Source organism: Paenibacillus sp. CB74, from assembly GCF_055687625.1.
Window position 1 is genome coordinate 3,286,015 of the sequence record NZ_CM146009.1, and the last position, 461,373, is coordinate 3,747,387.

Genomic DNA, 461,373 nt, shown 5'->3' on the forward strand with positions numbered 1-461,373 from the left:
ATTACACCCGTCAAACAGGTTAATCGTTTTTTTATGCTTGCACTCGCTCCTTTTGTTGGATTGATATTATGCCTGCTGTTGCTTCGTCCTCCGCTCGAACCCGGAGGTTTGATTTCTGCCGAACTGTCAGAGGATACGATTACACCCCGGGCCCAAGCAATTAGCCAAGAGCTTGCCGGGGCAAAAGAGGCTGCTGTCCAGACTTCTTCTTCTATTAAAAGAACGACACAGCTCTATAATAAAACAACAAGTACGATGTCTACACTCGTACAGAAGGCTTCCGCTCAGGCGGATCGTCCGGAAACGATCTACAACAAACGGATTACATCCAAGCTTGGCGTTCCATTTGAACGGGTAGACAGTGACCGGCTAACGATTGAACTGTACAGAGTGAATCCTGGCACCTATAAGGGCTATGCCATGAAGATTAAGCTAAAAGACCCCACTGCTATGCAGATGGCTCTGGACAGTGAACCTGGCCGTTCTGAGACAACCATGCAGGCTGTGAAGCGTAACGGCGCGATTGCTGGGATCAACGCAGGTGGATTTGCTGACAGTGGCGGTAAACGTTACCCACTTAGCACAACGGTTATGGATGGGAAATACGTGAACGGTTTTCAGGCCAGTTTCAAAGACCTGTTTTTTGTAGGACTTAACGATGCCGGCAAGCTGGTCGGAGGCAAGTTCTTCGATAAAAATTCACTGGATCGCCTGCGGCCACAGTTTGGGGCTACGTTTGTTCCGGTGCTGTTGCAGAATGGGCGTAAAACCACAATTCCCGATAAGTGGAAAGTATCACCCAAACGAGCACCACGTACGGTCATTGGCAATTATAAGGATGATCAATTGTTGATCATTGTAGTCGATGGATATAATGAAGGCGGAAGTTCCGGTGCTACCCTAGAAGAGTTGCAAGGACGGCTGTACAAGCTTGGGGTTATCGACGCCTATAATCTGGATGGCGGCGGATCTTCCTCGCTTATTCTGAATAATCGGGTTGTAAATAACCCGTCGGATGGCAGTCTAAGACCGGTACCCACACACTTTTTATTTTACAAATAATAGGGTTAAGCATTTCTTTTCTACCTATAATGGTTATAATAGAAGAAAATGAGCTTGTGCAGGAGGTGCGAAGGGTATGTCATTTTCACTGACATTCTGGATTATTGCAATTGTATTGACTCTCTTCATTACAGGCATTCTCACTTCATCCTACAACAATGACAAGACAAAAGGCTTGTAAAAGGCCAAGCCTCTCTCCGGAGAGGCTTTTTCTATTGCTTCATCCTTGAAATAACAAGAGGCAAGGCTTAAAAGAATGATTCGATTCTTCTAAGCCTTGCCTCTTGCTGTGCCGTTTGTTCCACGCATCAATCCAGTCAGGATACGCATATTCGGGATCAATAGCTTACCGCCCGTTCATTCCGCATGGATATAACAGCATCAGAAGGCATAGGTCCACTCACTGACCCACCCTCAACTAATGTCACATAGATTCGTTCATGATCGACGGGTTCTCCAGCAATAATTTTGATCAATTGTTCAGCGGCGAGTGATCCCCACTTGCGTTTGGAATAATCAATGCTTGCCAATCTCGGCTGGACGTACTTGCTCAATTCAATATTGTCGAATCCGATGACATCGACCTCCTGACCAACGCCAAGTGCACTTTCTGCCAGACGATCACACAAGCCAATAGCCATCTCATCATTGAGGCAGAATACTGCTGCGGGCCCATCATACTCCTGCACAATCTGATCTGCGGCTTGTTCTCCACCACTCTTTTCAAAATCTCCCGTGATCTCAATCCATTCCACATCGGCTTCACGTTCCGCAACCTGTCTCACAGCCTTTAATCGCTGCACAGAGTCAAACGAACCTTCCGGTCCTGTCACCACGTAGATTTTCTTATGTCCCTGCTCAATAAGATGTTCCATCGCAAGTGTCGCCCCGGCTTTATTATCCAACAGAACCTGATTAATGTTGGGATGATCCATCTCACGGTCCAATACAACGATTTTGTGGCCCCGATCGGCGTATTGCATCAGTTCCTCACTTGCAAACGTATGATCCAGAATGATTGCACCATCAATCATCCTCTCTGGAAGCATGCGATGGGATTGTTTACCACTGCACACGATCAGGTCATAGCCTTGAGCATTGCATACAGCTTTCATGCCACTCAGCAAGTCTCCATACACATCTCCTCTAAAATCGGTCAAGAATACACCCAGAATTTTGGATTCTCTCTTCTTCAGTGTTCTTGCAGCGGCATTTGGAACATAGTTCAGCTCTTTGGCAATGGCCAAAATTTTGGAACTCGTCTCATCGGTCACTTTGTTGCTACCATTAAGCGCATATGACACCGTAGAGATGGAAACTCCCGCCTGTTTGGCGATATCCTTGATACTGACCACATTTTTCGCTCCCCTGTTATGTTCATCAGGCCTTCCATAAGGAAAGGCCTGACACATTACTATTTCCATTCACCGGATTACACGAGTCTGAATGATTTCTTCTGAGTGTCCCGACTGTTTGCACCCACAAGAATATGGAACTCACCTCGATCACTGCGATGGCTTAAATCGGAATGGTGATAGCGAAGCTGTTCTTCATGTAACGTAAACGCAGCTATACCACTCTCTCCTGGAGCCAATGCAAGCTTCACATATCCTTTCAGTTCACGCATAGGACGAACGACTTCACCCGTTACATCCCGAATGTACAACTGAATAGTCTCTACACCTGTGCGATCACCCGTGTTTGTTACACGTACTTGGATACTCAAAGGCTCTTCGGCAGTCATCTCGTTACTGGACACTTCAAGATCACCATAAGAGAAAGAAGTGTATGAAAGACCATAACCGAACGGAAGCAAAGGTTCATTGGGACTGTCAATGTATTTCGAGACATAACGCTCTTCCGTTTTCTCCGGGTTCAACGGACGACCTGTATTGAAATGATTGTAATAGACCGGAATCTGACCTACGGACTGCGGGAAGGACATCGTCAGACGTGCAGATGGATTCACTACACCTGTCAGAACATCTGCGATCGCTGCCCCGCCCTCACTACCTGGGAACCAGGCTTCAAGAACGGCATCCGATTCATCGATTACACCATGCAGATCCAATGGACGTCCGTTGAAAATAACGCTAGCAATAGGTTTTCCCGCTGCTTTGAGCTGTTTAACCAATTCCAATTGGGCTGCTGGCAGACGAATATCCGTGCGTGATCCACCTTCTCCACTCATCTCCGAGTCTTCACCCAGAGCAAGGACAATGAGATCCGCTTTGCTTGCCACTTGAAGGGCTTCCGCTATCTGCTCAGCTGTAATCGTATGAACATCACTACCTTGAGCAAACTGAACTTTCCCACCCGTCAAGCGTTCTTGCAGAGCTGTTCCAAGCTTGACTGCATCTTCCTTAACTCCTTCACAGGACCACCAGCCCAGAATATCAGGACTCTGTGCAAAAGGACCAATAAGGGCTACGTTAGCGTCAGGTTGAAGCGGAAGCACACTATCATCATTTTTCAACAGGACAGCCGATTTGGTTGCCAGTTCATATGATACCTGACGGTGCTCTTTGGAGAACACGATCTCACGTTCACGAACCGGATCAGCTGCACGTAGCGGATTGTCGAACAATCCCAGCTTCTCTTTCAGTTGCAGTATTCGCAGAACGGCTTCATCAATGAGCTTCTCTTCCACTTCACCGCTCTCAATTAGCTCAGGCAAATGATGTACATAACAAGGTGTCATCATCTCCATATCTACGCCTGCGCGAATGGCACGGTATGCCGCTTCACGATCATCTTCCGCAGCGCCATGCGCAATCATCTCACGAATGGAAGCCCAATCCGAGATCAGCACACCATCGAAGCCCCACTCGTCACGCAAAATGCCGCGCATTAACTTCTCATTGCCACTTGCCGGAATACCGTCAACCGTATTGAACGAAGTCATGACCATTTCTACACCCGCATCCAATGCAGCTTTGTACGCTGGCAAATAGTACTCACGCAGGTTACGCTCGGACATGTCCACCGTATTGTAATCCCGACCACCCTCAGCCGCTCCATACGCCGCAAAGTGTTTAACACAGGCTGCAAGACGATCAGGCTCATCCTTCAAGCTATCGCCCTGATATCCACGTACAAATGCAGCCGCGAACAAGCTGTTCAGATAAGGGTCTTCTCCTGTCGTTTCCATCACACGGCCCCAACGCGGGTCACGAACCAGATCCACCATAGGTGCAAAGGTAACATGCAAACCGGAAACAGCTGATTCACGCGCTGCAATTTCAGCACTTTTCTCAGCCAGTTCTGTGTCCCATGAGCAACCGATCGCCAGTGGAATCGGGAAAATGGTTTTGAAACCATGAACGACGTCAGCCATGAACAAGAGCGGAATGCCCAAACGGCTTTTTTTCATATAAGCTTGCTGTACATCAATGATGGCCTGTGCACCAGACAACCCCAGAATGGACCCACTGGCATCCACGGACTGCTCCGTAATTCCCATCTCTTCCATCGGCCCTGTGATCTGCCCTTCGACATTTGTTCCTTCATAGAAGTTGGCAGTCAACTGAAGAAGCTGAGCTGTTTTTTCCTCCAACGTCATCTGTTTTACCAGGTCTAGCAGCTGCTCGTTATTCATCTGTTCGTATCCTCCACTTACAAGTTGTTGAAATAAAGAACCCGGCTGCGTTCGGGGAGAGACCGCGCACCGGGTTCAAAATTAATGACTGAACGATTACTAGAATTTCTCGTTTAGCTCATCCAGATAAGGTTGAACCAGGGACATTTTACTGTTCACCCATTCTTTCCAGTTTGCCTCCAGATCTCCGTTTTTGAGGATCAGGTTGGCATATTCGTTCTGGTAATCGAATGAAGCCTGACTCTTCGCTTTGGAATCATACAGGTTGACATCCCAATCGTATGCTGCAAGCGATTTGCCTTCTGTACCGAGTTTTGCTTTTTCTTGGAACAATTTCACGGCTCTATCACGGTAATCCTTTTTGATTGCTGGGTTTACAACGCTGAAGTCGTCACCGAGCAGATACAGACCTTCGAAACGTGCCGGGTATTTATCTTCCAATACTGTTCCTTCTGGCAACAAGCTAACCAGTTCTTGGTTCTCATCATATTTCCAATCCGTTCCTTCAAAGCCCATGTTGATGAGCAACTGTCCTTCTTTGGTTGCGGAGTAATCGATCAGATCCATGATCCGTTCGAATTTCTCGTCACTGATGTCCGGATTGAAGATCAATGCGGACCAGAAGTTGGCTTGCTCCATGTTACGGTATTTACCGTCATCGCCCACTACGATTGCTGTGTGTACTAGTTCATCACTATCTACACCCAGATTTTTTCTCATATCCGAATCCAGACCTTGTCTGTACGAAGCGAGTCCACCCAGACTTGTTACAGCGGCTGTTCCTGTTACTTTGAAGTTGTTTTGACCTTCATTGTTTTTCCATGTGTAGAACTCAGGATTGAGCAATCCATCTTTATACGCTTTTTGCATCAATTTAAGTCCTGTCAGCGTTTCAGGATCTGCTGGTCCCCAGTGGAACTTGCCATCTTCACCCTTGTAGAACGGTGTGTCGGTCATGGCATGTACGCTGTTTGGCATAATCATGTTTGTCATGGCATCTGCTGCATTGTAGGACAATGGTACAAGTTTGTTACCTACTTTGCCTGGATCTTTTTCTTTCACCAGCGCAGCATATTCATTCAATTCCGTTGTTGTATAAGCATCTTTCAGTTCAAAACCAACGGCTTCAGCCCAGTCTTTACGAAGTGCAATGACACCAATTTGGTTCGTCAGTGGGTCAGCTGGTTTGTTCTCGAAATAGATTGGTCTAGGCAGGACGTATGTTCCACCTGTCAATTCTTCCAGCTTGTCTCCAAGACCCGTCAAATTGTAAGCTGCTGCAACGTTAGGCCAGCGTTCTTTCCAGTCATCCGGGAATTTGTAGAACAAACCTTGTTCAATGCTGTTAATGGCATCGCCATGTACATAGTTCCATACCGCTACATCCGGCAAGTCGCCAGAGTTAATCCACAGACGAAGCTTCTCGCCCCACGAATCCCAATCGATATAGTTGTAGTCCCATGTTACATTGAATTTGTCTGTCCAGAACTTGTGGAAGTCATTATCCAGGTTTCCGTTTTTGATTTCTGTCAGGTTAGCTACAGAGATGGTCAGGTTATCTTTGTAATTTCCCTCTGCATCTTTTTCGTTACCACCTGAAGCTCCTTGGCTGGAACAAGCGGTCACCATCAGCATAACTACACTAAGCGTGATGGCAAAGAGAGCTCTTACTGACAACTTTTTGTTCGTTTTCATGTTTTACCCCCATGTTTTTTAGTCAGATTTTATTGCAAAATCCTATACGTATAATCAGGTCTTGATTGCCCCTGTTAATACCCCTTTGGCAAAGTGTTTTTGCAGCATTGGGAAGAAACACATAATTGGTACCATGGTGACAAATACAGCTGCCATCTTCATACCCATGGAGAAGTTGCTCGCCTGGGCAGCATCCACACTGGATGCATTTGATGCATTCGTCGTAGATGTCACGATAATGTTTCGCAGTACATTCTGGAGCGGTAACTGATCCGCTTTTCGAAGGAATATCATCGCATCGTACCAACTGTTCCAGTAAGCCACACCGTAGAACAACGTGATTGTAGCCATAATTGGTGTAGCCAGCGGAAGAACGACAGAGAACAGAATTCTCCACTCTCCTGCTCCATCCAGTCTCGCCGATTCCATCAGTGATTCAGGCAAGGTGTAGAAGTAGTTCATCATCAGAATCATGTTAAAAGCACTGAAGCTTCCCGCCAGGATAACGGACCAGAGCGTACCTGTAAGATGAAGTGATTTCATGATCAGGTACAGCGGTACGATACCACCATTAAAGATCATGGTGAACAGTACCAGGAAAAAGATAAATTTCTTAAACGGGAATTTGTTGCGACTAAGGCCATATGCCATGCTTGTTGTCAGGAACAAGCTGAGTGGCAAGCCGATGACTAGCAATATAATGGTATTTTTGTATCCCGACAGAATCGTTCCATCAGCGAACAACGCCTTGTAGGAATCCAATGTCCATTGTTTAGGGAACATCAAAAATGGATTGTCAGCATATTCTTTCTGTGTTGCAAACGAGATCATGATGACATTCCAGAACGGAATCAAGATCATCAGGGCAAGCACGAGTAATACGGCGAAAATAATGTAATCGAGAAGTGTCATTCTTTCAGTACCAATTCTCGGTTTTTTGTTAGCTTTCTTGCTCATCTCATTTATCCTCCTCTCTTATCGGAACAAACCGTCTCCGCCAAGCCACTTGGCAAATCTGTCAGCAAGAAGCAGCAAGGCCATATTCACCAGGGAACGGAACAAGCTGACCGCTGTCGAGAATGAGAAATCGGTTGATGACTGGAACGTAATCCGATAGATATATACATCGAGTACTTCCGATACATTTTTGGTAGCAGCATTTGCCAAGTTGAAGATCTGGTCAAACCCGGAAGACATCAATCCACCAACCGAAAGAATAAACATGATTGTGATGGTTGGAAGGATGTTCGGTAAAGTAATTTTGAACATCTGTTGCATACGGGAAGCCCCGTCGATCTGTGCTGATTCATACTGATCCTGGTCAATTCCGGAAATGGCAGCCAAGAATATAATTGCGCCCCATCCACTTGATTTCCAAATATCAGTTAACAGCAACATCGGTACAAAGTTGGATTCGGATCCAAGGAAATTAATCGTTGGCAATCCGAGCAATCCGAGCGCGCTGTTTACCAGTCCGTCATATGCGAGCACATTGATGACTACGCCGGATACGATGATCCAGGACAGAAAATGAGGGAACGTAAGAACGGTTTGGAACAATTTTTTCCCTCTGCGCATCCGCAATTCATTCAGCAACAACGCCAGAATGATCGGGAACGGGAATTGAATAATCAGTTTCAGAATATTGATGTACAGCGTACGCCATACTGCGTCAATAAAGGTTGGATCACGGAAAACATATTTGAAGTTCTCGAATCCGCTCCATGGACTTCCCCAGATGCCCAGGTTGGCCTTGTAATCTTTGAATGCCAGAGACAGGCCACCCATCGGCATGTAGGCAAACAGGATTAGCCAGACAAGCCCCGGAATAAGCAGGGTGTATGTCATACGGTGCTTCCAGATTTCAGTCCAGAGCGAATTGCCCTTCACGTTTCCCTTCAGCTTTTTGCTAGGTCCTTCGGCTGCAGGTTTCACATTGCATCTCCTCACTCTACTTTGGTCTTGTCATTGTACAGAAAATCAAACATCGTTCTCAGGTGGTGCTCCCAAAATCTCCATTCATGAGCCCCCGGCGTCTCCACATACCGAAAATCAAAAGCGGTCCCCTGCATGTATTTCGCGAAATCACGATTCATCTCTACGAAGGGGTCACGATCGCCACAGCAACTGAGGATATCCGGCAAAGGAACACCCTGTTCCAGCAGCTTGGCCGACAGTGCGTAAATATCCTGATCGGCTTTTACCTGTAAACGTTCTCCAAAAACCGCTTTCATTTCCTTGATCATGGTCGCTGGCATATGGGGATCATGAAGCCGTGTCTGAATATCCGTCACCCCGGATAGAGACACTATTTTGCGATACTTCTCTGGATAAGTTAGTCCACATTTCAGTGCACCATATCCGCCCATGGATAAACCGCCGACGTACGTTTTCTCCGGATCAGGATTCAGATTGAGTAGACGCTCGCATACTTCAGGTAACTCCTGAGTGATGTAGTGGAAGTAATTCAGGCCGTATTCCATATCGGTGTAATAGCTTCGATTCGCTTCCGGCATAATGATGGTGCAACCATATTGCGCTGCATACATCTCAATTGTGGTTAATCGTTGCCAGGTACTCGCATTATCGCCTGCTCCGTGCAACAGATATAGGGTACCGCCTGAAGTCTCTCCGGAGTCACTGGACACAACATGTATGCTGGTATTCATGCATAAGGTTGGCGATCCAGTTTCGATCGTTATATGTGCCATAATGTAACCCCTCTCATCATCGCCTGCTGTCTTTACTCATTCGTTGCTCTGGCGTTGTTTTGCAGGCTGTTGTAGATTCCCTTGTATTACGATGGGTTATCGAAACGATTTTCTCGAATCGTTTCAAAACATAGCCAACGTTGATTCACTTGGTCTTCATTACAACACTTTTAAGGTGGAAGCGATTTCTTCGAATCGTTTCGAATAAATCATAAGCCCGATGAGTAAATCCTGTCAATAACCTTTTTACAAATTTCGCGTTATTTTCTCGAAAAAATGCTTTTTTACGTCTAAATTTGCGCCGAAAGACACTATTATTACGAAAAAATGAAATTTTAGTCAGTGTTCTTACAACTTTAATTGACACCAAACCAGGTTTATACTAACATGAGTTCTGATTTTGCATTCGAATTACGGAAACGTTTCACCAACCGATTTTACTCAGGTTTCACCTGATATTAGGGAGGTTAATATGTCTGAGCAACTCAAAGGTTTCATTCATACCATTACTGAGCAACAATTGAACGTGTTCTCCGTTCGCATATTACAAAAAGGGCATCTGCTTGCCTATTGGGACAGGGATAGGGATCAGCGCCGTGTACAACATTCCATAAGTAAATCCTTCACATGCATGGCTGTTGGTCTTGCGCTTGAAGAAGGTCTGTTACATCTGGATACCACACTTGGTGATTATTTCACCTATAATCATGTATCGAGTGCACATTACAAGCTCCCATCTCCACGGGAATTGAAGTTACGTGACCTGCTCCGAATGTCTTCTGGTCATGATTCGCCGCCTCTTTGGGCTGATGAACGAGCTTCTTTGACCGAGAAAGATTGGGCGAAACATTATATGTCTCTCCCTCTGGATCGGATGCCCGGAGAACAATTTACATACAGCAGCGGGGATACGTTTATGATCTCAGCCATGTTTCAGGCAGCCACCGGCCAAACCGTGAAAGATTACCTGACTCCGCGATTATTTGAGCCTCTGGGCATTCATGATGTAGAGTGGGAAACCTCTCCACTGGGGGTAACACTCGGCTGTGCAGGACTTTGGATAAGCAATGAGGAACTGAGTCGATTTGGACAGTTACTGCTTCAGGAGGGCCTTTGGGAAGGCACACAGCTTATACCTGCGAATTGGATCAGACAAGCTACGTCCCGGCAGATCGAAACGACTGGAGATGGTGATTGGGGAAAAGGTTACGGATATCAATTCTGGATGTGTTCCCATGAGGCTTACCGCGCCGATGGAGCCTACGGTCAGTTATGTATCATCCTTCCCTCGAAGGAAGCTGTCATATGTATTAACAGCGAGGAAGAAAACATGCAAGGCATCCTGAATGCCGTGTGGGATGAAATTTTACCTATATGCAACCAGCGTTAAAAATTATATTCTTCTTATATTTCCGCGGAACTGAACCATGCACTGAATACTGAAAACAAAAAAAACGCCACGGGGTTAATAAACCCCATGGCGTTACTTCTTACCCGTGCTGTGGAAGCTGAGTCATTTCATCTAAACATTGTGCGCATATGTAACGCTCTTTGAACTCGTTGACTTCCTCGATGGATCCGCAGAAAATACATTTTGGACGATATCTCTCCAAGATAATATGGTCCCCTTGTACTAAGATCTCTACAGGATCTCCCTCATTCATTTGATACCTTTTACGCAAAGATTTAGGCAATACGATCCTACCTAATTGGTCAACTTTGCGAACTACTCCAGCTGGCTTCATAGCTACGGCACACCTCTCCTATCTTACTCTAAATTTCTAGGTACATTTGTACTATGTTTATAGATTCGCCAAGATTTTGTCGAATCCTGCTGGAAATAAACATTTTTTGTCCTTTTTTTTGAAAAATGTTTTTTTACCGAATTCTAGCCGTTATTTATAACCGGAATTTATCCTTCTAACCCCGGAAAATTGAGCTGACGCAACGCTTCATATACAATAATTGCTGCCGAATTGGACAGGTTTAATGATCTAACGTCACCAGTCATTGGCATTTTCATGCATGTATCGGGATTTGCAGCAATTAATTCAGGTGGGAGGCCTTTGGTCTCTTTACCGAAAACGAGGAAATCCCCATCTTGAAAATTAAAGTCACTGTATCGGTTCTTCGCCTTCGTAGTTGCGTAGAAGAAGCGACCTTCCGGATATTTTTCCTGAACCTCTGCAAATGAGTCGTGGTATTCAATATGAACGGCATGCCAGTAGTCCAGCCCTGCCCGTTTCAATGTAGCATCATCTGTTCGAAATCCAAGTGGACGCACGAGATGCAGATGGGTTCCGGTGGCCGCACAAGTACGCGAAATATTTCCTGTGTTCGCCGGAATTTCTGGTTCAACCAGAACAATGTGTAAAGCCATATGTGTTCAATCTCCTTTTCAATTCGTGTTGATGACAACCCTCTAATCTTAAAGAAAAGCCCTCCACACGTCAATGTGGAAGGCTCTGGTAAGGCACAGGATTAGACACTATGGTCCATGACTCCGTACCCCTACTAATTATCCATTTGTCTTCTGGAAGTGACTCATGAAGTCTGTCAGTGCCTTAACACTCTCATAAGGAGCCGCATTGTAAATGGAGGCACGTAGACCACCCACACTGCGATGTCCCTTCAGACCTACGAATCCTTCTTCCTCCGATGCCTTGATGAACTTCTTCTCCAGTTCCTCCGAAGCAAGACGGAAGGTTACATTCATCAGGGAACGATCTTCCGGTTCCACACAACCACGGTAGAAATCACCGGAAGCATCAATTGCGTTGTAAAGCAATTCAGCTTTTTTCGTATTTTTTTGCTCAATACCAGTTAATCCGCCCTGTTCTTCAATCCATTTCAATACTTCATTTACCATATATACTGAGAAGGATGGCGGCGTATTGTATAGGGAGTTGTTGTCTACATGCGTACTGTAACGAAGCATGGTTGGAATCGTTTTAGGCGATTCACTCACCAGTTCCTCACGAGCAATCACAACCGTAATCCCCGATGGTCCCAGGTTCTTCTGTGCACCTGCATAGATCATACCAAACTGATTGAGATCGAATGGTTTACAGAAAATATCACTCGACATGTCGGCAATCAGAGGTACTGAACCGGTATCCGGAAATGACTTAAATTGCGTACCTTCAATCGTTTCGTTGGAAGTAAGATGCACATAAGCCGTACGTTCAGGCAGGCTCAGATTCGAAACATCCGGCAATTTCATGAATTTCTCTGCTTCCGAAGATGCAGCAACCTGTGTCTCGCCGATCAATTTCGCCTCAGACAGAGCCTTCTTGGCCCAGCTGCCGGTCATCACGTAACTTGCAGTCTGACCTGCACCGAGCAGATTCATTGGCAACATCGCGAACTGAGTGCTTGCACCGCCCTGCAGAAAGAGAACCTTGTATCCTTTTGGATTGCCTAGAAGCGACAACAACCGCTCCTGAGCTTCATTATGTACAGACTCATACACCGCTCCACGGTGAGACATCTCCATAATCGACATGCCTGTATTACGAAAATCTACAAATTCCGCCTGTGCACGCTCCAGTACCTCAAGTGGTAACGCCGCAGGTCCTGCATTAAAGTTATACGCTCTTTTTGTCACAAAATCCCCCGCCCTTTCCATCCGTAACTCTGACATACAAACAGCATTTTGCACAATTCGATTAGACTCGCTCACGGGTATAAGATATAGACAAATTGAATCATTTTGATCTATATCTTACTTATTGAAAGTCGCTCTATGGATTTGTGCGAAATGCACTCAAAGTGAATATTATCGCTATGATATCAGTATTCTCTATCTGCTTCAAGGGCAATATGCACTGAAGTGTTCAATTCAGGCCATCAAATTCCTTTATCACCCTGCAAAGTTAAAGCACTACATTGTTTAATTCAAGGAAAAGCCTCCGAGAGTGTGTCCCGGAGGCTTTAAGTTGGAACAAGTTCTGTTCCGACCCCGACCGATTAGCAGTCGAAGTAAAGGCTGTACTCGTGCGGATGAATGCGGATCGCTACTGCTTTCGCTTCATCGCGCTTGAGGTTGATGTAGTTTTCAATGAATTCTTTTGTGAATACGCCGCCTTCAGTCAAGAACTCGTTATCCGCTGCCAATGCATCCAGTGCTTCTTCGAGGGAAGCTGGCACACTGCGGATATTTTCTTTATCTGCATCAGACAGGTCATAGATGTTTTTGTCGAGCGGACCATATCCAAGTTCAGTTGGGTTGATTTTGCGTTTGATTCCATCCAGACCAGCCATCAACATTGCGGAGAATGCCAAGTATGGGTTAGCTGTGGAGTCTGGTGTACGGAACTCGATACGACAACCTTTTGGTGTCACAGCTGCAACCGGAATACGAACTGCTGCGGAACGGTTACCTTTGGAGTAAACCAAGTTAACTGGTGCTTCGTAACCAGGTACAAGACGTTTGAACGAGTTTGTACTCGGGTTAGTCAAAGCGATCAGTGCCGGAGCATGGTACAGGATACCTCCGATGTAGTGCAGAGCCATTTCACTCAGGTTAGCATATCCCGCTTTGTCATAGAACAATGGGGAATCGCCATCAAAGATGGATTGGTGAACGTGCATTCCGCTACCATTATCACCGAACAATGGTTTTGGCATGAATGTTGCTACTTTACCATATTGACGTGCAGTGTTGTGCACGATGTATTTGTATGCAAGCAGGTTATCTGCTGTTTTCTTCAGTGTATCAAAACGGAAGTTGATTTCGGCTTGACCTGCAGTCGCCACTTCATGGTGATGACGCTCAATCGACAGACCCGCTTCTTCCAAAAGGCGACACATTTCGCTACGAATATCTTGTTGTGTATCGACTGGAGCTACTGGAACATATCCACCTTTAGTGCGTACTTTGAAGCCCAGGTTTCCGCCTTCTTCTTTGCGGTTCGTGTTCCATGAAGCTTCTTCGGAATCTACGTAGTAGGAAGAGCTGTTCGTGCCGCTCTCATAACGTACATCGTCGAAGATGAAGAACTCGGATTCAGGTGCGAAGAATGCCGCTGTACCTACACCGCTTTCTTGCAAATAAGCTTCTGCTTTAACAGCGATGCTACGTGGGTCACGCTCATAACGCTCGCCGTCTGGAGTGAAGATATCACACATAACATTTAATGTAGGGTGTGCAGTGAACGGATCGACATAAGTCGCTTCAGGGTCTGGCATCATAACCATATCGGACTCTTCAATTCCGCGGAAACCTTGGATAGAAGAACCGTCAAAAGCTACTCCATTTACGAACGTGTCTGCATCAACAGCCGAAGCTGGCAAGGAAATGTGATGTGCACGACCAGCTAAATCTACAAAACGAAAATCTACCCACTCGATGTTGTTCTCTTGAATTGATTTCAATACGTTTTCAACCGACATGTATTCGTCCTCCCAAATATTCCGAACATTAAACAACCCCACTAAGAAAATGTCTAAATTCGAATTTTTTTCTGTCGTCATTATAAATTTTAAAACCTGACATCGTCAATACTTATGTAAGGTATTTTTTGCGAGTATGTTAGCTATACTCACATTTTATAAATAACGTAAATTCACATAACAACACATTTGATATACATTTAACTGGTTTAATGCGGTAAAGCGACCCCTTTTTTATCCTAAATCATGGAAAAAACTTCACATCATAAATGTTTCTTATCACTATTGATTAATAAATACGTTCAAAACTGCAAAATATGCAAAAAACCGAGCATCTATCTGATTCCGTCGCAATAAACGAGACCAGATGAGATGCCCGGATTATGTTCCAGACTTTGACTATGAATTCTATTATACGCCTACACGTGCCGGGAAGAATGCTGCTGGTTGTTTAGCTGTACTGAATGATTTACCCACGATTGGTGCCAATTTCTCCAGATCCTGCAACAGGTCCGCGAATTGATCAGGGAACAAGGATTGCACACCATCTCCTGTCATGGAGTTATCCGGATCAGTATGCATTTCAATGATCAGGCCATTGGCACCCGCAGCAACAGAAGCTTTTGTCATCGGCTCCACCAGTTCACGTCGTCCAGTACCATGGCTCGGGTCAGAAATAACCGGCAAATGGCTCAGAGACTGTAGAACAGGGATCGCTGACAGGTCAAGCGTATTACGTGTGTAAGATTCAAACGTACGAATACCACGTTCACACAGCATGACATTTGGATTACCACCCGCAAGAATGTATTCTGCCGCATTCAACAACTCATCATATGTTGCACTGAAGCCACGTTTCAACAATACCGGTTTGCCGCACTCGCCCAATTTGCGCAGCAGGTCAAAGTTCTGCATGTTACGTGTACCTACTTGCAGAATATCTGCGTACTCGGCGCAAATATCCACATACTCAGGTGTCATAACTTCTGTAATGGTCAGCAGGTCATGTTTCTTACCTGCCTCCGCCATCATGATCAATCCCTCTACGCCCGTTCCCTGGAAGCTGTAAGGACCTGTACGCGGCTTAAATGCACCCCCACGTAACACTTGCCCACCTGCAGCTTTTACAAGTCCCGCAATTTCATCAATCTGCGCAGCGGATTCAACTGCACACGGTCCACCCATGACGACAAGTTCTTTTCCGCCAATATCTACACCTTTGATGGAGATCACCGTATCTTCCGGATGGAAGTCACGACTTGCCAACTTGTAGGACTTCGAGATTTTCACAACATTCTCGACACCTTTCATTTGGCGAAGATGCTCTTGCATTTTAGGTTCAACTTTGCCAATCAACCCAATTATAGTACGATCCTCTCCGCGAGAGATATGAACCTGAAGCCCTTCTTTTTCAATAACTGCTACGATATCCTGAATCTGTTCCTCCGGTGTGGCTTTGCCTGCAATAACGATCATATTAATTCCCATCCTTCCTTGTATGAGAGCACAATAAGTTTCTAACGTGCGTCTGATTAAATATATAAACTCTGTCGCGCTTAAACGCTTGTTCGCTTTTAAGCTTTTATCCGTTAAAGTGAATATACCATAGATCTCCTGTTGCGTCAAGGTACACCTTCTTTATCCTATATTAAAAAGAACCCTGCTCCGCAGGCACCAAATTCGGTTCTGCATAACAGGATTCTTCTTATTCACATCTCGTTTGCAATTTACATACAGGTAGACTTACATTGCCTTCACACTACGGTGTACGTGTTTTTTCTCTAACTGGGGGCAGCAATTTGCTCATGTTCACGGTACGCTTAATCTCCCACGTCTCCGGCTTGTCATGCTCATACTGCTCCAAGTAAAGGATGACTTCCTTCGTAATCGGTGTAGGTGTTGATGCACCCGAAGTAACCGCCACCTTATTGACACCTTTCAGCCATTCTTGCTGAATCTCGGAGACATCCGATACACGGTAGGCCGTAACCCCCGCGATTTCCTCCGACACTTGTGCCAGACGGTTGGAGTTATTGCTGCGAGGATCACCCACTACAATAACCAGGTCTGCTTGACCTGCCTGTTCAGCAACAGCTTCCTGACGCACCTGAGTTGCGAGACAAATCTCATTATGAATCTCAGCGCCAGGGAACTTCTCCAACAGCCGGCTCATGATGTGTTTGATATCCCACTGGCTCATCGTGGTCTGATTCGTAATAAGGATTTTGCCTGGAGGTATGTTCAGTGCTTCGATCTCTTCTTCCTTCTCGATCAGATGAACGAGATCTGGTGCAACGCCTACGGCACCTTCTGGTTCAGGGTGATTCTTTTTGCCGATATAGATGATTTGATAACCCTCTGCCGTCTTCTCCCGAATGAGATCATGTGTCTTGGTGACATCAGGGCATGTTGCATCCACTGTTGTCAGTCCTTTATCCCTTGCCAGCTTACGCACTTCTGGAGATACACCATGAGCTGTAAAAATAATCGTGCCACTCTCCACTTGGCTCAAAATATCCATTCGGTTCGGACCATCCAATGTAATAATACCTTCATCTTCAAAGGAATCCGTCACATGTTGGTTATGCACAATCATACCCAATATATAAATAGGTCGTGGTAAATCCAGATTGCGTGCCGCTTGACGCGCGAGCACCATCGCATCCACAACGCCGTAACAATATCCACGCGGCGAAATTCGTAGTACTTCCACTTGGTTGCCACCCGCTTTCTTTCTCGACAACATTGCCGATGTAATTGCAGTCCTGTCTATTATACCTTTATTCGATAGGCGGAGCAAAGACCACCGGCAACCAGATAATAAAGGTTGTTCCTTCTCCACGTCTGGTTACAACCTCGACCGATCCTTGGTGTTCCTCAATAATCCACTTCGCAATCGAAAGTCCCAGACCTATGCCGGGGGTAGCCCCACGGGATTCATCCGCTCGATAGAAGCGATCAAAGATAAACGGCACTTCATCCCGATCCATGCCAATACCGGTGTCGCTGATGCGTAGTCCCACCTGACCTTTGTATAATACGGCATCCAGCGTTACAGAGCCGTCAGGTGTGTATTTAAACGCATTTTCGATGAAAATAAACAGCATCTGTTGCAGATAGTCCTTGCTACCATTCACATAGATACCATTGAGAATTGACAGATCACCTGTACGCCACTCCGCATGGTGATCCAGGAATTGCGATCTTCGCGCGACTTCCTGTACCAATATCTGCAGCGGGATCGGATTCAGTTCAATTTTTTGCCCTGTATCCGCTCTCGCCAATGACAACATGTCACTGATCAGCCTGCTCATGCGTTTTCCTTCATCGGCCATGTCTTCCAACGCCTCGACGGACATCTGTCTGACCGTTTCTTCATCCAGATTCGGTCGGTCTGTTGCCTCTTGATCCCACAGCTTCTTCAGGAAGTCCACGTTCCCCCGAATGGTAGTCAGCGGTGTACGCAGTTCATGCGATGCATCGGATACAAAGCGGCGCTGGGCAGCATTCGTCTCCTCTAAACCGCGGAATGACAATTCTGTACGCTCAAGCATATTATTAACCGTTTCGATCAGACGCCCGATCTCATCCTTAGGCCCCGCATATTGAATACGTACACTTAGGTCATCTCCTGATTGAATCTGATTTGCGGCATCAATGACATTCACGAGCGGACGCATCGACTTGCGGGCCAGAACAAGACCTGAGGTAATAGCGAGGGCCATCGCTACCAGCCAGCCAAAAACCAAAATATTAAGCAACGCTTCCAGCAGGCGCTCCTGTGAACTTACATTGGCTCCTACCTGAAGAATTCCACGTACTTCATTGGTACCTTGAAGAGAAAGGGGGAGCTGATTCACCAGAAACGGTGTGCCATCCACATAGATCTTCGATATGCCACGCTTTTCAAGAATTTCATTGGATTTCAATACCGGAAACTGAATCTGTAATTTCTTCATATTGCCGGAAATTATGCCCGAACGACTCTGATAATCCCAGAGTTGAATATATATTTGAGCCTCCTGAAGCTGGCTCTCTGTAAATGGGTCCAGATCCAACGACTGCGAAAGAGGGTTAACACCAATTTGCTCCGTAATCCGGGCACTCTTCACCTTCAATTGCTGTTCGACTTCCTGGTAGGAGTTAAAATAAACAAAGGCATAGATTACAACGCCCCAAAAAATAAGCACAGCCGCCAAAATGCCAGAATACCATGCGGTTAGTCTTAACCGGATGGACATATCAGGAGTCACCTCTCAGAATATAACCGGCTCCCCGGATGGTCTGGATTAGACGTTTGCCACCGTATTCTTCGGTCTTCTGTCGGAGCATGGCGATGTATACTTCAAGCACGTTAGACTCACCGCTGTAATCATAACCCCAGATTTTATCCATAATCAGATCACGGGACAGTACCCGTCTTGGATTTTGCATAAACAGATTGAGCAGCTCGAATTCCTTGGCAGTCAGTTCCAGACGTTGCCCATCTCGGAGTACTTCACGTGAGTCATTGTCCAAAATGATATCTTCATACATTAAGCGGTTGTCCGGCGTACTTGCGCTATCTGACTTGCGGCGCAGCAATGCCCGGACACGCGCCAATAATTCTTCCAACGCAAAAGGTTTTACAAGGTAGTCATCGGCTCCCGTGTCCAGTCCGGTCACCCGGCTCTGTACCTCGTCCTTGGCAGTCAGCATTAGCACAGGCACTTTGCTGCCTGCTTCTCTCAATCTGCGACATACCTCAAATCCGTCAATCTGCGGCATCATCACATCCAGCACAACAATGTCCGGCTCCTTGTCCATCAGTTTACTAAGGCCTTCGGCTCCGTTGGAAGCAGTCTGTACCTCATATCCTTCAAAAGCCAAGCCCCGGCGGAGCATGGATACAATTTTTTCGTCATCATCCACAATCAAAATAGTTGAGCGCATGGTCTTTCTCCTTTATCCTAACGTTTTATCCCATTGTAACAGGCAGAAGCACAATCTGCATCTTCAAGTAGGCGTCTCAAAATCTTCACTGGTCCTTTGTAACCCTGCTTTATCAGGGCAAAAAAAGCGGAAGGGCCTTCAAACCCTTCCGCTCTTTCGATCCTTACCCGATATTTATGGTTGTTGCTGTTGGGTATCTGTTGTTTGTGAAGTATCAAAATCATTTTTATTCCCGATTTTGATTTTCAGATCCATTTTCTTACCGTCACGAACCACGTTCAATGTCACTTCACTGCCAATTTTCTGTTTCTTGATAAAATCAATCAGATCCTGACTTGTGGCGTACGGCGTACCATTAGCACCAGTGATGATGTCATATGCACGAAGATCTGCTTGGTAAGCCGGTGATTGGAAGATCGTGCTGGCTACGACAGAACCTTCGGTAATGTCTGTTCCCATTTGTTTAGCTACTTCAGGCGTGAGAGCCATCAGAGATGCACCGATAAATGGTACTGGCTCTTTGGGAACTTCTTTGTTCTCTTTGAGATATTTAACGGCTTCAGAGATAACGCTCGATGGGATCGCAAAGCCAATCCCTTGTGCATCTGCGCTTACTGCAACGTTCATTCCGATAACTTCCCCATTCAGGTTCAGCAACGGACCACCAGAGTTACCCGGATTAATCGAAGCATCTGTTTGCAGCAAATGGCTGTACTCACGTGTTTTTCCTGTTTCTTCATCTGGAATGCTGATTGTACGTTCTTTGGCACTCAGCACACCTGCTGTAACCGTGTGTTCGAATCCTTCAGGGTTACCGATCGCTACAAGCCACTCACCGACTTGAGTGCTGTTGGAGTCACCCAGTGGAGCTACAGGGAACGCATCGTCACCACTGTTTTTCTCAATTTTCAGTACAGCTAAATCCAGATCGAAGCTGCTTCCCAGAAGTTTAGCTTCATAAGGTTTACTGTTGTTCTCCAAGGTTACCTGGATTACGTCCGCACCCTGAACTACGTGTTGATTCGTCAGGATATATCCTTCTTTGTCAAAAATGAATCCTGAACCAATGCCTAGGGGTACTAATTGATTACTGCCTTGCTGTTGTTGCTGGCTCTGACCTTGATTGCCTTCCGTTCCGCCCCCATTACCGAAGAAGTATTGGTACAACGGATCACTTGTGTTCGATCCACCCTGACCCATTCCTGTACGCGAGGACTGTTTCGCGAGTGTTTCGATTTTGACAACAGCTGGACTTGTACTCGTCACTACGGATGAGACATCTTCTTTGCCTGTTGGCAGTAACGATGCTGTCACATTGTTGCCTCCGCCTGTGTTTGTGGACGCTTCCTGTCCCGAGCTTTGATTTTCCGTGTTCGTAAGTGCAGTCTCCGGTGTGAACATGTTTGTTCTATCGGCTGTGTACATGAGAACGGTAATGACCAGCATGCCGGCAATAAAAGAGAACAACAGTGATCTTACAGATGAACGCGGCTTGCGGTTATTATAGTTCCAGTTGCCTTTGCCGCCATTCCCTTGATCTCCACCATTACCTGAGCCGTTTCCACCGCCTCCTGTTGATCTTGTCGCTTGCTCGGAGGATTGATTATTGTAGTAAGTAGGTACGGGTCTCACCGGATCAGGTTTTGTAATCTCTACATTTCCTTCTTCACGTTGATTATTGCTTCCCATGTGGTTTGCTGTATCTTCCTGATTCACGGACTGAAAAGGTCCATAAGAATAATAATAGGAGGATTCGTCCGTTCCGGAAGAATTGCGATTCTCCGTTTGTTTGGTTTCGTTTTCCTCGTCTTGACGGTTCGATCTATAATTGCGTTCGTCCATGCCTCTCTACCTCCCAATCTCTTATTCCCAAGAGATATTCTTTAACTGTCCTTATTTTGTACTTTAAACCTTAACCGTACCTTAAAAACAATTAAAAAGGAGATAAAAGCACGGAAGAATAGATTGTTTTTCCCGTCATAACGGGATTTTATCCTTTCGTTTTCACCCAACCCTGACGATGCGCATAGATTGCCAATTGGGTTCGATCGTCCATCTCACATTTCATCAGCAGGTTGCTCACATGTGTTTTGACGGTTTTGATACTGATATGTAATTCTTCTCCAATGTCTTTGTTGGTCTTCCCCTCTGCAATAAGCAACAGCACTTCCTTTTCCCGTTCAGTCAAGCCAGATTCACTCTCTCTCGCTGTACGTTGCCTGATTCCCCGAGTCAATGCCTGCGACACATCACCTGTCATAACAGGCATGCCTCTGTAAGCCCCTTGAAGAGCATAGATCAATTCTTCAGCAGATACTGTCTTGAGCACATAACTTACCGCACCCGCTTCAATCGCTTGCACAACAAGATCATCCTCCAGGAAACTGGTGAGCATCACGATCTTCATCCCTGGAAATTCAGTCATGATAGCTTGTGTTGCTTCTGCGCCATTCATGATCGGCATCATCAGATCCATGAGTATCAAGTCGGGCATTTCATTATCATTTAATTTGCGCAACTGATCGAGCGCATCCTGCCCATGGCCTGCTTCTCCCATCACATGAAAAGTAGGTTCCAGCATCAGATACGTTTTCAAGCCCATTCGTACCATGTCATGGTCATCCACAATCATTACGTTTACTTTCCCACTCATTTCGTCTCCCCCTTAATTCATTCAGAAACATTCGGAAATTTCGGGATCAATACCCGTACCGTCGTTCCCGCTCCCGGCTTCGATATAATCTGGACTTGCCCCCCAAGCTTCTCGGCCCGTTCACGCATGGTAGATAACCCATATGAACCTGGACGCTCGGCTTGATGCAAAAATCCCTGACCATCATCGCTGATGCTCATGCTGATCTGATGTTCACTCTCCCGTATGGACAGACTGACCACCCCTGCCTCTGCATGTTTCACAACATTGGCAACCGCCTCCTGAATAACAAGAAACAGCTGGTGCTCAATGGCATCCGAGATTCCGCCATCCAGTTCCAGCTCTTTCACACCTTTAAGACCATTCTGCCGGCAATAATCAGGAAACCAGCTATCCAGTGCCGCGCTGAGATCACGCCCTTCCAGCTCCACCGGTCGAAGTTGGGCAATGAGTCCTCGCATCTGTCGCTGCGCAATATGTGACATCTGAATTAACTGGTCCAGCACTTTACCGCCATGCTCCGGATTCATCTCCAGCAGACGTGGTAAGGATGAAGCCGACATATGCATGGCAAACAGCTGCTGGCTAACCGTGTCATGGAGATCCCTTGCCATTCGTTTGCGCTCTTCAAGCACAGCGCGCTCCGAGGCCTGCTCCTTCTCAATCACTTCCTGCTCACCGAGACGCTGAAGCAGTCTCATCTTTTTCTCAATCGAATCCATCATGACATTGAACTCCTGGTAGACACGACCGAACGAAGCGTCATCCGCTTCAGGCATGCGTACCGCCAGATTACCCTTGGACACTTTCAACATGTTAAGATCGAGCAGGTCGATCTTGCGCTGAAGTCGTAATGCGGCGATATATCCGGTGATAACGGTGGCCAGCACAATAACGGCAACATAGGTCCATGCCCTTTGACGGCCAGCCCCCATCAACACCTCTCCATATAATAGATAGAACCCACCCAGCGTAATCAGACCCGTTAACGCAAAATACATCATCAGTTCCCACTTATTGGCCTTGAGAATTGTTCGAATCATGCATTAACCCACCTTATTAACTTTGACGTCTCCGATAAACACACTTACAATAATGCGCACCTTTTTGCTTGCCTCACGATAATGGGCAGTTTCAGCCTGCGCACTACTCAGGAATCCGCCGCGTTTCTGATTCAACAATGACATGTCTCCAATGAATGAATTCGTCGTCACCGTCACACCCAGGTCCATATCTTCTGGTACAAATACTTTTACATCACCGATAAATGAAGAAATGACAATCTTCGTCTCACCGTATGGAATCTGTGCTTTGGTCAAATCAATAACGGTATCTCCGATAAAGGCCGAGATGTTCATCGGTTTCAACGAGAACACTTCCTGTCCCATATACAAATCCCCAATGAACGCTGATTTATTAATGGTATTGCCACTGCCATAATCCCCATAACCATTCCCGTAGTCATCATCATAATGTTTTTCATATCCAGTATCACTTGAGTTATGCGAATGATATTTCTTCTTATATTGATGCTCTTGTGATGATGAATGTGTTGATCCTGTGAAATGAGGACCATATGAGGCGTTCTTCTGTTCCTGCTTAGGTTTGCCAAAAGTTTTCTCGAACTGTTCGTCAAACGAAGATGGCATTTCCAGATCCTCAGGAGACAACGGTTTATAAGGTTGCTCAGGTGCTGGAGGTGGCTGCATTTTATCATGATGTTTCCGGTCGCGACGTCGTGGCCCAATCAGTACGAATAATCCTCCGCCAATTAGCATAACCGGGATCAGGTAACGGATGAACTCCCCCATGGAGTAATCAATCCATCCCAGGTTACGGGCAAGAAAGTAACCACCAATCCCCAGTACGATGACCGGTCCAATAAAAGCATAACCCCCGTTGCGACGAATCTCGGAGATTCCCTTGGCCCCCCACCAGATTAAAAATAACGGCCAATATGTTCTGAAAATATATCCTACATCAATGTCATATCCCAATTGTCTGAACAAGATCATTGCACCTATAGCAATAAGAGGTATGCCAACCCACCAGCGGTCACGCGTAGATCGTTTCATCGCTCATGTCTCCTTCGTCTTTATTATGTATCCAGTGTAACTCAGACAAGGCAATGAGAACAGCGGCGGCAGGTGGAAGTCATCTCGGTCTCAAGACTGAGATGTGAGGATATTTTTGTAAAAACTTCGCATATGTAAAACACCCTGGAGCTGCTGCTCCAGGGTGCTGAATCATCATTGGGTTAATGAATCTTCATTTATTTTTTGTATTTGGATGCTTTGCCTCGACCTTGGCCAGTTTGGCCTGTGTTTTCTACACCGAACTCGGCATTGAATTTTTCATCAGGTGTTTGGAAATTATCTTGAACTTTGTTTTGAGCGGATTGCTTCACTTTAGATGCTGCATTCTCTTCTCCAAACTCTGCATTGTACTTCTCGTTCGGCGTTTGATACCCTTGTGATTTTTTAGCCACAACGAATCACCTCTCTCTTCATATTTACGATGCATTGCTGCACCGCGGGGTTCGTCCCCAGTCAGTATTATGTGGAGAGAGCACTTCTGTTATTCATGTTCACATGTGAAATTAAATGGCCTTGTCCAACCAAGAATCCGGTACAGATTTGTACACATTGATCGCATCAGCCAAATCGCTGAGCATCTTTTCTGTACACTTTCCAGCGCCTTGCCTGATCACCTGTACCTCCACATCCTTTTTGCCCCACTCCTTATACACTTGCTTGGTTGTCGGGAAATACAGATCAATTTTATTGCCTTTGATCGCCGAACCGGTATCTGCAACAATCCCGTATCCATAGCCCGGAATATATAGAATGGAGCCCATTGGAAACAACTTTGGATCAGCTGCAATCGTGGAGACGGTTTCTTTATCACGGCGTACTTTGACACCGGAATACGTAATTCCGTATTGTGGATGTTTGGGGCCTTTACCTGTAGACTCCACACCTGCCGTATATCCTGTTGCTGTCACCTTCTGTGTGCCAAGAACCTGTTCTGAACGTGGGGCAAGCACAGGCATAGATGGATTACCCACTTGTTTATCTGGAAGCTCCGGCTTTGGAATGACCATCGGTTGTGGTGACCACAGTAAAGCCATGTATACCATGGTTGTCAGTTGGGCCTCATCGCTGTATAGATGGTCGGCCTGTTCCGAAAATTCTTGATTAGACTTGCTCGAACGCTCAATCGAAGTCTCACTGCTTCGACTCTCGACATGAAGTACTGCACTTTCCTCTTCAAATGTATACGCATCCGCCTGATTCAGGCTGATCATTATTCCGGCGAACATTACACAACCAACCAGTAAACACCTTATCGTTTTCTTTTGAATTGAGAATTGCTTTTTCATTGTACAACCTCCCCCTCACTGCAAAGGTTTTCCAAAAAGCAATTAATCTATACTTTTCAAAATTGAAAACGACGAAAAAACGCCTGAACAACAAGGGAGTTCCCAAGTTACTCAGGCGTTTATTCAGATAAATCAGCTCAGCTTATGCAATGGTTATCCCATAGATCAATGGTTCATTTACACCAAACGTGTTGCAATTTCCTCTTTCAATTGTGCAATAATTTCATCGACCGGTTTCATGCCCAGATCGCCTTCTCCACGCTTACGCACGGATACCGCTTCTGCATTACGCTCATTCTCACCGACAACAAACATATAAGGCATTTTCTCAAGCTGCGCCTCACGGATTTTATATCCAAGCTTCTCATTCCGCAGATCAGCTTCAGCAGAGATTCCCGCACGTTTCAGCTTCGCTTCCACTTCACGCGCATAATCGTCGAAGTTTCCGGATACCGGGATCACTTTGGCCTGAACCGGAGACAACCACAGCGGGAAAGCTCCTGCAAAGTTCTCCAGCAAGAATGCTGTGAAACGTTCCATCGTACTGATTACACCACGGTGAATAACGACCGGACGATGTTTCTGTCCGTCATCTCCCACATATTCAAGCTCAAAGCGCTCAGGCAACAGGAAGTCCAGTTGGACTGTAGACAATGTCTCTTCTTTGCCCAATGCTGTTTTGATCTGCACATCTAGCTTCGGACCGTAGAACGCAGCTTCACCTTCTGCTTCATAGAATGGAAGGTCAAGCTCTTCCACAACTTCACGCAGCATGCGTTGGGACATCTCCCACATCTCGTTGTTCTGGAAGTATTTCTCGGTATCCTTCGGATCGCGATAGGACAGACGGAAACGATATTCGTTGATACCGAAATCCTTGTACACGGTTTGAATCAACTCGATAACACGAGCGAACTCTTCTTTAATCTGATCCGGACGTGCAAAAATGTGTGAGTCATTAAGAGTCATTGCACGTACACGGTGCAGACCTGTCAACGCTCCTGACATTTCATAACGGTGCATCATGCCAAGCTCGGCAATACGGATTGGCAGATCACGGTAGCTGTGCATGCTGGACTTGTACACCATCATATGGTGAGGACAGTTCATTGGACGGAGAACGAGTTCCTCGTTATCCATAACCATTTTCGGGAACATATCTTCCTGGTAGTGCTCCCAGTGTCCAGATGTTTTGTACAATTCCACGTTACCCAGAACCGGTGTGTATACATGCTGGTATCCAAGGCTTTCTTCTAGATCTACAATATAGCGCTCCAGCGTACGGCGCAGCTTCGCACCGTTAGGCAACCAGATTGGCAGACCTTGGCCAACCAATTGGGAGAATGTGAACATTTCGAGCTCTTTACCCAGCTTGCGGTGATCCCGTTTGCGAGCCTCTTCGAGGAAGTGCAAATGCTCGTCCAGCTGTGCTTTTTTCACAAAAGCCGTACCATAGATACGTTGAAGCATTTTGTTTTTGCTATCTCCACGCCAGTAAGCACCAGCGACATTCATCAGTTTGAACACTTTGATTTTGCTAGTCGATGGCACGTGAGGACCACGACACAAGTCGAAGAATTCACCTTGCTCGTAAATCGTGATCACGCTGTCTTCGGGCAAGTCACGAATCAACTCAAGTTTGTAGGGATCGCCCACTTCTTCGAACGTTTTAATCGCGTCCTCGCGGCTAACTTCCTTACGTACAATTGGCAAGTTCTCGTTTACAATACGCTCCATTTCCTTCTCGATCTTTTGCAGATCTTCAGGATTGAGCGGGTGTTCGAGGTCCATATCATAGTAAAAACCATCTTCGATGACCGGGCCAATACCAAGGCGTACCTCTTGGTTACCAAATAAACGTTTCACGGCTTGAGCCATCAAGTGAGCTGTACTATGACGCATCACTTCAAGTCCTTCTGGTGAATCCAAAGTTACGATCTCCACCAATGCTCCTTCATGAAGTGTTGTGGACAAGTCCACCACGATACCATCCAGCTTGCCGGCTACGGCATTTTTGCGCAATCCGCTGCTAATCGAAGCCGCTACGTCCTCAATGGTGCTGCCATCCGCGTACTCACGTACCGAACCATCCGGTAATTTAATGTTAACTGCCATTTGTCTCATTCCTCCTGTTAATGTAACCTTCATGTCCTAATGTTCATGGATTGATTATCTAATGCTATTCCAATCATTTTGCAAAGGAACGCAAAAAACACCCGTCCCGGCAAAGGGACGAGTGATATATACTCGTGGTTCCACCCTAATTCAGCTGATTCATCCTATTCGGAGACACAGCCCTCATTGGCATGACGATAACGGGCATGACCCGGCAGATCCTTACTCGCGGATAATCTCCAGTAAAAGGCGATGTTCTAACTCCACTTTCAAAATTGCAGCTACAAAGGGGTAAACCATACGTGATATCCGGAGGAAATTTCAGCCAAGGTTCCTCTCTCTGCACCGATCGTGCGTGTGGTCATTGTCTTTGTCAACGCTTTTGGTTCAATGGTTCACATGAAAAAATCATGGATCAACAGTTATTATAATTGCCGAGATCACTTGCGTCAAGACCTGTCAACAATCCTGAACGCAGCACTTCACATTCCGGGCAATGATGGCATATTTGTACCTTGTCTTCAAAGATCTGGCATATGGTTGAGATGATCGGCAGATCCGGGGTACGCGTATGCAGCATAACTTTCTCAGGAGAGATCGAGATGAGTGTACTTACAATCATATCTTCAATATCCATCTCCAGTTCCAGACCCGGCATTTCCACAACAACCTGTTCATCCTTTTGCACGGGTAACAGATTAAGTCCAGCATCCAGGACCTGAAATTCATGCATTCCCTTGTGTACAAGATGAACCAGAGGTACTTTGGCTTCTTGAAAAAATACAAAATATTTTAACAGCCCCATAAATTCTTCATACTGCCGATCCATCCAGAACTCATCCAGCGCATACTCCACTAATTCCTGAAGCTCCTGTTTATATGGCCGTATGCGGAAGTTGATAATGCCTTCAAGGTGAAAAAAGTGAACATCCTCCAAATCCTGCCGTAGTCCACTAGCCAACGTAGTACGACGGCGCTCCCGGAGTCCAGGTTGATCCAGATCACCATTTAATAGTAGTGGCATGCAGATTCGATTGACCTTCTCCACCTCATGCTCATCCATGACAGAACATGCCTTGGCGATCATATCCTCCACCATGTTACGTTCTTGTGTCTCCATAATGAAATCGGCGAGCCCAAGGGAGAGCAGATCACTGATCCGGGGAAGCCATTGCTGGAAGTCTTCGTGATTCTCATTCCCTCTGCACACCCAGGCTGCTCTTCCATCATTATGTTTGAAGACAAGCCTGAATCCTCTTTTACTTATATGTAAACCTTTGGTTTTTTCCTTGACACAACGATAAAATTGATCCGCTTCCTCTTGCCCAGATACATCGGTCCATACAGCAAACAGTTCCACAAGAATCACTCCTTTCCTTCCTCTTCAAAGTATATGGCAAGGCCGATGGGGATATACGAAGCGGATTGATGGAAAGCGTGTCATGATTTCTCAGTATATTATGAAGAGGTTTGGAGTTAAGACAAAAATGTGTTATTATTTTAATAACAGTATGTTTCACGGAAAAGGAGGGAAGCCAAAATGCGACAACAACCTAGAATACTCCACTACACGATCATTATCATTTTGTGCGTTTTCCAAGCCTTGTGCTTCCCTATTCCGACGCAGTCCGAATCTGCTGTTGGGGTATCTGTTGAAGCAACTTCCAACAAGGAAGTGCTGTTGCAAATACCCGAAATCCAGCAGAAACCTGTTATTCGCAAATATCCACAAGTCATGACCAAGCTGATTGCGGTTACGCATAATAAGCCTGTCTTTCTTGTCCTCGCATTGTTATTAATGCTGCGAATCCCTACAACGGGTCTGTCCTTTAAACCGTGGTATTGTCTGTTTAAACGCAGATTATTTCTGCTACCTATTAAGTTCACCAGTATGTATGTATCCCTCACCCCTATAGCACCAAAATACGCGAACGCTCTTCAGTAGCCGTTACGACGTATTTACAGGTTGCTTTTGCATGGAGACACCTCTGTATTGAAGACGGTGCGCTTGTGCATATCTTATAACCCTTATTGCACACGTTAGATACAAAGCGATGTTTATCGCCTTAACGAACGAACCTATTTTTGTTGTACCCACACTTACAAATTCAAATCATATGGCTGTGTCAGGAATTTCTGGCTCTGTTTACCCGCATCTTTTGATGTTCCCTAGAGCAGCAGATTATACATTTTCGGGAAATAAGCCTGTCTTCTGTGGCCAGCCCCTAAATATAAGGAGGCAACAATCCATGGATGTACGCGAAACAGACTTGCCGGGAATCGGCAAAAAATTTCAGATTGAAACAAGCAGCGGTGATAAAATTGTCATTATTATTCACGATGACGGTCGGCGGGAAATGTACCACTTCGAGTATGATGATCCCGATCAAAGCATCTCGATGATCACACTTGACGATTACGAAGCACGACAAATTGCTGCTATTGTAGGTGGATTAACTTACAAGCCAAAGCAGCTTGAAAATATTGAAGTCACGTTTGACGACCTGATTATCGAGTGGTACAAAATCGAACCATCCTTCGGATGTATCGGCAAATCCATCGGTGAATTGGATGTACGTCAAAACTCTGGGGCGACGGTTATTGCCGTTGTAGAAAAAAATCACAAAAAACACATCAGCCCAGGTCCGGAGGTAGTTATCAGTGCAGAATCCACGGTAGTAGCCGTTGGCGAACGCAATCAGCAGAAACTGTTTAAATCCCTCCTCCTGACTGGAAGGGGGTAAATAGATGGATCATCTGATATTCGAAGTAGGTCTGGCCCTTGTGCTCATTGCGGCAGCCGGCCTTTTATCAGCAAAACTAAGATTTTCGGTCGTTCCGTTTTATATTCTGATCGGGATGGCCGTTGGGCCACATGCCATGAAAATTTGGCATCTGGACTTCCGCTTCATTGAAAGCCAGCCTTTTATTGATTTCATGGGTCGGATCGGTATTCTGTTTCTTCTCTTCTACCTCGGACTTGAATTCTCGGTAGGTCGTTTAATTAAATCGGGTCGCTCTATTGCAGTTGGCGGCTCGATCTATATCGGAATTAACTTTACGCTGGGATTAATATTCGGTTTTATGTCCGGTTTCCCAGTTGCAGAAGCACTTATTATCGCAGGTATAACTACCATCTCTTCCAGTGCGATCGTGGCCAAGGTACTCGTTGATTTGAAACGAACAGCCAATCCGGAAACAGAGATGATATTGGGTATTATCATGTTCGAAGATGTATTCCTCGCTGTATATATCTCGATCTTGTCCGGACTTGTGCTTAGTGATTCATCCTCCATCGGAGGCGTGCTCATGTCCGCACTTATTGCCCTCGGATTCATGCTTATCGTCATAATTCTTGGACGCAAAGCAACGCCGCTACTAAACAAGTTGCTTAAAATACGATCGAATGAGCTATTCTCTCTTGTTGTATTCGGAGCTTTGTTCCTCGTAGCCGGCTTCTCTGAGACTATTCATGTTGCCGAAGCGATCGGTGCATTATTGGTTGGACTGGTGCTTGCTGAAACAGAACACGCGAAACGGATTGAGCACTTGATTCTGCCGTTCCGTGACTTCTTCGGAGCCATCTTCTTCTTCAGCTTCGGACTGTCCATTGATCCGTTGTCTCTGGGTGGCGAAGCCGTATGGTTAGCTCTGATTGCAGTTGTTATTACATTGTTCGGTAACTTCCTTGCAGGCATGATGGCCGGTCGCAGTGCAGGCCTATCGCCCAAAGCATCAGCCAATATTGGATTAACCATTGTGTCACGAGGTGAATTTTCCATCATCTTGGCCAACATGGGTAAAGCCGGAGGACTGCTGCCAATGATTCAACCATTTGCCGCACTGTATGTCCTAATTCTGGCCATTCTGGGGCCTTTATTAACCAAAGAGTCCAAACATGTATTCCGTTTATTGGATAAAATATTCAAGTTCAAAGATCCTCGGAAAAAGAAAGAAGAACCAAAGGTACTGCAGAAAGAAGGGTAATGCCTATGTCTGTGCAGAACAGACATACGATCGTACTTCGCGGCTCTGCGCCGGTCTTTCTGTGACTAACCCAGGGAGAATGGCTCGAAAGCCGCACAAAGGAGGATGACCTATGAAAGCACCTCTGATATCGGCTAATCCGGTGCCAGCCACCGCCAAGACCAGAATATCATCCACCCGCCGCTGGTTAAACCTATTGCTCGTGATTATGGGTGGAATTCTGGCCTCCGTAGGACTTGAATTGTTCTTACATCCAAATAAGATCATTATTGGAGGCATTACAGGCATTTCCTCCCTCTTCGCCCACTGGACGGAAATGAGGATTGGATTATTCCTATTTTTATTCAATGTTCCGTTCATATTTCTGTCCTACAAGATTGTGAAGAAGAAATTTGTATTGGTTACTGTGCTGGGTCTGGTTGTCTTTTCGATCGGTGCCATTGTGCTTCATCCCATGCCGCCACTTGTAGAGCACCCGCTGGCTGCCGCCATGTTTGGCGGATTATGTCTCGGACTTGGAATTGGGCTCGTCGTGCGGTACGGCGGGACACTGGATACGCTAGAAATCGGTGATCCCTCTTCCCGCCCACCTGAACGTGTATTTAGCGGAAAACGGATGCTTATCGAAAAAATAATCATGCTGCTTAACTTGTTAATACTGACAGCCGCAGGTGTTGTCTTTGGCTGGGACCAAGCGATGTATTCCGTAATCGCCTACCTTATTGCTTATGAAATGGTCTACATTGCGTTCAGGGGTTTCTCTTCCAAACGTAAAGTATGCATTTTGACCACACAAAGCTCTCAGGTTGAAAAAGCTGTACGCAAACGGCTGCGCCGTGAACCTGGAACGCTGGAAGCCACTTCTGACTCAACACAAATCGCGATGGCGGAAGGATGGATCAGGCAGATCCCCGGTGCACTTTATTATGAGGTACATGTTCTGGAGATGGTCTGGTTGAAGTCCATTGTGCGTCACATTGATCCGCATGCGGGCATTATGACCAATCCGGAAAAATAAAAAAAACGCTCTCTTTCCCTATGGATGGTATTGTCCACCAAGGTCAGAGAGCGTTTTTTTCTGTTATCCGATTTACTTATGATTATAGCTCAACGATGGCTTTGACTACATGTGAATCTGGCAAGAGCCATTGGTCGATTGTAGCAGGTAACTCATCAAACTCCACTCGGTGTGTGATATAACCATTCATACTTAATTTCTTTTGACGCAGGGTTGACAAGACTTGTTCAAAATCTTCACGGGTTGCGTTTCGGCTGCCCAGCATGCTCATCTCCCGCTTGTGAAACTCAGGATCATGGAAAGTAATATCCGCTTTCACCAGTCCGACGAAAATGAGTTGACCACTGTGCGCCACATATTGAATGGCCTCATTCATGGAATTCACGTTACCGGTTGCGTCGAAGACCGCTGTAGCATAGTCGCCTCCCGTAATTTCAGCCACTTGTTGTACAGCCTGTTCATTGGCCTGTACCAATTCATCCGCTCCAGCCCAAGTCCGGCTAAGCTCGAGCCTGTCCAGGTTACGGTCAACGGCAATAACATGGGCACCTGCCTGTTTGGCAAATGCCATGACGCCAAGCCCAATCGGGCCAGCTCCAATCACAACTACATGCTCACCAGGCTTAATTCCCGCTCTCCTGACCGCATGGGCTCCAATGCTTAAGGGTTCTACCATTGCGGTCTCATCCAATGTCAAACCTTCTGCTGAAAGCAGATGTGAGACCGGCACGCTGATTCTTTCTCTCATGCCTCCGTCTACATGGACGCCCATGACTTGCATGGACACACAACAATTGGTTTTTCCACTGCGACAAGCAATACAATGACCGCAATGCAGATATGGAATAATGCTTACCTGATCCCCTGGACGTAGCCCTGCATCGTTCGGACCGATCTCTTCAATAACACCCGCCAGTTCATGACCCAGCACGCGAGGATAGGTAAAGAATGGCTGATTGCCTTTATACGCATGCAGATCTGTTCCACAGATTCCAATCCGCCTTATCGCAACCAGCGCCTCTCCTTCTACACGTTCCGGTTGAGGCAGGTCTTGCAGCTCTAGACGATCTATTTCTTCACACACAATGGCTCTCATCATTGTTCCCCCTTGAATGTTTCTGATGTCATGTTGTTATAACTCCGCATTATATTCAGGACGCCCGCTTGACCACGTCTCATTATGCAATGGAGCCAATATGCGCAGCACTTCATCCAGCAGCCCTTGATCTATCGGTTCTTCGATCCAGGCTGCGTTATTGACGATATTACGCTGGTTAGCACTGCTCACCAGTGTAGTTGGAATACGTTCATTCGACGTGGAAAATTGCACGGCCAGCTTGGCAATGTCACTGCCTTGATCTGCACAGAATTGTGCAGCCTCCAGACAGAGCTGCTTCACCCGTTCACCTGCAGGATGCCAAGCAGGAGCACCTCGGGTGCTTAACAAGCCCATAGAAATAGGCGAAGCATTCACGAGGCCAATTTCTTTCTTTTCCAACAAAGGCAACAAAGATAACAATGAGGTATCGTTCAATGAATAATGACAATACGAGATGATTGCATCCGCATTAATCTGTGGCAGAACCTTCTCGAACAATGGCAAGGGTAATCCGCAAATGCCCGCATGACGAATAACTCCCTGTTCTTTCAGACGCAGCAACGTTGGAAAAGCTTCTTCAATAATTATTTTTGCTGGCACAAATTCAATATCATGCAGGAACAAAATATCAATATAATCGGTATGCAATCGCTTGAGGCTCTCTTGTACACTATCCTGAATACGCTTACGTGAAAAATCAAACTCATTTTCCCCATACCGTCCGGCTTTGGTTGATAACATATATGAACTGCGCGGCAAGCTACGGATAGCCTCACCCAACACCGTCTCTGCCTTTGTCAATCCATAATAAGGCGAAACGTCTATGTAATTCATTCCGGCATCTACAGCAGCATGTACAGTGCGAATTCCCTCTTCCCGGTCAATGTCACGAAATACAGAGCCAAGTGAGGATGCTCCAAAGCTCAATACAGGAACGTTCAGTTCGGTCTTTCCAAGTGTTCTTCTCTTCATTGGTTTGCCCCTTCCAACATGTCTGACTACACAAGTTCCTTTTCATTGTAACAGTTCAATTACAATATAAAATATCGCCAATTGCGTAACATGTACTGTTTAATGACCTCAATCTCCAGAAAAAATCAAAAAGCCCGCCGTTCCTCCAGAGGGAGTAGTCAGCGGGCTTGCTTCATTAATACTCATCTAACGATCAGCATATATGGAAGTGGTATACAAATATTATAATTAGTTCTGCATTACGAAATCTTCATGCACGGTATTCTCTTCATCGAACATGCGCAAGATGTCGTAACGGGTGTTACGTTGTGCGGGAATATAACCGGCCTCTCGAATCAAACGTAAAATGGATTCAATGTTCACTTTGTAAGTTGCACCCGCAGCAGATACAACGTTCTCTTCAATCATGGTGCTGCCGAAGTCATTACATCCAAATTCAAGCGACTTCTTACCGATCTCAGGACCCATGGTTACCCAAGAGGATTGAATGTTCTTAATATTATCAAGCACCAGTCGGCTGATGGCTACAGTCTTCAAGTACTCTTCCGGCGTCTGACGCTCCAGCTTAAGGTTGGTATTGTCTGGCTGGAAAGTCCAAGGAATGAACGCCAGGAAACCTTCGGAATCGTACTTGTTCGCAATACATTCATCCTGAGCTTCACGTACACGGAGCAAGTGTAAAGCACGCTCTTCCATCGATTCACCAAGGCCGATAACCATCGTTGCCGTGGTATTCATGCCGATGCGGTGTGCAGTTTGCATAACGTCCATCCAATCCCGCCATGAACCTTTCAAACGGCTGATTTTCCGGCGTGTACGGTCATCCAGAATTTCAGCGCCGCCGCCAGGCAAGGAATCCAGTCCAGCTTCGTGTATAGCACGAACAACCTCTTCCAATGTAAGGCCATCGGAGACTTCAACCATTTTCATAATCTCAGCAGGTGAGAACGAGTGCATCGTGATGTTCGGGAAACGCTCCTTGATGGCTTTCAACAGGTCTGTATAATAGCTGAAAGGCAAGTTTGGATTCGTACCACCTTGCATCAAAATTTCGGTACCATTCACATCTTCCGTTTCCTGAATCTTCTGGAAAATAACTTCATCTGGAAGCACATAACCTTCATCTGAACCAGGTCTGCGGTAGAAAGCACAAAAACGGCAGTACACATCACACACGTTCGTGTAGTTGACGTTACGCCCAATTACAAATGTTCTGTATGGCTCAGGGTGCATGCGTTTCATAACGACATTAGCAGCTGCCCCGATTTTGTCCACTTCATTGGATTCAAATAACTGAATCGTGTCTTCCAAGTCCAAACGTTCGCCCCGAAGGGCTTTATCTAAGATACGGTCTACCGTACTCATCGTAAAAAAGCCTCCCTCATGAAGAGAAATTATATAACGATCCGTCCCAACTTGTTCAAAAGAAGCAAGTTCTGGTGGCAACATCGCATTTCTGTACTCCACATATCGTAACACAGGTTACATGTGAAAAAAAGCACCTTATGTACAGGTGCTTTAAAAATAAGTAAAAATTTTTACATATGGAATGGAATTTATCCGAACTTAAGTGATACTCATAAGGGTATTTGGATACTCCCTTTTGTTAGGATTCCTGAAGTGCTTGTTCCAAATCTACAATCAGATCTTCGATATCTTCCAGACCTACCGAGAAACGCAGCAACCCGTCTGTAATGCCACGGTCCCGGCGAACCTCAGCCGGCATTGCTGCATGAGACATCATCGCTGGGTAGGACAGAATACTCTCGACAGCTCCCAGGCTTACAGCAACAATGGGTAGCTTCACCCGGTTAAGAACTGCTTTTGCACGATCTCCTGAACCGACGTCAAATGAAACGACAGCTCCATATCCTGTTGACTGGCGCTCATGTGCCTCGCGGCCCGGATGATCCTCCAGTCCAGGGTAAAAGACAGCGGTAATATCACTGCGCTCATTAAGCCATGCCGCAAGTCTGGCTGTACTCCGTTCACTATGAGCCATACGAGCCCCCAAGGTTTTCATCCCGCGCATCAGAAGCCAGGATTCTTGTGCCCCGAGTACAGTTCCAAGTCCATTCTGCAACTGTTTCAGTTGTACGCCAAGTGATTCCGTGCGAGCAACTGCTAAGCCTGCCAGCACATCACTATGCCCCCCTAGGAACTTGGTAGCACTATGTACGACGATATCCACACCAAGCTCAATTGGACGCTGATAGTACGGTGTCATAAAGGTGTTATCCAGAATCGTGATCAGGTCATGTTCCTTCGACCAGTCAGTTACGGCAGCGATATCCGTAATACGCAGAGTAGGGTTGGATGGTGTTTCCATATAAACTGCCTTGGTGTTTGGCTTGAGCGCCGCTTTTACTTCATCTATATTGGTCATGTCCACAAAAGTCGTCTCAATCTGCATACGGCTTAATATGGAAGTAAGCAACCGATACGTGCCTCCATATACATCTTCCGTTACAATCATGTGATCCCCTGCGGAGAACATCATGAACACGCTGGAGATCGCAGCCATCCCCGATGAATAGGCGAATCCTCGCGCTCCGCCCTCCAGCAGTGTGATGTAATCTTCCAGAGCCTGACGTGTCGGATTACCCGAACGACTGTAATCATGTTGAGGTGGATTGAAGATATCAAAATGATGGAAGGTTGAGGCTTGATAGATTGGCACACTGGAGGCTCCAGTTGTTTTGTCAATTTCATCACCAAAATGAAGCAATTTGGTATCAAATTTCAATTCAGAATTGGGCTTGTTGTTGGACTCACTCATGAGTGCACGCCTCCTTCAACTTCCTGTTGTGCAGCTGTCAGAGCATTGCCAAGATCTGCAATCAGATCATCCGCATGTTCAATGCCTACAGAGAACCGGAGCAGTCGGTCATCGACACCTACAGCATCACGAATTTCAAGCGGAATATCCGCATGCGTTTGTACCGCTGGGTAGGTCATGAGTGATTCCACTCCACCGAGACTTTCGGCAAAAGCAATCAGTTTGATATGACGCAGCAATGGTTCAACGTAACGTGCATCCTTCACTTTAAAAGAGAAAATACCTGTGTTACCTGTGGATTGTTTATTTTGTATCTCATACCCTGGATGATCCGACAGGCCTGGATGATACACTTCACCCACTGCTGGATGCTCAAGCAAATATTTGGCAATGGTAAGCGCATTGTACTCATGACGCTCCATGCGAAGAGCCAGCGTTTTCATCCCTTTCATCAACTGGTAGGAGTCACTTGGAGACAATACCGCTCCAATGGAATTATGCAGGAACGCCATCTCTGCAGATAATGCCTCACCCTTGGTTATAATTAGTCCGGCCAGCACATCATTGTGTCCGCCCAGATATTTGGTAGCGCTATGAATGATGATATCGGCACCCAGTTCAATCGGACGTTGGAAAAATGGAGTCAACAACGTGTTGTCAACAATGGTCAACAGGTTGTAACTTTTCGCCCAGGAAGCAACGGCTTCCACATCGGTGATCATCATCAATGGATTGGTTGGTGTCTCAATAAATACCGCTTTGGTATTTGGCTGACGAACCTTCTCCAGTGCTGCCAGGTCATTCGTATCTACATAACTGGCAGTTACGCCAAAACGAGACAGAATGCGTTCAAGCAGACGATAGGTTCCACCGTATAGATCCAACGATACAATCAGATGATCCCCTTGACCAAACATGGCAAAGATCGTTTGCAGTGCAGCCATACCCGAGCTACAGGCAAACCCCGCATCACCAGACTCTAGCGCTGCGGCTGCTTCTTCCAATACCTTACGGGTTGGATTCGTCGTACGAATATAATCAAACCCCGTGCTTTGTCCTAGCTTCGGGTGGCGAAACGCAGTGGATTGATAGATCGGAAAGTTAATGGCGCCTGTTACCGGTTCATTGATGGACCCTATTTGTGCTAAGCGGCTTTCGATTTTCAACTTGTTGTTGTCTTCCATTGCTGCATCCTCCTGTAATCTCGATTAGATTTGCGGGCCAATATCGTAAGGTGTTTCTTGATACACATAGTAATTGAGCCAGTTAGAGAATAATAAGTTGGCATGAGCGCGCCAGGTAGCCGGTGGCACACGGGAAGGATCGTTATTTGGATAATAGTGTCTAGGCAATGCAATATCCAACCCTCTGGCTACATCCCGGTCATACTCCCACTTTAATGAGAACGGGTCGTACTCGGCATGACCTGTGGCAAAAATTTGTTTGCCGTCTTTGGTCGCAACCAGGAAGATACCCGCTTCCTCGGATTCAGCCAAAATCTCTAAATTTTCATTCTTTTCAATATCTTCGCGTCTCACTTCCGTATGACGGGAATGTGGAACGTTGAATACTTCATCAAATCCACGCAACAATGGAACATGTGGTTTATTGATCGTATGTGGGAAAACACCAAAGCACTTTTCATCAAGTGGTACTTTCGGCACATCAAAATGATGGTATAAACCTGCTTGGGAAGCCCAACATATGTGGAGGGTTGAAGTCACATTGGTTTTGGTCCATTCGAAGATCTCCTGGATCTCATTCCAATAGTTCACGTCTTCGAAATCCATCTGTTCCACCGGGGCACCCGTAATAATCATGCCATCGAAACGTCGGTGTTCAATCTCGTCGAAGGTTTTATAGAACAGATCCAAATACTCCTGAGACGTATTCTTCGACGTATGGGATTTGGGGTGTACGAGAACAACATCCACCTGAATAGGCGTGTTTCCGACCAGACGAAGCAATTGTGTTTCGGTCGTTTCCTTTGTCGGCATCAGGTTTAATATAGCGATACGGAGTGGACGAATATCCTGCTGGTATGCAGAAGTTTCATCCATGACGAAGATATTCTCTCCTTCAAGTACTTCTTTTGCTGGTAAAGTATCCGGAATTTTGATTGGCATGGTAAGTCTAACTCCTCCTTGTGCATAGATAGATGCAACTGCCACTGGCTTGATGTCTTCATATCAATACAGTGACAGACTGCCTTGAGCTTGTAAAAACATTGAATTGCTCTTTCATCCAACGTTACAAACAACCTCAAGTTCCTTAGCGAAAATCACTGCTGAGAAGTCGGGGCATATGACAAAGACCTTCCTCGGATTTCGAGAAAGGTCATATGTAAATAGATATGCGCCTCTCTCATCTCTCAGTTACAACAGTGCCACTTGACACTAGGTCGCTGCAAGAATTAGCACCGTGCGGTATACCGCCGGTTGCCGGGTTTCATCGGGCCAGTCCCTCCACCTACTCTTGATAAGATTTCGCTGTATTAGATTGTAATTTAATATGGTTCACCGTCTACTTTATTACATTAATGCCCTTACGTCAAGGTGCAGTTCTCTGTCTGCTGTCCAGATCGGAACCGTTCTTCATCCGTTGTCATACACTGCCTCAGGGCGCGAAATAGACACATTTTTGCGCTTGAAAGCACCTTGTACCAGCGGTATACTAAACAAGGTGTTATAAACCCTTATGTGAGAGGTGACATATTAAATGGATGGCGACCCGAGGCCTGACTGGCAGCCGAATTCCGACAAACTGCATAGAGAATTGACATCAGCATGCCGGCAGCGGGACGTGACTTCCGTTTGATTATATAGTGAACGCAGCCCTGATCTCCAGGCTCCGCTGCCGACCGGCTGATTTGTTCTTTTTGCGCCCATAATGATAATATCCGCCGAGTTGGCGGGTGCAGAAGGAGTAGATTAACGATGAAAATCCGGTTGGTAAACAACGGTGTGTTTATTCCGGTGGACGATATTCAGCAGGCGCTGACTCCACCAGCGGAAGGATTTTACTGGATTGATGCAGATGTAGACGATTTGGCGGTACTTCAACCGCTGTTCTTGATGCATGATCTGGCTGTGGAAGACTGTCTTAGTGACGAAGAACAACGTCCGAAGATTGAAATTTATGAGAACCATTATTTTATTGTAATTAATAGCATACGTTTCGATAATGAAGAGATTTTTCTGCGTGCAGTCAACTTGTTCCTTGGCAGACATTTCATCATTAGTGTTACAAAGCAGAAGGTCAGCGAATTACGCACACTGAAACCAATCCTGTGGGAACAGGAAATCAGTACACCGGACCGTCTGCTGTATTTGCTGGTCGACTTGATCGTTGATAATTATTTCACCGTGGGTGACCGGATTGAAGCTCGGATCGAGAAGCTTGAGGAAGACATTCTGATGCATACCAAAAAGTCACATCTGAATGAAATCATCGGGCTGCGAAGTGAGATTCTATGGTTGAAAAAAGTGCTTGGACCTCAGAAAGAGGTCATTAATACACTGAACAAAAAAGACCTGCGTCTCATCGATGATCAACTGCAAAAGTATTTCAGTGACATCTATGAAAATGCCGTAAAAATATCGGAAACCTTTGAGACTTATCGCGACCTGATGGGCAACTTGCGAGAAGCCTACCAATCCAGTATAGCGAACCGGGCGAATGAGATCATGCGTGTGTTTACCGCCATTACCACGGTCTTCATGCCGCTGACGGTTATTACCGGTATATACGGTATGAACTTTACGAATATGCCCGAGCTTAACTGGAAATACAGCTATTTTGTTGTGATTGGCCTGATGGTTACACTGGGCCTGAGCATGTTCTTCATTTTCCGCAAAAAAGACTGGGTATGAACTCGTACGAAATAACAAAGACGATGCGCTCCTCTTGGAGGAACGCGTCGTCTTTTTCTATACCCTGCAACTAACTTACATTCCGCTCTGTCTCTGCATGCCGACGGAAGCGGATGCGAATCATGCGCAGTTTTTCATAGACCTGCTCCAGACTTCCTCCGTCGGGCTTCTCCGCTCCATACACCTTATGTAATACTGGCTTCAGGAACGTATCTCCCAGCTCCTCATATGCACTCCATACAGCCTCTTGTTCGTTCTCTGGCATCACAGCAAGCTCCACATCAAGAAGGCAATCGGTGTCATAACCTTCGAGATCCAGTGCCTCTAACAGCTCAATCAACTCGCGTCGGGATAATCCGGATCGATTAACGATTTCTTCTAACGTATGCCCTTCCTTCATGCCTTCAAGCACCTGCTTGCGCGTGGTGAACTTATCAAGTTCCTGTTTGTACTTCTGCTCTCTCTGCTTGTATAACCAGTTCTCATACTCTTCTTCCTTCAGCGCCGTGTACACCCATTCCAGCGGGAATGTCGTTGAACGCTCCAACCCGTTCGTAATCTCCATCCATTCCGCACCATAGTCGGTCGCTTTGCTCTCCCCTACGCCCGGCAATTGCATCAGTTCATCCACCGATTGCGGCACAAAGGCACTGATCAAACGCAGCAGACGATTCGTTGCAATAAAATACGGTGCCTTCCGGTCAGACACGGCTCTCTTTCTACGCCAGGCGCACAAATCCGTATATAACTGCTCATTGCCGTATAACTCACTGTAACAATGGAGTCGCTGCCCACCATAACTGCGCAACTTCAAATCATCATTCTCATGAAATAACCCCTGTAACTGCGGTCGGTATCCCTCACTCATCTGTATGGCGAGCTGATGACGATAAATATGAAGCAGTTCCTCCCAAGAAGTCCCTTCATACCAGATGCTGTCCTCACGTTCTCCTTCCTCGTAGCGACTCCATCCCAGCTGCCAACCATCTTCCTCTTCCCCAATCCATAGCTGTGCATACTCTGCATTCTGATCTGACATTCTGGACAATCTGTTAATGAAAATGACTTCCATTTCCGTTCCCTCCCTTTAACATTTCAGCCTAAACGGGTTAGCTACACTACCTACAGGCAGCACAAAAAAAACACCCCTCCTGCAAAATCCATGCAAGAGAGGTGCTTCCTCATTAACCGTACTATGCTGTTGCCCATATCATACCACAATGGTAAAATTCGTCAATCCCTTAATGACCTACTTATTCAATGCCAACTTGGCAAGCGCCAGCGAACCACACAGCCCTGCATTGTCGCCAAGTCCTGGTGAAACAACATACTGGTCAATGTCGGATTGAAGTGCCGGATGCTGAACGTATCCAGCCAGCAACTCCTGAAGTTTGCTACGCACCATCGGGAACAGGTGCTCCTGCTTCATTACTCCGCCACCCATTACGATTTTCTGTGGAGAGAGAATGAGAACATAATTCATCAGTGCATGTGCCAGGTAATGTGCTTCAATCTCCCATGCTTTATGATCTGCAGGCAGCTCATAAGCCGGTTGCTCCCAACGTTTGTTAATGGCCGGACCAGCTGCAAGGCCTTCGAGGCAGTCGCCATGATACGGACAGAAACCTTCGTATGTATCCTCCGGATGTCTGCGTACAATGATATGTCCCATCTCTGGATGTGACAATCCATGGACCATTTTACCGCCAACTACAGCACCTGCACCAATACCTGTACCCACAGTGATATACAGACAGCTCTCAAGACCTTGTGCAGCGCCCCAGGTTGCTTCTCCAAGTGCAGCACCATTCACATCCGTATCAAATGTCATCGGTACATCAAAATGCTCCTTGAGCTTGCCAATCACGTTATATTGTCCCCAATGTGGCTTCGGTGTTGTTGTGATATAGCCATACGTTGGGCTTCCTTCAATCGGATCAATCGGACCAAATGAACCTACGCCCAGAGCTTCAATGCCTTTGCCTTCAAAAAACGAAATCACTTGAGCCATTGTCTCTTCCGGTGTTGTTGTTGGAAAACTTACGCGTTCCAGAACTTCTCCGTTTTCTGTGCCAATACCACATACAAATTTGGTTCCGCCTGCTTCAATTGCGCCTAAGATCGTCATGTTAGTCACACTCCCAAGTTAGTTTAAAAAGGAAATCATTTTTCGTGCTTTACTTGATGACACTATAGTTATCCTGCTACTTGTTCTCCAGCTTGGACAATCGTTTCATTAACGTCTGCCTCCAGCTGTCTGACAGCGCAGAAATGGCCAGCAGCGCCTGGATACCTTCGACATTTTCTTTCCCCTGATGCATAATTCGATTGGCTTCAAGAACGGTCATTGATGCAGGATCGGTGCTGATCCGTCGAAATGTCGATGAAGGCCTTACCTCACCTTCTTGCAGGACACGAAAGTAAAAGCCGGTATATCCACTCTCCTGAAAATATACAGGCAGTTCCTTATAATCATACCGCGCGCCCAGCTTGAAGCAAGGTTGTCTGGGCTGACTGACCTGCACTGTGGCTTCGCCCAACTCGTAGACATCACCAATCCGAACGACTTCTTCGGCACAGCCTTCAACCGTCAGATTTTCTCCACAAGCTCCCCAGTCCAGCTTGCGATCCATCAACTGTTCCAGCTCCGGATAACGACTGTAATCGTATACACAAACGGCCTTGTCAGGGCCTCCATGATGCACCAGATCCGCCTGCGCATCCCCTGTCATTCCAGTGAATGACAGGAAAACCGCGTCGGATACAGGGTGTTTCACAATGCCGCTCAGCACTTCACGCTTCTGCCCAGAGAGCGGTTGCGGCAGTCCTACATTGATGGCCAGAACAGCTGTACTACCCTCCTCTGGCTTTCGATCAGATGTGAGTGTCATTTGCGTCATCCCTCCCATAATCACTTTCTTTTAACGAACAGAGCCACCAAATACGAGTGTATTACTCAAAAGTCGACCTGGTGAGGTCAGCATTTTGCCCCCGGCGTACATGCCTGAAGATGCGCCACCATCCAGATTCATGGCCTGCTTCGCCCCAAGCTTTTGCATCACAGCTGCCCACTCCTTGATTGTTGCTCCGGAAACGGTAGCCAGCATAACAGAACCGTCCGCCATGATTGCGATACCACTTCTGGCTCCGGAAGCATTAAGAATCTTGGCATCCTTGAAACCTTCACTCGTCGGATTTACAGCTACCTTGCCGTCTTTCACCAGACGCGGACCTGCTCCCACAGCGGTCACCACATCTTGCCAAGGAATCTCTTTACCTGCTGCGTTCGTATATTTGTAATTCATTTCTACGGTTGAGCCAACGGTGAAACGATCTGAAGAGGACTTTTGGTTGCCTGTGAAGACCAGCACAGAGCCATTCTTAGGAATGGCTACATTGGTGTTAGGGACTTTTTTGGTCACGATGCCTTTCTCCATGACTACTGCAGTACCACCTTTGAACCCGACTGTCGCACCTCGTTCAGGTGTATACAGCATCGTAATGCTTGCATTCGCAGAGGGTGTTCGATTAATAAATGTCGCATACCAACTGCGTGATTTGCCTTTTGTATCTGTTACTTTACCTGTCAAATTCACCTGAAGTGAATCCATGATCGCCGAGCCATCTTCCTTAAATCCGATGGATGTTCCGTATCTTCCAATATGTATGACCTTACCATTTGCTATTAACATGCCGTATGGATCTGGTGCTCCATTATATGCTTCGAAAAATGCTCCATTAATGGCTGCTTGTGCACCATAGGCTTTCACAATCGATGGCAATGTAGCCGTCTGGCCAACTTGCTTCTTCGCGAGTCCCACGGTAACCGGTGTTCCCTTCGGAATCGAAACGGTCTGTACGGTAAAATTACGTCCTGCTGCTTTTACTTTCTGTACTTTGGTGCTAATTGCTGCTTTGGCATCCACTGTCTGTGGCGCACTTACTGCTCCCGAAAGAATTATTGGCAAGGCCAGGACGAGGGCCATAGCCCCTGTCCACCACTTTTTGCCTGATCGTACGTTCTTCATGTTGCTCACCCTATTGCCACTCCCATCCAAGAGCCGAGGCTCTTCATCTCAAGTTGTTCAAACTTGTCCATCACCATATCCGGATCAAGACGCAATTCACAGATATCCAGCGCACAGGCAACCGGAACAGCACAATGAATCTCTGCCAGTTTGCGGGACAGATGAAGCATGTCCAGATCATTCTCAATCTTGTTACGCACCGAAGGGGTCAGTTTATCCATGTTGCTCAAAATCCCTTCAATGGAGCCATATTCCTGTACAAGCTTCAACGCTGTTTTCTCACCAATTCCCCGTACTCCGGGATAGTTGTCACTGGCATCTCCCATCAGACCCTTCATGTCAATGACTTGACGAGGTGTCAGTTGTTTCTCTGCCATGAGCGTTTCAGGATTGTACACCATGTAGTTGCCATGGCCTTTTTTCATAATAATGATACTCGTGCGATCATTAATCAGTTGCAACATGTCGTGGTCACCCGTCAGTACCATAACATTCATATCTGTCTCTTCGGTATAATACTTAGCAAGCGTCCCGATGCAATCGTCAGCTTCGAATCCTTGTGCACCTATATTCGGAATACCCAGGCTATCCATGACTTCACGAATCAGGGCGAACTGGGGAATCAGGTCATCCGGAGCTTCAGACCGGTTGCCTTTGTAGGCTGCATATTCTTCACCGCGGAACGTCTTACCGCCCATATCCCAACAACATACGACATGACTTGGCCCAAAAGTCTGAACCGCATCCCAGAAATAACGGATAAATCCGTAGACTGCGTTGGTAGGCAATCCTGCCTTTGTACGTCTGATATATCCGCTTGCAGATGTCGCATAAAAAGCACGGAACAACACCGCCATACCGTCCACCAGCAACAAAGTAGGTTCATTACGTTGATTCACTTGAATTTGTTCTCTCCTATCCTGATCTAGCATATAAAATACGAAACTAATTCTATCATTATAGCATAGTTCCGCCAACCATCGTTCAGCCAAAAAAGCCCTGAATTTTGAACAATTCAAGGCTGGTATTCAGCACGCTTATGCGTTATTCCATTCCTGCTCGAACGTTTCTTCCTTGAAACCAACTGTCACCTTTTCTCCATCCGTAACGATCGGACGTTTGATCAACCGACCATTGGAAGCCAACAAACGAATCTGTTCATCAGCGGACATGCCTGGCAGCTTGTCCTTCAATTGTTGTTCTTTGTACACTTCCCCGCTCGTATTAAAGAACTTTTTCACCTCGAGCCCGCTTTTCTGGATCAATTCTGTTAGTTCAGATTCTGATGGTGGTGTGTCAAAAATGGGGATTAGCTCCAGCTCATGTCCTTGCGCTTCAAGCCACTTTACAGCTTTGCGGCATGTGCCGCATTTGGCATATTGATATACTTTTAAGTTGCTCATTTATTTACCTCCAAATGCTCCGGTTTCGTGTGGCTCCGGTCTCGACTTCTCGCTTCCCTTGGTTTGCTTCGCAAATCCAAAAGTCGCTCCAAATCGATACCATCGCCATGTAATTTTACTGATTTTTTGCGAATGTGTTCAAAAACACTCATTCGCTATATTTTTGGGTCAAAGTCTTACAGCTTTTATATCCTTAAAAGCTTTTGAGATTTGAATTCATGAAATATTTAACATGAAATGGGTAAACATCAACACATTAAACCATAAAGATTAGCCTACGGCATGTTGTTCGGGTGCATTATAGCACCCCTCACAATGGAATAGCTTACTAGCGTTGAAACTTAAGCAGAAAGGGCCTAACAAGATGGACCGTACAAAAAGCTACAACACCTACTATACAGAGGGCGTATCTAAGGAAATCTAAGAGCCTCGTTGCAGGCTTCCTACAATTCTTCTCTGGGAGCTGCGTCATCATTCAAACGATTCTCTAGCGCGGCCATATCTGCTGGCAAAGGGGCATGGAACGTCATGCGTTCCTGTAGAATTGGATGCTCAAACGTCAATTCGCAGGCGTGTAAGGCTTGGCGTTCGATCCAGCTATCCCGTTCTTCCCGAACAGCCATGGCCTGCTCATTGATCTCATGCTCAGGTAGTGTCTTGTACATCCGATCTCCGATCAACGGGCAACCGATGGACGTCATATGTACCCGGATCTGGTGGGTTCTTCCACTTTCTAGCTTGAGACTTACTTCACTGGCGGTGCCCTCTGCCCAACGTGTTAACGTCGTATACAACGTTCTCGCCGCGTAACCATCAGGCGTTACAATTCGACGGTGTGGCTCTTCAGGATCCCTGTCAATCGGCCCATCCACTGACCCTTGTTCCGGGACGGGGCTGCCGTGTACAAACGCAATATATTTCTTATCTACCGTCCCTGCAATCATCTGTTCAGATACGTGCTGGTGCACATACGGGTTCTTGGCTATAGCCAGCACACCTGACGTTTCCTGATCAAGACGATGAATTGGTCTAAACCGGAATCGCTCACCCTTGGATTTCCAGTAATGAACGACTCCATTCGCCAAAGTACCTGTGTAATGTCCATGTGTCGGATGAACGATGATGCCTGCATCCTTGTTGACAACAAGTAAGTGCTCATCTTCATACAGAACGGTAAAGGGGATAGGTTCAGGCAAAATATCATCCGATTCCTCTTGTTCCATCCGAACTTCAACGACATCACCTGCAGCTACCTTGACGCTAATGTATACGCGCTCCCCATTAAGCATAACGCCTTGTTCCGTCAGCTTGATTTTGGACAAGAGCTTGCGGGACACCAGCAGCCGCCGCTGAAGCACGGTCTTCAGCAGCCAGCCATCTTCTTGCTCGGTCACCGTGTAGACAATGGGCGAATAGTATTGGCTCATTCTTTGCGGCGGAAGACTTTTTTGCTCCGCACATATTCAATATCGGCCACCTGTTGTCTCGCGTTGGCCGTCCGTGCAACCACGAAGAAATAATCAGACAGTCGGTTTAGATACCGCCGTACAGACGGATTAATATCCGTATGTTGTCCCAGTGTTACCGTGCGACGTTCTGCGCGGCGACATACGGTACGGCATACGTGCAAAGCAGAGGATAACTGGCTGCCACCTGGAATAATGAAGCGTTCCACTTTCGGATTCTCTGCATCATACTGGTCAATCCATTGCTCCAGACGTGTGACCATTTCATCTCTCACCTTATATTTGGTCTCACTAATCTTCACGAAGGCCAGATCCGACCCGCAATCGAACAATTCCTGCTGCACTTCTAGCAGATGTTCACGCAGATCGTCGAATTCGCCCTGAGCTGAGTCAATAAGGCTAATCGCCTGACCGACAAAACAGTTCAATTCATCAATCGTACCATAAGCCTCTACTCGGTCATCATCCTTGATGACACGTCCACCAATAACCGAGGTCTGACCTTCGTCACCTGTTCGTGTATATATGCCCATCGTTATCCCTCCAATTGTTAATATCATTAATGAATACGGGAATGCTATTTTTTCAGAAACCAGTTTCTCGCTGTACACGTATATAAGAATTGGTGTGCTCTGCCGAGTATACGACAAATCGAAGGAAACCAAAAGCAAAGGGAGACGATTATGCAAAACTGGATAACCGATTTCATGGAACAATACGGCTACATAGGCATTGCACTCATTATTGCTCTTGAGAATGTATTCCCCCCGATTCCATCCGAAATCATCTTGCCCTTTGGCGGTTTCATGACCACTTACACCAGTCTAACTCTTCCAGGAGTTATTATCGCTGCTACCATCGGCTCCGTCCTTGGTGCTGTCATGCTGTATGGTATTGGTCTGCTCATTGACGTCGAGCGCCTTGAGAAAATTGTGGAACGTTGGGGACATGTGCTACGCATCAAAAAAGAGGATATTCACCGTGTCGATGCATGGTTTGACAAATATGGCATGTGGACCGTATTATTCTGCCGAATGGTTCCCCTCGTACGTAGTCTTATCTCCATTCCGGCAGGCATGTCCAATATGAAATTTGGTTTATTCCTTCTCTTTACAACCATTGGTACATTGATCTGGAATGTCATTCTTGTCTGCGTCGGTGCTGCGCTAGGCGCATCGTGGGAGAGCATTTTGCACTTTATGGACGTCTATTCCATCGTGGTGTACGTCATGCTAGCCATTATTGTTATCGGATGTATCATCTGGTGGATCAGACGTAGCAAAAAGAAAAAATAAAGAACGATGATTAAATAAAGCCTCCTCGCCACCCATTCGTGGTTAAGGAGGCTTCTTTATGTCACCCGTTTATGTCATCTCACTATCGTTCATCTTCATTGCGCATGCCCTGACTCTTAAGATCGATAGCCAGACCAGATACCAGCATGTACATCTTTTCAGCATGTATCTGCAGCATCCGGTTAACCGAAGCCATTCTCGCTGTAAATATTCGTTCTTCCTCGGTAGGATGTAATGTGCCATGCATTTCATTGGTAATCACAAGCAGCTTCCCCTGATAAGACAATAACGCATCAAGCAAAAGCTGTGTCTCTGATCGCTGCTGATTCAGATCCTCGGTTGCTCTGAAACTGGTAGCCATCCAGGAGGTCAGACTATCTACAATTACAATTCGCTGATCCGCCAAAAACAGATTGGATTCCCGATTAATCTGGGTGATCACCTCTGTCAGATGCTGACCGTTCCCGGCATGAATGGCACGATAATGAGCGGATGGCAATTCGGGAATAACGGGATCATGATCACCAGTGGATAAATATACACCCTCCCGGCTAATCCCGGCTGCGTACTTGAGGGCAAACCGGGTTTTACCACTACCTATGCCGCCTGTGACCGTAATCAGCAATCCGCTTCCCTCCTTCCATAGCCATTCTGAATTTTCTTTACTCTGTCAGCGCCTTCAGCACTTTCTTGGATTCTTCGACATTGGAAGATGACACTGGAATGGTAGCGAACAGATTGCTCGCAGCATATTCTACATCTTTAAACATTTTCATATCTTCGAGCGGAATGCCGTAAAGATGTGATTCTTGTTTGATATCTGAACCTCCATCTCCTTCACCCTTCTCTACCAATACTCCACCCTCAAATACACCCCGTTCAAACTTCTTGGGGTCAAAAGTATCATCCAGCGGAATATTGGAACCATTACTTCCATATTGTTTCATGTCAGATTCAGGCAAAATGAAGATATCATGTCCTCCAGCTGCATACTCAACCATAATTTTCTGAACATCATACATCGCACTGGTGATCACTTCCACCTTGGGTTCCTCGCCCAGTTTCTGTTGCAGATTAGCCTGTAACTGTTCTGAGATTACAGATGGATTTCCTTGGTTATCAATAATAAAAATGGAAAAACCATCTTTACCACCACAACCAGCAAGCAGAAAAACAATTGAAACGATCGCAGTAAGCCCCCAAAATCTCTTCATTCCAGTTCCCCCTTTAGTCTCCTACGTCCAATATATCACAATTGTTCCACGCAAAAAAATAACCTGTTTGATCGGGCGATCACCCTGCCTTAGCACACACAAAAAAAGAAGACCCTCTCAGGTCTCCCTCTCTAATTCGATTAATGAAACGTTTCAATCCGGCATAAACGTTATTTTGCTTTGATCGGGTTAGCCTTCATATACTCATTAATCTTTAAATCCAGCAAACTGCTGATTTCAATTACAATATCGGATGTGAATGATTTCTCTTCGAGGAAGATCTGTTCCATCTTGCGACGAAGCATATGAATTTCATCTTCCAAGGAAATGTCATGCAAAGATGCGTTATCGGGTTTCACCGACCATCGGTCGCCATGATCGCCTTCTGCCAGAACGTGCCCACGATTCGTCGGTAAATCATATTCAACACAAAACAAAGCTAACCCCTCCTTGGAAAAATGTTTTCCAAATATATGAAAACTTATTTCAAATTGAAATTATATCACATTATTTTGTAAAAGAAAGTTATTTTTTTCCAACGATAACAATGTCACATTTGTAAAAAGATTCTACTTTAGTATTAACCCTCTTTTTGCAGTTTGTAAACAAAGTTTCCGATTCGTTCCAAAGCTTCATTCAATTGGGTTACAGAAGTAGCATAAGAACAGCGCAAGAAGCCTTCACCCTGAGGGCCAAAAACATTGCCGGGAACAGCAGCAACTTTATTCTCCGTTAACAATCGCTCAGCAAACAGGTCGGAACTCATACCTGTCTTTTGAATACTCGGGAATGCATAGAATGCTCCCTGAGGTTCATGACAATCAAGTCCAATATCCCTGAATCCCTGCACAATTAAACGTCTACGCTGATTATACGATTCTACCATCCGATCTTTCTCACCCAAACCGTTCGTCAATGCCTCAAGTGCAGCAACCTGACCCATGGCCGGTGCACACATTACTGTATACTGATGGATTTTGAGCATGGCTGCAATAAGCTCAGGATGACCACACATGTAACCGATCCGCCAACCTGTCATTGCAAATGCCTTCGAAAATCCGCTTACGAGAATTGTTCGCTCCTTCATGTCAGGAATAGCTGCAAAGCTAACATGTTTTTGTGTGTACGTCAATTCAGCATAGATTTCATCAGCGATTACAATCAGATCATGCTTTTTAATCACTTCAGCAATCGGCAGCCACTCTTCATACGTCATGATGGCCCCAGTGGGATTACTCGGATAACACAGAATAACCACTTTCGACTTCGGTGTGATGCCAGCTTCAAGTGCTTCGGCCGTTAACTTGAACTGATCTTTTGCGTAGGTTTCAACCCCAACCGGTATACCGCCACCGATTGAAGCGATTGGTGAATAAGCCACGTAGGAAGGTTCAGGAATGAGAATCTCGTCGCCAGGTACGATTAACGCGCGCAAAGCCAGATCAATCGCTTCACTGCCACCCACGGTGACAATAATCTCATCCTTGGGATCGTATTTGGTATCAAACTGAGTATCCAGATATTCACTGATGGCTTCTCTCAACTTCGGCATACCTGCGTTGGATGTGTAACTGGTCATACCTCTTTCCAGCGAGTAGACACAGGCTTCACGCATATGCCAAGGTGTAACAAAATCAGGTTCACCCACACCCAATGTAATAATATCCTTGTTGTCCCCAACCAGATCAAAAAATTTACGAATTCCGGATGGAGGTATCTGCTGCACGAGGGGTGCCAGATAAGTTGTCATTTTCTTATTGTTCCCGGTTGTCTGTTCATTCACTATCATGACACATCTTCCTTTACGGCGAGATCATGAGACGGTTGTCTTCTTGATGGTCTTCAAAGATAATCCCGTCCTGCTTATATTTTTTAAGTATAAAATTCGTTTTGGTTGAAAGTACAGAGTCTATCGGAGACAGTTTCTCCGACACAAAATTAGCGACTTCACGCAGGTTGCCACCTTCCACTTCAACGAGCAGATCGTATGCACCTGACATGAGATATACGGATTTCACTTGCGGATAGAGATAAATGCGCTCGGCAATCCCTTCAAAGCCACGACCACGCTCCGGCGTGATCTGAACCTCAATCAGGGCGGTTACTTTTTCATCATCTATTTTGCTCCAGTTCACGACAGTTGCGTATTTCACGATGACGTGGTCTTGTTCAAGCTGTGCCACCGCATTTTTGATCTTGTCTTCCGACTCCCCCAGCAGCGTCGACAGCAGTGTGGGAGTCCTTCTCGCGTCTTCCTTCAACAGATCCAGAACTTTTAATTGCAGATCGTTCAAATCTTTCATGGTTTTCCCTCCAGCGTCATACAGGTTCCTGAAAATGAATTAATACTTATATTACATGAATTTAACGTTGATGCATAGACAAAAGACCGCCTGCCCTGAATTCGGGCAGGCGGTGGTATGGTCCTGGAATGTTAGGTGCTTCAAACCTCTTTTGCAAAGGTTACATGTAATAAGGGTTACCGTAATTCGGCTGATGCTGAGGCACATTAGGAGCTTGGCTGTATGAGCTGTGCTGCGTATTCTTTTCCTGAATGAATTGCTGACACTTCTGTTGGGCCTGTTGTGCAGACTGGAGCTGCTTGTCCACATCCTGACGGAGTGCTTTGGCCGACACAGAATACATGTTGTTTTGCTGCATCAGATTGAACAGCTCTCCTTGCAATCTCAGAGTATCATTCGTTAAATCGGTGAACATTCGACGTGTCATCGGGCAGGATGCTTCCGTAGTCGCAGTCGTATATTCGCGCGAGGTTCGTCTCAAATCTGCAAGAATCGACTTCAGCAGATCTTGCTCTTGCATAAAAGAGCCATTAGGTGATAAAGATTGTGAATACATGCATTCTCCTCCTATACAGTTAGAATAGTCTTCAATTACTGAGCTTGTGTCGGGGCAAGAGACTGATGTTGCTGAAGCGCATTGACAAGCGTGTTCAGATGCTGTTCATGTGAGCGAACATAGTGATTCAGTGCCTGTTGAATTTGTGGATTATGTGTGATGGAAGCTGTTGCTGCACACTGCTTAATCAGCAGTTCTTCATTGGTGATCGAGTCCGCAATATAGTTTAATTCCTTGGGACTCAGTGCTTGCATCGTATGATTCTGCATGTTTCGCTGGCCTCCTCGGCATATAGTTTATGCGCAATTATTGTTAACCCGGTCACACAAAAGTATACAAATTTAATTCATAAAGGAGATGTTTCTAATGGATTTGGTCTATGGCACACCTTTTTGGCCCTCCACTTTTAATGCAACATTTGATTACTCTGCTCTGCAAGAAGACATCTCTTGTGACTGCCTCATCATTGGTGGAGGCATGGGGGGCGCATTGACATCTAAACTACTCACGGAGCAGGGTATTAATACCGTTGTCATTGACAAGAGAGATATTGCCCACGGCAGCAGTTCTGCCAATACAGGTCTTTTACAATATACCAATGACAAAACACTAACCTCATGTATCCATACTTTTGGTGAAGCGACAGGCGTACGCTTTTATGAGCTATGTCGTGAGGCCATGAAACAGCTTGCTCAAATTGCAGACAGTTTAGATACAGACCCTTGGTTTATCCCTCGAACAAGTCTTTGTTTTGCAAGTAGCGAAGATGATGTAACTCTACTGAAGGAAGAATACGAGACGCTGAAACGTTATGGTTTTGAAGCTGAATTATGGGATGCCGACAAAATAAGCCAGCATTTTCCTTTCAGTAAACCCGCTGCCCTGTACACGATGGGAGATGCAGAAGTGAACCCCTATCGTTTTGTTCATGCCTTGTTTGAATCCGCAAATAATCGTGGCGCTCGAATTTATGGCCAGACGGAGATGATACACTGTGAGTACGATGAAGAAGGTGTATTATGTCACACTTCCAACGGTAAAATCCGTGCCAAGAAGGTTATATTTGCTGCCGGTTACGAGACACAGGACATCAAAAAGGATCGTGGAGCCTATCTGAAAACGACTTATGCAATTGCTACCAAACCATTGTCTGATCTTAGTGAATGGTCTGAACACAGCATGATTTGGGAGACGGCACGCCCCTATTTGTATATGCGAACAACACCCGACGGAAGAATCATCGCAGGCGGTTTGGATGAAGAAATACCTCGGGAGGATCAACGTGAAATACGGGCAAAACACCGGGGAGATACACTCCTGGAAGAGGTACGTTCCTATTTCCCTTTAGATGATCTTGAAGTCGATTATGCCTGGGGTGCCGTGTTTGGTAATACGAATGATGGTCTCCCTCTGATTGGTACCCATCCCGATTATCCACATTCATATTTTGTAGAAGGATACGGAGGTAACGGGACCGTATACAGCATGATTGCTGCTTCCTTAATTGTGGATGCCATTGCCGGCAAACAAAACCCTGATATGGACCTGTTCTCACTCACACGCACAAGTAAACCATCTCCTGTGTAACAGGAAAACAAATCAATACAAATAGGGTACAGCATGCGGAAAGTTCTCTTTCCTGTCGCTGTACCCTGTTTGTATTTCGAGACCTGCTAAGCCGCAGGCTCTTGCCCCTCCGTTCGGTCCAATAATTTGCGCATGAAGATCCATCCGATAAGTGGAGAAGCACCAAGGATAATAATAAGCCATGTTAACATGTGTAGAGACGGAGCATTTATGACCGTCACAATGAATATGGCCAATCCAAATAGTCTGCCAAGCATCAGGCATAATTCTCTCAAAACGACAAGTTCAACCCTTTTCTCCACATTTTCGCCACTGGTGCCCATCATGTCGAATCCCGCTGATATCATTGGAAGTACGTACAACGGCATCGCAACAGCACTCCCAATTCCCATGATTAACAATGTACCATAGGTCACTTTCCAGAGAAGAGGAAGCAGCACAACGAGCAGAATGAGGGCCCCGATGAACATGCCTTTCGATCTGAACTGTGGTTTGAACCACTTCCCGGCTGCCCAATAACTTACGAGTGCCACAGCTGAAGTGATGAGTGAAAACTGCCCCAATTTGTACTCCTCTGCTGTGGCCAAATATACCAACAGTGCAATCAGGAAGGCAAAGACACCTTCCCGTGCGCCCTGAGCGAATAACCCCAAGGCTAAGGTCCTCCAGGGACTATTCGGTTTGGATAGTTGTATCCAGGGTTCAGACCAGCGGTATGTACCGCTCACCTTTCTTTTTTTCAGAAAAAAACTGAAGACTACCGCTATGACATAAATGACGAGTGATACCGTAAAGATGAGCCGATATCCTGTGTTGTCTGTCATGCGAGTAATAATCAGACCGGAGAACCACGGACCTATAATTCCAGTCATCGAGCCAAGTAACCCGACCCAGCCATTGAATAGATCCCTGTTTTCCCGATCCGTTATTTCAAAATACACAACATTAAATGCGATCCAGAACAGCCCCAGTGAACAACCTAATAGAATACCCAATGGCCATATCCAGTCTACTGCTTTGGAGCCAGCCCAGAGGACGATCATATAAAATATGCCGGACAGCGCAGTACCTAGTCGAAGTGCACTCATTTTATTGTGTTCCTTGACCCATTTGCCAGCAAGCCAGAATGTCAGTCCAATGGTCAGTTGCTGACTGAGAGTGAACCATCCCAACATGGCATAATCCGGGCGGCTTTTCCACAGAAACACATTCAAAAAGGTTCCCGACAGTGCTCCGGCTAACGCAAACAATCCATTCACGCCCAAAAGCAGAATGGATTGTCGGCCTAAAGTAATCTTCATCTGCTCCTCCTTCATCCACCTGAAGTGAACTGTGTACAGGTAGGTCTTAGGGTTAACGTGCCCCAAGCAAGAGGAAAACATGATGAATCTTCAGGATTGCTTTGAAATTGTGGTTCGTATCTACGTGAAGCTTACTCTTGCGCACTCAGGTTCTGAATCAGACGCAGACGGTCATCCTCAGACAGACTGTATTGAACTTGGAAACATCCCGAGCATATATAGGTCAGCACCTTAAAAGGAGGTGACAATAGCGCCCCTTCGCCTGAAACTGCGTTAGCAACTGGCATGAAATTATCCTGCGTTGCAGCTTGTGTACCTGCGAGAATCATGAATTCCCGGCAATTCGGGCACTCAGGCACTTCTTCCTGATGATCAAGTTGCTTCTGAACACCTTGTTCATACTGAATGAGGTCATTACCCTCATCGGCATATTTGGTCAACGTTCGCAGCTCCGGCAATTTGAGTTCAACTTCATCCCCCCACAGATCTGTAAGATCCGTAGTCTGTTCCTCATCTTTTACATCATCCACATCATAGATGTCGTCCTCTGCATCATCGTTCTCTTCATCACCAATGTTAATGTTGAGCGTTCGATATCCCTTCAATTCATTGTGGCAGTATGGACACTCCTCTTCAGGGCCAAGTTCCTCATCCCATACAATTTCCGTTTGACACCAAGGGCATATTGTTGTTTCCATATTCAATCAACCTTTCTCTTTCATCTCATCATGTATTCATCACATAGATCACACCGATGGCAAAAAACACGATCGATGCCGCAAACAGAATCCGTATCAATATCTTCATGACCGTTCCCCCTAGATAATGCTCGCGCCAATAACAAACGACAGCGAGACTGAAATAATCATGGATATCAATCCGACAGCTCGGTTATCCGCTTCGATCTCCTTATCAATGGAGAACACGGGTGTCAGGAATTCGAACAAAAAATAGGCGGTAAGCAGAAGAACAAACCCAACAAAAGACCATGTCATGGCTTCATATACCGAAGACTTGGCTTGTATACAGAACCGCAGTACGTTGCAGATCCCAAAGATCTTGCCTCCTGTAGCCATCGCAACCGCCACATTGCCCTTCTTGATCTCCGTCCAGCATTTATACTTGGTCACCAGTTCGAAGCAAGCCAGAAATACAAGCAGCTCCATAATCGCTACCGAGAAAAAACCGAGTACCATCCCCAAAGGATGAGACAGCAATTGGTCAATGCTTTTTATCACGCACCGTTCCCCTCTCCCCATCTGCGACCTTCATGAATAAGGTCGCAGAATATCATTGATTCATGGACCGGCTATTCCAATTCTGCGACGGTCACACCGTTTCCGCCTTCTCCGTAATTGCCCAGCCGGTAACTTTTAATATGTTTATGCTTACGCAGGTAATCCTGAATACCGGAACGTAAAATTCCAGTACCTTTACCGTGAATAATATAAACTTGGCCCAGGTTGGCAAGGAAAGCTTCATCAATGAATCGGTCTGTCTCCATCAGGGCTTCTTCCAGGTTGGTGCCACGCAGATCCAATTCACTTTTCACATTGTCATCACGTGTGCGTTTCATACCGGTTACCGGTTTTTGCTTCGGTTTGGCTGCTGGAGCCGATTGTTGTAGTTCCAGGTCATCCAGGGATACTTTCATTTTCATAATCCCTAATTGTACCATAGCGTCTTTACTGCCCGACATCTCTACAACATGGCCTTTTTGATTCAAACTGTAGACAAGCACTTCATCACCAGGCCCGATGGCACGAGTCTTCGGCGCTGTTGCCGTCTTCTTGACCGTTTTCCTGCGTTTCTCCGGTTCAGCCTCGTCCAGTTGTTTGCGGGCAGCAATGAGTTTGTGCTCCTTCACGGAAGCACCTTCCTCCATAGCCAACAGGCGAAGATCTGCTATAATCTTCTCCGCTTCCGCGCGTGCCTTGTCCACAATGCTGCGTGCATCCTCTTCTGCTTTTTCAATCCGGCGATCACGCTGCTGTTCCAGCTTCTCCAGTTCCGCCTGATGACGACTGCGTAATTTCTCCATGTCCTGGCGCAAGCTCTCCGCCTTCTCACGCTCTTGTTCAGCTGTAAGACGGTTCTCTTCCAGAGAAGCGATCATGTGCTCAATCCGTTGATCCTCTTCCTTCACTTCGCCACGGGCGTAGTCGAGAATGTAACCTGGCAGTCCCAGTCGCTCTGCAATGGCAAATGCATTACTTCGTCCCGGTACACCTACCAGAAGGCGATAGGTTGGACTCAATGTGTTAATGTCAAATTCCATACTGGCATTAATGACACCTTTACGCTCATAAGCGTATGCTTTCAGTTCACTGTAGTGGGTGGTTGCAACCATGCGACATCCCGTCCGGTGCATATGCTCCAGCATGGAGATCGCCAGTGCGGACCCTTCAGCCGGGTCTGTTCCTGCTCCAAGTTCATCGAGCAATACCAGACTCTTCGGCGTCATATTCTTCAGAATGCGAATGATGTTCGTCATATGACTGGAGAACGTACTCAGATTCTGCTCAATACTCTGCTCGTCCCCAATGTCTGCATAGATCGCATCAAATACACATAGCTGACTGCCATCCTCAGCCGGAACAAATAAACCGGACATCGCCATCAGGCTCAGCAATCCAATCGTTTTGAGCGTTACCGTCTTACCACCCGTATTCGGACCTGTCACGATAATGGATGTGTAATCATTGCCCAACTCTATGTCGATTGGAACCACGTTTTCAATCGGTATCAATGGATGACGGCCCTTCTTCAGTTTGAGGAACCCACGGTCATTCATGCGTGGTAATGTTGCTTTCAGTTCACGAGCCAGACGTGCTTTGGAGAAGATAAAATCAAGCGATCCCAGCAAGTCGACATCATACAGCAGCCATTCACCCTGCTCACTGACAAGTGCCGTCAATTTCTGCAAAATAATCTCTATTTCGCGTTCTTCCCGAATCCGGGTTTCGCGTAATTTGTTGTTCATGGCTACAATCGATTCCGGCTCAATGAACAATGTCGCACCCGAACCGGACTGATCGTGCACAATCCCGCCAAAGTACGAACGATATTCAGCTTTTACCGGAATAACAAAACGGTCTCCTCTGATGGTGATGAGCTGATCCTGCAACATCTTGGATACAGTAGAGGATCGAATCATGGAATCCAGCTTTTCGCGAATACGCGCTTCACCGCCTCGCAACTCACGACGAATCTGAGCCAACGTTACGCTTGCACTGTCGGCAACCTCTGCATTGTCGTCAATACAGATTTTGATGGCATCCTCAAGCGTTTTTTGCTCTGACAGTTGGTCACTGATGTAGAACAGAGAGTCGATGGGCTCATCTTCATGCAAAGTACCAATCTGACGTTTCAATCGCCGCGCCGCAAAGGTCGTGTTGGATATTCCCAAAAGTTCGTGAGGGTTAAGTGTGCCTCCAATTTCAGCTCGTTTGATGGAAGCTGTAATATCTACAATTCCCCCAAACGACGGGGAGCCTTTCAAGCGATCGAATGTAAAGGCTTCATCGGTTTGCTGCAGCAACCGCTTCACTTCTTCAAGTTCACTGCTTGGTTCAAGTTGCTCCGCTTTCTTTTTTCCCATGCTCGTCTGGGCAAAGCTAAGCAATGTATTTAAAATTTTGCGATATTCCAATGTGTGTAAAATTTTCGTGTCCAAGTGTACAACTCCTTCCAAACTATATCTGTATTATAACGAAAGAAACTTTCTTACGCTATTTAACGAATCCTTCCACACATAACTTAAACCATAGCACCACAAACTACAGGTGTCAGGATTGTGCAACCTCTCCATCCCCTTGGAGTTGCCCTGCTCAGTTCAATCCGAATAAAAGGAGGTAAACACCATGAATTTCCTGGGACATGTCGTGCGATTTATCATCGCCGCAATAGTATTAATGGTGGTTAGCTGGATCGTTCCCGGATTCGCCGTTGGTGGCTTCTGGAGCGCCCTGCTGCTTGCTCTCGTCATTGCCCTGCTCGGCTGGATTGTTGAAGGTATCTTCGGCAAAAGGGTCAACCCGTTTGGTCGCGGTATTGTCGGATTTATCGTTAGCGCACTGGTGATTTGGCTTGGTCAATATGTTGTAGATCATGTTGAAGTCAGCCTGCTCGGTGCCATTCTCGCTGCGCTGGTTATCGGGATTATCGATCTATTCATCCCGGTTTCCACCCCTTTTGATGCAGGACGAAGCTCCAAAAGTTAATCTACATTTCACCTTAACGTTCCAATGAATATTCGCTTAAACCTCTGAAGGCTCCGTGCCGGAAGAGGTTTATTTCATTTGGGCAGTACCCCTCTATGACATAGACGTACAATTTTCAAAAAACCGACATACGCAGCGTGTACAGGCATCCATATATTGCGGTATGATGACTGGAGCAATCATTCAAATTTTATCCATATCAAGCTTAAGGAGGCACATGATGAAGAAAGGCATAACATGGCTTGCTGCCTGTATGTTAATTCTGGTCCTCGCCGCATGCGGAGGGACGAAGCAGTCCGCAGAATCTGGAAGTAATGGATCCGATGCTGAAGTTACAGCCAGTGAAGAACTGGTCATCAAGGCAAGCAACTACGAATTCGATCAACCTGAGTACCGACTCAAAAAAGGCGTTCCGGTTAACATTGTTTATGAAAATGTAAATGGAAATCACGGTATACTTGTGCCTGAGCTGAATCTTCAACTGGATACCAGAAATAGCTCCAAAGTCATAACCCCAGACAAGGTTGGTGAGTTTGAAATGTCCTGTTCTGTCTTCTGTGGTTCAGGACACAGCAGCATGATCTCCAAAATTATTGTTGAAGAATAGGTTTCAAGACAAGGAGCCCCCGCAGCGACGGGAGCTCCTTCTTTAGTATAACAAATTGTACCAGAGTACGTTGCCCACGAGCCAGTTCTGCTACATTCATTCCGCTAGGTCTGGTCCTGTTCAATCAATTCAATCCATTCGTTATATTCCGTCTGCAATTTCTTATATTCATCATGCAACTGACGATATTCCGTGTTCAGTTGCTCTGCCTTCTCCTGCTCCATCTCGCGTTCCACCTGTAACAAACGTAATTGGTTGGCTGCTAGTTCGTAACGCTCTCCCATCTCAAGCAATTCGGTTTCCATCATCTCTTTCTCTTGCGTTGCTTCTGCACGTAACTTATCCAGCTGTTGTCGTTCTTGCTCCAGTCCCTCCAGCAACTCGCTACTTGCAGCACTCTCACTCTTCCAAACCGTCAGTTCATTCTCAAGCGCGGACCAACGCTCCTGCCAGGATTGCTCCTGAGCCGCCCATTCATCCGCACGGCGTTTCCATACTTGGTCGTTCTGCTCTGCTTGTTCAACGCTTGAGCGAAGTTCTTCTTCACGTCTCGTCAACTGCTCTAGGCGGGATGCCAATTCGGCCTGTTTGACCGACAGTTCTTCGTATTTGATCTGCCACTCCAGCGCTTCTTCCTCGGTCTGGGCCAGTCGGTTCTCTTGCTCGGAGTAGCGCTCGGAAAGTTTTGCTGAAGACTGTCTTGCTTCTTCAAGTGCTCTCACAATCTCTTGCTTCTCTGAACTCAATTCATCAATCTTGGAACTGTAACTCTCTTCCCGTTGTAATGCATCACTGTAATCGTTACGGATTTGTTTATAATTATCCTGAAGTCGGTCCAGATCTTCCCGAACAGCATTTAACTCAACTTCAAGCTCTTTGCGTTTTTCTTCCAAGAGCTCAGCATCCTTCTGGTAATGGACAGCCTCTTCATGGTTAAAACGAGACTCTTCCTTCACTACGGACAATTCATCATGAAGGGATTGCACACCAGACTCCAATGTCTCATTTTGTTCAGCAACTTCGAGAATCTGGTTCTCCAGGTCCCCGATCTCAGCCAATCGCTGTTCAGCAAGGTCTTTCCAGGATTGCTCACGTTCCGTAAGTGTGCCGATCTCATTCTGCAATGTACGCACCGCGGCATGAGCCTGTTCAAGCACCTTATGCAACCTGCGCTGCTCCTCTTCCGACTTCACTTCAGCCTCACGAAGGTTTTGGACTTCCTGTTCAAGCTGTGCGTGCTGCTCCTGAAGTTTGCGCAGCTGCGCTGTAAGAGAGGTTTCTCTCTCTACAGTTTCATTATACTTCTGTTTCCATTGTTGCTGTGCATCACGGGATTGCTGGGCAGCCTGCTCCGTTTCACGCAGAAGTTCCTGCAACTGAGACCGGTCCTCTTTCAACTGCTCCAGTTGTTGTTCCAGTTCCGTAATTCGGCGACTTTGAACTTCCTGCTCCTGTATACGGACTCCATGCTCATGACGCAACGTTTCCAATTGACCACGCTCGTGCTGGAGCTGCTGTTCTTGCGCTGCAACTGTGTCCTGCGCACTGATGAGCTGGGTCATTACTTCTTCCAATTGCTCCTCGACATCTAACAGTCGAGTCTCCGCCTGTTTACGTTGTTCCTCAAGCTGCTGCTTGAGCTTGCTCCTTTCATCTTGCAACAAGGCCTCTGCCACTGCAGCGGCTTCGGTTGCCTGAGATGCTGCTGCTTCCTTGGCTTGTTGCAATTGTTCCTCAAGGGCTGCTTCTTTCTCCATCCATTCGAGTTCCGACTGTTCGGATAAGGCTTTGAACTCTGCATTTAATTGGTTTATCTGGTTCAGGCGCTTCTGCTCCGCTTGTTCCTGCAAGGCAGCCCGCTCCTGATTCGCTTGATCCGTCAGAGCCTGAGTCTGTTCCAGCGCTTTTTCTTCAACCTGCTGGAGACGAAGCTCCATCTGTTGCTGAAGTTCGTTATATTGCAGTGCCGCTTCTTCCTGAGCTTTTTTCAGGTTATTCTCTGCTTGCTCCAACTCTAACAAAATGGCGGACTCGGCTTCTTCCTTGGCTGTCTGAACCTGTTGTGCAGCTTCGGCTTCTATTTGTTGACGTTCTGCAATGGCACGACTCTCGGCTGCTTTTAATTGAGCGGCAGCCTTATCCTGCAATTCCTTATATTGAGCCGCAGCTTTGGCCTGCGCCTGCTGCAATTCGGCGGCAGAACGATTCTGAGCTTCTTTTAGCTGAGAAGCGGCCTGTGCCTGTGCAGTTTTGAGCTGATTAGCCGCTTTTTCTTCCATCTCCTTCAGCTGTCTCGTTGCCTTCGCTTCTGCTTCCTTGAGTTGTGTTGCCGCCTTGGCCTCTGCTTCCTTGAGTTGTGCCGTTGCCTGGGCCTGCAATTTCTGCACTCGTTCCGTTGCCTGGGCACGTTCCTGCTCAAGCAGTGTGTTTAACTTGTCCATTTCTGCTTGCTTGTCCGTCTCAGCTTTTTGCAGCGCCTGCTCTGCTTCAAGCTTCAGCTTCTGCAATTCAGCTAGAGACTGGTCACGCCGTTCCAATTCTTGTTGATGTTCATTTTGTATGGCGTTCAATCGATTTAATTCGTTTCTCAGTTCTGTACGTTCTCCAGTAAGCATCTTCAGCTCATTCCGGATTTCCTGTGTCTGAAGAGACTGTTCAGCCATATGTACAGCCGCCAGCACCGCAATACGCGGAGTATCCAGACGGGAATTTTGCTTGGAGATCGCGCTCATACGCTCATCTACCAGGTTAGCTACTTGTTTCATATAGTCGGCACTGCTGCCAACCAGTTTATAGGAAGTCCCGTAGATCTCTACGGTGACGCGTGTACGATCAGGTGTAGTCACAGTTGTGCCCTCCTTCAAGTCTGTATGTTGATTCTAAGCTGTAATCACAAAAAAGTCACATCGATCCTCTAATGCTAAGGATTCGATGTGACTTCAAACAATTCCTGCTAATCTTTGTTCAAAAAATGTTCTTCTGTCCTATTTACGCAATTCCGCTCCGAATTGCTCTTCCAGACGAGCCACTACACGGGCATGAACTTCAGTAACTTCCTCATCGGTCAGTGTACGTTCACGATTCCGGTATACCAGTGCCATCGCCACGCTCTTCTTGTTTTCACCCAGCTTACTTCCAGTGAACACATCGAATACTTGTACAGTTTGTAACAACTCACCCGCCGATTCACGAATGGCGCGCAGCATATCTCCCGCTTCAACATCCTCATTCACAACAACCGCGATATCACGTTCCATGGCTGGGAAACGCGGAAGTTCACGATAACGAATGTCAGCGTCTGCTTCATTGTAGATCGATTCAAGTGCAATCTCTGCGATGTACACATCATTCAGATCATACTGCTGTTGCAGTTCCGGATGCAACTGACCCAATGTACCGATCAATGTGCCTTCTCCGCCATCCTTGCCTTCCAGATAAACTGATGCAGAACGTCCGGGATGGAAGCCTTCGGGGCTGTTCGCTACCAAGCGAATGCGTTGTTCCAGGCCTACATAAGCGAACAGTTGCTCAAGTGCACCTTTCAGGTCGAAGAAATCTACTTTCTCCGCTCCAACATTCCACTGCTGGTTTGCACGATTCCCGGTGAGCAGCAAGCCCAGTACTGGGATCTCATGGGGTTGCTTGGTCAGCTGATCTTCTTCGGTGAAGAACACGCTGCCCACTTCGAATACAGCCAGTGAATCCTGTTTACGGTTCATGTTATACACCGCTGCATCTAGCATTTGCGGCAAAATACTCGTACGAAGCACACTGCGGTCTTCACTCATCGGCATCGCGAGTTTCACGGCTTTACTGCCTTGTGTCAACGCCGGGAATAATGTCGCTTTATCCGGGTGCACAAAGGAATAACTGATCATTTCCTGCCAGCCACTGCCTGAGAGCACTCCACGAATAGTGCGGCGCATCGCTTGAGAGCGTGTATATGCCCCCGGAGTTGTCGGTCCTTCAATCCATGTGGTTGGAATGTTGTCGTATCCGTACAAGCGCGCAATCTCTTCGAACAAGTCTACATCAAGTGTAATATCCCCTCTGCGTGTTGGCACTTCCACATCCAGCAGTCCTTGCTCAGCATCACCACATGCAAAGTGCAAGCGAGCGAAGATCGTTTTCACCTCAAGCAAAGACAGATCTGTTCCCAGATAACGATTCAGCCTGTTCAGCGACAATTGAATGACACGTTTCTCCGCCGCTTCTGCCCCAGCTTCCACAATTCCCTGATGCACTTCACCCTCAGCATAACGCTGAATCAGTTCAGCCGCACGATCCAAAGCCGTAATCACCGCACCCGGGTCTACTTCCTTCTCAAAACGCATGCTTGCTTCGGAACGCAGCCCCAGTTGGCGCGACGTTTTCCGAACGGTTCCGCCGTCGAATTTGGCGGACTCCAAGAGCAGATTCACCGTACCTTCCGATACCTCGGAATTCTCGCCACCCATAACCCCAGCGATGGCTACAGGTTTCACGCCATCCGTAATGAGCAACATGTGCGGCTCCAGCTTGCGCTCCTGTCCATCAAGCGTAACGATCGTTTCGCCTTCGTTGGCCATACGCACTTCAATATGGCCTTTTTCCAGCTTATCCGCATCGAATGCATGTAACGGTTGACCATATTCCAGCATGACATAGTTCGTGATATCAACGATATTGTTGATTGGACGAACACCTGCAGCCATCAGACGGTTTTGCATCCAGAGCGGGGAAGCACCCAGCTTAATGCCGGTTACATAACGAGCCGCATAGTGACTGCATTGCTCCTGTGCCTTAATCTCTACAGAGATATGATTCGCAGCTGCATCACCCACTTCAACCAGTTGGTCTTTGGGATTTGGCAGCTTCACTTCACGACCCAGAATGGCACCTACTTCATAAGCTGCACCACGCATGCTGAGACAGTCGGAGCGGTTCGGTGTCAGGTCCAGTTCAAGTACATGATCGTCGAGACCAAGAACCTGGCTGATTGGCGTGCCAACCTCTGTTGTTTCCGGTAGAACAAGAATACCTTCCTGTTGATCTTTGGGCAGCAATTTATCGTTCATGCCGAGCTCTTTCGCAGAACAGATCATGCCAAGGGATACCACACCGCGCAGTTTGGCTTTTTTGATATCCAATCCACCTGGGAGCTTCGCTCCAACCAAAGCTACGACTACCTTTTGACCTGCATCCACATTTTTCGCACCACACACGATCTGCAGATCTTCTTCCTGACCTGCATCGATAACACACACATTCAGTTTGTCTGCATCCGGGTGTTTCTCCTTGCTCTTCACATAACCTACAACAACTTTATTCACGCCCTTGTTGCGGTTCTCCACTACATCAATCTCGACACCCGCACGGGTAATTTTCTCTGCCAATTCCTGTGGCGTCACACCTTCAAGGGAAATATAATCAGACAGCCAATCTGTCGATACTCTCATGGACGTTCACTTCCTTCATCTATAAATTGGTATTCCCGGTTCATAACGCTTGCTCTATATTTGTTGATCCATTGTATTGTTAAGTTACAGCCTTCCGAATTGCTTCAAGAAGGTCAGATCACTATTGTAGAAGTGACGGATATCATCGACACCATACTTCAGCATGGCGATACGTTCCACGCCCATTCCGAATGCAAAACCGCTGTATTTCTCCGGATCATAACCACCCATTTCCAGTACTTTTGGGTGAACCATACCGCCGCCCAAAATTTCGAGCCAGCCGGTTTGCTTACATACCCGACAGCCGCTGCCGCCACATTGTACACAGGTTACATCCACTTCCGCACTTGGCTCCGTGAACGGGAAGAAGCTTGGACGCAGACGAATCTCCGTGTGGGAACCGAACATTTCGCGCACGAATTGCAGCAGGGTTCCTTTCAGATCGCTCATACGAATGTTTTCGCTGATAACCAAACCTTCAACCTGGTTGAATTGGAAAGAGTGCGTCGCATCATCGTCATCACGGCGGTACACTTTACCTGGGCAGATGACTTTGACAGGCACTTCACCCTTCATGCTCTGCATGGTACGCACTTGAACCGGAGATGTATGGGTGCGCATCAACAAGTCTTCAGTAACATAGAAGGAATCCTGCATATCGCGCGCCGGGTGATTCTTCGGCAAGTTCAATGCTTCAAAGTTGTAATAATCCATCTCGACTTCAGGACCTTCCGCTACGCGGTATCCCATGCCGATGAAAATATCTTCGATCTCCTGTACCACTTTCGTCAGTGGGTGCAGTCCGCCTTGACGTCCACGACGTCCTGGCAGCGTCACATCAATTTTCTCGGATTGCAGACGCTTCGCCGTCTCTTCTTTCTGGAACTGATCCTGCTTGCTGTCGATGACTTCCTCAATGGCAGCCCGAACATCGTTGGCTACTTGACCAATAACCGGACGTTCCTCCGCACTAAGCGCACCCATACCACGCAAAATTTCAGTTAATGCACCCTTTTTCCCCAAATACTTCACACGCAGATCACTGAGCGTCTGTGGATCATTCACACCAGACAACTGCTCCAGCGCTTCGATTTTCAATGCCTCTAAACGTTCTTTCATGTGTAATTGCCCCCTTTTTGTGGTGTTTTTGCAACAAAAAAAGGCCTTCTCTCCCCTGAAGGGACGAAAAGACCGTGGTACCACCCTTGTTAGACATCCATTGCTGCACGGGCCTTCTGGCCTGCAACTGGTTCTGTCTCACTTTGTACGGAATAACGACCGTTAACCGTTTGCCCCTACTGTTGCCTCTGTGTCTGCACACAAACAGGTTCAGGGAACCGCTTCGGAGTGAATTTCGGCAGCCTTGTTCTACAGAAACGCTCTCAATCTACGGCGCTTCCTCCCTGTCCAGAGGCACTGCTTACTTGTCTCCATCATCACGTTTACTTGTTAGTTTCAAACCTCTAGAGGTTGTCAAAAAGTCCGCTTTTGATTACGAATGATGCCTCGCGGCATCATCAGCATCGAATATGGCATTCAGCCGAAATGTCCGTTGCTCACGTAGTTTTCCTACGCTCCGCTACTCCATTTCTATCTTCATCCCATCTTCTCGGTACAGAAAACCACTCTTTTTGAACACATACCCTATATCGATGTAATCATCGATGATCGTTCATAATTATATGCAAAACAGATCGAAATAGCAAGCTGTCCATGTTCTAATTTATGCTTGCACCCTTATCTTTCAATTGTTTCAGGCGCTGCTGGATTTTGCGAATCTCAGCTGCCTCGACTGCTCGCTCATTCGAATGCTCGGGCTGTGTCAGACTGTCTTTTCCAGCAGTGCTCACAGGAGACAGCAACTCCGACAGGCGCATCTCCAATCGCAACCGCTCGTCATCGGATTCCCGTGTCTCTAGCGCACGCTCCCGAAGTTTGCTGGACTGCTCCCAATCCGACACGCCTCCTTCAAACAGGGTTGCTGTGCCCCCAGCTTCCAGATCGCACAATCGATTCGCAAGTGTCTTCGTCAGCATCCGGTCATGAGATACAAGTACCAAAGCACCTGAAGCCTGTTTTAATACATTCTCCATGACTTCCTGGGTATCGATGTCCAGATAGTTCGTCGGTTCATCCAACACCAGCAGATTCGCTCCACCAAAATACAGTCTCAGAAATGCCACTCTGCACTTTTCCCCCATGCTCAAATTCCCAATACGCTTGAACACGTCACCCCTTGAAAACAGGAAACATCCCAGAATGGTACGTGCCGCACTTTGTGTCATGGATGGGAGGGTAAGCAAACTATCCAGCAATGTTAAACTCTCGGGAAGCCCTTCCAGCTCCTGTGAAAAGTAACCGATTTTCAGCTGTGGATGCCGTGTTACCTTGCCCTGCGAAGGTTCCAGCTCACCAATCATCAACTTTAACAGTGTCGTCTTGCCCGTTCCATTAGGACCTCGTACGGCAAGCCGATCTCCGCGTTCAACGGTGATTCGAAGGTTACGAAGCACTGGCTCGTTACCCGTATATGAAAAACTCACCTCATCCAGGGCAACAAGCTGTCGTGCAGCCAGTGGATTCATCTGCAATTCCATGTTCAACTTTGCAGCTTCACGAGGTTTATCGACCCGTTCCCGCTCCAAACGTTCCAGCTGTTTTTGTTTTGCATGGTAACGTGAAATATTTTTGTTGGCTTTGGCCTTGTAGAAGCTCTGGGTGATCTTCACCTCCACATCGGTCGCTGAATTATGCGCTTTATGGAACCATTCCTGGTAGTTTCGAATCGTTTCTTCCAAAGCCTTACGCTCCAGCTCCTGCCTGCGGTAGATCGTTTCCTGTTCCCGTAATTCACGCTCTTTGTGGAGCTTGTATTCGGAGTATCCGCCTTTGTATTTGGTCAGGGCATCTGCACTGAATTCAATCACTCCTGATGCTACCTCATCAATAAAGGTTCGATCGTGAGATACAAATAACAGCGTACCTTCGTATGAGGATAACCACTCTTCAAGCCAGCGCATGCTTCCCTCATCCAGATGATTCGTCGGTTCATCCAGGATCAGGAATTTGGGCTTGCTGACAAGAAGTCCTGCCAGGCGAGCCTTTGTTTTTTGTCCACCGCTCAAAGAATGATAGGGTCTGTTCCAATGCTCTGCGGATAGTCCAAGACGTGTCAGTACCTTCTCTACCTCAGTCTCCCACATGTAACCGTTAAGCTGTTCATATTGCTCCATCACTTGCGTATAGGCTGCAAGCAGCTCATCATCCGCTTCAGTGCTAATGCTCAAACGTTGCTCCAGTTCTTCCAAACTCCGTTTCACTTCATAGATCTGACCGCTCTCACGCTGGACCGCATCCAATACATTCATGCCCGTCTCAATCTCCGAGCGCTGGCGCATGAATCCCCATTCCTGCTGCGGAATATGCCGTTCAATCCGTCCACCACCGTGCTCTTCTCCCAAAATGATTCGTAACAACGTCGTCTTGCCGCATCCGTTACGACCCAGAATGGCAAGTCGCTCGCCCTCATTAATCTCCAAATTCAATCCTGTAAACAATTCAATGCCGTTCCATTCTTTTGATACTTCATGTAAGCGTACCAATGTCATCATGAGGCCTCATCCTTCCTGCATCCTTTTTGCTGAACAAAAAAAACCGCTGGCATCAGCCGGCGGTTTGGCAATTCAGGGTTGGATCAAGCATTCAAAGACAGATCTAAGGTAAGCTACGGCATGAACAAAGAAACCCCAAACACAGGGTACACGTAAACCTCCAAGGTCTACTTGTTCCATACCTGATCCCATAGCTGAATTTGGACACACGAATCCCCTCATTGCTCAGCCGCTCTGGCTGACTGCGTCATAAAACTTTCTGCAGTTAACTGGGGTCAATTCATGTGTTTTACTTCATGGGACGTATGGTTACCTCTCATTCATGTGTAGTATCAATTTCTCCGTTATTGTACCAGATCATTGTAAAAAAGCAAAGGTTATAAATTATTCTGAAAGAATACATACTACTCACCAATCTGATGACATGCAGTCTTCTGATGATTGCTTTTATTCAAAAGTTTCTTTTATGACAGAAAAAAAGCCCTTGCATCGCAAGGACTTCGGTTTTGCTTCGTTAAGCGGGTGATGGGAATCGAACCCACGCTATTAGCTTGGAAGGCTAAAGTTCTACCATTGAACTACACCCGCATGAATGAAGATTTAATTGTTAAGTTCCTTAAGAAGTTAACAGTGATTTTACAAATAATAATATACCATGATCCTTTATAGCATGCAAGTCATGTTTTCCATTTTTTTCATTACGTATCAACATAAAAAAAGCAGGAGCACTCTTGCGCCCCCGCTGTTCCCTATCCTGTGGGCTTATCCACATCTCTCAAAAACTGCTTTTCAAATTCAGCAGCTTTAATCGGTTTGCTAAAGAAATAACCCTGAGCCTCATGACAGTGCTGATTGCGGAGAAAGATCATCTGGTCTTCGTTCTCCACGCCCTCGGCAGTCACTTTCAATTGTAAATGATGCGCCATTGAAGTGATGGTAGATACAATCGCAGCGTTGTTGCTGTCCTCCATGACTTCATTAACGAATGAACGGTCAATCTTGAGCCGATCAATCGGCAGATCCTTCAGATAGTGCAACGAGCTGTATCCCGTTCCAAAATCATCAATACTGATGTGCACACCAATTTCTTTGATTTTGCGCAACTGTTCGAAAGATCGGTCTTTATCAAATGTCATGCTCTCTGTAATCTCCAGTTCAAGCCATACGGGCTCTAGTCCTGTCTCCTTGAGAATGCCATTGATATTGTCCAACAAATGGGAATGCCTGAATTGTCTCATCGACAGATTCACCGAAACACACAGCTTACGATAACCAGCTTCCTGCCACTGTTTGTTCTGTGCACACGCTTCACGAAGCACCCATTCGCCAAGAGGCACAATGAGCCCACTTTCTTCTGCCAGAGGAATAAATTCCGCCGGAGATACCGAGCCTCGCTGCGGATGCTGCCAACGAACCAATGCTTCCATACCCACGATCAGACCACTTTGCAGATTAACCTGCGGCTGATAGACCAGGTAGAACTGACCTCGATCCAACGCCTTGCGCAGATCATTCTCAAGCTGCAAACGCTCCTGTGCCTTCATCTGCATCGCATGGGCAAAACGATTCAGTTCCATTCCTTGTTCCTTGGCACTGTGCAGAGCCGTATCCGCATTCTGAATGATCTCCTGTGGCGACTCACCATCATGCGGGAAAATGGCCATACCGATTCCAAGGGTAAGGTGATACTCATTGCCATCAACCAAAACGGGCTTTTCAAAAAGTTGAAGAATGGATCTTGTCCGTCGCAACGCCGTATTGGTTGAACTGAAATCTGTCATTGTCAACGCAAACTCATCTCTTCCCAGCCCAAAGACTTCTTCTCCTGGAAGTGACGAATGTTTCAGTCGTTGACCTACCTGACGCAAAACACGGTTAGCTGCTTGCTGTCCGAGCGAATCATTAATGGTCTTGAACCGGTTAATATTCAGGACCAGTACACCAACAAGCTGTTCCTCGACCACGGCATCATCCATCATTATTTTCAATCGTTGTGAAAGCCGACGACGATTCGGAAGTCCTGTTACATCGTCATGATGAGCAATATAGTTCATCTTGGCCTCCGCGACCTGCTGTTGCAGGAAAGGTGTGTCCACTACGGACGTATACAGTCCTTTTTGAATGAAAAAATATGCCATACAATTACTCAGCAACCCCAGCAGCAGATTGAGATCATTCACCCCCGTTGCTGAAACAAAATAACATTCTCCAAAAAAGAAACATAAGATGCCACATAGAATGGTTGGTACATCACCATCTTTGGATTTTTTCCATTGTACAAACAAAAGAACTGCAATAATGGCATAGAGCAACCCGACCATAAAATGAACCCGGGTGAAGATTCCACCAAGCACATCCCCATCAAGCATATTTGGCAACATGCTCCACTCCTGAATCGCCAATATGTACAAAATAACAAAGGCACCCAATGTTCCACTGAAGAGCAAGAACCTTCGTGGTAATGCAATTTCTTTCTCATTTAGGGTATATACGAGCAGCAAACCTACTGAACACACCAAAGATCCCATGGTTGACATCATTAAGGAGAACTCTGATTCCATCATGGCTCCATTTGGAATCTCTTCTGCAAATGAAACGATATGAACCAGTTCAAACAGACCAATCAATAAAAAGAGTGTTGTCAATAATGTTCTCCGAAGAGTTAGCTTCTGTGTCCGAAACAACCAGCTTTGATTGTAGATACCGATACAGGCCGCTGCCGCAGCGAATCCACCCAAGAGTGTCAAAACCGGGTAACCCGATAGGGTCAGATCAGAGCTTGAAGAGGAACGGAACCATTGACTTGCGAGGAAACACAATAAGCCGCAAACAGCGACCCAAATTATTTTTCTCTGATCTTGCAGATTAACCTTCATGCCGTGTTTTCCTTCCCGGGGTCACCTATCCTGAATTACATTAACCAAACTCAACAGCTTACTACATGATTCGACAAAAAAACATATTAACCAACGTTCAATTCACATGCATACACATGCTATCTGGTACATAATAACATTTAAATCTGCATACGTGAACTAAAAAATAGTCACTCCTAGGAATATTTATTCATAAATATAGAGAAAAACAAGGCATTAAGAACTAAAAAAACATGGATCTCCAGTTAGAGTCCATGTTTTCCTAATTTGCAACTGTATATCAGACTATATTACTTATCAAAATTCACTTCTGGCGTTGTTAATTTATCATAGAAATCAACGACCTTATCCTTGTCTTCTGATGAGCGAATCGCCATCGCTGAACGTGGGTGCTCGTCCAACGCCCCTGTAATCATGTAAGGCAGAATGTAACCCCATTCTTCTTTTTCTCTCAGTGGAACCATCAACTGTTCCAATACACCAAGTACTGGACGCAGATTGTATTTAGTTCCTTTCAGATGAGCTACCAACAATTCGGTTGGACAGTTTCCTGCCGCACGTCCCATACCATACACAGAAGCATCAAGCAGCTCAACGCCAAGTTCCGCCGCAACCAATGTGTTAGAAAACGCAAGCTGCATATTATTATGTGTGTGAACACCAAGACGTTTGTTAGGCAAATGAGTCTTGAACTTCTCTACCAGATATTTCACATCATTATGATCCAGACTACCGTAAGAATCGACAATGTAGACAACATCCACAGTACTTTCTTTGATCAATTCAAATGCTTCGAGCAGCTCATTCTCCATAACATTAGAGAGTGCCATAATATTAAGTGTAGTTTCATATCCACGATCATGGAATGTTTGAACCAGCGCAAGCGCCTTATCTACATCTTTGCTGTAGCAGGCAACCCGGATCAGATCCAGCATGCTCTCGCTGCGAGGCAAGATATCATTCTCGTCCACACGTCCAACGTCAACCAGTGCAGACAGTTTGGTATTGCCTTTTTGAGGAATCACTTTACGCAAGAAATCATCATTCAAGAAACGCCATGGTCCTGCTTCCTCAGCACCTTTCAGTAACTTCGGAGAGTTTTTGTATCCAATTTCCATATAATCAACGCCAGCTTCATTCAACCCAGCATACAGCTGTTGAACAAAGTCCACGCTAAAGTCCCAATTATTTACCAATCCGCCATCACGGATCGTACAATCTACAATTTTGCAATGATTTGTCTTCATTAATGTCTGCTCCTTTTCTGACCAACTTGTGTATTCCTCTCATGATACTTGAACGTGACAAGAAAAGTAAAGGGATTCCGGACTTATTTACTTCGATAAGATTTCCAGATTCGATCAATCTCAACCATATCTGATGCATCTGGAACCTTTCCTCCATACCGCACGCTGTTATACGCATCTGGCAGTCTCGCAGACAGATCATCTTCTTCTAGCTTCACACCATTTTGAATAATGGTCTGTGCAGCCTCGAGCGGAGTATGCGTCCCCTGTATTCCCACTCCTCGATGAGTAGCTCTATCGATCCAAGTCCGATAGTAATACCGAACACGTTCAGTCTCCTGAGCAGGTACCACTTCTTTTCTCCGAAACCAATTCTTCCGAACTTTTGCTGGCGCATCAAGCGTCTCACTCACATCGATATACTCCGTTCGTGGTTCTGCCTTCTTTTCACCAGGTTGTAACATTCCCTTGAATCGTTCCATGAGTCTGTTTATCGTTTTTCGTCCCAACCTCAGAAGCAGCCACAGGATTGCTCCTGCTACAGCACACATCACTACCCACCCCAGAATGTTCCAGAAGACTGAGGGCTCGGATGGGGGCTCTCTCCAGTCATTCGGGAGATTTAGCTGCTGATCGGGAGTGTCCATTGGCAATCGTGGCTCCTCGCCGGATATCGGGCCAAACCATCCCCTGATCCATGCGAGCAAGCGGTCACGTAGCGGTCCCAGCCATGCTGCGAGACTTGGGAAAGCACCGATCGCGACGATGACAATAAACATCCACATGAACCGCTGATGATTCGCACGTGCAAAATCTCGTAAAACCAATCTTCTCTTGCCATCATTGAGCATTGCCTGGTCCAGTTGCAGCATATATCGTCCAACCAGCCAAAAGGCAAAGCTGATCACTCCCGCAATATAGATCCATAGGGTATAGGTTCGTATCGGCTGCATGAATTCCAATGAATTCGAAGCAATCATAAGTACAATCGCACTGATTACACCCATAATCTGCAAACGCCATAACAATACAGAATGAAAGACTGGCTGGAAGGTCAGACCTGCATAAGCCGAGATGACTCCACACAGTATCAATGTGATGATATCCGGCATCGGGAGAATGAGGCTCATTCCTACAACGAGTCCGAAGAAAAATCCTACGAAGAGTGCCGTTACTCCACGAATAAATGTACTTTTCTCGCTAAAACCCGGAATTTTATACTGAATGAATTGTCCCAACCAACCCACGAGAACAACCAGGATGAATAATATATACGGCAAATGTTCCATGGCATAGAATGAAGCGAGTGTAAATATCGGAAATAGGTATATACCAGCCATCAAGACGGCAAACATCGCTATGAGTCCCTTGGTCGTCGCTGCCTGTCTGCTGCTCATGCACTCACCGCCTTCGTATTCCCCTTTACGTCTTCTACCGGGAGAATCGTCACACGATGTCCTTGTTCATGCAGACGTGCAATCTCATGCTCCATAGCGGCTGATACATAGGATGTAATCAGCAGATAGCTGCGGATTTGTTGTGCTTCTTCATTCAACCGTACTTCATCATTCAGGAATTGCTCCATGGGTACCATGCATTTCAGCTCTGTCTCCGCCATAGCTTCCAATAATCTTTCCAGATGAGGTGTGCCATAATCTGGCTCAATCCGAAGTGTATCGCGGCCGCCACCCACATGATAACCATTATGGGCGAAGCCTGCCGGTAGCCCTCTACCGATAGCATCCACTGCAGCCGTGGCAGCGTAACGGAGTGCCCGTTCAATCTTTTCGGGTCGAGTGACAACACTCCACATATCTGCAGATTCCTGAATATTGACTACAATCCAGGATTGCGGATCAGCTGTCCATCCCTGCTTGTAGACTTGTAATTCACCTGTACGTGCACTCGCTTTCCAGTGAATGCGATTCATGGGGTCGCCTGCGCCATAAGGCCGAACACCCAGAATCAAGAAAGGATCTTCAACGATCCATCGTGATACTTCCACTTCTCCCTGCCATACCTGATAAATTGCAGGAAGATCCTCTGCATTCACTAATGAAGGATACACGACCATAGACATTTGCAAAGGAATCGGTTTGGTGGAACGCCACACGCCAAAGAGATCCCCACCTGTCATCGTTGCTGTATTTAATGGATAAATCCCACGCTGAGTACATGTAAAAGGATGCTTGCGCGTAATACGAGTAAACGGTTTCAACGTAAAAATACTCTTGTGGTTCTGATAGATTTCGCCTTGGCTAATATCCATACCTGAGCCGGAACGAAATACAAACGACACGGGCATCATCGATTCAAGTCTGAGCCACGGTACGGAGACTCGCTTCTCATTCGATATCGTCTCCACCATCTCAAGTTCATCTCCAGCGTAACAACGCAGCTTGCTGAATTGTCTACTGTACTTGAGCTTTCGCAGTGCAGGTCGTCCGAACCACACACCATGTATAACAACGACAATGCCTCCAACAAGGACAAGCCATAATAATGCCATAAGATTAACGCCCGCTTGTAGCGAGATTCTCCGTAGGCACTTCTGTCTGATTCAGAAGTTCCTGGATGATACGCTCCGCCAAGCCTTCTTGTTGTCTGATCCGGTTACGAAATACAAGCCGGTGGGCCAGCACAGGTACCGCCAGAACCTTAATATCATCAGGCAAAACAAAGTCTCTGCCATGCAGTGCAGCCCATGCCTGACTTGCCTTAAGTAATGCCTGAGCCCCGCGTGGACTTACGCCAAGTGAGAGCTCGGGATGTTGCCTTGTCGCTTCCGTTAACTGAATGATATATCGTAGCAAATCTTCGTTGATTTGCACGGTTTTATACGTATCCTGCGCCTTCAAAAGTTCTTCACGACTGATCACTGCCGTGAGATCATCAACAGAGCGTCTGGCTACCGTACGTCTCAAGATTTCTACACTCTCTTCACTGCTTGGATAACCCATGCGAATTTTCATCATAAAACGATCCATCTGAGCCTCAGGTAGCGGAAAAGTTCCCTGATTATCTACGGGGTTCTGGGTGGCGATAACGATAAATGGCCGTTCCAGCTGTCTCGTTGAGCCGTCGATACTGATCTGGCGCTCTTCCATGCACTCCAGCAAGCTTGATTGCGTACGTGGTGTAGCCCGGTTAATTTCATCGGCTAGTACAAGATTGGCAAACAAGGGCCCCGGTCTGAATTCAAAATCACCTTCTTTTTGATTAAAAAAGTGAATTCCTGTTAAGTCAGAGGGCAGCAAGTCTGGTGTAAACTGTATCCGTTGGAAGGTGCAGTCCAATGAAGAGGCCACCGATTTGGCGAGCATCGTTTTCCCGGTACCCGGTACATCCTCCAGCAGTACATGTCCTGACGCTATAATCGCGGTCATCACCAGCTCTATGGTATGCTCTTTTCCCACAATTACTTTTCCCACGTGATCCATCAATTGTTGATTCATTCGTTCCATTCCTTGGATTTCCATCTGCATCTCATCCTTCCGTTATGGAGCTTATGTATTCGCATTCATTACTAACTATAACCCTAATTGGCAACATAAAACAAAGGAGTCGGCAGATGGCCGACTCCTTGACTCCCCGCACTTCTCAAAATACCAAAGGCAACATAATCATAAACCGCGTACCCTCGCCTTTTTTGCTATCCACAGAGATGGTACCTCCATGGTTCTTGATGATTCGGTAACTTACTGACAGTCCAAGTCCCGTTCCGCTCTCCTTGGTCGTGAAGAATGGATCAAACAGACGTACAAGCGTATTATGGTCCATCCCATGACCGTTATCCGCGATGGAGATCTGCACGAACTTGTTTTCCGTGGTAGTAGATATTCGAATTAGACCGGTATGTTCCTCACCGACTTCCTCGATCGCATCCATTGCATTTTTCACCATATTCAAAATAACCTGCTTAATCTGTTTGACATCAATGGACACATTCAGCGGGGCATCCCCTTCATCCAGGACGATCTCGCATCCCTTCATCAAACCTTCGCTTTCTGTCAGCAGGACCACCTCTTTGAGTAAAGAGTCGACAGACATCACGGTCTTCTGTGGAGCCGATGGTTTGGAAGAATTCAAAAATTCGTAGATGATGTCGTTCGCCCGATCAATCTCCGTCAGTATGATTCGCGCGTACTCGTCTTTGCCGAGCTGCAGCAAATGGGGCCTGAGCAGTTGGATGAACCCACGGATTGCAGTCAACGGATTACGAATTTCATGAGCAATAGATGCTGAAATCCGCCCCAGCATCGCAAGTTTGTCATTTTGATAAGCGGTCTGTTCGATTTGTTTATAATCAGATACATCTTTGACGCTGAACAAAAAGTCGCCATCCATCTGATCACCGTACGTTACAGTAACCAGCCAATGCCTGCCGTATTCATCGATCAACTCATGATAGCGCTTACGATGAAAAATGGTTTCCCGATAAATACGTAAAATTTTCTTTTTCTTGAATCGGCTCATCTGCGGATGATGCAGCATTTGCATCAGGGTGCAGCCGCTCAACAGACTTCTCGGAAGTTCCAACAACTTTGCCATCTGAACGTTAATAAACGTCAATACACCGTGACTGTCAAACAACATAATACCGCTATCCAGATGTTCCAGTACATTCTCGTACTTGTTGTTATCCAGATGCACAGGCGGGAATCCATCCGTTGGTTGAGGCACTGTATCCTGAAATTCACTAATCATGTCAGGTTCCTCCTTTTCACGTAAATGATAAACTTGCCATTCGGACATCATATCATCACAGAAACAGGAAGGGCCGATTTTATTTTTCATTACCGGTGCCCTTTCGTTGGGGGGCTGAGCCGAAAATATGGATGGCATGTCCGGAACTCAAGCTGGTCTATTCCCGGTAACCAACACTCGATCCGGAAAATCATATACGTTTGTTCCATTCCGACCTTCTCCTATTCCCAAACACGAACATTTTTTGCTCCGCCTCTTTTGCAAGTCTGCTTTTATCATAGACAAGTTTATAGAAGAGAGTCAATCGGAGAAAGTGTCGAATGGAAATTATTTTAAAAAAAACCTCGAATTAGTTCCAGAACAACAGCACAAAAACGAAGCCGTTTCACCCCTTAGGCAAATCAGCTTCGTTTTTAATATCTTTAATTTGTGATATATCCAAATTCATCTATAGTCCGGTCTTATTATGCTGAATTTTCAGTCTGCGCTGACTCATCACAGCTAATCGACGTTTAAGTTCACTTTCCCACTTCTCGTCTTTGGTTTCTTTGGCGAGCCTGAGCAAATCCAGAGCCATATCAATCTGGCGCTGCACAATGACCATGGCATCCTCGCTCTCACGGTTTACACAGTTTTCGAAAATGGCATCCTCATCTTCTGTAACATAATCTTGAAAGTCGATCTCGGATGCACCGTCTCCATGCGCATATTCGGCGAGAATTTCATATTCGTTTTCCACTTTATAATGCACCTCAACCCGATGACACACCGGGCAAAACAGCAGGGGAACATTATGAACCTGGGTGCGGTAATGCTTCAGCGTGCCCTTCGTTCCAACCATACTTGCCCCACAACAGTAACTCATTTTTGTTCACCCTCCTTATTACGTGCCGGGACTTTTTTTGTTAAAATGCATCCCGTACACTTCCAGCACTTCCGAAAAGGAATAGTTCCATCAGTGTATCACATTCATGTACAGATTATAAATGCAGAGCACCGGAATATTTACCGGGTTTCCATACCCTATTCGCCTTACTGGCCATCAATTCCTCTTTCAACAAATAAAAAGAAGACTTTCTTCTAATATATTATTAACACGCTTAGCTGCTTGTTCAAACACTTTTGATTAACTTCGTGATAACTTCTGGCAAAAGGGTGCAAAAAGCCCTCAATCCCTAACGGGATGAGGGCTTGAACAAAAACCGTTCAAGTTAACCTGGCCTTACAGGTTGTTGTCGCCTGGTTTCCAGTTCATTGCACACAATCCGCCGGATTGCAGTGCTTGCAGTACGCGAAGTGTTTCTTCAACACTACGGCCTACATCGTTGTGGTTAACCACTTGATATTTCAATTCGCCTTCTGGATCGATGATAAACAGGCCGCGCAATGCTACGCCTTCTTCTTCGATCAGAACGCCGTAATCTTTAGCCACTTGCTTCGTGATGTCGGAAGCCAGCGGGAAGTTCAACTGACCCAGACCATTGCTATCTACAGGTGTGTTGATCCATGCTTTATGGCTGTGTACGGAGTCTACGCTCACGCCAAGGATTTCAGTATCCAAAGCTTTGAATTGCTCAGAAGCAACGCTCAAAGCTGTAATTTCAGTTGGGCACACAAATGTGAAGTCCAAAGGATAAAAGAAGAATACAAGCCATTTGCCACGATAATCGGACAGTTTAACGGAACCAAAATCTTGTCCATCTCCCGATACTGTTTCCATTGCGAAATCCGGTGCTGGTCTACCAACCAAACGTTCTGCCATAACTAAAAATTCCTCCTTTGGGATTATGTAAGCATCCATATGGATTGCTCATCATCAAGAAAAACGCGAACGCCTTTCCTGTAATTAAAATGATTTGATACTTGATAACAAGTACAAGTAAAATGTTATCATCCGGACTTCCCAAAGTCAAGATTATAACCATTATTTTTTTATAATAATTATAAATAAGGATTTTTCGTGCCAAAAATCATAAAGGAACAGCCCTCTGTACATTCCATAACTGGAAACAAAGGGCTGCCATGTTCTTGATAATATAATTACGCCTGTTTCTGAATAGCCGCTACAATCAAATCGCCCATTTCGGTCGTGCTGATCGCTGTGCTCTTGTCTACAGCAATATCACTCGTGCGGTGTCCTGCATTCAATACATTCGACACAGCTGCTTCAATGGCATCCGCACCTTCTGCATAACCAAAGGTTGTGCGGAACATCAACGCCAAAGAGAGAATGGTTGCAATCGGATTAGCGAGGCCTTGACCTGCGATATCCGGTGCAGAACCGTGTACCGGCTCATAGAGTCCGAAGCTGCCTTCTCCCAGTGATGCAGATGCAAGCATACCGATGGAACCCGTCAGCATCGCTGCTTCATCACTCAAGATATCTCCGAACATGTTTTCCGTTACAATAACATCGAAGCTGGCTGGGCGACGAAGCAATTGCATCGCACAGTTGTCTACCAACACATGCTCCAGTTCAACATCCGGATAATCCGGTGCTACCCGATTCACAACTTCACGCCAGAGACGGGAAGTTTCCAATACGTTGGCTTTGTCTACAGAAGCCAGCTTCTTGCGACGTCCTTGCGCAATTTCGAATGCCTGACGAACGATTCGCTCCACTTCTGTTACATTATATGCACAAGTATCTACGGCCTCTTCACCCTGTGCACTTTCACGTCTGAACTTCTCACCGAAGTAGATACCACCTGTCAATTCACGTACCACCATCAGATCTGTACCTTCAAGTACTTCCGGCTTCAACGTTGAGGCATCCTTCAAGCAATCAAATACGACAGCCGGACGCAGGTTGGAGAACAATCCGAGTGCTTTGCGAATACCCAGCAGGCCTGTTTCCGGGCGAAGCTCCTTGCTGTTGTTATCCCATTTTGGACCGCCAACCGCTCCAAGCAGGACTGCATCTGCACTTTTACACACGCTCAGTGTTTCTTCTGGAAGAGGTGTACCCTTCTCATCAATCGCGATTCCACCAAACAGGGCATGCTCTGTCTCAAAACGATAACCGAATACTTCCTCCGTACGTTTAAGAACTTTCTCAGCCTCAGCTACGACTTCAGGGCCGATTCCGTCACCTGCAATAACTGCAATTTTTTTCACGTCTGCCATTGGGTTGTCCACTCCTTATATTTCATTCATTAATTATTCATAAAGTAACGTCTCATATTAACTCTCTCTTTTGTATCATATTCCAAGGTCATTTGACCAAGATATACAATCTATGACTTTAATAGATTTTACCTATAAGCCGATAGAGATTAACTTTCACAAGTTGTTCCTGACCCTCCCGGTAGGGTAAAATATAGCTGAATTCAAATCAGGTACGCAGGAGGGATAAGCAACATGCAATATTCGTATTTGGGTAAATCAGGCCTCAAGGTCAGTCGAATCTGTCTCGGTACCATGAATTTCGGGCCTGCTACAGATGAAAAAGAAGCTTTCCGCATTATGGACGCAGCACTCGATGCAGGGGTGAACTTTTTTGATACCGCTAACATCTACGGGTGGGGTGAAAATTCTGGGCTTACCGAAGAAATTATCGGACGCTGGTTCAATCAGGGCGGTGGCAGACGTGAAAAAGTAGTTTTGGCCACCAAAGTCTATGGCTCCATGCATGATGATACAGATGGCCCCAACAACGAAGCTGGCCTCTCTGCCTATAAAATCAGACGGCATCTGGAGGGTTCCCTCCGCCGCTTGCAGACCGATCATATCGAACTGTATCAGATGCACCATGTTGACCCAGCTGTATCATGGAATGAACTGTGGGGTGCATTTGAGAATGCCGTTCATCAAGGTAAAATCGGTTATGTAGGGTCAAGCAACTTTGCTGCATGGCAGATTGCAATCGCTCAAAGCGAAGCCAACAACCGCCATTTCCTTGGCCTTGTTTCCGAACAGCATAAATACAGCCTCAACTGTCGTTTGCCTGAGTTGGAAGTACTGCCTGCTGCCAAAGAACTGGGCCTCGGCGTCATTCCATGGAGTCCGCTTGATGGTGGGTTACTGGGACGTAATGCTCTGCAGAAGCTGGAAGGAACACGCAGTGGCGGCATCGCGGGACGAATTGAGCAACAACAGACTCAGCTTGAAGACTTCGCAGCGCTCTGTCGTGATCTCGGTGAACCACAGGATACGGTAGCTTTGGCATGGGTTGCAGCCAATCCCGCAGTAACCGCTCCAATTATTGGACCGCGTACACTGGAGCAGTTTGAGACCGCACTCAAATGTCTGGATGTAACTTTGGATGAAGCCGTGCTCAAACGTCTGGATGAGATTTTCCCAGGTCCAGGTGGACATGCACCTAATGCATACGCGTGGTAATAACTTGATAGCGTATGGTAATGCACGAGGTCACCGTAGAAACTACACTGTGTGGACCTGCCCTAATTATATATATTAAAAGCAAAAGAGTCTGACCCTCCATAGGAGAGTCAGACTCTTTACGTACCTCACTGAACGGAACATAGCAGGCCGAACGATCTTCTATATCCATTCGAAATGAGATACATCTTCCTGTCAGCGTACATTGCTGCACCGGAACGGAGCCTACAGGTTCACATTTACACGATTTGTGTATGTCTTGCGTTTCTCAATTAATTGATTCAGACCGTCTACATAGGCACGTGCACTTGCACCCAATATATCTGTGCTTACACCACGTCCTTGTACGGAAACCTGATTTTGAGTCAGCACAACATGTACTTCACCCAATGCATCCTTGCCATGTGTTACCGATTTGATCGAATAGTCAGACAACGTTACGTCTTCCCCACTTACTTGGTCAATCGCATTGTAGATCGCATCTACCGATCCATTACCCTCCGCCTGCTTCTCAACCGTATCCCCGTCAAGCGTTGCAATCCGGACTTTGGCTGTTGGTACCGATTCATCTCCGTACGTAACAAAGATCGATTCCAGTTTATACACCTCGGGTGCATCCTGCAATTTCTCTTCAATTACGGCAAGCAGATCTTCGTCAGTAACTTCTTTTTTCTTATCAGCCAGCTCTTTGAACTGGGCAAATGCCCGATTCAATGCTTCTTCTTCCAACTCATAGCCAAGATCGATCAACCGCTCACGGAAGGCATGACGACCGGAATGTTTACCCAGTACAAGCTTGCTTTCCTTCAAACCGATGGACTCTGGCGTCATAATTTCGTACGTTGTTTTTTCCTTCAGCATGCCGTCCTGGTGAATGCCGGATTCATGTGCAAAGGCATTCGCCCCAACAATGGCTTTGTTTCCTGGCACAACCATACCTGTTAAACGGCTAACCAAACGACTGGTCCGTGCAATTTCAGATAACTGCAACGAGGTTTTCGCCTGGAAAAATTCCTGACGTGTCTCCAGCGCCATAGCAATTTCCTCGATCGCCGTGTTACCTGCACGTTCACCAATGCCATTGATCGTACCTTCGATCTGATCGGCCCCGTTGAGGATGGCTGCTAGTGTATTGGCCGTCGCCATACCCAGGTCATTATGACAGTGGGCACTCAGCTGTACCTTTTCAATCCCGTGCACATTCTCCTTGAGATGTTTGAAAATGTTTCCGTATTCATATGGACTGAGGTAACCCACCGTGTCCGGAATATTCACTACGGCTGCGCCTTCTTCAACAGCCATATTCACCATTTCCACGAGGAAATCATATTCAGTACGACCTGCATCCTCAAGTGAGAACTCGATCTTCGAAAATGTTTTCTTCGCATAACGAATCGCGGAACGAGCTGTATCCAGTACCTGCCCTTTGTCCATACGCAATTTATGTTGGCGGTGAATAGGTGAAGTTGCCAGAAAAACGTGAATACATGGGTCCTGTGCACCTTTAAGTGCTTCCTTAACCGCATCAATGTCTTGCTCTCTGGAACGGGACAAGCCAATTACGGTAACATTTTTAACCGCTTTTGCTACTGCATTGACAGCTGCCAGGTCGCCTGGAGATGCCGCCGGGAAACCAGCTTCCATCCGGTCAATGCCAAGCCGCTCGAGCTGATGGGCAATTTCCACCTTTTCACGAGTGTTCAGATTGACTCCCGGGGATTGCTCTCCATCACGCAGCGTTGTGTCAAATACATAGATTTTACGCACGCTTCGCACCTCCTGTACTTGTATTATAATGTTTCTCTGAACCAGCAATAGCGGCACACGCATAAGCACGGCCGCTATTCCCAGTTAAAGCTTTAAGTTTACTTGAATACCTTAAAGTGCATATTCTAAAAGTTAATGCTTACTTCTTGATCCAGTGCATCATCTCACGCAATTGTCCGCCAACCACTTCGATTGGATGTTCAGCTTCGTTACGACGAGTTGCTGTCAAGAATGCACGACCGGATTGGTTCTCCAGAATGAAGTCACGTGCGAATTTACCTTGTTGGATATCCGTCAGTACTTCTTTCATTGCTTTCTTCGTATCTTCCGTTACAACGCGAGGTCCAGTTACATAGTCACCGTACTCAGCTGTGTTACTGATGGAATCACGCATACTTGCAAGTCCGCCTTCATACATCATGTCAACGATCAGCTTCAGTTCGTGCAGACATTCGAAGTATGCCATTTCAGGAGCGTAACCCGCTTCTGTCAAAGTTTCGAATCCCGCTTTTACCAATGCACTTACACCACCACACAGAACAGCTTGCTCACCGAACAAATCAGTTTCTGTTTCTTCACGGAAGGAAGTTTCGATAACCCCTGCGCGTGTACAACCGATACCTTTAGCATAAGCCAAACCGATTTCTTTAGCTTTACCCGTTGCATCTTGCTCGATCGCGATCAAGCCCGGTACACCAAAACCTTCCACGTAAGTACGACGTACCATGTGACCAGGGGACTTAGGAGCTACCAGCAATACATCACTGTTTTTTGGAGCAACGATTTGACCGAAATGAACGTTGAAACCGTGGGAGAAGAGCAATGCAGCGCCTTCTTTGAGGTTTGGTTCGATTTCGTTTTTGTATACAGACGCTTGAGTTTCGTCAGGAAGCAAGATTTGAACTACATCTGCGCGGCTTGTTGCTTCAGCCGGGGACAGAACTTCAAATCCGTCATTTTTTGCGGAGTCAAAGGATTTACCTTCACGAAGTCCGATGACCACGTTCAATCCGCTATCACGAAGGTTTTGGGCTTGGGCGTGGCCCTGGCTACCATAACCGATTACCGCAATCGTTTTTCCTTTCAATACGTTAAGCTCTGCATCCTGTTCATAATAAGTAGTTACTGGCATGTTTATAAGTCCTCCTTTTATTGTAAAGAACCCTTCATTAATGAGCGGGTGTCTCAAGGGACCGACTCGCTTGAAGTGTCCAAAGCGTCTCAGGTCTGATCGATCCGTTCAGACACCCGCCCATTAATGCGGGAATGTATCTATCTTTTCAAGCGTTACATCACTAAAATGTTATATTGCAACTAGTAAGGGACTGACACTTTCACATAAGATCAACTATATATGTTAGCTCACCGTCGTCCCTTTTCATTCATTATAGCCTTATGCGTTGCCGCGTACCAATGCAGTTATGCCTGTACGGGACAATTCGCGAATGCCGTATGGCTTGAGCAACTCAATCATTGCATCAATTTTGTCCGTATCTCCAACCACCTGAACAATCAGGCTGCCTGGACCAACATCTACAACGGATGCGCGGAATGTTTCAACCACACCCAGAATCTCAGGACGCTCGGAAGGCTCTGCTTTAACTTTGATCAGGGCAAGTTCACGGGCTACCATCGGTTTCAGGCTGAAATCAACCACTTTGATCACATCGATGATTTTGTACAATTGTTTCTCAATCTGCTCCAGCGTTTTATCGTCACCAATGGTGACAATAACCATCCGGGAGAGTCCGGGTTCTTCTGATTGACCCACTGTAATACTCTCAATGTTAAATCCGCGTCGACCGAACAACCCCGATACCCGCTGAAGGACGCCTGGCTGATCGTTAACCAATATTGAAATCGTATGTCTAATCATTCCTCAGCATCCCCCATCAGCATTTGATCAATTGTTGCTCCCTGCGGAACCATCGGATACACATTTTCATCCTTGCGTACCACGAATTCTACAACGACTGGGCCTGGTGTATCCAAAGCTTCCTGCCAAGCACGTGCCGCTTCTTCTTTATTCGTTGCACGCAATCCTTTTACGCCATATGCTTCAGCCAGTTTTACAAAATCCGGACTTCCTGCCAGATCAATATGGCTGTAGCGGTTCTCATAGATGATCTCCTGCCATTGGCGGACCATTCCGAGCACCTGATTGTTAATGATTACAATTTTAACCGGTATATTGTTAATGGCACAGATCGCGAGTTCTTGGGAACACATCTGCATTCCGCCATCACCGTTAATCGAGATTACGAGTCTGTCCGGATTGGCCATCTGAGCACCAATGGCAGAAGGGAATCCAAAGCCCATCGTTCCGAGACCACCTGAAGTTACCCATGAACGCGGTTGATTAAATTTGTAATATTGTGCTGCCCACATCTGATGTTGTCCCACATCCGTAGTTACAATCGCTTCACCTTTGGTTGTATCATTCAGCATTTCAACAACCCACTGGGGTTTCAGCACTTCGTCTGAATCCGTATAGCTGTAAGGTTTCTCTTGCTTCCACTGTTTGATCTGGTCTCTCCATGCATCTGCACGCTCGGCACGTCCAACTTCTTTGTTAGCTATTTCCAGTACAGTCTTCACATCACCCACGATTGGAATATCAGTTGCAATGTTTTTACCAATCTCCGCCGGATCGATATCGATATGAACGATCTTGGCATGTGGAGCGAATCCATCCAGCTTGCCTGTTACCCGGTCATCGAATCGAGCACCGATATTAATCAGCAGATCCGCTTTTTGAATAGCCTGATTGGAAGTGTACGTTCCGTGCATACCTGGCATACCCGTCCATAATTCATGACCGCTTGGGAATGCACCCAGACCAAGGAGAGTGGTTGTAATTGGAATGCCTGTCTTCTCAACAAACTCGAACAGTTCTTCATGTCCACCCGAGTACACCACACCGCCACCAGCCAGAATCATTGGACGTTCTGCTTCCTGAATGGCTTGGGCCAAACGGTCAACCTGCAGTTTGTTTGGTACTGTCCGTGGATTGTACCCTCTCAATATAACAGGTTCAGTTGTCGGTTCAAACAATGTTTTGTTCGCTGATACATCTTTCGGGATGTCGATCAGGACAGGACCTTTACGACCGGTATTGGCAATATGGAATGCCTCATGAATTACACTGGACAGATCTTTTACATCTTTCACCAGGTAACTGTGTTTGGTGATTGGCATTGTAATCCCGGTAATGTCCGCTTCCTGGAAAGCATCTGACCCGATCAGGCTCGAAATAACATTCCCCGTAATGACTACGAGTGGTACTGAATCCATATATGCTGTTGCAATACCCGTAACCAGATTCGTTGCTCCTGGTCCGGATGTAGCGATGCAGACACCAACTTTGCCGCTTGCACGTGCATATCCGTCAGCTGCATGTATTGCTCCTTGTTCGTGACGAGTGAGAACGTGTTTGAAATCCTCGAAACCATACATCGCATCGTAAATGTACAACACTGCGCCGCCCGGGTAACCAAATACGCACTCAACACCTTCAAGTAACAAGCTTCTCAGCAGAATTTCGGATCCGCTAATGACCTCCGGCTTCATCCATTTTTCACGTAATTCATCTGTTGACCGTACTTCTGGAATTTGAGCTCCCATCAGTCATCCTCCTCTCGAAATTTACACCATTCTGACATTTAAAGTTACAAAAAAAACCTTCCATCCCTGCAAACAAGTTCATGCTTGCGAGGGACGAAAGGTTATCGCTTCCGTGGTACCACCCAACTTTGCCCGAAATTTCGCAATAACGGACCTTACCAGGTACAACAAAACGAATAGCTCAAACGAACATAGTCGTTTCCCATACCTGTTGTCTGTAACGCAGACATACGATTTTCCCTAATACGCGAAAGGAGTGACATCCAGTGCTTTTCAGGAAAACAGCTCCGAGGTGAGCTCGTATATAAGGGATAATGGTGGTGGTTTCAGCAATTCCAGCCACTCTCTGAGCAAAAGAGCCCTTAAAACTTCGTCCTCTTCATAGCCGATGAAATATTCTCGTTAAATGTTAGGAACATTATATGATTCCTCCAACCGATAAGTCAATACCTGTTTTGCATAAAAATTCAGAGAACCTTTCTTCCTCCCTCTTCAACCTTTAAGGTTGCCCTAATCCCAGCGCTTCATTCAGTCACCTTTTATCTTGCTTCGGGCATAGGATATACGAGCAGCGCGACTGGTCCTGAAAGGAGGCTCCGTATGGTGATTCGGCAACGCACATCCAAGCTGGATGATGGCGCCATCATGAAGCTGATTGACACTCAACTTGTGCCTCTCTCTCACATGAGTGAAAAAGAAATTAACAAAATCCGCAAAGAAATACCCCTGCGAATGAACAGGGGCATGACCTTTGTTGTCTCGCCAGAGCCAGATAAAGCTGCTGTGGCATTCATCCATTTTCTCATGCATGGGGAACTGCTCTATGTCGATATGATGGCTGTTAGCCTGAAAGAACAACGCAAACGTTACGGCCAAACTTTGCTGCTCAAAGCAGAGAGCTTTGCGGCATCCCGGGGATGTCGAAGATCGAAAGTGATGGTGGATGAAGGCAATACCAAAGGGCTTCAGTTTTATCAAAAAAATGGGTACAGCGCGATTCGATACATCATGATGAGCCGCTGCTACGAATTGGAAAAAACATTATAGAATCCCCTAGAAAAATCCTGGTGGACGTGGTCCTGGTCCATAAGGACCGAAACCAGGCCCTGGGCCAAAACCGCCACCAGGTCCTCCTGGTCCATAACCCGGCCCGTAGCCTGGACCATATCCCTGACCCGGTTTCGGGCCAGGTCCATATCCGGGACCAAAGCCGGGACCAGGTCCATAAGCATAAGGCAGTGTGGCAATAGCGAGCAGATCAAACAGTACCAATGGCAAAATCGCTTTTGTGCGTACTTTTTTGCCATTCAGACGCTTCAGTACCAGTTTGTTGCCGGATACTTTCAACAGCTTTCCCGTAACCCGAGTGCCGTCTTTTTTGATTGCAACAATATTTTTGCCTATTAATTTCATCGCTTCATCACGCGTAACTTGTTGTTTCATACTTTCCCCTCCTCCTCGGATCGTTCAAAACAGTGTATTCGTCCATCACTGAATTCGCCTGTTTCTTTGTCCCTACCTGAAAATATGGGTATCTGCATGAGAACCAAAGTGAACGTGAAAAAGCGGCCTGCCGAAGCTCATAAAAACAAAAAAGGCCCGCACATGGCGGACCTTTCCATCAAACTTTTGGAAAGTAAATCAATATGTTGCACGTCGTTACCTTTTACCCGGATCATATGCTTCACCGAGTGCAGACGGAGCCGAAGAACGTCCAACCGCTGCAACAAGAACGATGATGGTAAGCAGGTATGGCAACATGAAAATAATTTCCTGGGGAATACTTTGTGACCATTCAAACAACTGCACATAGTTACGAATCGCTTGTGAGAATCCAAAGAAGACAGCCGCACCAAACGCACCAATCGGATTCCATTTACCAAAGATCATGGCTGCAATGGCAATATAACCTTGGCCGGAAACCGTATTGTGTGAGAATGTACCCGTTGTCGTCAACGTGATTGCAGCACCACCAATGGCTGCAAGCGCACCACTGATCATAACGCCAACATAGCGATAACGACGTACTTTAACACCAACCGTATCAGCAGCACTTGGATGTTCACCAACTGAACGAAGACGCAGACCAAATGGTGTTTTAAACATAATGTAATACGTCAGGAATACGAAAAGAATGGCCAGATATGTCGTTGGATATACGTTCTTGAAAAAAGCTTCTCCAAGCAACGGAATGTCTTTCAAGAATGGCACATCAAATTTGCTGAAGCCTTGAACCAATGGTGAATCACCAGAACCTTCGAACAACAGCTTAACCAAGTACAACGTACTTCCTGCTGCCAAAAAGTTAATGACAATACCACTGATAATCTGGTCTGCCTTAAATGTGATAGACGCAACGGCATGAATCAACGATACCAGTACGCCCAGTACAATCGCGAGCAAAACCCCCATCCAAGCCGATGTCGTTCCGCCCATACCCGCTTCTTGAGCATAGTGCGCCCCGATTCCAGCCGCAAAGGCACCGAAGACCATAAAACCTTCAAGTCCAAGGTTCGTAACACCTGATTTTTCCGAAAAAATTCCGCCGAGTGAAGCAAAAATCAATGCCGTAGCAAAGACAAGCGTCGTATTGATAATCTGCCCAATTGTCAACAAGTCCATCTACAACACCTTCTCTTTCTTACGCTTCGAATAAAACGGTTTGAGTATCCAGCGCACGATGCCTTGTGCCGCAATGAAGAAGATAATCGAACCGATCACAATCCGAATAATCTCAGGCGGAACATCCGCAGCAAAACTCATACCTGCAGATCCGTACGTGAGGGTACCAAACAACACTGCACCCAACAACACCCCAAACGGATGATTCAAACCAATCAGGGCAACTGCTATTCCGTCAAAACCTGTACCTGGTGAACCCGACATTACAGTCTGGTAATGGAACACACCAAGAACCTGGAATGCACCACCAAGACCGGCAAGCATACCACTGATAAACATTGCTTTTACGATATTCCGGTTAACATGCATACCTGCATATTCAGCCGCATTCGGGTTGTAACCTACCGCGCGAATTTCGAAACCTTGTTTAGTTTTCCACATATAGATATAGAAGAGCACAGCCATCACAAGAGCAATCAATGTCCCCATGTGCACACGGGAGTTACCCATTAGTTCAGATAACCATGTGAGACTGATCGAAGCCGATTCGCTGATATCCACCGAACGATTCTCGCCCTTCAACAACAAGAATTGGCGTACGATAAGGTTCGCCAGATATAGACCAATCCAGTTCAACATGATACTGCTGATAACTTCATTGACCCCACGTGATGCTTTCAGATAACCAGCAATAGCTGCCCACAGACCACCAAACAATGCACCCGCAATCAAAGCCAGTGGCGCATGAAGGTAGATTGGCAAACCTGCAAATTTAACTCCTACAAAGGTTGCAGCAGTCATACCGACGAGAAATTGGCCTTCTCCCCCGATGTTAAACAACCCTGCACGTGATGCAAATGCAAATGCCAGTCCAGTCATAATTAACGGTGTCATTTCCCGTACCGCTTCACCAAAGTTGTACATGTCTCCAAATACCTTGGTGAACAATGCGCCGTAAGCTTCAATTGGATTGTAGCCACCAATCAGCATGACAACCCCACCGAGTATCAGACCCATAATAATGGCGACTACAGGCAAAATAAATGAATCTCGGGTAAACCATTTCAATACGTTATTCATGCGCAGTACCTCTCTTTTGGGTGCTGCCCGCCATCATCAAGCCGAGCTCCCTGTCATTGGTTTCTTCCGGCAGCACCTCGCCAACGATCTGGCCTTCATAGATGACAGCAATTCGGTCAGATACATTGATAATCTCATCCAGTTCAAATGAAATTAGCAGAACAGCCTTGCCTTGATCGCGTTGTGCAATCAGCTGCTTTTGCACGAACTCAATAGCCCCTACGTCCAAGCCACGGGTTGGCTGTGCAGCGATAAGCAATTCAGGATTTTTATCCACCTCACGTGCGATAATGGCCTTCTGCTGGTTTCCTCCAGACAAGGAACGGGCTTTGGTCTCGATGCTTGGTGTACGCACGTCAAATGCCTCCACAAGCCGCTTCGCCTGCTTTTTGATGGCATCGAAGTTAAGGAACCCCTTACGAGTGTATGGTGCCTTATAGTACGATTCCAGAACGATATTTTCGCTCACTGAAAAATCAAGTACAAGTCCGTGTTTATGTCGATCTTCCGGAATGTGGGCTACACCCGACTCCGAGATATGGCGCGGAGAATGATTGGACAGCTCCTTGCCCTCCAAAAGAATTGAACCACTGTCGACTTTACGAAGTCCGGTAAGGGCTTCAATCAGTTCACTTTGACCGTTACCATCCACGCCTGCAATACCAACAATCTCTCCAGCACGTACGTTCAGGTTAAGTTGGTTCAGAACTGCAATACCCTCTTTGTTCTTGGAAGTTAGTTTGCTAACTTCGAGCACATTGGCACCAGGTGTAGCCGGCTTTTTGTCCACTTTGAATGTGACATTCCGCCCCACCATTTTCTCTGCCAGCTCATTCGGGTTCGTTTCAGAAGTTTTGACGGAATCAATGACTTTCCCCCGACGGATAATCGTTACGGTGTCGGAGATTTCCATAATTTCTTTCAATTTGTGCGTAATCAAGATGATTGACTTGCCTTCTGCGACGAGCTTCTTCATGATGATCATCAGTTCTTTGATTTCTTGAGGAGTCAATACGGCTGTAGGCTCGTCAAAAATAAGAATGTCCGCACCACGATACAATGTTTTAACAATCTCCACACGCTGCTGCATTCCGACAGAGATATCATGAATCTTGGCATGAGGATTTACTTTCAGTCCATACTGTTCGGATAGACGCTGAACTTCAGCGGCTGCTTTTTTATAATTAATATTGAGACCCTTCGTTGGTTCAGATCCCAAAATAATGTTCTCTGTTACCGTGAACGGCTGTACAAGCTTAAAGTGCTGATGCACCATGCCGATGCCAAGATCGATCGCTCGGTTAGGGCTGTCGATGATGACAGGCTTGCCATTCACTTCAATGGAACCTTCATCTGGCTGATAGAGACCAAATACAATATTCATCAACGTTGACTTACCAGCGCCGTTTTCGCCCAGTAGCGCATGGATCTCGCCTTTACGAAGCTGAAGGCTGATAGCGTCGTTGGCAACAATGCCTGGGAAACGCTTCGTAATTTGTTTTAACTCAACGACGGGGGTTGCTGCACCCATGTAATCACCCTTATAACTGATATAGTGTGGTTCCGCAAACGAAAGAAAAGCTCCTACCCGGAGCGTTGATACACAGTGACCTTGTACAATTGTTATGATGACTTGATCAAATGTTCCTGTTTTTGCAATCATAAGGCCGGTCTAGACCGGCCTCAATGATTATTCATCTGTGACTAAGACCAAAATTACTCTGTAGGAACTTTGATTTCGCCGCTGATGATTTTTTCTTTGTACTCATCTACTTTAGCAAGGATATCAGCAGATACGTTAGCAGTAGAAGTATCAGCAATACCTACACCGTTTTCTTTCAGTGTCAGGTTCTCAGAACCGCCAGCAAATGTACCATCAACAACTTCTTGGTTTACGCGTTTAACCGCTTCGTCTACTTTTTTGATCATGGAAGTCAAAGTAATCTCATCACCAAACTCAAGAGATTGGTCTTTGTCGACACCGATAACCCAAACATCTTGACCTTGTTTTTTACGTGCGCTTGCTTCGTTAAACACACCGTTACCAGTTGCGCCAGAAGCGTGGAAGATAATGTCTACGCCTTCATTGTAAAGTGTTGCTGCTGCTGCTTTACCCAAATCTGGTTTATCAAATGCACCTGTGTAGTTAGAAATGAATTGAGCATCAGGGTTAACTGCTTTTACGCCTTCTCTGAATCCTACTTCAAACTTTTTGATCAGTGGGCTTTCCATACCGCCTACAAAACCAATTTTGTTCGTTTTTGTTGTCAGACCGGCAACAACACCAACCAAGAAGGATCCTTCTTCTTCAGCAAAAGTTACGGACTTAACATTAGGAGAATCCACTACGCTGTCAATGATCGCGAGTTTGGAATCCGGGTTTTGGTCAGCAACCGTTTTGATTGCATCAGCCAATTGGAAACCGATACCCCAAGTCAGATCATATCCGCCTTTAACGAATTCGTTCAAGTTCGGAATGTACTCTTCATCGGATTTACTTTGCAGGTATTTAACTGCTACACCTGTTTCTGTTTCAGTCGCTTGCAGAGCTTCCCAAGCGGATTGGTTAAAGGATTTGTCATTAACTCCACCTACGTCAGTAACCATACCGATTTTGAGATCGGATTTCGCTTCAGTGGATGTGCCACCTGTATCTCCTCCGGCATTTGTTTCTTCTTTCGGTTTGCTACCACAACCTGCGAGCATAACCGATACCGCCAGCAACATTACCAAAGACAAGCTGAGCATCTTTTTCATTTTCTCTTTTTCCCCCTTAATGATATATCCTTCATTCCAATCCAGCCTACAATTGAACGGTTAACAGATAGCAGGAATGGCTTTTATGCAGAATGTATGGTTTCTTCGACATTAAAAGCGCATTCTCACCCTTGAAGCATTCTATCATCTGTCGAAAAACCGAACATTATGACATGGAGAGAAAAATTTAGGACTAGCCTACTAGAGGTGATTATACAATCAACCAGTGTTAAAATCCAGATGTTTCATCACCAAATATCACATATTTTTGTTCTTTTTTTATTGAAAACGCTTAATAATTTAGCGTTTTAACACACTAACGTTACAACGATGTGATGTTATATAACAAAAACATATCGTGAACTTTAGTGAGGAATGGAATTTACCTGTTTTCATTTGTATTATTTCACCGTTCGTATTTTATGTATTTCCACGGACTGTTATTCACCAGTTATCTGGTTTTCATTGTTCCCTGCCAGACCATAGCCTATTCGCTCTACTCATCCAGAGATTCACCTTCGGATTGCTTCCAAGCCGTAAAAAAAGCCGCCATATAGGTACGGCGGCTTGTATCATACAATTTTAAGCGTTGATTTTGCCTTTAGCTACAGTAGCCAAAGAGTTGAACGCATTGATGTCGTTAACGGCCAGATCAGCCAACATTTTGCGGTTCATGTCTACACCAGCAAGTTTCAAACCATGGATCAGTTTGTTGTAAGACAAACCATTCATACGTGCTGCTGCATTGATACGAACGATCCACAGTCTGCGGAAGTTACGTTTCGTGTTGCGACGGTCACGGTATGCGTATACCAGGGATTTCATTACTTGCTCGTTAGCTGTTTTAAAGATACGGTGTTTGGAACCGAAATAACCTCTTGCCAGTTTCAAAACCTTTTTATGACGACGACGTACTACAAAACCGCCTTTTACTCTTGCCATATTAAAGAACCTCCCAAATAAATATAAATGTATCCGTGATATGTGTACGGCCGTAGCCGATCCCCCATACGGAATGTACTAATTAAAATTAGCCTTTCAAGTTAGCCAAACCTTGTTTCAAACGTCTAACATCCCCGGCAGCCATAACTGGGTTACCGTTCAGAACGCGCTTAGCACGTTTAGATTTGTGGGAAAGCAAGTGGTTTTTGTGAGCTTTGTAACGAAGGACTTTACCGGAACCGGTAATTTTGAAGCGTCCTTTCAAACTGCTGTGTGTTTTCATTTTAGGCATTTTGTGTTTCCTCCTCCAATGTTATCAGGCTTTAGGAGCCAAGATCATGATCATACTGCGGCCTTCCAATTTCGGTTGACGTTCAATAGTACAAAGTTCTGCAACTTCTACCTTAACGCGCTCCAAAATCCGTTGACCAATCGCGGCATGTGCAATTTCACGTCCGCGGTAACGAACAGAACATTTCACTTTGTCGCCTTCGTTCAAAAACTTAACTACATTACGAAGCTTCGTTTGATAATCGTGCTCCTCAATATTGGAACGGAACCATACTTCTTTAATGTCAACAATTTTCTGGTTCTTACGGGCTTCTTTTTCTTTCTTTTGTTGCTCATAGCGGAATTTGCCATAGTCCATAATACGACACACCGGCGGTTTAGCCTGTGGTGCCACATTGACCAGATCCAAATTCAGGTCAATCGCCATTTGCAGTGCTTCGCGAATGGGCGTGATCCCAATTTGTTCTCCTTCAGCTCCGACAAGGCGTACTTCCTTCGCCCGAATCTCATCATTAATCATGTGATCTTTACTAATAACCGTCCACCTCCAGGTCATTTTGAATATCCTGTTACACAAAAATAAAAGGGATGCCGGTCAAGCTACCGACATCCCTGTAATCAACACAATTCTTCATGAGTATACACTTCATAAATTATTGGGATCGTTGACCAGCCAACATCATGTTGATCAGGTGAGAAGTCGGACTTCTACTTGTGATTCCATTGCTATTCGTTTTAAAGCACTAGAATACTATACCATCTATCTAACATCATTGTCAACATATACAATACATTTTTATATGCTGATAAAACAAAAATTATCCCTGTTTACTTTGTACTTCCTCCAACCGAACCCCTCTAGTATGCTGTGTATGGCTCCACTGTTTGTTATTTTGGGTGAAGAATGCATGAACGGTGATTGGCCACCAAGAAAGCAAAAATATCGGATAAGTAATAATTCTTAAATACATTTTTGAACTTACTTTTTCAAGATACATTGCTAACGGTAATTGCAAAAGCCCATATATCATGAAAGGAATAGATAGCCAAATAGGCAAATAACCATAAATTGAAACCAGTTGTGAATCTACAGGTAGAAGATAATTAAGGTAAAAAACAATGGTAATAAAGAAACCAAATAGAAAATTATATGAATTGAATACATACAATGCTGCGTCGATTTTAGTCATACTTCTTTCTTTAATTCCTTGAAACAGCAAAGGGATTAAGTGTTTTCTGGTGACTTCAAAGTGTCCCTGCATCCATCTTAGACGTTGTCTAGCAGAAGCTTTAAAAGTTAATGGCTTTTCATCGTAAACTTTAGCATCAAAGTTAAACTTAGGATAAATGTTTCTTTGAATACAACGTACTGTGAACTCCAAATCTTCAACGAGGCTTGTAGCTCCCCAACCCATCTCTTTTAATAACTTGCTGTCAAAACACATTCCTGTGCCTCCCAAGAAATTTGCTAATCCCAAATTATATCTCGGAAGCTGCCATAAGCGATTGCAGAACCAATAATTGATAGCGTTGGAAGCACTAATCCAGGAATCGCTAGGGTTTTTGGTATCAAGATATCCTTGAATAACTTGTCGTCCGTTACACAAGTCATTATTCATGTATTGAAGGAAATTTGTGTTCACAAGGTTATCTGCATCAAATACAACAACTGCGTCATAAGACTTCGGCATTTCCCAAAGCTTATTAAGCATCCACTCAATAGCAAATCCTTTACCTCTTTTTTCAAGATCCGTTCTTACACAAGCAGTTACACCATCATAACTTTTGGATATAGCTTCTGTATCGTCAGTACAATTGTCACAAATCACGAAAATGTCGTACATTTCTCGCGGGTATTTCATTTGTTGAAGATTCTCTAACAGAGCCCCTACAACTTGTTCTTCATTATGCGCTGCAACTAGCAATGCAAATGTCTTTTTTGGTGCATGTGTAATTTCCTCTTTCTTTCTGTACCAACCAAAAAAGGATAGAAATAATTGGTACAATCCCACAAGACCAAAAAAAACTTGAAGGACTATCATTAAATTATTAATCACTTTACTGACCCCCGTTTTTTCTTAATTTCATCAAACGATTAAATGCCATTTATATTTGTGTGTTGGCGATATATTTTAACGTCATATAGTTTTAATCGAATTTGATTCATTTGTCAATTTTTTGTTTGAAATGGTGCGTCCCCCTTAAAATTTTAATTACATACCACAATTATACACTAACCTTAACCTTTTTATTTATTTTCAAATCAAAATAATTTCTTCCATCAAGTTAAGGATAGGATGTCTTTGCACATTATACACCAGTATAGAGCTTAAATGAAAAAATACTAAAAAGAGGATTGTACAACCCTCTTTTTATAGCTAATTTATTTGGTTGAAGAAATTATATCAAATTTCAATTTCAGCTCTCAAATCTGCTAATTCAGTTTCGTCACAATACATTAACGCCGTGTCCTCACATATAATGTCGTACTTATGGATATGTAATGGTTCGCCGTTACAATATAGTGTCAACTGATGAGTTCCTTTAATACTATGGACTACTTGAATTTTACAAAAAGTTTTCATTTGTTCACCAATTGCGATGGTATTGTTTTCATCCGTAAAAGCAATGATTTTGTTATTCCTATCAGAGATGGTCAGAAATAATGCAATATCCTGATTTTTTTCAAGATTAGTAAGCTCTAATACCGCATAAATATCATTTACATAAGGTAATGTTGGCAAAGTGATTGTTTCCAAAGGAGTTGAATGAATAATTTGTTTTTTCTCATTTATTTGCTCAAATTTGCATTCATTCACGATAAAAGCTTTAGCTTCCATTATTTGTGTCCTCCATATATTTTTTTAATTTTTAAGTTATTTAAATTCACATCTACTAAACAAGGAAAACTTCTGATCTCTAATGAGGTCAATATTTTTTTGTCCAAGCTATTGCAAACCGTCATATTTGTTGGGACTTTTTTCTCAAATAACGCCATTCTATAAGGAGGGGCATGGTAAAATATGATTGAATTTTGATTTTTAGATAGATCTTTTAAGACATCTTGTTCTGTAGCTGGATCAATAAAAATGAGATGAAATTTATTGCCAAGTTCATTCAAAGAAACTCTATTCGTATTTATTGTTTTAACGATCATTATTAATTTCCTAAAGTCGTTAACTTTTCTCAATAATAGCGTTGATACAATAACCAAAATAAACAATGAAAAACATAACAAATACGTTAAAATATCATGCATCCTTCAATTCCTTTCTTTTCTCGAAAAAATAATCTTTCAAACAACAAATTATAAATGAGACGCTAAGAACGATCGTGAAAATCAAAAAATTATCTGAAGCAGTGAAGAGATCTTCGGCTTGAAAAATCCAGCAGAAAACGATCAATCCAATTATTGTTAGATTTCTTATGACAGCATAAGTATTATTCGTTCCTTTGTCACTTTTCCCGAAACAATTACACTTAAGTTCTTTCTTTTCAAAAATAACCTTAATAAAAACCATAACAAATAAACTCATCATTCCGACAGGTATTATGAGTGATATTACTTCGTTGAAATTATTGATCAAGAGATAAGCAGACATAATTTCTATTAGGACAAAAACGTAAGAGCCTACACTAATTAATTGTTTATTTTGAACTACCCCAAATTCTTTGATGCTCATACGAAATTCATTCATATCAAGGAACTTAGAGATAGAGGAAATTAAAAATAGTCCTGCAAGGAACAATTGACCTAAATATGCAATCATTTTTCAACGGACCCCGCTAGAATAATGTGTTCATACTTTTCCCATTTGGTTAAAGAATCACCTAACACTCTTTGATGTTCTTTAATATAGATAAAATGAGGGAACGTATTAATGTCATACATCAACGTGGCGTCCTCACTATCAATATGAACAACTGGAAAATCCCATTTGAAATACTCGATTAATCCATCGTGTTCTTCCTCATCTCCGTTACAAAATAAAACGAATTCTATATGCGGTATCTTATTTCGTAAATCTGTGATCTCAGGTAAAAAATCTACACAATGATTACAATATAAAGAAACAAATAAATATAGCTGACTCTTTTCTTTGGAAAACGGGATCTCTTTTCCTTTATAATCAATCACGTTACTGAAACTAACAATTTGATTATTCAACATAAAACCTCCTCTTGCTTATTAGTGTATAATTCTTTTTGAAGCATCCACATCTCGTAGTAGTAACCTCTTTTTTGAAGCAATTCGAAATGTGTCCCTGTTTCCTCTATCTCCCCTTCTTTCATAACTACTATTCTGTCCACATTAGCCGCAATGCCGATCCTGTGTGTAATAACAAGCAAGGTTCTATCCGTTGATGAATTAATAAGTTCTGTAAGCAACCGCAGTTCGCTGTTAGGATCGATAGCCGATGTTGGTTCATCAAGGACTACAAGAGAGGCTTTCTTAAACATGGCTCTAGCTAAAGCGATCCGTTGCCATTGTCCTCCAGACAGATTGATTGAATCTTCAGAGAGATATCCTAGCTCTGTTTCTAGCCCTTTTTTTGATTCCAATATATTTTCAATCCCAAATTGGTTCAGCACCTCTAAAATAGCCTTGTCATCATTTAATTTGCTGACTTCGGATATAGCAACATTATGTCGGACATCAAGTTGGAATCTTGTGAAATCCTGAAAAATAGCACTCACTTCTAGCCATAATGTGTCTAAATCAATTTCTGAGATATTTCTATCATTTATACAAACGCTGCCTTCAGGTGAGTCATATAAACCTAAAATCAACTTCGTAAGTGTTGTTTTCCCTGAAGCATTATCCCCGACTATAGCTATTTTCTCTCCTTTTTTTATATCTAGATTTATATTATTCAAAGCATTTTTTTCTCTATTTGGATATTTGAATGATAGGTTTTTAACAGTAATAGAATCAATACTATTTATTTTTATTTTGGAGCTTAAGTTCTTCCTATGATCTTCAATAATTCTATTATCCGCTGTGATTAAATACGAAGTATTCTCATAAAATCCACCAACGATATTTACAAAGCTCAAAATGTTAGCTTCAATTAAAGGAATAGCCATCGTAATAGCCATATAATCACCGATCTTCAAATCACCTTTAGAAATTCTGTATACTAGTACAACAGTTAAGACAAGTTTGAATGCAATAGACAAAATCTTGCTTATAGTGACGTAGTTTATTGTCTTCATCTCAAGACGAAATTGAAGATCAAATGCGACTTTTCTCCTTTTCAGCCATAATCCTTTGATAAATTCATAAGCTCGATTAACCATTAACTCTTTATGAACAGAAAAATCATTTATAATCTGGTTGAGATACCCATAAGATCGATGTGAGGTTTGTAGTATATTGGTAATCCCCACTCTACTTTTTAACGTTTTTAATTCTAGAAATGCACGTACTATACAAACACCTATTAACGACAAAAATACAATAAAATCTAACTTTTGAATAAGAACTGTAGATAAGGATATCCCTATAATGAGCGAAATTAAAGTAAGGAAACTTTGATAATTACTTTCCATCTTAGTGAGAGCAAACTCATTAAAGTTAGCTTTTCCATGAAACTGTGGATTTTCTTTTTCCACCAAACTCGTTGCATAATAATGATGGTCTGCTAGTTTTGTCTTCTGATAAATGTTAAATTTTTCTATAAAAGAAATGCTGTATTTCGACTTTAATTGAGTGAATAAGTGAACCAGAAGCTCTAATGCAATAATTACAATTAAAATCATAACAACAGTTGAGAACACAAACGTTTCTTTTGATATATTATTGATCAATTGAGCACCCAAATATATAGAAGCATTTAATTGAACAGGAGTTAATAATGTAAGCAACAAATTTAATAAGACATAATTTTTATCTATCTTCCACACTTCACGAAATGAAATCATGAAGACTTTGAATTTTTTAATTAGTACTTCCATCAACTACTCTCCCCGTACCAAAAACCTCCACTAATGGAACGATTCTCCGAACTAAACCTTCGTAGGAGCCAAATCCTCCAGCAGCTACAAGCTGACCTACTTTATTAAGAGCATATACTAAAGGCACGACTTCAATATTCAATTCTTTAAATAACACGGCGAAATTACTTTTGTAAATGTTATATTTAGGAAATTGATTCTTTAAATTTTCAACAAATTCTTCATTTGCTTCAACAAAAATATAAGTCTTGAAATGAAACAATTTTGAGTAAGACTCTAAAATAGAAAAATCGCACTTTTCACAAGTTTTACTCATAAAAAAAATAAGAGTCCCCGTTTCCCCCCATCTAATTGTGACCTCTTGGAAATCTTTCGAATAGCAAAAATTAGTTTTCAATACTTTCCCGACTGGAAAAGGAGCAATGGATCTTTTCTTTAAAATATCTTTATAATCTTTTTTCTCTACTAACACAGATTCACTTCCTTAATATGAGATGTAGTGAATTGAAATGATATTAAATAGGTGCCCAAGAATTGGGCACCTATTTTCATGTGAAAATTGTTTAACAACAATTTCCCCATTCGGAGTTACAATATTTCCATACTTGAATTTGTCCAGCGCTATTTTTACAACCAATGTAATAATGGTTGAAACGACGCAAACCCACACAAACCGTGTTAGAAGCACAGTAACTATCGTCGCCAATTTGAGGATTACCGGACGGTTTCCATGGAGATGGACAATCATTAGCACATACCATAATAAAAGCCTCCTAAGTATAATAAGTATTTTGTTTTTTTGCTGGCCAAGCAAAATATGAAATAGCTATGACTACATAGTAAATCAAAATAGTAATTAAAAGAATATCCTCAGAGTAAGAGACTCTTACTCTGAGGTTTCACATATAAAAATTGTAGGATAATGTAGAAAAATGTCTTATTAAATATGAATTTATATACACTTATATCAAATTATATTATCAAATCATAAATTTTGACTTTTTCATTTATCATACTTATAATTGTGAAGATCATAAATTTGTAATCTAACACAACTTTTTTCCATTCACTTATTCTGATACATATTCAAAGAACTTTTATCTTGTCGTTCGATGCTAAGTGGCTTGCTCAAAACACAAAAATGCTTTTATGACAATTTTTAGATTTATCCTACAAAGGAGATCAAACACAATGCTTAAATACTGCCCAGAAATTGCTATCATTTCAAAAAAATATTCTTTAAAATTAAACTTGTCTAACAGAGTAAATAATAACATTTGTCTACTAAAATCCATCAGTAATTTTGAATATTATCTTGAAGATCACAATTCATGCATTATCATTTATGAAATCACAAAAGAGTCCATAGATCTTCTTCCTGAAATTATTAAAATCATTAATATTCAAGAAAAAAAGATAATAAAATTAATAGTACTGGGAGAATATAACGAATCGGAGTTCTACAAACAACTTGGATGTTGTTTAATAGATTCTCCAGTTTCACTCCATTTTTCAAATCTTAACACCTTAGTAAAATCTATAGAGATTGAGTCTGAGCAGTTATATCAGAATGAACTTGCACAAGTTATGCAACATGACAAAGATTTCGTGAATTTTATAACTATTAAAAATGAAGGAAGAAAAATGATCCTTCTTGAAAATTCTATTAAATATATTACAAAAAGCGGAAAAACTCTAGTTAATATACATTTAACGGATGGTACTATATTGAAAAGTTCATCCTGCCTTAAGGATATTGTAACTCTGAGCTCTCCCTTCTTATTCCAGTGTCATAAGAGTTATCTAGTTAATATTAAATTCATTAAAATGATATCCCCCGATCAATGGGAGGGTTACGAAATAATACTTGAAGATGATACCCATCTTCCCCTTTCAAAAAGTTTTTATCAGCAGTTTAAATTAGCTAGCAACTTACTTAAGGCCTCCCTAACTAGGTTTCAAATTCCTTTTCGTGATGCCATAAGGTAATTTTACAAATTTAAAAACGCTTTGGCTGGACAAATGACCCTTGTATACAGATATTCATGGCAACTAATAAATAGCAGAATGAATTTCATCAGATATCTGAGGAATTCATTCTGCTATTTGTTTAGGGTAATCTCGCTCTTCGCATTGCAAATGTGCTAAGATGTGTCTTGTTCGTTATTTCCTTTAATTCTTTGCTAACATAGTAAAGCTATTCACCAACTTTACATGAATTTTACGTTCTTTACATGGGTTCTCCTTGAAAAGGACAACATTTAAAAATATGATAAACATATACCTGAAATAACCTCAAGTTCATGAAAAACGGTTATATACTAATCAGGACGAAACCGGATGCAGAAAATGACCGGAAATAATGCCGCCATTGCAGGCGGCCTGAATGGCAGGAGGCCAATATGAGCCGTTTATTCTTAAAGTTTCAAGATTATGATCGAAATGTTTTTATGTGGATCAACGGCCGACTTCATAACCGTTTTATGAATTTTTGGCTGTATTATTTCACCCATCTGGGTGGAGCAACTTCTTCTATTGCAGTATCTTTGTTAATCTGGCTGCTTGCTCCGGCTCCATGGAGCACAACAGGACTCCAGGCTTGCATCGCTCTTGCGGTCAGCCACATTCCTGTAGCCATCGCAAAAAAATTGTATCCCCGCATTAGACCTTATCTGGCCTTGCCGGATACAATTACATTTCGGAATCCCCTGACGGACCATTCGTTTCCATCAGGACACACAACTGCCATTTTTTCGGTCACGGTTCCATTTATGACCACTGATCCGATCTTATTGCTAATATTGTTGCCTGTGGCTCTTATTGTCGGATTCTCTCGCATTTATCTGGGATTACACTATCCTTCCGATGTTCTGGCAGGTGCCACAATAGGTACTTTAGTCGCACTTGCAACAGTTGCATTCTGGTCTTAAAGCCGATATGTTAGACTCAGAAAAACCTAGCAGGAACAGGTGAAGTAAGCGTGGAGAAAAAAAGAGTATTACTATTATCTGAAGGCTTTGGTACGGGTCATACTCAAGCCGCCTATGCACTGTCCAGCAATTTGCGAAAGCTCTCGTCAGATGTGCAGACGAAAGTGCTGGAACTGGGAAGTTTCTTAAATCCCAAGGTTGCACCTCTTATTATAACAGCATACAAAAAAACGGTTACCAACCAACCCAAACTTGTCGGATACGTATACAGACACCAATATAAAAAATCATTGAATCGGCTGACAACACTCGCATTGCACAAGCTGTTCTATACCCATACACGCAGCGTGGTGCGCCAGTTACGTCCCGATGCAATTGTCTGTACCCATCCGATCCCCAGTGCTGTCATAGCCAGACTGAAACGTCTGGGTGCACAGATTCCCCTTTGCACAGTCATCACCGACTATGATGCACATGGGACATGGATTAACCGTGAAGTAGATCTTTATCTGGTTTCTTCAGATGAGGTTAAGTCCAAACTATTGCTTCGTGGCGTACCTATAGACAAAATTCGAGTCACCGGCATTCCGGTGCATCCGAACTTCTGGGAACATCCCGGACGAGAAGAGATCCGAAGCAGATTCAACCTCAAAAATATGCCCACTGTACTGGTAATGGGCGGCGGTTGGGGCATGCTCAGCGACGAGCTGGTCCATCCGTTGCTGACACGGTGGCATAAAGATATTCAGATTATTTTTTGTCTGGGTCGCAATGATAAAGCACGGATCAGCATGGAACAGAACCCCATGTATCGCAAAGAGAACATTCATATTATCGGGTACACCAACGAAGTGGACAAATTGATGGAAGTCTCCGACCTGCTGATCACCAAACCTGGAGGAATGACATGCAGCGAAGGCTTAGCCAAAGGAATTCCGATGTTGTTCCACAACCCTATACCTGGTCAGGAAGAAGAAAACGTCCATTATTTTACCGCTAGAGGGTTGGGAGAACCCATATCTTCGTCTGACGTAGTTGTTAAATGGATGAACAAACTGCTGCACCACTATCCGGATGTCGTACGTAAACGCAAACGTCATCTGGCGGAAATTGCCAAGGTTCATCCAATGGAGAGCGCTCAAAGTATTCTCGATCTGTTGGAGGACGTTCGTCCTTCATCCGCAGAAGAGGCCCATATATGAATTTATCCGAACATTTGCTGCTTCCCGCATATCTCGTCCAATTACGCCTTTAAGCAGCGGCTTCAAACAAACCTGCACACACATTGAAAAGGTGCCTTCGACTTTGAAGGCACCTTTTCTGTATGAAGGAAAGTACAAATTTACTGAATGCCTGCTGATTTCAAGTACTCCTGCCACTGCTTGGTGTATTCTGACTGAATTTTTTCTAATCCCGCTTGTTTTGCCTTCTCCATAAATGTGTTCAAACCAGCCTCTACGTCTGCCACCAAACCCACATTAAGCGGATACAAATATTGTTTTTCCACTTGCTCCAAGGCAGCTTTCTCGGCTTGATATGGAGTCCAGTCTTCCGCAAATCCGGTAAAAATATCTGGCTTTTTGATTTTGTCCAGATCCTCAAACATGGTCAGGACATCATCAAAGGTTTTATCATAGAGCATAAATTCCGGATTACGCCAAGCCCAACCATTCATGCCCTCACGCGGGAAGCCGTTCGTTTGTGCATCCCCCACCATTTTGTAGTATCCATTATCTACTTCGAAGTTTTTGCCCTCCACGCCGTATTCAGTCAACCAATTATAGCGTTTGTCTGTCACAAGCTTTTCGTAAAATGCCAATGCTTTTTCCGGGTTCTTACTACTGCGTGGAATCGCAAACCCATTGTGGATCGGGTGAACAGGTTGTGCAAACCCTTTTGCATTCGGGTAAGGGAAATAAGCCAGTTTCCAATCTGGATGCGTAGACTGCACCTTGATAACATCTGCATTAAATTTATTAGGGTTCTCCCCGGACAGAACAACAGCCGCTTTTCCATTTTGCAGCAATGAGTTGGAAGTATCTTTTACATTCAGTACGTTTTTGGGGAAGAATCCTTTGTCCATCCAGCGTTTGTATGTTTTCAGGTCTTCCAGATGTTGTGCCGATCCCCAATAGGACGTCACGGTCGAAGGTGTGTCATACATAATATCCAATCCATATGGAAGTTGACCCGCTGTATTCACCAGCTTGGATGTCAGTTGACGGATACCGTGCGTATGGTTGGCATTGCTATCCGCGATCGGAATCATATTGGGTTCGTTGGCCTTAATGCCTTCCAGATACGCTTCGAGTGTCTCGAGCGATTCTGGCTTCGGAAGATTGTACTTCTCGCGCAAATCCTCGCGGTACGCAATCCCCTCGGTTACATACTCAATCCAAGTAGATGGAACCGTATAGATTTTGTCATTGATTTTGACAGCATCCCACATGTCATCAGGGACATGAGCTTTAAGCGCTGGTGCTGCTTTAGGCAGCATTTCATCCAGTGCCAGAAACGCTCCCTTCTTGGCATAGGACTGGTAGAATGTCCAATCCGCTGTGAAGATCAGATCGATCGGCTGTCCGGAAGACAGCAGCAGTTTATATTTTTGATCCCAGTCGGTCCAGGAGGTGTAGTTGAATTTCACATTGACGTTCAGATCAGCCTCAGCCAGCTTATTAATCTCGGATTCAATGACAGGCAGATCTTTCGGAGCATCCCCAAGCATGTAAAATTGCAGTGTTACTTTATCACCTTTATTCTCGGATGTTCCCCCTTGCTCGCTTCCTTGCGCCGATCCCCCCGAACCATTGTTACATGCGGCAAGCACCCCGGCGAACAACATCAGGGCAAGTACCAGAGACAGGTGCCGAATTGTTTTGTTACGCATACGCATCCTCCCTTTTTGTGGTGAACCTTTATATGTTAGCGCAGACTCGCCATGTTTCAGACCGAAGATGATGCTAGCAGCCTGATATACAGAGCGTGTTCACGTTCTAACCTTTCACTGCACCAATCGTAAGTCCTTTGACAAAATAACGTTGTACAAACGGATACAGGAACAAAATCGGTCCCGTCACAACGATCGCCATCGCCATCTTGGTTGATTCCGTAGGCACATCCTGACTAAGCGTGATCCCTGTGCCAATCGCCATCTGGTCAATAAAAGTAATCGTGTTCATCGTGTTATAGAGATAAAATTGCAGCTGGTACATATCAGGATTGTTAATGAAGAGCGATGAGGTAAACCAGTCATTCCAGTACCCCAATGCCAGAAACAGACCTACAGTAGCAATCCCAGGCATCGCCAGTTTCAACACAATGCTGAAATAGATGCGGAAGTCGTTAGCTCCGTCAATCTTGGCTGACTCTATCAACTCATCCGGCACAGCCGAACGAATGAAGTTTTTCATCAAGATAATGAGGAACGGTGTCATCAACCCCGGGAAAATCAGTACGGTATACGTATCTGTGAGGTTGAAGTAGTTCGCCAGCATAATGTACCAAGGCACAAGTCCCCCACCAAACAACGTTGTGAAGTAGATAAAAAATGAAAACGTGTTCCGATATTTAAAGTCCTTACGCTGGAGCACAAAGCCGGCCATCGTGATGAGAAACAGCCCTAGCGTGGTCCCCACCACCGTTGTAAAAACGGTTACCCCATAAGCCTTGAGTACCTGAGTCGGGAATTTGAACACCATTTTGTAACCTTCCAGGGAAAAGTCCGTTGGAAAGAGGTGATAGCCATCCCTTACAATGGATTCGTTGCTGCTAAACGAACCGGATAGAATCAGCAGAAAAGGTAACAGGCACATGATGGATAAGATGATGATGAAGCTATAGGAAATCAGTTGAAACATGAAAGTAAACTCCGAATCTCTGAGACGTGTATTCGTACGCGTGCGAGTATTCATTGGCGTGTTCATGATCGTTCTCCCTTCTGCCCTGGGGGCGTTCTAGAACAAGGCGTAGTCCTCATTTACTTTGCGGATTATATAATTGACGGTCATGATCAAAATGAACCCGAACAAAGACTGATACAGACCAGCAGCCGTTGCCATCCCGATATCAAACGTTACTTTCAGTGAACGATACACATACGTATCAATAATATCTGTAGCATTGTACAGCACCCCATTGTTGCCAATCAGTTGATAAAACAGGTCAAACTGCCCCTTCATAATGCTGCCGAGCGAGAATAACAGCAGGATGACAAAGGTTGGCTTCAGCATCGGTACCGTAATGTACCAGATCCGCTGAAAAATGTTGGCCCCGTCGATTCGGGCTGCTTCATAATACTCGTCACTGATCCCCGTTATGGCGGCCAGATAGATGACCATGCTGTATCCGAGATTCTTCCACAGATAAAAGATGATGATCAAAAATACCCATATCCAAGGTGTATTATAAATATCCACCGGTCCAGCCTCGAAACGTTTGAGCACCGTGTTCACAAAACCCGACTCATAGTTGAACATGTTGTAAGCGATTACACTTAATAGTACAAACGAGATGAAGTACGGCAAGAACATGACGGATTGCGTAATTTTTTTGAATAACCTGCCCCGGATTTCGCTAAGCATGATCGCACAGAAGATCGCCAGTCCGTTTCCTAATATAATGAAGGCGAGGTTGTAACCCACAGTGTTGGTTGTGAGCTTCAGCAGCATTCCGGATTGCCATAGGAACTTAAAGTTCTCCAAACCGACAAATGGACTGCCAAATAGTCCGCCTTCAAAATCATACCGGGTGAACGCATAATAGATACCGACCATTGGAAAATACGAGTTAATCAGAAAAAAGATCAGCGTGGGCAACAGCATCAGAAACATGATTTTGTTTTTGTTCAATTCTTTGAGCATGGCTCGATCCCTCCCGAATTTCTTGCGGTGCTGCGTGGTGGAGCTCTCTTTTTATTGTAGATGCTCCCTTCGCTCACGGATACTGAAGCTTCCCCTCAGAAAATGAACGATTCTGCGAAATAAACTATGAACAAAACGAACGAACCGTGAAATGAACAGACATCCACACGCATCCGTTCACAAATGTTGATATCGTGCATAGGCTGCAACTGGTGAACAATCCTGCGAAAGTTGAACTTTATGTAGAGAAAGTAGGCAAAACAGCCTGTCCAGCGTTGATGTAAACGCATACATAATATATAATTCAAGATACTCTTGTTCTTCTGCTCATCCAGGTATGAAGTCTGGCGTATGTATATGAAGTTCTACGTTCTCCACCCATAACAAGAGGTCCAAGGGGGAAAAAGAATGCGTAAACGTTCAGAGGACAGTCAGCAGGTCTTCACACGGATTCTGATCGGCATTATTATCAGTACCGTCGCCACCTTGCTTGTGGCTTCTTCTATCTTGTATGCCAACTATAATCGGATTGCTCTTCGCCAGGTGTATCGTACCGATATGAACAGCCTTACACAAACCAGCCGTGAAGTAGCCAAGATGACCGAGACTGCGAAATCATTGTCATATCAGATTTATCAGGACTACACCATCTCATCATTATTGCTTTATTCCAGACCAAATATCTATGAGATTACATCGGCGATGGAGCAACTCGACAACTACCGCATGTCCCTTCCCTTTATCGAATCTATCTATGTATACAACTCTAAAAGCAATGAATTTTTTATCAGTTCCAACGTGCGTAATGGGCAGCAGTCCGTCTCAGAGATCGACGATCAGGGGATTACAAGCATCCTCCAACGCTTCCATGACTATAAACCTTTTGTTCCCATCCCGCGTACATATCAGGTCGGCTCTACTGAAGAAACAGAGGTCAACAGCTACACTTATCTCTGTTACGACACGATCAATGACAACGCGAAATTAAACTATGCTGTCATCGTTAATATCAAGGATGATTGGCTCAGTCCGAACATGAATGCTGTGGATCAACCAGGCAAGACCTTTATCGTGAATGAGAATGGGGATCTATTATCCGACTTTGGTGATCGTTCATTGATGAAAAATCTCTCCAGTGAAGCTTTTATGAAGCCAATTATGCAGGATGCGGAGCATTCCGCTTATTTTACCGAGAAGGTCGACGGAGAAAAATCACTCATCACCTATACCGCTCCCGATGATCTGGGCTGGCGTTATGTGAGAATAACACCGTATGATCTGATTACCTCAGATATACGGAGTATGCGTACACATACCGTTCTGTTTTGTGTTGGACTTCTCATCGCAGGGTTGTTGCTCTCTTACCTTGTATCCCGAAAACTATATCACCCTATTGATAAGGTGCTTGTTCGTTTACGTGTGATGGAAGCAGAGCGACGTGGCAGTCTTCATCTGTTACGGCAGGATTTTCTGCGTGGGGCCTTGCAGGGTCGTGAAACAGTAACTGGAGGTATGTTGGAAGAACGGATGAAGTTCTACGGTTCCTCCATTGATGTTCAGCGTGCTTCCAGACTCGTATTGCTGCGTATTGATCATTTTACGGAATTCTGCGAAACGTATCGTGATGAGACCCAGCTTGTCAAATACGCCATGATGAACATCTGCACCGAGACAGCCGATCTCCACTATAATGCGGAAGCTGTGGATATGGGCGGTGATCTGATCACCCTCATTTTCAACGAGAAAGCGGAATACCAGGAACTTGAGCAACCTACTAACAACCGGATAGAAGAGCTGCTGCGCATGATGCAGGCTGCTGTGATGACCCATCTGAAATGCTCCATCTCCTGTACGATCGGCACGGAGGAAGATTCATTGGAAGACAGTATTGCTTCCTACACCAGATCAGCCGAAGCTTCACTGCATCGTTTGTTCATGGGACCCGGCTGTCTGATCTATACTTCTGACATTATGGCTTATCACGCCAAGGAGTACGCATTCCCGGCAGGTAAGGAAAGACAGCTTGTCGATCATCTAATGACAGGCAAGACGCAAGAAGCCAAGCAAGTCTATGCAGATATCGTCGGTGAAACAGCCGCTTATCCCTTCACCGTCTTCCAGCTGGCCTTATCCCATCTGACGATGACACTCAACCATGTACGAAATACCCTTAAGAAAAATAATCAACTCACGCTTGATTCAGTATCGGATGGACTCATGCTGCCTGTGAAAGAAGCGGAAGACATCAGTGAAGTGCATGAACACTTCTATCGTATGTTTGATGAGCTTGGTTCCAAAGTTGAAGAGAAACGTACAATGAAGCACGAAGAGTTGATTCGCAAAATCAACGGCATTATTGAGCGGGACTATGCGGACCCTAACCTATGTCTAACTTCTATTGCAGATGAGCTTAGCATGTCGCCCATCTATGTAAGCAGGCTCTACAAACAGCTCACCCTGAAAGGGCTAACGGACGTGATTAATGAAACCCGCATAGCCAAGGCTCAACATCTGCTGGTAGAGACAGAGAACTCCGTTGCCGATATTGCCGAGAGGACCGGATTCACCAACAGTTCCTATTTCTATCGCATGTTCAAAAAGTTCAACGGTGTTACACCGAACGATTATCGCCGCAAAGAGTTTCATTCAGAGAACTTTTGAAATCATCCCAGACGTGATTTTTAGGAGCACTTCACAACGCCAAAAAGAGCGACCTATGAGAATGAACCATTCCCCTCATGTGTCGCTCTTCTTTAATGAGTTTAAGTTAGATTTCGATTTTATTCCTGTTCCTGACCTTCACCAGACTCTTCTGTCGCTTCGCGGACTTTATACTTGTCCAGACGTGTCTGCTGATACTCACGCAGTGCCTCTTCACCCACAATCACTTCAACCCGGTGAATGTTCATGCCTTTGCCCATGAATTTCTGCTCATACTCGGTCATCACATGTTCTTCGTTAAGTCCATCGCGATGCAGGTTCAAAGACAGATTCGTCATTTGCAGACCAAAGTCGGCAATGGCGTTGAGTGAGAAATCAAACAGCGTCTCCGAATCGGTTTTGAAATGAATCTGTCCTTTTGCATTAAGCAATTCCGTGTATTTCTTCAGGAAGCGCGGGTGCGTCAACCGGCGACGTGCATGCTTTGCTTTTGGCCACGGATCGCTGAAGTTCAAATAAATGCGTTCCAGTTCTTCCGGTTCAAAAACTTCCTCGATCTGTTCAATGTTTGCCAGCGCAAGCTTCAGGTTCGGTGGTGTCTCCACATCTGCCTGGCTCCACGCATTCCGAGCTTTCTCACTGGCACGACGCACCAGTTCATCATACATATCAATACCGATGAAATTAAATTCCGGATATTTATAACTCATTTGGCTGATAAATTGACCTTTACCCATACCAAATTCCACGAAGATCGGATGGTCATTGCCAAACAGTTCAGACCATTTTCCTTTATGTTGCTTGGGGTCCAGTACAACAAGATCAACTTGTTGCTCCAGATTTTCTCTTATCCCTTTTCTGCCACGTAAACGCATTTTATTCCTCCGTTTGTCCCATACTTGTCTCAGACTTATTTTGCCGAAGAACTCGCAAATTGTAAAGAGCAATGAAAAGGGAATCTTCGGATCTGCCACTTTGGGCAAATCTCAAAGATTCCCTCTTCGATTTATTTGGAATTGGGGTCCAACTACTTTAGTAGTTCATAGTCTACCTTATCTTGGTGTGAAAAATCAAATGTCTTTTCGAAAGCATCGCGAACTTTTTGTCTTGCAGCCGCTTTCACTTTCGGATTTCCATTAAAACGAACACCCGTTAAAGCCAGTGCTTCCTCTGCCGTCAATTCAACAGACACATGATTCAATTCATTGTTTTTTACTTGGGAATTCATTCATATCACCTCACGGTATAGTATGGTCCATGACGTCAACATTGATTCAAATGCTATGATGAATAGTACCCATTAGATGGTGTCTGACGCTGATTTAAATATAACATAAGGTGTAAACTATAGCAAGGAGAAAACCTTGATTTTACGGCCTATTTTGCGTTTAGGTTCCCTTTTTTTTTAGTTTTTTGATACAATGATAAAAGTTCATGAAAACACCTATAATCGCTATCCATCGTCTATGACGGAAATCGCATAGCGCTTCTTCTTTTGTTCACGTATGATTACTGTAATTAGACAGCCAAAGGAGTACCTTGAAGATGAATGCACCTTCATTACAGTCCCCTCTCCTGTGGGGAGATAAACGATTCCATACCTGGAATTATGAGATGCGAGATCAATTCAACAATAAAGTTTTCAAAGTGATGCTGGATGCTGGATTCACCTGTCCCAACCGTGACGGTTCCATTGCCAAAGGTGGCTGCACCTTCTGCAGTGCGCGTGGATCAGGCGATTTTGCTGGCAGCAGACGTGAAGATCTGGTTACCCAATTCAATACGATTCGAGATAAACAGCACCTCAAGTGGCCTACAGCCCATTATATTGGTTACTTCCAAGCCTATACGAACACATATGCTCCGGTTGAGGAGCTTCGCGAATATTTTGAAGAAATTTTAGAGCAACCAGGTGTTGTTGGTCTGTCCATCGCCACGCGCCCGGATTGTTTGCCAGATGACGTTGTTGATTATTTGGCTGAACTGAACGAGCGCACATACTTGTGGGTTGAGATGGGGCTTCAAACGATCCACGATTCCACATCAACATTGATTAATCGGGCGCACGACACGAAGTGTTACGAAGAAGCGGTTGAGAAATTACGCAAACGAAATATACGTGTGTGCACACATATCATATATGGTCTGCCTCAAGAAACGCATGAGATGATGCTGGACACTGGACGGGCAGTCGCCAATATGGATGTACAGGGCATCAAGATTCACCTATTACATCTGATGCGTAAAACACCAATGGTAAAGCAATACGAAGCCGGTCTTTTACGTTTTCTCGATCAGGACGAGTATATCAAGCTGATCGTAGATACATTGGAGATGCTCCCGCCAGAAATGATCGTACACCGCCTTACAGGCGACGCACCGCGTGATCTGCTGATTGGGCCAATGTGGTCCATGAACAAATGGGAAGTATTGAACTCCATTGATCGTGAGCTGCGAGAGCGGGATTCATGGCAGGGTAAGTATTGGAGGCGAGCATAGATGGGCTTTCTTTCGGTTCTCAGCTGTGCTCATCAGTGGATTGCTTCCCGTCTGCAGCCAGGTGATCTGGCCATAGATGCAACAGTTGGTACTGGAGCAGACACACTATTTTTGGCACAACAAGTAGGCAAACGTGGTCAAGTCATTGGATTCGATATTCAAAATGAAGCCCTTACGCTTGCACAGGCCCGGATTCGAAAACAAAACGACGAAGCCAAGCTTGGCTCCATCTCCATGCTTCAACTAAGTCATGATCGAATGGCAGAAGCCGTGCCGGAGTCATGGCTTGGTGCGGTTGGCGCAGTCATGTTTAATCTGGGGTATCTGCCTTCGGAAAATGCAGATTCCTCCATCATAACCAAGACTGACAGTACAATTGCTGCACTCGAGGCCGCACTCGCTTTATTACGTCCTCGCGGCATTATTACAGTTGTGCTCTATCCCGGTCATGACGGAGGCGCACAGGAAGCATCAGCCGTGTTGGAGTGGTCCTCTTCCCTGCCGGTAGAACAGGCACAGGTTGTGCTGTATCGCCAATTACAGCGAGAAACTTCTCCTTTTCTGATCGGCATTGAGAAAAAAATAATTTCCTTTGTTCACCAAATACAATAAACTAGACACAATCGCAAGGTGAGCTGTTAACGGCTTCTCCTTCCTGCGATCTGTGTTCTAAATCTACATATGCAAACGTATTCACTTGTTTGTTCATGGCGATTGCAGGCCCATGACTGATTAAAGCGATCCACCATTTCATATACTAGAGGAGAGATTACTGATGTCTACGCCATACCCATTACAATTCCAACCTGAATTCAAAGAACGTGTGTGGGGCGGTCGTGCGCTGGAGCAATTCGGCCTTACGCCCCCTGAAGGACATATCGGAGAAGGCTGGATGATAGCCGATCATCCAAACGGTACAACCAAGGTATTAAATGGAGCACTAGCTGGCAAGGGTCTGGATGAAGTTCGTGAACAACTGGGCACCGAATGGCTTGGAACCAAAGGCGTTTCCGAAAAAGGCGGTCGTTTCCCCCTTCTGATTAAGCTGCTTGACTGCAACGATGACCTGTCCGTTCAGGTTCATCCCACAGACGAGTATGAGGCACTTCCTCCTGGCGAGCTTGGCAAAACAGAAATGTGGTATGTACTCGACGCAAAACCGGGCGCGCACATCATCTACGGCCTGAATGAAGGCGTGGATCGGGCAACATTGAAAGAGGCATTGGAAAACGGCACGGTGATGGATACCCTTCGTCAGGTACCTGTAGAAGCTGGTGATACGTTCTTTATCCCTGCCGGAACCGTACATGCGCTCTGTGCAGGTGTCGTTGTCGCTGAGATTCAGCAAAACTCGGATACGACTTACCGGATTTACGATTACAATCGTCCTGGACTGGATGGTAAACCACGTGAGTTGCATGTTGAAGACTCATTGAATGTCACCGCCTATGAGGGTGCAGGTGCTTCAACAATGAAAACCAATAACGCTACTCCTGGTGAATGGCTCATGCTTGCGGAATGTCCTTATTTTGTGGTGGAAAAAGGGGTTGTAACTGAACGCTGGGAACTCTCCACAAATCCTGACAGCTTCACAATTCTCGTTGTCTGTGAAGGAGAAGGCACTTTGGAGTGGGCACATGCTGAATCAGACCGCATTGAATTGAAAGCTGGACAGTGTTATCTCTTGCCAGCCAATCTGGGTTCTTATACTTTAAACGGGAATACTACTGTTCTTCGCTCTTATCTGCCATAAATCAAGCTCATATGTAACCTGTGAAGGAGGAATTACACGAGATGCAGGAATCTACCTTTGCCTTGGTCGCTAGTGAAGGTACCCGTATTCATGTGTACCGCTGGCTTCCCGATCCGGAATGCGACGTTAAGGGTGTAGTGCAAATTGCACATGGCATGGGCGAGACGGCCGCCCGATACGCGGAATTTGCCAGCGTTCTTACTGAAAATGGCTATGCGGTCTATGCCAATGACCATCGGGGTCATGGCAAAACTGTGGAGAATGCCAAGCTACTCGGCAATGCTGGTGTTGATGCCTTCCGCTGGATGGCAAGTGATATGATTAATCTCGGCGAAGTAGCCGCCAAGGAGAACCCTGGGGTGCCCCTTTTTCTAATGGGACATAGCATGGGTTCATTCTTGGTACAACATCTCATGTACGCTGGTCATGAGCAGTACCATGCCTTTATTCTATCCGGGACGAATGGTAGACGCGGTCTGCTACGGTTTGGAGAGAAGCTGGCCTTCTTGCAATGCGGCATTCAGGGGGATACTCATCCCAGCATGCTGCTCAACGCGATTGTATTTGGTGGATTTAACCGCTCTTTCCGCCCTGCAACGACACCGTTTGATTGGTTGTCCCGGGACGCACAAGAGGTTCAGCGATTCATTGATGATCCCCTGTGCGGGGCAGTCTGTACAGCAGGCTTTTTCCGCGACTTCTTCAAATTGCTGCTCGAAGTCCATCTTCCACACAATATGGAGCGCATACCTAAACACAAACCCGTATATCTGTTCTCAGGTGAAAAGGACCCCGTTGGACTTCATGGCAAAGGTGTTCTTAATCTGGTCTCCCAGTACAAGAAGCTTCAACTGGAGAATATTGAGTATCGCCTGTATCCGGGTGGACGCCACGAAATGCTGCATGAGATCAACCGAACAGAAGTGGCTCAGCATGTTGTAGACTGGCTAGAGCGGAATACCCCTAGCTCGAATACACACGATAGGCCTGTGAGCCTTACTGAAACAGCTGACTCTATATAATAGAGCCGGAACAATACAATACTTTCGATAGCAAAAGAAACCCCTGAATCGGATGTACAGCTCACGCTGCGCTCCAATTCAGGGGTTTCTTGTTAAACGATATGAATAATAGCCTTGATCAAACGTTATGGATTAACCTTCAATCAACAGTGATTCCGGGTCTTCAAGCAGTTCTTTCACGGTCACAAGGAAACGTACAGCTTCACTGCCGTCGATAATTCGGTGATCGTAAGATAGCGCGATGTACATCATTGGACGGTTTTCCATCCGCTCTGCATCAATCGCCACTGGACGAAGCTGGATCTTATGCATCCCCAGAATACCCACTTGTGGTGTATTCAGAATTGGCGTAGATAACAAGGAACCGAATGTTCCACCATTCGTGATGGTGAACGTTCCACCTTGTAGATCAGATAACGCCAGTGTGTTGGAACGAGCTTTGGATGCCAGGTCCGCAATGCTCTTCTCAATCTCGGCAAAGCCCAGTCGATCGGCATCACGTACAACCGGTACAACCAGTCCTTCTTTCGCAGATACGGCAATGCCGATGTCATAATACTTTTTGAGTACAACATCTTCGCCATCAATCTCTGCGTTAATTGTAGGGAATTTTTTCAGAGCTCCCACAACTGCTTTGGTGAAGAAGGACATGAACCCGAGGTTAATCTCATGTTTCTCTTTGAACTTGTCCTTACGGCGTTTACGTACATCCATAATCGCAGTCATATCCACTTCATTGAACGTAGTCAACATGGCTGCAGTCTGCTGAGCCTCTACCAGACGTTTGGCAATGGTCGCACGACGGCGAGACATCCGCTGACGCTCCACTGGTTTGGTATAAGTAGAACTTCCAGCTGCCGGAGCACTTGGTGCCGCAGGAGCTTTATTGGCAGGTGGAGCTGCCGGAGCAGGTGCCTGATTGTTATGGCTCTTCACGTCGTCCTGGTATACCCGTCCAATTGGATCTTTGCTCTGAACCTGATCCAACTCGATACCACGTTCACGTGCAAGCTTGCGAGCGGACGGTGAAGCCGTTTTGGCGCTGTCGGATGATTCCGGTGCCGCAGCAACAGGTGCTGTTGGTGTTGGTGCTTCAGGTGCAGGAGTAGCGGCCTTTTTCTCTTCTGCCGCTGCCGGTTCGGAAGCGGGTGCACCGCTTCCTCCTCCAGAGCCAGCTGAGAGTGTACCGATCGTTTCACCGATCTCTACCGTCTCTCCTTCCTGACGAATGATCTTCTCCAGCACACCGCTTTCTTCTGCGCTGATCTCGATATTTACTTTATCCGTTTCCAGTTCAAGAAGCACATCACCCTGATTAACGGTTTCCCCTTCTTTAACCATCCATCTGGATACAGTTCCCTCAGTTATTGACTCACCCATTGCAGGTACTTTAATTTCACTCACAGCTCTTACCTCCCCAGTGGAATATTATTCTTCGTCGTTTGTTTCAACGCAGATGTAATAATCTGTTGCTGTTCCATACTATGCACAAGCTGATAACCGCTGGAAGGACTTGCGTGTTCCGGGCGACCTTCGTATCTAACGGTTGTGCCTTCCGGAGCAACTTCGCGAAGACGAGGCTCCATGTAAGTCCAGGCGCCCATATTTTTGTTTTCTTCCTGTACCCATACCAGTTCTTTTACATTACTGAAACGTGCGAGGATACGTTTGATCTCTTCTGCCGGGAACGGATACAGCTGTTCCACTCGAATGATGTGAAGCCATGACCAATCTGCTTTATCTTTTTCAAAAGCATCTTCCAGGTCAATGGCAATCTTGCCACTGCACAGAATAATGCGCTCCACACGATCCGGCTGCGTACCCAGCCCAGCTTGCTCAAGCACAAGTTCGAATTTGCCTTCACTGAATTCCACTGCAGGTGATGCAACACGCGGATTCCGGATGAGACTTTTCGGTGACATCATCACAAGTGGACGGGCATCTTCCGTTTCAGTCAACGAAGCTTGACGACGCAACAAGTGGAAGTACTGGGAAGCACTCGACAAGTTGGCAACCGTCATGTTGTCTTCTGCACACAACTGAAGGAAGCGTTCCAGACGAGCACTTGTATGCTCAGGTCCCTGACCTTCATTCGCATGTGGAAGCAACATCACCAGACTGGATTTTTGAGACCACTTGGCACGACCTGCGGATACAAACTGGTCAAAAATAACCTGTGCACAGTTGGCAAAATCCCCGAATTGAGCTTCCCAGATGACCAGTGTATCTGGTGAATATACGTTATATCCGTATTCGAATCCAACAACGGATTCTTCAGACAACGGACTGTTATAGATGGCAAAGGATGCTCTTGCCTGTGGCAAGTGATGCAACGGACAGAACTTGGCTCCGTTCTCCGAATCATGCAGTACCAGATTCCGATGAGCGAATGTAGCGCGCTCGGCATCCTGTCCACTAATCCGAATTGGTTTGCCATCAGCGAGAATGGTTGCAAATGCGAGTGTCTCCGCAAGGCTCCAATCCACTTTTTCCCCTTCGTTCAGGGAAGTGCTCCGGCGTTGCAAAATGCGCTGTAGCTTCGGATACACATTGAAGTTCTCAGGCCATTTCAGCAGGTCCGCATTAATGCTGCGCAGATTCTCCAATGGTACGGCAGTAGGCGTAATTGTAACTGCTTCCGGCTCACTGATTTTCCGTTGGTAATATTCATGTACTTCATTTTTCTTCATCTGGTCATAAGCTTCTTTTAATTTGTTCGTTACTCCATCGCGAATGCTCGTAATGGACGCATCATCGATAACCGATTCCTGCTTCAATAGATCCTGATACAGGTGGCTTACCGTTGGATGGTTTTTCACCTTGTCATAAACGATAGGTTGAGTCGTTTCAGGATCATCAGTTTCATTATGGCCGTAACGACGGTAACCGATCAAGTCGATCAGGAAATCCTTTTTGAAACGATTGCGATACTCTGCTGCCATACGAATGGCTGCAATACAAGCTTCCGGATTGTCCGCATTCACGTGTACAATCGGAATTTCGTACCCTTTAGCAAGGTCACTTGCGTAGTATGTTGAACGGGAATCACCGCTATCTGTAGTGAAACCCAGACGATTGTTAACGATAATATGGATGGTTCCACCATTCTGATATCCTGGCAGAGCTTTGAAGTTAAGTGTCTCCGCAACGATCCCTTCTCCAGGGAATGCGGCATCACCGTGCATCAAAATGGTAGCTGCCTTCGTTACATCCTGTTTCGGATATCCAGGGTCACGACGGTCATCCTGAGCCGCACGTGCAAAACCCTGTACAACCGGATTGACGTATTCCAGATGGCTCGGGTTATTCGCCAGAGTAAGGCGGGCCTGCACAGTTTCCCCGTCTTTTACAAAACGGTTGGCACCCATATGATATTTGACATCCCCCGTCCAACCGTAGTTGATTCCCGTCGAACCTTCCGATGGAACCAGGTCTTTGTTCGGAGCATGATGGAATTCAGAGAAAATTTTGCTGTACGGTTTGCCTAATACATGGGCAAGTACGTTTAACCGTCCACGGTGGGCCATACCCATCAGAATGTGGCTTGATCCGGCTTCTGCCATGATACGGACAGCTTCGTCCAGCATCGGTACAAGCACATCGTTACCTTCGATAGAGAAACGTTTCTGTCCAACAAATGTTTTGTGAAGATAGTCTTCAAATTGCTCAACTTCAACCAAACGTTCCAGCAAAGCCTTACGTTCTTTCGGCGTAAGTGGAGCTGGTGAAGTCCGGGATTCCGCACGGCGATTCAACCATTCACGTTCTTGAACTTCGTGCACATGACTGAATTCATAGGCCATGGGTCCAGTGTAAATCTGACGCAAGCGTTGGATTGCATCCCAACCGGTTGCTGTCTGCCCATCTGCACCTTCCCAGATCAGGGAAGCAGGCAAAGCTTTCAGATCTTCTTCGTTTAATTCAAAATGCTGAGGTTCCAGCAAAGATGTATCTGTATCTTCACTGATTCCAAGCGGGTCTATGTCTGCAGCAAGATGACCATACGTACGGATATTCCATACCAGCTTACCTGCTGTAACCGCTTTCTGTAATAATTGAATGTCCACGCTTCCGGAAGCCGATTGGGCGTTGCCGGAATTCGAGGTTGTGCGTGCATCCTTGCCAGACATTGGCGGTGCACCCCATTGTTCAAATAGTTCACGATAGGCCGGTGTAACCGAACCAGGGTCTTGAGCAAATAATTCATATTGTTCCTGTACGTATCCCATATTGGGGCCATAGTAACTTTCCCAGGGCTTCTTGTTGCCTTCCACGATCGTCATCGACGTTCCCTCCGTCTTGATTTAGTCATAAGTTTTTGACGGAAATCATTGACTAAGCCGTAATTTGCGTTCGTTCAACATTTTAAGCGAAATTTTTCATGAAGTCCAATAATCGTGCTGTTGGTGGTAGTAACGTTAGTCCGACGCTCCCGTCAAGGTTTGTCTGCGTTTTCAAAATCAAAGTAGAACAATGATTGTATATACCGTCGCACAGATGTCGAATACTGTCCTGATCCGTTCGAAGGTTACACTTTCTCCTCTTCTTCAAGTGAAGTCCGTGTTCTAATATCTATTCTATAAACTTTTACGCTCAGGAGCATTTCCTATTTTTAGCTCAATTGATGCATAAATTAGATGAATCAAAATTCATCGAGCAATTTGGTTAGAACAACGAACGCTTAATTATAACAAAATAGGCATATGATCTCCCATTTTACCTCCTTAATTGAATTGTGGTCCATTATGTTCAAAAACAAACCGTCAAGTTAAACATTAACCAATTGACATGACATTCAACAAATAATTGGTTTTTTCTTCAGGAGACCCACTAAAAAAGCTGGCCCAGACGTGAATGATCCGAGCAGCTTCTTTGGATATAGCCAATTTGAGTTAACAATATAGTTGATGATGCGCATCAGGGTGTTCTTTTACTAATCATATACTCTGCAAACGGCGTTAGGGAAAGATCAGTAGTCTGCTCCAGTGTAAACCAATCCGCGCCTAACGAATCTTCACCATCGGGTTCTTTTTTGATCTGATCCGGCTGACAAGCTGCGGTCAAAACAACATCGTACAACATCCCGATATGGTGCAGCTCTTCCGACTCACCTTGATGGACCCATTCCACAACCTTAGACTCCGCAGAACAAATCATTACTTGTAGATCGGTCAGGCCGGTCTCTTCTTCAATCTCACGATGAAGAGCTGCCTCTGGATGCTCACCAAACTCCAGCCTTCCGCCCGGTAAATCCCATTGCCCCTGATATGCTCCCCGTGCCTTATGAATCAACAGAATTTTTTGCTCCCAAGTGACCAAGCCATATACGCCAATATGTGTATACCGATTCACCTAAGTACTCTTCCTTTCGTCTTCATCCTCTGTAACAGCATCCAGATCTATGGCCATACGAATCATATCCACACAGCGAATACCATCCTCTATAATTTCTTCCTCATAGTGCCTCACAAAGAAATCACGATCAACCCCGATAATGCGGAAACCGCAACGTTGGTATAACTTCAATTGATGAAAGCTGGAGTTGCCTGTTCCAATCTCGAGAATCCGGCAGCCTAATCTGCGTGCAGCTTCCATCGCTTCCTTAATCATGTGTTTGCCTACACCTTGTCCCTGCAGTTCTTCCTGTACGGCAATATTAACTATCTCGGCAGTCTCCGGACGAGTCTTGAGCAATACGAACTCTCCAACCATCTCTCCTTCATACTCAGCAATAAAACAAACACCCCGACTCAGGTACTCATCAACAATTTCTTTTGAAGGATCAGCCATCAATAAAAGTTCGTATGGTCGCTCTTCTTCCCAATCCAAAATCCGGAACGACAATTTCATGCCAATCTCCACCTTTTCATCGTACAATATTCATTCTCGTTCTGTTTGCAGAAGCCTATGTATGGCAAATCTACAAATATATCATGCTTACTTCAACAAACTAGTTTACTCAATCTATTAAACACACACTGTTTCTCCTGGGCTAGTCATCTCCCATAAAAATAGTAACCTTCATTATACCATAATATTTGGATATAAATATATAGATATGGATGATACATTATGAGGCATTAATTTTATCCTAAACCAAGCTTAAATGCTCATGGATTAATTTCCATTCCCCATCAAGCCCAGCAACAAACACATTCGTTGCCCGCCCCTTTCCATAAGCCGGCTCTCCCTGATGAATCCCCTTCCAGTGGTAGGTATAAATACAAACTGCCTGATCTTTGCTAGTCGTAATCCACTTAACCTCTTCAGCACTGTAGACTTCTTCCTGGACTGTTTCCCAAGCGTTCTCAAAATAAGCCCGGATTTCGTCTGGAGTAGTGCATGACGTTCCTGTAAACCAATATACGGCATCTGGCGATAACCATTTGCTCACTTCATGAAACTGATGTGTATTCGTCGCTGCAATGTATCCTTCTAGGGCATGCTGGTATCCCATGATCTTCTCTCCCTTTCACGTTGATTTTATCGAACCCCACGCTGTTCAAGAGCGGAATCGCTATACAACATAAATGTCTCTTGCAGCGTACGTCCGGATGACTTCTCCCAGATCACACTCCGCTCAAACGTACCCTTTTGGAAAAATCGTGGGAGACGTTCAGCGAACCAGTCCTGCATAGGCAGCTCGGACACCCGCTTCATAGGCACCCATAACAGTTCGCCTTCGGGCGGATTCTGCAATAATTGTCCCTCGAATGAAGTCGCCAAATAGTTGAATACCATGTAACGTAATCCTTGTTCGGGATCACAGAATTCATCGAGTCCTTTATACGTAATCTCATTGACCGTTAAACCCGTCTCCTCCAGAACCTCCCGCACAGCACCATCCACAATGCTCTCCGGAAAGTCTACCTTTCCCCCAGGAGCGATGTATCCCGGAAATCCTTTGCGATCCGGCCGATTCATTAATAACACCTGATCATTCACTTTGTCCCATACCATACACATCGTTAATATCTCTATTCTGGTGTTCATATTCGTCCTCCTGCTAACATGCACTTCTCTGCTGTACACTAACATTTCTGGGAATAACCTGTGTTTTCCTTCTTTATTCCCACGCTGATTTATTAGTAATTTCACTGATCTCACAGTACATTCCATGATGATATATATGCATACGAAAGGCGGACACCCTGTACATCAGAAGCCCGCCTGTTTTGTGATATTCTATGTTGCTCATTCCCCTAGCTTGGCGTTTCCAGTTCTCAGTTCAAATCCGTAATTAACACACGACGTTCCTTCCACTCAGCTCGGCGATAAGCCTGTTGCATACCAAATTTGCGGATACTTGCCTTCGGCACCGATTTATAAGGCAAAACGACCGTAAAGTCTTCATCAAACGGAAAAAAAGACAGGCCTACTTTTTCATTGGATAACCACTCTGCCTGAATCGGTTGTCTGGAACAGGCATCAAACGTGCAACTAAGCCCTTCTGCAAAAAAATCATAACGCGCAGCAGGTGTTCCAGGTTCCTCCATACATAGAAACAAACTGAGCTGATCGCAGAAAAGCATGATTTCCACATCGCTTTGCATCCTCTGTTTCAATGCTTCAGCATCACCGCCAAGCTCTTTCTGCCAATTCAGCTGACGTTCGTGTTCTTGCTGGAGATAAGTTCGGATGTCTTCATCATCCTGAGCATTAGCACCCAGATTCTTTTGAAATAGCTCCGTATACATCAAACTGCACAATAATCCGGCGTAGAGGTTTTTCTGACAAACCTCTTCAATCCCTTTATGGTAGAATACAAAACGCGGACGCAAAGGAAAATCCCGAAACGAATATGGTGATTGGCTATAATCATTCCAGAACGGAGCAGCATCCAACTCAATCCAGCCCCGGTCATGTTCTCTCGCCGCCAGAATCAATTCATCCCGATGTGCAGCGTCGGCTAGTAATTCTTTCTTCCAGTGGGAAGCCATCTCTCCGGCTACTAATCCATGCTCATGCTGTGCGGTCAAAACAAAATCATGCTCTCTCTCATATATGATCATATGCTGTCACCCTTCCGCATGGTATACGTTGACTTTAACATAAATTGGGTTAAACTTTCCTATAAGTTGGTTTTCGCTCCATTTTCACGAAAGGCATTATGAAACGGACAATGTAAAGGTGTTGTCAGTTTCCTGAAATTTGGTACACTAAAGGTTGTGTCCACAATTATATTACATACAGAAAGCGGGATCTCATGAATTTATACTCTCCTTACATCGAGTTTAACCGCAAGGAATGGGCTGAACTTAAAGAACATCAGACCACTCTTCCACTGACGGAAGCCGAATTAGAACAGTTAAAGGGATTGAATGAAGAGGTATCGATTCAAGAAGTCGAAGATATATATTTGCCTCTTACCCACTTTATTGACCTATATGCAAGAGTTTCACGAGAGCTGAATCGACTAACGGCCTCCTTTATGAAAAAAGAAGCGCTCCCCACCCCCTACATCATCGGAATCGGGGGAAGTGTTGCCGTGGGCAAAAGTACAGCGGCCCGCTTACTTCAGGCACTGCTCGCTCGAGGCAAGAATAGCCCGAAGGTTGACCTTGTCACAACCGACGGTTTCTTATATCCCAATGCCGTGCTGCAAGAGAAAGGCATCATGAACCGTAAGGGATTCCCGGAAAGCTATGATATCAAATCCCTGATTCAGTTCATGGGCGATGTGAAATCAGGCAAACCCGAAGTGAAAGCACCAGTGTATTCTCATCTCGCCTACGATGTCATTCAAGGAGAAGAGGTGCAGATCTGTCAACCGGATATTCTCATAATTGAAGGCATTAATGTACTTCAGGTCAAAAAAGAAACGCCTTTGCTGGTTAGTGATTTCTTCGATTTCTCCATCTACATTGACGCAGAAGAAGAGCATATAAGACACTGGTACGTTGAGCGTTTCAAGCTGCTCCGCAATACGGCATTCCAAGACACGGATTCCTTTTTCCATCAACGATTCGCCAATATTGATGAAGAAGAAACCGTGCGGACCGCCAACCAGATCTGGCAGGATATCAATGCCAAAAACCTGCATGAGAACATTTTGCCAACCAAAGGGCGTGCCAGACTGATTCTGAAAAAGGAAGCCGATCACTCCATTGGGCAGATTCAATTGCGCAAACTCTAAACAACACTCGTGCAAAATAAACCTTGATGTTATAACTAATTACCCTTAAAAGGAGAGAAAAACACATTGCAAACCCAGATTATACTCGGCAGCATTATGATGTTCCTGGCTGTTGCTTTGGGTGCTTTTGGCGCACACGCGCTCAAGCGCAAATTATCCGCTGACATGATCAAAATCTATGAAACCGGTGTTCAATATCACCTCATCCACGGGCTGGGGATCATCCTGATTGGGCTGCTGGCAGACCGTCTCGAATCCTCTTCACTCGTCATGCTTGCCGGATGGCTGATGTTCGCCGGCATCATCCTGTTCTCTGGCAGCCTGTACGCTTTGAGTGTTACGGGTGTTCGCAAACTGGGAGCCATTACGCCACTTGGTGGAGTCGCATTTTTGGCTGGATGGGTTATGATCATGATTGCCGCCCTATAAGCATCCCCTATGAATAAACGAAAAGAGTGTTCTGGCTGATATCCTATCGCTGGAGCACTCTTTTCCTGTTTAATCTGTCCAGATTCTGCGAATGGTGAACTGCCCTGCTTCTGGCCGCTGTTTCTCCAATACATACACATCCGGGTTCGAAAGTTTGGCCCACTCTTCATAGCCAAAGGATGGTTCATACTCACGAATAAGCAGTGATAACAAGTTCCCATGTGTAACCACGGCCCCATGCTGTTCAGGTCTGCTCCACAACTCTTCCAGAAGCGCCAGCCCCCTTGCAGCCGCGTTTCTGGAAGATTCCCCGCCTTCTTCCACCAAATCCACATCATCGTATGTACGTTTCAGTACATCCATCCAGTTAGGCAGATCCAAAGAGCTAAGTACCCTCTCCTGGAGACGTTCATCCGTATGTATATGTTGCAGCGTTGCCATGCCCAACGGCATAGCCGTCTGAACAGCCCTTTTCCACGGACTGGAGACAATATACGTAATGGATTGATCAGCCAAGATATCTGCAAGTTTTTCGGCTTGCCTGATCCCTTCATCTGTAAGCTCTGCATGGGGTTCCTGCCCTGTGGCCTTGGCGTGACGGATAAGATAAATGGACTGCATAGCGATCACCTCCTATGGTGTAACCTACATGGAGTTCTTCTCAAGATATTGGAGTGCCCTGTACATCTTCTCCTGCTCTTCCGGTCGGCCTGCTGAACTGAGGAAAGTGACCTGTTCCCCAATTCTGTCTCCATGCTGAGCGACCAATCCAAGCCGCTGCTTCAGATGATTCACGGTGCCTGTACTGCCATCAATAATCTGTATATGATCTGGCAGAACCGTGCGCAGAATGGACGTATAGAATGGATAATGAGTGCAGCCAAGCACCACTGTCCCATACACCTGAAGATCGAGATCTGCCAGCTTGAGCCGGAAATAATCAGCGATTTTGCCCGGATCAAAATCCAGCTGTTCGCACCATTCCACAAGTTCCGGCAGCGCAATGGAATCCACACTGTGGTGATCATCAACACGCGATACCAGTTCGTTATACTTGGTTTGGCTCAAGGTGAGGGCCGTGGCAAATACAAGCACTCTCTTCCCACTCTCACGATTCATCTCCACGGCTGGTTTCACCGCAGGCTCCATACCAATAATCGGGATATCGTACTTGGCGCGCAGATCTTTAACAGCCAGACTGGTTGCAGTATTACAAGCAATTACGATTGCTCGGACATCCTCCTGAACGATGGCTTCCACACAATCAAAAATATGTCCTCTCACCTCATCCGCAGATTTGGTTCCATACGGGACATGCAAGGTATCCGCGTAATACAGGAATTTTTCTTCGGGAAACTGTTGTAATGCCTTATGCAAAACGGTCAAACCACCGATGCCTGAATCAAAAAAAGCAATTTTCTTATTCAAGGATTTCACCTCTATAATGTATTATTTCGGGTTCCAAGAACCTCTCAATGCTGCTCATGCTGACTGGAGGTGAGGTTTGTACTTCCGGCTCATCACACACTACAGTGCTTGACGACTTGCGGGAACCATTCCGGTTACGGATCGTTCTTCGGAGACAAAGGCGAACGCTATCGCTTCTTCAGAATCGATTCCGTCACCTCCATTATTTCCGCTAAGTCAGATACTAGGGATGATGATGAACCGTTATTCTACGTTTATTTTATACTGTCTGAGCCAGTCCTTGCCACTATGCCACGCCTCTACAGGGTTGTGCTCTCCAAGCATTTCGCTACTTGCCTGAGCCATGATCCATTCCTTAAGACCGTTCTCCGGACTGGATTCGAGTTGCTGTAACAGGAGAAGAAGTCCTTCCTTACCCGTATGCAAGATGTCCTTGTAAACCTCCGGGTTACCAGCAATGTATTCATTGGGATTGCTGCTGGTCAGCAGGACAGGGTCACTAACCATCTGCTGCAGGTTGCTTTCAATCGTTGCTGATAATACTTGTTCTTCCGTCTGAGTCGAGCACGCCGCTACCGTCAGTGCAATACATCCAGATAACAAACCCAGAATCCATCTTCTGCGATTCACTGGACCACTCCTTTCAACAACGAGTTAACGCAACCGGAAGCTGTCTGATCTAACTCCATAACCCATAACATCTCCCTCGCGTGATTGCCTGAACAACCAAACGAATTCACCGCATGGGTGATAAATTCAGCAAAGCTATCATCATAATTATACTCATCTCGGTAGATTCGGATATGCGCTTCAATGACATACTGAAGGTCCTTTTGTAGGAAAGTGCGGATCATCCAACATCACAGCCCTTCCTCAACTCCACAGTTGTGATACTGAAATCTACACCGAACTGAATTAATCCCAATTTACGGGCAACTTGCTGTGAAGCGAGATTATCCCAAGATGTACTGTAGATTGGCATGCGTCCACGTTCCTTGACATGATACTGCCAGCATTTTACCGTCTCCGCTGCATACCCATGTCCTCTATAACCAGGTGCCGTATAGAGACTTGCTTCCGCCCCATGTTCGGAAATCCGTGCGGAGCAGCACACTGCCACAGCAGAATCATCAATAACATAAGCCGAAACAGGCCATTTTTCATGCAAGAGATCTGTTAATTCAGGGAAATGCTCTGCCAGCAAATTACACTGCTCCTGACCAATCAACTGAACCTGCCGATTCCATTCGTCAGATGACTCAGGAAAGACATAGGCTGGTCCCATCCACACATGGTTAACTGGCTCAAAGGTCTGCACCTTTCGAATCAATTTCGGAATATCCAATGGCAGCTCGCATTCCTTACTCAATTCATCCATCAGATCCGGCGGTAACTGCTTGTGGTAATAGATCAGTGAACCGGCAGAAGCCAATCCGATAAATATGGCTGGAGCCTGCCCACCACCCGGCTCGTTAATGCTTAATAGACGCTGCTGCTCATTGATTGTATATAACGTGCTCGCTTGTATCTTCAACATTTCCATAGACGACAGGTTCGATGTAGGAGCCATAACTATGAAGTTAACCTTTGCAATAATCGTTTGCCTTCACTGCCTTTACCTGCTTCCTGCTGATCCAGAAAATCGGGTAATTCACGTAAATCTGACGGCCGATATCCAGCCCCGCATCCACAATTATGAAAGGTATAACCATGGCGATACAGAATCATCACTTTGGTCCATTGTTTGCTATCATTTTGTTTGGGCGCATGGAAATCCTGTCCCATGCTAACCATAGACGCAGCACATTGTGGACATTTATATTCGAGTTGTTCCACAACTTCAGGGCGAAGGTCGTATCCGGAAACTTGTTTAAATGATTTGCGACAATTGAAGCATGCATAGATGTCTTTGTATGGTCCTGACATGGCATATCTGCACATCATCTGCACCCCCTTAATAATTTCCATTATACGGTATTTATCACACACATACGAATGGATTTTGCATATTTGCGAATAATTCGTATACGCGCTCCTTACCTTTGCATTGCAGCTTCTTTCCATGCCTCACCGAGTTCTGCAATCGATGCATACCGCTGGGACCGATCTGCGCTGACTGCACGTATCACAACCTGATATAAAGCCTCTCCGGCACCCCATCTATCATATGAATGGTCTTTCTCCCCACCCAGCAGCGCGAATGCCATGGCTCCCATATTGAATACATTGGTAACCGCATCTATGAGTGCACCCAGCTCGAATTCCTCTGGAGACATGAAACGGGAAGATCCCCACATACGCCCCATGGTATTGGTAAAAGAGCCCTTCCGATACAAGTCTATATCACAAATTTTCATGACGTACTTGTCAAAATCATAGATCAGACTGCCGTCATACAGATCAACAGCCACATACCCTCTCCGCTCCACCTCGATATGAAAATCAAGAATCTGCTCCATCGCGCCAATCCTTGTCTTCACCGGAAGTTGTCTGAACTGATAGTAGGGGGAACGAGGATCTTCATATTTGGCCGGAGGCGGAAATTTCCAGTGGTTATGAAGATTCTCCCCCTCCACCCAATCGAATACACAGACATACCCTTGCTCCGTTGCAAAATGATCCGTTAGTCGGATCAACGTGTCATGCTTCAAATCTTCATAGACGGAAACAGATGATTTCAGATTACGAATGGCTTTCGGGGGACTTCCCGTATGATTCGCATGAATGGTAAGTGCTCCCGCATACTTTACGAACAACCTCTTTCCATCCTTTTGCACGATACCGAAGGAGAGATTTCCTGAATCCTGCTGATCGAATACGCGAAAGACCGTACCCAAGGGCCGTAACCAATCAAATGAGTGAGACTCTTTCAAGACAAAGGAAATACCGTCGATCTCAAGTTCAACTTGACCTGTCATAGGACACCTCCTGCTGTGATATCTTCTTCATATTGAATGCTACGTATAAAAGTAATTCATATGCGCCTCATCATATCCCTGACCATGGACCTCCAGTGCGTTACGCTCAATGCCATACACTTCAAATCCATATCGCTCGTATAAGCGTCTGGCTGATTCATTCGTCGTTACCACACTCAGATTAATTTGCTTGATGCCTTCCAGATATCTTCCCCGTTCCAAGACTTCCTGGAGCAATTGCGATGCCAGACCGTTTCCCCGATATGGCGGAGCAACATAGACGCCCCAGATTATGCCTTTGTGCCTGAGCTTCAGGCCATATTCTCTCTTGAAACCCATCATTCCCGCGAGTGTTCCTTCTGTTGTATATGCGCCCAGGATATAATCGTCGGGCTCGTTATGTATGCGTTCCTGCACTTCATTCATGGGAATCCGAATGGATAATTCAAAGGAAGCCCCGAAGGCTTCAGGATGTGTTTTCAATGCTTCCAGTCGAAACGGCCAGTATACATCTGCTTCATCCCGCTTAATATTGCGCATGATATAGGTTTCTTGCTTTCCATTTTCGTTCATTCTTCGACCACTCCCTCCATTTCATAAGGATAATCGATCTGGAGTTTCACATTTGCTGCCGCTTCCTGTCCTGCAAGCAACCCAACAACATAAATTCCCAGATCAATGGACGTGGCTACTCCACCGGCTGTAATTACGTTTCCATCCCGCACGATCCGGCTCTGAATGACCTCAGCAACGTACGGCTGAAGCAGATCATAGGTATACGGATGTGTCGTCGCTCTTTTACCAGACAAAAATCCAGCCGCACCCAGCAGAAGAGAGCCTGTGCACACGGATACCTTCAAAGGAACAGACTCCGCTTGTTTCAACCAGCCTACAAATGCCTCGTCGTATCGCAGCTTACGTGTTCCCATGCCTCCAGGGACAAACACGAGATCATATTCCGACAGGTCAGGCTTCACTCGATCCACCTTCATCGTTAAACCAGACTCATCCGTGACCTGATCTGTCATTGCACAGGTTTCCCATGTTGTTCCTTTGGTTTGTTCAAAAAAATTCAACCGATTGATCACATCATAAAACCCAGCAAAATCAAGGAAAGTCAGTCCATCAAACAAAACGAATGCAATTTTCATTGGCAACCTCCGCTTATTTTAATTTGGAGAACTCTGGTTATGTTTTTGATTCCGATCCCGTTCCATCGCTTCCTTCACCCAATCACGTTCCGGCAGCTTGCTGTTGATTCGCAAGAGCAAGCCCACAATCACAAGAAGCAGAATAACAACAATGATTTCAAACACGAATCCACCCCTCTCTAGGAAATAGCCGCAATTGTGAATGGATACTGAAGTATATAATCTCTATTTTAAACCACGGGCAATGATCCATTCCAGCCACTTCCACGGTAGCAATGCTTTACCTATGATCAGCACACGCGATCCTTTGCCCAGCGCATATCGAAGCTTTGGTGCACGCATCCGTGCAATTCGTCCGATCAGATCTGCTACCTCCTGTGGGTCAGGTGCCGTCTCGCTTGCATGTTGGGAATAACGAAGGACCGCATCCAGCTTATGCTTATACGGAGAGTCCTCGCTCCGGTGAATCTCACCCAAACCTTTATTCCAGATTGGCGTACGATAAGCGCCTGGCTCAACCAATACCACGCGAACGCCGAACGAAGACATCTCATGCCGCAAACTTTCCGAGAATCCCTCCACAGCGAATTTGGAGGCAGCATATGGAGCATAACCCGGAAAACCGGACAACCCGCTGACACTGGACAAGTTAACAATTAGACCTTGCTTCTGTTCACGCATCACAGGCAGGACTGCACGTGTCACAGCGATTAACCCAAACAGATTCGTATCCATCTGGCGCCGCCAATCCTCCATCGATACTTCCTCAATGAACCCGCCAACCGCAAATCCTGCATTGTTCACCAGTATGTCGATGCGCCCATAATCCAGAACGACTTTGGTTATAGCTGCTTGCACCGATTCAGAATCCGTAACGTCCAACTGCTCATACACCAAACGTTCTGTTATGCCTGCCTCTCCTGCAAGTCTGACCAACTCTTCTTTTCGGTTCAGGTCACGCATGGTGGCAACAACAAGGTATCCCTGCTTGGCAAGAGTAATGGCCGTTAACATACCGAAGCCACTGGATGTGCCTGTAATGAGAGCCACGGGATCATATGCACCGGATATTGATATTCTTTTTTCCTTCGTTTCTTCATTTCTATCATTCTCTGTCTGCATCCGTTGCTGTCCATCTCCTATCTTGTATGTCACCACTGTCATGCAGCCACCTGCTCTCCCCCAATATTTTCTCACCAACTCAATCAAGCTGTCTCTCCACCCTGCGCAGCTTGGTGACCCCTGGTTTGAACGCATACGGAACGAATCTCACCTCCGGCAAAGTACAATCCATCCTGTCTGCCATCTTGTTCAATTCATGCAACACATCAGCCCTTACTTGCTCCATTGCTGCATTTCCACCAAGTACTAGCGATACCTCCATCGTCCCGTCCCCACGTTGCACCACACGATAATGTTCAATATCCGGCGAAGCCGCAATGACGGCGCGAGTAACGAAATCCGGAAAGACCGGTACAGACACACCCGTATGCAGTTGTTCAAAATAAAGCGTATCATCACAGCGGCCTTCAATCCGCTCAATCGCTGTAAACAGAGAACCGCAGGCACATGGCGTTGCCGCCTCGGTCAGAATATCATTCAACCGATACCGGATGATCGGCTGTGATGTTCTGGAGAAGTCCGTAATAATGGGCACGAACCGGCGGGTGGCCGGGTCCATGTACTCTTTTTCAATATGGACTATATCCTCATTCAAATGCAGTGTGCCATAACGACAGGTCGCTCCCAGGAACCCTTCTGTACACTGGTAGACTTGATGAACGTTCTGTCCGAAGACCTGTTCCAGTACCTTGCGATCCAGGGGGTCCAACACCTCGGCAACCGAGATGATTTTATCCGGTACAGCGGTCAGGTGGCCTGCCACATAGGCGTCCGCCAACAGACGCAGCATGGATGGGGGAGCCACCCAGACGGTAGGTTGGTATTCTTCCAACCGTCTCACCAAGGTCTCCACACGTTCCAGAAGATCAAAGTACTGGAACTGTAACTTGCCGCGCTGCACCGATTCATACAGATTACTGTTGGCCCGCAGGAAAAACGCAATCTTCGCAGGTTTCCACAGCCCACCAGGCAGCAACTTGGCCAGCACCGTGCCCGTCCACGCATCCTGCTCCTGATCACTTACCAGAAATATTCCCCGGTTCCCTGACGTACCCGAGGACAATCCAACAGTCACTCCCTGAATGGAGGGTTTGAAGTCACGCGTTTCTTCACTTTCACCTGCTAGAGCCAACGCTTCATCCTTGGTAATGCCTACCGTATTCAGTGTATCAAAGTTCTCCATCATGATTGATTTGTCAATCATCGGAAAGCTTCTCCAGTAGGATGCGTCCACGCCACCCCACCACTTTCGGTAAAACGGAGATCGGGCGCGGATCTGATGGACATGTCGAATAATCCGACGCTCTTGCCAGCGCTCCAGTTGTTCCCGCGTTTTCCATGTTCGCAGCCCGCGTGCAAGCGCATAATGTACTACAATACGAAGGGTATTGCTCATCGTTTCAGCCCTCCTGTGCCCCAAGCGTCCAGCACATCTCGGCAGTGACTCGGCACTATCCGAATGTCGGGAAACTGCTGATGCAGCTGAACCAACTTGTCAAAGTTACGGTGGTATTCCTGTCGATCAGACATAATGATACCCGCGAGCGCATGAGGCCTGCGCTGTTCACGAAAAGCCCGACTCGACCACACTGCATCCGCGCACAGGAAATAATCATGTTCTTCTGTACGCAACAGAAGTCCCATCATGCCTTCCGCATGACCGGATACCTCCACCCCCAGCAGACTGCCATCGCCGAAGATATCGTAAACCTCATCATAAGGGAACGATTCTCCCGCTCTTGTCCACCGCTCCGGCTGACGCGTAACAGGCAAGGATCTGGCTACAAAATCTTCAGGCAACAATCCAGACAGATAACCTGCCTTCACAGCCGCAATCGGACCGAGTGAGCGCACAGCATCATAAGCTCTCGGCAAATAGATGAATTGTGCCTCCGGGAAATCTCGTACACCTGCGATGTGATCGCCATGAAAATGGGAGAGGATAATATACCGGATATCCGAAGCTTTCAGCCCAAGCCCAGCCAAAAAATGAACGGCACTATCCTCTTCACGATAGACAACCGGTGTAATATGACGATACAGTGCATTGGGCAGATGAGCCGTTTCCTTGAAAAAGCGGGAGCTATATCCCGTATCCAGCAGGATTGGTCCATGTACAGGGTGAATGATGCAGGCAAAACCTGCCGGGAAAGGCACCGGCTTCAACCGACCACCCCGCAGCGTCAGAAATTCTGGATGTGTACAGTAACCTGCTGCACCCAGATATAGTTCTACCGGAGTTGTTGTCAGCATGATCCAGCCCTCCACCAGTCTGCAAATTGTTGTAAACCTTCTTCAATAGACACCCGAGGGACGTATCCCAATCGCTCCTGTGCATCCGTAATATCCAATGTCTGCGGGATGGATAAGGAGCCAACGGTATACCTTGTCAACACAGGTTCACCCAGCGCAGGAATAAAGCCATGAACAAGCTCGAGCAATGCTGCAACGCCATATGCTGCCTGATAAGGAATGTTTCGACGACGCAGAGGCATGTCCAGCATGCCAAACAAGCTGCTCACCAACTCATTAAACGCCCTCGGATCGCCATTGGAGATATTGTACGCTCTGCCGAGCGCTTCGTCCGGTGCATCACGGCACAATAACAGGGCGTCCACCACATTATCCACACAGGTCAGATCAATTAAAGCCTGTCCGCCACCGATCATGGGCACGCCGGATTTCGCATTGGCCGCGACAATTCGGGGAAACAACGTCTGGTCATACGGACCAAAGATCGCTCGCGGTCGAATCATGACCGACGGAAGTCCCTTTCTATGCCCTTCCATTACGACCTGTTCAGCGAGAAGCTTCGTGGCTGCGTAATGATTCGCTGGTTTGGATGGCAACGGGTCATTTTCATGTACGTTAAATCGTGGTATGTAGTTGAAATATACACTTGGAGTCGAGACATGTATGAATCGCTGTACATCATTTTTCAGGCAGCCATCCATGAGTTTCTGTGTTCCTTCCACATTACTTCCATAAAAGTCCCTATACTTCCCCCATGGTGATGATAGCGCCGCACAGTGAAAGGCCACATCCTGCCCCGTACACGCTTCATTTACTGCCGCCTCATCCCGTATATCTCCATTCAGGAATCGGATTCCTGCCGACTCAAGTTCTGCACCAACCTTGGACTGTCGGCCCATGCCTGTGACGTCCCATCCCTCTTTTGCAAGCCGTATCGCGAGGTGCCTGCCCAGACATCCCGTAGCTCCTGTAACCAATGCTCTCTTCATTGTTGTTCACCGTTCCATTCTATGTCGTGAGTCAAAGCTTCAGTCAGTGAGATTTTCTGTGATCTTGCCAGACGCCAGGCGGCCAGCACTACCGCGAATTGTTCAAAGAAAGGCTGAATATCCTGCCTTAAATAAACCACATCCCTCGCTCCGTGCCAGGCAGCTATCCATGCACGGAACTTGCCTTTGCCGAAGATCTGCTGTACTCCGCTTCCCAGCATGGGAAGCATGAGCATGGCTTTGCTACCCTTTGCGGGCGTGATCCATTTTCCTTCTTTGACCAACGTCTCCGGTTCAGTCAGTGCACGCACCAAGTCATCTCCGGGGTGAAACAGATGAATCCCACTCGTTGCCCTCGGATTACACTCAATTGCGTATACTTGCCCATCCTGGCCTTCTATAAAATCAAACCCAATCTGTCCACTAAAACCTGTTGCCTGCACAAATTGTCTTACCCAGGCAAGCGCACCCTCATGTTCAACCTGTTCAAAAAATACACTGGCCCCCACGCTTCCTGTGCGGTAGCGGCTATCGTAGGTGGCGTGCGCAACCAGTTGTCCTTCGTGGGCTATGCTGTATGTACACAACACCTGACCCGGAATGAAGGCCTGTGCAACCCAAGGGGAAGCAGAGGATAATTCCCCTTCTTCCGGAGGATCGTTACGTAAATGTCGATGCTTCTTTTTGCTTATGTGTCCTTCTTGCTCAGTCCCGCCCGTACCCTCATCGATCAAACGTGCTGGCATGCGAACTTTGGCTGCGAAGCGGGAATACACCGGTTTCCACACCCAATCTCCTGATTCTCCCAGAACAGAATGAACTTCCATCCATTCCTGCTGATTGTTGATCAGGCGCGTATCGGGAACGGGAAGACCGAGTGACCCTGCAAGCTGGATAAAATCATATTTATGGTGCAGCTCATGTAATTGCTCCATGGTTGTAACCAGAACACGGCAATATGCACGCAGTCTGTCTGCCCCTTGAGCAACATAGAAGACTTCTTCACACATGGGGATCAGCAGGTCAATCTGCCAATCCTGTACCAACCGTTCCAGTTCCGCCAGATAAGTACGTGTGTCATGACGCGGCGATGGAACCACAGCGTACTGTTCCACTGCACGGGATGATCTGGTCAGATGCCGTACGACACTCTCCGCAACATAGACCCGATGGCCTGCACGATGAAGCATACGTGCCAGATCGAGCGTAACGGGAGCCCTTCCGCCTGTAAGCAGCACACGAAGAGAAGCAGCTGTACGATGTCCGGTTTCCCCAGATCTAGTAGTCAAAAATGAGTCCTCCCAATGATAATCCGGCAGCCGTGCCAATCATCAACACCCGATCTCCCCGCTGAATCCGCTGTTGTCTAATCGCTTCATGCAGACCCATCGGGATCGATGCCGCAATTGTATTGCCGTGATTTCGTGTGATGTCCATAAACCGATCTTCAGCAATGCCTAGCTTTTTGCGGATCAGTCTCATCGCCATGGCACTCCCCTGATGGGGAATCACCAATTGGAAATCCTCCATCCGATTCCCGGTCGCCTGCAACATACCACCAATGAATCCGGGTAAAAGTCTGGAAGCCATGCGGAAGATGGCCTGTCCATCCATATGAAATAGGTAAGGCTCAGGCTGATCTGCATTATAATTCGAAGCATGCTGCCGTGTACCGCCACCTGCTATCTCCGAGAAGCGAGCACCTCGGCTGTAGGTTTGAAGGGAAGCATGTACAATCTGTGAGGATGACCCTTCAGGCGAACGCTCAATAATAACGGCGGCTGCTCCATCTCCGAACAGGGCCGCACTCTCTTTATCCGACCAATTTAGTCCCGCTGAGGCAATCTCGGTGGCTACGAGCAGTACTCGCTGGTAACGTCCGGCATCTACCATATAGGAGATCACATCCAGTCCGTTCAGGAAACTCAGGCAGGTTGCATCCATATCAAAGGCGGGTACGCCCGAATCTTGCTGCCCCATGGCCTGCTGGATAAACACCGCCGTACTAGGCAACGGTTGTTCCTTCGTGCCACTTGTACACACCAGGCAGTCGATATCACTGAATTGTAATCCTGCATCCGCAAGTGCAGCTTCAGCAGCCCGCGCGCCCATGAAGGAGGAAGTCTCTTCACCCGAAGCATAATGGCGTACACCTACACCTGTGGCTTTGCTAACCCAGCCTGCAGGCACGCCCAAGCGGCGATCCAGTTCCTCATCGGTAACTTCCTGTTCAGGCAGGTACTTCCCTGTTCCCGCAATCCTCACTCTTCTAAGTTGCATTTCCCCAACCTCTTTCTGTTCATCTGACTGATATATATAAGTTCAGCTAATTAGTATTTACACAGACACTCCGATGACAGAACAACTTTCCGATCGCTGTTATCCCCAGATTTTTTTGATTCCCTTCTTAAAAAGGGAAAATCCGGGGATAAAGGCGCACGCTTCGCTTCTTCAAGTTATTTCTGTCCTCTCCGTTATCGTGTAAATGTTTAGTTGAACATATATAAATGAAATGAGTCCTTAACCTCAAATGGCAAAACGCCATTTGATAGAAGCCTTAAAATATATAATAAAGGGCAGATGCCTCTGCCCTTGCTGTTGTGTTTTCTTTTGTATGAAGTATTATTTCTTCTTACTCAGGATCTCGGCAAGTGCGACATCTAACGTTCCGTAGGTGAAAGTGAAGCCTTCCCTCTCCAGTCGCTCAGGAATGACCCATCGACTTTTGAGAACCAGCTCTGTTTCGGTCTTGATGAATCGTGCGCCCAGTTCAAGCATCCAGCGAGGAGAGGGCAGCCCGATCCGAACACCCATCTGTTCTCTCAGACGTGCCATGAGCTCCCGATTTGTAACCGGATGCGGAGAGGACGCATTGAACACACCATTTAAGTGCGGATGCTCTTGCAAATAGATCACCATGCGGAACAGATCCTCGATATGAATCCAGCTGAATTGCTGTGTCCCTGCACCTTGAGATCCTCCCAGGCCAAAACGGACCAGGTTCGTCATGGGCACCATCACGCCGCCCTCGCCCAGCACAATCGCAATTCGCAGTGCAATTTGACGTGTAGACGGCAAACTGAATTCAAAGAAAGCCTGTTCCCAAGCTTTGGCAACGTCGACCGAGAAGCCAGAGCCAATCTCGCCTTCTTTTTCCGTCATGGGACGATCTTCAGCATGTCTGTATATGGTCGCCGTACTCGAATTAATCCATAGTTCGGGAGGATGTTTACAAGCCAGGACGGCTTCCCCGAGAATACGTGTTGTACGCGTTCTGGATTCCAGAATGACTTTGCGATTCTCATCCGTATAACGGCAGTTCACCGATTTACCTGCCAGGTTAATCAATATCTCTGCTTCTTCCAGTGCTTCTATGATCCCTGTACGATCCTCCCAGGCAATATGACCGGGCTGACGCGAGATAATCAGCACCTCATAACCCAGCTTCCTGAACCTTTGGGCAAAATCCTGTCCAACAAAACCCGTTCCACCAGCTAATACAATCTTTTTCACGGTATCCCCTCATTTCCCATACTGGGTAAAGATTTCGCAAGAGATAGATCAACCTGTTTCTATGCATGCAAAATACAGATATTAGATTAAACACCGCTGGTGACCCGTTGGTTTGATTTAATTCGCACCCAGCGCCGTGTACAAGCGATCCCGCTCTTCGATAGCCCATGTGTGTGCAGGGTTTTGTTCCAGTTGATATCGGAGCTCATCATAAAAGTCATGGATCATGAATCCGTCCGGCAAAGTCCCAAGCATGGCTGTAAAGTTATACTCGGGCAGTGTTCTTTTTCCTTCACTGATCTGCTTCAGCCAGTCCATCCACTTCGCAAGAGTAAGCACTTCCTCCTGCCATAACTCAGCCTGTAACCCAAGCGCATCTTGAAGTTGTTCGTACGCCAATGGATCAGTGAAGACGCGGCAGGCCTGAACAGCCAGTGCATACAATTCAGTCACAGCAAGGCGTACCTCATGCTCAAGTTCGACTTCCAATCCTTCCAGATAGTCCTGAACCTGAATGCTCTCTCCATCATCATATAGTAGCGGGGCTTGGGCCAACAGGCGTACAATCTCTTCCATTTCTTGCATTGAAACTCGCTTCTGCTCATAGAGAGCAGGTAATTGATATGCTGTAATGATCATTCACTCCTACATCGTTCTTCTATTAATGACCTATATTATAACATGGTTTGGCAATCATCTATCAGGATAACTTGACTATCCACTACAAGTTGTAGTAGTTTATACGTACTACGTAGTGTAGTAATATGCTCGTTATGGACGCATAACGATGTTAAGGAGTGTTCACTGTGAACCAGATTCAAAAATTATCCGAAACAGAAATGGAGTTAATGGTCGTTATATGGTCATGCGATCCACCCGTCACCTCGACAGAGCTATTAGACATATTCGCTGAGAAAGGGAAAGCGTGGAAAGCGCAGACCATGTCTACCTTTCTGTCCAGATTGGTGGATAAAGGCGCTCTTACCGTGACGAGGCGTGGAAGAATCAATGATTACAAACCTCTTCTACAACCAGAAGACTATAAACTACAGGAAACACAGCACGTGCTTGATGGGCTTTATCAAGGTTCTGTCAAGAATTTGGTTTCGGCCATGTATGACGGCGATAAGCTTTCAGACGATGACATTTCAGAACTGAAAAAATGGCTTTCGGAAAAGTAGGTGCAGATCATGAACATCTTTTTTGAAATTCTGTGCAGCCTGACCGTGGCTGGAAGTATCGTTGCCATATGTATGTTGACACTGCGACTCATACCTGTATCTGTTTTTCCGACCAAGTGGCTCTACAGACTCGGTAAAATGGCTCTCTTGTTCTATCTGCTCCCGGTATCCCTTGGCCTTTCATGGCTTTTGGGTTTTGCATTCCCTCCTACATCAACTGTACCGAGTATGGAGCATGCAACATCTACAAGCTTACTTGCAGGGACATTTATCTCGGCACAAACCATTTCTGTAACTACAGCCTGGTCCCTGTTATGCATATGGGGCATTGGCGTCATCGGTTTTTCTGCATGGCAGGTGTACTGTTATCGGAGATTTTTGAATGAACTATCACGCACACGTATACCAGTTCTCTATGATAGTGAAGCCGCTATACAGCTGCCATTAATCAAAGAGGCTTTGGGTCTCCAACGCAATATCACGCTTGCTCACAGCACGGCAGTACGGAGCCCTATACTGGTCGGCTTGTTTAAACCAACCATATATCTTCCACCCGAAAATACGGTAAAGATGGACATCAAGATGGTGATTCATCATGAGTTGGTACATCTGAAACATCAAGATCTGTGGGTCAAGGCTCTGACCTTGGGGGTTAGTGCCCTGCACTGGTTCAATCCCCTGATTCATATGATTCGCCGGGACATTCATACCTGGAGCGAATTAGCCTGTGATGAAGATGTGGTGAAAGAGATGTCCCACGAAGAACGAAGACAATATGGTGAGACAATTTTAAATGTGATGGCGGGAACCAAGAATATGCCTACTCAATTTTGTTCATCCCTGTCGGGTGAAGGCAAACAATTAAAAAGGAGATTGATGAACATGTTTAACGTGAAGAAACTGAACAAGAAACACTGGATGTTAAGTATGGGGGCCCTATTGCTTATTACAGGAGTAAGTACATCCACCGCAGTATGGGCATCAAACCATACGGTTAAAGTAGAGGCCAAGGCTACTGAAGCCGTGCCTGTTCCTACCGTATCTGAAACTCCTGAAATCGCAGCTTCTCCATCTAAATCCGGAATTTCTGAAGCTGTAACTGCTCCCGCTGCTTCCAAAACGCCTGAAATCGTGGCTATCCCTGAGGATGAAGTTTCAGAAAATATACCAGCTCCTTCGACTACTGAACCTTCTGAAGTTCAAGTTGTAGAACCAGCCACAGTTCCTTCTCCTGCTGGATCTTCTGAGATGGTAGCCCTCCCTTCCGAGGCTGCAACCGTTCCTTCTCCTGCCTCATCTTCTGAAATGGTAGCGCCTGCGGATCAGGTTTCTGAAGCTGTACTTGTTCCTTCAAAGAAATAACTCAACGTTAAGGAACAAGTACACCCATATATGCAAAAGGACGAAGCATAAGTATTACGCTTCGTCCTTTTTGCATATTAGATAAACGTTTTGATCGTAGCAAAATATTCACGGATCATGTTGACCGGCTTCAAATATCCCGGTGACGGGGCCGATATACCGTATTCTGCCGCGTACCCGTTCTTGGCAGCGATATATTTGGAACGGAACATATGATAGTCACTGGTGACAATCATGATCTCGGGGTGCTCCAATCCGGATTCATGAATGATTTTTTTGGAAAAGGCCAGATTCTCCTGTGTACTCGTCGAGCGATCTTCCATAATGACTTGGGCGGGGTTAATCCCCTGTTCAATCAGATAGTTTTTCATGGCAAGCGCTTCGGGAATCGATTCCCCGGGTCCCTGTCCACCCGATACAATGACCGGCGTCTGAGGGTGACTGCGAATGTAGTCCAGACTGGCATCTAACCTTTGCTTGAGGGTCAATGACAATTCCGTTCCCCGAATGCCTGAACCCAGAATAATGACATAGTCCGCTTCTTCCGGATCATTCGCACCAAGCTGTGTGAACACAAGTGCTTCAACAATGACAAAGGAGACGGCAACCACACCAAATCCGGTAAGGATAATCCGTTTCAGAATAACATGCTTCTGATAGTCAATCCGTCTTAGCACGATAAAAGCCACCGTGATCATTCCGAAAAACATGACTGCAAACCTCTGGCCCCAAAAGACCAGAAAAGCTACAAAACATGCCAACAGGACAAGATCAATGATCAGTCCGTTTTTCTGTAAGAACTTTTTCATCAATTCTGTAGACACTCCTTCTTGTACCTGCACTTCCGCAAATCACTTATCTTTCAGTCTGTTATTATCGTTAGTTTGGGCCACTGTTGTTGCCAGCACTTCTTCTGTACGCGTTGATTATAATAATCAGCATCCGTGAAGAACGGGCTTCGACGAACCATTAACGCATACAGATCACACAGACCATGAGGAGCGCAGATGTTAACCCGATCTTCTTCATCCAACTGTACGCCTATGGCAGTCACAATCTCTGGCCAATAGCGAAGAGCATCTTCAGTAGAAAGATAAGGATCTGTGCCATTGCGCAGATGCATTCTGGCCTGATTTTTGACCGACCACTTGGCATTGCCTGTCAACTCACGAAGCTGACACTCCAACTGTATGTCTCGTTCCTCTCGCAGATCTTGCGCATCGTAATAGACAACATCAATATCACTATGCAGCTCTCGAACAGCATATCCATGAAGAACATCCCAGATATAATTGCGAATATATCCTGCACCTATGTAACATTGTGGCAAATGGAGACCTCGCACTCTCCGCAGGTCATGCATTAATTGCTCGTGCTCCGCAATTGCCCGGATGAATTTCTCCTCATGCAACAAGTGGTCCTTCTCTTTACTCCCGATGCTCTACTCACTCCCTCAATCTATTCTACCTGCTTACTGTGCCTGCATCCAATATATCATGTTTGGGTGTCTCCGATAAAATGAACAAATCCCCTCAGGCGGTCACCTAAGTGTCATCTGAACAGATGCATCTTAAGGTCATTCACCTGAGGGGATTGCATGAAGAAATCTGATTCATTTTTTTAGTCAGCCCCACATCCCAATTAGCAAAATGCCGGCAAAAATAACGACGGAACAGAGAATACGCTTTTTCCCCTGCTGTTCTTTCAGCAGTAAAATCCCGAGGAAGGCTGCAAATATCGTTCCTACTTCCCGAAGGGGACCCAGTCTTGCCATCGGTGCCTGCTGTAACGCAAACAGAAACAACAGATACGAGCCCGGATTCAGTAACGCGCCAAGCATAATGGTCGATCGATTCACCTTCCACTCCTGACGCAGTTGACGAGAAGCCAGCAACGCAGGGGTTAAACCGGCGACAAAACCAATGTTGGTCACTTCAAGTAATGATAAGGGTGAGATATGTTCCAGATTCAGCTTATCCACGAACACGTAACTGGTTGTACATAAACCTACACATAAAGCCATCAAAACCGGCTTCAATCCCGTTACACGCGAGCCCGTATTAACATCTCTGCTTCCGGCACCACTGAGCACCGTAAATCCGCCGAGCATACACGCAATGCCGATCCAGCCGTACAATGATAAGGTTTCGCCCAGAAAAGTAACTCCGATTAGAGGTACCAATAAGGTGCTCGTTCCCCGCATAATCGGATAGATCTGAGATAGATCGCCGAGTTCGTAGGTCTGAGACAACAGCCAAGAGTACAATGCCTGCAAGCCCATCGACAGAATCAGTAGCGCATAGGCTGCCATGGATAAGGGTTCACGTGCCAATTCCACAATGAGTACAGGAAGCAATAGAATCGTTGGAATCATCATAATGGACCACAAGAACACACTTTTATTCAGACTGCGCTTGGTAAACATGCTCCAGACGGCATGAGCCATCCCGGAAGCCAGTACCAGCATTATAGGTAAAATCATAATCAAAACGTTCCTCTCTACTCCATTACTCTTTTATATAATCTATTGTGCTGAAGCGCTCCCAGGTTGATGTTCTGGCTGCTCCTTCACGACAGAGCCGTCTTCCAGACGAAGCCATGTATCAAAGCTGCGTTGTCCCGCCTTCAACTGAATGATGCGTCCTCCGCGCAGCATGCCTTCCCTTCCATATGTACTGTGCCCACTCGAACGCCCGTAGCAGAGACGAATGCCATGGTAATTCCCGTGAAAATCATTCACATGATCATGTCCGCAAAAGGTTCCCATCACATCGCCCATCTCCAGCAGTGCAGAGAACAGCCCCGAGTTCACTTGGGCAGAACAGACAGGCTCGTACTTGCTGCCATAGCAGATCTGCGTGTCCCACATGGACTGGTATTCAGGAATCGGGATATGAAAAAACGCCAAGGCGGGTAGCTTATCTCCGCGGCTGCGGCCGGAATTGACGCGTATGGATTCAGACATCAGCCACTGGATCTGATTGGGCTGAATCCAGTCATAGCCGGGAATAGACTCAACTGTGGAATAACTCCCTGAATCGAGGAAATACAATACTGCAGCCGGACTCCCATTTGGATCGGCTACCTCTAGCGTGTAATTGCTCATCCCTGCAATCTCGCTTGGACCAGGCTCTGTCACGTTATACTCATGCTCCTGAATGACATCCATTAATCCATCGGGAGTAATCCGATTTTCCGTATCGTGATTGCCGTACACAAATGCCCACGGAATGCCACACTCTTCCACAACTGCTACGGCCTCACGGAAAGCCTGCTCCGGATGCTCACATGCCTTTTTCCCCTGATCTACCGGCCCCGTATAGATCACATCCCCTGTAAACACAACCAGATCGGGTTGTTCCGCTTGAACAACGGTATTCATTAACTTCCGGGTTCTGATATCCTCAGGACGACCGTCTTTCCAGTGCAGATCTGTAAACTGCACAATTTTAAACGTTCCATCTTTTTGAAAAGTCAGCTGTCGCTTCACTCTTTTGACCCCCTCATTAGTAAGTAAAAATACATGTTATATAATTATGATCTCGTTACACTCCGTATGTTGTTTCTTGTGACATTATGTTGTTTTATATGATCTTATCTTCACATGATAGTACTGTCAATACATCATTAACTTCATCATCACATCTCTGTCCCATGTTCTTGGATAACAAAATAATCAAGATCCTAGACGGTGCAGATTTATTTCTTTTAAAGTACATATTCGGCAAATTGACAAGCTTTGCTTGACCTTTTAAACTATATAAATCAACATAAATCCACAAGACTACACGAATTATAAAAAATACATATGTATACGCAATACAGGAGGTTCGACAACGTATGTCTCTAACGTACGAAGAGCGCAAAAACACTATTCTTACCCGTTTGGCTACCCAAGGGAAAGTTCAGGTTCAGGCTTTGGCAGATCTGTTTCAGGTATCTACAGAAACCATACGACGTGATCTGGATCGACTCGAAAAGGAAGGCGAATTGCGTAAAGTCTATGGCGGAGCTGTTCGTGTACGTTCAGGAATGATCGAAGCCCCTTTTCAAAAGCGTGCGCAGCTTCAGATGAGTGAGAAACAGCGCATCGGCATTGCAGCTGCCGCTCTGATTGAAGATGGTGAAACCGTGATGTTGGACAATGGCACAACAACACTGGAGATCATGCGTCAACTAAGAAATCGTTCACAGGTGACTGTCATCACCAACTCAGTTCCAATCCTCACCTGTGCGCTGGAAGGTTTTGCAGGTAAAATCATTTTTGCTGGAGGTGAAATCAATTCAGCGGTGCAAGCTTCCACGGGGCCAGTCACATATGAATTGCTGAGTCAGTTCAAAGTAAACAAAGCATTCATCTCTGCCGGCGGTGTTTCGTTAATGGATGGTGTAACAGACTATTTGCTGGAAGAAGCACTTGTTTCCCGCAGAATGATGGAACGAGCAGAAGAGTCCATTTTGGTAGCCGATCACACCAAATTTGGTCGATCCACGTTTGCACAGATCTCCCCCATGAATCACGTATCAATGGTCATTACAGACTCCGAATGTTCGACAGAATGGATTGAGGCCCTACATCAAATGGAGATTGAAACGGTTCACACGATTTGACAGTGTGAGCCATTTTTTATACCTTTATAAGGTATAATGATCGTTCTATCCTATTTTCAAGAGAGGACATTCCTGATTATGAGCAGCAAAAAAGAAATGCTTTTGAACGTGGCTGAAGAATTATTTTATCTTCATGGCTTCCATTCCATTGGATTGAAGCGAATTATCACAGATGCCGGAATCGCCATCATGACGTTATATAACCACTTTGAATCCAAGGATGACCTCATCGTTCAGGTGCTCCTCCGGCGCGAACAGCGTTATTTGGAACAGTTAAGGCAATATGCAAACAATAAAGAACAACCCATGTTTCTCAATCTGGCTGAAGGACATGCAACTTGGTTGAAAGAACACGAGTCAAGAGGTTGCTTGTTCTTACGCGCCAAAGAAGAATTCGGAGGTCATGCAGACCATATCATCGTCCAGACAGTGAATGCACATAAAAGACATATGAGAACGTTAATCCAAACATTGGCGCCTGCTGCAAGTGATCGAGATCTGATACGATTTGCCCTGCTGCTGGAGGGTTCTACGGCACTTGCTGAGACAGAAAATGTAAATGACGTCTGCCGAGAATTGATCCATATGACGCAAACCAGTTTCAAGTAGTCCTATTCCGGGTGAGTTAGTAGTTCAACTCACTTTTTTATTTAAGTGAAAATATAATGATCGTTCTATCTAAAAAGGCGGTGGATTTTATGAAAAAAATTATCTTTCCAGGCATTGCACTTATCGCTGTATGTTATGCATTCGGGCGATTCAGTTATGGATTGTTTATGCCGGAAATTTCGGAAGCCTTACACTTGAATGACGCAGCCTCCGGGGCGATTAACTCTGGAACGTATATTGCCTATTGTCTGTCCCTTCTAACGGCACCCCTGTTGATTAATCACAAGGGGCACCATTATGTCATTCAATTGGCAGGCATCAGCGCAGTGCTCGGATTAACCGGCATTGCCCTGTCTCAGAATGCATGGGTTCTTGCATTTAGTGTATTTCTAGCCGGTTTAAGTACAGGCTGGGCCTCTCCGGCCCTTGGTAACACAGTTAATGCGGAACTTGCACCGGATCTGCAAGCCAGAGGCAACAGCTGGATTAATACAGGGACCAGCTTCGGAATTGTTATATCCGGTCCACTCTACTGGCTGTTCACGGATTACTGGCGTCTAACCTACATCCTGTTTGCCGTGATCGGTGTTGTAGTTCTGCTGTGGAACAGACGTGTCATTCCGGCAACCAAGACACTGCCTTGTACCAAGTCGCTCTGGACATGTATGAAACCAACCAGACCCGGGTCTGCTCTTCTGATGGCTTGTCTGTTAACAGGTGTTAGTTCCGCAATCTACTGGACCTTTGCCCGAAACTTCCTCACGGACGAGAAAGGGGCCTCCGATTCGGAAGCCGTGTTGTTCTGGATTGTGATGGGGGTTATGGGGATACTCGGCGGATGCGCCGGACGCATTATTGAACGTATTGAGATTGTGTGGTCCTACCGGATAGGTATACTTTTATTGGCTATCTCGCTCGGGGTAATCCTGCTTCCATCCATGGCGGCAAGCCTGATCTCTGCGATCATATTTGGCAGCACATATATTTTCCTGACCAGTGTATTTATCGTTTGGGCAACGCGACTATTCAGTCCCAATGTATCCATCGGAATTAGTCTTGCCTTTCTCGCGCTGGGTGCTGGGCAATTCCTCGGTTCATCCATGGCAGGTTACACGATTGAAGTGTTCTCCAATACAACGGCATTTCTGGCCTTTGCTGTACTCGGCCTGTTCGGATTGTTAATTCGAGTGAAATAAATGACAGAACAACGTTCTGATCGTTTTTTATTCTACTCGGCGTACACTTCCGGTCAGTCCATACTGAAGCCGTACATCTGCAAAAGTAACTGTGGTCCCTTGCCCGATTGGGGATTGGGCCACGATGCCAACTTTGATCTCTTCGGGGCAATCAAGGCCAAAATAACGTACCAGTTTCCACTTCTCACCATCCTGGGAATAATGGAAAGCAAAGCTGCTGCCTGCACGGGCTACACGCAGATAAGGCTTGCTGACATCTACAGGGGATGATACACAATCATCCGAGTTACCACGGGTCACAACACTGAGAATGGACGGCTGTTCTTCAAAAAATTCAAAGCAGACTTTAGCCCAATTCGTATCGTCCACCATTACCATCAGACAGCCCGAGTCATACTGTTCTTTCATGTCCACCTGTACTTGAGTGACGATGCTGAAATCTCCCTTGATTATCGTATGTAAAAATGGAGCTGAGGCTTTCACCGGGTCACCTCCCGGATCAATGAAAAAGTCACTGACTGGCGAAACGGTTATCGTTACTTTGCCGTCTTCAATGGACCAATCTGCTGGCTCGTTCAGCCATCCCAGGTTGGCAGATAAAGTCTGACCTGAACAATGTTCGAATAGATTCGTCATGTGGCACACCCTTTGTGTTGGAGTTTAAGCTGACTCATTTCTCTATTTGTATTCGGTATGTCTCATGGTTAATCCTGTATCCATCCCCGTTATCTTACACCCGTGTGTACGATTGGATGAACCGCTCGTCCCACACTTGCACCTCAATATAACGTTCCGGACCCTTATCGCCCTGACGGTTCCATTCCTGAGGCCAACCATAGGTTTGGATCACTTCGATGATTTCATCTTTGGTATAAATCTGCTTACGATAAGGTTTAGCATCGTCAAACCTCATTGTTGGAAACAAGTCCCCGTAGGTAAAACTCACAACATCGACAGGAAGATCACCCCACGGAATGAGCACATGATCAGGTTCTGAATACCAGGACGACAACCATTCACATGCGCCAAGCGTCAGGTAATGGGGATATGATTGCAGCGGCTTTCCACCTTTGGCAACAAACTGCTCATAAGCTCTATGCTCAAGCATTCTGCGAATGGCCATGTAATCTGCGGATCGCCGACTGGCAAAGTTCCTTCCCTGAAGACGGATCTGCTGAGTTACTTCTTCTGCTTCATCCGCAGACAGGCTGGAGAGATTTCTGAAAGGACCAAGACTTTGTTCAAAATAATGATAGGCATTCCAGTCGTTCAACCTTTCCACTCCCTTCATTATTAATAAGGTAATTTTATCCATAATATGATAAACTGGACATACGAGATTACTACAATGATACAACAGGAGGAGATCAACCTATGTTTGGTGTTAACGTGAAAAAAATAGAAGATCAACTGGTCATCCGCTGGCAGTTCTCCAAAATCGAAATCCCCATCGCACATATCTCATCGGTCACTCTGGATGATACGTACGGTGGCAGCGAACCATCCGCCATTCGGATCGGTCCGGTTAATGGCACAAGCGAGAGGATTCTGATCCGTACGGTTAATCAATCATATATCTTATTCACGAACAGTGTGAATTTATATCCCAATATCCGAGATATGCTACAACCGGCAAACTAGATTTTGGTTCGAAACAGATTATAATGTTTCTCCAAAGGACAGCTCCATTTACATATGTACCCCACCAGAAAGAAGCGTGAGTATTCGCATGAATTGTTACAGCGAATACCCACGCTTCTTTCATCTCAATTCAACGCTCCCCTTAACCCACTACACCTGAGCGCTCAATGCTCTCCACGAAATAACGCTGCACAAACAGATACAAAATAATCAGCGGTGCAATCGCCAGCAAAATACCCGTGTCCACAATCATGGCCACATAGTTCGGATCGGCCTTAATGCCCGAGTTCGAACCAAAGCCCATCAGTTGCGGAATCAACTGGTTCGCCTGAGCAGGCAAGGAAGCCACCTTCAGTGAGATCAGTGGACTTTCACTCATGAATAATGCCGAATAGAACGTATCGTTGTACTGCCACACAAAGGAGAACAGAATGACCGTAATCAGTGGTGAGATGGCATTGGGCAACATGATACGGGCAAACGTCTTGAATCCACCAGCGCCGTCAATCAGGGCGGCCTCCTCGATCTCCTTCGGCATGCCCTTGAAGAACTGTCGGAAGATGTAGATGAACAACCCCGCCTTCAGCCCTCCCGCTGTTGCCGCCGTAATCACGGAAGGCCAATACGTATTCAGCAGATTAATGCCATTCTTTCCGGTAAACAACTGGATGATGCCCATAAAGTCAAAGCTGCGGAAATGCAGATACATCGGCACCATGAGTGTGCTTGTTGGCACCAGAATGGTGAGGATCACCAGTACAAAGAGCACATTGCTACCTGGAAAAGAAAACCGGGCGAAGCCGTATCCGGCAAGTGCGCAGGATATGGCTGTCAGAAGCGTTGTGATGGTAACGAACAATAACGTGTTTGCCAGCAGAGGCAGGTAATCCATCACTTGTGCCGCAAGCCGGATATTATCCAATGTAACGTTCTGAGGAATCATATAGATCGTTGGATTGTAGATATCCTGCTTATCCTTGAACGCCACTGACACTTTGAGAAATAACGGGTATAAAATAATAAATGAAATACCAATGACCAAAGCATATCTGAATATGGAATAGAGAAGGTCCGATGTTTTGTTTCGCACTCGCTGCATGTGGTAATTCTGCTTCGGAACTACCACCATGCGATCTGTCCCTGATGCAGCCATAATCTGAAGCCTCCCTCAATGTGAACTGTCAGTTGTAATGAACACGCCGTGACAGTACCCAGCCCACTACGATCAGTACAAGGCCAATCACCAACGTATACAGCCAGGACATCGCCGAGCTTAAGCCAAAGTTCTGGGTTTTGAATGCGGTCTGATAGATCGCCTGCGTGACCGGACTTCCGGCAAATGAATCAATAATGGTATAGATCACATTCGTCAGAATTAACGGACTGACCATCGGAAATGTTATTTTCCAGAACGATTCATAGGCTGTCGCCCCTTCGATCTTCGCAACCTCATACATTGATCCCGGTACCGATTGCAGCGCGGCGAGGAAGATCAGAATCTGCACACCCGAACTACTAATAATCTCATAGATCCGCATGATGGCTTCAACGATGTAATCCACATAGGCCATTGGCAATCCCACATCCGCCAGCATCCGCACAATGGATACCACATTGAACGAGGCACCACCATCAGCGGCCGCATCGACAGCACTTGCATCCCCCATTAGATTGATTAATCCCGCAGACTCTGCTGCTGCAACTGCACTGGAAGCCAGAATAACCGGCAGGAAGAAGATCGCACGTGCCATCGTCCTACCTCTGAACTTCTGGTTAAGCAGTGTTGCTGTAAACAGACTGAAGAACAGAATCATCGGCACATTCAGCAACATCGCTCCTACGGAATCCACCAGAATCCGGTTGTATGTAGCATCAACCAGAAGCGCATCCTTGAAATTTTTGAATCCAACAAAGTCCAGAACGTATCCTCCCGGAGCAACGGACAGATTACTCAGACTGAACCGAATCGATTGCAGGAGCGGTGTGGCAAAGAGGAAGATGAAACCGAGCAGCCACGGCGAAATAAATGCAAGTCCAAGCAGCGCTCTCCGTGACTTCAGTGATAATCGAATGGTTCTCATCGGTTCACTCCTCCCACCACATAGTCCGTCCCGCCAACCGTCGTTCCATCCACAGTTACTGCATCCGCATTGTAATTCACAATAATGGTTGTACCGCCAGTATAGGTGACTCGGACCACACCTTCCTGAATGCGTTCATGTCTGAGGATCTTCTCATTCACCACATCTCCCAGTACGTCTTCGGCCTGCTTATACAAAGCAATGGCGTCATCCACCCAATAACTGTACTCCGTTGCGTAGGCCGAATCATAATTCGTCAGCTTCAGCCTGGATGATGGTTCATAGGTCCATTGGAAATACGGAGCTGCTCCAAGCTCCAAGCTTCGCAGCAACTGTTTGCGGAGATCCTGATCCCCCGACATGTTCATTGGAGATGCCGTATAGTTCATGTATCCATGAATGACCATCGTATAAAAAGGAACTTCTTCATCGGTAATATTGAACCGACTTGACCCTGCGGGTACATTTACAACATGTTGTGCGCTACCCCAAGCGTAGCTATTCGCTGCGGATACCATCAGGTTCGGATAGGACTGTGCCAACTTGCCCAGCTGCTCCTTCACTATGTTTTTTGCCGTCTCCCGATGAATCACCCGACTATCCCGGTAATCCGAAGTCAGGACCTGCCCCAGATCACGAAGGGATAATCCACCGAGGTCCAGTTGATTGAATTGATCAGTAAACTCACTCACCACATAAGGAAGCTTGGCCGCTGAGAGCAGATAATAGCTGTCCTTACTCTGATCCATACGATTAAGCGCAGAGTTGTATGGATACAGTTCTGCTGTCTCCTTAGTAATAAACCGCGCCGCATCCGAGGAAGGAGCAAAACGCATATCATCGTGATAAATATGCTGGAAAGCCACATCCGGGTACAAAGCTCCACCCGACTGCTCCAGCTTAGTTGACAATGCCTGAAGTTCGGAACGACTACCTACTTCCTTGTCCAACTTCACCTGCGTTGGCGTATGATGGCTGACACCACCGCCGAACCATCCCTGATACCGCATTTGTACACGGTTCACACCATTCTGCTGTAACTTCGCTGCCATTTCAATGGCCTGTTCGTACGTCGTCATAGCTAAAGTGGTCCGATAGGGTACGCTAAGGAACGAAGCCTTTTTGTCCACTGCACCAAGCACATCTACATAAAACGGCAACGCTGTCTTTTCCGCGAGGGGTTTCAGCACATCCTGTTCTATTAACTGCTGTTGATACAGGCGGGCCATTCCCGAGTAACTGGCATCTTCTCCATGAAGGAAATGATAGCGGACCTGAATGTCTCCACGGTAAGGCTCTTCGCCAAGCAGTTGAATCTCCTGCATTTTCTGCGAGGTGTACATCTCCAGTTCATCCTCACCCCGCAGCGAGAAGGTTGCATGCACATGGTTGTAGCTGTTCTGTCTGCCTCCAATATCCGCGGAGATACTGGCTATGCCGTCCCCTTTTTCAATGACTGCAAACCACGCATTCTCCCCGTTCTTCAGACCAAACACAGGCATATGCGCGGATTCACTAACCTGAGGACGACTGAGCGAATTATCATTCGGGTCTGCACCATAGACACGCTGTACATACTGCTCTTCCTGGGTTTTCCCGTTGTTCAGGTGGATCAGACTACCCGAACCGTCAGGTACCAGCATGTAGCCTTCACCTTTCGTATCCGCAGCACCAAAATAAGCGAGCAAATCAATATTTCGGATACGGTATTGCCCACTTTCCTCTATCTGACTCAGAGGCACGGTCACAACAAGCGCCCCTTGATCCAATCGGTATTCCACAGAAATCACGAAGCTTGGCTTATCCGATACACCTCCGCCTTCGACTCCATTCTCCTGATTGTCATAAGCGAGATCGTCCGCCGTGTAACCTGCCGTCTCAAATGCACTCAACATCTTGTTCAGCACAAGCTGCTTCGAAATCTGTCCATCCAGCCGTTCCAGAATATCCGGATTGTTCTTGGTTGGATAATAACGGGCAGATGTGTATCTAGCGACAGAAGCGTCCAGCTTGGAAAGAACCTTCTCCTCCAGTCGCTGTTTGCTAATCAACTTCGGCAGTGCATCAATCCCAAGTGATGTATCACCCAGTGTATAGTTGACCCGAATCCCTTGATCGATCTGGCCCACTGTGAATTGTTTGTTGCTTATACTCGAACTGAAATTTGGAAAGTTCTCCAAAGTGCCCATCGAATCCCGGAAAGACACGTTCAACTGGGAGGACAGCACTTCTTTCTCATACGCAGAAGCAAGACCATCCTCAGCCCGTTCTTTCGGGTTGCTGTACCAGACCTCTCCACTTTTCCCGTCACGTACTGCAATTTCCGTTGTCTCCTCGTTATAGTACAGAGCCAAGCCCTGATCTTCGGCTACCAATTGCATACCAGGCACCCCCTGCGAAGAGTCGACAAGGAACTTCAATGGTTCCTCCGTGACAGGCATAGCTCTGGTTGTTGTGTCCAGATAAGCCGCAGCTTCTACGGCAGGAATGCCCCTGTTGTTTATATACAGCAGCCCGGCTGCAATCATGATTACAGCTGCACCACCAGCCAGCACCGTATATAGTCGTTGCCTTTGGTTCACGGATGCCGCCTCCTTTAGGTCCGAAAAATCAACTCGCGGTAAATGTTATAACCGAATTCGTACAGCTGTTGCAGCATGCTGAAGACGAGTGCGCCAAGGAATACAATAATGCCCATCATGATGAGTGTCAGCACCATCGTAACGATCGTTTTAACCACCGTGTACTGGTGTACCGTCATCATGCCAATGAACAGAAGCAGTACAAACCAGAAAAACGCGATGCTATTGAACAGATAATAAAAAGCAGTCTCCTCCTGCACCATGAACCGGCTAATTACGATCATCGGGGCATAGACCAGAATAACGGGAATGAGCGAGTAGCCTGTCGCCAGCACGATTTCCCTGAACTTGCCTTCCCCTTCCATCAAGGTCGTTACTGCCCAATTGGCAGTGCACCATAGAAAGAAAGGCACCGCAACTGTGGCGATCTCAATGATGCTGTTAATCGTGCGAGGGTCGATGTAATTGACGAGAAATCCTGCATACTGCTTTTGCAGAATCATCATGACAATGGTAAGCGCGAGTGCTGCAAAAGCAACAAACAGCCGTCCCCGGTTATCCGACTTGAGGTCCCAGAATGCATCAATGGGGTGAAAAATGAGATGCAGCGGAAACTTAATGAAATCCTGCTTCACGATCGACCTGCCTCCTCCGTCTCCATTTAGCCGCCACCCGGGTCAGGATCAGAATGACAATCAGCGCAATCACAGCGGTCAGGAATGTACCAAAATGTTCCTTCATCATCTCTCGCCGATGCCTCTTGAACGCGACAGAATAACTCTTGCGATCCATCCCAAGTTCGAAGTACCCCAGCGCCTCCTCGTTTTTCTTCTCCATTAATAAGGACTTGCCGATACCGATATAGGCGATGTCATAGTTGGCATTCAGCTTAAGCACTTCTCTCCATATATTCACAGCTTCCGTGTCCTCGCCTCGATAGTGGAGTGCGACCGCTTCATTCACACGGGAACCAAAACGAGTTGGCTCGTAGACAACAAGATTGTTCTTCCCCCGGTCCAGAACCAAGTGGTGCTCACCCGATTGTTCAATCGCAACTGGCGTTTTGAGCGTGCCCACCTGATTTCCTTTGCCACCGTATATGTAGAGCAGATGACCTTCATCGTCGTACGTGAACACCCGATTCTGTGTCGCATCCAGTACACTGTACATGCCGTCGCCGAGCACTTTCACATCAATCAGTTTGGATGGACCGGGATTGTTGCGGAACCGGATATCGCCTTTGACGTCGTAATAACCAAAACGTTTCAGTACATCTTCGCCAGACGGATTCAGCCGTTTGATCGGTTCATTCGAGCCTGGATCAATATTCGTCGCATACACGAATCCTTTGGGGTCAATATCCGCATTGGAGAACTCTGTTGGCACAAACAGAACCATCTGTGCACGCTGGGCTTTGGTGGATAACATGCGCCAGATATATTCGCCGTAGTCCCGCTCCACTTTGTTGGTACCGACGTATCCGATAAATGCCCCACTCTCATCAAACTGCATAATGCCTTCGTAGACCCCTTGTGCCACAACATATACGCGACCTACATGATCAACCGTCAGTTTCAAGGGCTGGAACTGGAATTGGGTCGACAGGATATCCGACTCCGGCTTGGTTATGATATGAAGCAGCCTCCCTTCTCCATCCAAAACAACCACTCGACTGTTTCCCGTATCGGCGATGTATATGTGTTCTTCTTCATTCACGAACAATCCGCCCGGAAGATTAAAGCTCTCTTTGCTGCCCTCTGTCATGAATCCATCGATAACGCGCAGCAACTTAAATTCCGGGTCCAATACGACAATTCGATTGTTGCCACTATCCAAAATGTAGATCAACCCGGACGGAGAAACGTTCACATCACCGGGGTCTTTGAACTCACTAATGCCGAGGTCACGGCCTGAAATGGTGCGCTCGGGCAGATAGGCATCTGGTGATGGAACAGCCTCTTTCCAGTAGTTGTAGTTATAACTCTCATACGGCGCCGGGGAGGCCGCCGCAGGCACGGCATTCACCAGCAGCAGAGATACTGCCGCCAGGAGAACAAGCCATCTTTTCACTGTGCGTGCCATATCGCTCCCCCTTAATCCTTCATGCCCGAGCTCGCCATCGTCTCAATGATTCGGCTCTGAGAGAAAATAAATAGCGTGATCGGCACACTCATCAAAATCAGTGCTACCGCAGCACCTGCTCCTGCCCGGGATATTCCGCCCTGAATAATCTGACCTGCTGCATAATGCAGGGTCTTGAGCTGCTCGCTGTAGATGTACCCATTGCCATCACTGCCCCATAACATCTGGAACAGCAGAATGATCAATGTAAGCCAGGCTGGCTTCACATTGGGCATGACAATGGACCAGAAGATCCGGTATTCACTGGCACCATCAATCTTGGCCGCTTCCAGTAGCGCATCCGGGATCTGCTCCATGAACTGTTTCATCAGATACAACCCGAGTGAATAGGCAAATGCCGGGATGATAACAGCCCAGTACGTGTCAATCCATCCGAGCCATGACATGATCATATAGTTCGGAATGGCCGTCACCGCAGGTGTGAACATCAGTGATAGTACGACCACTTGGAACATGAATACTTTGCCTGGAAACTTGTGCTTCGCAAGCGGGTAGGCGGCTGCGGAAGCCAGAAGCACATGACCTACAATTCCGATACCTGTAATAAATACCGTGTTGAATATATAGCGTGAAAACGGCACCCACGAGTCACTCAGCAGATTCAGCAGATCTGTAAAGTTGCTGAATGTGGGATTTTTGACAAACAGCGTTGGCGGAAAGGTGAAAATCTCATCCAATGGTTTGAATGCATTGTTGATCGCATAGATCAACGGCAGCACCATGAAGGCACCAAATACGAGCAGAAGGGCAAACAGGGAGAGACTTCCTGATAGCGAGCGATTCACCCGCTTTTTGCCTGTTGCAATTGCAGCCATAGGTTATTCTCCCACCCTTCGAAGCAGTTTCTGTACCAGCAAGTTGGTGCCCACCATGATCATGAACAGCACGGTCGCAATCGCCGATGCGTATCCCATCTCAAACCGCGTTGTACCAAAGTCGATCAAGTGGGTGACCACCGTCTCTGCCGCATAGTTCACGCTTGGGAACCCGGCCAGTGCAATCGACACATCAGCCACGGCAAACGAAGTTGTGAGCTGAATGACCGCGCCGAACATGAGCTGTGGACGCATCGAAGGCAAGGTAATGTACCACAGCTCCTGCCAGCGATTTTTTATCCCATCCACCGCGCCCGCTTCATATAACGTCCGGTCCACCGTCTGCAAACCGGCGATAAATGCCAGAAATCCGGTGCCGAGACTCAGCCACAACTGCACGAGAATGAGGATGGGCATAATATAGGCTTCCGTCTTCAGCCACTGGATCGGTTCCAGCAGAAAACCCCATTTGATCAACAGCCCATTGGCAATACCATAACGATCTCCCGAGAAAATCATGAGCCAGATAAAATACACATTGCCCGAAATGGAGGGCGCGTAGAAGATCAACGTCATGAACGCTCTCCATTTCGGTGTTAACTCATTAATGATCCACGCGAAGACAAAACAGGCAATATAACTGATCGGCCCGGTAATAATGGCGAACAACAACGTATTCTTAATCGCAATCAGGAATACATCATCCTCCAGAAACAGGCGGGTATAGTTCTGCCAGCCAATGAAACGCGGGAATTCCAGCATATTAAAGTAGGTGAAGCTGAGTATGATCGAGATGACAACCGGAATCACGGTAAACATGACGAACAGCAGCATATAAGGTGCAAGCAGAACATAGGAATGTTTGCTGGCCTTCATTTCCTGGAGCTTCCAGCTCCACCACGATTTCATGCCCATCCTTGACGCTTTCTCAGGAGGACTGTTTTGTCCGTCTCGGAGTGATATTTGTGGCACGATTAACCCTCCCTCTGCTTACGGAAGACCAAATTCATTACGCTTCACTCGAATCTCGTCCTGAATATATTGGGTATAATCCATGATGGATTCCCTGGCTTCCACTTGGCCAACAACGGTTTTGTAAAATGCATTGAACAGATGGCGGCCTGTAAAATAACCACCAGGTACTTCGGGAATACCCTTCACTGTTTCAAATTGCGCCTTCAGATTGGCGTAATCCTCGGCAGGCCACGGCAGGGAATCCAGTGCCTTGATGTTGGCCGTTGGATAACGAGCCGCTGCGCCCATCAGACCTTCCATCTCCCGTCCGAATTCCGCCTGAATCGGTGCACTGGTCCACCATTTCATGAACGCCCACGCCGCATCCTGATCCTTGGCACCCTCCAGCATCATGACTGCACTGCCTCCACCCGGTACGTCCCGATTCAAGGTTCCATCCGCCTGAACGGTTCCCGGGACAGGAACGAATCCCCATAATCCCCGAATCTCTGGTGCAAATACGGACAGCTGGTTGTACATGGTGTAATCCGTTAGCCCAATAGGCATCTGTCCTGTCCGGAAACGGTTGGCAAAATCATATTCCCGTTCCAGCTTGTAATCGGTATAGAACTCTGTCCACCGCTTAAAGGTCTCAATCCCGATCCGGGAATCCAGATCCGACTCCTTGTCATCGTTCCGATAGAAGGCGCCTCCGTTCTGAAGCAGCATTGTGGCATACTGCGAGTTCGGTGGAATATTGACACCCTGCATATTGGCCTGGGTTACAACCGGCATGCCAAATTCCATATGGTTTTTGCTCAGAATCGCGAGCAGAGCCTCAACATCCTCCCAGTTCTGAGGTACTTCAAGTCCCAGTTCTTCGAGCACATCCTTACGGTAAAACAGCATGTTAAAGGTCTGCGTCTCCGGCAAGGCATATACGCCTGAGTCATAGGCATACGGTACGATTGCACTTTCCCTGAACTCCTGCTCTACGGTGCCATAGTCACTGAATTGCGTCAGATCTACAGCCGAATTCCGCATGGCAAAATTCACGGGCAGATCATTGCCGATCTGCATGGCAATATCGGGTCCTTCGCCCGACAAGGTCGCTGGCAGCAAGGTTCCCATGTTGACCAGCTTCAAGTTCACGTTAATGCCACTATCTGGTGTAAATGTCTTGTCAATCATCGCCTTCATCGTATTCGCCTGGTCCCGCCCGCTGCCAATCCAGACGGTTACGGTGCGCTGATCTTCCGTTGTAGCTACATTGCCGATCTGGTTATAATCAATGAAGAACGAATGATAGAATATCTTCGCTTCATGACCGAGCTTGGCAATTGGCCCCATGCCTGTACCGGGAATATCTTGGTCGATGGAAGTGACGTACAGGGCGTCGATCTCAAGGGGCTGCTCTCGTGCCTGCTGCACCCATGTGCCGAGACCCCCTGTGTTGGTTTTGTATGCTCCAAGCCTTCTTGGTATGGTATTTGGCTTGTCAATCATCTCGTCCAGTTGCTGCGCCATCGTCTTGATCAGTGCTTCCTGATCGCTGGACTGTCCTGATAGAAGACGAAGCTGTGCGGCCACGTCTTTGAGTCGTTTACTCTCCCCACTGAACACTTCCAGCAGGTTCGGGATCTGCTGTTCCACCCGATAATCCCGGAATTCATCGGGCTTGGTACCTGTAATCATCAGAATGCGCCGGTACATGGAGTTCAAGTTGTACAGACTGTCCTCCACATTTCGGATGAGGGGCGCAAAATCACCCAGGCTGTTCTCCAGCCGCAGCACATGTTTTCCTTTTTCTAATTGAAACTTGTATGCTTCCTTGCCACCCATGACGTCAATGCGATAGTCACTTTGATAACGAAAAGGCGCTTGGGCCATCTCTGCGAACGGAACTTCACCGTCAATGGTCAGTTTGCGAGTAGAATAGATGCCTTTGACAAAATTCTGCTGTGCGGTAAAACCGATATGATACAGTCCGCTCTCCGGCACATCCACTTCCCATTCAATCCATTGTCCTGGCAGACGCCAGTTAAAGCCACCAATCGTATTGATGCGTACCTGGGAAGCACTGTAAGGAGATACTGCAGAACTTGACCTTTCGCTCGTCGGGTATAACGTAGGTGAAGATTTGGCAATAGCGGCTTCTCCTTCAATGCGAATAAGGACATCCTTCGGCTGCCCGGAGGAATCCGACTGTTGTGCCCCCGCAGTCTCTGTGTAAGGAACGGCTGTCTTCTCATTGAAAAGGCGTATGGACCGAATCACCATGGGTTCACGCGAAGATTTTAGCGTTAGGGTGTGTTCCCCTTTTTCCAAATAAAACTTGAATGGAGCCTGCTCGTACCCGTCGGAGTCCTGAAACGTTTCTTCCATCCAGCGTGGTTGTTCTACTTGTCTCGGACGAAGGTCATTGCCTTGATTGTCCTGCTCCACAACATCTTTCTCATTGACCCATACCCGATCAAACTGCAAATAGGCGGCTTCCGCAAAAGGAAGTTCACCGTCAATGTACAATGCACGTTCAATAGCTGAGCTCTTGCCTTCAACGGGATAATAGATTGCGGACAGGTTATACAGCCCGGTCTCCGGCACGTTAATGGTCCAATCGACTTGTCCGGTCTCTCCGGTATGGAGAGATACACCATCCATTCCCTCATAATTAGTGAGTTTGCGGACGTCTTCACCTTCGACTCTTATGTAATCTCCCGCTTCAATGGTGATGTCCACACTCGGCTGTGAAGCCTGGTCTGTTCCAGAGCGATACTGTTCGTACCCCTTCTTCTGCCGGGTTTGCTGCAAGATCGCATCCACTTCAATGGCAGGCAGACTGCCAAGTGGAACATCTGCACCCTCATCAGCGCCGGAAGTTACATATAGAATGATGCAAGCTGCCGCCACGATGATCACTGTGGAGAATATCCATGTCTTACGTTGTAGAATTCCAGCCATCCTGCGAGTCCTCCTCATCAAGGCTGATGCCAGCAAAGCCGATTTGGTGGTTCAGGAAAAAAGGGCTCCGTGCAACATTGCCGACACGAGCCCCTGCCTGAATCGTTTGCTGGTGATAAGTGTTGTTATTGTTTACCGAGTTTATCAATGGCAGCTTGTGCCTGTGCTTTGTATTTCTCAGCTGTTGCTGTGACGGAAGCATTGTCCTTGATGATATCGTTCACAAAATCCCCGAAAGGGTATCCCGTGTAGGCATCATCCAGCAAGATACGGCCTGTTCCAGCGATGTGCTCGCGAATGATGGCAATATCCTTCTCGTCGGTATAACGACTTTCCAGATAGTCCTGACCTGGATACTCTTCGATCTGCGGGATGTCGAAGGTCTCTTCATAGATTTGGTAGACGATCTTTGGATCCTCCACATCTTTTGGAATGAATTTTGCCGATGCCGCGTTGTTTGCATACGTTACCTCTTTGCTGCCCTGTGGCCCATTCGGAATGGGTACAACACCGACAGCAAAGGTGAGATCGCCCAACTGCCATTCAGCAGCAGTGAACAGAGCAACGTCTCCATCCTTAAAAGTGTTGCTCTCCTCCCAGTTGGTTTTGTCACCGGTTTTGACCTTCACGACGTTTTCCACGTTATACAGGCGTTTAACGAATTCGGTTGCTTCAATCGTTTTCGGATCAGATAATCCTTCCTTGCTATTGGCATCATCCACGATGGTTCCACCATTTGCAGCGGTAAAATGGCGAACGACATCAAGGGCCCAGCCAGAAAATCCATATACATCTGTTTTGCCGTCATTATTGGTATCTTTGGTTGCCTGCTTGGCGAGTTCCATGAATTTGTCCCAATCCCATTCGCCCTGGTTATACAATTCTTGTGGATCAGGTAATGACAGTTTCTTGAACAAGTCTCGGTTATAGTGAAGTCCCAGACCAATGCTGGTTGGTGATTCGAAGGCATATTCATTGCCTGCAATAGCAGGAAACTTTGTAATCAGGTTTGCTTCCTGGTTAATGTTGTTCTCAGGTGTAGTGAATTCGGAGAGGGGCAACAGTTGCCCTTTGAGGATGGCGGGTAGTGCGGATTTGTATTCCATCTGAACGATGTCGGCGAATGGTTCGCCGGCCAGTGCAGACGTGGTAAATTTGTTCATGTATTCTTCGAAAGGTACGTTGACGAACTCCAGTTTTACGTTGTATTTCTTCTCGACCTCTGCAATTTTATCGAGTCTGGCCTTATCGGAGGCGGTCTCTCCCGCCGGTTTCAGATCCCACCAGGCAGCAACCTTGATGACACGTCCACCCAGATCAGGCACATTTGCCACAGCTTCTTCCACTACGTCCTCTTTCTCTGTTTCAGCGACTTCGGTGCTGTTACCTGAGTTCGTTGTTCCCTCTGTTTCGCTTCCCGTCTGTGCTGTCCCCCCACCACTGCAAGCGGATACAAAAAGCATCACGGCCAATAACATCAGAGGTACAACATTCCATCTTCTAATCATGTTTTTAACAACCTCCCCGAATGTGTATACCAATCATGGTTCACCCTAAATCGCTAACCCCACTCAGAAACCAATCAAAAATAAACAATCACCACCATTTGTTATTTTATCGTTTGTTTTTGACAAACAAAATTTAACACAGCAAAATGTAAGCGTCAACATTTTTATTGTTAACATTTTCTATTTATTCTGATAAAATGCTGATAATATGGTTAAAAACCTGTTTTCATGCTTACTAAAATCCTTATTCCTAAGTACACCTTATTAAAACCATAAATATAACTTTTATTATTTTGTTATTTTAAAATAATAACAAAATAATAATTTTATAGACAAAATTCGTCATTCTATCTGAAAATGTGCTTATCTTCACGTGGATTGCGTATCCTGAAATGCTGTGCTTCTCTAACATTTTGAATTCTCTGTCCGTTATTAGATTAAGAGAAATACATCATGCTATACTAGAATCAGTTGGATATCGCTCCAAACAAGGAATACGGCAGAATTACGAGTGTAAGGATGGTATGATGAAAACGAAGGTAACAATTCAGGAGATTGCACATTTTACAGGTTTGTCGAAATTCGCGGTGTCACGAGCTTTGTCTGGAAAATCGGGAGTCAGCGATCAGACGAGGGATGTCATTCTCAAGGCCGCTGGCAAACTTGGGTATTTCAAAGATAACAGCCTCTTGTCTGGTGAACTGTCTCACAACAGTGAATCACATGACTCGAAAAACACACGTTCAAGCGGTACCATCTTGATTTTGTTTCCCAATGTTCGATACCAAAATCAGGACTCCGTATACTGGGGACCCGTCTTTAACGGGATTTCTTCCAAGCTGAACCAAAAAGGCATTAATATTCTAACCTTGACGGAACCATCAGCAGACCAGCTATTCACCCTACTCAACCCGGATGCCATTCGTGGAATCATTACCGTTGGCTCGATCTCGACCCCGATTCTGCTTGAAATCAAGCGGCTCAGTATTCCGGTTGTAATGGTCGATCATCTGGACCCTGTTTTTCACAGTGATAGCATATTCACCGATAACTTTGCATCCATGCGGGAGATCATGCTCTATTTGCTCCGCAAGGGCTTCAAAACTTTCCAGTTCGTTGGAAACATCGGAGATGCTCAAAGCTTCTATGAACGCTGGATTGCATACACTTCTGTACTTATGGGCCATGGGATGGAAATAAGTCAGATTCCCGAGCTGAGCAATCAGGCATTGGATGAGTTTCGCCAGACGTTCACTTCGGTAATCCATGAGGATAATCTGCCTGAAGTGTTTGTATGTGCGAATGATTTTTATGGGCTATATACCATAGAAGCCCTTGAAAGTATGGGGATTCGTGTACCCGATCAGTGCGTTGTCACGGGATTTGATAATCTATACGACCATATCCCATTACTGGCTACAGTCAATGTGAATAAGGAATTGCTCGGTGCGCGTGCGGTGGATCAGATGTTATGGCGCATAGCGAATCCAGAAAGCAACGTCGAGAAAAAGTTGATTCTTGCTGACGTCATCATCCGTGAACAGTTCGGCAGGCATAGCGGATAAAAGCAGAATATATGGTGGTAAATATGTGTGAATACACATATTGAAGCATGCATGGAATAAAGTTTGTGTCCACACAGAACCACACGCCAAACACCCCTTTAACCGTATTTGAGCGGCTATCGGGGTATTTGCATTGTTGTATGTTGTGTTCTACGTATCTGTACGCACATCATCCCACTCCTGATCCAGATAACAGATCAGCCAGTTCAAAGCACGGTGACGTTCATAAGCCACTCCACTATTCAAGCCGGCGGGAGGTGTTTTGTCATTGACACGACTATCCACACACACCCAGTTATAACGGTAGATCAGATCTGCTTCATCCAGAATCTCGCTCTTGCTACGCAGAGATGCACCGGAGAGAAAGTCGGCAAAGCTGTCCTTCTGTTGCAAATAACCGACATCCTTCCCTACGTTACACAACTCCGTTGGTGCACCCAATTTCTCCACATAACCAAGCGCCCACAACATGACGTGGTACGCCTCATATCCCCAAGAGAAGGCGATGATCTCCTGCTGCTCCGCTCCGTGTTGGTCGATAAACTTCTTCTCTATGGGTGAAAAAAAGGAGTCCGCCTCATACTTGTCGATCACTTCCTGAACCAGAGCTGCGGTATCGTCCGCGCTTTCGCCTGCTCCCAGACACTCTCCCTTCAGCGCGGCAAGACACAAGGCAACCGCACGGCGCGCGACTTCCTCTTTACTCCGAATGGTGATGTGCTCTTCTCCGGCCCTTGCAGGCAAGTTCGCATTATAAGGAATGCCTTGTTCCGTCAACCGTTGCTCTGAACGGGCTTTACGTTGAATTGCAGACTCTGTCTGGGTTCCAGCATCGTCCAGGAAACTGGTGTGCGCTGTCACCGTGTAATCCTCCACCTCAGATTCTCCATTCACGTCCAGCAATAACTGGCCATGTGCATTCAGCAGAGATCCTCCTCCCCAGAAAATGACGGCATCCAGAGCATCCGCCAAGCGCAGCAATTCGCCGAAGAATTCTTCCGAGATATCCTCTTCTGTCTCAATACCAATCACCATGTTCAGTGTGGAACATTTAATCAATACCTTTTCCTGGAGCGAAGCATTGCGCCCCTCAATCTGACTCAAAAATCCAAGCATCCCCTGAATCATGGTCGTAAATTCCTCAGGATGTGTCTGGCTGGTCATGATATTAAAACCTTTGTTTTTTTTACTCAGCCATTTTTTCTGAGTCACTTGAATATGGGTCTTGTCTTCCCTGCGTTTAATCGTACCCTCAGGATAAATGGATTGAATCACTTCAAACAGCTGATCCAGGTCAAACTGAGAGCTGTATATTGCACAATTTCTCATGAAGTTCACCCTCTCCGTTTTCGTGTAAATGTTCAGTTGAACATATATGACTAATCCTTATACGGATCGAATTCATTACCTCCGGCCATGGCGACACCGACGGGACGTAGCACATGGTTGATTTTCAGCGTATTCGCATGTGCGTTCAGTACGTCTTGCAGTTTCTTATACACAAACGGACTTTCGTCCGTGCCCGCTCCCCGCAGTTCCACACCATAGGCGCGAATCGCCTCATGCATCTGTGCTTCGCTAATCTCACCGCCCATGCGTGTGCACAGCTTGTAATTCATTTTGCCAGCCGCCTGGGTTCGGCTCATCGTGCGCCCTGCCCCATGTACGGTGCTGCGGAATGACTCGGTATTCTCTTCGCTGTGGATCCCCTCCACAATCACCGAGATATCACCCATACTACCTCCGACAAAACCGAGCTGCCCAGGTGCCAGTGGCGTTGCACCTTTGCGAACCACGACGACCTCTTCACCCATATGCTGTTCTTTCCAGGCAAAGTTGTGATGGTTATGTACGGTGTATTCAGCATTTGCCCCGAGAATTCCAAGCACCTGTTCAATGACATAATCACGTCCTGCATAAGCGTATCTGCCCGCCAGAGTCATTCCATCCCAATACATATCACCCATTTCGCTGTTCAGGTTAAACAATGTAGGTGGCTGATCCATGGATTCACCCGGCGCTTTGCCACTGAACTGACGCCCTGCGGCAAGGTTAAGGAACCCACTCGCCACTTTGTGACCGAACCCGCGGCTGCCAAAGTGATTCGCGATCCACACCTTTCCCGTGGCCTCTTCTACAAAAATATCCACGAAATGATTGCCACTGCCTACGGTTCCAAGTTGGTTGCGTGCGAGCGTCTTCAGCTTATGCTGTAATCCTGGTTCAATGGTATCAAACAGCTTCCAGCTCGCGTCGTCGAACAGTTCATGATCCACGGGTGTTGGATTATTACGACCCACGCCGAAAGATATATTCGAATTGATGTCATCCATAATCGTCACAATCTGATCCCGAATATCATCCCACATCAGGTTGGTGCGCACAGCCTTGTTACCACAGGCAATATCATATCCGACACCTGACGGACTGATCATATTCCGATAAGCGACAACACCACCGATGGGTTGCGAGTAACCTTTGTGGTGGTCGGCCATCAGAGCCACACCCAAGACATCTCCATATTGCGAGCAAGTCACCGCCTGACTTACGGCGTTCTCCAGCGGCTCCCCCCAGACTTTAATGTTATCTACGATACGCATGATTGTGTTAACCTCCTATGTATTATTTTGAATATTTCATCTTAAATTTTGATCTGATACTTTCATTAGTTTAACAAAGATCAGCGTAGCTCGAAACGTTATCATCCTTCAGATCACCAATTATTTACACATAAAAAAAGAGAGCTCGGCTCCCTTTTATCACACGTTTGGTACCTATTCACTTCTTGCTAATCTTAAATTTGAACGCCCAAGTCGCTGTGTTACCAGAATACCGACCTCTGTTCTCGGTCACCACCACAGAAAGCGTCTTGTTGGTTGACTTGGAGAACGAAGATAGTTTGACGTTGGTACTTTTACTCCCGTAATCGGGAATTTTGTCCTGTTCTTCAGCGACGGCCTCCAGTTTCAACGTACCTGTAGACTTCAGATTTAAGGTGACCGATGAACCCTCTTCCAGATCTTTGCCATTCACACTTGCTCCGATGGCCCATTCATTACCGACAGAGTTGTTCTCGACAAGCTCTGCGCTCACCAACGTCACGGTGACCTTAACCGTTTTGGCGGCAGCATAGGAGGTTGGGGAACATACGGCGAATACCAGGCTCAGAATCATGAAAACATTAGCCCATTTTTTGAGCACGAGAGTGCCTCCCTCTTATTCGTTTCATTTGTTAAGACTATGCCTTATTCGCCATGTTCCTTAAGTAATCCTTCCACTTGTGTAAAATATTATCACCCGCTTGGATATTTAAAGATGCTTCCGGTAACCCTGAACCTTCTCATCCTTGAAACCCAGCTTCTCATAAAATATATGCGCTTCCTTGCGCTGATCGCCAGACACCAGAATCATGTAACCACAGCCCAGATCTTTGGCAATCCGCTCAATCTGGAGCATCAATCTCTGCCCAATGCCCTGCCTACGCACTTGATCCGATACAATCACATTCTCTACCACCATGAACGGTTTGCATGGACCCACCAGATCCATACACTCAATCCCCATAACGGACCCAACCAGTTTACCATTGTGAAATGCACCAAGCACATGATAATGGGGATTCTGTTGTATGTAATGGAACATCTTTTTCATCTGCTGCTCATTGGTAGGCGTTCCCATCAACTCATTGTATAGCTGGCTTAGTGATGGTAAGTCTTCAAGTCCGATTTCTTTAATGGTAACCATTGTCATCCTCCTGATTTTATCCTATTTCGCGTATGTTTTCTTACGTGAGGTCCTTCTTAAAATAATAATGACTATGTCCAGTCGGTGCATTCTCGATCGTTGTGATCAATTGGTATCCGTGCTTCTTGTAAAATTCTGGTGCTTGATAGGAAAAGGTATTTAACATGACAAAATCACAAGATTTCTCTCGTGCAATTCGCTCGACTTCAAGCAACAACTGTGAACCATATCCCCGATGCCGCTGTTCAGAATCGACCCAGAGAATATCAACCTCCAGCCAGTTCCAGCAAAGTGTACTAATCACACCTGCAACAATCTCGCCAGTCTCATTTTTGATATTGAAATTCAACTCCTCGTAACGATGCCTTAATTCCTCGCCCACATGTGCAGCATTAAATGCAATAAGTTGCTGGCGAACATAATCTGAATCCTCTGAAGTACTTGGATTGATATTTCCTTTAGACATCCTCTTCTCCCCTATCATCATTACTCACAGCCTCATTCATTTCTTGCATATTTTAACATAAAGTTATCTCACACAAAATAAAAACAACGAACCTTCCATATAGGAAGGCACGTTGATGTAACTTGCATTAGTTCACATATGCTGTTCTAAGTTACGCTACTCTATTCCTCTCAGATCAACGTACACGTGACCTACACCGGTTCTGCCCAGAGGGTCGGTAGCTTTCACCTCAATCCGAATAGGCTCACTACTCGTCCCCAGTGCAGTAACGTATAGTTTCTGTCCAATCATTCTGACATCTGCCAGTTGCGGATCAGGGGAGTCGGCCTCTAGTGTGAGAGTTGATCTAACGTCATCTTCATCCTCAAACATAAAGGACAGGTCAATCTCAACCTCATCCCCATGAACATAAGCGGTATTACCCGCAGGTGCCTCTACCAATACAGGAGACGCATCATCGAAGTCATACCTGTCCAAACGTTGCAGCAACGTGTGATGCAGTGTGAAGTCAGGCTCTTCTCTCAGTGTTATGGGATTGTTACTCACATCCAGGTATTGCAGATCAGGTAATCCAGCAATTCCAACGGGTAAATGAACAAGCTCATTACTGTTCATATCCAGTTCTTGCAAGGAGTCTAGTCCGCTCACATCCAATAAAGCAAGTCGATTATTCGCAAGATTCAGATACTCCAGCTGATCCAGTCCTGTCACATTAATTTGCGTAAGTTCGTTACCGGATAAATCAAGCCAATTCAAGCGATCAAATCCAGAGGCATCTGCTTTGCTTATTTCATTTCCAGAGAGGTCGATTTCAGTTACGTTCAGCCCTTTGAATATCTCGACACCTGTCAGATCGGAAATGCCCGCATTTCTGGCATACAATCCTCCATTGGTCTGAATGAGAGCTTCCACCAATTCATCTTTGGTCAGTGGATCATCCACATCCTTTTGCAACCAATACGCAATAGCTCCAGCCAAATATGGATCAGGAAATTGACGACTTATCGTATTGGCCTGTACCTTAACGTTGAGTTGTGCCGTGACACTGGCACCCTGGACGTCAGCTGCTTTGATCGTCAACGTTGTTACTCCAGTAGCCTGTGGAACAAGTCGAATCACTTTTTCTACGACAGTAGAGGAAACAATGGTTGCATCTCCGGTTATGACACTGAATTGCAATTCATCACCATCTGGATCACTAAAATACGTGGAGACATCCAAGTCCAATGCGGCATGATCTAGTGTAAGTTCCTGATCAGGCAAACCGCCACTACTAACCAGTGGCGCCCTGTTCCCCGTACCTGGATTGGACGGAGTGGAAGGATTCGTTGGCGTAGTTGGCGCAGATCCACCTCCTCCACCCGTACTTCCAGTTCCATTCCCTGGTGTCACCCCGGAATTACTGTTTGCGTTTCCTGCGCTGTTGCCGCCTGAAGTTGTACCCTGCACCTCAATTCCCTTTCCTGGCTCATCAGGATTGGATTCCGAGTTGGTACCCCCTTGGTTCGCAGCTTCATCAAGCACTTGAATGACTTCAGTTGTGCGTAGTGCGATCACAGCCATTTCCTGTCTGGAGGTAGAACGCTTCGGCGCAAAGTTTCCATTGTCCCCTTTCAAGATTCCCAATTCAACAGCCTGTTGTACACTAGGCAATGCCCAGGCACTAATATCGGAAGTATCCTTAAATGACAACTCTTTGGTCAAATTTAATGTTTCGTCATATCCTTTAGCCTTCAGAGCCCGAATAATTGTCGTTGCCAGCTCTTCCCTCGTTACCAGACCGGCAGGACGAAACGTACCATCGGGATAACCATTCATAATTCCTGCCACTTGAAGGGCATGAATATAGGTTCCATTCTCAGCGTTATGATCCAAATCCCTGAATAACAGATCTGGAAGCTGGACTGAGGACAACACGTTCAACTCCAATAGTTGAGCCAGCGTATACGCAAGGTCGCCTCTTGTTAACGTTGCGGTCGGGTTGAAATTCCCTGCTTTGTCCGCCAGAATCATCTGTTGCTCGGCAGCCCTTTCAATAGCTTGCTTGGCCCATGGTGCTGCCTGCTGCAAATCCCGAATGTTTACTGCATCAGTCGCTGCATGCACTGTCCCGGGAACAGAAAGGACAGATAAAGACAGAAGGGCTGCCCAATAAGGCGAGACCTTACGGATCTTATTTTTCGTATGAACTTTACGTTTGGTTATTCGTGTTGACATCTCTTAACGTTACCTCCCACGTGAACATAACTCTGGTGTCAGCAAAGACTCGTCAGCGTTATTTGATTATCTTCATTGTAGGAGAGACCTTGATTCGAAAACAGTCTACAAAAGAGTAGACATCGTTTCACTACATCATAACAATCCCCGTTGCTCCGCAATCTGTACAGCATGAGTACGACTACTCGCGCCCAACTTCGCGAACACTCGGCGAATGTGTGTATTAACGGTTCCGGGTGAAATGCCAAACTCGGCAGCAATCTGTTTGCTGGTCATGCCCTCAGCGATGTGACCGAATATTTTTTGCTCCATCGGGCTGAGTCCCACTTCCTTTGTATCCAGCTTCGCCTCTCCTACAGATGAGAGGCCTCTTAACCGTTTGTCTCTTGCGAAAGCAGACAATAACTGTTTCACATAAGCCATTTTCACACCATCATCGTGTATTGCCTTCGTGCGACGCAGAGACAGGTAGTCCTGTAACAGCCGCTTCATCTGTTCACCTTCAGCAACAAATGAACGGATATACCCTTCGGGTCCTCCCAGCACCAGAGCACGGGATAACGCCACAACACCGGCATCTGTAGATGCCTGCTTTTGCAACATGATTGACTCTAGCAGAGCACACTCTACCTGTTCAGCAAGCAAGTCCCGTTCTTCAGCCAGTTTACGGATTCGTCTCAATTCCTCTCGTGCATGATCATACTGTTCAAGGATGATCATCGCACGTATGCGAACCATGGATCGAAAGATCTGATCACAGCTGATCTCAACAGCTGCATCTCCTTCGTTTGCAGGCTTAGTCAGAATGGTATGGGACGATTCCACTGGACTCATTTCAATTAAAATTCGGTGTTGATGTGCTTCCAGTACTGGCTGCCAGTATTCCATGTCCTTCACAGATAATAAACCCAAGACCTGCTGAAGCAGTTTCAAACCTTCTTCAGGTCGGCCCATTGTAAGTTCAAGTCTGGCCTTGAGTACATACGCAGGAACGAGCAGCGCAGCCACCTTGATCTGCAAAGCCACTTCAAGCGCTCGGTCCGCACAACTTATCGCTTCTGTAATTCGATCCTGTTCCATTAAAATCTCACCATATCCAACACCGTAATAGGACGTCACGTAGGCATGTTCAGCATACCAACGTTCCGTAATCGCCCCGAAGCAGGCTTCCCCACGCCTCAAGTAGCCATTAACACCATGAAAGCTGCGCAACCGCATGCTCTCTCTCCGGTCATAGTCCATATACTGAAAGGCAATATCATCGGGATATCCCTGATCAATATAGGACACCAAATAATGAGCCAACCCCTCCAAATCTCTGTTCAGATAGGCCATATAAGCTCGCATTACACATATAACTTGCAACAAATACCCGATAATCTCTGGTTCCAGCTGCCCTTGAAGATGCACCCGGATCACATGTTCCAGTTCATCAAGTTGCTTCACCATCTGTCCATAAGGCATTTCACGTGCAACAAGGAACAGATAAGACATATATAATTTGGGACGTGATTTCACGATCTCCAGTGGCACAACATCAAAGTATCGCCGGAGCGTCCACCACTCTCCCATAATAAAATGGGCGAACAACTCTTCCAGCAGTCTCGCTGCATCCTGCATATGCTGTCCGAGGATATAATGATCCAACGCTTCAGCCGTGTACCCTTGTTTCTCATACCAAACTGCAGCAAGACCATGTAATTCATTTACTTGTTCTGTGCCACAACGATCCAGTTCACGCTTTAGAAATGTAGAGAACAAATGATGATAACGATACCAGTGTGCTTCCCGATCAAGTGGAACAAGAAAAAGATGCTCCTTCTCCAGTTGCCTTAACAATTGCGGAGCTTCCCGCATATTACTTAATACCTGACATAGACTGCTATTCATTCTTCTCGTGATCGCTGTTCGGAGAAGAAATTGCTGCATTTGCGGTGACTGACGCTGGAATACCTCTTCGAGCAAGTAATCCGAAATCGTTCTCTCACCAGTTGTTCCATAATCTTCACGAGACAGAGGTGATGATATCGAATTCATAGGGCTGACCGAAGCGTTTCCACCCCATGCGTGAGATAAAGCTAGCAGCTTCAATCCGGCAGCCCAACCCTCTGTCTGCTGTACCCATCCACGCGCATCTCCCCCGGTAATATCCAGATGCATGATCTCTTGGCAAAATTCAATGCCCTCTTCTGGCGTAAATGCCAGTTCCTGAAGTGTAAATTGCTTCAACTCACCTCTCAGACGCATCTTTTCAAGCATGAACGGAGGATATGTGCGACTAGACAGGACCAGATGAATGGATAGCGGAAGATTTTCAATAAAGTACTGCATCTGTTCATGAATCTCCGGCTGGGTAACTGCATGATAGTCATCCAGAATGAGTAGCGCATGTTGATTGGTCTGGGCAACACGGTTCAGCAATAATATCAATGCCGACCTGGGATCTACCGGGTACCGTTGCAAAAAATGCGGCAGTACATCCCCGCAGAGACCCTTACTCACGCGATCCAGTGCATGAATAATGTAGAGCCAAAACTGAAGCGGGTCCTGATCTTTATCATCCAGGCAGACACAGGCTGCATGAATAGCTGCACTCCTCACCCAGCTACCTAAAAGTGTTGACTTCCCTGAACCCGCCGGGGCAGTCAACAACGTGACTTTGGATTGGAACAATTCTTCGTGTTGCAAACTTAGCCGTGGACGTTCCATTGTGTCCGCTGGCAAAGGTGGAAGTTCCAGTTTGGTTGTTAAAATCATAAATTGAAGCCAGTCCCCGTGGTGATCAGCGGTATGTTCCTGTTGCATGAGATCCTCCTGAATCAGCACCGTTGTGCCTGTTTTCCGATTCATTTTATGTATATTCAGATACTCTAAGTATACAAGGAACCATGACTATGCCCCACATATTTTTGAACGGCAATCAACGACAAACAACCCCTGTACATGAAGTACAGGGTAACATTCGGATTATCAACCATTATCCGATTGGCTCTTCTATTTTTCTGTCCGAAGCAACTGATAGTTCATTACAATATAATTCATTCCCGATAACAGCGTAACGCCTGCCGCCAGCCATAATAGAATTAGGTCAACCCGCACCTCAGTCAGCAAACTGATCGGAACATTGTTCAACAAAATTGCAATAATCGCTGCCACCTGAAGCACCATTTTGATCTTGCCATATCGATCGGCTGCAAGAGCAATGCCCTGCTCCGTTGCCACCATTCGTAACGCTGTAATAACTATTTCACGCCCAATAATGATTACAGCAATCCATGAACTGATCATATTTTCCTGAACCATCAGGATTAACGCTACCGCAATCAACAGTTTATCCGCCAGCGGATCAAGAAGCTTCCCCAGATTCGTGATTTGATTATATTTTCTCGCCACATACCCATCCAATTTATCCGTACCCGCCGCTACTGCAAATATAATAAGTGCAAACAACAAGCTACTCTGATTAAGGAAACAGAGCATAAACAATGGAATCAACGAAATTCTTGCCAACGTGATTTTATTTGCATAATTCATTGAACATCACCTCTCCTCGATTCAAATGTTATCCGTGGATCAGATTCCGTGACTCTATCATCATTTCGACTCAATTCCATTATCATCCTTTTTTTACAAGATAATATACTTAGAAAAAGAAAAAAGAACAGTCTGTATATATTACAGCTGCCCTTTACTCAAACTATTTTTGTTATATCAGCATACGCCCGATCCCAATTCTACAAAGCTTCCTTAATCACCCGTTTATAATACCACACGGACAACAGACCAAAGATCGAATATAACAATGTATAGACAATCATGACAATGACCGTAGGTGTCGCTAGCTCCGTGCCAAAGAAAAACCACCCTGATTTTACGGCAAAATAACTATGGCTCAATCCTACCATGAGTGGAATACCGAAGTTAAACAACTGCTTGATCTGAATGCCACGCAACAGATTGCCTTGCGTAAATCCGAGCTTTCGCAGAATGGTATAGTTGCCCTTCTCCTCTTCACTCTCATTCATTTGTTTAAAGTACAGGATACATCCTGATGTAATTAAAAACGTCAAACCGAGGAATCCAACAATGAACATAATTAGGCCCATCGTGTTACGTTGGTTATTTCTGAACTCAATCTGGGAGAAACTTGGGGCTTCCAACTGCTGCTCCTTATATACGGCATAGGCATCTTCATCCTGCCCCTCGTTCACAATACGTACACCATAGTAGTCAGCCCACTCGACTTTCTGCAGCTCGGGATCGATATCCTGCTTCAGTTGCTGATATACCGTCTCATCCACGACCGCTACAGGCGTGCCCCTAGTATAGTACGCGGGAAGGACGCCTTGTTTGGTTGTTCCGATCAGTTGTTGTGCCAGCCTATGTTTCAACCCGTGCAAGACGATTGGACCTTTCTCCTGAATGGAAATTAACTGCTGAATGGCATTTCCATATCCCATGAAGACCACTTCACCTGCTTGCACATCAATGTTATCTACCATGTTGTCACTCAGCACACTGCTGAACAACAGCTCCCCCATTGCGGAGTCATCCATCACTTCTTGTGCATCAATTTCAATATAGATAGGCTCTCTATGCTTCTCTTCATAAGCAATCTGTTTGTGTTCCAACTCCGCTACAAAACGACTTTTCACATCCTCCTGAGCAAAAGAGAAATCCTCCGGCAAACTTTCCTTGGCTTGCGTCTCTGCCGAATAATATGAAATGTAACTGAGTGACAACATGCCAATCGCAAGCGCAGATACGGTTGTAATAATCGTGAGCAGCAGGGCATTAGACTTCATGCGGAACATGATTGAAGATAATGATAACACCTCATGAATAGATAGGTAGCCGTTTTTGCTTTTGCGAACCAGATTAAAGATAAAACTTACCGACCCCTTATAGAACAGGTATGTCCCCAGTATGACCGAGAACAGAATCAGGATCATCGTATACATCAACTGCTGCATATCCATTGCCTCGCCACTGAACAGCCGAGCAGACACGAAGTATCCATACACCATCAGGGCAATGCCCAAGACGCCAACAATCATCTGTCCAAACGACATCTTCTGCACCTGCTGCTCCGAAGTGGATGACACCCGAAAGAGCGAGAGAATACTCTGGCGCTTGATAAAGATATAATTCATCAGCATGATGAGCAGATACATCATCGTAAAGACAATCACCGTTTGCAGCAGTGCCATCGGAGAAAAGTACAGTTTGGTAATCGCATCCACACCGAGAATTTTGAACAATATCATCAATACAAGCTTGGACGCAAGAAAACCAATCAACACACCAATGGCCATGGAGCCAAAATAAAGGATACTGTTCTCGGCGCTCAAAATACCAAAAATTCTGCCCTTCGTCAGTCCAATCAACTGAAATAATCCAATTTCTTTGCTGCGCCGCTTAATAAAAATGGTATTGGCATATAACAGAAAAATACCGACAATACCGATTAATAATACCGAAGATGCGCCTATGGCTGCCGCACCTTTTGTTGAAGCAGCTACCTCATCCATGGAAGGATCATACTGTAACGTCACAAAGGAAAAATACAAAGCCACACTGAACACAAGCGCAAATACATAGAGATAATAATTCTTCAAGTTTTTCCTGAGATTACGGAAGATAATATAATTCAAGCTCATTGCTGCACACCACCCAATACGCCCTGGGTTTTGATAATGTCATTAAAGAACGATTGCCGGGACTCGTCTCCTTTATTCAGCTGGGTGTAGATCTGACCGTCTCGAATGAAGATCACTCTGCTGCAATAACTTGCAGCAACCGGATCATGGGTAACCATAATAATGGTTGCCTTTCGGGTGCTGTTCATCTCACTTAACTTGCCGAGCAGATCGGAGGCAGACTTGGAATCGAGCGCTCCGGTTGGCTCATCCGCAAAGATGATACTTGGCTCATGGACAAATGCTCTTGCTGCTGAAGTCCGCTGCTTCTGCCCACCTGAAATCTCGGATGGATACTTGTCCTTCAATTCGTAGATGCCCAGTTCATTGGCAATCTGTTCAAACTTCCGGTGTGCCTCCTGTTTTGGAATGCTCGTGATCGAGAGCGGCAATAATACATTTTCCTTCACCGTAAGGGTATCCAGCAGATTATATTCCTGAAAAATAAAGCCCAGATGATGTTTGCGGAACTCAGCCAGCTGTTTCTCCTTCATTCCGGTGAATTCCTTGCCCTCAATATCAATCGTGCCCTGGCTCACCCGATCGATGGAGGAAAGTACATTAAGCAGTGTCGTTTTACCCGAACCCGATGGCCCCATAATACCGACAAACTCTCCCTTGCTTACCCCGAGATCAACCCCTTTCAGCACTTCCTGTTTATTCAGTTTATTACCATAGACTTTATGAATTTTTTTGGCTTCCAGTATCCACATATCCCACTCACTCCTCTTTGAACTTCTGCAAAATGCCCATGTCTATATCATAGGCGGGATGTGCAGTGTTATCGTGTGATTCACCGAACAAAACCAAAAAGCATGTGACATTATTGTCACACGCCTGCAAGATGCACCATGTCGTTTTTTCGCGGAAAAGTAAGTGTGACGGTAGTGCCCTCGCCAGGAGAAGACTCTACATGAATGCGCATATGAAGGGTTTGGACCACCTGACGAACCAGATACAGCCCCATCCCAGTCGCCGCTCCATCCATTCTGCCTCGGGTAGACGTAAATCCTTTATCAAATATACGCGGCAGATCCTGAGCCTCAATCCCTCGCCCGTGATCCTTAATCATCAGTATGACATGTCCATCCTGTTCCCGACTTTCAATGAGGATGTCCGATGAATCGCTATATTTCACCGCATTGCTCAACAACTGCCGGAGGATGAAGCCTAACCATTTGCTGTCTGTGAGCACACGCGATACCATCAACGACACATCAAAGCCAATCCCCTTGGATATGCACCACGATCTCAGTGCTCGAATCTCACTATTCAATATCGGTTCAAATTCCGTCTCTTCGATGAACAGATCATTATGCATGAACGGAATCCGCTTCTGATGAAGCTGCTGATCCAGCAATTGATGGATTCGTAACCATTCATATGTCATTTGGCTCTGTAGCTTATCATCTGGCAAGCGCTCGATCATCAGTTGCAACGCAGTCAGTGGGGTCTTCACCTCATGAATCCAGGACAACATCTCGTCCTTCTCCTGTTCCAGAGCGATAAAATGATGTGACGACTCCTTACGATATCGCTGTGTCTGGGAACTGAGGGCCTCATGTACGATCTGCTCATATGGACTTTCGGCGATGTCGAGTTCTCCCAGATCATAGGTATGATCCCAGGTGCTCAACTTTTTATAGAAACGAGTCTCTTTCAGATATCTCGCCCAGATAAAAACAAGACATACCACCACATTCAGCACTACGATATACATCACAGATTGGAATGGAATAGACGAGTCCATGTAAGCTACCAATAAAATAATAAGTTGTATGCTTACCAGTAGACATAACCAACTAGCCCTTTCTCGTATGTACTTTCCGATCATGCTTCTGCCTCTTCCGTTGCCATGTAACCCTGACCTACCTTGGTTTCAATGTATCGCTCCAAGCCGATGGGTTCAAGCTTCTTTCGTAACCGATTAACGTTAACCGTCAGCGTATTATCACTCACGAAATGCTCATGATCCCACAAGCTCCGGATGAGATCCTCACGGGTAACGATCTGATTTTTGTGCTCCACCAGCACTTTAAGGATGAACATCTCATTTTTGGTTAACAGAACAGATTCATCCCTGCAAGTGAGTGTATTTTTCACATATTCAATTGCAGCACCGCGCCAAGTCCGGAGTTCAATATGCTCTGTATTGTAGTTGTACACCCTCCGCAGAGTTGCCTGAATCTTGGCAATCAATACATCGAAGTGAAACGGCTTCTGGATAAAATCGTCTGCACCCAAATGCATGGACATGACCATATCCGCAGGATGATCCCGTGAGGACAAAAAGATAATCGGCACATTGGAATGCGAACGAATGATTCGACACCAATGGAACCCGTCATATTGGGGCAACTGAATATCAATAATGACCAATTGCGGCTGAATTACGCTGTACTCCTGCAATACCTTGCCAAAGTCCTGCACACCATACACGTCATACGACCATTGGGATAACCGTTCCTTGATTTCATTAAATAACGATTCGTCGTCTTCAATGAGCATAATTTTAAACAAGAGAGTTCACCACGTTTCTGTTCTTCTAAGGTTGATTGTGTCCATCCATCCGCTCGATCAACTGTATCGCGACGTCTCGTGGCGATCTTAATTGGCCTGCTTCATACACTTGATTGAACATGCCTGCAAGCGCAAACTCCTCTGTACTTTTGCCTCGTGCAGCAGCCTGTAACTCCGTATCGACCATCCCCGGATCAAAAGCAATGATCTCAACAGGATTCTGTTGACCCGTTTGCTCCAAAGATACGCATTGGGTGAACATGTTCAATCCTGCTTTGGATGTACAGTACACTGCCATTGAAGGCGCGGGATAACTTCCCGAACCCGATGAGAGATTAACAATTTTACGTCTGGCGGACAGGTGATTGGTTTGTTGAATAAAAGATGAGCTCAATATCATTGGCGCTGCAAGACTGATGTTAAGACTCTGACTTATCTCTGCGGCACTGCATTGTTCTATGGGTCCTAGAGGCTCCAGCATCGCTGCATTATTAATGAGTCCAATGCAATCAGCTTCCTGAGAAAGGATTTTGTCCAATACACGTGTAACCATATCATCAATCCCCGTCAGGTCGGCTAGATCGTACTGAACATGATGGTAACGCCCGCTCCACTCCTCGCTTGATTCCAACTCGTGCGAATGCCCGCGTGAAATGCCATAGACCCAGTCTCCCCTGGCTAGCAACAACTCCGCGAGCTGTTTCCCAATTCCTTTGGATGTACCTGTAATGATAAAATACCTCTGTCTCATATTCCCCCGCCTTCTCTCGCTCAATGCAGTATTAGTTAAACTCCACCCTATGACTTTATAACTCTATAACTACACGCCCGGTTTTCTCCACATGGTCACCCACAAAATGGGTAATCCAAAACAATTCTCATCCTGGCCCATCGCCTTCATAGGACGTAATTCCACACATTCAAATGGATCTTGTAGTAAATAACGGAGCTTTTCCTCCGTAAAGGCCAGTCCGCCTTTCATCGACTTCTCTTGATATACCTGCCAATCATCCATGACGCTCTCCGGCCCACCTTGACCGCCAAAACCAGGAGCAAAACAGCTCATCCCAAAGTATCCTCCGGGCTTGAGCGCTTGGTGAATCATCTCTATGTAAGGAATCCGCTGATGAGGTAGCAGATGATGCAGACAACCCGAGTCGTAGACAAGATCATATTCTTGCTGCGGGGCCAGTTCGAACACGGAGCGACATTCAAAATGTACGTCCAGTTGCTCTTCTGCCGCCCTCTCCTTAGCCCAGGCAATAGCTGTCTTGGAAAGATCATAAGCATCTACCTGATATCCTTGGCGGGTCAAATACAATGCATTTCTGCCTGGACCACAACCCAGTTCCAGTGCCTTGCCACCTGCCAGCAAACCTGCGTTCACATACGCTACCAGATTCTCATCCGGTTTGTTTGGGAAAAAGGGTATGGGTCTGTTCCGATCCTCATAGAAAGGCTCCCAAAATTGCTTGGCAGATCTGAAGTCTGCATCGAGCATATCATATAGATCCTGTACACTTTTAATCGTTTTTTCCACTACCACATTCCTCCTTAAATCCTCCATCCGAACCTTCAGTTTAGATCATTCATCCCTCGTCATTTTCATTAAATCAGCTACACTTTATTATAACATTTTTAACCATTAATCCTCTATTTTTCTACTTTGAAATATAAGATTTTTCCAACAAAAAAACGACCGACTTGGATGTCGATCGCTAACAATTGTAGCTGTTATGAGTTACAGTTTACTTCGCCCGTTCCATGACTGCAAAGTAATTTTTTTCGTTATCAGCAAAGTTGAAGACACGCCCCGTTGGCATCTCGACAATCTCTCCAACCGTTACATGTTTTCCAGACAAGTCAGCATATAGTTGATCCAGATTTTCGGTAAAGAACATTAATGATGGTGTACCCAGATTTACACCCGCCGACATCCGCTCGACAAACTCTTTGTCATGGAGAATAATGCTCGTCTGCGAATCTGGGGTAGGCGCAATCTCAATCCATCTCATGCCCTCGTCGAGGTTTACTTCATCCACAATGTGGAATCCTGCAACTTCCGTCCAAAATGCCAGTGATTCATCCTGATTGTTGACATACAACATAATTTGGCCGACTTTGCTAAACATGCATCATTCACTCCTCTGATCATCTAATCTCTCAACATCCTGCTTATCATTCCTCAACTTCCAATAGAGTATAACATGCAGGACAGCTTTTTCATTATCTTTCTTTGGCATTACACTGCTCTGATCGAAGTTTCAGATCAGACCGTTGTAGCGATCCTACTTTGGAGAATAGGAGCTTCCCCTTCACTATGCAGATAGGTTAAATTAGCTTAACAAATCAAGATCAGATTTTGAGTAAAATGGATTTCTTGAAGTTACTTATAGTGTTTTGACAAGAGCCAGCCTATGGAATCCCGAGGTATAATAATTCATATCAATACCTTCCTTTTGAAAATTCATTCGTTCATAAAATACGAGCGCTGCTTCATTTTCTGCATGATCAAGTGTGTAAAGCATGATATCACTACATCCAAATCCAGCTATTTTCATGCATATTTCAGTAATTAGTGTACGTGCTACACCTTGTCGAAGGTGTGATTTACACGTAACAACGCCAACGATTTCATATCGGTTAACCGTAGGCTGAAAGATATAACCAGCATGACCTATGACAACATCTGCTTCGTCAACCATGACATAATAAGCACTGATCCGTTCATCCATCATATTTAAAAATAAATCCCAGCGCGCAGGATACTGTTCGCGTATAAACGAAGGGAATTGAAAATTATGATCCGTCATCATTTTCAGCACTGCTGGCTGATCAATCGTTTGAAAAAGACGAATAGTCATCTTGCCACCCCCTCCCCTTAAAGATCACAGCTTCATAGAATCCAGCCAAATCCATGCTTGTCATTCCATCAAGTAAAACAAACGCCATTTTCATTGCCGCCACCCGTCCTCTCGTACCCGAATAATAAATAAAGTGTTTGATCAAAAGATCAAACACTTTGCCCAGGCGTACGGCATATAATATATGTGCTTCCTCGTGGTTCACTCCACGTTTACGCCAGTCACACACAATCGATATTTAACAACCAGTATCCATCACTCACACTATTGTATGCCTCTTAATTTCTTCGTAAGATAAAGTACAACATCGTCGTCCATAATCGTTTCTTCACCTGGCTGAATGTAATGATCGTGTCTGTGAACACCATGACCGTCCGGTATGTATCCGCGATGGGCATATAAAACTTGCGCTTTGCCATAATCGGAAAATACGCCTACACCAATACCTGCTACATCCGTTCGTTCCGAAATAACTTCCTCTGCGCGGTCCATCAACCGTGAACCAATACCTTGGCGCTGGAACTTGATCAGCACATTAAAATCGTTAATTTCGGGAATGCCTTGTTCCCTGAAAGAAGGGTATTTGGAATGCCACAATACATTCACGTATCCGGCAAATTCTCCATTCAACTCGGCTACCAAGGTTACACGGTCCCCATTCTGTTGTTCAGCCAAGTAATGAAGATACTGCTCAGCGTATCTCCCCCACCCCTGCTCCTGAAACGCCTTGGATATAATTACAGGATCACTCTCATTTAATAATCTGATATGTACAGTCATTAATGAATTCTCCTTAATAAGATATTTATCCTAACTAAATTTCCAGTCGATCTCGAAGCGATGTAATATGAGCAACATGGTGTTTGCCATGCCAAGCATACATGCCCAGATTATAATCCAATCTCGTCGTTTCTTGAGATGAGGGATGATAGAATTGTTTGGCATAATCCGCATCTGTCAGTGCATTTAACAGAACCACCCACCGACGATGGAGCGCATCCAGAATTTGAAGTGAGAACTCAACATCCAGGTCCCTTGAATCACTCAGTTCAGCCCAACGCTCTTCATAATACGGTCGAATTGTAGGTGTATCCTCTGTCAGTGCCAACTTGAAACGAATCATACTGTTCATATGGCTGTCTGCCATGTGGTGAATGACCTGTTTGAGCATCCATCCACCTTCTCGATACGGCAGACTTAATTGCTCTTCACTCAGCCCCTTTACCGCTTCTCGCGCGCGTTCAGGTAGCTCAGCAATGTCCTGAATCCACTTCTCCCGCTGCGCCAAAGTAACTTCACCCGTGTGTACAAATGGGCCTATCGGAAATCGTTCGTCCATCCATTATTCCTCCTTGTTTGTATGATGAAAATAGCTCTTAATATTCTAACGTGCATATTCCATGAGCCAGCAGTCTCTCATCTGCCCTTCATGCAGCTCATGTTTCTCCAACAGCTTAATCCTTTGAAAACCACATTTCTCATAACAGGATATCGCTCGCAAGTTCCAGGATTGAGGGTCCATAACCACTTTACGGGCTTGTTTTTCATGAATGAGATAGGCCAGCATGGATTGCACCAGCAATGTTCCGATACCTTTGTTCCAATAATCTATCTCACCAATGAACTGATCCGTTCCATAGATGATCTCATCCGTGTCTCCATAACCATACTCCGTTCGTTCTTCTTCCTCAAGCTTATAGAACTGAATGTATCCTATGGGACTTCCTGCATACTCAACGATACAACGGGTAGCATCATCATCCTGATTGTAAAAATGCTCTCTTACCTGCTCCAGATCATGCGGCCGATCACGGCCTTCATAGTATTGAAGGACTTCCGGGTCAGTCAGCCACTTCACCAGCTGGTGTTCATCTTCTGTTTCCAAGAAACGTACGGTGATTCCGTTTGATTCATATACACTCATCACTCTGCATACTCCTTAATGATCTCCAGATTTTCACCCGTAACCCAACTTAGATCCTTCCCCAACAACTGCTCGTTGTGAACATAATACACGATGGGATTTTCAAGCGGTTGAGTCGTTCCATCCAAGGATCTGAGCGTAAACCTCAACTTGTAACTCCCCATCTCATCAGGGATTGCAAACCCTATCAGATTCTCAGCTGATTTCCTCGTTTTCCCCTGCACCTTCAGATACTCTTCCAGAATGACTTGATCAAGATAGGAGCTGCCAACAGACGAAGGCACGTACCACGCATTATCTTGTTCTTCAGTGAATGTGGCTCCTCCCCACCCCGGGACAACGGGATACACCATATGTTGATCTTTGTCTTCTCTTTTTCGCGTTATCTCTAACTCTACCTCAACTGCATCCGTATCAATCTGCCTGATGGTACCTGCCATCACAACATCTTTGGCATTCACACTTGGAATAACATAGCTATAGATGAGCAGAGTCACCAAGAATATGATCGTTATTCCCGTAATCCACAATATTGTTCTTTTACGCATCTGTCTGCCTCCCGTCTGGTTAATCATACTTCTGGAGCAGCTCCTTCTCTGTTACAGATTGAGTTAACCTATCCAACTCAGGGGATGCCATCCAATCACTGGATGTATTCAATCCATGTTTGATTGTATGGATCGTGCTATGTGCAGACATGTATATATTGTGGTGCACTCCAGGTTGGACAATAATATGCTCTCCTTCACGCATCACTCGAATGGAAAACACCTGATCGTCTCCATAACTGGCATAAGCAATCCATCCGGATTGCACCACATAAAACTCCGTTAGACTGATATGTACATGACTGTTTTGCCATGCTCCCTGGGAAGAAGCAACGGTTCTGCAATAATAACTGCCATCTTCGGATATCATTTTATATTTCTGTTCCCCATTCGCCATCTGCTCAAAGCTGGTTTTGACACCGGTCTCACCATATTTCTGTTCTGAAAATTCTGTGTTCAATTGTCTTCATCTCCTGACAAAAAATCCCTTTAATCTAACATTCGACATCGACTAAGCGAATCTCCTGTTTGAATATGCGAATATCTTTGCCAAAATTTGAAACGCTTCTCTCCCAGCTTCCGTATTAAGGTCGAAGTCGTATGTTTGCCCTATAATAAAACCATCTGATCTGGAGGTTGAGCGCATGTCATTTTTCAAGAAAATGTTAGCCAGTGTAGGTGTTGGAGCAGCCAAAGTAAATACGGAATTGCATACACCAGAAGTCACGCCTGGAGGAATCATCTCAGGGGTTGTGTACATTGAAGGTGGAGATGTGGAACAGAACGTAGATCGAATCTATCTTTCAATCAAAACCCATTACATACGGGAGCACGATGATCGCAAAGTAAAAGAAACAGCCATTATCGCCAAATACCTGCTCACCGAAGGTTTTACTTTACAGCCTGGAGCCAAATTGGAGAAAGAATTTTCATTTGACCTGCCAGAAAACCTGCCGATTACACTGCATCGTGCAGAAGTTTGGGTAGAAACGGGGCTCGATATCTCAAGCGCGGTGGACCCATCAGACCGTGACAGATTGCATGTTGTTCCTAGCAAAGACATGAATACTGTGCTCGATGCGATCGATATTCTTGGCTTCAAGCTGCGTGAAGTGACCAACGACTATGCGCCGAAGCTTGGCGGAAATCTGCCATTTGTGCAGGAATTCGAATATGTACCAACAAACAAGTTCCGTGGACATCTGGATGAGTTGGAAGTCCTGTTCTATCCAATGGGCGATTCGCTCGAACTGTTATTACAGATCGACCGCCGTGCTCGTGGGCTCAGTGGAATATTCTCCGAAGCCATGGGGACGGATGAAAGTTTTGTCCGCTTGCATCTGTATGAAAGGCATCTGGCACGGGGTGCACATTCTGTCGCTCAAGGACTGGAAGAGGTTATTTCCAAACATATCTAGTCTGTAGTCTGTGAAAAAATAAAACCGTCCTCTATCAGATAAATCTGATGAAGGACGGTTTTTGGTTTTCCGGGTAATAAGACTTCGAAGTTCTCCCCGTGCAAAGACAGCGTAAGGAACATGGGACAGACATGTAGCTTACGAGGACACACCTTCAGGAACGCTGTGTCCAGCGTTGCATTCCTGATCGAAGACCGTAATATGCAGCGGCGAGCAAAATGAACCCGGCAACAGCAATAATCATGGATGTTGTATCCCATCGAACCATAGTTCCAAAGGCAACCTTGGATTGCAATGGGGTAACGGAAGAAGCGGTGTTTGTCAGATCAGGTGCGTAATTCATGGTCATGATCATGCCTTGCACAACATTCCAAGCTGCAAAACCGATGATGAATAACAGGGTAACCAGAACGGATTCCGTTGCTAATCTTTTGTTCATGTTTGTCATTTCGCCCCCTCTTCCCATTCAATTAGACAAGAAATGCTGCATCTCCTTTTTCAGCAGACCTTTGTTGGCATCCACATACTGATACAGCAAGTCGAAGCTTTCCTCGTTATCTGCTTGCATGCTTAAATTCGCGGCTTCCAATTCAATCTCCTGCAATACCTCATGAATCTGTTCCCCATGCGTTTGCAGGCTTGTCGTAATGTCATCTTCAGACAGGCCATTCACATTATCTCGCAATTGCCCGTTCGTTACGCCGCTTTCGGACAACATCTGCTCTATCTTCTTCAGGATCACGGCATCTGCATCATTGCCGATCCGTTCCATAGCTGTTATCGTCTCACTCAGATACTGCCCGCTGGCATTCTCAAGGAAACCGGTCATACCGTTCATGGACAGCTCGGTATCCAGATCGATGATTAGAATGATATCTCGCAATACTTGCGGAAGTTCCGGCCCACTCTCTCGAATCGTTGCGAATTCAGCCCGATAAAGGTCCATGGCAACACTCCCCACCACTTCTTCACCTGACATCTCTTCAAACTGATCGAGTGGTAACAACTCCTGCAGTTCTTCTTGTAACTTGTTCATCTTTCTCTGCCTCCTGTATCTCTCTATCTGAATAGTTAAACGATTTTTTTACACTGGACCACTACGCGGCCAGAATAAACTTCCGCTCGCTGTTATCCCCAGATTTTTCTCATTCCCTTTATTAACGGGGAAACTCCAGTGATAAAGGCGAAGTGTATGCTTCCGAAGCAGCTTTCTTGCAGAAAGCTTTTAGCTCCGCTTCTTCAGTTTTTTTCTGTCCTCTCCGTTATCGTGTAAATATCAAGCTCAACTACGCCGACACGTTATTACATCATAGCAGAATACATTATATAAGTTGAACTTATAGTAGTTAGTATTGTCTATCCTGTTATCAAATTTACAGGGAATATCGTCAAGTTAACATGCACTTGACCTCGGGAAAATGTTCCGCTGTTATGATCTTGGCATCACGAGTCATGGGAGGGGTAATGATGCGCCTGGCCTTGTTCACAGACACCTATCTTCCGGAAACCAATGGTGTTGCTGGCACGCTCCACCGCTTGAGTAACCATCTGAACCGCAGAAGAATTGAACATCTGCTGTTTACTCCGAACTCCATCATTGAAGGAAGCCATGAGACTCAAGTCCGATCGGTTGCCAACATCCCTTTTTTTCTGTATCCTGAATGCCGCATTGCACTACCCAACAGAACAGACACTCATAAGCAGCTGCAAACCTTTCAACCCGATCTGCTGCATATCGCCACGCCTTTTAATATGGGGCTGCTTGGCCTGAGGTATGCGCTCAAACATCACCTTCCACATGTTGTCTCCTACCATACCCACTTTGATCGTTACCTCGAATATTACCGGTTGAAAAGCATGATCCCTCTCTATTGGAAATATATCCAATGGTTCCACCGCACCTGTGATGCAACCCTTGCCCCATCTCGGGAAACGATAAACACCCTTCAAGTCCAAGGCATTCAGCGTCTGAAGCTTTGGTCTCGCGGAATTGATTGCAACCTGTACTCCCCTGATAAACGCAGCTCGGATATCCGTGAACGATACCACATCACTGCTCCCCTTATTTTACTCTACGTTGGACGCATTGCCCCGGAAAAAGATATCGCTACGCTCACGACTACGATGCAACAGTTGCCCCAGGAAATGCAGTCCCGTGTACACTGGATTATCGTTGGTGACGGCCCATCTCTTCCCAAAATGCGTCTGCACTCCCCACCAAATGTCACCTTTACAGGTTATATGCACGGGGAAGACCTTGCTGTTATGTATGCTTCGGCAGATCTGTTTGTGTTTCCTTCCGCTACGGAGACATTTGGCAATGTGGTGCTGGAAGCGATGGCTTCAGGGCTTCCTGTGGTGGCGGCCAATGCCGGAGGTGTAAAAGATCTGGTATCCCACCACCGTAATGGAGTAATGTTCGAGCCAGGTCAGGCTGATGCACTGATTCGGGAGATATGTCTCTGGGGAAATCACGTGGACCAATTGAGGATGATGGGACTGGAAGGCAGAAAGCTGGCTGAACAGCGGTCGTGGGAGCATATTTTTGATACATTGATCGTGGATTATGAGGAAGCTATAGAACATCGGAACAGACAAACGAAAGATCGGATTATTACAGCCTGATCTGGTCGTAAAGACTTTATTCGTTAAAGACATATTATGTATTGATATTACGATATTGATATAAAAAGACATGATCTCATTGAACTGGATCATGTCTTTTATTGCATATATCTATTGGTTGAATTTAGTGTATGGGACTTTGATATCTACAAATCCTTTAGCATAGGGTGCAACCTCATAAGGATAGAATCGGATGACAATCCCTTTGTCATACAAAAAGAATTCAGATGTTTGATCAAGCTGAAAATCATAAATATTCTCTTCAAAAATAGAAACTCCAGCATTATACATGGCTAATAGACTGTTGGAGATGGATCTCTCTACCTTCTCCATCTGAATATCATCTTTAACATACTCGCTTAGCTTCAGTTCTTCCCCTGTTCTTAAATCATAGTTATATGATGTTGTCGCATCCATTCCATGTGCTCCGCCAGTGTATACATGATCTTCATATACTACAGACAACTTTTCTTTTGCATTGTATTTTACACTGGCCATGGTAGTGTAGAAATAAGCTTTGTTTGATTGCTTTTCTTCTTTGTCCAGGCGAGCTGCTTTCACTGCGTGGAGTTTAAACGTCTTGTTCAACTTATCCGTCACAGATTTCTTTCCACCTGTTAGATGTATGTATGGCTGTCCTTTGTAATATTGGACCTTCGTTTTCACTGTAATCGTGCTGTCTGCCTCTACATGACTACTCGGAAGAATGATAGCAATCAGTACAGTGATCAACAGGTAATTTATCCATCTCCATTTTTTTCTTCCAGTTCTATCTTTCAATATTATCGATAACCCCCTTTGGCTCAAATGATTTCGCTTCCTGCATTCTGTTCCATATGACCTGTGGAGTGCCCTTTAAGTCTGTTCCGCTCTGAACGTTGCCAATCCAGATGTCTTCTGCTCCCGGCTGTTGTAAATAGTGCCTAAGCGTCGCTTTGACCAGAATGGACGCATGTAAATCCAGTACCTCATCTTGCGGTATCCAAAATAACTCTCCTTCATCGGAAGGTACAAATTGTCGATGCTTCGTCTCTCCAAAATAGACAAACTGCTGCCAAATCTCACCACCGCTAACCTCTAACAGAATAGTTCGAAGTCGAAAGTGTTCGATATCCCCTGGCTTGAATCCGGTCTCTTCTTCAATCTCCCGATAGCTGGCAGTCATGGGTGCGTTCAGTTCCCCTTGCTCCAGATGCCCGCCTATACCGCCCCAAAATTCAAAATCAAACAATCTGCTGCCTGCCTTCTTCATCATCAGCATGTCTGAGCCATTGCTCAAAAACGCTGTAGCCATCTGTCTAATCTCCATATGTACCTCGCTTTCGAAACTGTGATATTAGATTTTACTTATCTAACCGTCCTCTAAAGCAATTCCTTTAGCTCACTTAGATGTTCAATCGTATGTAAAGGACTAATCGTGATGCTGTCCTGCCAAGGTTGGTTGACCTTCATCCAGATGGTGCTCATGCCTACGCTTGCTGCACCTTGAATATCGTTCACCGGATGATCGCCAATGTAGATGCACTGCTCCGGAGTTAGACCGAAATGATCAAGTGCAAGCTGAAAGATGCGTGGATCAGGCTTTTTGACTCCTGCCTCTTCTGAAACAATAATATGGTCGTAGTCATCCCGGATACCGAGTTGATCGATTTTCCCATACTGAATATCAGTCTGCCCATTGGTAATTAACCCGGTTTGATATTTCCCCCGCAGATGCTGAACGACTTCTCGCGCCTGTTCCATTAGAACTGAACTTCGTACATACTCTCTGCCGTAGAACTCCATCAGTTCTGCATGTGGCGGATGCTCTGCCCATGGCAATTCATGCAACAATTCGTTGAACAGGAGGGGTTTGTCCTTATAACCATCCTGGTCTAGTTCAATAATTCGCTTGCTTATCTCTTCAGTTGACTCAAGGTGACCAAAATAAGTGTTCATTAAACGTTGCGTGAATCCGTCAAAAGTCATCGTTCTGTTTAGAATTGTATTGTCCAAATCAAAAATAACGGCTTTAATATGATTCATTCCTCTTCCCCCTGTTCAAGAATGTAAAGCAGTGCTTATTTTTTCTTTTTATGATAGTGATAACCCTTGCACAGACCCTTTTGCTTGGATTTGGCTGAACAGTTATGTCCACCGTTCTTATCCAGTCTGCCTGGATGAGCATAAGCGGAAGAAGATACACCAACAAGTACAACAAGAGACAGAATTACAATAACAACCTTTTTCATAAGTCACCCTTCGATAAACACCCTATGCTTTAGGGCTTAATACGTGCTATATCATTCTACATGAAAATCCACAATTGGGATATCCTTCATCTTTATTTTATGTGAGAATCCTCATATAACCTTAAATTGCTCCAGCGCATGGGTAACGCCATCTTCACTTGCTCGCAGGGTGACATAATCGGCGCTTTGTTTAATCCGTTCTCCGCCATTTCCCATCGCAATTCCGATTCCCGCATACGTTAGCAGATCCACATCATTCTCCCCATCGCCAAAGGCCATTGTATCCTCTTTGGATATCTTCAGGTAATTGAGGACTTTCTCTGCGGCTATCGATTTGCTGACTTCGCTTGCTTCCAGCACATTTACTACATACGGATGGAATCTCACGAATCGGAAAGAAGGAAATCTGGATTGGAATTTCTCCGTCTCCGCTTCATCCGCATATAAGCAGATGCAATATACGTCCTGTTCCAACGTGCTGATTTTCTCCGGGGAAACCATGAGTCCAAGCGTATCTCTTAAGGCATCAGTAACACGACCATCTGCTGTACACAACCCGTTCGTCTCAAATGATTCTGTAAAATATGAAATACTGTGCCCCTGCAACTCGGCAAACTCACTGAATGCTCTTACCATCTGTGCAGAAAGTACAGACTTATGTATCACTTCATTACCTGCTTTGATCAATGCCCCATTAGCCGAAATGATCGTCTCAATTCCGAGATTTCTGAATTCTTCGCATAGATTATAGGGTCTACCTGTTACAAGTACGACTTGAACGCCTTTACGAATCAATTCCCGGATCGACTCTGCTGTACGCGGTGACAAACTCCGATCTATTTCGCTCAGCAATGTACCATCCACATCAAAGAACACAGCTTTCATCAAAATATCCTTCCTCCTCTATTAAAAGAGCAAGTACAGAATAACCTGATGCGGTCTTCCTGCACTTGCTCTTGCGATTTACCGGGTCTGGACATCTTGGGTACGTCCCATGTACCATAATTGAAATGATTCCGCCGTATCTAGGGGAATGTCATGTGCATGATGATGCAGGACAGGTTTGGCACGGTTTACCGTGTGAATGGAAGCAACACCGAACCAGCGCTGTAACACGTTACGGGTGATCTGTACTTCGATGACTTTCTCACGTTTGGAGATAAAGAGTGTTGAAGTGAGCGCCCCAGTCCGAAGTTGAATGAAATTTTGATGTAAAGTGTATCTGGTATGGAAAAATTCCATCACTCTGCTTGTTGCAATCCACACGAGCAGAATCGCCGAAATCATCCACCAGGCATGCTTCTGCCCAAAAACAAATGGTTTGAAATACCACAATACACCTGTAATCATGATCCATCCCCAGCTTGGTTTGAGCAGACGCAGCCATAGTGATATTCTCGGAAGTTTTTCCATCTCCTGCGTCACCTGATAGGATGGTAGTATCTCTTCAATCATGGTATAGGCTTGCTTCACCGGCAAGAAGGGATAGAGCGAATTCACTTCCTGCTCGGATTCCCCCAGACTACCTGCAGTGGTCAGTTCTACTTCCGCTAGTCCAAGCAACCTTTTCATCGGAGACTGTGTAATTTTCACAGCCTGAACTCGTTCTTTCAAGATTGAAAATGACGTTTGTTCCATCATGCCCTTCGAGATATAGATCCGCTTGGCATCCGAGGTGATCTGAAAGTTTCCATACTTCACAAAGGTTCTGACAATCCCCAGAGCGATGGATATGACCAATAAAACCAAAATCATCAAACCGGCAATCCACCAGGAATCAAGCCAGGTTAAGAATAAACTTTCCGTTACTTCTTCATCGGGGAAGAAATCTTTCACCCAAGAATAAAGTGTGCCCAGGACTGGAATCAATACGAGAAAGCTGAGCGAGGTAAACGACGCTTTGATTATATCCTTGCGGGTCGAATGATAATGAACAACCCGTTCTTGTTTCTCTTTTGCAGGCAGAGACATGGCTTGATCGGTTATAACAGAGTGGGATTTCGCCTCTCCCTCTTCCATATCTTTAACTGCATCCAACGGTTCATGTTCCTCTGTTGCTTCTACCGTTTCTGCTTCTGCATCTTCTGTCATATAACCCGCCACAATCTTCTCCAACTGTTCTGCTTCGGAAAGTGAAACAACGTGTAACTGAAAGGTAGCATCTTCTCCCTTAATCCCGGTCTCAAATCGGATCGATGTCACGTTAAACAGACGGTGAAATAGAGTCGTGTGGCGATTCACATTTTGCACTTTGGTATATGGTATCGTTCTTCGGGTGCGGTTAAACACACCACTATAGATGTGAAAGGCCTTATCGTCTGCAGTATAACGAGAGGTAAACCACTTCCAGATGATTGACACGATGCCGATGGAGATACCTGCATAAAAGGCGATCCTTCCATAGAAAAGCCATGGGGACTCTGAGCCCTGACGGAAAACAAACAAAAAAAGGATGATGGCAAACGAATTCTTCACCAGTTTCCACAGACTCCACAGTATGGTTAATGGATGATGTCGCTTCATATCGATCATTCATCCACCTCATTAATCCGTGCATAGGACGCAATCTGATGACGGAGCGCAAGCGCGACTTCCTCAGGCAATGCCGGGATTTCATGCGATGACCCCATCGTGCCAACCGATACGGAATAGAGTCCATATTTTCGCATCAAAGGTCCCTGATTTGTTGTAACCGATTGTATCTTAGCCATAGGGATGATCTGATGTACCTTGGTTAGCGCCCCACGCTTCAATTGCAGAAACTCCTCATTCACATCATAGTACCAATGCTTATATAACCATGCAGGCTGGATGAAAATATCCCACGCCGCATAGAGCACGGATATGGCCGTAACCCCCCACAGGATCCAACCGACCCACGTCTTCCATCCATAGATGGAGTCGAGTATTAACAGTACGGCAAGGATCAGGAAACCTATGACATTCCATAGGATGGCGCTAATTCTCCATAGATTTACCGCATGAGGGGAGAGCCGTTGCTCGGGTATCTTCCATTGGATTGACATATGTTCACTCCTTTTTCCTTCGGCTACATAAAAACACACATAATACACTGTACGAATAATCGTCTACCATCGATGCAGAAAGATTCACTTAGTAAAAGAGATGACCCCTGTAAAGTACAGGTCGTCATCTCTTTATTTGTAATCAAAAGCGGGCTTTTTGAACACCCTCTATAAAATCCTGTACGTTACACAGCCAAACCATATGATCTGTTCCTTCACCCCAATAGTTCTTCACTACGACATAGGGTTCACCGAATTTGCGTTGCCACTTCTTCTGTGCGATTTGATAGCCGCTATCCAGGCAGCATTGTTTGATTCCACGCCGCTGAAGCTCAGTAACCAGTGCGACTATGAGCGCCGAACCAATCCCTTTCCCTTGAACCTCGGGCATCACGTAAAGGCTACCCAGCTCTCCAATATCATTCAGTCTGCCCTCTGTACATTCTCGAATCTCCTCACCACAAGGTCCATACGAGATTGTGCCTACAATGGACTTACCCATTTTGGCCACGAGGAAAAATATATTTGCTTCCTTGTTATGATCTGGCTGCAATGTAGTGTGAATTAATGCTCTCTTATGTGCTATTTCATCCTGGATATCATCCAGTAGCGAGCCTATGCCCTCCTGTTCAAATGCTGCCGGGATCGTTGTCTTGAACACCTGATACGCTCCATCTGCGTCCGATCGTGTCAATGGTTCAATGGTAATTTTGTCATCCACAGGTTCTTCTCCGTTCCATATACCTTCTTAATCTGTACGTCGCTGAATCAGTCTTCTTAGTTGATTCGCATCCTCAAGAGCAATGCTATATCCAGTATGCGTGTCTTCCTCGTTTACTAACAGTCCTTGCATTTTGGGATCCATTCCTAATGAAAAATCATACCGGGTAACCGAACCATCTGCATTATTGATACTCATCTTGTACTGCGTACCATAATCAATAATACCCGGTATACGCTCTGCCTTATGTATGGCCTCCATCATGATTTGAATCTCGTCAGGTCGATCAAACTCAACATCTTGGCATGGTTCCGAGGCGAGGTTGGGATTACACGTTAAAGTGATTAGTACAGGAAGCCCTTCTTCCGCGTTCGATTCATTCGGTTGACTGCACCCTGCAATGATCGTGGCAATGACGACTACGAGCAACACTCCTACATGTCTCACCATACTGCTTGCCCCCCTGACTTCGTGTTAAATACAAGTGATGAATAGAGAAGTAATAAATACAGTTCTAATGACTCAATTGCACTCAACTTGTCATATTCAGTTACGTAACTCCGGGTCCCATGAAGACAACAAAGTGCTCAGTCGCTCTACGGTCTCTTCCACAAATACCTGAACTCTCTCACCCGTAATGAACTCAGGAGTTATTCCCGGCTCTTCCCCATTAAGAAAAGAAAACGTGTGATCCCGCCAACGGATAATCTCATCAGCAGTTAAACGATCCGTCATGTTATAACCCAGTGAGCTGTTGAGCACCCGCCATACCTCTTCACTCCAACTTGTACCTCTGTAGAGATTGAAATCAATCTGGTCCGTCTCCTGATAATATAAACGCGCCAGTTCTTCCTTGGATCTACTCGTACCTATGGATAAGTCTGCCTTGTTGACCCGTTCTACAAATTCAGGATGCACGCTGCGGAACCAGTAATAATCCGTTAGCACATGCATAAAGTACCCCCGCACAAACCACTTCCATCCTTCATCGATGAGTGGTTGCATATAGGATGAGTAGAGTTCGTGGAGCCCTCCAACGTAATCTCCATCATCTTTCGGGTTAAAATGGGTGTATTCCTTATCCTCTCTGGTTGTGCCTTCACGCATATGTATGGAATCCGGGGCGATGTTCCCCAGATAGAATGAACCTCGATTAGCCTGCATTTGCAGCGAGTCAGCAATCCGATTAGCAATATTGAGATGAACCATGGGTAGCGGCATAGAGTTGATCTCCTTTTATCGGGAAGTATTCTACATTAATTAAAAAAACGATATACCTACTGGTGGAACGTACAGATCACTGGAATAGTGTGACTCCGCTATGTTTCACCTTTTCACCGTAGATACATGATTAATCCTGTATTCTCTCCGCTTGCATTCGATCAAACAATTGCTCCAGATCCGTATGGTACTCCGGGTGCTCCTTCACAAGCAGACTAATATATTCCGACCCACATTCATAGAACATCAAGCGGTTAAACGGGGCTGTGTCTCCCATATGATTGCTTTCCTGTCCAAATTTTGCCCGAATCAGATTCTCAATATAACGTGCGTAACCCTCGTTCCATTCCAACCAACTCCAGTACTCAGCTTGTTCTTCAGTTAATGAAGTAAACAACGCCTTTCTAGCTGTGTGTACTTGTGTTAGGTCTCTACTCTTCAAAGCAGACAACAATGCGTTAATCCGCTCCACAACGACTGCATCTTCATACGGAAACTCATAATCCAGTTCCCATGTCACACGCTTCAATTGCGTCATTTTATGTTTAATCTGAAGACGGTTGACGATTCGCTCATCATAACTCTCATATACATAGCAATGAACATATTCGTGGAACAAATAGACTTTCTGCTCCAGGTCTTTGAATGCTGCGTCCGTAACAATCGCACACATACGTCCATCCATATGAGGCACTGGCATGGCTGCAAGGCATTCATCTGGAATATATAAATCGTCCGGCACCGTCTTTACCCACTCATATTGCTGCGTCTTGGACGAATAATCATAGATATATAATAAAGCTTCATAGGCGACAACCACTGGATAATGTTCTGCAAACAGAGGATGTAGGCTAACCAAGTCCTTCTGAAGCTCGTTTAACTCGTTAATCTGCTCTAAAAAAGCTTCCATGTCGTGAACCTCTCTTTACTGAAATGATGCGTTAATCATACTAGATTAGGAGAGATAAAACACTGAGAGAAAAATGATAATTCTGTTCGAGTGTGAGATAGTGAACGTTAGAAACGTTCGCCGCGTTTCTCATACAGGTAGATATCCAGTGCCTGAATCCCACGCCGGGCCAGCTTAATAAACAGGATCAGCGCATACACACCGAGTCCATATAACAACACATTAATCAACATTAGAAACATTGTAATCATAATTGTTATTCCTCCTATCAACCTATTAAATCATCACTTCCTATTCTAGCATATTTTCCCTCAGTTAACTTTTATGGTGGATGTAAAGGTTATTCGGGGTGCTTATTGATTCAAAACAAAAAAAATCCTCCACGTCCCTTTATGAAAGGTGGAAGATTTATAAACCGGTCTACCGTTTCCTAAGTTCGTTCACCACTGACTATATGCCAATGCTGATGCTTCGAGTCTTGATAACTGCCCAAGTTAGTTACAATCTTCGATGAGCCTGTCTGAGCTAACATGTCAGCAGCTACCTTTTTAATGACTTGCATCATTTCTAAGAGTAACTCATTATTATTCTCTTCCTCTTCTAAAATGAAGGACTGAATATGCATCTTGGGAATCACAACAATGTGATGCTTGTAGTAGGGCCGAGTGTGATGATAAGCCATAACGTTATTGGTTTCCATGACAACTTTAACTTGCGTTTTACCACTCAGCACCTCATCACAATAAAAGTCCTGCGTCATCATACTCCCCCTTCTTCAAAGTGCGTACGTTAGAGCGTAAACTTATGATTTGGTCAAGATTCCCTGATCCACGGATTTCTGAATAAGCTGCTGCGCATACTCCCACAATGTCTCGGAACCGTTCGCAATCTCACGGTTTCTGTTTAACACCTGTTCACTTGTAATGTTATATTTCTGCCATGTATCTCCCTCATTCTGATGGTTGTGGATAATAGGCTGCAATCGATCGAGAGATGAGGCAAATTGTGCTTCAGACGTCTGTTTTGCTTCAAACTCTAACCATAAGTGGAGTAGTTCTTCAGCCTGTTCCTTAGGCAACATTCCAAACAGTCGATGAGCCGCTTTGAGTTCACGATCATATTTATCCGTATTCCCCACCGTATCGTAGGCAAAAGTATCGCCGGCATCGATCTCAACCAGATCATGAACGAGAAGCATCTTAATGACTTTGAGCATATCCACATCCGTGTTGGCATGACTCTGTAAAACCAAAGCCATCATTGCCAGATGCCAAGAATGCTCTGCATCATTTTCAAGTCTCTCACCATGCATAATTCTCGTCTTTCGTTCAATCGTTTTGAGTTTATCAATCTCAATGAGAAATTGAATCTGATCCTGTAATGATTCGCTCATAGCACATCCTCCTTTATGTATAGATCAGGTATCCAATTCAACGTTCAGTTCACGCACAAAAACAGCTGTCCCCTTCATTCTGACATCCATATCCTCTCCATCCCGAATTACGCTCACTTGAACCTTTCCATCTCTTCCAATCTCATGCCCTTGCTCTACCACAAACTGTACCTCATCGATCTCCGGTTTCACATAGGTTAAATAATAAGCACCCATCACCCCGGAGGCTGTTCCAGTCACTGGATCTTCCGTCGTACCTGAGTAAGGTGAAGAGAAATGTCTGGCATGCATCATCGCATCGGAATCACGAGTTTCGAAACAAAAGGGATGTAAGGAAGCTTTGGGATTCTCAATTAAAATTTCTGGGAACAGGGAAGAATCCGGTTTCATTTTCATAAAAGAGTTCAAATCACGAATGGGGATTAACAACGTCCAGGTTCCCGTACTCCCATAAACGATTGGCATAGAATGATCCACTTCATCCAGAGTGAGGTTTATGGCGCTTACCAGCTTCTCAATATCCCCCTGGAACGGTATAAACTGCGGATGATCCTGTTTCATCTCCATGTAAATGATGTTGTCATTTCGCTCAAATCGAATAGGTAGTATGCCTACATTAGTTTCAATCGTGATTAACTCTCGGTCACCCAGCATACCACGCGTCTTTAATCCATACAGGGATGCCATTGTGGCATGTCCACACAGATTAATTTCATGACCCGGCGTAAAATAACGTAATCGGACGTCAGCTACTTCAGATTTCAACACAAATACCGTCTCATTAAAACCAACTTGATAAGCGATCTGCTGCATCTCCGCCTCACTGAAATGATCAGCATCAAAGACCACTCCTGCCGGGTTACCTTGACCAGGAACTGTGGAGAAAGCATCATAATGATAGACCTTAATATTACTCATCACTTGACCCACTTTCTCTGTAATCTACGAGACACACATTTCCATATAACTCTACTCTTTCACCATCAACTACAAGCCCGCCACCATCTTGGCATGCATATACAACTGTACGTTTAACACGGGTATACTCTCTTAATGAATCCAAGGCATCTTCCGAACCATCCCAGTGGAGTGCAAACTCAAAATCAACAAGACCCAGTGCTTTCATGTCTTTCAAATCTACATTGTTCTCATCTGCATCTTCCCCATACCCAGCGATCTCTATCGTAGGTGTCGTCAGAATACTGCCTGCGCTGACCCCAATCAGCATGCCGCCACTCTTGACATAGGAACGTAGCAAACCAAGCACATTTCTCTTCTGTAATAGACTTAGAAAATAAAACGTATTTCCGCCAGATAGATGTATCGCATCACACTCGAAAATAGAGCCAAATGTGTTCTCCTCGTACTGCAGATCAAGATCATAATATTGAATGTTGTCTATTCCTATTTGGTTATAGTAACGTCTAGTGTGCTCAAAATACCTTCGCTCCGCGTCGGAACATGATGGTATATAGCCGATGGAAGGCTGTTCACTGTGGAATAAGCTTCGTATTTTCTGATTCAATTTATCGTTAGATTCGAACACCAAATCACTTAGCAGAACCAACGTAGTCATCTGATTTCCTCCCGTATCTATTAGACTGGCTTAAACTCTCTATCCAAAATCGAGAAAAAATACTGGTCTGTCCACTGTTTGTTCCACCATAGTTCTTCCTGGAAGACGGCCTCCCGTGTCATACCCACATGCTGCATCAGTGCTGCTGAGCGGACGTTTTGTGAATTACACATGCCGACAACCTTATGAGCTTGTAACTCTTGAAATGCAAAATGTAGCAAAAGTCGGGTAGCTTCACTCCCGTATCCTCTACCTGCGTATTCCGAAAGTACAGCGAATCCAAGTTCCCAGCTTTTTCGGTGATCCACGTAACTCCACATCTGAACGATCCCAATGGGTGTATCCTCTGGATCATTCACGCGCCGTATAGCGAAATCATAAGCATACGGTTTCTCATCTGCGACAGCAAAATGGCTGCGGTATTTCTCACGGACCTTTTCCTCATCTGTTTCAACAGTTTCCTCGAAGCTCCATACGTTTGTGTCACATTCAAGTTGACCTATGAAGTTGAGGTCTTGTTCTGTAACTGTAGTTATTTTAATTTTCTGTCCCACGAATTCCATGTGAATTCATCTCCTTAGGATTATGCCACCATTCCCATAGACTACTGCATCAGCCCGTTAATATATCTTCTGTGGCTTGCAGATGCTTCTTGAACCCACAAGTCCAACTCAACTCTACTTACAAAAAATTGATCCTGAACCTTAATGAACGGGAACATTTTCCCATCAAAGAAACCTGATACGGTAAAGCTTCCTTGTTCCGCCTTAATAATACTCATCACCTGTTCTTCAGTCATACTCAGATACTCGGCAGTTTCTTGCATCGTCAATAATACTTTATCGTTTGGTACTACTTGCTCTACTGCCTGAGTGAGTTCACTATTTCTCTCATGAGTGGTTAAAATCATACAGCCAATGATAAAGCAGATACCCAAAATGGCACTAGCTAAAAGTATAGAGAACGGAACAGATTTCATTTAAATCCTCCCTTGCTCAAAAGGGGTCTATGTCAGACCCAACATATTTTTTCTGTAAAGTGTAATAGAAGAGATTGTCTACTAACTCAGTGGACTTCAGAAAGTTTAACTTTTCTAACAAGCTCTGCGATTGAATATTTGCCTGCTCCACAGTCGCTTCAATAAAATCAAGATTCATCTCGTTCCAGCCAATTTCGAACATTGCGGTTAAAGCTTCTTGCATCAACCTTTGTCCCCAATAGTCCGGGGATAAGTCAAAGCCAATCTCTGCCTTCGACGGTGAATCCGTATTCCAACAGTGAAACCCCGCTGTACCTATGAATTCGCCATCTAATTTATGGAATAGACCATATCTGCAACCTGAATCTTCAATGTGAAATTGTATGATTTCTTCTGCTTCCTTTACATCGCGGCAAGGCTGAATATCCATAAATCGAGTTACATCCGGTTTAGCAAAATGTTCATACACATCCTGCCGGTCTGCTAAGGTTAATTCTCTGAGGTACAGACGTTCAGTCTCTACATTAGGAAAATGTATCATGACATGATCTCCTTTAAATCGTTAAACGTTTCGGATTGTGTACTGTCCGGCCTCACCAAGAAAATCACTTTTCGTTAATCCTTTTTCTCCGAGTAACATCCTGTAATTCGTAATCGTGCCATCATGGGAAATGATAAACGTATTGCCGCTCTGTTGCCTGCACCACTCCAGAAGCTGTTCAGCTAATAGCTCGAATCGATGTGCATCCATCTGATTAATACTTTCTTCCCAACAATCCAGCCCCAGCTCAACCATTCTTATGCCAGGATACTTATGGCTGAGTTCTTCCTTGGAATAGATCTGATCGCAGATGAAAGGAACAAACTCCGGATTCTGAGGAAACATTCTTGGGCCAACCAACGGGCTGAACATAAGATTGCCGTTTAGTTCTAGCAGGCGCGCTGTTTCGATCGTACGTTTGGTTGGACTAACCAAAATGACGTCTTCAGGCGATAAATTCACTTGTTTACGTAACGCTATAACTTGACGTTTTCCCAATTCAGTGAGACCAGGATGCAGGTAATTTAATTGATTAGGATAATCTAACAAGTGTTCACCATGACCATGACGAATAAATGTAATGTCCATAAGCCCTCTATTCCTCAAGCTTCTCAACCAATTATTTTTGTTTTCTTAGATACTCATCTTGCTGACCATCCATCGGACACTCCATCTATAAATCCCATGATGAATGAAAAAATAAGGAGTCCGAGCAATAAAATCAAACTGGCTATACCCCATTTAAGTAAAAGTTTCCTTTTGCTTTTTGCACCAATCCCTAACAATAAAGCTGTTACAACTATCAATGCTACTTCCAACAAGAGCATGAAAATAAACCTCCGTTATGTATTATGCTGAGCAGTTTTCATATATGTTCTGACCTGTTCTGCAAACCGAACTGCTTCCGCCTCCGTTTCAAAAGATCGTTTCGGAATCACATGTGCACTTGCCTTATTAATGAAAATAAAGAAATATTGTTTTGTCTCATTGAAGCTTTCAAAACCTTTCCACTTCTATGAAAAATCAAGTTGTCTAAATATGATGGCAATAGCCACAGGCAGCACACATACAGCGATCAGCACACCTTTCTCTTACAGTTTAAACATCGCAAATTTGTTCATTTGCCAGTAATCTTCTTCTGTCAGATGAATATGCATCATGTTACTAACTTCCTCCACTCGTTGCAATCTAGTCTGATATTACTCATAAATCTTGCCCATATACAGGATCTGAGCGCATCTCTTCCATGGGTTATCCGGCTTCTCGTAATGGCTTAATCCATCTATCGACGCTTGTCCCCACTCCGCTGCCGCTTCCAAAAATGACGCTATTGAATCATTCTGCCATTCATCTGCATGACCTTCCCGATCCTTACTTAATTGTTGTAGGAAAACCATAAAGGTCACTTCATCTTCGACTTCATTTACAAGCTCAAATAACGTTTTTTTCATGTTGTTTTGTTCACCTGCTCTCGATTTCTTAGCTTCGTAAGGTTACTCCAGAATTTTTTCCAGTTTGCGCCTACAAACCTCCAGGTCGTAATCCGAGTTATCCAGCCATACCTTATCCATCTGAAGTAAGTCATAGATTTCGGACTCCAGCTTCTTTCTTTCCTGTAAAACTTGTACCGTACCCTGAACACCCTGATAACCTTGCGCTTCCCCCAAACCCTGATTCGTATAATAGTTAATAAAACCTTCTGACCATTCCTTCGGTCTTTCACGAACTGCCTTATCAAAGGTAAAGGATATATCTTTCTGGTCGATATAAATGAGAAGCGGATTCAGAGCATGAATGATACGACCCAAATCCAATACATACTGCATATTCTGCTCTTTGGTTTGATTGCATTTTACGAGACCCATGGTAAGTGGATTCTGGATAAAACAGCACTCAAATATCGTGATGTAATCATCATTCGTGCTTAGCACGTTTTGGGCAAAATCTTGCCACTTCTCGGTGATCAGCTTCACATTTTGCTCAAAAGAAATTTCGTAAATATCTCGGCTGAAAATATCCTGTACAATGTGATCGGGGAGCTCTATTCCCCGTTGTTCTCTCATCTTACGATAAGGAATCAGGTATCCTTGATCATGGGCAGTCGCATGACTTTTCAAAATCTCTCTGTATTCTTCATGCGTTTTCAATAAGGACTCGAAGTCTCGAGCATCATAGTAAGCCACACCTTCATAATCAGCAGGGTGATCCAGGTTCCCTTCCTGAAATAGTTGTACCTCCTTGCCCTTTTCTATCAAAATTTCGGATACCATTTGGGCAACCGTTGACTTGCCTGAACCTGGTAAACCTTCAATCAGTATTAATCGCCTTGTCATCATTGCATCACCCTTTATGTTGTGTGAATGTGAAGATATAAATCTTCCATGTGTCAGACATTATGTTATTAATCAATATCTGCAATAACCCATTGTGCAGAATCGCCATCTTCTTTCTTTTTCCAAAACTCGTATAAATAACGCATGCGGGCATTCGTAAATTCCATAAGAAGACTTCCTATCAATGTAAAATTTTCTCTCAAGGTACATCATAACCCATAATGTGGGATTTGCGAACGAACGAAATTAGCCATTCCAACTTATAAGGCATCTCACGCCAAAAACACGCTTCTCTGCACAAGTTACATCATGCATAGAGCGTGGATATCAGCAGAACTTTTTCCTAACTTTTTTAACTGTCCATAGTGAATCTAACTATCGATTCCATAGCATGTTCATTATGCCGACCGCTTCAATCAGGATTTCTTTTTCTTCATGATCCGAGAAAAGATAACTATACGTTGAAAAGATTCCCATATGGCGTATATGTCCACCTTTGTAATGAAGTCTCTTTTCGTCACCGTCGATTGTTTGCGTAAACGTACTGCCTTCATTCACATTATACGAAGCATGGATGCCATGTTCACTTGAGAGCCAGGCAACAAAATCCTCTTCGTTTGGATTGGTCATGACTAGAATAACGAGCAGAACAACAAATACAACAATGCCTGTTCTTAGTCCTGTCTTCCTCTTACTACCATGTTGCGTGTATTCAGGCTTCATCTTGATCACCCATTTCTTGAACAGAAATCTCTACGCTCTTCGCCAAAACCCAACCACTCAATCATGTCATGCAAACTTGGCATCTCCCCCCCTCCTTCCGATATGTCCGTTAGCTCGTTTATCTTCAAACACCGTAATATCGTTTATAGTTCGAGACCCATTCCACTTTGGAGAAATCAACAAAATCATACGGCTCGCACTGTCTAAGGTACAGCAATTCCTTATGTGCCTGTTCCCCGTCCATCTTTTCCAGGTAAAACAATGTCTCTTCATACCCTGCACCACATAATAACTGCACATCAAGATAACTGCTCGTATCCTGATTCTTTTGTTTAGCCTGCCAGATCAGCGTGGTGTCCTCTACAGTTCCGATACAGAACAACATAATGCACAACAGTTTTAGAACTTCGTTATCCTCTAAGTTTCGATTCTCTATCTCTTGGTGTAGCAGCTGTCGGATGTCCTTCCGGTTAAGCTCATCTGGTTCCAATCCGTACAGCTGCAACAGTTCTTCCTCGTTCATACGTGCACTCCCTGCCTACTTGAGAATGTTATTTAACTCTTCCGCTTTTTTCCTGCTATCTATTCTAGCATAAAAATAAAAAGCGATGATGTGCAGCACGATAGATAATAACCACATGCCAGGGAACCAGGGAGCGATAAATTGGAACATATCTACCGAGAACAACCATACCATCGCCATACCTCCAGCAATATTGAATGTGGAAGAAATAACGATATTCCATACCGGTTTTAATGTAAAATGGTTCCATAGCAGGTTATACATCACTCCAAACAACACAGCTGCAATGAGAGCAATACCCGCTATGTTCCATAAATAGGACATCTGAATGGGTAGATCACCAAAGAATACGGTTGCCAAGAGTGTGATCCATAGCGTCATCATCGTGAATACTTGAAAAAAAGAATGTCTAAGTTGAGTCATCATGATAATTTCCCCCTAAAGTTTTTAATATAAAATCGACTGACAAAATAGCTGGAGCGATCGCTCAGGTCTACCTTAATTCGGGCATGGTCTGTTGCAGAGAATGCGGTGATGTATCGTGTATTGATGATCGTTTGATTATTAATTTTCACAAAATGAACGTCACCCAGATCCTCTTCTACAAATTTCAGACGTTTATTAAGCAAATACCTCTCCCCTGAGATCACCCGGACACAGCACATCCGATCCTCTGATTCAAAGGCAACCACCGAGCTCAATTGGATCTGCATATTGCGATTATTCTTGGCATGGATGACCGTTAATTGAGTTTCTGATTCGCAGATCGCCTTCTGAATACGATCCCAATTCGACTTCTCCTCCGGATGTGTAATGACCTTGGCTACTCTTTTTTCAACTGACGTGTCCTCTTCAAAAATGACTTTCATGTGTTGGCCCTCCTCTCACAACTCATATTACAAGCATAGTTACGACAATCCCACTGTATTGCGTTTTGTTGCAGGATTTTGCAAGTTTGTTGCATCGGCACTGCACAGATACCAAAAAGAACCACTCCATGGGAGCAGTTCTTCTATATACTCATCCGAAGCATTCAAGGCATGAGTTAGTCTTTTCATATAATGGTGCTAGGTTAGTGTTAATCGATCTCCAGATACATCTCCTGATTTTGCAGGATCATCTCGTTCATGTGTGTAATAGCTTCTTGTGCCACGGCTTGATAATTAGCATATAATGTTTCTGTTCTCTGAAGTAGGATCGGGTCCTTCTCCAGATCGGTTGGCAGCACCTCACGCCACACTTCATCCACCCAATTGTGTTCCGTAATCAGGCTTTCTATCTGATCCAGTACATTCACCATCTCATCTAAATGAAAAAACCGCATCCCATTTTTAATCCCATTCCAACTCTTGATCTGGGTGATGTTATACGCCGAAAACCAATAAAATTCTGCCAGACTCTTCGTGTGATTGTGATAGGAATAGAACAAAAATAAAGCTTGTTGCCCCTCATGTAACTGTCGGTATATCTCTGTTTTGGCGGCCATATCTCTGCCCCGCACGGAAACAAGCATCGGTTCAATACACAGCCAGCTTAATTGCTTGGAAAATATATCTTCTGGCCGAAGTCTAGCCTTCATAACATGCTCCTCTCTATTCACTAATTTAAGGATTCTCTGGTGTATCCACGGCCGGGTCATTCTCTCCGCCCATTCTGCGTCTGGATGTCTCCATCTTGCCTGTCGAAGGCACGTGTTCAGACGCTTTAGCTAATCCGAATTGGGGCATATTGACATATATGGTCTCGAAGGAACCCGACTGAGCTTTATATGTTTCATGATAAATCCCTACTGTTCCATCGGAACCAATGGAGCGGTTGAATCTTTTCCAGGCTTCCAAGTGCAGTCCGCCCCGTGCGTATTTCTCCAATTCATCGTAAGATCGCCAGTATTGAAGTAACGTCACCCCACGCCAGCTTATAAAATACTCTGTACTCAGAAATCCGGTCTCCGGATTCATATACAGCTCTTTAATCATCGGGCCCATAGACTGTAGAACAGGCAGCCATTTATGTATAGCCCACAGACGATTAATCCTCATTCCGATGATAAATACAACAAATTCTCCATCAATTTGAGCTGAATATCTTCCCTTATATATGTTCGGCACGTCACTTCTCCTTCTCGTCCAACATGTACCTGCGTTCAATAAACTTGATCTTACTAGCAATATTAAAAGCTTGGCTTGTCGTCACACCCTCTTTAATAATATGACCCGCACTATCAAATAATCGGACGTTAGTCCACATTAATTCTAATGACTTAGCACACTTATCCGCTTCTTTTCGATCTTCATATGACCATTTCACCCGATGCCTAATATGTTGAGGGACCCACTGTGATCTGAATTTCTTTAATTTTTTGTAGGAGATATACTTCTCGATTCTCTTTCCTCCCCTGGCCATACCATACACCAATGGACTTTCAGCCATACCATGACAATATAAAATGTACACCTTCGCACCCGTTCGGAGTTGATTGTCCTTAATAACATTGGCAATTACCGCATACATCTGATCTGACCCCCACTCTCTAAATCTAGTTGATCCTCATATCGTCTGCGAACGTTTATTGGTCCAGATTCTCTGCCATTAAAATTCTTACAATGCTGTTCGCGTTTTTGAATCTCATTTTGTTATTCTTCTGTTGGTAGTCCCACCCTTGTCTTATTGCATATTGAATAAGGTTGGATATCAGTCTGGGTTCATGGACAAATATATCCCATGTATCTTCCCAAGCAACATCGAACTCTACGAATGTGGATTTAAGCGAATTCGAATAAACCCGAATGACGATATCGTATGCTTGTTCATCCACAACGTACAGGAACAGTGTATCATTCACTACAATTTTGCGGAGTTGTTTCCTGTATACCTTCAGGTATATCCCTCCCTTACTTACACACACTGCTGCGTAACTCCTTATAAACATCCCATTTCGTATACAATTGTTTTAACGCTAATCCTGTTGTATATATGAACTCTTGCATAGCTTCCATGGATAAAATATTTAAGTCACCCAAGTGTTCGTTGTCAGGGTTAGCTAAAAACTCAAGTTTCTCTCCCCTATACTGATACACCTCAGCTTCCAGCAATCCGCCTAAATCATATGCTTTTCCCACGTTCAGCTCACTTAACCAATCGCTGGCCTTGTCCCAATTCCGTAAAATCAGAAATTCAAGCTTCGTGACATCCTTCGTATACACGTTTCTTCCATTGGGGTGAACTTCATATGCAGGATATATATCGAATGTCCATACGCGGTCCGTATAGATATGGGCGATGTAACCGCACAGATATTGCATGAATTTGGGATCACTATAAGCTAACTTCTTGTTGGACTCAAAAAAAGCTTTAAGTTCTTCATCTGTTGCAAACCTTCCCGCCTCTGGCATGAGGTGGGTTTTTGCCTTTTCGGTACGAAGATTAGTTCTTACATGGATGGAATCAGGAGCTAGGCTTCCCAATAACAATTCATAGGGTGGCTTGGATATCAATTCCGATGCAATTGCAAAATGGACCATAGGCCAAGGCAATGTAAAAGCTCCTTTCTCTATCTGAACTATTCTATTATCGCGATCACTCGCGAAGCAATTTAGTCTCTCCTTGCTTCAAGTCTACAAATATAGGCTTCTGCACATTGTTAATTGTGGCAATATCAATCTCATCAAGATATCTGAAAACAAGCTGTAATGATTCCTTTTGTTCATCTTCAAATAAAAGAGTCATCTGGTCATCACAGAGTTTTCCTTCCAACTCCGCAATAACGTCAAATAAAAACATTACAAACACTACTTCATTTCCATCCGGATACGCATAGTGCATTCTCTCGCCCGTGTAGATGGAGGCCAATTTATAAGAACTCACGTCAAGCCCTGTTTCCTCTTTCACTTCTCTAATCATGGTTTCTTCGATTCGTTCACCTGGCTCCATACCACCACCAGGTAATCCCCAATCTCCATAATCAGATCTCTTTTGCAGCAGAACCCTTCCCATACGATCTCGAATAATAGCTCCACCGGTAACAACAATACGACTAGTCATGCCTCTGCCCCTCTCTGTTGAGTTACTTCTGGCTGCCCCCTTAAACAATCACTTCCGTAGACTCCTCTTAATTCATCATAACCCATGTATTGGTAAATGGAAATTGAAAAAGATCCTATCCACCTCTCAACGCAGGAGAAGCAAATCGGACCTTAAAAAAATACATTACTTTCAAAAAACCTTTCGTTTACTCAGAAACTCTGCCCCTCCCTCACGATACATCTCTATCCATTCATTGGTCACATGATCATGCCTCAGTATTCCCATATAATCTGTTCCAGGTTTCTTTGGTCTATAATCGGAATCAATCGTGTAGATATTGAAATGTACCTCATCTTCGTCATCTGACACATCTGTATGTTCAAAAAGTGAAATCACTTCATCTTTACCGAGAAACCTAAATGGAGATTCCTGACGCTCTATAATATAAAAAGGATATGTGATGTTCTCTACCTCAACAAATTCCTGGTATCCCTTAAGCTCATCAGGTATCAGATCCATGTACTGTCTAGCTACATCTTCTGCCTGAAATACACCTGAAACCCACTTCCAATTCCCCTTGGTTGCTATGATAATAAACATTCTAATCACCTTCTAATTCATATAGGATCTATCTCTTTCCATGCACAAAAGTCTGGGACAAAATCCGGTGGCTACCAGCGATGTTGTCAATCTCAATGTTATATTCAGACTCGGTATATTCGATCTGATGTTGCTCGTAATATTTTTTCCAGAATGAAACTGCTGCCGCATTGTTAGCGAATTGTTCCACTTTGAATGTACCCTCAAATTGAGCAAAAACCAAGTCAACTGCTTGTGCCGCCAGCCCCCGCCCGCGATATTTTTTGACCAAGAACAGCTCCTGCACAGTATAATCCACTTCTTCCGACACATATGGAGGTGAGCACACCAGTACCAATCCAATAACCTTCTCTTCATACTGAATCAAAAACGGATGTAATTCATCGCGTTCCAGATATAAATAGGTGTTCGTTGGATCATATTTCCCCTCTTCTAGTAGATCTTCGCCAGAATATTCTGACAGATCATATAAGTACAAGTTGAACAGGTTGAGAAACAATTCCTTTTGTTCTGCCAAAATACGCGTAATTTGCACATTCATCTTCATTCCACATCTCCCTTAGTTAATCAGTTGGTTCGTGACCCATACAGGACACTTTCCCGATATCCACAAAGAGCTTGCTGCGTCCTGTTCTCAATATATCGTTTCAACCCTAGCAGATATAGGCAAAGTTTGGTTTAAACCATAGAGTAACCATACATTCACGGTCGACATGCACATATGTAAAAAAAAGACTCCCTACAGAGTCCCATTATCAATCTTATCTTTATTTTCCACCAATTATCCTCTGGCATGTAGCCAACCCTTAATGGATTAGATAATCAACCACAGGATATGAGATCACATTGCGGTCCCTGTACGTTGAGATCACCGCTTCGTGATGTGTGCTTAGAATTCCATTTTGCAACATCACCGGCCGGAAACCTCGCTCCATCGCTCCGTTATAGGTGAATAGAACACATTCCTCTGCGGCAAAGCCGGCGATGATCACTAGTTCAATGCCATGACTCTTCAACACCTGCTCCAGATCAGTCTGCCAGAAGGCATTGGATGCTTCCTTCGTAATCGTGATATCCTTCTCATTCACATCCACCTCGGGAATAATGCGATACTCATCTGGCGCTGCCTCTTCCATCCCTTCCACATCCTGTACGTGAATGACCACATGATTATTCGTGCGCAGCACACCTGCAACATGATTAATGTACTCGCATGCATGGTCTATCGAAGTCTGGTCCATCTTTTTCCGCACAATACTCTCTTGCATATCAATAATCAGCAAACCTACTTTCATCTAATCTCTCCTCAACAATAAATTTAATGTCGCATGATTCAATATCTTCCCTTGTTTACACGGATAACTTAACTTAATCCTTGAATAGTTCATTCAGCATCCGGTCGCGGTTCTCCAGGAAACTGCGGGTAATCTGATAGTGGTCGGTATCCTCATAGGCTACCTCTTGAATATGGCTATCGTCAAAGCTTAAAATCTCTGCCCCCGGATACCCCAGCAAAATGGGTGAGTGCGTCGCAATAATGAATTGCGAAGTGCCTGACAGATCATGAAGGATACGCAATAAAGAGAGCTGCCTAGCAGGAGATAAAGCGGCTTCGGGCTCATCAAGCAGATAGATGCCTTTGGAACTGAAGCGATTGACGAACAGACTGAGAAAAGACTCCCCGTGCGATTGTTCATGCAATGAACGCCCGCCATAATATTGAAGCGATGCCGGCATCTCATCGACATGTGATGCGAATTGATAGAACGATTCAGAGCGCATGAAGAAACCATTCGTTATTTTGGGCAACCATGCCAGCCTGAGATAATTCCCGAGCGAGGATTCCGAAGCATGTGTCTCATAGGTATTATTCCTGCCGCCCCCTGCGGTATTGAATCCACATTGATGAGCGATGCCCTCTAGCAGCGTAGATTTCCCTGAACCATTTTCACCTACAAAAAAAGTAATGTTATTCGTGAGCTCCAAACGTTCCAACGAACGTATCGCGGGGATGTCAAAAGGATATTGGTTCCGATTCTCAATCTTGGCCGACATGAGTTCTACACTTCGAAGATACATAATTGTCCTCCCCTCTGTGTTCTATTTCAATCTAACACTCAGATTCATTCCCTTTCCATCGTACCCTATAACGGGGTGCATATGAAACCGTATCAACCAAAAAAAGAGCAAGCCTTAGGCATACTCTTTCTTCAGGGTTAATTCAGTGTTAATAGACAAATCTGCGCTGTGCCCAATAGCTGAATACAAAGATGGACACCTCAGTTAACAGCTTGGCTGCGAGCAGCGGAATAATCAGCTTTTCATTATAAAAATACAGTAAACCGTAGTTTAATAACAGCACCAGTAGGACAAGTGAGAAGTATTTGGGCAAAGACTGCCGAACCTTCGAGGTTCGTCCAGCTGAAAATACGTACTTCCGATTCATCGTGTAGTTGAAGAGTGAGCTGCATAGTCTCGCTGCAACAACCGACAGAAACAGATTATGCGTGAAATACTGAATAACGAATAGTAATGCAAAATCAATTAGAGCAGACAGCAACGAAGATGTGCTGAACATCAGGATGGGCCTATAGATTCGGAACGAATCGACCAGCGGGCGGAAATGAGAGGATTCATTGTGATCCAGATACACCGTATCAATAAACTCCTCCGTAATCTCGTACCCTTCCTTGTGTGCACTTAACAGCATGTTCATCTCGTATTCAAACCGTTCCCCGGGGATCTGGTTCAGCCAGTCCAGCATGGCGTAGGGAAAACCGCGCAGACCCGTCTGTGTGTCATATACTTTGGTACCTGTCGTGAGGGAAAAGACCGCTCGTGTAACGGTGTTGCCAAAACGGCTCCGTGCTGGAATCTTACCACTGAAGCGACGGCTGCCGAGTACAATTCCGGGTGTCGTTTGTGCCAGCAGCACTTCGAAGATACGCTTAATATCATGTGGCAGATGCTGTCCGTCACTGTCCGCGCACACTACACCACCCTGAGGCCCATACTCCTTAATATACTGAAAGCCTGTCTTCAACGCCCTACCCTTCCCCAGATTGACGGGATGTGTCAGGATCGTACAGCCATAGGCTTCTGCCGTCTCGAAAATCCCACGGTAACCCGGGCCACTGCCATCATCCACAATCACAATAGGTCCAAGCTTAAATGTCTGTAACTGCAGAACGAGATTCAGCAAACGCACATCGGGTTCATAGGATGGAATTAATATCGTCATGATCCTTGTCCCTCCGTCAGATATAGAATGTCACTTACGCCACGTTCCTGGTTGCGCCCCAGTGGATTATTGACGACTCTGCCCATAAAATACATCGTGGATGAACCGCCGCCGTCCAGATTGTAGGCTTCGGTTGCTCCAAGGCCTTTCATGACATCGGCCAGTTCTGCCAAGGTCATGCCACGACTGTCGTCCTGCCGCCCGTCCACCACTACGAAGACGTAATGATTCGGAGCAATCATGCCGATTGCTGTTCTTGGATTCGCATCCTGGATGGAGCGGTTGCCGAAGTTGTTGTCAATTTTTACACTGCTAAAATCACTGACAATCTCGCCATCCTGAATCAGAATGGGTCCAAAGGATAATGTATTGGTGGCACCTTCGCTCAGCAGTTCCGAGGAAGAAATCTCGTTCTCGTTATATGTTTTCATCGTTCCGTCGTTGAACAGGGCCAGTGCATCCCGTGTTGGGCTGTCCCGGTACAATGTTCCATTTCGAATAATGACACCATCATCACGGAATCCATAATAATCACCATTAATGGCAAAGATCGCATTGTTGGCTGCGGCAATCTCTGACGTATTCTCGGTAATGTTCGTTCCAAAACTGTTATCCGCCAGTGCTGTTCTCAGGCTGCTTGCATCCGTTAGCTGAACATCAGCGACATAATACGTAATTTGATCCGAGCCAGATCCTGACTGTACCTTATCAATATGGACCTCCATATCATCGCTCGAATAATTCCAATCATCTGACGTTGCATTCACTTTAGTTGCGGTGGTCGGAGTACTGGTGGAATCATTCGTGTTGCCCGTTGCTGCCGTTGCTGTGTTCTCATCCGCTACAACCACCTGCACATGCCGGATCAGGTAACGGTCAGCCAAGCTGTACAGGATTCCACCTACTGCGAGCACAAGGACAAGTGTGATGATGAGCCATCTTCGCTTTCTAGGGGAGATCGGTCTTTTATGGGGGTCTTTCCGGGTTGGTTTCTGATAGATCTTCATCATGTCAAGCTCACCTCTTCATCTAAGTTCTTAAGGCCATATTAGGCCGGGGAGCTTAAATGAATCTGAAACTAAATAACTTGAACTAAAGAATATTCACACTGACACTACGATGACAGAGCAACCATCCAATCGCTGTTATTGTGTAAATGAATAGTTCAATAAAATAAGGTGATCCGTTTTCCCAATGAGGAAAGCAGATCACCTTGATTTTTAATCTATATAACCTTAAATGTCGCTGTTATTGTATAGATGTTTCGTTCAGCTTACAGATCAAAACATCTTCGTCAGAGCTTCCTGTTATACGTATGGAAATAGAGCATCATATGCGGGACAAGGCCGCTTTTTCAGGAATTCCGTTAACGCTGGTGGCTGCTGGGCATAGATATCCTTCAACGACGTTCCTTTATAGATGTTGCCAATGACGACAGGATGACATAACTCACAGATGAGAATATCTCCGTTGCCGTGCAAGTGAAGTTGTTTCGTGCCATCCACGCAATTAGAGAAATACACGCCCGGTTGCTCCCGCAAATTCAACTGTTCCGCAAACCGGTCCATACAGGTGAAATAGAGCGTTGTATCTGGCTTTTTATGCTCAATCAGCTCCGTTACAGATCGAACAAGAGACTCTCTGGATACAATCTGACTCCAGTCGGTATGTGGCATCTTAATGCTGTTCTGGATCTCATGGATGCGCACACCCAGATCATATACCTTATCGCTAATGGCCTGCATGTTCGCTTGATTACCTTCAAACAGTAATGTTTCCAGTACCGTCTCCAGACCGGCTTCCGTGCACAAACGGATATTCTGCTCCAGTCTCTCATACATGCGAGGATGCACACTGTAGTACGCAGCATAGGCCTCTGCATCCGTATAATTGAACGAGATATGGATATTGGTTAAGCCTGCATCACGCAATGCAAGAATCCGTTCTTCTGTCAGCAGACTGGCATTACTGTTCAATTGTGTATCGATGCCATGTGCCGCACAGTACGTCACAATCTCCAGGCAATCATGGTATTTCAAAGTAACTTCTCCCCCGGACAATCGCACGCGCTTGAGACGAGGAAGCTCACTAATAATACGGATAACTTCCTGACTACCGATGCACGCTCCATCATCCCGATTGTAGGCGCAGCAGTAGTCGCATTTATAATTGCAGTTCGATGTCACTCCCACCTCAAGCCCTTCCAGCTCATACACTCCGGGGGTCTGCAGTTCGAGTGATTTATATCTGTTTTTGACTGTCAATTCGTTGTACCTCCTGGTTCCTTCATTCAATCCACATTTGGATAACTTGAAGAGTATAGCGGATGGCATCAGGTTCACGATATGACATTATGTACGTTGGTTGTTAAAAAAATAAAAACCCATTTCCTTAACGATCAGGAACGGGCCAACACTTGTCATATGATTATTGAATTAAACAATATAGCATCTTTATTATATGTCAATATTTAGTATAGAAATCTTCTTTTACAATGGCATACATCTTCAGATCCTGAAGTTCATTTTTTACCTTCATGTATTTCCTCAGCACACCTTCAAATTGCATGCCTGCCTTCTCCATGACTTTCGCGGAGCCCGTGTTTTTCACTAAACATTGAGCCTGGATTCGTTCCAATCCCACTTCGTCAAATCCAAATTGGATGATTCGTTTCACTACTTCGGTCATGTAGCCTTGATTCCAATATTGATCAGATAACACATATCCCAACTCGACTCTCCTGTTATCGCTATCACACCCTAGATAGTTACAACTCCCAATCAGTTTCTTGGTTTGTTTATCTTCAATGCCCCATGGGCCTATTAAATTCACATCATACCGGCTCATGACAAAATCCAAAAAAGCTCTGGTATCTTCTTTGCTCTGATGCGCGTCCCAAGTGGTGAACTCCGAGACAGCGGGTACAACACAATAACTATACATATCATCCAAATCATCATAGGTAAGCCGCCGGAGTATCGTCCTTTCGGTCTCCAACACCGGAAATGGTTCGAAGAAACTTTCAATCGTTTTCATAGATTCGCCTCCCTGAGATTGTTAAGAAAAGAAATCCATAACCGTTCGATCCGCGCTGCCTACTCATCTGTTATACAATCAGGGCCACAATCTGCGTGTCTTCCACTGCCCATCTTGCATCACATATTGGACTCGCACATGCTTGCGCTCTGAATCTCCCTGCCAGAACTCCACCTCTTGTGCATTCACAGCATATAGACGCCAATGAGATGTAACGACATCGGGGTCACGTTGGATACGTTCTTTCTGAGCTTCAATGGCATTATCCAGCACTTTCTCACTATTCAAAACCTCACTCTGATGCCCTGTCATTGCAACTGCTCGCGCTCCAGCTGAACGCTTGCGGAAATCATCAGCGCCCGCTTGATCTCCTTGATCCTCAGCAATTCCCTTTATCCGAATCTGTCTTCCCAGGGAAGGCCAGTAGAAGGTGAGAGCCACATGAGGGTTCTCCTTCAACTGCTGCCCTTTTCGGCTCTCCGAACTGGAGGCAAAATAGAACGTTTCGTCGATTACGTTTTTCAAAATTAACACCCGCGCATCAGGATAACCATCGTGATCCACGGTGGAGATCGTCATGGCATGAGGTTCTTTCACTTCGTTCTCAACCGCCAATCTCAACCACTCCAAAAATAGCTTCCCTGGCCGCTCCGGTAACTGCCCCATATCCCACGTTGGAAATGGTCCAGATAAAGACTTCAAATGTTGTAGCAGTTCAATGGGTTGATTACTCATGTCATCGCCTCCGTTTGCTATTTTATACCATTGTAATACATTGGGACCTATGAGTCTGTACATCCTGATTATGTCGACTGATCAGCTCTGGATCTAATAAACAACTACTCTAGATGACTTAATGCATTTGCACTACTAAGTTTCCAACCATGCCTTCCCTTTTCAACGGTATGTACACTGGTGTTACCCATGGGATAAAAGCTGGACTGATTGCTCCATTCCCGATTCTCAAGCAGATAATACAGGATGTTAATCGCTCCGCCGTGAGTAATTAACAGAACATTGGACTTGAGTGTATTCTCCTCTAAATCTCTGAAAAGATTCTCGAAAGCGGTGCTTATCCGGCTATAAAAGTCTCTTGGACTTTCTCCTCCCGGAAAAGGGGAATGCATCTCAAGGGTGTTGAAATACACTCCTGGATAATGCACTTCCGCATCTTTATGAAGCATACCTGCCAACTCTCCGTTATTCATCTCCCGCCAATCTTTCATGAAGATCGCCTGCATGTTTAATCTCTTCTCAATTTCTCGTGTAGTCTGTACTGCACGAGGCAGATCACTGCTCATGATGGTATGTATGTTGTACTCCTCAGCATGATGATGCAAATGCTCTCCCAATTTCCTGGATTGATTGATCCCCTGTTCCGTGAGTCCACGCTCACTCCATCCGCCTCGATAGCCTTCCTCATCCATCCCATGTCTTACCAGATAAATTTTCAAGCTCTCTCCTCCTTTTCAGATTCCACTGCACAGATTCCTTAACATACATACCTACTTTACGTTTATAGGTGCTTTCAATAGAATCAAATAAACCCGACCTCAGATAGCTTCTATCCAAGATCGGGCATTTCCTGCAACCCATTTATCTTACAAATGTATTATGAACTCGCTCTGATTTGATAAAGTAAGGAATCCAGATCGCACAAGTAAGTACCGACTTGCCAATATCTCTTAACGAGTTTCCATCCTCAAGTTCTCTCGCCATCGGAATCTGAAGCAACAATAAATAATCAATGACACTAACGGCTAGACTGACACTATAAAACATGATCATAAGACGAGGAAAGATCGATTTTTTACTATACAAAGCAATGATGGTATATATGCTAAACACTAAAAACAGTGCGTTATATACCGTTTCAAAAATAACGACCGGTCCCCATAGCGGGTGATAATATTCAGATTGCTCCGAAGTTAGCAACTCCCAAGTCTCTGTTGTAAGCATGGGCAAACAATACAGAACCAATTGGAGCGCCAGGAAAATCAACGTAAGAAATAATCCGATCTGGACGAGAATCAGCCAACCACCTAAACCCGATACGCCTAGTGGACGGTAGTCTGTCTTTTGCTCTTGAATATGTGGTTGCACTTCGTAACACTTCCTTATACATTTTAGTTTTTTAGTTTTTCAGAGATGAGTCTTCCACGTAATCGTACTCATACAAATCAAATCTACGGGTACTTCTTTCCCCTTACTACACGTGCGTTGTATGTATTCTCACACTCTTCTTATAGCTACCTCTCCATTCCTCCTCTTATATAGAATTTTACACAACTTCCTTATTGTACTACGTGTGTCAAGAAAGCCAAAGAAGACCTTCGCTATACTTCCGCCATGTTCAGTTTAGTACGTGTACGTCATAATCCTCTTATACAGATGCAGATGGTGACTCTGCATTTGACTACAAAGGAGGATATGGATATGTCCAATCCCAAAGTAAACCTTTTGCCTTTTGCCGATATTTCAAATTATGTCGAGGGCTTCGATATCGTTTCCACCCAGTGGGGCGGGGATGGCCTTGTCTATGTACTGTTGATGAATCAGATCCCCGAAAGAAAACAAGGTATGTTCGTCCAAAGTAAATTGGATCAAAGCTATACGTACAAAGTGCTTATTGTGACTGATCAAACTATTGAGGAAGTTGTCATCTGGGGACAGACGTTCAATTATCATTACGTACAACCATTACATGATCATCTGCTGCTCGTCGGAGCACGGTGTGCGAATTATGGGAATGAACAGGTTGATCTGAACGCCAAAGTGTGTGATTTAGACGGAAATACCATTCGCGAGTTTTTGTTGGGAGACGGGATCCAAAGTGTGCAGGTCACAGAAAAGGGAACGATCTGGACCAGTTACTTTGATGAAGGGGTATTTGGTAACTACGGTTGGAGCGATCCGATTGGATCATATGGTCTGCTGGCCTGGGATGAGCACGGGAATAAACGATATGAAAATCGTGAAGCTGACATTGCGGATTGTTACGCACTCAATGTGGTGAATGAGAAGCAGGTCTGGTTCTACTTCTATACCGATTTTGAACTCGGTTGTATCTCAGGGGGCACCTGTGAACCCAACGTTACATTCACGAATCCAAACATCTCCGGTTCCTCCGGCTTCAGTACGGATGGTTATCATTTCTTGTTCGATGCCGGGTACGGTAAACATGGGACGTTTGTGCTTAAGAAGATGGAGAAGCCCGGAAGATTCAGCAAGGGGCAGAAGATTGATTTATTAAATGAAAATGGTCGGCCCTTCAAGCAGGCAAGGCAGGATTTTCGCCAACATCGTCTGCTACTCAGTGAAGGTAACTTGTTGTATCGGGTAACGATGGAGGAGATTCTTTCAGCAGCTCCTGGTTTGGATTAGTGGAACAGCGTAAAGAGGGTTATTTCTTAAAAGACATTCCCTCTTCTTCCAAAGCGCTTCGCAGTTTAGGTATGGCAGATAGCCCGATTCCGTGCAGCTTCAGGATTTCTTTCTCCGTGTACTCCGCAACTTGCTGTAGTGTTGTAATCCCTTCATTCTCCAAGGCTCGTCTGGCGGGAGCAGACATCAAGGCTAGAAATCCATTTTTCGGTTTACGTTCAGCTTCGCACGTTGGACAGGTTGGGCAATCACTTTTTTTATAATACGAATGTCCTTGTTCGCATGTTCTGAGTGTTCCTTTATCGTTTGCCATATGGGCATCCCCTCCTGGATTAAGTATTCAACCAGTTCTTCATATCTGAAATCATGTTTTCGTATTGTTTCAAAGCCTCTAAAGTGTAAATGACTTGTGATGTTCCCACTAACTGTTCCTCTATGTCCGTACATTCAATCCACAGTGACCGTTTAAGACTATATTCGAGCCAGTCCAACTTTCCAGCAAAACCATTATCCAGAACCACTTCCCAATTGGCTGTTAGACTCCCCACTCGCTTCTCATAACCAGCTATAAAAGCCAAGAACTTTTCCTTGTTTATACTTCCAGTGCTACCTACTGACCAATACACAGCGGTCTCGACCAGATCATGCATGGGATTAATATAACCTGCCGATTCCCAATCGATAATAATAGGTATGCCTTGTTTCCACATCACATTCTTCGGCTCCAGATCTCTGTGACTAATTACCTTATCGGATGCTAGCATTGAAGATGACTTCTTAGCCTTTGTGCTCCACTCATACAGCTTATTGATATTGGAATCCAAAATATCAATCCATTCTATATTCTCTTTCTTTCCTTTGTTCAGATAAAACATCCAATCTATTGTTTTAGGATTAGTTACCTGTGAACTATCCAATTCTAGTTGTCTAAAATCCGTTTTGTGGATATCTGCAAGGATCGTACCCATCAGAGAACTGTTATTGATCGTGACTTCATCTTGTTCCAAACATTGACCCTCAATCCAATCAAATATTAGATAGAATTGATTATCAATGTTATGCATAGAAGCGCCCTTTAACATTTTTGCAGGTTGAGCATGGATATGTTCAGCTGCCACGTTTGCTATTTTTTCTGAATCCATATAATTTTGCACAGCAGAAGGTCTTATCATGATCTGTGGATTCAATGCCTTAACTGCATAATTAGCTTGCGTCGTTTCAATGCTGTACATTCGATGAAGAAGTCCACCTGAGATTGGTTTGGGCGAACTGATCAATTCACCAAGCTGTAATTCGCTACACAGTTTATTGAAATTCAAATTATATTGAGTATCATTCATATGTCATCCCCTCATTTTGGCTATTTGTCTGGAGCAAAGCTTACAAACCGTACTCAGCAAAAATGGCTGCATATTTCTTTTCAAATATCGTCCAACGCTTTTCGGCTCCGTATTTGGCATGTAGTTGCTGTAAATAATACTTGGCTTCTTCCGTATCGCCGGCTTGTAGCAGGAAGCGGAAAGTTTCTTCACTTAAATGTAGCGCTGTCTTCGCCATATAATAATGGACTATATCTCTGGCCCCTGTTAGCGAGTGTAGGAATGAAATACCCTCTTCCAAATGTGAAACCAGTTCTTTCGATAAAGCGTCCTGATCAACATCAGGCGTTAGGGAATAGTGGTCTGGGGCGGATGGGACTATTTCCTCGATCCGGCAAGTAAAATGCGATTTGTTCTCCAATATGGCCCCACTCAAAGCAACGGACTGCAACTCCGCAAGCTCGGTGGAATGGACACTACAGTTAATATAAAACTGCACATGCCTACTGCTGTTATACTTTGATTTCTGGACGTTGAACTTGTATACGAGGTTTCTAACCGTTTTGTAGAAATTCAGATCTTTCTTGGAATAGCCGTGACTGGCCAATAAGGGTTTGACGTCTGTGTTGATGATCTTCTTAAACAGTTCCTGCATAAGATATCACTCCCATTTTGTTCAAAATCATGCTTGTTCTATTTTATAAAAATAAGGGCCACACATGGATTCATGCGTATACACGTACGTCCATGTAAACGCCCTGTCGAAGATATAGATATCTTGCTCCGAATCAAAATCCGCTGCAATGATCCGATTCGCATTTTCGTATAAAAGTACCCAACCGCCACTTTCATACATCACATATACTTCATCTTTCGGCTCGGCATTAAAAGCATCTCGTGCTTCATCATGTGTCAGACATTTCTGTTGTTCATAACTGAACATATGCCACTTGTACTGGCTATAATGGATAGACTCTTTGACCACATCATCGATATTATGGGCAAACACGCTATCCCATTGCTTTACAATCTCTTCGGATTCCTCGTACAGTTCGGAGACAACAACCCCTTTATCCTGCAAATTCTTCTTAAACCTATATTCCTGATGGATACGCTCAATTCCCCAATATGCTCGGTTCAGTTCCAATTCGGGTAAAGTATCCAGCAGCTCGTTAATTTTATCTCGAATCATCGTTACCTCCGTAGGATATCGGATTTAAAATACCTGGTCTTCGCCTGACTGTTTAGCTTCTTCTCGCAGCATATGAGCCAGTTGGTACATCTCAGCAATGTCATATCTGTTCTGCTTCTGGAATCTCCTAATCGCTTCGTCGATCTCAACAACCTCCACCGCAACTACCTGCTCGCCATCCTCTGGATTCAGCGGATCAGCTACAAGTTCAACGTCTCCATAACCGATGATTCTTACAAAATGGGGGTGCGGGATATGCGGTCGATATGGCTCCAACGCACTGGATGTGCAATAGAATTGACCAAAAATCTGATAGGATCGCATTTCTGCCCCAAGTTCCTCCATCAGTTCGCGCTTCAGTCCGTCCATATACGGCTCACCTGCTTCAAGCGTCCCCCCAGGCAGCTCCCAGTCTCCATTATCCAGTTGAAAAACAACACATTGATCCCCGACAAATGGAATGATACTAATATTGCTCACCTGCTTTTCATCCACGATGGCATTTAATCTGAACTCTGCCTCAATAAGGCCCCAATGAATCGACGTCGTCAGTGCCGGGAATTGTTCTGCATTCAAGCTGCTCAACCGCATCCGTTCCTCTCTATCTAAAATAAAATCTCTCATTTATATACTTCTCCCAATTATAGATGAAAATGAAGAAAGAAGGCCACCTTCCCCTTGAGGGAATACATGACCTTCTCGTCCTTAACCACATCAGATCGTTCTTGACAACTTACCTAATGTCTAATGATGAACCAGCTTTCCCTTTTCCAAAAAAAGAACCCGGCTACAGAGCGGCAAAATCCGCTCATCATGCGTAACCATCACTGCACTCTTGCCCTGCTCTTTCACAAGCCGTGCAATCATGCCGACAATATCCAGTCCGCGCTCCGCATCCAAGCTAGCTGTCGGTTCATCCGCGAGCAGGACAGCCGGATCATTCATCAACGCCCGCGCAATAGCGACCCGCTGACGTTCCCCGCCAGACAACTTCTCCGCATACGCCTTCCGCCGATGAGTCAATCCTACCGTATCCAGCAGCTCATCCACTCGTTTCTCCGCCTTGTTTTTATCCGTTCCGGCGAGCTTCGCGACCACCATCAGTTGTTCTTCTACTTTCAGGTAAGGAATGAGGTTGGCACTTTGAAATATAAAACCAAGCTGCTGAAGCCGTACATCAGATATGTCTTGTTTACTTTTGCCCATAATAGAAGCCCCGTCCAGCAGAACCTGTCCTTCCGTTGGTTCAAGAAGTGCGCCAGCAATAGACAGGAATGTACTTTTGCCAGAGCCGGAAGGCCCCATCACAGCCACTAGTTCCCCTTCGGCCACCTCAAGGTCGAGCTTATCCAGAATCGTGCGTTTGCTGCCACCATCTTCAAAGGTCTGAGTAATTTCCTGTAATACCAATCGGTTTCTCATGCTGCTGTCCTCCCAATCGCATCAAGCGCATCAATTTTGGTAACCTTCCACACTGAAAATAATGAACCCGCCATAGACATTAAAATGAACAATACACAGGTCAGTGCGAGGGTGGATAAACCTAATTGAAACGGCATTGATGCCGGCAGAATGGACTCAAACAGTCGAACCAACAGTACGCTAATGACCAGACTACCAACCGATAGAATGAATACTTGTAAAGAAACACTACCCGCCAGATATCCATTCCGCGTTCCGATTGCTTTCAATATGCCGAACTGACTTGTTTTCTGAATCGTGATGACATAGAAGAATACCGCAAGTACAAACGCTGAGATGACATATAGAAAAGCGATCATCATAAGCAACGATCCCTGCTCTTCCTTATATCCAGGAATAGCCGAAACGGCATCCGATTTCGTGATGACTTCCGTATTAGGCATTGCAGCACTTAGTCCGTCTACCTGCTCACTCGCGTCCTTTACCGCAATGGCATTGTATATCGGAGCATTGGCATTGGTGTCGGCCGAACCTTGTGTAGTCCGTGTCCCTCCTTGAAGCGTAAGCCATTCTTCTTCATTCAAGAACACGACCGGAGAGTGACTGAAAGACTCATTTTGTACAAATCCGCCAACGGTCCACTTCATCCCCGAAGCTTGATCGACCAGAACGGTGCCAATCGTCACACCAGATTCAGCTAACTTATGATCCACCACCACCTGCCCGTTGGTCTGATCCGTAATCGGAGTTCCTTCGATAACCGCTGCAGCAAGCCAGCCTTCCGGATTCACCATGAACAACGTGACATCGATCTTTTTCGTGTCGCCCATTGGACTGACGGTTGTCATTTTCACACCGAGCGGCTCAGCGTTCTCTTGCCCCACCACGGAGCGAGCTTGATCAAGCTGATCCTGATCCACTTGTGACCGGGTAAACCGATGATTCGAATCCTGTTCCAGCACAAAGTGGGTTGCTGCCATATTTTTGACCGAAGCTGCGTTATCATACGCCAGCCCCTGTGCAAGACCTGTAACAAACAGTACCAGAAATGAAACCAGCACCATGATTGTAGCAATTAAGGCATACCGCCCTTTGGCATACCTCATTTCCCGAATAGCCAAGTACATGTTGTGTGACCTCCCTCTTGATAACCCAAGTATAGGAGGCGAAAATGAACGGAAAATGAATAACAGATTACATCTGCGGAAGGGTCACGGTAAAGACCGTACCCGCTGGCGAACTGGCAACCTCAATTGTACCGTCATGGATTCGGATAATTTTCTGCACAATGGCAAGTCCAAGCCCGGTTCGTCCGGAAGAACGTTCCCGCGCACGGTCCACCCGATAGAATCGATCGAACAGGAAAGGCAGATGCTCCGCAGCAATGCCGTCCCCTGTATCCCGAATCTGAATCACACACTGGTTATCCATCTGTTCGGCATGAATCTCGATGCTTCTTCCTTGTGGAAGATGATTCACCGCATTACCGAGAAGATTCATCCAGACTTGCATGAGCAGCACTTCATTGCCAATCAGCTGGATGGATTCGGGCACCGAAATCCGAAGCAGCAGTTCTTTTTCTTCCAGTTGCCATTGCAGCACCTGAACCGCTTGCCGGAATTGATCCCGCAGAGAGAACTCCACTTTGGTCAGATCTTCGTTGCCTTGTTCCAGAGAGGACAGGAGAAGCAGCTGCTTGCTCAACAAGGAGAGATGACGGCTCTCCTCCTCAATGATCGACGCATAGTGCTCCCGTTCCTGTTCAGGCAGATCCCGATCTGCCACCAACTGGGCAAACCCCTGAATGGAGGTCAGCGGGGATTGAATCTCATGAGATACGTTGGATACAAACTGCTGCCGCGCCTGATCCACTCTCTCCAATTCACGACTCATGGTCATGAAATGCTGAGCCAGTTGACCAATCTCATCACGCCGTGCAGTAGGCAATTTCAGATTATACTTTCCTTGTGCAATCCGCTTGGTCGCCTCGGACAGACGTTCAATCGGATTGACCAGATAACGGGTACTGATCAGAAAGATCAAGATACTAATGCCTATGGTAAATGCGCCAATCAGTGCAAAAAAGATTCGCAGCTCACCGAACTGCAGAATTACATCCGGACGCATAAAGAGAGCGTAATTCGCATTGCCTAGCTGTAGATGAACACCCACGGTGTTGCTTAATTGATTATCGAAGAAACCGGTAATGAACGGTTTGCTTGGAAACTGCGCGACGCCATGGTATACCTCTCCATTCAGCACCAGTTCCACAGCTTGCTTGTCCAGATCCTTTTCACGGAATTCTCGGCCGTAGAATTGGTCGTTTCCTTTTCCATCCGTTACATAGATTTCGTATCCAAGATCGGCGGCATTGTTCAAATACTGCTCTATGGTCCCGGGTTGCTGCTCCACAAATTGTTTCATCTGCGTTGCAATGCCCACCAGCTTCTCATCATTGAAGTCCTTGAGCTTCGCATGATAATAGATATTCGATAAAAGGAAACCTAGCATGCCGCTGACCACAATCACCGCCACCGTAATAAGGAATACCCGGACATACAAGGTCCTCACGGTGCTTTCACCTCCATTTTGTAACCAATGCCCCGCACCGTTTGGATCACGAAATCATCCGTATAATCGGCAAACCGATCACGGAGTCGCTTAATATGTACATCAACAGTACGGTCATCTCCTTCGTAATCTGCTCCCCAGACAAGTCGAATGAGTTCATCCCGAGAGAACAAACGCCCCGGGAACTGGGCAAGCTGTGAGAGTAATTCGAATTCCTTCATTGGTAAAAAGAGAATGGATTGCCCGTCCGTAACCTCCACATTGTTCCGGTCGATCACGATCCGGTTCATGCGGATGATATCGCTGGATGTGCGATGGTAGCGGCGAAATAATGCCTTTACCCGGTAAACCAGTTCTTCGGGTTCAAACGGCTTGGTCACATACTCATCTGTTCCTTTCAAATAACCTTCTCTCTTGTCAGATAGCTGATCTCGTGCCGTCAGCAACATAATCGGAATGTCGTAATGCTGCCGAATGTAATCACATAATTCCAGTCCGTCCATGCCAGGCATCATGACATCGAGGATCGCCAGATCGATCGGCGTTTCTTGCATCAGTTTGACCGCTTCCAGTCCATCCTGTGCTTCATGTACCCGATAGCCTTCCTTGGTCATGACATGCCGGAGGAGTGCTCGAATATTTGCATCATCGTCTGCCAGCAGCAGATGTTTCATATCGTTGTCCGCCCTTCTATGTAGCGAGAACATCTCACTATGATCCTGCACAGATGGTAGCACAAAAGCAATCTCATTCGCCAGCACGTGTATGGAGATACCTTGGTATGTTTACATTTCCTTAAATCTGGTTGACACTACTATGAGGCGCAACTATAATAAAACCATAACATATGAACAACCGCTCATATATTCATTTATAGGTGGTTAATCCTTGTTAAGGATCATTTATAGTCACACTAGAATTTATATTACATAACGGAGCCTCGCTCCTAAGGAGAGGATTTATATGTCTGGACATCAACACAGTCATAACCAGGGGCACGATCACGCTCACACCACCAATAACAAAAAAGTATTGTTGTTTTCCTTCATTATTATTACCGTCTATATGATCGTTGAAGCCTTTGGCGGATTCATTACCAACAGCCTTGCTCTAATCTCGGATGCAGGTCATATGTTGTCCGATTCCATTGCGCTCGGGATCGCTTTGCTGGCGTTTACGTTTGGTGAAAAAGCCGTGAACACCGGCAAAACGTACGGATACAGAAGATTTGAAATTCTGGCTGCCACGTTAAACGGAATCACGTTAATCGCCATTGCGCTCTACATTTTCTACGAAGCCATTGGTCGATTCATTAACCCGCCAGAAGTTGCAACCGTAGGCATGTTAATTATCAGCGTCATTGGATTGCTCGTTAATATTCTGGTGGCCTGGATCATGATGCGTGGTAGCGATACGGAGAATAACCTGAACATGCGCGGTGCTTATCTGCATGTCATCAGCGACATGCTGGGATCGGTTGGGGCCATTGCGGCGGCACTGCTGATGATGTTCTTTGGCTGGGGTTGGGCCGATCCACTGGCGAGTGTCATTGTCGCGGCACTGGTATTGCGTAGTGGGTTCTATGTCACCAAATCATCTCTGCATATCTTGATGGAAGGCACGCCGGCCAATGTAGATGTGAATGACCTGGTGCAGACCATTAAACAAGTGGATGGCGTCAAAGGCGTACACGATGTGCATGTCTGGTCCATTACCAGTAACCTGAACGCACTGACTGCTCATATCGTCGTAGATGGAACGATGGATGTCTATGCATCCGAGACCTTGGTTCAGAAGATTGAACATATGCTGGAGCATAAAGAGATCAAACATGTAACACTCCAAGTGGAGTCCGAGAAACATCTGCATGATACCTCGGTACTATGTACCGTCAAGGGCGACGCACCAGATGCTCACGCACATCATCACCATTGATATGAATAGCTGTAAATAAAAACAGGACTTATTCCCGGTAGTGGAATAGTCCTGTTTTCATTTTCCACGTAACTTTAATGCCTTTCAGGTGTTATGTAATACACATAGCATTATCGAATTAACCGGTTTTACACCGTCATTTTCTTAATATAACGAGGAGGTTATATCTACTCATGGGAAACTTCCGTAAGTTCATTTCAGTGATCCTTGTACTGGTAACGCTTCTTCTATTTCTTAACTACCAGGAGCTAAGAGAAAACAATAGACTACAAAACATCATCATCAATGGTATATATAATTGTCAAACCGACTGCGACAGCATTACTTTGAAGGAATAGAAAGGGGTAATAATCATGACAAATAGACCATTTTTCCCGTCTCTTCTGCTCTTCCTTCTTCTCACAGCCTGTGCTTCAGAAGCTCCTGCTGAAAATCATGATACTGAAGTTATCCTAACAAATGAAGCTTTGCCCATTATTACGAATGTTGAGACTAACTTTCCCGAAAAAGAAGGTTGGATTATACTTCCTACTGATAGCACAGAGATAAATATCACAGTAGAGGCGACCAACGCGGAAACACTTCTTTTCTGGGCCGTTCCAACAGGAACAGAGACTTGGGGAGAAAGAGAACTGATCGGATACGATACCAATGAGAACGCTGGTTGGAAAATAACTTGGAATATTGCGGGTAAGTCTGTGCATCACCACATGACTGTTCAAGCATTAGGGAGTGACGGTAAGACTATTACAGATAAGACAATAAATATTACGAACGAGTAAGATCGATTTAAATCATTTAATTAACGAAAATATTTTTTTGATAAAGGAACCGCCCTACCCCAATAACTATTATCTTAAGTGGGACTCCATTATTTTTGTATATAAGTTATCTCTGAAATAAATGAAGAACGATTGGAGATGAATACAAATAGAGACTTTCACTAAAGGAGAGTCTCTTTTGTATTCCATATTTGTATTTTACTGAGCAACTATTTCGCTGCGGATAACAAGTTACACCCACATGATTTACCCGTTAAGCTGTGTCATCATTTCTTTCATATAACGTGTTCCATGAACCTCATTTTGAGGACTTACCTTTTCAATGCGAGCTAAGTCATCGGGTGTCAGTTCAATTGTTACAGCGTTCGCATTTTCCTCCAAATAGTTGATTCGTTTTGTTCCCGGAATCGGCAGTGCGTTATTAGCTATTGTCCAGGCTAAAGCCAATTGTGCAGGAGTACACTCCTTCTCCATCGCGATCTCTTTGATTTTATCCACAACTTCTATATTTTTGGCAAAATTTTCTCCTTGGAACCTCGGCATATATCTGCGCAGATCATTAACATGCAAATCTTCGAATTTCCGTATCTCACCTGAGATAAATCCTCTGCTTAATGGACTGTATGCAAAATGTGTAATATTCAGTTCTCTCGCAGTAGGCAGAATCTCGTCCTCAATATCCCGGCTCCACAGGGAATATTCGCTCTGCAACGCAGAAATCGGATGAACGGCGTGTGCCCGGCGTAAAGTGGAAGCCGATGCTTCCGACAAGCCAAGGCAGCGGACTTTCCCCTCTTTAACCAAATCAGCCATTGCGCCGACAGTTTCCTCAATCGGAATCTGAGGATCTACCCTGTGTTGGTAGTACAGATCAATATAGTCGGTGTCCAGCCGGTGAAGACTTGCTTCTACAGCCTTTTTCACGTAATCTGGATGACCATTCAACGTCTCATAGTTCGGGGTGTACGCAAATTTGGTAGCAATAATTGCCTGATCGCGACGACCCTTCAGCGCTTTCCCCAGTAGTTCTTCATTATGACCATTACCATACACGTCAGCTGTATCTAGCAGTGTAACGCCAATCTCTAGCGCGTGATGGATGGTCTTCATTGACTCCTCATCATTGGTTTCTCCGTACATCCCTGGAGACATGCCCATTATTCCCAATCCAATCGAAGATACAACAATATCGCTATTTCCCAGCACTCTTTGCTTCATTTCTCCATCTCTCCGTCCGTTAGTATTAGTCTAGTCTTTGCCGATGCTTTCCATTTGGTCTAGCAACTTGCTTTCTGAAGGAAGCTTTCCTGTCTCTATGTCTTCATAGATCGTCAATTTGTTATCCACCGCTGCAAGTGCCTCGGCAATTTCACTTTGGCGGTGATGTAATTCCTCTTTATATTCGTGAAGTATCGCTTTCCGTTGTGGAATTGTTGAATCACCATCCAGCGCCAGACTAACCATATGTTTCAATGTAGATACCTTCATACCCGTTGCCCGGAAACAAGACATCAATCTCATCCAATCCAAATGTTCTTCCTCGAACATCCGATTTCCATGTTGATCCCGCCTAATGAAAGGGAGCAGTCCCTCCTTCTCGTAATAACGAATTTTATGTGCAGGACAACCCAGCCGCTCGGAAGCTTCTTTTATCGAAAAAGCCATAATGCTGACTCCTCCTTTATGTTCATTTTGGGATGCATTTGGCCGGTTCTTTTACATCCTAAGGCTTCATGTTCACATTAAGGCAAGCACTAATTTCAAAAAAATAATTTAGCTGATCACTTTTTTTAACAAATGGAGGACATAACACACGCTTCAGTACTGGGAAGTAACGATTAGAGGAGATTTGCCGAGAAGATCGGTGAAAGCAGAAATACGGAGAAAAAGAACCTGGAGATGCTGGGGTTGTTTCACTTACTTCAAGCGTTGGGTGCCATAGAGTGCCCGAGCTTGATCTTAATTCAATTGTTCCTTGTAGGCGGATATACACGTATGGCGCTTGCCACCTTTGCCTTAATCCGATACGATATCGTTTAGTCTGAACTAAGGCATTCCGTGATAGCTGTAGAAACTTTTGCTAGATCAAAGTTCCTCACATAATCGCTTCCATTTATCCCATGCCTTCAAGTATTCAGGCAGATCATCCGGATGATGCTTGTTACTCAGCCCAATTCGGCAATAGAGATGGACCAGAGCTTCCTCGATCAATCTGGATTTGTCCATTTCCACCTGCTCTAACAGATCGAACGCAGTAAATAAGGTATCGGTGTTGATATCATCTGGCGAAGAGCTAAACGCATACAAGAAATCATAGAGGATAGGCCCAACCATTGGAGAGGGATCAATAGCGCCGATGAGTTCATTTTGATCGTATACAAAATTATGAACTCCCGTATCGCCATGCAAAAGAAACTTCTCTTCTTCCTCAAGAAACAGACGATCCACTTTAGATTGAACCACATGATAATCATCTGTCGTTAACATACTTCCGATATTCATCTTCGCTTCATGAATGCTAATCTGATTGAATTCTTTCCATGTCCTCTGCGGGAACTCCATTCTGCCCCATGATTTCGTATCTGTAGAACGCACATATGAATTGAAGAGCTCTTTCACCAGACGAGTTAACCAGTCTCTCTTCTGTCCTCTGTTGAAATGAGTTGTGCCTTCGATATAGGAGTAAATCAGATAAGTGTTGTCCTGAGCAGTCAACAAAACTTCAGGCAATAACGAAGAACTCTTATACGTCTCCAAAAACTGCTGGGCAATATGTATCTGTTCAGGTTCATCCGATTTTAATATATAGTGCTTATTCAGACTTGTACTCAACCGATAAACACGTCCAGCGGTGGTACCTGACAAACGTTGAATTTCAGTGATCACTTCGTTGATATGATGTATCTTGAATAAGTTATTGATCTCATTTACCGTTGGATTGATTAACATATAGTTCTCCTCATACAACTAGGATCTTGATTCATTTGGTAAACATGCGGCGAGGTTAGCTTCGAATTGTACAGTGGGTTATCTTTCAAAATGGGCTCGTTCTTCTTGCTTGGAGCTAAAAATATAATCCGGATACTGGTTTGCCATGGGTGGAAGCTGATCCTCGGGGAAAAACTGCAACTCCTTCATCTCTTCATTATCGGGCATGAGTTGCCCAGATTGGATCCTGCATTCAAATACGATAGTCAAATATTCGACCTGATGACCGTTACTGTATATAAACCGTCTTGCTTCACCACCGTATACTCCGATAATCTTCTCGGGTTCAACGACCAGACCTGTCTCTTCCAGTGTCTCTCTCACCATCGCTTGCGCCGGTGTCTCACCAAGCTCAATGGCTCCGGCAATCAAGCCCCAGGTTGATTCGTTATGTTTACGACCGAACAGGATCTCCCCTTGTTCATTTCGAATAATCCCAGCGACACCTGGCATAAAAATAAGCTCGTTGCCGATCTTGTTCCTGAGGTTTTTGTAATAGTCTGACATGCCCATACACAGTTACCTCCTGTCTTTTATTTTCTAATCACCTTCCATGAATGATCCATTGTACGGCATCCCAAATATCTGCTGCGATATAATCAGGTTCAGTCTCTAACCATTTGTCTCTAAATTGGGTTAGTGAAGATTCCCCCCAACCTGTTCTCACCATGATCTTGGTCGCTCCTACAGCATGGGCAGCAAGCATGTCTGTATCTCCCACATCTCCAATAACGATGCATTTGGATAAATCCAGACCGTGTTCCTCGGAAGCTTGCAGTAACATTCCAGGTTTCGGCTTTCGGCAACTGCATTCTTGCTCATGCGGACATATATAGGAGTGATCGAATCCGTACTCGCGAAACTGCGCTTCAAAATCCTGAACACTTGCTTCTCCACGTGAGATTCGATATTGATTCGTAAACGCCAGTACCATAATTCCTTCTCGTTTCAAACACATAATGGCTTCTTGAGCATTGGGGTATAATCTGAAATCTCTCGGATGAATAAAATGCCCTGTACCACCGATGGTTCCATCTCTGTCTATGAAAACAGCTTGTACATTCCCATTTGCTTTCATCATGGTCTGTTCCTTTCTGAGAACATATTATTGTATCTCTCGCCTCTGATCTAAAATTATTTCCCTATACTTTTTCGTCAAAAATATGCTTGCTATTATCTTGCTGCTTATGGTGTTGCTGTTTTTTGATTTCAGTTTTAAGATAGTGTACTTCTTTAATTAATGCGTCCAACTTTTTCGATGTTTTGGATGAATCTACGGCATAACGTATGATTGCCGCAAAGATAAGAACTACAATAATACTTATAAGTGGTACGATTAAAGCCCAGAATAACTCCATATTGTTGCTCAACTCCTTGCTGTCAAAAAACTAAATTGTAAAACTCTTCTGAGAACCAAAACCATATCACCCCCAGGATCACCATGATGGTGCCTAGTACTTTTAATATAATTTCGATATGTTTGAGGATATCACTATTTTCCCTTACTGAATTCCCGCCGTACCAAACGTACTTTCGATGGCTTTTTTATAATTTTCCCAATCAAAAAAGAATGGGCCCACCTGCAGTTTCTTGTCATTCAATATGAAATCTCTCCAGATCACAACATCATCTTCCCTATCAATCTTTACAGAGATAAACCCACATTCTTCATCCCCACACCAGGGACATACTAAAATCGGATATCTATCATACAGGGATTCATGTGGCTTTTTAAGTAAAAAATAATCAATAAGAAGTCTTTGATATTCATTGCTTCCCCATCCCAGACAAGGGATCAGATCATGTTTTTTCAGCCTTTGATAGAGCGATGTGCCATCAATTATGATGTCAGCAAATCTCGTATTTTTATTCCCATCCTGTTCAGGATCGAACTCATCGTATCTAGAACCTAATTTGGTTTCTATGGTGCTAATTTTCACTATAATTCCTCCATATTCATCCTCAGTGACTCTCTCTCATTCTTCCTCTACCAGAATGTCAGCACAGCGAACAATTAGCTCAGGCATATTCTCTCCATCAAATAGAACATGAAGCTCATATCCGTTATCGATCCGATACAGCTCCTGATACAACCAGTAAGTGCCTATAATCCCACCGTCTTGCTTAAGGATTTCGGGTGCAACCAGCGTAAGTTTATTTATATTGGTGAAGCCCCCGCGGGTGTCAAAACGAATGAGCACTTCATCCCCTGTCAGTAGTTCCGTCACTGTACAATCATGAAATTGAACCCGGTTACGAATTTCATCCGGAATATCCTGTGCTATAATGACTTCCCGGTATTCATCCGATACACGCTCCATCTCTCTCCTATTTTCTGCGCTCTGTTTCTTTAGCTGTAGCATAACTTCTCTAGTACAGTAGCCCAACGTAAACACACGGATATCCGCAATTTGTTCAACGATTTTCTGTGGCAATTTCTCTGCCTTATATCGAAAATTCCATTCCATTGATTCTTTGTACTCTTCTTTGCATTTCTTCTCATCAAACGGAGGGCGTACATCATACTCTGCAATAAGTTTCTCGATATGCGCTCTTTGTTCCGGAGGCATGTGGTAAACGATCTGATCCTCTTCTTTCACTTCTTCCTCACCGAAAGCTTTGTCTACGCGAGTGAGCACCTGTCCATCATGCTCGAGCATGTAACGTGGGTCCAAATTATATAACTCTCGCTCCTGCTTTACATGCGCTTTTTCCTTTCTTTTATACAGCCTTGAAAATAGATTCTCATCGAACTCGTAAGCTCCGTTATGTACTCTTAATCCAAAATGAAGATGTGTCTGCTGACAAAGCTCATACCATTCTTTCGTTAGATATCTCATGGGCATCTCTCCTACTGATTTCTAGAATCTACTTTGCGATTGAAGCGTAAAGCTTTTTTATTTGTGACGAGAATTTAGCTGCACCTGGAATATGTGTGCGTTTAAAAAACGCTGTTAATTGTTTCGGATGGTTTTTGACCATATCATATTCAATGATGGTGTTAGCGATAACAGATCTCGTAAAACCTAATACCTCGACCACTTCAGATCGATCTCCTGCCTCAAGCTCCTCGCCTTCTGAAAATTCTCCATCTGGATCATCGTCTAATTGCTCACTGAATGTTAAGCGAGCCAGAACATAGGACATGATGTGGTCCTTATTTCCGTCCATCTGCTCCATAATCCACTGTATGCACTCTTCTTCGGTTGGAGCCGAGACGCCAAAACCCTCCAGCACATATTTCCGTTCATTAAATGAATCCATCAGCAAGGATGCTTCAAAACTGGCATGCTCGACAAATTGGACCTGAGGTTTAAGCTGAATGATTTCAGCTGTTACCTGTGTATACCAATCACTCGTTAGAAACTGCTCTATGGTTTGCATTGCTACGCCTCCCCTATCTTCAGCCTTAACCATTCCTTATACTCAACAGACGTACGGGTCTACGCCAAGGTTTGAAAAAATCTGTGCTTTATTTCTTTGTCGTTTCGCGCCGCCCATTCATGTACCGCTTCTACGCCTGTAGTCTCCTGACCTCGTTAAAATAAAAACATAGATCGATCGGCACTAACCGTTTACCATAGAGTTTGATGCCAATTCGTCTGTAATTCATATAAATACACTCAATCTGAGATGCATCATATCTCTGATGTTTCGTAGAAATCACATGATCGCTTTCCAGCGTAATACTGGGTTTAGTGAAAAATAAACGCCAGATCAGGAAAACGATATAAACCAGAATATAGGTCAATATAGCGATCAGGGAGTACTTCAGAAACCCATTTTTATCGTACATACCATCCCTCAAAAGTATGACTTCAATGACCAACATACATAGTAGGCTCAACCATGCTCTTGGATAAATCGTCTTGTATGTGATAAGTCTTACCTCCTAATCATTCTCCATGAATCCGAAGCCACTTGGAAGGGGCTTTTCTGGCAAAATGCTTTTCAACAAAATGCAAAATATCATTAATGCCGGGCAATGCCGCATTTTCCCTGGCTTCGTCAAACGTCATCCATTGGTACTCGGTATGTTCATGATTTAACCGGACAGGCTGGCCTTCATCCACATATCCTACGAATACGGGAGCGGTATAGATATAATCTTCCTTGGATGAATAATATTGTTCGAATTGATTGGCAGAATACAACCGTACTTCCGTAATGCCTGTTTCCTCGTGAACTTCTCTCAGTGCAGCTTCCCATGCCTTCTCGCCCTTCTCTATCCCGCCGCCAACATAACACCATTCATTATGCAACATCCGACCAGCCCGCTTTAACATCAGTACACGGTATTGATCGTGGCTCTTCTTCAACAGAACTACAGCCACGCCTTCACAACGAAAGGGCACTGCCTGTTTCGCGTGCTCCGCACCATTCATCTTCCCGCCCCCTTCTCTTCGGAATCAAAGTCTTCCAGAACCTTAAACTTATCCCCGTGGATTTTGTCCAGATGATCTTCTCCCCAATAACACAAATGGTCCAAGGCAGGCTTAAGTCCCCAGCCGTAATCCGTTAACTCATACTCCACTTTGGGAGGAACCTCCGAATATACCTTGCGCTGCACAATCTCGTCTTTTTCGAGACCTCTGAGCTGTGTTGTCAGCATCTTCTGCGTAATGTCGGGTATCAATCGTCGAAGCTCTGACGTGCGTTTCCGTCCAGTCATTAAGTGATAAATGATCAATGGCTTCCACTTCCCACCCATCACTTCCAAAGCCGCTTCCACGCCTACTCTATATTTCTTTGGAGCACTTGTTTCTCCATGTTCCGTCATTTTTGAACCCCTCCATATCCAGTTGTATCCCAGATGAAAATATAATCTTTTTGCTGTTCTTCTTTCTATTTTTAAGCTCATTTCGAGGCATGCATTTAGGGTACTTCAATGTTCCTATGGCACTTTATTCTTCTTATAGAACATCAAAGTGCGTACTTCCAGATGTTTTCATACCTGTTTATAATAGCATCAGCCATTGAATTATGGCTACAAGACCGCAATCCAGAAAGGTAGTGAAAGTTAAGATGAACGTACTCGTTGTCGTATCCCACCCGCGTAAAGATTCGTTGACCTTCCAGGTAGCTGAACGTTTTGCAAAAGGGCTTACCGAGGCTGGTCACGGTTATGAAATATTGGATTTGCATGGAATTGGATTCGACCCGATTCTTCGTGAAAAGGATGAACCCGACTATACCCAAGAGAATCAAGTGTTCTCACCTGAGGTTGTAACCGAGATGGAGCGTTTGAAGAAGCACGATGCTGTGGCTTTTGTGTTTCCCCTCTGGTGGTGGCATCTGCCAGCCATGTTGAAAGGTTATGTGGATCGTGTCATGAACAACGGGTTTGCATATGGAAAGAACAAACTTCCTCATCAGCAAATATTGTGGCTCTCTCTTTCAGGTGTGACGGAAGAACAGATGCACAAGCGCAACTATGGTGAATCAATTGCCAATCTGCTCAATGTGGGTATTGCCGATTACTGCGGCGTGTCCCGATCCAGGGTTGAGTTTCTATATGAAACGTTGGAATCCAAGCCTGAGCATTATGAGGCATTACTGAACCATGCACATAACCTGGGACTGAATTATGCCAACGATCCTTCGACGCTATAAAGATATTTTAGTGCTACATTAATATGAGGTCTGACGCTGCAACTCCGCTTGAACACGGCAAAAAGGTCGCTCCGAAGAGCGACCCTGTTTGTTTAAATGTAATTATTTTAGGGTCGAGAGAAGAAAATTCTCCAGCATAGTGGTATCGGTGATGCTATGGTTGCAAGCTGTGTTATCCATGCATACGTACTGGGCCACGGAAGAAATGTTGTCCGGCGTATAACTCTTGGTCTTCACGTTGAAGAATCCGAGCTCCTGATGGCGATGACAGAACATGCAGTACCCTTTCTTGTTCGTGGCTGTAAGCCGTCCCTCAATCCCGAGCAATGTGCCCTCATGCGGGTACACGATGAACAAGCGATCGGTAGCAATATCGGTCCATCTCAGATAAGTTGTCCGTGCGTAATCGATGGATTCCAGATCCGGCACTTTGAGCTTCTTTACCTTGGGAAACAGCTTCTGAATCTGCTTCGCGGATACTTGCGGAAATGGAATCAGATATACTTCCAGCTGGTTCAGATAGGTCTGCAACTCATTTGTCTTCTCATACGTGGATAACTGCTCTAGCAGTTGCTTTTGTTCCGGCGTCAGATCATCGAAGATGCCAACGGCATTCGTGCTGACGGTATAACGGACCGTATCCAATACTTTGGGGTCCACGACCGAGCGTAGCGTTTTCAGCAGGAAATCAGCTTGTTTATGAATATAATTGAATTGATGATTGTGAATAAATGGTGTTTGCATGGCTTTCAGCCCCTTATATTTATTATGAAAATAAAGTAAGGTGCAAAGCCTGCGGTTTGAACCATGTTGATGTTGATTCCAGGGCAAACGATCTCATTTTTGTCGCGCCCTACACAAAGTCCGCCCCTATTCAGGCTTTGCGTAAGGCTTTCTAGCGAACGAGCAATCCGGCATCATCCATATTGCCACGTCATAACCCCCAATACGATAGATATATCGGAATTATAACAGGGCAGCATAGTGTAGGCAACGGGCTTCGTTCCAATTTCCTCTGTTCAAGAAATATGATTGATTCTCAGGCTTTCTTCCCATTTTCCACGAAATGATCTACCGCTGACTGCTTAATGTCCTCCTGAAGAACGAGCAGAATCGGGGCTGTACGGACAATTACAAAGTTAATACCGCCTGTACTTCACCACATGCCAATACTTCACCAGTTTGAATAAAACCAAGAGAGTCATAAATTTTCTTCGCAGCTAGATTTTCAGGTTTGTAGGTGAGTTCTACAACTTTGGCTTTTCCACGTGGGAAAGTCCTCGCATACTCAATTGCTTTTACTACCATTTCTTTACCATATCCGTTACCTTGGTATCGCTGGTCAATCATCATCTTGAAGATGCCATAACTGCTATATTCAAAGTTGCCATCCCCGTCATCATAGTACATCGAAATAAAACCTACCATATTGTCTTCCTTATAGACTGCAAAAGTAATAATAATCTGCCCCTCATCTGAGGCAATGTACGCTTCAGCAAGTGCATGTTGGTTCGAGGATATGAATCTTTGTTGGTCTGGAGTGACTTTAAGTTCAATACATTCGATAAAATTATCCCAAGTTATTTTTCTAAATTCCATTTTGAATTCCCTCCTGCACTCGATCGTTAATGATGTTGGCTTTATTGAAGATAACTATTTAATCAACTTCAACTGTACCATTTTATTCAAATAAAGGTAATACACTACATATAAGCAACATTCTTTATCCATACACAAAAAAGAAGCCACCGCCCTGGCCTTCCCCAGTTCAGTGACTCCCTTTTCATAATAGATTCATTTAAGTTAAGCAACACATGTTTACACTTACATTTAACTACTCCTTAACAGCACCAACCACAATCCCCGTTACAAAGTACCGTTGCAGGAACGGATACACGAGCAGGATCGGCAGTGCGCTGATAAAGATCTGCGAAGCCCGAATCGTCCGTTGGGACAGGTTCTTCACCGCTTCCGGATCAAGCTTCGACATATCGGCCTGCACGATGATCGTCTGCATGAATGTTGCCAGTGGCAGCTTTTCCGCATCACGGATGTAGATGATCCCATCAAAGTATGCGTTCCAATGCCCAACCATCATGAAGAGTGAAACCGTTGCAATAACAGGTACGGAGACCGGCAGATAGATTTTGATAAACGTCTGCAAGTGACCTGCCCCATCGATAAATGCAGCTTCCTCCAGATCCTTCGGAACGGTACGGAAGAAATTCAGCAATAGAATGATGTTGAACACCGCAACCAATCCCGGCAGGATCAAGGCCAGCAATGTGTTCATCAGTCCCAGCTTCAGAATCAGGATATACCCCGGAATGAGGCCACCGCTGAACAGCATCGTGATGACAAAATACCACAGATAGATGTTACGTGCGCGGAACACTCGCGTCTCCTTGGACAGCGCATAGGCTGCAAGTGTATTGACGATTAACGCAAGCCCTGTACCGAGTACGGTCCGCTCCACGGATACCCATAAGGAGGAGAGGAAGTTGGTATTGGCAAATGTTTTCGCATACGCCTCCAATGTAAATCCAATCGGCCAGAACGTGACGAGACCAGCATTCGCAGGTGCAGATGCGCTAAGAGATACCATGAGCAAGTGATACAAAGGCAGCAAGCAGAGCAGTGAAAGCAGGGTCAGTAACACATTGTTGAATATGCTGAATATGCGGTAAGGCATCGTTTTATGATACATTCGTTCGTCCTCCTCTCTAGAAAATGCGGTATCCGGCGAATCGGTAAGCCAGTCGGTACGAGATCACAATCAGGATCAGGCTGATGACTGATTTGAACAGATTCACAGCGGTAGCGAAACTGAACTGCCCACTAAGCAGACCTTCTCTATACACAAACGTATCGATAATATCGCCTTGTTGGTAAATCAACGGACTATATAAGTTAAAGATCTGGTCAAAGTTGGCGTTAAGCACATTCCCCAGTGCCAAGGTTGCAATGACGATCCCAATCGGAATAAGAGCCGGGATGGTAATATACATCGTTTGCTTCCAGCGTCCTGCGCCGTCCACCTCAGCCGCTTCATACAGAGCCGGGTTAATGCCGGACAGTGCCGCAAGGAAGATGATGGTGTTGAATCCAAACTCTTTCCAGACATCACTCGCGATAATCGTGAATCGGAACCAGCTGCCATCCCCCAGGAAGAAGATCGGCTTGATGCCGAATACCGAAACCAGGAACTGATTGACAATACCCGTCTGGGCAAGAATGTCGATCAGGATACCGGATAACGTTACCCATGACAGAAAGTGTGGTAGATACACGAGCGTTTGAATCGTTCTTTTCAGCGCCATCTTCCGTACCTCGTTGAGCAATAAGGCGAAGACAAACGGAATGATCAGATTCATGACAATCTTCGTACAGGCAAAAAATAGCGTGTTCCACGTAATTTGCAGGAAATAATCATTTTCCCACATATACCTGAAGTGCTTTAGTCCTACCCATTCGGAATTGAAAAATCCCAGTGCAGGTTTATAATCCTGAAATGCCATCAAAATCCCGGACATCGGAATGTATGAAAATATAAAGACCATAATGGCCGCCGGTAACACCATGAAGTGCAGAATCCATGGCTGTTTATAGCGTTTTTTTCTCTTTTTCTCCATCTTGCTCCCAACGTTTGCCTGCGGGACCCGCTTACCCTCCAATTTAGCCTCCATAGCACTGCTCCTGTTCCCAAAAAAAGTTTTTGTGTGTGATGGGGTTCTCTGATATAAATAGTATCAAGCCATACTGAGGTCTGCTATATAACATTGTTAGGCTTGATAGTGTTTTGTTAGGGCCATCCTAGAAACAGTTGTTTACACACGAATTAGAAGGAGACTTTTTATGTATATATGGAAGCGCTTCATGCCTTTTCAAAATAAAACCAGATCCCGATTCAGTCTATTTGCCAAAATAAATCTGTTAATTGTGGTCTTATTTATCCCCATTCTGATCATGTACACCTACTCGAATAACGTCACCTATGATGTCGTCAGCAAAGAATTGCAGATCTCCAACACGAAGCAGCTCACGTTCTTGTCCAGTCAGATCGACTCGCGTATCAATCAGATGATGGATTTCAGCCTGATTCTCTCCCGTGATCCGAATGTCAGAGCCTTCAATGGCCTGAACATGTGGGATGATCGATATGACCGGATGCAGACCCGTTATGTGATTCAGGAGAAGATGACGCTTCAGACGAGCGTTACCGATATATGGCCTACCCGATATGCGGTGTATTCACAGCAGAATGAGGATGTCATCGCCAACTACAACCGAACTACAGGATATGATGAGGCTTATTTGAAAAAAAATATGAGCGGACAATGGACCTATGGGGACCAAAGTGCCGAATCACAGGATAAGATGAAATCCTTCTACTGGTTCTTTACGGACTCCCTTGCCCAACCTGGAATGCTCACTGGAAGCAATCTGGTGATTGAAGCCAGCTTCAGCTATGAGAACATTCAGAATATGCTGGATACGTATAAAGCGGGCGGACAAGGCGATCCTTTCTTATATCACAAAGGAAATGCACCCATTCTGAATCGCAGCGCGGACAAGCAATTATCCGCAGCACTCACTCAGTATCTGGATACGCACTCGCCAGAGGATACCACACAGGACGTGGTCGAACTGAATGGAAAGAAATATCTGGTTAGCTCCGTGAAGTCTACCTATCTGGATTGGCATCTGGTTGACGTCATCCCGCTGTATCAGATTTTGAAACCAATCTCGCTCAGTCAGAATCTGTTCTACACCAGTATGATTTTGCTACTCGTGGTGGGCATCTCGGCTTCCATCCTGCTGTACCGAAATGTCCAGTATCCGATCAAACAGCTGATCAAAGGCTTACGCCGTGTCGAGCAAGGCGATTATTCTGTTCGACTGCATAGCAAAAACCAGAATGAATTCTCATTCCTTTTCCGCCGATTCAACGATATGTCCCATCAGATTCAGGATCTGATCGAGAATGTGTTCCATGAGAAGATTAGAGCCAGGGAAGCTACACTAAAGCAGTTACAAGCACAGATCAATCCGCATTTCCTATATAATTGTCTAGGCTATATCATCAACATGGCTCAGATGAAGGACGAACAAGCTGTGGTCTCCATGGCGCATAACCTTAGTGCGTATTATCGCTATACCACCCGTATGGAAAAAGAGACATCTTCTCTTCAGGAAGAGATCAAGCTGCTGATCAACTATCTGGACATTCAAAAGCTGCGCAATGGCCGGATTGAATATCACATTGATATCCCTGAGGACATGCTTGCCCAATCGGTGCCGCGATTAATGCTTCAACCGATGGTTGAGAATTCCGTCATACACGGCGTAGCGAAGTCCTATTCCTCCGGGGAAATCCGAATTACTGGGGAGTGCAAGAATGGTTTTGGCAGAATATATATCGATGACGATGGGCCAGGCCTAAGCCCCGAACAGTACGAAGCGCTGAACTTGAAGATGCAGGAACCTTTACAGGAAGAAATGGGCTGCGGCCTTTGGAATACGAATCAAAGAATCATGCACACATTCGGAAGCCATTCCTATCTCCTATTCGGCCCATCCCCACTTGGCGGATTCCGAACCGAAATCATCTGGGAGATATCAAAAGAGGATACCGATTCCGATAAAGGTAGTACAGATACGAATTGATACGATACGAACGATGAGTTGACGATTTAATTTTGAACAAGATCATGTACACGATAACGCAGAGGACAGAAAAAACCTGAAGAAGCAAAGCGTTCGCCTTTATCCCCAGATTTACACATTTAAAAATTCAATCAATAAATCTGGGGGTAACAGCGATCGGAAGGTTATTCTGTCATCGGAGTGGCAAGTGTACATATGTCTGCGTTCAACCACCAAGGAGACAATACAAACATGCAAATGATGATCGTAGACGATGAAGCACACTGGGTCGATAACCTGTCCATGACCAAGCCCTGGCATACGCTCGGGATCGAACATGTGCATAAAGCATACTCGGCACACGAAGCACTGCAAATGATCGACACCCACCCCATTGATATCGTGATCTCGGACATTCAGATGCCCGAAATGACAGGTATTGAACTGATTGAACGCATCCGCATCCGGGACAAAAAAATAAAATGTATCCTGTTATCCGGGTATTCCGAATTCGATTACGCCAAAAAAGCCATCCAGTTCGAAGCCGTAGACTATCTGCTCAAGCCGCCCACAGACGATGAACTAATGGGTGCTGTGCAGAAGGCGATCGATCAATTGAACAATGAATGGGAACTGGTCAGCTCACTGACACGGACCCAGTTTACGTTGCGAGAGAATCTCCCCCATTTGCGAGGACGACTGCTCCTTGGGGCTTTGCAGGGACAACGAATCGCCGCTGCCGAATGGGAGCGGAAACTCGCCAATTACGATCTCCCTTTTCACACCGGGGATGCCGCGTTAATGCTGGTTCGTTTGGAAGAAGAATTCGGACACTATGACAGCAATGATCAGACCCTGATCGAATATGCGATCATCAACATGGCGGAAGAGATTATGGGGGAGTTCATGGAAGTGTGGGGTGTGAAGGAGGAGCACGGATATCTGGTGTTTCTACTGCAAATGAAAGAACGGAAAGGCGATATTGGCAAAGAAACCATGCTGGAGAAGCTGTCCATTCAGCTTCAATCCAAAGTAAAACAGTTTCTGAAAGGCTCCCTCTCCATCGTTATCACCGAGTGGTTCACCTTCCCGGAACAGATTTACGATCGCTTCCGTCAGGCTTCCGCTTATTTTCGGCAGATCGTGGGCGACGAACGTGAATTCGTCATGCGCGTGAGCGATGTCGAAACACCTGCGGCGCAAGGCCCCTTAGATGTACTGTACACCCCGCCCACCTTCATTAGCCTATTGGAAAGCGGACAATGGGATGCAGCCGAAGAGAAAATTCTTGCGGTCTGCGCCGAGTTGGACGAGAAATGGTCGGAATCCTGGGAACACTGCATGGAGGCAGGTTTCCTCATTACAGCATCGTTCACCAACATCGCCCATCGGAACAAGCTGACTCTGACCACTTTAATGGGAAATGATGTTGAAGATTTGCAAAGTGGGGAAGTTTTCGCTACCATCAGCAAATTACGCAAATGGTCGCTCAGCGTGCTTGGCAAACTCAAGGAAGGCACATCCAACGAGATCAAGGACATCCGTTCGGATTATGTGAAGAAGATTCAGGATTTTACAGATAAGAACCTGCATCTGGATGTATCTTTGCGCGTGCTCGCTGACCATGTCAATCTGCACCCGACGCATCTGTCCAAAATCTATAAGATCGAAACGGGCGAAGGCATCAGTGATTACATCTCGCGCCTGCGTATGGATCGGGCCTGTCACAAGCTCGTGACGACCACCAAAAAAGTATATGAAATCAGCATGGAGATTGGTTATATGGACCCGGCTTATTTTATCAAAGTGTTCAAGCGTCAGTTCGGCGTTACGCCGCAGGAATATAGAGACCAGCACAAATAACATCTTAGAGGTTGTTCAAAAAATCCGCTTTTGATTACGAAGGATGCCTCACGGCATCATCAGCATCGAATATGGAATTCAGCCGAAATGTCCGTTGCTCACGTAGTTTGCCTACGCTCCGCTACTCCATTTCTAGCTTTATCCCATCTTCTCGGTACTGAAAACCGAATTTTTTGAACTTCATTTGCACATTCATTTGAACATTCACTAATAGAGTCCTATGGAAACTAACAAACTCATATAGATGCCCTCCCACCCAAATTGGTACAGTTACATTGTAGAGGTTGTTCAAAAAGTCCGCTTTTGATTACGAAGGATGCCTAGCGGCATCATCAGCATCGAATATAGGATTCAGCCGAAATAAGCGGGAGGCTTACGAAGTATGTTTCCTTTGGAAACATTGTAGTTGCTCACGTAGCTCTATCTACGCTCCGCTACTCCATTTCTAGCTTCATCCCATCTTCTCGGTACTGAAAACCGGCCTTTTTGAACACGCATTTATAAAGATCATACACCGTAGGGGGATTGAACAATGATCAAATTCAAAACATGGTGGTCACTGCTCATGGTTATCGCGCTCATCACGATCACTGCGTGCGGCAGTGGCGAGACAGCCAGTGACAATGGTACCGATAATACGCCGGGAACTGTCGGCTCAGCTGAAGCAGAAGCTGCTTTTGCCAAAGGAAAATATGACCCACCGATCGAGTTCAGTTCGGTATTGATGCCGAAGAAATACGTGCAAGGAGATACCAAAGAAAATAACGTGCACGATCGCTGGATGCTCGAAACGCTGGGTATGAAGCATAAAGATACTTGGTATCCGGCCAATGACGATCAATACAGACAAAAACTGCAACTGGCGATCGCCTCTGGCGAGAAGCTGCCTGATTTCGTCACTGTACCAACCAATGCGGTGCTGACCAATCAGCTGATCGACTCCGGTCAATTCATCGCCATCGATGAGTTGTTCGACAAGTACGCGAGTCAGACCCTGAAAGATCACGCAGCAGCACATCCTGAACTGTGGTATCCGTTCACCAAGGACGGCAAGAAATACAACATGCCGATCATGGAGTACACCGATAACGACGATACACTGCTCTGGCTCCGTGAAGACTGGATGGAGAAGCTGAACCTGGAAGCTCCGAAAACCATCGCAGACCTTGAGAACATCATGGACAAATTCAAAAACGAGAACCCGGACGGTCTGTCTCCAGACAAAGTATTCCCGCTGGCGATCTCGCTGAAAAATAACACCAACACTTGGATGGGTCAGCTCGACTGGTTGTTCGGTGCATACGGCACAATCGAGGAGCAATGGAACAAAGACGCAAACGGCAATCTCGAGTACGGCTCCGTTAACCCGGGTGCCAAACAAGCTCTTGCCAAGCTGGCTGAATGGATGGATAAAGGTTATATTCACGCTGACTCCGCTCTGTGGGACGAAGGCAAATCCGCTGAAAGCTGGACAGCTGGCAAAGCAGGCATTCTGCCTGGCGCCAACTGGGTACCGGACTGGCCTGCACCTGACCTGCTGAAGAACGTACCTGGCTCGAAGTATAAAGCTTACCCTGTTCCAGCTGGCCCAGACGGCAAGATCGGTACGAAGTGGCAGAACTCTGGTGTCAACGCAAGTATCATGATCAACAAGGATGCGAAGCATCCAGAAGCCATCTTCCTGTACTACAACTACTTGCTCGATAACCTTGCGAACCCGAAAGCGGGCAGTGAGTATGAATACGGCTTCGCCAAAGGTTACGACTGGGATATCATTGATGGACAACCGACCAGTGACAAAGAGAAGATCAAAGACTTCTCCAACGAATTCCCTTTCCTGACCGGCCCAGCACGTATCCCGGATCTGTACATGAAAACACTCGTGAAGCTGGCCAATGGCGAGAAGCCTGAGACACCTTACGAGAAACAAATGGCCGAATTCCGTAAACCGGAAAACTGGTATGCTGGTAAAGTCGTTATGTCCCAGATCGACATCCGTAAACAAAACTATTTCACTGGCGCTGCAACACCAACTATGGTATCCAAATGGAACCTGCTCCGCCAGTCCGAGATGGAAACCTTCAACAAAATCATCTACGGCAATCTGCCAATTGATGCCTTTGACCAATTCGTCGCCAACTGGAAATCCAATGGCGGAGATCAGATCACGCAAGAAGTGAATGATTGGTTTAAATCGGTAAGTGCGAAGTAAGAGTTGGATTTTGGAAAAGTAGAGCATAAAAACCCGAGCCGAAGCGAGTTATTTACGCTTCGGCTCGGGAATTTAAGTGTAGATCAGGGTCGCTTCCCCTGACTTATGGGTTCGCTTTATTTGATTGAGCCTTCGTATCGTTCTCCTCCGGCATCGAATGACCCAGCAAGGAAACTGTCAGCTGAATCCCATCCCTCAGCCCTTGCATGTACAACCGTTCATTCTCTATGCCTTTGCTGACAATATAACGATTCTCCCACTCAGCATATTCAGGTGTCTGCTCGATATCCTTGCCAGTAAACAAAACTTGGAAGGCTTCGTCCTTTTCCTCACGTACACGACTCAATTCAGGGTCATGCTCGATTCGGGCAGATACTTCATCTAACCTTGCCTGGATCGCTTGTTGCAACCACGGCGGAAAATCCATTGCTTCTCCTCCCCTACGCATTATGTACCTCTCTCATCATCGTACAACTCGGTTATGTCTCGCCTTCATCTCACTCACTTGTGCCACCAGTTCATCCACCCTCCGGCTCTGTTCCTGAACCTCAGGGTTCTCCCACAACGGAATCGCTTGCTTCAAGGATGCCTCACCAAGCTGATTAAGCTTGCGCCGTTCCTCTTCCAATAAGTCAAGCAACCGGCTCATACATGCACCTCTCTGATGGGTCTAAACTGCGCCATGTCTTGTTAAGACTAGACGTGAGCAGTCAATTTTAATGCGATTATCGGTTTATTTCATTTTAATTCGATATACGCATTAAAACAACCATTATTTCTCATACAATTTGGTTGAAATGAGGGGTGTACATAATGAAGCATAGACAAGAACCACCTGGCGACAAAAACATCATCGGCTCCCGAGTCGTAGCTATTCGTAAAAGTAAGGGCATCAAACAACGGGAATTCCTCGCCAGATTACAAACATTGGGTTTGGATATCAGTCAGACAAGTCTTTCACGTCTAGAGGGTCAATATCGTCTTGTTCAAGATTATGAAGTGGTGATGATTGCGAAGGCTTTGGAGGTTTCTGTGGGGTATTTGCTTGGGGAAGAATAAATCATCTTACAATTTAACCCATATATTTTAATTCTTCTAAACAAATGTAACGCATGATATCCAAGACTAATATCACTTAGATTATAAACCTTCCAGCATTTATTTAATAGAAAAAGTCTGCCTATTAGTAGGCAGACATCATAACTTGAATAATTATTTCATAAGTGCTATTGAGTGGGATACTTATTCTTAAATTTTTCACTCAATGATTTGCTCTCGATATTATGTCAATTGGAGCTTTTAGCTTTCATATCATACTGTCTCTAACCGCAGCATTTTTTACTTTTTAATCCACTTCCACATAAGCACGGCTCATTTCTACCAATCTTTTGATTTCTAAATTTATATAAATCATCTATAAGTTTCATAATTTTTTTAGTATTTTCCACAACAATAATAAATAAAGTATAATTAAAGTTGACCAATCCTTCTTCACCCTGTAATGTACCTGCTCGCAGATTATGATAGATGTCATTTCTAAGATCATATAACCCTTGATAATAGTCATCATTCAGAATATCCACAATAATATTTGACAAGGCAGATTTATCTAGTTTTTTCTTAAAATCATGAAAGTACTTTATATCTTTATACTGAGGGTAACGTTCTGATATATAGCGGGACAATTTATCATAACAAGAGTATATCCTTGAAATAGCACTATAAAGTAAATATTGTTGATCCATCAGGTCATACAAGTGTAAATTCTCTCTTTGAATCCACTCTTTATAGAAAATTTCATTTTCCATATTACAAAAGTCAAATACACACCGTACTACTTCATTTAGCCTGAAAAATACATCGGCAATTATTATATTATTATACTGAGGAAGCTTATTGAATATTTTAATCTTCTCAAATTCTAATTGTTGTATTTCTTTACTAGAATATTGTTTATCAAAATGTGTAACTTGGAACTTCATAAATTTCGTGATCATTGGATGAGAAGTGTGTTCCTCGATATTTGTTAGGCTACTTACTTTACTTAATATGAGTTCAAATAATTCATAATGTTTGTTTAAACAAAAAATGAGGTTTTTAATTTGAGGCAAATAAAAATCCGCATCCACTGCATCCCCGTCTCGATTCCAAAACTTACTTGCTGCGATAACATCTTCGTTCATTTCTTCTTCTATTTTTTTTGAATAGTATGATAAATCATGTGTATTTAGTTTTCTTATTGTATTTAGTGTACGATACATATGATTACCTTTAAGACTGTCTAGTATATTCTTAATATCAGAATTCTTATAATCATCAATTCCTTTTATATAATCTTCAATTTTATAGTTTTTATTGAGAGATAATTCATCTTTGAAATTAAAATTGTAGACTATACCTAAGATAACGTATATTCTTTCGTTTACTTGGAACAAGTGTTCAATAGCGTTATTATAAAAAAATCTTCCAGAATAAAATTGTTTATCAGCGAATAGAATTCCACAGTTAAATAAAGCTAAGTCTTTACAGCAAAGATTCATAAAAAAATGCGTATCTTCTAATAGGTTAATCATGTATCCGAATTCTGTCATTTCTTGAGGGACTTTTGTTAACTCATTATCATTTAAGTACCTAACAACTAGATCATCTAAACTTTCTTCAATCTTACTGGTCCTGCTATATAGTATAGTTTTTAAAGTTTGTTTTTCCTTCTCAGTCAATAAATTATACCGATTGTCATCAACAATAGCTGTAAACATCTTATTTATTTCTGCATCATCAATCCAAAAATGTTTATCGATATAATCTGAAGTGAAGTATCCATTAAATTCATCCTTTTCAAAAATGGATCCAATATTTATTAAGGTCTCATCACAGCCATTTTCACATTCACAGGCACTATCGTGAATTATATATAGTGAAAAACTATCACAAACAGGACATTTAAATCTCTTCCTGTAACTGATACTAGAACTTACTCTCATCGCTTTCTTCCACATTTTATTTCCCCCTGTTATAAGAACACTTTTGTAAAAGGATTGGTCATATGCTTATCTCGCTTAGTGTTATTATCTAACGAAATAAAGTATCTTAACATGGCAGAAGTATTACGACTCGAATCTTTGGTGAGTAATATTGAAATCAACGGCTTCTTCCTCGAATAAATAGTAGACAACACCAAACTTAATTAAGTCATCAGTACTCGGCACTATTGAAGGACTATACCACTGGACAACCATTTCCCGAATGGGTGTGTTGTTGCATAAACATCTATTTCCACATCTAGTGTTCTACTTTTTAATTGTTTCTCATATTCCAAATGTCTTTCTATCATTATTCTCAATGGTCTAGTGCATAGATTAAGCCGTACTAAAGTTGATCTAATTCATGATAATAATAACATCTACAACGACAAGAATTAATAAACCTAACAATATGTATTCTTGTTTCTTCTCAATCATTCAAATGTGCCTGTATTCAATGCTTTAATAAAGATGTTTTCCAATTTTTATATTGGTTATACCGATATTAAAGCAATTATATTCTAAGCCGCGCAGTGTGAATATTATGTTAACTGAAGTTCCTGCCTTCATAGACTATGCTAATCACCATAAGTCCCTAACATATATGCATTCATTTCCTCTATATATTTGTTGTGTAAAGGGAATTTATTACGGCACAAATCTACCAACTTATCTCTTAATGTCTGGTCTTGAATCATGTACTTACACATATGCTCAAACTTTGCAAGTTCAATAGGTAGAGCTGGAATTTTTAGTTTCTCATATAAATGAAATAGTTCAGTAAAAACTCCAAGTGTTACTCCCACTACATCGTCATAAACTAATTGAGCTTCTCTTTTAGTATCGTCCCTATTGAAATATTGATGGAAGTTATCATTAAACAAGTTAAAGTCTATCTGCATATAGCCATCAAAAGTATAATTCTCTTCATTCCTTGCCTTTGATAAATGATCATATTTGTTGTCAAAAAGTTCTTCATAAGTTATCTTAGTAAGTTCAAGTTCGTCATGGTCCAAGTCACAGTAAATTCTCCATGTATCATCATGCGAATTAATTCTCTCATTATCAAATATTAGATGACCCCCTTTGTTTTTTATATCTAATTTCAAGTGCATAGAATAAGAAACAATGTCAGCATCATAATCAATTTTATTGGGGTTATGTTTATTTGATAAAGTTTGATATCGCTTTGGATTTGTTATTTTAAACACATCTTCTATAAAAATAAATTTATCACTGGTAATTCGATAACTTTGAATGCCGCAAAGAGTATTAATTGCTCTTGCAAGATATAGCTTTGCATAATAATTTGTAATCTCTATCCAATGAAGAGCTCCTGATAAATATAGATTCTTTGCTGCTAAATAGTTGTAAAATACTTTATAGAAAGAAAATAACGATTCATGTAGCAATGTAACTCTCAAAAGTTTCATATCTTTTTCATCAAGAGGAATTATGATTTTTGTGCCATTCTTATATTTCTCAAAGAAATCTACATCTTTATTAAAATTTTCATGCATAAACTTAGGAAGATGCCATTCTCTTGGACGTGGTACACCGGCCCTAAATTCAGCATATTCTGTATCTTTGTAAAAATTAATAATAGCGTGTCTTAATGAATTCATTGATTTTTCTCCTTTTTAATAATACTTTGCAGGAATTTCAGTTAACGTTCATGTATTCATGACGTCCGACGTAGTCGGATGTGTCTGCTGAATCTACTTCCTTGGAATCCATCCGGCACACCAAGCCTCCGTGAGGAGCCGCAGCTTGAATATTATGTTAGGTGAAGTACTGTGCTTTCTAGACATTCTAGAAGGAGTTTTTCTGTGCCCATTTCTCTATTACTTGCTCTAATAGATCTCTTTGAGTTAAACCTCTTGATTTATAATAGGGATTTCGTTCATCCTTTGGTAGGCAACTTATTGCTACTAGAAAAGCTCTCCTGACCCAAGGATCAGAAATAATACTAAATTTGTTTTCTCTAAAATATCTATGATTTTTTGATCTTCCTAAATCCAGTATCAGCTCTCTCACTGTGAAGTTATCATGATATTTCTTTATTAATTCAGAAAAAAAATGTTTATTGTTCCATTCATCATTATTAGAAAATAGATGCAATAACCAAGATCTATTGAATTCTAACTCACTCATAAAGCTACTTTGAAATAGGCTTAACACTTTATTTCCTATTTCATGCTTTTGTTCTTCACTATAAGATCTAACTAGTTCAAGATGATTAATAATAGTTTTAATAATAGGAAACAACTTTCTCATATTTTCTTCTGTCAATATCAAATCTGCTACTTCAGTACTATCAAAACGTGCTAAATTTCCGATTAGAAATTTAGCAAAGCCTATATCAAAGTCATCTTTATCAAGTTCTTCTTCTAGTAATTCAAATATGTTTAACTCATGAAGTTTTTTTATTTCTTCTTCTCCCAATAAGGAAAGATCAATTTCCCCATAGAAATCTCTACTAAACCCCAGTTTATCTAATAACTCATAAAACTCTTCAATGACCCTATCTTTTTCTCTATCCTTATATAAATAAAGATGCTTAGAAATAAAGCTTTCAGTAGTCAAAATTTTAGTTTTTTGTTCATTTAATTTTAAATTTAAAATATCATATAACTTTTGTGCTAAGAATGCTAACGATTTATAGGCATCATTTTCAGATTTACAAAAAAGCCGATAATCATCGACATATCTAATAAACATAATATCATTTTCAATAAGTATCATATCGATCTCATTTAGTATAAGCTCCGCTATTGGGCGACTAAACTGAGGACCAATTGGAAGTCCTTTATGAGTCTGACTGATGTGCATAGCTTTAATTATATTAATCAAAGTCTCAGCATGAGCATTCTTTCCACTTAACCTTACACATTCGCGCAGATGGGTCTCAATATTATGTAAATATATACTCGGGTAAAAGTCCGTAATGTCTGTCATCACAACATACGAATACTCTTCAGATTCTAACAAATCTCTTGTTTTATCTTCGTATTCCTTCCAATTGTATTTAGGATCAAACAGTGTACCATCACTTTCAGGATTTAGCCTGAATGAATACACAACATCATGTACAGCTGGTATTCTTTTGTTTTCTATTTCTTCAAATATTTCATAAATCAATGCGTTATATACTATTGAATCTAAGGGATCTAATTGAGTACATATTCTAAACCCGACATTACTCTTTGGTGTGATAGTAGTTCTATATGGTCTAACTCCATTAGAGTATACATCAGTTGTTAATAGATAATTTTTCACATCATCCCAATTCTCATTAATTGCTGCAAATTCAAAAAGCTTTGGAAAAACATAAGAATCCCCGTATTTATTAATATGCTTCAAGGACCAATTGAGAGATTCTTCTTTTAGTTTCAGCATTTCAAATTTTAACCTCCAGATTATTATAGTATTTCAGCTAACGTTCCTGTATTCACGCCCCGACGTATGTCGGGTGTACGGCGGATACCAAATCAAGGACGGATGTTCGCAGCGTGAATATTATGTTCTAAGAGGTTAGCGACTTCCCCGAATACACAAATCAATCAAAAAACATTTTTATGACCATCTCCTTAGTTACGTTGTAGCCCTTTAATCGAGTATTTTCATTAGTTATATAGATATTTTTGGGTGCCAATAATATTGGGTCAAGATGGCTCGTAAGTAATTCTTTTATTTGAACATAGTCAAATTGAACTGTCACTTCATCTTTATTAGATTCGCTTGTCAATAGAAGCTCTATTCTCAAATAATCTCTATTAGTATCTATTTTCACATCCGTTTTTAGATTATACCAATAATAATCATTAAATCCATTATAAGGTGAGTACGTAGATGAAAGATCTTGTGTTCCATCTATAATTTTTTCTGGTAGATTAATAATGTTCGAATAATAATCGTCATCTTCATTTGGATTATTTAATCCCATATAGAGCTCATTTGCAACCTCGATGTTTGTAAAAGGTAGAGGAAGCCCTATTAAAAATTGGTAAGAATCTTTATCATCCCATCTTATAATCCGCACCTTTAAAAACTGACCAACAATCACTATAGTATTAATATCGTTTTTTGTATTCCCACTTAAAATTTCTTGTGGAGTTGGTAAATCACTAATTTTTTTAGTGTTTCCAATAAACGAAATTAACCGAATAAACAAAAAAATTGTAGAACCTACACAAATAATAAATGACGTAGATATAATAAATTCAAGTAGTGTAGATACAGGAGGCTTGATTATCAATAAAACCATAAGAAAAACTAATGATAACATTATAAGAGAATACATAGCTGTTGATAGTATTCGTCTTGTCAGTTTACTTCCATTATTATAAATTTGATTGTAGATTGTATATTGCTCAAAAAAATGTAATTCAGCATCAATATTATAATGAGTATTTATATATCTGGAGTATTTTGAAAGTTCCCAAAATACTTCTCTTAATTTTTGAATATTTTGTTGCATACTAAAAGAAAAGAAAATAGCTATCAATCCAACCAAGGTAGAGATCGTCGTAACCACTCCAAAAGCTATAGTTAAAAGGTTACTCAAGTTTTCTATTTGCATTCTTATCACTCCTTAGAAAACAAATTTTCTGTCACTAAAATTTAAGCTAATTTCTTTTAACGCTCCTGTATTCACGACCCAGCCCATGCTGGGTGTCCGGCGAATGCCGGATCAAGGACGTATATCCACAGCGTGAATATTATGTTAGTTGAAGTTATTGTCTTCTTAGAGAAGCTAAATTATTTAGATACTTCTTCACTTATACTTTCCCATACATCTAAAACAGGTTTTAAAAAATATCCTGGATTCCCTTCAGAAATTTTCGTTTCCAAAAATTTAATGTTCCCAAAATATCTTCTCTGGAATTCGGTCATATAACTTCTGGATTTCCCATCAGAAGTTATTACAGAAACACAAAGTGCTTCCGCTTTATCTAGTGTCTCACTAACAGGAGTACCGTCCATTATTGCATCTACATCTCTAGATACCCATGCCTCATTGATATTAATTATACAAGTGGCTTTTGTTTCCTTAACATATTGAGCAAGCTCTTTCATAATTAAAAACTTATCTGATTTGTCTTCTGGAATAACAGAGCGTAACTCCCACCCTTTGTAGGGCACTTTAATAAACTGTATCCATTGGTGATACTTATCTTTTTTAAGCACTTTCAAAGCCATTTCATTCAAAGTATCAGCAAACTTAAATGGATCATGTTTTGAACCAGTAAACTGACTAGGTATCTTGGAGAAATATCTTTTCTTAGCTGCTGATATTATTTGTTCATTCATTTTCACTGTATTCGTTTCAAATGTTCTTGTTTGAAAGTCACTTAATACTATATTTTGTGTTCTGAATGTTGCATTCATATTCATACAGCTATATTGTCCCGTCAGATCATCATAGGATAACGGGTGTAAGGAATCTCGGAGTGAGCATTCAATATAATTAGAACCTGCTTGTTTATGTGCATCAAGAACGATATCTTTAGCAAAATTAAACCCGTATGCAAGAGCATCGAGAATTTCCCAATCAGGTAGGTCTTCGGCTACCCATCTTCGTTCTACAACTGCTATACACTCTTTTAATCGATGTTCAGGAATTTCAACTTTTTCTTTGATAATACTTTTTGCCTTGTGAGCAATTATCTCAGAGGGCAAAAGCGCTGGTACATCAAACTTATACTCCATAAGGTTAAAATAACTATGAATTAGAACATTTGCCTGGCTTTTTGTTTCAAGATCTTTTTGATGAACGATTTTGACTCTCGCTTCATTAAGCCACTTCATAATTGGATCAGTTTTCATTTTTGATTGCCAATTTGGATACCAAGAATCAAAGTCTATAATTTTTTCTTTTTCATTTTGAAGAGCAAAAGTCAAATTTCTTAAAGCTTGAATGGTTGCATTGATATTTACTCTAAACCCTTCTGGATCGAAATAGTTATCATAGGCTTGGTGCCACAAACGATGTGCTTCAAGTAATCTTTTATGTGTATAAGGAATAATACAATCCATATTAGCCTCCCAATATTAATTTATTTGTCACAATAATTTCAACTAACATCAAATCTATGTACTTCGTAAATAACACACATCCTACCTGATATCTGAACTACGTATATGATAACCTATGCGGTGATATTTGCGAAGAAAAATTTGGTGAAAAAGGGGGGACTATTAGGATAATCAATCTCCCAAATCCATCCGATCCAGCGGGCTTTGAATACGCTGGATATTTTTCGTAGTAACATGCGTATATCGCTGAGTTGTACGTGCACTCGTATGACCAAGTAGCTCCTGAATGTAGCGGAGGTCTGTCCCGTTTTCTAGCAAATGAGTGGCAAAGGAATGCCTTAACACATGAATACTAACCTTCTTCACAATTCCTGCGCGTTGTCTAGCTTCTTCAAAAACCTTCTGTACGCTCCGCTCAGTAAGATGTCGATCAGAAGATTGGCCCAGAAATAGCCAACGATTGGGACTGTATTCATCTATGTATTTCTGCACCATATCCCAGGCGAGGCTTGAAAGTAGCGTCCTCCGATCCTTTTGACCCTTTCCCTGTCTCACAATGAGTGTCTGCCTTTCAATATCCAGATAGGTGAAACGCAGACGCACAACTTCACCTACACGAAGCCCGGAAGAATAGGTCACAAACAATATGGCCTTATGTTTAGGGTTGGTTACGGATTTGAGTAATTGTGCAACTTCCTTTTCGGACATCACTTGTGGAAGCTTGGTCTGCTTCTTGGGACGAATATACTGGATATCCGTAGGATGATGGAGCACATGTTTGCAATAGAAGCGGAGCGCGCTAATGGTCTGATTCACGCTTGAATGGGAAATTCCTCGCTCCAGCAAACCTAAACAATACATCTGAACATTGGAAGTAGTGACATCCTTATTTTTAAGGCTAAGGCTGCTTAGAAAACGCTCGACCTGATTACAATACGCTTTGATCGTTTTGCGACTATATCCTCGTAACTTTAGTGCCTTCTGTAACGGTTCTTTACTCCGGGGTAATCTGAACTTCATCTGGATCAAACTGGCTCGTAAACTCCTGGATGGCCGCAATAGTGTAGGGTATGATCCACATTTTCTGTTTGGGTTCCCACTTTCTGCCCGTAATCTGGCGAATGCGCTGAATATATGCAGGGTTATAGGGACAACGAATATGCAATGAATGAGTAGAACCTTTAGTTATGGTAATCTTCTTTTCCGTTGTAGTATCATCGTTCATAGGAAACTCTCCTTTGTTTGAGTCTATGTCTTTCTCCGCAATTTTGAGAAATAAAAAGGAAGGCTATCCTCATCCCAAAAAGGGAATCAGATGACCTTCCGATGCTTTCGGAACATATATGATCTTTAAAAGTAAAGATGGGCACAGCCAGTGCAATAAAAAACTGCCACTCCATGTAGCTTCAACAAAGTATACCTACTGTCAATTTGTCCTCATGGATAATAGTAGACGATTGAACCCGCAGGTATTTCGTCTGGGGATATACTTTTACCCAAACATATACCGATATTCTTTTTACCCGCAATAGAATGATTAATTTGAGTAGAAACAACTCCAAACACTTGCTCCTCCCCATCCGTTTTTTTGATAATAATCTGGTCACCGATCATCTCTTTGATTGTTGAAGGAAGTAGTTCATCCAACTCTTCATTGGCTCCCATGACGATGGTTCCGAATTCCGGTGTATCGAAGACTAACCCCACGCCAAACAGCATTTTAGTTTCCATTGTAAGGCCTCCTTATCTCTGATCTATGAATAGCTCGCCTTTGACATCTCGCACTCTGAGATCGGCATTACGAAGTCTAACCATCGCGTCTCTTAATAAAGCATACCGTTCAGTAGAATTGAGTTCAGGAGCAAACCTTGCTGCCCGGATACTTGCCTGAGCCTCATCAAGAGCATAGTTTCTCTTGATGACTTTAGGAGGAAGATCATAAAGTGGGAACGATCTGCCTGCGATAGAAGCCTCATAGTGCCCAACAATCTCGTGAGCTAGTGTAGCATTCATTGAAATGCGTGTATTCGCACTCAAAGTCCCTACTCCCGGGGCTGCTGCTGGTAAGACATCCGTATTGATGACCAAGCGATTATACATCATGCCTGTATTCCAGGTATCATAATAACCAGGTTGTGCGATTAAGATATTTTCTTCGGGGAAATCAAGCTTGTTCAAGTAACGCTTTATCTCAATCTTTTGGTTATCCGTCAGCGGAAGCTCATTGCGTTGTCCGTCACTTAAAATCTGTCTAAAATCCACTGCACCCTCATATTTGACAGGGGTATCGATATGCAGCTTTGGTTTGAAAACAGAGCTTACCCCTAATACCATACCACCTGTACCAAGCAAACTTGCCCAATGTTCACTTGACCAAGCATTTGTAGGCAAAACGGCTTCCCTAATCGTTCCATGGACTCCAAATGTCAACCAGTTCAATGTGTCTTGAGGCGACTCTAAAGCTTTGTCAGCTCGATCAACATACCCGTTTACGAGTCCACTTGGAATACCAAATGTCCAGTAATCCAGAAATCCGCCTACACTATCATATCTCTTCTGATATCGGTCATCTGCCGATTGAATAAATGCTTGTCCTAGCTCTTTTAAACTATCTACAGACTTCTCAACTGCATTCCGATCGTCTACACCTTCCTGTGGGCCACAAGCATTCGGTGGGGGTGGTGGTAAACAGTTCATGTCTACTTGCCCTTCCGACCCGTGATCAGCATGGAGAAATCGTTCTCCATGGATATGTAACACAGTTGATATTGAACTCATAAGTGTGACAACTTCAGTCATAACAAGCTGTGACTTCTTGAAATCATAGTAGAACCTTTCTCTAGTACTCCCATCCCAGTTCGCTTCTATATCAGTCATGCTTCGTAGAAGACTTTCATTCATGTGTTGAAGAGTAGTATAAGCTGCAGAGAACTGTTTACTAATTGCGAAAAGTTGCTCTGGCGTAACCATAATTCTCGTCATAGAATACCTCACACCTACTAAAGAAATATTTAGTTTCTGAATTCAGGGAATATCTGGATTTTACCGTTCGTTTATTAACTGTGTCAAATACCTGTAGCAATAAGCCAGTGAAGGATCTAAACTAGAGCCCTGATCATTTTTGTTGTTACCTTTGAGTTTGTTTATATACTTGTCCAACTAATTTAAAGACAGCAGGTCCCGATAAGGAACTGCTGTCTTTATGTCTTTGTAATTGACCTCAATTAATATCACTTATATATAGGAGTCATCCGCAAGCCTTTGTAATTTTTTAAATATCCACATTCAGCGTTTGCCACTCTATACATACAAATGCCACCCCACAACAAAAGCAGCCAATATGAACGCCGAGATGCCAGACATAATATACATCACCTTTTGCTTTTTGCTGTAACTGTTCTTCCGCAGTTTGAACATAAGCAAGCCAAGATACGCGACTGCTAGAACCACATAAAGTAGGTTAAACATTAAATTGATCCGTATCGAAGAGTGAGCAGGATAATTGGGAAGTCTCGTGTGTATGATTAACAGGTTAAGAGGAAGTACCGCACCTGCAATATTAATTGCAAGATGATATTTATTAAAATCTATCCGAGGATTTCCTCGTTTATTTCGTTTGTAAAGTAGCATCTGGATAAAATAGACGAGCAAAGCTGTCACACTGAAAAGGATGGCTAGTATGACAGGAATAAAAGATATTACAATCAAGTTCACCTTCCATTTCGATACAGGCAAGTAATCCATGTAAGGAGTGAAGGAAACTTTCTCAACCACGCCATTATGCTCAACAACGTTATAAGAACTACTTAACTCAGCTTTTGTGAATTTCGTTATATCAAGCTGTCTGAATAAATCGGTAAATCTAGCGGCAGGCCGTCGTGCGGATTGAAAATATCCTCCCCCCTCGGAAGTAATAATATTAGAATTTACGCTATCACCAAAAATTTCTTTGATGAGCCCATAATAATAAATTTCTTCAAAAGACTGGTTAGTCATGACCACCATCCCAAATTTAGATGCGGGATCAAAGACAAGTTTGCTGGAAAACCCTTTCAGATTCCCCTCATGCATCAGTGTAGGCACCCAGTATTCCATCTCAACGAACCCATGCGCAAATCGCGGAGTAGAGGTCCCGTCATAATAGAGACTTGTTGATAACATTTCGTTTAACGTATCCCTGTTCTTAAATAAGACATTGCTATTATCCACAGGCATCAACGCAGCAAGAAATTTGCCTAAATCTTCTGCTGTGCCTATGGCTGCCCCTGTAGGATAAAACGTAACGTATACTCTGTTCTCAGGGATCAGTTTCAAATCTTTCGTATACCCTTCAATCTCATTCCTTCTTTGTACTAGGTCTGGATGATCTTGCCCCGTTGGATGAATCGAGGTGTCGTTCATATGAAGCGGTTTAAATATATGTTGATTGACATATTCATAAAAAGGTTGTCCACTTATCTCTTCCACGATGTAACCCGCTAGACCAACGCCATAGTTCGAATAACCCACGATGCTATTCGGTTTATAGATTTGTTTCGGCTCGTTTTTACGCAGCGTTTCTCCTAATTCTAACGTTTCATCCTCGGAGTAATAAAACACCTCTGCCGCTGTTTGATCTTCCCAACCCGCATTGTGATGCATCAGGTTCAAAAGGGTTATTGGATCATCGTATTTCAGCTTTTTGAAAAATCCCTCTGGCAGATATTCCTGGATATCCGTCTCCAAATCAAGCTTTCCCTGTTCGACAAGCTGCATCACACTCGTATAGACCAGCAGTTTAGAGATGGATGCCCATTCAAAAACCGTAGAGGTATCCGCCTTTCGCTGATTCTCAATATCTGCGTAACCATATGCTTTATTCACAATGGATTCACCATCTTTGATAGCCACAACCGAAACGGCAGCGGTATACTTCTCATACGAGGCAACATAAGCATCAATCGTCTCCTCTAAATTGGATAAAGGAATCCGGGATGGTGTAGTCTCAACCTGTTTCTCATCAGCGTGGGCAGGTACTGCTATTGCCATAATTATAAATATGTATGAAAGAACACAAACGATTACTTTGTTAACCGTGTGATGTCCACGAATCATCTGCATTAGCTTCTCTCCTTCTATATTAAAATGTTAATTACATATTCTTGTTCTCACGTATGCGTTTTCAAATGAGCCCACATGAATCTAAATTATTCTCAAATGCAATTACACTCCATTCAAGAGATAGGTCGCAGAAGTTCACCTTTCCAATTCACGATGTTTATTTCTTTGTCTTTCAAGAGACACCAATCAATAATTTCACCTATCAATTTTGGCGTTATGATCTCATCGCTCCATTTCGGTGTTAATACTCTTCTGTATCCTATATATTCTGTTGTCCATCCTTCGAATTCTTCTCCGATGATGACTATAAATGGGGGCTTGTTCTTAGTACTGTGTTGTCCCACTTCATAAGTGACGATTAACTTCTTATCCTCAGAAACGATATGTAATTTGATTATCCCTTCGTCGTCAATATCCGGGTCAACATACCAATAGAATAGTCGATTGGATCGAACGATTTTACGTTTATATTTTTTTCTTACGCCCATAACTCACCTCGCATATTTCTTTTCCTCTGTAGGCAGTATTTTGACAGTTTGCCAACCCACGAGATAAACACTTTGTTATCCGATGTTGAAGGGCCTTATGATTCATTCATTTTATTGCTTTGTTATTCTTTCTTTATTGCCTAATATGACTTCATGAATTTCATCATATAATTGTAAATCTATAAATTCTTCATGAATCCATAGTCCTTCCTCAACATCTCCTCCCCCCATACCCCCACTAATCCCATCACCAGGAAAGAGTTTTTCGTAAAATAGTCCTTGGCCTTCTCCGTCATTACAGTCCCATGCAATGGTATCTAAATCTTTTAATAGAGTATGTAATGTCTCCTCACTGCAATTGACTAGTTTCATAGGGCAAGACAAGTAGATTTGTCCTCCATCATCACCTTCCATAATTACATATGCATCTGGAGTATCCAGAGCTTTCTTAAAACTGTCTATAAACTGATTGTTCGGTAGTCCGTTTGCTTCATTAAGGATATGTCGTACAGGGCTATGGTGCTCTGGAATTACAGCCATCTCATTGTTTTCATCTTTTTTTCTTTCCATAAAGATACACCTCTTTGTTTGATATGTTTATTTGGACTTTTTTCATATTAGTTATTTACATCATTCATCCCTACGACTTTTTCCATTGCTATATTAAATTCTTTAACATTAATGTTTAACTTGATGATTCCTTCTTTATCAAGCCCTTTAGTATCTAATTTAAAAGTACCTGTCAGTTCTTCCGAGCTATTACCATCAACTTTCTCATTTATGTCCAATTTAATGTCCCTATCAATTAATCGCTCCTGAATATCCTTACTCAAGATCGGTTCAACTGTTTTTATCATGATTGATGTATTGGTTCTATTCCGAAGATTGAAATTGTATGTTACGACTGTAATACCTGCATCTTCTTCGCTCTCTCCCAGTCCAAATGAAATTGAGTTTATGATCACCCCATCTTCAACAATTTCATCCGTCTTCACACTGTATGAAATACAACCACTTAGGGCTAGTATCATTAAAAGAAATATTAAAATCATTGAACGCTTTTGACTCTTCAATTTGGAAACTCCTTTAGTTTTTTTCTATATTTTTAAGATCTATATTTGCAAGCTCAAGTGCAATCGCTGATCTTTTAATCCGTTAACCCCACTGATATAGATCTAAGATAAATACTTCTTCGTTACCTAGCGAAAAATAAATCTGTTCCCAATCAAACTCATTTTTCCATTCAATCTCTGTTACGAGTCTATAAGCTTTAATATTCGATTCTTCAAAGAATTCTTCCAACAGTTTAATCAGTTTATTACTCACATTATTTAACTCTTTATCTAGTTCTGCAGGCGTTTCTCCATCAATGTCCGGATATTCAATACTTATGCCAAAATCTTGCAAGCGAAATAAAGAGAAAAACCATTTTGCGCTAATATTAAATATCTCATCCTTCCAATCATCTATTTCGCTTAGTCCTACATATTTAAGATCTCTGTGATCTTTTAAATTACTACTAGCATTATAAAGTTCTATTGCTCGTTCTATTGGCGAATCAAGCTTTATGAACTGATATTCATGCCCATAGCATCCTCCGAAGTAAGTAACTACATTACTTACTCCTTCTAAATATCCATTAATTCTGCTAAACAGTTCATGATTCATACAGTCACATCCAATATCTTAGTAAGTTGACTTTCTCTGTTCCATAATTAAATTCCACATTTAATACATAAATTATTAATATCTCCTATTATGATTTTTGAAATATGTATGGATGAATCCTCCAACTCTTTTAATACAATTTCACATAATATCACACATAACCATCTTCAGGTTCACCAACATCAAAGCCCAACACTTTTGAAGCTTCCAACTTAAATGTTTCTATCCAAGAAGTCCAATCCTCGCTATTCATCTGCGCATAAAAGGATAACCCACTAGGCTCAACGGATGCTTCAATGAAGACTTCATCCTCATCAGTACCAAACCAGTATGGAATTCCACTTCTATAACCCATCCACCCTGGCATACGCTCATATACTTTAGCAACTTTAACCCATAGCTCATCAGGCAGGTCATACCTTATATTTAGGTTGCAATGATGAGAGTTTATGTTGTTCATATCCATTCTCTCCTTTTATTTTAGATGTAGATCCAAAAACGCTCTTTATTATTATGTAAATTAATATATCTCTTCCACCACTTACTCAAAGTTGTATCTCTTCATCTTTATATACTATTTTCGTTATCGTTTTTGTATATTTTAATCTAGTGATTTCAATCAGTTCATTTGTCTGCATCATATTCAGGGTAGGACTATCTTTGATTAAAATCTTGCTATTACCTCGTCCCAATCCTTTAACTATAATGATATTTTTATTCTTCCTCACATCTACGATTTGTCCGATCGTTATGAACTGCTCTTGCTTCTTGAGATCAAGGTATGTTACAAGGCCGAGTATACAAAATATAAGAAAACTAAAAATTAATAATGCAGTTGTCCATGCAGGGGAATGGTTCACTAAGGTGTTGATAGTTAGTTGAATCCCAATGATAAAAATAAATAAAATGATGAGTAGGAATTGCTTTTTTAATTTCCCTTTAGCTTTTTCGTTCATAGTTTCTCCTTCTAAGTCAATTTCACCATAGCCGTTATTTCAAAATTCACTTACGTAACTCTAGTAACTTCAAGTCAATAATAAAGTTTTGTTGTTTCAGAATATCCAACCCGAGAAGACCTTTATGATCTTTAGGCAATATGCCTACATCTATCTCTATATTCTCAATGCTGTTTGTATCTATTACAATCCTATCCATGATTTTGGTGTAAAAAGGAATACTCCCTCCAATCCCGTATGCTTCAAAAATTGAATCCCCTGTTTCATAAGTAACGCCGATTTCCTCTAAAACATCAGGACTAATGATCGTATGTGAAGATCCAGTGTCTATAATGACATCATCTATTTTCAGTGTTCTTCCTCTAAATGTAACGGTAAGTGACGTTGTAATTAGCTGTCCATCATAGTTAATTTTCATTCGTATTACGTCTCACTCTCATTAATGGATCTTTACGGAGATGAATCACAAGGTCCTGATTCGAAGTATGATATACAACGTTACCAGGCTCTACTCGAAAAAACTCTTTATTCGCATCTTGTTCTGATACGGTACGAATTGGTGCAACTTCATCTACGATTTTTTTGTTATCTTCCTCATGATATTGAATGATAGAAACCAGAACAAATTGGTCAGGGAACAGTTCTCTAACCTCTTGCCATTTCATGAGTTATACCTCCTGTTATTCGTATTGGTTCAACTTTCTATCATTTTAACATATCCCCCTGACTCGTATATCGTTCCTGCATTATTAACACTCGGCCTGATCTAATGTGTCCTCATTCAAGTATGTAAAATGTACAAAGAAACCGTCTCCTTTGGTATATGGTTGCTCTCACTTCCATTTACTACTACGGAACGGTTTCTTTTGTTTTTCCCTCATGAAAAAGCTGCCTGCTCAAGCCAACAACGCCTGCTCAATCTGATCCACAATCCCATTAATACCTGTCGGCCCATAACAACCGATCCATGTTGCGGCATCTACGGAATGTATGTGCTGTCGCTCACCTGAATCCAGCATTCCCCACACACGCTGTTCTGTCGCGGATATCCCATCCTGCATAAGCTCATTACTGAGCAAAAAGTAATGGCTGGCTTGTACAGCCGGTAGTCTATCAACCGAGATATGATAGGCCGTGTCGGCAGTATCGGATACAAATAACGGGGCAGGCAGACCCAGATCACGGTACAACACAGCGCCTGTACGATGTGCTGCAGAGTGAACCCGAACGAGAGAGTCCAGCGGACGGATCAGTGCTACACTTTTTCCTGCCAGTACCGGAGCCAGTTCTTCGGACAGCAAAGCAGTACGTCGATGATAATCGGCAAGTATACGCTTGGCCTCTGCTCGCTTGCCTGTCAGTTCACCGAACAGACTCAGGATGGTCTGCCAGCTCTCATTACGTTTAAACATAATCACTGGAGCAATTCGGCTTAACCGTTCAACATGTTGATCATGTACCTCGGTACAGATAATCAGATCCGGTGACAATCGTTCTACAGCAAGCAGATCAGGGTACTCATACGTCCCAAGTAATTCGGTACCCTGAAGTCCTGCTCGGATATATTGAGGGAAGTTGACCACGGCACTTCCCGATCCTACACTTCCTACTGGAGACAACCCAAGCGCAAGCAAATGATCGGCATATTGAACATCCAGTACGGCGATACGCTGTGGTGATTCAGTAACTTGATATTCACCTCGCATATGGCAGATCACCGGACCTTGGGCCGACTCGTACGAAGAAGCTGTGCGATTCCGCAGTAAGGCTTGAGCATAGTTTTCATCTAATTCTGAAGCGGCAGCAAGTCGATAACGCAGTGGAGGAACGCCATAATATTTCTTAAACGCCCTGCTGAAATAATACATGTCGCGGTAGCCCATTTTGTCAGCAATTTCCCCAATGGAAGCATCCGTATGAAGTAACATCCGCGACGCATTCTCCATCCGCAACTGGATGACGTACTCCATCGGCCCGAGCTGTTTCTCTTGTTTGAATCGTCGCTGCAACTGCCTTACACTGCATCCGGCGAGGGCTGCCAGCTCTTTCAGCTCCAGATTCTGCCGATAATGCGATGATATATAGGACACGACCACATCCACCATGTCGGACTCTGCTCCACCTTGACCACGTTCATACTCCATGATCAGTTCGTAGATCATCCCCTGAAGCAATGCATTGGCATGAAAACGTTCCAGCCCTTCGCCGCGACGCCATTTGGCAACGATTTTTTCCGCATTCTGAATCCATTCCGCTTGCGTCACAGGATTTTGAATAAACGACGTTTGCAGCGGATGTTTGCGATACGAGGGCAACGCATGGGAGGCTCCTTCCAGGGAAGAAGCCTTATACCTAATCACGATATAATAAAGTTCGTCTGATCTGGCCGTCAGTGTAAAGGATGTTCCCCTCGCCACATGACAAGCAAAAGAAGCTCCAATGTGGCAAACTTCACCATTCATTGCAAGCTCCCCTTCCCCGCCTACCGCCAGCAGCAACACATTTGAAGTTAATTCGGTTTCGTGAAGAACACTGCCAGTCTGCAAAGTACCGCTATATCCGTCGATCATCTTGATCGTCGTATCACTCCATAGACTTGTCTGTTCTTGCAGCGGCATTTCTCTCATCTCCTGACAATCGCATAGGTAAATTGTTGCTGTTGTCATTTTAATTGAGATTCTTTCTCATTGTCAATTTTCGGACATTTGAGGCAACACTCCCCTGACATCTGGTAATAGAAACAGCAGGTGATCCGCTCACTTTTGGCAACATGCACATTGTCCTTACAATCAGTGAAACGTGTTAACGGATTCTTCCTCTCACCAAACACTCGCCCGGATGCCACCTGCGTCAGATAGGAGAAGTCCTCTCGAATGATCTTACGTTCCTGCTCCGTCTCGCCTTCATCAGGAGCGAATAATCGGCCAATCCGTACCATGATATTCTCCCAGAGAATGCTCATTGAAAGAGGTGCAATCGCAGCGAGAGCCTTTAACAGAGGTGTCAGCTGTACTGCAAACATCTCCTGGACCGCTTTTTCCCGCCATACGTTCCTGTCTCCAGACAGTTCTTCAGCCTGAAGCCCGTTCACCGCCAGAAAAGGAAATCGTGTACCGCCCTCATGCTCTTCGAGCTTCGGATGATAGAGAAAGCTGTTTTCCAGCTGAAAAGTAACATGTTGATGATGAAACGTCATCGCGGTCACGAGCGGAGTCGTCCATAGATAGCCAAGCCGCTTGGCTAGCATGGAGGCTGCGACTTTCATGTCAGGCGCATCGATATAATTCTGAAACCAGCGGATATACTCTCGACACGCCTCTTCGTCATGCAACTCACTCAAAGCAATGGTACGGACACTATGTTCAGGCGGCTCACCAAGCAAAATCGAATGATCCTCTACCGTCTCTTTCCATAAGTCTGTCGAGAGATATGGGTTCATATTAGTTCGATCCGAGCAGGGCTTCCGCTGCCTGATCTACAATCAGATTAATCGCAAGCGGTCCATAATAAGCGATCCAAAGTGTTGAGTTTACGTCATACGTAAGGTTATTTTTAACAGCATCAAGGGACTTCCACACTGGATTAGTCAACATAGCCTCGGCTTCTGCCGCAAACAGCTCATCCGACAGCACAAAGTAACGATCTGCCCCGATCTCAGGCACTTTTTCCATCGAGATTTCTACGGAACCATCTTCATTAATCTCCTGTACCAGAGCAGGCATTTTCAGCCCCAAGTCATTGTACATAATACCGCCGATGCGATGCTCAATACCGTGAACACGAATTCCTTCTTTTCGTGGACGAATGATCGCCACTGTTTCATCGCCCAGCTTCTCTGACAATTTTGTCTTCAGCCCGGCAATTTTGTCTTCATACGCTGTGCGCACTTTCTCTGCCTCATCCTGCTTGTCTGTAACTTGGGCAACCGTAGCTAACGTATCACGCCAGTCTTCGTAGAAATCGAGTACCAGGGTAGGCGCAATTTTGCTTACACTCTCATACTGTTTCTCCTGGAAGTCGGTCATGATGATCAGATCCGGGTCGAGTGCAACAATCGCTTCCAGGTTAGGCTCGTCCCGTGTACCCAGAACTTCTACGCCATTCGGTTGATCGCCTAAGTATTCTGGGAAATCAGTGTTGCCTCCAGCGATAACACTACCTGCTGGCTTCTCGCCAACCGCTAACATCTGATCCAGAAACTTAACATCAAGCACTGCAATTTTCTGTGGTTTTTCGTTTAGAGTGATGTCACCCTTCATACCCTTGATCGTTACGGGAAAAGCTCCGTCCGTCTTTGTTTCCGCATTCGCAGGTGTCTCCGCTGGCGTTGCCGCAGATTGCTTACCGCTATCTGTACCTGTTGCAGCACCGCAAGCTGTCAATACAAGAATAAGGGCCAGCATCAAGCCCATGAGTAATCGTGATTTGTGAGCAGCATAGGCTTTGTTACCAGCTGCTTGCCCCTTTGTTCCTTGTTTCATTTGTAAATCCCCCTTATGTATAGTACTGATAATGATTTTCATTATCGAAACATAAAGAGAGTATATACGATCTCCGTATCGTGTTACCATGTACTTTTGCGACATTTCAGTCGGACTAATGCGACATCACGAGCACTTATCCACCCTTTAATGTTTCGGTGATGTATGCCTGCAGCCGGTAAATGTCTGAAAGAAGCTCTTCTTCCTCCGGTGTATTGCCATACTCCCCTAACCAGCGCGGTGTACGGATATGCCACTCCTCTGTCAGGTATTGCTTTACATCGCGATACTCAACAATATGTCCCAGGAAATATTCCAGCGAGCCGAAGGATTGTAAGGTTATCGCCGATGATGGATTGTGTTTTTTCGATGATCACCTGCAACATATGTTGGATATGGTCTTCTGGATTCATAGCGTTAGTTTCCATCCGTAACCTCCCCCTATCTCTATACACAAAAATGAATTAGTATATGATTTACATGAGTCTCCTATTGCTAAACGTAGAATTATGTTCTTATTGAGCAAGGAATTTATGCCCAAAGAGTATTGAGACATCGATTCATATCATCTAATTATGGAGGTGAATCATGAGTATGCGACCAAACATGAAGTATAGCATTATTGTTGGAGCAGTTTTTATTATCGTTGTTCCTATTATCATTGGACTTTTTATGTTAAACAACGTTGTTGACCCTGACGAGATTATGGTTACGAGAACTGAAGTTTCTCCTGATCTTATTACTCTACAAGGTGGGTTTGGAGACAGTATTAGCAGATATCATGGTTACAACATTTCACATCATAACAATACACTGTTCATCCAGATTAAAGGCAACAAACTTCCTATCGGTGGTAGTAAAGACTTTTCTATTTCATTTTCTAATACTTATGCATTTGTTGATGAAATCTACTTATTGGGTCGAGGCAACGCTAAGAAAAAGATTTGGCCGAATCCCTAACTTTCATTGGAATGGATATCATATGATCTGACGCAAACAGCTTCAGTCTCTTCTGCTTAAATTCTTAAATGCCGAGTATTCCTGATCGGACTTGATATAACCTAATATCTTTTCCGCACATGCAGCTGAACTGAGTTCTTCCGTATTCACTTCCAGATCATATTCATCATAAGAGTAGATGTAGTCAAACTGGGAATGGGCCAGTCCAATCTCACGATCTCCTCTGGTCTGCTCTCTTCTGGTAAGTTCTTCTTTGGAGCAGTGTACACCTACAAACAATACCGGATAATCCGATAATAAATCATAAAACTCGTTAAACCACTTGTCATTGCTGATGACTGTATCCACGATGACATTCAGGCCCATCTCCGAAAACAGTTTAATGGTTGCACAGTACAACGAATTGATGGGGTCGAACAGGATATCGGTCATCACGTGGTGTTCCACTTCTCTTATTGGTTTAATATCTGGATATGTAGTATCTATGAATTGGTCATAATTATGAAGAAATTGATCTACAGATAGATGATGAAACGGAATGTCTCCTTGATTCTTCATTTCCATCGCGATGCTTGTTTTCCCCGAACTTGATGTTCCGTTTAGAAATATAATGAGTCCTTTATCCACATTAATCACCCTTGTCTATTAAAATTGAACGAATGGACGAGTAATAGCCATATTTTTTTAGGGAGGCTTTATCTAAAATGGGTGTTATGCTATTCGGTCAAATTACCACTCTCTCCATTCTTCCGTAATGTCTTCACGTTCCTTTATATCAATAAAGTAACCATTGGCCTCATTCATTTCATTAAACCAGGTATGTATAATTAATTTACAATAATTTTCAGATATGTGTATAGTAGAAATGATGCTAAATGCTTTCAATATACCAATCTAACAGAGAGGATGAGATCATGTCTTTTTTCAAAAAGAAGATTGTACTAGTCTCTTTATTCGTATTATTAGCTATCTCTGTCAGTGCAATCGCTTACGTCAATGGTCAATCGAAACGGGACGTTCCTATTCATAATGTCGTCAACCTTTCAGCTAACTCCCTAACATTTCATGAAATAGATAAGCTGGATGCATTCGCTGAACTGATCGTCATTGGTTATGCAACAGAAAATTTCAAAGATCGCGAGCATATCATAACTGCATTTGATGATGGAACCATGCAATCTTTTCACACCAATACGAATATAAAAATTGATAAGATATTGAAAAAGCCCGATGATTTCCCTTCAGATCAAAACAAATTAACGATCATCGAACCCATCAGTCTGGAAGGAAACGTCAAGTACACAGTTAATGACTATACGGAACTACAGAAAGGCGATAGAAGTGTACTTTTCTTGATGAAAAATACTTTTGGTGATTATGGATTAATCAACGATAATTTAGGCAAATTCAGCTTGGAAGGGATAACTCAATATAGTGTACCTCAATCCTCCACTGCACAAGCGTTATCAGAATACGAAAAATTTCGTAACTCTGTCATGGACAAGTATAATATACAGCAAGTTCAATAGCAGACCACCAGCTATAGCATGATTAATTTGAGTCGAAACAACTCCCAACAGTTACTCTTCCCCATCCATTTTGGATAATAAAAAAATACAATTGTATAATGGAAATAATTTTTTTCATTGGTTGGCAAGTAAAGTTAATTCATAATATGTTGAATGTACAAAGAAACCGTCTCTTTTGGTAAATGGTTGCTCGCACACCCATTTACCAAGGAACGGTTTCTTTTGATTTTACAATTTTAACAATGGGGCTATGCTAATCATTTACGACTTATGGTAGTAGCCACACGAGCTGTGGGTCTATAACAGCAGATACATGTCGCAAAATCTACCGAGTATATGCGCTGTCGCTCATCCGTATCGATAGTTCCCAGACACTTGCTCGATCGCTGATATTCCGCCCTGTATGATTGTTCAACCTTTTATACCGCTAAATGTAATACCGCTAATAAACGTCTTTTGAAGAAAAAAGAACAAAACAATGATAGGTAATGTCATCAAGGTGGATACCGCCATTAATAGACCCCATTCGGATCCCTTTTGACTCTGAAATTGCTGCAATCCGAGCGAAACCGTGTAAGATGGTTCATTGGTTAAATAGAGCAAGGGGCCCATGAAATCAGTCCAGCTCCCCATAAATTGAAACAATGCCACGGCTAAAACGGCGGATTTGGCTAGTGGAAACATGATCTGTAAATATATACGGAACTCACTAGCGCCGTCCAAGCGGGCTGCTTCGCGCAGGGCATCAGGCAGTCCCATGAAAAATTGCCGCAACAGAAAAATGTAAATGGGTACTCCAAAAAATTGGGGTACAATCAGTGGAAGAGGTGTCCCTACCCAACCTAATTTAGTAAACAACAGGAATAAAGGAATCATGGTCACCTGTCCGGGGATCATCATAACAGCAAGGGTAACAAAGAAAAGTATACCTCTCCCACGGTACTCTAGCTTGGCAAAACTATATGCAACCAAGGGACAGGATATGATCACACCAAGTGTACTAACGATAGTTATAATCGCCGTGTTTTTCAGATATGTCCAGAAAGGGATATACTCAACAGCACGGGAATAATTACTCCACAGAATTGGACGCGGAATCCACTCTGGTGGGAATGTAAAGATTTGTGTGAGTGGTTTAAGAGAAGTCGAAAGCAGCCAAATGAACGGAATCATGAAAAATGCAGAAGCAACAATTAGACATACATATGCTAACGCACGATTGATTCTTTTGATAGCGGTAGGATTCATCCTTTGCTTCCTCCTCCTTATTTTCCCTGATAATGAACCCAGCGTTTAGACGTAATAAAAATAATTCCGGTTAATGCCATAACGATAATAAATAAGATCCAGGCCATTGCGGAGGCATAACCCATTTTGAAATACCTAAAGCCGTTCTCATATAAATACATGACGTAAAAAGTCATGGAATTTGCAGGAGTTCCTTGCCCTTTGGTCAGTGTATAGGGAAGAGTAAACTGTTGGAATGCACCAATCATTCCCATGACAAGGTTGTAGAAAATAACGGGAGTGAGCAAAGGCAGGGTTACCTTTCTCGTTTTCTGAAACCAGTTAGCTCCATCGATTTGCGCCGCTTCATAGTACTCCTCAGGAATGTCTCCTAATCCAGCAAGGTAGATAACGACCGCTTGCCCAATACCCCAAAGCGACATCAGAATGAGAGAGGGCTTGGACCATGACTCACCACCAAGCCAAGCGGGTCCATCGATACCTATATTCGCTAACATCCCGTTCACCAATCCGAAGTTTGGATGTAACAGCCACATCCACAGAACAGCCAGAGCTACTTGTGGGACGAGAGTAGGTAAGAAAAAGATCGTTCTGAATACAGCCATACCCTTAACCTTCATATTCAACATCATAGCGAGTGCCACACCGAAAAATATACTTAATGGAACAAAAAATACCGTAAAATAAATCGTGTTGTATATGGATTTCCAAAATAGAGGATCATGAAAAAGATCTCTATAATTATTCATTCCGACAAATTCACCAGGCTGCAGAATGCTGTAAGTAGTGAAGCTGAAGTAGATGGACATTAGCATGGGAATTGCATAAAAGCATAGCAGCCCTATAGCCCAAGGTGAAGCAAACAGCCATCCAATCGCGTTAGTTCTGTGGAGTGCTCGTTTCCTTGCCGATGGAATTGCTTTTACTTGAACTGGATCGGCCAGTTTTGCCATGTACATTCTCCTTCCAAGTGTCATTCATGAATAGGCAAGGAGAGAGAGTTCGCTCCCCCTGCCTACCGAGCACTCTATTTGTCGTATTTTTCTAAAGCCTTATTAACCGTCTCTGTTACTCTATCCAGGTTCTCTTTCGGAGTACCGTTACCGCGGGTAGCCTTTTCCGTAGCGGAAGCTAACTCATTCCACAGCAGTTGTCCTTCAGGAATAACCGGGCGGTTATGTGAATTGGGCAAAATATTAATAAATTCCTTCATAATCGGATCGTCCTTGTAACCGTATTTGTCGTTAACCGAATCAATAACGGAAATTTGAGAATCAGCGTTTAATAACGTTTGCCCCTCTTCTTTCCCTAAGAATTCGAGGAATTCCCAAGCAGCAGCGACGTTCTTGGCGCCTTTAGGGATAATAGCGGATCCGCCTCCCGACCATGTCGTAAAATTAGTACCTGTTGGGGTCGGTATGGGTGCAACACCGTAGTTTAAATCCGGCTTAAATTTTTCGATGCCCTTCACCGTAAAGTTTCCACTTATCTTCATGCTGACTTGACCGGAAATGAACGGATCCATTTCCTCCGTACCCGCTGCACTTGTGAATCCGGCAATATCCTCGACATTGTATTTTTTACCGAAGTCGGTCATCCATTGTAATGCTTCCACGACTTTAGGATCATTTGCCGTAATTTTGCCGGTGGCAGCATCCTGGAATTCTCCTCCAAATGCCCATCCCCAAGTATACAGCCAGCCTTGCGAATACCATGGGATGAACCCGATCCGTTTGAACCGTTTACCTTCCTTGATGGTCAACTTATCGGCGGCCGCTTCAAGCTCGGCGATCGTTTGTGGTGGTTTGTTGGGATCCAACCCCACTTCTTTGAAATGATCCTTATTGTAAAATAGCAGGCGAGAGTCCGTATCCATCGGCATTGCATAAAGCTTTCCTTGATAACTGGACTCCTCCCATGCAAATGGATAATACATTTCCTTACGTATTCCGGATTCTGCTGCCATCGAGGATAAGTCAGTCAGAGAACCTTGCGCAGCCCAAGTACCGACCTTAAACCGATCGAAAAGTGCAACGTCAGGAGGATTGCCGCCTGCGACTGCAGTCAGCAGCTTCTGATCGGATCCCTCGTTGGATTCTGTATAAACCAAATTCATTTTGATCGTAGGGTTTTTCTCTTCAAATGCCTTCACGACTTTATTCATATTATCTAAATCAATGGAGGTAAGACCATGCCACATCGTAACCGTTGTAATCCCCTCTCCGGCCTGATCGCTAGAGCCTCCCTTCGTTGAACATGCCGTTACAAGTAGTAACATAACCAGAAAGCAAACAAGAATTGGAAATGCGAATTTTTTGGATCTCCTCATTCAAAGTCCCCCTTAAGTTAAATGAATTCGTTTAACTTGAATTCCTATAGGATCCACTTCATTTTCTGATCATCCACAATTTATGTAAGCGTTAACAACTCTGGTGATATGAACTATAAAATCAGAAAATGATGAACACCGTGAATTTGTTATAGGAGCCCACTAGTTATACTAAGTATATTAATATGACATTATAAAACATGTCAATTGCAATATTACGACATCACTATTCATGATGTATGGCTATAATTTAGATGTAGAGACCGACGTTTCAAGGTTAACCTCCGGTCCCCTAACCAAATGCCCTAATGTGAGACATGCTTAACCATAAGAAAAACGCCTATCCACATACTTCATAGAAGACAGACTGCGTCAAAACGAGGTTTTTCTTGCGATATCAGGTCAGGAAGGTCCCTGCTTGGAAGTTTGATATGTCTGATATCAAAAAAAGTGCCGAAAAGCCCATCGGGACTTCTCGACACTTTGAACAAGCTTTGGTTTAGCTGCACTTGAATAAACCCTATCCGTTATTTTTCACAACCATACGATGGTTAATAATGTTCAGCTCGGGAACTGCTGTTCCATGCAGTTGAGAGATTAACATGTCCACTGCCAATTCACCCATCTGCTTCTCATCCTGCTTAATATGAGTGAAGATGGGTTGACCCAGGTGATCGTTCAGGGAGTCGAAACAAACGATCTCGAATTCCTCCAGAGATTTCCCCATCGAGTGGATGACTTGAGCCAGCATGGTAGCTATTAGAAATTCCGATGCGACAAATGCCTTTACATCAGGGTGTTTTTTCAAAAAATGCTTTACTGTTTCTTTATCACTTTCAATCGCTGTTCCGTTTATGTTCTTGGGGAGGGTGCCCTTCAAGTTCGTCAATACATAATCTTTGTTCAAATTCATTCCTTCCTGGGTGAAGGCAAACGTATATCCAAGCAGCCTTTCCTCCAATGTTGAAGTGTTCTCTTCCGGCGGAGATAAAAAGGCAATTTTTTTATGACCTTTGCTAATCAGATGACGCGTAAGATCCATGGCTGCTTTCTTATTGTCTGTATATACCGAACAAACCGGAATTCCTTTTAGATATCTATCGGCCAAAACAATTGGAAACCGATCTAATACAAGTCGGAGCAGTTCAGAATTATAGTGTTGACCATGAATGGGGGTCACGATTAATCCTTTGATGCCTAAACCAATAAATAAGTCAATCGCACGTTTTTCCTCATCCCGATCCCCGCAAGTTCGCTTGATAATGAGTTGATAATTATGCTCAGCACTCCGCTTTTCCATCGATCTAAGAAGTTCCAGGCCAAACTCGTCAGAAAAATTCGGTATAATAAACCCGATCACCCGCTTATCGTCCTCAGGAACCAAAGTTGTTCTTACCTCTGAATAATGCTTCGGTTCTTGTCCTCCAATGATACCATCGGCCACATATGAACCTTTTCCTTGTATTCGTTTAATAACCCCAGAATCTGCCAATTTATCCAAAGCCTTTTTAGATGTAATACGACTGACGCCAAATTGTTCAGCCAACTCTTTTTCAGAAGAGACCCGGTCACCTTCGTTTAAGCGACCTTCTTTAATCTCTTGTACAATATAGCTATATATCTGCTCGTATAAATGCAATTCCACAAAACCACCCTGACATCATAATATTAATATACTAAGTATATTACACAAGAAGTAATTCGCAAAGTTACTGAGAATACCGACGAACTTCTGTAGCACGGAATAAAGGGTCCTTAGTCTACAGCACATTCCCGTTTATCTTGTGGATATGATGGTGGTTAATTTCCTTGAAGAAGGTCGAATGCCTCCTAGAGGCTTGATGATTGTACAGGCGTCAAGTTCTATCCATAATTTTATATGTACCGATCCAGCTTTGAAGCTCAATATTATTCAATTAGATCACCCATTCTTCAAAATCTCATTTAGTTTCGCATAACGTTCTGATATTCACGAAACGCCCAATCCTTAGATAACTCTTATCTTAGGCTTGGGCGTTTGTTGACTGAGCTTCCTCCATGATTATACCTCTGTCAACCAAGGGCCGATAGCCCCGCTGCGTTAATACAAGATAAATGATTGATTGGCCTTCTTCGGATTTGCTATTCATAATTTATTCAACGTTTAAGTGAGTAATACAATTATATAGTTCACAATCCCATCTGAATTGGTCTTTATTTAAAATTGTTACTGATGTATTATGGAGGTGTTCTTCTGTATCGATGTGCGGAATTAGTTTCTTTAGAGTCAGTCCAATTAGTGCTCCATGACTTATTATCAATATTTTTTTGTCGGGGTGTCTTTCAGAAATGTCCATTAGGCAATTCATTCCTCTTGTGATTATCTCAGCGTTTGGTTCTATACCAAGATCTAGTTTGGACCATCCGTATCCCCACTTACTAACTCTATCTTGTTCAGTTGTTCCCTCAATAAGACCGCAGTTCATTTCTCTTAATCGCGGGTCAGTTTTCACTTCAACATTCTTAATCCTTCCTATCATTTCTGCTGTTTCGAGTGCTCTTGATAAGTCACTTGAATAAATATAATCCCACTCCTCGTTCTCCATTCTCTTAGATAGTAATTCAGCTTGCCTTCGTCCCTCATCATTTAAAGGTATATCAACTTGTCCCTGTGCCCTGTATTCATCATTCCAATCTGTTACTCCATGTCTTATAAGTCCTATCAATGTCATACTTGTTCCTCTTTCATTTCATTTTATGTTTTTAGGATACTGCCGATCTTTCATCTAACGTTCCTGTATTCACGACGCTTGGCGTATGCCAAGTGTGTCCGGCAGCCTCTGCTTCCCTGAAATGCTTCAGCCGGATCGAGGGCGTATGCCCGATGCGTGAATATATTGTTATCTGATTTCAGGATAATCTATGAATAACTTCCAACAATGTTTCAACTATGATCTTCAATCAGTATCAACATCTTATCTTTCATTTGAAATATTGATTTCCCTTGAATTTTTAATGTTTCTCCTGCCTTCATTCCATTAGGGAGATCACTGGACAATATTCCCTCATAATCAATGTCAACCTCTGCTTTATCTCCTGTGAAAGTAATGTTCTTTATTACTTGACGTCTGTGAGAGAATACCTCAATTGACTGCTCTGCTAATGTGCGAAATTCCTGTATCCCCTTTGTTTCCGAATTCACTTCACCTTTAGAAATGTTTCGAAAATGAATATTCTCATTCAAAACTCCTATCATTCCATCAATGTTAAACGTGTTATATGCGCTCAGGTATTTTTCAATAAGATCTTTTAAATTTGAGTTCTCCAAGTCGAATCACACTCCTAGATTTTGATATTACATATTTGTCCTGATTTCAGATAACGTTCCTGTATTCACGACCCAGCTTATGCTGGGTGTCTGGCGACTGCAAGACCAAGGACGAATGTCCGCATTGTGAATATTATGTTAGGTGATGTTCCCCTCTTCTCAAAATTAACATCAACATATTATTTCCGCTATTCTTTCAATAATCTCTTCTATCCCACTTTCACTTGTATCAATAATGTTAGTATCCATATTCTCATACATTCTTAACCTCTTGATGCTTAAAGTAATTTGTTCTTCCGATCTATTATCTTGATTCATTCTTTGTCGTAATGCAGCTTCAGAACACAACAAAGTAACCTTCTTAACCTGAAAATCTAAATCACCTAAACGGTCAAGTAAACCATCTAGGATCTCTTTTCTATGAAGAACCCAGTTGAAAATGACATAATCAAATGTAGAATTTGATAAAAAGTTTCTTAGTAAATATGTAATATTATTCTCAACCATTCGCATGTTCTCTTCATTTACTATCCAGGGATTCATCATCCAACACCAATCACCATCTAACCATACTGCTTTATCAAGTGACTTATATAATTCTTTACAAATTGTGGTTTTTCCGACTCCCATTGTTCCGTTTATTACAATGAGTTTCTTCATTGAATACACCTTCATTTTATAGATTTAGGGGAATTTCATCTAACATCTAATTTATGTACTTCGTAAATACCACACTTCCAAAGTAATATCTGAACTACGTATATGATAACCTATGAGGCGATATATGCGAAGAAAAATTTGGTGAAAAAGGGAGAGATTTGAGATACTCAATCTCCCATGTCCACACCATCCAGTGGACTCTGAATACGCTGAATATTTTTCGTGCTCACATGCGTATATCGTTGTGTTGTTTGTGCACTCGTATGACCAAGAAGCTCCTGAATATAGCGCAGGTCTGTTCCATTTTCCAGCAAATGTGTAGCGAAAGAGTGCCGCAAAGCATGAATGCTGCATTTTATTACAATACCCGCTCTTTGTCTAGCTTCTTCAAAAAACTTTTGTACACTGCGCTCCGTAAGATGTCGATCTGAAGACTGTCCCGGAAACAACCAACGATCGGTTTTATATTCGGCGATGTACTTCTGTACAATCTCCCAAGCAAGATGGGAGAGAAGAGTTCTTCGATCCTTTTGACCTTTTCCCTGCCTTACGATAATGGTCTGACGCTCAATGTCCAGATCACTACAGCGTAGACGAACGACTTCGCCGACACTAAGCCCTGCCGAATAGGTTAGATAAAGAATTGTTTTGTGTTTGAGATTAGTCACAGTTTTCAGCAATTGGGTGACTTCTTTTTCGGACATGACATTGGGCAACTTATTTTGTTTTTTAGGACGTATATATTGAAACTCGGCAGGATGAAGTAACACATGTTTACAATAGAATCGGATCGCACTAATCGTCTGATTTACACTAGAATGGGAGACTCCTCGCTCAAGCAATCTCAAACAATATGTCTGGACATGAGATGCATGAATTTCTGTATCGATCTGAGGAAGACTGGTCACAAATCGTTCAATCTGATTACAGTATGCTTTACCCTCTCAATTTTAGAGCTTGTTGCAACTCATCTCTTCTCCATTGTGTTTTCTCTCCATGTAACTTCCATTTTCTCAATATATCACTCTCCACCCACAGCTCCGGGGAAATCTCTACATCTCGCGCATCAAAGTACTTTGTAAACTCCTGAAGAGATGTGTCTGAATAGAGGATGACCCAACGTTTCGTGTCAGGCTCCCACCTTCTTCCTGTTACCTGACGAATGCGCTGGATATGCACCGTATTATACGGAATTTGCACATACAACGTATCATCAGAACCTTTGGTTAAAATGATGGTGTTTTCTGCTTTATCTTTCATAAAAACTCTCACTTCAGCTTAATTGGATTTATGAGTTCTATAAAATTAAAAAAATAAAAAAGGAAGATCATCTTCATCCCGTAAGGGAATCTAGTGATCTTCCGATGCTTTCGGAAATATGGTCGCTGAACCTACATGGCAGCGGCTTCTTCTCCCAGCGGCAGCATGTAATACTGCGCCTGCTGCCCTTCGTGCTGCTGGTACACAACGACCAGCAGCGTCCGGCCTTTCGCGGCAAGCGGGCTGGCGCCAGCTAGCACACGCTCAAGCCGGAACGGAAGCACATCCAGTACGGTGTGCTTCTGCAGTTCCTTTTCGCCGAGACCAAGGTCGGCGAAAGCCCGGGCACCCATGACCGTCTGTGCGGTCATGGCCGAGGTCATCGGCAACGCACGCGAAGCGTTGCCGTCTTCCCCGTCCGCCGCTCCATCCGCGGCGGACCCTGTTGCGTCGCCCGCAGGGAGCGACGCTGCACCCCCGGCATCGCTGCCGATCACACCCGCCGCATCTGCGGCAGAGTCTTCTCCGGCAGCAGCCGAACTTGCCACAGCGGCACTCGCACCCGTGCCGCTACTTTCCAGCCATGCCGTGCCAGCGGCACCGGCAACACGTGGCAGACGAACGTCTTCCGGACGTTCAGCCAACGTTTTCATATAACCCGCCCACTGGTCTTTCTGGAGCGGATCTTCCCACCAGATTTTGCGTGGTTTGTATTTGTGGCCGAGGAAATAGTCCAGCTTCATGAGGCCAAGCACGACATCCATATGCGGCGTATTCCGCGACTCCAGGAAGCTGTGCAGACGCGTGAACAGATCCTCCAGTTGGTGACCAATCTTCTGCCAGCCCTGACCTTCCCAGTAATCCCCGAACGCCTGGAAGAAATCAAATGGCGAGTTGAACTCCTGCTCCATCAGATACTTCAGCGTGTGATCCATCCGGTGGGCGTTCCAGTATTTCTCCAACACATCTTCCAGCCGCTTCAAGCGCACGATGTCGCTGAATGGCAGCACATCACTGCCCAGAATCTCATACGGCGCGTGGTCCATATACGTATAGTTGTACTTCTCTGCATCCAGACGCAGACCCGTACCACGCAACATTTTGAGGAATCCGAGTTGAAGCTCTTCCGGCCCCAGTGCAAATACATCGTTAAACGTCTTGCGGAACGTATTGTAATCTTCCTCCGGCAGTCCGGCGATGAGATCCAGATGCTGGTCGATTTTTCCACTGGCTTTGACTTTGTTGACGGTCCGGCTCAGCTTGGTAAAGTTCTGGCGGCGTTTCACCAGTTCATTTGTCGGATCGTTCGTGGATTGAACCCCGATCTCGAAGCGGAATGTGCCCGGCGGTGCATTCTCTGCCAGATAATCCAGTACTTCAGGACGCATAATATCCGCTGTGATTTCAAACTGGAACACCGTCCCCTGATGATTCTCGATCAGGAATTTGAACATTTCGAGCGCATAATCCCGCTTGATGTTAAACGTCCGATCCACAAACTTGATCAGCTTCGCGCCCTTCTCAATCAGGTACAGAATATCCGACTTGGTCCGCTCAATATCGTAATACCGCACGCCGACCTCAATACTGGACAGACAGAACTGACAACTGAACGGACAGCCCCGGCTGGTCTCAAAATAAACCACACGTTTCCCGAGGTCGGGAATATCCTCTTCAAATCGGTGCGGTGACGGCAGATCGTTCAGGTCCGCTTTTGGACGTCCTGGCATGAGAATGACCTCTTCCCCTTTGCGATACGCCAGTCCATACACGAAGTGGAACTTTTTGCTTCCTTGCAGCTCCGTCAAAAGCTGATGCAGCGTCTCTTCCCCTTCACCCATCACGATGAAATCCACATTGGGAATCCGGTTCATCCAATATTCCGTGTCGTAGGACACCTCCGGCCCGCCAAGCAAAATTTTCACGTCAGGCATAACCTTTTTCAGATTATCAATGACCTTAATCGTCTCTTCAATGTTCCAGATGTAACACGAGAACCCAATCACGTCCGCGCCGCGCTGGTATAGATCAGACACAATGTTCATGACTGGATCTTTGATCGTATACTCCGCCAGGTCAATATCAAAATCCTTCTCACTGTACGCCTTCAGACAACGCAAGGCCAAGGAGGTATGGATGTACTTTGCATTTAATGTAGAAAGAATAACCTTCATGGTTCACAACCTTTGCCTGGACACCCAGACCATATTTTTTGGTAAAAGTAAAGCTGCACAGCCATCCTGCCCTGGATGCTGTTCATGCAAACCTCTTTGAACTAGCCATTCCATGTCTCATGGACATTTTCTACTTTTGTCTTTCAAAGATTGGACACTCTTTTCAAAAAGACATATACACCCCGCCAAACTAAAAACACAACATACAGTGCACAACCAAATAAATAAAACCACATATTGTACATGCTACTTTCAGACATTCCTAACGCCAATGTCCACCCTTTGAAAGACAATTCACCTTAATTTGTCCACAATACAGAGACACACTATAGTCCAAGTTCATTTCAAACTTAATTGCGCTCCGGCTTTCGACAGGTTTGAAGATATCCTCTGGATGGACATATAGCACCTCTACAATCATTTATGCTTTACGCACCTGAGCCTCAAAGACCTGAAAGCGCGAATATAACCACAATTCACACTTCATCCCAACTTGCTCATATCTGATTATACCTTCGCATACTACTCAAACTCGTAAAATGCATCATCATCCGTATCGACTTCTTCGCCCGATTGCTTCTGGAAAAACTCCAGGAACGGCAGTCCGTACTTGCGATACTTGACCTCACCGACCCCTTTGATATCCAGCATGTCACGTTCTGTCTGTGGACATACCACACTCATCTCGCGCAGGGTCGCGTCATTGAAGATAATGTACGATGGTACATGCTCTTTCGCCGCCAGATCACGCCGGATCAGACGAAGTTGTTCAAATACCGTCTCGTTAACCGCAGATGGCATCGCATCGCGTCCACGACGTCCACCATAATTCGTACCCGAAGCCGTCGCCGCTGTCTTGCGCACGACACGTTGCATTACTTCACGCTGACCTTTGAGCACTTCCACCGCAAGTGGCTGCAAACGAACGACCGGATACTGCCCCTCGGACAGCATCAGATATCCTTCCGATACCATCACGTTGATGATCTCCGATATCTCGCGCTCTGTCCGATTCCCCATCACACCGTAGGTGGGCAGGGAATCGAAGCCATAATCGAGCACCTTTTTGGCACGGGAGCCTTTGAGCACCGAAGCGACCAGCGATACACCATACCGTTCACGCATGCGGTGAATGCAGCTGAATATTTTCTGAGCATCAATCGTCATGTCTACCAGCTCACGGTCGTCCGTACAGGAACTGCAAATACCGCAAGGTGTGTCGTCATGCACCTCACCGAAATAATCCAGCTGCGCACTGCGCAGACAACGCGTCGTGTAACAGTAATCCACCATCTGTTGCAGCTTCCGGTAATCGTTCTGTTTGCGGTCGCCCTCCATCGGATTCTGCTCAATCAGGAACTTCTGGGTGATAATGTCCTGTGCCCCGAATAACAGAATACACTGACTGGGCTCCCCGTCCCGGCCTGCACGTCCGGCTTCCTGTACATATGCCTCCATGTTCTTCGGCATGCTGTTATGAATTACGTAACGCACGTTCGATTTATCAATCCCCATCCCGAACGCATTCGTTGCCACCATCACCCGGATATCATCGTACAAAAAAGCTTCCTGGCTCTGGGCCCGTTCATCGTCCGTCATGCCGGCATGGTAGCGTCCAGCAGGCAATCCCGCCTGCAACAAACGCTGATGCAGATCATCCACGTCCTTACGGGTCGCGGCATATACAATTCCAGGCTCGCTGGCATGCTCGCGCGCGTAATTCAGGACAAAGTCCTTCTTGCTCTCGCCGCGAAGCACGCTAAACGCCAGATTATCCCGCCCAAGTCCGGTCACATACGTCTGCGGGTCCTGCAAACGCAGCAGCCGCAGAATATCGCCCATGACCTCGGGCGTCGCTGTTGCCGTGAAGGCCGCAACCACCGGCCGCTCTGGCAAACTGTCCACAAACGGCGCTACCGCCAGGTAGCTTGTCCGAAAATCATGTCCCCACTGTGATACACAGTGGGCCTCATCCACAGCAACGCACGAGATCGGCAAATAGCCCATCTCCTCGCGGAACCAATCCAGCTCCAGTCGCTCAGGCGCGACATAGAGCAACTTCAGCTCACCGCGCTGCGCCGCGCGGATGCGATCATTCACTTCTTTGCCGCTAAGTGTACTATTAATATACGCGGCAGCAATTCCGGCGGTCGTCAACGCATCGACCTGGTCCTTCATTAATGAGATCAACGGGGAGACAACAAGCGTCAGACCCGAATATAACAGAGCGGGGATCTGATAACAGATCGACTTACCGCCCCCGGTTGGCATAATGCCGAGCGTATCTTCACGTTCGAGCAGGCTGGCTACAATCTTTTTCTGTCCCTCACGGAAGTCGGGGTAGCCATAATATTTTTGCAGGAGACCCTGCGCTTCTTCAATAGTAGGTGTTTGCACACTCATGTAAAGACTCCTTACTTATCACCGGTGTTCTTCCACCAGCTTGGTCCGATCCGATTCTGACATCCGAAAGCGGCTCATATACCGCATCCTTGACAACAAAATGGCGTTCTCATGACTTGTCCGTCAAGCAAACGCCGCTCCCTTTAGTTTAACGGCCCAGCCCCGAATGAGCAACCGCGTTTTACTGTAAAATGCTCGAACCTGCTTTAATCAATAACATAATGTGTTACCATCAATTAACAAATAGCTTAAAGAGAGAACCTTGGCATATCTACATCTACATATCGATTTCCTTATTGTTCCTAACCAACACCTTCAAAGGAGAGTAATTTATTATGAAACAACAACATCCTCATGGAATTAATCCTTCAAACAAATCACCATCAAAGTCATGGATACGTCGACACCCGATTCTCACTACATTTACACTATTGATCCTTGTGCTGTTTGCTTCCGTATTCCTGTATTTCTGGCTCCGTCCATACTTCTCCACATTTGACCGTTCCGAGCTGGGAGATCTGAGTTATTCCATGCCTTCGCGAAACGGTGAATATACTGCCGAGATTTACGGCGTACCTTACGGTGGTGCGGCAGGCGGCGTTACGATCTGGGTCGATGTGAAGAAGACGGATGCCCCAGAGGACTCCACGGTAAAAACGATCTATCGTGCCGAGCACCATGGGAATAACCATCTCGAATGGGAAAGTGAAAACACACTCCGGATTGAAAACTGGAATGAATACACGGATGAGACCATTACCCTCAATATCGATGACGAAATATATGATGGACGGGGCTGGGCGTGCAAAAGCTTACGGATGAAAGACCACTATGTGCGTTGCCTGGCACCCGAAAAGTAAAAGTAGCTTAGCAGCTAAAATGATGGCCCCGAGCACTCAAGGTCTCATCTTGATGCGTAATCTTCACTGCATCGCACACCAGAAGTTCTACGCTGTGGAAGGCTTGTGAACCCCCCAAAAAATGCTTACTTACATTACATCATGATTGGAGATACATTTGGGGTACGCGAAGCGTAAGAAGCCCCACTCACCGACTCTTTCGGTTAAGCGGGGCTTCTTTTGTTCATTAACAATTCGTATCTATCGGACTTAAAACATATGGCAGCATTATAATTTATCTATCATTCTGCTTCTGCTCTTTCACTTATGCTTCAATCTATTTGCCTTATTTCCTTTTCCCCGCTTCAAACGCTTCAGTCCTCATCTGCCCCAGTTCGTCTCCTTACTTACGAGGTGACTCTGCACCACGTTCTTCCCGTTCCTTCATCTCTTTGCGCACCACTACTTCGAGTTTCTGCCGATTGGCAAGTAGCCCTGGATCGTTGGGCAAATACTCACGGGCTTTGGTGTTATGCATCAATGCCTGCTCCCAGTTGCCTAGATGAGCATAACAAAGGGAGAGCCGGGCATGTGGTAGCCAAGTACGACAGGCGACAGGCACCGGGCGAAGACCTGGATCGCGGCTGCTCACATCGACTGCCTGCATATACCAATAGATAGCCGAGACGGGTTCCTGGCGCTCATGGAAACAGGCAGCAATGGCACAGCAGAAGTCGGCATGCGGCAGATCATACTGGAACGATTGCAGCAATGCCCCCAGCTTGCGGCCCGTCTCGCCCAGTCGTTCATAACATTCCGCCAGCCTCGCGCAGGCAATCAGGCGATCCTCGCGGTAACCGCTTGGCTGTTCCAGCAGCTTCGCGTACCCGCGTGCCGCCGCCGCATACTGCTGGCGGTCATAACATTCGCCTGCATAATAGAACAGCAGGCGACCTTGGGCTACGCCCTCTTCGGCGATCCATTTGCGCAAAATGCGCACGTTTCGCGCCGAATGATGTCCCGCTTCGCGGCGATGCGTGACGGCAATGTCTGCCGTAATGACCTCGCCCCGCGGGAAGCTGAGCTGCTCGTGCAGCCGGCCATGCCAGCGGCACCCGGCATCCCGCTTGACCAAGCGAAGGCGTCGGTCCGTCACAAGCGGACTTCCCTCCGGCCCCTCGGCCAGCGTGTAGTTCAAGATCACAGCTTCCGTCTCCCCCTCAGACGGAAGCTGCTGCTTCAACACCTCCAGCTTCGCCCGTTCCGCGGGCAGCAGCACATCGTCCGCATCCAGCCACAGGATATACTCCTGCGTGGCCTTGGCGAATGACTCATTCCGCGCTGCTGCAAAGTCTTCCTTCCATTCATACGTGTAGACCTGGTTGGTGTACTGCGCAGCAATGTCCATCGTGCGATCTGATGAACCGGTATCCACAATGACGATCTCGTCGGCGATGCCAGCAACCGAATCGAGACAGCGCGCTAGCATGCGTTCCTCGTTCTTCACAATCATGCACAGACTGATGGTGATCACATTTTGAGCTCCTTCCTGTCGTACGCGTATTGCAAAATGTCATGACGGCTTTGCTCTTTCATTGACTAGTTACTTCAAACAAAGTACTAGCACTCTCATTCCGTCAAATCTCAAAGTCCAATAAAGAATACATCGACATCATTTTCACTATGGCTAACGAACCGAGGTAACGCTATTAGGTGTATTTCAGCCACTTGGAAAAACTAACGAATCTGAGGCGCGCTATCCTTGCGTTTTAGGCATGCATTCCTCTTTTATCACAGCTTTCTAATGAAATAGCGTCGCTTAGATTCGTTAGATTTGTCACCTCTCGAAAATCACCAATATAAGACGTGTGAGATTCGTTAGAACATAGACTGTCCTTGTCCTTGACTTAGGCTCTAACCCTGCCCTTGCCACTGTCTCTCCCCCTGCCTTGCCACTGGCCGTATCTCTTTTCTTTTTCCTGCCCTGTTCCCACCTTTACTGCTGCCCTTCCCCGCTCTCCTGACGACGAAGACGTTTCACCTGCTCCACCGCACTGTCCAGTGCCTTCTTGCGTTGTTTCATTACGCGGAGATGCTGTTGTTCCACCTCGGCAAAATGTGCATGATCCAGCTCCATCCACTCCATCAGTTGATCTAACGTTGGCGACATATGAAGCTGTGTACTCCGCCGTCTGCGGGCCACGCAACATAGATATTTATGATGAACTTCCAGTTTCAAGACTTCGAAATAGGGCATCAGACACATCGCCAGATTTCCTGCATAGAAGGTCTGCTTGTGATCATAGAACGGATGATATCCATATGGCACGGTTACCACCAGCGTCCCCTCTTCTTGTAACAGCCGATGAATCTGAATCAATAACGTCTCTGGATGAGCAAAATGCTCCAGTACTTCTCCCAGTAGTACCGTGTCAAAAGTCGTTCTGACTTTCCATTGCGTAATATCCAGCATCCGAAAGTCCACATTATTCCTGACCGGCCTGGATTCTTTGGCTAGCTCGCTTTGGGCATACCGGATACTTTCTTCCTCCAGATCAATGCCAGTGACACGAAATCCTTCACGTGCCAGCAGAATGGACGTAATGCCCTGACTACACCCGACATCCAGAATACGTTTGCCAGTTGCCTCACGGCACATCCAGTGAACACGCGTCCTCGTCGCTTCATGAGAATCTTCCGAGTTAATCTCGCCATAGTAACGTTCACTCACACGATCATGATTTGCCATGGGCGTCTCCCTGATCCTCGTCGGGGCCGATGGCAACTTCATGGTGAGCTGCACCATCCTTGACTGCCGTTTCTTTTTGTCCTACCGATGCTATACTCTCCTGTTGCTCGCATACTCCCTTCACCTCAGGCCGCACAGGCTGGCCCAACACCACAATATTTCCTCCGTGGCATCCGGCCGTTGCGTTGCGTGTATCGAAGATCAGCTTCGCATGATCCGCCATCTCCTGATAATTGAATCCCGTATGATCCGTTGTGATGATCACCAAGTCAGCCCATGCCCACAATTCCGGCACCGCCGGACTAGCGTGCAGCACTGTGCCATCATCCTTGCGGAAGACAGGCACCATCGGATCGGTGAAAACGACTTCTGCCCCCGCTGCGCTCAGCAGCCGAAAGACGTCCAGCGCAGGTGATTCGCGCAAGTCATCGATGTCTTTTTTATAAGCCATACCCGCCAGCACAACGCGCGCACCCCGCAGAGATATCCCCTTTTGCTCCAGCAATTCTGCTGAACGCTTCACTACGTTCTCTGGCATCTGTCGATTGGTTGCATCTGCCAGCTGGATGAATTGCAACTCTGATCCTTGCCGGCTTGCCGCCCAGGACAGATAGATGGGATCGATCGGGATACAGTGTCCGCCGATGCCTGGACCGGGATAAAATGGCATGTAACCAAACGGCTTGGTGGCCGCAGCACCCAGCACCTCCCAGATGTTCACGCCCATCTGTTCACAGGCCGGAGTCAGCTCATTGACGAGTGCAATGTTGACACTGCGAAATGTATTTTCGAACAGCTTCGCCGTCTCCGCTACCGTCGTTGAACTGACCGGAACAACTTCGTTGAGGAACGAGCCGTAGAACTGTTTACCATACTCCAGACAGGCAGGCGTAGAGCCGCCAATGATCTTTGGCGTATTTTTCACACCATAATGCACACTGCCAGGATCTACCCGTTCGGGAGAATAGCAAACGTAGAATTGTTCTCCCGCCCGCCAGCCGTTTGCCACTTCTATCGGTTGTTTCACGACTTCTTCCGTCGTGCCCGGATAAGTCGTGCTTTCCAATATAACAAGACTACCCTCCTGCAAATATGGAGTCATGCCATCCACCGCAGACGCAATATACGAGATATCCGGTTGATGCTCGGCAGTCAGCGGAGTGGGCACACAGATTACAATGACATTCGCCTGTGCCACCGCTGTATAATCCGTGCTGGCCGTGAACAAACCTGCCTTCATGAGAGACTGCAGGACTGTATCATCTATACCGATAACATACGAATGTCCGGCACGCAGCTTGGCTACCTTGGAGGTATCGATATCGATCCCGTGAACCCGATATCCTGCCTGGGCCATCTCGATGGCCATGGGCAAACCTACATAACCGAGACCGATGACAACAGCTTTCAAGGAGCGATCATGAATAGGTTGTATTGGGGTCGGTGGCTGTAATTCTTCATTTCCTTCGTGCTGCTCATGCTGATGATTCTCTTCCATTCCTTCCAACTCCAAATGCTCCGCCTCCCTTCGCTGGGCGTGTCTGAAAACTCCGTTGAAGCCGTTTTGAGACACACCCTAATCGATATAACCGCCTGCACGCAAAAAACGGGCAATCGCTGGTTTGTTCATCATGGCACTGTCCGAACGATACTCGGTGAAGTTCACATGTGACAGGCTGCTGTACTGATCCGTCAGTCCCTTGTCCTGGTGCTCCGGCAGGATCACATAATACTGTGCATCGTATTGACGAGTGCGCGGTGCTTCAAAGGGCGAGATCAGCACTTCATGCAACTTCTCGCCCGGACGAATTCCGGTCACCTTGTAATCGAAGGATGGACGACCTGCCTGTTCCAACATGACGGAGGCCAGATCCGTCATCTTGCAAGCTTTCATTTTCATCACAAACGTCTCCCCGCCCACGGCTGCCTCAGCGGCCTTAAGCAGTAAATGTATGGCCTCGGTACGCGTAAGGAAAAAACGGGTCATGCCTTTGTCTGTAATGGTCAGGCTCTTGCCTTCATCGATCTGACGACGGAACAAGGGCACGACACTTCCGCTGGTTCCAAGCACATTACCGCCGCGGATGCAGACAAACCGGGTCCCTTCACTCAGCCAATTGGCACGGATCATCATTTTTTCACCCAAAGCCTTCGTCATGCCATATACGTTAATCGGATCTACCGCCTTATCCGTGGACACATCAATAACTTTGGGAATCTGCATACGGATCGCAGCCCGAATAATGTTCTGTGTGCCGATCACATTGGTCTTGAACGCCTCATCCGGCTGGTCCTCGCAGACCGGCACATGCTTCAGCGCAGCCAAATGGAAAAGCACATCCACGCCCCTGCATGCATCTTCCACTGCCCGATAATCCCGGATATCTCCAATGATGAATCGCAGACGCGGGTCATGGTTGAACTCACGCTGCATTGCAATCTGGGCGTATTCATTGCGTGACAGAAGGCGAATCTCAGCCGGGTCCTGTTCCAGCAGCACCTCGGTCAGCTTTTGACCCCAGGAGCCTGTTCCTCCGGTGATCAGAATCGTTTGTCCTTGAATCATCGATGAATCCCCCCTGATCAGATCATGAATTCGCGTAATACCTGGGCCATCTCATCCCGGCTTAATCGGTCTTTTGGTGGTACTTTTTTCACTGAAGTATTGCTTGAATGTACGATGTTGACATAATTGCGCGGAGCAAGCAGTTCATGCGGCAAGTCTATGACATTGCCATGTGTACCTCTGCCCGGAAGCTTGACCCGGTATCCGGATGCGTACTCCGCTGTTTTATACAGGTAGACATAGAATTGCGGAGAACGATGAAACGCTGGTGCCATTTCGTTGTTCACGCTATCCCAGAGATAGCCGTTCTGGTTAATCAATGCCATCGTCTGCGGCTGTGGCTGAATATCGTAGAGTTGCTGAACAAAGGTTCTATGATACAGATCATCCGAATCCAGACGGGCAATATAGATATCCTCTGCTCCTTCAGCAAAAGCCAGAATGGCACGCACACTTTCAATATTTGTTCCAAAACGGATATTGGAAGGGAGCGGCTCTTGACCTGCCAGAATCTCCTGCATCAACTCCCCCGATTCCTTGGACAGCTTCACCACGGTCAGGAAATCCTGATTCGTCTGTGCCTTCAGGCAATGCAATGTGAACGTGCGGAAGATGCTCATTCGACGTTCCAGCCACTCCCGCGTCAATCGCTGCGGGTCCATCCCGTAATTGTTGAAGTTAATCTCAATCACAACTTTCCTGGACATAACATTCCTCCTCATGAACGCTACTGCATGATCCTTTTACAGCATACAGACCGTTTTCATAGTATTGATGTCGTCTCTCTCGATGCCGTCTCTCAATGAGCCACATCTATCACATTCATATCTCTTCCAAGCAACATCTCCTTTGGAATCCAGCACTCTATAACGTATGAAACGTTAATAGAAGCGGTACCGACAGATGTACTGACTTTCATATAAATAGATTCATATACGCCTGAAGATGAAGCCCTGCGGGTCGAACGTACATATCGTTGCTCCAGTCGCAACATAGAATAGAGCAGTTCTATTTTCAAAGGGGGCAATCGCTGAATGGATTCGATCTATCTTGAACTGGAAGGTGTGCTTGAGCAGCTTGAAACGGCGCTTCTTGAACAGCGTCCGCTCTCTCTTGTACGTGTCGGCGATGGCGAGAATATCGTCATGTCTCAAGAAACCGTATGGACCACGGAACGGGTCCTTCAGGAGCGTTGGGCCAAGAAAGCCAATTTAGGACAAAAGGGATTGCGTCTTCCCAACCCGCAGCTCCGGGATGAAGTTGCCGCTTCCTTGCAACGGGCGGATATCGTCGGCGTTCTTCCCCGTGGTGACAGTACCATTAACGCGCCGGATTATCTCAAACGACCTCTGACCGATATGGTGTTTGCCCACTTTGGCATCTCTCCCCCACGGACTTGTCATGCCTGTGTCAATCGGGAACTGGCACAAAATCCTCGTTTCTGGCAGATGCTTGCAGGCAAGCGTGTGCTTCTCGTTACCCGTGAGACCGAAGCCTTGCGTGCTACGCTCGAACGTGAGCCGTATCATTTAAACATCGTGACTGCACTGCCCTTCGACAGCTATGATCACATGCAGGAAACACTCGAGTGGATTCAGACGAATCAAGATACCTTTGATGTCGCTCTCTTCTCCTGTGGTGTCAACGCGGTTGTTCTGGCTGAGCGTACAGCTGCACTGGCCGGCAAAGTCGCCATCGACTTCGGCAAAGCCAACAACATCATTCTGAAAGGACGTGCCAACTGATCCCCCTGGACACCTCCATCCTTCAGATGAGTGCGCCGCCTTGACTGTACAGACATTTGTATGACAAAAACCCCCGGCTCCTTAAGCCAGGGGTTTCATGCTGAGCGCTAGTCGAGATATATTGCGACACGACCTTCTACTTCTGGTTTCTGGGAAATGAAACGAACTCTGCCGTCAACATAAGCGATGACGAGCACTCTGCTTATTGATATTACGCCTTTCACAACTAACCAGTGGCTGCAATACCGTATAACATCTCCGGCCCGGTTCTTACTGCTGTGGACACCCCCGAGATGAACGAAGTATACACACTTTCCAGTGCGGGTGGTGCAGACAGGTCCTGAGCTGTGAACGAATGAAATTCGGCACCGCCGTTCTGTCCAATCGTCCCTTCAGCACGGTAGATGACATAGAATGGATCATATACGAATCCCCGTACCAGCTCCACCACAAAGGTATCTCCAAGTTCTCCCGTAACCCCCACTGTTCCGTTCAACGTAATAATGGGATTCACCACGCCTTGAGTCTGCAGACCAATCGCGCCAAAAGCTGTCGGGGATTCTGACAGCGACAAACCGGGCTGTCCAACAGTTCCCGAGTTCATCGAAGTTCTCATATCGAGAAACACGCCCATGAGTAACACCTCCAATGCTATGGGATACCATATCCTATGAATCTCACAACTCTTCGGATTGGATGTATAGCAGTTTCATGAACCTATTTTTATTTGTCGACTGTTAATGGTATATTGGACTGCATAACGAAATGAACGGATCGTATGCACACAAGCGGTACAGGCTGTTCAGAAGGAGATTACTATTCATGAATAAACGCAAACGTCCAACAGGCAAAACATCGGCCTCGGCCAAGGGAAAATCATACGCAGGTTCATCTACAGCACGTTCCGGCAAGTCTAACTTCTCATCTGCAAAATCATCAGGTGCTTCCGCATCACGCAATACGGAGGAGAATAAAAAACAACTAGCTACCAAATCATCAGCCGCACCGAAGAAAGCCGGAGGTAACAAATCCAAAAATGGCAGTGCTTCCAAGCGCCCGGGCAATGCCTATTATCGCAAGCAGGAACCACCACGCCAGTACAAAGTCACCGAACCGGACGAACTGCTGAACTTCCTGTTGCAGCATTTGAAGTCGGGACGGAACGCGGTGAAGTCCATTCTGGGTCGTGGACAGGTGTCCGTGGATCAGAAAGTCGTAACCAAGTTTAATGAAGCACTAACGCCAGGTCAGATTGTCTACATCCGAAAAGAAGGTGCAGTCGCTGCTCCATCCTTGACGGGTATTAACATTTTGCATGAAGACGATGATATCATCGTGATCCGCAAGGAAGCCGGACTGTTGTCCATTGCCGCTGACAAGACGGATGATCTGACAGCTTATCGCCAACTGACAGAGCATGTACGCCGCACCAATCCGCTGAACCGGATCTTTGTCGTCCATCGTCTGGATCGGGATACATCGGGTGTAATGATGTTTGCCAAAAGTGAAGAGGTACAGCAGAAACTGCAAAACAACTGGAAAGAAAATGTGCAGGACCGTGTCTACGTTGCCCTTGTTGAAGGTGCAGTAGCCAAAGAAGAAGGCACCATCTCTTCCTGGCTGAAGGAAACCAAAACACTGAAAATGTACTCCAGCTCTCGTCCGAATGATGGACAACATGCGATCACGCATTACAAACGTCTGAAGTCGAACCGCGACTTCTCTCTGCTGGAAGTACGTCTGGAGACAGGTCGCAAAAATCAAATTCGTGTGCACATGGAAGATCTCGGACATCCGATTGCCGGTGACCGAAAATATGGCGCACGCACAAGAGACCTCGGCCGCCTCGGACTTCATGCACGTATACTCTCATTTATTCATCCGACAACGGATGAGCTGATGTCATTTGAAACGGATATTCCGAAACCATTCCTGTATCCGTTCCGTGCAGATGCTCCACCTGCGAAATAACTGCATCTGTAGTGTGTGTCTATAGAAAATATAGAAAATTCCACTGATCCATTGATCATGCCTGAAAGGAGGAACGGACACTGAAAAATCTGTTGATTACCGGTTACCGGGCACATGAATTGCAAATTTTCGGACAGAAGCATGAAGGTATTCCTTTTATTAAAAAAGCCATCTCTTCCCGCTTAACGCCTATTGTCGAGGATGGTCTGGAATGGGTGCTGACGCCGGGACAATACGGTGTGGATCTGTGGGCATGCGAAGTCGTGATTGATCTGAAGAAGACGTATCCACATCTGAAACTATCGATCATTACTGCCTTTCAGAACCCCGAGGAACAATGGAAAGAAGACAAGCAGGAGTATTACCGTTCCATCCTCTCGGGTGTGGACTATTACGGTGCGATTAGCAATCAGCCTTATATTGGACCGTGGCAGTTCACTGCCCGGGATGACCTGTTGCTGCGTAAAAGCGATGGTCTTCTGCTCGTTTATGATGAAGATGCCGGGGAAGGCAGTCCCCGTTTTGTGAAGGAAAAAGCCGTGAAGAAACAGCAGAATGAGGACTATACGATCATCAGTGTCACTTCAGAGGATATCCAATCGGTAGCTGAAGATGAGCGCATGAACGATATTGTAGACTTCGACGATTCTTCCTTCTGAATCATGCTGGATCAATGCAGACCGTTCAAGGTCCATCCGTTCACATCCATCATCAGAGGAGATTAACATTCCGTATAACGTACATATGTTTTTTTTGGAGTCAGGTTGGGTATAAGTAGTATTATAACTGCGATGATATGTCGTATGGGATAAGGGGAACTGCAACCATGACAATTACGCCAGAGCAGCGCATTCAACTGCATGGATTTAACAACCTGACCAAGTCGCTGAGCTTCAATATGTACGATATCTGTTATACGAAAACCAAAGACGAACGCGAAGCTTACATTGAATATATTGATGAACAATATAACGCCGACCGGCTAAGCAAGATTTTGAACAACGTCTCCGACATCATCGGGGCCCACGTGTTAAATGTTGCTAAGCAGGATTATGTGCCTCAAGGTGCCAGTGTGACGATCCTTGTCTCGGAAGGTCCTATTGTGGAGATCCCCGAAGAATCACTCGATGAATCTCCCGGCCCTCTGCCCGATAACGTCGTTATGCAACTGGACAAAAGTCATATCACGGTGCACACCTACCCAGAGTTTCACCCTAGTGAAGGCATAAGTACCTTTCGTGCGGACATTGATGTCTCCACCTGCGGTGAGATTTCACCGCTCAAGGCGCTTAATTATCTGATCCACTCGTTTGATACAGACATTATGACGATGGATTACCGGGTACGTGGTTTCACGCGGGACACCAGTGGACGCAAGCTGTTCATTGACCATGAGATCGGCTCGATTCAGAATTATATTCCCGACGAGATCAAGAACAGCTTTGACATGATTGACGTGAACGTCTATCAGGAGAATATTTTCCACACCAAATGTAAGCTGAAGGAATTCGACCTCGATAATTATCTGTTTGGGTACACCAAGGATAAGCTCAGCAAGAAGGAACAACAGGAGATTACGGAGTGGCTGAAGCTGGAGATGGACGAGATCTATTACGGCAAAAATATGAATCGTCCCACTTAAAAGTCTGCTCGAAGGCTGATCCAGAAAGCCAGCCAAGGTCTAAGACAAGATTTCATGAAGGCAAGGTTCTCTTCAAGAGCCTCCGGCATGTGCTTGTCTTTTTCTATGTTATGTTGACAGTGTGCAACTTTATTTTTTATTATAGGAGTAACTGTATTAATATGCAGTGAAGGAGACTGAGCCTGTGATCGAAACGAATACCACAAGACGTAACGAATCACTGTTACAAGCGCTTACTGCACAGCACAATGCCATTACCAACAACATAGCCAATGCAGACACGCCCAACTACAAAAAGAAAACGGTGGAGTTTCAGGAAGAGCTGAGACGGATCGTTGAGAATGGCAAAACAGATCAGCTCGCCATGAAGCGGACTCATGAAAAACACTTCCCTGTCAGTGATCCCCATTCTTCCATCGTACAGTACCGAATTGTCGAGAACAACGAAACCACGATGAACAATAACAACAATAACGTTGACATTGACAAGGAAATGGCGGACCTTTCAGAGAACCAACTCATGTATAACTACATGGTTGATCGGGTCAGTGGACATTACAAAAAAATGAAGAATTTATTGAATGATCTGAAATAATGAATGTACAAGCAGCCCGAAATGGCTGCTTTTTTTTGTTGTTTTTCAATGAATGTAGACGGTTTAGTGCCATTTTTCGGTATCTGCTCCTGTTCGTAGTATAATGGAATGAAATGAAAGATTTCATATCGAACAAAAGAGGTGCAACATGGCTCCACGTCATTTAAATGCTTTTCAAGGTTCCAAAGTCAGACTCGCAGCCCCATGCCCGGAAGATTGCATGCGTCTCTCCCGCTTCACGGACGATTACGAATATTTGCGCAACATGGATACCGATATTGCTGTTCCATTAACGCCGGATGAGACAGGCTCCTCCTCTGTCCGTCGAGACAATGGCTTTGAATTTGCATTACGTACACTGGAGGGAAATCGATTCATTGGCTTCACCGCCCTCTACCGGATTGAATGGAACAATCGCTCCGCCCGTCTCGCCATTGGCATCGGTGAAGAAAATGATCGGGGTAAAGGATATGGCAGCGATGCCCTCGCTCTGATTCTCCGATATGGCTTCCATGAATTGAACCTCAACCGGATTGCGCTGGAAGTCATCGAATACAATGAAGCCGCGAGACGCGCATACCTAAAAGCCGGATTTCGGGAAGAGGGGCGTCAGCGTTCTGCAGTTCTGCGGGATGGCATGCATTATGACCTGATCTCGATGAGTATCCTTGCGGAAGAATGGTCGGCACAGTCTGGGCTTCCACTGTCGTTCGGATCTAATCGTTCTGCCCCTGCTGCCGAATCCGGAAATAGGGGAGCTGCTGATTTTTCACCTCGCATTGGCGTAGGCGCGGTCATCCTGAATGATCGGGGCGAAGTGCTCCTAGCCTGGCGGAACCGCCAGCCTGAACAGCACACCTGGAGTATTCCTGGCGGGAAAGTAGATCCCTATGAGTCCCTGGAGACAGCCGTCATCCGTGAAATCAAGGAAGAAGTGAACCTGGATATCGCCATCGACAGCCTGCTCTGCACGGCGGAGACAATCCAGCCACAACAGCAGGAACATTGGATATCCGTGCTCTATTCCACCAAGGTGATTGGCGGCCATGCTCGTAATCTGGAAGAAGGCGGAGCCATCGGTGAGATCGGCTGGTTCCCGCTCCATGATCTGCCTTCTCCACTCGCTTGTTTTGCCGTACCTGGGCTGGAAGCTGTGAAGAAGCTATATAACCAGAATTAAGCTTGGAGGTGCTTGCAAGTGTTGAAGATTCCGCTTCCTCGACCTGTACCCTTCATTCTGCATGAATCGAGTTCCCAATATGATTGGAAAGGCAGCGGCTCGCTATCACTGAAAACATTCCGTAACGGAAAAACCCTCTATGAAGCGGGTCGCGGTCACTTCGCAGTCAACAATGAGAACTATCTGCTTCTGAATGAAGGTCAGGAATACAGCCTTCACATCGATTCATCTACTCCAGTTGAATCCTTTTGCATCTTCTTTCCTCCCGGTTATGTGGAAGAGATTAGCCGGAATCTGATTAGTAGGGATCTCCGGCTACTTGATGAGCCGTATAGTTATTCATCCCCAAGCAAAATGGAATGGATAGAACGTACATACGTAATGCATAATCGGCTTGGCGTAGCCCTGAATCATTTCCGTAACTTGTACAGTCGAGACATGCTGGATTCCTGGGCAACAGAGGAGCAACTTCATCAGCTCGCCGTTCATATGTTGGATCTACACCGTAACATTCAACAAGAGATTAACGAACTTGATATGATCAGACGTTCAACCAGGGAAGAGTTATATCGAAGGGTCTATATCGGGCATGAGTATATCTCAGCCTATTATGATCAGCCGTTAACGCTTGAACAGACTGCAGCAGCTGCACAACTATCCGTGAATCATTTTCTACGAAGTTACAAAAAGCTGTTCGGCACTTCACCCCATCGTTATTTGACTGAATGCAGACTACAAGCAGCGAAACGACTTTTACTTGATACGGACAAGTCTGTCACCAATATCTGTTATGATGTGGGGTTCGAAAGTCTCGGATCGTTCAGTTCATTATTTACCAGACGCTTTCATAGCTCTCCTTCCCAGCTGCGGGCAAAAAGGTGATTATGAAGAAGAACCTCTGAAGAGTAACATTTATAATTAAATTATCTCATCAGATGGAGGTAATCCTTATGGATCATGCAGAACAGATGAATCAATTATTTCAGGCTGCACAGGCTGGAGATGCGGTAACCATTGCTGGAATTCTCGCTTCTCAGCCGGAACTCACCAATACGGAAAATCAGGATGGGTTAACTCCGCTGGGGTATGCCTCTCATTATGGACAAGCAGGAGCAGTTCGTGTTCTTCTGGAGCGCGGAGCCAATGTTAACGCCCTGTCTCATTCGAAAATTTCCTTTATTCCGTCCAATACTGCACTGCACGCTGCTCTTGCCGGGGAACGTTCTTCCGAAGTGATCGGCCTTTTGCTTCAACATGGGGCATCCACGAGCATTTTGGACAGTGATGGACAATATGCACTGCACTCGGCAGCATTTCATACGGATCAGATCGAACTTATCGAGATGTTAATCCAGTATGGTGCAGATCCACATGCGCTGAACTCAGCGGGTCAGACCCCATTGGACATTGCACTTGAACGCGGTAATACGTCTACAGCTTCATGTCTGCGAGCAGCCGTTGCAGCTCAGCAGCAATAATGTTTAGCTAGCTTGGACAATAACATGAATAACCGTCAGGACTCTTTTTGGAGTACAAAGAGAAGGTCTGACGGTTATTTGTGTTGTCCTCTACGTTCTCGTATACATATGTAGTTCAACTTCTATAGAAATCTCACAATACATCATATTTTTTTCAGAAAACAAGAACCGTTTGACACCTTACACGGTCTAATACTCAACACAACCATGAAAGGAGGAGCCATGTGACCCCTACTCAGCTCACTATCGCCGCACAAAAAGGGGATGCCGAGGCTTTTGCAGCCTTAATGGAATTGCATCATAGTCGACTGTACCGCATCGCCTATGCCTACCTGCACAACCAAGGTGATGCACTGGAGGCCATTCAGGAATCAACCTTCCGGGCATTTCGTAAACTCAAAAAATTAAAAGAGCCATCCTACTTTGGCACTTGGCTCATCCGCATTCTGCTCAACTACTGCGCAGACGAACGCAAACGCAAAAGCCGTTTCAGCCCCGATACGGCGATTCATGAACCCAGCAGCTGGGATCGTCCTGCCGACCCTGATCTTGCTGCCGCCGTATCCAACCTTGATCGGGATTGTAAACAGATTATTATCCTGAGTTATTTTGAAGGTTTCTCCCTAACCGAAGTTGCTGATATTCTGGAAATCCCGACCGGAACCGTCAAATCCCGATTACATCGGGCACTCGGACAGCTCCGGGATCAACTTGAAATGAAAGGAGATGCATCTTCATGACGGATGAACAAAAATCATTCGACGCATTGGAAGAACGTCTGAATGCTCGTAAGACGGAATACGAAACCATGCCAGTACCTGATGCTGCCTCCCAGGCTGTGCAAGCGGGAATTCGCCAAGCTGCCCGTAAGCGAAAGTCCCGGCTGCGCTGGTATATGAGCTCCATCTCGGCTGCTGCCCTCATCCTGCTGTTTACGGGATGTATCCGTGTCTCTCCCGCTTTTGCATCCTTTGTGGAGCAATTGCCTGGCATGGAAGGCATTGTGAGCATGATTCGCCAGGACAAAGGATTAATGATGGCGATCGATCAGTCTCTCTTGCAGAAGGTCGGTGTCACCGACGAGCATGATGGTACTTCCTTGACCGTTGAAGGCATTATCACAGACGAGTCACGTATGGTCATTTTTTACACGATGAAAGGCATGAAAGATCCCGAGAAATTCAACTATGATATCGATCTGCTCGATGAGAACGGGAAAGATCTGCCTGTTGCGTTTAGTTACGCTTCACCTAAACCAGCTTCAGAAAGTGGTGTTTATGAGGATAAAATCGATGTCTCATTCACCGAATCTTTACCGCCACAAGAGCTAACCATTATATTTAAAGAACAGGATAAGGAAACGAATAACAAGTGGAAGGTCACCTTCCCAGTGGATCACAGCTTAACGAAAGACATGAAAAAAATCATCTCCGTAAACCAAACAATGACCGTGGACGGGCAGCGTATTCATGTAAAACAGGGCGTTCTGTATCCCACTCGCCTTGTACTTGACATCGAATATGATCGCAACAACACCAAAAAAATCTTCGGCATTCCTGATCTGCATTTGGTAGATGAGCAAGGCCGAGCATGGCGAACGGATTCATCTTCCATCTCTGGCTCTGGAAATTCCGTCTTTTTCGAAAGCATGTATTTTTCCACTCCGAAAAAACTGACGCTCCAAGGGTCTGGTCTTTCAGCAGTGGATAAGAATGAACTAGTTATTAGTATCGATCCATTATTGGGTGAAATCCAAGGTGGCCCATCAAATTTGACATTTTTGAAAAGCTCAGTCCAGGGCAAAAATCTGATCCTCGAGTTTTCAATTGCAGACGCTCAAAATGCTACTTCGGGGCTATCATTTACCAATGTCGAGGACAGTAAAGGGAACCCATTCGACATAAGTGAAGTAGGCTGGAGCCCTTCCGTCTTTGAAGCAAGAGTTGTCATTAAAAATGGGGCCGCAGCCAAAGGAAATCTGACAATGGAAATATTCTCTTATCCTGATCAAATTCGCGCACCGTTCTCTATTGATATTCCTGTGAATCCTTAATCTAAACGCAATGTGCTTTCAATAAATGGATTAATCTATATAATGGAAATATTCATGAAGATGAGCAAAGTGAACAGGAAAGGGTGTTTTCTCAATGAATCAACGTTCTATCCGTTATCCGCAGCCACTCGCTCCGGGAAATACCATCGGTGTAGCTGCACCCTCCAGCGGTGTAGGCGAATCCTTGCACCATTATCTTGAGGAGAGTAAACGCAACATGGAGCGCCTTGGTTTTGGCGTGATAGAAAGCCCATCGCTCCGCCAGAACATCAAATGTGTGAGTGCCTCCAAAGAGCAACGCGCCGAAGAGATGAATGAATTTCTTCGCAATCCAACTATTCAGGCCGTTATCCCTCCATGGGGCGGGGAGTTTCTCATGGATATCCTGCCCCTGCTGGATTGGGAAGCTTTGAAAACATTGCCGCCCAAATGGGTCATGGGTTATTCGGATATCAGCACCTTTTTATTCGCATACACCCTGCTCACCGGCACAGCGACAGCGCACGGCACCAATTATGTGGATTTAAGATCACACGCCCTTGATCCCGTAACTGCGCGCTGGATCGATGTATTACAGACCCCTTACGGCGGACAGATTACACAATCGTCTTCCACGCATTATCAATCGGAATGGAAAATGGAACTACCTGGATTTAACCTGGATACACCCTCACGCTGGAAACAGCTCGGCCATTCGGAAGATGCAGTTACCGCTGTATCGTTCTCCGGTCGACTGATCGGTGGCTGTATGGATACCATCACCTGTCTGATCGGCACCCCGTATGCACCCATGCAATCGTTTTTGGATCAGTATTGTGCAGAAGAAGGAACCATCTGGTATCTGGAGAGCTGTGAGATGAGCGCAGGGGATATTTACCGTCATCTGTGGCAGATGAGACAGGCTGGCTGGTTTGCAGGCGTGAAAGGTTTCATGTTCGGCCGACCTGCGGGTTATTCCGATACAGCGGATTTCAATTTCACGGATGCCCTATCCGCTGCAATTGGGGATCTGGATGTTCCTGTACTGTATGACGTGGATCTTGGTCATATGCCGCCCCAGTTAACCTTTGTGAATGGAGCATTGGGCAAAGTCGCCTATGAAAATGGACGCGGGAGCCTGGAGATGGCGTTTGTGTAATCACCCTTTGTAGGCAGATGCATACCTTGAAGTAAGAACTTATTTTGAGGAAGGGTTGTGCATCATGTCTGAATCCACATCCACGCCATCCATGCGTGTCGTGTATCAAGCCAATCAACCGATGCTTCAATCCGTGCAAAGTGTGCGGAATATGCTTCATCATACAGCCCGACAGCATATAGGCAAGAAGGTACAAGTCCAGAATATCGATGGTCAAGTGTGGGAAGGTGTCATCATCAGTGCAGACCGGGGGATTTTGTATCTCCAGGTTACCCCGATGCATGGATATCCTGAACCGCGCGCGTTGTTTGGACCTACGACTTTGCCGCTTGTGCTGTATGAATTGTTGGTTATTACCCTGTTGATGTAGGATATTGTTCCTGTTAATCCGTTTATATCCGAACCTGTTCCAAGAAGCTTCGCTCCTGAGATCTTCAAGTCTTGGGAACGAAGCTTTTTTATGGTCTTGGCGATGGTGCGGTATGATTCCTTGCGGGCGTGTGAAATATGATACAATGGTGTCGCACCACCCCATATCACTTATGAAACGGAGCTTGATCCGGTTGGAATACATACGTCATGATTCATCACCCGTATCACAAGTCGAGACGGGTATGATTGGCAACAACCCTACTGAACAATCCCGCGTAATTGCAATCTGTCTGCTCGCAGGCAAAATCATGCTGCAAAGTGGTGGTGAAACCTACCGTGTGGAAGATACGATGAAACGTATGGCCGCAGCGCTCGGTTTACCCCATTCACACAGTTACGTAGTGCCTACAGGCATCTTCTTCTCTGTTGATGCAACCGAACCCGCCAAGCTGATTCGTATCTCCGAGCGTACGACAGATCTGGACAAGGTATCCGAGGTGAATGCGGTCTCCCGCCGCATTGGACAAGGTGAGCTATCCGCTCAGGAAGCCCATGATCTGTTGGTACAGATCGAAGGCAAGCCTTCCTCCTACTCAACGGCTGTGCAGCTTATGGCCGCAGCGTTATCCAGTGGTTGTTTTACCATTATGTTTGGCGGAGGCTGGAGCGACTTTCTTCCGGCGGTAATCTGCGGGGGTATAGGTTATGCAGCCGTTATTGCCTTTCACCGGCTGGTACGGGTCAAATTTTTTGCCGAGCTTACGGCATCCTTCGTTATCGGCTTACTCGCTTTTCTCCTGATCTATATGGGAGTGGGCCATGAACGGGACAAAATTATTATTGGTTCGGTTATGCCGCTGGTTCCGGGGCTGCTGATTACCAATGCTGTACGTGACCTGATGGCCGGACATCTCGTCTCCGGATTATCCAAGGGAGCCGAGGCATTTCTGACCGCCTTTGCCATAGGTACCGGCATTGCAGTTGTATTTTCACTTTTTATGTAAGACGGAGGAATGCAGGATATGCTCCATTTTATTGAACAAGCCTTAACCAGTTTTGTCGCTTCAGCCGCGTTCGGAATCATCTTCAATGCACCACGGCGCATGCTGCTCCACGGTGGATTTGTCGGCATGATCGGCTGGATTATCTATATCGTGCTTGAATATGCTGCGGATGCGGTACCTGCTACACTTGCAGCGACCATAGCCGTAGGTGTCATCAGCCAGGTATTCTCTCGCATGTTTCGTGCACCCGTCATTATCTTCAGCGTCGCAGGCATCATTCCTCTGGTTCCTGGTGGGCTGGCGTATAATGCGATGCGAAGTTTTGTGCAAAATGACTACAGTGCCGCCATGGAGATGGCCGCCAAGGCACTCATGTTATCCGGCGCTATTGCCGTAGGCCTGGTGTTATCCGAGGTGTTAAACCAGATGATACGCCGAATTCCCGCCTCGATCCGGACCAAATCATCATCGAAATGATTATTTTCCCTCACATATGTAACACACATAAGGCCCGATAGCACACAGGATGAACTCTTGTATGCCAGTGGGCCTTACGTATCACTTCTTTTCAATCTATTCTTTTTACTTCACGAACGTATTCTTCACACGCACCGACTTCAGGAAATACGGGATGAAGATACAGCACGCCAGAATGGATCGTACGATCAGCTGAAAAGCCGGAGTTGCATCAAGCACATGCTGATCTCTTGGGATTTCATTCCGTGCGATCAGGACCCAGGTCACGATGCTTACAATCACATTCATCATGTACAACACCATCATCATGCGTGGAAACTGTCTCTTACGTTTATATAGAAGAATGAGATTCACGACAACGATCATCAATAGAATGGTACTGCTTATGAATCCAAACCACAGAAGTGGACGGATCATCTCCGTGTATATCTGAGGATCTACACCACGGTCGCCTTCCCATCTGGCAGGGTCCATGATGACATTCACCTGCGATACATCCGAGATGAGAAACACCAAGGCAAGCCAAAGACTGATCTGGATTAAAATAAGCCATCCGCCCAAGCCGGAGATACCAGGCCGTTCCGGTCTTATACCGGTTTTCGGTTGCAACGAGTTCATATCCGTATCTGTATCCGAGTTACTGTATTTACGTTCCATTTCATTCTCCTTTTACACTAGATAAGAAAACATATTATACATTAAAATCTAGATTCTGTGTATTTTAGAGGACGAACGGAGCGTCTGGCCTATGATCTCCCTCACTTCGACGTCTATTACATCGCACTTTTCATTACCGTTGCGAACAAATCAGCTGCAATACCACTTCCTGATCTCATATAATGTTCTGCATCCGTATGATCAAATCCCATCCAGACCGCCGCAGTCCAGTTACTCGTATAGCCTACAAACCACAGATCCCGATTGGCCTCCCTTCCCACACCAGGTAATGCTGCCTGTGTTGTTCCCGTTTTACCCGCTACCTTGTGCTGACCTAACTGTGCCCGACTTCCTGTTCCCTGACTGACTACATTTTGCAGCATTCTGGTCATGGCATTCGCCGTGCTAGAGGAGATTACCTGCTTATTTGCAGACTTATGAGCGTATATTGTTCGTCCATGGGAATCTGTAATCTGGCGTATAAGATGGGCTGTATTCAACTTTCCATTATTCGCAAACACGGTATAGGCCTGCGCCATCTTCATTGGAGACACCCCCTGATGCACACCTCCCAAGGCAATCGAGAGGTTCAGATCTTCTTGCCCCAGTTCAATACCGAGTCGTGCCGCAAATTGATGTGCGTATTTCAGTCCGGTTTCGTGAAGCAGCCATACGGCTGGGGCATTAATGGACTTTTGCAGAGCCTGGGACATCGATATCGAACCGCTGTAACGCCCACCCAGATTGCTGGGCTGATAGTTGCCATAACTCATGCGTTTATCCGGCAGTATGCTCTCTGGCTTGAACTTCCCCAACTCCAATGCAGGGCCATATGCAATAATCGGTTTGAAAGAAGAGCCTGGCTGCCTCGCATCCATAATCGCCCGGTTGATGTCCCCTTTCAAGGGATTGCGTCCACCCATCATCGCTTTCACTTCACCGTTATGCTGGTCGATAATCACCATACTTGCCTGAACCAGTTCGTCGTGGCGATCATCGGGGAATCGGGTAGTGTCTGCAAATGTTTCTTCCATCGCCAGTTGCGCCTGTTGGTCTAGTCCGGTTTGAATAACCCAACCTGCCGATTGAATCTCCACTTCACTTCTGCCTGTGATCCGAGAAGCCTCCTGAATCACTGCATCTACGGCAGACACATATGCAGGTTTGCTCAAGCCCGATGAACTTGCTGTGTTCAATACGGTTTCAGGCGGCGTATAATCGACGCTGCGAGCTTCAAGCATCTGCTTTCGTGTAATTAATCCCTGTTCATGCATGAGTCCAAGGATAACGGCACGTCTTTGTTTGGAAAGTTCAGGATGATCTACTGGATTGTATAGAGACGGACCTTTGGGCATTCCCGCCAATGTAGCCATCTGCCATAGCTCCAACTGGTGCATATCCTTCATTCCAAAATACCGCCAGGCTGCCGCTTTTACACCATACTGCTGGCGTCCCATGTAGATCTGATTCAGATACATCTCCAGAATTTCATCTTTGCTGTATTTCTTCTCAAGGGCCATTGCAATTGATATCTCATTCACCTTTCGACTTAATGTTTTATCCCCATTCAAATACAGATTTCTTGCCAGTTGCTGCGTGATGGAGCTTCCTCCCTGACTTAGATTCATATGTATAATATCCTGCACAATGGCCCTGCCGAGACCGATGAAATCCAGTCCATCATGGTTGAAGAACCGTCGATCTTCTGTAGCCAAAAAAGCCTTCTTTAATAAATCCGGCATGGCGTTCAGATCAGCATATTCGGAATACCCTTTGGTCTGCGTAAGCAACCTCGAAATTTCGGTCCCCTCTGCATTCGTAATAACGGTTGAAGCGGCCACCTGCATAGCCTCGGGACGATTGCGAAGCACTCCTTCGCCATAAGTAATCAGATAGAGATAGAAAAGGGCCAACATCACAACTACAACCACTGCTGCATCAAATACGTAATACATCCATCGCTTGCCCCTGTGCTTCAACATTCAGGCTCCTTGTGTACCTGTTCATCTGAAACTCCGCGTTCCAGTCCATCCCGTTGTGTACTCTCCAGAGCATGTTGAAGCAGCAATGTCTGTTCATACGCCAACCTGACCCAATGCTGAACTTCTACCTCGTCCTGACAGCGCCCTTGGATGATCTCATCCAGAGAGGAACGGACGCCGTATAGGGTAAGCTTTATCGGTAAGTCAACCTGTGCAGAACTAGTCTGAGCATTCTCCTTGTCTTCTTCCACATGTTGCTTTAGATCGGGTTGCTCATTGTACATAGACGCTCCCTCTATCTCTCTTGTCTCATGTTTCCGTTCTGGTATGTTCAGCCCTTCCTCATGCAGGAGAGACGCAATCGTATTCAGATTGGCAGCAATCTGTCTTAGTTCACCACCACTGAGAACATCAATTCTTCCAGGGTTATGGCCCAATGCAAGTTCCGCTGTTCCGCGTGCAAGGTGACTGAGATCTTCCGCAATCTTCTGGGATCGAATCCAGAAAAAGATCGCAAACAAAGCTCCCCCAATGAAGATGAAAAACGGCTTTGTGCCGATATGGTTGATTCCCCAGTTCATCATACGCGTTATCCATGCTGTATCAGGAAGGACATGGTTATGCGCAAATCGCAGCATGTGATAGACGACAAAAAGGAGGGCTGCGCTCAGTAACGCGCTTGCTCCTCCAATGTATATGTATCTTAGTCTTACAGTACTGAATCGGGACTTCATATTCGGTATCCTCCTCTATACAACAATATGGTAACAGAGGTAGAATACCGAATATTTCTTAATGAGGAAGTAGTTAACTTCTTACCAAATTCTTAATTATTATTCCTCTGAGTAATTACTTGGGGGAGGAGCCGTGACAGGGAATCGGGTAACAAAATCTGTTCTGCCATTTTCACTATAGGCAACGATACTTCCTCGATGTAATTCAATCATCGATTTGGCAATCGCCAGGCCGAGACCCGTGCCTCCCGTTTCACGGGAGCGGGATTTATCCACACGATAGAATCGTTCAAATAGATGGGGCAGATCTTGTGCCGGAATCGATTCACCATAATTACTGATGCGGATTACAGCCTCCTTACCTTCAAGAGCCATTCCAATCTCCATTCGTTTCCCTTGCGAACCATATCTTATAGCATTGCTGAACAGATTCTCATACGCTCTTACAAGCTCCCCCGGAGCAGCCTGTATCCATAGTGGCTCTTGCCCACCAACAAAATTGTAGGTCATCCCAGCATCCTCCAGCATGGGAGCAAACTCTTCAGCCAACTGCATCAGAAACGAATTCAGGTTCAACGCCTGCAAAGACAATGGAAGACTCCCGCCACTCACACGCGTATATTCGAATAAGTCATCGATCAGCTTACGAAGAGTCAGGGATTTCTCATAGGCAATGCTAACGTAATAGCGCATCTCAATCTCATCCTGGTAGCGATCCTTCTCAATGTACTCCAGAAATCCCAGAATAGAAGTGAGCGGTGTACGAAGATCATGTGATATCCCTGTAATCAGATCATTTTTGGCAGCAACTGCATTACGTTCTTCCTGAAGCGATAACTGCAATTGTTCAGCCATCTGATTAATGCTTGCAGCCACCACTCCGAATTCATCCGAGGTCTTCACTTCAATGCGATGTGATAACTCGCCTTTGGCAACTTCCTGAATTCCTGCCGTTATTTCGTCCAGAACCCGCATCACCTTGCGAGAGAACAGGAAAAAAAACAGCACAAAACTAAGCACACCTACCACAATCATTAAAGGCACCGAACCGATATTATTCACCAACCACCTGATCCCTTTGGCTGGAATGGAATAATCGGGATACGTCTGAGCTTCCAGAATAGTCTGCCCCACTTGACTGCCCCCGTACAACATAACTGCAGTTAATATGCCGCTCAGCAAAAATGCATAGATAAATTTCCATCGGACTGTATTAATCAACTTTGAATTCATAGTCGGGACTCCCTGAATGTGTTCATGTCATATGACATCCTGTGGATGTGCATGTTTATTGCGGTTTGATCATTTTATAACCAACACCCCATACGGTCTGAATGAACTTGGGATGTTTGCTGTCGAGTTCAATTTTCTCACGAATCTTGCGAATATGCACCATGACGGTATTGTTCGACTCCATGAATTCTTCTTTCCAGACTTGACGATAGATCTGTTCCATACTGAGTACTGAGCCCTGATGGCGTGCCAGTAATTCGAGAACAGCAAATTCACGCGGAGTCAGACGAACCGGCTGCTCATCCACCCAGACTTCATGTGTATCGGTATTAATGACCAGATCATCAATAATCCACTCGTGCTCTTTGTTCTCCCGACCTTCATTGAAGGTATGATACCTGCGCAGCTGAGATTTCGCCCGTGCGACAAGTTCAAGCGGGTTAAACGGTTTGGTTACATAATCATCAGCACCGATGCTTAGCCCTGTGATTTTATCCATATCCATGCTTTTGGCGGACAGCATAATAATTGGCATTTTCTGCTCTTCCCGAATTTTCATACAAGCTTCTATTCCGTCCATATTCGGCATCATGACATCCAGAATAATGAGATCAATCGACTCTCTTTTCAATTGTTCCAGCGCTTCAAGCCCATCATTCGCGGTGAGAATCCGATAACCCTCGTTGCCAAAATAAATTTCCATCAGTTTAATAATCTCCTGCTCATCATCGACAAGCAGAATGGTTGCTGGCTGTACCACGGCATTATTCCTTTCCCTTCCATAATTCATGATCTGTTCAAAGTATACCACCGAGGGATGAAACTGCGAAAATCATCATGATCTTCACGGACACGCTCGATCCTGGTCATCATCTCATGTGTCTCTTCCGGCTTCACCTGCTGAATCCATACCACAGAAGACACTAGCGCCATAGCCGTATACAGTGAATACAATCTCCAGAATAACTCATCCGGTTCTTTGCCATCGAAGTAACCCTGAATCTGACCTATGGAATATGGAATACTGATCTCCGAAGCAAACAAACCCAGCTTCAAAAATTCATGAATGGGATCACCTTGATCAAAACGATTAAAATCAATTACTCCTGCGAGCTTATCCTGCTTAACGACAAGATTGCTCGGGTGGAAATCATCATGCTGAAATCCATCTGGACGATTTTTCATCCAATCGAGATGGTCTGCGATAAACGTATGAATAGCCTGATCCTCTTTCATCACGATAGGGCACTGTTTATAGCGCTCCATGTAACGTTGATGCTTCGCGCTCTTGCGTGTGTACCATGATTCGACCTGTTCCTCCATCGGCAACTGGTGAATCAGCCTTAACTGTGCTCCTGCTTCCAAGCCAACGGCCCACTGCTGCTGTTCATTCAATTGAGGCAGTCTCTCGGACGCATCTTCGCCTTCAATGTAGCTAAGAATCATATAACCGTTCTTCTCATCCAATCTACCTGTGCCGAACGTTGCTGGACATAGTACACCTAATTGTTGCATGATCTTCAAGCATTGATATTCCTTTTGCTTCATCCATTCCTCAGCAACATCATATACCCTCACCAACACATGGCCTTGGCCAGGGACAAACATTTTGAATTTGGCATCCGCTGAATACCCCTTCATAACTGGTTCCATCTGCGTAGCCTGACCAAGTTCAGGAATCTGTTTTAACCTGTCAATCAACGTATTGTTCATCGATGCATCCCATGTATTGTGTTGTTCCACGTCCCGAATCCTCCGTTATTTCACGTATAACGTGCAGTATCGTCGGTCTATTCTTACTTTAACCCGTAATGTTTCCTATAACATGCTAGTATGTATTCTACTCATTTCTATTTAAAAAGAACTGATTCGGGTTCTTTGCCTGTCAGGGTCAGCATCGTATACAGTTGTCCTCGGTGATGGTATACATGTCCCATAATCTCAAGCAACCACTCCAGCCGACTATAGGATGCTCCCCAATATGAATTCGTCACATGCAGTAACTCTTCCGTGTTAAACTGCCTGTATCGTTCGTATAGATACATCTGGTTATCGATCAGAGCCTGCTTGATCTCACGGAGCGAATGCACCTGATTCTCAGCATAGAAGTGAGCCATTTCTTCCTTCGATGCACCTTCCGAAATATACACATCCGCTCGGCAGATCATAGACAGATGAGCCAGTAGTTCTCCAATAGGCCGTTTACCTTCAATTGGAGTCAAAGCCAAATCTTCTTCCGACAGCTGATCACATATATCTATCAACGATGTTACAGCCACGTCAATATGTTTGAACGCAGATTGAATCAACAGCCCACTTCCTTTTTACTCCATTATACAGAACATACGTTCTATTATCAACCAAGATATCCCTCCCTGATATATACCCCAAATCTATATAAATTGAACAAAACATATACACAAAACGGAGAGGACAGAAAGGACCTGAAGAAGCGGAGCTAAAAACTTTCTGCAAGAAAGCTACATCGGAAGCATACGCCACCCCGGATTTCCCCTTTATAAAAGGAATTAAAAAAATCTGGGGATAACAGCGATCGGAAAATTGTTCTGTCATCGGAGTGTGCAGTGTAAATATTCTTTAGTTCAATTTATATAACAATCTACGAACAAAAAAGTCCTTCCTCCTTCTTATAGACGGGATTCAGGACATTTTGTTGCTTATATGAGTTCAAATCTTTGCTCAACTTGAGTATAACGAACAATACGTATGTTCGAACCGTCCAGCTTCCAGGTCAGACTTGCGAATGAAAAATTGCAGTTCCCCGCAATCCCACCATTGAAAACCTATGGAGTCATGTGTATCTATCTTCAACAGCAGCAGCGTATCGGATAATTCCTGCCATGTCCGATCCTCATCTCCGCCGTAATGCTTGGTCAGCTTATCTTCACACGCCTGCTCATTATAATCATATTCTTCGCCCATTGCGATCTGTAATAAGGCCCGATGCTCGGCATCCGGATGCTGCCCATCAGGATATCCAAACATACCACCCCAGTTCAGCGTACTTGGATGATTCCAGCTCGACTCGAATTCAAGGTATCGGTCATACAGACTTACTTCCGCTTCGGTCTCATCGGTCTCAAGCAGAGACGGCGAGAGCTCGTTCAGTGCGGCGGTGTCAATATATGCATATGTAGGAAACTCAAGATTAGGCAGCACAGTCACCGAATGTGCAACAAACGGGGCTCCATCTAGCGCGGTATCCCCTTCAGGTTCTCGCCTTATCAGATTATGAGAACTTGGCTCAAAAATCACACGATGTTCAATGGGACAAGCAGATTCGTCCGTGCCAACGAAAAAGTATAACATTCCACGTTCAGGCAAAGTCCCGCGCCCATCATTCGGCGTATACGGCGATAAATCCACCAGGTTCAACTGGGCCAGGAAAGTCATTGGAATGCCTTCTTTTGTTACGGGCCATTCCATGTGACTCGGCAAATCCGGATGTCCACCCACACGTGAGTTTCCTGTCCTGCGATATTCGTCCAGTGTGGACACATCGAGGCGAATTCCCCAGCGGCTTGAGGACAACAGCAGATCGGCAGCAACTCCCAAACCATACTCCTCAAGTGTTTTACGGGCTTTTCTGGTCAGACGTTCACATTGTTCTGGCTTAATCATATAGATCCTCCCCTTTTGACAATACACCTATGCTGAGACATATTCAGGTTCACACCTGTATATTCTTCCGCCCGGACGTCTTTCCCTGCTTCTAGCAAAAAAAGAGACTGACATTGCTTGTCAGTCTACTTCCTTATCCTATATTCCATTTAACGATTTGGATCAGAGGACTGTTCCTGGTAAGCACGCATATGCTCCTCACTGTCCAGGAATTCATGGGCTTGATGAGCTGCCATCACACCATGATAGCTGATATCCAGACCCAGATCTTCCTCTTCCTCTGTCGATCGTACAGGCACAATTTTGCCAATCAACTTTAACCCGATCCAGGTCATGGCGAACCCCCAGACAACCAGTGCTGTAAGGCCAAGTGCCTGAACACCCAGCAGCCTCCAGCCGCCGCCCATGAATAATCCACCATCCGTGGCAAACAGACCTACAGCAATCGTGCCCCACATTCCGGATACGGCATGCACCGGGAAAGCACCAACTGGATCATCAATCTGCCGACGGTCCAGCCAGTTGGTGGCAGCCATCATCAATAAGCCGGATACTGCTCCAATGAATATCGCGGCTACATCACCAACAAAAGCACAGCCTGCCGTAATTCCGACCAGTCCCGCAAGCGAACCGTTAATGACCGAGGGTGCATCTGAACGATTGAAGCGAAATAACGTGTACAGCAACGTAACTGCACCACCCGAAGCCGCGGATAACATCGTGACAATCGCAATGTGACCAATTCTTACATCCGTCGCGCTGAGTGTACTACCTGCATTGAACCCGAACCAGCCAAACCATAACAGAAATGCCCCTACAGATGCCAGTGGCAGATTACTTGGTAGTGCAATGGCGCTTACGCCAAGCGGCGTGTACTTGCCTTTACGCGGACCAATGATAATTGCAGCCGCCAGTGCCGAGAATCCGCCGAGTGCATGGATAACAGCCGAACCGGCAAAGTCCTGCATCCCCAGCTGACTAAGCCAACCGCCGCCCCATGCCCAGTGTCCACCAATTGGATAGATAATCGCCGTCATCAATATGATATAGAGCAGATAGGCACGGAAGTTGATCCGCTCGGCTACCGCTCCTGAAACGATGGAAATAACAGCAATTGTAAAAGCAGCCTGGAACAACCAAAATGTCTCCAGCGATACCGGTACGTCCAGAAGAGACAAATCCCCATTCAGGAAAAATCCCGTTACTCCCACAAAACCACCAACGTCCGAACCATACATCAGTCCAAAACCGATGGCATAAAACAGCAACGTTCCAATCGTAATGTCAGCAAAAACCTTCATAATAATGTTCACACTATTTTTATAACGCACAAAGCCAGCCTCGAGCAGGGCGAATCCACCCTCCATCAATAAAATCATCGCTGCACTCAGTACGACCCAGACCGTATCGATCCCGGTGCTTAACGTTTCCAAAGTCATGCTTGTACATCCTCCGTTTCACTAAGCTGTCTGAGCTCACGGATGGTATCGGGCGCTAGCTCAATCTCGTCCCGCTCAATGCTGTCCGGATGTTTAATTCGTTCTGCGATCTGATCCAATTCACGTATGCGTCTGCGAATCTGTTCCATCTTGCGAAAACGTTCCTTTACCTGAACCATATATTCCACCGCCTGATGATGGGTTGCAGGGCGTCCCGCAAACCATTTGCGCACGGTCGATAACGATTGATAAGCGACCTCTTCCGCTCGACGCTTTTGTTCGAACTGTTCGATCTTCTGCTTGAGCGTTTGAATCTCATTTTCTTTTTTGACCTTCAGCCGTTCGATAAGGTACAATAAATCGGACGATGATATTTGCAATGCTGTGTGGTGATAAACCTCGTCGATTACTAACATATCATGTCAGGACTCCTTACATATCAAGTTACTTGTACCGATTATAGTTTGCCGGGGTTCGCCCGTCAATCTTTTTTTGGACTTGGCATAGATTGAAATGAACCGTTCAGAGAGAACGGCTTTTTTTATTGGGCACATAATACATCTAACAAGGCGAATCTTGCCTGGATTCGCATTCACTTATTCCATCCCCTATGCTTATAGAATAAGCATCCACATTTGGGGTAATGAACATACACAGACACCCTCATCACAGAAAACGTATATAAGGAGAGGATTACACGATGTTTACTCGTAATGACGATATACGCAGCCAAATCTGGGAAGCCGTCTCGGGGCTCGAAGAAGAACAATTGAACCGGAAGCCTTCACCCAAACAATGGAGTATTATGCAAGTACTTCGTCATCTGAATCTGATGGAAAATGTAATTGGAAAACAAGCCCGCCTTGCACTCGAAAAGGAACAGGTGGTGTCTGTGGACAAAAAACCATATGAACTATCGTTGGACCGCAGCCGCTCCGTCGAGGCACCACCCCATCTTCAACCTCCAGCAGCGCCTGAAGCACTCGAAGACGTACGCACCGATCTGGACGAATCTCACCAAGCGTTAAATAACTTTGCATTGGATCATGATCCTGATCTGCTGCGCAGCAAGTCCTTTCCTCATCCCGTATTCGGTGAGATGGATCTTACCCAATGGATTGACTTCGCAAGTTATCATGAGGAACGCCATCTGGGACAGATTCAAGAGATTAAGCATCAACTTGGCGTATAAGCACTAGCTACACTTTCACATAGTGAAGAATATATGTACGACAAAAAAACCTCCAATCCTATAAAATAGGTTGGAGGTTATCTTCAGTGTTCTTATGTTCCGATAAATTATGTTACGAAATAAGAACGGTACTTATATTTTTTTGCCTAGTATAGCCAAATCTCTGTTCACACCATCCAGCACGGCCACTTCGGGATAATATCCCCACTGTTCAAAACCATGCTTGCGCAACAATCCCAGACTCGGTTCATTATGCCCGAAGACAAATCCGAGAATGGTCGTAATTCCAAGTGCAGGACAAGCCGCAAATACCGTTTCAAGCAAACGTCCACCAGCCCCAATTCCGCGGCATTGCTGATCCACGTATACACTGACTTCCACCGTTCCATTATACGCAGGGCGTCCATAGAACGAGCTGAGACTTGCCCAAGCTACCACATGACCTGCCTGCTTCATCACCCAAAGTGGACGATGATCCGGTGAATGGTCCTCGAACCACGGAACACGTTGCTCCACTGTCACCGGTTCCAAATCCGCTGTTACCATACGGCTTTCAATGGTGGAATTATAAATCTCTACAATCCTCGGCAAGTCCTCCAGGCGCGCATATTCAATCTGCACATCTTCCAGCTTCATCTATACTCCTCCATCATTTCAGATCGTTCTATATCATAGAGGATATTATAATGGAAAATAGAAGTTTTCGTCATCTCTTACATTCTGACAGAGAAATCTTTATATTTTTAAGTAAATATTTACACGACAACGGAGAGGACAGAACTAATCAGAAGAAGCGCAGCGTGCGCCTTTATCCCCGGATTTTCCCCTTTATACAAGGGAATCAATAAAATCTGGGGATAACAGCGATCGGAAGATGGTTCTGTCCGCGTAGTAGTTAAGTGTAAAATCAATGCTTTAACTTATATATAGAATTACTCTGGAAGTCCCTGAATGGTGTTGCCACGAGTTAACTGCTGACTCTGGTCAGCCCAGCGAATGTTCATCGAGCGAGATGTGAACAGATCGGCGCCGTCCGATACCTGGAAGTGCAGATGGGCTTCACTGGAGTTACCCGAATTGCCAAGCTCACCGATAGGGTCTCCCTGCTTGAGCTTATCTCCTTTTTTGACCGAAACACTGCCTTTCTTGATATGTGCTGTGATGCTGTATTCACCGTTGCCATGGTCAATAACTACATAGTTACCCGCCGGCTCTTCCGGATTCATCACACCCGGTACATTGTCCGGAATATCGTTCTTGATTTCGACGACCGTTCCATCCGCAGCAGCATAGAGTGGTTCACCAAAAGCATGGTAGTTTTCATTTTCCTTAGCATCACCATGATAACTTGATTGTTCTTTTGTCCGAACGATATCCAGTGCATAGCGCTGGGTTTCATGCTCATAATGATAATTCGACAATACATCTTGACCTCCCCAGAATACATACCATTCCCCCTTCATCGGGAATTGAAACTCGGTTTTGGTGAGTTTGTCATCTGTGTCTTCATGAGCTTCCAACGGTTGAATTGACAGACCCTCAATCAGATTTTCGTCGGAAAAATAGGCGCGAATTCCTTTCGTCCCTGTCTGATCCTTCCAGGCAACCTCGGTTAATTGATTCATTTCGGCGTCTACCACTTGCTCCCACGATTCAACACCCTCCAGAAAAGGATCAGCGGTCGTTTTAAACTGCTCAAGCGTTACCGTTTCCTTCAATTCCGGGGAAAACTGGCTATAGATTGCATCCTTTGAACCGTTCATCAACGTATCTATGAAATTGTCCGGTGTAACCACTGCGCTCACCTCTGAAGTGGAGTTCTGCTCCTGATTGGTGTTCTCGCTCGCTTCATGATTGGACGCCTGTTCGGCTGACTGCTGCTCCGCCTGGTCGGAAGTAATCGCGTTGCCATTGCCGCAAGCAGACAATATCACGCAAGCTCCAAGGGTTATTGCAAGGACCTTCCAGCCCTTTCTATGCTTAACGATCTGATGTGTCTGTTGCTCTGTTTTCATATGACCTTCCCAGTTCATTTTCAACATCCCTTCTGCTAATTCATTATACTTTCCAGTTAAGTGTACAGAATGAGTCTTATCCTTCGTCTAACCCCAACTTACCAGTAGTTAAACTCACCATGTCTTCTTAGGTTGCATAATTAAGACTCCGTTAAGATAGCATGTACGCTATACATCCCCATAGGATGGTATGATTATCAATACACACAACGGAAGTACCAGGAGGTCATTTTCTAACTATGGATAACGTCTCAATACTGCTTGTAGATGATGAACAAGCGATTCTGCATATGCTCAAAACCGTTCTGCTCAAAGAACAGTTTCTCGATATCGACACCGTAACAACAGGTGAAGCTGCCATTGAGGCTTGCAACAATAAGACGTATCATTGCATCGTGCTCGACATCATGCTCCCTGGCAAAAGCGGACTGGAAATCTGTCCTTTTCTACGGCAGGTCACCGATGCGCCCATCCTGTTCCTGACGGCCAAGACAACCGATTACGACAAATTAACGGGATTCGCTGTTGGTGGCGACGATTATGTAGCCAAACCTTTTAATCCGCTAGAAGTCGTTGCACGAATTAAATCCTTACTGAAGCGTTATTTGCCTTCAAAAACAGCTGCCATCTCGGAGCACATCCCATCGAACGTAAATACGTCATCTCCAAGCATGCCGGAAGGTGTGTACGACTTTGGACGATTTCAGGTGCTGGAATGGGCCGCTGAGCTTCGAGTTGAAGGAGAATCCGTATCCTGTCCGGCGCTTGTGTTTCAACTGCTGCTCTTTTTCTGCAAACATCCCAATCGCATCTTCACCAAGTCAGATCTGTATGAGCGGGTCTGGGGCTCAGAGGCCATCAGTGATGACAATACCGTGATGGTTCATATTCACCGCATTCGGGAACGCATTGAAGCAGATCCTTCCAATCCAGTGTATCTCGTTAACGTCCGAGGTCTGGGATACAAGCTCATTCAGCCGGAACATGTGTCACGCCCATGAGTATTCGTCGCAGATTAATGACCCGGTTTATCGGGATGCTTGCGGGAGCCGTCATTCTGATCATTCTTCTTGGGTCTGTAGCCACTTACTGGGTCGTGCAAAAGGTTAATGAAGTGAATTTGGTGGATGATTTTGCGCTTAACGGTCTGGATCAATTGATTAATACAGCAGAATTCATGCCAGACAATACCATCAAATATGATCCCAAGTTGTTAAAGCAAGTGGATAAATATCAAGGCTGGCTCCAAGTGTTGGATGAACAAGGCAACGTCATTGATGATTACCACGCACCTGCTGATGCTCCTACTCACTATAAACCGGGAGAATTGATTGCATATTGGGAAAATCAAAAGCCTTTCCCTTATCAGATTGTCATACTCATCCGGGAGAAAAACGGGAAGAATTTCACTTTGTTGTATGGGGAGAGTAACCCGGCCAAATCGCTCATCAATAATATTCGTTCAGACCTCATTCTGACCAACGGGAAGTTTACTCTTCAACCGGGCCGACAGGAAGCCCTTCTTGCTGCTCATGCCTATCTTCAAGTCTTGGATGCGTCAGGACGAGAACTCTCCTCCTTTAACAAACCAGCTGTGGGTGTACCAAGCGAATACACCCTTCAGGAGTTGGTCTTGCAGATTCGCTATCCAAGTCGATCAGGCAAGTCTACTGCTACATGGTACGATGAGAAGAATGGAACCACTTGGTTGATTAGCATCCCTGGCGAGGCAAATGGTACAGGGAATTCGAATCCCTACCGTTTTATTCTGGAACCGGCATTGGTTATATTGATCGTGTCCATCATCATTCTGCTTATCTTGCTTGCCTTCTGGTATGCCAACCGATTCGGCTCGCCCATGCTGCATATGCTCCAATGGTTACAGCGTCTGGAGCGAGGTCATTACGAGGAACCTACCGGAGCCTTCGGAGTGCCTCGCAGTCAGCGTCGTAACGGTAAGTGGAAGCGCAAATACAACGTGTATGCTGAAGTGCTTCGCTCCATGCAGGCCCTATCCTACACGTTGAAGCAAGATGAAGAACTTCGGAAACAGACCGATTCACTTCGGGAGGAATGGATTGCTGGCATAACTCACGATCTGAAGACGCCTCTATCCTCCATCCAGGGATATGCCCATATGCTTGAAGCAGATAAATATAGCTGGACCGTGGAAGAAGTCAGGGAATTTGCAGGCATTATGCTCGATAAATCCATGTATATGGACAGGCTTATCAATGACCTTGCCATGACCTATCGATTACGCAGTGGCGGATATCAACCTGTGGTGGAAGAGACTGACGTAAATACGTTACTCCGTGATCTGATCCAACGCGCTGAACGAAACCCGGCTTATGGGGAAGGTCGCATCATATTCCAACCTTCCGAAGTGCCTGTGTATGGACTTGTTCATATTCCGTCGTTTGAACGAATTGTGGATAATCTGACTGCCAATGCCCTTCTTCATAATCCACCCGAGTCCATCCTCGTGGTCAGTGTGCACTCTGGTGAACACGCAGATGCATTCAGTATTCAGTTTGCCGATAATGGACGAGGCATGGACCCCGAGACGGTATGGAAGTTATTTGAACGATATTATCGCGGTACAGATACAGGTACATCGGACGTTGGATCAGGGCTGGGCATGGCCGTAACCAAAGGGTTGATTGAGGCGATGAAAGGGCATATTGAGGTACAGTCCACCCCTGGTGAAGGAACGATCATTCGTTTAGTATGGGATGGGCCGTCCGTAACGAATTAAAATGTTCCGCTTGACCTTTCCATTTTCAGTCTATATAATCGACACTCAATAACACCTGTTCCCATATATTAATATTGAATACAACACATTTCAGGATCATCTGATGAGTTGATCTAACATATTTGGCGATGACCAGAGACAAGATTTCGTTTGCGTGCTGCCCAGAGAGAGAAGGGATTGGTGAAACCTTCTTCAGCGAACGGACCGGAATTACCCCTCTGCAGCCGTGAACTCGAACCTCAGCATCTCGGACTCCCCTTGGGATGTTCGGCTTGTTGCCAGTAGAGTTCACCGCCTGATCCCCGATAGCGGATTCCAATGAGGGTTATGATGTTTCCTGTTCACGGCGGCTGGCCGAGAGCAGAGTGCACCATAACCAAATTAGGGTGGAACCACGAGCCAAGCGCACTCGTCCCTTTTCCGGGACGGGTGTTTTTTGCGCTTTCATTTGATGAAATGGAGAGTGGTTCACATGAGCAAACAGGAAAACAGTAACGCCGCAAGCAACAAATCAGGTAACGAAATTAACAATCAAGCCAATGATCTGCCACCATCCAGTCAATCCATTAAGGTCCGTCTGCAAGGTGGAGATGTTCGTTCTTACGAAGCAGGCATCACTGTGGGTGCAGTCGCCTCATCCATCAGCACAAGTCTTGGAAAACAGGCGATCGGCGGTATTGCAGATGGTCAGAATATCGATCTCGATGGGGTGCTTGAGCAAGATTGCGAACTCGTCATTGTTACTTTGGACAGTGCGGAAGGCCTGTATCGTTACCGTCACAGCGCAGCACATGTGCTCGCACAGGCGCTCAAACGCATCTACGGTACAGAACAAGTGAAACTGGGTATCGGCCCAGTCATTGAGGATGGATTCTATTACGATGTTGATCTGGAACATGCCTTGTCCATCAGTGATCTGGCTGCCATTGAGCGGGAAATGAACAAAATCATTCAGGAGAATCATAAGATCAGTCGGCGGGTCGTTAGCCGGGAGGAAGCCCTCCGCATCTTCGGAGCAATCCAGGACCCCTACAAGCTTGAACTCATTCAGGATTTGCCGGAGGACGCCGAGCTTTCGATCTATGATCAAGGAGAGTTCTTCGATCTGTGTCGCGGTCCCCATCTCCCATCCACTGGCCGGATCAAAGCGTTCAAGCTGCTGAATGTGGCTGGTGCGTACTGGCGAGGTAACTCGGATAATAAGATGCTGCAACGTATCTACGGCACTGCTTTCCCAAACAAAGCCCAGCTGGATGAACATCTGCACATGCTCGAAGAAGCGAAAAAACGGGATCACCGCAAACTCGGTAAAGAGCTTGAACTATTCATGTTCTCCGAAGAAGCGCCCGGCATGCCCTTCTATCTGCCTAAAGGCATGACTGTTCGTACTGAACTGGAGCAATTCTCGCGTGAGCTGCAATTACAGGAAGGCTATCAGGAAGTACGGACTCCGCTCATGATGAACAACCGGCTGTGGGAGCAATCCGGCCATTGGGAGCATTACAAGGACAATATGTACTTTTCGGAAGTGGACGATGCAACGTTTGCACTGAAACCAATGAATTGTCCTGGGCACATGCTGATCTTCAAAAATACACTCCATTCCTACCGCGAATTTCCAATTCGCATGATGGAATTCGGTCAAGTTCACCGTCATGAATTCTCAGGTGCCCTGAATGGCATGATGCGTGTGCGGACATTCTGCCAGGATGATGCGCATCTCTACGTCATGCCAGAGCAGATCGAGGACGAGATTAATCAGGCGATCTCACTGATCGGCCGTATGTATGATATCTTTGGATTCGAATATAAGATTGAGTTATCCACTCGACCGGAAGATTCCATGGGATCGGAAGAACTGTGGGATCAGGCGGAACGTGCATTGCAAAATGTACTGGATCGCCGGGGCGTGGAGTATCGCATTAACGAAGGAGACGGTGCCTTTTATGGACCGAAAATTGACTTTCATATCCTTGATGCACTGAAGCGCAGCTGGCAGTGCGGAACAATCCAGCTTGATTTTCAAATGCCGGAGAAGTTCGACCTCACTTACATTGGTGAGGATAGCCTGAAGCACCGTCCAGTCGTGATCCATCGTGCCATCTACGGTTCCATTGATCGTTTCATTGGCATTCTGACTGAGCACTATGCAGGAGCGTTCCCACTTTGGCTCGCACCTGTGCAAGTGAAGCTGCTGCCTTTATCGGATCATTACGCAGATTATGCGCTCCAAGTCCAGAGCCAGCTCCGGGCTGCGGGCATTCGGGTAGAAACAGATCTGCGCAGCGAGAAACTTGGATACAAAATCCGTGAAGCCCAGATGGAAAAAGTACCTTATTCGCTCGTACTTGGTGAGAATGAGAAAAATGCCTCATCTGCCTCTGTCCGTGCATACGGTCAGGGAGATCAAGGCATTCAACGTATTGAAGCTTTTATTGAACTGGTTCAACAAGCTGTGAAGGCAAAAATATAAAAGTTAATGCGACCTGATTCATTGGTCAATCATCAGCTTGTGTTGAATTACAACTTCTCATCAGGCTTTAGCCCGACCTGTTCTTCGCTCCACGTCCAGAAACGCTCAGCTGAAGTATCATCAACAGCATGCGCCTTCAGCTGCTGCTCTTTCTGTTGATAGAAGTAACGCCCGGTGATGCCGACAACATCTGGGCTTGTAGCCAGATAAACAGCCGTTCGCGCCCCTTCTTCAGGGGACAGAAAAAAGGGAAGCTTGCCTACAAACGCCATAATGCGTGTGCCAAATCCGGTATTGCGATCTATACCAATACTCGTGCCCACCGCACCAGGATGCAGACAGTTCACCGTAACCGATGTACCTGACAGTTTACGGGCCAGCGCTCGAGTGAACAACACATTAGCCAATTTGGATTGGGCATAGCTTTTGATAGGATTATAACCTTTGTGCAGATGTGGATCTTCAAAGTGGATTTTGCCGGCCTTGTATGCACCTGACGACACGTTCACAACCCGTCCCTGCGTTGCAGCTTTTAGAGGTTCGATCAAAAGCAAAGTCAGCAGAAAATGACCCAGATGGTTAATGCCGATACTCTGTTCGAACCCATCTGAGGTTTCCTTCCGCTTAATCATCACCACTCCCGCATTATTCACCAGAACGTCAAGGCGATCATGACGCTCGCGGAATGTGCGGGCAAACTGGCGTATACTTTCGAGTGAGCCGAGGTCACATAACATCAATTCAATTGCAGAAGAGCCGGACTGACGCACAGCCTCCTGAAGAGCATCCTGTCCGCGCTTCTCACTGCGGCATGCCATAATTACGTGATATCCTTGCTTTGCAAGTTCAATGGTGGTTGCCAAACCCATCCCTGAGTTGGCCCCTGTTACAATTGCTGTCTGAATGGACATGAGTACTTCCCTTCTGAACCAAAGGTTCTGAAATTAGAGGCGCGACGACGGACAATATGAGATAATGATAGGATCACATCTCGGTTTCCATGGGAGGACAAGTATGCTGACCAAAGATGACTTCAAAAAAGTTAAAAAACAAGCCAAACTTGAAATCGCACTACTCGAACAGGAATATCAGGAGATCTTGCAAAACGTTGATTCAACGCTGTATGAAAAATACGGTATTTTGGACAAAGAAGAAACACGTGAGTTCACCCGAAAACGCAAAAACCGAAGATATGCTTCACTGGTTATCGAACTATGCGCCATCATTGAACAGATGTTACATCAACTGTACAGACACGTATATCAGAAAAAGTTTAATTCGACCCAGCTGATGAAAACTCCTGCCTATCGGGCACGTTCCAACATGGAGATCATTCAAGCTGAACTGAGTAAAGAGTTCATTGCTCTGGAATCCGAAAAAGAACACTTCGCTGAAGCCCTCGGTCTGGTATTTCAGACAAGGAACAAACTTGTTCATGATAACTTTTCGTTTGTCTCCATCATTAAGGATGGCAGTAATGAAGAAGAAACGTTCGAATCACTGCTCCATACGGTCAAAAAATATAGAAAACACTTAAAATATAATCGCCCTGAATAACAACAATTATCGCTAAAAAAGAAAAGGAGGTGTACCGGACTACGGTCCGGATTACCATGAGCCAACCAACCCATTCGATGACTGTGCTACATCTTCAGATTCCCACACCTTCCGGGAACAGCCCCATATTCCCCGTCATGCTTCGTGATGAAGATGGCGTGACCTTGGTGGATACGGGCATGATTGGCCAATTTGCTGAACTTCAATCCGCATTGGAACACGAGGGCGTACATCTCTCGGACGTCAAACGTGTGATTATTACACATCAGGACATCGATCATATCGGTAATCTGGGCGCTCTTCTGGATGCTATCCCCGATCTGGAAATCTGGGCACATGCCGATGAGATTCCATATCTAACTGGTGAGAAACCTTTGATCAAGTTCACTCCTGAACGTCGTGCTCTGCTGCCTGCGCCCGTTCTGGCACTGGCAGACCAACTTCTCTTGCAGCTGCCCGAAGTGAACATCAGCAGAACGCTCGCAGACGGAGACCTGTTACCTCTGCAAGGAGGCACACAAGTCATTCATACACCTGGACATACCCCAGGTCATATCTGCTTGTATTTCGGAGAGCAGCAGTTCCTGCTTGCTGCCGATGAACTTCGTGTGGTTGATGATGAACTCGTTGGCCCTGCGCCACCTGCGACACCGGACATGCCTGAAGCACTCCGAAGCTTGAAGAAACTGACAGACCTTAAACTTGATAAAGTTCTCTGTTATCACGGCGGAGAGTACAACAATGATCCGGCTCAGCGTATTGCCACACTTGCGGAGAGCGCAGAATAAATAAGAACGCGGAACTGTGAATGTTCTGGCGACCATAACGTATCCTTTTAAATCTTGTAGATTGGTGTGGCACACCTACGTTGTACCCTCTTCAGGATTAGGATGACACATCCTTTACAATCAAGGAGCTGTCCCATAAGTCATGAATTTGACGGGACAGCTCCTTTGATTAATTAAGCATGTACATCTACTTCCATACTGGTATTGACGTATGGCAGATCCTATTGCGCACGATATGCACGCAGTATCTTATATTACACCGCTATATTTCACCACGCATGTGCACAGAATCTTTCTCCTTCCCGTTTGGCAAAACAATCCACCGAAAAATCCGTAACGTGAGTGTCTGATTTTTGACAGAGTCCCACCTTTAATGAATTGGGCACACTCTAAACGCTATAGCTGTTTTGTAACGAATCTGAGACACTCTATACGCAGTATTTTGAGTATCAAGATTTTCTAACGAACTCCAGACACCTTATTTACTCATTTCGTTGATTTTCCCCGCAGGTTTCGAGTGAATTTTGGCAATATAACGTGGCTGAGGTTCGTTACATTCTACAAACGCCATTAAACCTCTATTTTAGGTGTGTCAGGTTCGTTAGAATAAATCAACTCTCAGGGGTAAGTACAATCAGCTTGTCATCCCCATCCCGTGGCGTTCCTCGTCCATCACGATTGTTCGTAAGCACATATAACTTTCCGTCCTCGCCAGCACTCACATTGCGAATCCGTCCCCACTCATCTTCGAAGATCGGTTCCACCTTCTCCACCTGTGTACCGTCTTCCGAAAGAGTAATCTTCAGCAACTGCTCTCCACGCAGATTTGCGGCAATCAGTGAGCCGGCCCAAGGTCCTTCTTCAACAAAAGCTACACCAGACGGCGCCCACGTATCATTCCCACTATGTGCGAGTGGAGCCTGATATGCACCATTGTCATCGTCGTCTCCCTCCACCTCGGGCCAGCCATAATTCTCACCCGCTACAATCCGGTTAATCTCATCATGATTACGTTGACCATGCTCAGTCGCATAGAGATAACCGTTGTCCGGGTTCCAGGCCAGTCCCTGTGCATTGCGGTGCCCCATGCTGTACACAGGTGAATTCGGCCACGGGTTGTCTGCAGGGATCGATCCATCGAGACCAATCCGCAGTATTTTACCCCCAAGGCTATCTTTGTTCTGTGACAGTTCCGGTTCATACCGCTCACCTGTCGTGATATAGAGCAACTTGTCCGGGCCAATCTTGATCCGCCCACCATTATGATTCGTTCCGCCTGGAATGTTACCAAGCAGTTCTTTGTCTATAACGGCTTTCCCCTCAGTCACCTTGAGGCGTAACACCCGATTGGCAATGTCGTCGCCTTCCAGATAGGAGTGGTACGCATACAAATAACCGTTCTCCTCAAAGTCCGGATCAGCTGCAAGACCCAACAGCCCTCCTTCACCTTCTTCATTAAACGGAGCTGAGAATTCAATCAATGGTTCAGGGGCCAGTTTTCCATCCTCAATAATCCGAATTGCACCAGGGCGCTCCGTTACAAACATCCGACCATCAGGCACACTTACAATCTCCCAGGGTGCATTCAATCCTTCAACCAGAACGGAAGCCTGATACGGAATAACCGCCTCTCCCTGCGCTCCACCCTCACTTCCACTCGAACCGGAGTTGCCTCCATTGGCTGTCTGTCCCTGACCGGTTCCCTGTCCCTGAGACGACGTCTGCTCTGTTCCACTAACAGAGGGATCGGCTGAAGAGCATGATGCTGTTAACAGTGCCACACTTAATAATGAAGCATACAGTGGAACGGTTCCTCGATTATTCATGATTACATCTCCCTTCGCAGATCGTACTTTTGTATAAAATAACGAAGCTAAACCTCAACGTATGGTTAATCTGTTGTTTTTATGTTGTTCTCTATAGTTGTGATGCTATTATTCATGTACAGCGGTTTCGCCCTGTATTACCCTTCACACCAGCCGCTCAAACGAAGAATTCAAGGGATTCAACCGATCTGAAATCACTACAGTTTGGAATTCCATCATATTCTTTTATAATAGAAAGATAGTAAGAATCGAAAGGTGGACAACTACACTTATGAATCAAAACCCTTTATCCCGTCTTGAAGCCGATCTGTCCGGGCAAGGATTGGACGCCATGCTGATCACAGATCCGAAACATATCTACTATTTAACTGGATTTGCGAGCAATCCGCATGAACGCTTCCTTGGTCTGGTTCTCGCACGCGGCGAAGAGCCCCTGCTGATTGTACCCGCACTTGACGCTGAAGCTGCGGCAGCCGCTTCTTCGGTATCCAACATTGCAACTCACACGGATACGGATAATCCGTATGCTTTGTTTGATCGTTATCAGGGGCGCTTGGGCCGAGTCGGTCTTGAAAAAGAATACGTGACGGTCGCACGTTATGAGCAGCTTACTGCCGCTCTTGGTGCTGCCAGCTTCCAAGATGTAGGCCCGTTGCTTCGCACATTACGTGTGAAAAAAACACCCGATGAGGTCGCCCGTATTCGCCATGCCATTCATTTGATCGAAGAAACATTGCGTCAAGGGCTCTCTCATGTTCGCACAGGCGTAACCGAGATTGAACTTGTCGCCGAGATGGAGTATCAGATGAAAAAACTGGGAGCTGACGGCCCTTCCTTTGATACCATGGTGCTCACGGGACCCAAAACAGGTCTGCCACACGGGACACCGGGTGAACGGAAACTGCAACATGGTGACCTATTGATGTTTGATATGGGTGTATATGCTGGTGGATATGCCTCGGACATCACGCGTACATTCGCCTTTGGGGATATCTCACCCGAACTCAAAACCATCTATAACACGGTGCTCGCAGCCAACGAAGCTGCCATCCAAATCGTGAAACCAGGCATCACCTGCGCAGAAGTGGATCGTGCGGCACGTCAGGTCACGGAAGAAGCAGGATACGGCGAGCGCTTTATGCATAGAGTAGGACATGGACTGGGTATTGACGTACATGAGTATCCTTCTCTCCATGGAGAGAATATGGACATCCTGAATGAAGGTACCGTATTCACGATTGAACCGGGCATATATACCGCAGCAGGCGGCGTGCGTATCGAAGATGATGTGATTGTGACCGAGACGGGTATCGAAGTTCTGACAACATATCCAAAAGAACTGCAAATCCTTAGCGACTAATCCAATTGGATCTATGTCAAAACAGCCCATATACATCAATGCTCAGCCGATATTATGCATCATGAACTAAACTGCACGAAACTGCGCTGAACTGTAATTTCAAAATAATATACTCTTTTCACGTACGCCTTAGGCCTGTATACAGAAAAAGTAGCAAGTACACACTTGAACGCAAAAATCCCGCAAATCCATGATATCATGGGTTGCGGGATTTTATTTATACGAAGCATATCCTAAGTTACTCCGTCGGCATCCTACGTGTCTTATTCCTGCTTACTCATTAAACATTAATCAAATTCATGCGTGATATCCTGCCAGGATTCCAGCTGTGGCAGCTGTTGCTTCCCCCAATAATCCAGAAACCATTGAATAATCGCAGTCGGATCTGTTGTGCTGTAGCTGTAATGCCGGAAATCGTCCTCACCTTCCTGCAAACGAATCTCCGCCACCATCTGCCCTGGTTCCTCAAGCGCAGCAGCCTGCATATACATACTTCCCTCCACCAGCTCCGAAGGTACAAGTACTACGTATTCCTGCAATTCCAGATTGGTGATCAAGTCCACCAATAACGAGGCATTCATGCTATCATTCTCGTAGGTTGTGCCATTGCTTTCCAGTGTATAACGCAGTGTAGAGTACATATGCGATTCCCCTTTGGTTGATATCATCGTTGGATAATGATACATGCTCATAACGACAGGTTGTTTATATTATAACTTTTTCATAATAATGTAAAAAGGGTTTATCTTGTTTCGGGGACATGTGTTTTCTATAAAAAACCCCCTTGCAGAGTCCGAATTATAATGGACTGCACAAAGGGTGATTTTAAGTGATCCTCTTTGAATATTCTTTAAACTTCTTCCTTAAACTTAAAGCTGCGTGCAGCATACAGGAACGGTGTTCCAACCGCAGTTAATACAAATTTGATAATATACGTGGTCAGGAAGATCTCCAGCCATACATCCCAAGGATAGATGAACGCAAACGCGATTGTGCAGAACACCAGTGTATCCACAAATGAACTGATGATCGAACTGCCGTTGGTACGAATCCACAACTGATTGCGCCCTGGGGCCACCTTGCGTAACCAGGAATATAATCGTACATCCAGGAACTGACTGATGAAATAGGCGGTCAAACTTCCGAGAGCCAGACGTGGCAGCAGACCGAACAATGTTTTCATCGAATCCTGTGCAAAGTCCGTCGGTGCCGGCTCAAAGAACAACACCATCTGCATCAGAACCGTGGTCATGATGAGCGTAAAGAATCCGAACCATACAGCTTTGCGCGCTTCACCTGGTCCATATTTCTCATTGAGCAGATCACTGGTCAGGTACATGCTGACATACATCGTGTTGCCAAGCGTCAGTACAATGCCCATGATATCTATCGTTTTGGTCACCTGAATGTTGGCTATAACCGTAGCCACACCAATCCAGGCATAGAGACCCTTTTTACCGAACAAGCGGTAACACAACAGGAAAAATCCATAAGTTACGAGAACAAAAACCGCTCCCCACCCTAAGTTATACATAAATACATACACTGCCTTCCTAGTTTTGATTACGCGGGATGGTTACGAACCGCGGTTTGGCTCAGGGCCAAAACATGAATACTCTATCACATTTCTCGTCCCATGAACAGAACTAAATAACTCCAAGCATGCCTCTCTCTTACCATGAGCATCAAAAAAAGACGGCTTCACACAACGTGCACAGGTATGATGATGTGATGGCTACAAAAAAACCGCCCTCCGGATTCCTCCGAAGGACGGCTTTTCTCACTTGGCTTGCAAAAGGCTCTAGCTATCTTGCCACGAGCCTCTATCCAATCCAGTCTATTAAGCCTGAACAGCTGAATCCAGCTCACGGCTCTGATCATTGAATGTGTCATGATCATTTTCTTTCAAAATTTTGCTGGTTACAAGTCCAGAAGTCATGGACCCGTTCACGTTCAAGGCTGTACGACCCATGTCGATCAGCGGTTCAACTGAGATCAGCAATCCTGCCAAAGCTACAGGCAGGTTCATGGTGGACAATACAATCAGGGAAGCGAACGTTGCCCCGCCGCCAACACCTGCCACACCAAACGAACTGATCATGACTACGAGGATCAACGTCACGATGAAGTCCCAGCTCAGCGGGTCGATGCCGACCGTCGGAGCAATCATCACCGCCAGCATGGCCGGATAGATCCCGGCGCAGCCGTTTTGCCCAATTGTAGCACCAAAGCTTGCAGACAGATTCGCAATACCGTCCGATACGCCCAGTTTCTTCGTCTGTGTCTCCACATTCAGCGGGATCGACGCTGCACTTGAACGGGATGTGAAGGCAAATACCAGTGTTGGCAGAACCTTTTTCACATACGTAATCGGATTGAACCCGGACAGTGAGATGATGATCAGGTGAATGATAAACATCACGATGAGGGCCACGTAGGACGCAATGACGAATTTGATCAACTTGAGAATTTCATCCGGATTCGTGGTCGCCGTCACTTTGGTGATAAGGGCCAGAATCCCGTATGGCGTAAGCCTGAGCACCAATGTTACAATCCGCATAACCACCGCGTATACGGCATTAACCATACCTCGGAATGTTTCCGCCTGTTGTGGTTTTTTGCGATCCAGTCCAAGTACGGCTACACCGATGAACGCGGAGAAGATAACGACCGCCAGTGTGGATGTACGACGTTCTCCTGTCATATCTGCAAATGGATTCGAAGGAATAAATTCCAGCACTTGCTGCGGAATGGTCTGATCCTTCACATCAACAAGACGTTCCTCCATCTTCTGACCCTGGGCGATCTCACGATCTCCACCTTCAATTTCAATGGAAGTCAGGTTAAAGCTAAGGCTCGTTACAATGCTGACCCCTGCGGCAATCGCTGTGGTGATCAACAGAATGGCAATGATGGAAACACTCATCTTACCGAGATTTTGCTTGCCCTTCAGATTCATGATGGCTGAGATGATCGACACCATGATCAATGGAATCACAACCATTTGCAACAAACGAACATATCCTGAACCGACCAGATTGAACCAATCGACTGATTTCGTAACTACATCAGAACCTGATGAGTACACCAATTGAAGAATAACCCCGTACACAACCCCCAGTCCAAGACCCGCAAATACGCGTTTCGTAAAGGAGATATGCTTTTTCTGCATCCAGTAGAGGATGCCAAGTAAAGCAAGCATCACCACTACATTCAATATGATTAGAAAAGTATCCATTTCTTTAAATCCTCCTCAGGCATGTGTGTAACCGGAACATATCCGATTTTCTCTTCTATTTCTTGTACTTCCAACAAGACATTTTACAATATACCATATAACAAACTATTCTGGTAGGTATTAATTGATATTATGTAATATGTATGTAACAGATTCATCAATTTCTGAAAAAAATACACCAATTCGTGAAAATTGTTCTATTCAACCTCCGGTTAATTTTGTAATATAGGTATATCCGCTTATTCCCAAGTTTTCTCAACATATAATTTAGGTCTTTCTTCATTGGTAGATAGGTCTTATGAGTACGGAAAAGCGATAATGTTAATGAACTTGACGTGAAAGGATGATCATATGTTTCGTAATCGCACCGTTGCCGGTAAAATCAGAGGCACCTTGTTCCTCGTTCTGCTGGTTGCTTCTCTGTTGTTCAGTATTAGTTTCTATGCCGTGTCGATGAATATTATTCAAAGTTACGTTCTACCGCAGTTCGACAAAGTCCTAAACACGTCCATTCAGGATATATACAAGAATACTTCTGCCTCCAAAATCCTACAGGTACAGAGTGGCGGAGCCGGTTCAGAAGGTGCTGCCATGACCGTGGAATCGTATCTGGCCGAAAAAGCAAAAGAACATAATCTAGATGCGGCTTACGTTGTTGCTATTCAGGACGGCTCAGCCAAAGTCGTTGTAGCCAACTCTTCCTCAGGTATGAAAGCCCAGGATGAGATCACTGTAGAGCCAGCAATGAACACAGCCATCGAGAGCAAAGAAATGGTAATCAGCGAAGTCTATTCGGATTCCTTTGGTGTACATAAAGCAGCATTCATTCCAATTGCAGGTAGTAATATGATTATGGCTGTGAGCATGGACGCCCAATTCATTCAGGATAAGATTACCCAGATTTTCTGGCTATGTCTTGGGATTACAGCATTAGTCTTTGTGCTCGGTTGGCTGATCTCCACTAGTATGATCAAAAGAGTAACCAAACCGATCATCAAGCTTGTCCAACATAGTAAACAAATATCCCAAGGTGATCTGACCGCTGAACTCCAGATCAAAGGCAAAGATGAAATTGCCCAGCTCGCTTCAAGCTTCCAGACGATGACACATAATCTGAAAGAAATGATCAGCCGTGCCTTGTCCACGTCCAATGAAGTGGTGTCAGGCTCCAATGACCTGCTTCAACGGGTTGAATCGATGTCCGGTATGGTACGGAACTCCAGCCGCTCTGCAGAAGATGCAGAGAAAGGCAGCATCAGCATTGCGTCAAGCGCATCCGAGAACGCCAGAGCCATGGAGGAAATTACGCAGGGCATCATGCATATTGCTTCATCTTCTGCCGAAGTATCCGAGCAGATTGGGGAAGCAGCCAATGAAGCAGTTAACGGTAACCGATTGGCTCAGAATGCCGTTGAGCAGATGGAACGTGTAGGCCAGACAGCAAGTGAATCACTGCGGTATGTGGAGACCATGAATGAACGTTCGGTAGCCGTAGGTACCATTGTTGCTTCCATTTTTGAAATCACCAAACAGATCAACATGCTGTCACTCAATGCCTCCATTGAGGCAGCACGTGCCGGAGAGCATGGCCGCGGATTCGCTGTCGTTGCCGGAGAAGTTCGCAAACTTGCCGAACAATCCAAAACAGCCACAGAGGAAATCTCGGATTATCTGGGCACCATTCGAGAAGACGCTGAACGGTCTGTTGATGCCATGAACCGTGTTACCCAGGAGATTGGTTCAGGTACAACTGTTGTTCAACAAGCAGGCTCAGCCTTCCAGCAACTGAATGAATTGATCCAGAACGTCAATCTGACCATTCAGACCGTCTCTGCTTCGACACAACAAGTATCCGCTGGTGCTGAAGAAGTAAGTGCGTCCGTGGAAGAAACGGCACAGATTACGTCCAAATCCCGTGAGAGCATGTTACAGATTGCTTCAACAGCAGATCTTCAACTCAGCGAGATGGATTCACATTCGGATACGGTTCGTCATCTGCATGAACAAGCTGTAGAGCTGCAATCCGCCATGAAGAAATTCAAAATAAACTAACAGGTAAACCATTAACCCATCATCACCTGATTTAAACCTTGTTTAATCATAGGATATACAATACCCCCATGCCGCTAACATTCCGTTTCTAGAGAAAGGTTTGTCGGACATGGGGGTATTGTTGTATAAGAACTGTTTTATGACGATTAACAAATGCATTTAATCCATTTCATAATCAATACCTGAGCGTATTAATCACATTCCCATACTGATTATATCACTTGATGTTTTCTCGCTCAGATCGGCTGTTGACTCTGTTCTCCTGCTCACTCCGGTAACTTAATACCCATTATCTCGTACACACGCTGCATATCCAATGCCGAACGCAATGATTCGGCTACCCGATCGAACTCCATCTCTTTACGTTCATGCGCACTGTATGTCTCCTGAAGCGGAACGAGTCCTTTTCCAACACGCAAACCATTCAGCCATGAACGTCGGAATTGATCACTTTCAAACAAACCATGCAGATAAGTTCCCCACACCCTGCCATCCGTTGTGCCCCAGCCTTCATGGAATGGTTCACCACCTGGATGGGAGATTTCAAACAATCCGGTGACATGCTCCGGCTCGTGACACTCCGTAACACCCATATGAATCTCATATCCGTTTACAGGTAATGAAGCGTCAGCTGCATCTTGTTCACTATACAGACGAACAGGATGATCAGGCTGCACTCGACCGGAAGCTCTAACCGTCTGTTTGTTCTGAAGAAACGTTGTCGATAGCGGAAGCCAGCCAAGTCCCTTCGCTTCCTGAATCTGATTTGCCTCCACAGCAAATGGGTCCTTCAGATGACGTCCCAGCATCTGGTATCCGCCACATATGCCTACGAGCTGGACATGCTCACGCTCGGTCTGGCTGGCGATTGCCTGCTCCAGACCAGACTCACGCAGAAATCCCAGATCCCCTATCGTATCCTTCGTACCCGGCAGAAGAATGGCATCCGGACTGCCCAATTCCTCTGGCGATGTCACGTAACGCACATTCACATCCGGTTCACGGGAAAGGGCATCAAAGTCTGTAAAGTTGGAAATTCGCGGATATCGAATCACTGCCAGATCCAGCTCGGTTTTGCCGAATTTCCCATGACGCATGGAGTCCAGCACCACTGAATCTTCCGCTTCAATCTGAATATCTCTTATGTAAGGCAATACCCCTAATACTGGAATGCCTGTCCGTTCTTCGAGCCAGTCGAGTCCCGGCTGCAACAGGGACAGATCGCCTCGGAACTTGTTGATAATGAACCCTTTGACACGAGCCACTTCATGCGGTTCCAGCAGCTCCAGCGTACCTACAATGGAAGCAAACACCCCGCCGCGATCAATGTCGGAGATCAAAATTACCGGCGCATCGGCCCAACCTGCCAGATTCATGTTGACGATATCCCGATCCTTCAGATTGATCTCGGCTGGACTGCCCGCTCCTTCCATCAGGACAATGTCATAGGTATCCCGCAACCGGTTCAACGCATCCATAACCGTCTGCTTTGCTTCTGGCAGGAAATGCTGACGGTAGTCCGAAGCACTCATCTGGGCAAAAGGTACCCCATGCACCACGATCTGCGAATGCATGTCCCGCACCGGCTTGATCAAGATGGGGTTCATGTCGGTAGTCGCCTCAATACCGCAGGCTTCGGCCTGTGCCCCCTGGGCCCGACCAATCTCCTTGCCATCTTCCGTCACATAGGAATTCAGCGCCATATTCTGTGACTTGAACGGGGCTGGCTTGAAGCCATCCTGCTTGAATATACGGCATAATGCCGTTGTGATGACACTTTTACCCACATCGGAAGCCGTCCCTTGCAGCATGAGTACTGCTGCTGTTTGCTGTACAAGCTTACCCTCCACGATCTCTCCCCCTGTCTACGTGTTATCTCCAGATCACCATGCTGCCAACCTCATGCGTAACGCTCTCCAAACTGCTTCACACTTCAAAAGTTAAAGCCAGAACAGTCCTTGAAGCACGCTCAGCACGGTCAACAAAGCCGCCTCCAGTAGCTCATTCATGGCACCATACGTATCCCCGGTTAAACCGCCGAGTCGTTCACTGATCCGCGCAGCCACGAATCGGCCGATGTAATAACACGCCACAGGCAGTATAATAACGGCCGTCACCGGGTATAGCCACCATGGCAGTGTTCCCAGACCACTCAGCATTGCATCTGCAATCCCCATATCCGGCTTGAAAAGCCACACCGCGGCAAACGTAACTGCCCCTGCGATCAAGGTCAGCCCCACGGCTGAGCTGCGTGCACGCTGGACCTCTTTCCGCTCACCGAGTCCTTTGAACAATACGGCAAGTCCATCATCTCCGCGCGCATTCGGCCATGCAGAAATCGCATACACCATGAACCAGCGGCTCCAGATCATGGGCAGGATCAACAGCGCACCATACACCCAGTGGCCCCGGGCAATGAAATCGGCGATCAGCGCCGCTTTCATCATCAGCAACAAGACGCAGGCGATCACGCCCATGGCCCCCACACGGCTGTCCTTCATAATCTCCAGCATTCGCTCACGAGTACGATAACTGAGCAAACCATCTGCCGTATCCATCCATCCGTCAAGATGAAGCCCACCAGTGAGCCACACCCATAGCGTCAAGGTCAGGACGGCAGCCGGAAAGGCGGGAAGCACTGCACCGCTTAAGGCTCCCGCGAGCCAGACACACAGACCGATTGCAGCACCGACCAGCGGATAAAAAACAACACTTTCACGCAGCAGCGGCGGGACAAAATCGATGTGCATTTTGACAGGGAAACGGGACAAAAATTGAAAAGCGGCTGCCGCGGCATGTTTGCGCTGAGGAGCAGGCGTGCCATCCTTCATAAGCGGTACTCCTTGCTTTTCAGTTCAGTCGCAATGCCTACGGTTACCAGAAACACTTCACCGCATATCGCCGCAATGCGCTGATTTAATACACCGGCCAAATCCCGATATTTCCTGCCAAGGGCATATTCCGGTACGATCCCGTCCCCCACTTCATTTGTAACAAGAACGAGCAAACCGGGATAGATTCGAATCGCTTCAACCAGCGCATCCAAATGTCCCTGTAACACCTGCTTCTCGTCATGCTCATGTGCTAACAAAACATTCGTCAGCCAAAGCGTCAGGCAATCCACCAGAATGGTGGGTGCAGAAGTCCCTGTGTGCCCTTCACCCATGCGATTAATCAAAGCAGGCAGATGCATCGGTTCTTCCATCGTATGCCACAGATACCCCGATGCCTCGCGCTGCTGCTGATGCATGGCGATACGCTCACGCATTTCATCATCGTACGCCTGGGCTGTCGCCACATACCAGGCCTCCGAGGAACGCTGCATGCAGAGACGTTCGGCAAAGGAGCTTTTGCCACTGCGTGCCCCGCCCGTCACCAGTACGCTCATCGGGAATCCTCTCTTTGCACGGATGAGTCATCCGACGCAGCGGAGTCCGAAGCAGGGCTTGTCCCGTCCGAGACACCCGCGCTTGCAAAGGTCGCCATCTCGTTCAGAATAAGGCATGCTGCGTCAATCAGATGAAGACTGAGCACACCACCTGTGCCTTCACCCAGACGCATGTCCAGATCCAGCATCGATTTCAGATCCAGTTCACGCAGCAGCGCTCCATGTCCATTTTCATGTGAAGTATGAGAAGCGATCATATAAGCGGTACTCAGCGGTGCAAGTTGTCTCGCAACCAGCGCCGCGGCGGTAGAGATGAACCCGTCTACAACAACCGGGCAACGATGAGCAGCTGCTGCGAGGATAACCCCCGTGAGTCCAGCAATCTCCAGTCCACCCACTTTGCATAGAACATCTAGTGCATCTTCCGGGTTCGGAGCGTTTACACTAAGTGCCCGGCTGACTACAGCAGCCTTGCGCTGCAAGCCTGCATCATCAATGCCGGTACCTCTCCCCACGGCGGCGGCAGGTGCAACTCCGGTAAGTGCGCTCATTACCGCAGCACTTGCAGTGGTGTTGCCGATTCCCATCTCTCCGGTGACAAACAGCTGTGTTCCCTTCGCCACCTCTGCCGATACAACTTCGGCTCCTGCAAGGATAGCCCGAACGGCCTCATCCCGGGTCATCGCTGCACCTCGGGCCATGTTGGCCGTGCCTTTGCGAATTTTATGGGAAAGCAGGTCTGGATGTTCAAGATCGGCATTCACACCGATATCCACACAGATCACATCAGCTCCGGCGTGACGGGCAAGCACATTCACCGCAGCGCCCCCAGCGAGGAAATTCTGGACCATCTGCGGGGTTACTTCAGCAGGAAAAGCACTGATGCCTTCTTCCACTACGCCGTGATCTGCTGCCATGACAATGACCGCCCTGTGATCAAAACGCGGACGTGCATTACCCGTCATGCCAGCCAGGCGGATTACCAGCTCTTCCAATTTGCCCAGACTCCCTGGCGGCTTCGTTAACGAATCCACGTGCGCAGAGGTTTCTGCCGCCACTTTCTGGTCAGGAGCGGTAATCCTTTTCGTTAATTGCTCCAACATCTGTTCATTATTCATACAACCAGCACTTCCTTCATCAAAATATGGGTTGCCCCGCTTCAACTAATCGATGTCCCGCCGCAGCAGCAGTTGAGGTATGGCATGGTCGGGATGGGAGACAATTGCGGGTTTGACGCGAAATATGTCCTGAATATTCTCATCGTTGATTAACGTATGAGGTGTGCCCTTTCCCACCGCCACGCCCTCACGCAGCGCCAGAATGTGATCACAAAATAACGCGGCGAGATTCAGATCATGCAGCACAGCCACAATCGTAATGTTGTTTCTCTGTCGCCATGCCGATAACAATTCCATGAATTGCAATTGATACTTAATATCCAGAAACGTAGTCGGCTCGTCCAGCAGCAGCAACCGCGGCTCCTGAGCCATAACTTTGGCAAGTGCGACCCGTTGTCGTTGCCCGCCGCTGAGTGCATCCAGCGGTCTGTCCGCCAGCTCCGTCAATCCCAGGTCTTCGAGCACCCTGTCTACCACAAGTGCCCCATCACCCGCTTCCCGCCCCAGCCAGTTCTGGTACGGATATCGCCCCATCTCCACCACGTCTCGTACAGGATAAGAGATGGGTGGCAAGCCGTCCTGCTGCAATACAGCGATCATGCGTGACAGGTCCTTACGGCTGTATGAGCTGATATCTCGAGCATCGATACGGATCTGACCTTCGCTTAACTGTTCCGTTCCGGCAATAAGCTGGATCAGAGTGGACTTGCCGCTGCCGTTTGGACCAACAATTCCCCACCAGTCACCTTCATCAACATGCCAGTCTATAGTACGCAATGCCTGATGATTACCATATGACTTTCCTGCTCCCTTAATGGAAATAAGTGAGTTTGAACCGGTACTGGAATTCATGGCATCATCCCCTTCTGCAACTTTTTATTCCGGTGCAGCAGGTAAGCAAAGAACGGCGCACCAACAAAGGCGGTGACGACCCCGAGCGGAATTTCAGTGGGCGCCAGCAACGACCTTGCGATGGTATCGGCCCACACCATGAAGATCGCTCCACCAATGGCTGATAAAGGTACCAACAGTCGATAATCCGGCCCCACCAGCAGCCGCAACATATGCGGGATCACCAATCCAACGAATCCGATGACACCGGATACCGAGACAGCCCCTGCGGTCAGCAGTGTGCCGACTGCCAGCACGGAGAGCTTAAGCCTGTCCACGCCGATCCCGATATGTGCCGCTTGACGTTCCCCCAGCGCAAGCACATTTAACGAGCGTGCCCGGCTCCAGAGAAAGACCAGCCCCAGCAGAAAATACGGGAAAAGGATGGCCGTATACGACCACCCGCGTAATGCCAGACTTCCCATCGTCCAGTATATAATTTCATTAATCGTCTGTTTCGACATGGTCGACAGGAAGGAAACAACTGCTCCCAGGAAACTTTGCATGACCACACCAGCCAGAATGAGGCTGTGTGTTGGTATTTTACGCCCTTCACGAGCCAGTGCCATCACAAACCATAACGTGATTACACCCGTCAAAAATGCAATTAGAGGTAACGTCCAGATTCCGATCAGTGCGTACTGCAATCCGAAGAAAATCAGGAAAGCCGCCCCTACCGACGCACCGGATGATACACCGAGCGTAAACGGATCGGCCAGCGGATTACGCAGCACACCCTGGAAGCCCGCACCCGCAATAGCCAGTGAAGCCCCCACGAGCACAGCAAGCAGTACACGCGGAAAACGCACTTTCCAGATAATCTGTTCGGCTGCCTTATTCCAATCCGGTGTAATCCAGTCGCCCACCCAGGGAATTTTGTGAATCAGGATGCCGGCAATATCCCGAATTGGCAAAGCTACTGAACCAATGCCCGTGCAGATGAGCACGGTAAGCACCAGCAGCACCATGCCCGTCGTTCCGAACAGGATCAGCTTTTTACTCATTGGAACAAGTCAGGGTAGATCGCTTTGGCTACTTCTTTCAACCCTTGAGTTACCCGTGGACCCGGACGGCTCAGCAGGTTGGCATCCAGGCCAATAACCGCGTCATTTTTCACAGCCGTAATTTGATCCCAGCCGCTGCGCGCCTTGATGATCTGATCCAGTGTTTTGGAGTTTTCATCAATTACATCGTTGGCATACAAGATTACATCGGGGTTAGAGGCAATCACGTTTTCTTCATTAATTTCATACCAACCCTCTTTGTCCGAAGCAATATTGCTACCACCAGCTACAGTAATAAGTTCATCCATGAATTCGCCTTTACCTACAGTCCAGCCTGGGGAGAATTCAACGTATACGTTTTTCTTCTCTTCTGGTTTAACGGCCTTCACCGCTTCGGTTACATCCGTCACGTCCTGTTTCATCTGAGTGATGATTTCTTGTGCTTTTTCCTGATGATCGGTGATTTTACCGAAGGTTTCGATATTGTTCATCACATCGTCAATGGATTTAGGATCCGTTTTGAAAATGGTAATACCGAGTTCGCGCAGCTTCTTCACGGCATCCTCACTCATCGAGATACCTGTGAAGACAATGTCGGCTTCAGATGCAATGATGGACTCTTCGTTGGGCTTGGTGATGCCGCCCATTTTCGCTTTGGTTGTTGCTGCCTCAGGATAATCATCATAGTCGGATACACCAACGATCTGTTCATCCAATCCAAGGGCAAACAGGGACTCTGTCTCAGCTGGTGACACGGATACAATTTTGGCTGGCGCCTTTTCAAAAGTAAACGATTCACCCGTTGCATCCGTAACGGTCAGTGGATATTGCGTTTTGAGATCCGTCTGCGCCTGGCTCTGGGACTGCTCCTGTGCCGGTTGCTGCGAAGTACCTGTGCCCTCATTCGTTGTTGCATTGCCACATCCGGCCAAAGCCAGTGCGAGTGCCGCTGCACTTAGCAGGGACGCTACGCTTTTCCAATTCTTGATATTCATTCTGTTATTCTCCCCTTCTCTATCTGTACTATTTTCTTGCAACATGCTTGAACTCTTACTACCCTTGCCTTGGTGTTCCTGTACAAGTAAAATCCATCAATTTACACAAGTCCACTCCGATTGCAGTACCATCTTCCGATCGCTGTTATCCCCAGATTTTTTGATTCCCTTTTCGAAAGGGAAAATCCGGGGATAAGCGTATGCTTCCGATGTAGCTTTCTTGTAGAAAGCTTTAAGCGAACACTCCGTTTCTTCAGATCGGTTCTGCACTCTTCGTTAACGTGTAAAAGTTCGGTTTATCTTACATGAACAATAAAAAATCCCTAATCCTTACGTCCAGGATCAGGGATGACGTCTCGCATATGGCGATCTGTACATGTTCAACCCAAGGTTGTCCATGCGCATAGAATTGCCCGAAACGCTGTCCTTTCCTCGAAGGAACACCGGTTTGTACGTCCAGGGCAGGTAACCTGACTTACAGGAATCATCCTGTTTTACAGTGGCGGGACCGTGCCGGATTTGCACCGGCTTCCCCATTTCACCCTTGTGTGTTTCACGACTCGTACTAATCTGCCATGAAAACAGCCTTCACACGCGGGACCCTTGGTCGCTGATATGGTATATCATTGTCATGTAATTTCTGCATGTTATGTACGCATTAGCCTTCACAGCCTGCACCGTATCTGTATCCATGCTGAAGTCACACTTCTGTTGTGATTATAGGGTATATTGTACATCCTTACAACCCGATTGGCGGAAAAGTCACTCTGCTACCAAACCATTGATTCCCCTGTCGATCAAGCTGGACCTGAATCGCCTGTCCCGGTACGACATGTGTATCCCAGAACCCAAGCCCGGCAATCAGACGGGACAAGGCATATCGGATGACACCACCATGCGTAACCACAACTATGGTAGGTACCCGTCCCTCATCAAGGTGCATTGAAGGCCGACCATCCAACAACATCTCTTGGAGAAATGAATCCATTCGCTCCGTAAACTCCTGCCACGATTCCCCATCAGGCGGAGTGACCTTCTGCGGCGCATCAATCCAGTTTCGGTACTCAGGGTTATCCTTGAGCTGCTCATACGTTAGCCCTTCCCACTGTCCAAAATCAATTTCCCGCAGACGCTGATCGAACTTCACCTTTCCGCCGGCATCAGGAAGAATCTGTTCCAGCGTCTGGCGGCAGCGCAGCAGATCACTGCAATATACCTCGTGCCACGAAACACCGCTCAATTGTTCATCAAGCGGAGCCAGTTCTTCTTTGGCGTCTGGCAGCAGACCGATGTCGGTATGCCCCAGGTATCTTTTTTCCACATTCCATAGCGTTGTCCCGTGACGGACCCACAGAATGTTTCTTTTCATTGAAGCCGGTTGATCCGTATGTATGTCCTTGCCTGCATCCCCCTCATTTAGGGCCATAACAGCATCCCTCCTGCCAGCCAGCCACCCAGCGATATTAACACACAAAGTGCAACAAAAGCCCCTGCGGACCAGAACATCAGGCGTGATGTTCGCACAATATCCTCGGCTTCCATCGGCCGTGTGGCCTCGCCCATATAGGCACGAAACGAAGCAACTCCGTGATACACGTTATGTCCGCCAAGTCGGATGCCCAGTGCTCCAGCCACTGCTGATTCGGGACACCCGCTATTCGGACTTGGATGCAGTCTTGCATCCCGAGCGACCATTCGTGCTGCTCCTTTGGCATCAAGTTTCATGACCCAGGCACCCACGATTAACAGCATTGCGGTCATCCGGGCGGGTATCCAGTTCGCCACATCATCCAGACGGGCCGAGGCCCAGCCAAGATGCAGATACTTGTCATTTTTATATCCGACCATGGAATCCAGTGTGTTGACGGCACGATAAGCCATGGCTAGCGGAGCGCCTCCAATAAGCGCATAGAATAACGGGGATACAATGGCATCCACGATATTTTCGGCAACCGTCTCTACCGTTCCCCGCACTACCTCCGGTTCATCCAGATGCGCCGTATCACGTCCTACAATCATGCTCAGTGAACGTCTGGCCGCCGGCCAATCCTGCTGCTTCAGATGACGATACACTTCCATACCTGCATCCTTCAGCCCTTTTGAAGCAATGGTCGTTGCGATAAGCACCACTTCAGCTGCCGCCGCAATGACAGGATGAATCAATCCAAGCACATATACAAGTCCCCAAGTGATGGCAAAAGAACCCCCCGCAACCACAAGCGGGAACAACAGCCCTGCTCTCTTCAGCCCCGAATCTGTGTTTACACGCGAGCGAATAACACGCTCCAACGCCGAGATGCCTTTTCCCATGCCAATCACCGGGTGGGGAATCCAGCGCGGATCACCGATACATCGGTCTAACAGGTACGCCAGTATAATAATCCAGGCTCCAGCCATGCCTGTCCAGAACGGCCAGGTCCATAGATGCTCTATCTCAAAAGTCATTTGTGCCTGATCCTCTCTTTCCATAACAGTCCGGCCTGAAGGCTCTCCGTCACCGTGTCGTATACCAATCTGCCAATCGCCGCCCCCGCCGTAGTCGCCGTCCCGGCATAAGTGATCATCGGTTGTGGTTCCTCCACTGCCTGACGTACTGCAAACACAATGGCATCAGTTGTGGTGCCGGTGGCGGGCAACCCGTTCTCCGAATCCAAAACACCTGCATCCGCCAGCGCTGCCGCTTTGGCTTCCACCGCCGTCTGCACCGCATTCACCATCGCCCCGGTGGTCATGCGTCCATTCAACCAGAGCATGATGTTAATTGTACCCGGGACATAGGGCTGCTTCGTTAGATTCCGTGCTGAAGGAGCAGAACGCTTCATGTCGGAAGCCATCTTCTTATTTCCCGCTGCATCAAATACCGTTCTCTCCGAACCCGCGCGTGCTGCATTCGATAGCCCCGCAGTGGTGCAGCACAGAAGACCAAATTCATCACTTGTAAATTCCTGAATGGAGGTATGCTCCAGCCTTACCGCTGTCAACAATCCGGCACATTGATCTTCTGGCTCATGCCATTCGTTCAGTGCTTGTTCGATATCACGCGGCGGATCATCACAACGGTAATGCCTGTCCACATAGATATTAAATATGCGATCCAGTTCTAGCATCCCACCGCCATATACCGCACTCGACAACGCTTGGGCAGCCATTGGGCTCTGTGCTTTGATATGTCGTTCATATGCAGATATGTTTAGTCCCGGCCAGGAAGAGGCGGCATATTCATTCTCGTCTGTTTTTCCATTCGCGAAGTAGTTATAAAACGGGAGTGTCACTGCCGTTTCCCTCCCTGTTCCTGTTCCGAATCTTTCGTCTGCTCCTGCTGACTTGATTCATGAATGGAGGTCTGATCAGCATTCGGATCTCCCTTGCTTTCCAGCACGCTGCCCAGCACTTCGAGCAAAGTAGCATTGGCATCTGCATCCTTGACCGCGAAACGTACATGGCCTTCGTCAAGCCCCGGATACATCGCACAGCTGCGAATCAGGATACCCCTTTGGCCCATCGCCTCCTGCATGGATGCTGCTGTCCAAGGCGCTGGAACACGTGCCAAAATAAAGTTCGCTTCTCCCGGTGTGACCGCACATCCACACGTCTGCAATCCTGCGATGAGATGTTCCCGTTCCCGCGTGATCTGTGATAGTGTCTCCTGTTCGTACCGTTCTCCACTGCGCAGACAGGCTTCACCTGCCATAAGCGCCAGACCGTTAACACTCCAGGTCACCTGTTTCTTCGTCATTGCCTGGATGTACTCCGCACGGCCCAAAGCATATCCGAGACGCAAGCCCGGAATGGCATAAAACTTCGTCATCGAACGAATGATGATCACATTGGGATAGTCGCTCAGATGTGCTGCCAGGGACTGGCGCCGGGCTACCGGGATAAAATCCATAAAGGCCTCATCAATGACGAGTACGGTTCCCGTTTTTTCCGCTTTGCGGGCAAGCCTTTGCAATACCTCAAGCGGATATTGTACACCGTTCGGATTGTTGGGCTGACCGAGGAAGAGCAGGTCTACCTTTTCCATGAGCTGTTCGATGTCCTCGGGTTCCGCTCGCCACGCCAGCTCTTCTCTTCCCTCTGTATGCACAACCTCGGCACCGAATTGTTCTGCCAACGCCCGATACTCCGAGAATCCCGGTTCCACCGTACCCACCTTGCGCGGGGCAAGCCCCAGCAGGATGAGCGCCATACTTTCGGCTGCACCATTGCCCACGGAAATCTGCTCCTGCATCACACCAAGACGCTCGCTCAGCAGTGCTTTGAATCTACGATGCCCCGGATCGGGGTACCGAATCACGGACTGCAACCCTTGCTGTATAGACTCCAGCACTTCTCTGGGCGGACCGAGCGGATTAATGTTAGCACTGAAATCCAGAAATTCAGCGGCTTCCCTTCCAAATCGTGACGCAGCCGTCTCCACGTCCCCGCCATGTCCGAACACTTCGATATAACCGGTCATTCTTCCGTCATCCTTTCTGTATGTCCTTTTTATTATGGATGGCACGGGAGGTGTGGGTCAATCCTGTTTTCTTTGTGTCCCAACCATAATTCGTTTACAATAGAAGAGGAATTTCGGTTCCGTTTGATATCCAAGGTTCACTACATAAGGGACTAGCAATCCCTCACATACATTAATGGAGGAATGACCATGCTGTTTGTAGACAACCAGGGCATTACAGATCCTTCTGTAAACCTTGCCATTGAGGAGTACATTCTGAAGCATCTGCCGATGGAGGATGACAGCTATCTGCTGTTCTACATCAACCGTCCGTCGATCATCATCGGAAAGCACCAAAATACAATTGAAGAAATTAATATCGAGTACGTTCAGGATAACGGTGTGCAGGTGGTTCGTCGTCTTTCCGGCGGCGGAGCGGTATATCACGATCTGGGCAACCTGAATTTCAGTTTTATTACAGCGGATGACGGTCAATCCTTCCACAATTTCCGCAAGTTTACCCAGCCTGTCGTTGAAGCTTTGCACGAGCTTGGTGTAAATGCCGAGTTGACCGGGCGTAATGATCTGCAAGTGGGCGAAAAGAAAATTTCGGGCAACGCTCAGTTTTCCACACGTGGGCGCATGTTCAGTCATGGCACCTTGATGTTTGATCTGAATCTGGAGCATGTTCAGGCTTCCCTGAACGTCAATCCCGAGAAATTCAAATCCAAGAGCACTAAGTCCGTGCGCAGCCGGGTCGCCAACATACGGGATCTGATTGACACCAACCTGACGATCGAGCAGTTCCGTGATGAGCTTTTGCGTCACATTTTCAGAATGGAGCCACAAGACGTCCCTCAATACAAGCTGACTGACAAGGACTGGGACAAAATCAAGGAAATTTCTGCTGAGCGTTATAACAACTGGGACTGGAACTATGGCTTGTCTCCGGAAAGCAATGTGAAGCACACCCGCAAATTCCCTGTCGGCATCATCGATCTGCGCATGAACATCAAGGATGGACGCATTGAGGATATCAAAATCTTTGGCGACTTCTTCGGTGTAGGCGATGTGGCGGATATCGAAAATATGCTGCGCGGCAAGCGTTATGAGGAATCCGAGGTGCGTACTGCACTTGAGGGCCTGGATGTAAAACATTACTTCGGCAACCTGGAGCTGGAAGACTTTATCGGCCTTGTTTTCCTGGAAGAGTAAAATTTAGATGGAAGTATAGTTTTAGAACGAAGTCTAAGATTACACGTTAACGGAGAAGACAGAATTTATCGGGAGAAGCGAAGCGTTCGCTTAAAGCTTTTTGAAAAAAAGCTACATCGGAAGCATACGCTTATCAACGGATTTCCCCTTAGGGGAATAGAATCAAAAATCCGGGGATAACAGCGATCGAAAGATGAATCTGTATTCGGAGTGGCCTCGTGTAAAACTTATTTTTTCGTTCGTTAGTATAGATACAGATAAAAAAGGAGAGAAACACAGATGACCTACAAATTGATTGCAATTGACATTGATGACACCCTGATCAACGATAACAAGGAAGTAACCCCTGCGACACAGACTGCACTGGAACAAGCGGTTGCCCATGGTGTAACGGTAACGCTGGCGACTGGACGTGCTTATGCTTCCGCACAAGCGCTTGCTCGTCAAACCGGACTTAACGTGCCGATCATTACGTATCAAGGCGCTTTGGTGAAAAACCTGCTGGACGAAAAAGTACTTTATGAGCGTTACGTTCCACAGGAAGCTTCCCGCAAATTGTATGATTACTGCCTGGAGAACAATCTCCACCTTCAAACATACATTGACGACAAGCTGTATGCCCGTGAGGAAAACGACAAGCTGCGTGATTATGCCAAACTAAACGGCACCCAATATTATATCGAATCTGATTTCATCAAAGTCATCGAACAGAAGACACCGAAGCTGCTTATAATCGATGAGCCTGACTACTTGGATAAGGTTGCTGTTGAACTGCGTGAATTGCTCGGACCACAAGTGCATATTACCAAATCCAAACCTTACTTCCTTGAGATTATGCACAATGAAGGAACTAAAGGCCACGCCCTTACGTTCCTGGCTGACCACTTTGGTCACCAGCTCAGCGAGTGTATTGCCATCGGCGACTCCTGGAATGACCATGAGATGCTTGAAGTTGCTGGTCTTGGCGTAGCGATGGGGAATGCCATCCCTGCGTTGAAAGAGCTGGCAGACTACATTACGGCAAGTAATAACGAAGACGGTGTAAAAGAGGTTATTGAGAAGTTTGTATTGAACGCAGAGTAGATAAGGTCAACAAACAGCCCGGTCAGTGAATTTCACTGTGCAGGGCTGTTTTTTTGATGTTTAAAAATAAGTCATTTTGCTGTTTATAAGATTATATTGGGTATATTTTCTCTGTTATTTTTTATGTTTTGAGAGCAATAATGCGGTGATCAGGGATAACTGTAGTGAAATCGTAATCGCCATAGCTAAGATGACACGATCTGTATCTGGGACATCGTCAAAAAACAAAACAATAAAAAATACAATGAATGAGATTACAATGCTAGCTAAGAAATTAAGAATGATTTGTTTCATGTTTTGCCTCCTCCCCGACTCCCCCCCACTTTTAAACTGCTTACTTGCTCAAGGCATGTTGAATAGACTCCAGCAGTTTCTTGATTCGGCCATCAGGCTCCAACTGAAAAGACGGAAGGAGCTCATCAATTCTTTGCTGAAACCGCTCAGGATCCTGTACACCAAGCTCTGCTCTTAACTCCAATTCTTCTTCGGAACCGTTATCATTCAGGATCATATTCAGAACGTCCGCTTTAAAAAATTCTCTTGGCGGAAGAATTAAAGCATTCATCAGGAACTGCAAAATAAAGAGATGCTTATTGTTTTCCTGACTCGCCTTTTTCATGGCCTGCTTGTTGAACAAATTGATATATTTCTGCGCAACAGCGACCCCTTTCATTCGGGAAGGCCCGATATGTACGACCCCTTTCCAACGCAGATCAGCCACAGAACTAAGCCACCAGGCCGGTTCAATGGCCTGCTGCATACGATGCAGTACTTGGCGTTCAAACTGTGGCTCAGGGTGCATTCGCTGCTCATCCAAACATTTCCCTATGGTCTCGGCTTCAATTGCAGCGACCGTCATGCCTTGGCCATGGATCGGATCGAAGCTGCAAAATGCATCGCCAAGTACGAGTAATCCGGAGGGCCAATTCTCCATGAGTTCAAAATGTTGACGGACAGATTCGGAAATACGGTATCCCCGCGGTCCTTGAAAAGGCTCCAGCTGGTCTATCAACGCTATGTTATCATCCGAAGCAAACAGAAGCTTGATTTGTTCTTGGAATTCATCTGGATGGGTTGAAGGATATTCATCTCCTCCTGCGTTAAACAGTAATAGTCCAGCGATATCATTTTCAATGCGCCACAACATGCCTGCACGCATTCCTTGCGCAGGATCGGACTCTGTTATGACCGTTGCCCAGTTATTTTGAATAGAGGGTGGTATCTTATAATAGCGAGTGCTGTAACCAAGAGACACCTTTAGTACTTCCGGCTCAGGCACGGACAGCCCTATCTTACCAAGCCATCTGATTAATTTGGAAGAACGTCCCGCAGCATCTATAACCATATCCGCTGCAAGCATTTCTTCCTGATGATCCCGGCCTCTTTCTTTGGTATACACACCTGTAATGGAACGCTGATCTTCTGATGCCATTAATCCCGTAACTTCTGTATTCGTTAAAAAGCTTATATGATCTATGTTCCGGACTCGCTGACGCAGTACCCATTCCAGCAAGGCTCTACTGCTCGATGCAATTTTGAATGAGGAGGCAGCATTCGCCTTATTCACTAATGTACCGTAGCGATTGGCAATCACAACTTTCTCTTCCTGTGAAGGAATGGCGCCAAGTGCGACCAATTCATCATTGTATCCGGGAAAGTAATGTTCCAAAATGAGTCCGCCGCGCGGTAATACACGATGTGGATGAAAGGATTGTGGCACACCCTGCCGATTCGCCGGCTCAGAAGGCAATTCATCTCGCTCAATGATACATACTTCATCATAATAATCAGATAACATCCTTGCAGTGATTAACCCTGCAATACCTGCCCCAATTACTACAGCTTTTTTCATGTCGGACATCGCCACTTCATCCTCTCTAATCCATCATAATCCATCCGTACTTGTAGCTATATCAAAAAATTACTTATAATACCAATATACACTCGAAATCTCCTATCAAGTAAGAATCAATATCAGGATACTATATAGCTAAACTACAATAAGGAAATGATGTAGATGAAAATGATTGGTAAAAAGGTGGATTTGAGAGTTACCCGAACTCATAAATTGTTAACAATGGCGCTACTCGATCTGTTATGCGAGAAAGGCCAGCTATTCAGCAACATCACGATTAATGAAATATGTGACAAAGCTATGGTTCACCGGACCACGTTTTACAAACATTTTAAGGATAAATTTGCTCTACTGTCCTCCACCCTAACTTGGGTCCTTCGGGATTATTTACAAATGAATGTAGAAGATCGACTACAGCAGCCTTTGCAAAGCGTATCTAAAATTTTGTTTGGAAATGTACTGGAGACCATCGTGCAGAACCAACAAAAGGATGGGAGCTTTAACAACTTTTTCATACATTTTATCGGAGAGATATTCAGAAGAGATTTTCTGGAATTGAAGAGAAGAGGTAAACAATTTTCACTTCCCATAGAACTGGTAGCCGAGTTTCACTCGGGGGTAATTCGTTTACTTGTGACGTGGTGGATACAACATTTCGAAGAAAATGTTACAGCAGAACAAATGGATGAATACTACTACCAACTGGTTAACGAGAACATTATGTTGGAATAACAAACAGCTCAACCTAAAATCAAGAGCTGATTTTGAGATGGAGCTGCATACTATTAGTCTTTACCTATTTTAAAACAGTTGGAGATTCGGCTATTGAGAAGTTTGTGCTGAACGCGGAGTAAGATTCAAGCAAAGCATTCAGCACAAACTGTTTTCTGATCAAAACATAAAAATAACAGACGTGCACAACCATAACTCACTTGTATAGGTCTGTTATTTTAGTTTAACTATGTATTGCCCTTTTCTCGAACTTATTTTTTATTGGCCATTTTTTCTAGTGCTCTAACGGCACGCTCACGTTGTTCCCTCTTCACAGCCCGGTAGTGACTTGCATCCTCTCCAGCACTGCTAAAGAATCCCCAAAGCATCCCTATCATACTCCCTACCATACTAGGAACCGCCTGATTCACCCAGTAAAAATCCATATCCAGCTTAATACTCAGAAACAGAAGCCCACCCCAGATGATAAAATAGCCATAAAAAGCTAGATAACGATGACTAAATGCAAAAAAGAGATACACTAAAAAAGCAACAAAACCTAAAATAATTGAAATTACATGAAATTCATCTTCCACAATAAAGCAGCTCCCCAATGCCAGTCTGATTGTTTTTGTACAAATTAATGAACTCTATAAATCTATTTTAACTTACATGCTCGGTTAAACTCTCGCTAGCTAGAACTTTCTCCTCTCTGTTTTATTAAACGCACTCCACACTATACCATATCCAGCTTCTTCTTATAACTTATATTTAAATCGTATGAACAAAAAACCTTCCGTTTACGACATCTTCGTTGATATAAACGGAAGGTTTAGTCTCCTGTACTTCTCATTAATCATCGGTCTCATTCGTGTGCAGAATTACACATCACCTATTTCACTATAGGTTTGGAGGTTTGAGCTACTGAATAGGAACGCTTTCCTTTTTTCAACCAGCCGCTCACCTTCTCATTCATCGCCAGCAGACCTGAAACGACCAGTACCACACCGATCCACGTAATCCAGCTGACATGCTCACCATAGACAACAGCGCCAAGCCCAACGGCGATGGGCGGTGAGATGTATAACCAGGTTGCCGGGAATAACGGATTGGTACGCGACATAATCCAGTAGAACAGACTATGCCCCACCATCGAGCCAATGACCGTCAGATAGATGACCGACGAGACAGCAGGCACCCAATCCAGAACAGACATATTCCACGATTCCGTTCCAGCAGAGAGCAGAGTCAGCAGCAATCCCCCATACATCATCTGCACCGCATTAATGGCTACAGGACTAGCCTCCTTGAACTGATGAATGACCTTTTTGGAGTACAATGCACCTGCCGAATAACAGACTTCCCCCACCAATACCGCAATACAGCCCCACATGAACAGGTAACCTGCACCAAGCGATACACCTGGCAGCACAACCAGAACCACACCCGTGAACCCGATTAGGCAGCCTACCATCATACGAGCAGATGTTTTTTGCCGTAACAGTGCCGTCTGCATCAACATAATCATAAGCGGCCCTGTCGCTGACAAAATGGCACCCACACCCGAGCTCACATGCTGTTCAGCCCAATATAATGTGGCAAAGGTGCCGAAGGTCAGACCCGCTCCCGTCAACAGCATCTCCTTGCGGAACAGTAGGGACCAGCTCACCTTGCCCTTCATCCACATCCATGCAAACATCAGCGCTCCCGCGATTACAAAACGCAGTCCGGCTGACAGAAAAGGCGGCATGCCTGCCTCCACTCCAATTTTAATAGCCAGAAACGTTGTACCGAAAATAAGACACATAACCGTAAATGCAATCCCCACCATGATAACCACTCCTTTATCTGTTCTTCATCATATCTCATGGTCTATAGAACAGAATGAATAAAACAGAACAGTTGGCGCCTATTAGCTGTTACAATAGAGTTCACAAAGGAGTGTGAGCCGGATGGGCAAAACCTTGATGATGACAGATAACAGCCTGAAATTATATGAGCAAGTCATCCATTATCTCGTTGTACGTATTGAAGCGGGAGAGTGGGCTGAACATGAAAAACTGCCATCTGTACGAAGCCTGTCCGAACTGCTCGGCGTACATCGTCTGACCGTTTTCAAAGCCTATCAGGAGTTAAAGGAGCGCGGGAATGTTTATGTGAAGGACAAGTCCGGCTATTATGTCAGTCCAGCAACTCCATTCTCAGTAACAGATCAGGCGGATGATCCCGCCGTGTCTGCCTGGTTGCATTGGGACTCCCTCGCACATGTACAATCGCTTGAAGCCGAATTCCAGTTTTCCAAATCATTGATTGATCCCGCCTTGCTTCCCAATCGGTATTGGGGAGAACTGATGCGCGATCTGTTGGATCAATATCCACGTCTGCTCGGAACGTACTCCACGATTCAAGGAGATCTGGAATTGCGTAGTGCAATGGCAAGCCATCTGACAACCAAGGAACGCTTCTACCTCTCCGCAGACGAGGTGTTAATTACATCGGGTGCCCAGCAAGCAATTGACGTCATCTCGCGGACGCTGGTCAAGCCCGGAGATCGGGTCTTGATGGAACGGCCTACGTATGGACCGGCAATGGAGATTTTCCGCAAACAAGGTGCCCGGCTCATCTTCACCGACATTCATCCCGAGGGTTATGATCTGGAGCAGATCGAACATCTGATGAAGAGTGAGAAGCCGCGCCTCTTTTATATGACACCGACCTTTCAGAATCCAACCGGTATTAATGTTCCAGTAGAACAGCGAAAGCAGTTACCCGAACTTGCAGAACAGTACGGTTGTTTTCTGCTCGAGGACGACAGCACCTATGATATCTATTTTAAGGAGAAACCTCCTGCACCCATTTTCACCTATGACACCACCGGACACACCTTGTACATTCGCAGTTATAGCAAGTATGTTGCGCCCGGACTGCGGATTGCAGCCATCATATGCCGTCAGCGTTTCATGCCAGGACTACAGGCCGTAAAATCACTGACAGATAACGGATCGCCTCTCCTGAACCAGAAGCTTTTTCTCCGTTATTTTCAGTCAGAACGTATGCATCAGCATCTGTCCAAGCTGCGGACCGCCATCCAACTACGTATGGAAGTGATGGAACAATATCTGCTGGAAACAGACTGGACGTGGACCCGACCCGAGGGCGGACTTAACTTTTGGGTGGAGCTTCCGAGGGGCATGGATACAGGAAGACTGCTTCACCAGTGCATGGAACAATCCGTTGCCTTTGTACCCGGAACCGTATTCGATTCTTCGGATCATTCAGCCAGTCGCAAGCTGCGTTTGTCCTTCTCTTATGCACATGAGCAGCAGATTCGGGAAGGCATGAACAGGCTTATTACGCTGGCCAATGAAATGTAAAGTTTGAATTATAAATCAAAAAAGCCCGAAAGGTCACATGACCCTCCGGGCTACTGTTATGAGCTGGATATGACTTTATCCACCAATCCATATTCGACTGCTTCAGCAGCAGTCAGGAAATAATCTCGATCTGAGTCCTTCTCAATCCGCTCAATAGACTGTCCTGTATGATCGGCTAACAGCTTGTTAAGACGTTGACGATGTTGAATGATGCGGTTAGCATGAATCAGCATATCCGACGCCTGCCCTCGCGTACCGCCATGTGGCTGATGGATCATGATCTCACTGTTGGGCAACGCCATACGTTTGCCTTTTGTTCCACCCACCAACAATATCGTACCAAAACTTGCCGCCATACCTGTACAGATCGTGGAGATATCCGGCTTCACGAATTGCATCGTGTCATAGATCGAAAATCCCGCGGTCACCGACCCACCAGGGCTGTTAATGTACATCTGAATATCTTTCTCCGGGTCCTCGGCAGTCAAAAATAACAACTGAGCCACAATGGCATTTGCCATCTGATCTTCAATCTCCCCGGAAACCATAATAATTCGGTCTTTGAGCAAACGTGAATAAATATCATAACTCCGCTCACCACGAGCGGTCTGTTCCACTACATAGGGTACTACATTCATGTGTGTCGCCTCCTTGGTTTAGGCAACCATGTTGACCGTGTACCCACCTCCATACGACATCGCATTCGTTCCGGAAGCGGCGTACCCGTACATCACTGGCTGCATGGATGGAGACGGCAGAGTCTGCTGCAAAATGCTGCCGGCCACAGCCATCGGATCATCGGTCCGATTCAGGCACAGATCAATGATGCGCGCGGTATCTTCCGTGCGGAATGCCAGCAGATAGCTGCGCAGCTCCTGTTGATTGTCCTCCACTGAGCCCTCTCCATACTGCAATTCAGCGTCCGATTGTTCCAACCTGTGCCTCACCTCAGCGATGGCTGAACGGGCACGACTTAATGCTGCTTTCACAGCGCCTTCTGTCGTCTCCAGCATATCCGCAGTCTCTGCCGCCTTATAACCCATTAATTCACGCAATACATATATGGCTCGCTGCCAGGGTGGTAATTCACTAATTAATAACTGAACAGCAGATTCTAGCTCTTCAAAATGCTCTTCCTCTGCGAACTCTCGCATAACAGGCTTCAAGCCATCCAATATGGAATGCAATCTCTGTTGCTTCCGAAGCATATCAATCCAGCTGTTGCGAGCAATTCGGATCAGATAAGCTTCCCAGTTCATCTCTTTCGTCGTCTCGGAAGATTGCACCGCCGTGGACGACAATACTTTGAGACAGGTATCCTGAACCAAGTCCTCGGTCTCGGGTACAGATCTGGTCAGGGATAAGCAATACGCATATAACGGACCCATCAGGTCGGTTAAGACGGCATGAATGTCCTGGTTAACTGGATGTCCGGCGATATCACCGGATTCCAGATCAGGTTTATTTTTTAGTTCATCCTCTTGTGGTCTGTTCATGCGGCAATTCACGGACTTCACAAAGGCCATATCGGGGGCCCCCCTTTGCTGGTTCCTGATTATTGTGACTCACACTATGTAAACGAAGAACCTCCTCCAAAGGATACGCTCTTCTAAAATCATTTTTTCCCTGCTCCCACTTTTAAGTACGAAGGGTTCCAAGCGGCACTTTCATCCCGGTAAGAGCAATCGTAATGCCTTGATCCAGATTATAATTCTGGCGTACATCAACGTCATGGGACATATGTGTAAAATAGGTATGACCCGGTTTCAGTTCCCGCAGCAGCTCCTGTGCCTCGCGCATATCGTACACGGAACGTGTGGAGAATTCCGCATGTTCATGTACAAAGCTTGTTCCCAGCACCAGCATATCCAATCCGTGTAGCGGCTCTTTCTCGGATTCCTTCAGGTCAATGGCATCTGAACAGTACGCCCAGCTATACCCAACCCGATCCAGCCGATACGCGTACGAATACCCGTTATGCCCATGGCACACTTTCCAGGAATTCACCTTCCATCCCCCGAGTTCAATATCATCATCCGTTTCCAGAAAGTCCATATGACGCCCCAACCAGGGAAACTGTCCCTGAATGGTGGATATCACTTCACGTGGTGCATACAAACGTCCCTTTACACCCAACCAGCGGCACGCATCTGCCCATTCCGGCAATCCTCCAATATGGTCAAAATGGGCATGCGTGATGAGCAGCGTATGCACCATACGCAATCCCTGATCCTCCATCTGTGATCTCCAGTCCGGCCCGCAGTCGATCATGAATTGTTCACTCGCACCATCGCCATCATAGTCAATCAGAACAGAGGAACGTTTCCGTTTATTCTCTCCCGTAAGCCTCGCCTCTGTACACACTTCGCAATCGCAATACACACGTGGAACGCCCATCGCATCGCCAGTGCCCAGAAATGTTAGCTGATTCAATCTGCATTCCCCCCTGAATTCATGATATGTAAATTGTAATCGTGCACCTCTATTTTTGCAAAAAAAAGACCATCCCGCAGCAGTTATGCACTGCAATTCAGGACAGTCTGTGGTCTGACTGTTCACCGTCAGACTTCATCTCCGTGCTTCGCTCCATTCGGGAGCGTTCAACTCATATGAATTCAATGCTCGAACTACACCAGTGCGCGCAGCTTCAATGTCAATTCCTTACCCGCAGGTACATCCTTCGACTCCGTAATCACCCAGTTCGACGCAAGTCGCTTCGCCAGCACCTCTGCCTGCTCCGGTTTCAACTGTAATCCGGTAACGATTCCTTCACCCACCGTGAAGTCTTTCTCTGGCTGCACCTTAAAGGCCTTTTCCAACCAAATTCCGAGCCCACCACGCGTGTTAAAGGTAATCCGGTAGCCTTCTTTCACTGCTGTCTCCAGATTTTCACCGTGCTCGTCCGCATACGAGAAAAATTCATTATATCGGTATTCCTCTTCAGACACTGCGTCAAAAGCGGAAACGTCTTTGGCTTGAATGGCTTTTAAAATATCTTCCTCGGACATCCCCTTACCGCGGGCCTGCTCCAGTCGAATCGCTGTACTTTGGGATAATTTAATCTCTGAACTCATCCAATTCACGCCTTCCTGTTAGTACTATGTAACAATCATGATTCAGTATACCTCTATTATATCCTATTGGCAGTAAAAAACCTTCATCTCTACTTCCATTGAAATGAAGGTTTAGTATCCACATGCTCAGTTACCTATTCGATTACATCAGCAATACTCATAATCCCGCAAGCACCTGATACCACACGCCACGTTTGGAGTACAGCGTACTGCGTACCTCGTCCCATCCACCCAGATAGTTGATATCAAATAACCCTTCAGGTGTTGGGAATGTCGACTCCGTCTGTGCAAATACATCCGGGTCTACTGAACGAAAACCATGCTTCGCGAAAATCTGCTGGGCTTCTGGTGTACGCAAATATGCGACAAAAGCTTCAGCCAATTCACGATTCCCATGTTTGTCGGCATACTTATTCACCACAACAGCCGGATTCTCAATGAGGATCGTATTTTTCGGAATAACGATGTCATAATCTACACCTTTGGCGATCCGGGCAAGCAATTCATTTTCATATGTGACGATTACATCACCCACACCATATTCAAATGCCGCCATCGAAGAACGCCCACTCTTGTCTAATGACTCAACGTTACGATGTACCTGTTCGAGAAAAGCCTTGGCTTCGGCAGGATCTTTCTTCCCCTCTTGCTCCTCCGACAGTTTCAATCCGGCACCGTAAATGGCATTAATGTCCCATTGTGCGCCCCCGGATGTCTTTGGATTAGGGTAGAGTACCTTCACTCCCGGCTTGGTTAAGTCCTGAAAATCATGAATTCCGAGCGGGTTGCCTGCTCTTGTGCCCAGAACAACAATCGAACGGGTGATCATGCCCTCATAAGGGGTCTGTTTCCAATCGGGGCTAACCAGATCGGCTTTGACCAGCTTGTCGATATCACTCTCCATCGCGAGCAAGGCTACATCCGCCTCGAATCCACCCACGATGGCTCTTGCCTGTGTACCCGAAGCTTCATAGGACTCCTGAAAGTTAATCGTCTGTCCGGTCTTTGCCTTCCACTCTTCCTGGAACTTGGGCAGCAATTCGCCTACAGCGTCTTTCGCTACACTATAAGCACCGATTACCAGTGTATTGGATGAATCGTTACCAGCGGGTTTGTTGTTCTGTTCGCTTGACTCCTCCTGCTTGCTGCATCCAGCGGTCATGCAGACGAGCAGAAGCATGAGGGCAACATATAAAAGCATGACTTTCTTCTTCCTCGTCTGCATGGGCAGCCCCCTTCTTCCACTTGATCTAAATCATCACCGGCATCGGATCTTCCTTCAGTCGGTTCTCAACCACCCAACTGTTGGAGTCATTGAACAGGTAAGCACGGTGTACAAGGACGCGAATTTGTTGACCAATCTCCAAGGTTGTTTTCTCCAGGGAACGATAGGTGATTAACTTGTGCCCTTGTACATCCACCTCTACCATCCATTGACTACCGCGGAAATGAAGATGTTTGACTGTACCTTTTTCCGTTGCAGACAACATGGTGAACTCGTTTTTCAAGCCGATCTCAATATACTCCGGTCGAATTAGCGCTTTGGTGTGTTCACCCTCGACGGCATGTTCGAATCCTTTCAACTGGGAAGCATCCTCCACAACCGTAGACTCCCCGATAAATGTAGCGACAAACGGTGTCTGCGGGTTTTTGTAGATATCCCAAGGTGTGCCCTTCTGTTCCAGACGACCCTGGCTGATAATCATGATCTCGTCCGCCACTTCAATTGCTTCATCCTGGTCATGCGTTACAAAGATCGAAGTGATTCCCACTCGCTCGATGAGCTCCCGTAACCATGAACGCAGTTCCTGACGGATTTTGGCATCAATGGCCGCGAACGGTTCGTCCAGCAATAACAGCTGCGGCTCCGGGGCGAGTGCTCTGGCAAAAGCCACACGTTGACGCTGCCCACCAGACAACTGATGTGGATAGCGCTGTTCGAAACCTTTTAACCCGGTCAGTTCAACAAGTTCCATAACCCGATCACGGATCTGGGCCTTCGGTGTCTTCTTGACCTTGAGTCCAAAAGCAATATTCTCAAATACCGTCATATGTTTGAACAGGGCATAGTTCTGGAATACAAATCCGATTCCACGCTCCTGTGGAGGCAGATGGTTCACGACTTTCCCATGAAAGCGAATCTCTCCGGAACCTGGATTCTCCAGACCCGCAAGCATCCGCAGAATGGAAGTCTTCCCGCCTCCGCTGGGTCCAAGCAGACCGATCAGATGGCCTTTGGCAATATCGAATGAGACATCTTTTACCGCATGAAAATCACCGAAATGTTTGTTCAGATCACGGACTTCTACATGCATATCAATGCACTTCCTTTCGCTTCTTGGCCCATTCCATCATGAGCAGCAGCCCGACGGAGAAGGTGACCAGCACCAATGCAACACCATTTGCGGCAGCCACATTAAAATTCTCAACATCCTGATACACCAAGGTTGTTGCTGTCTGCGTTTTGTTCATAATATTACCGGATACAACCAGCACTGCACCGAATTCCCCAAGTGAGCGCGCAACCGTCAAGACCAGACCATACACTACCGCCCAGCGGATCGAAGGCCATGTCACACTCCAGAACGTTCTCCAGCCGTAGGCGCCCAGTGTAGAAGCAGCCTCCTCTTGTTGAGAACCAAGTTCCTGCAGGACAGGCATAACCTCTCTGACCATCAGTGGAAAGGTAACAAATAACGTTGCGATCACCATACCCGGGAAGGCATAGACCACATTAAATCCAATCCCTTCAAAAAAAGCGCCCATAATGCTGTTAGGTCCCAACATCAACACAATCATCAAACCGCCAATGACAGGAGATACGGCATAAGGCAGGTCTACAATGCTGTTCAGCAGCCCTTTTATCCGTTCACTCAACCATCCGGCACGAACCAGATACAGAGCCATCATGATGCCAAACAATGTATTTAACAGGGTGACCACCAGGACTACCAGTCCGGTCATCATCAAAGCATGTAACGCCTCAGGGCGCATCAGCCCTTTCAGGAATCCATCTGCCCCGTCTTCAAATGCACCAATAAAAATGCGTCCAAGCGGGATGATCAGCAGTACGATAAATACCGCAAACGTCAATCCGATTAAGAGTCGTCTCATCGTCTTCTCCCCCGCATCTGCACCAGATTAATCAGCCAGAGGATCAGGAAGGAGAGCGTTAGGAGCAACACGGATACAGCAGCGGCACCCGTGGGATTATCACTTTCAATCTCCCCGTAAATAAATACGGAAGCAGTCAGTGTTCTTCCCGGAATGTTACCAGCCACCAGCACGACAGCCCCGAATTCAGCCAGTCCTCTGGAGAAAGCGAGCATCCCTCCACTGATCATGCCAGGTGCCATGGATGGCAGAATAACCTGCATGAACGTGCGAGCCTTGGATGCCCCCATTGTGTACGAGGCCTCTTCCTCGGAAGGATCGATTTCTTCCAGCAAAGGCTGCACCGCGCGGATCACAAACGGAAACGTGACAAAAGTCATCGCGATAACAATTGCGGGCTGGTGAAATACAATCTCAAACCCCATGGATTCTGCCAGTTTCCCGATGGCACTGACCGGACCCAATAGCAGCATAATCATCAAACCGCCCACCGCTGTTGGCAGTGCAAACGGGAGATCAACCAGACTGTTAAGAAACGATCGGCCTACAAAGCGATACCTTGTCAGCACCCAGGCAATCATTGTGCCCAGAACCACATTAATCAGCGTAGCAATCACGGCCAACCGAATCGTCAGCAGTACGGCTTTCCACGCGATGGGGTCCATAATGCTCTGAACAAAGTTGCTCCATCCTTCAGAGAAGGAATTGACGTACACACCGATGATTGGAAGTACAATAAGTACGATAAAATATAACAATACGGTACTGCGGAATCCCCAAGTCCATCCCTTATGACGAAGAACGGTATTCATTGCTGCGTTCCCTCCCAGCCTCCGGCTTTAGCTCCGGTCGGCAGTCTTCCTGGCTTCAATACGACATTTTCCTAAGTTGGATGATATTACTTTATTATTATTCCCATTAGTCTACTTGGTTTTGCTTTTCTGATACTTTACCAGTTTGCAGTGCTAATCGTCAATGCTTTTATTGAATATAATTAGGCCAGATATAAGATCAATTAATTATAATCGCACCTGTACACTGCGAGGCCAGAACAACCTTCCGATCACTGTTATCCCCAGATTTCTTTAATCCCCTTTGTATTAAAGGGGAAATCCGGTGATAAAGGTGAAGCTTATGCTTCCGAAGCAGCTTTCTTACAGAAAGCTTTTAGCTTACGCTTCTTCAGGTTATTTCTGTCCTCTCCGTTATGAGGCGATTTTCTTTTTTCACCTTACATATGTGGTTTGTTTGGTATGTAGTGGTTAAGGTACAATCGAGGGTAAGAACAGAGATGATAAGGAGTGATTAAACATGTTATATACGAAGAATATATCCACTTCCACACGAGATGAAATGAAGGATATCACACGGGACGTGAAGCAGGTTGTCCAGAGTAGTGGTGTGCAGAACGGGACGGTGCTCATCTACTGCCCACATACAACCGCGGGTATCGCCATCAACGAGAATGCAGACCCGGATGTAAAACACGATGTCTTGTTACGTCTGGACGAAGTGTATCCTTGGGAGCATCCCAAGTACCGACATGCCGAAGGCAATACAGCCTCTCACCTCAAATCAATCACAACAGGGCCATCACAGACGGTGATTATTCACGAAGGCAGGTTGCTGCTTGGCCGCTGGCAAGGCATTTATTTTTGCGAATTCGATGGACCACGTGAGCGGGAGTACTTTCTCAAAATCATGGAAGGCTAGTTCCAGGCGAACAGGCCTGCATCTGTTCTTTCGTTTTTGCACACACAAACAGGCGGTCCACCCTCTTACCGGGTCGGAGCCGCCTGACTTGGTCTTCTGCGCTCATTAACTTTCGCGAGACAATGTGATAAAGAATTAAAGTTATGACAAATCACCGCCCTGAAGTGTAGGGGTGCAACAATTGCGCCATTATTGGACGCCAGACTCAGGCTGCTGACCCAGATTGCGGCACAGCACTTTGACATGAGACAGCGCAGACGATTCAATCTCCTCAAACGTTAAACGGTCCTGAATGTAATAAGAAATGAATCCGTGCATAGCCAAAAATAGCGTACGCGGTACCCTTTGAATATCCTCTTCCGTACAGTTCGCTTCGTTCATATACTGCCTTATAATCGATGCAAATAATTCGAAGCAGCGTCCCTGTTCGGTACGACAATAAGACAACAGTTCCTCGTCCCTGATCATAAACATAATCTCGTATTGATAGGGATTCTCCAGACCAAAACGAATAAACTCCATCATAATGTGCTCTACCTTGCTCACATCATCACGAACCGGCCTGACCATAGCTTGCAGCAGCAAATGCCCCAGATAATTGAAATCTTCAACCACGATGGCATAGAACAGCTCTGCCTTTTCCTTAAAGTGATAATACAGCGACCCATGACTATAGCCTAGATGCTGGCCGATGCTTCGCATCGAAATGGCGCGGTATCCTTTGGTAATAAAAAGGTGCCTCGCCGCCTCCAGTATCCGCTCCCTCGACAACTCCTGTTCGACTGCTCTTCTAGCCATATATTTTATTCCCCTTCAATAAAATAAAGCCGCTGTCCCTCCGTGATCCGGGATTGCCCTTGCGTCAAATCCGTGATCCAGGCTACAAAAGCCTCGGTTTCACTATCCGGCGGAAGACAAGTCAACGTAACCTTATCGGTGAATCCAGTTTCACCTGTACGGACTTCCCGGCTCCTTAACTCATTTTCCACTTTACCCAACCATGTATAATCCAGTTCAACAAACACTTCACGATGCAGCACGTTGGTAATGGCTTCTCCGGCTTCAATGGCTGCTACAGCTCCATCCGTATAAGCCCGAATTAACCCTCCGGCTCCAAGCATGATTCCCCCAAAGTATCGTGTAACCACAATTGCCACATTTTTTAATTTCTGATTTTTAATCACTTCAAGAATGGGTTTCCCTGCTGTTCCGCTAGGTTCACCGTCATCGGATTGCTTCTGGATCTCATCCCGCTCTCCAATCATGTACGCAGAGCAGTTATGAGTCGCATTCCAATGTTTTTTCTTGATATCATCAATAAAGGCAACGGCTTCTTCCTCTGTCGTGACCGGCATAATATGTCCGATAAATCGCGACTTCTTGATTACAATTTCCAGATTGCCCGGTCCTCGAACCGTGCGATAACGTTCAATCATCCCAAATCCAACTTTCTAGTCTTTTCCTGAGTCCCATTTTACAAGAAAGCAGTTCCCCGCGTGAACGCGGACGAACTGCCCTGGTTATCTATATCCGGGAACCCTGTATTACACTCAACAGTCATCCCCGGATAGATTTACATTAGCTTATTTAACTATATGAGCAGACCGATGAATTATTCGGAAAGTCTCGCTTCAAGCGCTGCTTTCTCTTCTTCAAAGCCTGGTTTGCCCAGCAATGCAAACATATTTTTCTTGTACGCTTCCACGCCCGGTTGGTCAAATGGATTGACACCCAGCAGGTAGCCACTGATGCCGCATGCTTTTTCAAAGAAGTATACCAGATATCCGAAAGAATATGGAGTCATATCTGGAATGTTCACAATCAGATTTGGTACTTGACCATCTGTATGTGCAAGCAGTGTTCCCTGGAATGCTTTTTTGTTAACAAAGTCCATCGTTTTACCTTCAAGGAAGTTCAGACCATCCAAGTCATCCGGATCGGATTTGATCGAGATATGTTCTGCAACTTCAGTAACCTGAATCACGGTTTCGAAAATATTCCGGCTACCTTCCTGGATGAATTGACCCATGGAGTGCAAGTCTGTAGAGAAATCAACAGATGCTGGGTAGATCCCTTTGTAGTCTTTACCTTCACTCTCTCCGAATAACTGTTTCCACCACTCGGACACGAAGTGCAGGGATGGCTCATAGTTTACGAGAATCTCTGTGCCTTTTCCTTTACGATACAATGCATTACGAACAGCTGCATATTGATATGCTTCGTTCTCTGCTACGTTCGGGTTGCTGTATTCCTTGGATGCGTCAGCCGCACCTTGCATCATTTCTTCGATGCTGATACCCGCTGCTGCGATAGGCAGCAAACCTACAGCTGTCAGAACGGAGTAACGTCCACCTACATCGTCCGGAATAATGAAAGATTCATACCCTTCAGCATTCGCCAGTTCTTTCAATGCACCGCGCGCTTTGTCTGTCGTTGCATAGATGCGTTTGCGTGCTTCTTCCTTACCGTATTTCTCTTCCAATGCTGCACGGAAGATACGGAAAGCGATTGCCGGTTCTGTTGTTGTACCTGATTTGGAGATAACATTTACGGAGAAATCTTTGCCTTCAACCAGATCCAGCAAGTGAGTTACATATGTGGAACTGATATTGTTTCCTGCAAAATAGATTTCAGGCGTTTTGCGTTTATCTTTTGGCAGGTTGTTATAGAAAGAGTGTGTCAGCATTTCAATCGCTGCACGTGCACCCAGGTAAGATCCACCAATACCGATAACGATCAGTACTTCGGAGTCGCTTTGGATTTTGGCAGCTGCTTTTTGAATGCGGGCGAACTCTTCTTTGTCATAAGCCGTTGGCAGGTCAATCCAGCCCAGATAGTCGGACCCTGTTCCTGTTCCGTTGTGGAGCTGCTCATGAGCCAAACGAATTGGTTCTGCGAAATAATCCACTTCGTGCTGATTTACAAATTGCAATGCTGTGCTATAGTCAAATGTCACTTTTTTTGCCATGATCTCAAATACCTCCTGATTTCGGTTATAGTGCGTGTTTTCCGTATTCCATTCTAAACAACTTGCCTTAAGGATACTTCAAATCCACGGGGCTGACAAGCTTGCCGCTCGAACTTTGTCGTTCGTATTCAAGAAGCAAAAAGGGTAAACCGAATCCGCAGGTTGCGGTTCTGCTTACCCTTCTTATGTTATTCCGCCGGGTACGAGCAGACGTAGTCAGTAACGCTGCGTATCTCCAGTTTAAATTTGGATTCGGCAGGCACGTGGAACGTAGCTTGGCCTTGAATCTCTTGCCACTCTTCTTCTCCGGGAAGCAATACTTTCAGATCTCCGGACAGAATCTCCATAATTTCACGGGAATCCGTACCGAATTCATAACTGCCTGGAAGCATGATGCCCAGAGTCACTTTGCTGCCATCCCCCAAAATAACCGTTCTGCTGGTTACCTGACCTTCATAATAAATGTTGGCCTCTTTCACTACACTGACTTGATCGAATTGTGACATGCGTACCCGCTCCCCTGAAGTTAATGAAAACAAAAGGCAAAACAGATCAGGGCGATAATGAGTTACCGCCCATGTTCTGCGGAAATAACTTACTGCCATGGATCAGGAGAGCATGGTGCCCTCCCAACCATAGCAGCGCTTATGAAACTATAGGTGCGTGTTCAAAAAGTCAGGTTTTCAGTACTTTTCGGCTGAATCCCATATTCGACGCTGATGATGCCGTGAGGCATCCTTCGTAATCAAAAGTAGACTTTTTGAACAACCTCTATTACAGCAATGCTTTTACGCGGCTAACCACGTTGTCCACTGTAAAGCCATACTCTTGGATAACACGGTCGCCAGGCGCGGAAGCACCGAATGTGCTGATTCCGAGAATGTCACCTTGATCTCCAACATATTTCTCCCAGCCCATTGGATAAGCCATTTCAATGGCAAGACGAGCTTTAACATCCGGAAGAAGAACGGACTCTCTGTAAGCTTTGTCCTGTTTCTCGAACAGATCCCAGCTTGGCATGCTGATTACGCGAACTTGAATGCCTTGTTCTGCAAGTGCTGCTTGAGCTTTAACAGCCAATTGCACTTCAGAACCTGTAGCGATGATTTGTGCTACCGGTTTGCCATCTTTTGCATCAGACACAACATAAGCACCACGTTTCACGTTCTCACGTGAACCTTCAACGGTACCTTCGAGGATCGGCAGGTTTTGACGAGTGAGTACGAGTGCAACCGGATTGCTCTTGTTCTCAAGCGCGTAAGCCCAAGCAGCCGAAGTTTCATTACCATCAGCCGGACGAATAACCGTCAGGTTAGGGATGATACGCAGGGATGCCAGTTGCTCGATCGGTTCGTGCGTAGGACCGTCTTCACCAACAGCGATACTGTCGTGAGTCAGAACATACGTTACAGGCAATCCCATCAGGGCAGCCAGACGAACAGCCGGACGAAGGTAATCGGTAAATACGAAGAACGTACCTCCGAATACTTTCACACCACTGTGCAGTGCCATACCGTTCATTGCTCCAGCCATACCGAATTCACGGATACCGAAGTAGATGTTACGGCCGGAGTAATCTTCAGGTGTGAAGTTCTCCAGGTTGTTCAAGTGAGTCATTGTGGAGCTTTCCAAGTCAGCAGATCCGCCTGTCAGTTGTGGCACGTTATGTGCCAGACCGTTCAGAGCGTTACCGGATGCTACACGAGTGGAGAGCGCTTTGTCTGTTGCTGCATATTTAGGAAGATCACGGTCCCATCCTTCTGGAAGGTCGCCGTTAATCGCTGTTTCGAATTGAGCTGCCAGCTCAGGGTATGCTTTTTTGTACTCGGCAAATTTCTCGTCCCAAGCTTTATTAGCAGAAATACCACGATCTTTCACTTGTGCAAAGTGATCGCGAACTTCAGCTGGTACGTGGAAGTTTTCTTCATAAACCCATTTGTAATACTCTTTAGTCAATTTGGCTTCGTCTGCACCCAGTGGAGATCCGTGAGTACCGCCGTGGCCGCCTTTACCTTGTTTGTTCGGGCTACCATAACCAATAACCGTTTTAACTTCGATCAGTGTAGGACGCAGTGTATCTGCTTGACCTTCCTGAATTGCTTTTTCGATTGCAGGCAGATCGTTACCATCTTCTACGCGCAGCACTTGCCAGCCATAAGCTTCAAAACGCTTCGCGATACTTTCGGAAGAAGACAGATCCAATTTACCATCGAGTGTGATGTCATTGGAGTCGAACAACATGATCAATTTGCCTAGGTGCAAACGTCCAGCCAGGGAAGCTGATTCATGCGATACGCCTTCCATCAAGTCACCATCACCACAGATTGCGTAAGTGTAGTGGTCAACTACGTTGAACTTATCTTTATTGTAAGTTGCGCCCAGTTGAGCTTCAGCCATCGCCATACCTACAGCCATTGCAATACCTTGACCCAGTGGGCCTGTAGTTGCATCAACACCTGCAGTATGTCCGAATTCCGGGTGACCCGGTGTTTTGCTTCCCCATTGACGGAACTGTTTCAGTTCTTCCATTGGAAGATCATATCCGCTCAGGTGCAGCAAGCTGTACAGCAACATGGAGCCGTGTCCTGCAGACAGGACAAAACGGTCCCGGTTAACCCAAGTTGGGTGGTCCGGGTTATGAGTCATCGTTTTTGCAAAAAGTTGGTACCCCATTGGAGCGGAGCCCATAGGCATACCCGGATGTCCGGAATTTGCCTTCTCAATTGCATCAATCGCCAAAGTACGTACGGTCGTAATCGACAGGTTGTCGATTGTAGTATTTTCATCCTTTTGAATCGCTTCGTTCTTGTCAGTCATGGTTTGTCCTCCTCATGTCTTTAGATAAGTCGGGTGCGCAAGCGAATCCCTCTCATCATACAAGCAAACCGAATTTCACAATAAGTGAATCCGCTTGAGTGTTTCATTTTGACTTATTCACTTTTGTATTGTATCACTTGGCGTGAAGCTTTTCCATAACCTTCTTTTAGAAGTTCGTGAAAAATTGGTTGTTTTTGATGAACAATCCCTTGCCAATCAAGCAAAAACCGTATCAGGACAAGGCATTAAATTCCATAAACAGACCTATTAAGCCTCGCAAATCCATCGCATGAAGTATAACCTTTAACACGAAAACCATACACTTTTTAGATATCCAAGTTAAATTTACATAACATATCCTGAATATGGATTCGAAAGCGGGACTGTGGTTTACTTTTCAAAGTAAGCATCAATCATAGGAGGTTGTTATCATGTCTGTACCCGCTGCTCCCCCTACTAGGTACTCAAATCGTTCATTACCCTGGTTCCCGGGTATTTTAACAGGTATGGTTTCGGGCGTTGTCCTTGGATTCTTTCTCAAAACAATTCAGTTTTACACTGGTGAAAAGGTATATACCCTGCTTCTGAATATTGATTTTGTACCTGGACTTCCGCCAACCCTTCCCGAATGGATTGAATTCTCTCTGCATCTCGTCGTTTCCGTGTTCATCGGCATCTTCTATCTATGGTGGGTAGGGCGTTCAGGTCACCCGATGTTCAAAGGACTCTTGCTTGGAGCTGGATCGTCCCTGCTCTACATCCCGCTCTCTCAACTATCTTCACGTGTACCCAACCTTTACGATATAAGAGCCATTATCTACTGGATAATCGGACATCTGTTATTCGGTATTGTGCTCGGCTTGTGCGGAAAGTATATCAGCGCGAAAAAAGCGACTCACCATTCGTAAACGAATGGGGTCGCTTTTTACTCAATCTGTTATGTGGTTCCGAATCAACCTTGCACAGTATTAAAGTATAAACTTAAAATACAACCGTCTTATTTTCATGAACGAGAACCCGGTCTTCAACATGCCATTTCACGGCACGTGCAAGCACAACACGCTCAATGGTACGTCCAATACGCTTCAGTTCGGTGACATCATCCCCGTGGCTTACACGTTGCACGTCTTGTTCAATAATCGGGCCGCCATCCAGTTCTTCCGTAACATAGTGCGCTGTCGCACCGATGATTTTGACACCACGGTTATACGCTTGTGCATACGGTTTACCACCCACAAAGGCGGGCAGGAATGAATGATGGATATTAATGATTCGATTGCGATAGTGCTCAATGAACATTGGAGAGATGATCTGCATGTAACGAGCCAGAATGATCACATCCACATCGTTGCCGATCACGTCCAGTTGACGCTGTTCCGCTTCTTTCTTGGTATCTGCTGTAACCGGAATATGATGATATGGAATGCCGAATGATTCTACATATTCTTTCATGTCCAGATGGTTGCTGACCACAAGCGCAATATCTGCATCCAGATCGCCTGCCTGCCATTGCCACAACAATTCCACCAGACAATGATCTTCTTTGGATACAAAGATAGCTAATTTCTTCTTGCGGCTAACCGCTGATAGCGTCCATTCCATTTGAAAACGGCTTGCCACTTCTGCAAAGTCTGCTTCCAGTTTCGGCAAATTGACCAACAATTGCGGAAGATCAAACTCAATTCGCATAAAGAACATGCCGCCAGCAGGGTCCATGGTGTACTGGTCCGACTGAACAATATTTGCTCCATGCTGATGCAGGAAATGAGATACCGCAGCTACAATTCCTGGACCATCCGGACAGGAAATGAGCATGCGCGCACGATCGGCGCGGTTTTTAGAATCAGGGCGTACTTGTTTAGCGTGGATCTCCATCGGGTTATCCTTCCTCCTTCAATATAAGCCATGACCTGCGGGGTTAACCCGCAAGCCATGCAATCAAGCGATGATTCAGTTGTTCTTCATTCAAATGTGGGAACAACGCAGCTTCAGTCACCATGTCATAGAGGCGTTCCAGCGGTTCACGCGGGTCTGCCTTTTTGGCTTTAGCATCATTTTTGAGCAGCGTCCACACATCCAGAATATACGAACGGGACTCAATCTCTTTACCTTTGAAAAAGTGTTGCAATTGTTCTACTTCTGTCAGGAATTCCTGGCCGAATCGACCGGCAACATCCCCACGAAGCAACGCAATCTCCACCTCATACATTGGGCGCTGTGTTTTGGCCTCTTTGCCAATCCAAGGTGTCTCCAGAATAAATGGACGTCCTTGAAGCTTCTCATGGTTAACAATCCGGTTAATCGCTTCAAACCCAATCCAGCCGGAGCCAATTGGAGTATGACGGTCCTTGTGCGCACCCACAGCATTCTTACTATCATTAATATGCATTACGGCAATGCGGTCAAGTCCTACCGTGCGATCGAATTGTTCCAATACACCGTCAAAATCGTTAACGATATCGTATCCGGCATCATGAATATGGCACGTATCCATACACACTGTCAGGCGCTCGTTATACGTTACTTTCTCGATAATCTGGGCGATCTCTTCAAAACTGCGACCCATCTCCGTACCTTTACCAGCCATGGTTTCCAGAGCGATGTTCACATCTGTCTCTTTCACACCTTCCAGCACTTCATTCAACCCTTCTGCGATCCGTCCGATCCCATAGTGGGCATCTTTATCTGTAAAAGCGCCGGGATGTAATACGATGTTTTTGACACCAATGGCATGAGTACGACGGATCTCTTCCTGTAGGAAATCTACAGCGAGTCTATACGTGTTGTCTTTGTATGAGCCAAGATTGATAATGTACGGTGCATGGACAACGATATCTTCCATTCCACCCTCTTGCATGGCTAGCTTACCTTCTTCAATATACATGGATTCAATTGGCTTGCGACGTGTATTCTGTGGTGCACCCGTATATATCATAAACGAACTGGAACCGTACGAGGACGCTTCCTTCGTTGCACTCAATAATCCCTTGTCCGAAAAGGACACGTGGGAGCCGATTTTCAGCATTATTGATCCCCCTTAATCTGAATTATCCCTTATTCTAACGCGATTATCGAAATAAATCTAGAAATGCGCTATAATTCGGGATAGAGGCTATTTTTGACAGCTAATTTATGGAACATGGGTAGGCGGAATCCGTCTTTCCGTGAAAATCAATGAACCGAGGTGACTCCGCAATGATTTTCGACTCCTACACGATGATACTGACCAGCAGTTCCCCCAGCAACTGGTTTATGAATACGATCGCATTCTGGACTTTTTTATTGCTTGGCAGCATGTGTATCGGTGGATTTTTCATGATGCGCAAGTTTTTGAAAGTGCTACCCAAAGCAGACGGAAAGTCCAAACTGGATTGGCAAAATTATTGGGTGGAAACCAGCCGTCACTTATGGACGGATGAAGCCAAAGCTTTTTTGGATCAGCTCGTCGAGCCTGTACCTGGGCCATTTCGTGACATCGCCAAACATTCCATTGCTGCAGAGATCGGTAAAATTGCAGTTGAAGACAACGCCACGGAAGTATCGAGAGATCATTGTATCAAAGGATACATTATTGCCACCCCGAAGCGGGATAATAAGTTTTTGGTAAAATTCTTGGAGAAAAACAAAATCGATTATTCCCCTTATCAACATTTGATTAAATAAAGTACAAAGATAAGTTAAGCCATATATAGATTTGGTTAATGTACAGATATGCTCCGTCAGGTAAGTCGTTCCCAACAAGCTTTGCTTACCGTACGGGGCTGTTTGTCGATTCATGGGTGTATATCAGGGCAGTGAAATATAGAGAGGATGTTTGATATGAAAATTGCCATTTGTGGTGGTACCGGATTTGTGGGAGGAGCACTTGTAGATTACTGGCTGCAAGCCGGGCACCATGTGAAAGTTATTACACGAAAACTGCCTGACCTGCATAATCCAAGTAAGAATCTTACATATATATCATGGGAGCAAGTCGAAGAACAACCTCACTTGCTGGAAGGTATGGACGCTCTCGTTAACCTTGCTGGAGAAACGCTGAATCAACGCTGGACAACCAAGGCGAAGCTGGAGATTGTTGAATCCCGAGTAACGACCGTAGCGCGGGTAGCCCGATTGGTAGAAACCCTGGAGCAAAAGCCGGAAGTGGTCGTTCAGGCTTCTGCCATGGCCATCTATGGAACCTCACCGAACGAAACCTTTGACGAAAGCAGTCCGCAAAAATCCATGAATTTCCCGTCCCGGGTCTCGGAACAGTGGGAAGTTGCTGCAGATGCAATCAAAAATGTAAGACTCGTTAAAATCCGGGTGAGTCTGGTTCTCGGTCATAAAAAAGGTGCTTTTCCATTGATGAAACTTCCTTATATGCTGGGTTTTGGCGGCAAGATCGGCAGTGGCAGACAGTGGACCAGCTGGATTCACATTATGGATATCGTAAGACTCATTGATTTTAGCATTCAAAATAAACAAGTGTCAGGTCCGGTCAATGCTTCCTCCCCGAACCCTGTCACCAATGATGAATTCGGTCGCACGGTGGGCAAGGTATATCATCGCCCTCACTGGTTCCCCGTACCCGGTTTCTTAATTAAAACCTTAGTTGGTGAACTATCCGTTGTTTTGCTTCAAGGGCAGAGAGTCATTCCGCAAAAAGCACTCGACCACGGATTCCAATTCACCTTCCCTACGTTAACTCAAGCGCTGGAAGACTTGAAGCATCGTGGATTATCTGATTAATACAACTGCGGGACTGAACCTTTGCTTATCCAACCGACCGATAAATGTAGACAGATTCCGCCAATGTAAATGTATCTCCATCCTCCAAGGGATACTCCTTATAAGGAGCAAGAATATTACCCTGAAGAATAGTTCCATTCACTGAACCCAGATCCTTAATGACATAGCCCGATTTGTTCCGGCTCAATTCCACATGAGCACGGGACACACCGGTCGCTGTATCGACCCACTGAACCATGTCGGCTGATCTTCCGATGACAAAAGATGCTCCTTGCACATCCATCCGTTCATGTTGGTCACTGCTTCCCGATCTTCGTTCAAGATAATAAGACGCCTTCACCGGCCCTTCCCCATTAAAGTTACCTTTGGCCAGATTCTGCAAATTCACGGTTGCCTCCGCAACTGCATCCTGTCGAGTTAGCTCTGAAGTTGAAGCTACCGATTCCACATGGCGCTGAACGAACGGTGGATCAGAGTGTTCAGGTGTCATATGCAGGCTTTGATAATGGGAATGCTCACTACCACCTTCTGACGCGGATGCAATCGTTTGGTTTATGCGTTCCACCGGCCTTTCAGCTGTATTCCATCGCCAACTCTCCTGAAACGGTTCCTCCTCATCTTCCGTTTGCTTCCCTTTGTTCTTACCTAAATTGAATGAAAAAGACCGCTTATTTTCTGGTTCATTATGAGTGATTCCCTTACGCTTCCAAGTCCATCCTGCTACACCAAGCAAACCAAGGCTCAGTACCATGCACAGGATCATCTGCGTCTGTCCCGGTTGCTCCATGTATATGAATCTCCATACCAATGCCATGGCTACCATGCAGCCCAATATGACATAGGTTATTTTGGAGGTTGCAGGCTTTTCCTCTACTTCCATATCAACGGGCTCTAGCGAATCAGAATTATGCGGGTTACTTCGTCTCTTATCCATGCTGTTTGTACTCTCCAATGAAGATTGTCCAGGTGAGCGCCTGCCTGAAAAGGTCCGAGATCTCATCGGAAAGTCTTCAACCTCGGATTCACTCGTTTTCTGTGTCTGACGGAAATTTAGCACGGGCTCCACAGCAGCCTTTTGAACAGGCGCACCAGGTTGATCTGGACGAGAATAACTAGTGGATTGCCTGTTATCCCGCCCAGTAATTGACGAATGAAAATTACCTCGTAGATCATTGACCTTTTCCGATGTTCTGGACGAGAGAAATGCTGCACTTCCTCCATTCTCTTGCTCGTCCGCGTACAATTCCAGCAAGAGCTCTCGCAACTGTCTGATATCCCAGCGTTCATTGTCACAAAACTGTAGAACACGCTGGATTCCTTCACCCTGCAATTCCTGTACATGGGCCATCAGTCTGATTACCAGCTCACGGAATTGCTGAGGCGTTGGATCAACTTCAACCGTATCCATGATTGGTACATAGACTATGCCAAGCTCACCCTGTTCGAATGAACCGTTGATGAACAAGTATTCTTCCTGGATCAATAATTTACGAGGCTCCAGCATATACTGTCGGCATTCCGTGAAGGCATCGGCTAATTGGAACAACAGACCGTACAGAACACGCAATTTGATTTTACTTGACTTTAACATCTGGGATAACATCTTGTACCCCGATATGTCGTACTGCAAAGTTACATTTCGGTCCACTTCCCGAATATGAACAGGAAGAAGTCGTGGAATCTGATTGGAGGACAGCATGCCCATCTGTACCCGGCTCAATTCCTCCATTCGTAGTCCGTCCTCTTTCTCCAAAACCATAAACGCTCCGCCGTTACGAATAAAATCTCTCGTTAATCCATACATGCCAATCCTCTCTTTCCATTGTTATATAGGATCAACTAAAGAAAGTTTAAAAAGTTTAGTTGATCTAAGTTTTAGTTACAATATGTTACACTCTGCCACTCCTATTGTAGTGCCATCTTCTATCACTGTTACTCTCAAAACTTCTTTACTCCTTCACTCAAGGGAAAAGTCCTGAAATAAGCACCGTGATAAATCCAGGCAATACGGCCAGCATAAATGGAAACTTTAATGTCTTCTCTGTGTTCAGCAGCTTGAGGGAACCAATCATGAAAAAACCGGCAAGATTGCCTGCCATGCCACGAATTCGTTTCGCTGAGTCCTTGCGGAATAGAAGTATCACTAAACCAATAGCTCCTGCATACAAAACAGAGTAAATAATCACATGAATGCCAAAAGCAAACCCCGTCCATGCGCCAATCGCACCAAACAATTTCACATCTCCTGCCCCTACTGCGCCAATGACATACATCAGAAACAAAATACCAAAACCTGTTGCAAATCCAGCAGCAGAGAATAAGAACCCATCCCAACCTCCCCATATGATATGGGCCAGTACACCTGCAACAGTCACCGGTAAAGTTAATCGATTTGGAATTTTCATGGATCGTATGTCAGTAATAAAAGCTGCAATAATGTATATGCCACAGGCAATGTAGAACCACTCCACTCTATCATCCCCTTCCTTATTTTCTGGAAGCCACGGTAAACGTAGTCTCCGTCTTGGTACCGTCTCCTGTCTCGACAACAAAACTCCATGTTCCTTCTGTTGTCCGAGTGCCAACAAACCAGGTCCATTCAATTATTCCATTCTCATCTGCGGTGGCCCATCCGATGTGCTTCGCAGAACTTTCACCTGACTTGTAAAATATCGTTAAATTCGCGCTCGCTCCTGGTTCTACCTTCACCTTGATCGTTGCATTGTTGCCTATGTAAGCCGGGTCAGGCTTAGACAATACCGTTGCTGAACCGGCAGTATCCCCGCTCCCTGCGCTACCATCTGCCCCTTCTCCGGTATCTCCAATCCATACCCGTTCTGCCGCAGCAGCCTGAATCCGAAGCGGTTTACTGAGAAAGGGGACTTTTACCGGCAATTCATAACTCAGTTCCAGTCGGAAATATGGATTAGTTTTGTTTTTGAGATCAGGTATGGAAATCCCATTCACATGAACCCGTTCCATATTCAGTAGAGTTGGCTCGATAAAGGGTTGAAGCAGTGGTTTTACCGTGGGATCAAGCACGGTTTCCAAGACGGATGTCTTGATCTCCTGTAGTGGTTGTTCACCACTAGCCGCTGCTGAACGTACCCAATCACTTAATGGCTCGGGCAGAGAAGAAGCATAACCTTCTGCCCATTCCGTCAGAGACAACTCCGGTATCTTCCACCCTCCTCCAGAGCCTTCACCTCCGGCAGAATCAGAAGGTGTGAATGCAAGGGAAACAGGATATATTTTCGTTGATAACTGCTTCACCGCTTCCCCTGCTGTGCTCTGTAGCGCTGTGGAGATTAAAGTCATTTGCACAATGAAGATGAGAAACATGATAAAGAACAGAAAAACAGGTAACACCAGTGAGGCTTCCAGAACCATGCTGCCCTGTTCCTTTTTAGGAGGACATATCTGCTTATTCAGAGACTTCAAACGTTGCAATCTGATTAATCTTGTTAAACGATTCTGTAATTGTGCGTTTTCTTTTTCATAATGTTGCTGCTTATCCATAATCCCTCCACCGAAACAATCCCGATCACTCAATAGGAATAATCCGCCTTCCGCTCAATGAAAAATCGCCCACCTTCAACCTGATCCTCACTACCCATAACTGCACCTATGCTTCTAACCACCCCTGGCAAAAACCACAACTTGATGCTACTTCGCATGTTACCCGAAGCGTACGTCTGTTTCTCATCCGGATTCACACCCGTATTCAATCGAATTAACGCCAGCATTCTGGACATTTTGCGTTCATTGTTGCTGTGCATCAAGAGGAACAATCGAAGATGGTCCCTATACGTCAATTTGACTTTGATATATTTGGACAGTTCCACACTGCCCTCTTTTGCAAGTTTCACCATATCCGCAATAGCGTTTGTAATTCCATATAAAATGGCTGCCGATAACACCAAAAGTGGATTTCCCAACTTGCTGTGTTCAATTAATCCTTCTGCGGTTCGAATAGCGAGGCGCATCCCGAAGATTTCCGCATATGCCGCAGCGATGTTACCCGATGGATTATGAAACCCGTATACGATATACTCCAGTTCCTGATTCTCCAATTTGAAAACATCACCCGCATCTCCACCACCTTCAGTCAAGGTAAATAGCTGACCAAAATCCATGGAATTGAAATAGGCTAGAGCGTATTCATTTTGGAACAATTCATCACCCAGGCTATCCAGGAGACCTGACATCCCGCCAAACAAACTGTCCATTCCCTTCATGGCATCGCCACCAGAGTCATAGGGATCACCAGCAATCTCTGCCTTTTTGGCTTCCTCACGACTAGCCTCGTTAAACGCAATGTTAGCGTTGTAATACTCCTCCAGCTGTTTGAAAGCGTCCATGGAACCTGAACTTCCACTCTGAATCTGCGACAAGATTCGTTTAACTTCCTTTAATTTTCCTTTGGATTCCTTATCATTTGCTTTACGCTGGGCGTCCGAACCACGACCACTCTCCAGCTGCTGTTTACTCTGTTCGATGAGGTTCGCAGGGCCGCTGCGCACATAAGTATCCATGTATCGTTCTGTTATCTGGCTTGCCTGTCTAACCGCGGGTTTAATTGGAACACCGCTCATACCCGTGACACTGCGAAGCTGTGTATTTAATTCCATGTTGTCTCTTCTGACGTTAGAGAAGTCCGAGTTCTGGGAAATCACTCGTGCCTTCAACTGATCGAACAGGCTATCTGCCCTCACAAGCTCCGAAGCGAGAGAACGTGCACTTTTGGCTTCAGTGCCCGATCCTGTAGATGCAGGGCTCGTTCCAGGCAGATTCGAATTGCCCACGTTGTCGTAACTGGCGTTCTCCGAACGGTTCTCCCCCTCCGCGATCACACGTTTCATTTCCTCATTGATCTTGCGTGCTTCTTCGATCTTGACCTGTGCTTCCTCCAGCTTCGTTTGATGGGCCTGTAACGCCGGTTGCATGATCATGCTGATACCCGTGACCACATTCCCAACACCCGTCCGATAACGAGCCAGTTCCAATATGTATTGTTGCTCTCTGAACGGCAATCCTTCGTCCGCCCTTTGCTTGTTCAGATAATCCGCATAACGTGCCGCTGCCTCGGCAGCAGTCTCTGGTGTATCTTCCAGCATCTCATCGTAGATAGCCTGTGAAGGCGGGTCCATGATCAACTTCGGAAGATTCTTCAGTTTCTCGGCCGATTCCGTCTGATTGGCAATGGCCTCATCCAACAACTCTTCACGTTTGTCATATAACTTTTGTAATTTCTTCAGCAAGTCTACCGTGTGCGCGGCTTCCTTCATCTCGTCTGACATCGGTTTGAACCGATTGATTACTTCAAGGGTAAAATCAACCGGAGCCCGATACTTCATATCCTCCTGAATCTGACGATTAAATATATCGTATCTGCCCAGTTCACGCTCCATGCTCAGCGAAGTTGTATCCCACTGGATATCCAGAATGGGAAATTTGTCTTTTACAGACGAGGGCTTCACACTATCATTCAGCACTTTCGCCATAATCGCATCCCCACTGCTGTCACCATACCCGAATAAACCATACTCCCGCAGGGAGGTGTCATAGGCTGACATGACCGATCTCATTGCAGCATGAGTCATTCGTTCGGTCTGCACCTTGAAGGCAGCAATACGAGCATAATCAATAAATATGGCGACAAACATATAAACTCCCGCCAATATTAATATTAAAAAAAGGGTTACGGCTCCCAACTCACCGTCTTTTTTTCTAAACAGCTCCCCCTCCTCCTTTTCTCATTTTTTGCTTTTGCCAAAATGCTGCACAACCTGTCCAGCCTCTGCCGCTGTACTGGTCGCCGCACCACCCTTGCCTTTAAACTTGGCTGCGTAATAACGGACCAAATCTACCGTTCGAATGAATTCCACCGGTTCAACAACTGCGGATGATCCTTGAGTTAGAACCCGGTTCCCTGAATCAAACAAAAAGGAAGGCAGAGGCAAAGAAATCACTTGTTCCAGCCTGGTCGTTATTTTTCGCTGAATCAGAGAATTCTGATACTCAATCGTGCCTTTCATGGCTGAGGGCATATGTTGAACTGCTTGTGCCAATTTCTGTTCCGAGAGACTTCCGCCTTCACCAGCAGGTATTGAAACGCTAACCTGGTTGTCCGCTCCCGCCCAGCCAAACAGTGCTCCGAGCATCCGATCATCCGTCAGTCTCCAGTAAAGATTGTCATGTTCCCCAGCGACGAATTCACCTGTCATCGCCTGTTTGTGACTGTTGTCCCAGCTATAAGCTGCACGTTCGGAAGCTGCATAGGCATGTTGATTCAGGAATGTCTTTTGATACATGTACATGGTGAAGAATAGCAGTAACACCAAAATAAACAGCACAACAGGGAAGATCAGGGAGGCTTCAACGGTGAAGCTCCCTTCTTCCTTTTTCAGCCTAAGAATTCGGGAAGAATTCATTACTTTTTGTGTCTACTTTGTCAAGAAGGTCAGTCACCAATGCCTCTATTTGCTTTCTAAATATCACAGCAATAATGATAATAACCCCAATGATCAGAATCAGCTCCAACGTGCCAAGCCCGTCCTCTTCCTTCCAAAATCCAGCTACTTTTCTTTTCATCAATTCCATCATCCCAATTCCTCCTACATATTCATCATCATAAAAGCAGGTGTCCCGATCATGACCACAATTGTAAAAAAGATAAGTACCATCGGAAACACCAGTTTGGAAGAAGCCTGTTCTCCCTTCGCCCGACTGACAGCCTTGCGTTTCTCCCACAACACATGTGACAGATCCCGCAGCGCCAATACAAAGTCACCTCCCCCACGCCGGAAATTCAGCAGCACCGTTGTTGTAAAGATCGTCACTTCCTGCACACCGCAGCGGCGACTGAACTGTTCAAATGATTGTTGAAACGAGTAGCCATTATTCCAATCTCCCACGGTTTTTCTGAGTTCGTTGTACAGCGGATGATCTCGTTCCCCCTGGCTTGTGACACAGTGGACGATGGCACGCTGAACGGTCTCCCCGGCGCCTACTAATAGAACAATTCGGTTCAATAGCTCGGGCAGCTCCATAAGGATGTCCTGATCTCTCCGCTGGACCTTGGTATTGAGGTCTTTATAGAGTGCAAAAGGTAAAGCTATTCCTAATGCCAGTCCACCCACCATACCTCCGATGCCCATATCTCCAACAAGTGTTAACAAACAACCTGCCAGTAACATAAGCCACGTGTAGGTTAACATTTCAGCGCAATAGAGCATCGTTTTCTCCCCACTGTGCTGTATGCCATACATTTTCTGAATGGCATGTTGCATTCGAAACATGAGCACAGGCAATCTGCGTCCAATCTCGAACTTGTCCAGTATGAACAGGAATGGGCTATGCAATTTCTTCAGTCGTAATCCTTCCATATCCAGTTTGCGCAGATGCCGGTAGGTCTGTCCCCGGGTTCGATCCAGTACCAGCCATCCCGCTCCGAGCATCCCTGCGACTATAACGGGAAGCAGCATCGTTTCAGCTCCTTATACTTTGATATCCATAATGCGATTAATCCACAGATAACAGCAGGCTAACACTGCAAGTGCACCAGTAGAGATGAGATATCCCATCCCGCTATATAATGGCTCCATAAAGTCCTTGGCGGTCAGATTGAGAAATATCAAAAAAATAAATGGAGCTGAAAACATGACCTTGGATTCAAATTTCTTCTGTGCCACTGCGACCATAATATCCTGCTGAATATCCAGCTTTTCCCCGATAACAGCCGAGGTGCGGCGCACGACTTCAACCAGATCCCCGCCCGTTCGTTTACAAGTAATGAACACATCTGCAAAGTTCGTAATGTCCTCAATCTGTGCCCGATCCGAAAAGTCCTGTAGTGCCTCTTCAATCGGTTGTCCATACTCCATCCGTGTTCGCAATATCGTGAACTCACGAATCAGATCGGTATCTGCTTCCGGGTTCAACATCCGCAGATCCTCCACGGATTCCTTGAATCCATTCTCCACCGATTTTCCGGCAGCAAGTGCCGAAGATAATGCATATAATGCTTGTTTAAAATGTAAACTGAGTGTCATTCTTTTTCGTTCCAGCAGCACTTTAGTCCAATGTTTTGGTACCCATATACAACCTGCAGCCAGGATTGCCCCAGCCAACCAGTGATGGTAGAACAGAATTCCGATGCCAAAAAACAAAAGACCGCTAATCAGCATACAGACCATTTGCTGTCTCCGGGAAAGTGTATATACGGTGTAATCCGTCAACATCTGTCTGGCTTCACCCAACAGTAATCACCTTCCAATAACTTTAATTCACGTTGTTATCTGATGAATCCGATTCCGTACTATATTGTTCTATGTATCCATCCAGCCATTCTCCGAGCCCAGCCATCTGAATTTTATCCACCTGATTCAACTTTCCAACCTGTATTAGTCCACCAATAATTTTGCCTTCACGCTCTTCTTGCTCCTGAAAACGAAACAGTGGGTTCAGCAAAACCTCACCGTTCTGCATGCCAATCACTTCACTAATCTCTGTCACCCGCCGTGAGCGATCTCGTAGCCGGGACAGATGTACAAAAATATCAATTGCTGAACTAATCTGCTGCCTTACAACCGCAATGGGGAGATCCGCACCACTGAGCACCATCGTTTCCAGTCTGCTAATCATGTCCGAGATGGTGTTCGCGTGCCCAGTTGATAAGCTTCCATCATGGCCAGTGTTCATAGCCTGTAACATATCCAGCGCTTCTGCGCCCCTTACCTCACCAATCACAATCCGATTCGGACGCATCCGTAAGGAAGACTTGATCAGATCCCGAATGGATATCTGCCCCTTGCCTTCGGTATTGGCATTCCGCGTTTCCAGTGACACCAGATTGGGTACCGTAACAATCTGTAACTCAGCCGAATCCTCAATGGTAATAATCCGCTCATCGGCAGGGATAAACTGGGATAGTGCGTTCAGGAAGGTCGTTTTTCCCGATCCGGTCCCCCCTCCAATGAAGATGTTATATTTGCTCCGTACCAATTGCTGCAATAATTCTGCCGCTTCTTCATGCAGGGCTCCCTTTTCAATCAGATCGGACATCTTCATCGGTTCACTGGGGAATTTACGAATCGTCATCGTGGGGCCTTTCAAGGCAATGGGAGGCAACACGATATTGACCCGTGAACCATCCTTTAAACGGGCATCTACGATTGGCGAAGACTCATTCACAATCCGGTTTACACCAGACACAATCATCTGAATAATATCCTCAAGCCGTTCCCTGGACTCAAATTCAAGGGTGATCTGGCTGACTTCACCTTCCTGCTCCACAAAAATCTCCTTGTGACTATTGATCATAATTTCCGTAATATCGGGATGATCCACAAGTGGCTGCAAAATATCCAATCCACGAAAGGAGTCAAACAATCGCTGTACCAGCGTGTGACGCTCTCCTGAGGTCAGATCATCCAGCTTCGGGTCGGTGAGAACTTTGCGTTCTATCCCTTGCCACAGTTCATCATCTCCTGCTGAAGAGGTTAAATCGAGCCCAGCTCTGACTTCCCTGCGCATCATCTGAAACTGTTCTTCACGATCCAGTATTCTATGGGTTGAATCCGTCATAGTGCCCACCGATCCTGCTTCTGAATTCGTCCCGTCTGCTTCAATTCTTCTTCGCCATCTTGTACCAGCATGGCACATAATCTCTTCACTTCACGTTGGAAGATCGGTGAACTAAGCAGGACTTCCTCCTGACTGAGTTGTTTCCAAGAAGGGATATAGGGCAACACTGCATCCAGATGCAGATCAGGGCGTGGAAGTGCATTGATAACATTGTCCCGATATTTGTTAACTACAAAACGTGATCGGTCCATGATACTTTCGTACACCTCCGGCTTCGTTCGCTCAGCATGCTGCAACCATTGTCCCCATCGATGCATGGCAGATATATCATCCTCAACCAACCAGACAAATGCATCTGCTGTATCCAGCACCCCTTCACTGCGCCCATCCCAACCTGAGTCCCCATCCAGAATCAGCATGTCATATTGTCCGCTATCGGTTAAATAACGAAGCAGATTCGACGTATCCTCACGAGTCATTTGCAACAATTCTTTACGATTCGATAATGGCCAGAACACATCGGATTTCAATGCTTCATGCCGGACCACATATCCATCCACGTCCTTCGATAGCGCCTGTAACTGCTTGCCGGATTCCTTTCTGCCCACCTTCAGATCGTATAACAGGCGTGACAATCCCGTCTCCGCATCAGGCTGGCGCTGCCCACTTCTAGTTAGTCCCTTTTCCAGAAAAGGGAGCGTACTATCCAACGTCTCCAGATTCAGATAAAGAACAGCATATCCCGCAAGTCCCAGTTGCTTCGCCATATGCAGGGCTACCGCCGTTTTGCCACTTCCACCCGAAGCGGATACTACACCGATGGAGAGAGTTTCTTGTCCCGGAAGATGCACCTTCTTGCGGCGTGGTTGCCGGCAGGCATGCATCACAGCATCCAGCAAAGCAGGCAGAGGTTGGTACTTCAACAGCCGCTTGGCCTCATCCACCTCTTCCATGCCTTCACTAAGCATCAGCCAAGGTACACCTGATCCTTCTCCCCCGTTATTCAGCCAGTCATTCAGAAACTCCGGTTCCGCAATAACCAGATCCGGTAATTCCCGACCTTCTTGCTCATTCATATGCTCCCTGAAGGAATCCCCCTGGGAGAATGCCGTGAAACGAACATGAAAACCAGACGAGCTCCCCTGCACAAAATCCAGCCATGCGCTAATGTAATCTCTATCCTTCGAAACCAGAACAACCTTCAGTACAATCAAATTCCCCTTCCCTCCCTGTCAGAAAGCACAAAAAAGCACCGCCCAATAACCGCATGAATATGCAGTATATGGACGGTGCTTCCGTCACGTGCTATGAATGTATGGATAATATAGCATACAATTTCTGGTGGAGCAAGGGATTTATTCTAACCCTTCATCCTTAGGATTCATAGGGTGAATCGAACTCAATAATGTTACGGTCGGGATCAAGTACAAAAATCTGCGCGAATCCCGCTACACTATCAGGTCTGGCTTCGTACTCAATTCCCTGTTGCTCCAGCCAAGCGATAGTCCCTGAATAACTGGTCACCCAGATCGCAAAGTGGCCGTCCGTTGTATCAATCCCAGCCTCACGTAACGTGTGACCCTCCGGGTGCTGTAACAGATGAAGCTGCTGGCTACCGATGGCATACCATGTACCTGTGGAGCGAAAAGCCGGACGTTCAATCTCCTGCATTCCCAGTAACCCCGAATAGAATTTTTTCGCGACTTCCAGATCTCGTACAGCCAGACTAACATGGTGAATGTGTGCATATTCGATCATCTTTTGTCTCCCCTCTCTGCTTCATTATGACTATACTATAACACCTTGACGCCTGAACATATTCTCTTTTAAAAAGAAAAACACCCCTGCTTGAATCCGGTGAACCTCGTGGCTCACACAGATCTAATTCAGAGGTGCGCGTAAACGGTACACAAGGATGTACGTCCATCGCTTCTTATGTTCTTCAGCATTTCATTTGGGCAGTTGTGCCAGCCAATTTACTTCGCGCTATCCAATGCTTCTTGTGGAATCTTGATCTCTTCCACTTGATCATGGTTGGAGAATGTACTGGTCATCTTCATGTCCATCGTCATTTTCTGTTCATTCTGTTCCATCTCCATGACCATGGCTACATCCGTACCTGCCGGCAAATACGTTTCTTTGTTGATCATGTATTTCATCTTCATGCTGGTGATATTCATCTGATCCAGCATCGCTTGCATCTGGGCATCCGAGCCGTTTTGCTCCATTACGGATTTGGCCAACTCTTTTACATTATCACCGGATACGTCAGCGTTAATCACATAATTGTCGCCTTCTTCGGTTACTTCAGTATCTTCTTGGATCTTTTTGAATTGCTCCAATTCACCTTCCGGATTCATGCTTGCTTTCATCTGCTCAATTAATGCAGCAGTTTGAGCTTCAGGAATCGCAACCCATTGGTCCCCAACTTGGGAGTAGATTTTATCCGAAGTGATATACTGCTTCACGTTCTGAGCTTCCTGTCCCGACATTTCCATTTTCATCTCTTGATAGATCATCATTGGATCTTTGATAATATCCATCTTGAGCGATGTTTTAACCTGTTGATCCTGGGACTGTTCACCCGCATCCAGTTTCAGATTCTGATCAATGTTTGCTTCAGTTGTGAAGCTTTTCATTTCTTTCGTTGCTGCATTGGTTTTGGTAATCAGTTCGTCCAAGGTAGGGATCTTTGTTTCCTGCTCTGCAGGTGTATTGCCCTCGTTGGATGTTTCGTTGTTAGTGGCTGGCGGCGTTGCTGTATTATCTGTGTCGTTACCGCATGCTGCCAAGCTTACTGTTAATAATGCCCCGATAAATAATGTAGTCCACTTCTTCAAGTTGTTGTCCTCCCAAATTAGATATGATCTGTAGTCATTACCCAATTATTTCCGTTATTAATCATAAAAATCGATCTTTGATCTCCGGGGTAGGCAACATGCATGCTTCATCCTTGCCAAACCAGCGATAACGGTTGCGAGCAACCCAGTTATAGACTGCATTGCGAATAAATTTCGGTACAATAATGAACACATATAACAAGGGATAAGGAAACTTCAGACCTTTAGCCAATCGCAGTGCGGCCGTTGAACGTGTATAGTATTTTCCATTCTCAATCAGAACAAAAGTATCCATACTGTCTGTCGACAGGTTACCCTTTACCAGCAGTTCCTTGGCCACATCCGATTGGAGCGAAGCAAAATGATATTTCCCTTCCGGGTCACGTTTGATAATCCATTTGGTTAAGCCCTGGCAGAAGTGACAGACGCCATCCACCAGTACGATGGGATGTCCCTGATGCACATCCGTTTGATTTGCTGTCATATTGGCTGCCTCCTATTGTTGCGGTTAGAGTAACTTACCCAATCTGAGCCATCTTGTTTCCTAATTCTAAAATTTAATTATAGAGGTGGTTCAAAAAGTCCACTTTTGAACACGCATTGTTAGGAAGTATAAAGAAAAAGAGCGCAGGCATTGTGCCCACGCTCGTATCTTGTCCGACAATTACTCAGCAATTGCCTTTTCCATCCATTGGTCATCGATCATTTGTTGATGCAGGTCACTTGCCCACTGGTCCATACATTTGCAAATGAAATCTTTGCGACATACTGGACAAGGCGTTTTCTGCAGACGGCTGATATTGGTCATCTTCCATTCCGGAGAACGGGAGTAGAATACACGGCATTTTGTACCGTCTACCAAATTCATTTTGAATTCGTACAATCCGTCTTCCTTGTTACCATAAGCTAGTTCTAAATCTGCAATACGCGGTCTATAAGACATGGATATCACCTGTTTAATTCAAATTTGGTTCATGCAATGACACTACTCAGTACTAAGTTATATTAAAGAAAATTCAGTTCAATGTCAACTCGCGCATGTCTACCCGCCAAACAGAATATCCAGAATCGTCCCTACCTGCCCTTGTTTTTTACCTTTCAAAACATCCGGATCAAATACTTCAACATAGCCGCAGGAAGCACAAGCCACGAACAGGTAGTGGTTATGTTGTATATCGAACATCTTGCTCAGGCCTGCTCCTGACATGGAAACTTCCTTAATGTTACAATCCGTGCCCCTGCATTTTGTACATACAAATCGGCGCTCGATCATCTCTTCAATACTCATCTTCGTTCCCCCTTTATGGAATGTGTAGCATGAAGTGGGAGTGCAATTATGTAAAAAGTACGCGATTGGACATCTGATCTCCTGCATCCTGCCCTTATATTATAATCAACACAAAACCCTGCCGATGGCCAGCAGGGCTTTGTACTCAAACGAACGAACATCAGGTATCTGAGATACCCTGCTCTATATGTTCCCCTTTGATTGGGGGAGTCAAATCTTAGACTACGTTTAATACAACATCAATATTGCCACGTGTCGCTTTGGAATATGGACAGAAATCATGTGCCTTGCGAGCCAGCTCTTCTGCTTGACTGTGATCCACACCAGGCATACTCACGTCCAAACGAACAGATAACTGGAAACCGTCATCCGCAGGGTCTTTACCAATGGATACGTTACTTGTAACGACCACATCCTCCAATTTCACGCCTGCTTTGCGTGCTACATTGGCAAGGGCACTTTCATAACATGCTCCATATCCAGCGGCGAAGAGCTGTTCAGGGTTGGTACCTTCACCACCGGAACCTCCAAGCTCTTTGGGCATTTTCAGATCATGTTTAAGCATGCCATCCGAAGATGTCACCGAACCTGTACGTCCACCTTTAACTGTCGCTACTGCTGTATATAAAGCTTCCATTAAGAATCTCTCCCTTATCCATATAGTTTTAAATGCCTTCAATTCAATTTAAACTTCTGGCTCAATTTGAAACGCATTTTATATCTTTATCAGCTTTTACATCTTTATTATTTTCATGCATCTTATCCACATATCTGTATTTTTTTCGGGGTTGGGTAATATACAAAAGAGCATTTTCAAATTAGAACATAATTTTTGTGTTAATACATAAAAGTTGCACTAGACAAAAATTATTGAAGGAGTACAATGTAACAATAAACATAAAAATTTAGATATATCTTGAGCGGTTCGTCCCGCATCACTATTCCAAAGAGTCAGGTGATAAACGTATGAGTAAAAAAAATCCATTCAACGCTCCTTCAAGTGAATCATTGTCTACTGCAGGCATAGCCCCTTCACTCGGAGAAGCACATAGTTCCATGAAAGTACCGCAGAATGCGGCATGGTGGAAGAAATTTCTCGCTTTTGTAGGGCCAGGGTATCTCGTGGCCGTAGGTTACATGGACCCCGGCAACTGGGCAACAGATATCGCAGGCGGATCGCAGTTCGGGTATACTTTGTTATCCGTCATCCTGCTCTCAAACATGATGGCCGTTGTACTTCAATCGTTGGCAGGAAAGCTTGGCATCGTCACTGGACGGGATCTGGCCCAAGCCTGCCGCGAACGCTTCAGCATGCCCGTTGTCGTCATGTTATGGATTCTGTGTGAACTGGCCATTGCAGCTACCGATCTGGCTGAGGTCATCGGTTCTGCCATCGCATTAAAGCTCTTATTTAACATCCCCATGTTGTACGGAGTTATCATCACCGCTGTTGATGTACTCCTGATTCTTGTACTGCAAAATAAAGGCTTCCGCGCCTTGGAAACACTCGTCATCGTGCTGATGGCCACCATTGCCCTCTGCTTCGGGATTGACCTGTTCCTGGCAAAACCGGATATGGGCGGTGTTCTCCATGGTTTTGTCCCAAATGTGGAGATCCTGCAGAACCCTGCCATGCTCTATATTGCCATTGGTATTATAGGAGCAACCGTGATGCCGCATAATCTGTATCTGCATTCTTCCATTGTGCAGACGCGTCAGATCGAACAGACACCACAGGGCAAAAAAGAAGCGATTCGTTATTCGACCATGGACTCTACAATCGCGCTAACACTCGCCTTGTTCATCAATGCGGCCATCCTGATTGTATCAGCTGCTGTATTCCATAGTGCCGGCATGACGCAGGTTGCCGAGATCTCCGATGCCTACCACTTGCTCACACCCCTATTAGGGACTACAATCGCAAGTATCCTGTTCGGTGTGGCGCTGTTAGCATCAGGCCAGAATTCTACCCTTACAGGTACACTCGCAGGGCAGATTGTTATGGAAGGTTTCCTCAACATTCGGATTCCGGCTTGGCTGCGCAGACTGGTCACACGTCTGATCGCCATCATCCCGGCAGTAATTGTCACAGCAATTGCAGGAGAACACGGCACAGAAGAACTGCTCATTTTGAGTCAGGTTGTACTTTCTCTTCAATTACCTTTTGCGGTAATCCCTCTGGTCATGTTCACGAGTGATAAAAAAAGCATGGGTGCATTCGCTAACAAATTGTGGCTCAAAATCATCTCATGGGTCATTGCCGCAATTATCGTTGTGCTGAATGTATATCTGATCATTCAGACGATCCGGTTATTCTAATCTCGTCTTATCGACTAAACATCAAAAAGGCTGATCAACTCCGGTATTCAATACCAAGTTGATCAGCCTTTATTATTGCAGTACAGCGAGGTGTTTCTTTTTGTAGTAAAACTCCGAGCTCTAACAAATAATCATCTATTCCTGATCCGGCACCAGTAAAGGCAGGAGTTCATCCAATGAATCCACAGTCCAATCCGCGCGTTCGTCATCCGATCGGTCTGGCTGGAATCTTCCGTACCCCTGCATAATTCGAATCGTACGCATGCCCAGCTTCCGGGCAGGAATGATATCGTTATCAATCCGATCCCCGATCATGACGGCTTCCTCCGGTGCACAACCCGCCTGTTTCAGGGCTACAGCGTACAGCTCTGGATCTGGCTTGGACACCCCTTCTTCAGCCGAGCATGCCAGAACATCAACATACTTTCGCAGTCCGTAACTCTCCAGTCTTTCTTCCGTTCCAGGACTCTGATTGGCGATAATGCCAATGCGATAATACCGCGACAACTGCTGAAGTACGGAATCCGCTGAAGGAAAAGGTCGTTCAAGATCTTTTTTAAACTTCAGCTTGTCCTGAATCTGTTTCTGATGTCCCTCATCTTCAATGAATGTGCGAATCGCCACTCTCATGGGCCATTGTTCATATTTCTGATAACAGTTCGCGAACAGTTCACGTACCGCCTCAATCTTCACCGGATACCCCAAAGCACAGGCTTCGCGAACGAACTGTCCGATAATATCATCAACCGGCTCCCATTCATCCACCAGCGTATCTCCAACATCAAAAAACAACCACTTTAATCCACCCACATCCGGCACGCCAATTCCTCCTTGTAAGCCACAGGCAATCTAAAAGTTCGTGTTCAAAAAGTCTGGTTTTCAGTATCGAGAAGATGGAATGAAGCTAGAAATGGAGTAGCGGAGCGTAGGGAAAACTACGTGAGCAACGGACATTTCGGCTGAATTTCATATTCGATGCTGATGATGCCGCTAGGCATCCTTCGTAATCAAAAGCGGACTTTTTGAACTACCTTTAAAACCATAAAAAAGAAGACTCACCATCATGCACGAGTCTCCTCAAATTTCCGTTTATCGATACATTCAATTATAACAGGCACCTTACACCTGAGCAATCTCAAGCTATGACATTACCCATTGAGGAGAAAGCCGACTTCCCCATTGAGTGAATATACAATCCGGTCTGCACCCATTCCCCGATAGATCCCCTTCGGATGGCTTTGCTCCGTAATGACGCATAGGGATTTCGATGTCCACGATCGACAGATCTGTAAATAACGACAGGTCAGATTCAGGCTGTTCTCGAAAATAAACACGTTACCAACGCTTGCCTGCGGCAAAAACCATTTTTGAGCTGCAGCCGTATTCATGCGAATGACATGTTCTACTCCGATTCTACGGAGTCTGCGCTCTTCCCCTGCACTGTTGGTTAGAACGGCAAACGGCATTTTTTTGTACATCAGCAATTTGATAAATTTGCGTCCTGCTTCATTAGGAGCAGTCACTAAGATCATCTCAGTATCCATCATTCGTTCCTCCCTTGGCGTGAAAAGACAACAAAAAAGAAGCGTGGGGGACCAAGGCCTCCCGAACGCTTCTTAAAGAATCCATGGCGAAAACGCCATGAACCAGCGTACGGCTTGTTGCCTCTCCCTTTAACGCTTACGAGGTTAGCTGACGGATTCGGGCGCGAGAGTCGCCCTATTTCCGGCTGTCACCGGAAAATTCACCCCATGAATGCCTACTGTCCTGGACAGCGCATTCCGTTGGTTCCCCCGTTTCCCATTCATGAATGAATGGAAACTCAGCGATTAAAACATCGTTCGTATATCTTAAGTTAAGATCGAGCGATATTATCGTTTGTTTCGTTTTTCAGGTACAATTTAGTTTTAAATTGAAATTACGATATGAATCATACACCCGTGCCATGGCGGTGTAAAGTCCGGACAGATCACCGAATCGGCAGATTTTCGCCATTATTCATATATAATAACGCTTACAATACGGTTATACGCTATCCACCTCGTCAAGGCTATCTAATTCTCACTCTGGCGTAAATCACTTCGCAATTCATTCACGCATTCTGCACAACTTGCCAGTTTTGATTCTTTTAACATCATATTAGTTTTGCATTATTTAATTGTAACCAATATAATGAAAGGTATCAGATGATATCATGGAGGCGATTGAGATGACAGTCTACGATTACAAAGTGAATACCCTTCGCGGTCAAGAAGTTGAAATGTCCGACTACCGTGATAAAGTGTTACTGATTGTGAATACGGCAAGCTCATGCGGACTTACACCTCAATTCAAAGGTCTGCAAGAACTGCAAGACAAGTTCCAGGATGCGCCATTTGAAGTCCTTGGATTTCCAAGCAACCAGTTTGCCCAGGAAAAAGGTTCTTCCGACGATATCGCGGAGTTCTGTCAGATGAATTATGGCGTGAGCTTCCCTATGTTTGAGAAAATTGATGTGAATGGCTCAAGTGCTCACCCGCTCTTCCAACACCTTAGCAAAGAAGCACCCGGCCTGCTCGGCTCCAAAGCAATCAAATGGAATTTCACCAAATTCCTTGTGGATCAGAACGGACAGGTAGTTAAACGTTATGCTCCCAAAACAACACCTGACAAGATTGAAGAAGATATCAAGAACTTGCTGCAAAAATAGTACATCGGCCACCCTTAGCCGGAAGGTAGAGCACCATTACCCCCGGTAATGGATGGCCTTTTTTCAACTTCTGGTACCAGACTGTTCAAAAAGGCAAAAAAAGAAGCTTTCCATTAATGGAAAGCTTCTTCTTCATCGTTCATATGATGCGGTCGAGAGGACTCGAACCTCCACGGGCATACGCCCACTACCCCCTCAAGATAGCGTGTCTGCCATTCCACCACGACCGCATGTCGTAAATAATCGGCAACAGAATTGATTATACAGGGTTCTGAAATAAAAGTAAAGTATTTTTTAAACCTTCTTTTTTAGCTAGGCATTTTCCTCAAAAAACGCATATTCTCGTCATGTTTACCCATGAAGTGCATATTATTAGATTTGATCCCCTCTTTTTCGGTAAGAGCCGATCTTGTTGATTCATTTATATATAGTCCTTCCTTATATATAGTCCTCCCTGAACTCCGTCACATAAATAACATAATAAGTTATATAAAATGACACAAATATTAAATATCAGAATCTATTCATTAAATTTAACGGATACTATTGACAAAAAGCGGACGTTTATGGGATGATAACTATCATATAATTCGGATTTTCAAACATAAAGTTAACAAAAAGGAATATAAATGTCATTTAACATGACATTTAACGAACACAGGAGGCGAATGATTGTGAACCGTGGGAATAAGCTGCTCGATTATGTCAAACTGCTTGATTCCTCTATTCAGGTTGGAGGGTTTACCCATTCCTTCGGCATGGATATCCATATCAGGGAGGGTACCATTCGTAATGCTGAAGATCTCGAATCATTCATGCGTTGTCAGTTGCATCCCAGCATTGTTCGTCTTGAAGGCATGGCCATCAAAGGCATCTATACCGCAGCAGATCACAAGGATACATGGCGGATAGCTCTGATCGATAAACTGGTCCATGTTCAGCGAACTCCTGGAGATCTCAGAGAACAAGCTGCCGCCATGGGAAAACGATTGATCAGACTGGCACGCGCTCTGCACCCCTGGATTGATTTTAGCCAGCTCGAACAGATCTTCGCCAAATATGATTCGGTTGGCTGCCTCTCCACTGTTCACGCCTGGATTAACCACCACCTCGACATCCCGGTCGAGGAAGCGGTCCTTGGTTACCTGCATTCAGCCATGAATGCCTGCATAACCGAAGCCTCCAAAGTCATTCCCCTGAATAACGATATAACCAAAGATCTGATGGTACGCCTGGCCACAGATCTGGAGACTGAATGGAATACCGTAAGCGCCTCGGCTGCGGATGGACTGGCACAGCCAACCTCGATGTCCATGAAATCATTTTTCCCCAGTTTCCATATGCTTGGAGCTGGACTTCATGCCTACAGAGCCTAGTCCTCTTGCTCCACAAACCCGCCCCCTTCCCTTCATCAAACAAACAAAAAAACACGCCGGCAACCTCCTTGCCGACGTGTTTTTTGTCATTTTATTTGTTTATTTAACGTATTTACGCCATTTAACATCACAAAATACACTTTTTTCCGTCTTTTTTAATTGTTAGATGACGGATTTACGTATATAATGAAATATACAGCTCGCATTTCTATATATTCTACATGAAGAAAGGGCGACTGAATACTACATTCTAACCAGGGGTGAACCCTTTTGAACAAGAACAAGAAAAAACCAGTCACTCCGTTCGGATGGGCCATCAAACGACGGCTAACCGAACTACAAGTGGACCAGAAGACCTTTTGTGAACAGCACGGCATCCCACCCTACCGTTTATCCAATCTCATCCACGGCACACGCAAAGCAACCCGATTCAGGCACATGGTCGCTGATATTTTGGATATTCCAGATGAACTGAGATAAGATTTCTGTCAAAGGAGGGTCCCATCCATGAGACATGTTACATCCGATCTGGAGAGACTGTCGTTCCAGTCCATACGTCACCAACTCATCATCGTTGATCATAATTGGATCATTCACAGTTGTAACCGCGCCTGGCAACAGGGGCTCGGCCAATCACCACCATACCCGGATGCGAATATTAATCATGCACATTACCTGCATCTGACGGAAGCCTGGGCAATACGAAGCAAGAACACAAACACGGCACTTGTCGCACAGAATTTGAAAGAACGCGGAATACCCTTTAATCGAAATCATACATATGATATCTGCGTGTATACTGTATACAACGAAGAGAGGTGGTTTCGCGTGGAACTCACCCCTCTGTCTCACACGAATACAATTCTGGATACCGATCTAGCTTTGATTGCACACATGGATATTACCGAACAGAGGAAGACAGAACACCAATTGAAGAAGGCATTGTCTGAAGTGCGCACATTGCGGGGACTGCTGCCTATTTGCGCTGTCTGCAAACAAATCAAGGACGAAGAGGAACAGTGGACCTCCGTTGAGAATTATCTGGAGAAGCATACCCACGCCGAATTCACCCATGATATCTGTCCTGAATGCATCCGGCGGTTATATCCGAAATACTCGAATATCCTGGACAAGCGTTCCTGAAACCTAACTACTCAACACGCTAATTAACACTACACGGACAGATGATGTTCAAACTGCGACATATCCAGTTCCTGCGGTGTCCCATGCAGGGTGATGGTGCCTTTGTCCATGATATAGATATAATCGGCGGCACTCCTTACAAAATCAATACTTTGCTCCACCAGCAGAACAGAGAGATCTCCCTTCGCCTTGAGCTGCAGAATAACCTGCCGAATGTCCTCCACGATAGAAGGCTGGATGCCTTCTGTCGGCTCATCAAGCAGTAACAACCCCGGACGTGAAGCCAATGCCCGGGCGAATGCCAATTGTTGCTGCTGTCCACCACTCAGATCCCCGCCCTGCCGTCCATACATCGTAGCAAGCACCGGGAACATCGCCAGCACATCCTCCGGGAACGTTTTTAATCCCGGAGCACTTGTCTTCAGACCAAGCAACAGGTTTTCTTTCACCGTAAGCTGCGGGAAAATCTCCCGCCCTTGAGGTACATAACCGATCCCTGCCCTTGCCCGCTTGGCTGTGTCCAAGGTGCATAACTCCTGATTTTGCCACTGAATACTGCCCTTGCGTGTTTTGAGCAGCCCCATTAATGTTTTCATCAACGTGGTTTTACCCACACCGTTACGCCCCATCAGACACACCACCTGTCCAGGCTGTACGTCAAGGTTCACACCGCGGAGCACATTGCTCTCCCCGTAGCCGGATTCAATTCGTTGCAGCGACAGCATGGTCATCCCTCCTTTTGCCTAGGTACACTTCTGCCACTTTCGGGTCTGCCTGCACCTCCGCCATCGTACCTTCCTTCAGCAGTTTCCCTTCATGCATTACCGTTACCTTGGCTGCGAACTCTCGCACAAACTCCATATCATGCTCCACCACCACAACCGAGCGTTCACGCGCAATCTCTTGCAGGAGTCGCCCTGTCTTGTGCGTTTCTTCATCCGTCATGCCTGCGGCTGGTTCGTCCAGCAACAACACACGTGGCTCCTGCAGAAGCAACATGCCGATCTCCAGCCACTGCTTCTCCCCATGCGATAACGCTCCTGCACGAGTCTCAACGCGATCTTGCAGACCAATCTGGAGGGTAACACGCTCCATGGCAACACTCATTTTCCCATATCGACGAATACCGATGGCTTGCAAAGGGGAACGTCGAGTCTCCGCTGCCAGCGTCAGATTTTCCTGCACCGTCAGACCCGCGAAGATTGATGGCGCCTGAAATTTGCGTCCTACACCTTTGCGAACAATCTGGTGTTCTCTCAGTTTCGTCAAGTCCGCGCCATCCCCCATCTTCACCGAGCCGGACAACGGTTTGGTTTTACCACAGATCACATCCAGCATCGTCGTTTTCCCTGCACCATTCGGTCCAATCAGAAAATGCAGATCATGCTCATGCAGCTTCAGATTCATGCCTTTGACAGCAACGAACCCGCCAAAGGCCACTGTAATATCCTCAGCTACCAGGACTGCCGAATCCTTAGTAGACTTCAGGTTTTTCCCGAGTGACTTGGACATGCGCACTCTCTCCTCTCCGCTTCAGCAAGCGAACAACATGACGATACACACCCACAATACCGTTCGGCATGAACAAAACTACCGTTACAAAGAGCCCACCAATGACAAACAACCATCCTTCAGGGTAAGCCTCGCTTATACCTGTTTTGGCTGCATTCAGTACCACCGCTCCGATGACTGCACCGATAAGCGTACCGCGACCACCCAACGCAACCCACAGAACCATCTCAATGGAGGGCACAATCCCCATCATGGATGGCGAGATAATGCCAACCTGAAGAACAAACAACATGCCCGCGATGCCTGCAAGCGCACCGGAAAAAGCAAAAGCCAGCGTTTTGTATCCTGCCGGATCATATCCAAGGAATCGCACCCGATTCTCTCCATCACGCGCAGCTTCGAGCACTTGGCCGAACCGACTGTTCACCATTCGACGACAGAGCACATAAGCAATCACCAGAACAGCAAGGGTTATATAGTAGAGAGCAATTGTTGTTCCAGCGGAATGAAGTGTAAAACCAAAGATTGAATTATATCCGGTAATGCCATTCGTCCCACCCGTCCATTCCTGTTTACCAACAAATAATGTCACCGTAATGAGAACCAAGGCTTGTGTAAGAATAGTGAAGTATACACCAGTGATCCGGTTACGGAACGTAAACCACCCCAGAGCAAAGGCGAGCAATGCCGGAAGGGCTATCCCCAATAGGAGGGCCACGGGGAAAGAGCGAAATGGTTCCCAGAACCAGGGCAGACCACTGAGACCGCTCCATCCCATGAAGTCAGGAAGCGTTGCTCCACTGGCCTGGAGCTTCAGATACATTGCCATCGCGTAACCACCCAGTCCAAAGAACACACCGTGCCCTAAACTCAGCACACCCCCATATCCCCAGATCAGATCGAGACCAATGGCCAGGATCGCCAGCGCCAAAAACTTGGCTAACAGACTCAGACGAAACTCCGTGGAGATCAGTGGAGCAAGACACATCATGATGAGCACAACCGCCCAGATGATCCTCATTTTCAGACTGCCAGTCTTGAGTAATGCCGACATGAACTAACCCCCTTCTTCACGTTAATCGAGACTCCGTGTACGCATTGCAACCAGGCCACGTGGTTTCCATTGCAGAAAAGCAACGATACACACAAATACCAGCACCTTGCCAATGGAGGCAGAGGTATACGTTTCGAACAGCGTGTTGAACATACCAATTCCCAGTGCCCCACACACGGTTCCGACCAATTTCCCTACGCCACCCAGAACAACGACCATGAATGCATCCACAATATAATACGTGCCAAGGGAAGGGCCAATCGGACCAATGAGCGTTAATGCACAGCCAGCAATACCCGCGATGCCCGAACCAATGGCAAAGGTCATGCCATCCACCCGCCGAGTCGAAATTCCAAGGCATCCTGCCATACTCCGATTCTGCATCACAGCTCTCATTCGTCTTCCGGATGATGTTCGATAGATATAGAGATACATACACAACAGCACAACCGCAACCAATGCGATAATGAAAATTCGCTTGTACGGAAACACAATGCCGTCCGAGATCGCCAATCCCCCATTGAGCCAAGCCGGACTGGATACCCCCACATTCGGCGCTCCGAATATCGTGCGGGCCAGCTGTTGCAGCATCATCCCTACGCCCCATGTCGCAAGCAGACTGTCCAGCGGCCTACCATATAGATGCCTGATCAGTACGACTTCTAGCAGCCAGCCAATCAGAGCAGCTACAATGAACGCAATCGGCAAAGCCACAACAAAGTAGGCACCAAACCACGCCGCTGGAGCATAGGACATGAACAGATTTTGTGTTACATACGTTGCATATGCACCGATCATGATCAGTTCACCGTGAGCCATATTGATGACATTCATCAACCCAAACGTTACCGCCAGACCGAGTGCAATCAACAATAGAATTGAACTGATACTCAGACCATTGAACATCTGCAGGATAAACATATCCATCGTGATCCCCTCCTCCATACCGCGACTCTCGCTAATGCGCATGATTTCAATCCGTCTCAGTCACTACACATCCAATACATACACTCATCACATCAACGCTTTACCGCGATACGGTTAGAGGGTGTGTTGTCACACCCTCGTTTCTGTTTCGACTGCTTTGAAGCGAGTTATCTATGTTTATTACGGGGTTTCTATGTTATTTGGCGCTAAGGGAAGCTCCCCATTCATACGTTTTCAGATAAGGGTCCGGCTTGACAGGCGCACCAGAATTCCACAATTCCTTGAACTGTCCATCTTCCTGTACCTCACCGATCCGTACGGTTTTGTAGATATGCTGATTCTCCCCATCCACAGTCACCTTACCTTCCGGTGCATCAAACTCCAGACCCTTCGCAGCTGCCTTAACCTTCTCCACGTCGGTTGATCCTGCTTTTTCCACCGCTGCCTTCCAGAGATAAACTGCCACATATCCCGCTTCAATCGGATCTGCTGTCACCCGATCAGCACCGTATTTTTCTTTGTACTTGGCAACAAATGTGGCATTTTCAGGTGTATCCGTTGTCTGATAATAATTCCACGAAGCGAGATGCCCCTTCAATACCTCTGCGCCAATACCACGGATTTCTTCCTCCGCTACACTTACCGACAGGGTTGTCATCTGATCCGATGAGATTCCTGCGTCCTTCAATTGTTTGAAGAAGGCCACATTGCTATCCCCGTTCAGTGTATTGTATACAATATCCGGCTTCGCAGCCTTGATTTTGCTAATGATGGTACTGTAATCGGTATGTCCCAGCGGTGTATATTCCTCACCCACCACTTCGCCGCCTTCTGCTGCGAGTTGTGCCTTAATGACCTGATTGGCCGTTTTCGGAAAAACATAATCTGAACCGAGCAGATAAAACGTCTTGCCCCTGTTCTCCAGTAACCAGGTTACGGATGGAACGATCTGCTGATTGGTTGTTGCTCCTGTATAAAAAATATTTGGCGACGATTCCAATCCTTCATATTGTACCGGGTAAAACAACAGACCTTTGTTCTGTTCGAACACCGGGAGCATAGCCTTCCGACTTGCAGAGGTCCATCCACCAAATACTGCAGCGACCTTATCCTGTTGCAGCAACTTTCCAGCCTTCTCCGCAAAAGTAGGCCAATCCGAAGCGCCATCCTCAATTACTGGCTCGATCTGCTTACCCAAAACTCCGCCCGCGGCGTTAATCTCTTCAATAGCAAGCATCTCGGCATCTTTAACAGATACCTCACTGATCGCCATCGTTCCGCTGAGGGAGTGAAGAATACCAACTTTAATCGTATCACTGGATGCAGCCGGCTCTCCTGTACCACCCGAACCTGAAGCTTCAGGCGGCGCAGCACCCTCCACACATCCCGTCATGACAATGACCGCACCGAGCAAAACACTCCATAACTTGACCGTCCTCTTCTTCAATAGCCTACACTCCCTTTTTTTAGTCTATTGCCGAACATTAAGGTCATTTACACCCAAAATGTTCGTTGATCCAAATTATGGAGTGTTACACTCTTCATGTCAATATAGCTTACATAATTTTATTTCATGCCTACTCATTTCATGCATGCTGCTAATAAGCTTTGAAGCTTATTGACAAAGGGTTCACCCTGTGTGAGTATATTTAACATACAATATGTTCCACGAATATATCAGACATTATAAGCGAAAGGTCGGATTGCCTTGCACTGGACTGAACAGGAAAAGGAAAAACTCCTGATTACCGTGGCCGCTAACCTCGCCCGCGAACGAAGAGCACGCGGACTCAAGTTAAATGTTCCCGAAGCCATCGCTTTATTGACCTCCGAACTCATGGAACGGGCACGGGATGGAATGAGTGTTGCCGATTTAATGAGACACGGAGGTACCATCCTGACACGCGAAGACTGTATGGATGGCGTTCCTGATATGATCCCTGAAGTACAGGTAGAAGCCACATTTCCTGACGGTACCAAACTGGTTACTGTACATGAACCTATACGCTGAGAAAGGCAGGAGAAACCATGATTCCTGGTGAATATCGCTTGAAGCCAGATGACGATATCATCTGTCATCCGGATCGCCCAACTCTACGCCTGATTGTCCTGAACCGCGGCGACCGTCCCGTCCAGGTCGGCTCTCACGTTCACTTCTATGAAGTTAATGCCGCACTGGACTTTGATCGCACGTCAGCTTTTGGACATCGTCTGCATATTCCGGCAGGCACCGCCGTCCGTTTCGAACCCGGTGAAGAGAAACCCGTCGAACTCACGACCTTTGGCGGCAAACGCCAGATTCACGGATTCAATGGATTAACGGAAGGCTCAGCAGATCAACAACCCGATCCACAGAAACTAGAGGCATTCCTGAAGACGTTCTCCCCTCCCATACAGGATAGAGGTGAGCCTTCATGAAACGAATGAGTCGCGAGCAATATGCTTCGATGTTCGGACCCACAACCGGTGATGCCGTAAGACTCGCAGATACCGAACTATGGGCAGAGATCGAACATGACTATGCTGTGTACGGAGATGAGAGCAAGTTCGGGGGTGGCAAAGTCATCCGCGACGGGATGGGCCAGTCCACCTCTGCCCTGCGCAGTGACGGTACTCCTGATACCGTTATTACCAACGCCATCATCATTGATCATTGGGGCATTGTAAAAGCGGATATCGGCATTCGGGATGGGCATATCTGCGCCATTGGCAAATCCGGCAATCCGGATACAATGGATGGGGTTCACCCCTCGCTGGTCATCGGTGCTTCCACCGAAATCATTGCTGGTGAAGGCATGATTGTAACCGCTGGCGGCATTGATACCCATATTCATTTCATCTGTCCACAACAGATTCAGACTGCATTATCCTCCGGGGTAACAACCATGATTGGCGGCGGAACAGGACCAGCAACAGGAACCAAAGCCACCACCTGCACCCCAGGAGCCTGGCACATTCACCGGATGCTGGAGTCCGCAGAAGCTTTTCCCATGAACATCGGTTACCTCGGCAAAGGCAACAGCTCCAGTACTGCACCTTTAATCGAACAGATTGAAGCGGGTGTAATCGGTCTGAAGCTGCACGAGGATTGGGGTACCACTCCGAGCGCTATCGATGCCTGCCTGACTGCCGCCGGTGAACATGATGTTCAAGTCGCTATCCATACCGATACACTGAACGAAACCGGATTTCTCGAAAACACACTGGCCGCGATCAATGGCCGGACAATCCACACGTACCATACGGAAGGCGCTGGTGGCGGACATGCACCGGACATTATTCGGGCCGCTGGGGAGTCCTACGTTATCCCCTCATCCACCAACCCAACACGACCGTACACACGCAACACTGTAGAAGAGCACCTGGATATGTTGATGGTGTGCCATCACCTGGACCCTTCCATCCCGGAAGATGTCGCTTTTGCCGATTCGCGGATTCGTCCCGAGACCATTGCGGCCGAAGACATTTTGCATGATCTTGGCGTGTTCAGCATCATCAGTTCCGATTCACAGGCCATGGGCCGAGTGGGCGAAGTCATTATACGCACTTGGCAGACAGCCGACAAGATGAAGAAACAGCGCGGCAAACTTGAACTCAACCCAGACTCACCTTCCGATAACGATCGGATCAAGCGATATGTCGCCAAATACACCATCAATCCGGCGATCGCCCATGGAATCGGACATCTCGTCGGTTCGGTGGAAGTCGGCAAGCTGGCAGATCTAACCATATGGAAACCGGCCTACTTTGGTGTAAAACCCGAGATTGTCATCAAGGGTGGCATGATTACATTCGCCCAGATGGGTGATCCCAATGCATCCATCCCGACCCCTCAGCCAGTATTTGGAAGACCGATGTTCGGAGCCTATGGAAGCGCCATTGCCAGCGGATCGATCACCTTTGTCTCCCAAGCCGCAGCAGATGCGGGAATCAAAGAGACATTAGGGCTGAAAAAGCGGGTTGAACCTGTTAAAGGCTGCCGCTCGGTAAGCAAAAAAGACATGATCCACAATGACGTCACCCCTGTCATTGAGGTCGATCCCGAAACCTATGAGGTACGCGCCGACGGCGAACTGCTCACCTGTGAACCCGCAGACGAGTTGCCTATGGCACAGCGCTACTTTATGTTTTGATCTGAATACGGATTAGCTGATAAGGGGGCACTCATGATGAATAGTGGCACGAAGCTGCTCCGTTACGTTCAGCTGTTGGATTCAGCCCTGCCTATCGGTGGGTTCTCCCATTCCTTCGGTCTAGAGGCTTATACACATGATGGCACGGTACAAAATACTGCGCAGCTCGAACAGTTTATTCGCAGTCAGCTTCATTCCAGTCTTGTAAGACTAGATGGTCTTGCCATCAAAGGCGTCTATCAGGCAATACATCAGCAGGATGCCGCTATACTTGCCCTGTATGACAAACGTGTCCACGCCCAGCGCTCCCCTCGGGAACTCAGGGAAAGCGGCCACAAAATGGGAAAGCGACTACTCAAGTTGGCCCGTTCACTCTATCCTTGGATGGACTTCACCCTGATTGATGAGGCCATACGGGAACACGGCGCGTATTGCGGTATTACGACCATTCACGGTTATATCAACTATCAATTGGAGTTTGCATTGGATGAAGCCGTTACCGGGCATCTGTATACCTCAGTTAACGCTTATGTGAACAGCGCACTTCGCCTTCTGCCCATCGGTCAAACCGAGGCGCAGATGTTGATTCAGAAGCTGCTCGATGATATCGAAGCAGAATGGGCACTCATTCGGGAAAATGACCCGGAAGATATGCACAGCTTCGGAATCGCCCAGGAAATCTATGCTATGCGGCACGAGACCTTACCCGCACGGCTGTTTATGTCTTAACTACAACTTTATCTAACTTAGGAGGAATTGTTATGTGTGGAGGAGCTAATCATACGCATCATCCGGAGTGGGAACGTAAGGCATTTGATCGGAGTCGTCCGATGCGAATTGGCATTGGCGGACCGGTAGGTTCAGGCAAAACAGCCCTTGTCGAGAAGCTGTCCAAGGCACTGCGTACACGTTATAGCCTTGCTGTCATCACCAATGACATTTATACGAAGGAAGATGCCGAGATCTTGCTGCGTCAGAATGCACTGGCACCAGAGCGTATTATCGGTGTAGAGACAGGCGGATGCCCGCACACGGCTATTCGTGAGGATGCTTCCATGAATTTCGAAGCAGTTGACGAGTTGATTGAACGTTTCCCGGATCTGCAACTGATCTTTATCGAGAGCGGTGGTGACAATCTCTCCGCTGCATTCAGTCCAGAACTCGCTGATGTATTCATCTACATTATCGACGTTGCCCAAGGAGAGAAACTCCCGCGCAAAGGCGGACCTGGCATCACGCGTTCAGACCTGCTGTTGATCAACAAAACCGACCTCGCCCCTTACGTTGGAGCAAGCCTGGAAGTGATGAAAAATGATACCGAGCGGGTACGCGAAGGCCGCCCTTATGTCATGTCTAATCTAATGAGCGGTGAAGGTGTATCCGAGATCGTCCACTGGCTCGAACATCAATACATGGATGACGATGCTTCCGCTGCACATCTGCATTCACACAGCCATGAACATGGCACTCACTCACATTAATTCACCTTCTGTGCCCACCGGGACAGGAGTGAATCGGAACGAAAGTACAGGTGAGCCTGTCACGCGCCGCAGCGAGCTTCGGGCCACCTTTGCCTTTCAAGGCGAGCGGACGGTTATGACCGATCGTTATTACAGCGCCCCTCTCCGGTTTAGCCGATCCTTTCGGCCTCCCGGAGGCGGAACCGAGTTATGCGTGTACACATCAGACGTCTCTCCCGGAGTCCTTAACGGGGATCATTATCATTCCGAGTGGGAATTAGGTGAAGGCACACATGTCATGCTGAGCAGCACATCAGCGACCAGACTTCATCCCACACCTTCCATTCCCTCATCCGTTAATCATCACTTTCTGTTGGGAAAAGGAGCTACGCTGGAATACTTCCCGGAATGCGTCATTCCCTTCAAAGGGAGTTCTTCTTCACTCGCAGTAACCTTTGAGCTGGATGAACAGGCCATTCTTGCCTATGCAGATATCTGGTCTGCCGGACGGATTCACCGGGGAGAAGCATTCCAGTTCGAACGCTACCGCAGCTTGACGGAGATATGGCAAGGTAAGCAACTGGCTGTCTGGGATCGTTTCGGACTCGAACCGGCAACCGATGACCCCAAACACTCAGCATCTCTCCTTCACTACACACATACCGCTGCATTGTGGATAATCGCTCCGGGGCTTGGCACTGCGGAGTTGCAACAAGTCAGATCCGCGCTGCCACCCGATGGACGGATGCTCGCAGGTGCAAGTTTACTGGCAACGGGAGGCATCGGCGTTCGAATCCTTGGCATGGCCGCTTGGGAGCTTCAGGAACAGTGCCTTCAGATCTGGAACACACTCCGCCCCCAACTGCTAGGCAAAGAAACTCTTGTCTTTCGTAAATAAGGGCATGAAACATGCATGGTTAATACAAAAAACCTCTGAACTATCTCCGAGTATGTTCGGATTAGTCCAGAGGTTTTTGTTCATTCAGTCTATGGATGCTGCTCATATCAGTTACGCTTCGTTCTCTTCAGAATTAATCTCTGATCTGTTCTCAGACTTATAACGATAGTCTCCTGCGTCTTTGCTTTCCTTGGATTTGCGGTAACGGGTGAATTCAATATATTCGCTGATAAAAGACTGTTCCACAGTCGATAATTCACTTTCCTGGCAATTCAATTGCCGCAAAACGTCAAAAAAATAATCCTCCCGTTTTTCCCGAACCATCGCTTCCTTCGATGGACGACCAATCATGAGCCAGTCAAGGCTCACATCAAAAAACGAAGCAATCTCAATTAATTTATTCGTACTCGGAATAGACTTGCCACGTTTCCAGTCACCCAGATTGCCTGTGCTAATCTTCAGCTGTTGGCAGAAAGCCTTCTTGGTCATTCCTCGTTCGGCAATCAGGTGTTCAATTCGCTCATAGATCGACTGCATACAAGAACCGCCTTCCAACCGTAATAATCAACTCATCTGCTTGAATTATACCACATTATTCCTGAATGCTCAGCCTTTATATACCTGGAACAAGATAAGGTATAGCGTATAACACAAAGATAGACTTCCATGAATGATCATGAAAGTCTATCTTATAACGTTGTTGCTGTGATGCGGTCGAGAGGACTCGAACCTCCACGGGTATACACCCACTACCCCCTCAAGATAGCGTGTCTGCCATTCCACCACGACCGCATATTCAATTGTAAAAATGGTGAGCCATGAAGGGCTCGAACCTTCGACACCCTGATTAAAAGTCAGGTGCTCTACCAACTGAGCTAATGGCTCTTGCTGTAAACTTCACCGGATGTGCCATGCTTCATTCTTGTTTATAAGAGCATTGACTTTGAGGATTTCTCATCGAAAATATAAATCTCATGAGGTGGTGAAGATATGACCCGTAGGGGATTCGAACCCCTGTTACCTCCGTGAAAGGGAGGTGTCTTAACCCCTTGACCAACGGGCCTTAATAACAAGTTGTCTTTCTTGGCGACAAGAATGAGTATACCACAGGACAATTTAAACTTGCAATACTTTTTTTAAAATTTATTTTCCAGGCTTTTTTGTCCATTTCAAACTGTTCTTCATAGAGCATTTTAGTCGACCTCCACATGCACGCCAATGTCACACCTGTACGGGGAAAAAGTAAATTCCTCATTAAAAAACTTACAAAGCCTTACGTTGACTTATAATATTGCAAATCACATTAGGAATACTTATAATTAAAGTATCATGATAAGTACGGTCATCCATACCCTTGGAGGTGACATGTTTGTTTCAAGAAGAACGAATGCAGCTCATTGTTGAACATCTTCACAAACACAATCGCATCTCAGCTGATGATATTGTCACTTTGTTTGATGTATCACGGGATACCGCTCGCAGGGATCTGATCAAGCTTGAGGAACAGGATGCCATCATTCGAACACGTGGCGGTGCAATTCTCCCCCCTCCTCCGCAAAAGTTCAGATCCTACAAAGACCGTTTACTCGATGTATCTGAGGAAAAAAGAGCCATTGGCAAACTCGCTGCCGCTATAGTAAGACAAGGCGAGATCATTATTCTGGATTCTTCCACGACCGTGCAGGCTTGTGCCGAGAATTTGAACGGCAAATCCTGTACCGTCATTACCAATTCGATTCATTCCGCTGATCTTCTCTCCAATCACACGGCTGTCCAGATTCGTTTGCTCGGTGGCAAAGTGGATAAGGAACAACGTTATGTCTATGGTACCTCTGTGATCGAGACACTTTCCCACTATTATGTAGATAAAGCCTTTATCGGAATTGGCGGTATCACTATGGACGGCTTCAGTGCTTCCGAAGAGGAAGGTAAAATTAAACATCAAATGATGAAAGCTGCCAAGAAAGTCATTGTTCTTGCAGATCAATCCAAGTTTGATAAACGATATGGTTATCGTTTTGCTGACTGGTCATTGGTGGATGTATTGATTACGGATCAATGGCCAACCCAAGAATGGCTTGTTTTTCTAGCCGAACAACAGGTTGAGATTCTCATTCCTGAACCGACAGAAGATAAGGAGTTGTAAATATATGAAATTATTTGCCACAGATTTAGATGGAACTTTGTTGAACAGAGATAGCCAGATTAGCCCGGAGAATGCCGCAGCCATCCAAAAGGCCCAGCAATCCGGTATGAAAGTTACCATTGCTACAGGACGCGTCTATTCCGATGTGGTGACCATCAGCCGCGAAGGCGGGATCAAAACCCCAATTATCGGCTCTAACGGAGCCACGATTCATGATGCAGACGGCGAACGTCTATTCCATCTTCCGCTTGAGCGTGACACAGCTGCTTCCGTCATGCAGTGGCTGGAAGATCATGATGTCTATTATGAAGCTTCAACGCAACAAGGCATCTATGCCCCACTTAGCAGTCATGAAACCTTGCTCGCAGAGATGGAACGTGTTCTTGGTTCGAACCCTGGTGAGGACATTGCACGCATGATTCGGGGCATTAAGAAACATTATCAAAAAAAAGACTACCACCGGGTAAACAGCCACCTCGAAATTCCGGCAGAAGCCTATATCTATAATATTATGGCCTTCTCTATGAATCCGGACAAAGTAAAAACAGGACGAGAACACTTCGCTTCCCGAACGGATGTCGCTATGGTTGTATCCTTTGAGCACAACTTCGAAATGCAGCACCCGGACGTATCCAAAGGGAATGCTCTCACCAAACTGGCGGCTCACCTGAACATCTCCATGGAAGATACAGCAGCGATCGGGGATAACTTCAACGATGTCTCCATGTTAAAAATGGCAGGACTCGGCATCGCCATGGGTAATGGCGAACCCGAAATCCAGGCATTAGCCAAAGCCATAACGCTGACCAATGTGGAGAACGGCGTTGCACATGCCATTGAGTGCCTGCTTGAAGGTAGACCGGTCTCCCGTCCGGAAACGATTGTTGGAGAAGGACTGTAATCCCGCAACGGAATTAAATACTGAAGCTGCATGGTCGCCTGTTGATCCATGCAGCTTCTCTTCGTTTCATTTCAACTCAGCAGATCGAACGTGAGGCACGTCCTGTAACAAAATAATCAGTTGCTCGCCCCGATATGAACCCGGCAGTTGCAACGTAAACTCAAGCACAGTCTCTTCTATGGAGTCTGTGCTTGAATGCTGTTCTGTCTTAAATCCGATGACCGAGATTTTCTCTTGCCCCAGCAGTGCCAAAACACGTTTCAGGGCCTCTCCCTCATTCTGCAGATGGATGGTTAACGTCTCTGTTCGAGCGGATACCAGCCAGCGTGTGGGCCTATGCAGTAACATCTGTGCTACGACAATAAGCAGTGTCACGCCTGCACCTGTCCAATACAGACCTGAACCGACAGCAAGTCCCATGCCTGCCGTAGCCCATATGCCAGCCGCTGTGGTCAATCCCCTGACCGTGTGGCGCTGTGTGAAGATCATGCCTGCTCCAATGAACCCCACACCGCTAACGACCTGTGCCGCAATCCTTGATGGATCAAGCGACAGATTGGCCCAGCCCGCCTGATCCTGGAATCCATACTTCGATACAATCATCATCAGGGCCGCGCCGACAGCGACTACAAAATGAGTACGAATTCCCGCCTCTTTCATTCGATTCTTGCGCTCATATCCGATTAACACACCACATATTCCAGCTATGAGTACACGCATCAAATATTCCAATTCCATGCACATCACCTCTTTTACTATGTATATGCTTACATTTGCTATCTTTACTATTACCCAATCTTTCACTGACTACATAAGTTGAAATTCCACTCAGTTCAATTCTCTGACCGAAAATTGCTCCCTTGTCTCTCTCCCAATCCGAAATAATGTCTGAAATTATAGATCAGCGGATGCCATTCTTCTGGATTAATCTTGTTTGGTCCAGATATCAGTCGTGTGTGCGCATGCACCTTCAACGCTTTCACTTCCACAATCGCCATGAACGGTGTATGTTCGGGAATGCGTATGTGTTGTACAGCCGCTTCAATCTGGAGCGGACATTCGACTATTTTATCTGGAGCCACCTGAACCGAGCATTCGGATGTCAGTCCAGCTACAGTGAATTTATCATGACAATATTCATAGCCCATCTGCCTTTTCTCCTCAGGAACCGGGTTAACTCCCGTATAACGGCCTAATGCCTCAACCTGTCTCCACATGGTCGCATCTGGTAAATTAATCACACACTCCGGATGTCGAATCAGATTTTCATAGGCTTTCCCCTGTGTACCTATACCTAGCACCAGACAGTCCCCCAGCGCCCAGGATGAGGACAGTGGAGACACGTTGGTTGACCCATCCTCGTTTAATGTACTTAGCAGCAATACAGGGGTACCATAATATAAAATACTGGGATTAATCGTTTCATGTCGTACCACTGTGGAATTTTTGTTCAGCTGCCCAGTAGCAGCCTCCGGTTTCATTATCTTGTTCACCTTGTTCATTTTGTACCTCTCCTGTTCCAATCCATTCGTTTATAAGCTTCGTCTGATCCGTATGGGACGATACAACCGAATTGTAATACAGTAATAGTTCAGATATGATCGAAGTATGAATGTATACCCGAATATCACTGTTATTGCGTCGTTAATCGCTGATCCAAGTCGCTCCATTTTTCTGTCATCCTTACTGGATGGCCGGGCGTTGCCCGCAGGAGAGCTTGCTCATATGGCAGGTGTCACGCCCCAGACGGCAAGCAGTCATCTCGCCAAACTCGTAGAGGGAGGATTACTGGAAGTTGAACAGCAAGGCCGTCACCGATACTACCGTCTTGCAAACAAGGAAATTGCTAATCTGATTGAAACCATGGCCAGTATTGCTCCGCCTGTACAGATCCGCTCTCTCAAACAATCCAATCAGCTTCAACAACTGAGTTATGCACGGACCTGTTATGGGCATCTGGCCGGGAAATTGGGAATCTCGCTCTGTGAAGCCTTACTACAGAAGGGTTATCTTGAAGAGCCCGAAGAGGCACACAGCAAGGATTATCAAGTTACAGTGAAAGGAACACAGTGGTTCACTACGTTTGGAATTAAACTTCAGATTAAGCCAGGATCACGCCGTGCCATCGCTCGCAAATGTCTGGATTGGAGCGAACGCCGTCATCATCTCTCAGGCATGCTTGGGGAACAACTCAGACATCGATTATCGGAACTGGACTGGATTCGTCAAAAAACAGGAAGTCGCTCTGTCGAAGTAACGGAAGCAGGCAAGAAAGGTTTATACGAGGTGCTGGATATTTCACTTTAGCGATACAGAAAAATATACGAAGGATACTCCAAGATGAGAACGCAAAAAATCCCCTTCACACTGAACCGTTATCCGGTCAAATGTGAAGGGGATTTTGGGTTAAATCAGAACGGAGAGAGAGGGATTCGAACCCTCGCACCGCTTACGCAGTCTAACCCCTTAGCAGAGGGTCCCCTTATAGCCACTTGGGTATCTCTCCAAGAAATGGCTCCCCGAACAGGGCTCGAACCTGTGACAACTCGATTAACAGTCGAGTGCTCTACCAACTGAGCTATCAGGGAAAATTAACTTGAATAAGATTAATTTATCATGATTAATAATCCAAGTCAACATGCCTTCCATCACTTTCTCCAATACATTGAATGATACTCACATCAGATATTCTGAAGGCCCAGCTTTCCCGCGCAACGACCACACCGGTAACGCTTCGGATCTATTTTCCGTTTGCGCAAATATTCCGTCCCACAGCTTTTGCACACCAGCTTATAACGATAAGGTAGCGGCTTTCTGCCTTTGCCATCAGGCAGAGATTGACAGTAACGCGAACCGCCCACCTTCTGCAATAAAGCCTTGAATTCCGGGTCACGATGCTGATAGCCGCGTCCACGAATATGCAGATGATAGTGGCACAGCTCATGCTTGATAATTTTTTCAACCTCATCTCGCCCGTAGGCTTCGAGTTGATGCGGATTGATCTCAATCCGGTGACTTTTGAGCATATAACGCCCTCCCGTCGTGGTCAGACGACTGTTAAACAACGCTTCATGGGTGAACGGTACTCCGAAATGATCCAGTGATACCTGTTCAATCCACTGTTGCAACTCCTCATTTTCCATCGGTGTCCTCTCCTTGCACCCCCTCGGAGCATTTGTTTTTCCGGCATAATACTTGAATTTTAACCGTTTCGTAGGCTACACTGTCAAGTAGAATGTATGAGGGGAGATTATTACTCGTTATGCCTACAATGCGCTATGTCATCCTGCAGCAGGAACAACAATTGCAGTTCGTGGAAATGCCGGCGGATTACGCCTATCAACTTAGCGCGCTCAATCTGCGCCTTCACAAGGAGATAGATAAACTCACGGCAGCAGATGTCCCTGTCCTGCCTTGGGCAATCGCCGAATGTGACAACCTCGATCTTCTGAACGAAAATCTTACCATCATCGGCGGCCTTGATTATATCAATGCGCTTGAAGAATCTTTTGCAGTACTACGTGAGAGCCATTATCCCTTGATTTCCTTGCTTACTGAAATCCGGGCGCTCCAGGCTCAATTGGAACAATGGTATGAAGAAGAGATGGAAGCTCTCTAATTCATCTGAGGTATCATTTTAAAATGACAAGTTCAAGAAGCGCAACTCCCAGCATTGGGAATTGTGCTTTTTGGCGATTAAGATAATGATTTGGCGGAGCTCCTCACTTAAGCCGCACAGTCCAGGCTATTGCCACATATGCTAACGTACAGATGAATTATGCAAGAGGAGGAGATACCCTTGCCTCAATGGCTTTGCAATCAACTGATGCGTGCATTTCACAAAAAGGATAGCCGCCAAATCAAGTTGCTGAACGAATGCTGGTTCTTTTATCGCAACAAACCAGCAAATGGCACACCACGCAGTGCAGAGAACGAACTTTAAAAGGTTTCCTAAAGTCTGCTTTGGATTATGAAGGATGGCCTTTAGAACACGCACTTTAAGAAAATGCACATATTCCCACCGTACTTATCAGAGGAATTAGAACGGACAACGGGACTATTACTGTCGACAACAAACAGCCTTCCCTGTTCAGGGAAGGCTGTTCTCCAATTCTGTTGCTTATTAAGACTGTTGCGCAGAAGCAGGCTTCTTCATCGTAAGGCCGACACGGCCTTTTTTGGTATCCACATTCATGACCCACACCGTTACATTATCCCCGACAGATACAACATCCATCGGATGTTTAACATATCCGTTGCTGAGCTGTGAGATATGGACAAGCCCATCACTCTTAATCCCAATATCAACAAAGGCACCAAAATCAATAACGTTCCGAACTGTACCTTGCAGCTCCATGCCTTCCACCAGATCCTCAATTTTCAATACATCTGTACGGAAGATTGGCAACGGCATCTCCTCACGCGGGTCACGACCCGGACGCTGCAAGCTGTCCAGAATGTCACGCAATGTAGGCACACCTACGTCCAGTTTCACAGCCAGTTGCTCCGGCTGTTGCTCGGACAGTAACACCGACAGTTCCTTGCTACCGAGCTTGTCCAGTGCAACCTGAAGCTCCTTAAACAGCTGATCCACAACCTTGTAGGACTCCGGGTGAATTGGTGTACGATCCAATGGATTCTCACCCTCACCAATCCGCATAAAGCCTACGCACTGCTCATAGGTTTTGGCACCCAGACGCGGCACTTTCTGAAGCTGACGGCGGTTCGTAAACCGGCCATTCTCTTCACGGTACTTCACAATGTTCTTGGCAATCGTAGCGTTAACTCCAGCCACATATGACAGCAACGAAGGTGAAGCCGTATTCACGTCCACACCGACATGGTTAACTGCAGATTCGACGACAGCCTTCAGGCTTTCTTCCAGAACCTTCTGGGAAACGTCATGCTGATATTGCCCCACACCAATAGCTTTTGGATCAATCTTAACCAACTCCGCAAGCGGATCTTGTACCCGGCGTGCAATGGAAGCTGCACTGCGCTCCGCAACATCCAGATCCGGGAACTCTTCCTGGGCCAGTTTGGATGCAGAATACACACTCGCCCCTGCTTCGTTAACAATCAGATACACCAGACTTTCATCACCGTTCTCCTGAATGATCTCCGCAACAAACTGCTCCGTTTCACGAGATCCGGTACCATTACCAATGACGATCAGTCCGATATCATATTGCTTGATCATGCGGTGGAATACTTCCGCAGCTTCACGTTTCTTGTTGTGTGGTGGCGTTGGATAGGTCACAGCCACTTCCAGCAGCTTGCCCGTATCATCTACGACAGCCAGTTTACAGCCCGTACGATAGGCAGGATCGACACCCAGCACACGTTTGCCATGAATCGGTGGTTGAAGCAACAGATTACGCAGATTGGCCGAGAATACCGAGATGGCCTGATTTTCGCCTTTTTCCGTCAGTTCTCCACGAACTTCACGCTCGATGGAAGGCGCAATAAGCCGCTTGTATGCATCTTCAATCACATCACGCAGGATATCCTGCACGGCAGAAGCACCACGAATGATCTGTCCTTCCATATGACGATGGGCCGGTTCTGCCTGTACGTCCAGGCCAACTTTCAGAATATTCTCACGTTCCCCGCGATTAATCGCGAGAATTCGGTGTGGAGGCATCTTTTTGGCCAGTTCACGGTAATCATAATAATTCTCGTACACGGACTCTTCTTGAGCATCCTTCGCTTCTGAAGTCAGCATTCCGTGATCCAAGGTGTACCGACGAATCCATGCACGAATGGCAGCATCGTCTGCGATGTTCTCAGCAAGAATGTCTTTGGCTCCCTGAAGTGCCGACTCCGCATCTTCTACGCCCAGTTCAGCATTGATATATTTCGCAGCTTCCTGGAGTACATTGCCTTGCTTCGGTTGACCCCAGATCCATACAGCAAGGGGCTCAAGACCTTTTTCCTTAGCCACGCTTGCACGCGTTTTCCGTTTCTGACGGAACGGACGATACAAATCTTCCACTTCCTGCAGCTTCACAGCCTGGGTAATGGAATTCTTCAGTTCTCCGGTCAGCTTGCCCTGTTCCTCTATAATACGGATGACTTCCAATTTGCGATCCTCAAGATTGCGCAGATAGACAATGCGTTCTTCAATCAATCGCAGCTGGTTCTCATCCAGCTCTCCAGTCATTTCTTTACGGTAGCGGGCGATAAATGGAATCGTATTGCCTTCGTCCAGAAGCTCCGATGTCGTACGGACCTGCTTCAAGGACAGTGACAGTTCCTTGGCTACCTGTTTGATGATTCGTTCATGGCGTTCTGCCTTTATTGTTTCTTCATTGGGTTCCAGAACCGTTTCCTGTTCAGACAAAATAAATCCCTCTTTCCTTCCTGAATCTGAATCGTTCGTTACAATCATTTCAGGGCAGCTTTGCTGCTGTAATTACAGTATAGTTGAACCATTTGTTTTTTCCACTCTATCCTATATTATCACAAAATCACATCCAGATTTCCATCAATCCGCAAGCATACAAGTTCTGACAGAATGATGTCATCCTCCAGCCTTCCCCATTACGGCAAAAAAAGACCGAAAAACGTCATCACGACGCTCCTCGATCCTCCCTTGTTTAAAAACTCTATATACAATAGCAATCTAATAAGTGAAACTACTCATTTACACTATGACGGAGAGGACAGAAAAAACCTGAAAAAGCGAAGCGTTCGCCTTTATCTCCGGATTTTCCCTTTGAGAAAGGGAATCAAAAAATCTGGGGATAACAGTGATTGGAAGGTTATTCTGTCATCGTAGTACCCGTGTAAATAAATTGTAGTTCACTTATCTAGACGCGTTCAAAGCGGAACAGTTCGCTCAGATAGTCTCCTGATGCACTGCCTACCGAAATACCGCCATACATCAAGGCATCGCCGGTAAAGGTCTCTGATCCGCCTTTCAGACGATAATCCGCATTCGGGTCCAATCCTTTCAGCTTCAGGCGCTGAAGAGGCGCATTAGGCTCGGAGAGCACACGGAAGTAGAATACAACCGCTTCACTTCCGTCTGGTGCAATAAACATCCACGCCGTCTCATTGCCTTCAAACGGACTGAGCAAGCGACGGAACGTTCCATATTGCACCGTTCCACGGATCTCCTTGTACAGCTCAACCTGGGCTTTCACGATGTCGTTCTCTTCCTCCGTGAATTTCGTCAGGTCCAGCTCATACCCGAAGTTGCCCGACATCGCCACATGTCCCCGAATCTCAAGAGAAGTGATCCGGTTCACCTGATGATTCGGTACCGCCGAGATATGCGATCCCATGGAGCTCACCGGATACACAAGACTGGTACCATATTGAATCCGCAGACGGGATATCGCATCCGTGTTATCACTTGTCCACGTCTGTGGCATGTAATAGAGCATACCTGGATCGAAGCGGCCACCACCACCTGAACAGCTCTCGAACAGAATGTTCGGGAACGCCGAAGTGATTCGTTCCATAACGTCATACAATCCGAGCATGTAACGGTGCGCAGTCTCACGCTGTCTGTCTGCCGGAAGCAATGCGGAACCCACTTCCGTCATATTGCGGTTCATATCCCATTTCACATAAGTGATTGGTGCAGAACCAAGTACGTCTGTTAACATGCGCACGATCTCATCACGTACATCCTGACGAGAGAAGTCGAGCACCAATTGTTGACGTCCTTCTGTCCGGCGACGGTCAGGAACATGAAGACACCAGTCCGGATGCGCACGATATAACTCACTGTCTGGTGAGATCATCTCAGGCTCAAACCACAGTCCGAACTGCATGTCCAGACCTGTTACGCGGTTTGCCAGATCATCCAGCCCCTGTGGCAATTTGTTTTTATCGACAATCCAGTCACCCAGCGAGGAGTTATCACTGTCCCGGTGTCCAAACCAGCCATCATCCAGAACAAACAGCTCAATACCCAGCTTCTGCCCAGCGCGAGCAATCTGTTCAATCTTGTCCGCATTGAAACCAAAGTAAGTCGCTTCCCAGTTATTAACCAGTACCGGGCGCTCCGCATTGCGGAATTTGCCGCGTGCCAGACGCTCCCGATACAATTCGTGGTAAGACTGTGACATGCCGTCCAAACCTGCAGCCGAATACACCATAACGGTCTCAGGTGTCTGGAAAGCTTCCTGTGGCTCCAGCTTCCAGCTGAACTCGAACGGGTTGATCCCAAGCGATACACGGGTGGTGTGGAACTGATCCACTTCAGCCTGTGCGGTGAAGCTACCACTATAGACGAGACTGAATCCGTAGACTTCACCTTGATCTTCATCCGTACCTGGTGTCATCAGCGCAATAAATGGATTTTGCTGGTGACTGCTTGAACCGCGACGACTCTCGATGCCTTGCAGGCCTGACGCAAGCGGTCTGCGCACGATATCACGTTCCCGTGTCCAAGCCCCTGACAATTGCAACAATTCATAATCCGCATGCGGGAAATCGACAGAAGAACTGAGCGCACGCACTACATTCACAGCGGTAGCGCTCTCATTCACGATACGCATGGAGCGTGTAATTGCATTAAATGCCGTAAAGGCTGTATAAGAAAGCTCGATCTTGATACCAGCGACGCGGTCTTCCAGCTCAATAACCAACGTCTCTGCTTCGTCATCGGATTCAACGTATGTTGCTGGCAGTCCGGTAAGTGCTGCCTTTCCTTTGACCAATCGATGACCTGTATACGTAAACTCCGAAACCGTTGAGCCATTCTCAAGTTCCAATTGGATTGCAGGGTTACGGAAATCACTCGTGCCATACACTGGCAATTCCACTGGCAACGTATCGAAGGAGATCGTACGATCCTCTGGCACCGGGTTAGGGCTAAAGGACGCTCGTTCTGTCCGTACATGCAACCAGCTCAGATCGGTGTCGCGTAATTTTTTGCCATAATACAAATGCACCAAATATCCTGAAGGCAGTACCTGAAATACGTAACTGGCCTCACGGGTCTGTAAATGAAATTGAAGTTTCTCCTGATTGATGTAAATGCTCATATGTCTCCTCCACCTCTATATATAGGTCTTTCGGGTAAACGGTTTCTCAGGTTTCATTATAGCGAAAAGATCGCCAATGTTCTACGCTTTCATCAAGCTTTAATCAAAAGAGCGTACAACAGCCCGAAGGATGTCATACGCTCTTTTGGTTACAGTCTGAATTCAGTGTGTTCCCTTACAGGAACATCCATTGCCAACGGACAGCAGGGCAGCGTACAAAACGCTGGTTACTGCCTAAAAATCGATTAATCCCAGGCTGATCTGCAAGGCTTCGTTGACCAATTTCATGGTCTCCTCGTCCAGATGGGTAATCTTATCAGTCAGCCTCTGCTTATCGATCGTCCGTATTTGTTCGAGCAAAATAACCGAGTCCCGGTCAAAGCCATGAGCCGCCGCATCAATTTCAACATGCGTTGGCAGCTTTGCCTTCTGGATCTGGGCGGTGATAGCCGCCACAATACAAGTTGGACTAAACCGGTTGCCGATATCATTCTGGATCACCAGAACCGGCCTGACTCCACCTTGCTCGGAACCGACAACGGGAGAAAGATCCGCAAAAAAAACGTCACCACGTTTTACGATCAATGTCTACACCCCGCTAACTAAGCGGTCCAGAGTGCTGTCCGCATCTTCCTCCGCATGAAAGGCTTCGGATGCCATGGTCAGATTAATTTTTGCCATCTCCATGTACCCTCGCTGCATCGTTTCACGGATGTAACGTTTCTTACGCTCCGTTAAATACAGCTTCATAGCCTGCCTAATCAATTCGCTGCGGTTGGAATTCTCCAGCGCTACGATGCCATCCACTTCCTGCAAAAGATAATCAGGTAAACTGATCATGATCCGCTTGGTGTTCTGCAAGTTGGCCACCTTTCTTCCACCCCCACAAACCTTTCGCCATTGTGAACCAGTATTACGTTTTTCCAGAACTTTTATACAAAGGAATATATATGCCCCGAGTATATCAAGTATGCTGTACTCCATTATAAACACGGGGAACAATATTCGTACAGACCAAACATCTCAATTCAGGAATTAAATCCTCACTGTCATACAACATTCGAGATGCTCCGACAGTTTTCCTTCTGTTCTGAAAAAAAGTTTATTGGTAATGACGTCCAGTTTACCTGTCAGGATGTCAAAAGTGGATTAATTTTGGCGACTACTGCTCCCCCACGGGTATATACCCGTGGAATGCGGTGCGCCATCATGCAGATCACTTCATAAGCAATCGTACCGAGCTGGGATGCCACCTCGTCTGCGGTTATAACACCACCAGACTGATGACCGATGAGGACAACCTCTTCGCCGACTTGAATTTCTTCCGCTTCTTCTGCGAAAGATTGTAACGACACCATACACTGATCCATGCAGATTGTACCGACGACAGGGACGCGGCTGCCGCGTACAAGCACTTGTGCTTTACCTGTCAGCATTCTTGAGTATCCGTCTGCATATCCGATTGGCAGGGTCGCTATTCGTTCGTACCCTTGCGTAAAATAACGGGTTCCGTAACTGATCCCCCAATGGGGTGGCAGTGTTTTGACCAGAACCGCTTTCGTCTTCAGCGTCAATACCGGGGACAGCTTCACCACCTGATGATTCACCTCAGCCGAAGGATACAGTCCGTACAGGCTTATTCCCACACGTACCATATCATAAGACAATTCAGGTGTATCAATGGCAGCGGCGCTGTTCGCCGTATGTATAATCGGGATGGAACATCCCTGATCCCTGAGCGCATGAACCACGCCTTGGAACCGTCGATACTGCTCCAGTGTATAGGTTTTGTCTTCTTCATCCGCTCTGGCAAAATGGGTAAACATGCCTTCCAGCATCACCTGATTAAGCGAAGCTACTTCCTGGATGAAAGCCAATGCCTCATCGCCAGGTAATAGACCTAATCGGCCCATACCGCTGTCAATTTTAATATGAACCTTCAGTTTGTTAGCGAATGTGCTCGCATCCAGATGTCGAATGGCGTCAAGCACTTCCCTGCTGAACAGCGTGATGGTCACATCATGTTTCCATGCAGCATCGATCCCTTCAGGCGGCGTATAACCCAACACCAGAATTGGAATCGTAATCCCATGTTGTCGCAGTTCCAGAGCTTCGTCAAGAAAAGCAACACTTAAGTAATCCACACCCACTCGTTCCAGTTCTCTGGCCATCTCCACCGCTCCGTGCCCATAAGCATTGGCCTTCACACAGGCGAGGAATTTCATGCCCTGAGGCAATGCCTTGCGGAAAGCTTCTACGTTAGTACACAAATGATCCAAATTGATGTCCGCTTGGGTCGGCCGATATTGTCCTTGCACGTTAAGTCACCTTCTCTAATCATCTTAATCCGGCTCACGTCAGACTCCATCGTAATGCTCCTGCATGTGACTGTCAAATGAACCGAAGTTTCACATTCAAAAACAGGTGCAAGGCGCGCCGTTTGAGGAACCAATGTGAATACAGAAGAAGACCGATAAGCGAGATTGACAGGGTATAATTTCACTTTTCATCCCATCAAAGAGCTGCTTATATCGATTATTTACCCGGTTCCCTCTGCATAGAAGCGCATTTTGCATTATTGGATGATGGAGCAGGAAAAATGGTTCCAGATAAATACCTGTCTCTCATCAAACAAAGCACCGGAGAACGGGTCTCCGATGCTTCTTAGCATTCCTTATGTTTATGCAACTATTCGTTCTTTTGTGCAAAAGTCATTTGCCTGACTCTTCCTGCATTGATGTTGCGATGCGTACCATTTCGTTCTGAGGCAGGTCTGCACTGGTGATCCGATATTCTATGCCATCTGTCATCCATGTCAGAGTCTTCAATGCATCTCCGCTGATCATTCCCAATGTGAATCCAAGATCCACTACACTGGATGGAGCAAGCGATACAGCTCGATCCTGAGGTCTGGCTTCGAATATCGTGTAATTATAGGTTCCTTCATAACGAAGCATGACCGAATAGTCTCCTGCCTCTTCCAGGATCTGATCATCCTTGAGCTGTACGCCTTCCGGTGCATAGGTTGGTTGAATCACGCCGAAGCTGTCTGCCCCTTCCGGTTCAGCAAGTGTTGGCTCTTCGCCTTCCTGACCTGTTGCGGCCCCCTCTGTACCTTGCTGCTCTGTGTCCCCACCCACACCCGTCTGTCCATCAGTGACAGCTCCTTCTGGTTCAGGCGCAGTCTGAGGATTGGCTGGTTCTTTGCCGCCCTCATTACCGGTTTGCTCCACAGGAGTCACACCGGAGTCGGTTCCTGTCTTGCCGCCTTCTTCAGTACCGGCTGTCATGTTACGTTGCATGTCAAAGGCATCTTTCTCAAATTCAGTCCCGAATTTGAAGGAGTCAAATTTCACATCGACCACAACATTGGCATTGGAGTCGGATACCTCCACCTGTTTAGGTGCATAATCACTTTTGTTCAGCCAGATCTTCTGTCTGACAAGTGCATGTGTATTATAATTGGCAGCTACATCAAATACATAGCTCTCCTTCTCATCCGCAAACTGGCGGGTTGTATCCCCCGTAATGCTCCGAATCAATGTTTCATAGAGATATACCTGTCCTTGATTATCCGGCCAATTGCTCTGAAAACGGAAGCTTTTGTTCTGGCTCGGTGTCAAAACAAACACGCCTTCATCGTTACGCAGTACAATCTGTGTTACATCCTTTTTGGCATTCGTTAATGCAATACGATAATAGGAAGGCTTCTGATGCCACACCTCGACCTTGTACTGCTGCGGCGCATCTCCGGTATGCAGCGTCATCACGCCTGCCCCCTGGTAACTTTCCATCTCTCCTACGACTTCGTTCAGATCTTTGACCACAGCTGCCGCATCCTTCTTCCCGCAGGCGGCAAGTAAGGCCGATAAGACCAATACCATGGCAAGCATCCATGATATTCGGCGCATGACATCATCCCCTTTAGCACATGTTTTCACTTCAGGATTGTGCTTGCAGCAGAACCCCTACTTGATTAGTACATGTTATGAGGGACTTGTTCGATATATGCGGACTAGTTTGACAAGCAATCGGTGAAGTCGGTTAATACGGCATTGCTACGCAAAATCAGTCTCGGGTAGGATGTTAACTTTATCCAGAAAAGGCATAGTGAATTGTAGGAAATTATTCGTTTTATTGACTATGGGGAGGGAAGGGTATGACAAGAACAAAGCTTCGCACATCACTGGAAGGACTGGATGAGTTCATTGATGATCAACTTCAACTATGGAATGGTGTCGGTACAGCGGTGGCTGTGATCCATAAGGATGAGGTCATCTGGCAAAAAGGCTACGGTTATCGTGACCTCGAATCCAAACTTGAAGTTACCCCTAATACGTTGTTTGCCATCGGTTCAAGTACCAAAGCCTTTACCGCAGCAACCGCTGCTCTCCTGGTTGATCAAGGAAAACTGGATTGGGATGCCCCCGTGAAGTCGTACATGAAAGACTTCAAAATGTTCGATCCGGTCGCAACAGAACGTCTAACTATTCGCGACATGTTGTGTCATCGTTCCGGTCTTCCAAGGCATGAGTTGGTATGGTACAACTCCCCACGTACAAGAGAAGAACTTGTACACGCATTACAGTATCTGGAGCCAAATCAAGATTTCCGTAACAAATGGCAGTATCAAAACCTGATGTACATGACAGCCGGTTACCTTGTTGGACAGCTCAATGAAACTTCGTGGGAGCAGATGGTTCAAAATTCCCTATTTAATCCGCTCGGGATGAACTCAAGTCTGTTCTCAGTTGAAGAAATGCAACTCCAGTCAGACTATGCTTACCCTTACCTAGAGAAAGAGGGTCAGAATACGAGAATACCATTTCGTGTCATTGATGCCATAGGACCTGCTGGTTCCATTAACAGTAATCTAGTCGATATGGGCGCATGGCTTAAATTCCAATTGAATCAAGGTCAATGGGAAGGAGCGTCACTGATCTCTAAGGAACAGATGAAGATTATGCATAGTCCTCAGATGACTAGTGATTCGCCGTTCATAAGCCAAGAGCTACCTGTGAGTACATATGGTCTCGGTTGGATGATTGAGCCTTATCGTGGACATGCCATGATTCATCATGGTGGGGCTATTGATGGCTTTGCATCACAAGTTGCCTTTTTGCCAGAGGAGCAGATTGGAATCGTGGTTCTGAGCAATACCAACGGAAGTATAATTCCGTATACGGTTGCTTTTCATATCATGGACCGACTGCTTGGGCTTGAGCCTGTCAACTGGAGTTCCAAATTAAGCATATTAATGGGGAAAGAATCAGAAGAAACGGAGGTTAATCCGGAGAATCCTTTGGAAGTGCCTATTCAAGCAGACACTGCCGTTGAAGAAAAAATGGAAGAACCTCTCATCATACCTTGTGATCGACCTTACACCGCTTATGCGGGTATTTACACGCATCCTGGTTATGGCGAGATGTCTATTCAGGAAACAACGAACGGGTTGCAGGCAACCTTTAACGCCCTCGAAATGCCCATGGAATATACCGGAAATGATACGTTCTCTGTCGAACTGGTCACATTCGGTCTGAAGGTCACATATACGTTCACCCTGAACGAATCATCAGAAGTTGCTCAATCCATCTCCATTCCTTTGTTGCTTGAGCCGGGTACAAAACCGATTGAATTCAACAGGGTTTCGTAATTGATCTGAACTGGTGAACATCTGCTGCATTTCCGTTGTGGTAGGTAACCATCCATACCTACCACAACGGAATATACACCGGATAACTCCCATCCTCTTGCTCGGCACCAGGCTTTCTTTTCACCCACAGTCTGCGCAGATCAGGCAGACCATACCCCGCAACACGATAATCTCGCAGCGAATCATGATGGGCATGTTCTTCCCTGAAGCTGTACGCGGGCAGAAGCAGCGCCTCCTGTATCAGTCGATCTTCCAAATGAATCAACGTTTTCAACCGCTCAGCAGGTTCCTGAATCATCACCACACGTCCGCATTCCTGTTCCAGTTCATGTCTCCAGTAATCATTCATCGCAATCAGGAATAACGTGTTCCGGAAGGTATACATCGTCACGAGGCTCAGCATGACATGATCATTGAAGACTTCTCCTGTATAGATCAGATCACAGTCCCTGAACCCATCTTGATAGACTGCATGGACCGGATCTCCCGGCATAATGTTGATATGTAGGCCGATCTGTTTACATCTCTCTGCAAACCAGACCATGTCTGCCTCCATCTTCTCTCCTTCTTCCACCCATAGACTTAAACTCTGCCCTTGGTATGAGCTACGACGTAATAATGCCGCGGCCTGCGCCAGTGAGGTCTCCACGGAAAGTGCGGGTATAGGTGTGACAGAAAAATTCGATTGTTCCGATTGCTTTTTCCATAACTCCCCTTGATCCGCACCCACTGTTGGTTGCTGTTCCTGTACTCGTCCTCGAATCAAACTGTAAGCAGCCTGTGTGTTTGTGCTCCCGAGCGCTTCCGACAGCTCATGTGCATTCAATAACTGTTGAACAGCCCGGCGAAAATTCACATCATGCTGCGGCCCTTCCTTTTGCATATTAAACGTCATATACACACCGCCCTGTATCTCATGCTGCACTGCACGAGGCTCCGCATCCGGAAATAAATCATGCTTGATGATGGACTCCGCCTTTGCCGAGTGGGGAAGCTGCCATACTTCAACGCGATCTACATAAGCACGCCCTCTGAAATAGGCCAGAAATACCTCAAGTACAAGCAGCTTCGAATCATGACGAGTCAATCGATAAGGTCCTGTTCCAATCGGATAAAGCGGGTTCATCTCCACATCTCTAGGCAGGATAGATGCACACATACTGCTCATCAGATCCGGGAACATGAAGTTGGGCTTATTCAACACAAAACGTACAGTCAACAGGTCATACGCCTCTATGCTCTCAATGGAACCAAACAGCGGCCTGCACGGGTTACTCTTATTAGAGATAATTCGATCAAAGGTAAACTTGACGTCCTCTGCATCCAGGATCCTTCCATGATGAAAAGGTATGCCTTTGTGCAGATAAAAGGTCCATTCCCTTCCATCCGCATCACTCTCCCATGCCATAGCCAGACTCGGTTCGCAGACTTGGCGTTCCCCATTATAACGAACCAAACGATCAAAGACCTCTGTAATAATGAATACTTCTCCCCACATCCCCGTCTGCGTAGGGTCGAGAGTCTTAAAAGGTGTATTCTGCGGAATCCGCAATGTATCCACCCGGCCTCTGTCTCCTTCATTCGAAAGCAGGCCGAATTGAGTCTGCATTTGCTGCATCAAATGTTCTCGCATCGTAATTGGCAAGGTGGCGGCCAGTTCATAGGCATCCTCCATCTTGTTGCCATTCAGTAGATCGTCGAACCGTTCACGCGCCACAGTAAGCAAAGGGACACAAAATAACAGCATCGATTTTTTGCCTCTGCCACGCTGTGGGTTCCACCTGACCCATCCGTTCTCCTTGAATTTGTTCATAATGAGGTTCATATTACGCATGGTGCAACATAAAAGATCAGCGAGTTCACCTACCGTTGTATGTACTTCTTGTTCATCATGCACATGTGGGAAGTTCAACCGCAGTTGAATGTAATGTTCTGATACGTCCATATATGCCCTTCCTTCTTCTCAATTCTAAAATACGAAATCCACCCGGATGCTTCTACAGTTTTTCTTCAGGTTTTCCTCCATTATACTCAGTAACATCAACATGACCAGTGGGAAGGAAGAAGAACAATTTATGAAATACGCCGATCTGCACCCTAACATCCGAATACGTATCATTACAGATTTTTTCACCGATCTGACTCAGAAGTCCATCATTCCATTCATGGCGATCTATCTGAGTGTTCAGATTGGCGCAGGTGTGGCAGGGTTATTGCTAACGGTCAATATTGCGGCTTCCATGATTGTGGGTTTGTGGGCAGGATATTGGTCGGATCAAATGGGACGAAAGAAATTAATGGTGATTGCACAAACTTTGCAGGTCGTGGCTCTACTTTGTTTGGCTATTGCCAACTCGCCGTGGATGGATTCGATCATCGTCACTTGTCTCATGTTTCTGCTTAGCAGTCTAAGTTCAGGGATCACCGTGCCGATTGCGAATGCCATGATTGTCGACGTGAGCAGTGAACATGAACGTCATTATGTATATGGGTTACAATATTGGACAACAAACGTTGCTGTAACCTTTGGCGCACTGTTGGGCGGGCTATTTTTCGAATCATTTCGTTTCTTATTATTCAGTCTGGTGTGCCTGGAAAGTATGGTTACGCTGTTTATATTAGTCTTTATGATTCGGGAAACAATGGAAAAACGCGCACTCAATCATGGAGATCAATCCAATCATTCCGGTCCATCCACCAGAATATTGGAATCCAATGCTCCCATCCAGAGGAACATACTGAAAACGTACCGGGCGGTCTTTCAGGACAAACGTTTCATGGTATTTTTCACGGCTACGGTCCTTGCCGTTTCCCTGGAATTCCAGTTGGATAAATATATTGCGGTTCGTCTAAAAAGTGAATTCACCGCCCAACTGTTCGGCTCAGATATCTCTGGTCTGCGTATGTTCAGCCTGATTATGATCATCAACACTGTACTGGTTGCATTGGTTGCAATCCCATTCTCTAGATGGATGGGCCGCTTCCAGTCCCGAGCGATCATGACTGTCGGTATGTACCTGTATACCGCAGGTTTCGCCGTTCTTGCTTTCAGCAACTGGGCTTGGCTACTTATATCATCCGCTATATTGCTGACCATTGGAGAATTGATGTACGCCCCTGTTCGTCAGGTCATGCTAGCCGGTATGATCCCAGATTCGGACCGGGCTGCCTACATGGCTGCTGACGGGTTGAGCTATAACGTGGCTGCACTACTCGGAAGTATCGGGTTAACTATTGGAGCCTTCCTGCCCTCATACGTAATGGCTGTTCTGTATGTACTCATGGGGCTTGCAGCACTCGTCTTTTTCCGAATGTCACTTCGGAAGACAGAGGAACAGCATCAACATCTGGCGTGTGCAGAGGCATCATGATATTACTTTTTCGGCAACAACATAATCACTAAGAGAGCCATGGCAGGCTCTCTTTTTCATGTCCAAACTCAACGCATACAAGTAAATTATTATTAACATTTTGTATATTATAGTTTACATTCAGTAAAATATCATGTACATTTTATTCATGGAGGTGAGCAAGTGGAAGAATTGCACAATCATGTTAGGGAGTTACGGGCCAGAGACCGGTTGTCCCAAGCGGAATTAGCCAAACTCATCGGCGCATCCCGTCAAACCATTGCCCTGATTGAACGCGGAGATTACTCCCCATCGGTCGTCCTGGCATTAAAAATAGCCCATGTCTTTCGTGAACCTGTAGAAAAAATCTTTGAATTGAAAGGTGGAGATTAAGATGAACAGAACAACTTCCCCGTCCAAAAAGAACAAGATGCGTCTTCCGTTGTATGCGGCAGGTGGTGCTGTAGTCGGTTTTCTCGGAGCCAGCGGAATCAACAAAATTCCATCTAATTTGAATTGGACGTTGTCCGTTTACTATGACTATGATCTTTTATTTGCATTACTGGCTGCTTCAGTGGTGGTTATGATGTTGTGGAACACGCTCAGTCTTGTTCGTACGCCATCTGTGCCTCCAACGGAAGATGAGGTGTATGGAGATTCTGACTCACTCATCTCTCCCGCTGAGCGTTCCCTCGGAAAAGCGATGATCCTCAGCGGATTGAGCGTTATTGTTGCGTTTACCTGGATCGCACTTGCTCTGTCCTTAAACGCTTCCAACAGAAACATGCCGAATTTTCCCGAACTGTTTAACCTCATGAATCTCTTTGCTGCGTGTATCTCTATTATCATCGTCGTTATACTGCAAACACTGACTGTGAAGCGATACAATCGCTATTTCCCTGATCGCGCACTGGATCTGAATTCACGCAACATGAAGAGGGATCATTTCGAGAAACTGGATGAAGGTGAGAAATGGATCGTATACCGTGCAGCCTATCGTTCTTTCCTGATGATGAACATTTTGCTTGGGATCGGCATGGTCTCCATGGTGTTATATTCAGCCCTCTTTAGCTTTGCTCCATTCCCAATTGTAATGCTCTCCGTCATCTGGATTGTCAACATTGGAATCTATTATCGTGAAACCTATCGTGCGAGTAATCAGTAATACATGGATAAGTAACTATTTTGTAAATATTTTCATAAAAGGAGTGTTTGCATGCATCTATCCAAACGAAAGACCCGCGTCAGGTTCACCTCCCTAATCGGAGCTTTCATGGCTGTTGTTCTGTCTCTTAGTCTATGGGTACCCGCAGTCCAGGCGGAGACCGCGACTCCAGTAACTGCTGAACAGGGGAAAACGAAAGCGCTGACAGGCGAATCAGCTACAGCATTTCTCGACTCATTCTTTGATTCCGCTGAGGCAAAAGCTCATTATGTTGGAGCCTCCGTTGTTGTTGTGAAGGATGGTAAAGTGCTGGCGGAAAAAGGATACGGCTATGCTGATCAGGAGAACAAAACGCCTATTGATCCGAAAAATACGGCCTTCCGTGTAGCCTCTGTCTCCAAAACATTCACGGCAGCAGCCGTGATGCAGCTGGCGGAGCAAGGCAAAGTTGACCTGCAAGCTGATTTTCAAACCTATGTAAAAGGGCTCGAATTCGATAATCCTTTTGACAAACCTGTAACTGTGGAGAACCTGCTCACACACACGACCGGATTCGAGATCCGTGATCCGCAGCAGGAAGACATCCATACTGATTTTGACAAATACATAACGATGGAGGATTACGCTCAGCAACACATGCCTCCCGTCGTTCGAGAGCCTGGCAGCGCCTACATGTACGATAATTTCTCGTTTTTGCTGCTCGGCATGATTGTGGAGAATGTTAGCGGAGAGCCCTTTGAATCCTATATGCAGCAGCATATCTTCAAACCACTAGGAATGAATAACAGCAGTTTCATACTGGACGAAAAATTCCAAAAGCAACTTGCTGTAGGCTATGATGCGGCACACAACCCGCTTGATCTGTATACCCTCTCTCCATCACCAATGCCTCAAGGTGGCATGCTGTCTACCGCTGAGGACATCGGGAAGTTCATGATTGCGTTCCTGAATGATGGCGTGAAGGACAACACACGTATTCTCAAGGAATCTACAGTGAAAAGCATGGAACAGTACCGTTCCTCCATTCATCCATTACTGCCCGATACCACTTACGGGTACGAAGCACCGTTTCAGCTTCCCGGGGCAGGAAGCAGTTCCAGCGTGATTACCAAAGCAGGCGACCTGACAGGATTCAGCTCTTATCTATTTTTTATTCCTGAGCAAAACACAGGCGTCTTCCTGACCTATAATCAAAATGGAGCACTTCGTAATCTGTTCTACCCGGCATTCATCCAGAATTTCTTCCCGCAATATGCAGAGCCAGTGCAGTTCAAGGATTACACGCCGCAAACTGCGGAAGAGTTGAAGCGTTTTAACGGATTGTATGCTGACCTTCGCATCAGCACCCTCATTAGCAAGTTGCAAGCTGGCGGCGAAACGTCCAGTGCGCTCAGCATTAGTGATCCGTTTATTGGCGAACGTAAGCTGATTCAATTGGAAGACAATCTGTTCAAAGATGAATTAACCGGACAGTTCACGGCGTTCAAAACATACGAAGATGGCACTACTTACATGAGAGAACCTTATCTCAACCCATTTGGGTATGCCAAAAAAGGACAACAAGCTACTGGCTTCCGGGATGTTCGTGAGAACAGTCCTTATGCTGAAGCCATCTATGCAATACAATCTCTTGGATATTATGAGAATGATGCCAACAAGTCTTTCCAACCGAAGACAGCTGTGACACGAGCTGAATTCATTGAAAATACGCTTAAACTCAGTGGATTGAAGCCCAGCAAAACAACGCCACCTGCAGGCACCGACTGGGCAGACCATGCAGCAGCCGGATATATTCAACTTGGATATGAATTGGGTATGATTACGGGCACGGACGAACAGCAGTTTAAGCCGGATCAAGTGATTATCCGACAGGAAGCCATGGTCATGATGTGGAGAATTATGCAATTGCAATATCCTAGCGAACTTTTCAATGATGTGAAACTTGCAGGGCACACAGATCCATGGGCTGTACCTGCTGTTCAGATGATGGCGAAGCTTGGTATCCATGGACCTGAGGTGAAGGTGATGGAGGATGGTTCCATTGATCTTCTTTCTCGCAAACCTCTGATTCGTCAAGAAGAGGCTGCTATCATGTATGCTTTAATCACACAGCCGACAGATCGCATCGTCGCTGAGTTAATGGCTGCTCAGCAGCCGCAAGCCGAACCTGATGAAGGAGCAGAGCCTGCAGAAGATACATCAGAAATTGCACCGGTTCCTTCACCAACGACGGTCCCTTCTGAAGTATCGGCACAATAAGAACAAAGTATCTTCATATTGATAAGATTTATCATGCTTATAAATGAGAAAAACAGGCTTGTTCAGAAGGATATAACCTTCTTGAACAAGCCTGTTTCGTTACTTTTCTTACGTTATCGCTACTAGTAAATTTATTATATGTTACGGAGTAATAACCGTCTCTATGCGATCAACGAGGATACATGTGTGTTTCCATTACGCTGATCAAACTTGGCTGCAACGGTCTGAGCATGCTCCGCAAAGTAATCAGCCAACTTGAGCAAGTCGCCGGGATCGCCTTCATACGGGAAGGATGCTGGCAGGCGCAGGCGATACCCATCCGACTCTTTTTCTTCAGCCCAACGCCGCAATAACGGGGCTGCCTTCGCATAATACAACATTTTGGCATATGCATCTTCATGATCGGCTGCGAGTACCAGTGTTTCTTCGAGGACATCAATGCCTTTGGCCGGATTCGTAAGTGTGAGATACTCCATCTGCTCGGAAAAACTTTGCACAAAATCGTTCTCACCTTTGATCAAGCGGTATCCCTTGACCTGATATTTATCGGCTTCCTCCGTCCGCCCCAGACGATATAGCGGCATCAGAATTTCCGACAATGTTAGATGCGGAATCTCCGCACAGCTCATGCGTCCTTTGAGAATAGGCTTGGCCAATTCCAGCACCTTCTCGTCGTCTCCTTTTAACATAAAATAACGCATAATCTCATCCTGCTCACATGCCTCACAGTCACTCATGAAGTCGCGGTCCAATGCTCTGAACTTGTCATAACTGCGCCCTGATTCCTCCAGCTCTCCGAAATCCATAAAGATGCGGAAACGATAGTACCAGTAAGAACGCTCACTGTAACCATAAGACTTGAACCGTGCTCCGAAGTCCTCCAACAGCTCCATAATCTTCTCGCGTGAGATTTCAGGGAAATCGGGCATTTTACCGAGAATCCATTTATATGACCACAATAACGTCTCCTCATCATACAGCTCTGGTTGCTGATCGAACTTGCCCAGTTGCCAGGAAAAAGCGATCAAAGCTTTCATCGGATATCCACAGAAGGTGGCTACATCCACAATCTCGGAGCGCGCTTCGTACGCCTCCTCAACCATACCATTGACATCGGCTACCCGCGCTGCTTCCTCCAAAAAACCGAGCTTCGCAGGACCACTAGGCAGTTGATAGGCCTCTTCCATCAAATCTTCAAAATCCATCTCTGTCTTCATCAGGCATCTCCCTCATGATTCATATTTGCGCGTAAACCCCAATCAATAAACCGTACAATTCCCTGGTTCAATACTTCAAGTTCCTGCTTGTTCATGGCGTAATGGCCCATCATCAGTGCGTTGACATACAACATTTCTATAGCAATCGGTGTCATCTGATTATCCGGTGAAGTCAGCACCCGTTTAATGATGGGATTGTTTACATTCAGATACAACGTCGAGTACCCTGCCGAATTAATGCCTGCCGACAACGAACCGAGAACAGAGGAGAATAAGTCAGTGCTCTCTTCGCTTGCTTTTTCCAACGCACGCAGCGTGGATGATTCCTGCGAAAGGGTAAACAACACCGGCAGATCCGATGGCTTGAAACCTTTCACTTCAGCCCGGCAGCGGAAACGTTGTAATGCCGAATCTGCCAACCGTAGCGCATCATAGTACTGGTTACGTTCAGCCGGTGCAACATCCGTGAATGTCATCGATACTTCATCTGGCTCAATTCGCTCGGTCTGTACATGGTTCAGTATGACAGGCAGCATCGCCATCAGTTCTTTATCGTAGATATAACCTGCGTTGACGACCAGCATGGACTGTGCTGAAGCCACATGGTGTATCTGACGATATTCATCAATGGAGCCGGTATAATACAGCGTATCCCCTTCATCAATCAGTTCACCTAGTTCCCGGTGTCCTCTCGTCGTCTCAAAAGGCAGCCAGCGGTGAATCATCGCGTAGAACGCCTGATCCTGAACAGCCAACGCCTTCATCGAAAGAGCATGCAGACGAATCAGCTTCTGCAAGCGTTCGGTCTGATTCTCAGCCATGTCAGCCAGCCCCGTACGCAGAGCGTCCCCAAGCTCGGAGCGCACTTCTTCCAGTTTTTCATTTTCATAGAAATGTTCTCTTGACGCCGTCGGTTGAAGCTCATCGGTCCAGATCAGACATTTCACGAAGAACGCCCACTCCGGCAAAATGTTCTCGGCTTTCTCCGAGATCAGCATTCGCTTCAGGTACACTCGGTGAGAACGCTTGGCATTCAGATTCACTGCATGTGGCAGCACATACGCAATGCCTCCCGTACGGCCCGTAGCCGTTGTCAGCGTGATGAAATCCTGGAACTTCTCCCCAAGCAGACGTTCACCAAAAGCAAGTACTTCCGCTCGGCAAGAACGGGCAAGCTCTGGGCGTGTTAGCCAGATCGGAGAATCCTGATTGACAACAGACTGCACCCCATCATGTATCAACGTGACTGGATAAGGAAGCAGAGCGCCGTAGTAAAATAAAGCTTCTTTCACATACTCCGCTTCAAAATAATGTGCTGCATCCGGTGTACAACGCAGATATACTTTCGTTCCGGGAGACAACTGTGTGTCCAATTGTCTAATCGTATATGTACCATCCGGCTTACCTCTCCACTCCATCGAGGGACCACCCTTAATCGATTGAGTCAGCATAACGATCTCATGACTTACCATGAAACAGCTGAGCAGACCAATACCGAAACGCCCAATAAACGATGTCTCGCCATCCAGCAGTGCCTGCTGCCCCCGCTTCGAGGATTGTCCAATCATCGCCAGAAACTCGTGGATATCCGCTTCGGTCAGGCCAACTCCGTTGTCCTCCACCATCATCGTCAATTGATCACCGGTTCCTGTCAGCTCAATCCTTGCCTCGCCCTGATATCCCGGCTCCACTTCCTTGCGTGCCGTGATCGCATCTGTTGCATTTTGCATGAGTTCACGCAAGAACACCTTGGGACTACTATATAGATGGTTGGATAAAATCTGAATCATCCCGCTCAGGTTCACTTGAAAACGATATTCATTGGATGCTGCCATGAGTCACTCACCTTCCTCTACGTCCAGAACACTATATGTACCCATATGATGTATTCATATGGATGTGTTAGACGAATTCATATGTAATTCAATTCATTACCACATTATGAATAGCAATGAAACGGATGTTCTACCCTAAAATAAGGATACATGTTACACGCCATAGTGAAAACAAACCTGAGACCCGATTTCAGCCAGACTTCAGGGTAAATATGCACCCTGCATTCGGGACTATTGAAGCAGGAATAGATCTTTTTTGTCGTCCATTTGAACGATATCAGCCTGCTGCACGTATAATCTCCAAACTCAGATCGGATGGTGAATATAGATGATTGAAGCACGCAACATATCCAAGCAATTCAAGGTACATCAAGCACTGCATGATGTCAGTTTCACAGTTCAACAAGGCAGTGTCACAGGGTTAATTGGCCCTAACGGTTCGGGCAAAACCACACTGATCCGCATCATGAATGGGGTCTTGGGTGCTTCCAGTGGACAGGTAACCATTAACGGATTGGACACCGCTCGTGAGGCCGAGAAAGTACTGGCCATATGTGGCACACTTACCGAACAAAGTGGACTATATGAAAATATGAGTGGCCGTGACAATCTGACTTTCTTCGCAGATGTTTTTGGCCTGAAGCATGCCCAAGAACGTATCGACGAGCTTGTAACTCTGTTCGAGCTGCAGGATTATCAGCATCGAAAAGTCGGCACTTATAGCACAGGCATGAAGAAACGCCTGGGCCTTGCACGAGTACTCCTGCATCGTCCTTCCATCCTGTTTCTGGATGAGCCCACCAATGGCCTGGATCCGGATGGAATCCAGATGGTACTGCGTATCATCCGTCAATTAAATCAGGAAGAAAAGATGACGATTCTGGTCTCATCCCACGTGCTGTCCCAACTGTCAGCCGTCTGTGATCGTTATATTTTTCTGGAAAAGGGGCGCATCGTTGAGGAAGGCACGGAAAAGGAGATTGTTAGCCGGTACCTGTCCACTCCGAAACTCGAAGTTGAAGCCGACATGCCCGATGGATGGAACACAGCAACTGACTACACACCTGAAATAATCTCTGCACATCAAGCGACATTTCAGCTTACATCTCGTGAAGATATTCCATTACTGCTAAGGCAATTAACGGAGCTTGGTCAAGTCTATCAGGCCCGCATCACGGGCAGTGATCTGGAGAGTATCTATTTTGCCATAAGGGAGGCACACCACCATGAATAATCGCCAAGCCATACGTGCACTGATCCGTAAAGATATCTGGTCCGTCACAGCCAGCGTTCAGCTCTGGTTGCCCATGTTGATCGTTCCACTGATTATCGGAATCATCATGCCCTCTGCTCTTCTGTGGGCGGCCTCCAGAATGGAACTTCGTTCTCTGGGCAACATCAACTTTTTGCTTGAATCATTGGATGCATTAACCCATGGTGGACAGATTCCTCAGCTCGCTTCCATGCCTACAGATAATCATCGTATTGTTTATTATTTAGCCATGTATATGTTCGCGCCCTTGTTTCTCATCATTCCGGTGATGGCCTCCAGTATTCTGACGGCCAATAGTTTCGCTGGTGAGAAGGAACGCAAGACACTGGAAGGTTTATTATTCACACCGATCAGCATGGACACACTTTTCAAAGGCAAAGTGTTGGCTGCCCTAATCCCTTCCCTTCTATTATCCTGGGTTACTTTCCTGATCTATGGAATCATTGCCAATATTCTGATGTACCCTATGTTTGGAACGTTGATGTTTCCCAATGTCAACTGGATGATTCTTGTCCTGTGGGTTGTTCCGGCTTGCAGTCTTATGGTCATTTTGTTAAACGTGCTGATCTCGGCCAAGGTTCGTGGATTTCAGGAAGCTTATCAGCTTGGTGGATTAATTGTCCTTCCCTTGATCGCCTTAGTCGCTGGTCAAGCCAGTGGCATGTTGCTGATCGGCCCCTGGATGTTACTCTTGATTGGAGCAGTGTTCTTGCTTATTAGTTTGGTACTTCTTCGTCTCGTCACGCTATGGAATAGTCGTCAACAACTGGCGGAAAGTCAGATCTGAGATGTGCAGATTGAGAAATAGATAAACGCAGGTTATGATGTTTGGAGATATATGCTCTGGGATGATTATAGAGAGGAATGGAAGAACCGCATGGAATCCAAACTACTTCAAAAATTAAAATATGCTTCACCATTAACGTCACAGGAGAAGCATATTGTGGACTATATCCTAAACAACCTCGAAGTTGTATTCGATTCTACAGCCCATGAACTGGCTCAGCAGACCTATACAAGCTCCTCCACCATTGTTCGCTTATGCAAAAAGCTGGGTACCAAAGGGTACCCAGACTTCCAGTTAAAGCTTGCTCTTGAATATCAACGGATACCTTCTGCGTTGCAGAAGCAGGATTCTCCATTCGCAGAACAAGGCAATGTGCTGGCTGCCATCGACTCGGTTCCTTACCTATATCAGCAAGCGCTGGAGGATACACGCGGGATGTTAAAGGCCCCCGTTTTACTACGAATCGCAAACTGGGTCAAAGAATCCGGACGTATCGATATCTATGGCAGTGATATGAATTATTATCTAGCTCAACAGGCTTGTGCCAAATGGAATGAACTCGGCATATCTGCAATTGCTCACAATAATGCCAACATGCATTACTTGAATACGATGAATCCCAACAGCCTGACGCTGTCTTTTGTTATATCACACACAGGTGAGAACCAATCCATGATTGAAGCGGCCAAAGTGCTGAGCAACAAACAGATGAAAGTTATCGCGGTCACGGGCAGCAACCATTCAACCTTGTCCAAATATTGTGACGAAACGTTACTCGCTTACGGATACAATGAACAATTAAGGCTGTCCAAAATGTCTTCGATGGTCTCGGTACTTTATATTTTCGACATGTTGTACATGAGCAGCATTAGTGACACGTATTAACGATTAACGCTGATCTGCTGCGAATACAATTCCGGCATCCTTACGCGCACCCATGAGCACACTCATCACAGACTGGCTGTGTTCGAGCAGTTCATAACACCGGTTGTAATCCCCACCTGCATGGATGTCCCTGAACACTTCCCACTCGTAGTAGAGCCAATTGGATTTGGTCTGGACATTATACGCCTCAGCAGACTCATTCCCGATCTGAAGCTTGATCTCCCGGCAACCGTTTGCTCCCCCGACAACCTGAAGATACCCTTTCTCTCCCTGAATAAGCACAAAGTTCATGCTGCTTGTATCTTTGGCACCCACACATTCCGCAATAAACTCCGGATATTGGAGAACGACAACGCCTGACGTATCAATGCCGTTTGCATGCTGGTTCGCAGTATACGATACGGTATTCGGACTGCCGAACAGATTCATGACCAGATGAAGATTATATATATTAATATCCATCAGCGCTCCGCCAGAGAATTGTGGATTAAATACATTCGGCGTCCTCCCTGCAAGCAGATCATTGTATTTGCGTGAGTATTGACTGTAGTTACATTGGATGAGTTTGATTGGGCCAAGCTTTGGCAGCTGCTCCTGTATGACTTTAATATTGGGCAGATGAATGTTCGAGATGGCTTCAAACAGTAACAGATTCTTTTCTTTTGCAAGTGCAACCAGCGTCTCTGCTTCCTGAAGCGTGGACGTGAACGGTTTTTCGCAGACGACATGTTTGCCGTGTTGAAGTGCCTGATAGGCCTGTTCGTAGTGCATGCTGTTTGGTGAAGCAATATAAATGAGATCTACATTTGCATCTGCAAATAGTGACCCCAGGTCCGTATGGATTGTATTTACTTTATATTTACTCGCAAGCTCCTGTGCTGTCTCTCTCTTCCGGGAGTACATCGCTGTACAAATGACATCTTCCAGTTCATTGATCGCGGATAGAACGGCATCCACAATGGACCCTGTACCGATCGTTGCTATATTCATCATATCGTTTCGCTCCTGTCGTTGATTAGTCAGTTGACTCTCTTCGCTGATTAAATGTTATGTTATCACGATCAAGTCAGGCGGAGAATGCTTTGGAGCCGGATTGGCAGCATCATTCGCAATTCCATTTCAGGTTTGAATGTGTATGAAATTCAATTTCATTCGCTTCTTTTTTCATGTTTGAGATCTAACATATCTTCCATAGTTTACCGATATAACATAAGAAATTAACGACATACATATAGAACGAAGGGGACGAGGAAAGCATGAGAACAGGGCATACATATTTACAACGCATCATCTGTACATTGCTGTTATTTACACTCATTGCAGCAGTGGCATTCGGAGGCGGGGGCGAAGCCCAGGCAGCTTCACTTAGCCAATCCACTGTGTATTATGAGTCCGACGGCGTTTTGTACAAAGTATCCGCGGATGGAAGCAATACAACAGAAGTATTAATTGATTTCCAAGGGGTGGACTTGCTCGCGGCAGGTTCTTATCTCTACTACACCCAGACTGCTTCTTCCACAACATTGCTTCGGGTTCCGAATGACGGGTCCAGCGATGCGGCAGAGACATTTGCAACAGATGTGCTCAGCTATTATACGGATAATGGATTCATCTATTATCTGGATGCTACAGGCACGATATATCGCGCTAATGGCAATAGTGACGCTTCAGCTGTTACCAAGATTGCGGACAAGGCTGATACCGACTTTCCGTTTCTCGTGGTAACCAAAGGGCGGGTTTACTATAACGCACTGGTTAATGGAAACACGTGGATCGTGTCCAAAACATCCAACGGTTCTGGAGCTGTGCAGCGAATTGCCGCAGGTGCAGTGGAAGGTCGTTATTTTACGAATCTGGCCAAAAACGAACTGCAACTCATGGTCAATACAGACCCATATGAGCAGTACTACTCTACCAATGCTGTTGTCATGTATAAGGTGAATTACAACACGGGCAAGGCCACTGCGGTAAATCCCAAAGCCAAACTGGATGTGAATGCAGTATACTCCGGTGGTTGGGGTAACAATCTTTACGTGTATAACAAAGGAATCGAGCTCGACAGTAACAAGGATTACAATTATGCCAAAGGCAAAGCGTTTGCGTTAACAACTTCAGCCAAAACACTTCAGCTTCATAACAAAAGCGTTCGGGAAGTAAGTGCTCTAGGTACAGACAAGGTTGTCCTTATTGATGCAGACAAGAAGGCTTATGCCAAAACGGTCTCCGGCAACAAAGTAACCAAGTCCGCCAACCTGAACCTGAACAATGTAACGTATGTTGCTAATCAATTGACCAATGGTACACCTACGGCTGCTTACATCTCGGGCAACAATGGTCTCTATTCGGTCAATACTACTCTCAAGGTAACCAAACTTACCAGTGACGAATGGGATGCATTCCATATCAGAGATGATGTTGCAGGCCTGTTCTACATCAATGCCAAAGATCAGTATCGCTTGTATCATGTGCAAACGGGCGGAACAGGCAAAAAAGTCATGAGTGACGTTTTCCTGGACAATATTCTATTGGTGACACCGTACTAATATATCCTGTTGATTCAAGCATGTAGCTCATTCTACGGACTTGTCCATAACAAAAAGGATTACCCTGCAGCCCTAGTGGCTCTTGGTAATCCTTTTTTGGTTGTCGAAAACTATTTGAAAAAACATCTTCCATATGAGAATGATAATTGTTATCATTAAGAAAATAAGACAAAAGGATGGTCCGTATGACTGAACAGTTTCCCTTCATTGCTGAAACCTCATCTCTACCGCTCCTCTCCTCCATGTGCCGTATGCGTCGCGGGGAGAATTTCCGTGTGCAAGGCAAGACGGTGTCCCGGCCCATGCTCTGTCTTATTTTACAAGGAGACGGTGTTCTGGTCCTGAATGATACAGCCTATCCGGCTCAAGCGGGCAGCATATATGTACTGAAGCCAGGTACAACCATCGAGGCCGCTGCTCGCTCGAAGGTGACCGAATGTATTTTGCTAAGCATGGATACCGTTCGTTTGCAGCAAGTGCGAGGCGAGTGGAAAATGACCTCTTCACCTGGCTTTCCGCTGGATTGGCAAACAGGCAGGTTGCTAGTTCGTCACGAGCAGCAGGCTGTATCACGTTTGGAACAACTGTATGAGACCTATCGGGGCTGTCAGCCAGATCACTTTATCAGCATACATAGCCAATTGCATGAACTGCTACAGTTTCTCTCGGAGAACCGGCTGGAAGCCAATCATGAGAAAGTGGACCCTGCCTTGGAACGCAGTATTATGTATATGCGACGCTACATGAGTGAAGGAATCAGCATGGATCAGCTTGCGAAGATTGCCGGTCTCACACCCAGCTCCTATTCACGCAGTTTCAAGAAAGCCAAAGGCATGTCGCCGACCGATTATCTCAATCGTTTACGGATAGATGAAGCCAAAAAACAGCTGACCGAAGAAAACTGTGTTCTTAAAGACGTCGCAGTATCTGTAGGGTATGGCAACGAGTATTATTTTAGCCGCAAATTCAAACAAACCTTGGGGATTGCCCCCAGCGTATATATGAAAAAAGATCAACTTCGCGTAGCTACGGCGTCCATCATGGGATTCGATCAGAATCTGGCCTCGCTTGAACTGCGCCCTGTAGCTGTGCTGGAAGGAGTTTTTGACCGGGATTCGGATGAATATGAACATGAACGCCGATTAACCAGACAATTAGATCAACTTCGGCATGCGAAGCCAGATCTGATCATCGGTGACTTTTACCACAAGCCCTATTACGATCGCCTGAAAAATATTGCACCCACCGTCATCTTGGAATCCACGGATGACTGGAAAGAGAACCATATTCGCATAGCCGAACTGGTCGGACGCGAGAAGCAAGCGTTGCTGAACTTCAAGGAACTTGAGTTTCGCAAACTTGAAGCAGGATTGAACCTACAACCTTATTTCCGACAAAAACGGTTGACTCTGATGGAGGTCACGAATCAGTTCATTCGCTTACAAGGAACTGGCGAGCATCCATTAAATCATTTGTTGTATGCTGAATTGGGACTGCTCCCTGCCCAGCTTATATCTCCCGACATCTCCCGGTATGATTATGCAGCAGATAGTATCCCCGTGCTGGACACGGATTACCTGTTGATTCACCGTGCTTCGCTTCATCCTGCCAGTGAAAAGGTGTTCCGGCGCATGAAGCAAACGGCATCCTGGAATCGCTCCCCTGCCGTGTTACAAGGTAACGTTCATGATATCTCGAATTGGCATCAGTTATGCTGGACTCCAGGTGGCCAAATGCAGATACTGAATGAACTGCAACAGATTTCACAGCAGCCTGTAGCCTTTCCTCATGCAGGTCTGATTGGACATTAAATGTGAACATAGGTCGATACGATGGGCAAAGTTATCTTTTACATCGTGTTCCTTCATTATAATTCAGTAAGATATTGCACAAGCCAAAAGGGCCCTCTCCTCTAACGGAAAGGGCCCTTTGCATGTCATTATAGATGTTCCTTGATCTCTTCCTTCGGAACCAGCTTGTATATCTCTTCATCTTCCATGGTATCAATCAATCGATCCAACCATTTGTAATATGCTTCCGCTTGCAAAATCTTATGTTTGTCTTCCATCAGGGTCCGGATTAGTTCAACATCCGTCTCTTCATCCAGATCTTCAACTAGTCGATTCAGTTCTTCAATCGATTTGCGTAGAACCTGAAGGTTACTCTCCACGGCTTTTCTCCATTTAATCGCAAAATAATCCGTAAACGTCTGATGCCAGTCATATTCCACTTCATATAGGTCTTTTCTGGAGCCCTTGCTCCACACTTTATTTACCATTTTCAAATCCAGCAGTGTTCGTACACCTGTACTCATACTCGTTTTGCTCATTTCCATTTCCCGTCCCATATCGTCAAGGGTCATTGGTTTGTCTGCAAAAAATAGCAATCCATATAAGTGTCCCGTAGACAGCGTAACCCCGTAAAGATCCATATTACGTCCAATGGCTTCAATAACGCGCTTACGAATCTTCAGCACGGTTGCCTGCTGTTCCTCTTGTAAATGGTCCAAGCCCATGCTTGCAACCTCCATTCTGAACATTCCACAGTCTTTGGCGAAATCATTGCAACACTTTAAAAGTCCTGCTTACATGGGAAAGCTCTCGGCCGGACATCATATATGCCAGAGGGCTTTCATTCACCCAATGTATGAAAATGGGAACTTTACCAGGCTACAATTGCCTATGACTATCTTTTAACCAAAAAATTCAGCTTCAATTCAGCTCATTTTCTATTGTAGGAAAAGCATTGTCAAATGTAAAGCTGCCTTATAAGCCAGAATAAGGAGAATGACGGAGTATTTGGACGAAAAACTTTGTACAGTTTTTACTGTACAAACATTATGTACTGTTTATTCGGTTGATATACTGGTTAAGTATTGTTAGTATTAAACTCGTTACCCAGAAAGACGGGAAGCGAAGCAACAACTACCGGATTTCGTGGCTGGGCGCATAAGTGTATGGGCTTATGGATGCTGAAAGCCGTTCGAAGTGCACAACACATCAGAAGGGGTGAAAACATGACCATACTTGAAGTGAAAAACGTAAGTAAATTGTTTGGGCCCCAAACCGAGCAAGGTCTGCAATTACTGGAGCAAGGTTGGGGTAAAGAAAAGTTGGCCAAAGAAAAACAGATAACGGTTGGTGTCAACCGGGTCAACATGGATATTAAGGAAGGCGAGATTTTCGTTATTATGGGGCTGTCCGGGAGTGGTAAATCCACACTGGTTCGGATGTTCAATCGTCTGATTGAACCAACCTCCGGAGAAATTCTGGTCCATGGTAAGGATCTACGCAAGATGAACAAAGAACAATTGCGCGAAGTGCGCCGGAAAACGATTAGCATGGTCTTCCAGAAGTTTGCGTTATTCCCGCACCGTACCGTTCTTGATAATGTGGAGTATGGATTGGAAATACAAAAAGTAGATAAGGAAGTTCGCCGGGAGAAGGCAAAAACCTCACTTGAGCTGGTTGGCCTGAAAGGCTGGGAAGACAAAATGCCAGATGAACTCAGTGGCGGGATGCAGCAACGTGTCGGCTTGGCGCGTGCACTTGCCAATGACCCGGAAGTACTACTGATGGATGAAGCCTTCAGTGCACTTGATCCATTGATTCGTCGTGATATGCAAGATGAGTTGATCGAGCTTCAGGATAAAATGAAAAAGACCATTATTTTCATTACCCATGACTTGGACGAAGCGCTGCGCATCGGCGATCGTATTGCCCTCATGAAAGACGGCGCAGTTGTGCAGATTGGTACACCGGAAGAGATTATGATTCAACCGGCCAACTCATACGTGGCCCGCTTCGTCGAAGACGTGGATCTGTCCAAGGTCCTTACAGCATCCCACGTAATGCGTCGCCCTGAAACGATTACACTTGATCGTGGTCCTCGTGTTGCCCTCGAATTAATGCGCGAACGCGGAATTTCCAACCTGTTTGTCATTGACCGTTCGAAAAAACTGCTTGGTGTCATCACAGCTGAAGATGCTACCCGTGCGATGCGCGAAAATAAAGTATTAAACGACATTCTGATCACAGACGGGCCTACTGTTGCGCCTGAGACCCTGATTCATGAATTATTCGAAATGGTAAGTTCAGCCCATGTGCCTCTCGCTGTTGTTGGTGAGAATGGCCGTCTGCAAGGTGTTATCGTCCGCGGTGCCCTGCTGGGTGCACTTAGCGGTGAAGTTGCAGTAAAGGAGGAACTTGTGAATGATTCCCAAAATACCACTAGCATCGTGGATTGAATCCATCGTTGACTGGATGAGCTCCTCGCTCTCCGGATTGTTTAATGTAATCTCTGTTGTTATTCAGGCAGTAGTCGGATTCTTCTCCGGGCTGTTCATGTTGCCCCATCCGCTTCTGTTCATTGCAATACTGGGTGTTCTAGCGTTCCTCGTAGGTCGCCTCCCATTGACACTATTTACGGTGATTGGATTCTTGCTGGTAGATAACCTTGGTTACTGGTCCCAATCCATGGACACACTCGGCCTGGTTATCACTTCAGGATTAATCTCCATTCTGATTGGTGTTCCGGTCGGAATCTGGCTGGCATATAGCAAAACTGCAGCACGCATAATCACACCGCTGCTTGATTTCATGCAGACAATGCCTGCATTTGTCTACTTGCTGCCTGCGGTTACATTCTTTAGCCTTGGTGTCGTACCAGGTGTTATCGCATCCGTTATTTTTGCGATTCCACCAACAATTCGTCTGACTCATCTGGGTATCAGACAAGTATCTGGCGAATTGGTTGAAGCAGCCGATGCATTCGGCTCGACCTCCATGCAGAAGTTGTTCAAAGTACAGCTTCCACTCGCTTTGCCTACCGTGATGTCCGGTATTAACCAGACGATCATGTTGTCATTGTCCATGGTTGTTATTGCATCCATGATCGGTGCACAAGGTATTGGTGCGGAAGTCTATCGTGCGGTAACACAGCTGCAAATCGGTAAAGGTTTTGAAGCCGGCCTTGCCGTTGTTGTACTCGCGATTGTATTGGACCGTTTTACACAAAATCTGTTTATGCCAGGTCGCAAAAAGACCTCACGCGTTACAGCAAAGCAAAAAGCATGGATCACGGCTGCGGCAACATTCCTTGTGCTTGTCGCTGGTTTCTCACAATACTTCGTTGGTGGCACAACTTCCGCTGGTGGCAACAATTCAGCAGCCAACGCTGTAGGTAAAGAAGTTAATTATCAGATTATTGGTATCGATCCAGGGGCGGGTATCATGAAGTCCGCTGCAAAAGCGATTGAAGACTACAAGCTGACTGACTGGACTCTGATTGAAGGCTCTGGTGCAGCCATGACAGCCACGCTGGACAAAGCAATCAAAAATGAAGAACCTATCATCATTACAGGTTGGACTCCGCACTGGATGTTCAACAAATATGACCTGAAATATTTGGAAGATCCAGAGAAATCTTTTGGTGATGCGGAGGAGATTCATACCATCGCCCGTAAAGGTTTGAAAGAAGATCACCCTGTTGCGTATGAATTCCTGTCCCGATTTAAGTGGACATCTGATGAAATGGGTGAAATGATGACTGCCATTCAGGAAGGTACCTCTCCTGAAGAAGCAGCTAAAGCATATGCCGAGAAGCATGCTGATCAAGTTGCTGAGTGGACCAAAGGTCTGACTCCCGTGAACGGTGATGCATTTAAACTAAGCTATGTGGCTTGGGATTCCGAAATCGCAAGTACGAACTTGCTGAAATATGTGATGGAAAACGAACTTGGTTACAAAGTTAACGCTCTGCAAGTAGAAGCTGGGCCAATGTGGACAGGTGTTGCCTCAGGCGATGTAGATGCCTCTCCAGCAGCTTGGTTGCCATTGACACACGCTGACTACTGGGAACGTTACAAAGATCAGGTCGACGATCTGGGTGCCAACATGACGGGTGTACGTACAGGCCTCGTGGTTCCTAGTTACATGACTGAAGTAAATTCCATTGCGGACCTGGAGACAGGTGCCTCTGCCTCGACACCAACGGCTAATGCCAATGTAGGCGAAGAGGTAAATCATCAAATTATCGGTATCGATCCGGGTGCCGGAATTATGAGATCTACAGCAAGTGCCATTGAGAAATACGGTTTGTCTGACTGGAAACTGGTTGAAGGTTCAGGAGCCGCAATGACAGCTACGCTGGATAAAGCAGTTAAAAATAAGGAACCGGTCATCGTTACCGGTTGGACACCGCATTGGATGTTCAACGCATATGACCTGAAATATCTGGAGGATCCAGAAGGCGTCTACGGTGAAGCCGAACAGATTCATACCATTGCCCGTAAAGGGTTAAAGGAAGACAAACCTGTCGCTTATGAATTCCTTGATCGCTTCTCTTGGACAACTGAAGAGATGGGTGAGATGATGATCGCTATTCAAAATGGAGAAGATGCTCAGCAAGCTGCTGCCGCTTATGCAGAAAAGCATAGTGACCAAGTGGCTGAGTGGACCAAAGGTCTAACCCCAGTGAATGGTGACCCCATCAAACTAAGTTATGTAGCCTGGGACTCCGAAATCGCAAGTACCAACTTGCTGGAGTATGTTCTGAAGGAAAAACTCGGTTACAACGTAACCTCCCTTCAAGTTGAAATTGGTCCAATGTGGACTGGCATCGCCAACGGTGATGTAGATGCTACACCAGCCGCATGGTTACCACTTACTTCATCCGATTATTACAACAAGTATAAGGATCAGATCGATGATCTGGGTCCGAATATGGACGGTGCCAAAACAGGTCTGGTTGTACCAGCCTATATGGACATCAACTCCATTGCAGATTTAAAAGATAATTAAACCAGTTTGAGATGGATAAACCTGTATTTGGCAAAAAGACCACCGAAATTTTTCGGTGGTCTTTTTGATTGTAACTTTTACTTGGAAATGTCTTCAAACCTAATGAAGCCTGATTGTACCCGAGCATATTAGCAGGAGCACGCTAACGAATCGGAGACGCCTTATTCGAGGATATGAAGTGATTCCAGTAATCTAAAGAACCTGAGACACGCTATATCAGAATAAAACAGTCGTTTGCAGTGTTTTTGTCAGGGATTCCAGTAAATAAAGTGTCTGATGTTCCTTACATTTTAAAAAGAAGAGCTGAGGGCGAAATAAGACGTCCTGAGTTCCTTAGAAAATTGTCTCCCTTTCCCCAAGGGATAAGGCTTTGGCTTCAAGACATTTTAAAATGCTAATTGCCACACCCTGACTAATCTCGAAAACTTCAAGCAAAAAGCTAGACGTACTAATCGTTACCTTCTACATTAAAGGCTGTAAAACTGAATTATGTACTCAGGCTCTACAATTTTTTTCTTTTCTCTCTATACTTTTCTATTCCTCTCTATTCCTACACCTGACCAATCAGTAACAGCAGTACTCCAATGACAATCAGGACAACACCGAGAATACCATATACCACTCTTGCGCCCTGCCTTCCAATCGTCTTCACAAAGATCCCTGCTCGAAAGCTCTTCATAAACCAGTCCCAGTTGTTAATTCCTCCGAGCAAACTGAATACCCCTGCGGCAATAGCCAATAGTGCGATTAATACCGGTTGATCTTGCATTACGTCAACACTCCTTCCATATAATCCTGTCTACTATACCTTCCTCTGGTAAAATTGAACAGTCATTAATTAGTAAAAAAACAGCTTGCAGATGAAGGTCTGCAAGCTGTTTTCATTAGCGTAAAGGAGTTTAGCGTTTAAGGTTAAAATTGGTTTTGGCTTCCTTTTCATAGGAAAATTGAATAGTCTTTATTATTTCGCCTGCAACTCACTTGCCGACAATAACAAGGTCACCACTTCCGCACGTGTTGCTTCGGCGAGTGGGTTAAATCTATTTTGCCCTGTTCCCTTCACCAATCCTGCATCATATGCCGCAGCGATATACGGAACAGCCCATGCAGGTACTCTATCTGCGTCCGCGAAACTCAGTGTCTGATTGGACTGTACTGGAAGACCGAGTGCTCTGACGAGCATAACCGTCATCTCTACACGAGATACTTTGCCCGATGAACGGAAGGTATCATCCGTATACCCGCTAATGATGCCTTGTTCCACTGCCTGAGCAATAAAGGATTGCGCCCACGCAGGTATGCCAGCAGCATCCTTAAACGTCAAAGCTTTATTGCTGGTTGGAAGTTCAAATGCTCTTGCCAGCATAACAATGAATTCGGCGCGTGTTGCTGGTGCATTCGGACGGAAATTACCATCCTGATACCCGTTCACAATTCCCCGGGAAATGGCCTGCTCAATGGCAGCTGCTGCCCAGTGATTACCGATATCTTTCAGGTCTACAACCGGAGTGGTTGGATTCGTACCTCCTCCGTTACCAGGAACGGTTGGTGTAGTTGGATTTGTAGGGTTGGTTGGCGTAGTCGGTGTGGTTGGAGTTACCGGCTGAGTAGGTGTTGTAGACCCTCCACCACTGTTACCACTGCCCGGATTACTTCCATTATTGCCGCCACCATTACCAGGGTTGCTTCCATTTCCGTCACCAGGAAGTGGTGTGCCTTTCAGATCCGTACTGCGTCCTTCCGTCACTTGATTAACTGTACCTACACGGTCCAGATGTTCATGGAAGATTTCATAATCGACCAAATTCAATTCGTAGAATCGACTATCATCTTTCGCCGTTCTCATCGCACGATAGAAGTCTCCACCGTTAGCCATGAATGAATTGGTAGCAACGATATAATACCTGTTCGGATCAATATCCGAGTACGTCCCATCTGCATTTTTAATCTGAACTTTGACCATACGTTGCCCGACTTGGGTCACGGTGTTGGTTGTGGCATCAATTTTTTCGCCTGGTTTCGTGGAATCGTAGTAGAACCGCATGCCTGCCACTTGCGGGAAGCGCCCTTCTCCCGTTTCCACACCACTAACCCCATTTTCTAACGCGGCTGTGATTTCCTTACCTGTCATTTTCAACGCAGACAGATTATTCCCGAATGGCATCACAGTCAAGAGATTACCCAGCGTAATATCACCTGTCTGGAATGAAGCTCGAATGCCGCCGCCGTTCTGGATCGCGACGTATCCTTTGACATCATTCTCCTGCACAATGGATTTCACTTTCTCCAGCATACCGTCGGTCATCAGGTTTCCTAAATTGGTTTCCTGTTTCCGTACAGTACCACGTTCTCCATCCAGGAAGACATTTGTTTTACCAATAACGGTTTTCTTAAATTGATCCAACTGAGGAGCATATTCTTTCAGCTTGTTGGCGGCTTCCACATCATCAGCATAGACGAATTGACCGTTAGCATCTTTCGCATCCAGACTCAGCAATTTGCCGTTCCACTTTTTCAATATACCTGCTTCATCAAACGTAACATCCAATTGACCAAGAGACACGTCATATTCACCAGTTTGCACAACCAAAGTTGGGTCCGCATGGGTATCCACCACAACGGGTGCGTTCAGAATGGTGTGTGAATGCCCACCTACCACAATGTCGATTCCTTCTACGGCTTCAGCCAATTTGAGATCCTCTGAGTAGCCTAAGTGAGTCAAAGCAATGATTTTATTGATACCTTCATTTTGCAGCATCTGTACAGTTGCTTGTGCACTTGCTTTATAATCTACAAACTTCAAGTCATCTCCCGGTGAAGAAAGAGATACTGTGTCCGGTGTCGTCAGTCCGAAAATTCCGACTCGCTCACCATTCACTTCCGTAATAATTGCCGGATAAATCTCGGATTTTTCACCCGGATTCCCGATGTTATTGTTGTACAAACCACTCAAATTCGCCTCTTTTGAATAGTCAATATTGGCGCTCACAAATGGGAAATCTGCTTTTTCGATAAATGCTTTCAGTACGCTCGGACCTTTATCAAACTCATGATTGCCGAAGGTCATCGCATCGTATCCGATCATGTTCATGAACTCCAGATCAGCCAGACCGTTAAACAGATTGAAGTACAATGTGCCTGAGAAAACGTCCCCTGCATCCAACACCAACGTGTTATCATTGCGTGCTTCCTTGATTGCCGTTACTCGGCGCGGGATATTATCCAGATGCGCATGGGTATCGTTCGTGTGCAGTACGCGCAGGTTGAAGTCCCCTTCTTCCACCGGCTCTCCAATACTTAATTGTGCGAGTAGTGGATCATGGTCACTCACCCGTCCATCCGCTGTCTCAAAATCGGCATTCACATGCACCACTTCGATGGCTGCCGTCTCAGTCAGATTTTTGCTCACCAGGATGTGATCCAGTGTCTGAGAGTTGCCGTCGTAGATGTAGGAGTACCGCTGGTTTTCTGGCAGTTCGTTTACTAAATTGTCCAGTTCATTACCCTCAACAATGTTCAAGGTATTTGAGAATTGGAAGTCATTGAAATCACCGAGAACAGCAACATTTACCTCTGGGTCTTTATTTAGTAAGTCTTTCACAAAGCCATTCACCAGCGCAGCTTGCTTCGCACGTTGAACTTCACTGCTTCGAGTGGCAGGCTGTATGCTTCCAAACGGTTTCAGGTCTCCGCCTTTGGAATTGAAGTGGTTGGCAATCACCACTACACGTTCACCATTGAATTCGAATTCAGCGACAAGTGGTTTGCGGGAGCTGGCGAACGCCTCATCCCCTGATGCAATACGACCCGGGTTATTGGAGAGACTGCCGTCAGCGCCTACCTGAATTGCTGTTGTCGCATTACCTTTAATTCCTTCTTTCAAGGACACTCGTGATTCCTTATATAGGAACCCAACTCGAATGTTGGCACCTGGTGCTCCGCCATCCTTGTTATTTTCCGGAGCGATATCTGTGTATTTATACGTGGGACCACCTTTGGCAGCAATTGCATCAATTAAAGTCTGGAAGCTCGCATCCGCAGCAGTGTTTCCACTGTCGGTTGCTCCATCATTATCTTGTACTTCCATAATGCCAATAATATCTGGATTTTTCAGATTATTTACAACAATACCGCCAATTTTAACCGCTCTAGCCGCATCCTTTTGACTGAAATTCTCTACATTGAACGTTGCAATCGTTAATTTGTCATCCGTAGGTTGAATATTGGTTATGGCTTGTGCAAGAGAACTTGGTGTGATTGCCGGAAGATTACCCTCAGGAATCACTTTAAAGTTCCCATTGGAGTATGTCATAACCCCTTTCACAGAGCCATCCATCTTGTCTCCCGTTTTGACCGCTTGGGATGGTTTTTTATTGATGAACAGTCGTTGCGGATTAAGTGAACTCTCAAACGGCTCTACACCATCTCCTGTCAGAATGACGCCTCCTGCAGGTGTTCGTAACGGATTGTTCGGACCATTATCGATTACGACTGCCAGCCCTGGCTCACTTGAATACGGACCGACAATCGTGGCTTGATCGAGTTGCACCCTCATGCCTTCCAAGCTCTCGTAAAAGTCGATTGCATCCACATCCGGATTAAACTCACCGAACTGATCCGAATCAATGACGTTAGGGATCATTCGTCCGTCCTTCCCAAGGATCACAGGTTCAGGCAGTGTCTGATTTTCACCCTCAACCGTAATCGCTGTAGCCACTATTTCTGTTGTCGCCAGCTCGGTCGTTGCTGTCGCATATTCCTTCACTTGACCGGATACGCTGACTTTGTTGCCTACCGCCATGCCATGAGTGGATTTATAAATAAGGATACCCTCAGATGTTTTTATATCGTCATCTTCCATGCCAGGGATCTCCTGCATATAGAACGAACTTGCATTGACAATATGAGTCACGATACCTTCAACATTCTGGACAGCCAGACCATCATACAGGGAGTTATGAGATGCGCCTTGTATATCGTGAATTCTCAGGTTGTCCAGTTCCTGAAGAACGGTGTACGTAAAGCTATATACATGACTTGTATTGCCGCCTGATACGGCGATCGCTTTAACCACGGTATCTTCGTCTACTGTAATCGGGCCACTATAAAGCGTAGATGTTTGGGTTGGTTCTGTTCCATCAACCGAATAATAAATTTCCGCTCCTGCTGTTGGTGAGGATAAGGTCACGGTTGATCCTTTGACAATACCACCTGACGGAACACTAGCTGTAACAGAAAGCAGATTTTCGACAACATCCGTTGCTGTACGCGGGATTAGTTCCAGTCCATAGCTTGTGTGATAAGTCATGACGCCTGTCACTTTTTCATAGGTTTTGCCCGTTGTTAGTGCAGTGGGGCTATTTTTGGCATAGATCGTGATCTCACCACCATCGACATCTGTCGCAAAAAAGGTGGGACTATTGCTGCTTGTCACTGTAATCCCGTGAACTTCGACAAGCATTCCTTCATAGATGCCGCCCGCCCCCTTACCTCCGCCTACAGCAGATGTAAAATCCCTGGAAGTCAATGCAAGCGGTTCAGGAATTTCTTGTGCTTTGTCTAAAATCTTGATATATCCGCCTGGAAATCCTGCTTTATCCTTCTCGATCTGGAGCAGACCGTTATAAATGGTGAGCGGACCATATGCTTCTATCCGGTCACCGGGCTCCACGGTTGAATCCGTACCCCGAATGACAATACCGGCATTCTCATCCTGAATGTATAGATTCGCCATCCCTCCGGATTCCTCTCGGTAGGTGACAATCCCCTGAACGGTAACCGAAGCGTTTTCCGGTTTGTTTCTGGCATCAGAGATTGAGATCGGCGTATTGTCCACGATGGTGTAATTAAATAAAGCAATTGCACTATCCAGCAAGCCTTCTTTATGTGCATAAGCTTCAATGTGTATGGCATCATTTACCGTAATGGGAACTGTGTAAGGAAGAAACGCATTTTCATCATTTAACTTGTAATATACGGCAGCACCGACTGTAGTTGTTCCTAAAGTCACCTGTGTTCCTGCCGGAACTTCCCCTGAAGATGGGTTAGCTGTAACATTGGCTACTTCCGTTTCCGGTGTGTCATCCATGAGTTGAAAGGTTGTTGATGTAATGGAGCGTATACCTTTAGAAGTGAAATATTGAGATAACGTACCGTTGTTAATACGCACTTTGGATTGATACAAGGAGGGATTGCTTAGCAGTCCGAACGTGCTGCGAGGAGCAGATGTGGGTACTTGAACAGGCATCATTTTGCTAATATCTTTTTCGGTTGGACTATCCGCAATAGCAAAATTGGTGTCCACAGTAAAGGGTGGATTCGAATTTACACTTGGACCGTTGCTGTAGGTCCCTACAACATAACCTTCAACTGTAGCGGTTGAATCATCTGAACCAAGAGCGAGCGCTTGTGTAACCGTTAATGGCTCGTCAGCTGCGGCGGCTTTGCTGTTGAATAAGCCAGCAGGTATAGCTCCGGTAATCAACAGCACCACAGCTAAGAATAATCGAAGCCAACTCTTTATTTGCTTACTTTGCATCTTTCTCCTACCCCCATGTTATGAATTTTCAATCATTTGTTCAGACAGCTTGTACATTAGTTCAAATATAAGATAACTGAATAAGCGACCTGTGTAAACAATATTTCTTCGTTATGAAAGAAAATAGAACATGTACATTACAGAAATATATTAAATCTTATAATATCCTTTCGAATAGGACTAAATTTCGGCACTAATTGTGACTTTTTGAACCTTATATCTCTCATGCCTGTGCACAAAAAACTAATTTGCGTAAGTTAAACTAACACGAAGGATATAAACTTTATCTTCTTTCGACATTTTGTGATAACACATACGACTCCATACATCATGAAAAATCCAACTTAAGTCTCACAGGTTAAAATTCATAAAATCATAAAGACACGACGATCAGGAATGATCGCCGCATCTTTATTTTGAGTTAACCTACAGTTATTTCTTCACCGTACTGTTATACTGCGCAATTTTGTCTGTAATTTGTTTGGCTGCTGCATCCAATGCTTCTTGTGGTGTACCTTGTCCATTCAGGACGGTTTCAATCGCTCCTTCGACAAGTTGTCGAGCTTCCGGGAATACGCCCATCAAAGCCCCGGATGTTGCTGTCGAATCTGCTGAAGCGTGTAATTGGTCGACAGCTGTCTGGAATTGCGGGTACTTCGCCATATTATCCTTTAATACTTGCTCATTGTAGGCTGCTGTCGTAATAGGGAAGTATCCTGTCGCCACACTCCAGTTCGCTTGCACCTCTGGTGTAGCCAAGTACTTGGTGAATTCCCATGCCGCTTGCTGTTGTGCTTCCGATTTATTGTTCATGATGTACAAGCTTGCTCCACCTACCACAACGCCGCCTTCTTTGGCATCTGCCGGACGAGGCAGGAAGCCTGTTCCCAGTTCAAACTTGCCACCTGAACCTTCTACGATTTTACGCAGGCCCGCCGTGGAATCCAGAGTCATACCAATCTGCTGAGCGGTAAATGCTGCTGTTGTATCGTCTGTGCTACGTCCCAGATTGGAGAGGGTTTTCTCGTCGATCATCTTTTTCCACCATGTTAATGTCTTCACTCCTGCTTCGGAATTCAGCAAAGACTCTGTAGCTGCTTCGGTTCTTCCGTTACCATTGTTTACATAATCTGCATTCTGGTTTGCAAAGAATTGTTCCATAAACCAGCCGTAGATCGCCATGGACGCACCTGGCTTACCGTCTTTCGCCAATGCTTTTGCTGCTTGCTCAAACTCTTCATACGTCTTCGGCGGGTTCTCCGGGTCCAGACCTGCTGCTTTGAACATATCCTTGTTGTAGTACAGGATCGGGTTGGATGTGTTAAACGGCATGGCGTTCAATTTACCATCGATCGTGTAATATCGGATGATGTTCGGTTCCAATTGGGACAGGTCGAACTGATCCTTGTCGATGAACTGTTGTACTGGCGTAATCATGCCCGAATCAATCATGAACTTGCTGCCGATCTCGTAGACCTGGATAATGTCAGGACCGCTGTCTGAGCCCATGGATGCTTTGAGTTTGTTCAGACTCTCATCGTACTTCCCTTGATAGATGGGCTTCACCTGAATGTCCGGATGACTGGCGTTAAAATCAGAGGCGAGCTGATTAATGGCTTTCTCCCCTGCGCCAGACATGGAGTGCCACCACGTCAGTTGTGTTGTTTCGGCGGCAGCCGCTTCTGCTTGAGCTCCACTCGCCGGGCTACTTGTTTCCGCTTTTGTTCCGCAAGCTGAGATAACCAACATGAGTGCTGCCAGCATTAATGCAAATGTTCCTCTTTTTTTCAACCGAAATCGCTCTCCTTTTATATGGCTCGCGCAATCATAAGTGCATAGGTGCTGCAAGATGGCCGTTCCGGATATGAATCGTTCTTTTGATCGCTGTTATCCCCGGATTTTTTTCATTCCCCCTCTCAAAGGGGAAAATCCGGTGATAAAGGCGAACGCTTCGCTTCTTCAGAATCGATTCTTCTCCTTCACTACTTTTGCAGCTCTTCAAGAGACTTATTGAAAATGCGAGCCTCATTTATTCGCTCCTGGTATCCAACCCTTAAGACCTTGTACGAAGATACAAGGTTTAAATCAAAATCTTTAATACGGAACCTTTAGATTAAAAACTTAAGATCAAAACCTTCAGATATTCCATTCACTTGAATACTTGTGAAATACTATCTCCTTACCCCTTCAACGCGCCTGCGGCCATTCCGCGGACAAGCTGTTTCAACCCGAAGATCAGGAGTAGTAAGGATGGCAGAATCACCATTGCGGTTCCGGCAAATACCAGATTCCACGCTGTGGATTCCTGGAACTCCAGCATCGAGATCCCGATCTGTGCGGTTCTCATCTCCGGTGTATTGGTCACCAGCAGCGGCCAGAGATATGAATTGTACATGCTTAAGAATGAATAGATTGCCAGTGTTCCAAGTGCCGGTCGGGACAAAGGCAGAACATGCGATATGAAATAACGAATATGACCACAACCGTCGATCCTAGCTGCCTCAAACAACTCCTTGGGCAGCTGCATGAAGAACTGTCTGAGCAGGAATGTACCAAACGCTGTCGCCAGAAATGGCACCGTAAGCCCCTGGTAACTATCCAGCCAGCCCCAGCTGCGAACCGTGAGGTAATTCGGGATCATCGTCACTTCCCATGGAATCATCATCGTAGCGACAAACATGCTGAAGATAACGTTTTTTCCTTTGAACTGCATTTTCGCAAAAGCATAGGCTGCCATACTCGCTGTAATCAATTGACCAAGTGTCGTCAGTCCTGCGACAAGGAAGGTATTGCCGATAAATCGACCGATCGGAACAATATCGAATACTTCGCTAAAGTTGGACAAATCGATAGAATTTGGAATAATATGCGGCGGATAAGCGCTCGCATCTTCTGGCGTCATGACAGCCATGAAAAAGGTATACATCACCGGATATAGCACCAGTGCTGCACAAATGGTCAGTGCTCCGTACAACAGCGTTTTTGTCCATCTCGCACTCATTGGTAATGCACTTTCCTTTCTACCCATTTGAACTGGATCAGGGTCAGCAGCATAATCACCACGAACAGGATCAGTGCCTGTGCACTACCTGTACCAAAGCGGAAATTAACGAAGGCTTCCTGATAGATGGAATAGACAAACACATTCGTACTGTCCATCGGGCCACCCCGGGTTAGAATGTTGATCTGACCGAACGATTGAAAAGCGCCAATGATCGATACGACCGTAACAAAAAATAACGTTGGTGACAGTAGCGGCATCGAGATTTTACGAAACGTAAGCATTGCTCCTGCACCATCAATCTTGGCGCTCTCGTAGATCTCATCCGGTATGCCTGCCAAACCACTGGATAGAATAATGTAGTTAAATCCGAGGTTCATCCAGATGGTCATGATGGAGATCGAAATCAGTGCCCAGTCCGGGCTGGTAAGCCAGGGGATTGGGTCAATGCCTACTTTGCCAAGCAGATAATTCAGCATGCCCAGGGTCGGATGGAATAGAAACTTCCAGATGACCGCTGACGAACCGACGGATAATACCACGGGCAGAGAGAACACAAATTGGAATACACGCATACCCTTGAAACGGTTGTGAGTCAGTGCAGCCAGAATCAGAGCGGCCAACATACCCGTAGGTACTGTAAACAGGACAAATAGTAATGTCACTTTCATGCCTTGCATAAACAGCCCCGATTGGAACACCGCCTTGAAGTTATCCATTCCCACGTAAGCTGCAATCTGCCCCGTCGGATCTGTGGAATGCAGACTGAGGTACACGGACTTAAACATCGGGTAAAACAGAAACACTGCAAACAAAAGCAGCGATGGTGCCAGGAAACCATAGGCCAGCAGATTCTCCCGCATTCGCTGCACACGCAGCGAGGTTGCCCGGCGCTCACTCGTACCTGATACACGCCGTTTGGCCGCGGGCAAGCTGATCCGGTTATCAAGCTCACTCATCGGATTTTCTTCCTCCTTGTTTCACGCATTCAGTGTGTGTGAAAGGTTACAACCACTTCAGCACCACGTTATCTAGTGTAAGAGTCGAATGTCACAGCAAAATTCATTCTGAATCAACGTAACGTTAATCATGGACAAGGGACTTTACGCAATTGTGCATCCATTCGAAAGTGGTATCCAGACCGGATTACACGACAAAAAAACCGCAAGTACTCCCCTTTTTGGAGATATCCTTGCGGTTCGATGTGTAAATGGAATATGAACGTATACCTATTAAAGAAAGTGACTCATTTTACAATAATCTGTAATTCTTCCAAACGGGATGAAGCGATGAACTGTTCAAGTTAACGATTAAGATGATATGGCACCGTGGTGACAATCACGTCTTTGTAATTGATCAGATAGGCCCGGATCATGAAGTTGGTCTGGTTATGCAGTACATTTTGCCACCAGTGCTTGGTGATGAATTGCGGAATCAATACGGTGATGTGATCGGTCTCGGCCGTTTTCCACTCCACGGTATCAATGAATTTCTTCAGCGGCCCCATAATACTGCGGTATCTCGATTTGATCACGACCAGACGAACACCGGGATTCCACTCTTCCCACTTCTGCTCCATCTTGCGTATCGCCTCATCATCGAATCCAATGTACAGCGCGACCACGTGATCCGACATCGTCTGCGCATAACTGATCGTATTCATGACGACCCGGGTAATGCCAGCAACGGGAATGATGATGGTATTGCCTTTGTGGGCTGGTTTTTCCACCTGAATGTCAATTCGCAGCTCATCGGCAATGTTGCAATAGTGACGGTGAATACGCATGAACACATAGACAACAACCGGTAAAAAGATAAAAATGACCCATGTCTGCGTGAACTTGGTGAAAATAAAGATCAGGGTGATCGATAATGTAGTCAGCATACCGATCGTATTCACGAGCAGTTTCATCTGCCAGCCAGATGGTTTGACTTTGATCCAACGAATCATCATACCGAGTTGTGACAGGGTAAATGGAATGAACACTCCTACCGCATAGAGCGGAATCAGGCTTTCCGTATTTCCTTTGAACCCAACCACCAGTAAGGCAGACATCACACTAAGAAAAATGATTCCGTTCGAGAAACCAAGGCGGTCTCCTCTGACCATAAATGCATGTGGCATGAATTTATCCTTCGCCATCATGAAGGATAGTAGCGGAAAAGCCGAATATGCGGTGTTGGCAGCCAGGAACAGAATCAATGCTGTTACACCCTGAATGATAAAATACATCGTGCCCCTGCCAAACGTCGCTTCAGCAATCTGGGAAATGACCGTTGCTTTGGGATCAGGCTTCACTCCGTACCCATAAGCTAGTAAGGTGATACCGATGAACATGGCTCCTAATATACAACCCATAAGCAGTAATGTACCCGCGGCATTTTTCTCGGCTGGCTGCTTGAAGTTCGGGATCGCGTTACTTACCGCTTCCACGCCAGTCAACGCCGAACATCCGGAGCTGAATGCTTTCAATAACAGAAACATACTCACATGGGATAGACTTGTTCCGAATTCTGGTGCAGCTGCTTCCATGCCCCCGGCAAGAAATTTGATTCCACCCGAGATAATCAGAATTGCAATCGAAAAGATAAACAGATAGATGGGGATCGCCAGCACAGACGCCGACTCCGTCACTCCCCGCAGATTCATAATGGTTAGAAAAACAATCATAATGAGTGCAATCACAACACTGTAGTCATGCAGCATAGGAAAAGCCGATGTAATCGCATCCGTGCCTGCGGACGAACTTACCGCAACGGTCAAAATATAATCGACCAGCAGAGATCCTCCGGCAATCAGACTGGATGTTGTACCCAGGTTATCCTTGGCTACGATATAAGCGCCGCCCCCTGTTGGATAAGCAAATATCGTCTGGCGATAGGAAAAAATTAAAATGACGAGTAATCCCAGCACGGCGATGGAAATTGGAACAGAGTACCACAGGGCGGCGAATCCCGCCGCAACGAGCACCAGCAAAATCTGTTCCGTACCGTAGGCAACGGACGATAGGGCATCCGAGGACAGGATGGCGAGCGCCTTCCATTTCCCCAATTTTTCTCCATCCAGTTCAGCCGATTTCATTGGCTTGCCTATTAAGATTCTCTTCATTTTGCCAAGCATGATCATAACTTCCTTCCATCTCTCATCTGTGAAGCATTGTTATTATGCAAAATCGCAGAGCCATTGACAATACGTCATTTCACCCGAATTTCGCCAGCGCGTGATAATGCATTCTACGATTCAATAATCGATAACAAAGCCATTCTTGTTCAGCAATTTGAACTTTTTTGAACCAAAATGACGTTTGTTCGTCAAAAAAAAGGAAATGACCTTCGGTTCAATGAACCAAAGACCACTTCCTTGATCTATGCGTTGACTGTACAGCAATGTAATTTCCCTGCATCTGCCTTGCCCAGACCTGTGCAGCTTCCTTATTAAGCTTCTCTTTAGCTGTCCAAAATGCCGGGACGAGGGGTTACGCCAAACGCTTGCGCCAGGTTGATCAGCTGCTCATCCGTAATTCTCTGCCGGATCTCGTGACCAGCAACCAGCATATACACTTGGGCTGCCTTCTCAATCGTCTCAATCAGACCAAAAGCCTCGTCAATCGTTGTACCTGTTCCAAAGATGCCATGTTGCGGCCAGATGACCGCGTGGTATTCTTTCATTTTCTCCGCCGTTTCGCGGCCTATCTCGTTCAATCCAGGAATCATCCATGGAATAATGCCAATGCCATCCGGGAATACAACTACACACTCGGTGCACATCTGCCAGAGAGTCTTCGTAAATTTGGCCTCATCCAATTCGTGGATAAACGTCATGGCCAATACATGAGTGGCATGGTTATGCATGACAACCCGATGGTTCGGGTCCAATTTCAAACGTTCAATATGGCTCATAAAATGTGTAGGTAATTCACTGGTTGGATTCGCCCCCGACTTCAATCCCCAGAGCACTTCCAGCTCCTGTCCATCTTGCGATACACGCAGCAACCCTAGATTACTCTCCGGATCAGCGAGTACATTTTTGAAATATTTACCCGATGCTGTCACGATAAAATACTTGCCTGCCAGCTCCTGCACCGAAAATGCTGGTTTGATCTTGCGGATCACATGATGGATATCGATATATGGTGCTACTTCCTCTTCCTCCAGCAGATAGCTGACATTGCCTCCATTGCGCTCATCCCAGCCATTCTTCCACATATGTTGTGTAATCTCCGCCATCTCTCGAACAAATGGAATATCGAAACCTGCAGCCTGTGTGTTGACGTTGGTAAGGGTCACGTTCATGATCAATCTCTCCTTATATTAAAAATCATATGCTTGCCACGTACATAGTAAGTTCCTTTTTTCACATTCATTATACCTTTGTTTATCTTTGATAGTCAATAACAAACAAAGAAATAATCTTTTATTTATTTTTGTTTAGTTTTGTTTATTTGAAAATAAAACAAAAAAATACCCCACCGGCGCCCGGCGGGGTCAGTCACACATCTATTTAACACGAGAAGGGGTTTACAAGAGTTATCATACCTCCGCTACCTTAATAGAAGCTGAAAGCGAAATAAAAAAAGCATGAAAACATATATCCTCTCTTGAGACAGGGGTTCAGTATCTTCTTTACTTTCAGTACATATGTCTCTCAGTCCAAACTATTTTGTCTACTCTAGCATATGCTATTCTAGCTTTTCTCAGGAAAAGACATTCATAAAAAAGGAGATGAACCTATGGCAGTTCTTTCTACCGGCCCAATCGAGAATAACCTCTCTGGTGGCAGCAGGCCTACGCAACAAGTCACCATCAAAATGGTCAACACTGATTCCATTAATACATCCAATATACTCATTGAAGGTTATTCTCTAAATGGAACGCGGACATTGTATGTTCAACAATCGGTCAATCTGAATCCCGGACAAGTGTTCTCCCAAACCTATTACGCCAACCTGGATGGATACGAATATGTATTTACCACGGGTGGAGGTGCGGCTGCGCTAACCGAAATTTCAGTATGGGGCAAAAACAACACTGGGCAAATCGTTACCGCACACCGCATTGTTTCAAAAGAACTATCTCTATAAAAGGGGGAAAAAAAATGGCCACAATCTCATCTGGTCCCATTGAGAACAACCTGGTAGCCGGATCAAGACTCACCCAATCGGTTACTATCAAAATTGATAACGAAGATCCAGTCAACGCCTCAACTGTTCTGATCGAAGGATATGCGCTGAACGGAACGCGAACCTTGTATGTACTGGAATCCATCTCACTTGCTCCCAATGAAGTCTTCACCAAAAGTTATTTTGCAAACCTGGATGGCTTTGAGTTTGTTTTCACTACCAGCGGCTTGGCAGAAAGCTCAACCGACGTTTCCATGTGGGGTAAAAATAACACTGGACAATTGGTCGCTGCCCACCGACTGGTAACTTCTGAGTTACTTGGTGCTGAAGGCGGAACTCCCAACTTCGAGTGGGGACAGACGATCTACTGGGCTGATTCGAGTGCTCCAGGACCGGGCACCGGATCACCTTTTGATCCCTTTAATTCTCTCCAGGCTGCTATTGATGCAGCGACAAATAGTCCACTTGCGGTTACTTTTGGCATGAGAGCCCGTCTAATTATTCTCATTGCTGGCAATTCATCCTTCAATGAGGATATTGTCATTCCACCAGCAAGGCATGTGCAGCTTCTGGGTCTAGGTCCATGGCAACTGGGCAACTCTGATCTGGCCAACTTTGCTTCTTCCATCCCCCGCAACGTCACGATCCAAACGAGCCAGGCTGCAGAAGATGTCTATCTGGTTCAAGGACCTGCATTTGATGCTCGTCCTGTTACGGTCATAGGAACGTTTAATGACGGCACGTCCGTCAGCACACACACCAACTATACTGACGGGGCCATTATAAGCGGCGATGTCATTTTTCAGAACGTTGCTCCGGTTGACCCGTTCACAACCATTGAGTTTCAACTGCTCAATGCCAGAGTCGTGGGTAATATCGTACAATCCGGTCATATGGGCAATCTGAACACGTACCTGTATCACAGTCGCATCAACACCATGGTCCATACCGGTTTGAATATTCAACGTATGGTAGACAGTGTGTCAGACAGTACCATTAACGTTAGAGGATACTCTCACATTACCAATTCCACAATGAATGGCAATGTGACAGTTACACTCGCCTTGAGTGACGTCCCGCCAACAGGCATATTCAGCAGTCAATTTGGGACGATTACCTGGACAGGTCCTTTAACACTGGATACCGCCTCCAACTATTATTTTGTGAACAGCGGCTCTACACTTGTGGGAACCAAAACCGTATTATTCAGCATCGCCTAACAAACCATCCCTGTCCTCCATTGGTCAGGGGTTTCTTATTTTCGCAGCATATATGATGGATGCATATTTCCGGTGGGTTCATAGCGTTCATCACCTGTATACTCGAATCCCAGCTTGATCAAGATATGACGTGACACTTCATTATCCGGATGATGTCCGGCAAACAGTGCCTTCACGTTCTTTTCGTCAAACGCATAATCAATCACCGCCTGTGCAGCTTCCTGCGCATACCCTTTCCCCCAGTGATCCCGGGTTAGATGAAATCCCAGTTCATAGATATCCTCTTCTGGCGAATACGGACGCAGACCGCAGCAACCAACAAACACCTCCGACTCTTTCTCAAAGAAAGGCCAATACTGCACCCCCGCTTCCTGTTGCCTTTGAATCTCCTGTGTTAATCTCGCTTCTACTTCATCCTCACTCAATGATCCATTGCTGCTAATCCATTTGGCAACCTCATGATCACCCCAAAGCGCAAATGCCAGTGCACGATCCCCTTCGTTCCACGTCGCACACTCCAGCCGTTCGGTTTCAAATAAAATGGTTCTGTTCATTATCGACTAACCTCCTGTATGCCAACACAAGACTGTGTGCCGTCTATACCTTAAATTAATCGAATAACTGCCAAAGTAAACAAACCTGTATAAAGCACTACTAAAGTTTAAAGGTAATACGCATTTATTATGACCAAGAAAAAATTTTGGCTAATGCAAACAGTGCAGACCATAGAATGAGCCCAACAAAAATAAAAATCAAAAAAATTATAAATGCATCGGCTACAGATGTAATCGTAAACCAGCCACTTAATATAAGGATAGGATAAATTGTTACAACCATCACCATAAAATGAACAGCGCTTTGTTTAGTCAAACTCCAATGTTCTATGTTATAGATAACGGATGCAGCACCGATAAAAAGAGCGATTAGGCTTGCAACAAATGTACCTTTAGCATCAGAAAACTTCCCTTGAGAATAAAGTAATAGAGCAATAACGCTCATAATGACGAATGGTATTCCACCTCTTAAGAGTGCTTTCATAACCAAGATTCTCACCTTCTTTCTTGAAGAAAAATTAGTTCATTATTTGAACTTACATAGTCCATATTACTTTAAATCTATGTTTATTCACCAAAAAAAAGAAAAACCCCTGTCGACAAGATGTCCGA

Annotated in this window: 454 protein-coding genes, 7 tRNA genes, 2 pseudogenes and 4 riboswitches (2 of these 467 cut by a window edge); of the genes and pseudogenes, 105 read left to right on the top strand and 358 right to left on the bottom strand. The window is 45.7% G+C overall.

Features of this window, described 5'->3' with window-relative positions:
• A protein-coding gene (locus tag ACX9NY_RS14450) for a hypothetical protein (RefSeq protein WP_472479045.1) crosses the window boundary here: on the top strand, position 1 shows a 1-nt sliver of it. 410 nt of this gene lie to the left of the window's left edge; just 1 of its 411 coding nucleotides falls inside the window; its start codon lies beyond the left edge, outside the window; the stop codon is cut by the window's left edge — 1 of its three bases falls inside, at position 1.
• On the top strand, positions 1–1,062 hold the 3' portion of the coding sequence (locus tag ACX9NY_RS14455) for a phosphodiester glycosidase family protein (RefSeq protein ID WP_339240898.1). Its footprint begins 3 nt before the window's first position; only the last 1,062 of its 1,065 coding nucleotides appear in the window; its start codon lies beyond the left edge, outside the window; its stop codon occupies positions 1,060–1,062. Before ACX9NY_RS14450 ends, ACX9NY_RS14455 begins: the two co-directional genes overlap by 4 nt.
• 338 nt (positions 1,063–1,400) lie before the next feature.
• Here ACX9NY_RS14455 and ACX9NY_RS14460 read toward each other — a convergent pair whose 3' ends face one another.
• The 6 genes from ACX9NY_RS14460 to ACX9NY_RS14485 form a co-directional block, all read right to left on the bottom strand.
• A complete protein-coding gene (locus ACX9NY_RS14460) occupies positions 1,401–2,417 on the bottom strand; it encodes a LacI family DNA-binding transcriptional regulator (protein WP_472479047.1) in 1,017 nt (338 codons plus the stop codon).
• 77 nt (positions 2,418–2,494) lie between these two features.
• Positions 2,495–4,660, bottom strand: a complete 2,166-nt coding sequence (gene bglX, locus ACX9NY_RS14465) for a beta-glucosidase BglX (protein WP_472479049.1) — start codon at positions 4,658–4,660, stop codon at positions 2,495–2,497.
• 99 nt (positions 4,661–4,759) lie between these two features.
• Positions 4,760–6,355, bottom strand: a complete 1,596-nt coding sequence (locus ACX9NY_RS14470) for a type 2 periplasmic-binding domain-containing protein (RefSeq protein WP_339240895.1) — start codon at positions 6,353–6,355, stop codon at positions 4,760–4,762.
• A 54-nt stretch (positions 6,356–6,409) separates the two neighbouring features.
• A complete protein-coding gene (locus tag ACX9NY_RS14475) occupies positions 6,410–7,312 on the bottom strand; it encodes a carbohydrate ABC transporter permease (RefSeq protein WP_253432871.1) in 903 nt (300 codons plus the stop codon).
• 18 nt (positions 7,313–7,330) lie between these two features.
• Positions 7,331–8,290, bottom strand: a complete 960-nt coding sequence (locus tag ACX9NY_RS14480) for an ABC transporter permease (RefSeq protein ID WP_017689585.1) — start codon at positions 8,288–8,290, stop codon at positions 7,331–7,333.
• Between the two features lie 11 nt (positions 8,291–8,301).
• Positions 8,302–9,066, bottom strand: a complete 765-nt coding sequence (locus ACX9NY_RS14485; RefSeq protein ID WP_472479052.1) for an alpha/beta hydrolase — start codon at positions 9,064–9,066, stop codon at positions 8,302–8,304.
• 472 nt (positions 9,067–9,538) lie between these two features.
• Between ACX9NY_RS14485 and ACX9NY_RS14490 the strand changes: the two genes are divergently transcribed.
• Entirely contained in the window at positions 9,539–10,456 is a 918-nt protein-coding gene (locus ACX9NY_RS14490; protein ID WP_472479054.1) for a serine hydrolase domain-containing protein, read from the top strand.
• A gap of 100 nt (positions 10,457–10,556) precedes the next feature.
• Here ACX9NY_RS14490 and ACX9NY_RS14495 read toward each other — a convergent pair whose 3' ends face one another.
• From ACX9NY_RS14495 to ACX9NY_RS14570, 16 genes are all read right to left on the bottom strand, one after another.
• Positions 10,557–10,811 (bottom strand): AbrB/MazE/SpoVT family DNA-binding domain-containing protein, encoded by a 255-nt coding sequence (locus ACX9NY_RS14495; RefSeq protein ID WP_036610032.1) that lies wholly within the window; start codon positions 10,809–10,811, stop codon positions 10,557–10,559.
• A 167-nt stretch (positions 10,812–10,978) separates the two neighbouring features.
• Positions 10,979–11,446 carry a tRNA (uridine(34)/cytosine(34)/5-carboxymethylaminomethyluridine(34)-2'-O)-methyltransferase TrmL gene (gene trmL, locus ACX9NY_RS14500; protein WP_017689589.1) on the bottom strand — a complete coding sequence of 156 codons (468 nt, stop codon included), beginning with the start codon at positions 11,444–11,446 and terminating at the stop codon, positions 10,979–10,981.
• Between the two features lie 138 nt (positions 11,447–11,584).
• Positions 11,585–12,673, bottom strand: coding sequence for a 3-phosphoserine/phosphohydroxythreonine transaminase (serC, locus tag ACX9NY_RS14505; protein ID WP_472479057.1), 1,089 nt, complete (start codon positions 12,671–12,673; stop codon positions 11,585–11,587).
• 362 nt (positions 12,674–13,035) lie between these two features.
• On the bottom strand, positions 13,036–14,460 hold the full coding sequence (gene glnA, locus ACX9NY_RS14510) for a type I glutamate--ammonia ligase (protein ID WP_074094318.1): 1,425 nt from the start codon (positions 14,458–14,460) through the stop codon (positions 13,036–13,038).
• A 411-nt stretch (positions 14,461–14,871) separates the two neighbouring features.
• The gene (aroF, locus tag ACX9NY_RS14515) at positions 14,872–15,936 is read right to left on the bottom strand and encodes a 3-deoxy-7-phosphoheptulonate synthase (protein ID WP_472479059.1); all 1,065 of its coding nucleotides are present in this window, start codon (positions 15,934–15,936) and stop codon (positions 14,872–14,874) included.
• Between the two features lie 283 nt (positions 15,937–16,219).
• Positions 16,220–17,173 carry a 4-hydroxy-3-methylbut-2-enyl diphosphate reductase gene (locus tag ACX9NY_RS14520; RefSeq protein ID WP_339240888.1) on the bottom strand — a complete coding sequence of 318 codons (954 nt, stop codon included), beginning with the start codon at positions 17,171–17,173 and terminating at the stop codon, positions 16,220–16,222.
• 67 nt (positions 17,174–17,240) lie between these two features.
• Entirely contained in the window at positions 17,241–18,701 is a 1,461-nt protein-coding gene (locus ACX9NY_RS14525) for a sensor histidine kinase (RefSeq protein ID WP_339240886.1), read from the bottom strand.
• A 1-nt stretch (position 18,702) separates the two neighbouring features.
• Positions 18,703–19,392 carry a response regulator transcription factor gene (locus ACX9NY_RS14530; RefSeq protein WP_339240884.1) on the bottom strand — a complete coding sequence of 230 codons (690 nt, stop codon included), beginning with the start codon at positions 19,390–19,392 and terminating at the stop codon, positions 18,703–18,705.
• Positions 19,393–19,566: 174 nt separating this feature from the next.
• Positions 19,567–21,234: a S1C family serine protease gene (locus ACX9NY_RS14535; RefSeq protein WP_339240882.1), complete on the bottom strand. Its 1,668-nt coding sequence runs from the start codon at positions 21,232–21,234 to the stop codon at positions 19,567–19,569.
• A 148-nt stretch (positions 21,235–21,382) separates the two neighbouring features.
• Entirely contained in the window at positions 21,383–22,045 is a 663-nt protein-coding gene (locus ACX9NY_RS14540) for a response regulator transcription factor (protein WP_339240881.1), read from the bottom strand.
• A 17-nt stretch (positions 22,046–22,062) separates the two neighbouring features.
• Entirely contained in the window at positions 22,063–23,088 is a 1,026-nt protein-coding gene (locus tag ACX9NY_RS14545) for a HAMP domain-containing sensor histidine kinase (protein WP_339240879.1), read from the bottom strand.
• Positions 23,089–23,091: 3 nt separating this feature from the next.
• Positions 23,092–24,120, bottom strand: coding sequence for a cell wall-active antibiotics response protein LiaF (liaF, locus tag ACX9NY_RS14550; protein ID WP_472479063.1), 1,029 nt, complete (start codon positions 24,118–24,120; stop codon positions 23,092–23,094).
• Between the two features lie 197 nt (positions 24,121–24,317).
• The gene (locus ACX9NY_RS14555; RefSeq protein ID WP_472479065.1) at positions 24,318–24,533 is read right to left on the bottom strand and encodes a hypothetical protein; all 216 of its coding nucleotides are present in this window, start codon (positions 24,531–24,533) and stop codon (positions 24,318–24,320) included.
• A 111-nt stretch (positions 24,534–24,644) separates the two neighbouring features.
• Complete coding sequence (locus tag ACX9NY_RS14560; protein WP_339260052.1) at positions 24,645–25,427, bottom strand: 3D domain-containing protein; 783 nt, start codon at positions 25,425–25,427, stop codon at positions 24,645–24,647.
• A 177-nt stretch (positions 25,428–25,604) separates the two neighbouring features.
• A complete protein-coding gene (gene thrS / locus ACX9NY_RS14565; RefSeq protein WP_472479067.1) occupies positions 25,605–27,542 on the bottom strand; it encodes a threonine--tRNA ligase in 1,938 nt (645 codons plus the stop codon).
• 415 nt (positions 27,543–27,957) lie between these two features.
• Positions 27,958–28,911, bottom strand: a complete 954-nt coding sequence (locus tag ACX9NY_RS14570; RefSeq protein ID WP_339240871.1) for a putative sporulation protein YtxC — start codon at positions 28,909–28,911, stop codon at positions 27,958–27,960.
• A 171-nt stretch (positions 28,912–29,082) separates the two neighbouring features.
• Here ACX9NY_RS14570 and ACX9NY_RS14575 point away from each other — a divergent pair, with 171 nt between their 5' ends.
• The 4 genes from ACX9NY_RS14575 to ACX9NY_RS14590 all read left to right on the top strand — a co-directional run bounded on the left by ACX9NY_RS14575 (position 29,083) and on the right by ACX9NY_RS14590 (position 32,547).
• The gene (locus ACX9NY_RS14575) at positions 29,083–29,487 is read left to right on the top strand and encodes a hypothetical protein (RefSeq protein ID WP_342572413.1); all 405 of its coding nucleotides are present in this window, start codon (positions 29,083–29,085) and stop codon (positions 29,485–29,487) included.
• 304 nt (positions 29,488–29,791) lie between these two features.
• Entirely contained in the window at positions 29,792–30,286 is a 495-nt protein-coding gene (locus ACX9NY_RS14580) for a cation:proton antiporter regulatory subunit (RefSeq protein ID WP_091032736.1), read from the top strand.
• Positions 30,287–30,290: 4 nt separating this feature from the next.
• Positions 30,291–31,529 (top strand): cation:proton antiporter, encoded by a 1,239-nt coding sequence (locus ACX9NY_RS14585; protein ID WP_339240867.1) that lies wholly within the window; start codon positions 30,291–30,293, stop codon positions 31,527–31,529.
• Positions 31,530–31,641: 112 nt separating this feature from the next.
• Complete coding sequence (locus tag ACX9NY_RS14590; RefSeq protein WP_342572412.1) at positions 31,642–32,547, top strand: YitT family protein; 906 nt, start codon at positions 31,642–31,644, stop codon at positions 32,545–32,547.
• An 82-nt stretch (positions 32,548–32,629) separates the two neighbouring features.
• On the opposite strand, the gene ACX9NY_RS14595 is transcribed toward ACX9NY_RS14590, so the two are convergent.
• From ACX9NY_RS14595 to metA, 6 genes are all read right to left on the bottom strand, one after another.
• A complete protein-coding gene (locus ACX9NY_RS14595) occupies positions 32,630–33,643 on the bottom strand; it encodes a zinc-binding alcohol dehydrogenase family protein (protein WP_472479302.1) in 1,014 nt (337 codons plus the stop codon).
• A gap of 36 nt (positions 33,644–33,679) precedes the next feature.
• The gene (locus ACX9NY_RS14600) at positions 33,680–34,618 is read right to left on the bottom strand and encodes an aldo/keto reductase (protein ID WP_472479070.1); all 939 of its coding nucleotides are present in this window, start codon (positions 34,616–34,618) and stop codon (positions 33,680–33,682) included.
• 228 nt (positions 34,619–34,846) lie between these two features.
• On the bottom strand, positions 34,847–35,983 hold the full coding sequence (gene mqnC, locus ACX9NY_RS14605) for a cyclic dehypoxanthinyl futalosine synthase (protein WP_339240862.1): 1,137 nt from the start codon (positions 35,981–35,983) through the stop codon (positions 34,847–34,849).
• 241 nt (positions 35,984–36,224) lie between these two features.
• A complete protein-coding gene (locus ACX9NY_RS14610) occupies positions 36,225–37,397 on the bottom strand; it encodes a trans-sulfuration enzyme family protein (RefSeq protein ID WP_339240860.1) in 1,173 nt (390 codons plus the stop codon).
• The gene (locus ACX9NY_RS14615) at positions 37,394–38,581 is read right to left on the bottom strand and encodes a PLP-dependent transferase (protein WP_342572410.1); all 1,188 of its coding nucleotides are present in this window, start codon (positions 38,579–38,581) and stop codon (positions 37,394–37,396) included. The genes ACX9NY_RS14610 and ACX9NY_RS14615 overlap by 4 nt, the downstream gene beginning before the upstream one ends.
• 24 nt (positions 38,582–38,605) lie before the next feature.
• Positions 38,606–39,523: a homoserine O-acetyltransferase MetA gene (metA, locus tag ACX9NY_RS14620; RefSeq protein WP_339260044.1), complete on the bottom strand. Its 918-nt coding sequence runs from the start codon at positions 39,521–39,523 to the stop codon at positions 38,606–38,608.
• Between the two features lie 235 nt (positions 39,524–39,758).
• Positions 39,759–39,882: riboswitch (SAM riboswitch) on the bottom strand.
• 451 nt (positions 39,883–40,333) lie between these two features.
• Here metA and corA point away from each other — a divergent pair.
• A complete protein-coding gene (gene corA, locus ACX9NY_RS14625) occupies positions 40,334–41,269 on the top strand; it encodes a magnesium/cobalt transporter CorA (protein WP_472479073.1) in 936 nt (311 codons plus the stop codon).
• Positions 41,270–41,339: 70 nt separating this feature from the next.
• Here the strand turns inward: corA and ACX9NY_RS14630 are convergent, their stop codons facing one another.
• From ACX9NY_RS14630 to ACX9NY_RS14665, 8 genes are all read right to left on the bottom strand, one after another.
• Positions 41,340–42,341 carry an HRDC domain-containing protein gene (locus tag ACX9NY_RS14630; RefSeq protein WP_472479075.1) on the bottom strand — a complete coding sequence of 334 codons (1,002 nt, stop codon included), beginning with the start codon at positions 42,339–42,341 and terminating at the stop codon, positions 41,340–41,342.
• Positions 42,342–42,518: 177 nt separating this feature from the next.
• The gene (locus tag ACX9NY_RS14635; RefSeq protein WP_047842269.1) at positions 42,519–43,397 is read right to left on the bottom strand and encodes an ROK family protein; all 879 of its coding nucleotides are present in this window, start codon (positions 43,395–43,397) and stop codon (positions 42,519–42,521) included.
• Between the two features lie 76 nt (positions 43,398–43,473).
• Positions 43,474–44,160 (bottom strand): MOSC domain-containing protein, encoded by a 687-nt coding sequence (locus tag ACX9NY_RS14640; protein WP_339260040.1) that lies wholly within the window; start codon positions 44,158–44,160, stop codon positions 43,474–43,476.
• Between the two features lie 30 nt (positions 44,161–44,190).
• Positions 44,191–45,297, bottom strand: coding sequence for a phosphodiester glycosidase family protein (locus ACX9NY_RS14645; protein WP_472479077.1), 1,107 nt, complete (start codon positions 45,295–45,297; stop codon positions 44,191–44,193).
• 5 nt (positions 45,298–45,302) lie between these two features.
• Complete coding sequence (locus ACX9NY_RS14650; protein ID WP_339240852.1) at positions 45,303–46,196, bottom strand: 5'-3' exonuclease; 894 nt, start codon at positions 46,194–46,196, stop codon at positions 45,303–45,305.
• 138 nt (positions 46,197–46,334) lie between these two features.
• Positions 46,335–46,700, bottom strand: a complete 366-nt coding sequence (locus ACX9NY_RS14655) for an arsenate reductase family protein (protein WP_339240850.1) — start codon at positions 46,698–46,700, stop codon at positions 46,335–46,337.
• 443 nt (positions 46,701–47,143) lie between these two features.
• Complete coding sequence (locus tag ACX9NY_RS14660) at positions 47,144–48,127, bottom strand: RluA family pseudouridine synthase (protein ID WP_472479080.1); 984 nt, start codon at positions 48,125–48,127, stop codon at positions 47,144–47,146.
• Positions 48,124–48,699, bottom strand: a complete 576-nt coding sequence (locus ACX9NY_RS14665; RefSeq protein WP_339260035.1) for a cob(I)yrinic acid a,c-diamide adenosyltransferase — start codon at positions 48,697–48,699, stop codon at positions 48,124–48,126. Before ACX9NY_RS14665 ends, ACX9NY_RS14660 begins: the two co-directional genes overlap by 4 nt.
• 150 nt (positions 48,700–48,849) lie before the next feature.
• On the opposite strand from ACX9NY_RS14665, the gene ACX9NY_RS14670 reads away from it, so the two are divergent.
• Complete coding sequence (locus tag ACX9NY_RS14670; RefSeq protein WP_339260033.1) at positions 48,850–49,461, top strand: DedA family protein; 612 nt, start codon at positions 48,850–48,852, stop codon at positions 49,459–49,461.
• A gap of 82 nt (positions 49,462–49,543) precedes the next feature.
• On the opposite strand, the gene ACX9NY_RS14675 is transcribed toward ACX9NY_RS14670, so the two are convergent.
• The 7 genes from ACX9NY_RS14675 to ACX9NY_RS14705 all read right to left on the bottom strand — a co-directional run bounded on the left by ACX9NY_RS14675 (position 49,544) and on the right by ACX9NY_RS14705 (position 53,803).
• Positions 49,544–50,086: a bifunctional adenosylcobinamide kinase/adenosylcobinamide-phosphate guanylyltransferase gene (locus tag ACX9NY_RS14675; protein ID WP_339240845.1), complete on the bottom strand. Its 543-nt coding sequence runs from the start codon at positions 50,084–50,086 to the stop codon at positions 49,544–49,546.
• A 37-nt stretch (positions 50,087–50,123) separates the two neighbouring features.
• The gene (locus tag ACX9NY_RS14680) at positions 50,124–50,675 is read right to left on the bottom strand and encodes a hypothetical protein (RefSeq protein WP_339240844.1); all 552 of its coding nucleotides are present in this window, start codon (positions 50,673–50,675) and stop codon (positions 50,124–50,126) included.
• Positions 50,676–50,845: 170 nt separating this feature from the next.
• Positions 50,846–51,067, bottom strand: a complete 222-nt coding sequence (locus ACX9NY_RS14685) for an aspartyl-phosphate phosphatase Spo0E family protein (protein ID WP_179198508.1) — start codon at positions 51,065–51,067, stop codon at positions 50,846–50,848.
• 188 nt (positions 51,068–51,255) lie between these two features.
• Positions 51,256–52,464 carry an aminotransferase class I/II-fold pyridoxal phosphate-dependent enzyme gene (locus ACX9NY_RS14690; protein WP_339260031.1) on the bottom strand — a complete coding sequence of 403 codons (1,209 nt, stop codon included), beginning with the start codon at positions 52,462–52,464 and terminating at the stop codon, positions 51,256–51,258.
• Positions 52,465–52,477: 13 nt separating this feature from the next.
• Positions 52,478–52,978, bottom strand: coding sequence for an Lrp/AsnC family transcriptional regulator (locus ACX9NY_RS14695; protein WP_237176219.1), 501 nt, complete (start codon positions 52,976–52,978; stop codon positions 52,478–52,480).
• Between the two features lie 160 nt (positions 52,979–53,138).
• Entirely contained in the window at positions 53,139–53,534 is a 396-nt protein-coding gene (locus ACX9NY_RS14700) for a spore coat protein (RefSeq protein WP_339260029.1), read from the bottom strand.
• Between the two features lie 35 nt (positions 53,535–53,569).
• The gene (locus tag ACX9NY_RS14705; RefSeq protein WP_339240841.1) at positions 53,570–53,803 is read right to left on the bottom strand and encodes a hypothetical protein; all 234 of its coding nucleotides are present in this window, start codon (positions 53,801–53,803) and stop codon (positions 53,570–53,572) included.
• Positions 53,804–53,900: 97 nt separating this feature from the next.
• On the opposite strand from ACX9NY_RS14705, the gene ACX9NY_RS14710 reads away from it, so the two are divergent.
• Positions 53,901–55,121, top strand: coding sequence for an NAD(P)/FAD-dependent oxidoreductase (locus ACX9NY_RS14710; protein ID WP_472479084.1), 1,221 nt, complete (start codon positions 53,901–53,903; stop codon positions 55,119–55,121).
• Between the two features lie 86 nt (positions 55,122–55,207).
• Here ACX9NY_RS14710 and ACX9NY_RS14715 read toward each other — a convergent pair whose 3' ends face one another.
• The 4 genes from ACX9NY_RS14715 to ACX9NY_RS14730 all read right to left on the bottom strand — a co-directional run bounded on the left by ACX9NY_RS14715 (position 55,208) and on the right by ACX9NY_RS14730 (position 60,098).
• Positions 55,208–56,422, bottom strand: coding sequence for an MFS transporter (locus ACX9NY_RS14715; RefSeq protein WP_472479086.1), 1,215 nt, complete (start codon positions 56,420–56,422; stop codon positions 55,208–55,210).
• 131 nt (positions 56,423–56,553) lie between these two features.
• Positions 56,554–57,120 (bottom strand): hypothetical protein, encoded by a 567-nt coding sequence (locus ACX9NY_RS14720; protein WP_339240836.1) that lies wholly within the window; start codon positions 57,118–57,120, stop codon positions 56,554–56,556.
• Between the two features lie 120 nt (positions 57,121–57,240).
• The gene (locus ACX9NY_RS14725) at positions 57,241–57,660 is read right to left on the bottom strand and encodes a DUF350 domain-containing protein (RefSeq protein ID WP_472479088.1); all 420 of its coding nucleotides are present in this window, start codon (positions 57,658–57,660) and stop codon (positions 57,241–57,243) included.
• Positions 57,661–57,731: 71 nt separating this feature from the next.
• Positions 57,732–60,098, bottom strand: coding sequence for an endonuclease MutS2 (locus ACX9NY_RS14730; protein WP_472479090.1), 2,367 nt, complete (start codon positions 60,096–60,098; stop codon positions 57,732–57,734).
• 187 nt (positions 60,099–60,285) lie between these two features.
• Here ACX9NY_RS14730 and ACX9NY_RS14735 point away from each other — a divergent pair, with 187 nt between their 5' ends.
• Positions 60,286–60,645, top strand: coding sequence for a phage holin family protein (locus tag ACX9NY_RS14735; protein ID WP_017689637.1), 360 nt, complete (start codon positions 60,286–60,288; stop codon positions 60,643–60,645).
• 217 nt (positions 60,646–60,862) lie between these two features.
• Complete coding sequence (locus ACX9NY_RS14740) at positions 60,863–61,252, top strand: cupredoxin domain-containing protein (RefSeq protein ID WP_339260020.1); 390 nt, start codon at positions 60,863–60,865, stop codon at positions 61,250–61,252.
• A 104-nt stretch (positions 61,253–61,356) separates the two neighbouring features.
• Here ACX9NY_RS14740 and ACX9NY_RS14745 read toward each other — a convergent pair whose 3' ends face one another.
• The 14 genes from ACX9NY_RS14745 to leuB all read right to left on the bottom strand — a co-directional run bounded on the left by ACX9NY_RS14745 (position 61,357) and on the right by leuB (position 82,257).
• On the bottom strand, positions 61,357–64,098 hold the full coding sequence (locus tag ACX9NY_RS14745; RefSeq protein WP_472479093.1) for a hypothetical protein: 2,742 nt from the start codon (positions 64,096–64,098) through the stop codon (positions 61,357–61,359).
• A 138-nt stretch (positions 64,099–64,236) separates the two neighbouring features.
• Positions 64,237–66,690, bottom strand: a complete 2,454-nt coding sequence (pheT, locus tag ACX9NY_RS14750) for a phenylalanine--tRNA ligase subunit beta (RefSeq protein ID WP_472479095.1) — start codon at positions 66,688–66,690, stop codon at positions 64,237–64,239.
• Positions 66,691–66,774: 84 nt separating this feature from the next.
• Positions 66,775–67,809: a phenylalanine--tRNA ligase subunit alpha gene (pheS, locus tag ACX9NY_RS14755; RefSeq protein ID WP_047842255.1), complete on the bottom strand. Its 1,035-nt coding sequence runs from the start codon at positions 67,807–67,809 to the stop codon at positions 66,775–66,777.
• Between the two features lie 599 nt (positions 67,810–68,408).
• Complete coding sequence (gene abc-f, locus ACX9NY_RS14760) at positions 68,409–70,301, bottom strand: ribosomal protection-like ABC-F family protein (protein ID WP_472479098.1); 1,893 nt, start codon at positions 70,299–70,301, stop codon at positions 68,409–68,411.
• Positions 70,302–70,818: 517 nt separating this feature from the next.
• Positions 70,819–70,889: transfer RNA gene (locus tag ACX9NY_RS14765), tRNA-Gly, on the bottom strand.
• A gap of 161 nt (positions 70,890–71,050) precedes the next feature.
• Positions 71,051–73,177, bottom strand: a complete 2,127-nt coding sequence (locus tag ACX9NY_RS14770; protein WP_339240827.1) for a bifunctional diguanylate cyclase/phosphodiesterase — start codon at positions 73,175–73,177, stop codon at positions 71,051–71,053.
• A 290-nt stretch (positions 73,178–73,467) separates the two neighbouring features.
• Positions 73,468–74,424, bottom strand: coding sequence for an aldolase catalytic domain-containing protein (locus ACX9NY_RS14775; protein WP_339198382.1), 957 nt, complete (start codon positions 74,422–74,424; stop codon positions 73,468–73,470).
• Between the two features lie 83 nt (positions 74,425–74,507).
• On the bottom strand, positions 74,508–75,821 hold the full coding sequence (locus tag ACX9NY_RS14780; protein ID WP_472479101.1) for a DUF4129 domain-containing protein: 1,314 nt from the start codon (positions 75,819–75,821) through the stop codon (positions 74,508–74,510).
• The gene (locus ACX9NY_RS14785; protein ID WP_124113687.1) at positions 75,818–76,933 is read right to left on the bottom strand and encodes a DUF58 domain-containing protein; all 1,116 of its coding nucleotides are present in this window, start codon (positions 76,931–76,933) and stop codon (positions 75,818–75,820) included. Before ACX9NY_RS14785 ends, ACX9NY_RS14780 begins: the two co-directional genes overlap by 4 nt.
• Positions 76,934–76,937: 4 nt before the next feature.
• Positions 76,938–77,903 (bottom strand): AAA family ATPase, encoded by a 966-nt coding sequence (locus tag ACX9NY_RS14790; RefSeq protein WP_339240823.1) that lies wholly within the window; start codon positions 77,901–77,903, stop codon positions 76,938–76,940.
• Between the two features lie 121 nt (positions 77,904–78,024).
• Positions 78,025–79,131, bottom strand: coding sequence for an ATP-binding protein (locus tag ACX9NY_RS14795; RefSeq protein ID WP_472479104.1), 1,107 nt, complete (start codon positions 79,129–79,131; stop codon positions 78,025–78,027).
• Between the two features lie 448 nt (positions 79,132–79,579).
• On the bottom strand, positions 79,580–79,996 hold the full coding sequence (locus tag ACX9NY_RS14800; RefSeq protein ID WP_017689649.1) for a hypothetical protein: 417 nt from the start codon (positions 79,994–79,996) through the stop codon (positions 79,580–79,582).
• 357 nt (positions 79,997–80,353) lie between these two features.
• A complete protein-coding gene (locus ACX9NY_RS14805; protein WP_091032840.1) occupies positions 80,354–80,893 on the bottom strand; it encodes a peroxiredoxin in 540 nt (179 codons plus the stop codon).
• A gap of 278 nt (positions 80,894–81,171) precedes the next feature.
• A complete protein-coding gene (gene leuB / locus ACX9NY_RS14810; RefSeq protein WP_339240821.1) occupies positions 81,172–82,257 on the bottom strand; it encodes a 3-isopropylmalate dehydrogenase in 1,086 nt (361 codons plus the stop codon).
• A 234-nt stretch (positions 82,258–82,491) separates the two neighbouring features.
• Here leuB and ACX9NY_RS14815 point away from each other — a divergent pair, with 234 nt between their 5' ends.
• Complete coding sequence (locus ACX9NY_RS14815; RefSeq protein WP_339240818.1) at positions 82,492–83,472, top strand: aldo/keto reductase; 981 nt, start codon at positions 82,492–82,494, stop codon at positions 83,470–83,472.
• A 225-nt stretch (positions 83,473–83,697) separates the two neighbouring features.
• On the opposite strand, the gene ACX9NY_RS14820 is transcribed toward ACX9NY_RS14815, so the two are convergent.
• The 4 genes from ACX9NY_RS14820 to ilvB all read right to left on the bottom strand — a co-directional run bounded on the left by ACX9NY_RS14820 (position 83,698) and on the right by ilvB (position 88,863).
• Complete coding sequence (locus ACX9NY_RS14820) at positions 83,698–85,239, bottom strand: 2-isopropylmalate synthase (protein WP_339303278.1); 1,542 nt, start codon at positions 85,237–85,239, stop codon at positions 83,698–83,700.
• Between the two features lie 139 nt (positions 85,240–85,378).
• Positions 85,379–86,371 carry a ketol-acid reductoisomerase gene (gene ilvC / locus ACX9NY_RS14825; protein ID WP_192134654.1) on the bottom strand — a complete coding sequence of 331 codons (993 nt, stop codon included), beginning with the start codon at positions 86,369–86,371 and terminating at the stop codon, positions 85,379–85,381.
• Positions 86,372–86,632: 261 nt separating this feature from the next.
• Positions 86,633–87,115, bottom strand: coding sequence for an acetolactate synthase small subunit (ilvN, locus tag ACX9NY_RS14830; RefSeq protein ID WP_339240815.1), 483 nt, complete (start codon positions 87,113–87,115; stop codon positions 86,633–86,635).
• The gene (gene ilvB / locus ACX9NY_RS14835) at positions 87,112–88,863 is read right to left on the bottom strand and encodes a biosynthetic-type acetolactate synthase large subunit (RefSeq protein ID WP_339240813.1); all 1,752 of its coding nucleotides are present in this window, start codon (positions 88,861–88,863) and stop codon (positions 87,112–87,114) included. Before ilvB ends, ilvN begins: the two co-directional genes overlap by 4 nt.
• A gap of 603 nt (positions 88,864–89,466) precedes the next feature.
• Here ilvB and ACX9NY_RS14840 point away from each other — a divergent pair.
• On the top strand, positions 89,467–89,910 hold the full coding sequence (locus tag ACX9NY_RS14840) for a GNAT family N-acetyltransferase (protein WP_445252650.1): 444 nt from the start codon (positions 89,467–89,469) through the stop codon (positions 89,908–89,910).
• A 6-nt stretch (positions 89,911–89,916) separates the two neighbouring features.
• Here the strand turns inward: ACX9NY_RS14840 and ACX9NY_RS14845 are convergent, their stop codons facing one another.
• The 15 genes from ACX9NY_RS14845 to ACX9NY_RS14915 form a co-directional block, all read right to left on the bottom strand.
• Complete coding sequence (locus ACX9NY_RS14845; RefSeq protein WP_339260004.1) at positions 89,917–90,306, bottom strand: hypothetical protein; 390 nt, start codon at positions 90,304–90,306, stop codon at positions 89,917–89,919.
• Positions 90,307–90,522: 216 nt separating this feature from the next.
• Positions 90,523–91,485, bottom strand: coding sequence for an ABC transporter permease (locus ACX9NY_RS14850; RefSeq protein ID WP_339240807.1), 963 nt, complete (start codon positions 91,483–91,485; stop codon positions 90,523–90,525).
• Positions 91,486–92,565, bottom strand: coding sequence for an ABC transporter permease (locus ACX9NY_RS14855; protein ID WP_339240805.1), 1,080 nt, complete (start codon positions 92,563–92,565; stop codon positions 91,486–91,488).
• Positions 92,558–94,096 (bottom strand): ABC transporter ATP-binding protein, encoded by a 1,539-nt coding sequence (locus tag ACX9NY_RS14860; protein WP_192134643.1) that lies wholly within the window; start codon positions 94,094–94,096, stop codon positions 92,558–92,560. Before ACX9NY_RS14860 ends, ACX9NY_RS14855 begins: the two co-directional genes overlap by 8 nt.
• A gap of 185 nt (positions 94,097–94,281) precedes the next feature.
• Positions 94,282–95,322: a BMP family lipoprotein gene (locus ACX9NY_RS14865; RefSeq protein WP_472479109.1), complete on the bottom strand. Its 1,041-nt coding sequence runs from the start codon at positions 95,320–95,322 to the stop codon at positions 94,282–94,284.
• 582 nt (positions 95,323–95,904) lie between these two features.
• Complete coding sequence (rplT, locus tag ACX9NY_RS14870) at positions 95,905–96,264, bottom strand: 50S ribosomal protein L20 (protein ID WP_017689664.1); 360 nt, start codon at positions 96,262–96,264, stop codon at positions 95,905–95,907.
• Positions 96,265–96,352: 88 nt separating this feature from the next.
• Entirely contained in the window at positions 96,353–96,556 is a 204-nt protein-coding gene (gene rpmI, locus ACX9NY_RS14875) for a 50S ribosomal protein L35 (RefSeq protein ID WP_017689665.1), read from the bottom strand.
• A gap of 24 nt (positions 96,557–96,580) precedes the next feature.
• A complete protein-coding gene (gene infC, locus ACX9NY_RS14880) occupies positions 96,581–97,075 on the bottom strand; it encodes a translation initiation factor IF-3 (RefSeq protein ID WP_062833422.1) in 495 nt (164 codons plus the stop codon).
• 298 nt (positions 97,076–97,373) lie between these two features.
• Positions 97,374–98,612, bottom strand: a complete 1,239-nt coding sequence (locus ACX9NY_RS14885) for a glycosyltransferase family 2 protein (RefSeq protein ID WP_310333834.1) — start codon at positions 98,610–98,612, stop codon at positions 97,374–97,376.
• 348 nt (positions 98,613–98,960) lie between these two features.
• Positions 98,961–99,395 carry a hypothetical protein gene (locus ACX9NY_RS14890; protein ID WP_472479112.1) on the bottom strand — a complete coding sequence of 145 codons (435 nt, stop codon included), beginning with the start codon at positions 99,393–99,395 and terminating at the stop codon, positions 98,961–98,963.
• Positions 99,395–99,712, bottom strand: coding sequence for a hypothetical protein (locus ACX9NY_RS14895; RefSeq protein WP_472479114.1), 318 nt, complete (start codon positions 99,710–99,712; stop codon positions 99,395–99,397). Before ACX9NY_RS14895 ends, ACX9NY_RS14890 begins: the two co-directional genes overlap by 1 nt.
• A 94-nt stretch (positions 99,713–99,806) precedes the next feature.
• Positions 99,807–100,325 carry a MauE/DoxX family redox-associated membrane protein gene (locus ACX9NY_RS14900; RefSeq protein WP_310333829.1) on the bottom strand — a complete coding sequence of 173 codons (519 nt, stop codon included), beginning with the start codon at positions 100,323–100,325 and terminating at the stop codon, positions 99,807–99,809.
• Entirely contained in the window at positions 100,322–100,726 is a 405-nt protein-coding gene (locus ACX9NY_RS14905; RefSeq protein ID WP_472479116.1) for a TlpA family protein disulfide reductase, read from the bottom strand. The genes ACX9NY_RS14900 and ACX9NY_RS14905 overlap by 4 nt, the downstream gene beginning before the upstream one ends.
• The gene (locus tag ACX9NY_RS14910) at positions 100,720–102,513 is read right to left on the bottom strand and encodes an ATP-binding cassette domain-containing protein (protein WP_472479118.1); all 1,794 of its coding nucleotides are present in this window, start codon (positions 102,511–102,513) and stop codon (positions 100,720–100,722) included. The genes ACX9NY_RS14905 and ACX9NY_RS14910 overlap by 7 nt, the downstream gene beginning before the upstream one ends.
• Complete coding sequence (locus ACX9NY_RS14915; RefSeq protein WP_472479120.1) at positions 102,497–102,985, bottom strand: hypothetical protein; 489 nt, start codon at positions 102,983–102,985, stop codon at positions 102,497–102,499. The genes ACX9NY_RS14910 and ACX9NY_RS14915 overlap by 17 nt, the downstream gene beginning before the upstream one ends.
• 719 nt (positions 102,986–103,704) lie before the next feature.
• Between ACX9NY_RS14915 and ACX9NY_RS14920 the strand changes: the two genes are divergently transcribed.
• The 3 genes from ACX9NY_RS14920 to ACX9NY_RS14930 all read left to right on the top strand — a co-directional run bounded on the left by ACX9NY_RS14920 (position 103,705) and on the right by ACX9NY_RS14930 (position 106,645).
• Entirely contained in the window at positions 103,705–104,502 is a 798-nt protein-coding gene (locus tag ACX9NY_RS14920) for a LytR/AlgR family response regulator transcription factor (RefSeq protein WP_472479122.1), read from the top strand.
• 413 nt (positions 104,503–104,915) lie between these two features.
• On the top strand, positions 104,916–105,443 hold the full coding sequence (locus tag ACX9NY_RS14925; RefSeq protein ID WP_169478872.1) for a phosphatase PAP2 family protein: 528 nt from the start codon (positions 104,916–104,918) through the stop codon (positions 105,441–105,443).
• Between the two features lie 50 nt (positions 105,444–105,493).
• The gene (locus ACX9NY_RS14930) at positions 105,494–106,645 is read left to right on the top strand and encodes an MGDG synthase family glycosyltransferase (RefSeq protein ID WP_472479124.1); all 1,152 of its coding nucleotides are present in this window, start codon (positions 105,494–105,496) and stop codon (positions 106,643–106,645) included.
• Between the two features lie 140 nt (positions 106,646–106,785).
• On the opposite strand, the gene ACX9NY_RS14935 is transcribed toward ACX9NY_RS14930, so the two are convergent.
• The 3 genes from ACX9NY_RS14935 to ACX9NY_RS14945 all read right to left on the bottom strand — a co-directional run bounded on the left by ACX9NY_RS14935 (position 106,786) and on the right by ACX9NY_RS14945 (position 110,305).
• Positions 106,786–108,339, bottom strand: a complete 1,554-nt coding sequence (locus ACX9NY_RS14935) for an ABC transporter substrate-binding protein (RefSeq protein ID WP_445252566.1) — start codon at positions 108,337–108,339, stop codon at positions 106,786–106,788.
• A gap of 100 nt (positions 108,340–108,439) precedes the next feature.
• A complete protein-coding gene (locus tag ACX9NY_RS14940; protein ID WP_370511436.1) occupies positions 108,440–109,303 on the bottom strand; it encodes a carbohydrate ABC transporter permease in 864 nt (287 codons plus the stop codon).
• Between the two features lie 96 nt (positions 109,304–109,399).
• Positions 109,400–110,305, bottom strand: a complete 906-nt coding sequence (locus tag ACX9NY_RS14945; protein ID WP_017689672.1) for an ABC transporter permease — start codon at positions 110,303–110,305, stop codon at positions 109,400–109,402.
• Positions 110,306–110,713: 408 nt separating this feature from the next.
• Here ACX9NY_RS14945 and ACX9NY_RS14950 point away from each other — a divergent pair, with 408 nt between their 5' ends.
• Positions 110,714–112,966: an AraC family transcriptional regulator gene (locus tag ACX9NY_RS14950; protein ID WP_472479127.1), complete on the top strand. Its 2,253-nt coding sequence runs from the start codon at positions 110,714–110,716 to the stop codon at positions 112,964–112,966.
• A 119-nt stretch (positions 112,967–113,085) separates the two neighbouring features.
• Here the strand turns inward: ACX9NY_RS14950 and trmB are convergent, their stop codons facing one another.
• Positions 113,086–113,841 (bottom strand): tRNA (guanosine(46)-N7)-methyltransferase TrmB, encoded by a 756-nt coding sequence (trmB, locus tag ACX9NY_RS14955; RefSeq protein ID WP_472479129.1) that lies wholly within the window; start codon positions 113,839–113,841, stop codon positions 113,086–113,088.
• A gap of 152 nt (positions 113,842–113,993) precedes the next feature.
• Positions 113,994–114,194, bottom strand: a complete 201-nt coding sequence (locus ACX9NY_RS14960; protein ID WP_036610190.1) for a hypothetical protein — start codon at positions 114,192–114,194, stop codon at positions 113,994–113,996.
• 317 nt (positions 114,195–114,511) lie between these two features.
• On the opposite strand from ACX9NY_RS14960, the gene mnmL reads away from it, so the two are divergent.
• From mnmL to ACX9NY_RS14980, 4 genes are all read left to right on the top strand, one after another.
• Positions 114,512–115,465, top strand: a complete 954-nt coding sequence (mnmL, locus tag ACX9NY_RS14965) for a tRNA modification radical SAM protein MnmL/YtqA (protein WP_472479131.1) — start codon at positions 114,512–114,514, stop codon at positions 115,463–115,465.
• Entirely contained in the window at positions 115,466–116,077 is a 612-nt protein-coding gene (gene mnmM, locus ACX9NY_RS14970; protein WP_472479133.1) for a tRNA 5-(aminomethyl)-2-thiouridylate-methyltransferase MnmM, read from the top strand.
• A gap of 163 nt (positions 116,078–116,240) precedes the next feature.
• Positions 116,241–117,218, top strand: a complete 978-nt coding sequence (locus tag ACX9NY_RS14975; protein WP_472479135.1) for a type I phosphomannose isomerase catalytic subunit — start codon at positions 116,241–116,243, stop codon at positions 117,216–117,218.
• Positions 117,219–117,259: 41 nt separating this feature from the next.
• Positions 117,260–118,240 (top strand): alpha/beta hydrolase, encoded by a 981-nt coding sequence (locus ACX9NY_RS14980; RefSeq protein ID WP_339259996.1) that lies wholly within the window; start codon positions 117,260–117,262, stop codon positions 118,238–118,240.
• Positions 118,241–118,372: 132 nt separating this feature from the next.
• Here ACX9NY_RS14980 and odhB read toward each other — a convergent pair whose 3' ends face one another.
• From odhB to ACX9NY_RS15015, 7 genes are all read right to left on the bottom strand, one after another.
• A complete protein-coding gene (gene odhB, locus ACX9NY_RS14985) occupies positions 118,373–119,644 on the bottom strand; it encodes a 2-oxoglutarate dehydrogenase complex dihydrolipoyllysine-residue succinyltransferase (RefSeq protein ID WP_339259994.1) in 1,272 nt (423 codons plus the stop codon).
• A gap of 5 nt (positions 119,645–119,649) precedes the next feature.
• Positions 119,650–122,523, bottom strand: coding sequence for a 2-oxoglutarate dehydrogenase E1 component (locus ACX9NY_RS14990; RefSeq protein WP_339240783.1), 2,874 nt, complete (start codon positions 122,521–122,523; stop codon positions 119,650–119,652).
• Positions 122,524–123,157: 634 nt separating this feature from the next.
• Complete coding sequence (locus ACX9NY_RS14995; RefSeq protein ID WP_472479138.1) at positions 123,158–123,592, bottom strand: NUDIX domain-containing protein; 435 nt, start codon at positions 123,590–123,592, stop codon at positions 123,158–123,160.
• The gene (locus ACX9NY_RS15000) at positions 123,593–124,090 is read right to left on the bottom strand and encodes a GNAT family N-acetyltransferase (protein WP_339240779.1); all 498 of its coding nucleotides are present in this window, start codon (positions 124,088–124,090) and stop codon (positions 123,593–123,595) included. It lies immediately after the preceding gene.
• Positions 124,091–124,331: 241 nt separating this feature from the next.
• Positions 124,332–124,697 (bottom strand): YybH family protein, encoded by a 366-nt coding sequence (locus tag ACX9NY_RS15005; RefSeq protein ID WP_472479140.1) that lies wholly within the window; start codon positions 124,695–124,697, stop codon positions 124,332–124,334.
• 26 nt (positions 124,698–124,723) lie between these two features.
• Positions 124,724–125,233 (bottom strand): 8-oxo-dGTP diphosphatase, encoded by a 510-nt coding sequence (locus tag ACX9NY_RS15010; protein ID WP_339240777.1) that lies wholly within the window; start codon positions 125,231–125,233, stop codon positions 124,724–124,726.
• 230 nt (positions 125,234–125,463) lie between these two features.
• The gene (locus ACX9NY_RS15015) at positions 125,464–126,252 is read right to left on the bottom strand and encodes a DUF3891 family protein (protein ID WP_339259988.1); all 789 of its coding nucleotides are present in this window, start codon (positions 126,250–126,252) and stop codon (positions 125,464–125,466) included.
• A gap of 194 nt (positions 126,253–126,446) precedes the next feature.
• Between ACX9NY_RS15015 and coaA the strand changes: the two genes are divergently transcribed.
• Both coaA and ACX9NY_RS15025 read left to right on the top strand, forming a co-directional pair.
• Positions 126,447–127,376 carry a type I pantothenate kinase gene (gene coaA / locus ACX9NY_RS15020; protein ID WP_339259986.1) on the top strand — a complete coding sequence of 310 codons (930 nt, stop codon included), beginning with the start codon at positions 126,447–126,449 and terminating at the stop codon, positions 127,374–127,376.
• 66 nt (positions 127,377–127,442) lie between these two features.
• Complete coding sequence (locus tag ACX9NY_RS15025) at positions 127,443–127,805, top strand: DUF423 domain-containing protein (RefSeq protein WP_472479142.1); 363 nt, start codon at positions 127,443–127,445, stop codon at positions 127,803–127,805.
• A 69-nt stretch (positions 127,806–127,874) separates the two neighbouring features.
• On the opposite strand, the gene ACX9NY_RS15030 is transcribed toward ACX9NY_RS15025, so the two are convergent.
• From ACX9NY_RS15030 to ACX9NY_RS15110, 17 genes are all read right to left on the bottom strand, one after another.
• A complete protein-coding gene (locus ACX9NY_RS15030; protein ID WP_339259984.1) occupies positions 127,875–128,426 on the bottom strand; it encodes a histidine phosphatase family protein in 552 nt (183 codons plus the stop codon).
• Between the two features lie 24 nt (positions 128,427–128,450).
• A complete protein-coding gene (murI, locus tag ACX9NY_RS15035; RefSeq protein WP_339240769.1) occupies positions 128,451–129,233 on the bottom strand; it encodes a glutamate racemase in 783 nt (260 codons plus the stop codon).
• Positions 129,234–129,476: 243 nt separating this feature from the next.
• On the bottom strand, positions 129,477–129,863 hold the full coding sequence (locus tag ACX9NY_RS15040; protein ID WP_472479145.1) for a hypothetical protein: 387 nt from the start codon (positions 129,861–129,863) through the stop codon (positions 129,477–129,479).
• A 220-nt stretch (positions 129,864–130,083) separates the two neighbouring features.
• Entirely contained in the window at positions 130,084–130,803 is a 720-nt protein-coding gene (locus ACX9NY_RS15045; protein WP_472479147.1) for a GNAT family N-acetyltransferase, read from the bottom strand.
• Positions 130,804–130,805: 2 nt separating this feature from the next.
• Positions 130,806–131,177: a hypothetical protein gene (locus ACX9NY_RS15050; RefSeq protein ID WP_472479149.1), complete on the bottom strand. Its 372-nt coding sequence runs from the start codon at positions 131,175–131,177 to the stop codon at positions 130,806–130,808.
• Positions 131,178–131,269: 92 nt separating this feature from the next.
• On the bottom strand, positions 131,270–132,151 hold the full coding sequence (locus ACX9NY_RS15055; protein WP_472479151.1) for a serine/threonine-protein kinase: 882 nt from the start codon (positions 132,149–132,151) through the stop codon (positions 131,270–131,272).
• A 39-nt stretch (positions 132,152–132,190) separates the two neighbouring features.
• Complete coding sequence (locus ACX9NY_RS15060) at positions 132,191–132,724, bottom strand: GNAT family N-acetyltransferase (RefSeq protein WP_339259972.1); 534 nt, start codon at positions 132,722–132,724, stop codon at positions 132,191–132,193.
• The gene (locus ACX9NY_RS15065) at positions 132,721–133,302 is read right to left on the bottom strand and encodes a DJ-1/PfpI family protein (protein ID WP_339240760.1); all 582 of its coding nucleotides are present in this window, start codon (positions 133,300–133,302) and stop codon (positions 132,721–132,723) included. Before ACX9NY_RS15065 ends, ACX9NY_RS15060 begins: the two co-directional genes overlap by 4 nt.
• A gap of 18 nt (positions 133,303–133,320) precedes the next feature.
• Positions 133,321–133,467 (bottom strand): hypothetical protein, encoded by a 147-nt coding sequence (locus ACX9NY_RS15070; protein ID WP_339259969.1) that lies wholly within the window; start codon positions 133,465–133,467, stop codon positions 133,321–133,323.
• A 60-nt stretch (positions 133,468–133,527) separates the two neighbouring features.
• Complete coding sequence (locus ACX9NY_RS15075) at positions 133,528–134,466, bottom strand: SDR family oxidoreductase (RefSeq protein WP_339240756.1); 939 nt, start codon at positions 134,464–134,466, stop codon at positions 133,528–133,530.
• 37 nt (positions 134,467–134,503) lie between these two features.
• Positions 134,504–135,820, bottom strand: coding sequence for a F390 synthetase-related protein (locus tag ACX9NY_RS15080; RefSeq protein ID WP_472479154.1), 1,317 nt, complete (start codon positions 135,818–135,820; stop codon positions 134,504–134,506).
• The gene (locus tag ACX9NY_RS15085) at positions 135,817–136,677 is read right to left on the bottom strand and encodes an MBL fold metallo-hydrolase (RefSeq protein WP_339259964.1); all 861 of its coding nucleotides are present in this window, start codon (positions 136,675–136,677) and stop codon (positions 135,817–135,819) included. Before ACX9NY_RS15085 ends, ACX9NY_RS15080 begins: the two co-directional genes overlap by 4 nt.
• A complete protein-coding gene (locus ACX9NY_RS15090; RefSeq protein WP_472479156.1) occupies positions 136,671–137,666 on the bottom strand; it encodes an NAD-dependent epimerase/dehydratase family protein in 996 nt (331 codons plus the stop codon). Before ACX9NY_RS15090 ends, ACX9NY_RS15085 begins: the two co-directional genes overlap by 7 nt.
• Positions 137,663–138,955 carry an ATP-grasp domain-containing protein gene (locus ACX9NY_RS15095; protein ID WP_472479158.1) on the bottom strand — a complete coding sequence of 431 codons (1,293 nt, stop codon included), beginning with the start codon at positions 138,953–138,955 and terminating at the stop codon, positions 137,663–137,665. Before ACX9NY_RS15095 ends, ACX9NY_RS15090 begins: the two co-directional genes overlap by 4 nt.
• The gene (locus ACX9NY_RS15100) at positions 138,945–139,946 is read right to left on the bottom strand and encodes a beta-ketoacyl-ACP synthase III (protein WP_339259958.1); all 1,002 of its coding nucleotides are present in this window, start codon (positions 139,944–139,946) and stop codon (positions 138,945–138,947) included. Before ACX9NY_RS15100 ends, ACX9NY_RS15095 begins: the two co-directional genes overlap by 11 nt.
• A gap of 342 nt (positions 139,947–140,288) precedes the next feature.
• Positions 140,289–141,179 (bottom strand): TIGR01777 family oxidoreductase, encoded by an 891-nt coding sequence (locus tag ACX9NY_RS15105; RefSeq protein WP_472479160.1) that lies wholly within the window; start codon positions 141,177–141,179, stop codon positions 140,289–140,291.
• 117 nt (positions 141,180–141,296) lie between these two features.
• Complete coding sequence (locus ACX9NY_RS15110; RefSeq protein WP_472479162.1) at positions 141,297–141,818, bottom strand: hypothetical protein; 522 nt, start codon at positions 141,816–141,818, stop codon at positions 141,297–141,299.
• Positions 141,819–141,985: 167 nt separating this feature from the next.
• Here ACX9NY_RS15110 and ACX9NY_RS15115 point away from each other — a divergent pair, with 167 nt between their 5' ends.
• Both ACX9NY_RS15115 and ACX9NY_RS15120 read left to right on the top strand, forming a co-directional pair.
• On the top strand, positions 141,986–142,360 hold the full coding sequence (locus ACX9NY_RS15115) for a BlaI/MecI/CopY family transcriptional regulator (protein WP_339240744.1): 375 nt from the start codon (positions 141,986–141,988) through the stop codon (positions 142,358–142,360).
• 9 nt (positions 142,361–142,369) lie between these two features.
• The gene (locus ACX9NY_RS15120) at positions 142,370–143,722 is read left to right on the top strand and encodes a M56 family metallopeptidase (RefSeq protein ID WP_472479164.1); all 1,353 of its coding nucleotides are present in this window, start codon (positions 142,370–142,372) and stop codon (positions 143,720–143,722) included.
• Between the two features lie 77 nt (positions 143,723–143,799).
• Here ACX9NY_RS15120 and ACX9NY_RS15125 read toward each other — a convergent pair whose 3' ends face one another.
• From ACX9NY_RS15125 to ACX9NY_RS15140, 4 genes are all read right to left on the bottom strand, one after another.
• Positions 143,800–144,531, bottom strand: a complete 732-nt coding sequence (locus ACX9NY_RS15125) for a YdcF family protein (RefSeq protein ID WP_339259953.1) — start codon at positions 144,529–144,531, stop codon at positions 143,800–143,802.
• A 53-nt stretch (positions 144,532–144,584) separates the two neighbouring features.
• Positions 144,585–145,133 (bottom strand): nucleotidyltransferase family protein, encoded by a 549-nt coding sequence (locus ACX9NY_RS15130; RefSeq protein ID WP_472479166.1) that lies wholly within the window; start codon positions 145,131–145,133, stop codon positions 144,585–144,587.
• Between the two features lie 213 nt (positions 145,134–145,346).
• Entirely contained in the window at positions 145,347–146,204 is an 858-nt protein-coding gene (locus ACX9NY_RS15135; RefSeq protein WP_339240737.1) for a DMT family transporter, read from the bottom strand.
• 42 nt (positions 146,205–146,246) lie between these two features.
• Complete coding sequence (locus tag ACX9NY_RS15140; protein WP_472473502.1) at positions 146,247–147,212, bottom strand: metallophosphoesterase family protein; 966 nt, start codon at positions 147,210–147,212, stop codon at positions 146,247–146,249.
• 350 nt (positions 147,213–147,562) lie between these two features.
• Here ACX9NY_RS15140 and ACX9NY_RS15145 point away from each other — a divergent pair, with 350 nt between their 5' ends.
• From ACX9NY_RS15145 to ACX9NY_RS15155, 3 genes are all read left to right on the top strand, one after another.
• Entirely contained in the window at positions 147,563–148,333 is a 771-nt protein-coding gene (locus ACX9NY_RS15145; RefSeq protein WP_472473504.1) for a DeoR/GlpR family DNA-binding transcription regulator, read from the top strand.
• Positions 148,334–148,411: 78 nt separating this feature from the next.
• A complete protein-coding gene (locus ACX9NY_RS15150; protein WP_339259946.1) occupies positions 148,412–148,942 on the top strand; it encodes a TetR/AcrR family transcriptional regulator in 531 nt (176 codons plus the stop codon).
• 89 nt (positions 148,943–149,031) lie between these two features.
• Entirely contained in the window at positions 149,032–150,138 is a 1,107-nt protein-coding gene (locus ACX9NY_RS15155) for an MFS transporter (RefSeq protein WP_472473507.1), read from the top strand.
• A 27-nt stretch (positions 150,139–150,165) separates the two neighbouring features.
• Here ACX9NY_RS15155 and ACX9NY_RS15160 read toward each other — a convergent pair whose 3' ends face one another.
• Together ACX9NY_RS15160 and ACX9NY_RS15165 are read right to left on the bottom strand one after the other, a co-directional pair.
• On the bottom strand, positions 150,166–150,774 hold the full coding sequence (locus ACX9NY_RS15160; protein ID WP_472473509.1) for a DUF1349 domain-containing protein: 609 nt from the start codon (positions 150,772–150,774) through the stop codon (positions 150,166–150,168).
• Positions 150,775–150,868: 94 nt separating this feature from the next.
• The gene (locus ACX9NY_RS15165) at positions 150,869–151,411 is read right to left on the bottom strand and encodes a hypothetical protein (RefSeq protein WP_342572369.1); all 543 of its coding nucleotides are present in this window, start codon (positions 151,409–151,411) and stop codon (positions 150,869–150,871) included.
• A 101-nt stretch (positions 151,412–151,512) separates the two neighbouring features.
• Between ACX9NY_RS15165 and ACX9NY_RS15170 the strand changes: the two genes are divergently transcribed.
• Complete coding sequence (locus ACX9NY_RS15170; protein WP_339240728.1) at positions 151,513–151,779, top strand: SunI/YnzG family protein; 267 nt, start codon at positions 151,513–151,515, stop codon at positions 151,777–151,779.
• A 142-nt stretch (positions 151,780–151,921) separates the two neighbouring features.
• On the opposite strand, the gene ACX9NY_RS15175 is transcribed toward ACX9NY_RS15170, so the two are convergent.
• The 9 genes from ACX9NY_RS15175 to ACX9NY_RS15215 form a co-directional block, all read right to left on the bottom strand.
• Complete coding sequence (locus ACX9NY_RS15175; protein ID WP_472473512.1) at positions 151,922–152,932, bottom strand: carbohydrate ABC transporter permease; 1,011 nt, start codon at positions 152,930–152,932, stop codon at positions 151,922–151,924.
• 28 nt (positions 152,933–152,960) lie between these two features.
• Positions 152,961–153,860, bottom strand: coding sequence for a carbohydrate ABC transporter permease (locus ACX9NY_RS15180; RefSeq protein ID WP_339259938.1), 900 nt, complete (start codon positions 153,858–153,860; stop codon positions 152,961–152,963).
• Positions 153,857–156,442 carry a DUF5696 domain-containing protein gene (locus tag ACX9NY_RS15185; protein ID WP_472473514.1) on the bottom strand — a complete coding sequence of 862 codons (2,586 nt, stop codon included), beginning with the start codon at positions 156,440–156,442 and terminating at the stop codon, positions 153,857–153,859. The genes ACX9NY_RS15180 and ACX9NY_RS15185 overlap by 4 nt, the downstream gene beginning before the upstream one ends.
• A gap of 14 nt (positions 156,443–156,456) precedes the next feature.
• Positions 156,457–157,077 carry a YIP1 family protein gene (locus ACX9NY_RS15190; protein WP_472473516.1) on the bottom strand — a complete coding sequence of 207 codons (621 nt, stop codon included), beginning with the start codon at positions 157,075–157,077 and terminating at the stop codon, positions 156,457–156,459.
• The gene (locus tag ACX9NY_RS15195; RefSeq protein ID WP_472473518.1) at positions 157,058–158,524 is read right to left on the bottom strand and encodes an NHL repeat-containing protein; all 1,467 of its coding nucleotides are present in this window, start codon (positions 158,522–158,524) and stop codon (positions 157,058–157,060) included. The genes ACX9NY_RS15190 and ACX9NY_RS15195 overlap by 20 nt, the downstream gene beginning before the upstream one ends.
• Positions 158,525–158,535: 11 nt before the next feature.
• Complete coding sequence (locus ACX9NY_RS15200) at positions 158,536–159,399, bottom strand: carbohydrate ABC transporter permease (RefSeq protein WP_017689719.1); 864 nt, start codon at positions 159,397–159,399, stop codon at positions 158,536–158,538.
• A 3-nt stretch (positions 159,400–159,402) separates the two neighbouring features.
• Positions 159,403–160,314 carry a carbohydrate ABC transporter permease gene (locus ACX9NY_RS15205; RefSeq protein WP_091032984.1) on the bottom strand — a complete coding sequence of 304 codons (912 nt, stop codon included), beginning with the start codon at positions 160,312–160,314 and terminating at the stop codon, positions 159,403–159,405.
• Positions 160,315–160,389: 75 nt separating this feature from the next.
• Positions 160,390–163,314, bottom strand: coding sequence for an extracellular solute-binding protein (locus ACX9NY_RS15210; protein ID WP_472473521.1), 2,925 nt, complete (start codon positions 163,312–163,314; stop codon positions 160,390–160,392).
• Between the two features lie 125 nt (positions 163,315–163,439).
• Positions 163,440–164,822 carry an ABC transporter substrate-binding protein gene (locus ACX9NY_RS15215; RefSeq protein ID WP_472473523.1) on the bottom strand — a complete coding sequence of 461 codons (1,383 nt, stop codon included), beginning with the start codon at positions 164,820–164,822 and terminating at the stop codon, positions 163,440–163,442.
• Positions 164,823–165,349: 527 nt separating this feature from the next.
• On the opposite strand from ACX9NY_RS15215, the gene ACX9NY_RS15220 reads away from it, so the two are divergent.
• Entirely contained in the window at positions 165,350–166,387 is a 1,038-nt protein-coding gene (locus ACX9NY_RS15220) for a LacI family DNA-binding transcriptional regulator (protein WP_445252651.1), read from the top strand.
• Between the two features lie 150 nt (positions 166,388–166,537).
• Here ACX9NY_RS15220 and ACX9NY_RS15225 read toward each other — a convergent pair whose 3' ends face one another.
• From ACX9NY_RS15225 to ACX9NY_RS15325, 21 genes are all read right to left on the bottom strand, one after another.
• Positions 166,538–167,716 carry a DUF4272 domain-containing protein gene (locus ACX9NY_RS15225; protein ID WP_472473525.1) on the bottom strand — a complete coding sequence of 393 codons (1,179 nt, stop codon included), beginning with the start codon at positions 167,714–167,716 and terminating at the stop codon, positions 166,538–166,540.
• Positions 167,717–167,766: 50 nt separating this feature from the next.
• The gene (locus ACX9NY_RS15230; RefSeq protein ID WP_472473527.1) at positions 167,767–168,987 is read right to left on the bottom strand and encodes an RtcB family protein; all 1,221 of its coding nucleotides are present in this window, start codon (positions 168,985–168,987) and stop codon (positions 167,767–167,769) included.
• Between the two features lie 178 nt (positions 168,988–169,165).
• Positions 169,166–169,588: a hypothetical protein gene (locus ACX9NY_RS15235; protein ID WP_342572358.1), complete on the bottom strand. Its 423-nt coding sequence runs from the start codon at positions 169,586–169,588 to the stop codon at positions 169,166–169,168.
• A gap of 108 nt (positions 169,589–169,696) precedes the next feature.
• The gene (locus ACX9NY_RS15240) at positions 169,697–170,131 is read right to left on the bottom strand and encodes a GNAT family N-acetyltransferase (RefSeq protein ID WP_342572357.1); all 435 of its coding nucleotides are present in this window, start codon (positions 170,129–170,131) and stop codon (positions 169,697–169,699) included.
• Positions 170,132–170,171: 40 nt separating this feature from the next.
• Entirely contained in the window at positions 170,172–170,597 is a 426-nt protein-coding gene (locus ACX9NY_RS15245; RefSeq protein WP_472473529.1) for a GNAT family N-acetyltransferase, read from the bottom strand.
• Between the two features lie 156 nt (positions 170,598–170,753).
• Complete coding sequence (locus ACX9NY_RS15250) at positions 170,754–172,814, bottom strand: S-layer homology domain-containing protein (protein WP_472473531.1); 2,061 nt, start codon at positions 172,812–172,814, stop codon at positions 170,754–170,756.
• A 135-nt stretch (positions 172,815–172,949) separates the two neighbouring features.
• Positions 172,950–175,619, bottom strand: a complete 2,670-nt coding sequence (locus ACX9NY_RS15255; protein WP_472473533.1) for a winged helix-turn-helix domain-containing protein — start codon at positions 175,617–175,619, stop codon at positions 172,950–172,952.
• 189 nt (positions 175,620–175,808) lie between these two features.
• Positions 175,809–176,348 (bottom strand): CDP-diacylglycerol--glycerol-3-phosphate 3-phosphatidyltransferase, encoded by a 540-nt coding sequence (pgsA, locus tag ACX9NY_RS15260; RefSeq protein WP_472473535.1) that lies wholly within the window; start codon positions 176,346–176,348, stop codon positions 175,809–175,811.
• Between the two features lie 200 nt (positions 176,349–176,548).
• A complete protein-coding gene (locus ACX9NY_RS15265) occupies positions 176,549–178,474 on the bottom strand; it encodes an FtsX-like permease family protein (protein WP_472473537.1) in 1,926 nt (641 codons plus the stop codon).
• Entirely contained in the window at positions 178,471–179,226 is a 756-nt protein-coding gene (locus ACX9NY_RS15270; RefSeq protein WP_472473539.1) for an ABC transporter ATP-binding protein, read from the bottom strand. Before ACX9NY_RS15270 ends, ACX9NY_RS15265 begins: the two co-directional genes overlap by 4 nt.
• 116 nt (positions 179,227–179,342) lie before the next feature.
• Positions 179,343–180,347, bottom strand: a complete 1,005-nt coding sequence (locus tag ACX9NY_RS15275) for a sensor histidine kinase (RefSeq protein WP_472473541.1) — start codon at positions 180,345–180,347, stop codon at positions 179,343–179,345.
• Positions 180,344–181,033, bottom strand: coding sequence for a response regulator transcription factor (locus tag ACX9NY_RS15280; protein ID WP_342572349.1), 690 nt, complete (start codon positions 181,031–181,033; stop codon positions 180,344–180,346). Before ACX9NY_RS15280 ends, ACX9NY_RS15275 begins: the two co-directional genes overlap by 4 nt.
• A 25-nt stretch (positions 181,034–181,058) precedes the next feature.
• On the bottom strand, positions 181,059–181,784 hold the full coding sequence (locus ACX9NY_RS15285; protein WP_472473543.1) for an SDR family NAD(P)-dependent oxidoreductase: 726 nt from the start codon (positions 181,782–181,784) through the stop codon (positions 181,059–181,061).
• Between the two features lie 69 nt (positions 181,785–181,853).
• Positions 181,854–182,573, bottom strand: coding sequence for a class I SAM-dependent methyltransferase (locus tag ACX9NY_RS15290; RefSeq protein WP_472473545.1), 720 nt, complete (start codon positions 182,571–182,573; stop codon positions 181,854–181,856).
• Positions 182,574–182,781: 208 nt separating this feature from the next.
• Complete coding sequence (locus tag ACX9NY_RS15295; RefSeq protein ID WP_339303347.1) at positions 182,782–183,165, bottom strand: VOC family protein; 384 nt, start codon at positions 183,163–183,165, stop codon at positions 182,782–182,784.
• Between the two features lie 258 nt (positions 183,166–183,423).
• On the bottom strand, positions 183,424–183,897 hold the full coding sequence (locus tag ACX9NY_RS15300; RefSeq protein WP_472473548.1) for a GNAT family N-acetyltransferase: 474 nt from the start codon (positions 183,895–183,897) through the stop codon (positions 183,424–183,426).
• A gap of 153 nt (positions 183,898–184,050) precedes the next feature.
• A riboswitch (ZMP/ZTP riboswitch) is annotated at positions 184,051–184,132 on the bottom strand.
• A 29-nt stretch (positions 184,133–184,161) separates the two neighbouring features.
• Positions 184,162–184,677: a GNAT family N-acetyltransferase gene (locus tag ACX9NY_RS15305; RefSeq protein ID WP_339240689.1), complete on the bottom strand. Its 516-nt coding sequence runs from the start codon at positions 184,675–184,677 to the stop codon at positions 184,162–184,164.
• 34 nt (positions 184,678–184,711) lie between these two features.
• The gene (locus ACX9NY_RS15310; RefSeq protein ID WP_339259907.1) at positions 184,712–185,236 is read right to left on the bottom strand and encodes a YfiT family bacillithiol transferase; all 525 of its coding nucleotides are present in this window, start codon (positions 185,234–185,236) and stop codon (positions 184,712–184,714) included.
• Positions 185,237–185,281: 45 nt separating this feature from the next.
• A complete protein-coding gene (locus ACX9NY_RS15315) occupies positions 185,282–185,821 on the bottom strand; it encodes a GNAT family N-acetyltransferase (protein WP_339259905.1) in 540 nt (179 codons plus the stop codon).
• A complete protein-coding gene (locus ACX9NY_RS15320; RefSeq protein ID WP_339240686.1) occupies positions 185,821–186,369 on the bottom strand; it encodes a hypothetical protein in 549 nt (182 codons plus the stop codon). Before ACX9NY_RS15320 ends, ACX9NY_RS15315 begins: the two co-directional genes overlap by 1 nt.
• A 19-nt stretch (positions 186,370–186,388) precedes the next feature.
• Positions 186,389–186,829: a cupin domain-containing protein gene (locus ACX9NY_RS15325; RefSeq protein WP_472473551.1), complete on the bottom strand. Its 441-nt coding sequence runs from the start codon at positions 186,827–186,829 to the stop codon at positions 186,389–186,391.
• A gap of 184 nt (positions 186,830–187,013) precedes the next feature.
• On the opposite strand from ACX9NY_RS15325, the gene ACX9NY_RS15330 reads away from it, so the two are divergent.
• Positions 187,014–187,787 carry a sporulation protein gene (locus tag ACX9NY_RS15330; RefSeq protein ID WP_339240684.1) on the top strand — a complete coding sequence of 258 codons (774 nt, stop codon included), beginning with the start codon at positions 187,014–187,016 and terminating at the stop codon, positions 187,785–187,787.
• A gap of 154 nt (positions 187,788–187,941) precedes the next feature.
• Here the strand turns inward: ACX9NY_RS15330 and ACX9NY_RS15335 are convergent, their stop codons facing one another.
• Positions 187,942–188,226: a hypothetical protein gene (locus ACX9NY_RS15335; protein ID WP_472473553.1), complete on the bottom strand. Its 285-nt coding sequence runs from the start codon at positions 188,224–188,226 to the stop codon at positions 187,942–187,944.
• A 27-nt stretch (positions 188,227–188,253) separates the two neighbouring features.
• On the bottom strand, positions 188,254–188,823 hold the full coding sequence (locus tag ACX9NY_RS15340) for a DMP19 family protein (RefSeq protein WP_339240681.1): 570 nt from the start codon (positions 188,821–188,823) through the stop codon (positions 188,254–188,256).
• A 428-nt stretch (positions 188,824–189,251) separates the two neighbouring features.
• Here ACX9NY_RS15340 and ACX9NY_RS15345 point away from each other — a divergent pair, with 428 nt between their 5' ends.
• A complete protein-coding gene (locus tag ACX9NY_RS15345; protein ID WP_472473555.1) occupies positions 189,252–190,412 on the top strand; it encodes a glycosyltransferase family 4 protein in 1,161 nt (386 codons plus the stop codon).
• A gap of 111 nt (positions 190,413–190,523) precedes the next feature.
• Here the strand turns inward: ACX9NY_RS15345 and ACX9NY_RS15350 are convergent, their stop codons facing one another.
• From ACX9NY_RS15350 to ACX9NY_RS15570, 45 genes and pseudogenes are all read right to left on the bottom strand, one after another.
• Positions 190,524–191,192, bottom strand: coding sequence for a DUF3298 and DUF4163 domain-containing protein (locus ACX9NY_RS15350; protein WP_472473557.1), 669 nt, complete (start codon positions 191,190–191,192; stop codon positions 190,524–190,526).
• On the bottom strand, positions 191,182–191,706 hold the full coding sequence (locus ACX9NY_RS15355) for an NUDIX domain-containing protein (protein WP_472473559.1): 525 nt from the start codon (positions 191,704–191,706) through the stop codon (positions 191,182–191,184). Before ACX9NY_RS15355 ends, ACX9NY_RS15350 begins: the two co-directional genes overlap by 11 nt.
• Before the next feature lie 68 nt (positions 191,707–191,774).
• Positions 191,775–192,437: an HAD family hydrolase gene (locus ACX9NY_RS15360; protein ID WP_339240674.1), complete on the bottom strand. Its 663-nt coding sequence runs from the start codon at positions 192,435–192,437 to the stop codon at positions 191,775–191,777.
• Positions 192,438–192,472: 35 nt separating this feature from the next.
• The gene (locus ACX9NY_RS15365; RefSeq protein WP_339240672.1) at positions 192,473–192,643 is read right to left on the bottom strand and encodes a YHYH domain-containing protein; all 171 of its coding nucleotides are present in this window, start codon (positions 192,641–192,643) and stop codon (positions 192,473–192,475) included.
• Positions 192,644–192,754: 111 nt separating this feature from the next.
• Positions 192,755–193,531, bottom strand: a complete 777-nt coding sequence (locus ACX9NY_RS15370) for a Cof-type HAD-IIB family hydrolase (protein ID WP_472473562.1) — start codon at positions 193,529–193,531, stop codon at positions 192,755–192,757.
• Positions 193,532–193,606: 75 nt separating this feature from the next.
• Positions 193,607–195,175 carry a PH domain-containing protein gene (locus ACX9NY_RS15375; RefSeq protein ID WP_472473564.1) on the bottom strand — a complete coding sequence of 523 codons (1,569 nt, stop codon included), beginning with the start codon at positions 195,173–195,175 and terminating at the stop codon, positions 193,607–193,609.
• On the bottom strand, positions 195,172–195,669 hold the full coding sequence (locus ACX9NY_RS15380) for a PH domain-containing protein (RefSeq protein WP_339240668.1): 498 nt from the start codon (positions 195,667–195,669) through the stop codon (positions 195,172–195,174). Before ACX9NY_RS15380 ends, ACX9NY_RS15375 begins: the two co-directional genes overlap by 4 nt.
• A 142-nt stretch (positions 195,670–195,811) precedes the next feature.
• Entirely contained in the window at positions 195,812–196,390 is a 579-nt protein-coding gene (locus ACX9NY_RS15385; RefSeq protein WP_472473566.1) for a GNAT family N-acetyltransferase, read from the bottom strand.
• Positions 196,391–196,417: 27 nt separating this feature from the next.
• The gene (locus ACX9NY_RS15390; RefSeq protein ID WP_472473568.1) at positions 196,418–196,840 is read right to left on the bottom strand and encodes a YhfM domain-containing protein; all 423 of its coding nucleotides are present in this window, start codon (positions 196,838–196,840) and stop codon (positions 196,418–196,420) included.
• Between the two features lie 96 nt (positions 196,841–196,936).
• The gene (locus ACX9NY_RS15395; RefSeq protein ID WP_472473570.1) at positions 196,937–197,611 is read right to left on the bottom strand and encodes a zinc dependent phospholipase C family protein; all 675 of its coding nucleotides are present in this window, start codon (positions 197,609–197,611) and stop codon (positions 196,937–196,939) included.
• A 130-nt stretch (positions 197,612–197,741) separates the two neighbouring features.
• Entirely contained in the window at positions 197,742–198,521 is a 780-nt protein-coding gene (locus ACX9NY_RS15400) for a hypothetical protein (protein ID WP_472473572.1), read from the bottom strand.
• Positions 198,522–198,628: 107 nt separating this feature from the next.
• Positions 198,629–198,772, bottom strand: a complete 144-nt coding sequence (locus ACX9NY_RS15405; protein ID WP_181155325.1) for a hypothetical protein — start codon at positions 198,770–198,772, stop codon at positions 198,629–198,631.
• Positions 198,773–198,951: 179 nt separating this feature from the next.
• The gene (locus ACX9NY_RS15410; RefSeq protein ID WP_472473575.1) at positions 198,952–199,284 is read right to left on the bottom strand and encodes an HIT domain-containing protein; all 333 of its coding nucleotides are present in this window, start codon (positions 199,282–199,284) and stop codon (positions 198,952–198,954) included.
• Positions 199,285–199,323: 39 nt separating this feature from the next.
• Positions 199,324–199,914, bottom strand: coding sequence for an HD domain-containing protein (locus ACX9NY_RS15415; protein WP_472473577.1), 591 nt, complete (start codon positions 199,912–199,914; stop codon positions 199,324–199,326).
• A gap of 24 nt (positions 199,915–199,938) precedes the next feature.
• Complete coding sequence (locus ACX9NY_RS15420; protein ID WP_472473579.1) at positions 199,939–200,832, bottom strand: PhzF family phenazine biosynthesis isomerase; 894 nt, start codon at positions 200,830–200,832, stop codon at positions 199,939–199,941.
• Positions 200,825–201,490, bottom strand: a complete 666-nt coding sequence (locus ACX9NY_RS15425; protein ID WP_472473581.1) for a Type 1 glutamine amidotransferase-like domain-containing protein — start codon at positions 201,488–201,490, stop codon at positions 200,825–200,827. The genes ACX9NY_RS15420 and ACX9NY_RS15425 overlap by 8 nt, the downstream gene beginning before the upstream one ends.
• A gap of 20 nt (positions 201,491–201,510) precedes the next feature.
• Complete coding sequence (locus ACX9NY_RS15430) at positions 201,511–202,053, bottom strand: GNAT family N-acetyltransferase (RefSeq protein ID WP_472473583.1); 543 nt, start codon at positions 202,051–202,053, stop codon at positions 201,511–201,513.
• A 41-nt stretch (positions 202,054–202,094) separates the two neighbouring features.
• Entirely contained in the window at positions 202,095–202,469 is a 375-nt protein-coding gene (locus tag ACX9NY_RS15435; protein WP_472473585.1) for a hypothetical protein, read from the bottom strand.
• A gap of 16 nt (positions 202,470–202,485) precedes the next feature.
• Positions 202,486–203,010, bottom strand: coding sequence for a GNAT family N-acetyltransferase (locus ACX9NY_RS15440; RefSeq protein ID WP_339240656.1), 525 nt, complete (start codon positions 203,008–203,010; stop codon positions 202,486–202,488).
• Between the two features lie 21 nt (positions 203,011–203,031).
• Positions 203,032–203,598 (bottom strand): phosphoglycerate mutase family protein, encoded by a 567-nt coding sequence (locus ACX9NY_RS15445; protein ID WP_472473587.1) that lies wholly within the window; start codon positions 203,596–203,598, stop codon positions 203,032–203,034.
• 53 nt (positions 203,599–203,651) lie between these two features.
• Positions 203,652–203,837 (bottom strand): hypothetical protein, encoded by a 186-nt coding sequence (locus tag ACX9NY_RS15450; RefSeq protein ID WP_472473589.1) that lies wholly within the window; start codon positions 203,835–203,837, stop codon positions 203,652–203,654.
• A gap of 15 nt (positions 203,838–203,852) precedes the next feature.
• Positions 203,853–204,011 (bottom strand): annotated as a pseudogene (locus ACX9NY_RS15455) (YcxB family protein); the annotation flags it as partial.
• Between the two features lie 198 nt (positions 204,012–204,209).
• Positions 204,210–204,461, bottom strand: coding sequence for a DUF7660 family protein (locus ACX9NY_RS15460; protein ID WP_472473591.1), 252 nt, complete (start codon positions 204,459–204,461; stop codon positions 204,210–204,212).
• Between the two features lie 42 nt (positions 204,462–204,503).
• On the bottom strand, positions 204,504–205,346 hold the full coding sequence (locus tag ACX9NY_RS15465; RefSeq protein ID WP_472473593.1) for an adenylyl-sulfate kinase: 843 nt from the start codon (positions 205,344–205,346) through the stop codon (positions 204,504–204,506).
• 372 nt (positions 205,347–205,718) lie between these two features.
• On the bottom strand, positions 205,719–206,066 hold the full coding sequence (locus ACX9NY_RS15470) for a hypothetical protein (RefSeq protein WP_342572317.1): 348 nt from the start codon (positions 206,064–206,066) through the stop codon (positions 205,719–205,721).
• Between the two features lie 124 nt (positions 206,067–206,190).
• Positions 206,191–206,589 (bottom strand): hypothetical protein, encoded by a 399-nt coding sequence (locus ACX9NY_RS15475; RefSeq protein WP_472473595.1) that lies wholly within the window; start codon positions 206,587–206,589, stop codon positions 206,191–206,193.
• Positions 206,590–206,604: 15 nt separating this feature from the next.
• Positions 206,605–207,015 carry a hypothetical protein gene (locus tag ACX9NY_RS15480; RefSeq protein WP_472473597.1) on the bottom strand — a complete coding sequence of 137 codons (411 nt, stop codon included), beginning with the start codon at positions 207,013–207,015 and terminating at the stop codon, positions 206,605–206,607.
• On the bottom strand, positions 207,012–207,458 hold the full coding sequence (locus tag ACX9NY_RS15485) for a LytTR family DNA-binding domain-containing protein (protein ID WP_472473599.1): 447 nt from the start codon (positions 207,456–207,458) through the stop codon (positions 207,012–207,014). The genes ACX9NY_RS15480 and ACX9NY_RS15485 overlap by 4 nt, the downstream gene beginning before the upstream one ends.
• A 209-nt stretch (positions 207,459–207,667) precedes the next feature.
• Positions 207,668–208,168 (bottom strand): hypothetical protein, encoded by a 501-nt coding sequence (locus tag ACX9NY_RS15490; protein ID WP_472473601.1) that lies wholly within the window; start codon positions 208,166–208,168, stop codon positions 207,668–207,670.
• 25 nt (positions 208,169–208,193) lie between these two features.
• Entirely contained in the window at positions 208,194–208,697 is a 504-nt protein-coding gene (locus ACX9NY_RS15495; RefSeq protein ID WP_472473603.1) for a DUF4188 domain-containing protein, read from the bottom strand.
• Position 208,698: 1 nt separating this feature from the next.
• Positions 208,699–209,100, bottom strand: coding sequence for a hypothetical protein (locus tag ACX9NY_RS15500; RefSeq protein WP_472473605.1), 402 nt, complete (start codon positions 209,098–209,100; stop codon positions 208,699–208,701).
• Positions 209,101–209,155: 55 nt separating this feature from the next.
• Positions 209,156–209,494, bottom strand: a complete 339-nt coding sequence (locus ACX9NY_RS15505; RefSeq protein ID WP_472473607.1) for a hypothetical protein — start codon at positions 209,492–209,494, stop codon at positions 209,156–209,158.
• On the bottom strand, positions 209,481–210,122 hold the full coding sequence (locus ACX9NY_RS15510; protein ID WP_472473609.1) for a hypothetical protein: 642 nt from the start codon (positions 210,120–210,122) through the stop codon (positions 209,481–209,483). The genes ACX9NY_RS15505 and ACX9NY_RS15510 overlap by 14 nt, the downstream gene beginning before the upstream one ends.
• 43 nt (positions 210,123–210,165) lie before the next feature.
• Entirely contained in the window at positions 210,166–210,630 is a 465-nt protein-coding gene (locus ACX9NY_RS15515; RefSeq protein WP_472473611.1) for an NUDIX domain-containing protein, read from the bottom strand.
• A 171-nt stretch (positions 210,631–210,801) separates the two neighbouring features.
• Positions 210,802–211,212: a hypothetical protein gene (locus tag ACX9NY_RS15520; RefSeq protein WP_472473613.1), complete on the bottom strand. Its 411-nt coding sequence runs from the start codon at positions 211,210–211,212 to the stop codon at positions 210,802–210,804.
• Positions 211,213–211,240: 28 nt separating this feature from the next.
• Positions 211,241–211,759: a GNAT family N-acetyltransferase gene (locus tag ACX9NY_RS15525; RefSeq protein WP_472473615.1), complete on the bottom strand. Its 519-nt coding sequence runs from the start codon at positions 211,757–211,759 to the stop codon at positions 211,241–211,243.
• Between the two features lie 259 nt (positions 211,760–212,018).
• Positions 212,019–212,507 carry a cysteine hydrolase family protein gene (locus ACX9NY_RS15530; protein ID WP_472473617.1) on the bottom strand — a complete coding sequence of 163 codons (489 nt, stop codon included), beginning with the start codon at positions 212,505–212,507 and terminating at the stop codon, positions 212,019–212,021.
• 73 nt (positions 212,508–212,580) lie between these two features.
• Entirely contained in the window at positions 212,581–213,291 is a 711-nt protein-coding gene (locus ACX9NY_RS15535; protein ID WP_342572306.1) for an AAA family ATPase, read from the bottom strand.
• Between the two features lie 148 nt (positions 213,292–213,439).
• Entirely contained in the window at positions 213,440–214,453 is a 1,014-nt protein-coding gene (locus ACX9NY_RS15540) for a GtrA family protein (protein ID WP_472473619.1), read from the bottom strand.
• The gene (locus ACX9NY_RS15545) at positions 214,450–215,463 is read right to left on the bottom strand and encodes a phosphodiester glycosidase family protein (RefSeq protein ID WP_339259825.1); all 1,014 of its coding nucleotides are present in this window, start codon (positions 215,461–215,463) and stop codon (positions 214,450–214,452) included. The genes ACX9NY_RS15540 and ACX9NY_RS15545 overlap by 4 nt, the downstream gene beginning before the upstream one ends.
• A 297-nt stretch (positions 215,464–215,760) precedes the next feature.
• On the bottom strand, positions 215,761–216,717 hold the full coding sequence (locus ACX9NY_RS15550) for a radical SAM protein (protein WP_472473621.1): 957 nt from the start codon (positions 216,715–216,717) through the stop codon (positions 215,761–215,763).
• 199 nt (positions 216,718–216,916) lie between these two features.
• The gene (locus tag ACX9NY_RS15555) at positions 216,917–217,489 is read right to left on the bottom strand and encodes a GNAT family N-acetyltransferase (protein WP_472473623.1); all 573 of its coding nucleotides are present in this window, start codon (positions 217,487–217,489) and stop codon (positions 216,917–216,919) included.
• A gap of 78 nt (positions 217,490–217,567) precedes the next feature.
• Positions 217,568–218,224, bottom strand: coding sequence for a pyridoxine/pyridoxamine 5'-phosphate oxidase (locus ACX9NY_RS15560; RefSeq protein WP_472473625.1), 657 nt, complete (start codon positions 218,222–218,224; stop codon positions 217,568–217,570).
• A gap of 104 nt (positions 218,225–218,328) precedes the next feature.
• On the bottom strand, positions 218,329–218,943 hold the full coding sequence (locus tag ACX9NY_RS15565; protein ID WP_472473627.1) for a histidine phosphatase family protein: 615 nt from the start codon (positions 218,941–218,943) through the stop codon (positions 218,329–218,331).
• A gap of 142 nt (positions 218,944–219,085) precedes the next feature.
• Complete coding sequence (locus ACX9NY_RS15570) at positions 219,086–219,592, bottom strand: DUF2569 domain-containing protein (protein WP_472473629.1); 507 nt, start codon at positions 219,590–219,592, stop codon at positions 219,086–219,088.
• Between the two features lie 333 nt (positions 219,593–219,925).
• Between ACX9NY_RS15570 and ACX9NY_RS15575 the strand changes: the two genes are divergently transcribed.
• On the top strand, positions 219,926–220,873 hold the full coding sequence (locus ACX9NY_RS15575) for a hypothetical protein (RefSeq protein WP_472473631.1): 948 nt from the start codon (positions 219,926–219,928) through the stop codon (positions 220,871–220,873).
• Between the two features lie 19 nt (positions 220,874–220,892).
• Here ACX9NY_RS15575 and ACX9NY_RS15580 read toward each other — a convergent pair whose 3' ends face one another.
• From ACX9NY_RS15580 to ACX9NY_RS15620, 9 genes are all read right to left on the bottom strand, one after another.
• Positions 220,893–221,186, bottom strand: coding sequence for an RNA polymerase alpha subunit C-terminal domain-containing protein (locus ACX9NY_RS15580; RefSeq protein WP_472473633.1), 294 nt, complete (start codon positions 221,184–221,186; stop codon positions 220,893–220,895).
• Positions 221,187–221,205: 19 nt separating this feature from the next.
• A complete protein-coding gene (locus tag ACX9NY_RS15585; protein ID WP_472473635.1) occupies positions 221,206–222,213 on the bottom strand; it encodes a phosphotransferase in 1,008 nt (335 codons plus the stop codon).
• Positions 222,214–222,253: 40 nt separating this feature from the next.
• The gene (locus ACX9NY_RS15590) at positions 222,254–222,847 is read right to left on the bottom strand and encodes a DUF4304 domain-containing protein (protein ID WP_472473637.1); all 594 of its coding nucleotides are present in this window, start codon (positions 222,845–222,847) and stop codon (positions 222,254–222,256) included.
• Between the two features lie 27 nt (positions 222,848–222,874).
• Complete coding sequence (locus ACX9NY_RS15595; RefSeq protein WP_472473639.1) at positions 222,875–223,384, bottom strand: DUF4275 family protein; 510 nt, start codon at positions 223,382–223,384, stop codon at positions 222,875–222,877.
• A gap of 24 nt (positions 223,385–223,408) precedes the next feature.
• The gene (locus tag ACX9NY_RS15600) at positions 223,409–224,008 is read right to left on the bottom strand and encodes an NUDIX domain-containing protein (protein ID WP_472473641.1); all 600 of its coding nucleotides are present in this window, start codon (positions 224,006–224,008) and stop codon (positions 223,409–223,411) included.
• Between the two features lie 120 nt (positions 224,009–224,128).
• Positions 224,129–224,806, bottom strand: coding sequence for an ABC transporter ATP-binding protein (locus tag ACX9NY_RS15605; RefSeq protein WP_472473643.1), 678 nt, complete (start codon positions 224,804–224,806; stop codon positions 224,129–224,131).
• A complete protein-coding gene (locus ACX9NY_RS15610) occupies positions 224,803–225,933 on the bottom strand; it encodes an ABC transporter permease (protein WP_472473645.1) in 1,131 nt (376 codons plus the stop codon). The genes ACX9NY_RS15605 and ACX9NY_RS15610 overlap by 4 nt, the downstream gene beginning before the upstream one ends.
• 67 nt (positions 225,934–226,000) lie before the next feature.
• A complete protein-coding gene (locus ACX9NY_RS15615) occupies positions 226,001–227,377 on the bottom strand; it encodes a sensor histidine kinase (protein ID WP_472473647.1) in 1,377 nt (458 codons plus the stop codon).
• Positions 227,374–228,051: a response regulator transcription factor gene (locus ACX9NY_RS15620; protein WP_339259797.1), complete on the bottom strand. Its 678-nt coding sequence runs from the start codon at positions 228,049–228,051 to the stop codon at positions 227,374–227,376. Before ACX9NY_RS15620 ends, ACX9NY_RS15615 begins: the two co-directional genes overlap by 4 nt.
• Before the next feature lie 289 nt (positions 228,052–228,340).
• Between ACX9NY_RS15620 and ACX9NY_RS15625 the strand changes: the two genes are divergently transcribed.
• Together ACX9NY_RS15625 and ACX9NY_RS15630 are read left to right on the top strand one after the other, a co-directional pair.
• Positions 228,341–229,312 carry a cation diffusion facilitator family transporter gene (locus ACX9NY_RS15625; RefSeq protein WP_472473650.1) on the top strand — a complete coding sequence of 324 codons (972 nt, stop codon included), beginning with the start codon at positions 228,341–228,343 and terminating at the stop codon, positions 229,310–229,312.
• A 353-nt stretch (positions 229,313–229,665) separates the two neighbouring features.
• The gene (locus ACX9NY_RS15630; RefSeq protein WP_472473652.1) at positions 229,666–230,094 is read left to right on the top strand and encodes a hypothetical protein; all 429 of its coding nucleotides are present in this window, start codon (positions 229,666–229,668) and stop codon (positions 230,092–230,094) included.
• 246 nt (positions 230,095–230,340) lie between these two features.
• Here the strand turns inward: ACX9NY_RS15630 and ACX9NY_RS15635 are convergent, their stop codons facing one another.
• Together ACX9NY_RS15635 and ACX9NY_RS15640 are read right to left on the bottom strand one after the other, a co-directional pair.
• A complete protein-coding gene (locus ACX9NY_RS15635) occupies positions 230,341–231,312 on the bottom strand; it encodes an aldo/keto reductase (RefSeq protein ID WP_472473654.1) in 972 nt (323 codons plus the stop codon).
• A gap of 30 nt (positions 231,313–231,342) precedes the next feature.
• Positions 231,343–231,759: a MerR family transcriptional regulator gene (locus tag ACX9NY_RS15640; RefSeq protein WP_472473656.1), complete on the bottom strand. Its 417-nt coding sequence runs from the start codon at positions 231,757–231,759 to the stop codon at positions 231,343–231,345.
• Between the two features lie 243 nt (positions 231,760–232,002).
• Here ACX9NY_RS15640 and ACX9NY_RS15645 point away from each other — a divergent pair, with 243 nt between their 5' ends.
• A complete protein-coding gene (locus ACX9NY_RS15645) occupies positions 232,003–232,134 on the top strand; it encodes a hypothetical protein (protein WP_339240598.1) in 132 nt (43 codons plus the stop codon).
• Between the two features lie 45 nt (positions 232,135–232,179).
• On the opposite strand, the gene ACX9NY_RS15650 is transcribed toward ACX9NY_RS15645, so the two are convergent.
• The 9 genes from ACX9NY_RS15650 to ACX9NY_RS15690 all read right to left on the bottom strand — a co-directional run bounded on the left by ACX9NY_RS15650 (position 232,180) and on the right by ACX9NY_RS15690 (position 237,862).
• The gene (locus tag ACX9NY_RS15650; protein ID WP_472473658.1) at positions 232,180–233,043 is read right to left on the bottom strand and encodes a phosphotransferase; all 864 of its coding nucleotides are present in this window, start codon (positions 233,041–233,043) and stop codon (positions 232,180–232,182) included.
• Positions 233,044–233,121: 78 nt separating this feature from the next.
• Positions 233,122–233,595 carry an NUDIX domain-containing protein gene (locus ACX9NY_RS15655; RefSeq protein ID WP_472473660.1) on the bottom strand — a complete coding sequence of 158 codons (474 nt, stop codon included), beginning with the start codon at positions 233,593–233,595 and terminating at the stop codon, positions 233,122–233,124.
• A gap of 31 nt (positions 233,596–233,626) precedes the next feature.
• On the bottom strand, positions 233,627–234,163 hold the full coding sequence (locus ACX9NY_RS15660) for an HAD-IIIA family hydrolase (protein WP_472473661.1): 537 nt from the start codon (positions 234,161–234,163) through the stop codon (positions 233,627–233,629).
• Between the two features lie 61 nt (positions 234,164–234,224).
• Entirely contained in the window at positions 234,225–234,440 is a 216-nt protein-coding gene (locus ACX9NY_RS15665) for a hypothetical protein (protein WP_339240594.1), read from the bottom strand.
• A 144-nt stretch (positions 234,441–234,584) separates the two neighbouring features.
• Positions 234,585–235,025: an oxidoreductase gene (locus ACX9NY_RS15670; RefSeq protein WP_339242980.1), complete on the bottom strand. Its 441-nt coding sequence runs from the start codon at positions 235,023–235,025 to the stop codon at positions 234,585–234,587.
• 33 nt (positions 235,026–235,058) lie between these two features.
• On the bottom strand, positions 235,059–235,922 hold the full coding sequence (locus ACX9NY_RS15675) for a DUF4085 family protein (protein ID WP_339240593.1): 864 nt from the start codon (positions 235,920–235,922) through the stop codon (positions 235,059–235,061).
• A gap of 28 nt (positions 235,923–235,950) precedes the next feature.
• Positions 235,951–236,466: a hypothetical protein gene (locus ACX9NY_RS15680; protein WP_339240592.1), complete on the bottom strand. Its 516-nt coding sequence runs from the start codon at positions 236,464–236,466 to the stop codon at positions 235,951–235,953.
• A gap of 512 nt (positions 236,467–236,978) precedes the next feature.
• Positions 236,979–237,467 (bottom strand): NUDIX hydrolase, encoded by a 489-nt coding sequence (locus tag ACX9NY_RS15685; RefSeq protein WP_339240591.1) that lies wholly within the window; start codon positions 237,465–237,467, stop codon positions 236,979–236,981.
• A complete protein-coding gene (locus tag ACX9NY_RS15690) occupies positions 237,464–237,862 on the bottom strand; it encodes a winged helix-turn-helix transcriptional regulator (protein ID WP_339240590.1) in 399 nt (132 codons plus the stop codon). The genes ACX9NY_RS15685 and ACX9NY_RS15690 overlap by 4 nt, the downstream gene beginning before the upstream one ends.
• Before the next feature lie 245 nt (positions 237,863–238,107).
• On the opposite strand from ACX9NY_RS15690, the gene ACX9NY_RS15695 reads away from it, so the two are divergent.
• Positions 238,108–238,695: an NAD(P)H oxidoreductase gene (locus ACX9NY_RS15695; protein ID WP_472479307.1), complete on the top strand. Its 588-nt coding sequence runs from the start codon at positions 238,108–238,110 to the stop codon at positions 238,693–238,695.
• Between the two features lie 102 nt (positions 238,696–238,797).
• On the opposite strand, the gene ACX9NY_RS15700 is transcribed toward ACX9NY_RS15695, so the two are convergent.
• The 4 genes from ACX9NY_RS15700 to ACX9NY_RS15715 all read right to left on the bottom strand — a co-directional run bounded on the left by ACX9NY_RS15700 (position 238,798) and on the right by ACX9NY_RS15715 (position 242,327).
• A complete protein-coding gene (locus ACX9NY_RS15700; protein ID WP_472473664.1) occupies positions 238,798–239,439 on the bottom strand; it encodes a FusB/FusC family EF-G-binding protein in 642 nt (213 codons plus the stop codon).
• A 387-nt stretch (positions 239,440–239,826) separates the two neighbouring features.
• Positions 239,827–240,294, bottom strand: coding sequence for a GNAT family N-acetyltransferase (locus tag ACX9NY_RS15705; protein WP_472473666.1), 468 nt, complete (start codon positions 240,292–240,294; stop codon positions 239,827–239,829).
• Positions 240,295–240,529: 235 nt separating this feature from the next.
• Complete coding sequence (locus ACX9NY_RS15710) at positions 240,530–241,402, bottom strand: carbohydrate ABC transporter permease (protein ID WP_253432288.1); 873 nt, start codon at positions 241,400–241,402, stop codon at positions 240,530–240,532.
• Between the two features lie 16 nt (positions 241,403–241,418).
• Positions 241,419–242,327 (bottom strand): ABC transporter permease, encoded by a 909-nt coding sequence (locus ACX9NY_RS15715; RefSeq protein ID WP_472479309.1) that lies wholly within the window; start codon positions 242,325–242,327, stop codon positions 241,419–241,421.
• Between the two features lie 223 nt (positions 242,328–242,550).
• On the opposite strand from ACX9NY_RS15715, the gene ACX9NY_RS15720 reads away from it, so the two are divergent.
• The 3 genes from ACX9NY_RS15720 (at position 242,551) to ACX9NY_RS15730 (ending at position 248,416) form a co-directional block, all read left to right on the top strand.
• Positions 242,551–244,362 carry a sensor histidine kinase gene (locus ACX9NY_RS15720; RefSeq protein ID WP_472473669.1) on the top strand — a complete coding sequence of 604 codons (1,812 nt, stop codon included), beginning with the start codon at positions 242,551–242,553 and terminating at the stop codon, positions 244,360–244,362.
• 231 nt (positions 244,363–244,593) lie between these two features.
• Positions 244,594–246,204, top strand: coding sequence for a response regulator transcription factor (locus ACX9NY_RS15725; RefSeq protein WP_472473671.1), 1,611 nt, complete (start codon positions 244,594–244,596; stop codon positions 246,202–246,204).
• A 532-nt stretch (positions 246,205–246,736) separates the two neighbouring features.
• Positions 246,737–248,416 carry a type 2 periplasmic-binding domain-containing protein gene (locus tag ACX9NY_RS15730; RefSeq protein ID WP_222216034.1) on the top strand — a complete coding sequence of 560 codons (1,680 nt, stop codon included), beginning with the start codon at positions 246,737–246,739 and terminating at the stop codon, positions 248,414–248,416.
• A gap of 103 nt (positions 248,417–248,519) precedes the next feature.
• Here ACX9NY_RS15730 and ACX9NY_RS15735 read toward each other — a convergent pair whose 3' ends face one another.
• On the bottom strand, positions 248,520–248,843 hold the full coding sequence (locus tag ACX9NY_RS15735) for a hypothetical protein (RefSeq protein WP_472473673.1): 324 nt from the start codon (positions 248,841–248,843) through the stop codon (positions 248,520–248,522).
• A 36-nt stretch (positions 248,844–248,879) separates the two neighbouring features.
• A complete protein-coding gene (locus ACX9NY_RS15740; protein WP_419891600.1) occupies positions 248,880–249,065 on the bottom strand; it encodes an aspartyl-phosphate phosphatase Spo0E family protein in 186 nt (61 codons plus the stop codon).
• Between the two features lie 164 nt (positions 249,066–249,229).
• Between ACX9NY_RS15740 and ACX9NY_RS15745 the strand changes: the two genes are divergently transcribed.
• On the top strand, positions 249,230–249,475 hold the full coding sequence (locus ACX9NY_RS15745; protein WP_301250109.1) for a helix-turn-helix domain-containing protein: 246 nt from the start codon (positions 249,230–249,232) through the stop codon (positions 249,473–249,475).
• Positions 249,476–249,738: 263 nt separating this feature from the next.
• On the opposite strand, the gene ACX9NY_RS15750 is transcribed toward ACX9NY_RS15745, so the two are convergent.
• The 21 genes from ACX9NY_RS15750 to ACX9NY_RS15850 all read right to left on the bottom strand — a co-directional run bounded on the left by ACX9NY_RS15750 (position 249,739) and on the right by ACX9NY_RS15850 (position 270,171).
• On the bottom strand, positions 249,739–251,415 hold the full coding sequence (locus tag ACX9NY_RS15750) for a YecA family protein (RefSeq protein ID WP_472473676.1): 1,677 nt from the start codon (positions 251,413–251,415) through the stop codon (positions 249,739–249,741).
• Between the two features lie 602 nt (positions 251,416–252,017).
• On the bottom strand, positions 252,018–253,064 hold the full coding sequence (locus ACX9NY_RS15755; RefSeq protein ID WP_105597807.1) for a hypothetical protein: 1,047 nt from the start codon (positions 253,062–253,064) through the stop codon (positions 252,018–252,020).
• Between the two features lie 187 nt (positions 253,065–253,251).
• The gene (locus ACX9NY_RS15760) at positions 253,252–254,838 is read right to left on the bottom strand and encodes an RNA-directed DNA polymerase (RefSeq protein WP_472473679.1); all 1,587 of its coding nucleotides are present in this window, start codon (positions 254,836–254,838) and stop codon (positions 253,252–253,254) included.
• Positions 254,839–254,998: 160 nt separating this feature from the next.
• A complete protein-coding gene (locus tag ACX9NY_RS15765; protein WP_472473681.1) occupies positions 254,999–256,021 on the bottom strand; it encodes a hypothetical protein in 1,023 nt (340 codons plus the stop codon).
• Positions 256,022–256,200: 179 nt separating this feature from the next.
• Positions 256,201–257,478 (bottom strand): hypothetical protein, encoded by a 1,278-nt coding sequence (locus ACX9NY_RS15770; protein WP_472473683.1) that lies wholly within the window; start codon positions 257,476–257,478, stop codon positions 256,201–256,203.
• Positions 257,479–257,649: 171 nt separating this feature from the next.
• Positions 257,650–258,498, bottom strand: a complete 849-nt coding sequence (locus ACX9NY_RS15775) for a tyrosine-type recombinase/integrase (protein ID WP_472479311.1) — start codon at positions 258,496–258,498, stop codon at positions 257,650–257,652.
• Positions 258,473–258,703, bottom strand: coding sequence for a hypothetical protein (locus ACX9NY_RS15780; protein ID WP_472473685.1), 231 nt, complete (start codon positions 258,701–258,703; stop codon positions 258,473–258,475). Before ACX9NY_RS15780 ends, ACX9NY_RS15775 begins: the two co-directional genes overlap by 26 nt.
• Before the next feature lie 212 nt (positions 258,704–258,915).
• A complete protein-coding gene (locus ACX9NY_RS15785; protein WP_472473687.1) occupies positions 258,916–259,209 on the bottom strand; it encodes a hypothetical protein in 294 nt (97 codons plus the stop codon).
• A 12-nt stretch (positions 259,210–259,221) separates the two neighbouring features.
• Complete coding sequence (locus ACX9NY_RS15790; protein WP_472473689.1) at positions 259,222–260,460, bottom strand: WXG100 family type VII secretion target; 1,239 nt, start codon at positions 260,458–260,460, stop codon at positions 259,222–259,224.
• A gap of 318 nt (positions 260,461–260,778) precedes the next feature.
• Positions 260,779–262,578, bottom strand: a complete 1,800-nt coding sequence (locus tag ACX9NY_RS15795) for a serine hydrolase domain-containing protein (protein WP_472473691.1) — start codon at positions 262,576–262,578, stop codon at positions 260,779–260,781.
• Positions 262,579–262,691: 113 nt separating this feature from the next.
• Positions 262,692–263,066: a hypothetical protein gene (locus tag ACX9NY_RS15800; protein ID WP_472473693.1), complete on the bottom strand. Its 375-nt coding sequence runs from the start codon at positions 263,064–263,066 to the stop codon at positions 262,692–262,694.
• Between the two features lie 111 nt (positions 263,067–263,177).
• Entirely contained in the window at positions 263,178–263,636 is a 459-nt protein-coding gene (locus tag ACX9NY_RS15805) for a hypothetical protein (protein WP_472473695.1), read from the bottom strand.
• Between the two features lie 47 nt (positions 263,637–263,683).
• Positions 263,684–264,139 (bottom strand): hypothetical protein, encoded by a 456-nt coding sequence (locus ACX9NY_RS15810; RefSeq protein ID WP_472473697.1) that lies wholly within the window; start codon positions 264,137–264,139, stop codon positions 263,684–263,686.
• Between the two features lie 82 nt (positions 264,140–264,221).
• Positions 264,222–264,734, bottom strand: a complete 513-nt coding sequence (locus ACX9NY_RS15815; protein ID WP_472473699.1) for a hypothetical protein — start codon at positions 264,732–264,734, stop codon at positions 264,222–264,224.
• A gap of 151 nt (positions 264,735–264,885) precedes the next feature.
• A complete protein-coding gene (locus ACX9NY_RS15820) occupies positions 264,886–265,194 on the bottom strand; it encodes a hypothetical protein (protein WP_472473701.1) in 309 nt (102 codons plus the stop codon).
• 85 nt (positions 265,195–265,279) lie between these two features.
• The gene (locus ACX9NY_RS15825; protein ID WP_472473703.1) at positions 265,280–265,690 is read right to left on the bottom strand and encodes a hypothetical protein; all 411 of its coding nucleotides are present in this window, start codon (positions 265,688–265,690) and stop codon (positions 265,280–265,282) included.
• 46 nt (positions 265,691–265,736) lie between these two features.
• Complete coding sequence (locus ACX9NY_RS15830; RefSeq protein ID WP_253432238.1) at positions 265,737–266,108, bottom strand: retropepsin-like aspartic protease; 372 nt, start codon at positions 266,106–266,108, stop codon at positions 265,737–265,739.
• Positions 266,098–266,355 (bottom strand): hypothetical protein, encoded by a 258-nt coding sequence (locus ACX9NY_RS15835; protein ID WP_472473705.1) that lies wholly within the window; start codon positions 266,353–266,355, stop codon positions 266,098–266,100. Before ACX9NY_RS15835 ends, ACX9NY_RS15830 begins: the two co-directional genes overlap by 11 nt.
• 231 nt (positions 266,356–266,586) lie before the next feature.
• Positions 266,587–268,308: a helix-turn-helix domain-containing protein gene (locus tag ACX9NY_RS15840; protein WP_472473707.1), complete on the bottom strand. Its 1,722-nt coding sequence runs from the start codon at positions 268,306–268,308 to the stop codon at positions 266,587–266,589.
• 44 nt (positions 268,309–268,352) lie between these two features.
• Entirely contained in the window at positions 268,353–269,129 is a 777-nt protein-coding gene (locus tag ACX9NY_RS15845) for a ferric iron reductase (RefSeq protein WP_472473709.1), read from the bottom strand.
• 1 nt (position 269,130) lies between these two features.
• Positions 269,131–270,171 (bottom strand): ABC transporter substrate-binding protein, encoded by a 1,041-nt coding sequence (locus ACX9NY_RS15850; protein ID WP_472473711.1) that lies wholly within the window; start codon positions 270,169–270,171, stop codon positions 269,131–269,133.
• Positions 270,172–270,759: 588 nt separating this feature from the next.
• On the opposite strand from ACX9NY_RS15850, the gene ACX9NY_RS15855 reads away from it, so the two are divergent.
• A complete protein-coding gene (locus ACX9NY_RS15855) occupies positions 270,760–271,131 on the top strand; it encodes a hypothetical protein (RefSeq protein WP_472473713.1) in 372 nt (123 codons plus the stop codon).
• Positions 271,132–271,173: 42 nt separating this feature from the next.
• On the opposite strand, the gene ACX9NY_RS15860 is transcribed toward ACX9NY_RS15855, so the two are convergent.
• A complete protein-coding gene (locus tag ACX9NY_RS15860) occupies positions 271,174–271,758 on the bottom strand; it encodes a chloramphenicol phosphotransferase CPT family protein (protein WP_472473715.1) in 585 nt (194 codons plus the stop codon).
• A 287-nt stretch (positions 271,759–272,045) separates the two neighbouring features.
• Here ACX9NY_RS15860 and ACX9NY_RS15865 point away from each other — a divergent pair, with 287 nt between their 5' ends.
• A complete protein-coding gene (locus tag ACX9NY_RS15865; RefSeq protein WP_472473717.1) occupies positions 272,046–272,660 on the top strand; it encodes a hypothetical protein in 615 nt (204 codons plus the stop codon).
• A gap of 411 nt (positions 272,661–273,071) precedes the next feature.
• Here the strand turns inward: ACX9NY_RS15865 and ACX9NY_RS15870 are convergent, their stop codons facing one another.
• The 12 genes and pseudogenes from ACX9NY_RS15870 to recQ all read right to left on the bottom strand — a co-directional run bounded on the left by ACX9NY_RS15870 (position 273,072) and on the right by recQ (position 286,041).
• Positions 273,072–273,908, bottom strand: a complete 837-nt coding sequence (locus ACX9NY_RS15870) for a carbohydrate ABC transporter permease (RefSeq protein WP_095289351.1) — start codon at positions 273,906–273,908, stop codon at positions 273,072–273,074.
• Positions 273,909–273,925: 17 nt separating this feature from the next.
• The gene (locus ACX9NY_RS15875) at positions 273,926–274,861 is read right to left on the bottom strand and encodes a carbohydrate ABC transporter permease (protein ID WP_472473719.1); all 936 of its coding nucleotides are present in this window, start codon (positions 274,859–274,861) and stop codon (positions 273,926–273,928) included.
• Between the two features lie 74 nt (positions 274,862–274,935).
• A complete protein-coding gene (locus ACX9NY_RS15880; protein ID WP_239304629.1) occupies positions 274,936–276,237 on the bottom strand; it encodes an ABC transporter substrate-binding protein in 1,302 nt (433 codons plus the stop codon).
• A gap of 520 nt (positions 276,238–276,757) precedes the next feature.
• A complete protein-coding gene (locus ACX9NY_RS15885; RefSeq protein WP_472473721.1) occupies positions 276,758–277,882 on the bottom strand; it encodes a GntR family transcriptional regulator in 1,125 nt (374 codons plus the stop codon).
• Positions 277,883–278,369: 487 nt separating this feature from the next.
• The gene (locus tag ACX9NY_RS15890; protein WP_472473723.1) at positions 278,370–278,948 is read right to left on the bottom strand and encodes a histidine phosphatase family protein; all 579 of its coding nucleotides are present in this window, start codon (positions 278,946–278,948) and stop codon (positions 278,370–278,372) included.
• A gap of 212 nt (positions 278,949–279,160) precedes the next feature.
• Positions 279,161–279,544, bottom strand: coding sequence for a nuclear transport factor 2 family protein (locus ACX9NY_RS15895; RefSeq protein ID WP_472473725.1), 384 nt, complete (start codon positions 279,542–279,544; stop codon positions 279,161–279,163).
• Positions 279,545–279,715: 171 nt separating this feature from the next.
• Positions 279,716–280,204: an AAA family ATPase gene (locus ACX9NY_RS15900; protein WP_472473727.1), complete on the bottom strand. Its 489-nt coding sequence runs from the start codon at positions 280,202–280,204 to the stop codon at positions 279,716–279,718.
• Between the two features lie 167 nt (positions 280,205–280,371).
• A complete protein-coding gene (locus ACX9NY_RS15905) occupies positions 280,372–280,908 on the bottom strand; it encodes a tyrosine-type recombinase/integrase (protein WP_472479313.1) in 537 nt (178 codons plus the stop codon).
• Between the two features lie 120 nt (positions 280,909–281,028).
• A pseudogene (locus ACX9NY_RS15910) lies at positions 281,029–281,112 on the bottom strand (hypothetical protein); the annotation flags it as partial.
• Positions 281,113–281,140: 28 nt separating this feature from the next.
• Entirely contained in the window at positions 281,141–281,464 is a 324-nt protein-coding gene (locus ACX9NY_RS15915) for a hypothetical protein (protein WP_472473729.1), read from the bottom strand.
• Between the two features lie 131 nt (positions 281,465–281,595).
• The gene (locus ACX9NY_RS15920) at positions 281,596–283,638 is read right to left on the bottom strand and encodes a B12-binding domain-containing radical SAM protein (RefSeq protein WP_472473731.1); all 2,043 of its coding nucleotides are present in this window, start codon (positions 283,636–283,638) and stop codon (positions 281,596–281,598) included.
• A 522-nt stretch (positions 283,639–284,160) separates the two neighbouring features.
• Positions 284,161–286,041, bottom strand: a complete 1,881-nt coding sequence (gene recQ / locus ACX9NY_RS15925; protein WP_339240531.1) for a DNA helicase RecQ — start codon at positions 286,039–286,041, stop codon at positions 284,161–284,163.
• 335 nt (positions 286,042–286,376) lie between these two features.
• Here recQ and ACX9NY_RS15930 point away from each other — a divergent pair, with 335 nt between their 5' ends.
• Positions 286,377–286,901 (top strand): DUF5412 family protein, encoded by a 525-nt coding sequence (locus tag ACX9NY_RS15930; RefSeq protein WP_472473733.1) that lies wholly within the window; start codon positions 286,377–286,379, stop codon positions 286,899–286,901.
• Between the two features lie 382 nt (positions 286,902–287,283).
• Here ACX9NY_RS15930 and ACX9NY_RS15935 read toward each other — a convergent pair whose 3' ends face one another.
• The 5 genes from ACX9NY_RS15935 to ACX9NY_RS15955 form a co-directional block, all read right to left on the bottom strand.
• Positions 287,284–288,414, bottom strand: a complete 1,131-nt coding sequence (locus tag ACX9NY_RS15935; protein WP_472473735.1) for a glycosyltransferase family 2 protein — start codon at positions 288,412–288,414, stop codon at positions 287,284–287,286.
• A 462-nt stretch (positions 288,415–288,876) separates the two neighbouring features.
• Positions 288,877–289,629: a class I SAM-dependent methyltransferase gene (locus tag ACX9NY_RS15940; RefSeq protein WP_472473737.1), complete on the bottom strand. Its 753-nt coding sequence runs from the start codon at positions 289,627–289,629 to the stop codon at positions 288,877–288,879.
• The gene (locus ACX9NY_RS15945) at positions 289,616–291,142 is read right to left on the bottom strand and encodes a nucleotide sugar dehydrogenase (RefSeq protein ID WP_472473739.1); all 1,527 of its coding nucleotides are present in this window, start codon (positions 291,140–291,142) and stop codon (positions 289,616–289,618) included. Before ACX9NY_RS15945 ends, ACX9NY_RS15940 begins: the two co-directional genes overlap by 14 nt.
• A 63-nt stretch (positions 291,143–291,205) precedes the next feature.
• A complete protein-coding gene (locus ACX9NY_RS15950; RefSeq protein ID WP_124113486.1) occupies positions 291,206–292,195 on the bottom strand; it encodes a polysaccharide biosynthesis protein in 990 nt (329 codons plus the stop codon).
• Positions 292,196–292,212: 17 nt separating this feature from the next.
• Positions 292,213–292,902, bottom strand: a complete 690-nt coding sequence (locus tag ACX9NY_RS15955; protein ID WP_472473741.1) for a glycosyltransferase — start codon at positions 292,900–292,902, stop codon at positions 292,213–292,215.
• Positions 292,903–293,229: 327 nt separating this feature from the next.
• On the opposite strand from ACX9NY_RS15955, the gene ACX9NY_RS15960 reads away from it, so the two are divergent.
• The gene (locus tag ACX9NY_RS15960) at positions 293,230–293,940 is read left to right on the top strand and encodes a GT-D fold domain-containing glycosyltransferase (RefSeq protein ID WP_472473743.1); all 711 of its coding nucleotides are present in this window, start codon (positions 293,230–293,232) and stop codon (positions 293,938–293,940) included.
• Between the two features lie 226 nt (positions 293,941–294,166).
• Here the strand turns inward: ACX9NY_RS15960 and ACX9NY_RS15965 are convergent, their stop codons facing one another.
• Positions 294,167–294,574: a hypothetical protein gene (locus ACX9NY_RS15965; protein ID WP_339240503.1), complete on the bottom strand. Its 408-nt coding sequence runs from the start codon at positions 294,572–294,574 to the stop codon at positions 294,167–294,169.
• A 188-nt stretch (positions 294,575–294,762) separates the two neighbouring features.
• Here ACX9NY_RS15965 and ACX9NY_RS15970 point away from each other — a divergent pair, with 188 nt between their 5' ends.
• The 13 genes from ACX9NY_RS15970 (at position 294,763) to ACX9NY_RS16030 (ending at position 305,850) form a co-directional block, all read left to right on the top strand.
• Positions 294,763–295,911 (top strand): RluA family pseudouridine synthase, encoded by a 1,149-nt coding sequence (locus ACX9NY_RS15970; protein ID WP_472473745.1) that lies wholly within the window; start codon positions 294,763–294,765, stop codon positions 295,909–295,911.
• Between the two features lie 80 nt (positions 295,912–295,991).
• A complete protein-coding gene (locus ACX9NY_RS15975) occupies positions 295,992–296,570 on the top strand; it encodes an SLOG family protein (RefSeq protein WP_339261351.1) in 579 nt (192 codons plus the stop codon).
• A 167-nt stretch (positions 296,571–296,737) separates the two neighbouring features.
• Positions 296,738–297,553 carry an adenosylmethionine decarboxylase gene (speD, locus tag ACX9NY_RS15980; protein WP_253432081.1) on the top strand — a complete coding sequence of 272 codons (816 nt, stop codon included), beginning with the start codon at positions 296,738–296,740 and terminating at the stop codon, positions 297,551–297,553.
• Positions 297,554–297,737: 184 nt separating this feature from the next.
• Positions 297,738–298,148, top strand: coding sequence for a flagellar basal body rod protein FlgB (gene flgB / locus ACX9NY_RS15985; protein WP_253432078.1), 411 nt, complete (start codon positions 297,738–297,740; stop codon positions 298,146–298,148).
• A gap of 148 nt (positions 298,149–298,296) precedes the next feature.
• On the top strand, positions 298,297–299,328 hold the full coding sequence (locus tag ACX9NY_RS15990; protein ID WP_472473748.1) for a GNAT family N-acetyltransferase: 1,032 nt from the start codon (positions 298,297–298,299) through the stop codon (positions 299,326–299,328).
• 18 nt (positions 299,329–299,346) lie between these two features.
• Complete coding sequence (locus ACX9NY_RS15995; protein WP_472473750.1) at positions 299,347–300,210, top strand: helix-turn-helix domain-containing protein; 864 nt, start codon at positions 299,347–299,349, stop codon at positions 300,208–300,210.
• A gap of 68 nt (positions 300,211–300,278) precedes the next feature.
• Positions 300,279–300,806, top strand: a complete 528-nt coding sequence (locus ACX9NY_RS16000; RefSeq protein WP_339240500.1) for an ankyrin repeat domain-containing protein — start codon at positions 300,279–300,281, stop codon at positions 300,804–300,806.
• Positions 300,807–301,030: 224 nt separating this feature from the next.
• Positions 301,031–301,546, top strand: a complete 516-nt coding sequence (locus tag ACX9NY_RS16005; RefSeq protein ID WP_339240499.1) for an RNA polymerase sigma factor — start codon at positions 301,031–301,033, stop codon at positions 301,544–301,546.
• Entirely contained in the window at positions 301,543–302,859 is a 1,317-nt protein-coding gene (locus tag ACX9NY_RS16010; RefSeq protein WP_472473752.1) for a DUF4179 domain-containing protein, read from the top strand. Before ACX9NY_RS16005 ends, ACX9NY_RS16010 begins: the two co-directional genes overlap by 4 nt.
• A gap of 94 nt (positions 302,860–302,953) precedes the next feature.
• The gene (locus ACX9NY_RS16015; protein WP_472473754.1) at positions 302,954–303,997 is read left to right on the top strand and encodes a S66 family peptidase; all 1,044 of its coding nucleotides are present in this window, start codon (positions 302,954–302,956) and stop codon (positions 303,995–303,997) included.
• Positions 303,998–304,061: 64 nt separating this feature from the next.
• On the top strand, positions 304,062–304,367 hold the full coding sequence (locus ACX9NY_RS16020) for a hypothetical protein (protein WP_472473756.1): 306 nt from the start codon (positions 304,062–304,064) through the stop codon (positions 304,365–304,367).
• 244 nt (positions 304,368–304,611) lie between these two features.
• A complete protein-coding gene (locus ACX9NY_RS16025; RefSeq protein ID WP_472479315.1) occupies positions 304,612–305,373 on the top strand; it encodes a threonine/serine exporter family protein in 762 nt (253 codons plus the stop codon).
• Between the two features lie 18 nt (positions 305,374–305,391).
• Complete coding sequence (locus tag ACX9NY_RS16030; protein ID WP_347388135.1) at positions 305,392–305,850, top strand: threonine/serine exporter family protein; 459 nt, start codon at positions 305,392–305,394, stop codon at positions 305,848–305,850.
• 105 nt (positions 305,851–305,955) lie between these two features.
• On the opposite strand, the gene ACX9NY_RS16035 is transcribed toward ACX9NY_RS16030, so the two are convergent.
• From ACX9NY_RS16035 to ACX9NY_RS16080, 10 genes are all read right to left on the bottom strand, one after another.
• Positions 305,956–306,507, bottom strand: a complete 552-nt coding sequence (locus tag ACX9NY_RS16035; RefSeq protein WP_472473758.1) for a DUF2569 domain-containing protein — start codon at positions 306,505–306,507, stop codon at positions 305,956–305,958.
• A gap of 116 nt (positions 306,508–306,623) precedes the next feature.
• A complete protein-coding gene (locus ACX9NY_RS16040) occupies positions 306,624–308,489 on the bottom strand; it encodes a transglycosylase domain-containing protein (protein ID WP_472473760.1) in 1,866 nt (621 codons plus the stop codon).
• Positions 308,483–309,223, bottom strand: coding sequence for a hypothetical protein (locus ACX9NY_RS16045; protein ID WP_472473762.1), 741 nt, complete (start codon positions 309,221–309,223; stop codon positions 308,483–308,485). The genes ACX9NY_RS16040 and ACX9NY_RS16045 overlap by 7 nt, the downstream gene beginning before the upstream one ends.
• 99 nt (positions 309,224–309,322) lie before the next feature.
• Positions 309,323–310,456, bottom strand: coding sequence for a sensor histidine kinase (locus ACX9NY_RS16050; protein WP_472473764.1), 1,134 nt, complete (start codon positions 310,454–310,456; stop codon positions 309,323–309,325).
• A gap of 55 nt (positions 310,457–310,511) precedes the next feature.
• Entirely contained in the window at positions 310,512–311,246 is a 735-nt protein-coding gene (locus ACX9NY_RS16055; protein WP_472479317.1) for a response regulator transcription factor, read from the bottom strand.
• The gene (locus ACX9NY_RS16060; protein ID WP_472473766.1) at positions 311,243–312,199 is read right to left on the bottom strand and encodes an aminoglycoside phosphotransferase family protein; all 957 of its coding nucleotides are present in this window, start codon (positions 312,197–312,199) and stop codon (positions 311,243–311,245) included. Before ACX9NY_RS16060 ends, ACX9NY_RS16055 begins: the two co-directional genes overlap by 4 nt.
• Positions 312,200–312,306: 107 nt before the next feature.
• Complete coding sequence (locus ACX9NY_RS16065) at positions 312,307–312,765, bottom strand: DinB family protein (RefSeq protein ID WP_472473768.1); 459 nt, start codon at positions 312,763–312,765, stop codon at positions 312,307–312,309.
• A 391-nt stretch (positions 312,766–313,156) separates the two neighbouring features.
• Positions 313,157–314,098, bottom strand: a complete 942-nt coding sequence (locus ACX9NY_RS16070) for a DUF1963 domain-containing protein (protein ID WP_472473770.1) — start codon at positions 314,096–314,098, stop codon at positions 313,157–313,159.
• Positions 314,099–314,247: 149 nt separating this feature from the next.
• On the bottom strand, positions 314,248–315,537 hold the full coding sequence (locus ACX9NY_RS16075; protein ID WP_472473772.1) for an ammonium transporter: 1,290 nt from the start codon (positions 315,535–315,537) through the stop codon (positions 314,248–314,250).
• Complete coding sequence (locus ACX9NY_RS16080) at positions 315,534–315,953, bottom strand: hypothetical protein (RefSeq protein ID WP_339259688.1); 420 nt, start codon at positions 315,951–315,953, stop codon at positions 315,534–315,536. The genes ACX9NY_RS16075 and ACX9NY_RS16080 overlap by 4 nt, the downstream gene beginning before the upstream one ends.
• A gap of 284 nt (positions 315,954–316,237) precedes the next feature.
• Here ACX9NY_RS16080 and ACX9NY_RS16085 point away from each other — a divergent pair, with 284 nt between their 5' ends.
• On the top strand, positions 316,238–316,729 hold the full coding sequence (locus tag ACX9NY_RS16085) for a DinB family protein (protein ID WP_339240480.1): 492 nt from the start codon (positions 316,238–316,240) through the stop codon (positions 316,727–316,729).
• Between the two features lie 132 nt (positions 316,730–316,861).
• Here ACX9NY_RS16085 and ACX9NY_RS16090 read toward each other — a convergent pair whose 3' ends face one another.
• Positions 316,862–317,365 (bottom strand): GNAT family N-acetyltransferase, encoded by a 504-nt coding sequence (locus tag ACX9NY_RS16090; RefSeq protein WP_339259684.1) that lies wholly within the window; start codon positions 317,363–317,365, stop codon positions 316,862–316,864.
• 296 nt (positions 317,366–317,661) lie between these two features.
• Positions 317,662–318,762: a M23 family metallopeptidase gene (locus tag ACX9NY_RS16095; protein WP_472473775.1), complete on the bottom strand. Its 1,101-nt coding sequence runs from the start codon at positions 318,760–318,762 to the stop codon at positions 317,662–317,664.
• Positions 318,763–318,983: 221 nt separating this feature from the next.
• Here ACX9NY_RS16095 and ACX9NY_RS16100 point away from each other — a divergent pair, with 221 nt between their 5' ends.
• The 3 genes from ACX9NY_RS16100 (at position 318,984) to thrS (ACX9NY_RS16110) (ending at position 323,975) form a co-directional block, all read left to right on the top strand.
• On the top strand, positions 318,984–319,745 hold the full coding sequence (locus ACX9NY_RS16100; protein WP_339259681.1) for a response regulator transcription factor: 762 nt from the start codon (positions 318,984–318,986) through the stop codon (positions 319,743–319,745).
• Positions 319,742–321,502 carry a sensor histidine kinase gene (locus ACX9NY_RS16105; protein WP_472473777.1) on the top strand — a complete coding sequence of 587 codons (1,761 nt, stop codon included), beginning with the start codon at positions 319,742–319,744 and terminating at the stop codon, positions 321,500–321,502. Before ACX9NY_RS16100 ends, ACX9NY_RS16105 begins: the two co-directional genes overlap by 4 nt.
• A 472-nt stretch (positions 321,503–321,974) precedes the next feature.
• A complete protein-coding gene (thrS, locus tag ACX9NY_RS16110; RefSeq protein ID WP_472473779.1) occupies positions 321,975–323,975 on the top strand; it encodes a threonine--tRNA ligase in 2,001 nt (666 codons plus the stop codon).
• A 47-nt stretch (positions 323,976–324,022) separates the two neighbouring features.
• Here thrS (ACX9NY_RS16110) and ACX9NY_RS16115 read toward each other — a convergent pair whose 3' ends face one another.
• Positions 324,023–324,886 (bottom strand): SDR family oxidoreductase, encoded by an 864-nt coding sequence (locus tag ACX9NY_RS16115; protein WP_472473781.1) that lies wholly within the window; start codon positions 324,884–324,886, stop codon positions 324,023–324,025.
• Between the two features lie 103 nt (positions 324,887–324,989).
• Between ACX9NY_RS16115 and ACX9NY_RS16120 the strand changes: the two genes are divergently transcribed.
• Positions 324,990–325,532 carry a hypothetical protein gene (locus ACX9NY_RS16120; protein WP_339259673.1) on the top strand — a complete coding sequence of 181 codons (543 nt, stop codon included), beginning with the start codon at positions 324,990–324,992 and terminating at the stop codon, positions 325,530–325,532.
• Between the two features lie 29 nt (positions 325,533–325,561).
• A complete protein-coding gene (locus ACX9NY_RS16125) occupies positions 325,562–326,320 on the top strand; it encodes an MBL fold metallo-hydrolase (RefSeq protein ID WP_472473783.1) in 759 nt (252 codons plus the stop codon).
• Positions 326,321–326,931: 611 nt separating this feature from the next.
• Here the strand turns inward: ACX9NY_RS16125 and ACX9NY_RS16130 are convergent.
• Positions 326,932–328,146: a PQQ-dependent sugar dehydrogenase gene (locus ACX9NY_RS16130; RefSeq protein WP_472473785.1), complete on the bottom strand. Its 1,215-nt coding sequence runs from the start codon at positions 328,144–328,146 to the stop codon at positions 326,932–326,934.
• A 271-nt stretch (positions 328,147–328,417) separates the two neighbouring features.
• Between ACX9NY_RS16130 and ACX9NY_RS16135 the strand changes: the two genes are divergently transcribed.
• Positions 328,418–329,506 (top strand): M24 family metallopeptidase, encoded by a 1,089-nt coding sequence (locus ACX9NY_RS16135; RefSeq protein WP_342572228.1) that lies wholly within the window; start codon positions 328,418–328,420, stop codon positions 329,504–329,506.
• Between the two features lie 287 nt (positions 329,507–329,793).
• On the opposite strand, the gene ACX9NY_RS16140 is transcribed toward ACX9NY_RS16135, so the two are convergent.
• The 3 genes from ACX9NY_RS16140 to ACX9NY_RS16150 all read right to left on the bottom strand — a co-directional run bounded on the left by ACX9NY_RS16140 (position 329,794) and on the right by ACX9NY_RS16150 (position 332,744).
• Complete coding sequence (locus ACX9NY_RS16140; RefSeq protein ID WP_472473787.1) at positions 329,794–330,147, bottom strand: hypothetical protein; 354 nt, start codon at positions 330,145–330,147, stop codon at positions 329,794–329,796.
• Positions 330,148–330,356: 209 nt separating this feature from the next.
• On the bottom strand, positions 330,357–331,040 hold the full coding sequence (locus ACX9NY_RS16145; protein ID WP_472473789.1) for a queuosine precursor transporter: 684 nt from the start codon (positions 331,038–331,040) through the stop codon (positions 330,357–330,359).
• Between the two features lie 306 nt (positions 331,041–331,346).
• Positions 331,347–332,744 carry an L-cystine transporter gene (locus ACX9NY_RS16150; RefSeq protein WP_342572226.1) on the bottom strand — a complete coding sequence of 466 codons (1,398 nt, stop codon included), beginning with the start codon at positions 332,742–332,744 and terminating at the stop codon, positions 331,347–331,349.
• 351 nt (positions 332,745–333,095) lie between these two features.
• On the opposite strand from ACX9NY_RS16150, the gene ACX9NY_RS16155 reads away from it, so the two are divergent.
• The gene (locus tag ACX9NY_RS16155) at positions 333,096–334,796 is read left to right on the top strand and encodes a methyl-accepting chemotaxis protein (RefSeq protein ID WP_339240457.1); all 1,701 of its coding nucleotides are present in this window, start codon (positions 333,096–333,098) and stop codon (positions 334,794–334,796) included.
• A 266-nt stretch (positions 334,797–335,062) separates the two neighbouring features.
• On the opposite strand, the gene ACX9NY_RS16160 is transcribed toward ACX9NY_RS16155, so the two are convergent.
• From ACX9NY_RS16160 to cobD, 11 genes are all read right to left on the bottom strand, one after another.
• Positions 335,063–336,607, bottom strand: a complete 1,545-nt coding sequence (locus ACX9NY_RS16160) for a cobyric acid synthase (RefSeq protein ID WP_339242968.1) — start codon at positions 336,605–336,607, stop codon at positions 335,063–335,065.
• A 129-nt stretch (positions 336,608–336,736) separates the two neighbouring features.
• The gene (cobS, locus tag ACX9NY_RS16165; protein WP_472473791.1) at positions 336,737–337,627 is read right to left on the bottom strand and encodes an adenosylcobinamide-GDP ribazoletransferase; all 891 of its coding nucleotides are present in this window, start codon (positions 337,625–337,627) and stop codon (positions 336,737–336,739) included.
• The gene (gene cobU, locus ACX9NY_RS16170) at positions 337,624–338,184 is read right to left on the bottom strand and encodes a bifunctional adenosylcobinamide kinase/adenosylcobinamide-phosphate guanylyltransferase (protein ID WP_339240453.1); all 561 of its coding nucleotides are present in this window, start codon (positions 338,182–338,184) and stop codon (positions 337,624–337,626) included. Before cobU ends, cobS begins: the two co-directional genes overlap by 4 nt.
• Positions 338,181–339,302 (bottom strand): nicotinate-nucleotide--dimethylbenzimidazole phosphoribosyltransferase, encoded by a 1,122-nt coding sequence (gene cobT, locus ACX9NY_RS16175; RefSeq protein ID WP_472473793.1) that lies wholly within the window; start codon positions 339,300–339,302, stop codon positions 338,181–338,183. Before cobT ends, cobU begins: the two co-directional genes overlap by 4 nt.
• Positions 339,303–339,347: 45 nt before the next feature.
• Positions 339,348–340,154 carry an ABC transporter ATP-binding protein gene (locus tag ACX9NY_RS16180; RefSeq protein WP_472473795.1) on the bottom strand — a complete coding sequence of 269 codons (807 nt, stop codon included), beginning with the start codon at positions 340,152–340,154 and terminating at the stop codon, positions 339,348–339,350.
• Positions 340,151–341,197, bottom strand: a complete 1,047-nt coding sequence (locus ACX9NY_RS16185; protein WP_307414522.1) for a FecCD family ABC transporter permease — start codon at positions 341,195–341,197, stop codon at positions 340,151–340,153. Before ACX9NY_RS16185 ends, ACX9NY_RS16180 begins: the two co-directional genes overlap by 4 nt.
• A complete protein-coding gene (locus ACX9NY_RS16190) occupies positions 341,194–342,192 on the bottom strand; it encodes an ABC transporter substrate-binding protein (protein WP_472473797.1) in 999 nt (332 codons plus the stop codon). The genes ACX9NY_RS16185 and ACX9NY_RS16190 overlap by 4 nt, the downstream gene beginning before the upstream one ends.
• Before the next feature lie 443 nt (positions 342,193–342,635).
• Positions 342,636–342,785: riboswitch (cobalamin riboswitch) on the bottom strand.
• A gap of 146 nt (positions 342,786–342,931) precedes the next feature.
• Positions 342,932–343,618 carry a histidine phosphatase family protein gene (locus tag ACX9NY_RS16195; RefSeq protein ID WP_472473799.1) on the bottom strand — a complete coding sequence of 229 codons (687 nt, stop codon included), beginning with the start codon at positions 343,616–343,618 and terminating at the stop codon, positions 342,932–342,934.
• Positions 343,609–344,589: an adenosylcobinamide-phosphate synthase CbiB gene (gene cbiB, locus ACX9NY_RS16200; RefSeq protein WP_472479319.1), complete on the bottom strand. Its 981-nt coding sequence runs from the start codon at positions 344,587–344,589 to the stop codon at positions 343,609–343,611. Before cbiB ends, ACX9NY_RS16195 begins: the two co-directional genes overlap by 10 nt.
• Before the next feature lie 44 nt (positions 344,590–344,633).
• Positions 344,634–345,464, bottom strand: coding sequence for an adenosylcobinamide amidohydrolase (locus ACX9NY_RS16205; protein ID WP_472473801.1), 831 nt, complete (start codon positions 345,462–345,464; stop codon positions 344,634–344,636).
• Positions 345,461–346,651: a threonine-phosphate decarboxylase CobD gene (gene cobD / locus ACX9NY_RS16210; RefSeq protein WP_472473803.1), complete on the bottom strand. Its 1,191-nt coding sequence runs from the start codon at positions 346,649–346,651 to the stop codon at positions 345,461–345,463. Before cobD ends, ACX9NY_RS16205 begins: the two co-directional genes overlap by 4 nt.
• 189 nt (positions 346,652–346,840) lie before the next feature.
• On the opposite strand from cobD, the gene ACX9NY_RS16215 reads away from it, so the two are divergent.
• Both ACX9NY_RS16215 and ACX9NY_RS16220 read left to right on the top strand, forming a co-directional pair.
• On the top strand, positions 346,841–347,845 hold the full coding sequence (locus ACX9NY_RS16215) for a lipoate--protein ligase (protein ID WP_237176486.1): 1,005 nt from the start codon (positions 346,841–346,843) through the stop codon (positions 347,843–347,845).
• A 279-nt stretch (positions 347,846–348,124) separates the two neighbouring features.
• Positions 348,125–348,928, top strand: a complete 804-nt coding sequence (locus tag ACX9NY_RS16220) for a Cof-type HAD-IIB family hydrolase (RefSeq protein ID WP_192134328.1) — start codon at positions 348,125–348,127, stop codon at positions 348,926–348,928.
• A gap of 114 nt (positions 348,929–349,042) precedes the next feature.
• Here ACX9NY_RS16220 and ACX9NY_RS16225 read toward each other — a convergent pair whose 3' ends face one another.
• Both ACX9NY_RS16225 and ACX9NY_RS16230 read right to left on the bottom strand, forming a co-directional pair.
• Complete coding sequence (locus tag ACX9NY_RS16225; protein WP_339240437.1) at positions 349,043–349,222, bottom strand: hypothetical protein; 180 nt, start codon at positions 349,220–349,222, stop codon at positions 349,043–349,045.
• Between the two features lie 40 nt (positions 349,223–349,262).
• A complete protein-coding gene (locus tag ACX9NY_RS16230; RefSeq protein ID WP_472473806.1) occupies positions 349,263–350,789 on the bottom strand; it encodes an NAD(P)/FAD-dependent oxidoreductase in 1,527 nt (508 codons plus the stop codon).
• 156 nt (positions 350,790–350,945) lie between these two features.
• Here ACX9NY_RS16230 and ACX9NY_RS16235 point away from each other — a divergent pair, with 156 nt between their 5' ends.
• Positions 350,946–351,515: a TetR/AcrR family transcriptional regulator gene (locus ACX9NY_RS16235; protein ID WP_339240432.1), complete on the top strand. Its 570-nt coding sequence runs from the start codon at positions 350,946–350,948 to the stop codon at positions 351,513–351,515.
• Positions 351,516–351,766: 251 nt separating this feature from the next.
• Here ACX9NY_RS16235 and ACX9NY_RS16240 read toward each other — a convergent pair whose 3' ends face one another.
• Together ACX9NY_RS16240 and ACX9NY_RS16245 are read right to left on the bottom strand one after the other, a co-directional pair.
• Positions 351,767–352,090 (bottom strand): hypothetical protein, encoded by a 324-nt coding sequence (locus tag ACX9NY_RS16240; protein WP_472473808.1) that lies wholly within the window; start codon positions 352,088–352,090, stop codon positions 351,767–351,769.
• 296 nt (positions 352,091–352,386) lie between these two features.
• Entirely contained in the window at positions 352,387–353,325 is a 939-nt protein-coding gene (locus ACX9NY_RS16245) for a DMT family transporter (protein ID WP_472473810.1), read from the bottom strand.
• 121 nt (positions 353,326–353,446) lie between these two features.
• Between ACX9NY_RS16245 and ACX9NY_RS16250 the strand changes: the two genes are divergently transcribed.
• Positions 353,447–354,868, top strand: a complete 1,422-nt coding sequence (locus ACX9NY_RS16250; protein ID WP_472473812.1) for an aminotransferase-like domain-containing protein — start codon at positions 353,447–353,449, stop codon at positions 354,866–354,868.
• 56 nt (positions 354,869–354,924) lie between these two features.
• On the opposite strand, the gene clpP is transcribed toward ACX9NY_RS16250, so the two are convergent.
• From clpP to cysT, 8 genes are all read right to left on the bottom strand, one after another.
• Positions 354,925–355,506, bottom strand: a complete 582-nt coding sequence (gene clpP / locus ACX9NY_RS16255) for an ATP-dependent Clp endopeptidase proteolytic subunit ClpP (RefSeq protein WP_017689971.1) — start codon at positions 355,504–355,506, stop codon at positions 354,925–354,927.
• A gap of 18 nt (positions 355,507–355,524) precedes the next feature.
• Entirely contained in the window at positions 355,525–356,394 is an 870-nt protein-coding gene (locus tag ACX9NY_RS16260; protein ID WP_342572212.1) for an RNA polymerase sigma factor, read from the bottom strand.
• Between the two features lie 112 nt (positions 356,395–356,506).
• A complete protein-coding gene (locus ACX9NY_RS16265) occupies positions 356,507–357,301 on the bottom strand; it encodes an MBL fold metallo-hydrolase (RefSeq protein WP_339240423.1) in 795 nt (264 codons plus the stop codon).
• A 194-nt stretch (positions 357,302–357,495) separates the two neighbouring features.
• Positions 357,496–357,942 carry a hypothetical protein gene (locus ACX9NY_RS16270; protein ID WP_339303536.1) on the bottom strand — a complete coding sequence of 149 codons (447 nt, stop codon included), beginning with the start codon at positions 357,940–357,942 and terminating at the stop codon, positions 357,496–357,498.
• Positions 357,943–358,099: 157 nt separating this feature from the next.
• Positions 358,100–359,167, bottom strand: a complete 1,068-nt coding sequence (locus ACX9NY_RS16275) for a sulfate ABC transporter substrate-binding protein (protein ID WP_472473815.1) — start codon at positions 359,165–359,167, stop codon at positions 358,100–358,102.
• Positions 359,168–359,192: 25 nt separating this feature from the next.
• On the bottom strand, positions 359,193–360,257 hold the full coding sequence (locus ACX9NY_RS16280; protein ID WP_091015266.1) for a sulfate/molybdate ABC transporter ATP-binding protein: 1,065 nt from the start codon (positions 360,255–360,257) through the stop codon (positions 359,193–359,195).
• 1 nt (position 360,258) lies between these two features.
• A complete protein-coding gene (locus ACX9NY_RS16285) occupies positions 360,259–361,056 on the bottom strand; it encodes a sulfate ABC transporter permease subunit (protein WP_472473818.1) in 798 nt (265 codons plus the stop codon).
• Positions 361,053–361,868 carry a sulfate ABC transporter permease subunit CysT gene (gene cysT, locus ACX9NY_RS16290; RefSeq protein WP_017689978.1) on the bottom strand — a complete coding sequence of 272 codons (816 nt, stop codon included), beginning with the start codon at positions 361,866–361,868 and terminating at the stop codon, positions 361,053–361,055. The genes ACX9NY_RS16285 and cysT overlap by 4 nt, the downstream gene beginning before the upstream one ends.
• 499 nt (positions 361,869–362,367) lie before the next feature.
• On the opposite strand from cysT, the gene ACX9NY_RS16295 reads away from it, so the two are divergent.
• Positions 362,368–362,769 (top strand): secondary thiamine-phosphate synthase enzyme YjbQ, encoded by a 402-nt coding sequence (locus tag ACX9NY_RS16295; protein WP_339240418.1) that lies wholly within the window; start codon positions 362,368–362,370, stop codon positions 362,767–362,769.
• A gap of 189 nt (positions 362,770–362,958) precedes the next feature.
• Here ACX9NY_RS16295 and ACX9NY_RS16300 read toward each other — a convergent pair whose 3' ends face one another.
• From ACX9NY_RS16300 to tkt, 5 genes are all read right to left on the bottom strand, one after another.
• Positions 362,959–363,567 carry a TetR/AcrR family transcriptional regulator gene (locus ACX9NY_RS16300; RefSeq protein ID WP_339240417.1) on the bottom strand — a complete coding sequence of 203 codons (609 nt, stop codon included), beginning with the start codon at positions 363,565–363,567 and terminating at the stop codon, positions 362,959–362,961.
• A 5-nt stretch (positions 363,568–363,572) separates the two neighbouring features.
• A complete protein-coding gene (locus ACX9NY_RS16305) occupies positions 363,573–364,205 on the bottom strand; it encodes a YigZ family protein (protein ID WP_253431918.1) in 633 nt (210 codons plus the stop codon).
• 176 nt (positions 364,206–364,381) lie between these two features.
• Positions 364,382–365,737, bottom strand: a complete 1,356-nt coding sequence (locus tag ACX9NY_RS16310; RefSeq protein WP_017689982.1) for a glucose-6-phosphate isomerase — start codon at positions 365,735–365,737, stop codon at positions 364,382–364,384.
• A 188-nt stretch (positions 365,738–365,925) separates the two neighbouring features.
• Positions 365,926–366,243: a pyrimidine/purine nucleoside phosphorylase gene (gene ppnP / locus ACX9NY_RS16315; protein WP_105408176.1), complete on the bottom strand. Its 318-nt coding sequence runs from the start codon at positions 366,241–366,243 to the stop codon at positions 365,926–365,928.
• A gap of 268 nt (positions 366,244–366,511) precedes the next feature.
• Positions 366,512–368,554, bottom strand: coding sequence for a transketolase (gene tkt, locus ACX9NY_RS16320; RefSeq protein ID WP_339240415.1), 2,043 nt, complete (start codon positions 368,552–368,554; stop codon positions 366,512–366,514).
• Positions 368,555–368,985: 431 nt separating this feature from the next.
• Between tkt and ACX9NY_RS16325 the strand changes: the two genes are divergently transcribed.
• A complete protein-coding gene (locus ACX9NY_RS16325) occupies positions 368,986–369,462 on the top strand; it encodes a hypothetical protein (RefSeq protein WP_472473822.1) in 477 nt (158 codons plus the stop codon).
• Positions 369,463–369,535: 73 nt separating this feature from the next.
• On the opposite strand, the gene purU is transcribed toward ACX9NY_RS16325, so the two are convergent.
• The gene (gene purU, locus ACX9NY_RS16330; protein WP_339240413.1) at positions 369,536–370,429 is read right to left on the bottom strand and encodes a formyltetrahydrofolate deformylase; all 894 of its coding nucleotides are present in this window, start codon (positions 370,427–370,429) and stop codon (positions 369,536–369,538) included.
• A gap of 43 nt (positions 370,430–370,472) precedes the next feature.
• The gene (locus ACX9NY_RS16335; RefSeq protein ID WP_149846393.1) at positions 370,473–371,579 is read right to left on the bottom strand and encodes a deoxyribonuclease IV; all 1,107 of its coding nucleotides are present in this window, start codon (positions 371,577–371,579) and stop codon (positions 370,473–370,475) included.
• 170 nt (positions 371,580–371,749) lie between these two features.
• Here ACX9NY_RS16335 and ACX9NY_RS16340 point away from each other — a divergent pair, with 170 nt between their 5' ends.
• Positions 371,750–372,217, top strand: coding sequence for a DUF2621 domain-containing protein (locus tag ACX9NY_RS16340; protein WP_339259632.1), 468 nt, complete (start codon positions 371,750–371,752; stop codon positions 372,215–372,217).
• 156 nt (positions 372,218–372,373) lie between these two features.
• On the top strand, positions 372,374–373,285 hold the full coding sequence (locus ACX9NY_RS16345) for a TIGR01777 family oxidoreductase (RefSeq protein ID WP_339259631.1): 912 nt from the start codon (positions 372,374–372,376) through the stop codon (positions 373,283–373,285).
• Between the two features lie 25 nt (positions 373,286–373,310).
• Here the strand turns inward: ACX9NY_RS16345 and ACX9NY_RS16350 are convergent, their stop codons facing one another.
• The 16 genes from ACX9NY_RS16350 to ACX9NY_RS16425 all read right to left on the bottom strand — a co-directional run bounded on the left by ACX9NY_RS16350 (position 373,311) and on the right by ACX9NY_RS16425 (position 387,638).
• Positions 373,311–375,089 (bottom strand): DUF6382 domain-containing protein, encoded by a 1,779-nt coding sequence (locus ACX9NY_RS16350; protein ID WP_472473825.1) that lies wholly within the window; start codon positions 375,087–375,089, stop codon positions 373,311–373,313.
• A gap of 157 nt (positions 375,090–375,246) precedes the next feature.
• Entirely contained in the window at positions 375,247–375,756 is a 510-nt protein-coding gene (locus ACX9NY_RS16355) for an A24 family peptidase (protein ID WP_472473827.1), read from the bottom strand.
• Positions 375,757–375,772: 16 nt separating this feature from the next.
• Complete coding sequence (locus tag ACX9NY_RS16360; protein WP_472473829.1) at positions 375,773–376,804, bottom strand: pilus assembly protein; 1,032 nt, start codon at positions 376,802–376,804, stop codon at positions 375,773–375,775.
• Between the two features lie 29 nt (positions 376,805–376,833).
• Positions 376,834–378,951 carry a hypothetical protein gene (locus ACX9NY_RS16365; RefSeq protein ID WP_472473831.1) on the bottom strand — a complete coding sequence of 706 codons (2,118 nt, stop codon included), beginning with the start codon at positions 378,949–378,951 and terminating at the stop codon, positions 376,834–376,836.
• A gap of 90 nt (positions 378,952–379,041) precedes the next feature.
• Positions 379,042–379,719, bottom strand: a complete 678-nt coding sequence (locus tag ACX9NY_RS16370; RefSeq protein WP_472473833.1) for a TadE/TadG family type IV pilus assembly protein — start codon at positions 379,717–379,719, stop codon at positions 379,042–379,044.
• Positions 379,697–379,891: a Flp1 family type IVb pilin gene (locus ACX9NY_RS16375; RefSeq protein ID WP_339240401.1), complete on the bottom strand. Its 195-nt coding sequence runs from the start codon at positions 379,889–379,891 to the stop codon at positions 379,697–379,699. The genes ACX9NY_RS16370 and ACX9NY_RS16375 overlap by 23 nt, the downstream gene beginning before the upstream one ends.
• Positions 379,892–379,902: 11 nt before the next feature.
• The gene (locus ACX9NY_RS16380) at positions 379,903–380,772 is read right to left on the bottom strand and encodes a type II secretion system F family protein (RefSeq protein WP_339240399.1); all 870 of its coding nucleotides are present in this window, start codon (positions 380,770–380,772) and stop codon (positions 379,903–379,905) included.
• Positions 380,773–380,784: 12 nt separating this feature from the next.
• A complete protein-coding gene (locus ACX9NY_RS16385) occupies positions 380,785–381,528 on the bottom strand; it encodes a type II secretion system F family protein (RefSeq protein WP_339242958.1) in 744 nt (247 codons plus the stop codon).
• Between the two features lie 40 nt (positions 381,529–381,568).
• Positions 381,569–382,873 carry a CpaF family protein gene (locus tag ACX9NY_RS16390; protein WP_472473836.1) on the bottom strand — a complete coding sequence of 435 codons (1,305 nt, stop codon included), beginning with the start codon at positions 382,871–382,873 and terminating at the stop codon, positions 381,569–381,571.
• Complete coding sequence (locus ACX9NY_RS16395) at positions 382,870–384,087, bottom strand: nucleotide-binding protein (RefSeq protein ID WP_339259514.1); 1,218 nt, start codon at positions 384,085–384,087, stop codon at positions 382,870–382,872. The genes ACX9NY_RS16390 and ACX9NY_RS16395 overlap by 4 nt, the downstream gene beginning before the upstream one ends.
• A 160-nt stretch (positions 384,088–384,247) precedes the next feature.
• Positions 384,248–384,631 carry a VOC family protein gene (locus ACX9NY_RS16400; RefSeq protein WP_339240396.1) on the bottom strand — a complete coding sequence of 128 codons (384 nt, stop codon included), beginning with the start codon at positions 384,629–384,631 and terminating at the stop codon, positions 384,248–384,250.
• 218 nt (positions 384,632–384,849) lie between these two features.
• Positions 384,850–385,713: a DUF6612 family protein gene (locus tag ACX9NY_RS16405; RefSeq protein ID WP_472473839.1), complete on the bottom strand. Its 864-nt coding sequence runs from the start codon at positions 385,711–385,713 to the stop codon at positions 384,850–384,852.
• Positions 385,714–385,774: 61 nt separating this feature from the next.
• Positions 385,775–386,197, bottom strand: coding sequence for a thiol-disulfide oxidoreductase DCC family protein (locus ACX9NY_RS16410; protein ID WP_339240394.1), 423 nt, complete (start codon positions 386,195–386,197; stop codon positions 385,775–385,777).
• Positions 386,198–386,377: 180 nt separating this feature from the next.
• Positions 386,378–386,656 (bottom strand): hypothetical protein, encoded by a 279-nt coding sequence (locus ACX9NY_RS16415; RefSeq protein ID WP_253431871.1) that lies wholly within the window; start codon positions 386,654–386,656, stop codon positions 386,378–386,380.
• A gap of 99 nt (positions 386,657–386,755) precedes the next feature.
• On the bottom strand, positions 386,756–387,001 hold the full coding sequence (locus tag ACX9NY_RS16420) for a zinc ribbon domain-containing protein (RefSeq protein ID WP_036610816.1): 246 nt from the start codon (positions 386,999–387,001) through the stop codon (positions 386,756–386,758).
• 217 nt (positions 387,002–387,218) lie between these two features.
• Entirely contained in the window at positions 387,219–387,638 is a 420-nt protein-coding gene (locus tag ACX9NY_RS16425) for an organic hydroperoxide resistance protein (protein ID WP_339240392.1), read from the bottom strand.
• A 329-nt stretch (positions 387,639–387,967) separates the two neighbouring features.
• Here ACX9NY_RS16425 and ACX9NY_RS16430 point away from each other — a divergent pair, with 329 nt between their 5' ends.
• The gene (locus ACX9NY_RS16430) at positions 387,968–389,320 is read left to right on the top strand and encodes an Nramp family divalent metal transporter (protein ID WP_339240391.1); all 1,353 of its coding nucleotides are present in this window, start codon (positions 387,968–387,970) and stop codon (positions 389,318–389,320) included.
• A 135-nt stretch (positions 389,321–389,455) separates the two neighbouring features.
• Here ACX9NY_RS16430 and ACX9NY_RS16435 read toward each other — a convergent pair whose 3' ends face one another.
• Both ACX9NY_RS16435 and ACX9NY_RS16440 read right to left on the bottom strand, forming a co-directional pair.
• Entirely contained in the window at positions 389,456–390,139 is a 684-nt protein-coding gene (locus tag ACX9NY_RS16435) for an HAD family hydrolase (RefSeq protein ID WP_339240390.1), read from the bottom strand.
• Positions 390,140–390,468: 329 nt separating this feature from the next.
• Positions 390,469–390,867: an HAD family hydrolase gene (locus ACX9NY_RS16440; protein WP_339240389.1), complete on the bottom strand. Its 399-nt coding sequence runs from the start codon at positions 390,865–390,867 to the stop codon at positions 390,469–390,471.
• Positions 390,868–390,982: 115 nt separating this feature from the next.
• Positions 390,983–391,158, bottom strand: a riboswitch (cyclic di-AMP (ydaO/yuaA leader).
• A 371-nt stretch (positions 391,159–391,529) separates the two neighbouring features.
• Here ACX9NY_RS16440 and ACX9NY_RS16445 point away from each other — a divergent pair.
• Positions 391,530–392,009: a glutathione peroxidase gene (locus ACX9NY_RS16445; RefSeq protein WP_215076520.1), complete on the top strand. Its 480-nt coding sequence runs from the start codon at positions 391,530–391,532 to the stop codon at positions 392,007–392,009.
• Positions 392,010–392,156: 147 nt separating this feature from the next.
• On the opposite strand, the gene ACX9NY_RS16450 is transcribed toward ACX9NY_RS16445, so the two are convergent.
• Positions 392,157–392,239: transfer RNA gene (locus ACX9NY_RS16450), tRNA-Leu, on the bottom strand.
• A gap of 444 nt (positions 392,240–392,683) precedes the next feature.
• On the opposite strand from ACX9NY_RS16450, the gene ACX9NY_RS16455 reads away from it, so the two are divergent.
• The 3 genes from ACX9NY_RS16455 to ACX9NY_RS16465 all read left to right on the top strand — a co-directional run bounded on the left by ACX9NY_RS16455 (position 392,684) and on the right by ACX9NY_RS16465 (position 394,528).
• Positions 392,684–393,385, top strand: a complete 702-nt coding sequence (locus ACX9NY_RS16455) for an urease accessory protein UreF (protein WP_339259508.1) — start codon at positions 392,684–392,686, stop codon at positions 393,383–393,385.
• Positions 393,386–393,655: 270 nt separating this feature from the next.
• Positions 393,656–393,865 carry an XRE family transcriptional regulator gene (locus tag ACX9NY_RS16460; protein WP_253431853.1) on the top strand — a complete coding sequence of 70 codons (210 nt, stop codon included), beginning with the start codon at positions 393,656–393,658 and terminating at the stop codon, positions 393,863–393,865.
• A 27-nt stretch (positions 393,866–393,892) separates the two neighbouring features.
• Positions 393,893–394,528, top strand: coding sequence for a nitrogen regulation protein NR(II) (locus tag ACX9NY_RS16465; protein ID WP_339259505.1), 636 nt, complete (start codon positions 393,893–393,895; stop codon positions 394,526–394,528).
• Positions 394,529–394,557: 29 nt separating this feature from the next.
• On the opposite strand, the gene urtE is transcribed toward ACX9NY_RS16465, so the two are convergent.
• The 5 genes from urtE to urtA form a co-directional block, all read right to left on the bottom strand.
• Positions 394,558–395,253: an urea ABC transporter ATP-binding subunit UrtE gene (urtE, locus tag ACX9NY_RS16470; protein WP_472473844.1), complete on the bottom strand. Its 696-nt coding sequence runs from the start codon at positions 395,251–395,253 to the stop codon at positions 394,558–394,560.
• The gene (gene urtD, locus ACX9NY_RS16475) at positions 395,231–396,040 is read right to left on the bottom strand and encodes an urea ABC transporter ATP-binding protein UrtD (RefSeq protein WP_472473846.1); all 810 of its coding nucleotides are present in this window, start codon (positions 396,038–396,040) and stop codon (positions 395,231–395,233) included. Before urtD ends, urtE begins: the two co-directional genes overlap by 23 nt.
• Positions 396,003–397,094 carry an urea ABC transporter permease subunit UrtC gene (gene urtC / locus ACX9NY_RS16480; protein ID WP_062833123.1) on the bottom strand — a complete coding sequence of 364 codons (1,092 nt, stop codon included), beginning with the start codon at positions 397,092–397,094 and terminating at the stop codon, positions 396,003–396,005. The genes urtD and urtC overlap by 38 nt, the downstream gene beginning before the upstream one ends.
• A gap of 21 nt (positions 397,095–397,115) precedes the next feature.
• The gene (urtB, locus tag ACX9NY_RS16485) at positions 397,116–398,021 is read right to left on the bottom strand and encodes an urea ABC transporter permease subunit UrtB (RefSeq protein ID WP_036610830.1); all 906 of its coding nucleotides are present in this window, start codon (positions 398,019–398,021) and stop codon (positions 397,116–397,118) included.
• 196 nt (positions 398,022–398,217) lie between these two features.
• Entirely contained in the window at positions 398,218–399,414 is a 1,197-nt protein-coding gene (urtA, locus tag ACX9NY_RS16490) for an urea ABC transporter substrate-binding protein (RefSeq protein ID WP_472479321.1), read from the bottom strand.
• A gap of 315 nt (positions 399,415–399,729) precedes the next feature.
• Between urtA and ACX9NY_RS16495 the strand changes: the two genes are divergently transcribed.
• From ACX9NY_RS16495 to ACX9NY_RS16520, 6 genes are read left to right on the top strand one after another with little or no spacing between them, the layout of a single operon-like run.
• A complete protein-coding gene (locus ACX9NY_RS16495) occupies positions 399,730–400,032 on the top strand; it encodes an urease subunit gamma (RefSeq protein ID WP_253431836.1) in 303 nt (100 codons plus the stop codon).
• A 17-nt stretch (positions 400,033–400,049) separates the two neighbouring features.
• Positions 400,050–400,439, top strand: a complete 390-nt coding sequence (locus ACX9NY_RS16500) for an urease subunit beta (RefSeq protein ID WP_339240380.1) — start codon at positions 400,050–400,052, stop codon at positions 400,437–400,439.
• A complete protein-coding gene (gene ureC, locus ACX9NY_RS16505; RefSeq protein WP_472473849.1) occupies positions 400,436–402,154 on the top strand; it encodes an urease subunit alpha in 1,719 nt (572 codons plus the stop codon). Before ACX9NY_RS16500 ends, ureC begins: the two co-directional genes overlap by 4 nt.
• Before the next feature lie 33 nt (positions 402,155–402,187).
• On the top strand, positions 402,188–402,883 hold the full coding sequence (locus ACX9NY_RS16510) for an urease accessory protein UreF (protein WP_472473851.1): 696 nt from the start codon (positions 402,188–402,190) through the stop codon (positions 402,881–402,883).
• 32 nt (positions 402,884–402,915) lie between these two features.
• Positions 402,916–403,635 carry an urease accessory protein UreG gene (ureG, locus tag ACX9NY_RS16515; RefSeq protein WP_017690021.1) on the top strand — a complete coding sequence of 240 codons (720 nt, stop codon included), beginning with the start codon at positions 402,916–402,918 and terminating at the stop codon, positions 403,633–403,635.
• Positions 403,529–404,512: an urease accessory protein UreD gene (locus ACX9NY_RS16520; RefSeq protein ID WP_472473853.1), complete on the top strand. Its 984-nt coding sequence runs from the start codon at positions 403,529–403,531 to the stop codon at positions 404,510–404,512. The genes ureG and ACX9NY_RS16520 overlap by 107 nt, the downstream gene beginning before the upstream one ends.
• 111 nt (positions 404,513–404,623) lie before the next feature.
• On the opposite strand, the gene ACX9NY_RS16525 is transcribed toward ACX9NY_RS16520, so the two are convergent.
• The 4 genes from ACX9NY_RS16525 to ACX9NY_RS16540 all read right to left on the bottom strand — a co-directional run bounded on the left by ACX9NY_RS16525 (position 404,624) and on the right by ACX9NY_RS16540 (position 405,575).
• Positions 404,624–405,049, bottom strand: a complete 426-nt coding sequence (locus tag ACX9NY_RS16525) for a helix-turn-helix domain-containing protein (protein WP_339240376.1) — start codon at positions 405,047–405,049, stop codon at positions 404,624–404,626.
• Between the two features lie 172 nt (positions 405,050–405,221).
• A tRNA-Leu gene (locus tag ACX9NY_RS16530) sits at positions 405,222–405,304 on the bottom strand.
• A 17-nt stretch (positions 405,305–405,321) separates the two neighbouring features.
• Positions 405,322–405,397, bottom strand: a tRNA-Lys gene (locus ACX9NY_RS16535).
• Positions 405,398–405,503: 106 nt separating this feature from the next.
• Positions 405,504–405,575: transfer RNA gene (locus ACX9NY_RS16540), tRNA-Glu, on the bottom strand.
• A gap of 306 nt (positions 405,576–405,881) precedes the next feature.
• On the opposite strand from ACX9NY_RS16540, the gene ACX9NY_RS16545 reads away from it, so the two are divergent.
• Together ACX9NY_RS16545 and ACX9NY_RS16550 are read left to right on the top strand one after the other, a co-directional pair.
• Positions 405,882–406,658: a DeoR/GlpR family DNA-binding transcription regulator gene (locus tag ACX9NY_RS16545; protein ID WP_472473855.1), complete on the top strand. Its 777-nt coding sequence runs from the start codon at positions 405,882–405,884 to the stop codon at positions 406,656–406,658.
• Between the two features lie 4 nt (positions 406,659–406,662).
• Positions 406,663–407,559 (top strand): Cof-type HAD-IIB family hydrolase, encoded by an 897-nt coding sequence (locus ACX9NY_RS16550; protein ID WP_472473857.1) that lies wholly within the window; start codon positions 406,663–406,665, stop codon positions 407,557–407,559.
• Positions 407,560–407,625: 66 nt separating this feature from the next.
• On the opposite strand, the gene ACX9NY_RS16555 is transcribed toward ACX9NY_RS16550, so the two are convergent.
• Both ACX9NY_RS16555 and ACX9NY_RS16560 read right to left on the bottom strand, forming a co-directional pair.
• Positions 407,626–408,297 carry an MgtC/SapB family protein gene (locus tag ACX9NY_RS16555; protein WP_342572194.1) on the bottom strand — a complete coding sequence of 224 codons (672 nt, stop codon included), beginning with the start codon at positions 408,295–408,297 and terminating at the stop codon, positions 407,626–407,628.
• Positions 408,298–408,392: 95 nt separating this feature from the next.
• A complete protein-coding gene (locus tag ACX9NY_RS16560; RefSeq protein WP_339242956.1) occupies positions 408,393–409,040 on the bottom strand; it encodes a flavin reductase family protein in 648 nt (215 codons plus the stop codon).
• Between the two features lie 127 nt (positions 409,041–409,167).
• Between ACX9NY_RS16560 and ACX9NY_RS16565 the strand changes: the two genes are divergently transcribed.
• Positions 409,168–409,866, top strand: coding sequence for an ArsR/SmtB family transcription factor (locus tag ACX9NY_RS16565; RefSeq protein ID WP_472473859.1), 699 nt, complete (start codon positions 409,168–409,170; stop codon positions 409,864–409,866).
• Positions 409,867–409,976: 110 nt separating this feature from the next.
• Here the strand turns inward: ACX9NY_RS16565 and ACX9NY_RS16570 are convergent.
• The 3 genes from ACX9NY_RS16570 to ACX9NY_RS16580 all read right to left on the bottom strand — a co-directional run bounded on the left by ACX9NY_RS16570 (position 409,977) and on the right by ACX9NY_RS16580 (position 410,702).
• Positions 409,977–410,065 (bottom strand) — tRNA-Ser (locus ACX9NY_RS16570).
• 6 nt (positions 410,066–410,071) lie between these two features.
• Positions 410,072–410,147, bottom strand: a tRNA-Asn gene (locus ACX9NY_RS16575).
• A gap of 93 nt (positions 410,148–410,240) precedes the next feature.
• On the bottom strand, positions 410,241–410,702 hold the full coding sequence (locus tag ACX9NY_RS16580; RefSeq protein WP_036669054.1) for a SprT family protein: 462 nt from the start codon (positions 410,700–410,702) through the stop codon (positions 410,241–410,243).
• A gap of 119 nt (positions 410,703–410,821) precedes the next feature.
• On the opposite strand from ACX9NY_RS16580, the gene ACX9NY_RS16585 reads away from it, so the two are divergent.
• Positions 410,822–411,178 (top strand): hydrolase/acyltransferase, encoded by a 357-nt coding sequence (locus tag ACX9NY_RS16585; RefSeq protein ID WP_339240370.1) that lies wholly within the window; start codon positions 410,822–410,824, stop codon positions 411,176–411,178.
• 180 nt (positions 411,179–411,358) lie between these two features.
• Complete coding sequence (gene cmpA, locus ACX9NY_RS16590; protein ID WP_017690033.1) at positions 411,359–411,502, top strand: cortex morphogenetic protein CmpA; 144 nt, start codon at positions 411,359–411,361, stop codon at positions 411,500–411,502.
• Positions 411,503–411,682: 180 nt separating this feature from the next.
• Here cmpA and ACX9NY_RS16595 read toward each other — a convergent pair whose 3' ends face one another.
• The 6 genes from ACX9NY_RS16595 to ACX9NY_RS16620 form a co-directional block, all read right to left on the bottom strand.
• Complete coding sequence (locus tag ACX9NY_RS16595; protein WP_339240369.1) at positions 411,683–413,902, bottom strand: Tex family protein; 2,220 nt, start codon at positions 413,900–413,902, stop codon at positions 411,683–411,685.
• Positions 413,903–414,371: 469 nt separating this feature from the next.
• Positions 414,372–416,561: an alpha-galactosidase gene (locus tag ACX9NY_RS16600; RefSeq protein ID WP_342572191.1), complete on the bottom strand. Its 2,190-nt coding sequence runs from the start codon at positions 416,559–416,561 to the stop codon at positions 414,372–414,374.
• Between the two features lie 234 nt (positions 416,562–416,795).
• A complete protein-coding gene (locus ACX9NY_RS16605; RefSeq protein WP_024630714.1) occupies positions 416,796–417,146 on the bottom strand; it encodes a type II toxin-antitoxin system PemK/MazF family toxin in 351 nt (116 codons plus the stop codon).
• A gap of 3 nt (positions 417,147–417,149) precedes the next feature.
• Positions 417,150–417,431, bottom strand: coding sequence for a CopG family ribbon-helix-helix protein (locus tag ACX9NY_RS16610; RefSeq protein ID WP_017690037.1), 282 nt, complete (start codon positions 417,429–417,431; stop codon positions 417,150–417,152).
• A gap of 260 nt (positions 417,432–417,691) precedes the next feature.
• A complete protein-coding gene (gene alr / locus ACX9NY_RS16615) occupies positions 417,692–418,879 on the bottom strand; it encodes an alanine racemase (protein ID WP_472473863.1) in 1,188 nt (395 codons plus the stop codon).
• A gap of 393 nt (positions 418,880–419,272) precedes the next feature.
• Positions 419,273–420,472 carry a DUF4367 domain-containing protein gene (locus ACX9NY_RS16620; RefSeq protein ID WP_339240365.1) on the bottom strand — a complete coding sequence of 400 codons (1,200 nt, stop codon included), beginning with the start codon at positions 420,470–420,472 and terminating at the stop codon, positions 419,273–419,275.
• A 248-nt stretch (positions 420,473–420,720) separates the two neighbouring features.
• Here ACX9NY_RS16620 and ACX9NY_RS16625 point away from each other — a divergent pair, with 248 nt between their 5' ends.
• On the top strand, positions 420,721–422,214 hold the full coding sequence (locus ACX9NY_RS16625) for a serine hydrolase (protein ID WP_472473865.1): 1,494 nt from the start codon (positions 420,721–420,723) through the stop codon (positions 422,212–422,214).
• A 58-nt stretch (positions 422,215–422,272) separates the two neighbouring features.
• Here ACX9NY_RS16625 and ACX9NY_RS16630 read toward each other — a convergent pair whose 3' ends face one another.
• The gene (locus ACX9NY_RS16630) at positions 422,273–424,159 is read right to left on the bottom strand and encodes an ABC transporter substrate-binding protein (protein ID WP_472473867.1); all 1,887 of its coding nucleotides are present in this window, start codon (positions 424,157–424,159) and stop codon (positions 422,273–422,275) included.
• Positions 424,160–424,289: 130 nt separating this feature from the next.
• On the opposite strand from ACX9NY_RS16630, the gene ACX9NY_RS16635 reads away from it, so the two are divergent.
• From ACX9NY_RS16635 to ACX9NY_RS16650, 4 genes are all read left to right on the top strand, one after another.
• Positions 424,290–425,585 carry an MFS transporter gene (locus tag ACX9NY_RS16635; RefSeq protein ID WP_472473869.1) on the top strand — a complete coding sequence of 432 codons (1,296 nt, stop codon included), beginning with the start codon at positions 424,290–424,292 and terminating at the stop codon, positions 425,583–425,585.
• A 162-nt stretch (positions 425,586–425,747) separates the two neighbouring features.
• Positions 425,748–425,957 (top strand): helix-turn-helix transcriptional regulator, encoded by a 210-nt coding sequence (locus tag ACX9NY_RS16640; protein ID WP_017690042.1) that lies wholly within the window; start codon positions 425,748–425,750, stop codon positions 425,955–425,957.
• A 1-nt stretch (position 425,958) separates the two neighbouring features.
• The gene (locus ACX9NY_RS16645; protein WP_342572186.1) at positions 425,959–426,729 is read left to right on the top strand and encodes a DUF3169 family protein; all 771 of its coding nucleotides are present in this window, start codon (positions 425,959–425,961) and stop codon (positions 426,727–426,729) included.
• A 51-nt stretch (positions 426,730–426,780) separates the two neighbouring features.
• A complete protein-coding gene (locus ACX9NY_RS16650) occupies positions 426,781–428,988 on the top strand; it encodes a serine hydrolase (protein WP_472473871.1) in 2,208 nt (735 codons plus the stop codon).
• A gap of 161 nt (positions 428,989–429,149) precedes the next feature.
• On the opposite strand, the gene ACX9NY_RS16655 is transcribed toward ACX9NY_RS16650, so the two are convergent.
• Together ACX9NY_RS16655 and ACX9NY_RS16660 are read right to left on the bottom strand one after the other, a co-directional pair.
• Positions 429,150–430,205 (bottom strand): hypothetical protein, encoded by a 1,056-nt coding sequence (locus ACX9NY_RS16655; protein WP_472473873.1) that lies wholly within the window; start codon positions 430,203–430,205, stop codon positions 429,150–429,152.
• Positions 430,205–432,040, bottom strand: coding sequence for an HSP90 family protein (locus ACX9NY_RS16660; protein ID WP_339240356.1), 1,836 nt, complete (start codon positions 432,038–432,040; stop codon positions 430,205–430,207). Before ACX9NY_RS16660 ends, ACX9NY_RS16655 begins: the two co-directional genes overlap by 1 nt.
• A 328-nt stretch (positions 432,041–432,368) precedes the next feature.
• Between ACX9NY_RS16660 and ACX9NY_RS16665 the strand changes: the two genes are divergently transcribed.
• From ACX9NY_RS16665 to ACX9NY_RS16675, 3 genes are all read left to right on the top strand, one after another.
• On the top strand, positions 432,369–433,274 hold the full coding sequence (locus tag ACX9NY_RS16665; RefSeq protein ID WP_339259476.1) for an ABC transporter ATP-binding protein: 906 nt from the start codon (positions 432,369–432,371) through the stop codon (positions 433,272–433,274).
• Positions 433,267–434,100, top strand: coding sequence for an ABC transporter permease subunit (locus ACX9NY_RS16670; protein WP_472473876.1), 834 nt, complete (start codon positions 433,267–433,269; stop codon positions 434,098–434,100). The genes ACX9NY_RS16665 and ACX9NY_RS16670 overlap by 8 nt, the downstream gene beginning before the upstream one ends.
• Positions 434,101–434,190: 90 nt before the next feature.
• Positions 434,191–434,985, top strand: a complete 795-nt coding sequence (locus tag ACX9NY_RS16675) for a MurR/RpiR family transcriptional regulator (RefSeq protein WP_472473878.1) — start codon at positions 434,191–434,193, stop codon at positions 434,983–434,985.
• Between the two features lie 3 nt (positions 434,986–434,988).
• Here the strand turns inward: ACX9NY_RS16675 and ACX9NY_RS16680 are convergent, their stop codons facing one another.
• On the bottom strand, positions 434,989–435,975 hold the full coding sequence (locus ACX9NY_RS16680; protein WP_472479323.1) for a Gfo/Idh/MocA family protein: 987 nt from the start codon (positions 435,973–435,975) through the stop codon (positions 434,989–434,991).
• Positions 435,976–436,241: 266 nt separating this feature from the next.
• Here ACX9NY_RS16680 and ACX9NY_RS16685 point away from each other — a divergent pair, with 266 nt between their 5' ends.
• Positions 436,242–437,528, top strand: a complete 1,287-nt coding sequence (locus ACX9NY_RS16685; protein ID WP_339240351.1) for a DUF5050 domain-containing protein — start codon at positions 436,242–436,244, stop codon at positions 437,526–437,528.
• 185 nt (positions 437,529–437,713) lie between these two features.
• Positions 437,714–439,339, top strand: coding sequence for a helix-turn-helix domain-containing protein (locus tag ACX9NY_RS16690; protein WP_472473880.1), 1,626 nt, complete (start codon positions 437,714–437,716; stop codon positions 439,337–439,339).
• A 128-nt stretch (positions 439,340–439,467) separates the two neighbouring features.
• Here the strand turns inward: ACX9NY_RS16690 and ACX9NY_RS16695 are convergent, their stop codons facing one another.
• Entirely contained in the window at positions 439,468–440,043 is a 576-nt protein-coding gene (locus tag ACX9NY_RS16695) for a GbsR/MarR family transcriptional regulator (protein WP_339240349.1), read from the bottom strand.
• A gap of 501 nt (positions 440,044–440,544) precedes the next feature.
• Between ACX9NY_RS16695 and ACX9NY_RS16700 the strand changes: the two genes are divergently transcribed.
• Both ACX9NY_RS16700 and ACX9NY_RS16705 read left to right on the top strand, forming a co-directional pair.
• A complete protein-coding gene (locus ACX9NY_RS16700) occupies positions 440,545–441,774 on the top strand; it encodes a quaternary amine ABC transporter ATP-binding protein (RefSeq protein WP_339240348.1) in 1,230 nt (409 codons plus the stop codon).
• The gene (locus tag ACX9NY_RS16705; protein ID WP_472473883.1) at positions 441,740–444,328 is read left to right on the top strand and encodes a glycine betaine ABC transporter substrate-binding protein; all 2,589 of its coding nucleotides are present in this window, start codon (positions 441,740–441,742) and stop codon (positions 444,326–444,328) included. The genes ACX9NY_RS16700 and ACX9NY_RS16705 overlap by 35 nt, the downstream gene beginning before the upstream one ends.
• 550 nt (positions 444,329–444,878) lie before the next feature.
• Here the strand turns inward: ACX9NY_RS16705 and ACX9NY_RS16710 are convergent.
• The 7 genes from ACX9NY_RS16710 to rhaD form a co-directional block, all read right to left on the bottom strand.
• Entirely contained in the window at positions 444,879–445,097 is a 219-nt protein-coding gene (locus ACX9NY_RS16710) for an immunity 17 family protein (RefSeq protein ID WP_472473885.1), read from the bottom strand.
• A 192-nt stretch (positions 445,098–445,289) separates the two neighbouring features.
• Positions 445,290–450,866 (bottom strand): S-layer homology domain-containing protein, encoded by a 5,577-nt coding sequence (locus tag ACX9NY_RS16715; RefSeq protein ID WP_472473887.1) that lies wholly within the window; start codon positions 450,864–450,866, stop codon positions 445,290–445,292.
• Between the two features lie 432 nt (positions 450,867–451,298).
• Entirely contained in the window at positions 451,299–452,657 is a 1,359-nt protein-coding gene (locus ACX9NY_RS16720) for an ABC transporter substrate-binding protein (RefSeq protein WP_472473889.1), read from the bottom strand.
• A gap of 388 nt (positions 452,658–453,045) precedes the next feature.
• A complete protein-coding gene (locus tag ACX9NY_RS16725) occupies positions 453,046–453,867 on the bottom strand; it encodes a carbohydrate ABC transporter permease (RefSeq protein WP_472473891.1) in 822 nt (273 codons plus the stop codon).
• Positions 453,864–454,826 carry a carbohydrate ABC transporter permease gene (locus ACX9NY_RS16730; protein ID WP_339240340.1) on the bottom strand — a complete coding sequence of 321 codons (963 nt, stop codon included), beginning with the start codon at positions 454,824–454,826 and terminating at the stop codon, positions 453,864–453,866. The genes ACX9NY_RS16725 and ACX9NY_RS16730 overlap by 4 nt, the downstream gene beginning before the upstream one ends.
• 344 nt (positions 454,827–455,170) lie before the next feature.
• Positions 455,171–456,988 carry an APC family permease gene (locus ACX9NY_RS16735; RefSeq protein ID WP_472473893.1) on the bottom strand — a complete coding sequence of 606 codons (1,818 nt, stop codon included), beginning with the start codon at positions 456,986–456,988 and terminating at the stop codon, positions 455,171–455,173.
• Between the two features lie 326 nt (positions 456,989–457,314).
• Entirely contained in the window at positions 457,315–458,160 is an 846-nt protein-coding gene (gene rhaD / locus ACX9NY_RS16740; RefSeq protein ID WP_472473895.1) for a rhamnulose-1-phosphate aldolase, read from the bottom strand.
• Between the two features lie 437 nt (positions 458,161–458,597).
• On the opposite strand from rhaD, the gene ACX9NY_RS16745 reads away from it, so the two are divergent.
• Together ACX9NY_RS16745 and ACX9NY_RS16750 are read left to right on the top strand one after the other, a co-directional pair.
• Positions 458,598–458,948 (top strand): hypothetical protein, encoded by a 351-nt coding sequence (locus ACX9NY_RS16745; RefSeq protein ID WP_339240335.1) that lies wholly within the window; start codon positions 458,598–458,600, stop codon positions 458,946–458,948.
• A gap of 14 nt (positions 458,949–458,962) precedes the next feature.
• A complete protein-coding gene (locus ACX9NY_RS16750; RefSeq protein WP_472473897.1) occupies positions 458,963–460,207 on the top strand; it encodes a hypothetical protein in 1,245 nt (414 codons plus the stop codon).
• 35 nt (positions 460,208–460,242) lie between these two features.
• Here ACX9NY_RS16750 and ACX9NY_RS16755 read toward each other — a convergent pair whose 3' ends face one another.
• Both ACX9NY_RS16755 and ACX9NY_RS16760 read right to left on the bottom strand, forming a co-directional pair.
• A complete protein-coding gene (locus tag ACX9NY_RS16755) occupies positions 460,243–460,761 on the bottom strand; it encodes a GNAT family N-acetyltransferase (protein ID WP_339240333.1) in 519 nt (172 codons plus the stop codon).
• 127 nt (positions 460,762–460,888) lie between these two features.
• Complete coding sequence (locus tag ACX9NY_RS16760; RefSeq protein WP_339242952.1) at positions 460,889–461,245, bottom strand: DUF3021 family protein; 357 nt, start codon at positions 461,243–461,245, stop codon at positions 460,889–460,891.
• Positions 461,246–461,373 lie beyond the last annotated feature (128 nt).

Excerpts from the sequence above, each read along its gene's own strand:
- ACX9NY_RS14680 (WP_339240844.1), bottom strand. The coding sequence starts at position 50,675 with ATGAAGAGATTTTGGGGGCTTACTGCGATCGTTTCAATTGTTTTTCTG.
- ACX9NY_RS15360 (WP_339240674.1), bottom strand. The coding sequence starts at position 192,437 with ATGAATCATATTAAAGCCGTTATTTTTGATTTGGACAATACAATTCTA.
- rplT (WP_017689664.1), bottom strand. The coding sequence starts at position 96,264 with ATGGCAAGAGTAAAAGGCGGTTTTGTAGTACGTCGTCGTCATAAAAAG.
- ACX9NY_RS16365 (WP_472473831.1), bottom strand. The coding sequence starts at position 378,951 with ATGTTTGTCGCCATATTTATTGATTATGCTCGTATTGCTGCCTTCAAG.
- ACX9NY_RS14630 (WP_472479075.1), bottom strand. The coding sequence starts at position 42,341 with ATGGAAGTCATTTTCATTAACAGATTGTCCAGAATGTCAGATCAGAAT.
- ilvN (WP_339240815.1), bottom strand. The coding sequence starts at position 87,115 with ATGATTAGACATACGATTTCAATATTGGTTAACGATCAGCCAGGCGTC.
- ACX9NY_RS15875 (WP_472473719.1), bottom strand. The coding sequence starts at position 274,861 with ATGGCAAAACTGGCCGATCCAGTTCAAGTAAAAGCAATTCCATCGGCA.
- ACX9NY_RS14775 (WP_339198382.1), bottom strand. The coding sequence starts at position 74,424 with ATGAAGACAAATCATTGCAAAATTGTAGATTGTACGATCCGTGATGGC.
- ACX9NY_RS15390 (WP_472473568.1), bottom strand. The coding sequence starts at position 196,840 with ATGGTGAGACATGTAGGAGTGTTGCTCGTAGTCGTCATTGCCACGATC.
- ACX9NY_RS16670 (WP_472473876.1), top strand. The coding sequence starts at position 433,267 with ATGAATAATCGCCAAGCCATACGTGCACTGATCCGTAAAGATATCTGG.
- ACX9NY_RS15890 (WP_472473723.1), bottom strand. The coding sequence starts at position 278,948 with ATGACATTGATAGGACTTATAAGACATGGAGTAACAGATTGGAATGAT.
- ACX9NY_RS14585 (WP_339240867.1), top strand. The coding sequence starts at position 30,291 with ATGGATCATCTGATATTCGAAGTAGGTCTGGCCCTTGTGCTCATTGCG.
- ACX9NY_RS14475 (WP_253432871.1), bottom strand. The coding sequence starts at position 7,312 with ATGAGCAAGAAAGCTAACAAAAAACCGAGAATTGGTACTGAAAGAATG.
- ACX9NY_RS16055 (WP_472479317.1), bottom strand. The coding sequence starts at position 311,246 with ATGAATTATGGAAGGGAAAGGAATAATGCCGTGGTACAGCCAGCAACC.
- ACX9NY_RS16070 (WP_472473770.1), bottom strand. The coding sequence starts at position 314,098 with ATGATTAAGCCAGAACAATGTGAACGTCTGACCAGAAAAGCCCGTAAA.
- ACX9NY_RS16280 (WP_091015266.1), bottom strand. The coding sequence starts at position 360,257 with ATGCATGTAGAAGTCCGTGATCTGAACAAACATTTCGGTGATTTTCAT.
- ACX9NY_RS15255 (WP_472473533.1), bottom strand. The coding sequence starts at position 175,619 with ATGCAACAGGAACATACCGCTGATCACCACGGGGACTGGCTTCAATTT.
- ACX9NY_RS14910 (WP_472479118.1), bottom strand. The coding sequence starts at position 102,513 with ATGGAAGTACTAATTAAAAAATTCAAAGTCTTCATGATTTCATTTCGT.
- ACX9NY_RS15605 (WP_472473643.1), bottom strand. The coding sequence starts at position 224,806 with ATGAGAAACCGATTGGTATTACAGGAAATTACTCAGACCTTTGAAGAT.
- ACX9NY_RS14845 (WP_339260004.1), bottom strand. The coding sequence starts at position 90,306 with ATGAAACAACAAGTTACGCGTGATGAAGCGATGAAATTAATAGGCAAA.
- ACX9NY_RS14805 (WP_091032840.1), bottom strand. The coding sequence starts at position 80,893 with ATGGCAGAACGTTTGGTTGGTAGACCAGCACCGGATTTCGCAATGGAA.
- ACX9NY_RS14735 (WP_017689637.1), top strand. The coding sequence starts at position 60,286 with ATGAATTTCCTGGGACATGTCGTGCGATTTATCATCGCCGCAATAGTA.
- ACX9NY_RS15200 (WP_017689719.1), bottom strand. The coding sequence starts at position 159,399 with ATGGCTGCAATTGCAACAGGCAAAAAGCGGGTGAATCGCTCGCTATCA.
- ACX9NY_RS14660 (WP_472479080.1), bottom strand. The coding sequence starts at position 48,127 with ATGAGCCAATACTATTCGCCCATTGTCTACACGGTGACCGAGCAAGAA.
- ACX9NY_RS15750 (WP_472473676.1), bottom strand. The coding sequence starts at position 251,415 with ATGTGGAAGAAAGCGATGAGAGTAAGTTCTAGTATCAGTTACAGGAAG.
- clpP (WP_017689971.1), bottom strand. The coding sequence starts at position 355,506 with ATGAATGTAGTACCCTATGTAGTGGAACAGACCGCTCGTGGTGAGCGG.
- ACX9NY_RS14645 (WP_472479077.1), bottom strand. The coding sequence starts at position 45,297 with ATGAAGAACGTACGATCAGGCAAAAAGTGGTGGACAGGGGCTATGGCC.
- ACX9NY_RS16755 (WP_339240333.1), bottom strand. The coding sequence starts at position 460,761 with ATGAACAGAACCATTTTATTTGAAACCGAACGGCTGGAGTGTGCGACG.
- ACX9NY_RS15400 (WP_472473572.1), bottom strand. The coding sequence starts at position 198,521 with ATGGAAGCTTTTTTAGAGCAGATTAACGAGTTAAACGAGCTTCAGAAG.
- ACX9NY_RS15470 (WP_342572317.1), bottom strand. The coding sequence starts at position 206,066 with ATGAAGCCTGAATACACGCAACATGGTAGTAAGAGGAAGACAGGACTA.
- ACX9NY_RS15690 (WP_339240590.1), bottom strand. The coding sequence starts at position 237,862 with ATGACGGAACATGGAGAAACAAGTGCTCCAAAGAAATATAGAGTAGGC.
- ACX9NY_RS16010 (WP_472473752.1), top strand. The coding sequence starts at position 301,543 with ATGACGGATGAACAAAAATCATTCGACGCATTGGAAGAACGTCTGAAT.
- ACX9NY_RS15195 (WP_472473518.1), bottom strand. The coding sequence starts at position 158,524 with ATGGCACGCACAGTGAAAAGATGGCTTGTTCTCCTGGCGGCAGTATCT.
- ACX9NY_RS16015 (WP_472473754.1), top strand. The coding sequence starts at position 302,954 with ATGAATCAACGTTCTATCCGTTATCCGCAGCCACTCGCTCCGGGAAAT.
- ACX9NY_RS16390 (WP_472473836.1), bottom strand. The coding sequence starts at position 382,873 with ATGACGGATTCAACCCATAGAATACTGGATCGTGAAGAACAGTTTCAG.
- ACX9NY_RS14490 (WP_472479054.1), top strand. The coding sequence starts at position 9,539 with ATGTCTGAGCAACTCAAAGGTTTCATTCATACCATTACTGAGCAACAA.
- ACX9NY_RS14940 (WP_370511436.1), bottom strand. The coding sequence starts at position 109,303 with ATGTTTCAACTGATTTCCTATAGCTTCATCATCATCTTATCCATCATG.
- ACX9NY_RS15410 (WP_472473575.1), bottom strand. The coding sequence starts at position 199,284 with ATGATGACGCAGGACTTTTATTGTGATGAGGTGCTGAGTGGTAAAACG.
- ACX9NY_RS15990 (WP_472473748.1), top strand. The coding sequence starts at position 298,297 with ATGGCTCCACGTCATTTAAATGCTTTTCAAGGTTCCAAAGTCAGACTC.
- ACX9NY_RS14635 (WP_047842269.1), bottom strand. The coding sequence starts at position 43,397 with ATGACGATCTTAGGCGCAATTGAAGCAGGCGGAACCAAATTTGTATGT.
- ACX9NY_RS15555 (WP_472473623.1), bottom strand. The coding sequence starts at position 217,489 with ATGAAAACGATTGAAAGTTTCTTCGAACCATTTCCGGTGTTGGAGACC.
- ACX9NY_RS15580 (WP_472473633.1), bottom strand. The coding sequence starts at position 221,186 with ATGGCAAACGATAAAGGAACACTCAGAACATGCGAACAAGGACATTCG.
- ACX9NY_RS15270 (WP_472473539.1), bottom strand. The coding sequence starts at position 179,226 with ATGTGGATACTGGAAGCCAAAAAAATTCATAAAGTCTATGGTAATAAA.
- metA (WP_339260044.1), bottom strand. The coding sequence starts at position 39,523 with ATGCCAATCAAAATTCCGGATACTTTACCAGCAAAAGAAGTACTTGAA.
- ACX9NY_RS16130 (WP_472473785.1), bottom strand. The coding sequence starts at position 328,146 with ATGAATAATCGAGGAACCGTTCCACTGTATGCTTCATTATTAAGTGTG.
- ACX9NY_RS14800 (WP_017689649.1), bottom strand. The coding sequence starts at position 79,996 with ATGAGTTACTGTTGTGGGGCAAGTATGGTTGGAACGAAGGGCACGCTG.
- ACX9NY_RS16235 (WP_339240432.1), top strand. The coding sequence starts at position 350,946 with ATGAAAATGATTGGTAAAAAGGTGGATTTGAGAGTTACCCGAACTCAT.
- ACX9NY_RS15795 (WP_472473691.1), bottom strand. The coding sequence starts at position 262,578 with ATGCAGATGATTCGTGGACATCACACGGTTAACAAAGTAATCGTTTGT.
- ACX9NY_RS15545 (WP_339259825.1), bottom strand. The coding sequence starts at position 215,463 with ATGATGAAGATCTATCAGAAACCAACCCGGAAAGACCCCCATAAAAGA.
- ACX9NY_RS15380 (WP_339240668.1), bottom strand. The coding sequence starts at position 195,669 with ATGTCAATCCAATGGAAGATACCCGAGCAACGGCTCTCCCCTCATGCG.
- cysT (WP_017689978.1), bottom strand. The coding sequence starts at position 361,868 with ATGAATACCGTTCTTCGTCATAAGGGATGGACTTGGGGATTCCGCAGT.
- ACX9NY_RS14975 (WP_472479135.1), top strand. The coding sequence starts at position 116,241 with ATGTCTACGCCATACCCATTACAATTCCAACCTGAATTCAAAGAACGT.
- ACX9NY_RS16695 (WP_339240349.1), bottom strand. The coding sequence starts at position 440,043 with ATGGGCTTGGACCATTTACAAGAGGAACAGCAGGCAACCGTGCTGAAG.
- ACX9NY_RS15520 (WP_472473613.1), bottom strand. The coding sequence starts at position 211,212 with ATGTTTATTATCATAGCAACCAAGGGGAATTGGAAGTGGGTTTCAGGT.
- ACX9NY_RS16155 (WP_339240457.1), top strand. The coding sequence starts at position 333,096 with ATGTTTCGTAATCGCACCGTTGCCGGTAAAATCAGAGGCACCTTGTTC.
- ACX9NY_RS15055 (WP_472479151.1), bottom strand. The coding sequence starts at position 132,151 with ATGACAGGTCAAGTTGAACTTGAGATCGACGGTATTTCCTTTGTCTTG.
- ACX9NY_RS14720 (WP_339240836.1), bottom strand. The coding sequence starts at position 57,120 with ATGGAAACAACAATATGCCCTTGGTGTCAAACGGAAATTGTATGGGAT.
- ACX9NY_RS14595 (WP_472479302.1), bottom strand. The coding sequence starts at position 33,643 with ATGAGAGCCATTGTGTGTGAAGAAATAGATCGTCTAGAGCTGCAAGAC.
- cobT (WP_472473793.1), bottom strand. The coding sequence starts at position 339,302 with ATGAATAATGAACAGATGTTGGAGCAATTAACGAAAAGGATTACCGCT.
- ACX9NY_RS15940 (WP_472473737.1), bottom strand. The coding sequence starts at position 289,629 with ATGGCAAATCATGATCGTGTGAGTGAACGTTACTATGGCGAGATTAAC.
- ACX9NY_RS16030 (WP_347388135.1), top strand. The coding sequence starts at position 305,392 with ATGCTCCATTTTATTGAACAAGCCTTAACCAGTTTTGTCGCTTCAGCC.
- ilvB (WP_339240813.1), bottom strand. The coding sequence starts at position 88,863 with ATGGGAGCTCAAATTCCAGAAGTACGGTCAACAGATGAATTACGTGAA.
- ACX9NY_RS16645 (WP_342572186.1), top strand. The coding sequence starts at position 425,959 with ATGAACAGAACAACTTCCCCGTCCAAAAAGAACAAGATGCGTCTTCCG.
- ACX9NY_RS15830 (WP_253432238.1), bottom strand. The coding sequence starts at position 266,108 with ATGAAAATTAACTATGATGGACAGCTAATTACAACGTCACTTACCGTT.
- ACX9NY_RS14535 (WP_339240882.1), bottom strand. The coding sequence starts at position 21,234 with ATGGACGAACGCAATTATAGATCGAACCGTCAAGACGAGGAAAACGAA.
- ACX9NY_RS15805 (WP_472473695.1), bottom strand. The coding sequence starts at position 263,636 with ATGGAAAGAAAAAAAGATGAAAACAATGAGATGGCTGTAATTCCAGAG.
- ACX9NY_RS15625 (WP_472473650.1), top strand. The coding sequence starts at position 228,341 with ATGTCTGGACATCAACACAGTCATAACCAGGGGCACGATCACGCTCAC.
- ACX9NY_RS16305 (WP_253431918.1), bottom strand. The coding sequence starts at position 364,205 with ATGATTGAACGTTATCGCACGGTTCGAGGACCGGGCAATCTGGAAATT.
- ACX9NY_RS15845 (WP_472473709.1), bottom strand. The coding sequence starts at position 269,129 with ATGAACCCATATCTCTCGACAGACTTATGGAAAGAGACGGTAGAGGAT.
- rhaD (WP_472473895.1), bottom strand. The coding sequence starts at position 458,160 with ATGAACGTGACCCTTACCAACGTCAACACACAGGCTGCAGGTTTCGAT.
- mqnC (WP_339240862.1), bottom strand. The coding sequence starts at position 35,983 with ATGAGTACGGTAGACCGTATCTTAGATAAAGCCCTTCGGGGCGAACGT.
- tkt (WP_339240415.1), bottom strand. The coding sequence starts at position 368,554 with ATGACTGACAAGAACGAAGCGATTCAAAAGGATGAAAATACTACAATC.
- ACX9NY_RS15915 (WP_472473729.1), bottom strand. The coding sequence starts at position 281,464 with ATGAAAGATAAAGCAGAAAACACCATCATTTTAACCAAAGGTTCTGAT.
- ACX9NY_RS15680 (WP_339240592.1), bottom strand. The coding sequence starts at position 236,466 with ATGCAAACCATAGAGCAGTTTCTAACGAGTGATTGGTATACACAGGTA.
- ACX9NY_RS15715 (WP_472479309.1), bottom strand. The coding sequence starts at position 242,327 with ATGGAGAAAAAGAGAAAAAAACGCTATAAACAGCCATGGATTCTGCAC.
- ACX9NY_RS16105 (WP_472473777.1), top strand. The coding sequence starts at position 319,742 with ATGAGTATTCGTCGCAGATTAATGACCCGGTTTATCGGGATGCTTGCG.
- ACX9NY_RS15650 (WP_472473658.1), bottom strand. The coding sequence starts at position 233,043 with ATGTTAATCAATCCAACGGTAAATGAGATCAATAACTTATTCAAGATA.
- ACX9NY_RS16260 (WP_342572212.1), bottom strand. The coding sequence starts at position 356,394 with ATGGCCTTTGTGAAGTCCGTGAATTGCCGCATGAACAGACCACAAGAG.
- ppnP (WP_105408176.1), bottom strand. The coding sequence starts at position 366,243 with ATGTCACAATTCGATCAAGTCAGTGTAGTGAAAGAGGCCAACATTTAT.
- ACX9NY_RS15900 (WP_472473727.1), bottom strand. The coding sequence starts at position 280,204 with ATGAAGAAACTCATTGTAATAAACGGAACAATGGGAGTCGGAAAAACC.
- ACX9NY_RS16160 (WP_339242968.1), bottom strand. The coding sequence starts at position 336,607 with ATGCTGCAAGGGACGGCTTCCGATGTGGGTAAAAGTGTCATCACAACG.
- ACX9NY_RS14905 (WP_472479116.1), bottom strand. The coding sequence starts at position 100,726 with ATGTTGAATAATCAAATTGTTAGTTTCAGTAACGTGATTGATTATAAA.
- ACX9NY_RS15155 (WP_472473507.1), top strand. The coding sequence starts at position 149,032 with ATGAAAAAAATTATCTTTCCAGGCATTGCACTTATCGCTGTATGTTAT.
- ACX9NY_RS14525 (WP_339240886.1), bottom strand. The coding sequence starts at position 18,701 with ATGTCCATCCGGTTAAGACTAACCGCATGGTATTCTGGCATTTTGGCG.
- ACX9NY_RS16425 (WP_339240392.1), bottom strand. The coding sequence starts at position 387,638 with ATGGAAGCTTTATATACAGCAGTAGCGACAGTTAAAGGTGGACGTACA.
- ACX9NY_RS15300 (WP_472473548.1), bottom strand. The coding sequence starts at position 183,897 with ATGACTATTCGTCTTTTTCAAACGATTGATCAGCCAGCAGTGCTGAAA.
- ACX9NY_RS16310 (WP_017689982.1), bottom strand. The coding sequence starts at position 365,737 with ATGGCAAAAAAAGTGACATTTGACTATAGCACAGCATTGCAATTTGTA.
- ACX9NY_RS15295 (WP_339303347.1), bottom strand. The coding sequence starts at position 183,165 with ATGTTTAGCAAAGTCGGCCAAATTATGTTGTATGTCAACAATCAGGAT.
- ACX9NY_RS16285 (WP_472473818.1), bottom strand. The coding sequence starts at position 361,056 with ATGAGACGACTCTTAATCGGATTGACGTTTGCGGTATTTATCGTACTG.
- ACX9NY_RS16360 (WP_472473829.1), bottom strand. The coding sequence starts at position 376,804 with ATGGATAAGCAGCAACATTATGAAAAAGAAAACGCACAATTACAGAAT.
- ACX9NY_RS16745 (WP_339240335.1), top strand. The coding sequence starts at position 458,598 with ATGGCAGTTCTTTCTACCGGCCCAATCGAGAATAACCTCTCTGGTGGC.
- glnA (WP_074094318.1), bottom strand. The coding sequence starts at position 14,460 with ATGTCGGTTGAAAACGTATTGAAATCAATTCAAGAGAACAACATCGAG.
- ACX9NY_RS16760 (WP_339242952.1), bottom strand. The coding sequence starts at position 461,245 with ATGAAAGCACTCTTAAGAGGTGGAATACCATTCGTCATTATGAGCGTT.
- ACX9NY_RS14890 (WP_472479112.1), bottom strand. The coding sequence starts at position 99,395 with ATGGAAGCTAAAGCTTTTATCGTGAATGAATGCAAATTTGAGCAAATA.
- cobS (WP_472473791.1), bottom strand. The coding sequence starts at position 337,627 with ATGAAGGATGGCACGCCTGCTCCTCAGCGCAAACATGCCGCGGCAGCC.
- ACX9NY_RS15700 (WP_472473664.1), bottom strand. The coding sequence starts at position 239,439 with ATGCAAACACCATTTATTCACAATCATCAATTCAATTATATTCATAAA.
- ACX9NY_RS15745 (WP_301250109.1), top strand. The coding sequence starts at position 249,230 with ATGAAGCATAGACAAGAACCACCTGGCGACAAAAACATCATCGGCTCC.
- ACX9NY_RS15050 (WP_472479149.1), bottom strand. The coding sequence starts at position 131,177 with ATGATGTGCAGATATGCCATGTCAGGACCATACAAAGACATCTATGCA.
- ACX9NY_RS16335 (WP_149846393.1), bottom strand. The coding sequence starts at position 371,579 with ATGCTGAAAATCGGCTCCCACGTGTCCTTTTCGGACAAGGGATTATTG.
- ACX9NY_RS15855 (WP_472473713.1), top strand. The coding sequence starts at position 270,760 with ATGAGTATGCGACCAAACATGAAGTATAGCATTATTGTTGGAGCAGTT.
- ACX9NY_RS15850 (WP_472473711.1), bottom strand. The coding sequence starts at position 270,171 with ATGAAACAAGGAACAAAGGGGCAAGCAGCTGGTAACAAAGCCTATGCT.
- ACX9NY_RS15635 (WP_472473654.1), bottom strand. The coding sequence starts at position 231,312 with ATGAAGCAAAGAGTGCTGGGAAATAGCGATATTGTTGTATCTTCGATT.
- ACX9NY_RS16655 (WP_472473873.1), bottom strand. The coding sequence starts at position 430,205 with ATGAAGACAGAGATGGATTTTGAAGATTTGATGGAAGAGGCCTATCAA.
- ACX9NY_RS15800 (WP_472473693.1), bottom strand. The coding sequence starts at position 263,066 with ATGGGCGTAAGAAAAAAATATAAACGTAAAATCGTTCGATCCAATCGA.
- ureG (WP_017690021.1), top strand. The coding sequence starts at position 402,916 with ATGTGTGGAGGAGCTAATCATACGCATCATCCGGAGTGGGAACGTAAG.
- ACX9NY_RS16050 (WP_472473764.1), bottom strand. The coding sequence starts at position 310,456 with ATGAATTCAAAGTTGATTAATACAGTCCGATGGAAATTTATCTATGCA.
- ACX9NY_RS15210 (WP_472473521.1), bottom strand. The coding sequence starts at position 163,314 with ATGGCTGGAATTCTACAACGTAAGACATGGATATTCTCCACAGTGATC.
- ACX9NY_RS16120 (WP_339259673.1), top strand. The coding sequence starts at position 324,990 with ATGCTGACCAAAGATGACTTCAAAAAAGTTAAAAAACAAGCCAAACTT.
- ACX9NY_RS15950 (WP_124113486.1), bottom strand. The coding sequence starts at position 292,195 with ATGATTCAAGGACAAACGATTCTGATCACCGGAGGAACAGGCTCCTGG.
- ACX9NY_RS14935 (WP_445252566.1), bottom strand. The coding sequence starts at position 108,339 with ATGCGTATGCGTAACAAAACAATTCGGCACCTGTCTCTGGTACTTGCC.
- ACX9NY_RS15365 (WP_339240672.1), bottom strand. The coding sequence starts at position 192,643 with ATGAAAAAGGTTGTTATTGTAATTCTGTCTCTTGTTGTACTTGTTGGT.
- ACX9NY_RS16650 (WP_472473871.1), top strand. The coding sequence starts at position 426,781 with ATGCATCTATCCAAACGAAAGACCCGCGTCAGGTTCACCTCCCTAATC.
- ACX9NY_RS16185 (WP_307414522.1), bottom strand. The coding sequence starts at position 341,197 with ATGAGTAAAAAGCTGATCCTGTTCGGAACGACGGGCATGGTGCTGCTG.
- ACX9NY_RS16580 (WP_036669054.1), bottom strand. The coding sequence starts at position 410,702 with ATGGAAAATGAGGAGTTGCAACAGTGGATTGAACAGGTATCACTGGAT.
- ACX9NY_RS16345 (WP_339259631.1), top strand. The coding sequence starts at position 372,374 with ATGAAAATTGCCATTTGTGGTGGTACCGGATTTGTGGGAGGAGCACTT.
- ACX9NY_RS15835 (WP_472473705.1), bottom strand. The coding sequence starts at position 266,355 with ATGAAATGGCAAGAGGTTAGAGAACTGTTCCCTGACCAATTTGTTCTG.
- ACX9NY_RS15780 (WP_472473685.1), bottom strand. The coding sequence starts at position 258,703 with ATGAACGATGATACTACAACGGAAAAGAAGATTACCATAACTAAAGGT.
- recQ (WP_339240531.1), bottom strand. The coding sequence starts at position 286,041 with ATGAGTGTGCAAACACCTACTATTGAAGAAGCGCAGGGTCTCCTGCAA.
- ureC (WP_472473849.1), top strand. The coding sequence starts at position 400,436 with ATGAAACGAATGAGTCGCGAGCAATATGCTTCGATGTTCGGACCCACA.
- ACX9NY_RS14855 (WP_339240805.1), bottom strand. The coding sequence starts at position 92,565 with ATGAATAACGTATTGAAATGGTTTACCCGAGATTCATTTATTTTGCCT.
- ACX9NY_RS16680 (WP_472479323.1), bottom strand. The coding sequence starts at position 435,975 with ATGAATATAGCAACGATCGGTACAGGGTCCATTGTGGATGCCGTTCTA.
- ACX9NY_RS16370 (WP_472473833.1), bottom strand. The coding sequence starts at position 379,719 with ATGAATTCTTCCCGAATTCTTAGGCTGAAAAAGGAAGAAGGGAGCTTC.
- ACX9NY_RS15640 (WP_472473656.1), bottom strand. The coding sequence starts at position 231,759 with ATGGCTTTTTCGATAAAAGAAGCTTCCGAGCGGCTGGGTTGTCCTGCA.
- ACX9NY_RS14945 (WP_017689672.1), bottom strand. The coding sequence starts at position 110,305 with ATGCTCAAAGAATTGAACAAAAACAAAATCATGTTTCTGATGCTGTTG.
- ACX9NY_RS16565 (WP_472473859.1), top strand. The coding sequence starts at position 409,168 with ATGAATGTATACCCGAATATCACTGTTATTGCGTCGTTAATCGCTGAT.
- ACX9NY_RS15100 (WP_339259958.1), bottom strand. The coding sequence starts at position 139,946 with ATGCAACTTAGAAGAGTGAGGATTGCGGGAACAGGGAAGTACCTGCCT.
- pheT (WP_472479095.1), bottom strand. The coding sequence starts at position 66,690 with ATGAGAGTATCGACAGATTGGCTGTCTGATTATATTTCCCTTGAAGGT.
- ACX9NY_RS15870 (WP_095289351.1), bottom strand. The coding sequence starts at position 273,908 with ATGAATCCTACCGCTATCAAAAGAATCAATCGTGCGTTAGCATATGTA.
- ACX9NY_RS14690 (WP_339260031.1), bottom strand. The coding sequence starts at position 52,464 with ATGATAGTGAATGAACAGACAACCGGGAACAATAAGAAAATGACAACT.
- ACX9NY_RS15770 (WP_472473683.1), bottom strand. The coding sequence starts at position 257,478 with ATGGATTGTATTATTCCTTATACACATAAAAGATTACTTGAAGCACAT.
- ACX9NY_RS16195 (WP_472473799.1), bottom strand. The coding sequence starts at position 343,618 with ATGGCCCTAAATGAGGGGGATGCAGGCAAGGACATACATACGGATCAA.
- ACX9NY_RS16555 (WP_342572194.1), bottom strand. The coding sequence starts at position 408,297 with ATGGAATTGGAATATTTGATGCGTGTACTCATAGCTGGAATATGTGGT.
- corA (WP_472479073.1), top strand. The coding sequence starts at position 40,334 with ATGAAAATCCGGTTGGTAAACAACGGTGTGTTTATTCCGGTGGACGAT.
- urtE (WP_472473844.1), bottom strand. The coding sequence starts at position 395,253 with ATGCTGTCGCTGCAACGAATTGAATCCGGCTACGGGGAGAGCAATGTG.
- ACX9NY_RS15575 (WP_472473631.1), top strand. The coding sequence starts at position 219,926 with ATGTCCAATCCCAAAGTAAACCTTTTGCCTTTTGCCGATATTTCAAAT.
- ACX9NY_RS15375 (WP_472473564.1), bottom strand. The coding sequence starts at position 195,175 with ATGATCGATATGAAGCGACATCATCCATTAACCATACTGTGGAGTCTG.
- ACX9NY_RS14530 (WP_339240884.1), bottom strand. The coding sequence starts at position 19,392 with ATGCGCTCAACTATTTTGATTGTGGATGATGACGAAAAAATTGTATCC.
- ACX9NY_RS15685 (WP_339240591.1), bottom strand. The coding sequence starts at position 237,467 with ATGAATGGTGCGGAGCACGCGAAACAGGCAGTGCCCTTTCGTTGTGAA.
- ACX9NY_RS15590 (WP_472473637.1), bottom strand. The coding sequence starts at position 222,847 with ATGCAGGAACTGTTTAAGAAGATCATCAACACAGACGTCAAACCCTTA.
- ACX9NY_RS16035 (WP_472473758.1), bottom strand. The coding sequence starts at position 306,507 with ATGGAACGTAAATACAGTAACTCGGATACAGATACGGATATGAACTCG.
- ACX9NY_RS15970 (WP_472473745.1), top strand. The coding sequence starts at position 294,763 with ATGAATAAACGCAAACGTCCAACAGGCAAAACATCGGCCTCGGCCAAG.
- ACX9NY_RS15500 (WP_472473605.1), bottom strand. The coding sequence starts at position 209,100 with ATGTATGCGGTAATTGCCAATGTTATTAAGGACAATCAACTCCGAACG.
- ACX9NY_RS15790 (WP_472473689.1), bottom strand. The coding sequence starts at position 260,460 with ATGACGAGAATTATGGTTACGCCAGAGCAACTTTTCGCAATTAGTAAA.
- ACX9NY_RS16690 (WP_472473880.1), top strand. The coding sequence starts at position 437,714 with ATGACTGAACAGTTTCCCTTCATTGCTGAAACCTCATCTCTACCGCTC.
- aroF (WP_472479059.1), bottom strand. The coding sequence starts at position 15,936 with ATGATCGTTATTGCAGGCAAAGCCACACCGGAGGAACAGATTCAGGAT.
- speD (WP_253432081.1), top strand. The coding sequence starts at position 296,738 with ATGACAATTACGCCAGAGCAGCGCATTCAACTGCATGGATTTAACAAC.
- ACX9NY_RS15120 (WP_472479164.1), top strand. The coding sequence starts at position 142,370 with ATGAACATCTTTTTTGAAATTCTGTGCAGCCTGACCGTGGCTGGAAGT.
- ACX9NY_RS16275 (WP_472473815.1), bottom strand. The coding sequence starts at position 359,167 with ATGCAGACGAGGAAGAAGAAAGTCATGCTTTTATATGTTGCCCTCATG.
- ACX9NY_RS14950 (WP_472479127.1), top strand. The coding sequence starts at position 110,714 with ATGCGTAAACGTTCAGAGGACAGTCAGCAGGTCTTCACACGGATTCTG.
- thrS (WP_472479067.1), bottom strand. The coding sequence starts at position 27,542 with ATGGCAGTTAACATTAAATTACCGGATGGTTCGGTACGTGAGTACGCG.
- ACX9NY_RS15720 (WP_472473669.1), top strand. The coding sequence starts at position 242,551 with ATGTATATATGGAAGCGCTTCATGCCTTTTCAAAATAAAACCAGATCC.
- ACX9NY_RS15110 (WP_472479162.1), bottom strand. The coding sequence starts at position 141,818 with ATGATCATTACAGCATATCAATTACCTGCTCTCTATGAGCAGAAGCGA.
- ACX9NY_RS16215 (WP_237176486.1), top strand. The coding sequence starts at position 346,841 with ATGCTGTTTGTAGACAACCAGGGCATTACAGATCCTTCTGTAAACCTT.
- ACX9NY_RS16045 (WP_472473762.1), bottom strand. The coding sequence starts at position 309,223 with ATGAAGTCCCGATTCAGTACTGTAAGACTAAGATACATATACATTGGA.
- ACX9NY_RS15175 (WP_472473512.1), bottom strand. The coding sequence starts at position 152,932 with ATGGCTGCATCAGGGACAGATCGCATGGTGGTAGTTCCGAAGCAGAAT.
- ACX9NY_RS16145 (WP_472473789.1), bottom strand. The coding sequence starts at position 331,040 with ATGTATAACTTAGGGTGGGGAGCGGTTTTTGTTCTCGTAACTTATGGA.
- ACX9NY_RS15695 (WP_472479307.1), top strand. The coding sequence starts at position 238,108 with ATGAACGTACTCGTTGTCGTATCCCACCCGCGTAAAGATTCGTTGACC.
- ACX9NY_RS15480 (WP_472473597.1), bottom strand. The coding sequence starts at position 207,015 with ATGATGACTCAACTTAGACATTCTTTTTTTCAAGTATTCACGATGATG.
- ACX9NY_RS15490 (WP_472473601.1), bottom strand. The coding sequence starts at position 208,168 with ATGAAGGCTAGACTTCGGCCAGAAGATATATTTTCCAAGCAATTAAGC.
- liaF (WP_472479063.1), bottom strand. The coding sequence starts at position 24,120 with ATGAAACGATCTACGCGTGACCGCTGGTGGGTTGGCATACCTCTTATT.
- ACX9NY_RS14960 (WP_036610190.1), bottom strand. The coding sequence starts at position 114,194 with ATGAATTCCCAAGTAAAAAACAATGAATTGAATCATGTGTCTGTTGAA.
- ACX9NY_RS15215 (WP_472473523.1), bottom strand. The coding sequence starts at position 164,822 with ATGATTAGAAGATGGAATGTTGTACCTCTGATGTTATTGGCCGTGATG.
- cbiB (WP_472479319.1), bottom strand. The coding sequence starts at position 344,589 with ATGGCTGGAGCCTGGATTATTATACTGGCGTACCTGTTAGACCGATGT.
- ACX9NY_RS16040 (WP_472473760.1), bottom strand. The coding sequence starts at position 308,489 with ATGTTGAAGCACAGGGGCAAGCGATGGATGTATTACGTATTTGATGCA.
- ACX9NY_RS16150 (WP_342572226.1), bottom strand. The coding sequence starts at position 332,744 with ATGGATACTTTTCTAATCATATTGAATGTAGTGGTGATGCTTGCTTTA.
- ACX9NY_RS15415 (WP_472473577.1), bottom strand. The coding sequence starts at position 199,914 with ATGAGCGAATCATTACAGGATCAGATTCAATTTCTCATTGAGATTGAT.
- ACX9NY_RS15220 (WP_445252651.1), top strand. The coding sequence starts at position 165,350 with ATGAAAACGAAGGTAACAATTCAGGAGATTGCACATTTTACAGGTTTG.
- coaA (WP_339259986.1), top strand. The coding sequence starts at position 126,447 with ATGAATTTATACTCTCCTTACATCGAGTTTAACCGCAAGGAATGGGCT.
- ACX9NY_RS14560 (WP_339260052.1), bottom strand. The coding sequence starts at position 25,427 with ATGAAAAAGCAATTCTCAATTCAAAAGAAAACGATAAGGTGTTTACTG.
- ACX9NY_RS16430 (WP_339240391.1), top strand. The coding sequence starts at position 387,968 with ATGAGTAAAAAAAATCCATTCAACGCTCCTTCAAGTGAATCATTGTCT.
- ACX9NY_RS16700 (WP_339240348.1), top strand. The coding sequence starts at position 440,545 with ATGACCATACTTGAAGTGAAAAACGTAAGTAAATTGTTTGGGCCCCAA.
- ACX9NY_RS16385 (WP_339242958.1), bottom strand. The coding sequence starts at position 381,528 with ATGTTGACGGATTACACCGTATATACACTTTCCCGGAGACAGCAAATG.
- ACX9NY_RS15675 (WP_339240593.1), bottom strand. The coding sequence starts at position 235,922 with ATGAGATATCTAACGAAAGAATGGTATGAGCTTTGTCAGCAGACACAT.
- ACX9NY_RS15815 (WP_472473699.1), bottom strand. The coding sequence starts at position 264,734 with ATGAATCATGAACTGTTTAGCAGAATTAATGGATATTTAGAAGGAGTA.
- ACX9NY_RS14590 (WP_342572412.1), top strand. The coding sequence starts at position 31,642 with ATGAAAGCACCTCTGATATCGGCTAATCCGGTGCCAGCCACCGCCAAG.
- ACX9NY_RS15515 (WP_472473611.1), bottom strand. The coding sequence starts at position 210,630 with ATGACTAGTCGTATTGTTGTTACCGGTGGAGCTATTATTCGAGATCGT.
- ACX9NY_RS15335 (WP_472473553.1), bottom strand. The coding sequence starts at position 188,226 with ATGAACAAAAGATTAGCAACGGAATCCGTTCTGGTTACCCTGTTATTC.
- ACX9NY_RS15075 (WP_339240756.1), bottom strand. The coding sequence starts at position 134,466 with ATGACAGTGGTGACATACAAGATAGGAGATGGACAGCAACGGATGCAG.
- ACX9NY_RS15125 (WP_339259953.1), bottom strand. The coding sequence starts at position 144,531 with ATGAAAAAGTTCTTACAGAAAAACGGACTGATCATTGATCTTGTCCTG.
- ACX9NY_RS15655 (WP_472473660.1), bottom strand. The coding sequence starts at position 233,595 with ATGGGCATGTCAGACTATTACAAAAACCTCAGGAACAAGATCGGCAAC.
- ACX9NY_RS15160 (WP_472473509.1), bottom strand. The coding sequence starts at position 150,774 with ATGACGAATCTATTCGAACATTGTTCAGGTCAGACTTTATCTGCCAAC.
- ACX9NY_RS15840 (WP_472473707.1), bottom strand. The coding sequence starts at position 268,308 with ATGCCGCTGCAAGAACAGACAAGTCTATGGAGTGATACGACGATCAAG.
- ACX9NY_RS16270 (WP_339303536.1), bottom strand. The coding sequence starts at position 357,942 with ATGAGTTCAGAGATTAAATTATCCCAAAGTACAGCGATTCGACTGGAG.
- ACX9NY_RS16510 (WP_472473851.1), top strand. The coding sequence starts at position 402,188 with ATGATGAATAGTGGCACGAAGCTGCTCCGTTACGTTCAGCTGTTGGAT.
- ACX9NY_RS15735 (WP_472473673.1), bottom strand. The coding sequence starts at position 248,843 with ATGGATTTTCCGCCGTGGTTGCAACAAGCGATCCAGGCAAGGTTAGAT.
- ACX9NY_RS15320 (WP_339240686.1), bottom strand. The coding sequence starts at position 186,369 with ATGCGTAAAAGAACAATATTGTGGATTACGGGAATAACGATCATATTC.
- ACX9NY_RS16725 (WP_472473891.1), bottom strand. The coding sequence starts at position 453,867 with ATGAGTGCGAGATGGACAAAAACGCTGTTGTACGGAGCACTGACCATT.
- ACX9NY_RS15825 (WP_472473703.1), bottom strand. The coding sequence starts at position 265,690 with ATGAACGAAAAAGCTAAAGGGAAATTAAAAAAGCAATTCCTACTCATC.
- ACX9NY_RS15535 (WP_342572306.1), bottom strand. The coding sequence starts at position 213,291 with ATGTATCTTCGAAGTGTAGAACTCATGTCGGCCAAGATTGAGAATCGG.
- ACX9NY_RS15010 (WP_339240777.1), bottom strand. The coding sequence starts at position 125,233 with ATGAACACCAGAATAGAGATATTAACGATGTGTATGGTATGGGACAAA.
- ACX9NY_RS15135 (WP_339240737.1), bottom strand. The coding sequence starts at position 146,204 with ATGATTTTACCTATAATGCTGGTACTGGCTTCCGGGATGGCTCATGCC.
- purU (WP_339240413.1), bottom strand. The coding sequence starts at position 370,429 with ATGGAGATCCACGCTAAACAAGTACGCCCTGATTCTAAAAACCGCGCC.
- ACX9NY_RS16140 (WP_472473787.1), bottom strand. The coding sequence starts at position 330,147 with ATGTACTCTACACTGCGTTATACACTGGAAAGCAATGGCACAACCTAC.
- ACX9NY_RS15045 (WP_472479147.1), bottom strand. The coding sequence starts at position 130,803 with ATGGCTCCTACATCGAACCTGTCGTCTATGGAAATGTTGAAGATACAA.
- ACX9NY_RS16675 (WP_472473878.1), top strand. The coding sequence starts at position 434,191 with ATGGAATCCAAACTACTTCAAAAATTAAAATATGCTTCACCATTAACG.
- leuB (WP_339240821.1), bottom strand. The coding sequence starts at position 82,257 with ATGGCAGACGTGAAAAAAATTGCAGTTATTGCAGGTGACGGAATCGGC.
- ACX9NY_RS15530 (WP_472473617.1), bottom strand. The coding sequence starts at position 212,507 with ATGAAAGTAGGTTTGCTGATTATTGATATGCAAGAGAGTATTGTGCGG.
- ACX9NY_RS14895 (WP_472479114.1), bottom strand. The coding sequence starts at position 99,712 with ATGATCGTTAAAACAATAAATACGAATAGAGTTTCTTTGAATGAACTT.
- ACX9NY_RS15525 (WP_472473615.1), bottom strand. The coding sequence starts at position 211,759 with ATGAAGATGAATGTGCAAATTACGCGTATTTTGGCAGAACAAAAGGAA.
- ACX9NY_RS16225 (WP_339240437.1), bottom strand. The coding sequence starts at position 349,222 with ATGAAACAAATCATTCTTAATTTCTTAGCTAGCATTGTAATCTCATTC.
- ACX9NY_RS15315 (WP_339259905.1), bottom strand. The coding sequence starts at position 185,821 with ATGAGTGTATATGAATCAAACGGAATCACCGTACGTTTCTTGGAAACA.
- ACX9NY_RS15920 (WP_472473731.1), bottom strand. The coding sequence starts at position 283,638 with ATGAAGGTTATTCTTTCTACATTAAATGCAAAGTACATCCATACCTCC.
- ACX9NY_RS16735 (WP_472473893.1), bottom strand. The coding sequence starts at position 456,988 with ATGCTTGGCAAAATGAAGAGAATCTTAATAGGCAAGCCAATGAAATCG.
- ACX9NY_RS14665 (WP_339260035.1), bottom strand. The coding sequence starts at position 48,699 with ATGGGCATATATACACGAACAGGTGACGAAGGTCAGACCTCGGTTATT.
- ACX9NY_RS16560 (WP_339242956.1), bottom strand. The coding sequence starts at position 409,040 with ATGAAACCGGAGGCTGCTACTGGGCAGCTGAACAAAAATTCCACAGTG.
- ACX9NY_RS15060 (WP_339259972.1), bottom strand. The coding sequence starts at position 132,724 with ATGAACGAAAATGGAAAGCAAGAAACCTATATCATGCGCAATATTAAG.
- urtB (WP_036610830.1), bottom strand. The coding sequence starts at position 398,021 with ATGGATATGTTTATCCTGCAGATGTTCAATGGTCTGAGTATCAGTTCA.
- ACX9NY_RS16245 (WP_472473810.1), bottom strand. The coding sequence starts at position 353,325 with ATGGTGGGGATTGCATTTACGGTTATGTGTCTTATTTTCGGTACAACG.
- ACX9NY_RS16445 (WP_215076520.1), top strand. The coding sequence starts at position 391,530 with ATGACAGTCTACGATTACAAAGTGAATACCCTTCGCGGTCAAGAAGTT.
- ACX9NY_RS16230 (WP_472473806.1), bottom strand. The coding sequence starts at position 350,789 with ATGTCCGACATGAAAAAAGCTGTAGTAATTGGGGCAGGTATTGCAGGG.
- ACX9NY_RS15965 (WP_339240503.1), bottom strand. The coding sequence starts at position 294,574 with ATGGGCGTGTTTCTCGATATGAGAACTTCGATGAACTCGGGAACTGTT.
- ACX9NY_RS15440 (WP_339240656.1), bottom strand. The coding sequence starts at position 203,010 with ATGATACATTTTCCTAATGTAGAGACTGAACGTCTGTACCTCAGAGAA.
- ACX9NY_RS15820 (WP_472473701.1), bottom strand. The coding sequence starts at position 265,194 with ATGAACAACATAAACTCTCATCATTGCAACCTAAATATAAGGTATGAC.
- abc-f (WP_472479098.1), bottom strand. The coding sequence starts at position 70,301 with ATGATGACATTGGTACGCTTACATGAAGTATCAAAAGAATGGAACGGC.
- ACX9NY_RS15245 (WP_472473529.1), bottom strand. The coding sequence starts at position 170,597 with ATGTCTAAAGGAAATATCAATCCAAGTACTTCAGAGGATTCAGATTAT.
- ACX9NY_RS16410 (WP_339240394.1), bottom strand. The coding sequence starts at position 386,197 with ATGACAGCAAATCAAACGGATGTGCATCAGGGACATCCCATCGTACTG.
- ACX9NY_RS15960 (WP_472473743.1), top strand. The coding sequence starts at position 293,230 with ATGGATTCGATCTATCTTGAACTGGAAGGTGTGCTTGAGCAGCTTGAA.
- ACX9NY_RS16685 (WP_339240351.1), top strand. The coding sequence starts at position 436,242 with ATGAGAACAGGGCATACATATTTACAACGCATCATCTGTACATTGCTG.
- ACX9NY_RS16300 (WP_339240417.1), bottom strand. The coding sequence starts at position 363,567 with ATGGCTAGAAGAGCAGTCGAACAGGAGTTGTCGAGGGAGCGGATACTG.
- ACX9NY_RS14860 (WP_192134643.1), bottom strand. The coding sequence starts at position 94,096 with ATGGGTGCAGCAACCCCCGTCGTTGAGTTAAAACAAATTACGAAGCGT.
- ACX9NY_RS14920 (WP_472479122.1), top strand. The coding sequence starts at position 103,705 with ATGCTTAAATACTGCCCAGAAATTGCTATCATTTCAAAAAAATATTCT.
- ACX9NY_RS14700 (WP_339260029.1), bottom strand. The coding sequence starts at position 53,534 with ATGTATTCACAATCTTTATCACCTAATGGCTCTTTTATGCAAGAGCAA.
- ACX9NY_RS15065 (WP_339240760.1), bottom strand. The coding sequence starts at position 133,302 with ATGAAAATTGCATTCGTTTTGTTTGATGGACTGACTTTCCTTGATTTT.
- ACX9NY_RS14540 (WP_339240881.1), bottom strand. The coding sequence starts at position 22,045 with ATGAGTGGGAAAGTAAACGTAATGATTGTGGATGACCATGACATGGTA.
- ACX9NY_RS16220 (WP_192134328.1), top strand. The coding sequence starts at position 348,125 with ATGACCTACAAATTGATTGCAATTGACATTGATGACACCCTGATCAAC.
- ACX9NY_RS15755 (WP_105597807.1), bottom strand. The coding sequence starts at position 253,064 with ATGAATTCATTAAGACACGCTATTATTAATTTTTACAAAGATACAGAA.
- ACX9NY_RS15205 (WP_091032984.1), bottom strand. The coding sequence starts at position 160,314 with ATGGGCATGAAATCGTGGTGGAGCTGGAAGCTCCAGGAAATGAAGGCC.
- ACX9NY_RS16250 (WP_472473812.1), top strand. The coding sequence starts at position 353,447 with ATGGGCAAAACCTTGATGATGACAGATAACAGCCTGAAATTATATGAG.
- ACX9NY_RS15345 (WP_472473555.1), top strand. The coding sequence starts at position 189,252 with ATGATGCGCCTGGCCTTGTTCACAGACACCTATCTTCCGGAAACCAAT.
- ACX9NY_RS16080 (WP_339259688.1), bottom strand. The coding sequence starts at position 315,953 with ATGTTAGTAATCGACGAGGTTTATCACCACACAGCATTGCAAATATCA.
- ACX9NY_RS16085 (WP_339240480.1), top strand. The coding sequence starts at position 316,238 with ATGTTTACTCGTAATGACGATATACGCAGCCAAATCTGGGAAGCCGTC.
- ACX9NY_RS16095 (WP_472473775.1), bottom strand. The coding sequence starts at position 318,762 with ATGAACTGGGAAGGTCATATGAAAACAGAGCAACAGACACATCAGATC.
- ACX9NY_RS16075 (WP_472473772.1), bottom strand. The coding sequence starts at position 315,537 with ATGACTTTGGAAACGTTAAGCACCGGGATCGATACGGTCTGGGTCGTA.
- ACX9NY_RS16295 (WP_339240418.1), top strand. The coding sequence starts at position 362,368 with ATGTTATATACGAAGAATATATCCACTTCCACACGAGATGAAATGAAG.
- ACX9NY_RS14705 (WP_339240841.1), bottom strand. The coding sequence starts at position 53,803 with ATGCAGAATCATACGATGCAAGCACTGAGTCCCAAGGAATTAAACTAT.
- ACX9NY_RS14740 (WP_339260020.1), top strand. The coding sequence starts at position 60,863 with ATGATGAAGAAAGGCATAACATGGCTTGCTGCCTGTATGTTAATTCTG.
- ACX9NY_RS16730 (WP_339240340.1), bottom strand. The coding sequence starts at position 454,826 with ATGAGTGAGCTTGATAACCGGATCAGCTTGCCCGCGGCCAAACGGCGT.
- ACX9NY_RS15665 (WP_339240594.1), bottom strand. The coding sequence starts at position 234,440 with ATGGAGTTATTCTGGGCTTTAATCGTACCACTTATAAGTATTATTGTA.
- ACX9NY_RS14495 (WP_036610032.1), bottom strand. The coding sequence starts at position 10,811 with ATGAAGCCAGCTGGAGTAGTTCGCAAAGTTGACCAATTAGGTAGGATC.
- ACX9NY_RS16400 (WP_339240396.1), bottom strand. The coding sequence starts at position 384,631 with ATGATCGAATATGCACACATTCACCATGTTAGTCTGGCTGTACGAGAT.
- bglX (WP_472479049.1), bottom strand. The coding sequence starts at position 4,660 with ATGAATAACGAGCAGCTGCTAGACCTGGTAAAACAGATGACGTTGGAG.
- pheS (WP_047842255.1), bottom strand. The coding sequence starts at position 67,809 with ATGAAAGAACGTTTAGAGGCATTGAAAATCGAAGCGCTGGAGCAGTTG.
- ACX9NY_RS14850 (WP_339240807.1), bottom strand. The coding sequence starts at position 91,485 with ATGGACTTGTTGACAATTGGGCAGATTATCAATACGACGCTTGTCTTT.
- mnmM (WP_472479133.1), top strand. The coding sequence starts at position 115,466 with ATGGGCTTTCTTTCGGTTCTCAGCTGTGCTCATCAGTGGATTGCTTCC.
- ACX9NY_RS16190 (WP_472473797.1), bottom strand. The coding sequence starts at position 342,192 with ATGAATATCAAGAATTGGAAAAGCGTAGCGTCCCTGCTAAGTGCAGCG.
- ACX9NY_RS15430 (WP_472473583.1), bottom strand. The coding sequence starts at position 202,053 with ATGGAATTCGTGGGACAGAAAATTAAAATAACTACAGTTACAGAACAA.
- thrS (WP_472473779.1), top strand. The coding sequence starts at position 321,975 with ATGAGCAAACAGGAAAACAGTAACGCCGCAAGCAACAAATCAGGTAAC.
- ACX9NY_RS14575 (WP_342572413.1), top strand. The coding sequence starts at position 29,083 with ATGCGACAACAACCTAGAATACTCCACTACACGATCATTATCATTTTG.
- ACX9NY_RS14615 (WP_342572410.1), bottom strand. The coding sequence starts at position 38,581 with ATGGAAGACAACAACAAGTTGAAAATCGAAAGCCGCTTAGCACAAATA.
- ACX9NY_RS14695 (WP_237176219.1), bottom strand. The coding sequence starts at position 52,978 with ATGAAAGATTTGAACGATCTGCAATTAAAAGTTCTGGATCTGTTGAAG.
- ACX9NY_RS15725 (WP_472473671.1), top strand. The coding sequence starts at position 244,594 with ATGCAAATGATGATCGTAGACGATGAAGCACACTGGGTCGATAACCTG.
- ACX9NY_RS15460 (WP_472473591.1), bottom strand. The coding sequence starts at position 204,461 with ATGAAAAAAACGTTATTTGAGCTTGTAAATGAAGTCGAAGATGAAGTG.
- ACX9NY_RS15305 (WP_339240689.1), bottom strand. The coding sequence starts at position 184,677 with ATGACTGTACATATCAGATTATTAAATGAGAGTGATCCTGTAATTATA.
- ACX9NY_RS15170 (WP_339240728.1), top strand. The coding sequence starts at position 151,513 with ATGTTTGGTGTTAACGTGAAAAAAATAGAAGATCAACTGGTCATCCGC.
- ACX9NY_RS16350 (WP_472473825.1), bottom strand. The coding sequence starts at position 375,089 with ATGTATGGATTAACGAGAGATTTTATTCGTAACGGCGGAGCGTTTATG.
- ACX9NY_RS14655 (WP_339240850.1), bottom strand. The coding sequence starts at position 46,700 with ATGAGCAACTTAAAAGTATATCAATATGCCAAATGCGGCACATGCCGC.
- ACX9NY_RS15340 (WP_339240681.1), bottom strand. The coding sequence starts at position 188,823 with ATGAACAAGTTACAAGAAGAACTGCAGGAGTTGTTACCACTCGATCAG.
- ACX9NY_RS16090 (WP_339259684.1), bottom strand. The coding sequence starts at position 317,365 with ATGAAGCTGGAAGATGTGCAGATTGAATATGCGCGCCTGGAGGACTTG.
- ACX9NY_RS16525 (WP_339240376.1), bottom strand. The coding sequence starts at position 405,049 with ATGCAGTCGATCTATGAGCGAATTGAACACCTGATTGCCGAACGAGGA.
- ACX9NY_RS16635 (WP_472473869.1), top strand. The coding sequence starts at position 424,290 with ATGAAATACGCCGATCTGCACCCTAACATCCGAATACGTATCATTACA.
- ACX9NY_RS15150 (WP_339259946.1), top strand. The coding sequence starts at position 148,412 with ATGAGCAGCAAAAAAGAAATGCTTTTGAACGTGGCTGAAGAATTATTT.
- ACX9NY_RS16020 (WP_472473756.1), top strand. The coding sequence starts at position 304,062 with ATGTCTGAATCCACATCCACGCCATCCATGCGTGTCGTGTATCAAGCC.
- ACX9NY_RS16135 (WP_342572228.1), top strand. The coding sequence starts at position 328,418 with ATGAATCAAAACCCTTTATCCCGTCTTGAAGCCGATCTGTCCGGGCAA.
- trmL (WP_017689589.1), bottom strand. The coding sequence starts at position 11,446 with ATGGCTTTACACATTGTTCTGGTTGAACCAGAAATTCCGGCGAACACA.
- ACX9NY_RS15090 (WP_472479156.1), bottom strand. The coding sequence starts at position 137,666 with ATGAAGAGAGCATTGGTTACAGGAGCTACGGGATGTCTGGGCAGGCAC.
- ACX9NY_RS15180 (WP_339259938.1), bottom strand. The coding sequence starts at position 153,860 with ATGAGAACCATTCGATTATCACTGAAGTCACGGAGAGCGCTGCTTGGA.
- ACX9NY_RS15015 (WP_339259988.1), bottom strand. The coding sequence starts at position 126,252 with ATGATCATATATGAGAGAGAGCATGATTTTGTTTTGACCGCACAGCAT.
- ACX9NY_RS14865 (WP_472479109.1), bottom strand. The coding sequence starts at position 95,322 with ATGAAAAAGATGCTCAGCTTGTCTTTGGTAATGTTGCTGGCGGTATCG.
- ACX9NY_RS16180 (WP_472473795.1), bottom strand. The coding sequence starts at position 340,154 with ATGAATTCCAGTACCGGTTCAAACTCACTTATTTCCATTAAGGGAGCA.
- ACX9NY_RS15085 (WP_339259964.1), bottom strand. The coding sequence starts at position 136,677 with ATGCTGACAACAACTCCGGTAGAACTATATCTGGGTGCAGCAGGTTAC.
- ACX9NY_RS15080 (WP_472479154.1), bottom strand. The coding sequence starts at position 135,820 with ATGAGCAATACCCTTCGTATTGTAGTACATTATGCGCTTGCACGCGGG.
- ACX9NY_RS16340 (WP_339259632.1), top strand. The coding sequence starts at position 371,750 with ATGATTTTCGACTCCTACACGATGATACTGACCAGCAGTTCCCCCAGC.
- urtC (WP_062833123.1), bottom strand. The coding sequence starts at position 397,094 with ATGTCGGCATTACTCAAGACTGGCAGTCTGAAAATGAGGATCATCTGG.
- ACX9NY_RS14485 (WP_472479052.1), bottom strand. The coding sequence starts at position 9,066 with ATGGCACATATAACGATCGAAACTGGATCGCCAACCTTATGCATGAAT.
- ACX9NY_RS15600 (WP_472473641.1), bottom strand. The coding sequence starts at position 224,008 with ATGAGAGATTTTATTTTAGATAGAGAGGAACGGATGCGGTTGAGCAGC.
- ACX9NY_RS15225 (WP_472473525.1), bottom strand. The coding sequence starts at position 167,716 with ATGAGAAATTGTGCAATATACAGCTCTCAGTTTGACCTGGATCAGCTG.
- ACX9NY_RS16600 (WP_342572191.1), bottom strand. The coding sequence starts at position 416,561 with ATGAGCATTTACATCAATCAGGAGAAACTTCAATTTCATTTACAGACC.
- ACX9NY_RS14640 (WP_339260040.1), bottom strand. The coding sequence starts at position 44,160 with ATGACACTCACATCTGATCGAAAGCCAGAGGAGGGTAGTACAGCTGTT.
- ACX9NY_RS15420 (WP_472473579.1), bottom strand. The coding sequence starts at position 200,832 with ATGAGTAATATTAAGGTCTATCATTATGATGCTTTCTCCACAGTTCCT.
- mnmL (WP_472479131.1), top strand. The coding sequence starts at position 114,512 with ATGAATGCACCTTCATTACAGTCCCCTCTCCTGTGGGGAGATAAACGA.
- ACX9NY_RS15465 (WP_472473593.1), bottom strand. The coding sequence starts at position 205,346 with ATGATGACAAGGCGATTAATACTGATTGAAGGTTTACCAGGTTCAGGC.
- ACX9NY_RS15865 (WP_472473717.1), top strand. The coding sequence starts at position 272,046 with ATGTCTTTTTTCAAAAAGAAGATTGTACTAGTCTCTTTATTCGTATTA.
- ACX9NY_RS16665 (WP_339259476.1), top strand. The coding sequence starts at position 432,369 with ATGATTGAAGCACGCAACATATCCAAGCAATTCAAGGTACATCAAGCA.
- ilvC (WP_192134654.1), bottom strand. The coding sequence starts at position 86,371 with ATGCCAGTAACTACTTATTATGAACAGGATGCAGAGCTTAACGTATTG.
- ACX9NY_RS15285 (WP_472473543.1), bottom strand. The coding sequence starts at position 181,784 with ATGAGACAGAGGTATTTTATCATTACAGGTACATCCAAAGGAATTGGG.
- ACX9NY_RS14770 (WP_339240827.1), bottom strand. The coding sequence starts at position 73,177 with ATGAAGGTTAATCTGCAAGATCAGAGAAAAATAATTTGGGTCGCTGTT.
- ACX9NY_RS15265 (WP_472473537.1), bottom strand. The coding sequence starts at position 178,474 with ATGAGCTTGAATTATATTATCTTCCGTAATCTCAGGAAAAACTTGAAG.
- ACX9NY_RS16380 (WP_339240399.1), bottom strand. The coding sequence starts at position 380,772 with ATGCTGCTTCCCGTTATAGTCGCAGGGATGCTCGGAGCGGGATGGCTG.
- ACX9NY_RS15425 (WP_472473581.1), bottom strand. The coding sequence starts at position 201,490 with ATGACTACGTTGGTTCTGCTAAGTGATTTGGTGTTCGAATCTAACGAT.
- ACX9NY_RS14715 (WP_472479086.1), bottom strand. The coding sequence starts at position 56,422 with ATGAAGATTACTTTAGGCCGACAATCCATTCTGCTTTTGGGCGTGAAT.
- ACX9NY_RS15475 (WP_472473595.1), bottom strand. The coding sequence starts at position 206,589 with ATGAACGAGGAAGAACTGTTGCAGCTGTACGGATTGGAACCAGATGAG.
- ACX9NY_RS15630 (WP_472473652.1), top strand. The coding sequence starts at position 229,666 with ATGACAAATAGACCATTTTTCCCGTCTCTTCTGCTCTTCCTTCTTCTC.
- ACX9NY_RS15585 (WP_472473635.1), bottom strand. The coding sequence starts at position 222,213 with ATGAATGATACTCAATATAATTTGAATTTCAATAAACTGTGTAGCGAA.
- ACX9NY_RS14545 (WP_339240879.1), bottom strand. The coding sequence starts at position 23,088 with ATGATTCGAACAATTCTCAAGGCCAATAAGTGGGAACTGATGATGTAT.
- ACX9NY_RS16660 (WP_339240356.1), bottom strand. The coding sequence starts at position 432,040 with ATGGCAGCATCCAATGAATATCGTTTTCAAGTGAACCTGAGCGGGATG.
- ACX9NY_RS15930 (WP_472473733.1), top strand. The coding sequence starts at position 286,377 with ATGAAACAACAACATCCTCATGGAATTAATCCTTCAAACAAATCACCA.
- ACX9NY_RS15710 (WP_253432288.1), bottom strand. The coding sequence starts at position 241,402 with ATGTATCATAAAACGATGCCTTACCGCATATTCAGCATATTCAACAAT.
- ACX9NY_RS16550 (WP_472473857.1), top strand. The coding sequence starts at position 406,663 with ATGAAATTATTTGCCACAGATTTAGATGGAACTTTGTTGAACAGAGAT.
- ACX9NY_RS16100 (WP_339259681.1), top strand. The coding sequence starts at position 318,984 with ATGGATAACGTCTCAATACTGCTTGTAGATGATGAACAAGCGATTCTG.
- ACX9NY_RS16620 (WP_339240365.1), bottom strand. The coding sequence starts at position 420,472 with ATGCGCCGAATATCATGGATGCTTGCCATGGTATTGGTCTTATCGGCC.
- ACX9NY_RS15775 (WP_472479311.1), bottom strand. The coding sequence starts at position 258,498 with ATGAAGTTCAGATTACCCCGGAGTAAAGAACCGTTACAGAAGGCACTA.
- urtD (WP_472473846.1), bottom strand. The coding sequence starts at position 396,040 with ATGTCCAAGTCACTCGGGAAAAACCTGAAGTCTACTAAGGATTCGGCA.
- ACX9NY_RS15145 (WP_472473504.1), top strand. The coding sequence starts at position 147,563 with ATGTCTCTAACGTACGAAGAGCGCAAAAACACTATTCTTACCCGTTTG.
- ACX9NY_RS15230 (WP_472473527.1), bottom strand. The coding sequence starts at position 168,987 with ATGCGTATCGTAGATAACATTAAAGTCTGGGGGGAGCCGCTGGAGAAC.
- ACX9NY_RS15880 (WP_239304629.1), bottom strand. The coding sequence starts at position 276,237 with ATGAGGAGATCCAAAAAATTCGCATTTCCAATTCTTGTTTGCTTTCTG.
- ACX9NY_RS15730 (WP_222216034.1), top strand. The coding sequence starts at position 246,737 with ATGATCAAATTCAAAACATGGTGGTCACTGCTCATGGTTATCGCGCTC.
- ACX9NY_RS15705 (WP_472473666.1), bottom strand. The coding sequence starts at position 240,294 with ATGGAATTTAGAAAAATAACTTGGGATAATTTTATCGAATGTATTGAA.
- ACX9NY_RS16115 (WP_472473781.1), bottom strand. The coding sequence starts at position 324,886 with ATGTCCATTCAGACAGCAATTGTAACAGGGGCCAACTCAGGGATGGGT.
- ACX9NY_RS16630 (WP_472473867.1), bottom strand. The coding sequence starts at position 424,159 with ATGGACGTATCAGAACATTACATTCAACTGCGGTTGAACTTCCCACAT.
- ACX9NY_RS16420 (WP_036610816.1), bottom strand. The coding sequence starts at position 387,001 with ATGAGTATTGAAGAGATGATCGAGCGCCGATTTGTATGTACAAAATGC.
- ACX9NY_RS14900 (WP_310333829.1), bottom strand. The coding sequence starts at position 100,325 with ATGATTGCATATTTAGGTCAATTGTTCCTTGCAGGACTATTTTTAATT.
- ACX9NY_RS16000 (WP_339240500.1), top strand. The coding sequence starts at position 300,279 with ATGGATCATGCAGAACAGATGAATCAATTATTTCAGGCTGCACAGGCT.
- ACX9NY_RS15955 (WP_472473741.1), bottom strand. The coding sequence starts at position 292,902 with ATGTCCAGGAAAGTTGTGATTGAGATTAACTTCAACAATTACGGGATG.
- trmB (WP_472479129.1), bottom strand. The coding sequence starts at position 113,841 with ATGCGTTTACGTGGCAGAAAAGGGATAAGAGAAAATCTGGAGCAACAA.
- ACX9NY_RS16465 (WP_339259505.1), top strand. The coding sequence starts at position 393,893 with ATGAGACATGTTACATCCGATCTGGAGAGACTGTCGTTCCAGTCCATA.
- ACX9NY_RS16710 (WP_472473885.1), bottom strand. The coding sequence starts at position 445,097 with ATGCAAGATCAACCGGTATTAATCGCACTATTGGCTATTGCCGCAGGG.
- rpmI (WP_017689665.1), bottom strand. The coding sequence starts at position 96,556 with ATGCCTAAAATGAAAACACACAGCAGTTTGAAAGGACGCTTCAAAATT.
- ACX9NY_RS14580 (WP_091032736.1), top strand. The coding sequence starts at position 29,792 with ATGGATGTACGCGAAACAGACTTGCCGGGAATCGGCAAAAAATTTCAG.
- ACX9NY_RS16440 (WP_339240389.1), bottom strand. The coding sequence starts at position 390,867 with ATGATGGATACTGAGATGATCTTAGTGACTGCTCCTAATGAAGCAGGA.
- ACX9NY_RS15620 (WP_339259797.1), bottom strand. The coding sequence starts at position 228,051 with ATGAAACATCTGCTGCTGGCAGACGATGATGCAAATATTCGAGCACTC.
- ACX9NY_RS14470 (WP_339240895.1), bottom strand. The coding sequence starts at position 6,355 with ATGAAAACGAACAAAAAGTTGTCAGTAAGAGCTCTCTTTGCCATCACG.
- ACX9NY_RS16585 (WP_339240370.1), top strand. The coding sequence starts at position 410,822 with ATGCCTACAATGCGCTATGTCATCCTGCAGCAGGAACAACAATTGCAG.
- ACX9NY_RS15445 (WP_472473587.1), bottom strand. The coding sequence starts at position 203,598 with ATGGACATTACATTTATTCGTCATGGTCATGGTGAACACTTGTTAGAT.
- ACX9NY_RS16705 (WP_472473883.1), top strand. The coding sequence starts at position 441,740 with ATGATTCCCAAAATACCACTAGCATCGTGGATTGAATCCATCGTTGAC.
- ACX9NY_RS15435 (WP_472473585.1), bottom strand. The coding sequence starts at position 202,469 with ATGAAATCTGTTCCGTTCTCTATACTTTTAGCTAGTGCCATTTTGGGT.
- ACX9NY_RS15240 (WP_342572357.1), bottom strand. The coding sequence starts at position 170,131 with ATGGTTACCATTAAAGAAATCGGACTTGAAGACTTACCATCACTAAGC.
- ACX9NY_RS15595 (WP_472473639.1), bottom strand. The coding sequence starts at position 223,384 with ATGATTCGAGATAAAATTAACGAGCTGCTGGATACTTTACCCGAATTG.
- ACX9NY_RS16325 (WP_472473822.1), top strand. The coding sequence starts at position 368,986 with ATGTCTGTACCCGCTGCTCCCCCTACTAGGTACTCAAATCGTTCATTA.
- ACX9NY_RS15355 (WP_472473559.1), bottom strand. The coding sequence starts at position 191,706 with ATGGCTACAGCGTTTTTGAGCAATGGCTCAGACATGCTGATGATGAAG.
- ACX9NY_RS15330 (WP_339240684.1), top strand. The coding sequence starts at position 187,014 with ATGTCATTTTTCAAGAAAATGTTAGCCAGTGTAGGTGTTGGAGCAGCC.
- ACX9NY_RS14780 (WP_472479101.1), bottom strand. The coding sequence starts at position 75,821 with ATGAGCAGCAGACAGGCAGCGACGACCAAGGGACTCATAGCGATGTTT.
- ACX9NY_RS14795 (WP_472479104.1), bottom strand. The coding sequence starts at position 79,131 with ATGATTAGTGAATTTCAGGATACAGTGCCTCAACCAACGGATGGATTC.
- ACX9NY_RS15395 (WP_472473570.1), bottom strand. The coding sequence starts at position 197,611 with ATGCCGCTACCCATGGTTCATCTCAATATTGCTAATCGGATTGCTGAC.
- ACX9NY_RS15785 (WP_472473687.1), bottom strand. The coding sequence starts at position 259,209 with ATGGAAACTAAAATGCTGTTTGGCGTGGGGTTAGTCTTCGATACACCG.
- ACX9NY_RS15275 (WP_472473541.1), bottom strand. The coding sequence starts at position 180,347 with ATGATCGGAAAGTACATACGAGAAAGGGCTAGTTGGTTATGTCTACTG.
- infC (WP_062833422.1), bottom strand. The coding sequence starts at position 97,075 with ATGATTAATGATGAGATTCGGGCGAAGGAAGTACGCCTTGTCGGAGCT.
- ACX9NY_RS14710 (WP_472479084.1), top strand. The coding sequence starts at position 53,901 with ATGGATTTGGTCTATGGCACACCTTTTTGGCCCTCCACTTTTAATGCA.
- ACX9NY_RS14980 (WP_339259996.1), top strand. The coding sequence starts at position 117,260 with ATGCAGGAATCTACCTTTGCCTTGGTCGCTAGTGAAGGTACCCGTATT.
- urtA (WP_472479321.1), bottom strand. The coding sequence starts at position 399,414 with ATGACGGGATGTGTGGAGGGTGCTGCGCCGCCTGAAGCTTCAGGTTCG.
- ACX9NY_RS15485 (WP_472473599.1), bottom strand. The coding sequence starts at position 207,458 with ATGAAAGTCATTTTTGAAGAGGACACGTCAGTTGAAAAAAGAGTAGCC.
- ACX9NY_RS15405 (WP_181155325.1), bottom strand. The coding sequence starts at position 198,772 with ATGATTACAATGTTTCTAATGTTGATTAATGTGTTGTTATATGGACTC.
- ACX9NY_RS15760 (WP_472473679.1), bottom strand. The coding sequence starts at position 254,838 with ATGCTGAAACTAAAAGAAGAATCTCTCAATTGGTCCTTGAAGCATATT.
- ACX9NY_RS14790 (WP_339240823.1), bottom strand. The coding sequence starts at position 77,903 with ATGGAAATCCAAGGAATGGAACGAATGAATCAACAATTGATGGATCAC.
- ACX9NY_RS14990 (WP_339240783.1), bottom strand. The coding sequence starts at position 122,523 with ATGACGATCGTGGAAGGCAACAAGAAGCCCTGGGAAAGTTACTATGGC.
- ACX9NY_RS14600 (WP_472479070.1), bottom strand. The coding sequence starts at position 34,618 with ATGAAGAGAAGAACACTTGGAAAGACCGAACTGAACGTTCCTGTATTG.
- ACX9NY_RS14925 (WP_169478872.1), top strand. The coding sequence starts at position 104,916 with ATGAGCCGTTTATTCTTAAAGTTTCAAGATTATGATCGAAATGTTTTT.
- ACX9NY_RS15450 (WP_472473589.1), bottom strand. The coding sequence starts at position 203,837 with ATGCTCTTGTTGGAAGTAGCATTGATAGTTGTAACAGCTTTATTGTTA.
- ACX9NY_RS15610 (WP_472473645.1), bottom strand. The coding sequence starts at position 225,933 with ATGTACTTGGCTATTCGGGAAATGAGGTATGCCAAAGGGCGGTATGCC.
- ACX9NY_RS15030 (WP_339259984.1), bottom strand. The coding sequence starts at position 128,426 with ATGCAGTCCATTTATCTTATCCGTCACGCCAAGGCCACAGGGCAGGAA.
- ACX9NY_RS16415 (WP_253431871.1), bottom strand. The coding sequence starts at position 386,656 with ATGTCTTATAGACCGCGTATTGCAGATTTAGAACTAGCTTATGGTAAC.
- ACX9NY_RS15660 (WP_472473661.1), bottom strand. The coding sequence starts at position 234,163 with ATGATGAAAGCAAATGGGAATGTACAAGCTGTTTTCATAGACAGAGAT.
- ACX9NY_RS15005 (WP_472479140.1), bottom strand. The coding sequence starts at position 124,697 with ATGGGATACCAGCATGCCCTAGAAGGATACATTGCAGCGACGAATACA.
- cobU (WP_339240453.1), bottom strand. The coding sequence starts at position 338,184 with ATGAGCGTACTGGTGACGGGCGGGGCACGCAGTGGCAAAAGCTCCTTT.
- ACX9NY_RS16625 (WP_472473865.1), top strand. The coding sequence starts at position 420,721 with ATGACAAGAACAAAGCTTCGCACATCACTGGAAGGACTGGATGAGTTC.
- ACX9NY_RS15000 (WP_339240779.1), bottom strand. The coding sequence starts at position 124,090 with ATGAAATTGTCGTTCCGGATTTTGGATTGGGAAGAAGAGCGACCATAC.
- ACX9NY_RS16750 (WP_472473897.1), top strand. The coding sequence starts at position 458,963 with ATGGCCACAATCTCATCTGGTCCCATTGAGAACAACCTGGTAGCCGGA.
- ACX9NY_RS15560 (WP_472473625.1), bottom strand. The coding sequence starts at position 218,224 with ATGAGTAATCAACCCATTGAACTGCTACAACATTTGAAGTCTTTATCT.
- ACX9NY_RS16715 (WP_472473887.1), bottom strand. The coding sequence starts at position 450,866 with ATGCAAAGTAAGCAAATAAAGAGTTGGCTTCGATTATTCTTAGCTGTG.
- ACX9NY_RS14610 (WP_339240860.1), bottom strand. The coding sequence starts at position 37,397 with ATGAGTGAGTCCAACAACAAGCCCAATTCTGAATTGAAATTTGATACC.
- ACX9NY_RS15310 (WP_339259907.1), bottom strand. The coding sequence starts at position 185,236 with ATGGACGAACGATTTCCGATAGGCCCATTTGTACACACGGGTGAAGTT.
- ACX9NY_RS15250 (WP_472473531.1), bottom strand. The coding sequence starts at position 172,814 with ATGTCAACACGAATAACCAAACGTAAAGTTCATACGAAAAATAAGATC.
- ACX9NY_RS16375 (WP_339240401.1), bottom strand. The coding sequence starts at position 379,891 with ATGATGGAATTGATGAAAAGAAAAGTAGCTGGATTTTGGAAGGAAGAG.
- ACX9NY_RS14815 (WP_339240818.1), top strand. The coding sequence starts at position 82,492 with ATGCAATATTCGTATTTGGGTAAATCAGGCCTCAAGGTCAGTCGAATC.
- ACX9NY_RS15740 (WP_419891600.1), bottom strand. The coding sequence starts at position 249,065 with ATGAGCCGGTTGCTTGACTTATTGGAAGAGGAACGGCGCAAGCTTAAT.
- pgsA (WP_472473535.1), bottom strand. The coding sequence starts at position 176,348 with ATGAATTATGCAAATAAAATCACGTTGGCAAGAATTTCGTTGATTCCA.
- ACX9NY_RS15540 (WP_472473619.1), bottom strand. The coding sequence starts at position 214,453 with ATGACGATATTAATTCCATCCTATGAACCCGATGTGCGTTTGCTGAAT.
- ACX9NY_RS14785 (WP_124113687.1), bottom strand. The coding sequence starts at position 76,933 with ATGGCATTATTATGGCTTGTCCTTGTTGGAGGCATTGTCGTTGTTATA.
- ACX9NY_RS15765 (WP_472473681.1), bottom strand. The coding sequence starts at position 256,021 with ATGCAAATAGAAAACTTGAGTAACCTTTTAACTATAGCTTTTGGAGTG.
- cobD (WP_472473803.1), bottom strand. The coding sequence starts at position 346,651 with ATGACCGGTTATATCGAAGTGTTCGGACATGGCGGGGACGTGGAGACG.
- ACX9NY_RS16500 (WP_339240380.1), top strand. The coding sequence starts at position 400,050 with ATGATTCCTGGTGAATATCGCTTGAAGCCAGATGACGATATCATCTGT.
- ACX9NY_RS14670 (WP_339260033.1), top strand. The coding sequence starts at position 48,850 with ATGCAAAACTGGATAACCGATTTCATGGAACAATACGGCTACATAGGC.
- ACX9NY_RS16025 (WP_472479315.1), top strand. The coding sequence starts at position 304,612 with ATGATTGGCAACAACCCTACTGAACAATCCCGCGTAATTGCAATCTGT.
- ACX9NY_RS15905 (WP_472479313.1), bottom strand. The coding sequence starts at position 280,908 with ATGTCCGAAAAAGAAGTCACCCAATTGCTGAAAACTGTGACTAATCTC.